Source organism: Glaciecola sp. HA4-3, from assembly GCF_055693685.1.
Window position 1 is genome coordinate 346,029 of record NZ_CM146340.1, and the last position, 461,373, is coordinate 807,401.

The 461,373-nt window shown below is 40.3% G+C and carries 371 protein-coding genes, 2 tRNA genes, 1 other RNA gene, 55 pseudogenes and 1 riboswitch (2 of these 430 running past the window's edge); of the genes and pseudogenes, 262 read left to right on the forward strand and 167 right to left on the reverse strand.

Translation table 11 applies throughout. The features are described from left to right. The 3 genes from ACZ1G6_RS01655 to ACZ1G6_RS01665 all read left to right on the forward strand — a co-directional run. A protein-coding gene (locus ACZ1G6_RS01655; protein ID WP_472617784.1) for a lipocalin family protein crosses the window boundary here: on the forward strand, positions 1-343 show its 3' portion. 206 nt of this gene lie to the left of the window's left edge; only the last 343 of its 549 coding nucleotides appear in the window; its start codon lies beyond the left edge, outside the window; its stop codon occupies positions 341-343. Between the two features lie 161 nt (positions 344-504). After that, positions 505-1,008: a DinB family protein gene (locus ACZ1G6_RS01660; protein WP_472617785.1), complete on the forward strand. Its 504-nt coding sequence runs from the start codon at positions 505-507 to the stop codon at positions 1,006-1,008. 103 nt (positions 1,009-1,111) lie between these two features. Beyond that, positions 1,112-1,669 (forward strand): PhnA domain-containing protein, encoded by a 558-nt coding sequence (locus tag ACZ1G6_RS01665; protein ID WP_472617786.1) that lies wholly within the window; start codon positions 1,112-1,114, stop codon positions 1,667-1,669. Between the two features lie 33 nt (positions 1,670-1,702). Here ACZ1G6_RS01665 and ACZ1G6_RS01670 read toward each other — a convergent pair whose 3' ends face one another. Beyond that, the gene (locus tag ACZ1G6_RS01670) at positions 1,703-3,391 is read right to left on the reverse strand and encodes a lysophospholipid acyltransferase family protein (RefSeq protein WP_472619025.1); all 1,689 of its coding nucleotides are present in this window, start codon (positions 3,389-3,391) and stop codon (positions 1,703-1,705) included. A gap of 308 nt (positions 3,392-3,699) precedes the next feature. Between ACZ1G6_RS01670 and pyrC the strand changes: the two genes are divergently transcribed. Then, a complete protein-coding gene (gene pyrC, locus ACZ1G6_RS01675; RefSeq protein ID WP_472617787.1) occupies positions 3,700-4,743 on the forward strand; it encodes a dihydroorotase in 1,044 nt (347 codons plus the stop codon). Further along, a complete protein-coding gene (gene dbpA / locus ACZ1G6_RS01680; RefSeq protein WP_472617788.1) occupies positions 4,716-6,140 on the forward strand; it encodes an ATP-dependent RNA helicase DbpA in 1,425 nt (474 codons plus the stop codon). Before pyrC ends, dbpA begins: the two co-directional genes overlap by 28 nt. A gap of 10 nt (positions 6,141-6,150) precedes the next feature. On the opposite strand, the gene ACZ1G6_RS01685 is transcribed toward dbpA, so the two are convergent. Both ACZ1G6_RS01685 and ACZ1G6_RS01690 read right to left on the reverse strand, forming a co-directional pair. Continuing rightward, positions 6,151-6,675: a rhodanese-like domain-containing protein gene (locus tag ACZ1G6_RS01685; RefSeq protein ID WP_472617789.1), complete on the reverse strand. Its 525-nt coding sequence runs from the start codon at positions 6,673-6,675 to the stop codon at positions 6,151-6,153. Positions 6,676-6,729: 54 nt separating this feature from the next. Beyond that, positions 6,730-7,026: an ArsR/SmtB family transcription factor gene (locus ACZ1G6_RS01690; protein ID WP_472617790.1), complete on the reverse strand. Its 297-nt coding sequence runs from the start codon at positions 7,024-7,026 to the stop codon at positions 6,730-6,732. A gap of 173 nt (positions 7,027-7,199) precedes the next feature. Between ACZ1G6_RS01690 and ACZ1G6_RS01695 the strand changes: the two genes are divergently transcribed. From ACZ1G6_RS01695 to ACZ1G6_RS01710, 4 genes and pseudogenes are all read left to right on the forward strand, one after another. Next, positions 7,200-7,613, forward strand: a complete 414-nt coding sequence (locus ACZ1G6_RS01695) for an MAPEG family protein (RefSeq protein WP_472617791.1) — start codon at positions 7,200-7,202, stop codon at positions 7,611-7,613. A 9-nt stretch (positions 7,614-7,622) separates the two neighbouring features. Then, complete coding sequence (locus ACZ1G6_RS01700) at positions 7,623-8,075, forward strand: energy transducer TonB (RefSeq protein WP_472617792.1); 453 nt, start codon at positions 7,623-7,625, stop codon at positions 8,073-8,075. A gap of 127 nt (positions 8,076-8,202) precedes the next feature. Continuing rightward, a pseudogene (locus ACZ1G6_RS01705) lies at positions 8,203-9,943 on the forward strand (ABC transporter ATP-binding protein). A gap of 89 nt (positions 9,944-10,032) precedes the next feature. Next, positions 10,033-10,545 (forward strand): pesticin C-terminus-like muramidase, encoded by a 513-nt coding sequence (locus ACZ1G6_RS01710; RefSeq protein WP_472617793.1) that lies wholly within the window; start codon positions 10,033-10,035, stop codon positions 10,543-10,545. Positions 10,546-10,616: 71 nt separating this feature from the next. On the opposite strand, the pseudogene ACZ1G6_RS01715 reads toward ACZ1G6_RS01710, so the two are convergent. Further along, positions 10,617-11,289 (reverse strand): annotated as a pseudogene (locus ACZ1G6_RS01715) (nitroreductase family protein). 233 nt (positions 11,290-11,522) lie between these two features. Here ACZ1G6_RS01715 and ACZ1G6_RS01720 point away from each other — a divergent pair. The 18 genes and pseudogenes from ACZ1G6_RS01720 to ACZ1G6_RS01805 all read left to right on the forward strand — a co-directional run bounded on the left by ACZ1G6_RS01720 (position 11,523) and on the right by ACZ1G6_RS01805 (position 33,302). Next, positions 11,523-11,599, forward strand: a tRNA-Trp gene (locus ACZ1G6_RS01720). Between the two features lie 51 nt (positions 11,600-11,650). After that, entirely contained in the window at positions 11,651-12,028 is a 378-nt protein-coding gene (gene secE / locus ACZ1G6_RS01725; protein ID WP_472617794.1) for a preprotein translocase subunit SecE, read from the forward strand. Between the two features lie 2 nt (positions 12,029-12,030). After that, positions 12,031-12,568 (forward strand): annotated as a pseudogene (gene nusG / locus ACZ1G6_RS01730) (transcription termination/antitermination protein NusG). Between the two features lie 232 nt (positions 12,569-12,800). Beyond that, positions 12,801-13,196: a type 2 periplasmic-binding domain-containing protein gene (locus ACZ1G6_RS01735; protein WP_472617795.1), complete on the forward strand. Its 396-nt coding sequence runs from the start codon at positions 12,801-12,803 to the stop codon at positions 13,194-13,196. A 31-nt stretch (positions 13,197-13,227) separates the two neighbouring features. Then, on the forward strand, positions 13,228-14,466 hold the full coding sequence (locus ACZ1G6_RS01740) for a porin (protein ID WP_472619026.1): 1,239 nt from the start codon (positions 13,228-13,230) through the stop codon (positions 14,464-14,466). 10 nt (positions 14,467-14,476) lie between these two features. Further along, the gene (locus ACZ1G6_RS01745) at positions 14,477-16,081 is read left to right on the forward strand and encodes a GGDEF domain-containing protein (protein ID WP_472617796.1); all 1,605 of its coding nucleotides are present in this window, start codon (positions 14,477-14,479) and stop codon (positions 16,079-16,081) included. Positions 16,082-16,230: 149 nt separating this feature from the next. Further along, entirely contained in the window at positions 16,231-16,659 is a 429-nt protein-coding gene (gene rplK / locus ACZ1G6_RS01750) for a 50S ribosomal protein L11 (RefSeq protein WP_472617797.1), read from the forward strand. A gap of 4 nt (positions 16,660-16,663) precedes the next feature. After that, positions 16,664-17,362 carry a 50S ribosomal protein L1 gene (gene rplA, locus ACZ1G6_RS01755; protein WP_472617798.1) on the forward strand — a complete coding sequence of 233 codons (699 nt, stop codon included), beginning with the start codon at positions 16,664-16,666 and terminating at the stop codon, positions 17,360-17,362. Positions 17,363-17,689: 327 nt separating this feature from the next. After that, entirely contained in the window at positions 17,690-18,208 is a 519-nt protein-coding gene (rplJ, locus tag ACZ1G6_RS01760) for a 50S ribosomal protein L10 (RefSeq protein WP_472617799.1), read from the forward strand. Between the two features lie 53 nt (positions 18,209-18,261). Further along, the gene (gene rplL / locus ACZ1G6_RS01765; RefSeq protein WP_472617800.1) at positions 18,262-18,633 is read left to right on the forward strand and encodes a 50S ribosomal protein L7/L12; all 372 of its coding nucleotides are present in this window, start codon (positions 18,262-18,264) and stop codon (positions 18,631-18,633) included. A gap of 332 nt (positions 18,634-18,965) precedes the next feature. Beyond that, positions 18,966-22,995: pseudogene (rpoB, locus tag ACZ1G6_RS01770) on the forward strand (DNA-directed RNA polymerase subunit beta). Between the two features lie 80 nt (positions 22,996-23,075). Next, positions 23,076-27,283, forward strand: a pseudogene (rpoC, locus tag ACZ1G6_RS01775) (DNA-directed RNA polymerase subunit beta'). Between the two features lie 303 nt (positions 27,284-27,586). Continuing rightward, positions 27,587-27,961, forward strand: coding sequence for a 30S ribosomal protein S12 (gene rpsL, locus ACZ1G6_RS01780; RefSeq protein ID WP_472617801.1), 375 nt, complete (start codon positions 27,587-27,589; stop codon positions 27,959-27,961). A gap of 73 nt (positions 27,962-28,034) precedes the next feature. Further along, the gene (gene rpsG / locus ACZ1G6_RS01785; RefSeq protein ID WP_472617802.1) at positions 28,035-28,505 is read left to right on the forward strand and encodes a 30S ribosomal protein S7; all 471 of its coding nucleotides are present in this window, start codon (positions 28,035-28,037) and stop codon (positions 28,503-28,505) included. A gap of 171 nt (positions 28,506-28,676) precedes the next feature. Next, positions 28,677-30,779 (forward strand): elongation factor G, encoded by a 2,103-nt coding sequence (fusA, locus tag ACZ1G6_RS01790; RefSeq protein ID WP_472617803.1) that lies wholly within the window; start codon positions 28,677-28,679, stop codon positions 30,777-30,779. Between the two features lie 59 nt (positions 30,780-30,838). Beyond that, a pseudogene (gene tuf, locus ACZ1G6_RS01795) lies at positions 30,839-32,024 on the forward strand (elongation factor Tu). A gap of 200 nt (positions 32,025-32,224) precedes the next feature. Then, positions 32,225-32,734: a hypothetical protein gene (locus ACZ1G6_RS01800; RefSeq protein WP_472617804.1), complete on the forward strand. Its 510-nt coding sequence runs from the start codon at positions 32,225-32,227 to the stop codon at positions 32,732-32,734. 82 nt (positions 32,735-32,816) lie between these two features. Next, positions 32,817-33,302: a YehS family protein gene (locus ACZ1G6_RS01805; protein WP_472617805.1), complete on the forward strand. Its 486-nt coding sequence runs from the start codon at positions 32,817-32,819 to the stop codon at positions 33,300-33,302. Positions 33,303-33,339: 37 nt separating this feature from the next. Here ACZ1G6_RS01805 and ACZ1G6_RS01810 read toward each other — a convergent pair whose 3' ends face one another. Then, positions 33,340-34,227, reverse strand: a complete 888-nt coding sequence (locus ACZ1G6_RS01810; RefSeq protein WP_472617806.1) for a LysR family transcriptional regulator — start codon at positions 34,225-34,227, stop codon at positions 33,340-33,342. Between the two features lie 169 nt (positions 34,228-34,396). Between ACZ1G6_RS01810 and ACZ1G6_RS01815 the strand changes: the two genes are divergently transcribed. Beyond that, positions 34,397-35,071, forward strand: a complete 675-nt coding sequence (locus ACZ1G6_RS01815) for a type 1 glutamine amidotransferase domain-containing protein (protein WP_472619027.1) — start codon at positions 34,397-34,399, stop codon at positions 35,069-35,071. Between the two features lie 63 nt (positions 35,072-35,134). On the opposite strand, the gene ACZ1G6_RS01820 is transcribed toward ACZ1G6_RS01815, so the two are convergent. Both ACZ1G6_RS01820 and ACZ1G6_RS01825 read right to left on the reverse strand, forming a co-directional pair. After that, complete coding sequence (locus ACZ1G6_RS01820) at positions 35,135-36,043, reverse strand: dienelactone hydrolase family protein (protein WP_472617807.1); 909 nt, start codon at positions 36,041-36,043, stop codon at positions 35,135-35,137. 120 nt (positions 36,044-36,163) lie between these two features. Further along, the gene (locus tag ACZ1G6_RS01825) at positions 36,164-37,270 is read right to left on the reverse strand and encodes a hypothetical protein (protein ID WP_472617808.1); all 1,107 of its coding nucleotides are present in this window, start codon (positions 37,268-37,270) and stop codon (positions 36,164-36,166) included. 201 nt (positions 37,271-37,471) lie between these two features. Here ACZ1G6_RS01825 and ACZ1G6_RS01830 point away from each other — a divergent pair, with 201 nt between their 5' ends. After that, a complete protein-coding gene (locus tag ACZ1G6_RS01830) occupies positions 37,472-38,419 on the forward strand; it encodes an MBL fold metallo-hydrolase (protein ID WP_472617809.1) in 948 nt (315 codons plus the stop codon). Between the two features lie 79 nt (positions 38,420-38,498). Here the strand turns inward: ACZ1G6_RS01830 and ACZ1G6_RS01835 are convergent, their stop codons facing one another. The 4 genes and pseudogenes from ACZ1G6_RS01835 to ACZ1G6_RS01850 all read right to left on the reverse strand — a co-directional run bounded on the left by ACZ1G6_RS01835 (position 38,499) and on the right by ACZ1G6_RS01850 (position 41,659). Then, positions 38,499-39,011 (reverse strand): hypothetical protein, encoded by a 513-nt coding sequence (locus tag ACZ1G6_RS01835; protein WP_472617810.1) that lies wholly within the window; start codon positions 39,009-39,011, stop codon positions 38,499-38,501. An 82-nt stretch (positions 39,012-39,093) separates the two neighbouring features. Further along, positions 39,094-39,904 (reverse strand): annotated as a pseudogene (locus ACZ1G6_RS01840) (LytR/AlgR family response regulator transcription factor). A 13-nt stretch (positions 39,905-39,917) separates the two neighbouring features. Beyond that, positions 39,918-41,039: a sensor histidine kinase gene (locus tag ACZ1G6_RS01845; protein WP_472617811.1), complete on the reverse strand. Its 1,122-nt coding sequence runs from the start codon at positions 41,037-41,039 to the stop codon at positions 39,918-39,920. Between the two features lie 194 nt (positions 41,040-41,233). Further along, on the reverse strand, positions 41,234-41,659 hold the full coding sequence (locus tag ACZ1G6_RS01850; protein WP_472617812.1) for a DUF2721 domain-containing protein: 426 nt from the start codon (positions 41,657-41,659) through the stop codon (positions 41,234-41,236). A 359-nt stretch (positions 41,660-42,018) separates the two neighbouring features. On the opposite strand from ACZ1G6_RS01850, the gene ACZ1G6_RS01855 reads away from it, so the two are divergent. Beyond that, entirely contained in the window at positions 42,019-42,204 is a 186-nt protein-coding gene (locus ACZ1G6_RS01855; protein ID WP_472617813.1) for a hypothetical protein, read from the forward strand. A 16-nt stretch (positions 42,205-42,220) separates the two neighbouring features. On the opposite strand, the gene cdd is transcribed toward ACZ1G6_RS01855, so the two are convergent. Both cdd and ACZ1G6_RS01865 read right to left on the reverse strand, forming a co-directional pair. Continuing rightward, positions 42,221-42,622, reverse strand: coding sequence for a cytidine deaminase (gene cdd, locus ACZ1G6_RS01860; protein WP_472617814.1), 402 nt, complete (start codon positions 42,620-42,622; stop codon positions 42,221-42,223). After that, positions 42,619-43,536 carry a M14 family metallopeptidase gene (locus tag ACZ1G6_RS01865; RefSeq protein WP_472617815.1) on the reverse strand — a complete coding sequence of 306 codons (918 nt, stop codon included), beginning with the start codon at positions 43,534-43,536 and terminating at the stop codon, positions 42,619-42,621. The genes cdd and ACZ1G6_RS01865 overlap by 4 nt, the downstream gene beginning before the upstream one ends. Before the next feature lie 129 nt (positions 43,537-43,665). Here ACZ1G6_RS01865 and ACZ1G6_RS01870 point away from each other — a divergent pair, with 129 nt between their 5' ends. Continuing rightward, positions 43,666-44,733 carry a CNNM domain-containing protein gene (locus ACZ1G6_RS01870; RefSeq protein WP_472617816.1) on the forward strand — a complete coding sequence of 356 codons (1,068 nt, stop codon included), beginning with the start codon at positions 43,666-43,668 and terminating at the stop codon, positions 44,731-44,733. 138 nt (positions 44,734-44,871) lie between these two features. Continuing rightward, the gene (locus ACZ1G6_RS01875) at positions 44,872-45,315 is read left to right on the forward strand and encodes a DoxX family protein (RefSeq protein ID WP_472617817.1); all 444 of its coding nucleotides are present in this window, start codon (positions 44,872-44,874) and stop codon (positions 45,313-45,315) included. 59 nt (positions 45,316-45,374) lie between these two features. Here ACZ1G6_RS01875 and ACZ1G6_RS01880 read toward each other — a convergent pair whose 3' ends face one another. Further along, on the reverse strand, positions 45,375-45,839 hold the full coding sequence (locus ACZ1G6_RS01880; RefSeq protein WP_472617818.1) for a hypothetical protein: 465 nt from the start codon (positions 45,837-45,839) through the stop codon (positions 45,375-45,377). Between the two features lie 235 nt (positions 45,840-46,074). On the opposite strand from ACZ1G6_RS01880, the pseudogene nhaD reads away from it, so the two are divergent. The 4 genes and pseudogenes from nhaD (at position 46,075) to ACZ1G6_RS01900 (ending at position 50,041) form a co-directional block, all read left to right on the forward strand. Further along, a pseudogene (gene nhaD, locus ACZ1G6_RS01885) lies at positions 46,075-47,500 on the forward strand (sodium:proton antiporter NhaD). Between the two features lie 118 nt (positions 47,501-47,618). Continuing rightward, entirely contained in the window at positions 47,619-48,554 is a 936-nt protein-coding gene (locus tag ACZ1G6_RS01890; RefSeq protein WP_472617819.1) for an ABC transporter ATP-binding protein, read from the forward strand. Then, positions 48,554-49,324: an ABC transporter permease gene (locus ACZ1G6_RS01895; RefSeq protein ID WP_472617820.1), complete on the forward strand. Its 771-nt coding sequence runs from the start codon at positions 48,554-48,556 to the stop codon at positions 49,322-49,324. The genes ACZ1G6_RS01890 and ACZ1G6_RS01895 overlap by 1 nt, the downstream gene beginning before the upstream one ends. Positions 49,325-49,342: 18 nt before the next feature. Then, complete coding sequence (locus tag ACZ1G6_RS01900) at positions 49,343-50,041, forward strand: class I SAM-dependent methyltransferase (RefSeq protein ID WP_472617821.1); 699 nt, start codon at positions 49,343-49,345, stop codon at positions 50,039-50,041. On the opposite strand, the gene ACZ1G6_RS01905 is transcribed toward ACZ1G6_RS01900, so the two are convergent. Further along, entirely contained in the window at positions 49,993-50,712 is a 720-nt protein-coding gene (locus ACZ1G6_RS01905) for an EAL domain-containing protein (protein WP_472617822.1), read from the reverse strand. The genes ACZ1G6_RS01900 and ACZ1G6_RS01905 overlap by 49 nt on opposite strands. Before the next feature lie 269 nt (positions 50,713-50,981). On the opposite strand from ACZ1G6_RS01905, the gene panP reads away from it, so the two are divergent. The 3 genes from panP (at position 50,982) to ACZ1G6_RS01920 (ending at position 54,935) form a co-directional block, all read left to right on the forward strand. Further along, positions 50,982-52,607 (forward strand): pyridoxal-dependent aspartate 1-decarboxylase PanP, encoded by a 1,626-nt coding sequence (gene panP / locus ACZ1G6_RS01910; protein ID WP_472617823.1) that lies wholly within the window; start codon positions 50,982-50,984, stop codon positions 52,605-52,607. 124 nt (positions 52,608-52,731) lie between these two features. Continuing rightward, on the forward strand, positions 52,732-53,460 hold the full coding sequence (locus tag ACZ1G6_RS01915) for a response regulator transcription factor (protein ID WP_472617824.1): 729 nt from the start codon (positions 52,732-52,734) through the stop codon (positions 53,458-53,460). Further along, positions 53,460-54,935: a HAMP domain-containing sensor histidine kinase gene (locus ACZ1G6_RS01920; protein ID WP_472619028.1), complete on the forward strand. Its 1,476-nt coding sequence runs from the start codon at positions 53,460-53,462 to the stop codon at positions 54,933-54,935. The genes ACZ1G6_RS01915 and ACZ1G6_RS01920 overlap by 1 nt, the downstream gene beginning before the upstream one ends. On the opposite strand, the pseudogene glnG reads toward ACZ1G6_RS01920, so the two are convergent. The 4 genes and pseudogenes from glnG to glnA form a co-directional block, all read right to left on the reverse strand. Then, positions 54,932-56,348: pseudogene (gene glnG, locus ACZ1G6_RS01925) on the reverse strand (nitrogen regulation protein NR(I)). The gene ACZ1G6_RS01920 and the pseudogene glnG overlap by 4 nt on opposite strands. Before the next feature lies 1 nt (position 56,349). Further along, positions 56,350-57,450, reverse strand: coding sequence for a nitrogen regulation protein NR(II) (gene glnL, locus ACZ1G6_RS01930; protein ID WP_472617825.1), 1,101 nt, complete (start codon positions 57,448-57,450; stop codon positions 56,350-56,352). Between the two features lie 150 nt (positions 57,451-57,600). After that, a complete protein-coding gene (locus ACZ1G6_RS01935) occupies positions 57,601-58,176 on the reverse strand; it encodes a DUF4124 domain-containing protein (RefSeq protein WP_472617826.1) in 576 nt (191 codons plus the stop codon). A 185-nt stretch (positions 58,177-58,361) separates the two neighbouring features. Beyond that, entirely contained in the window at positions 58,362-59,771 is a 1,410-nt protein-coding gene (gene glnA, locus ACZ1G6_RS01940) for a glutamate--ammonia ligase (protein WP_472617827.1), read from the reverse strand. A gap of 487 nt (positions 59,772-60,258) precedes the next feature. Between glnA and typA the strand changes: the two genes are divergently transcribed. Beyond that, positions 60,259-62,091, forward strand: coding sequence for a translational GTPase TypA (gene typA, locus ACZ1G6_RS01945; RefSeq protein WP_472619029.1), 1,833 nt, complete (start codon positions 60,259-60,261; stop codon positions 62,089-62,091). Between the two features lie 29 nt (positions 62,092-62,120). On the opposite strand, the gene ACZ1G6_RS01950 is transcribed toward typA, so the two are convergent. After that, complete coding sequence (locus tag ACZ1G6_RS01950) at positions 62,121-62,906, reverse strand: SDR family NAD(P)-dependent oxidoreductase (RefSeq protein ID WP_472617828.1); 786 nt, start codon at positions 62,904-62,906, stop codon at positions 62,121-62,123. Between the two features lie 134 nt (positions 62,907-63,040). Here ACZ1G6_RS01950 and ACZ1G6_RS01955 point away from each other — a divergent pair. After that, a pseudogene (locus tag ACZ1G6_RS01955) lies at positions 63,041-64,172 on the forward strand (MalY/PatB family protein). 57 nt (positions 64,173-64,229) lie between these two features. Here the strand turns inward: ACZ1G6_RS01955 and ACZ1G6_RS01960 are convergent. Together ACZ1G6_RS01960 and ACZ1G6_RS01965 are read right to left on the reverse strand one after the other, a co-directional pair. After that, the gene (locus ACZ1G6_RS01960) at positions 64,230-65,678 is read right to left on the reverse strand and encodes a S41 family peptidase (protein WP_472619030.1); all 1,449 of its coding nucleotides are present in this window, start codon (positions 65,676-65,678) and stop codon (positions 64,230-64,232) included. A gap of 90 nt (positions 65,679-65,768) precedes the next feature. Then, positions 65,769-67,525: pseudogene (locus tag ACZ1G6_RS01965) on the reverse strand (S41 family peptidase); the annotation flags it as partial. Between the two features lie 150 nt (positions 67,526-67,675). Between ACZ1G6_RS01965 and ACZ1G6_RS01970 the strand changes: the two are divergent. Together ACZ1G6_RS01970 and ACZ1G6_RS01975 are read left to right on the forward strand one after the other, a co-directional pair. Then, positions 67,676-68,419: an SOS response-associated peptidase family protein gene (locus ACZ1G6_RS01970; RefSeq protein ID WP_472617829.1), complete on the forward strand. Its 744-nt coding sequence runs from the start codon at positions 67,676-67,678 to the stop codon at positions 68,417-68,419. Positions 68,420-68,553: 134 nt separating this feature from the next. Further along, positions 68,554-69,396, forward strand: coding sequence for a divergent polysaccharide deacetylase family protein (locus ACZ1G6_RS01975; protein WP_472617830.1), 843 nt, complete (start codon positions 68,554-68,556; stop codon positions 69,394-69,396). 29 nt (positions 69,397-69,425) lie between these two features. On the opposite strand, the gene ACZ1G6_RS01980 is transcribed toward ACZ1G6_RS01975, so the two are convergent. Then, entirely contained in the window at positions 69,426-71,321 is a 1,896-nt protein-coding gene (locus ACZ1G6_RS01980) for a diguanylate cyclase (RefSeq protein WP_472617831.1), read from the reverse strand. A gap of 335 nt (positions 71,322-71,656) precedes the next feature. On the opposite strand from ACZ1G6_RS01980, the gene ACZ1G6_RS01985 reads away from it, so the two are divergent. Further along, positions 71,657-72,181, forward strand: coding sequence for a MerC domain-containing protein (locus ACZ1G6_RS01985; protein WP_472617832.1), 525 nt, complete (start codon positions 71,657-71,659; stop codon positions 72,179-72,181). Between the two features lie 70 nt (positions 72,182-72,251). Here the strand turns inward: ACZ1G6_RS01985 and ACZ1G6_RS01990 are convergent, their stop codons facing one another. The 5 genes from ACZ1G6_RS01990 to rsgA all read right to left on the reverse strand — a co-directional run bounded on the left by ACZ1G6_RS01990 (position 72,252) and on the right by rsgA (position 76,413). Continuing rightward, positions 72,252-72,776 (reverse strand): acyl carrier protein phosphodiesterase, encoded by a 525-nt coding sequence (locus ACZ1G6_RS01990; protein WP_472617833.1) that lies wholly within the window; start codon positions 72,774-72,776, stop codon positions 72,252-72,254. A gap of 25 nt (positions 72,777-72,801) precedes the next feature. Then, positions 72,802-73,497, reverse strand: a complete 696-nt coding sequence (locus tag ACZ1G6_RS01995; RefSeq protein WP_472617834.1) for a glycerophosphodiester phosphodiesterase — start codon at positions 73,495-73,497, stop codon at positions 72,802-72,804. A 19-nt stretch (positions 73,498-73,516) separates the two neighbouring features. After that, positions 73,517-74,404, reverse strand: a complete 888-nt coding sequence (locus ACZ1G6_RS02000) for a DMT family transporter (protein ID WP_472617835.1) — start codon at positions 74,402-74,404, stop codon at positions 73,517-73,519. A gap of 26 nt (positions 74,405-74,430) precedes the next feature. Beyond that, entirely contained in the window at positions 74,431-75,279 is an 849-nt protein-coding gene (asd, locus tag ACZ1G6_RS02005) for an archaetidylserine decarboxylase (RefSeq protein ID WP_472617836.1), read from the reverse strand. A 78-nt stretch (positions 75,280-75,357) separates the two neighbouring features. After that, complete coding sequence (gene rsgA, locus ACZ1G6_RS02010) at positions 75,358-76,413, reverse strand: small ribosomal subunit biogenesis GTPase RsgA (RefSeq protein WP_472619031.1); 1,056 nt, start codon at positions 76,411-76,413, stop codon at positions 75,358-75,360. Between the two features lie 119 nt (positions 76,414-76,532). On the opposite strand from rsgA, the gene orn reads away from it, so the two are divergent. From orn to ACZ1G6_RS02060, 10 genes and pseudogenes are all read left to right on the forward strand, one after another. Then, complete coding sequence (gene orn, locus ACZ1G6_RS02015; RefSeq protein ID WP_472617837.1) at positions 76,533-77,075, forward strand: oligoribonuclease; 543 nt, start codon at positions 76,533-76,535, stop codon at positions 77,073-77,075. Between the two features lie 112 nt (positions 77,076-77,187). After that, positions 77,188-77,263, forward strand: a tRNA-Gly gene (locus tag ACZ1G6_RS02020). 229 nt (positions 77,264-77,492) lie between these two features. Next, positions 77,493-78,377, forward strand: coding sequence for an SDR family NAD(P)-dependent oxidoreductase (locus ACZ1G6_RS02025; RefSeq protein WP_472617838.1), 885 nt, complete (start codon positions 77,493-77,495; stop codon positions 78,375-78,377). Between the two features lie 167 nt (positions 78,378-78,544). Next, positions 78,545-79,033 carry a DUF4442 domain-containing protein gene (locus ACZ1G6_RS02030; RefSeq protein ID WP_472617839.1) on the forward strand — a complete coding sequence of 163 codons (489 nt, stop codon included), beginning with the start codon at positions 78,545-78,547 and terminating at the stop codon, positions 79,031-79,033. A gap of 8 nt (positions 79,034-79,041) precedes the next feature. Beyond that, a complete protein-coding gene (locus ACZ1G6_RS02035; RefSeq protein ID WP_472617840.1) occupies positions 79,042-79,251 on the forward strand; it encodes a hypothetical protein in 210 nt (69 codons plus the stop codon). 271 nt (positions 79,252-79,522) lie between these two features. Further along, positions 79,523-81,244: pseudogene (locus tag ACZ1G6_RS02040) on the forward strand (acetolactate synthase 3 large subunit). Next, positions 81,244-81,741 carry an acetolactate synthase small subunit gene (gene ilvN / locus ACZ1G6_RS02045; RefSeq protein WP_472617841.1) on the forward strand — a complete coding sequence of 166 codons (498 nt, stop codon included), beginning with the start codon at positions 81,244-81,246 and terminating at the stop codon, positions 81,739-81,741. Before ACZ1G6_RS02040 ends, ilvN begins: the two are co-directional and overlap by 1 nt. Positions 81,742-82,073: 332 nt before the next feature. Beyond that, complete coding sequence (cspE, locus tag ACZ1G6_RS02050) at positions 82,074-82,283, forward strand: transcription antiterminator/RNA stability regulator CspE (protein WP_136250564.1); 210 nt, start codon at positions 82,074-82,076, stop codon at positions 82,281-82,283. A gap of 233 nt (positions 82,284-82,516) precedes the next feature. Then, the gene (locus ACZ1G6_RS02055) at positions 82,517-83,008 is read left to right on the forward strand and encodes a dihydroxy-acid dehydratase domain-containing protein (protein WP_472617842.1); all 492 of its coding nucleotides are present in this window, start codon (positions 82,517-82,519) and stop codon (positions 83,006-83,008) included. 28 nt (positions 83,009-83,036) lie between these two features. Continuing rightward, complete coding sequence (locus tag ACZ1G6_RS02060) at positions 83,037-84,191, forward strand: dihydroxy-acid dehydratase domain-containing protein (protein WP_472619032.1); 1,155 nt, start codon at positions 83,037-83,039, stop codon at positions 84,189-84,191. A gap of 52 nt (positions 84,192-84,243) precedes the next feature. On the opposite strand, the gene fadA is transcribed toward ACZ1G6_RS02060, so the two are convergent. Both fadA and fadB read right to left on the reverse strand, forming a co-directional pair. Beyond that, positions 84,244-85,407, reverse strand: a complete 1,164-nt coding sequence (fadA, locus tag ACZ1G6_RS02065) for an acetyl-CoA C-acyltransferase FadA (RefSeq protein WP_472617843.1) — start codon at positions 85,405-85,407, stop codon at positions 84,244-84,246. 27 nt (positions 85,408-85,434) lie between these two features. Continuing rightward, positions 85,435-87,585, reverse strand: coding sequence for a fatty acid oxidation complex subunit alpha FadB (fadB, locus tag ACZ1G6_RS02070; protein ID WP_472619033.1), 2,151 nt, complete (start codon positions 87,583-87,585; stop codon positions 85,435-85,437). A 1,627-nt stretch (positions 87,586-89,212) separates the two neighbouring features. Here fadB and ACZ1G6_RS02075 point away from each other — a divergent pair. Then, positions 89,213-89,973 (forward strand): annotated as a pseudogene (locus tag ACZ1G6_RS02075) (transglycosylase SLT domain-containing protein). 100 nt (positions 89,974-90,073) lie between these two features. Continuing rightward, positions 90,074-91,401, forward strand: a pseudogene (gene pepQ, locus ACZ1G6_RS02080) (Xaa-Pro dipeptidase). 9 nt (positions 91,402-91,410) lie between these two features. On the opposite strand, the gene ispB reads toward pepQ, so the two are convergent. Next, complete coding sequence (ispB, locus tag ACZ1G6_RS02085; RefSeq protein ID WP_472617844.1) at positions 91,411-92,382, reverse strand: octaprenyl diphosphate synthase; 972 nt, start codon at positions 92,380-92,382, stop codon at positions 91,411-91,413. Positions 92,383-92,626: 244 nt separating this feature from the next. On the opposite strand from ispB, the gene rplU reads away from it, so the two are divergent. The 9 genes and pseudogenes from rplU (at position 92,627) to ACZ1G6_RS02130 (ending at position 101,666) form a co-directional block, all read left to right on the forward strand. Next, a complete protein-coding gene (gene rplU, locus ACZ1G6_RS02090) occupies positions 92,627-92,938 on the forward strand; it encodes a 50S ribosomal protein L21 (RefSeq protein WP_472617845.1) in 312 nt (103 codons plus the stop codon). 29 nt (positions 92,939-92,967) lie between these two features. Next, positions 92,968-93,225 carry a 50S ribosomal protein L27 gene (rpmA, locus tag ACZ1G6_RS02095; protein WP_472617846.1) on the forward strand — a complete coding sequence of 86 codons (258 nt, stop codon included), beginning with the start codon at positions 92,968-92,970 and terminating at the stop codon, positions 93,223-93,225. A gap of 128 nt (positions 93,226-93,353) precedes the next feature. Then, positions 93,354-94,520 (forward strand): Obg family GTPase CgtA, encoded by a 1,167-nt coding sequence (gene cgtA / locus ACZ1G6_RS02100; RefSeq protein WP_472617847.1) that lies wholly within the window; start codon positions 93,354-93,356, stop codon positions 94,518-94,520. A 15-nt stretch (positions 94,521-94,535) separates the two neighbouring features. Beyond that, positions 94,536-95,027, forward strand: a complete 492-nt coding sequence (gene folA / locus ACZ1G6_RS02105) for a type 3 dihydrofolate reductase (RefSeq protein ID WP_472617848.1) — start codon at positions 94,536-94,538, stop codon at positions 95,025-95,027. Positions 95,028-95,052: 25 nt separating this feature from the next. After that, positions 95,053-96,204: a beta-aspartyl-peptidase gene (iadA, locus tag ACZ1G6_RS02110; RefSeq protein WP_472617849.1), complete on the forward strand. Its 1,152-nt coding sequence runs from the start codon at positions 95,053-95,055 to the stop codon at positions 96,202-96,204. Between the two features lie 5 nt (positions 96,205-96,209). Beyond that, positions 96,210-97,029, forward strand: a pseudogene (locus ACZ1G6_RS02115) (cyanophycinase). A gap of 168 nt (positions 97,030-97,197) precedes the next feature. Next, positions 97,198-100,019 (forward strand): annotated as a pseudogene (gene cphA / locus ACZ1G6_RS02120) (cyanophycin synthetase). A gap of 31 nt (positions 100,020-100,050) precedes the next feature. Then, positions 100,051-100,731: a hypothetical protein gene (locus ACZ1G6_RS02125; protein WP_472617850.1), complete on the forward strand. Its 681-nt coding sequence runs from the start codon at positions 100,051-100,053 to the stop codon at positions 100,729-100,731. An 11-nt stretch (positions 100,732-100,742) separates the two neighbouring features. Beyond that, the gene (locus ACZ1G6_RS02130; RefSeq protein WP_472617851.1) at positions 100,743-101,666 is read left to right on the forward strand and encodes a Mur ligase family protein; all 924 of its coding nucleotides are present in this window, start codon (positions 100,743-100,745) and stop codon (positions 101,664-101,666) included. A 183-nt stretch (positions 101,667-101,849) separates the two neighbouring features. Here the strand turns inward: ACZ1G6_RS02130 and ACZ1G6_RS02135 are convergent, their stop codons facing one another. The 10 genes and pseudogenes from ACZ1G6_RS02135 to ACZ1G6_RS02180 all read right to left on the reverse strand — a co-directional run bounded on the left by ACZ1G6_RS02135 (position 101,850) and on the right by ACZ1G6_RS02180 (position 109,903). After that, positions 101,850-102,254: a hypothetical protein gene (locus tag ACZ1G6_RS02135; protein ID WP_472617852.1), complete on the reverse strand. Its 405-nt coding sequence runs from the start codon at positions 102,252-102,254 to the stop codon at positions 101,850-101,852. Positions 102,255-102,312: 58 nt separating this feature from the next. Further along, positions 102,313-103,316 (reverse strand): annotated as a pseudogene (gene rpoS / locus ACZ1G6_RS02140) (RNA polymerase sigma factor RpoS). Positions 103,317-103,371: 55 nt separating this feature from the next. Beyond that, positions 103,372-103,776: a peptidoglycan DD-metalloendopeptidase family protein gene (locus ACZ1G6_RS02145; protein ID WP_472617853.1), complete on the reverse strand. Its 405-nt coding sequence runs from the start codon at positions 103,774-103,776 to the stop codon at positions 103,372-103,374. Positions 103,777-104,222: 446 nt separating this feature from the next. Beyond that, complete coding sequence (locus ACZ1G6_RS02150; RefSeq protein WP_472617854.1) at positions 104,223-104,801, reverse strand: YqaA family protein; 579 nt, start codon at positions 104,799-104,801, stop codon at positions 104,223-104,225. Next, the gene (locus ACZ1G6_RS02155; RefSeq protein WP_472617855.1) at positions 104,798-105,430 is read right to left on the reverse strand and encodes a protein-L-isoaspartate(D-aspartate) O-methyltransferase; all 633 of its coding nucleotides are present in this window, start codon (positions 105,428-105,430) and stop codon (positions 104,798-104,800) included. The genes ACZ1G6_RS02150 and ACZ1G6_RS02155 overlap by 4 nt, the downstream gene beginning before the upstream one ends. Positions 105,431-105,519: 89 nt before the next feature. Continuing rightward, positions 105,520-106,575 carry a tRNA pseudouridine(13) synthase TruD gene (truD, locus tag ACZ1G6_RS02160; protein ID WP_472617856.1) on the reverse strand — a complete coding sequence of 352 codons (1,056 nt, stop codon included), beginning with the start codon at positions 106,573-106,575 and terminating at the stop codon, positions 105,520-105,522. Positions 106,576-106,598: 23 nt separating this feature from the next. Further along, entirely contained in the window at positions 106,599-107,084 is a 486-nt protein-coding gene (gene ispF, locus ACZ1G6_RS02165; protein ID WP_472617857.1) for a 2-C-methyl-D-erythritol 2,4-cyclodiphosphate synthase, read from the reverse strand. Next, positions 107,077-107,799 (reverse strand): 2-C-methyl-D-erythritol 4-phosphate cytidylyltransferase, encoded by a 723-nt coding sequence (ispD, locus tag ACZ1G6_RS02170; protein ID WP_472617858.1) that lies wholly within the window; start codon positions 107,797-107,799, stop codon positions 107,077-107,079. Before ispD ends, ispF begins: the two co-directional genes overlap by 8 nt. Before the next feature lie 40 nt (positions 107,800-107,839). Beyond that, positions 107,840-108,121 (reverse strand): cell division protein FtsB, encoded by a 282-nt coding sequence (gene ftsB, locus ACZ1G6_RS02175; RefSeq protein ID WP_472617859.1) that lies wholly within the window; start codon positions 108,119-108,121, stop codon positions 107,840-107,842. Between the two features lie 30 nt (positions 108,122-108,151). After that, on the reverse strand, positions 108,152-109,903 hold the full coding sequence (locus ACZ1G6_RS02180; protein ID WP_472617860.1) for a TIGR03545 family protein: 1,752 nt from the start codon (positions 109,901-109,903) through the stop codon (positions 108,152-108,154). Between the two features lie 211 nt (positions 109,904-110,114). Here ACZ1G6_RS02180 and putA point away from each other — a divergent pair, with 211 nt between their 5' ends. From putA to ahpF, 4 genes and pseudogenes are all read left to right on the forward strand, one after another. Next, complete coding sequence (gene putA / locus ACZ1G6_RS02185; RefSeq protein ID WP_472617861.1) at positions 110,115-113,912, forward strand: bifunctional proline dehydrogenase/L-glutamate gamma-semialdehyde dehydrogenase PutA; 3,798 nt, start codon at positions 110,115-110,117, stop codon at positions 113,910-113,912. A 64-nt stretch (positions 113,913-113,976) separates the two neighbouring features. Further along, entirely contained in the window at positions 113,977-115,476 is a 1,500-nt protein-coding gene (locus ACZ1G6_RS02190) for a CYTH domain-containing protein (protein ID WP_472617862.1), read from the forward strand. A 222-nt stretch (positions 115,477-115,698) separates the two neighbouring features. After that, positions 115,699-116,262 carry an alkyl hydroperoxide reductase subunit C gene (gene ahpC, locus ACZ1G6_RS02195; protein ID WP_472617863.1) on the forward strand — a complete coding sequence of 188 codons (564 nt, stop codon included), beginning with the start codon at positions 115,699-115,701 and terminating at the stop codon, positions 116,260-116,262. A gap of 263 nt (positions 116,263-116,525) precedes the next feature. Next, a pseudogene (gene ahpF, locus ACZ1G6_RS02200) lies at positions 116,526-118,125 on the forward strand (alkyl hydroperoxide reductase subunit F). A 79-nt stretch (positions 118,126-118,204) separates the two neighbouring features. Here ahpF and ACZ1G6_RS02205 read toward each other — a convergent pair. Together ACZ1G6_RS02205 and ACZ1G6_RS02210 are read right to left on the reverse strand one after the other, a co-directional pair. After that, positions 118,205-118,612: a hypothetical protein gene (locus ACZ1G6_RS02205; RefSeq protein WP_472617864.1), complete on the reverse strand. Its 408-nt coding sequence runs from the start codon at positions 118,610-118,612 to the stop codon at positions 118,205-118,207. Further along, entirely contained in the window at positions 118,609-120,234 is a 1,626-nt protein-coding gene (locus ACZ1G6_RS02210) for a S41 family peptidase (RefSeq protein ID WP_472617865.1), read from the reverse strand. Before ACZ1G6_RS02210 ends, ACZ1G6_RS02205 begins: the two co-directional genes overlap by 4 nt. 215 nt (positions 120,235-120,449) lie before the next feature. Between ACZ1G6_RS02210 and ACZ1G6_RS02215 the strand changes: the two genes are divergently transcribed. From ACZ1G6_RS02215 to ACZ1G6_RS02235, 5 genes are all read left to right on the forward strand, one after another. Further along, complete coding sequence (locus ACZ1G6_RS02215) at positions 120,450-120,794, forward strand: VanZ family protein (protein ID WP_472617866.1); 345 nt, start codon at positions 120,450-120,452, stop codon at positions 120,792-120,794. Positions 120,795-120,828: 34 nt separating this feature from the next. Then, positions 120,829-121,929 (forward strand): energy transducer TonB, encoded by a 1,101-nt coding sequence (locus tag ACZ1G6_RS02220; protein WP_472617867.1) that lies wholly within the window; start codon positions 120,829-120,831, stop codon positions 121,927-121,929. A 15-nt stretch (positions 121,930-121,944) separates the two neighbouring features. Further along, positions 121,945-123,138 (forward strand): serine hydrolase domain-containing protein, encoded by a 1,194-nt coding sequence (locus ACZ1G6_RS02225; protein ID WP_472617868.1) that lies wholly within the window; start codon positions 121,945-121,947, stop codon positions 123,136-123,138. A gap of 119 nt (positions 123,139-123,257) precedes the next feature. Continuing rightward, on the forward strand, positions 123,258-124,166 hold the full coding sequence (locus ACZ1G6_RS02230) for an aminotransferase class IV (protein WP_472617869.1): 909 nt from the start codon (positions 123,258-123,260) through the stop codon (positions 124,164-124,166). After that, the gene (locus tag ACZ1G6_RS02235; protein WP_472617870.1) at positions 124,159-124,881 is read left to right on the forward strand and encodes a sulfotransferase-like domain-containing protein; all 723 of its coding nucleotides are present in this window, start codon (positions 124,159-124,161) and stop codon (positions 124,879-124,881) included. The genes ACZ1G6_RS02230 and ACZ1G6_RS02235 overlap by 8 nt, the downstream gene beginning before the upstream one ends. Before the next feature lie 4 nt (positions 124,882-124,885). Here the strand turns inward: ACZ1G6_RS02235 and ACZ1G6_RS02240 are convergent. Then, positions 124,886-126,131, reverse strand: a pseudogene (locus tag ACZ1G6_RS02240) (malic enzyme-like NAD(P)-binding protein). 291 nt (positions 126,132-126,422) lie between these two features. Then, positions 126,423-126,635 carry a 50S ribosomal protein L31 gene (gene rpmE / locus ACZ1G6_RS02245; protein ID WP_472617871.1) on the reverse strand — a complete coding sequence of 71 codons (213 nt, stop codon included), beginning with the start codon at positions 126,633-126,635 and terminating at the stop codon, positions 126,423-126,425. 211 nt (positions 126,636-126,846) lie between these two features. Here rpmE and ACZ1G6_RS02250 point away from each other — a divergent pair, with 211 nt between their 5' ends. The 5 genes from ACZ1G6_RS02250 to hslU all read left to right on the forward strand — a co-directional run bounded on the left by ACZ1G6_RS02250 (position 126,847) and on the right by hslU (position 131,913). Further along, positions 126,847-127,071: a primosomal protein N' family DNA-binding protein gene (locus ACZ1G6_RS02250; protein ID WP_472617872.1), complete on the forward strand. Its 225-nt coding sequence runs from the start codon at positions 126,847-126,849 to the stop codon at positions 127,069-127,071. 23 nt (positions 127,072-127,094) lie between these two features. Continuing rightward, the gene (gene priA, locus ACZ1G6_RS02255) at positions 127,095-129,125 is read left to right on the forward strand and encodes a replication restart helicase PriA (protein ID WP_472617873.1); all 2,031 of its coding nucleotides are present in this window, start codon (positions 127,095-127,097) and stop codon (positions 129,123-129,125) included. Positions 129,126-129,239: 114 nt separating this feature from the next. Beyond that, positions 129,240-129,917, forward strand: a complete 678-nt coding sequence (locus ACZ1G6_RS02260) for an SPOR domain-containing protein (RefSeq protein WP_472617874.1) — start codon at positions 129,240-129,242, stop codon at positions 129,915-129,917. 85 nt (positions 129,918-130,002) lie between these two features. Beyond that, positions 130,003-130,527 (forward strand): ATP-dependent protease subunit HslV, encoded by a 525-nt coding sequence (gene hslV / locus ACZ1G6_RS02265; RefSeq protein ID WP_472617875.1) that lies wholly within the window; start codon positions 130,003-130,005, stop codon positions 130,525-130,527. Positions 130,528-130,584: 57 nt separating this feature from the next. Next, positions 130,585-131,913 carry an HslU--HslV peptidase ATPase subunit gene (gene hslU, locus ACZ1G6_RS02270; protein WP_472617876.1) on the forward strand — a complete coding sequence of 443 codons (1,329 nt, stop codon included), beginning with the start codon at positions 130,585-130,587 and terminating at the stop codon, positions 131,911-131,913. Positions 131,914-131,976: 63 nt separating this feature from the next. Here hslU and ACZ1G6_RS02275 read toward each other — a convergent pair whose 3' ends face one another. The 3 genes from ACZ1G6_RS02275 to ACZ1G6_RS02285 form a co-directional block, all read right to left on the reverse strand. Next, on the reverse strand, positions 131,977-132,123 hold the full coding sequence (locus ACZ1G6_RS02275) for a hypothetical protein (protein ID WP_472617877.1): 147 nt from the start codon (positions 132,121-132,123) through the stop codon (positions 131,977-131,979). A 175-nt stretch (positions 132,124-132,298) separates the two neighbouring features. Continuing rightward, positions 132,299-132,973, reverse strand: a complete 675-nt coding sequence (locus ACZ1G6_RS02280; protein WP_472617878.1) for an ATP-grasp domain-containing protein — start codon at positions 132,971-132,973, stop codon at positions 132,299-132,301. 14 nt (positions 132,974-132,987) lie between these two features. Further along, a complete protein-coding gene (locus tag ACZ1G6_RS02285; protein ID WP_472617879.1) occupies positions 132,988-133,221 on the reverse strand; it encodes a hypothetical protein in 234 nt (77 codons plus the stop codon). A 176-nt stretch (positions 133,222-133,397) separates the two neighbouring features. On the opposite strand from ACZ1G6_RS02285, the gene ACZ1G6_RS02290 reads away from it, so the two are divergent. The 4 genes from ACZ1G6_RS02290 to ACZ1G6_RS02305 all read left to right on the forward strand — a co-directional run bounded on the left by ACZ1G6_RS02290 (position 133,398) and on the right by ACZ1G6_RS02305 (position 140,291). Beyond that, positions 133,398-135,188 (forward strand): autotransporter assembly complex protein TamA, encoded by a 1,791-nt coding sequence (locus ACZ1G6_RS02290; RefSeq protein ID WP_472617880.1) that lies wholly within the window; start codon positions 133,398-133,400, stop codon positions 135,186-135,188. Beyond that, the gene (locus tag ACZ1G6_RS02295) at positions 135,152-139,258 is read left to right on the forward strand and encodes a translocation/assembly module TamB domain-containing protein (protein WP_472617881.1); all 4,107 of its coding nucleotides are present in this window, start codon (positions 135,152-135,154) and stop codon (positions 139,256-139,258) included. The genes ACZ1G6_RS02290 and ACZ1G6_RS02295 overlap by 37 nt, the downstream gene beginning before the upstream one ends. Positions 139,259-139,283: 25 nt before the next feature. Further along, on the forward strand, positions 139,284-139,742 hold the full coding sequence (locus ACZ1G6_RS02300; protein ID WP_472617882.1) for a YciI family protein: 459 nt from the start codon (positions 139,284-139,286) through the stop codon (positions 139,740-139,742). 93 nt (positions 139,743-139,835) lie between these two features. Continuing rightward, positions 139,836-140,291 (forward strand): hypothetical protein, encoded by a 456-nt coding sequence (locus tag ACZ1G6_RS02305; protein ID WP_472617883.1) that lies wholly within the window; start codon positions 139,836-139,838, stop codon positions 140,289-140,291. A gap of 126 nt (positions 140,292-140,417) precedes the next feature. Here ACZ1G6_RS02305 and ACZ1G6_RS02310 read toward each other — a convergent pair whose 3' ends face one another. The 7 genes and pseudogenes from ACZ1G6_RS02310 to ACZ1G6_RS02340 form a co-directional block, all read right to left on the reverse strand. Beyond that, positions 140,418-140,633 (reverse strand): response regulator transcription factor, encoded by a 216-nt coding sequence (locus ACZ1G6_RS02310; RefSeq protein WP_472617884.1) that lies wholly within the window; start codon positions 140,631-140,633, stop codon positions 140,418-140,420. Between the two features lie 47 nt (positions 140,634-140,680). Further along, positions 140,681-142,819: a peptidase domain-containing ABC transporter gene (locus ACZ1G6_RS02315; protein ID WP_472617885.1), complete on the reverse strand. Its 2,139-nt coding sequence runs from the start codon at positions 142,817-142,819 to the stop codon at positions 140,681-140,683. A 2-nt stretch (positions 142,820-142,821) separates the two neighbouring features. After that, positions 142,822-144,090, reverse strand: a complete 1,269-nt coding sequence (locus ACZ1G6_RS02320; protein WP_472617886.1) for an HlyD family secretion protein — start codon at positions 144,088-144,090, stop codon at positions 142,822-142,824. 194 nt (positions 144,091-144,284) lie between these two features. Then, the gene (locus ACZ1G6_RS02325; protein ID WP_472617887.1) at positions 144,285-147,611 is read right to left on the reverse strand and encodes an amidohydrolase family protein; all 3,327 of its coding nucleotides are present in this window, start codon (positions 147,609-147,611) and stop codon (positions 144,285-144,287) included. A 144-nt stretch (positions 147,612-147,755) separates the two neighbouring features. Then, on the reverse strand, positions 147,756-148,778 hold the full coding sequence (locus tag ACZ1G6_RS02330; protein ID WP_472617888.1) for a hypothetical protein: 1,023 nt from the start codon (positions 148,776-148,778) through the stop codon (positions 147,756-147,758). 82 nt (positions 148,779-148,860) lie between these two features. Then, positions 148,861-150,255, reverse strand: a complete 1,395-nt coding sequence (gene cysG / locus ACZ1G6_RS02335; protein ID WP_472617889.1) for a siroheme synthase CysG — start codon at positions 150,253-150,255, stop codon at positions 148,861-148,863. 136 nt (positions 150,256-150,391) lie between these two features. Beyond that, positions 150,392-152,121, reverse strand: a pseudogene (locus ACZ1G6_RS02340) (DEAD/DEAH box helicase). 211 nt (positions 152,122-152,332) lie between these two features. On the opposite strand from ACZ1G6_RS02340, the gene prsT reads away from it, so the two are divergent. The 3 genes from prsT to ACZ1G6_RS02355 all read left to right on the forward strand — a co-directional run bounded on the left by prsT (position 152,333) and on the right by ACZ1G6_RS02355 (position 156,885). Next, entirely contained in the window at positions 152,333-155,125 is a 2,793-nt protein-coding gene (prsT, locus tag ACZ1G6_RS02345) for an XrtA/PEP-CTERM system TPR-repeat protein PrsT (RefSeq protein ID WP_472617890.1), read from the forward strand. A 127-nt stretch (positions 155,126-155,252) separates the two neighbouring features. Further along, positions 155,253-156,074 carry an ion transporter gene (locus ACZ1G6_RS02350; RefSeq protein WP_472617891.1) on the forward strand — a complete coding sequence of 274 codons (822 nt, stop codon included), beginning with the start codon at positions 155,253-155,255 and terminating at the stop codon, positions 156,072-156,074. Positions 156,075-156,078: 4 nt separating this feature from the next. Beyond that, complete coding sequence (locus ACZ1G6_RS02355; protein WP_472617892.1) at positions 156,079-156,885, forward strand: hypothetical protein; 807 nt, start codon at positions 156,079-156,081, stop codon at positions 156,883-156,885. Between the two features lie 4 nt (positions 156,886-156,889). Here the strand turns inward: ACZ1G6_RS02355 and ACZ1G6_RS02360 are convergent, their stop codons facing one another. Further along, on the reverse strand, positions 156,890-158,023 hold the full coding sequence (locus ACZ1G6_RS02360) for a 2-hydroxyacid dehydrogenase (protein ID WP_472617893.1): 1,134 nt from the start codon (positions 158,021-158,023) through the stop codon (positions 156,890-156,892). Positions 158,024-158,259: 236 nt separating this feature from the next. Between ACZ1G6_RS02360 and ACZ1G6_RS02365 the strand changes: the two genes are divergently transcribed. Next, positions 158,260-159,690, forward strand: a complete 1,431-nt coding sequence (locus ACZ1G6_RS02365) for an MFS transporter (RefSeq protein ID WP_472617894.1) — start codon at positions 158,260-158,262, stop codon at positions 159,688-159,690. 69 nt (positions 159,691-159,759) lie between these two features. Here the strand turns inward: ACZ1G6_RS02365 and tolC are convergent, their stop codons facing one another. Continuing rightward, positions 159,760-161,115, reverse strand: a complete 1,356-nt coding sequence (tolC, locus tag ACZ1G6_RS02370) for an outer membrane channel protein TolC (protein WP_472617895.1) — start codon at positions 161,113-161,115, stop codon at positions 159,760-159,762. A 214-nt stretch (positions 161,116-161,329) separates the two neighbouring features. Between tolC and nudF the strand changes: the two genes are divergently transcribed. From nudF to ACZ1G6_RS02395, 5 genes are all read left to right on the forward strand, one after another. Further along, entirely contained in the window at positions 161,330-161,941 is a 612-nt protein-coding gene (nudF, locus tag ACZ1G6_RS02375) for an ADP-ribose diphosphatase (protein WP_472617896.1), read from the forward strand. Between the two features lie 107 nt (positions 161,942-162,048). Then, a complete protein-coding gene (locus ACZ1G6_RS02380) occupies positions 162,049-162,405 on the forward strand; it encodes a DUF1249 domain-containing protein (protein ID WP_472619034.1) in 357 nt (118 codons plus the stop codon). Positions 162,406-162,434: 29 nt separating this feature from the next. Next, positions 162,435-163,013 carry a YqiA/YcfP family alpha/beta fold hydrolase gene (locus tag ACZ1G6_RS02385; protein ID WP_472617897.1) on the forward strand — a complete coding sequence of 193 codons (579 nt, stop codon included), beginning with the start codon at positions 162,435-162,437 and terminating at the stop codon, positions 163,011-163,013. A 65-nt stretch (positions 163,014-163,078) separates the two neighbouring features. After that, positions 163,079-164,968, forward strand: coding sequence for a DNA topoisomerase IV subunit B (parE, locus tag ACZ1G6_RS02390; RefSeq protein ID WP_472617898.1), 1,890 nt, complete (start codon positions 163,079-163,081; stop codon positions 164,966-164,968). Between the two features lie 25 nt (positions 164,969-164,993). Next, positions 164,994-166,271, forward strand: a complete 1,278-nt coding sequence (locus tag ACZ1G6_RS02395; protein WP_472617899.1) for a hypothetical protein — start codon at positions 164,994-164,996, stop codon at positions 166,269-166,271. A gap of 83 nt (positions 166,272-166,354) precedes the next feature. On the opposite strand, the gene ACZ1G6_RS02400 is transcribed toward ACZ1G6_RS02395, so the two are convergent. The 3 genes from ACZ1G6_RS02400 to ACZ1G6_RS02410 form a co-directional block, all read right to left on the reverse strand. Next, complete coding sequence (locus ACZ1G6_RS02400; RefSeq protein ID WP_472617900.1) at positions 166,355-167,116, reverse strand: hypothetical protein; 762 nt, start codon at positions 167,114-167,116, stop codon at positions 166,355-166,357. 45 nt (positions 167,117-167,161) lie between these two features. Beyond that, positions 167,162-167,443 carry a hypothetical protein gene (locus tag ACZ1G6_RS02405; protein WP_472617901.1) on the reverse strand — a complete coding sequence of 94 codons (282 nt, stop codon included), beginning with the start codon at positions 167,441-167,443 and terminating at the stop codon, positions 167,162-167,164. Positions 167,444-167,584: 141 nt separating this feature from the next. Then, a complete protein-coding gene (locus tag ACZ1G6_RS02410; protein WP_472617902.1) occupies positions 167,585-167,893 on the reverse strand; it encodes a hypothetical protein in 309 nt (102 codons plus the stop codon). An 83-nt stretch (positions 167,894-167,976) separates the two neighbouring features. On the opposite strand from ACZ1G6_RS02410, the gene ACZ1G6_RS02415 reads away from it, so the two are divergent. Further along, positions 167,977-168,153 (forward strand): hypothetical protein, encoded by a 177-nt coding sequence (locus ACZ1G6_RS02415; protein WP_472617903.1) that lies wholly within the window; start codon positions 167,977-167,979, stop codon positions 168,151-168,153. Here ACZ1G6_RS02415 and epmB read toward each other — a convergent pair. Continuing rightward, positions 168,150-169,182, reverse strand: a pseudogene (epmB, locus tag ACZ1G6_RS02420) (EF-P beta-lysylation protein EpmB). The gene ACZ1G6_RS02415 and the pseudogene epmB sit on opposite strands and share 4 nt — an antisense overlap. Positions 169,183-169,220: 38 nt before the next feature. Here epmB and efp point away from each other — a divergent pair. Genes efp through ACZ1G6_RS02440 form a run of 4 tightly spaced genes read left to right on the forward strand, consistent with a single transcriptional unit; the run spans position 169,221 to position 171,925 of the window. Next, positions 169,221-169,790, forward strand: coding sequence for an elongation factor P (efp, locus tag ACZ1G6_RS02425; protein WP_472617904.1), 570 nt, complete (start codon positions 169,221-169,223; stop codon positions 169,788-169,790). Beyond that, the gene (epmA, locus tag ACZ1G6_RS02430; RefSeq protein WP_472617905.1) at positions 169,759-170,835 is read left to right on the forward strand and encodes an elongation factor P--(R)-beta-lysine ligase; all 1,077 of its coding nucleotides are present in this window, start codon (positions 169,759-169,761) and stop codon (positions 170,833-170,835) included. The genes efp and epmA overlap by 32 nt, the downstream gene beginning before the upstream one ends. A 56-nt stretch (positions 170,836-170,891) precedes the next feature. Next, on the forward strand, positions 170,892-171,266 hold the full coding sequence (locus ACZ1G6_RS02435) for a PH domain-containing protein (protein ID WP_472617906.1): 375 nt from the start codon (positions 170,892-170,894) through the stop codon (positions 171,264-171,266). A gap of 14 nt (positions 171,267-171,280) precedes the next feature. Next, the gene (locus ACZ1G6_RS02440; RefSeq protein ID WP_472617907.1) at positions 171,281-171,925 is read left to right on the forward strand and encodes a hypothetical protein; all 645 of its coding nucleotides are present in this window, start codon (positions 171,281-171,283) and stop codon (positions 171,923-171,925) included. On the opposite strand, the gene ACZ1G6_RS02445 is transcribed toward ACZ1G6_RS02440, so the two are convergent. From ACZ1G6_RS02445 to ACZ1G6_RS02455, 3 genes and pseudogenes are all read right to left on the reverse strand, one after another. Continuing rightward, on the reverse strand, positions 171,920-172,747 hold the full coding sequence (locus ACZ1G6_RS02445) for a phytanoyl-CoA dioxygenase family protein (RefSeq protein ID WP_472619035.1): 828 nt from the start codon (positions 172,745-172,747) through the stop codon (positions 171,920-171,922). The two genes, ACZ1G6_RS02440 and ACZ1G6_RS02445, sit on opposite strands and share 6 nt — an antisense overlap. Before the next feature lie 98 nt (positions 172,748-172,845). After that, positions 172,846-174,282 carry an aldehyde dehydrogenase family protein gene (locus tag ACZ1G6_RS02450; RefSeq protein ID WP_472617908.1) on the reverse strand — a complete coding sequence of 479 codons (1,437 nt, stop codon included), beginning with the start codon at positions 174,280-174,282 and terminating at the stop codon, positions 172,846-172,848. Positions 174,283-174,307: 25 nt separating this feature from the next. Further along, positions 174,308-175,949: pseudogene (locus ACZ1G6_RS02455) on the reverse strand (acetolactate synthase large subunit). 133 nt (positions 175,950-176,082) lie between these two features. Between ACZ1G6_RS02455 and ACZ1G6_RS02460 the strand changes: the two are divergent. Further along, complete coding sequence (locus ACZ1G6_RS02460) at positions 176,083-176,919, forward strand: DUF6671 family protein (protein WP_472617909.1); 837 nt, start codon at positions 176,083-176,085, stop codon at positions 176,917-176,919. 8 nt (positions 176,920-176,927) lie between these two features. Here ACZ1G6_RS02460 and ACZ1G6_RS02465 read toward each other — a convergent pair whose 3' ends face one another. From ACZ1G6_RS02465 to ACZ1G6_RS02475, 3 genes are read right to left on the reverse strand one after another with little or no spacing between them, the layout of a single operon-like run. Then, positions 176,928-177,350, reverse strand: a complete 423-nt coding sequence (locus tag ACZ1G6_RS02465) for a DUF1801 domain-containing protein (protein WP_472617910.1) — start codon at positions 177,348-177,350, stop codon at positions 176,928-176,930. Then, positions 177,325-178,389, reverse strand: a complete 1,065-nt coding sequence (locus ACZ1G6_RS02470; RefSeq protein WP_472617911.1) for a 2Fe-2S iron-sulfur cluster-binding protein — start codon at positions 178,387-178,389, stop codon at positions 177,325-177,327. The genes ACZ1G6_RS02465 and ACZ1G6_RS02470 overlap by 26 nt, the downstream gene beginning before the upstream one ends. Then, complete coding sequence (locus ACZ1G6_RS02475) at positions 178,386-179,069, reverse strand: PepSY domain-containing protein (protein WP_472617912.1); 684 nt, start codon at positions 179,067-179,069, stop codon at positions 178,386-178,388. The genes ACZ1G6_RS02470 and ACZ1G6_RS02475 overlap by 4 nt, the downstream gene beginning before the upstream one ends. Positions 179,070-179,527: 458 nt before the next feature. Between ACZ1G6_RS02475 and ACZ1G6_RS02480 the strand changes: the two genes are divergently transcribed. The 28 genes and pseudogenes from ACZ1G6_RS02480 (at position 179,528) to ACZ1G6_RS02615 (ending at position 194,175) form a co-directional block, all read left to right on the forward strand. Continuing rightward, positions 179,528-179,674, forward strand: a complete 147-nt coding sequence (locus ACZ1G6_RS02480) for a hypothetical protein (RefSeq protein WP_472617913.1) — start codon at positions 179,528-179,530, stop codon at positions 179,672-179,674. A 225-nt stretch (positions 179,675-179,899) separates the two neighbouring features. After that, complete coding sequence (locus tag ACZ1G6_RS02485; protein WP_472617914.1) at positions 179,900-180,298, forward strand: MotA/TolQ/ExbB proton channel family protein; 399 nt, start codon at positions 179,900-179,902, stop codon at positions 180,296-180,298. A 104-nt stretch (positions 180,299-180,402) separates the two neighbouring features. Continuing rightward, positions 180,403-180,687, forward strand: a complete 285-nt coding sequence (locus ACZ1G6_RS02490; protein WP_472617915.1) for a BrnT family toxin — start codon at positions 180,403-180,405, stop codon at positions 180,685-180,687. After that, positions 180,684-180,917, forward strand: a complete 234-nt coding sequence (locus tag ACZ1G6_RS02495) for a BrnA antitoxin family protein (RefSeq protein ID WP_472617916.1) — start codon at positions 180,684-180,686, stop codon at positions 180,915-180,917. The genes ACZ1G6_RS02490 and ACZ1G6_RS02495 overlap by 4 nt, the downstream gene beginning before the upstream one ends. A gap of 55 nt (positions 180,918-180,972) precedes the next feature. Continuing rightward, entirely contained in the window at positions 180,973-181,227 is a 255-nt protein-coding gene (locus ACZ1G6_RS02500) for a hypothetical protein (protein WP_472617917.1), read from the forward strand. 7 nt (positions 181,228-181,234) lie between these two features. After that, complete coding sequence (locus ACZ1G6_RS02505) at positions 181,235-181,414, forward strand: hypothetical protein (RefSeq protein ID WP_472617918.1); 180 nt, start codon at positions 181,235-181,237, stop codon at positions 181,412-181,414. A 70-nt stretch (positions 181,415-181,484) separates the two neighbouring features. Continuing rightward, positions 181,485-182,675 (forward strand): annotated as a pseudogene (locus ACZ1G6_RS02510) (IS3 family transposase). A 185-nt stretch (positions 182,676-182,860) separates the two neighbouring features. After that, positions 182,861-183,367, forward strand: coding sequence for a helix-turn-helix domain-containing protein (locus ACZ1G6_RS02515; protein WP_472617919.1), 507 nt, complete (start codon positions 182,861-182,863; stop codon positions 183,365-183,367). A gap of 199 nt (positions 183,368-183,566) precedes the next feature. Then, positions 183,567-183,935 (forward strand): MmcQ/YjbR family DNA-binding protein, encoded by a 369-nt coding sequence (locus ACZ1G6_RS02520; RefSeq protein ID WP_472617920.1) that lies wholly within the window; start codon positions 183,567-183,569, stop codon positions 183,933-183,935. A 553-nt stretch (positions 183,936-184,488) separates the two neighbouring features. Continuing rightward, on the forward strand, positions 184,489-184,815 hold the full coding sequence (locus ACZ1G6_RS02525) for a hypothetical protein (protein ID WP_472617921.1): 327 nt from the start codon (positions 184,489-184,491) through the stop codon (positions 184,813-184,815). Between the two features lie 63 nt (positions 184,816-184,878). Next, positions 184,879-185,379, forward strand: coding sequence for a hypothetical protein (locus ACZ1G6_RS02530; RefSeq protein ID WP_472617922.1), 501 nt, complete (start codon positions 184,879-184,881; stop codon positions 185,377-185,379). A 66-nt stretch (positions 185,380-185,445) separates the two neighbouring features. Beyond that, entirely contained in the window at positions 185,446-185,697 is a 252-nt protein-coding gene (locus tag ACZ1G6_RS02535; protein ID WP_472617923.1) for a DUF1272 domain-containing protein, read from the forward strand. A gap of 106 nt (positions 185,698-185,803) precedes the next feature. Then, positions 185,804-186,328 (forward strand): hypothetical protein, encoded by a 525-nt coding sequence (locus tag ACZ1G6_RS02540; protein ID WP_472617924.1) that lies wholly within the window; start codon positions 185,804-185,806, stop codon positions 186,326-186,328. Between the two features lie 61 nt (positions 186,329-186,389). Beyond that, a complete protein-coding gene (locus ACZ1G6_RS02545) occupies positions 186,390-186,827 on the forward strand; it encodes a hypothetical protein (protein WP_472617925.1) in 438 nt (145 codons plus the stop codon). 339 nt (positions 186,828-187,166) lie between these two features. After that, the gene (locus ACZ1G6_RS02550) at positions 187,167-187,562 is read left to right on the forward strand and encodes an energy transducer TonB (protein WP_472617926.1); all 396 of its coding nucleotides are present in this window, start codon (positions 187,167-187,169) and stop codon (positions 187,560-187,562) included. A gap of 68 nt (positions 187,563-187,630) precedes the next feature. Next, positions 187,631-187,921 (forward strand): hypothetical protein, encoded by a 291-nt coding sequence (locus tag ACZ1G6_RS02555; RefSeq protein WP_472617927.1) that lies wholly within the window; start codon positions 187,631-187,633, stop codon positions 187,919-187,921. Positions 187,922-187,982: 61 nt separating this feature from the next. Then, positions 187,983-188,339, forward strand: coding sequence for a hypothetical protein (locus ACZ1G6_RS02560; protein ID WP_472617928.1), 357 nt, complete (start codon positions 187,983-187,985; stop codon positions 188,337-188,339). After that, positions 188,332-188,544, forward strand: a complete 213-nt coding sequence (locus ACZ1G6_RS02565) for a DUF805 domain-containing protein (protein WP_472619036.1) — start codon at positions 188,332-188,334, stop codon at positions 188,542-188,544. The genes ACZ1G6_RS02560 and ACZ1G6_RS02565 overlap by 8 nt, the downstream gene beginning before the upstream one ends. An 85-nt stretch (positions 188,545-188,629) precedes the next feature. Next, positions 188,630-189,058 carry a hypothetical protein gene (locus ACZ1G6_RS02570; protein ID WP_472617929.1) on the forward strand — a complete coding sequence of 143 codons (429 nt, stop codon included), beginning with the start codon at positions 188,630-188,632 and terminating at the stop codon, positions 189,056-189,058. A 97-nt stretch (positions 189,059-189,155) separates the two neighbouring features. Further along, positions 189,156-189,512: a VOC family protein gene (locus tag ACZ1G6_RS02575; RefSeq protein ID WP_472617930.1), complete on the forward strand. Its 357-nt coding sequence runs from the start codon at positions 189,156-189,158 to the stop codon at positions 189,510-189,512. 68 nt (positions 189,513-189,580) lie between these two features. Continuing rightward, positions 189,581-189,898 carry an antibiotic biosynthesis monooxygenase family protein gene (locus tag ACZ1G6_RS02580; RefSeq protein WP_472617931.1) on the forward strand — a complete coding sequence of 106 codons (318 nt, stop codon included), beginning with the start codon at positions 189,581-189,583 and terminating at the stop codon, positions 189,896-189,898. A gap of 61 nt (positions 189,899-189,959) precedes the next feature. Continuing rightward, positions 189,960-190,235 carry a hypothetical protein gene (locus tag ACZ1G6_RS02585; protein ID WP_472617932.1) on the forward strand — a complete coding sequence of 92 codons (276 nt, stop codon included), beginning with the start codon at positions 189,960-189,962 and terminating at the stop codon, positions 190,233-190,235. A gap of 104 nt (positions 190,236-190,339) precedes the next feature. Further along, entirely contained in the window at positions 190,340-190,900 is a 561-nt protein-coding gene (locus ACZ1G6_RS02590; protein ID WP_472617933.1) for a DUF7010 family protein, read from the forward strand. A 127-nt stretch (positions 190,901-191,027) separates the two neighbouring features. Further along, positions 191,028-191,384, forward strand: a complete 357-nt coding sequence (locus ACZ1G6_RS02595) for a DUF1428 domain-containing protein (RefSeq protein ID WP_472617934.1) — start codon at positions 191,028-191,030, stop codon at positions 191,382-191,384. Positions 191,385-191,436: 52 nt separating this feature from the next. Further along, positions 191,437-191,919: an energy transducer TonB gene (locus tag ACZ1G6_RS02600; protein WP_472617935.1), complete on the forward strand. Its 483-nt coding sequence runs from the start codon at positions 191,437-191,439 to the stop codon at positions 191,917-191,919. A 30-nt stretch (positions 191,920-191,949) separates the two neighbouring features. Then, positions 191,950-192,576 (forward strand): LysE family translocator, encoded by a 627-nt coding sequence (locus ACZ1G6_RS02605; protein ID WP_472617936.1) that lies wholly within the window; start codon positions 191,950-191,952, stop codon positions 192,574-192,576. A 381-nt stretch (positions 192,577-192,957) separates the two neighbouring features. After that, positions 192,958-193,473: a hypothetical protein gene (locus ACZ1G6_RS02610; RefSeq protein WP_472617937.1), complete on the forward strand. Its 516-nt coding sequence runs from the start codon at positions 192,958-192,960 to the stop codon at positions 193,471-193,473. An 81-nt stretch (positions 193,474-193,554) separates the two neighbouring features. Beyond that, the gene (locus tag ACZ1G6_RS02615; protein WP_472617938.1) at positions 193,555-194,175 is read left to right on the forward strand and encodes an SOUL family heme-binding protein; all 621 of its coding nucleotides are present in this window, start codon (positions 193,555-193,557) and stop codon (positions 194,173-194,175) included. 9 nt (positions 194,176-194,184) lie between these two features. Here the strand turns inward: ACZ1G6_RS02615 and ACZ1G6_RS02620 are convergent. Beyond that, positions 194,185-194,830, reverse strand: a pseudogene (locus ACZ1G6_RS02620) (peptidylprolyl isomerase). A 20-nt stretch (positions 194,831-194,850) separates the two neighbouring features. Beyond that, positions 194,851-196,101 carry a methyltransferase gene (locus tag ACZ1G6_RS02625; protein ID WP_472617939.1) on the reverse strand — a complete coding sequence of 417 codons (1,251 nt, stop codon included), beginning with the start codon at positions 196,099-196,101 and terminating at the stop codon, positions 194,851-194,853. A 138-nt stretch (positions 196,102-196,239) separates the two neighbouring features. On the opposite strand from ACZ1G6_RS02625, the gene ACZ1G6_RS02630 reads away from it, so the two are divergent. From ACZ1G6_RS02630 to ACZ1G6_RS02645, 4 genes are all read left to right on the forward strand, one after another. Continuing rightward, positions 196,240-196,590 (forward strand): hypothetical protein, encoded by a 351-nt coding sequence (locus ACZ1G6_RS02630; protein WP_472617940.1) that lies wholly within the window; start codon positions 196,240-196,242, stop codon positions 196,588-196,590. 41 nt (positions 196,591-196,631) lie between these two features. After that, a complete protein-coding gene (locus tag ACZ1G6_RS02635; protein WP_472617941.1) occupies positions 196,632-197,288 on the forward strand; it encodes an alpha-ketoglutarate-dependent dioxygenase AlkB family protein in 657 nt (218 codons plus the stop codon). Continuing rightward, positions 197,285-197,605, forward strand: a complete 321-nt coding sequence (locus ACZ1G6_RS02640) for a BolA family protein (protein ID WP_472617942.1) — start codon at positions 197,285-197,287, stop codon at positions 197,603-197,605. Before ACZ1G6_RS02635 ends, ACZ1G6_RS02640 begins: the two co-directional genes overlap by 4 nt. A 97-nt stretch (positions 197,606-197,702) precedes the next feature. Beyond that, a complete protein-coding gene (locus tag ACZ1G6_RS02645; RefSeq protein ID WP_472617943.1) occupies positions 197,703-199,268 on the forward strand; it encodes a SulP family inorganic anion transporter in 1,566 nt (521 codons plus the stop codon). Positions 199,269-199,346: 78 nt separating this feature from the next. Here ACZ1G6_RS02645 and ACZ1G6_RS02650 read toward each other — a convergent pair whose 3' ends face one another. The 4 genes and pseudogenes from ACZ1G6_RS02650 to ccoG form a co-directional block, all read right to left on the reverse strand. Then, on the reverse strand, positions 199,347-199,979 hold the full coding sequence (locus ACZ1G6_RS02650; RefSeq protein WP_472617944.1) for a thiol:disulfide interchange protein DsbA/DsbL: 633 nt from the start codon (positions 199,977-199,979) through the stop codon (positions 199,347-199,349). 166 nt (positions 199,980-200,145) lie between these two features. Beyond that, positions 200,146-202,053 (reverse strand): TonB-dependent receptor plug domain-containing protein, encoded by a 1,908-nt coding sequence (locus ACZ1G6_RS02655; RefSeq protein ID WP_472617945.1) that lies wholly within the window; start codon positions 202,051-202,053, stop codon positions 200,146-200,148. A 69-nt stretch (positions 202,054-202,122) separates the two neighbouring features. Further along, positions 202,123-202,364: riboswitch (cobalamin riboswitch) on the reverse strand. Positions 202,365-202,433: 69 nt separating this feature from the next. After that, positions 202,434-203,419: pseudogene (locus tag ACZ1G6_RS02660) on the reverse strand (serine/threonine protein kinase). Next, a pseudogene (ccoG, locus tag ACZ1G6_RS02665) lies at positions 203,412-204,849 on the reverse strand (cytochrome c oxidase accessory protein CcoG). The pseudogenes ACZ1G6_RS02660 and ccoG overlap by 8 nt, the downstream one beginning before the upstream one ends. 285 nt (positions 204,850-205,134) lie before the next feature. Here ccoG and ACZ1G6_RS02670 point away from each other — a divergent pair. The 5 genes from ACZ1G6_RS02670 to ACZ1G6_RS02690 all read left to right on the forward strand — a co-directional run bounded on the left by ACZ1G6_RS02670 (position 205,135) and on the right by ACZ1G6_RS02690 (position 210,795). Next, positions 205,135-205,488, forward strand: coding sequence for a hypothetical protein (locus ACZ1G6_RS02670; protein WP_472617946.1), 354 nt, complete (start codon positions 205,135-205,137; stop codon positions 205,486-205,488). A gap of 131 nt (positions 205,489-205,619) precedes the next feature. After that, on the forward strand, positions 205,620-206,162 hold the full coding sequence (locus ACZ1G6_RS02675) for a DUF3016 domain-containing protein (protein ID WP_472617947.1): 543 nt from the start codon (positions 205,620-205,622) through the stop codon (positions 206,160-206,162). 112 nt (positions 206,163-206,274) lie between these two features. Continuing rightward, positions 206,275-208,716 (forward strand): endonuclease, encoded by a 2,442-nt coding sequence (locus ACZ1G6_RS02680; RefSeq protein ID WP_472617948.1) that lies wholly within the window; start codon positions 206,275-206,277, stop codon positions 208,714-208,716. Continuing rightward, the gene (locus tag ACZ1G6_RS02685) at positions 208,680-209,363 is read left to right on the forward strand and encodes a hypothetical protein (protein WP_472617949.1); all 684 of its coding nucleotides are present in this window, start codon (positions 208,680-208,682) and stop codon (positions 209,361-209,363) included. The genes ACZ1G6_RS02680 and ACZ1G6_RS02685 overlap by 37 nt, the downstream gene beginning before the upstream one ends. Continuing rightward, on the forward strand, positions 209,353-210,795 hold the full coding sequence (locus ACZ1G6_RS02690; protein WP_472618912.1) for an ExeM/NucH family extracellular endonuclease: 1,443 nt from the start codon (positions 209,353-209,355) through the stop codon (positions 210,793-210,795). Before ACZ1G6_RS02685 ends, ACZ1G6_RS02690 begins: the two co-directional genes overlap by 11 nt. 85 nt (positions 210,796-210,880) lie before the next feature. Here ACZ1G6_RS02690 and ACZ1G6_RS02695 read toward each other — a convergent pair whose 3' ends face one another. Further along, positions 210,881-211,777, reverse strand: coding sequence for a GGDEF domain-containing protein (locus ACZ1G6_RS02695; RefSeq protein ID WP_472617950.1), 897 nt, complete (start codon positions 211,775-211,777; stop codon positions 210,881-210,883). Between the two features lie 253 nt (positions 211,778-212,030). Here ACZ1G6_RS02695 and ACZ1G6_RS02700 point away from each other — a divergent pair, with 253 nt between their 5' ends. The 3 genes from ACZ1G6_RS02700 (at position 212,031) to ACZ1G6_RS02710 (ending at position 214,616) form a co-directional block, all read left to right on the forward strand. Beyond that, on the forward strand, positions 212,031-212,396 hold the full coding sequence (locus tag ACZ1G6_RS02700; protein WP_472617951.1) for a GNAT family N-acetyltransferase: 366 nt from the start codon (positions 212,031-212,033) through the stop codon (positions 212,394-212,396). Between the two features lie 307 nt (positions 212,397-212,703). Then, positions 212,704-214,170: a glycoside hydrolase family 16 protein gene (locus ACZ1G6_RS02705; protein WP_472617952.1), complete on the forward strand. Its 1,467-nt coding sequence runs from the start codon at positions 212,704-212,706 to the stop codon at positions 214,168-214,170. Positions 214,171-214,178: 8 nt separating this feature from the next. Next, positions 214,179-214,616, forward strand: coding sequence for a hypothetical protein (locus ACZ1G6_RS02710; RefSeq protein WP_472617953.1), 438 nt, complete (start codon positions 214,179-214,181; stop codon positions 214,614-214,616). Here the strand turns inward: ACZ1G6_RS02710 and ACZ1G6_RS02715 are convergent. Continuing rightward, the gene (locus ACZ1G6_RS02715; RefSeq protein ID WP_472617954.1) at positions 214,594-215,535 is read right to left on the reverse strand and encodes a peptidylprolyl isomerase; all 942 of its coding nucleotides are present in this window, start codon (positions 215,533-215,535) and stop codon (positions 214,594-214,596) included. The genes ACZ1G6_RS02710 and ACZ1G6_RS02715 overlap by 23 nt on opposite strands. Positions 215,536-215,549: 14 nt before the next feature. Then, complete coding sequence (locus tag ACZ1G6_RS02720; protein ID WP_472617955.1) at positions 215,550-216,011, reverse strand: Lrp/AsnC family transcriptional regulator; 462 nt, start codon at positions 216,009-216,011, stop codon at positions 215,550-215,552. Positions 216,012-216,158: 147 nt separating this feature from the next. Here ACZ1G6_RS02720 and ACZ1G6_RS02725 point away from each other — a divergent pair, with 147 nt between their 5' ends. Continuing rightward, entirely contained in the window at positions 216,159-217,367 is a 1,209-nt protein-coding gene (locus ACZ1G6_RS02725; RefSeq protein WP_472617956.1) for a methionine gamma-lyase, read from the forward strand. A 62-nt stretch (positions 217,368-217,429) separates the two neighbouring features. On the opposite strand, the gene ACZ1G6_RS02730 is transcribed toward ACZ1G6_RS02725, so the two are convergent. Together ACZ1G6_RS02730 and ACZ1G6_RS02735 are read right to left on the reverse strand one after the other, a co-directional pair. After that, positions 217,430-219,190, reverse strand: a complete 1,761-nt coding sequence (locus ACZ1G6_RS02730; protein WP_472617957.1) for an acyl-CoA dehydrogenase family protein — start codon at positions 219,188-219,190, stop codon at positions 217,430-217,432. Positions 219,191-219,341: 151 nt separating this feature from the next. Next, positions 219,342-219,875 carry a hypothetical protein gene (locus tag ACZ1G6_RS02735; protein WP_472617958.1) on the reverse strand — a complete coding sequence of 178 codons (534 nt, stop codon included), beginning with the start codon at positions 219,873-219,875 and terminating at the stop codon, positions 219,342-219,344. Between the two features lie 143 nt (positions 219,876-220,018). Between ACZ1G6_RS02735 and ACZ1G6_RS02740 the strand changes: the two genes are divergently transcribed. The 3 genes and pseudogenes from ACZ1G6_RS02740 to ACZ1G6_RS02750 all read left to right on the forward strand — a co-directional run bounded on the left by ACZ1G6_RS02740 (position 220,019) and on the right by ACZ1G6_RS02750 (position 225,089). After that, the gene (locus tag ACZ1G6_RS02740) at positions 220,019-221,086 is read left to right on the forward strand and encodes an efflux RND transporter periplasmic adaptor subunit (protein ID WP_472617959.1); all 1,068 of its coding nucleotides are present in this window, start codon (positions 220,019-220,021) and stop codon (positions 221,084-221,086) included. After that, positions 221,086-224,195 (forward strand): annotated as a pseudogene (locus ACZ1G6_RS02745) (efflux RND transporter permease subunit). Before ACZ1G6_RS02740 ends, ACZ1G6_RS02745 begins: the two are co-directional and overlap by 1 nt. Positions 224,196-224,204: 9 nt before the next feature. After that, complete coding sequence (locus ACZ1G6_RS02750; protein ID WP_472617960.1) at positions 224,205-225,089, forward strand: hypothetical protein; 885 nt, start codon at positions 224,205-224,207, stop codon at positions 225,087-225,089. 33 nt (positions 225,090-225,122) lie between these two features. On the opposite strand, the gene rpoD is transcribed toward ACZ1G6_RS02750, so the two are convergent. From rpoD to rpsU, 4 genes and pseudogenes are all read right to left on the reverse strand, one after another. Then, on the reverse strand, positions 225,123-226,946 hold the full coding sequence (gene rpoD / locus ACZ1G6_RS02755; protein WP_472617961.1) for an RNA polymerase sigma factor RpoD: 1,824 nt from the start codon (positions 226,944-226,946) through the stop codon (positions 225,123-225,125). A 259-nt stretch (positions 226,947-227,205) separates the two neighbouring features. Beyond that, a pseudogene (gene dnaG / locus ACZ1G6_RS02760) lies at positions 227,206-228,976 on the reverse strand (DNA primase). Between the two features lie 6 nt (positions 228,977-228,982). Then, positions 228,983-229,438 carry a GatB/YqeY domain-containing protein gene (locus ACZ1G6_RS02765; protein WP_472617962.1) on the reverse strand — a complete coding sequence of 152 codons (456 nt, stop codon included), beginning with the start codon at positions 229,436-229,438 and terminating at the stop codon, positions 228,983-228,985. 163 nt (positions 229,439-229,601) lie between these two features. After that, positions 229,602-229,817, reverse strand: coding sequence for a 30S ribosomal protein S21 (rpsU, locus tag ACZ1G6_RS02770; protein WP_472617963.1), 216 nt, complete (start codon positions 229,815-229,817; stop codon positions 229,602-229,604). 293 nt (positions 229,818-230,110) lie between these two features. Here rpsU and tsaD point away from each other — a divergent pair. Beyond that, positions 230,111-231,125 (forward strand): annotated as a pseudogene (tsaD, locus tag ACZ1G6_RS02775) (tRNA (adenosine(37)-N6)-threonylcarbamoyltransferase complex transferase subunit TsaD). Here the strand turns inward: tsaD and plsY are convergent. Further along, the gene (gene plsY, locus ACZ1G6_RS02780) at positions 231,122-231,706 is read right to left on the reverse strand and encodes a glycerol-3-phosphate 1-O-acyltransferase PlsY (protein WP_472617964.1); all 585 of its coding nucleotides are present in this window, start codon (positions 231,704-231,706) and stop codon (positions 231,122-231,124) included. The pseudogene tsaD and the gene plsY overlap by 4 nt on opposite strands. 219 nt (positions 231,707-231,925) lie before the next feature. Between plsY and folB the strand changes: the two genes are divergently transcribed. The 5 genes from folB (at position 231,926) to ACZ1G6_RS02805 (ending at position 235,002) form a co-directional block, all read left to right on the forward strand. After that, the gene (gene folB, locus ACZ1G6_RS02785) at positions 231,926-232,294 is read left to right on the forward strand and encodes a dihydroneopterin aldolase (protein WP_472617965.1); all 369 of its coding nucleotides are present in this window, start codon (positions 231,926-231,928) and stop codon (positions 232,292-232,294) included. Further along, complete coding sequence (folK, locus tag ACZ1G6_RS02790; RefSeq protein WP_472617966.1) at positions 232,287-232,796, forward strand: 2-amino-4-hydroxy-6-hydroxymethyldihydropteridine diphosphokinase; 510 nt, start codon at positions 232,287-232,289, stop codon at positions 232,794-232,796. Before folB ends, folK begins: the two co-directional genes overlap by 8 nt. Next, positions 232,793-233,593 (forward strand): undecaprenyl-diphosphate phosphatase, encoded by an 801-nt coding sequence (locus tag ACZ1G6_RS02795; protein WP_472617967.1) that lies wholly within the window; start codon positions 232,793-232,795, stop codon positions 233,591-233,593. The genes folK and ACZ1G6_RS02795 overlap by 4 nt, the downstream gene beginning before the upstream one ends. A 73-nt stretch (positions 233,594-233,666) precedes the next feature. Next, positions 233,667-234,032, forward strand: a complete 366-nt coding sequence (locus ACZ1G6_RS02800; RefSeq protein ID WP_472618913.1) for a histidine triad nucleotide-binding protein — start codon at positions 233,667-233,669, stop codon at positions 234,030-234,032. 136 nt (positions 234,033-234,168) lie between these two features. After that, entirely contained in the window at positions 234,169-235,002 is an 834-nt protein-coding gene (locus ACZ1G6_RS02805; protein ID WP_472617968.1) for an HDOD domain-containing protein, read from the forward strand. Positions 235,003-235,074: 72 nt separating this feature from the next. Here the strand turns inward: ACZ1G6_RS02805 and rdgC are convergent, their stop codons facing one another. Continuing rightward, positions 235,075-235,965: a recombination-associated protein RdgC gene (gene rdgC / locus ACZ1G6_RS02810; protein WP_472617969.1), complete on the reverse strand. Its 891-nt coding sequence runs from the start codon at positions 235,963-235,965 to the stop codon at positions 235,075-235,077. Between the two features lie 248 nt (positions 235,966-236,213). On the opposite strand from rdgC, the pseudogene phoB reads away from it, so the two are divergent. The 5 genes and pseudogenes from phoB (at position 236,214) to ACZ1G6_RS02835 (ending at position 244,956) form a co-directional block, all read left to right on the forward strand. Then, positions 236,214-236,904: pseudogene (gene phoB / locus ACZ1G6_RS02815) on the forward strand (phosphate regulon transcriptional regulator PhoB). Between the two features lie 37 nt (positions 236,905-236,941). After that, complete coding sequence (gene phoR, locus ACZ1G6_RS02820) at positions 236,942-238,255, forward strand: phosphate regulon sensor histidine kinase PhoR (protein ID WP_472617970.1); 1,314 nt, start codon at positions 236,942-236,944, stop codon at positions 238,253-238,255. After that, positions 238,248-239,267: a PstS family phosphate ABC transporter substrate-binding protein gene (locus tag ACZ1G6_RS02825; protein ID WP_472617971.1), complete on the forward strand. Its 1,020-nt coding sequence runs from the start codon at positions 238,248-238,250 to the stop codon at positions 239,265-239,267. The genes phoR and ACZ1G6_RS02825 overlap by 8 nt, the downstream gene beginning before the upstream one ends. Positions 239,268-239,413: 146 nt before the next feature. Next, the gene (locus ACZ1G6_RS02830; RefSeq protein WP_472617972.1) at positions 239,414-242,209 is read left to right on the forward strand and encodes a hypothetical protein; all 2,796 of its coding nucleotides are present in this window, start codon (positions 239,414-239,416) and stop codon (positions 242,207-242,209) included. 100 nt (positions 242,210-242,309) lie between these two features. Next, positions 242,310-244,956: pseudogene (locus ACZ1G6_RS02835) on the forward strand (TonB-dependent receptor domain-containing protein). Between the two features lie 96 nt (positions 244,957-245,052). On the opposite strand, the gene ACZ1G6_RS02840 reads toward ACZ1G6_RS02835, so the two are convergent. Next, positions 245,053-245,787: a hypothetical protein gene (locus ACZ1G6_RS02840; RefSeq protein WP_472617973.1), complete on the reverse strand. Its 735-nt coding sequence runs from the start codon at positions 245,785-245,787 to the stop codon at positions 245,053-245,055. A gap of 229 nt (positions 245,788-246,016) precedes the next feature. Here ACZ1G6_RS02840 and ACZ1G6_RS02845 point away from each other — a divergent pair, with 229 nt between their 5' ends. From ACZ1G6_RS02845 to ACZ1G6_RS02895, 11 genes are all read left to right on the forward strand, one after another. Then, positions 246,017-246,787: a DUF3450 domain-containing protein gene (locus ACZ1G6_RS02845; RefSeq protein WP_472617974.1), complete on the forward strand. Its 771-nt coding sequence runs from the start codon at positions 246,017-246,019 to the stop codon at positions 246,785-246,787. A gap of 21 nt (positions 246,788-246,808) precedes the next feature. After that, positions 246,809-248,215, forward strand: coding sequence for a MotA/TolQ/ExbB proton channel family protein (locus ACZ1G6_RS02850; RefSeq protein WP_472617975.1), 1,407 nt, complete (start codon positions 246,809-246,811; stop codon positions 248,213-248,215). Positions 248,216-248,235: 20 nt separating this feature from the next. Then, the gene (locus ACZ1G6_RS02855) at positions 248,236-248,763 is read left to right on the forward strand and encodes a MotA/TolQ/ExbB proton channel family protein (protein ID WP_472617976.1); all 528 of its coding nucleotides are present in this window, start codon (positions 248,236-248,238) and stop codon (positions 248,761-248,763) included. Between the two features lie 19 nt (positions 248,764-248,782). Next, the gene (locus ACZ1G6_RS02860) at positions 248,783-249,187 is read left to right on the forward strand and encodes an ExbD/TolR family protein (RefSeq protein WP_472617977.1); all 405 of its coding nucleotides are present in this window, start codon (positions 248,783-248,785) and stop codon (positions 249,185-249,187) included. Positions 249,188-249,190: 3 nt separating this feature from the next. Further along, positions 249,191-249,796: an energy transducer TonB gene (locus ACZ1G6_RS02865; RefSeq protein ID WP_472617978.1), complete on the forward strand. Its 606-nt coding sequence runs from the start codon at positions 249,191-249,193 to the stop codon at positions 249,794-249,796. A gap of 11 nt (positions 249,797-249,807) precedes the next feature. Continuing rightward, positions 249,808-251,172, forward strand: coding sequence for a tetratricopeptide repeat protein (locus ACZ1G6_RS02870; RefSeq protein ID WP_472617979.1), 1,365 nt, complete (start codon positions 249,808-249,810; stop codon positions 251,170-251,172). Positions 251,173-251,392: 220 nt separating this feature from the next. Next, on the forward strand, positions 251,393-252,316 hold the full coding sequence (locus ACZ1G6_RS02875) for a histone deacetylase family protein (RefSeq protein ID WP_472617980.1): 924 nt from the start codon (positions 251,393-251,395) through the stop codon (positions 252,314-252,316). A 299-nt stretch (positions 252,317-252,615) separates the two neighbouring features. Beyond that, positions 252,616-253,773, forward strand: a complete 1,158-nt coding sequence (locus ACZ1G6_RS02880; RefSeq protein WP_472617981.1) for a Na/Pi symporter — start codon at positions 252,616-252,618, stop codon at positions 253,771-253,773. Positions 253,774-254,179: 406 nt separating this feature from the next. Further along, positions 254,180-256,123 (forward strand): acetate--CoA ligase, encoded by a 1,944-nt coding sequence (gene acs / locus ACZ1G6_RS02885; RefSeq protein ID WP_472617982.1) that lies wholly within the window; start codon positions 254,180-254,182, stop codon positions 256,121-256,123. Positions 256,124-256,243: 120 nt separating this feature from the next. Beyond that, the gene (locus ACZ1G6_RS02890) at positions 256,244-256,894 is read left to right on the forward strand and encodes a response regulator transcription factor (RefSeq protein WP_472617983.1); all 651 of its coding nucleotides are present in this window, start codon (positions 256,244-256,246) and stop codon (positions 256,892-256,894) included. Between the two features lie 108 nt (positions 256,895-257,002). Further along, positions 257,003-261,373: a PAS domain-containing protein gene (locus ACZ1G6_RS02895; protein WP_472617984.1), complete on the forward strand. Its 4,371-nt coding sequence runs from the start codon at positions 257,003-257,005 to the stop codon at positions 261,371-261,373. A 68-nt stretch (positions 261,374-261,441) separates the two neighbouring features. Here ACZ1G6_RS02895 and ACZ1G6_RS02900 read toward each other — a convergent pair. Then, positions 261,442-264,859 (reverse strand): annotated as a pseudogene (locus ACZ1G6_RS02900) (PAS domain-containing hybrid sensor histidine kinase/response regulator). A gap of 241 nt (positions 264,860-265,100) precedes the next feature. On the opposite strand from ACZ1G6_RS02900, the gene ACZ1G6_RS02905 reads away from it, so the two are divergent. From ACZ1G6_RS02905 to ACZ1G6_RS02920, 4 genes are all read left to right on the forward strand, one after another. Further along, the gene (locus tag ACZ1G6_RS02905; RefSeq protein WP_472617985.1) at positions 265,101-265,367 is read left to right on the forward strand and encodes a DUF4212 domain-containing protein; all 267 of its coding nucleotides are present in this window, start codon (positions 265,101-265,103) and stop codon (positions 265,365-265,367) included. 4 nt (positions 265,368-265,371) lie between these two features. After that, complete coding sequence (locus ACZ1G6_RS02910; RefSeq protein WP_472617986.1) at positions 265,372-267,078, forward strand: sodium:solute symporter family protein; 1,707 nt, start codon at positions 265,372-265,374, stop codon at positions 267,076-267,078. A gap of 104 nt (positions 267,079-267,182) precedes the next feature. Beyond that, positions 267,183-269,027 (forward strand): DUF294 nucleotidyltransferase-like domain-containing protein, encoded by a 1,845-nt coding sequence (locus ACZ1G6_RS02915; protein WP_472617987.1) that lies wholly within the window; start codon positions 267,183-267,185, stop codon positions 269,025-269,027. Further along, positions 269,027-269,698: a 3'-5' exonuclease gene (locus ACZ1G6_RS02920; RefSeq protein WP_472617988.1), complete on the forward strand. Its 672-nt coding sequence runs from the start codon at positions 269,027-269,029 to the stop codon at positions 269,696-269,698. Before ACZ1G6_RS02915 ends, ACZ1G6_RS02920 begins: the two co-directional genes overlap by 1 nt. On the opposite strand, the pseudogene ACZ1G6_RS02925 reads toward ACZ1G6_RS02920, so the two are convergent. From ACZ1G6_RS02925 to udk, 3 genes and pseudogenes are all read right to left on the reverse strand, one after another. Beyond that, positions 269,695-270,535, reverse strand: a pseudogene (locus ACZ1G6_RS02925) (2OG-Fe(II) oxygenase family protein). The gene ACZ1G6_RS02920 and the pseudogene ACZ1G6_RS02925 overlap by 4 nt on opposite strands. Positions 270,536-270,587: 52 nt before the next feature. Then, the gene (locus ACZ1G6_RS02930; RefSeq protein ID WP_472617989.1) at positions 270,588-271,811 is read right to left on the reverse strand and encodes a NupC/NupG family nucleoside CNT transporter; all 1,224 of its coding nucleotides are present in this window, start codon (positions 271,809-271,811) and stop codon (positions 270,588-270,590) included. Further along, positions 271,804-272,472, reverse strand: coding sequence for a uridine kinase (gene udk, locus ACZ1G6_RS02935; protein WP_472617990.1), 669 nt, complete (start codon positions 272,470-272,472; stop codon positions 271,804-271,806). The genes ACZ1G6_RS02930 and udk overlap by 8 nt, the downstream gene beginning before the upstream one ends. Before the next feature lie 192 nt (positions 272,473-272,664). Here udk and ACZ1G6_RS02940 point away from each other — a divergent pair. Together ACZ1G6_RS02940 and ACZ1G6_RS02945 are read left to right on the forward strand one after the other, a co-directional pair. Next, positions 272,665-275,809, forward strand: a pseudogene (locus ACZ1G6_RS02940) (TonB-dependent receptor). Between the two features lie 103 nt (positions 275,810-275,912). Continuing rightward, a complete protein-coding gene (locus ACZ1G6_RS02945; protein WP_472617991.1) occupies positions 275,913-277,070 on the forward strand; it encodes an iron-containing alcohol dehydrogenase in 1,158 nt (385 codons plus the stop codon). A 19-nt stretch (positions 277,071-277,089) separates the two neighbouring features. Here ACZ1G6_RS02945 and ACZ1G6_RS02950 read toward each other — a convergent pair whose 3' ends face one another. The 10 genes and pseudogenes from ACZ1G6_RS02950 to ACZ1G6_RS02995 form a co-directional block, all read right to left on the reverse strand. Continuing rightward, a complete protein-coding gene (locus ACZ1G6_RS02950; RefSeq protein WP_472617992.1) occupies positions 277,090-278,034 on the reverse strand; it encodes a DUF808 domain-containing protein in 945 nt (314 codons plus the stop codon). Between the two features lie 58 nt (positions 278,035-278,092). Continuing rightward, positions 278,093-278,326: a TIGR02647 family protein gene (locus ACZ1G6_RS02955; RefSeq protein WP_472618914.1), complete on the reverse strand. Its 234-nt coding sequence runs from the start codon at positions 278,324-278,326 to the stop codon at positions 278,093-278,095. A 96-nt stretch (positions 278,327-278,422) separates the two neighbouring features. Further along, the gene (locus ACZ1G6_RS02960) at positions 278,423-278,848 is read right to left on the reverse strand and encodes a group I truncated hemoglobin (RefSeq protein WP_472617993.1); all 426 of its coding nucleotides are present in this window, start codon (positions 278,846-278,848) and stop codon (positions 278,423-278,425) included. 13 nt (positions 278,849-278,861) lie between these two features. After that, positions 278,862-279,680 (reverse strand): DUF3034 family protein, encoded by an 819-nt coding sequence (locus tag ACZ1G6_RS02965; RefSeq protein ID WP_472618915.1) that lies wholly within the window; start codon positions 279,678-279,680, stop codon positions 278,862-278,864. Positions 279,681-279,732: 52 nt separating this feature from the next. Then, a complete protein-coding gene (locus ACZ1G6_RS02970; protein WP_472617994.1) occupies positions 279,733-282,060 on the reverse strand; it encodes a bifunctional diguanylate cyclase/phosphodiesterase in 2,328 nt (775 codons plus the stop codon). A gap of 5 nt (positions 282,061-282,065) precedes the next feature. Further along, a complete protein-coding gene (locus ACZ1G6_RS02975; protein ID WP_472617995.1) occupies positions 282,066-282,695 on the reverse strand; it encodes a methylamine utilization protein in 630 nt (209 codons plus the stop codon). Positions 282,696-282,732: 37 nt separating this feature from the next. Then, the gene (gene nspC, locus ACZ1G6_RS02980; RefSeq protein WP_472617996.1) at positions 282,733-283,872 is read right to left on the reverse strand and encodes a carboxynorspermidine decarboxylase; all 1,140 of its coding nucleotides are present in this window, start codon (positions 283,870-283,872) and stop codon (positions 282,733-282,735) included. A 20-nt stretch (positions 283,873-283,892) separates the two neighbouring features. Further along, positions 283,893-285,096, reverse strand: a pseudogene (locus ACZ1G6_RS02985) (saccharopine dehydrogenase family protein). 142 nt (positions 285,097-285,238) lie between these two features. Next, the gene (locus ACZ1G6_RS02990) at positions 285,239-285,655 is read right to left on the reverse strand and encodes a hypothetical protein (protein WP_472617997.1); all 417 of its coding nucleotides are present in this window, start codon (positions 285,653-285,655) and stop codon (positions 285,239-285,241) included. Between the two features lie 118 nt (positions 285,656-285,773). Continuing rightward, entirely contained in the window at positions 285,774-286,751 is a 978-nt protein-coding gene (locus tag ACZ1G6_RS02995) for a 1-aminocyclopropane-1-carboxylate deaminase/D-cysteine desulfhydrase (RefSeq protein WP_472617998.1), read from the reverse strand. A gap of 153 nt (positions 286,752-286,904) precedes the next feature. On the opposite strand from ACZ1G6_RS02995, the gene ACZ1G6_RS03000 reads away from it, so the two are divergent. Both ACZ1G6_RS03000 and ACZ1G6_RS03005 read left to right on the forward strand, forming a co-directional pair. Continuing rightward, positions 286,905-287,417 carry a chalcone isomerase family protein gene (locus ACZ1G6_RS03000; protein ID WP_472617999.1) on the forward strand — a complete coding sequence of 171 codons (513 nt, stop codon included), beginning with the start codon at positions 286,905-286,907 and terminating at the stop codon, positions 287,415-287,417. Between the two features lie 10 nt (positions 287,418-287,427). Then, positions 287,428-287,985, forward strand: coding sequence for a DUF3833 domain-containing protein (locus ACZ1G6_RS03005; protein ID WP_472618000.1), 558 nt, complete (start codon positions 287,428-287,430; stop codon positions 287,983-287,985). A gap of 42 nt (positions 287,986-288,027) precedes the next feature. On the opposite strand, the gene ACZ1G6_RS03010 is transcribed toward ACZ1G6_RS03005, so the two are convergent. From ACZ1G6_RS03010 to ACZ1G6_RS03020, 3 genes are all read right to left on the reverse strand, one after another. After that, the gene (locus ACZ1G6_RS03010) at positions 288,028-289,011 is read right to left on the reverse strand and encodes a sensor histidine kinase (RefSeq protein WP_472618001.1); all 984 of its coding nucleotides are present in this window, start codon (positions 289,009-289,011) and stop codon (positions 288,028-288,030) included. Between the two features lie 103 nt (positions 289,012-289,114). Further along, complete coding sequence (locus ACZ1G6_RS03015) at positions 289,115-289,435, reverse strand: hypothetical protein (RefSeq protein ID WP_472618002.1); 321 nt, start codon at positions 289,433-289,435, stop codon at positions 289,115-289,117. 8 nt (positions 289,436-289,443) lie between these two features. Next, the gene (locus ACZ1G6_RS03020) at positions 289,444-290,121 is read right to left on the reverse strand and encodes a response regulator transcription factor (protein WP_472618003.1); all 678 of its coding nucleotides are present in this window, start codon (positions 290,119-290,121) and stop codon (positions 289,444-289,446) included. A 71-nt stretch (positions 290,122-290,192) separates the two neighbouring features. Here ACZ1G6_RS03020 and ACZ1G6_RS03025 point away from each other — a divergent pair, with 71 nt between their 5' ends. Beyond that, a complete protein-coding gene (locus ACZ1G6_RS03025) occupies positions 290,193-290,579 on the forward strand; it encodes an MAPEG family protein (RefSeq protein ID WP_472618004.1) in 387 nt (128 codons plus the stop codon). Here ACZ1G6_RS03025 and aceK read toward each other — a convergent pair. Both aceK and ACZ1G6_RS03035 read right to left on the reverse strand, forming a co-directional pair. Further along, the gene (aceK, locus tag ACZ1G6_RS03030; protein WP_472618005.1) at positions 290,571-292,328 is read right to left on the reverse strand and encodes a bifunctional isocitrate dehydrogenase kinase/phosphatase; all 1,758 of its coding nucleotides are present in this window, start codon (positions 292,326-292,328) and stop codon (positions 290,571-290,573) included. The genes ACZ1G6_RS03025 and aceK overlap by 9 nt on opposite strands. Before the next feature lie 38 nt (positions 292,329-292,366). After that, positions 292,367-294,925: a DUF305 domain-containing protein gene (locus tag ACZ1G6_RS03035; RefSeq protein ID WP_472618006.1), complete on the reverse strand. Its 2,559-nt coding sequence runs from the start codon at positions 294,923-294,925 to the stop codon at positions 292,367-292,369. Positions 294,926-295,104: 179 nt separating this feature from the next. Here ACZ1G6_RS03035 and ACZ1G6_RS03040 point away from each other — a divergent pair, with 179 nt between their 5' ends. Then, positions 295,105-298,050 carry a M16 family metallopeptidase gene (locus tag ACZ1G6_RS03040; protein ID WP_472618007.1) on the forward strand — a complete coding sequence of 982 codons (2,946 nt, stop codon included), beginning with the start codon at positions 295,105-295,107 and terminating at the stop codon, positions 298,048-298,050. On the opposite strand, the gene ACZ1G6_RS03045 is transcribed toward ACZ1G6_RS03040, so the two are convergent. Together ACZ1G6_RS03045 and ACZ1G6_RS03050 are read right to left on the reverse strand one after the other, a co-directional pair. Next, on the reverse strand, positions 298,047-299,513 hold the full coding sequence (locus ACZ1G6_RS03045; protein ID WP_472618008.1) for a YfcC family protein: 1,467 nt from the start codon (positions 299,511-299,513) through the stop codon (positions 298,047-298,049). The genes ACZ1G6_RS03040 and ACZ1G6_RS03045 overlap by 4 nt on opposite strands. A gap of 550 nt (positions 299,514-300,063) precedes the next feature. After that, positions 300,064-301,050, reverse strand: coding sequence for a hypothetical protein (locus tag ACZ1G6_RS03050; protein WP_472618009.1), 987 nt, complete (start codon positions 301,048-301,050; stop codon positions 300,064-300,066). Between the two features lie 542 nt (positions 301,051-301,592). On the opposite strand from ACZ1G6_RS03050, the pseudogene ACZ1G6_RS03055 reads away from it, so the two are divergent. The 8 genes and pseudogenes from ACZ1G6_RS03055 to ung all read left to right on the forward strand — a co-directional run bounded on the left by ACZ1G6_RS03055 (position 301,593) and on the right by ung (position 313,446). Next, positions 301,593-302,714, forward strand: a pseudogene (locus tag ACZ1G6_RS03055) (IS3 family transposase). 73 nt (positions 302,715-302,787) lie between these two features. After that, positions 302,788-303,600 (forward strand): hypothetical protein, encoded by an 813-nt coding sequence (locus tag ACZ1G6_RS03060; protein WP_472618010.1) that lies wholly within the window; start codon positions 302,788-302,790, stop codon positions 303,598-303,600. A gap of 228 nt (positions 303,601-303,828) precedes the next feature. Continuing rightward, on the forward strand, positions 303,829-305,139 hold the full coding sequence (locus ACZ1G6_RS03065) for a putative phage abortive infection protein (protein ID WP_472618011.1): 1,311 nt from the start codon (positions 303,829-303,831) through the stop codon (positions 305,137-305,139). Positions 305,140-305,148: 9 nt separating this feature from the next. Further along, positions 305,149-307,443 carry a GmrSD restriction endonuclease domain-containing protein gene (locus ACZ1G6_RS03070; protein WP_472618012.1) on the forward strand — a complete coding sequence of 765 codons (2,295 nt, stop codon included), beginning with the start codon at positions 305,149-305,151 and terminating at the stop codon, positions 307,441-307,443. Between the two features lie 544 nt (positions 307,444-307,987). After that, a pseudogene (gene thrA, locus ACZ1G6_RS03075) lies at positions 307,988-310,472 on the forward strand (bifunctional aspartate kinase/homoserine dehydrogenase I). Between the two features lie 8 nt (positions 310,473-310,480). Further along, positions 310,481-311,451, forward strand: a pseudogene (thrB, locus tag ACZ1G6_RS03080) (homoserine kinase). 18 nt (positions 311,452-311,469) lie between these two features. After that, complete coding sequence (gene thrC, locus ACZ1G6_RS03085; RefSeq protein WP_472618013.1) at positions 311,470-312,762, forward strand: threonine synthase; 1,293 nt, start codon at positions 311,470-311,472, stop codon at positions 312,760-312,762. 18 nt (positions 312,763-312,780) lie between these two features. Beyond that, the gene (gene ung, locus ACZ1G6_RS03090; RefSeq protein WP_472618014.1) at positions 312,781-313,446 is read left to right on the forward strand and encodes a uracil-DNA glycosylase; all 666 of its coding nucleotides are present in this window, start codon (positions 312,781-312,783) and stop codon (positions 313,444-313,446) included. A 53-nt stretch (positions 313,447-313,499) separates the two neighbouring features. Here the strand turns inward: ung and ACZ1G6_RS03095 are convergent. From ACZ1G6_RS03095 to tal, 3 genes and pseudogenes are all read right to left on the reverse strand, one after another. Beyond that, a pseudogene (locus tag ACZ1G6_RS03095) lies at positions 313,500-313,646 on the reverse strand (DUF3545 family protein); the annotation flags it as partial. Between the two features lie 200 nt (positions 313,647-313,846). Then, the gene (gene pgi / locus ACZ1G6_RS03100) at positions 313,847-315,511 is read right to left on the reverse strand and encodes a glucose-6-phosphate isomerase (RefSeq protein WP_472618015.1); all 1,665 of its coding nucleotides are present in this window, start codon (positions 315,509-315,511) and stop codon (positions 313,847-313,849) included. Between the two features lies 1 nt (position 315,512). Next, entirely contained in the window at positions 315,513-316,472 is a 960-nt protein-coding gene (gene tal / locus ACZ1G6_RS03105) for a transaldolase (protein WP_472618016.1), read from the reverse strand. A 253-nt stretch (positions 316,473-316,725) separates the two neighbouring features. Here tal and yaaA point away from each other — a divergent pair, with 253 nt between their 5' ends. Then, on the forward strand, positions 316,726-317,526 hold the full coding sequence (gene yaaA / locus ACZ1G6_RS03110) for a peroxide stress protein YaaA (protein ID WP_472618017.1): 801 nt from the start codon (positions 316,726-316,728) through the stop codon (positions 317,524-317,526). 34 nt (positions 317,527-317,560) lie between these two features. Here the strand turns inward: yaaA and ACZ1G6_RS03115 are convergent, their stop codons facing one another. From ACZ1G6_RS03115 to ACZ1G6_RS03150, 8 genes are all read right to left on the reverse strand, one after another. Next, positions 317,561-318,235, reverse strand: coding sequence for a DUF799 domain-containing protein (locus ACZ1G6_RS03115; protein WP_472618018.1), 675 nt, complete (start codon positions 318,233-318,235; stop codon positions 317,561-317,563). After that, complete coding sequence (locus ACZ1G6_RS03120) at positions 318,235-318,360, reverse strand: hypothetical protein (protein WP_472618019.1); 126 nt, start codon at positions 318,358-318,360, stop codon at positions 318,235-318,237. Before ACZ1G6_RS03120 ends, ACZ1G6_RS03115 begins: the two co-directional genes overlap by 1 nt. Further along, positions 318,347-318,610 (reverse strand): DUF4810 domain-containing protein, encoded by a 264-nt coding sequence (locus ACZ1G6_RS03125; protein WP_472618020.1) that lies wholly within the window; start codon positions 318,608-318,610, stop codon positions 318,347-318,349. Before ACZ1G6_RS03125 ends, ACZ1G6_RS03120 begins: the two co-directional genes overlap by 14 nt. After that, the gene (locus tag ACZ1G6_RS03130) at positions 318,610-319,281 is read right to left on the reverse strand and encodes a CsgG/HfaB family protein (protein WP_472618021.1); all 672 of its coding nucleotides are present in this window, start codon (positions 319,279-319,281) and stop codon (positions 318,610-318,612) included. Before ACZ1G6_RS03130 ends, ACZ1G6_RS03125 begins: the two co-directional genes overlap by 1 nt. Before the next feature lie 164 nt (positions 319,282-319,445). Beyond that, on the reverse strand, positions 319,446-319,898 hold the full coding sequence (locus tag ACZ1G6_RS03135; protein WP_472618022.1) for a DUF4426 domain-containing protein: 453 nt from the start codon (positions 319,896-319,898) through the stop codon (positions 319,446-319,448). A 41-nt stretch (positions 319,899-319,939) separates the two neighbouring features. Continuing rightward, positions 319,940-320,485: a YggT family protein gene (locus ACZ1G6_RS03140; RefSeq protein ID WP_472618023.1), complete on the reverse strand. Its 546-nt coding sequence runs from the start codon at positions 320,483-320,485 to the stop codon at positions 319,940-319,942. Positions 320,486-320,499: 14 nt separating this feature from the next. After that, positions 320,500-321,336, reverse strand: a complete 837-nt coding sequence (proC, locus tag ACZ1G6_RS03145) for a pyrroline-5-carboxylate reductase (RefSeq protein ID WP_472618024.1) — start codon at positions 321,334-321,336, stop codon at positions 320,500-320,502. Between the two features lie 6 nt (positions 321,337-321,342). Then, positions 321,343-322,041 (reverse strand): YggS family pyridoxal phosphate-dependent enzyme, encoded by a 699-nt coding sequence (locus ACZ1G6_RS03150; RefSeq protein ID WP_472618025.1) that lies wholly within the window; start codon positions 322,039-322,041, stop codon positions 321,343-321,345. 34 nt (positions 322,042-322,075) lie between these two features. Here ACZ1G6_RS03150 and ACZ1G6_RS03155 point away from each other — a divergent pair, with 34 nt between their 5' ends. Next, on the forward strand, positions 322,076-323,113 hold the full coding sequence (locus tag ACZ1G6_RS03155; protein WP_472618026.1) for a type IV pilus twitching motility protein PilT: 1,038 nt from the start codon (positions 322,076-322,078) through the stop codon (positions 323,111-323,113). 39 nt (positions 323,114-323,152) lie between these two features. Further along, entirely contained in the window at positions 323,153-324,274 is a 1,122-nt protein-coding gene (locus ACZ1G6_RS03160) for a PilT/PilU family type 4a pilus ATPase (RefSeq protein ID WP_472618027.1), read from the forward strand. Positions 324,275-324,295: 21 nt separating this feature from the next. On the opposite strand, the gene ACZ1G6_RS03165 is transcribed toward ACZ1G6_RS03160, so the two are convergent. The 4 genes from ACZ1G6_RS03165 to ACZ1G6_RS03180 all read right to left on the reverse strand — a co-directional run bounded on the left by ACZ1G6_RS03165 (position 324,296) and on the right by ACZ1G6_RS03180 (position 327,280). Next, positions 324,296-325,684, reverse strand: a complete 1,389-nt coding sequence (locus ACZ1G6_RS03165) for an ATP-binding protein (RefSeq protein WP_472618028.1) — start codon at positions 325,682-325,684, stop codon at positions 324,296-324,298. Continuing rightward, on the reverse strand, positions 325,681-326,346 hold the full coding sequence (locus tag ACZ1G6_RS03170; RefSeq protein ID WP_472618029.1) for a response regulator transcription factor: 666 nt from the start codon (positions 326,344-326,346) through the stop codon (positions 325,681-325,683). The genes ACZ1G6_RS03165 and ACZ1G6_RS03170 overlap by 4 nt, the downstream gene beginning before the upstream one ends. Before the next feature lie 4 nt (positions 326,347-326,350). Continuing rightward, positions 326,351-326,623, reverse strand: a complete 273-nt coding sequence (locus ACZ1G6_RS03175; protein WP_472618030.1) for a PepSY domain-containing protein — start codon at positions 326,621-326,623, stop codon at positions 326,351-326,353. A gap of 93 nt (positions 326,624-326,716) precedes the next feature. Next, positions 326,717-327,280, reverse strand: coding sequence for a glycine zipper 2TM domain-containing protein (locus ACZ1G6_RS03180; protein WP_472618031.1), 564 nt, complete (start codon positions 327,278-327,280; stop codon positions 326,717-326,719). Positions 327,281-327,461: 181 nt separating this feature from the next. Between ACZ1G6_RS03180 and ACZ1G6_RS03185 the strand changes: the two genes are divergently transcribed. Continuing rightward, positions 327,462-328,028: an acyloxyacyl hydrolase gene (locus ACZ1G6_RS03185; RefSeq protein ID WP_472618032.1), complete on the forward strand. Its 567-nt coding sequence runs from the start codon at positions 327,462-327,464 to the stop codon at positions 328,026-328,028. 63 nt (positions 328,029-328,091) lie between these two features. Beyond that, entirely contained in the window at positions 328,092-328,409 is a 318-nt protein-coding gene (locus tag ACZ1G6_RS03190) for a putative signal transducing protein (RefSeq protein ID WP_472618033.1), read from the forward strand. On the opposite strand, the gene ruvX is transcribed toward ACZ1G6_RS03190, so the two are convergent. From ruvX to ACZ1G6_RS03215, 5 genes and pseudogenes are all read right to left on the reverse strand, one after another. Further along, positions 328,406-328,828: a Holliday junction resolvase RuvX gene (gene ruvX, locus ACZ1G6_RS03195; protein WP_472618034.1), complete on the reverse strand. Its 423-nt coding sequence runs from the start codon at positions 328,826-328,828 to the stop codon at positions 328,406-328,408. The genes ACZ1G6_RS03190 and ruvX overlap by 4 nt on opposite strands. 2 nt (positions 328,829-328,830) lie before the next feature. Continuing rightward, positions 328,831-329,406 (reverse strand): YqgE/AlgH family protein, encoded by a 576-nt coding sequence (locus ACZ1G6_RS03200; RefSeq protein WP_472618035.1) that lies wholly within the window; start codon positions 329,404-329,406, stop codon positions 328,831-328,833. Between the two features lie 2 nt (positions 329,407-329,408). Then, positions 329,409-330,355, reverse strand: a pseudogene (gshB, locus tag ACZ1G6_RS03205) (glutathione synthase). A 95-nt stretch (positions 330,356-330,450) separates the two neighbouring features. Further along, positions 330,451-331,179: a 16S rRNA (uracil(1498)-N(3))-methyltransferase gene (locus ACZ1G6_RS03210; RefSeq protein ID WP_472618036.1), complete on the reverse strand. Its 729-nt coding sequence runs from the start codon at positions 331,177-331,179 to the stop codon at positions 330,451-330,453. A gap of 159 nt (positions 331,180-331,338) precedes the next feature. Continuing rightward, entirely contained in the window at positions 331,339-331,512 is a 174-nt protein-coding gene (locus tag ACZ1G6_RS03215) for a hypothetical protein (protein ID WP_472618037.1), read from the reverse strand. 297 nt (positions 331,513-331,809) lie between these two features. Here ACZ1G6_RS03215 and ACZ1G6_RS03220 point away from each other — a divergent pair, with 297 nt between their 5' ends. Continuing rightward, positions 331,810-332,640, forward strand: a complete 831-nt coding sequence (locus ACZ1G6_RS03220) for a mechanosensitive ion channel family protein (RefSeq protein ID WP_472618038.1) — start codon at positions 331,810-331,812, stop codon at positions 332,638-332,640. 62 nt (positions 332,641-332,702) lie between these two features. On the opposite strand, the pseudogene ACZ1G6_RS03225 reads toward ACZ1G6_RS03220, so the two are convergent. Both ACZ1G6_RS03225 and metK read right to left on the reverse strand, forming a co-directional pair. Continuing rightward, positions 332,703-333,517 (reverse strand): annotated as a pseudogene (locus ACZ1G6_RS03225) (M48 family metallopeptidase). Between the two features lie 24 nt (positions 333,518-333,541). Continuing rightward, the gene (gene metK / locus ACZ1G6_RS03230; protein ID WP_472618039.1) at positions 333,542-334,693 is read right to left on the reverse strand and encodes a methionine adenosyltransferase; all 1,152 of its coding nucleotides are present in this window, start codon (positions 334,691-334,693) and stop codon (positions 333,542-333,544) included. A 375-nt stretch (positions 334,694-335,068) separates the two neighbouring features. Between metK and tkt the strand changes: the two are divergent. The 4 genes and pseudogenes from tkt (at position 335,069) to ACZ1G6_RS03250 (ending at position 340,248) form a co-directional block, all read left to right on the forward strand. Then, positions 335,069-337,059 (forward strand): annotated as a pseudogene (gene tkt, locus ACZ1G6_RS03235) (transketolase). 17 nt (positions 337,060-337,076) lie between these two features. Beyond that, positions 337,077-338,105, forward strand: coding sequence for an erythrose-4-phosphate dehydrogenase (gene epd, locus ACZ1G6_RS03240; protein WP_472618040.1), 1,029 nt, complete (start codon positions 337,077-337,079; stop codon positions 338,103-338,105). Positions 338,106-338,136: 31 nt separating this feature from the next. Then, a complete protein-coding gene (locus ACZ1G6_RS03245; RefSeq protein WP_472618041.1) occupies positions 338,137-339,309 on the forward strand; it encodes a phosphoglycerate kinase in 1,173 nt (390 codons plus the stop codon). A gap of 39 nt (positions 339,310-339,348) precedes the next feature. Further along, complete coding sequence (locus ACZ1G6_RS03250; RefSeq protein ID WP_472618042.1) at positions 339,349-340,248, forward strand: fructose bisphosphate aldolase; 900 nt, start codon at positions 339,349-339,351, stop codon at positions 340,246-340,248. 52 nt (positions 340,249-340,300) lie between these two features. Here ACZ1G6_RS03250 and ACZ1G6_RS03255 read toward each other — a convergent pair whose 3' ends face one another. From ACZ1G6_RS03255 to ACZ1G6_RS03290, 8 genes and pseudogenes are all read right to left on the reverse strand, one after another. After that, positions 340,301-341,536 (reverse strand): diguanylate cyclase, encoded by a 1,236-nt coding sequence (locus ACZ1G6_RS03255; RefSeq protein WP_472618043.1) that lies wholly within the window; start codon positions 341,534-341,536, stop codon positions 340,301-340,303. Between the two features lie 124 nt (positions 341,537-341,660). Continuing rightward, positions 341,661-342,977 carry an alpha/beta hydrolase family protein gene (locus ACZ1G6_RS03260; protein ID WP_472618044.1) on the reverse strand — a complete coding sequence of 439 codons (1,317 nt, stop codon included), beginning with the start codon at positions 342,975-342,977 and terminating at the stop codon, positions 341,661-341,663. Next, positions 342,934-343,590: a hypothetical protein gene (locus ACZ1G6_RS03265; RefSeq protein ID WP_472618045.1), complete on the reverse strand. Its 657-nt coding sequence runs from the start codon at positions 343,588-343,590 to the stop codon at positions 342,934-342,936. Before ACZ1G6_RS03265 ends, ACZ1G6_RS03260 begins: the two co-directional genes overlap by 44 nt. 81 nt (positions 343,591-343,671) lie before the next feature. Next, positions 343,672-345,459 (reverse strand): TonB-dependent receptor domain-containing protein, encoded by a 1,788-nt coding sequence (locus ACZ1G6_RS03270; protein ID WP_472618046.1) that lies wholly within the window; start codon positions 345,457-345,459, stop codon positions 343,672-343,674. Between the two features lie 493 nt (positions 345,460-345,952). Next, positions 345,953-346,876: a TonB-dependent receptor gene (locus tag ACZ1G6_RS03275; protein ID WP_472618047.1), complete on the reverse strand. Its 924-nt coding sequence runs from the start codon at positions 346,874-346,876 to the stop codon at positions 345,953-345,955. A 383-nt stretch (positions 346,877-347,259) separates the two neighbouring features. Continuing rightward, positions 347,260-348,660, reverse strand: a complete 1,401-nt coding sequence (locus ACZ1G6_RS03280) for a Ppx/GppA phosphatase family protein (protein WP_472618048.1) — start codon at positions 348,658-348,660, stop codon at positions 347,260-347,262. Positions 348,661-348,786: 126 nt separating this feature from the next. Continuing rightward, a pseudogene (ppk1, locus tag ACZ1G6_RS03285) lies at positions 348,787-350,863 on the reverse strand (polyphosphate kinase 1). Positions 350,864-350,928: 65 nt separating this feature from the next. Continuing rightward, a complete protein-coding gene (locus ACZ1G6_RS03290) occupies positions 350,929-351,429 on the reverse strand; it encodes a glycine cleavage system transcriptional repressor (protein WP_472618049.1) in 501 nt (166 codons plus the stop codon). Positions 351,430-351,533: 104 nt separating this feature from the next. Between ACZ1G6_RS03290 and ACZ1G6_RS03295 the strand changes: the two genes are divergently transcribed. The 13 genes and pseudogenes from ACZ1G6_RS03295 to ACZ1G6_RS03355 all read left to right on the forward strand — a co-directional run bounded on the left by ACZ1G6_RS03295 (position 351,534) and on the right by ACZ1G6_RS03355 (position 369,147). Next, positions 351,534-353,738 (forward strand): hypothetical protein, encoded by a 2,205-nt coding sequence (locus ACZ1G6_RS03295; protein WP_472618050.1) that lies wholly within the window; start codon positions 351,534-351,536, stop codon positions 353,736-353,738. Then, on the forward strand, positions 353,731-355,293 hold the full coding sequence (pstA, locus tag ACZ1G6_RS03300; RefSeq protein WP_472618051.1) for a phosphate ABC transporter permease PstA: 1,563 nt from the start codon (positions 353,731-353,733) through the stop codon (positions 355,291-355,293). Before ACZ1G6_RS03295 ends, pstA begins: the two co-directional genes overlap by 8 nt. A 3-nt stretch (positions 355,294-355,296) precedes the next feature. Continuing rightward, a complete protein-coding gene (gene pstB / locus ACZ1G6_RS03305; RefSeq protein ID WP_472618052.1) occupies positions 355,297-356,103 on the forward strand; it encodes a phosphate ABC transporter ATP-binding protein PstB in 807 nt (268 codons plus the stop codon). A 4-nt stretch (positions 356,104-356,107) separates the two neighbouring features. Next, the gene (gene phoU / locus ACZ1G6_RS03310; RefSeq protein WP_472618053.1) at positions 356,108-356,824 is read left to right on the forward strand and encodes a phosphate signaling complex protein PhoU; all 717 of its coding nucleotides are present in this window, start codon (positions 356,108-356,110) and stop codon (positions 356,822-356,824) included. A gap of 163 nt (positions 356,825-356,987) precedes the next feature. Next, complete coding sequence (locus tag ACZ1G6_RS03315; protein WP_472618054.1) at positions 356,988-358,280, forward strand: inorganic phosphate transporter; 1,293 nt, start codon at positions 356,988-356,990, stop codon at positions 358,278-358,280. Positions 358,281-358,326: 46 nt separating this feature from the next. Beyond that, entirely contained in the window at positions 358,327-359,238 is a 912-nt protein-coding gene (locus ACZ1G6_RS03320; RefSeq protein WP_472618055.1) for a LysR substrate-binding domain-containing protein, read from the forward strand. Between the two features lie 16 nt (positions 359,239-359,254). Next, a complete protein-coding gene (locus tag ACZ1G6_RS03325; RefSeq protein WP_472618056.1) occupies positions 359,255-361,156 on the forward strand; it encodes a hybrid sensor histidine kinase/response regulator in 1,902 nt (633 codons plus the stop codon). Position 361,157: 1 nt separating this feature from the next. After that, the gene (locus ACZ1G6_RS03330) at positions 361,158-362,726 is read left to right on the forward strand and encodes a sensor histidine kinase (protein WP_472618057.1); all 1,569 of its coding nucleotides are present in this window, start codon (positions 361,158-361,160) and stop codon (positions 362,724-362,726) included. Positions 362,727-362,751: 25 nt separating this feature from the next. After that, on the forward strand, positions 362,752-363,873 hold the full coding sequence (locus tag ACZ1G6_RS03335; RefSeq protein WP_472618058.1) for a beta-ketoacyl-ACP synthase III: 1,122 nt from the start codon (positions 362,752-362,754) through the stop codon (positions 363,871-363,873). Between the two features lie 3 nt (positions 363,874-363,876). Continuing rightward, positions 363,877-365,925 carry an XrtA/PEP-CTERM system histidine kinase PrsK gene (gene prsK / locus ACZ1G6_RS03340; protein ID WP_472618059.1) on the forward strand — a complete coding sequence of 683 codons (2,049 nt, stop codon included), beginning with the start codon at positions 363,877-363,879 and terminating at the stop codon, positions 365,923-365,925. Continuing rightward, positions 365,915-367,290, forward strand: a pseudogene (gene prsR / locus ACZ1G6_RS03345) (PEP-CTERM-box response regulator transcription factor). Before prsK ends, prsR begins: the two are co-directional and overlap by 11 nt. A gap of 26 nt (positions 367,291-367,316) precedes the next feature. Next, positions 367,317-368,060 (forward strand): glutathione peroxidase, encoded by a 744-nt coding sequence (locus tag ACZ1G6_RS03350; protein WP_472618060.1) that lies wholly within the window; start codon positions 367,317-367,319, stop codon positions 368,058-368,060. A 64-nt stretch (positions 368,061-368,124) separates the two neighbouring features. Next, positions 368,125-369,147 (forward strand): alpha/beta hydrolase, encoded by a 1,023-nt coding sequence (locus ACZ1G6_RS03355; protein WP_472618061.1) that lies wholly within the window; start codon positions 368,125-368,127, stop codon positions 369,145-369,147. 49 nt (positions 369,148-369,196) lie between these two features. Here ACZ1G6_RS03355 and ACZ1G6_RS03360 read toward each other — a convergent pair whose 3' ends face one another. Next, the gene (locus ACZ1G6_RS03360; RefSeq protein WP_472618062.1) at positions 369,197-370,408 is read right to left on the reverse strand and encodes a dipeptidase; all 1,212 of its coding nucleotides are present in this window, start codon (positions 370,406-370,408) and stop codon (positions 369,197-369,199) included. A gap of 315 nt (positions 370,409-370,723) precedes the next feature. Here ACZ1G6_RS03360 and ACZ1G6_RS03365 point away from each other — a divergent pair, with 315 nt between their 5' ends. The 21 genes and pseudogenes from ACZ1G6_RS03365 (at position 370,724) to mutT (ending at position 394,469) form a co-directional block, all read left to right on the forward strand. Further along, positions 370,724-371,500, forward strand: a complete 777-nt coding sequence (locus ACZ1G6_RS03365) for a SapC family protein (RefSeq protein WP_472618063.1) — start codon at positions 370,724-370,726, stop codon at positions 371,498-371,500. A 273-nt stretch (positions 371,501-371,773) separates the two neighbouring features. Next, entirely contained in the window at positions 371,774-372,232 is a 459-nt protein-coding gene (gene mraZ / locus ACZ1G6_RS03370; RefSeq protein WP_472618064.1) for a division/cell wall cluster transcriptional repressor MraZ, read from the forward strand. Next, positions 372,229-373,164, forward strand: coding sequence for a 16S rRNA (cytosine(1402)-N(4))-methyltransferase RsmH (gene rsmH, locus ACZ1G6_RS03375; RefSeq protein WP_472618065.1), 936 nt, complete (start codon positions 372,229-372,231; stop codon positions 373,162-373,164). The genes mraZ and rsmH overlap by 4 nt, the downstream gene beginning before the upstream one ends. After that, positions 373,161-373,481, forward strand: a complete 321-nt coding sequence (gene ftsL / locus ACZ1G6_RS03380) for a cell division protein FtsL (protein WP_472618066.1) — start codon at positions 373,161-373,163, stop codon at positions 373,479-373,481. The genes rsmH and ftsL overlap by 4 nt, the downstream gene beginning before the upstream one ends. A 1-nt stretch (position 373,482) precedes the next feature. Next, positions 373,483-375,275: pseudogene (locus ACZ1G6_RS03385) on the forward strand (peptidoglycan D,D-transpeptidase FtsI family protein). Then, positions 375,262-376,884, forward strand: coding sequence for a UDP-N-acetylmuramoyl-L-alanyl-D-glutamate--2,6-diaminopimelate ligase (locus ACZ1G6_RS03390; RefSeq protein ID WP_472618067.1), 1,623 nt, complete (start codon positions 375,262-375,264; stop codon positions 376,882-376,884). Before ACZ1G6_RS03385 ends, ACZ1G6_RS03390 begins: the two are co-directional and overlap by 14 nt. Next, the gene (locus ACZ1G6_RS03395) at positions 376,877-378,451 is read left to right on the forward strand and encodes a UDP-N-acetylmuramoyl-tripeptide--D-alanyl-D-alanine ligase (RefSeq protein ID WP_472618068.1); all 1,575 of its coding nucleotides are present in this window, start codon (positions 376,877-376,879) and stop codon (positions 378,449-378,451) included. The genes ACZ1G6_RS03390 and ACZ1G6_RS03395 overlap by 8 nt, the downstream gene beginning before the upstream one ends. A gap of 2 nt (positions 378,452-378,453) precedes the next feature. Next, entirely contained in the window at positions 378,454-379,536 is a 1,083-nt protein-coding gene (gene mraY, locus ACZ1G6_RS03400; protein ID WP_472618069.1) for a phospho-N-acetylmuramoyl-pentapeptide-transferase, read from the forward strand. Positions 379,537-379,557: 21 nt separating this feature from the next. Further along, entirely contained in the window at positions 379,558-381,003 is a 1,446-nt protein-coding gene (gene murD, locus ACZ1G6_RS03405; RefSeq protein ID WP_472618070.1) for a UDP-N-acetylmuramoyl-L-alanine--D-glutamate ligase, read from the forward strand. Further along, on the forward strand, positions 381,000-382,271 hold the full coding sequence (gene ftsW / locus ACZ1G6_RS03410; protein ID WP_472618071.1) for a cell division protein FtsW: 1,272 nt from the start codon (positions 381,000-381,002) through the stop codon (positions 382,269-382,271). The genes murD and ftsW overlap by 4 nt, the downstream gene beginning before the upstream one ends. Next, positions 382,264-383,349 (forward strand): undecaprenyldiphospho-muramoylpentapeptide beta-N-acetylglucosaminyltransferase, encoded by a 1,086-nt coding sequence (murG, locus tag ACZ1G6_RS03415; RefSeq protein WP_472618072.1) that lies wholly within the window; start codon positions 382,264-382,266, stop codon positions 383,347-383,349. The genes ftsW and murG overlap by 8 nt, the downstream gene beginning before the upstream one ends. A 26-nt stretch (positions 383,350-383,375) precedes the next feature. Then, positions 383,376-384,860, forward strand: coding sequence for a UDP-N-acetylmuramate--L-alanine ligase (gene murC, locus ACZ1G6_RS03420; protein WP_472618916.1), 1,485 nt, complete (start codon positions 383,376-383,378; stop codon positions 384,858-384,860). After that, entirely contained in the window at positions 384,857-385,813 is a 957-nt protein-coding gene (locus ACZ1G6_RS03425; protein WP_472618073.1) for a D-alanine--D-alanine ligase, read from the forward strand. The genes murC and ACZ1G6_RS03425 overlap by 4 nt, the downstream gene beginning before the upstream one ends. Before the next feature lie 8 nt (positions 385,814-385,821). Then, entirely contained in the window at positions 385,822-386,310 is a 489-nt protein-coding gene (locus ACZ1G6_RS03430) for a cell division protein FtsQ/DivIB (protein WP_472618074.1), read from the forward strand. Next, positions 386,300-386,626 (forward strand): cell division protein FtsQ/DivIB, encoded by a 327-nt coding sequence (locus ACZ1G6_RS03435; RefSeq protein WP_472618075.1) that lies wholly within the window; start codon positions 386,300-386,302, stop codon positions 386,624-386,626. The genes ACZ1G6_RS03430 and ACZ1G6_RS03435 overlap by 11 nt, the downstream gene beginning before the upstream one ends. A gap of 14 nt (positions 386,627-386,640) precedes the next feature. Beyond that, positions 386,641-387,869 (forward strand): annotated as a pseudogene (gene ftsA, locus ACZ1G6_RS03440) (cell division protein FtsA). A 68-nt stretch (positions 387,870-387,937) separates the two neighbouring features. After that, the gene (ftsZ, locus tag ACZ1G6_RS03445; RefSeq protein WP_472618076.1) at positions 387,938-389,083 is read left to right on the forward strand and encodes a cell division protein FtsZ; all 1,146 of its coding nucleotides are present in this window, start codon (positions 387,938-387,940) and stop codon (positions 389,081-389,083) included. A gap of 195 nt (positions 389,084-389,278) precedes the next feature. Continuing rightward, positions 389,279-390,208: a UDP-3-O-acyl-N-acetylglucosamine deacetylase gene (gene lpxC, locus ACZ1G6_RS03450; RefSeq protein ID WP_472618077.1), complete on the forward strand. Its 930-nt coding sequence runs from the start codon at positions 389,279-389,281 to the stop codon at positions 390,206-390,208. A gap of 137 nt (positions 390,209-390,345) precedes the next feature. Beyond that, positions 390,346-391,218: a M23 family metallopeptidase gene (locus tag ACZ1G6_RS03455; protein WP_472618078.1), complete on the forward strand. Its 873-nt coding sequence runs from the start codon at positions 390,346-390,348 to the stop codon at positions 391,216-391,218. 126 nt (positions 391,219-391,344) lie between these two features. Beyond that, a pseudogene (gene secA, locus ACZ1G6_RS03460) lies at positions 391,345-394,046 on the forward strand (preprotein translocase subunit SecA). 6 nt (positions 394,047-394,052) lie between these two features. Then, a complete protein-coding gene (mutT, locus tag ACZ1G6_RS03465; protein ID WP_472618079.1) occupies positions 394,053-394,469 on the forward strand; it encodes an 8-oxo-dGTP diphosphatase MutT in 417 nt (138 codons plus the stop codon). Here mutT and ACZ1G6_RS03470 read toward each other — a convergent pair. The 14 genes and pseudogenes from ACZ1G6_RS03470 to nadC all read right to left on the reverse strand — a co-directional run bounded on the left by ACZ1G6_RS03470 (position 394,442) and on the right by nadC (position 408,413). Then, positions 394,442-395,092: a GGDEF domain-containing protein gene (locus ACZ1G6_RS03470; protein ID WP_472618080.1), complete on the reverse strand. Its 651-nt coding sequence runs from the start codon at positions 395,090-395,092 to the stop codon at positions 394,442-394,444. The genes mutT and ACZ1G6_RS03470 overlap by 28 nt on opposite strands. Then, positions 395,049-396,062, reverse strand: coding sequence for a hypothetical protein (locus ACZ1G6_RS03475; RefSeq protein WP_472618081.1), 1,014 nt, complete (start codon positions 396,060-396,062; stop codon positions 395,049-395,051). The genes ACZ1G6_RS03470 and ACZ1G6_RS03475 overlap by 44 nt, the downstream gene beginning before the upstream one ends. A 6-nt stretch (positions 396,063-396,068) precedes the next feature. Beyond that, entirely contained in the window at positions 396,069-397,658 is a 1,590-nt protein-coding gene (locus ACZ1G6_RS03480) for a bifunctional metallophosphatase/5'-nucleotidase (protein ID WP_472618082.1), read from the reverse strand. Between the two features lie 26 nt (positions 397,659-397,684). Then, positions 397,685-398,701: an efflux RND transporter permease subunit gene (locus tag ACZ1G6_RS03485; protein ID WP_472618083.1), complete on the reverse strand. Its 1,017-nt coding sequence runs from the start codon at positions 398,699-398,701 to the stop codon at positions 397,685-397,687. Then, positions 398,682-400,799: an efflux RND transporter permease subunit gene (locus tag ACZ1G6_RS03490; RefSeq protein WP_472618084.1), complete on the reverse strand. Its 2,118-nt coding sequence runs from the start codon at positions 400,797-400,799 to the stop codon at positions 398,682-398,684. Before ACZ1G6_RS03490 ends, ACZ1G6_RS03485 begins: the two co-directional genes overlap by 20 nt. An 11-nt stretch (positions 400,800-400,810) precedes the next feature. Beyond that, positions 400,811-401,968, reverse strand: a complete 1,158-nt coding sequence (locus ACZ1G6_RS03495) for an efflux RND transporter periplasmic adaptor subunit (RefSeq protein WP_472618085.1) — start codon at positions 401,966-401,968, stop codon at positions 400,811-400,813. Between the two features lie 55 nt (positions 401,969-402,023). Next, entirely contained in the window at positions 402,024-402,863 is an 840-nt protein-coding gene (locus tag ACZ1G6_RS03500; protein ID WP_472618086.1) for an aspartoacylase, read from the reverse strand. Positions 402,864-402,871: 8 nt separating this feature from the next. Then, complete coding sequence (gene yacG / locus ACZ1G6_RS03505) at positions 402,872-403,105, reverse strand: DNA gyrase inhibitor YacG (protein WP_472618087.1); 234 nt, start codon at positions 403,103-403,105, stop codon at positions 402,872-402,874. A 7-nt stretch (positions 403,106-403,112) separates the two neighbouring features. Then, complete coding sequence (gene zapD / locus ACZ1G6_RS03510; RefSeq protein ID WP_472618088.1) at positions 403,113-403,865, reverse strand: cell division protein ZapD; 753 nt, start codon at positions 403,863-403,865, stop codon at positions 403,113-403,115. A gap of 62 nt (positions 403,866-403,927) precedes the next feature. Further along, entirely contained in the window at positions 403,928-404,539 is a 612-nt protein-coding gene (gene coaE / locus ACZ1G6_RS03515) for a dephospho-CoA kinase (RefSeq protein ID WP_472618089.1), read from the reverse strand. Next, positions 404,536-405,412 (reverse strand): annotated as a pseudogene (locus ACZ1G6_RS03520) (prepilin peptidase). Before ACZ1G6_RS03520 ends, coaE begins: the two are co-directional and overlap by 4 nt. A 161-nt stretch (positions 405,413-405,573) precedes the next feature. Further along, positions 405,574-406,782, reverse strand: coding sequence for a type II secretion system F family protein (locus tag ACZ1G6_RS03525; RefSeq protein ID WP_472618090.1), 1,209 nt, complete (start codon positions 406,780-406,782; stop codon positions 405,574-405,576). 88 nt (positions 406,783-406,870) lie between these two features. Further along, positions 406,871-407,332: a pilin gene (locus ACZ1G6_RS03530; protein WP_472618091.1), complete on the reverse strand. Its 462-nt coding sequence runs from the start codon at positions 407,330-407,332 to the stop codon at positions 406,871-406,873. Between the two features lie 205 nt (positions 407,333-407,537). After that, positions 407,538-408,413, reverse strand: a complete 876-nt coding sequence (gene nadC / locus ACZ1G6_RS03535; RefSeq protein ID WP_472618092.1) for a carboxylating nicotinate-nucleotide diphosphorylase — start codon at positions 408,411-408,413, stop codon at positions 407,538-407,540. 108 nt (positions 408,414-408,521) lie between these two features. Between nadC and ampE the strand changes: the two genes are divergently transcribed. The 9 genes and pseudogenes from ampE to ACZ1G6_RS03580 all read left to right on the forward strand — a co-directional run bounded on the left by ampE (position 408,522) and on the right by ACZ1G6_RS03580 (position 419,672). Further along, on the forward strand, positions 408,522-409,358 hold the full coding sequence (ampE, locus tag ACZ1G6_RS03540; RefSeq protein ID WP_472618093.1) for a regulatory signaling modulator protein AmpE: 837 nt from the start codon (positions 408,522-408,524) through the stop codon (positions 409,356-409,358). 135 nt (positions 409,359-409,493) lie between these two features. Further along, a complete protein-coding gene (locus ACZ1G6_RS03545) occupies positions 409,494-410,261 on the forward strand; it encodes a GntR family transcriptional regulator (protein ID WP_472618094.1) in 768 nt (255 codons plus the stop codon). A gap of 89 nt (positions 410,262-410,350) precedes the next feature. After that, positions 410,351-413,027: pseudogene (aceE, locus tag ACZ1G6_RS03550) on the forward strand (pyruvate dehydrogenase (acetyl-transferring), homodimeric type). A gap of 15 nt (positions 413,028-413,042) precedes the next feature. Next, positions 413,043-415,041, forward strand: a pseudogene (aceF, locus tag ACZ1G6_RS03555) (dihydrolipoyllysine-residue acetyltransferase). Between the two features lie 85 nt (positions 415,042-415,126). Next, complete coding sequence (lpdA, locus tag ACZ1G6_RS03560; protein ID WP_472618095.1) at positions 415,127-416,551, forward strand: dihydrolipoyl dehydrogenase; 1,425 nt, start codon at positions 415,127-415,129, stop codon at positions 416,549-416,551. 151 nt (positions 416,552-416,702) lie between these two features. After that, positions 416,703-416,945, forward strand: coding sequence for a DUF1289 domain-containing protein (locus ACZ1G6_RS03565; RefSeq protein WP_472618096.1), 243 nt, complete (start codon positions 416,703-416,705; stop codon positions 416,943-416,945). A gap of 112 nt (positions 416,946-417,057) precedes the next feature. Continuing rightward, positions 417,058-417,879, forward strand: coding sequence for an HDOD domain-containing protein (locus tag ACZ1G6_RS03570; protein ID WP_472618097.1), 822 nt, complete (start codon positions 417,058-417,060; stop codon positions 417,877-417,879). 44 nt (positions 417,880-417,923) lie between these two features. Next, positions 417,924-418,829, forward strand: coding sequence for a DUF481 domain-containing protein (locus ACZ1G6_RS03575; protein WP_472618098.1), 906 nt, complete (start codon positions 417,924-417,926; stop codon positions 418,827-418,829). 78 nt (positions 418,830-418,907) lie between these two features. Beyond that, a complete protein-coding gene (locus ACZ1G6_RS03580; protein WP_472618099.1) occupies positions 418,908-419,672 on the forward strand; it encodes a DUF481 domain-containing protein in 765 nt (254 codons plus the stop codon). 77 nt (positions 419,673-419,749) lie between these two features. Here the strand turns inward: ACZ1G6_RS03580 and serA are convergent. The 6 genes and pseudogenes from serA to ssrS form a co-directional block, all read right to left on the reverse strand. Further along, positions 419,750-420,980 (reverse strand): annotated as a pseudogene (gene serA / locus ACZ1G6_RS03585) (phosphoglycerate dehydrogenase). A 126-nt stretch (positions 420,981-421,106) separates the two neighbouring features. Further along, entirely contained in the window at positions 421,107-421,856 is a 750-nt protein-coding gene (gene rpiA / locus ACZ1G6_RS03590) for a ribose-5-phosphate isomerase RpiA (RefSeq protein WP_472618100.1), read from the reverse strand. Beyond that, on the reverse strand, positions 421,802-422,398 hold the full coding sequence (locus tag ACZ1G6_RS03595) for a 5-formyltetrahydrofolate cyclo-ligase (RefSeq protein WP_472618101.1): 597 nt from the start codon (positions 422,396-422,398) through the stop codon (positions 421,802-421,804). Before ACZ1G6_RS03595 ends, rpiA begins: the two co-directional genes overlap by 55 nt. Further along, entirely contained in the window at positions 422,398-423,342 is a 945-nt protein-coding gene (locus ACZ1G6_RS03600; protein ID WP_472618102.1) for a nucleoside hydrolase, read from the reverse strand. The genes ACZ1G6_RS03595 and ACZ1G6_RS03600 overlap by 1 nt, the downstream gene beginning before the upstream one ends. A gap of 14 nt (positions 423,343-423,356) precedes the next feature. After that, positions 423,357-424,259, reverse strand: coding sequence for a ribokinase (locus tag ACZ1G6_RS03605; RefSeq protein ID WP_472618103.1), 903 nt, complete (start codon positions 424,257-424,259; stop codon positions 423,357-423,359). A gap of 31 nt (positions 424,260-424,290) precedes the next feature. After that, a non-coding RNA gene (gene ssrS / locus ACZ1G6_RS03610) (6S RNA) lies at positions 424,291-424,474 on the reverse strand. A 336-nt stretch (positions 424,475-424,810) separates the two neighbouring features. Between ssrS and ACZ1G6_RS03615 the strand changes: the two genes are divergently transcribed. The 5 genes from ACZ1G6_RS03615 (at position 424,811) to ACZ1G6_RS03635 (ending at position 429,262) form a co-directional block, all read left to right on the forward strand. After that, positions 424,811-425,380 carry a UPF0149 family protein gene (locus ACZ1G6_RS03615; RefSeq protein WP_472618104.1) on the forward strand — a complete coding sequence of 190 codons (570 nt, stop codon included), beginning with the start codon at positions 424,811-424,813 and terminating at the stop codon, positions 425,378-425,380. 46 nt (positions 425,381-425,426) lie between these two features. Then, positions 425,427-426,365: an aminopeptidase P N-terminal domain-containing protein gene (locus ACZ1G6_RS03620; protein ID WP_472618105.1), complete on the forward strand. Its 939-nt coding sequence runs from the start codon at positions 425,427-425,429 to the stop codon at positions 426,363-426,365. 61 nt (positions 426,366-426,426) lie between these two features. After that, positions 426,427-426,783 (forward strand): M24 family metallopeptidase, encoded by a 357-nt coding sequence (locus tag ACZ1G6_RS03625; RefSeq protein ID WP_472618106.1) that lies wholly within the window; start codon positions 426,427-426,429, stop codon positions 426,781-426,783. Beyond that, positions 426,784-428,007: an FAD-dependent monooxygenase gene (locus ACZ1G6_RS03630; RefSeq protein ID WP_472618107.1), complete on the forward strand. Its 1,224-nt coding sequence runs from the start codon at positions 426,784-426,786 to the stop codon at positions 428,005-428,007. A 43-nt stretch (positions 428,008-428,050) separates the two neighbouring features. After that, on the forward strand, positions 428,051-429,262 hold the full coding sequence (locus ACZ1G6_RS03635) for an FAD-dependent oxidoreductase (protein ID WP_472618108.1): 1,212 nt from the start codon (positions 428,051-428,053) through the stop codon (positions 429,260-429,262). Here the strand turns inward: ACZ1G6_RS03635 and ACZ1G6_RS03640 are convergent. Continuing rightward, a pseudogene (locus tag ACZ1G6_RS03640) lies at positions 429,259-430,862 on the reverse strand (amidohydrolase family protein). The gene ACZ1G6_RS03635 and the pseudogene ACZ1G6_RS03640 overlap by 4 nt on opposite strands. Before the next feature lie 88 nt (positions 430,863-430,950). Next, on the reverse strand, positions 430,951-431,811 hold the full coding sequence (locus ACZ1G6_RS03645; RefSeq protein ID WP_472618109.1) for a LysR family transcriptional regulator: 861 nt from the start codon (positions 431,809-431,811) through the stop codon (positions 430,951-430,953). A gap of 153 nt (positions 431,812-431,964) precedes the next feature. Between ACZ1G6_RS03645 and gcvT the strand changes: the two are divergent. The 5 genes and pseudogenes from gcvT to ACZ1G6_RS03670 all read left to right on the forward strand — a co-directional run bounded on the left by gcvT (position 431,965) and on the right by ACZ1G6_RS03670 (position 437,553). Further along, positions 431,965-433,063, forward strand: a pseudogene (gene gcvT, locus ACZ1G6_RS03650) (glycine cleavage system aminomethyltransferase GcvT). Between the two features lie 84 nt (positions 433,064-433,147). Then, positions 433,148-433,537 (forward strand): glycine cleavage system protein GcvH, encoded by a 390-nt coding sequence (gcvH, locus tag ACZ1G6_RS03655; protein WP_472618110.1) that lies wholly within the window; start codon positions 433,148-433,150, stop codon positions 433,535-433,537. A gap of 108 nt (positions 433,538-433,645) precedes the next feature. Continuing rightward, positions 433,646-436,577 (forward strand): annotated as a pseudogene (gcvP, locus tag ACZ1G6_RS03660) (aminomethyl-transferring glycine dehydrogenase). A 312-nt stretch (positions 436,578-436,889) separates the two neighbouring features. Beyond that, positions 436,890-437,351 carry a hypothetical protein gene (locus ACZ1G6_RS03665; protein ID WP_472618111.1) on the forward strand — a complete coding sequence of 154 codons (462 nt, stop codon included), beginning with the start codon at positions 436,890-436,892 and terminating at the stop codon, positions 437,349-437,351. Beyond that, the gene (locus tag ACZ1G6_RS03670) at positions 437,344-437,553 is read left to right on the forward strand and encodes a helix-turn-helix transcriptional regulator (protein ID WP_472618112.1); all 210 of its coding nucleotides are present in this window, start codon (positions 437,344-437,346) and stop codon (positions 437,551-437,553) included. Before ACZ1G6_RS03665 ends, ACZ1G6_RS03670 begins: the two co-directional genes overlap by 8 nt. 40 nt (positions 437,554-437,593) lie before the next feature. Here the strand turns inward: ACZ1G6_RS03670 and ACZ1G6_RS03675 are convergent, their stop codons facing one another. Continuing rightward, positions 437,594-439,552, reverse strand: coding sequence for a putative bifunctional diguanylate cyclase/phosphodiesterase (locus ACZ1G6_RS03675; protein WP_472618113.1), 1,959 nt, complete (start codon positions 439,550-439,552; stop codon positions 437,594-437,596). Between the two features lie 463 nt (positions 439,553-440,015). Here ACZ1G6_RS03675 and ACZ1G6_RS03680 point away from each other — a divergent pair, with 463 nt between their 5' ends. The 15 genes from ACZ1G6_RS03680 (at position 440,016) to ACZ1G6_RS03750 (ending at position 451,167) form a co-directional block, all read left to right on the forward strand. Continuing rightward, a complete protein-coding gene (locus tag ACZ1G6_RS03680; RefSeq protein ID WP_472618114.1) occupies positions 440,016-441,689 on the forward strand; it encodes a putative bifunctional diguanylate cyclase/phosphodiesterase in 1,674 nt (557 codons plus the stop codon). A 135-nt stretch (positions 441,690-441,824) separates the two neighbouring features. After that, positions 441,825-442,244, forward strand: a complete 420-nt coding sequence (locus ACZ1G6_RS03685; protein ID WP_472618115.1) for a BLUF domain-containing protein — start codon at positions 441,825-441,827, stop codon at positions 442,242-442,244. Between the two features lie 162 nt (positions 442,245-442,406). Further along, entirely contained in the window at positions 442,407-442,925 is a 519-nt protein-coding gene (locus ACZ1G6_RS03690; RefSeq protein ID WP_472618116.1) for a YchJ family protein, read from the forward strand. Between the two features lie 103 nt (positions 442,926-443,028). Continuing rightward, positions 443,029-443,427 carry a DUF2780 domain-containing protein gene (locus ACZ1G6_RS03695; RefSeq protein ID WP_472618917.1) on the forward strand — a complete coding sequence of 133 codons (399 nt, stop codon included), beginning with the start codon at positions 443,029-443,031 and terminating at the stop codon, positions 443,425-443,427. Continuing rightward, positions 443,321-443,560, forward strand: coding sequence for a DUF2780 domain-containing protein (locus ACZ1G6_RS03700; protein ID WP_472618117.1), 240 nt, complete (start codon positions 443,321-443,323; stop codon positions 443,558-443,560). The genes ACZ1G6_RS03695 and ACZ1G6_RS03700 overlap by 107 nt, the downstream gene beginning before the upstream one ends. A gap of 66 nt (positions 443,561-443,626) precedes the next feature. Continuing rightward, on the forward strand, positions 443,627-443,938 hold the full coding sequence (locus ACZ1G6_RS03705) for a hypothetical protein (RefSeq protein ID WP_472618118.1): 312 nt from the start codon (positions 443,627-443,629) through the stop codon (positions 443,936-443,938). Continuing rightward, positions 443,872-444,531: an alpha/beta hydrolase family protein gene (locus ACZ1G6_RS03710; protein WP_472618119.1), complete on the forward strand. Its 660-nt coding sequence runs from the start codon at positions 443,872-443,874 to the stop codon at positions 444,529-444,531. Before ACZ1G6_RS03705 ends, ACZ1G6_RS03710 begins: the two co-directional genes overlap by 67 nt. Beyond that, complete coding sequence (gene kynU, locus ACZ1G6_RS03715; protein WP_472618120.1) at positions 444,524-445,786, forward strand: kynureninase; 1,263 nt, start codon at positions 444,524-444,526, stop codon at positions 445,784-445,786. Before ACZ1G6_RS03710 ends, kynU begins: the two co-directional genes overlap by 8 nt. A 77-nt stretch (positions 445,787-445,863) precedes the next feature. After that, positions 445,864-446,136 carry an MGMT family protein gene (locus ACZ1G6_RS03720; protein ID WP_472618121.1) on the forward strand — a complete coding sequence of 91 codons (273 nt, stop codon included), beginning with the start codon at positions 445,864-445,866 and terminating at the stop codon, positions 446,134-446,136. A 151-nt stretch (positions 446,137-446,287) separates the two neighbouring features. Further along, positions 446,288-446,773 (forward strand): YHS domain-containing (seleno)protein, encoded by a 486-nt coding sequence (locus ACZ1G6_RS03725; protein WP_472618122.1) that lies wholly within the window; start codon positions 446,288-446,290, stop codon positions 446,771-446,773. Positions 446,774-446,885: 112 nt separating this feature from the next. Continuing rightward, complete coding sequence (locus ACZ1G6_RS03730; RefSeq protein WP_472618123.1) at positions 446,886-447,185, forward strand: BufA1 family periplasmic bufferin-type metallophore; 300 nt, start codon at positions 446,886-446,888, stop codon at positions 447,183-447,185. Beyond that, positions 447,186-448,076 (forward strand): MbnB/TglH/ChrH family RiPP precursor modification enzyme, encoded by an 891-nt coding sequence (locus tag ACZ1G6_RS03735; RefSeq protein WP_472618124.1) that lies wholly within the window; start codon positions 447,186-447,188, stop codon positions 448,074-448,076. A 16-nt stretch (positions 448,077-448,092) separates the two neighbouring features. After that, positions 448,093-448,887: an HvfC/BufC family peptide modification chaperone gene (locus ACZ1G6_RS03740; protein WP_472618125.1), complete on the forward strand. Its 795-nt coding sequence runs from the start codon at positions 448,093-448,095 to the stop codon at positions 448,885-448,887. A gap of 39 nt (positions 448,888-448,926) precedes the next feature. Next, the gene (locus ACZ1G6_RS03745) at positions 448,927-449,358 is read left to right on the forward strand and encodes a DoxX family protein (protein WP_472618126.1); all 432 of its coding nucleotides are present in this window, start codon (positions 448,927-448,929) and stop codon (positions 449,356-449,358) included. A 60-nt stretch (positions 449,359-449,418) separates the two neighbouring features. Continuing rightward, a complete protein-coding gene (locus ACZ1G6_RS03750) occupies positions 449,419-451,167 on the forward strand; it encodes a monovalent cation:proton antiporter-2 (CPA2) family protein (RefSeq protein WP_472618127.1) in 1,749 nt (582 codons plus the stop codon). Between the two features lie 13 nt (positions 451,168-451,180). Here ACZ1G6_RS03750 and ACZ1G6_RS03755 read toward each other — a convergent pair whose 3' ends face one another. The 7 genes and pseudogenes from ACZ1G6_RS03755 to ACZ1G6_RS03785 form a co-directional block, all read right to left on the reverse strand. Next, positions 451,181-452,599 carry a serine hydrolase gene (locus ACZ1G6_RS03755; protein WP_472618918.1) on the reverse strand — a complete coding sequence of 473 codons (1,419 nt, stop codon included), beginning with the start codon at positions 452,597-452,599 and terminating at the stop codon, positions 451,181-451,183. A 246-nt stretch (positions 452,600-452,845) separates the two neighbouring features. After that, the gene (locus tag ACZ1G6_RS03760; RefSeq protein WP_472618128.1) at positions 452,846-453,709 is read right to left on the reverse strand and encodes a bile acid:sodium symporter family protein; all 864 of its coding nucleotides are present in this window, start codon (positions 453,707-453,709) and stop codon (positions 452,846-452,848) included. Beyond that, positions 453,709-454,455, reverse strand: a complete 747-nt coding sequence (locus ACZ1G6_RS03765; protein ID WP_472618129.1) for an SDR family oxidoreductase — start codon at positions 454,453-454,455, stop codon at positions 453,709-453,711. Before ACZ1G6_RS03765 ends, ACZ1G6_RS03760 begins: the two co-directional genes overlap by 1 nt. 42 nt (positions 454,456-454,497) lie before the next feature. Continuing rightward, positions 454,498-455,569 (reverse strand): annotated as a pseudogene (locus tag ACZ1G6_RS03770) (phosphotransferase family protein). A 46-nt stretch (positions 455,570-455,615) separates the two neighbouring features. Continuing rightward, on the reverse strand, positions 455,616-456,836 hold the full coding sequence (locus ACZ1G6_RS03775; protein WP_472618130.1) for an acyl-CoA dehydrogenase family protein: 1,221 nt from the start codon (positions 456,834-456,836) through the stop codon (positions 455,616-455,618). A gap of 115 nt (positions 456,837-456,951) precedes the next feature. Next, positions 456,952-457,536, reverse strand: a complete 585-nt coding sequence (locus tag ACZ1G6_RS03780; protein WP_472618131.1) for a thymidine kinase — start codon at positions 457,534-457,536, stop codon at positions 456,952-456,954. A 193-nt stretch (positions 457,537-457,729) separates the two neighbouring features. Then, positions 457,730-459,985, reverse strand: coding sequence for an acyl-CoA dehydrogenase (locus ACZ1G6_RS03785; protein WP_472618132.1), 2,256 nt, complete (start codon positions 459,983-459,985; stop codon positions 457,730-457,732). Between the two features lie 308 nt (positions 459,986-460,293). Between ACZ1G6_RS03785 and ACZ1G6_RS03790 the strand changes: the two genes are divergently transcribed. After that, entirely contained in the window at positions 460,294-460,551 is a 258-nt protein-coding gene (locus ACZ1G6_RS03790; RefSeq protein WP_472618133.1) for a DUF3081 family protein, read from the forward strand. A gap of 38 nt (positions 460,552-460,589) precedes the next feature. Beyond that, positions 460,590-461,373 carry the 5' portion of an LpxL/LpxP family Kdo(2)-lipid IV(A) lauroyl/palmitoleoyl acyltransferase gene (gene lpxL / locus ACZ1G6_RS03795; RefSeq protein WP_472618134.1) on the forward strand. It continues 155 nt past the right edge of the window, so the window shows 784 of its 939 coding nt (coding positions 1-784); the start codon lies at positions 460,590-460,592; its stop codon lies off the right edge, out of view.

Consider the following 461,373-nt stretch of genomic DNA (forward strand, 5'->3'; position numbering starts at 1 on the left):
AATGCAAGAAGACGGTGGGATAAAGGTCCTTAATCAAGGTTTTAACCCACAAACCAATGAGTGGAAAGAAGCTGAAGGCAAAGCATATTTTGTTGATGATGAAACAACGGGGCATTTAAAGGTATCTTTTTTTGGCCCTTTTTATGCAAGCTATGTGATTGCGCAGCTCGATGCAGATTATCAATATGCATTAGTGACAGGTCCAGATACTGACTACTTATGGATATTATCTCGTACGCCAGCCTTAGATAAAAAGACAGTTTCAAAATTAGTAGAATCTGCTAACGCTTACGGGTTTGATACCCAAAGCTTGATCTTTGTTAATCAAACTTCTGAAAATTGATAATTTTTACTTAAATGAAATATTTTTGTGATATTTATGGTCTAGACTTATATCAATTGTGAGTAACATAGTTGTTTTTTGTCTTTTATGCTTGATTGTGTAATTATTACGCAACTGTGTTGTTTAGCAAAACCATATAGAACGTTAGCCAAGGGAAAATAATGTCAAATAGTTACGTGGCCATCATTAATCAAGCCATTGATTTGTTGGATGGGATGACAACGCAAGAATATCAAAAAGAGTTACCGCCACATTTTTCAAGTAGTATCGGTGCACACATTAGACACATAGTCGATCATTTTTTAGCCTTGATGAATGGTGTCACTGAAGGGCATATCAACTATAATAATCGCAATAGACACAACCAAATTGAACAATTTCCAGACCAAGGTCTTGAAAGCCTAGAAACGATCAATACTTGGCTAAGTAGTATTGATGAGTCGAGTTTAGACATGCCGCTAAGTGTAACAACGGAAGTGGACGTCATTCGTACACACTCGACAACGTGTCAATCTACCCTTGAAAGGGAGCTTGTGTTTGCAAGTTCTCATGCGATTCACCACTACGCACTTATTCGCATTATATGCAGTATGCAGAATAAAACAGTTCCTCAATTCTTTGGTTATGCGCCCGCGACAATTACCCATTTAATTAAAAGCGCCTAGGCACTTCCACATACAAAATACTCAAGCAAAACAACAGTGAAGTGATATGCAATACACTGTTGTTTTGTGTTAGCATGCCCGCATAAAATATAGGGTTACTTTTATGCTAAATATTCTGTTAGAACGAAGTGGTCAGCAATGTGAGCTTTGTGGCTCTAGTACATCACTTAGTGCCTATGCAATTCCTAACTCGCCTGATTCCACCGCTAATTGTCACGTATGTGTATGTCAGATATGTCTTGAAAACATTGATGCTGGGCAAGCTTGTGATTTTCAACACTTTAGGTGCTTAAGTAATAGTATGTGGTCTAGTACTGACGCTGTTCAAGTGCTAAGTTATCGTTTACTACAAACATGCAATTCTGAAGCGTGGGCGCAAGATGCATTGGAGATGTTATATCTAGAGGATGAGGTGAAGCAATGGGCTGATGCAGGTATTGTTAATCAAGATGAATTAACGCTAGATGTTAATGGTGTCGCTCTAAAAGCTGGCGATGCAGTGACTATCATCAAAGATCTACCGGTAAAAGGTACCAGTTTTGTGGCAAAACGAGGCACACCCGTGAGGAATATTGGTTTGTCAAACAACCCCTTGCACATTGAAGGAAAAGTCAATGGTCAGCGGATTGTCATCATCGCGGCATATACAAAAAAGAACTAAATGCTACCTAATTATTAGTCAGTACCGTGTTAACTAGTGCTTCTTATACGCCAAATACTTAGGATACGTTTCTCCCATATAAAGTTTTAATAAGCGCTCTGGCGATTTTGATAAATCGACACTTAATAGCAAGCCTGATGTGTGGTTAAAGCTAGTGTCGATGCCTAAACAATGAAAATGTGCTCCCATTTTTAGGTATTGCTTAGCCAAGATGGGAATATCTTTACCGTCTGACTCTAAAGATGCCAACATGCAACTAAGCTGTTCTTTTAAATGCCCATCACTATGTAAGGCTGCTATTTCGTCATGCAATTTGCACTCAAACTGATTCCTTGCGCTCACGTCAAGTGGCCTATCGACCAAAGCTTTTTCGATTAATTTGACGCTTTTAGGGTCATATAGCTTACTAATCGACACGGTTCCGTACAAAGTTCGATACTCAGGGAATTGATTTGCAAAACTACAAATGCCTTTCCAAAGCAGAAGTAAACCTTGATACGATCCCTGAAATTCAGGAATCAAAAATGAGCGGCCCATCTCTAAACAAGGCTCTTGGCGATTGACAAATGATGGTTCAAACTCAAACATTTTGTGTAAATAGAGCCCTTCCACACCATCTTTCTCAATAAGTTTATCGGTCTGCCCCATCCTGTACGCGCCCATTATTTGTGCTTTATCACGTTTAACAATAAATAGATGGGTATATGTTGCATCAAAGTGGTCAGTGTCAATAGCTTCGCCACTGCCTTCATTATGCTCTCGAAATACTAACTCACGCAGGCGCGCTATTTCGGTTACAACATTCACCATTTGTGACTGGTAGCCATAATAGACATCAAAATCGCCTGAGGATAATAACTTTTGTTCGCTAGGTAGCGACGAAATCTCTTGCGCTAACAATTCGGAATTTACCGGTGCCAACAAGGGCTTGTAATTCATATGCGTGTCAGCTGGCCATGTGTAGTTCCAACTGGGGCATTGTGCATAACAAAGCGCGCGGCAAACTTCGGCTTTTTGTGATTTGTCCGTTCCTTTTATTTGCTTTTCGGCAACTGGGTTACCTGCGTGTATACCGATATTTGCACCGGTTTTGTTTAATAATTCACGAGCAAGCATTAACATTCGTAGGCGATAATACACTCGACCTAAGCGATAAAATAACTTGCTATTAGTCCCAGAAACAAAAATTGGAACATATTGGCATTGTGGAATACTCACTATTCGGCCGACAATCTTGTTCCATTGATGATCTCTAATCGCTTTTTTATCGCTTTGATAATAGGACACTCTGCCTGCTGGGAAAATTAGTAAGGCATTTCCATTTGCAACATGCCTAATACACTGTCTTAAAGAAGGGCCATTGGCTGGGTCTTTTTCTGATAGCGGGTTGGTAAAAATAAAATAGTCGCTGAGCTCTTTAAAAATACCTAAGCCTTTATTTGCGAGTACTTTTAAATCTGGACGCACTTGGCCAATTACACGGGCTAATATTACCCCTTCAATGCCACCAAAGGGGTGATTGCTAGCAAGCAAAACAGGACCCGTTTTAGGAATCTTTGCTTGTAGCTCCTCTATTCCTGTAATATTAAGTGCAAGTAAATCGATTAGCTTATCTGCAAAAGCTTCTTTTTTAAGTCCTTGCATTTGATGAAACTGATACAAGCTATTCATTTTTGCGATGCCAAGCATACGGTCTAAAAACCATATCAACAGTTTGGTCATACGCGAATTACTTTGCACTAAATTATTGATGCTGATGTGAGAAACATTTGAGCCGGACAAGCGTTCTTCCTTTCTTGTTTTTGTAAAATACAGAGGTCTATTATAAAAGACCTAAGACATAGCAAAATCTTTCATATAGTTTATCACGTGTTCGCTTTTATGTATTAAATAGTAAATTCTAACGGTGCATTTGAATGCCCTTTAGGGCATAATCTGCGCGTTTGAAAGCGGTCAGATTTTGTTTTACGCGAGTCTCTACTAAGCTATAGAGCTATACCGCAATTTTTTATATAACACTAGGAAAGTTCATGCGCTCGATTACTATTCAACAACCTGATGATTGGCATCTACATTTTAGAGATGGAGATATGCTAAAAGAGACAGTGCCAGCGACTGCTCGTTGTTTTCATCGAGCGATTGCCATGCCCAATTTAGTGCCTCCCGTTACCACAACCGAAATGGCTTTATCATATAAGGCGAGGATTCAAGACGCAGTGCCAGCATCGTTAAACTTTGATGCTTTGGTGACATTATACTTAACCAATGATACCACTGCGGCAGAAATTGAAAAAGCAAAAGCAGCCGGTATTGTGGCGAGTAAATTATATCCTGCTGGCGCAACGACGAATTCTGATGCAGCAGTCAAGGGCATTAAAAGCTTGTACCCTGTTTTTGAAAAAATGCAAGAAGTCGGGATGTTGTTGTTGATACACGGCGAAGTCACTGAAAATCATATCGATATTTTCGATAGAGAAAAAATGTTTATCGATACTTATCTACATGACATTGTTAATCATTTTCCAAATCTGAAGGTCGTTTTTGAGCACATTACAACAAAAGATGCAGTTGAGTTTGTGCTTGGCGCGTCAGACAACGTAGCAGCAACGATTACGCCTCAACATTTGCTGTTAAATCGGAATGACTTACTTGTTGGTGGGATTCGTCCACATAATTACTGTCTTCCTGTGTTAAAGCGAAATATTCATCAAAAAGCCTTGCAAGATGTTGTGGCATCAGGCTCGTCTAAGTTCTTTTTAGGCACCGATTCTGCACCACACGAGAAACATGCAAAAGAATCTGCATGTGGTTGCGCAGGTTGTTATAGCGCTTGGAGTGCGATTGAATTATATGCCCAAATTTTTGATGACTTAGGAGCGCTAGATAAGTTAGAAGGTTTTGCAAGTCATTATGGTCCTGATTTTTATGGGCTGCCCAGAAATGAAAACCACATTACATTAGTTCAAGAACAATGGATGGTACCTGAGCTAGTTAGCTTACCGAATAATGATGAGATTGTACCATTCTATGCGGGTCAGTCTCTTAAATGGAAATTGGCATTACAGCCAAACTAAACGATAAACTTATGACGACATTTGCAGAGCTTGCATTAAAACAGGCGTTACATAGCGCCCTAGATGATTTAGGTTTAACAGACCTTACTAAAACACAAGAGGCTTGTTTACCTAGCTTGCTCGAAGGTAAAGACGCAGCCGTAAAGGCAAAAACAGGAAGCGGTAAAACTTTCGCTTTTGGCTTAAGTGTATTAAATAGTCTAATTGACGCACAAGACTCAGGTCACAAAGGCGTTTATTCATTAGTTTTATGCCCAACGAGGGAGCTTGCGCAACAAGTCGCCGACCAACTTCGCTTGCTAGCTAAACATCACGCTAATACCAAGATCCTGACACTTGTTGGCGGCATTGCGATCGGGCCACAGATAGCATCATTAGTTCATTGTCCTAGTATCGTGGTTGGAACGCCTGGGCGCGTGATGGATTTAATTAGAAAAAAGAAACTAGACGTATCTACTATTCAAAATTTGGTGCTTGATGAAGCGGACAGGATTTTGGATATGGGTTTTTCTGATCAAATGGCTTGGATATTAAATGCATTACCTAAACCTAGACACACTATGCTCTTTTCTGCCACATACGAAACAGAAATTGAGAAGTTAACCAGACAGTATTTACGTAATGCAGTGATTATTGAAGTAGAAGATAGTAGTGCTCAAAGGCAAATTGAACAACAAGCGTATATTGTTCAGCAAGGGCGCGAGCAATACGCGGTGGCTGCGGTATTGACCGAGTATCAAAGTCAGTCAACGATGATATTTTGTCAAACAAAAATACAGGTACAAGAAATTGCTGATGAGCTCTTAAGTAAAGGTTTTAGTGTAGAAGCCTTGCATGGTGACCTTACCCAAAGTCAGCGCCAGCAAGTACTGACTCAATTTTCGATAAAGTGCGCAAATATATTGGTTGCTACCGATATTGCCGCTAGGGGCCTAGATATCGATCAAGTTGAATTAGTCATAAATGCATCGCTTGCTGATTCGCCACAAACCCATACACACCGTGTCGGGCGCACTGGTCGAGCAGAGCATAAAGGGCAAGCAGTCACGTTAATTACTGAGTCTCAGCAAAAAGCACTGCAAACTATTGCTCAAGAAACAAAAGCTCACATCCCCAGTAAACACGCGCAAGCGTTGCGCTTTCACGCCAACAGGATTCTGTTACCAAGCTTTGATTGTGTCATGGTCGATGGCGGTAAAAAGCAAAAGATCAGTAAAGGTGATTTGCTAGGCGCGCTAGTTAAACAAGCTGACATTGTAGGTGTTGACATAGGTAAGATACAAATTACGCACGATAAAGCCTTTGTTGCTATTAAACAACGAAGTGTAAAAAAAGCATTGGCGTTTTTCAGAGAAAAGCGTGTCAAAGGCAAGCGTTTAAAAGCGCGTAAATTATAATATTACCTGTTTACCTATTCCATGGTGCCATGGCTAATACTCTAGCCAGCCCGCAAAAACCACTAATGCCGGCGAACATAAGTCCTGCTCCAAAAAAGGCTGCTCCATAGGCAAAGGCCGGCGAAACAAACAGACTTAGCATAGAAAATGTGAAGACAGATGTGCCTATGGTTATTTGCACTTGGCGATCTAAAGGTAGCACTTTTCTATCGCCACTTTTTACTGGATGACCGGCTTGTTGCCAAGCTTCAATACCACCTGCTAGATTCACAATATTGGCATCTGGTTTGTCCGCTAATATCTTTTCACAAGCCTTATTTCCTCTTACTCCTTTTTGGCAATATATAATACAAGTCTTATCTGTATGCTCACTAATATCGTCTGCTTTGATTGAGCCAAGGCTGTGCAGCGTCGCGCCCGCTATATGTGTGCTATGAAATTCAGCAGGTTCTCTTACATCAACAAGCACCGCACCAGCTTCAAGAAGCGCTAATGCTTGTGTTGTATCGATTTGTTTAATTAATTTAGTAGACATTGTTTCTCCGGTTAAAATTGAAGGTGCGGACCTAGGATATATCTTATGTAGTTATTACCGTGGGCAATATATGAGTTGAAGTACCGCAATTATGGCGTTCACTTCAGGATTATCGATGCTATAAATTACTTGGGTGCCAATTGAGCGAGTGTCAACTATCTTGGCTTCTCGGAGTTTACCCAAGTGTTGTGATACAGCAGATTGTGACATGCCAACTTCGTCAACTAACTCAGACACACTAAGCGGATGCTTAATCAACAAACATAAAATCATCAATCTATTAGAGTTTGCTAATGTTTTTAATAAAGACTCTGCTTTTTTAGACTGATTTTTTAGACTTTTTTTATCCATTAATACTCTTTTGGTGTATTTTTATATTAGTATATTCTAATGTAATAAGTACTATGTTGGCAAGTGTTCACTGCAACACAATGTTGCGAAACTATTATTTTACAAAGTAAACTTCAGTTTGTGCTAATGTAAGCAAGCTTTATTAACAATCATCTCACTTGAAGAGTCTAAACATGAACGAAACCATTATTGCCGTTGCATTTTATATTACTTGGACAATGCTACTTACCCTTGCGCTAGCAGGTGTCCGCTCATATTTTAATGCATCAAACAATAGAAAGGCATTACAATTCAATGCTTCTGGCGAAGGCATCGGTGATTTGGGGTATCGCATTACCCGCGCGCATGCAAATTGCTATGAGTCATTAGTATTTGTTGTTGGACCAATGTTACTCGCCCTTACCACTAATTCTGCTGCGATAACTGATGGTTTAGCTTTGGTGGTTATTGCTGCGCGCGTGATCCAAAGTCTTGTTCATGTGATATCGGTAAGCAATCTTGCAGTCACTATTCGCTTTGTCTTTTTCTTAGTCCAGTTTGCTATTGCAGGGTATTGGCTGGTGTTACTCTTTATAAAATTTTTATAGGCTAATAGTATGAAGTATGGGACTGTTTTCTTTTTTGTATTATTTTATTTAAGTGCTTGTTCACAGCAATCGTCTGACAACAAATTAGGTGATCAAGAATCGCTTAGTTCTATTGATGATGAACAAACACAGTTGGTTGATATCACTAATTCTAGCGATGTGCGACTTGTTCCTCAAAACGAGTTACGCGCCCATTGGGCATTAAGCGATGATATGTTTACCGTCAAAAGTGAAGCGATTGCGCCTGAATATGATGGTGTTGTTGAGGTGGGTTTCATTATTCATCCTGACGGTAGTACAACTGATTTTGAAATAGTGCGGGCTCAACCCGAAGGACTTTGGGAACAACAGGCTTTAGATGCCGCGAGTCATCTAAGATATGAGCAACTCACGCGTCAAATTATTACATATCGCGTTTACACCACTCATACCTTTAGATTCAAAGGTTCGCCCTCATATTGAAATCTGGTTTTTAGTAAAGGGCTATTATGTTTTCTTTTTTGAAAAACTAACACGCGCATTTCCCGATGACAAGGTCGAGCAACCGCCTAATTCTTTGTATGCTTTTTGTAAGCATTATTCTCAAGGAATGTGGCATGTTTTGCTAAGTGTTTCATTATTGAGCGCCTTAATCGCTGTACTAGAAGTGTCGCTTTTTGGTTTTATGGGACAATTAGTCGACTGGTTTGCAACTCGCGACCCAAGTACCTTTATTGAAGAAGAAAAGACAAACCTAATACTAATGGGCGTATTAGTTTTAGTTGTATTACCGGTGTTTGTCATTCTTGAATCCCTGCTTACCCATCAGTCAATTTTGGGCAACTATCCAATGAGAATTAGGTGGCTGGCCCATAAATATTTGCTTAAACAGAGCCTATCGTTTTATCAAGATGAGTTTGCAGGAAGAGTGGCCACTAAAGTAATGCAGACAGCGTTATCGGTTCGAGAAACGGTCACCAAAATACTTAATCTAGCGGTTTACATTTGTGTTTATTTTATTTCGGTAGTGGTGTTAGTTTTTTCAACAGATTACCGCTTAGCCCTTCCTTTAATTATCTGGCTGAGTTTGTATGTTGTGATTCTTAAAGTAATGCTGCCCAAGATCAAAAAGATATCGCAAGAACAAGCAAATGCTCGCTCTATTATGACAGGTCGGATTGTCGATAGTTATACCAATATCGCAACGGTTAAATTGTTTTCACATCATAAGCGTGAAGAGGATTATGCTAAGGAAGGGATGAACGGATTCTTACAAACTGTTTATCCCCAGATGCGATTGGTGACCGTACTACAGGCCTTAGTTTGGTCAATCAATTCAATATTAGTTTTTTCGATATCAGCGCTGGCTATTTACTTATGGGTCAATGGAACAGTCACACTTTAGTGATATCGCAATTGCAGTTAGCCTTAGCCTAAGGCTTAACGGTATGTCCCAATGGATAATGTGGGAGGTCTCATCATTATTTGAAAACATAGGCACAGTGCAAGACGGTATGGACACATTAGCCGTCTCTGCCAATATTCAAGATAAATCTAATGCTACTGATTTAGAAGTCAATGGCGGTGAAATCGATTTTAAATCGGTTGACTTTGCCTATGAAGGAAAGCATGACAATACAATAGACGTCTTCCAAGAGCTTAACTTTACAATCAAACCGGGCGAGAAAGTTGGCTTGGTAGGGCGTTCGGGGGCTGGAAAATCGACACTTGTCAATTTATTACTGCGCTTTTACGACGTTGACCGGGGTGAGATCGCCGTTGATAAGCAATCTATTAGTGATGTCACCCAAGAGAGCTTGCGCAGCAACATCAGCATGGTAACTCAAGATACTTCACTAATGCATCGCTCAGTTAGAGAAAATATAATGTACGGTCGTGTTGATGCCACAGAAGAGCAGATGATTGCTGCAGCAAAACGAGCTGAGGCGCACGATTTTATATTACAATTAAGTGATGCAAAGGGTCGTCGTGGTTACGATGCCCATGTCGGCGAAAGAGGTGTTAAACTCTCTGGTGGTCAACGCCAACGAATTGCTATTGCAAGAGTGATGCTCAAAGATGCGCCGATTTTAATCTTGGATGAGGCTACATCAGCGCTTGATTCAGAAGTGGAATCCGCTATTCAAAAAGACTTAGACCATATTATGCAAAGTAAAACGGTATTAGCCATCGCTCATCGACTATCAACGATTGCCCAAATGGATAGGTTATTGGTATTGGATAAGGGTAAGATAGTTGAGATGGGCACTCATCAAGAATTGCTAGCAAACGAAGGAATATATGCAAAGCTATGGTCTCATCAAACAGGCGGATTTATAGGTTTAGAGTAGTATTGATCAAAATTTGTTCTTTTTGTAAGGCAATGATAGTCTTTAGTCTTAGGTGAAATATCGCCATTTGAAAAGATGTAGCCAAGATAATGCTTAGAGAAAAAGACGTTCAGATTATTTATGAACCTCCTATAACAACACTGATTGACTGGGATTTTATTAGCCAACTTGAAGGTGGCAATTATACCAATGCCTACGTACCTGATCCTGAAAACAGTCAGGCAGGAGTGACTATCGCATGTGGTTTCGATCTGGGTGCTGCAAGTGTAGAGAGTTTACAAGCGATTGGCCTAAATCCTGTCTTGATTGGCAAACTTTATCGTTACTTAGGCTTAAAACGGCAACAGGCAGTAAGCTGTTTGATGGATAAACCCTTGAGTTTATCGCAAGCAGAAACGCAAGCTATCAATACTGGGTTTCACAATGTATTTGCACGTTCGCTTATTACACAGTTTAACAATCACAGCCAACATAACTTTTTAAGCTTACCTAGTGCAGCGCAAACGGTGATCGCATCTGTTGCTCTTCAATATGGAGAACTTGCAAAGCGCTTTCCTTTTTTTGGGAACATGCGATTAGCACTAATTGGGAAGAGACGATAAAGGCGCTTAGAAACTTTAACGACCTCTATCCGACTCGTCGAAACAAAGAAGCCAAGTACTTAGAAACCCTCCTATAAAAAACTACTAATTTCAGCTAAGCTTTTTTCTTTAGTGCATGTTCGGGCACCGTCGCATCATCAGCAGGATAACCAACCACTAATAACATATATGGTCGCTCATTGTCAGGACGCTCACATATTGAGGATAAAAAACTCATTGGCTTTGGTGTATGTGTGAGCGTTGCCAAGCCTGCATTATGAAGAGCGGTTATTAAAAACCCTGTTGCGATTCCCACGGATTCGTGAACATAATAATTTTTTTCGCAATGCTTTTGTCGGCATCATCAGTTTTTTGGCTAAAAATGGCAATCAGCCATGGTGCTATCTCAAGATAAGGTTTTTGATCATTTGTACCAAGTGGTTTGAGTGCATCAAGCCATTCGTCGCCTGCACTACCAGCATAAAACCTCTGTTCATGCGCCTCGGCTTGTTCTCTTATTTGCTTTTTAACTTCAGCTGATTCTATGGCTGCAAAATGCCACGGTTGATGATTTGCGCCATTAGGTGCTCTTCCAGCGGTCAAAATTGCGTTCTCAATCAGCGCTTTGTCTACTGGCTTGTCACTAAACTTTCTTACGCTGTGGCGAGTTTTCATCAAAGATAAGAAGTCCTGACTGCGGCTTAGCATTTGCTCTTTGGGGTAGGTCGTAAAATCATCAAGGGGGTGCTTTGTTTCATTACTCATATAAACTCTCTATTGTCATTTCGCTTACAAGTGATAAAAGGCCTTGATAAAGTGCTTGTTTAGCCACATATTTTACTTGTAAGATTTGTGATGGTAAGTATAATACGCGTCCCTCCCTTATGATACAGAATTTTTCCTAAACGAATAGTAACTCACAAGGGTAGTGTAACTGTTAATTAAGTGAATGAATGGTCAAAGCTGAGATAGGGTTTGCGCCATTAATAACTTACAAAAGGGGTGTAGTTCTAATTGGTAGAACAGCGGTCTCCAAAACCGACGGTTGGGGGTTCGAGTCCCTCCGCCCCTGCCATTTTTTGAAGTTTGGTACAGCAAAAGTGCTGTGTATATATAGGTAACACCAATGAGTGATAAGGCTGAAAACGTATCTAATCCCCTCGATTTAGTAAAGTGGGTCTTAGTTGTTGCAATGTTAGGCGGGCTAATTTATGCCTATAACGAATTTCAAGACATCTCTGTTTTATATAGAGCCTTAGCTGCAGTTGCTGTGGTGGTTATTGCACTTGGGATTGCTAGCACAACATTCAAAGGCAAAACATTTTTAACATTTGCTAAAGATGCGCGAACCGAAGTACGCAAAGTCGTATGGCCGTCTCGTCAAGAAGTGGTAAGAATGACGCTCATTATTTTAGCTGCTACTGCGCTTGTAGGACTAGCATTATATATTATTGATATGATCATCGTTTGGGTTGTTGGTCTAGTTACCGGTATCGGAGTGTAAACATGGCTGATAAAAAATGGTATGTTGTTCAAGCATTTTCACAGTACGAAGGTCGCGTAAAAAAGACACTTGAAGAGCATATTAAAATGCACAGTATGGAAGACTTCTTCGGTGAAATTTTGGTTCCGACAGAAGAAGTAGTTGAGATGCGCGCTGGTCAAAAACGTAAATCAGAGCGTAAGTTTTTTCCTAGCTACGTACTAGTCGAAATGGAAATGAACGAAGATTCTTGGCATTTAGTAAAAAGTATTCCTCGCGTATTAGGTTTTATCGGTGGCACATCAGACAGGCCTATGCCAATTACTCAACGAGAAGCTGATGCAATATTAAATAGGCTAGAAGAGTCAGTTGATAAACCAAGACCTAAGACCTTATTTGAACCAGGTGAAGCAGTACGGGTCACTGATGGTCCATTTGCTGACTTCAATGGCGTGGTCGAGGAAGTAGACTACGAAAAGAGTCGCTTGAAAGTATCGGTTCTTATTTTCGGACGTTCGACACCCGTCGAGTTGGAGTTTGGCTAAGGTAGAAAAAGGCTAAACCCTCTGATAGATCCCCAAAAAAACCGACCTTATGGTCGGTTTTTTTATATTGATACGTTTATTTTACGGCAACAAAACAAAGAGCTTCTATACTAAAGATATTGCACACAAGCCCGATAAAGGTATTGGGGTTGAAGTGAGGAAGCCATCTTATCAAATCGTTATACGATAAATACAACATAAAGCAGTTTGGCAAAGCATCTTTGTTGATGTTAGCTATGTGTTTCTGTTTGTTTTCGGCATCAAGTAGTTACTCTCAAGCAGCAAAGCAGATCGTGGTGGTGGTCAATGCTGCTAATCCAATTTCTGAGCTAAGTAAAAAAGAAGTTGTTGATATTTACATGGGACGGTTTAGCTCTTTTCCTGATGGTGGAAATGTGCAAGCTTATGATTTTCCTGATGGGCATCCAACAAAGCAGGATTTTTATTTAGCCTTAGTTGGCAAAAATGAACGAAAAATCAAAGCTTATTGGTCCCGTCTACTTTTTTCTGGTCGCGCAACTCCTCCTATTTCAGCTGAATCACAAGGTGCACTTATTCTTATGTTACGTGACAACGAAAATGGACTTGCTTACATGCCACTTGACCAAATAACTCCGGAGATGAAAATTGTTTTCACATTTTAATTGCAAGAATTGGCTTTATATTTGCCTATTAGTGATTGCGCCAACAAGCATTACTTACGCTTCTCCAGAGGTGAGTTTTAACGGATTCGCAAGCCTAACTTTGACCCATTCTGATAGTGATAACGTGACGTATCGAACCTCCTTAATTAATGATACTAGCGAAGGATTTTCGGTGTTGTCGGATAGCATTTTGGGCTTGCAAAGTAATATTAAATTTAATGATCAATTTGATGCGGTAGCACAAGTTGTTATACAAGATAGGTTAGACGACAGCATAAGTAATTATCTTGAATTAGCGTTTGTTCGGTATCAGATGAATAGAAGTTGGTCTATCAGAGCGGGTCGTTTCTCTGCTAACAGCTATTTATATACAGATTCACGCTATGTAGGGCATGTGCTTACATGGGTACGCTCTCCTATTGAGATGTACTCGCTAGCTGGTTCCTTGGGCAATATGAACGGTGCGCAAACAAGTTATACTAAAGAAACAGATTTTGGCGTTATAAAGTTTGGCGCATCTACTGGAAGCAGCGATATTCGTAATGACGATAATTCCAGTGGCGGTCGAGGTAAATTCAGAGTGTCTTACAACGATGTCTTTGGTGTTAGTGTAGAAATGCAGTCTATTGATTGGCGGGTTCAAGCTGCTTATTTTAGCGCGAACATTCAAGATGTTGCTTTTACTGGTGACCAAGAGGTGCTTGTTACACCCTCATTAGTACCAAGCATTTTTGTGCCATTTGTAGAGGAGGCCGTTGAAACCATTATTCCCGAATCTGACGATATTAGTTATTTGTCCGTCGGCGGGCAGTATAATTTTGGGCGCACTGAAGTGATTGCTGAATACTCAAGTTACGATGGCGACTACGGTATCGCAAAGTCCTCTGAATCAGCTTATCTGTCAATCTCCACAGTAGTGAATAATGTGACTCCTTATGTTGTGTTTGCAATGGCAAAACGAAAAGAGTCACCTGAAGTCATCGATTTTCAAAGAGCTCAACAAGTATTACCAAGCGCTGCAGCATTTGCCTTACGTGAATTGCTAGAGCCACTTGATGTTGTTGTTCGTGGAGCCTCAGTGAGCCAACGCTCTGTAAGCTTGGGCATAAGATGGGATTTTCATGCTAATTGGTCTGTAAAAGCACAGTTTGATCATTTCAAATTTGACGAGTTTGGTACAGGTTTATTTTCTTTAAATAATGACCTCCCTGCACTTGCTGATAAAACTGATTTGAACGTCACCAGCATTAGTTTTACAACGACGTTTTAAGTAGTTAAGCGTGAATCTTTCCCTACGAATTGGTTTAATTATTGGCATCATCTCGATTGCGCTATCGAGCGTCTTTGCGACATTTACTTACTATAATCAACAAAACGATTTACTGGATCAAAGCGAACAACTCGCGACACAATTTGCTCAAAGCAGCACACGTACAAGTGCAATAGCAGCATATATTGGTGATACCGAATTAGCCAATGAGATTGTCATGGGCTTGGTGGATAATGACTTAATTGCCGGTGCTGAGATTATATTTTACGATGGTGCACAAGTCATCAAGGCGGGCAATGTTGAACAAATAAGAAGCGGGATCAGGTTGCAACTTGATAACCCATTTACTCAAAGTGAGGTAATTGGTTTTTTGCAAGTATTCCCTGACCTAAGGTTCATTCAAACGCGCGCAAGAGAGCAAAGTCTTCAAAGCGCAATGTCTTTAATATTACTAAGCATTATCACTACTGTCGTTGTTGGCTTTTTGATTCAATATAACTTGCTGCGACCAATCATTAATGTTGCAAAAGCGTCTAGAAAATTAGACGTAAAGTCGCCTGAAAATATGAAAGTCATGTCGATTGCGTATACAAGGCGTGATGAGGTGAGTTTTTTAATTAAAAATATTAATCTGTTGATCAGTCGTTTGCAGCAACAATTCGCAAGCGAAAAAAAGCTTAGGCAAACAACTGAAGAGCTTCAGCTAAGATTTAGATTAGTGTTTGAGAAAGCAACGGCTGGTATTTGTCTGTTATCGAAGTACGGAATAGTGTCAGTTGCTAATCCTGCTTTAAACGAGCTATTTAGCGAGGATGTGACCGGTAAGCCTTTATTTCAGTATTTTGACTCGATAAGCGCCGTCCAAAATCAAATAAAATTACTTGTTGATAACCCAGAACTAAAACAAGTAGAAATTGATTTAGTTAGCACACACTTAAACAAAAAACGTTTTTTACATTGTTTATTTTCATTAATAGACGACCAAAGAGCCAGTGGCAGAGAAGACACCGAACAATTAATTGAATTAATTGTTTATGATGTAACCGACAGAAAACAAAGAGAATTACAAGCGCGTTATGAAGCAGATCACGATTCGCTTACTGGCCTTATGAATCGACGCTCAGGTCAAAAAATGCTTCAATCACTTTTATCAACAGCTAAGCAAAAGCGTAAATACTTTGCTTTAATGATGATTGACTTGGACAGTTTCAAGCCGGTAAACGACCAACATGGCCATGATGCAGGTGACGCTGTTTTAACAACGATAAGCGAGAGAATCGCAAGTGCCATACCACAAGAGATGAGTGTTGCTATTCGTTGGGGCGGGGATGAATTCCTTATTGGAATGGTATGTGCCAAAGTTCAAGAGCTTGAAAAAACCGCCAGTGTGATACTTAACACTATTCAATCCGATATCAAGGTGACAAGCTCGTTGAAGGTAAATGTTGGGGCCAGCATCGGTATCATCTCAGTCGAAGACTATATTCATGATAATGAGCAGACTCAGGATTACCCTATTGAAACCCTAATAAACGATGCTGATGAACTGATGTATGATACCAAGCAAACTAATAGGAATAATTACACTATCCGCAAACTAGCCACATCAAGCTAATTAATTTACCTTTCAGTGCAAGAATACGCTTGCATAATAATTGTTCAAAGCATATAATTTGCGCCCTTTTTTATGTACGGGAAGCCGTTTGAGAGGATATTCTCTGTATTCTCAAGGCGTTATACCCACAAAATAGAGAGCTTAAAACAATGGCAAAGAAAGTTACTGGCTTGATCAAGCTACAAGTTGCTGCTGGTTCAGCAAACCCAAGTCCACCGGTTGGTCCTGCATTAGGTCAACACGGCGTAAATATAATGGAATTTTGTAAGGCGTTTAACGCTAAAACAGAGTCATTAGAAAAAGGCGCTCCTGTACCTGTAGTTATCACGGTATATGAAGATCGTTCTTTTACCTTCGAAACAAAAACGCCACCTGCGTCTTATTTGCTTAAGAAAGCAGCAGGTATCAAGAGTGGTTCTGGTCGTCCTAATACTGAAAAAGTAGGTACGGTCACTCGCGCGCAATTAGAAGAAATTGCTAAAGTGAAAGAACCTGATCTAACTGCAGCTGATATGGATGCAGCAGTAAACACTATTGCGGGCTCTGCTCGTAGTATGGGCTTGAAGGTAGAGGGATAAGAGAATGGCTAAATTATCAAAACGCGCTCGCGCCATCGCCGAGAAAGTAGATTCGACTAAAGAATATACATTTGAAGAAGCGGTTTCATTACTCAAAGAGCTTTCGACAGTTAAATTCGCTGAAAGCGTTGATGTTGCAGTAAATCTTGGTATCGATGCTCGTAAATCTGACCAAAATGTTCGTGGCGCTACTGTGCTACCAAACGGAACAGGCAAAGACGTACGTGTTGCTGTGTTTACTCAAGGCGCAAATGCTGAAGCTGCAAAAGAAGCGGGTGCTGACATTGTTGGTATGGAAGACCTTGCTGAGCAGGTCAAAAAAGGCGAAATGAACTTTGATGTTGTTGTTGCTAGCCCAGACGCAATGCGTGTCGTTGGTCAGTTAGGACAAATCTTAGGTCCACGCGGCCTTATGCCAAACCCTAAGACCGGTACGGTAACACCAGATGTCAAAACAGCAGTTATTAACGCCAAAGCTGGTCAGGTAAGATACCGCAATGATAAAAACGGTATCATTCACGCTAGTATCGGCAAAATTGCATTTGAATCAGATGCGATTAAACAGAATCTTGAAGCATTAATGGATGCATTGCGTAAAGCAAAGCCTTCATCTGCTAAAGGCACATATATTAAAAAGGTAAGTTTAAGTACTACTATGGGCGCCGGTATTACGGTCGACCAAGGTACTATTAGCGAAGGCTAAATAGCTTATCTCTCTTGTAAAAGGTTGTGGGTAAGAGTTGTCGTTGAATCACTGGTTTAGTTAAGCGCTAAATAGCGAAGAAACGTGCAACTCTCGTCCAAGACCGCAGGCGACTTATATTAGAAGAACTAAGAGACCTTCTACCCTACAAATGTAGAATTATAAGTCTTAATACGTACCTGCGCAGACGGTGAATTCAAACCCAGACTCTCTGGGACATGAACACCGTAGTGCGGTACTAAGCGTTGAGAAGCGTGGACGTATCAATCTGTAAACCTGATATGAATCTTAAAATGATGATTATCAGAAATAAAAGAGGTGAACTCAGTGGCACTAGGCTTAGCAGCAAAAAAAGAGATCGTAGCGGAAGTATCCGACGTCGCATCTCGTGCTCTATCTGTTGCCGTCGCTGAATACCGTGGTATGGAAGTATCTGAGCTTACTGACCTTCGTGTTAAGGCTCGTGAGCAAGGCGTATATCTAAAAGTGATTAGAAATACTCTTGCAAAGCGTGCATTAGCTGACAGTAAGTTTGCTGATATCGACTCTGCGTTAACGGGTCCATTGATTTATGGTTTTTCTATTGAAGCACCTGGCGGTGCTGCGCGTCTTTTCAAAGACTTCGCAAAGCAAAACGATAAATTAAATGTAACTGCGTTATCGATTGGTAGTGGTTTATTGGGTCCAGAGAAATTGGATGCAGTGGCTTCATTGCCTACTAGAGACGAAGCATTAGCTAAACTACTTGCTACCTTTAAAGCACCGGTTGGGAAATTCGTTCAAACAATTAACGAAGTACCTACCAAGTTTGCACGTGTATTGGCGGCGATCAAAGACACCAAGTAATTGGCGTTTTTGGCAATTTGAATTTTTAACATTATACCCAGGAGTTTAGAGAAATGGCTCTAACAAAAGAAGATATATTAAACGCAATCGCTGAAATGCCAGTTATGGAATTGGTAGAGTTGATTGAAGCAGCTGAAGAAAAATTTGGTGTTGAAGCAACTGCAGCTGTAGCTGTAGCTGGTCCAGCGGCAGCAGCAGAAGCAGCTGAAGAGAAGACAGAATTCGACGTAGTTCTTACTTCATTTGGCGGTAACAAAGTTGCTGTAATCAAAGCTGTACGTGGCGCTACCGGTCTTGGCTTGAAAGAAGCTAAAGAAGTGGTAGAGTCTGCACCTAAAGCAATAAAAGAAGGTGTATCAAAAGACGAAGCAGAAGAACTGAAGAAGCAGCTTGAAGAAGCTGGTGCTGAAGTTGAAGTTAAGTAATTAGCTACGGCTATTTACTGGCCTTCTATAAGGTCTGGGCTGATGATTTTTAATCATCAGCCTTTTTGCGCTATAGCAAATAAGAAACTTTATTGCGAATTTTTTTCCCTTTATTCGTAATATTACGCTAGCATTAGTATGGATAAGTGAATGATTATTAAGCTTTATCGGCTAAAATCGATTACACTTTATACTAAACCCTAGCAATAAAAGGGTACTGGAAGTTTGTTACATCTATTTTTCGGCTAAAATAAGCCTTAGCTGGAAGAGTTTGTGTGAGCACAAACAATAGCGTAGCAAGTTGGGTCAAAAATCAGTCGGCTGAGGAACCCATGGTTTACTCTTATAGTGAAAAAACGTATCCGTAAGGATTTTGGCAAGCGCCCTCAGGTATTGGAAATTCCATACCTTCTCTCAATACAACTGGATTCATTTAAAAAGTTCATCGATCAGGACCCAGAAGGTCAATACGGCCTAGAATCTGCATTCCGTTCGGTGTTCCCAATAAAGAGTTACTCTGGTAATTCTGAATTACAGTACGTTGCTTATCGCTTAGGCGAGCCAGTATTTGACGTTAAAGAATGTCAAATTCGAGGCGTCACCTATTCAGCACCTTTGCGCGTCAAATTAAGACTAGTCTTGTTTGATAAAGAGGCTGCTCCAGGTACTGTAAAAGACATCAAAGAGCAAGAAGTGTATATGGGTGAAATCCCATTAATGACTGACAATGGTACTTTTGTTATCAATGGTACTGAGCGAGTCATCGTTTCTCAATTACACCGCTCGCCGGGTGTTTTCTTTGATCACGACAAAGGTAAAACTCACTCATCTGGTAAAGTACTATATAACGCTCGCGTTATTCCTTACCGTGGTTCGTGGTTAGACTTTGAATTTGACCCTAAAGATAACTTATTTGTGCGTATTGACCGTCGTCGTAAACTTCCAGCGACTATCATTTTGCGTGCACTTGATATGAGTACTGAAGAGATACTTGATGTATTCTTCGATAAAGTTTCTGTTCGTATCAATGGCGATAACTACATGATGGATGTAGTTGCTGACCGATTACGTGGTGAGACTGCTCAGTTTGATATTTTAGACCAAAAAGGCGAAGTGCTTGTAGAAGCTGGACGTCGTATTTCAGCTAGACATACTCGCGCTCTTGCTAAAGCAAAGGTAAAAGAGCTTGTAGTACCAGCTGAATATCTCATTGGTAAAGTACTTGATAAAGCGTATATCGATGAAAGTACTGGCGAAGTCATTGCTGAAGCTAATCAAGAACTAACACTTGAATTACTGACCACGCTTAAAGAAGCAGGTATCAAAGAGTTCAATACATTGTATATAAACGAACTTGATCACGGTTCTTACATCTCAGATACCATCAATATTGACCCTTCGAATAATCGCTTGGAGTCGCTTGTTGAAATCTACAGAATGATGCGCTCTGGTGAGCCACCAACAAAAGACGCAGCTGAAAATCTGTTTGATAACTTATTCTTCTCTGAAGATAGATATGATTTATCTGCCGTTGGTCGTATGAAGTTCAACCGTCGCTTAGGTCGCAAAGAAAGCACCGGTGCAGGGACTCTTGGTAAAGAAGATATTATTTCTGTCATGCAGCAGCTTATTACTATCCGTGATGGTAAAGATGAAGTCGATGATATTGACCATTTAGGTAATCGTCGTATTCGTTCTGTTGGCGAAATGGCAGAAAACCAATTTAGAGTTGGCTTAGTACGTGTAGAACGTGCTGTTAAAGAGCGCTTATCATTGGGTGACCTTGATGCGATAATGCCTCAAGACCTAATAAACGCTAAACCTATCTCTGCGGCAGTAAAAGAGTTTTTCGGTTCAAGCCAATTATCGCAGTTTATGGACCAAAACAACCCGCTTTCTGAAGTGACGCATAAGCGTCGTATTTCTGCATTGGGTCCTGGCGGTTTGACACGTGAAAGAGCTGGATTTGAAGTTCGAGACGTACACCCAACTCACTATGGCCGTGTATGTCCAATCGAAACTCCTGAAGGACCAAACATTGGTCTTATCAATTCATTGTCTAGTTTCGCTAGAACAAATGATTTCGGATTTCTTGAAACACCATATCGTAAAGTTGAAAATGGCTTGGTAACAGATGAGATTGAATATTTGTCTGCTATCGAAGAAGGTCAATTTGCGATTGCACAGGCTAACGTTGCCCTAGATGGTACGAATAAGCTTGTTGACGATTTGATTGCATGTCGTCAACGTGGTGAGAACGTATTGGTGAAAAAAGAAGACATTAGCTATATGGATGTTTCTCCACAACAAATCGTTTCAATCGCTGCAAGTATTATCCCGTTTCTTGAACACGATGATGCTAACCGTGCATTAATGGGCTCAAACATGCAACGTCAAGCAGTTCCGACGCTGCGCGCTGACAAGCCTCTTGTTGGTACGGGGATGGAAAAAACTGTTGCTGTTGATTCAGGTGTAACCGTGGTAGCAAAACGCGGCGGAACGGTCGACTATGTCGATGCATCTCGTATCGTTATCAAGGTACATGAGTCAGAAATGACGCCTTGGTGAAGCTGGGATCGACATTTACAATTTAACAAAATACACGCGTTCGAATCAGAACACGTGTATCAATCAACGTCCAATTTGTAACGTGGGTGACCCAATTAAAATGGGTGACGTGCTGGCCGACGGCCCGTCAACTGATTTAGGTGAACTTGCACTAGGGCAAAACATGCGTATCGCATTTATGCCTTGGAATGGTTACAACTTCGAGGATTCGATTCTAATTTCTGAGCGAGTTGCTCAAGAAGATAGATTCACAACTATCCATATTCAAGAACTAAGCTGTATCGCGCGCGATACCAAATTAGGTCCTGAAGAGATCAGTGCAGATATTCCAAATGTTGGTGAATCAGCATTAGGTAAATTAGATGAATCTGGTGTGGTATATATTGGTGCAGAAGTTAAAGGCGGCGATATATTAGTAGGTAAGGTTACGCCAAAAGGTGAAACGCAACTTACACCAGAAGAAAAACTACTAAGAGCAATATTTGGCGAAAAAGCCTCTGATGTGAAAGATACGTCATTGCGTGTACCTAACTCTGTTACTGGTACAGTTATTGATGTACAAGTCTTTACCCGAGACGGTGTAGAAAAAGACAAACGCGCATTAGAGATTGAAGATCTGCAATTACGTGAAGTTAAAAAAGACTTAACGGATGAGTTTGATATTCTAGCTGACGGTATTTTCGCCAGAGCCCTATCATTACTTCAAAAGTCAGGCGTCGACCAAGCTAAGCTTGATAGCATGCCTCGCGAAAAATGGTTTGATATTGCACTTAAAGATGAAGACTCACAAAATGAGCTTGACCAGAATGCGGAGCAATTTGCAGCAATCAAAGCTGATTTTGATAAAAAGTTTGAAACTAAACGTCGTAAAATCACACAAGGTGATGACTTAGCCCCAGGTGTACTTAAAATAGTTAAAGTATACCTAGCTGTTAAGCGTAGTATTCAGCCGGGTGATAAAATGGCTGGTCGTCATGGTAACAAAGGTGTTATCTCGACTATCCAACCTGTTGAAGACATGCCTTATGATTCAGATGGCACACCGGTTGATATTGTACTCAACCCACTAGGTGTACCTTCACGTATGAACATCGGTCAAATCCTTGAGACTCATTTGGGTATGGCTGCACATGGTCTTGGTGTGAAAATCGACCGGATGGTTAAAGAACAGCAAGAAATAGCAAAATTACGTGATTTCTTAAAAGAAGTATATCAGTTAGGCGTGTCACATCAGGAAGTTAACTTAGATGACTTTAGTGATGACGAGATCAAACGTCTTGCTGATAATTTACGTAAAGGTGTACCTGTAGCAACACCAGTATTTGATGGTGCTACCGAGAGCGAAATCAAGAAAATGCTTGAGTTAGCTGATATCCCAGCATCAGGGCAAATAACCTTGTTTGATGGCCGTACTGGCCGTTCATTCGAGCGTCCTGTAACTGTGGGTTACATGTATATGTTGAAACTCAACCACTTAGTTGATGACAAAATGCATGCTCGTTCTACTGGTTCTTACAGCCTTGTTAAACAGCAACCTCTTGGTGGTAAAGCACAATTTGGTGGTCAGCGCTTCGGTGAGATGGAAGTATGGGCACTAGAGGCATACGGTGCTGCTTATACCTTGCAAGAGATGCTTACTGTTAAGTCAGATGATGTCAACGGTCGTACTAAAATGTACAAAAATATCGTTGATGGAGACCATAGAATGGAGCCTATGGCATGCCAGAGTCATTCAACGTATTGTTGAAAGAAATCCGTTCGTTAGGTATCAACATCGAACTAGAAGAGCAGTAAGCCTTAATAAGGCAAACCTACAGGTTGGCCTAACAGTGTTCTGTTAGGCCTGTGAATAAAGACTCCGTTGGGAGAGAAATGTGAAAGACTTATTAAAGTTTATTAAACAACAACACAAGACAGAAGAATTTGATAACATCAAAATCGGTCTTGCGTCACCAGACATGGTTAGATCATGGTCGTTTGGTGAAGTTAAAAAACCTGAAACGATCAACTACCGAACATTTAAACCAGAACGCGACGGTTTATTTTGTGCGCGTATTTTCGGTCCTGTAAAGGACTATGAATGTTTATGTGGTAAATATAAGCGCCTTAAGCACCGTGGTGTTATTTGTGAAAAATGTGGCGTTGAAGTTACATTAACAAAAGTACGTCGTGAACGTATGGGTCACATCGAACTTGCTAGTCCAGTTGCACATATTTGGTTCTTAAAATCATTACCATCAAGAATCGGTTTGATGCTTGATATGACGCTTCGTGATATTGAGCGTGTATTATACTTTGAATCATATGTAGTGACTGAACCTGGCATGACTGAGCTTGTGCGTGGTAGCCTACTAAACGAAGAAGAATACTTAGATTCATTAGAAGAACATGGTGACGAGTTTGAAGCAAAGATGGGTGCAGAAGCTGTATTCGAATTGCTAAAAGAGCTAGATGTTGATGCAGATGTTTCTACAATGCGTGAAGAATTACCAAGCGTAACGTCAGAAACTAAGCGTAAAAAGATTACTAAGCGTTTAAAACTATTAGAATCATTTCAACAGTCTGGCAACAAGCCAGAGTGGATGATCTTGACAGTGTTACCGGTACTGCCACCAGAGCTTCGTCCATTAGTACCACTAGATGGTGGTCGTTTTGCTACATCAGATTTGAATGATTTGTATCGCCGCGTCATCAACCGTAACAACCGTTTGAAGCGTCTATTAGATTTAGCTGCTCCAGACATTATTGTACGTAATGAAAAGCGTATGCTTCAAGAAGCAGTTGATGCCTTGCTTGACAACGGTCGTCGTGGTCGTGCCATCACAGGCTCAAACAAGCGCCCATTAAAGTCACTTGCTGATATGATCAAAGGTAAGCAGGGCCGTTTCCGCCAAAACTTACTTGGTAAGCGTGTTGACTATTCAGGTCGTTCTGTAATTACCGTTGGTCCTACATTGCGTTTACACCAGTGTGGTTTACCCAAGAAGATGGCACTTGAGTTATTTAAGCCATTTATTTATGGAAAATTAGAAGGCCGTGGTCTTGCAACTACAATAAAAGCGGCTAAGAAATTAGTAGAACGTGAAGCTCCGGAAGTATGGGACGTTCTTGACGAAGTCATTCGTGAGCATCCTGTCTTATTAAACCGTGCACCTACACTTCACAGACTTGGTATTCAAGCATTTGAACCTACTCTAATTGAAGGTAAAGCTATTCAATTGCACCCATTAGTATGTGCGGCTTATAATGCCGACTTCGATGGTGACCAAATGGCTGTTCACGTTCCTTTGACTATCGAAGCACAGCTTGAAGCTCGAGCTTTGATGATGTCAACGAACAACATTCTATCACCTGCAAACGGTGAACCTATTATCGTACCTTCACAGGACGTTGTATTGGGTCTTTATTACCTGACGCGTGACCGTGTTAATGGTAAAGGCGAAGGAATGGTGTTCACTAGCCCACACGAAGCTGAAAAAGCCTACCGCACTGAATCTGCTGAACTACATGCTCGCGTAAAAGTACGTATTACCGAGTACGATGTAGCTGAAGATGGTTCAAAGGTAGAGAAAGTGACCTTGACTGATACTACGGTTGGGCGCGCTATTTTCTCTTTGATGCTGCCTAAAGGCTTACCTTTTGAAATTATTAACAAGGCAATGAAGAAGAAAGAAATTTCTAACTTATTGAATGCTTGTTACCGTACGCTTGGTTTGAAAGACACCGTTATCGCGGCTGACCAAATCATGTATACAGGGTTCCATTATGCAATGATCGCAGGTGCTTCTGTTGGTATCGATGATATGGTTATCCCAGAGCGTAAAAAGCAGCTTATTGAAGACGCAGAAGCAGAAGTAATTGAAATCCAAGAGCAATTTAACTCTGGTCTAGTTACCGCTGGTGAGCGCTATAATAAAGTAATCGACATTTGGTCAACCGCAAATGACAAAGTCGCTAAAGCGATGATGGAAAATCTTGAAAAAGAGACTGTTATCAATCGTGATGGTAAGGAAGAAGAGCAAGCCTCATTTAACTCAGTTTATATGATGGCCGATTCTGGTGCTCGTGGTAGCCCGGCTCAGATTCGTCAGCTTGCTGGTATGCGTGGCTTGATGGCTAAACCAGATGGTTCGATTATCGAAACGCCAATTACCGCTAACTTCCGTGAAGGTTTGAACGTACAACAGTACTTTATTTCAACTCACGGTGCGCGTAAAGGTTTGGCAGATACGGCGCTTAAAACGGCCAACTCTGGTTACTTAACGCGACGCTTGGTAGATGTTGCACAAGATCTCGTTATCACTAATGATGATTGTGGCACTTTCGAAGGGGTAAAAATGACACCGCTTATTGAAGGTGGTGACGTTGTTGAGCCATTGCGTGAACGTGTACTAGGACGTGTTGTTGCTGAAGATGTAATTAAACCAGGCACTAAAAACGAAGTGCTTGTTGAGCGAAACGTACTACTTGATGAGCAATTGGTAGACATGCTTGAAGCAAATTCTGTCGACCAAGTAGTTGTGCGTTCAGTTATTACATGTGACAACGACCATGGTGTGTGTGCTAAGTGTTACGGTCGTGACCTAGCGCGTGGCCATATGGTTGGGTCTGGTGAATCTGTTGGAGTTATTGCAGCACAGTCGATCGGTGAACCTATGGCACACAGCTTACAATGCGTACTTTCCACATCGGTGGTGCGGCATCTAGAGCATCTGCTGAGAATAACGTACAAGTTAAAACCACTGGTACACTTAAGTTACATAACGCTAAATCAGTCCGTAATACAGATGGAAAACTAGTGATAGTTTCTCGTTCAACTGAATTGACTGTAATTGATGACCAAGGTCGTGAAAAAGAGCGTTATAAAGTACCGTATGGTTGTACATTATCAGTTGATGATGGCGCTGCTATAAATGCAGGCGATATCGTAGCTGGATGGGATCCGCACAGTCACCCAATAGTCACTGAGCGTCCATCTAAGATCACGTTTGCTGATATTGATGATACTAATACAGAAACTCAACAAGATGAGTTGACGGGTATTGCACGTGTTGTTGTGAAGGATCTTTCTAAAGCAAATGCGAAAGAACCAAAACTTATTCTTGAGAGTGAAAGTGGTGCATTGCAAGAAATTCGCTTACCAAGCTTTACTACGATCGAAGCAATCGATGGTAAAACAGCTAGTGAAGGTGATGTACTTGCACGTATTCCTCAAGAAAGTTCGAAAACACGTGATATTACTGGTGGTCTTCCTCGTGTTGCAGACTTATTTGAAGCGCGTAAACCGAAAGAGCCAGCTATATTAGCTGAAATCTCAGGTGTTATTGGTTTTGGTAAGGAAACGAAAGGTAAAAAACGTCTTACTATTACACCAAAAGCAGATAGTAAAGCGCAGCTTACTGTTAACTTGAACGCCAATGGTGCATACGAAGAGATGATTCCAAAATGGAGACAACTCAACGTATTTGAAGGAGAATCTGTAGAGAAGGGCGAAGTTGTTTCTGACGGACCTGAGTCTCCACATGATATTCTTCGCTTACGTGGTGTGAGCGCTGTTGCAAATTATATTGTTAACGAAGTACAAGAAGTTTACCGCCTACAAGGTGTTAAAATTAACGACAAGCATATCGAGGTAGTTATACGTCAGATGTTGCGTAAGTGTTTGATTCTTAACCCTGACGATACTACTTTCCTAGAAGGTGAACAGCTAGAAGTTTCACAAGTTAAAATTGCAAATCGCGAGTTAGAAAAAGCGGGTAAAATCCCGGCTACTTACGAAATTCAGTTACTTGGTATTACTAAAGCGTCACTATCTACCGAAAGCTTTATTTCAGCTGCATCTTTCCAAGAAACAACGCGAGTGCTTACTGAGGCCGCTGTTCAAGGAAAAGAAGACGATTTACGTGGTCTAAAAGAAAACGTAATTGTTGGACGCTTAATACCTGCTGGTACTGGTTTTGCTTATCACCAAAAACGCTCTGCAAGAAAAGCGGCTATGTTGGAAGAGCAAATTTCGGTCTCTGCTGAAGAAGCGCAGGCACAACTTGCTGAAGCACTAAACGCTGGCGAAGACGACGCTTAATTATTAGCAAAAGTCTTTACTAGATAAAACGGATTCTCATAGGGTAAAATACCTTATTAAGAATCCGTTTTTTTTTGCTAAAAAAAGTCTTGATTAAATACCCCTGAAGCCAATACCTGCTTGACATACATACAAATGATCTATACCATTTCGCGACCCAAATTAGCACTTCCTTGTCTAACACAAAGGTGTTTGTTTGGTTAAGAGCAAGAAAACTGTATGTATTACAATTACTTAAAGTTTTCATTTTCGCGCCCAAGTAAATTAATACTGGGTATTATAGTTTTAATCAGGAGCTAGTTAATGGCAACAGTTAACCAGTTAGTGCGTAAGCCTCGTAAAAAGCCGGTAGAGAAATCTAACGTAGCTGCTTTACAAGCTTGCCCACAACGTCGTGGAGTATGTACTCGTGTATATACCACCACTCCAAAGAAGCCAAACTCGGCCATGCGTAAAGTATGTCGTGTTCGCTTAACAAACGGTTTTGAAGTGTCTTCATACATTGGTGGTGAAGGTCACAACTTACAAGAGCACAGCGTGGTACTTATCCGCGGTGGTCGTGTAAAAGATTTACCAGGTGTTCGTTATCACACAGTTCGCGGTACGCTTGACTGTTCAGGTGTTAGCGATCGTAGACAAGCCCGTTCTAAATACGGCGCTAAAAGGCCTAAGTCTTAACGGTTCTCCGTTAGTAAGGCCAAACTATTAAATTAGAGTTTTGGGAAACCCCTGAATTCCACGGAGAATTAAGATGCCAAGAAGAAGAGTCGTAGGTCAACGTAAAATCCTACCAGATCCTAAGTTCGGATCAGAGTTGCTTGCAAAATTTATGAATGTCGTAATGCTCGACGGCAAGAAATCAACCGCTGAAAAAATCGTATACGGTGCCCTAGATATTGTTGCTGAAAAAACCGGCAAACCACACCTAGATGTATTTGAAGATGCACTTGAGAACATCCGTCCAACAGTTGAGGTTAAATCTCGTCGTGTTGGTGGTTCTACTTATCAGGTTCCAGTAGAAGTTCGCCCAGTTCGTCGTAATGCCTTAGGTATGCGTTGGATGGTTGAAGCGGCACGTAAGCGTGGCGAGAAATCAATGGCTCAGCGTTTAGCTGCTGAGATGGTTGATGCGCAAGACAACAAAGGTAGTGCGGTTAAGAAACGTGAAGACGTTCACCGTATGGCAGAAGCTAACAAAGCATTTGCTCATTATCGTTGGTAGTCTGACTTTACGTCATACACTTGTAACAGTCTGTCTGTAAAAGACAGGCTGTTTTGCGATTTAAGACTTGAGAATTAACCCAGTAAGTGACGATAGTTGTTGGCACGTACAATTGATTACCGACACTAACAGGATTAGTTTTTATATTAGAAATGATTCATTGAGGATAAAATGGCTCGTAAAACGCCAATTCAAAAGTATCGAAATATAGGCATTGTTGCGCATGTAGACGCGGGTAAAACCACTACTACTGAGCGTGTATTGTTCTATACAGGTATTTCGCACAAAATTGGCGAAGTACATGACGGTGCGGCTACGATGGATTGGATGGAACAAGAGCAAGAACGAGGTATTACGATTACTTCTGCTGCCACCACTTGTTTTTGGTCGGGCATGCAACAACAATTTGACCAACATCGTATCAATATAATTGATACACTAGGACACGTAGATTTTACTATCGAAGTTGAACGCTCTTTGCGAGTGCTAGACGGAGCTGTTGTTGTATTTTGTGGATCATCAGGTGTAGAACCACAATCTGAAACAGTGTGGCGCCAAGCTAATAAATACGAAGTACCTCGTATGGTTTTTGTTAATAAGATGGACCGAGCTGGTGCTGATTTTGAAAGAGTCGTTAATCAAATCAAAAAGCGCCTTGGTGCTAACTGTGTTCCAATTCAGCTAAACATCGGCAGCGAAGAAGAATTTCGTGGCGTAATTGATTTGATAAAAATGAAGTCAATCAATTGGAACGAGTCCGATAAAGGCGCGACATTTACCTACGAAGATATTCCAGGTGATCATCTAGAAAAAGCACAAGCGTTTCGCATGGATATGGTTGAAGCTGCTGCTGAAGCAAACGATGAGTTAATGGATAAATACCTTAATGGCGAAGAATTAAGCGAAGATGAAATAAAATCTGGTTTGCGCGCGCGCACCCTAAACAATGAAATTGTCTTAGCGACATGTGGGTCAGCGTTTAAAAATAAAGGCGTACAGGCAGTACTAGATGCAGTGATTGAATACTTGCCATCACCAACAGAAGTAAAAGCCATTACTGGCGTGTTAGATGATGGTAAAGAAACAGAAGCTCAACGTCACTCTGACGATAATGAACCTTTTGCTGGCCTAGCTTTTAAGATTGCTACTGATCCTTTTGTTGGCACGCTTACATTCTTTAGGGTTTATTCTGGCGTTGTTAAAACGGGCGATGCTGTTTATAACCCAATCAAAGGAAAAAAAGAACGCATTGGCAGACTTGTTCAAATGCATGCAAATGACCGTGCCGAGTTGAAAGAAGTCTATGCAGGCGATATTGCCGCTGCAATAGGGCTAAAAGACGTTACCACAGGGGAAACCTTGTGTGATCCAAATAGTGTTATCACCTTAGAAAAAATGGATTTCCCAGATCCGGTGATTTCGATAGCAGTTGAACCAAAGTCAACCGCTGACCAAGAAAAAATGGGTATTGCGTTAAGTAAACTAGCAGCAGAAGATCCCTCGTTTAAGGTGCACACCGATATTGAAACGGGGCAAACAATTATTTCTGGTATGGGTGAGCTACATTTAGATATCATTGTCGATAGAATGAAACGAGAATTTAATGTTTCTTGTAATGTGGGTAACCCACAAGTATCTTATCGCGAAACTATTCGTAATAAAGTAGAAGCAGAAGGCAAATTTGTTCGCCAGTCAGGTGGTAAAGGGCAGTTTGGACATGTTTATTTACGAATGGAACCACAAGAAGAAGGTGCAGGCTTTAGCTTTGTAAATGAGATTGTGGGTGGTTCAGTACCAAAAGAATTTATTCCGGCTGTGGAAAAAGGCTGTGAAGAACAAATGCAAAACGGTGTTTTAGCTGGATATCCGATGTTGGATATCAAGGTCACGTTGTATGATGGATCTTTCCATGATGTTGACTCTTCTGAAATGGCGTTTAAAATTGCAGCGTCGATGGGTTTTAAGCAGGGGGCGCAAGATGCGAATCCAGTCCTTCTAGAGCCTATGATGCAAGTAGAAGTAACCACTCCAGAAGATTGGATGGGTGATGTTGTCGGCGACTTAAATCGTCGTCGAGGACTTATCGAAGGAATGGAAGAAGGTGTCGCAGGCATTAAGATAGTGCGTGCTAAAGTGCCTCTTGCAGAAATGTTTGGATATGCCACTGCTTTGCGTTCAGCGACACAAGGCAGAGCGTCATATTCGATGGAGTTTTTTAATTATGCGGAAGCGGCGAATAACGTAGCACAAGCTATCATCGCAAAACGCATGTAAATTTTTGATTCGGTCCGGTCTAATGTTGGAACGGGCGTTAAACTTAGGAAATAAAGGCAATGGCAAAAGAAAAGTTTGAACGTACGAAACCGCACGTAAACGTTGGTACTATTGGCCACGTTGACCACGGTAAAACGACGCTAACAGCAGCAATCACTACAGTACTAGCAAAGACTTACGGTGGAGCCGCTCAAGCATTTGACCAAATTGATAACGCACCAGAAGAGCGCGAGCGTGGTATCACGATTGCAACTTCACACGTAGAGTATGACACGCCAGAGCGTCACTATGCTCACGTAGATTGTCCTGGGCACGCTGATTATGTAAAAAACATGATCACAGGTGCGGCGCAAATGGACGGCGGTATCTTAGTAGTAGCAGCGACAGATGGTCCTATGCCACAGACTCGTGAGCACATCTTGTTGGGTCGCCAAGTTGGTATTCCATACATGATTGTTTTCATGAACAAATGTGACATGGTTGACGACGAAGAGCTACTAGAGCTAGTAGAAATGGAAGTTCGTGAGCTACTAACAGAATATGAATTCCCAGGTGATGACTTGCCAGTTATCCAAGGCTCAGCATTAAAAGCACTAGAAGGCGATGCAGAGTGGGAAAAGAAAATTGTAGAGCTAGGCGAAGCGTTAGACTCATACATCCCGACACCAGAGCGTGACATCGATAAGCCGTTTATCCTACCAATTGAAGATGTATTCTCAATATCAGGTCGTGGAACGGTAGTAACAGGTCGTGTTGAGCAAGGTATCGTAAAAGTAGGTGAAGAAGTCGAAATCGTTGGTATCAAAGAAACAACGAAGACAACGTGTACGGGCGTAGAGATGTTCCGTAAGCTTCTAGACGAAGGTCGTGCTGGTGAGAACGTTGGTGTTTTACTACGTGGTACTAAGCGTGAAGATGTAGAGCGTGGTCAAGTATTGGCTAAGCCTGGTTCAATCAACCCACACACTAAGTTCGAAGCAGAAGTATACGTACTAAGCAAAGACGAAGGTGGTCGCCACACTCCTTTCTTTAAAGGATATCGTCCACAGTTTTACTTCCGTACAACAGACGTAACAGGTGCAGTAGAGTTACCAGAAGGCGTAGAGATGGTAATGCCTTGGTGACAACCTTAAGTTTGTAGTAGAGCTAATTGCTCCAATCGCGATGGACGAAGGTTTACGCTTCGCAATCCGTGAAGGTGGTCGTACAGTTGGTGCGGGCGTTGTAGCAAAAATCTTAGACTAAGATTAACGCACACCCAATCAAAAAAGCCGCTCAATTGAGCGGCTTTTTTGATGCTAATACACATATCTTTGCTAACACTCCCACTTAAGTCTAGTCTACAAAGCGTTTTTTCTAGCGTATATTTTTACAATATATTAACGATTGTAGTGTGATTTGATTATGCACTTGTGCTTTTAAACAATGTCTTTGTGGAGTAGAACATGAAAATGATGATTACCATATTTATGCTAGTAAACATATCTTGCGCTATAGCGGTTGAGGATTTTTCGGGTGGCCCTCTAAGTTCATATGCAAAAGAAAATGGCGTTAATCAATGCTATGAAGATATTTATGCCTTAGATAAGTATGTGAATGAAGGAGTGAACGAAAGCGGTGCATATACATCTACCGCGAAAGAGTCAGCGGATGAAAGGCTATATACAGGTTTAAATGTTAAAAAATATGATGACAATACATGGGGATATGCTGCCATTAATGTTGTGCCTAATTCCAAAGGAAGCTGCGATGGATCACTCATGCGCGTATTGACTTACCCTAATAAGACCTGTCATATCGTAAGAGAAACAATATTTAGTGAATATAAGTATGCTGGGGAGATCGCTGGCAAGTCACTATATAAGCTTGGCGCAAGCAAGACTCTATTAGAAGATCTTACAGGAAGTTGTGTTGCGATTCGTTTTGAAACCTTATATCCCATCTCCAGTAAATAGTTAAAGATAAAGATTGCGCATAGTTGCATGATCCGCTAATTATGTTTATGCTCGCCCTCTTATTTTTTCAAGGCTATTTGATATGCTGTTAAATGATGTATTAAGGCGTTTACGTTTTGCTTTAAGCTTGGACAATCAAGCAACGATAAAAGTATTTAAATATGCCGAATATGATATTGAAGAAGCTTATTTAACCAGCATGATGCTTCGCGAGGAAGAAACAGGCTTTTTGCCTTGTAGAGATAAGATACTGAGCGTCTTCTTAGATGGTTTAATTATTAAAAATCGCGGTAAAAAAGAAGGGCAAGCTCCGGTCGTGCTTACATCGGGTCAGCGTTTGACAAATAACGACATTCTGCGAAAAATCAAAATAGCGATGAACTATCAACAAGACGATATGATGAAAATTTTACGTGCTGCTGGGTTTGTGGTGGGTAAAAGTGAACTGAGTGCCTTGTTTAGAAAGGCATCTCATAGAAGCTATAGAGAATGCGGAGATCAGTTGCTAAGAAACTTTTTGCAAGGCATGGTAAAAACTCATAGGCCCGATATAAATCATAAAAACTAAGCTTTGTTACAAAGTGCGTAAACGTCTTGTTGTGCTATCACTCTTGCCAGTCTTCAAAATACTTAACTAAGAAATCAATAGCAAGTCTTGCTCGAGCAGGCAAGAATTGCCGATTTTGATAAATTATCCAGCTATTGATTCCTGAATACCAATATGGCTTCAATATAGGGACCAGTTTTCCTGCTGCAATATGCTTTGTAAAGTTAGTCTTGGGTAAATAAGCAAGCCCTAAACCTGCGATACAAGCATCGACCAGTACATTTGCATTATTGCTTTGAAATTTTGGATGTACTCGTATGGGAACGAGTTTGTTATCTTCTTGAAAATTCCATATATCATTATTGACGACGCAGTCGTGATTTCTAAGTTGATCAAAATGGCTTACGTTGCCACGGCGAGCAATGTAATCTGGACTTGCGGCAGCCATGAGTGAGCGTTTTACCAATTTACGCGCAACTAGATTTGAATCTTTTAATTTTCCAACCCTGACAGCAAAGTCAAAACCCTCATCAACAAAGTTGATAAGTTTACTATCGTAATTAATTTGTACACTAAGTTGTGGATGGTCTTTTACAAAGCCAATAAGCGCCTTTGAAAGATGTGTCTCAGCAAATGTGCCTGCAGCACTCACGCGTAAAACACCGCTTAATTGAAATTGTTCTTTTCCAACGGTTTCATTTGCGTCCACCATACCGTCGACGAGTTCACGACACTTTGTGTAATATTCTTGTCCAAGCTCAGTAAGTTTGATGGAACGGGTGCTTCTAGCCACCAATGCTGCGCCTAAGCGTTTTTCTAAACGGCTAATTTGCCTACTTACATGACTCGTGCTGCATCCTAACAATTTAGCTGCGCTAGAAAAGCCTTTTTGTTCTGCAACACTGACAAATTCAATTATACCTTCAAACCCTTGAAGCTTATTCATAGTGTGTTTCCTACATATTAATTGCAATTTTTGCCGCTACCATATTATCAACATCTTTGTTGCTATATAGCAATAATGATTTTACGAAGTGGCAGATTATCATTCATTCAGAGATGATATAACATGCTCACATAAAGTAATCCATTTATTGAACATGAAAAGGAAATAGATCATGAAAGTACTCGTTTTAGTTACAAACCACGCCACCCTTGGAGAAACCAATGAAGCAAACGGTACGTATTCGCCCGAATTGACGCATGTGGTTAATGTCCTACAGGCGTCACAACTTGAATATGATATTGCTTCAATAAAAGGGGGAAACGCGCCTTTGTATGGGACTGATATAGAAAATGACCCAATCAACGCGAGCGTACTTGCAGATACAGTATTTCAGAGCCGTATTAGCAATACCCTTGCAATATCGCAATTAAATTCAGGCGATTACCAAGCTGTATTTTATCCTGGCGGTTTTGGCTTACTTTCAGATCTTGCTATTGATTCTCAAGCGGCAAAAATTTCAGCTGAAATATATGAAAAAGGCGGCATTATTTCTGCTGTCTGCCATGGTCCAGCAGGTTTGTTGCCCATCATACTGTCTAATGGTGATGACTTACTGGCAAATAAATCAGTGACTGGTTTTACACGAGAAGAAGAAATTGATTTTGGCACAATAAAAAATATTCCCTTTTTATTGGAGGAAAGCTTAACACGTAAAGCCAAGCAATTTTCTAAAGTGCAACCATGGCAAGAGTTTGTAATTGTCGATGGTCAAGTGATCACGGGGCAAAATCCATCCAGTGCACATGCGGTTGGCAAAGCTCTAGTAGAAAAGCTAAGCGCCTAACAAAAAAGTCTAGTAGATAAGGGGCGAATGCCCCTTATAAGCATTGAACTTAACTAGACACCACTAAGACAAGTGCTTTTGAAAGAAACTCAAGGTGCGTTCCCAAGAAAGATCAGCATCATTTGGACTATAGCGACTTGTCGAATCATTATGAAAACCGTGTTGAGCACCCTCATAAAAGTGGGCAAGATACTGTGCATTGTTCTTTTTAAGAATAGCTTCGTACGCTTCCCATGTTGCGTTAACTCTAGCGTCGTTTTCAGCAAAATGGATCATTAAAGGGCCAGTTACTTTAGTTTGAAGCTCTTCTCTTGCCGGCGTGCCATAGTATGGTACTGCGGCATCTATTTGTTCTGGCATCGTTGCGGCTAACAAATTACTGATATAACCACCAAAACAATAACCAACAACTCCTAGTTTGCCTGAGCCGCTTTTATGGTCTTTTAGCCATGCTGCAGCAGCCATAAAGTCTTGTTCAATTTTCACGCGGTCAAGTTTACGTTGCATTGTGCGTCCTTCGTCATCATTGCCCGGATAACCACCTAGCGGAAACAAAGCATCAGGTGCAAAAGCGATAAAGCCAGCTTTGGCAAGCCGTCTTGCAACATCTTTGATGTATGGATTAAGGCCTCTATTTTCATGCACAACTAATACAGTTGCTGCTTTGTCATGAAGATTACGTGGAACGACCAAATATCCTTGGCCTTTTTGGTGTCCTTTAGGTGAATCAAACTCTTCATAAGTTGCTTTGATATCGGGATCATTAAAGCTGACTTGTTCTGCTTTAGCATAGTCAGGAATAAGCGCGCTAGATATGAGACCAAGAGAAATACCTGTAACCGATAGTGTGCCTAGTCTAGATAAGAAAGTACGGCGATTGATATCACCGTGGGCATATTCATCATACCAATCAAATGCTTGTTGAGGAATTTCATTAGCATTGACACTTGTGGGTCGTTTTTTATCTGTCATAGCGTTTGGCCTTGTAATTATTGTTAGTAAACATATTTAAGTTTTGTTAGTAAAATTACTGACTACTATGATTAGTATAGAACATCTTCACTTTGACGCATGGGCCTTAGGTCAATATCATCATTTGAGTTGTGAATTGCTCCATGGTTTTAGTAGCTTTGAAATAAAACTTTCGCTAAATGAAAAGTTAGGGCAAGTATAGATATCACCATAATCATTAAGCTCCTCTAAATCATCTGTGGCAGCGTTATTTCCTAGGGATCTTGCCTTCATTAAAAAGGGTTTAGCCTCACTAACCTTATCATTGCAGGCTAAAAATACTCCTATTGTCCTTAACGCTTTTGGGTTTTCGCGTTCTATTGCTTTGGCCATATAATCTTCATAGACAGTGCTATTTTTGCGATTAAGTAATGCCAGCTCATAAACGGCGGTATCATCGGCGTAAGTTTCATCCAAGTATTTTAAGACTCTTATGCGTTTTTCGTTCATTGGTGTGATTTTAATGCGGGGACTAATAATATCAGGGTGCCCACTATCAAAGGTGAAATAACCCACTTTCAAGTCATGTAAATAACGATGAAGCTTTTCAAGGCTATGTAAACTCAGGTTATCGAATGCTGAATCTATTCGACTTTGCCAATTATCTTGATGTGGGATGTTCTTAAAGGCATTAACATAGGGTTGTATCGCTAGACCATTTGTTTTTCTCAAGTGAGCGGCATATTTACTAGCATTTTTATGCTCGTTTTTGCTCGGTAGTGAAAAAGGACTCAGGGTTCTTTCAATGTATTGTGCCATAGCAAGCTCATAACCTTGTTCTGCAGATTTGCCAAGCCATTGCAAGGTACTCTGTCTTACTTGCGAATGGCTGTCATCTCGATCTTGAGGCGACACTAGCGTGAATTGACTAAGGCCCATTAAATATTGAGCAATCATATCACCTGAATTAGCGTAATCTTGCAAAAGCAAGCCCGCCTCAGATAAAGCGCCAACCGAACCAAGGTGTGAAAAGTATTGGCGGTTCACAATCGCTTCGGTCCAAGAACGTCCGTATGTGTCAGTACACGTTAATAAAACATCGTCATAACGCTTTTGTTTAATTGTTTGATAACATTTTTCACCAACAGAAGAGGCCGCAGATATTTGTGGTACACCAATAGTGCATAACATAAAAGTTGCTATTAAATAGATAATATTTATTTTCGCGCCATTTTTAGTTCGTCCCATTTCTTTGATTATCCTTGTCTTTATTCTAAAACGGTAAATCGCGTGTGCTTGTGATTTAAATTGGAATACGCTATGTGTTAACTTGTCTAATTTACCTTATATTATAAAGAAAATTAAGCGTATTTGAGTTGGATAAGAGCTTGTGTAAATGCTATGTGATGACTATGCTTAGTCATCGTTTAAAACTACCAAGGCATGATAATGTTCAATAAACCTATCGTCACTACTAAGATATTTCTCGCATCTTTTTTGTTATCAACAGCAGCTATATTTGGAACATCGGCTTATGCTCAGCAGGACTTACCAGAAATTAAAGCGACAGATTTGGGGAATGGTGTTTATGCACTAGAAGGCTCTGGAGGCCATGTTGGCGTCTCAATTGGTGATGACGGTGTATTTGTCATTGATTCACAATTTTCTCGCATCGCTGATAAGTTGATTGAAAAAATTAATGAGCTGAGCGACCAAGAAATTAAAGTGCTTCTTAATACTCATTGGCATGGTGATCATGTTGGTGGAAACGTTCAATTTGCGCAAGCCGGTGCAGTTATTATGGCGCATGAAAACGTATTGCCTCGTGTTAGCTCTGTGACACCTAGGCCCACTCTTCCAGCACCTGAGGCTAAGCCAATTCCAGAAAAAGGGCGCCCAACTATACTCTTAGGTGATGAAGGGGCGAAAATGGCAATGAATGGTCAGGATATCATTATCGTGCATGAACCTGATGCTCATACAGATGGGGATCTGTGGGTGCATTTTAAGCAAGCTGACGTTATTCATACGGGAGATTTACAATTTCATGGCGTATTTCCGTTCATTGATGTAGATACCGGCGGTACTATTGATGGCTACATTCGTGCACAAGAAAATATGATTGCCGCATCTGGGCCAGATACAGTCATTATTTCAGGCCATGTCACCCCAGGGGGCTTACCAATTGGCAACAAAGCCCGCCTAGAAGAAGATGTCGAGGTATTAAAACAAGTACGCGATATTATGGTTAAAGTGGTCAAATCAGGTATGACACTAGAGCAAGCGCAAGAAGCAAGGCCTCTGCAAGAACTTGCGAAAACCCATGGTAATTGGTTTATTACCGAAGAACGCATGGTAAGGCTAGTCTATACAGATCTTAGCCGCCGTCTCAATTAACGCGCGACTTTGTGATTAGCCGCTATAGTTTGAAGAACAAAATACAAACTTACCGTTGTTCAAAGTATAGTGGCGCTATCTAGACTATTCCTCTTGTTAATACAAAAATGAGGCCGAGTATTTGAAAGCATAGCGCAATGTTTACTAATACATCGTTATCAACTTTAGTTAGTTGAACTTGCTCTAGATAACCCTGTTGGACTAGAAATTTGTCGTCAATTTGTTCAATTATTTGGTCTTTATAGGCGGCAAAGCTAGCTTCAAGAAATTCGTAATCAAGCTGGTTTTGCATGGGGGTACCAAGTAAATCTAGTGTATCACTTACAAAGTCTTTGGTTTGCTCATGCTGTGGGGCACTAATGAGTAATAGTATGGCAGTATCTTTTCTTCGTTCTAAAGAGCGACTATTTTCCCAAATTTCTTCAATTTGAATAGATACATTTGAAGCATCACGCTCCCAGTCACCAATACGCTCATTGTTTTTGGCTATAAAGTAATTGGAAATAATTGCGGAACTAATAGTGAGCAATACACCTAAAAAAACAAACGCCCACTTTGATACAAATTTTTTGAGTGTTTTCTTCTTGCTCATTAGATTATGTCCTATTAATCGATTTGTGTAGCAATAGAAAGGCAAGAGCCTAGTATTATTTCATGGCAATTTGATTTATTAGCTAGCGGCTCAAATAATCTTTAATGACTTCTTTATAATTGCGACTGACTTTAATTTTATCAAACTCACCTAATTGTAGAAAAAACTCTCCCTTAGTATGGGGAAGTACTTTTTGGATGCAATTTAGATTAACAATCGTTGAACGATGCACTCGTTTGAACATCGTTTCGTCAAGCTCCATCAGTAGCTCTTTAAGCGTACTGCGTTTAATTAGTGTCTCGCCTTTGGCGTGGATACACACATAGTCTCCAGCAGCATCAATCCAATCAATATCTTTTTGCTCAATAATATGAATTTCGTCTCTATCTTTTACGACTATTTTGTTGGGTTGAATATGCGACTCATTACTTTGTTGAGTTTGGTTTGCGTATTTGATTGAGTTAATAGCATCAATTGCATCTAGCAATGATGATTTTTGTTGAAAGGATTCAAACTCTTTACTAATTAGTCGTTGTCTAGCTCTTTCAACGGCGCGGGCTACACGCTCATCATCAAGTGGCTTAAGAACATAATCTACTGCATTTGCATCAAATGCATCTAATGCATACTCCTCATAAGCGGTCGCAAACACAATCAGAGGCATATTATCGCTTTGTAGTTTTTTGGTAACGTCTAGACCATTTATGCTAAGGCATTTGTATATCCAAAAAAACAAGGTCAGGGGCTCGTTCTTGAATAACATTTAATGCTTCTCTGCCATTTACGCATTCGCCGATAACTGATATGTCAGATATTTTGCTAAGTTTGGCTTTTAGTAGCTGAAGTGCTAAAGGTTCATCATCTACAATGACAGTCCTAATTGGTTTTACCATACAAGTATTGGCCTTAATATTCACATGGAATGGAAATAGTTGTGCTTAATCCACTTTTTTTCTTATCAAGTACGATTCGATAATTGTCATTATATAAAGCGTGCAAGCGTTGCTTAATGTTACTCATACCAATGCCTTTTTCAGATGCTTGTATAATTAATGGGTCGATTTCTTGATCGTTACCGGTGTCAGTTAATTGCAATTGCAACATGTCTCTAATAACTTTAGCATGGATTGCAATTGTCCCGCCATCTTCATTTTTGGCAACGGCATGTTTCATTGAATTTTCGATAATCGGTTGTAGTAATAAGCTAGGTACTTTTGCTTCGCGTGCGCTTTTATCAATATCAATATCTATTTTTAGGCGATCGCCAAAGCGTGTTTTCTCAATTTCTAGATATAGACTTAATGCATCAATCTCGTCTTGCAATGGGATAATAGAGTCAGGATCATTATCAAGTGAGTAGCGCAAAAATTCACTAAGTTGCACAGACATGATTTGTGCTTTTTTCGATTCGCCTATTTCTATAAGCGAATTTATTGCATTAAGTGTGTTACACAGAAAGTGCGGGTTTAATTGGTATCTAAGCATTTTAAGCTTTGCGTCTCGGGCTTCGCTTTGCGCTTTGATACGTTTGAAATGCTCTTCTCTAGAGGTCGCTTCTGCTTGTAGTGCAATTTTGTGCTCGCCTTGCAACAATTCATAGTAACGAATACCGTGAAACAAACCCGTAAAACACAAAAACACAAAAATACCACTGAAGTACCAACCGCCAAATTCGTCCCAGACATCATTGAAACCTGTTAACAATACAAATACTTGCATATGTAAGATAGTCCATATAAATGCGGTGGTAAATACCAACATTAGACCCGTTGCGACTCGTACAAATAAAGAAAAATGGCTAATAAAATTAAATGCTTTGTGCAGTAAAAGCGTACAGCACAAGCCAAATATAGCTTGCATGCATACATGCCCGATATATGACAAGGTGACTTCGCTATACCATAAAATTAAGGTAAAAAAGCCCACGACACACATGAAAAACCAAAATCCAACTTGCCAAAACCAAAAGCGATAGCGTGGGTTTTTCTCTATCACGTTTTGAATATTCATGATCAATGCTTCTGACATTACCTTATTACCTTATTATGAGCGGGTTTTGGCCTCAATAAAGCATTAATTGCTTCAGATATGCTACCCATATTTTGCGGACCTAGCGCCACTTTGGCGTCTATTTGCCGATATGTTTACGTAAAGTAAACAAATTGTAAATAAGAAACAATCACAATGAGATTATGTGGATTACCAAGCGACGAAAAGTATAATTATTTCATAACCCTTACACGCAAAGAAGCGGTCGCTAAACTTACTTCAACAAAAAAGCACAAGAGTCCGACTGAGAGTAAAACTAATGTTGAAGCAAAACTAATTAAGACCCAATTATCCCATACAACTAGGTAATAGCCTTGTAAAACCAACAAGATAATGTTGACACACACCATAATAGCCGCACCGCACAATAAGTTAATTGACCAATTGGCCCATCTCATGCGCTTGGCTAAAATTCGTAATTCTTTATTCCGCTTTTCTTGAGATTGCGCGGCTTCGGGTAAATCAAACCATCTCACTCTATCTACTATTCTTGCGAGACGAGATGTGAGTGTATTGAGTAATGTCCCGATACCAACAATCAGAAAAACAGGTGTCAATGCTTGTTGTATGATGAGTATTGCCGTTGCTTGGTCTGACAAAAGTGTATTCCGACTGGCTGTGTATATATAGAGTATGATTAATGTTTTACTGTGGTCAACCTAGAATGAAAGATAGGGGAGAATTTAGCTTTTGACATAAAATAAAATTTTGGTAGGCTATCAACGTCAATTTTTTGACACCCTGATATTTATTGGATAGTATCAGAATGAATCAAGTTGCTGTTTTTTCGACAACTCTTGATTCAAACAAGGAAGGTAGCACTGTTAATGGAACAAAGCGATAAAAAGCAAAGAGTTTAAAACTCTAAATAAAAACAGCTTTTTTAATAGTATAAACCTCGCTCTTATTTGCCATAGAGCGACTTGTTAGCAAGGGCCTTTAGCCCTTAGGTAGTAGTATGAAGTTATCTCAAATTATTTTTCGTGTCACTTTTTTTATGTTGGCAGTAATTTATGCCGCGGTACTGATCGAATTTGTTAATCCTCAATTTTTTGCCTTTAGTATTGACGTTAGGCCTGATGCCTTAATCCTAACGGCACTTGTAAGTTTGTACTTATATTTCTTTTTGCGTAGAGCACGCTAAGCTGCCATTGTTGATACTACAGCGTAAATTGATTGGGAAGTAATTCGCCAAGTGTTGATTCCCATCTATCTGTTTGGTTTTGGTTGACACAAATAACAGGTGCATTGGGCTTATGCATAAATTCACTCAAGACTTGCCTGCAAGCACCACATGGTGATATCGCCTTTAGCTGGTTGGACATAACATAAACGCAATTTATTTTCCGTAATCCTTTGCCAATGCCTTGTGAAATGGCAGAACGTTCTGCGCAGACCGTGAGTCCGTAAGATACGTTTTCTACATTGACACCATATTCTATGTGTGTGCCTTGTTCGTCTTCAAATTCAATTGCACAGGATACTTGTACCTTTGAATAAGGGCTATATGAGTTTGACAGTCGTTTTGATAGTTCAGTAAAAATGTCTGATTGTTTATTCAAACCTTATGTACCTCCGCCAAATAGTTTAATCCGCCTATAATTGCGGCCACCTGCGCGTCAATGCAATTTTCGGGTGTTGTCTTTGGACTATCGGGATAAACTTCTGTTGTTGTGACATATTGTGCGCTTGTAAAACCGCCGCACAAATTTAAGGATGATTTATCGTAGGCAATTATTCCATTATCAAGCACATCAGACCCAATGAGCTGATTATTGGTATCGGGCGGCGCAATATGTGTCACCTTCGCCACTGATTTTATAATTGCTTTTTGAAAATCTAATTCGAGCCGATTGCTATCGGCGACGGTATAAAAGCCATCAGGGATGCCCCAATCACTAAATTCAATGCCATCTCGAGCAGCAAGAGCGGGCCTAAACTCCGAATCATCGGTATCTGTTGTTTCGTGTAAATCAAAATGCGCTAAAATCGGATGGGCTAATTGCGTAATGAATTCCATTAGCTGTGTAGCTTCGGCAGATCCAGAGTGTGCAAAAAAAGACCTATTTGGATCGATTGCACTTGAATTCCAACGGTTTATCGTCTCATATCCCCATGGACTTAAGCACGGCGCAACAATAAGATTGTATTGCGTTAAATATTCTTGTGCGTGATTAAGTAAAAACTTAATTGCACCTTGAACACCGCTTGTTTCATAACCGTGTACACCGCCTGTAATTAATACACAAGGTAATGCGTGTTGAAACACTGTTGGTGTAAAAGCGAACAAATCATAAGCTTCGCCATCAACGTCGATTTGTCCATATTGATGTGTAGCAAACTTTTCGGAAACGCCTTGTAAAGCCGATAATACTTCTTGTGAGTAGCTGCGCTTTTTTGTTTGAAGGTCTTTCCACAGTGTTTTTTCGACATGAGTCCATGGTATACCAGGAGTGCCTATTGGGTAGTTAGACATGTTCGCCTCTTGATTTGTGTGACTGAAATATTATTTATGCTACGATACCACAGCAGATTACGGATGTTCACGTGCTATCTGTACATAAGTGACTTTCTTTTGAGTTTTTAACGGCTGTATAGCAAAAACATGTTTCTACTTTTAATTTATATCAGTGTCGCGTTAGGGTTTTCTTTTCTATGTTCGATTGCAGAAGCAGTCATTTTAAGTGTCTCTCAAGCATATATTTCATTGCTTGAAAAAGAAAAAAAGCCCTCAGGTATATTACTTGCTAAATTGACAGGCGATATCAACAAGCCCTTATCTGCTATTTTAACGCTAAATACCATCGCTCATACTATGGGGGCTGCAGGCGCTGGAGCTCAGGCGATGGTTGTGTTTGGTGATGCCTATTTTAGTTTGATTTCTGCAATTCTAACGTTTTTAATTTTGGTTTTTTCCGAAATCATTCCTAAAACACTAGGTGCAACATACTGGAAAGCGCTAGCCCCTGCGACGGCATATTTCTTAAAATATCTGATTATTGCTCTATATCCGCTTGTCAAAATGTCCCAAAAACTCACCAGCGGTTTTACTGAAGAAAGCCCCTTGAAAGGCTTAAGCCGAAATGAGTTGCTTGCTATGGCAGAATTGTCAGGCAAAGAAGGGCAGTTGGCGCAGCAAGAAGCTTTGTTTTTGCAAAACTTATTAATGTTACATGAACGCCAAATAAAAGATGCAATGACTCATCGTACAGTCATCTTTTCTGTTTCTGAGACAATGACTGTACAAGAATTTAATGAGACACATAAAGATATTAGTTTTTCCCGAATTCCCATTTACGAAAACGAGCATAGTGAAAGCATTACCGGTTATGTCATGAGAATGGATATTTTACTCGCTGGCGCCAATGGTGAAGGTGACAAAGCGCTTTCAGAATTTGGAAAGCCTCTTATTACTTTGTTAGGTGATATGCCTTTATCCAAAAGTTTTGACCATTTTTTAAATTCGCGCGTGCACATCTTACTTGTGGTAGATGAGTATGGAGGACTAGAAGGGATACTGACTCTAGAGGACCTTTTAGAAAGCCTGCTGGGTATTGAAATCGTAGACGAAAAAGATACCACAGTGAGTATGAAACGGCTTGCAAAAATAATGTGGAAGCGACGTGAGAAACGAATGGTAGAGCAATTCAAAGATAATAGTTCGAATAAATAGGATGGTATGGTCTAATTTTAGCAATTTTCTTTTTAAAAAATAGGTGTAAATTAGTAAGCAAGTCACAACACAAAGCTAAAACTGGCTATGTGTTAATGAATTAATTTACTACTTAATATTTTAACCGAGGAATCTAAAATGAATACATTACTATCACAACTTTTTGTAAAAAATAATAGCTTGGCTCCCATCGCCCTTCGCATTGCCGCGGGTATTATCTTCTTTGCCTATGGCGCACAAAAACTATTTGCTTGGTTTGGTGGTTATGGCCTAGAAGGTACTGGGCAATGGATGGAATCTATCGGTTTAGCACCTGGATTTTTAATGGCTCTTGGCGCAGGAAGTGCGGAATTCTTTGGGGGATTATTCTTTATATTTGGTTTAGCAACCCGCCCAGCTGGAATAGCGCTTGCGTTTACCATGGTAGTGGCCATTGTTACTGTGCATTTACCCAATGGATTGTTTATGGCTAACAATGGTTATGCATTTGGCTTAGCCCTATTGGCGATTTCGGTATCTTTGGCTGTTTCTGGTGCAGGTAAGTTTTCACTTGATAATCTGATCGCCCAGCGAATGAATTAATTTTATAGTCAAAAAAACCGGTCACGTTTTACGTGACCGGTTTTTTTGTTGGTCAATGATTAGAAGCTATCTGGGTTCTCGCTAAGATCCTTTGCAATATATTCCCACGTTTTCATATGGTGATGAAACTTATCTTTTAGCGCTTTGGTGACCGTATCGTTATCGCGAAGATCAGTTGGTATTTCGCTAAGTATTCTCCAATGGTTCAAAGCACTAATGGCAGATGCACACAACTGTGCTCTATTTGCAAAAGCTTGGTTACGTTGTTTGATAACTTCATCTGTTTGTTCACACAAAGGTTCAAGTTGTGAGCCTTCGATTACAGATAAGTTTTTAGTTACTTGATAGTCGCGTAAAAGCTGCTGATAATCCATATTATCAACTTCGATATCGTTACCTGTTCGCTCAACTTGTTGCTGGATGTTTCTTGCGTATTCCATTGTTTCAAACGTACTTAAATGTAACTGCTGAAACATGTGCTCTCTTGCTTGAAGACGAGGATCAATAAATTTTGTTTGCGTCATTAGCTCTTCTCCACAGACCGGTTTGTATCTTATGTGCAAAAATGTGATATACAAAAATGTTATGTTCACTATTCATGCACAGACAATGTCTATGATTCCTTTATTATACAAGACATCTATGTGACTTAATAGAAGCAGAAGCTATACTAAAGACTAAGGTCGTATTGGGCCTTCAATTGCTTCCAATTATCCTTCCAGAAAATTTTAGAGTTCCCCCTACGCTAAGGAAACAAGCATGTTTACCGGATTCAAGGTGCTTTTGATAAGCTGCTTATCATTGGTGCTGTCAGCGAATGTTTACGCTAGTGATGTTGCACTGACCAGCCAAATTCAAGATTTAACTCATTCAACAACGGGTTATCTGGCACTTGCAGTGTTTGCTTTGGCATACATCTTTGTTGTTTTTGAAGAGCAAATTCATTTACGAAAATCAAAACCCGTATTAGCAGCTGCTGGTTTAATATGGATATCAATCGCTATCGCCTACCAAGGTACCGATAATCAAGCAGCAGTAGAATCTGCTATACGGCACAACTTCTTGGAATATGCAGAGCTGTTTTTCTTCTTGTTAGTCGCAATGACCTACATCAATGCTATGTTGGAAAGAGGCGTATTTGATAGGCTTAGACAAATACTGGTCGCTAAAGGGTTTAGTTATAGAGGCCTGTTTTGGTTGACAGGTGTGCTTGCATTTTTTATTTCGCCGATTGCAGACAATTTAACCACCGCACTTGTAATGTGTGCTGTATTGATGGCTGTGGGTAAACAAAAGCCAGAGTTTATCGGTTTAGGATGTATTAATGTTGTCGTGGCAGCTAATGCTGGTGGTGCCTTTAGCCCCTTTGGTGATATCACTACATTAATGGTTTGGCAAAAAGGAATTGTTCAGTTTACCGAGTTTTTCAATTTGTTAATTCCATCTATTGTTAACTTTATTGTGCCTGCTACCATTATGAGTTTTGCCGTCCCTAAAGGTATTCCTAGGGTCGAACAGCAAAATGAAGAAAATCTATTAAAACAAGGTGGATTGGTCATAGTGGTCTTGTTTCTTTTGACTATTGTGACGGCAGTTAGCTTTCATAGTTTCCTGCATCTACCACCTATATTTGGTATGATGTTCGGCCTTGCCTATCTAAAAATTTATGCTTACTTTTTAAAAATCAAATCAAAAAATATGGAACAAGAGTCTGATCTTTCGCCTTAGTAGCACGCCTCATGGTTCTCTTGGCAAGTTTGATATTTTTAACAAAATTGCTATGGCAGAGTGGGATACTTTATTCTTTTTTTACGGTGTTATTCTTGCGGTTGGCGGCTTAGGCTTTTTAGGGTATTTGTCATTAGCGTCACAGTTTATGTATGTCGAATTAGGTGTATTACCGGCTAATATTCTTGTCGGTATCTTATCAGCGATTGTGGACAATATTCCTGTGATGTTCGCCGTTTTGACTATGAATCCTGAGATGGATCTTTCGATGTGGCTTTTGGTTACATTGACCGCAGGTGTTGGCGGTAGTTTGTTATCAATTGGTTCTGCTGCAGGCGTTGCATTAATGGGTCAAGCACGAGGGTATTATACTTTTTTTGGTCACCTAAAATGGATGCCGGTTATTGCACTTGGATATTTTGCAAGCATTGGGGTTCACATGCTTATAAACACCTAATGTGTAATTTATATATTATATCAATCCGGGTCTAGCGCTTACGAGGTAAGCTAGTATAATACTACCACCAATAAACGACGCTTCGCGTCGTTTTCTTTTTGACTTTTTTGGGAATAGCATGAAAGCGCTTGATATCCATAGCCTTAAAAAAACATATGCGGGTGGTTTTACCGCGTTAAATGGCATTGATTTAGTTGTAGAACAAGGTGATTTTTTTGCCTTGCTGGGCCCCAATGGTGCTGGTAAATCAACAACAATTGGTATCATTTGCTCACTTGTCACTAAAAGCTCAGGTGATGTTTCAGTGTTCGGTTATGACTCTGTCAAACAAGAGGTAGATGCGAAAAGCTGTATTGGCTTAGTTCCTCAAGAGTTTAACTTCAATCAGTTTGAGACACTGATGCAGATTGTCGTTAATCAGGCTGGTTATTATGGTGTCCCGCGCGGTATTGCTAAGCAAAGAGCTGAAAAGTATCTAAAACAACTCGAGTTATGGGATAAGCGAAATGCTCGTGCGCGTGAACTATCTGGGGGGATGAAAAGACGATTAATGATTGCTCGTGCGCTGATGCATGAACCGAAAATGCTTATATTAGACGAACCCACAGCCGGTGTAGATATTGAAGTTAGACGCTCGATGTGGACATTCTTGAAAAAAATCAATGAACAAGGTATTACGATCATTCTAACGACTCACTATCTAGAAGAAGCTGAGATGCTATGTCGAAACATAGCCATTATAGATAAAGGGATAATCGTAGAAAATACTAGTATGAAAAAATTACTAGCAACCTTGAATATTGAAACCTTCGTTTTTGACTTAGAGCAAGGTGCTAAACAAGTCAATATTGTGGGTTTTGAGTCTCGTGCGCTAGATGATCAAACGTTGGAAGTTGATGTTCCTAAAGAAACAGGCTTGAATTCAGTATTTGAAAGCTTGTCAAAACAAGAAATTAAAGTCATGAGTATGCGCAATAAATCAAATCGACTCGAAGAGCTTTTTGTGCGCTTGGTACAAGCTAGTCAGGCGTCAGCGAAAGAGGGCCAAGCATAATGGGCAGTCGTAATATAGTTGCTTTAAAAACAATTTGGATAAAAGAGTGTACACGTTTTCTAAGAATCTGGGTGCAAACCTTGGTGCCACCTGCCATCACTATCTCTTTGTATTTCGTTATCTTTGGAAGCTTAATTGGCTCAAGGCTTGATGATATTAATGGCATTACCTATATGGAGTTTATCGTCCCAGGGCTTATTATGATGTCGATTATTACCAATTCCTACTCAAACGTTTCCTCATCTTTTTTTAGCGCTAAATTTCAACGAAATGTTGAGGAACTACTAGTAGCACCTTTACCTACTTGGGTAATAATCATGGGGTTTGTAGGCGGCGGTGTCGCTAGAGCTAGTATTATTGGTATCATTGTGACACTGGTATCGACCTTGTTTGTTGACGTTAATATCTATAATTATTGGGTATTGGTCGTCACGCTGTTACTTACATCAGTATTGTTTTCAACGGCGGGCTTGATCAACGGTGTTTATGCAAAAACGTTTGACGATATCAGCGTTATTCCAACCTTTGTGTTAACGCCCTTAACATACTTAGGTGGAGTGTTTTATTCTATTACGATGTTGCCTTTATTTTGGCAAAGCGTCAGTCAAGCAAATCCAATTGTTTATATGGTCAATGGCTTTAGATATGGATTTTTGGGCCATTCAGACGTTAATTATCTTGTTTCCTTAGGTTTGTTGATAGGGTTTAACGCTATTCTACTGAGTTTAGCTTACTACCTAATTAAAAAAGGTGTTGGTATTCGCAGTTAATGCGAGCGCTTAAGTAGTATGAAATCTCAAGCAAGTGAAGTTACATCTAGTCAAACTACTATTCATGATGACTTATCATCGATGGTCCAAAAGCATCGGCAAAGCGTTTTTAAAAGGCCAATTGCTACACATACGCGTATGGCGTTTGAGCAAATGTTGTCTTTTTTACAAGGCTGGGAAGGAGAAGTTATATTAGATGCTTGCTGCGGAGTAGGTGAAAGCACCATCAACCTTGCTGCTCGATACTCTATGAGCAAAGTGATTGGTATTGACAAATCAATTGCTCGATTAGATAAACACCATAGTTATCAGGTTGCGAATCAAGATGCATTGTCAAACTATATTCTTTTACAAGCAGATTTGTTTGATTTTTGGCGTCTGTTACTTGCGTACTTAAAGGAAAATCCTCAGAGATGGTATCTTGGGCAGCAGTTTATTCTGTACCCGAATCCATATCCCAAAAAGTCGCAAGTTGGAAAGCGTTGGCATGCAAGCCCTATTTTCCCAGCAATTATGGCATTGAATACGCCTATTGAGGTTCGCTCAAACTGGTTAATATATTTACAAGAGTTTCAATATTCTGCTGAGCTTTATGGGTTTTCAGGCAGTATCGTTGAAATTCACGCAGCTCCTTTGACTCCCTTTGAGCGCAAATATCAACAGGCCGGTCAGACGTGTTTTAAGCTGGCCATGCGTCCACTTGGTTCTGATAAATAAAAACCTTGTCCATAGTGTAAACCTAGTTCAATAATAGCATCTAAGGTTTTATCATTTTCCACATGTTTTGCCGTCACACTACAATGATGTTTGTCACAAAAGGCCTTGATATGGTTAATGCAATCAATGTGAGAGCCAGTTTCAGTATATTCACTGATCAATTTACCTGAAAGCTTAACGTTACTTATTCCTAAGACAACCAGTTTTTTAAATGCTTCTGTGCATTCGTAAACGTCGTCAAGGTCAATATGAATCCCTGGAACTTTCTTTATTACGTGTGTAATGAGCTCAGGAGCGCTTTTCACGTCATCATAGTTTAACTCTATTCCGACCATACCATTTTTGTGTTCTTGAGATAATTCAAGTAGCCAGTTTACAAGGCTAGAATCAAGTAAGTCATCTTGAAATAAATTGACACTCCAAGGCATGTTGCGGCTTTGACAATACGCACTGCTTAATTGCAACATGCGTCTTGTGAGTTGCAAATTCGCCTTGTTGTGATGAATGATAGACAGAAATTGCTCAGGCAAATAAATATGCTCCCCCGTTTTTATCAATCTTGATAAGCACTCGTACCTTACGACTTTGTGCTTATGGATATCAAACATGGGTTGAAAGTAGGGTACAATCTGTTCAATGGAAAATTGAACGTCTACTTGCTGAGTTGGCATTATATGTCCTTTAATCAAGTGGTGTTTCTAGTCAACGATTTTGTTACGAGTGTTTCATGCGAAAACCTGCCTTTCATATTGCTATCGTAGTCATTTCACAATAGCTTTAGCAAAAATGCACTTTTAATGAAGTTCGACGCTATTAATTAACTTTTTAAGACGAAATTTGGTGTTTTTAGGATTTTGGGGTAAAGTGCGCAACACTCTTTTTTTGAGTGAAAGTCGTAGTTTAGTATGCCGAATTATGGCAGTGGTGGTGAGGTACTAATTTGTCAAAAGCTGAAGTTAGTCTAGAGTACTTGTTTAAGGTTTTTACGAAACCAGAACATGATGACTCCACGCTTGCAAAAATAGAGCGTCATTTGTCAGATAACGTGTCAGATTTTCTTTCTCAGCATGTTGTCACCAAAAAGACCTCGTTAGAAGAAATTGAAAAAGACTATATGGAACACTTTGTTCCACAGTCGCCTGATTTTGTTTCTAGCCATGCTGAAACGCTTTTGGATAAGTTGGTGGCTCATTCAGTTAACACTTATTCTCCGACGTTTATTGGGCATATGACATCCGCCTTACCCTATTTCCATCTTCCTTTAGCGAAATTATTGGTAGGCTTAAACCAAAACCTTGTCAAAATCGAGACCTCAAAAGCATTCACGCCATTAGAGCGGCAAACCTTAGGTATGATGCATCATCTTGTCTACGAGCAAGATGCTGCCTTTTATGATGAGTACCAACATAGTGCAAAACATTCCCTTGGGGCTTTTTGCTCAGGCGGAACAATTGCTAATATTACTGCACTGTGGGTAGCACGTAACAAACTATTGGGGCCTCAAGGTAGTTTTAAAGGCGTTGCCAAGGAAGGTTTAGTTAGTGCATATCGGCATTATGGAATCAATAACCTTGGGATTATGTCATCAAAAAGAGGTCACTATTCACTTGGTAAAACAGTTGACGTTTTGGGCCTTGGTCGCCAAAACATGTTAACTGTAAATCATCAATATCATCAGCTATCGCCTAAAAGAGCGCTGCAAGCAGGGCTAGAATACCAAGCTAAAGGTAACAAAGTACTCGCAATTATTGGTATTGCAGGTACAACCGAAACAGGTCACGTTGACCCACTTGATGAGTTAGCTGATGTGGCAAAAGAATTAGGGGCTTGGTTTCATGTTGATGCCGCTTGGGGTGGTGCTACCTTATTCTCAAATCGACATAAGCATATCCTTAAGGGGATAGAGCTAGCTGATTCGGTTACAATAGATGCTCATAAACAAATGTACGTGCCAATGGGCGCTGGCATGACTTTGTTTAAAGATCCCCACAGTGCTAATGCGGTTAGACATCACGCCCAATATATTTTGCGTGAAGGCTCTAAAGATTTAGGGGCAACTACGCTTGAAGGGTCGCGCAATGGGATGGCGCTGATGGTCTATTCTTCTTTGCACATATTAGGTAAAGGTGGCTATCAATTATTAATTGATAGGGCGATGGAAATGGCGCTACGATTTTCAGAAATGATAAAAAGCCATGATGATTTTGAACTGATAACCAGTCCGACTTTATCTATTTTAACGTATCGTTTGCGTCCAAAATGTCTTAAAGAACTCCTTGAAACAGCAGGTCAATCACAAATTAGTCAGATCAACAAACGTCTTGATACACTCACCGTCAGCGTGCAAAAACAACAGCGTGAAGCTGGTAAGTCTTTTGTATCGCGCACACGCATTGAATCTCAGCAATATGATGGAACGCCTGTGACGGTATTTAGAGTGGTGATGGCAAACCCTCTTACCACAAAAGAAGACCTTGCCGCGATATTAGAAGAGCAACTGACGATTGCTCGCAATACCAACATATGGTCAGATTTACATAACACCACGTTAGAAAAAATCGCCTAATCTCAACACTTCCGTGATACTTTTTTGATACTTATCCAGCACCATAGTAAATAACGAAATTATTATGAGCACAAACGGGTCTTGTAAACAGATGCGTATGCTTTTTTATGTTGGAGAGAAGACGATGGATAAGGTCTTAGTAGTTGAAGATGATATTGACATTGCCAGTTTGATTAAGGTGAATTTAGAAGAACTATCATTGTCGATAGAGATACAAGGCGATGGCCGCGATGGCCTTCAACGGGCCCTTGCTAAAGACTTCAGTTTAGTCTTACTTGATGTGATGTTACCCAGTATGGGAGGCTTAGATATTTGTCGGCAATTGCGCGAAAAGAAACCAGAGCAAGCGATCATCATGTTAACTTCGAAGGATTCAGAAACCGATAGAGTGCTTGGTTTAGAGCTTGGGGCTGATGATTACATGACTAAACCATTTAGTATCAGAGAATTGCAAGCAAGAGTCCGCTCTCAAATACGCAAAGCACATTTATTAAGCGACATATCAAAGCAACCAGCAAATGCCGCAGAACAGCTTCGACAAGGTAACATTAATATTAATCAACAAACGCGTGAAGTTGTTTGTAATGGCAAAGCCATTGAGCTAACTGCTACAGAGTTCGATTTGCTATATCATTTGATGAGACATCCTAACCAAGTATTTTCGCGAACGCAGTTACTTGAATCTGTATGGGGATATCAGCATAGTGGCTATGAGCATACTGTAAACTCCCATATTAATCGTCTGCGAGCCAAGGTTGAAAAAGATGCTGCAAATCCTGATTATGTGCAAACTGTTTGGGGTGTTGGATATAAGTTTAATGCATCTTGCGATAAGCGCACGGAGCAAATGTGATGCCTAAATTGTGTTTTTATCAGCGTTTGGCAATCAGCCTAGTCATTGTGTTTTTTGCTGTAATCGGCCTATTTGTATGGGCCTCATCTTATCTGCAAGAATCTGTTAAACATGAAGGTGAACAGCGCCTGCATATTTCACTTGCTCAGCACCTTGTCACAGATAATCCGCTTTTAAAAATGGGCGTTTATGACTACGAAGCCCTAAAGAATCTTTTTCATACCTTGATGGTCATGGGGCCTAGTTTTGAATTTTACTTTGTCGACCCTCAAGGTAATGTTCTTACTTATTCTGCACCCAAAGAAGATCTTATCGCCAATAAAATTGATTTGGCCCCCGTGCTAGAGCTAATCGCTGATCCACAGCGACTGCCTGTGTATGGGACGGACCCTCGTTCGCGTTATACTCAGAAAATTTTCTCAGCAGCGCCTGTTTATAACAATGATAAGCTACAAGGGTATTTGTACGTCATTATCGGCGGAGCGCAATATGATTCAATCGTCGATGGTTTGCAAAAGAGCAAAGGAATACAGCAGTTTGCCATGGTCATTATTGCAGGCACACTTTTTTTGTTTTTCTCCTTACTGATATTGTTTAGGGTGTTTACATTGCCGCTTAAGCGCTTAAGTGATGATATGGACAGCTTCAGAGGCAGCGGATTTAACCTTCAAGCATCGGGAGTAAGTCTATTACCTTGGAATGATGATTCTCGCAACGAAGTACAACGTTTAGGGTATTCATTCAACGAAATGCTTAAGCATATCGATACACAATGGCAACAAATTAAATCTACCGATACTCAACGTAAAAGTTTACTCACTGATTTATCACATGATTTACGTACACCATTGGCAAACCTTCAAGGTTATATAGAAACCCTTAGCTTAAAAGGGGAATCTTTGAGTGCTGAGGAACGTAAAACGTTTGTCGATATTTCACTAAAAAACTTACGTAACTTAAAGCGTCTAATTGATCAAATTTTTGAGCTGTCTTACCTTGAAAGTGGACATGTAGAGTTAAAACGTGAGCCTTTTATTCTTACCGACTTGCTTCACGATATTGCCGCTAAATTTCAGATGAAAGCCAACGAAAAAAATATTTCCCTTAGTGTAACGGCATGTTCCGTAAATGATTACATATCAACCGATATCGAAAAGCTCGAACGAGTGTTAACAAATTTAATTGAAAATGCTTTGAGACACACGCCTAATGAGGGTGATGTGACAATTGTGCTTGAGAATGTCAACGATAAGTTATGGATAAAGGTAGTTGACACAGGTATCGGTATTTCAAAAGAAGAGATTAACCTTATCTTCAATGCTCGCTATCAAGCGAGTAACTCTGAGCGTGATGCAAATACCCATGTCGGCTTAGGATTAGCAATTAGCCAAAAGCTCATTGCCTTATTGGGGAGTGAGCTTTTGGTAAGCAGCGAACTAGGAAAGGGAAGCGTGTTTAGTTTTGAGCTTTGCTAGTCAATGTCTAATTCTTTGAGCTTTCTTGTCAGCGTATTGCGTCCCCAGCCAAGCTTTTTGGCTGCCTCTTGCTTATGTCCTTGGGTATGTTCAAGCGCTATGCCAAGCAAGGTGCTCTCTAACTCATGAACGGCCTCGGTTAAAATATCTACTTTTCCTAAATTCAGTTGTTCTTGCGCCCAATTTGCAACTAAGTGTTTCCAATCTCCAACGACTTTGGTGCTTGGTAAGGCAATGTCGTGTTCATGACTGTTAATAAGCTCTGCCGGTAAGTCATTTGGAAGCACTTCTTGGCCACTGGCCATAACAGTTAGCCATCGGCACATATTTTCAAGTTGGCGAACATTACTAAGGCCAAGGAAGCCTAGTAATGATCGTTGAGGTTTCTTTGTTTAAAAATTTTTGTTCAACGCCTAGTTCATTCGCTGCTTTTCCTAAGAAATGCTGTGCTAGTAGAGGGATATCTTCTTTACGTTCATTAAGAGAAGGTATATGTACACGAATGACATTAAGTCGATGATATAAGTCCTCTCTAAATTTACCATCGCTGACTCTTTTTTCGAGATCTTGATGAGTTGCCGCAATGATTCGAACATCAACAGATACTGGGTTATGTCCGCCTACACGATAAAATTGTCCATCGGCTAACACTCGCAATAAACGAGTCTGCACACCTATTGGCATATCACCTATTTCATCTAAAAATAGTGTGCCGCCATTAGCCTGTTCAAAACGTCCAGTGCGTGTAGTTTGAGCGCCTGTAAAAGCGCCTTTTTCATGACCAAAGAGTTCCGACTCAATCAAGTCAACGGGAATTGCTGCCATATTTAACGCAACAAATGACTGTTTTGATCGCGGGCTATGTTTATGTAAAGCATGTGCAACCAGTTCTTTTCCTGTTCCAGACTGACCATTGATAAGCACACTAATTGATGAACGAGAAAGTCGACCAATTGCCCTAAACACTTGCTGCATTGCAGGGGCCTCTCCGATAATTTCAGATGCAGGGTTTGTACTAATTGTTTCTGTACTTTGGACTACTTCTTTGGCATATTCAATCGCACGACGAGTAAGTGCAACTGCATCTTCAATATCAAATGGCTTGGGTAAATATTCAAATGCGCCACCTTGATATGCGTTAACCGCGCTATCTAAATCAGAGTGCGCTGTCATTATAATTATAGGTAATTCAGGAAGGTGATGGTGCACTTGTTCTAGCAATTGCAAGCCGTTCATTTGTGGCATTTTGACATCAGAAATAATCACCATCGGAGAGTGGCCTGACTCTATTTGTAGCAGGACGTCTTGTGGGTTATCAAAACTTAGGCTTTCGATTTGTGCCGCTTTAAGTGCTTTTTCAAGTACCCATCTAATTGAACTATCATCATCTACTATCCAAACAGCTTGGCTCATATTATTGCTCTCCTTGTAACGATGATGTATTTATTCTTTTAGCTAAAGGTAGATATACAGTAAATTCCGTATAGCCGGGGAAACTCTCTAGATCGATCTTTCCGTTATGATGATCAGTGAGTGTTTGTGCGATGGATAAGCCTAAACCACTACCATTGTCTTTGCTACTGACCATCGGGTAAAACAAGGTGTCTTTTAACTTATTTGGTACACCCGGTCCATTATCGATAATGCTGATCTTAATTGCTAAGGGGTGACGAATGCCCTTGATCACGCATTGTCTATCGATTCTTGTTTTAAATATTAGGCTAGGATTATCAGTATCGTCGTCTCGTAATGCTTGTATGGCGTTTCGCGCAATATTCAAGATTGCTTGCTGCAACATATCTGGGTCAGCATGCAAATTGGGAATTGATGGGTCATAGTCTTTCTCGATGTCGACAGTAAAGCGCAGATCTAGCGATATCAATGACGATACTTTCTCAATAATTTCATGAACATTGAAGTCTACTTTTTTAGGCAAAGAATTTGGCCCTAATAGTCTATCGACTAGGTTACGAAGACGGTCGGATTGATCTATGATCATTGTCGTGAACTCTTTTAATTCAGGACTAGGTAATTCTTTTTCTAATAATTGAGCCGCGCCTCTAATGCCTCCTAGTGGATTTTTTATTTCATGGGCAAGGCCCCTTACAAGATCTCGAGCGGCTAGTTGCTGCGAATGTTGCATCGATTCTAGTGTTATTTTGCGTTGCTTATCAACGGGTAGCAACTCAATTAGTACATGTCGTCGACCATTCGTCTCTATAATATTTGCGTTAACATCGGCAAGTAAACAACGGCCATCTTTAAAGCATAGTTGTACTTCTGTTTCACGAAAGTCCTCACCATTAGCCATTGCTTTTATAAGCTGCTCTTTGTTTAAACTTTCGTCCATGAAAAAATCGTCCAAAGGACGTTCTCTTAACTGACTGATGCCTGTTTCAAGTAAACTTAACGCAGAGTCATTGACGAAACTAATTGTGAAATCATCGTCAATCAGCACCAAAGCCGTTTTTAAAGAATGTAGAAACAATTCATATTGTTTTCGGTCGTCGACCACTTATGGCTCCATTAATATTAACTTTCACAAAATATAAAGAAAGTAATTGCACCTCATTGGTGCAATTATGATATTAATGCATTTGGTCAAAGAGTACAGCGAATTTTAGTACCAATGCGCTTATTGTAGATCCCTTATGGAATAAGGGGCTTAACGAGCGCGATTGATTGGCAGTGACGCTCTTTGCAAATGCAGTATTCTAGAACCACTAGATGCAATTACCGAGCCTGAACTGTCAATAAAAGATATTTCGTATGAATGTGAACCACGGTTGAAGTTTTCTAACTGAAATGCGCCAGAATTTGAGCGGTAAGTTTCGCCATTGATGGCTAGTTGATAAGTCCCCGCAGCCATAGGATCCATTGACGCGTTAATGCTTAAATCACCACTATTGCTTCTTATCGTTGCATCATTTGCTGGACTATTCACTTGTAAACGGTAGTCGATGCCGTCGGGCGCTGCACCGGGCAAAGGTGGTAAATCAGGCGCAGGACCTGTGATAGTATTATGATTCGCCTTTAACTCAAATGGGATAGCACCAGGAGAAGGAGTATCTGAGTAACTGATAGTACCATCGGGGTTTACTTTGCGATAAATCGTACTCAGGTCGAAACGAAGGCGTCGCTGCTTGAGAAGTAGTATTTGGATCAGGCTGGGCGCTTTGCGCATTAGCGTTTGCATCATTTGCTTGAGTATTTTGTTGGCTTGTCTGTTGAGCAAATGCACTGGACACTGTCAGTGAAATTAGCGCGATGCTAGCAAACCCTAATATGCTTTTTGCGTTCATAATTATTATTTAATCCTAATACTAACAAGCTATAGTGTACTAAATCGACAGCAAAAAAAAGCCCGTTTTAACGGGCTTTTTGCTTATATCAAAATTTATTGCTAATTAAGCATTCAATCTAGTGTTAAACACTGTAGTACATATCGAACTCAAGTGGGTGAGTTGTCATGTTAACTGCTTGAACTTCTTCAGATTTTAGATCGATATACGCATCAATCATTTCGTCGCTCATTACTCCACCTGCAGTTAAAAACTCTCTATCAGCACTAAGCGCTTCTAACGCTTGTTCTAACGAGCTTGCTACGGTTGGTATATCAGCCGCTTCTTCAGGAGGTAAGTCATACAAGTCTTTATCTGCAGCATCACCAGGATGGATTTTATTCTTAATACCATCGATCCCAGCCATTAACATAGCAGCAAAGGCTAAATATGGGTTTGCAGTCGGGTCAGGGAATCGCACTTCTATACGACGCGCTTTATCACTGGTGACAAATGGAATTCGTATTGATGCACTTCTGTTACGCGCAGAGTAAGCTAGCATTACTGGTGCTTCAAATCCAGGAACTAGACGCTTATATGAGTTGGTTGATGCATTTGCAAACGCGTTAATTGCGCGCGCATGTTTGATAATGCCGCCAATGTAATATAAAGCATCTTCTGATAAACCGGCATATTTATCGCCTGCAAAAATGTTTTTACCATCTTTGCTGATTGACTGGTGGCAATGCATACCTGAACCATTATCACCAACCAAGGGTTTTGGCATAAATGTAGCTGTTTTATCATATGCGTGAGCAACGTTGTGCACAACATACTTGTAGATTTGTATTTCGTCTGCTTTTTTCACTAAAGAATTAAACAAACAAGCAATTTCGTTTTGGCCTGATGTAGCCACTTCATGGTGATGAGCTTCTACCGTCAAACCCATTTCTTCCATTACTGTGCACATTGATGCACGAATGTCATGGCCTGAATCTACTGGAGGAACCGGGAAGTAACCGCCTTTTACACCAGGACGATGACCAAGGTTGCCTCCTTCGTACTCAGCACCTGAATTCCATTTTGCTTCTTCAGAGTCAATTTTATAAAACGAACCCGCCATATCAGTGTGGAAACGAACATCATCAAATAAGAAAAATTCTGGCTCAGGACCAAACAATACTGTGTCGCCAATGCCTGTCGATTTGAGGTAATCTTCTGCGCGCTTAGCCACGGAGCGAGGGTCACGTGAATATCCTTGCATGGTAGATGGTTCAAGAATATCACAACGTATATTTACTTGAGTTTCTTCAGCAAAAGGGTCTAATACAGCTGTTTCAGGGTCAGGCATTAACACCATGTCTGACTCGTTTATCCCTTTCCATCCAGCAATTGATGAACCATCGAACATTTTCCCTTCTTCAAAAAAGTCTTCATCGACTTGGTGAGAAGGGATAGAGACGTGTTGTTCTTTACCCTTAGTATCTGTAAAGCGCAAATCGACAAATTTAGCTTCAGTTTCTTTAATCAGTTCCAATGCTGATTCGTATGACATAACGTCCTCCGGTTATAGTATCCATTTTTGTGTGTGCTGAGCATTGAATACCAACATTTTATCAATGCCGTCCCGATACAAGCTATTTAAATACAAACTATATATCGTTAAGCATCATGCTTGTACTCGTTACAAGTATTTGCTCGCGTAAATCTTCATACATCATAAGCCAATTTCATGCCATAGTGCAATCAAAATAAACATTATATAAAACAGTGTGTTAGAAGGTTAATGCCAAAATATAAATAACAGAATTGCACTAATTTTGTGCCATTTTGCCTGTCTTTGCATTTATATGGTGCATTGCTTCTTTTGCGTAAAATAAAGTTGATAAATTGTGTAAATTTTCCTCTGTTTGTTAAACGTTCTCGTGTATAATGCGCGCTCATTTTTTTGCGTACTAAAAAACACGCAAGCTAGTATTCCCCGTCGCAGCTAAATAGATACGTTTAGTTTGTTTAAGGGTAACATTAAGTAAAGGCTAATAATTTTGTCGAACGATATCAATAATTTACGCAATATTGCGATCATAGCGCACGTTGACCACGGTAAAACTACGTTGGTTGATAAGCTGTTACAACAATCTGGTACTTTAGAAAGCCGAGGAGACGCTGAAGAGCGCGTCATGGACTCGAATGATATCGAAAAAGAACGCGGCATTACGATTCTGGCTAAAAATACTGCCATCAACTGGAACGGCTACCGTATTAACATCGTTGATACTCCTGGACACGCCGATTTTGGTGGTGAAGTAGAGCGTGTTATGTCAATGGCCGATTCTGTGTTGTTGCTGGTTGATGCTCAAGAAGGTCCAATGCCGCAAACTCGTTTTGTAACTCAAAAAGCATTTGCCCAAGGCTTGAAGCCGATTGTGGTGATCAACAAGATTGACAAACCTGGTGCGCGTCCGGATTGGGTTATGGACCAAGTGTTTGATTTATTCGACAACTTAGGTGCAACGGACGAGCAACTTGACTTTGAAGTGGTATATGCGTCAGCCTTAAATGGTTGGGCGTCAAATGATGCCGATGTAGTAAGTGATGATATGACTCCTTTGTTTGAGACGATCGTTAAACAAGTCGCACCACCAGATGCAGACGCTCAAGGTGCGCTGCAAATGCAAATTTCTCAGCTTGATTATAACTCCTACGTAGGCGTTATTGGTGTGGGTAGAATTACTCGTGGTACCGTTAAAATTAATCAACAAGTCACGGTTGTCAATGCAAAAGGCGAAACCAGAAATGGAAAAGTCGGCAAAGTACTAGGATATTTAGGACTTGAGCGCCATGACGTAGAAGATGCTGCTGCAGGTGATATTATTGCAATTACCGGACTAGGTGAGCTAAAGATTTCCGATACCATTTGTGACATTACTAACGTTGAGGCTTTGCCGCCACTTTCGGTAGATGAGCCAACTGTAACAATGACATTCCAAGTAAATACTTCACCATTTGCGGGCAAAGAAGGTAAATATGTCACGTCACGAAATATCCTTGAACGCCTTCATACCGAATTAGTACACAATGTTGCTTTGCGTGTTGAGGAAACGGCTGACCCAGATAAATTTAGAGTATCAGGTCGAGGCGAGCTTCATTTAGGTATCTTAATTGAGAATATGCGACGTGAAGGTTATGAACTTGCAGTTTCTCGTCCTGAAGTTATCCTCAAAGAGGAAGATGGCCAATTACTCGAACCATATGAATCATTAACGGTTGATGTTGAAGAACAAAACCAAGGTTCTATTATGGAACAGCTTGGTTTACGTAAAGCAGAAATGACTAACATGAGCCCTGATGGGAAGGGAAGAGTGCGTGTTGACTTTATGATCCCTAGCCGAGGATTAATTGGTTTTCAAACTGACTTTATGACGCTTACTTCTGGTTCTGGATTGCTTTATCATACTTTTGATCACTACGGTCCACACAAAGGCGGTAACATTGGTCAACGTAAAAATGGCGTTTTGATTGCCAATGCAACTGGTAAAGCGCTAACCAACGCACTGTTTAACTTACAAGAGCGTGGACGATTGTTTATCGGACATGGTGTTGAAGTTTATGAGGGAATGGTTATTGGTATTCACAGCCGCGATAATGATTTGACTGTAAATGCACTTAAAGGCAAACAGTTAACTAACGTACGTGCATCTGGTACCGATGAAGCTCAAACCCTTGTTCCGCCGATTGTATACACGCTCGAACAAGCTTTAGAATTTATTGACGATGATGAATTGGTAGAAGTGACACCGCAAAGTATTCGAATTCGCAAAAAATTACTGACGGAATCAGACCGTAAACGCGCTTCACGCGTCAAGAAAGACTAAGTAATATCGCTAGACATCGGCTACGATGTCTAGCTCTTTCTTGAGTGTTTAGCCACTATCAGATCTCCCACCATATCCTCTATAAATGCCGGCGTGACTTGCGCCAAATAATATAAAATCTTGGCTCGCATACCGATTACGATAGTTCTTTGTTTGCCGCAAAGACCTTTGATAATTTGTATTGCTGCGTCATTAACACTCATTGTGCCAGCAACATCCTTTAGCGCTTTGGTAGCCGGATGTATTGACTGGGCTTCAGTTTGTACCATCGGTGTATCGACACTTGGCGGGCAAATTGACACTACATCAATATTTTGGTCTTTTAGTTCAAGCCTGACATTTTGAGCCAGCCGATGAACCGCGCTTTTCGAACTTCCATAGGCGCTATAACCATATACTTTCATAAAAGCAGCCATTGAGGCAACAAGCGCTATTTTGCTACCTGATACCATGTAAGGAATAACAGCCTCCATGACATTGCGCGAGCCAAAAAGATTGACTTTGATTTGGTGTTCAAATTCATCTTGGCTGGTATCCATAAAAGGTTTTGACACTAGAATCCCTGCGCAGTGTATACAAAGGTCAATCTTTCCAACATTGTCACAAGCATCTGTGATTGCGTCGCGCAATGTTCGACTATCGCAAATGTCAGCGCAGTAGTATCGCTGATTATCCTGCTTCACTTGAGGGGCATGTTCGGACAAGTCGATAAGAATTAGAGTATTGTTTAATGATGCTTCAGATAGGTAGTTAGTGAGTGCTTGTCCTAAACCACTGGCACTTCCCGTTATTAACACCGTTTGATTGTGAATCATCATTTACCTTTTAACAAAATAGATTTTTTCGGTAGTAGATAGATTAATAAAACATAGTTTAAGACTAATAAAAACCTTTTTGTTAGGTTAATATTTCGTCAAGACGATAGGATTTTACCAAGGACAAAATACCTGTGAGCAATCCACTTTTTGATAATCTCATCGATAGAAGCCCAACTCATGCTTTTAAATGGGAAAAGTATAAAGGCAAAGATATATTACCTGCATGGGTTGCCGATACAGAGTTTGCTTGTGCAGCCCCCATTATAGAAGCTCTACATCACAGAATTGATGAACAGATATTAGGCTATACATTACCTGCTCATCATGCACCAGCATTAGCGGCAATAAAGCATTGGTGTGCTCAACAATATTCATGGAATATTCAGACTGACTGGATAGTATGGACACCCGGTGTAGTTCCTGCATTTAACATGGCATGTAAGGCATTTTGCCGTAAAGGTGATGCGGTGATGGTACAAAGTCCCAATTATCCGCCCTTACTTGCTGCTCCTGCTATTAACGGGTTAAAAAGAATTGATATTGGCTGCCAACAAATCAATGGTCGCTACACGATAGATTTTGAGGCATTGGCTGAACATGCTGCTAAGCCCGAAACTAAGTTATTTATTTTATGTAATCCAATGAATCCGAATGGCTCGGTTCTTAGCGAACAGGAGCTTGATGATATAGGGCGTATTTGCAACGAAAACAATGTAATGGTGTGCAGCGATGAAATTCACTGCGATTTAATTTTAGATGATCTTACACATGTTCCAGTGAGCTCATTACCTAGTATTAGTCAAGGATCAGTGACTTTAATGGCAGCAAGTAAAACCTTTAACATTGCAGGCCTAGGTACTTCATTTGCGATAATTCCTGATCCCAAAGTCAGATCAAAGTTCACGAAAGCTGGCTCAGGCATTGTGCCTTGGGTAAATGTTATGGGCTTAGCGGCGACCCAAGCTGCATTTACCCAGTGTGATGATTGGCTGACTCAACAAAAAGCATATTTAGTTCAAAACAGAGACTATTTAGTAAACGCAATCAACCAAATAGATGGTTTAAAGGCGCTTTCCCCACAAGCTACATATCTTTTGTGGGTAGATGCATCACAGCTTAAGACCGATACTCAAAAATGGTGTGAAACGCGCGGCGTCGGTCCCTCCCACAGGTAAAGATTTTGGCAACGCCGATTTTTTCAGAATAAACTATGGATGCCCGCGTTCAATGCTTGAACAGATTGTATCGCGATTAAAAAAATAGCCACTTAACAAAGTGGCTATTTTAACAAAAGACTTCTCTTGTAGACTTGTTAATGCCTTATAAGTCTTTGAGTAACTCTTCAACTGCAGTTTTAAGCTGTGGATCTATTCCTTTTGCTTTGTAAGCAGGTGGGTTAAATACTTCAATGTCCGGGACAGCTGGTACAAAGTCCATATTGTCGCCTGTTTCTTTTACCCACCAGCCTCTAAACGGCATACGCACAAGCGAGCCATCAACCAATCCATAACCGCCAGTACTGATGACAGCACCAAATGTTGGACGACCTACAAGCTTACCTATGCCAAGTGCTTTATACGCATGTGAAAATATTTCAGCATTAGAGTAGCTATTTTCATTACTCATTGCGATAGACGGCTTAGTCCAAGCAGATAAGGGCAAACGTTCAGCAAAAGGATAATTGTTTACAAATTTACCGTGATCTTTTTCTAAGTCGCTAGCTGCACCGCGAGGAATGGTATATGCATGTTGTTTAACGTTTAGCACAGCCATCAAATAGTCAGTTGTCCATCCACCGCCGTTATAGCGAACATCAATCACAATGCCTTCTTTGCCATATCCAGCAGCCATCAACTCTCGTTCAAAGCGTTCAAAACTGGTCCAATTCATACCACGGATATGTAAATAGCCTAAACGACCACCAGAGTACTCATCAGTGAGTCTTCGGCGCTCTTCAACCCAGTCATCATATAACTGACTGTTTAAACTATCTGTTGGCCAAATAACGAGTTCTTGCTGAGCATCTTCGCCCTCATTGACGCTTGCGCGATTAAGCTTAAGTAATACTGGCATGTCAATCTGATTATTCAGCAAGGCATATAGGTTTTGGCCATTGACGGCTTGCTGATTTACATGCGTGATTAGATCACCCACATAAAGTTTGCTATCTACTCTATCTGCCGGGCTGCCAGGCAAGATTGAAGTAATCTCAAATCCTTTACTTGTACTTATTCCTTCTGCACCTATTAAGCCGGTGCGCTGTCGTTGTGTTTGCTTAGGGTTTTCTCCCCTAAACAAGCCCATGTGACTTGCATTAAGTTGCCCCAACATTAAATTAAAGATGTATTGAAAGTCTTCTTTAGTCGATGCATTTAAGGCAATTGGCTTGTATTTTTCTCGTAAAGCATCCCAGTCTTTTCCATGAAAATTAGGATCATAGAAACCAGAGTTGAGTGCACGCCAAGCATCATCGAATATTTGTTCGCGTTCCGCACGGCGATCGATTATTTGCTGAGAGCTAACGTTTAGGCTTTGAGACTTATCGCTCTTGGTGTTTATTTTCATGATTTTACCACCACGAGTAAGGGCATATAAACTCTTACCTTTATCAGCAAGTGATAACATTCGTGGGCTTAAGTTACCTTTGATAACCGTCTTTTTGTCTTCACCGTCCCATTTGATTTTGTATAGGTTTCGATCAATTTCAAAGTTTTGCCTGCCCGAACCACCAATTGCGTAATAAATATGTTCGCCTTTTTGGTCGAACATTAATTCGGTCTCATTACCCGTGAAACGTGTTACTTGCTCTAGTCTTTTATAAATGCCGTCAAAGTCGATTGTGATAACTTCTTCTTTTGCTTCTTCTGCACTATCTTCATCACCTTCGTTGGAATCTTCATCCTTAGTTTCATCATCCTCTTTTTTCTTTTTGGCATCTGGTTTTTTATCATCCATTTTATCCATTCGACGCCATTCTTCCCTTGAACGTTCATAGTCAGCTTTGTTTAACCAAGCAAACCAAATATCAAAGTCTCCATTGTTACGCATCGAGCTAAAGCCTAACTTACTGCCATCCGGGCTCCAAACTGGATTGATATCATATTTAGGGTGCATACTGACATTAACAGGTGCTTGAGAATTATCTGCAGCATGAATATATATTTCATCATTAAAGCTAAGGTCGGTTAATGAATAGGCGAGCCATTGACTATCAGGTGACCATGCAATGCCTTCAGGCGTTGCCCAACCATCTAATAATGTTATTTTATCGCTCAACGTGCCTTCTTCAGAGATGGCAGCGCTAATAAGCGTGCCTCGACCTTGCAGATATACTAAGCGCTGAGAATTAGGCGAAACAATCGGCGACGTATCTTCCGTTTCACTATTGGTAATAGCAATTGTTTTACGTTTTAACGAACTAAACAAATTACTGTCATTCTCATCATCAGACACAAGCATATACAAGTTATTGCGGCCTTTTGCATCCGAGACAAATATTAGTGTGTCGTCATTGAGCCATGTGACATCACGGTCACGCGGGGCTCCTTGGGTTAATCTGACACTGCGCTTGTCTTCTTTGTCATTACGAGTGACATAAATATCACCACGAAGCTCATAAGCTGAGAGCTTACCATTGGGTGAAACAGCATATTGTCCCACTGAATTGTTAATCTGTTTTGCTACCACGGGGTCAAATCTGAAATCGCTAGCCACATCGATGTTTATTTCACGTTTTTGTTTTTTATTTACATCAAAGGCAAACACTTTATTGCCAGCTTGATAGACCACGGTGTCACCGTCTTCATCAATTGAAAAGTGATTAACGCCAAACTCTGTTTCTGAGGTGATTTGTGTTAAATCTCCCTGTAAGTTACTTTTAAATACATTATATTTTCCTGCATTAGGGGCAATATAAAAAACCGAACGATTACCTGCCCAAAGCGGCTTAAATTCGCTACCTGCATATTGACTTAGTTGGGTATATTCGCGTTTATCAATATCATAAATCCAAATGTTTCGATTGGCGGGGCCTCTGTAATCCTCGCGAGATGTTCTTGCCGTCCCTCTAACAAATGCAACTTTATTCCCGTTAGGGGATAAAACAGCATCTAATCCTAAGGCATCCATGAATCTGTTTTCAGTTTTCTGGCCGCTAGTATCAACTGTAAATATTTCAGCTTCACGCTCAACTTGCGCATATAAACGACGGCTCATAAACATTACATTATTATCATCGGCAAAACCGGTAACGCGATCTGAAGACGAATGATATGTTAAGCGTTTGGGGGGCCTCCTTTGGCAGGCATCACAAAAACATCACTGTTGCCAAAGCGATCACTGTTAAATGCAATATATTTAGCATCAGGATGCCAAACGGGATTAGATTCATAACCTTCGTGAATTGTTAATCGATTTGCTCTGCCACCATTGATACTCACGGTCCAAATATCACCTTGATAACTAAAAGCGATGGTTTTACCATCTGGACTAACACTTGGTTGCAGAATAAGAGCTTGTTGGGTTTGAGCTGCTGCTACACTAACAATAGCGCTTATCGCTAAAGTGGCTGTAAGCACAAATGTTCGCAGGGTAGCGATGCGCAAAATGAACGTCATAAAGAAACCTTAATGAATAATAGTTATATGGTTTTTAGTAATAGTTAGCATAAATTTCTACATCGATACTATACTTTCGTCTCGGGCTTTTCAAATAATGCTAAGTACTAGATATAGCATAAAACTTTACAAGCAAGAGGAAATAGTAATATGTGTGGTTTTGTCGCGTATGAGCAAGCTACTATTAAAGAATCTCCACAGTGGATTGAGGTGCTTAATAAACTAAAAATAAACTCACCTGAACTCGCTTTTCAACTTACTAGTTTTCCAGAGTTTCAGGCCTACCCAGCATTTGGTGGTGATATTAGTCGACGCATTCCATTGTTGATCAGTGAAAATGGCCAAGCAAAAATAGTCAACGCAATTTGGTGGTTCGATGCATATACACAAGCTGGTGAGACCGTGCTAGGAAAGCGAACAACGTTTAATGCACGAAACTTAGCCAGTTCTTTTTGGTCACACGCGTTGCATAGCGCGCGCGGGATCGTAATTGCTGATCAAATTGGTGAATCGAAAAAAGTAGATAAAACCAAGCAGCAATTTTTAATGAGCAGTGCCTCTGCTTTTATGCTTGGAGCACTTTATCGCAGATTGCCAAATAATGATTATTGCTGCGCTATTATTACCCGCGACGCTCACCCTAAAATGACACCCTACCATGACAAAGCGTTTCCTTTATTCTTGCCAATTGAATCTCACTTTTTAAGTAGTTGGATTCAAGGGCTTAACGCAGACAATATAGAGATTCAAACCTTACTTTCCCATCCTCGATTATTTCCTACTTTGCATGTACAAAGAGTGAAAACTTATAAATCAAAACTTCCTATTGGACAAAAGAGTGATACTTTAATTTCAGATTTGGCATCAGATTCAGCAACAAATACTGCATACTAGCATCCGCATCGTAAATTTGTGCACACTTATTGCTTTACTATTGATACCTTGGCTTGTTGAACGCATTAATTGAGTAATACTTGAATTTATAAAAAGGATTGGTATGCTTTGTCAAACTATAAGAAAGTAACACTGTGCTAAAACAACTTTTATCTATATTCATTTTGCTTGTGTTAGGCGCTCATAGTGCATCATCTTGGGCTGACCAAGCGAAAGTTCAAATAGCGATTATCATTGATGATATAGGCGCGAAGCCTTCTGACGCTAAAGCTTTTGCTCTATCACGTAAAGTAACATTTTCCATACTTCCGCATACGGATTATTCGACTGAATTTTCATATTGGTCTTCCCAGCAAAACCGCGAGGTCATGCTTCATATGCCTATGGAATCTTTGCACAAAACAAACTTAGGCGTAGGCCCTATTCTTGCAAATATGTACCCACAAGAGGTAGAGAACGCGCTGCTATCTGCATTACAAACCGTGCCTCACGCGGTGGGAGTGAATAATCATATGGGCAGTAAATTGACACAAATGTCACTGCAAATGAATGCATTTATGGCAGTATTAGAAACCAATAATCTGTTTTTTGTCGACAGTAAGACGACTCGGTATTCAAAAGCCAAGCAGATTGCATTACAGCATGAGGTAACTTCTGCATCGCGACATATCTTTTTAGATCATGAAGCAAATGAACATTTTATTGACCAACAATTTAACCGCCTGGTTCGTATTGCGCGAAGGCATGGTAAAGCGATAGGAATAGGTCATCCCTACCCAGTAACACTTGAATATCTTCAACACAAACTTTCAAACTTGCCAAATGATATCGAGTTAATAACCATTAGTGACTATCTTCAAGAGACAAACAAGTTTAGGGTGAACCCCCGTCTTGCAGCGGCTGCTCAAAAGAGTGATAGTAAAGCGAAGTTATTTTTAGATGAAGCACAAACGGGAACTTCGGTATTACCTGATTAGCCCACTTTATTAAAGTTGTTAAAATGTAGTCATTGTGCATCCATACGAACACAGTTCTTACCTTGAGTTTTTGCTTGATATAGTAACTTGTCTGCACGGGATATTATTGCGTCTAGACTTTCATCTGTATGATTACTTGTTGTGGCTGCGCCCATTGAAAAGCTAATAAATGGCATGTCTTCATAGCTCATTTTAATTAAATGATTGAGTTCACTGCCAATGCGCTTAAAAATACTATGTATTTGATCTGTTGATTCAATAGACAGCACAAGTAACCATTCCTCGCCGCCATAACGACCAAATCTATCGTATGGTCGAAGTACATTTTTACAAGCTTGAGCAAATGCGCACAATACAGCATCTCCCGCTTTATGACCTAAGTTATCATTGATTCTTTTGAAGTTATCTATATCAATGATACAGATGAAGATAGGCATTTGTTTACGTTTGAATTCCTCTAACCGTAATTGCGCAAAATCCATAATAGCGCGGCGATTTGGACTAGCGGTAAGATAGTCTTGAAGCGCGATAGTTTTAAAGTGATTTCTATTTTTTGTTTGAATCACAAGCAGCGCTATTACCGCCAGTAATAATAGAAATGAAAAAATAAGCACAATCAGCCACATTTTTTCTTTCGCTCTTTGTTCCTTAAGTTGTAATTCATTTAGCTGGTTTTGAAGGGCTAGCGATTTGTTCTCATTTTCACTAAAGGCGGTATGAAATTTTATTCTGTACCGCTCAACTTCAGTTTCTTTTGCATCTTGAGCAGCCTTTTCAATGTAACTAACGGCTTCTTCTAGCAATAGAAATGCCGATTGGTAATTTTGCTTCATGAACTCTATATCTTTTTTAATTAGATAGTAGTCTCGCGCTAAGTTGGAGGGATTATCGAGTTTTGTCAGATAGGCTTCACTTAATGCTATCATTTTTTCAGCCCGACTTATGTCGTTTAGCATGACGCTGCTACGAGCAATACCAGAATAGATTTCGAAAAGCATGACTGAATTATTAATCGATAGAAAGCTAGGAATAGTAGAATCATATATTGCAATAGCTTCGGTATGCTCGCCTTCAATAGCAGAAAAATCTGCTAGCTTTTTCTGTGCAAAAGCAACGCCTATTGGGTCATCAATTTCTACACTGATGGCCATTGCTTCGCCCATATGTTGTCTAGCCATTTTTATGTCATTACTAAAATAGTATGAATTTGCAATGTTGTATAAAATTATAGATTCTTCAAACTTATCATCTAGAGTACGCGCGATACTTAAAGCCTGATTGAGATAATCAAGCGCAATGTCAGTATTGCCAAGTTCATTATTAACATTTGCTAAGGTATTTAATACCTGACCAATTTGGGCATTACTACCAATCTTCATAAATGCTTCATATGCCTGTTCTAGGGTTTTAAAAGCATCGGCATATTTCGACATATTATATTGGCTTCGTCCAACGCCTAAAAAGATTTGCCCAAGTAGATTTTGATCTTCAATGTTTTTAGAAAATTCGACCAATTCTTTTTGCAGTGCAGGGCGCTTTCCATTTCCACCTTGCACATCATAAACATATAGCTGCAAAAGCATAAGTCGAGCGCTCAACGATGAATGAATATCTAATTCAGCAAATGGCTGATAAGCACTAATAATATCATTCACCTGCTTGGTTTCTTCAAGCTCACCAAGCAACTCAGCTTGTAATACATTGGCACTAATTACAATGCTGCTAAATGGGTTTTTAACATCTAATCGCGCTTTTATAGGCAAAAGAGCTTCAAGTCGTTCGCTTGGTGTTGATGATTCGTCAAGATAGATTGTATTTATCTGTAATTGGATATTGTTGAGATCATCTTGGCTTAGCGCAAAACTTTGTTTTACGAATAGCAAAAAGATAACAGACGCCCAAAGCATGGCGTTAAAACTACGCACACATTTCATAATGGCTCGGGTGTTGTGAAGAGAACATGGCTATAAATCTATTTTTATTCTATTAAACGCTATATAACGACATCTTATAATACACACAAGAGCGTTTGTTTGGGTATCGATTTTTGTTTGAAGGTTTTGAAACACATAAATAAATTAGCTTGAGCAATGATATGTTTGGAGAAATAAGATGTGATAATGTTTCATTTGCTTAGTAATAACGGTATACTTCATCACTTTTTTTAATCGCTCAAATCGATCTAGATGCGGATTGAGTGAGGGCGAAAAGCATAATGATTGATATTACATACGTTTAGCTTCATTTTAGGTTGATAACTTTGAAAATTACGAGTATTAAATCTCCTGGTTTAGGTGGTAAATTAAACGCAGGCACTCACAATTCGCTTATTTCGAAAGGCGTTGATGGGCCTAAATTTCGTCTAAAGTCATCACAAAAAACATCGTTGAACGGCGATAAAGTTATTAACAACAGTCCATTAGACAAATTAGGTGTGTTTATCACTGGGATATGTGCGCTGCATTGTATGTTGCTGCCATTACTTTTACCCCTTGCGCCATTAATAGCGAGTACCTTTGTTGCAGAAGCATGGTTTGAAAGAACAATTCTCAGTTTCTCAATTTTAATTGGGTTTGTCGCTTTATTTGTCGGGTTTAAACAGTACCATCGTCAGTTGTATCCCTTATATTCGCTTGCTCTAGGGGCTTTGATATATTGGAATAAGCACATGTTTGGTGAAGCCTACGAGCCTTTAACAATTGGCGTCGGTGCATTGTTTATTATCGGTGCTCATCTAGTTAATCTGCATTTGTGTAAAAAGTGCAAACAATGCGAGACTTGCTAGTCTTCTACTCTAAGTGCTCGTAACGTAGGGTAAAGATGACTAAACACGGCATTAAAGTCGTCTAGTTTGTTCAGCACATAGTCATGTGCCTTATCAGCAAAAATGACACGCCCCCCAGCCGTTTTTCTATTTGTTGGCATGCTCGTAAACAAGTTTCAATATTTTGATAATAGATTAACCATTCATCACTTAATAAACTGTGCTTTACCTTGTCAAACCTTGGCGAAATGTAAACATCACAGCGCTCTAATTCAGTATAAAATTGACTAAACAAAGCTTCTGGTTTTATATCAGAATGTTTATGCCACTGTTGGCAAAGCAAATGGTCAAAGTACACATCTATAATGATGCCAGAGATTCTGCGAAGTTCGCTTGGAAATTGACGACGAAGCTCAACTACATGGCGGTGATTATCGGTAACGCTGTCTATTTTTCGATGTAGCTTTATGCCTTGAATCAAAGGCACGGTGAGTGTTTCTCGTGAGCCCATTTCTGACCACTGCTTTAGTTCGCCTTTGACAAAATCACCCATGAAGTTTCCTAGCATACTAGTTTTTGAGGCATGGGCCAGCTGAATGTGAGCAATAAAGTTCATAATTAAGACTAGTGATGTTTGAGAATTAAAGGGCGTTTAGCAACAATTGCGGATCGTTACTAAATACAGCGTCAACGCCAAGTGCTTTTAATTGCATCGCAAAATCTATGGTATTTACAGTGTAACACCATACCTCAAGGTTATGTTTATGCGCATCCAAGACAAATGCTTTGTTAACTAAATGTGCTTCTATGGCTGCAATGTCCACTTGCATATTGACCGCATACTGTGCAAAGTCTATGGGTAAATGGGCAATCAAGGCAGCCGTTTTAACTTTGCTTTGAATACGTGTTTGGCGAAGTAACAATTGCACTTGCTTTATCAGGTGATGGTCAAACGATGATAAGACAAGTTCAGCGTCGTATTGATAAACATAGTTAATGACAACTTGTATTAATAGAGCAGGATCTTGTATCGATTTCAGCTCTAAATTTAACATTGTTTGCCCTTTTACTAGTTCAAATAAATCGGGTAAAAGTGGAATATGTTGACCATTTTTTAATTCAGTTGTATTTAATTGCGCAGGTGACAACTCACTTATTTTACCCGTAGTATCGGTTAGTCTGTCTAAGTCAAAGTCATGAAACAAAGCAAAGTGATCACCAATTTGATGCAAATCTACTTCTATGCCTAGTATGGCATCATTAATGGCAGCTTTGTATGCTTCAATAGTGTTTTCGAGGAAGTGTGCGCTTACTCCGCGATGTGCGATCACTTGCATAAGATACCCCTGAGTTTAGTTATTTGGATGAGTTTACTTCGGATTGACGACTTTCTCTATGAGTATTTACGGTTTCATAAATGGCAGCTGATATGACTAACAAACCGCCGACTAAGGTTTGCCAACTTGGTGACTCGCCTAGCAAGACAACCGCAAACAAAACGCCATAAAAAGGTTGCATGCAAGCGACTAGGGAAAAAGTCTTAGCTCGCAAGTGTTTTAAGGCAGTGGCTACCATTGCGTGTGGTAATGCAGTAAAAATCGTCCCTAGCAAAAGAAGTAAGAGTGTTGTTTGCCAACTCATTGTCACCAAGTCATCAGATACAAAAAATATTAAACAGGGGCAAATAACCATTATTTGATAGGCCATTGCTTTTGAACCCTTGTAATGCGAAAAATATTGACGATGCATGAGATTCCTTATGGCGTATAAAAAGGCAGAAAAAACACCTATTAACACTCCCAAAGTAACATCATCAGAAAGAGACACACTTGGTACTATTAAATAAATCCCTACTAGCACGACGCACCCGCTAACTATGTCTTGCCACATAATTCGATTTTTTTCGAAAAAAGGTTCGAGCAACACTGTTATGACAGGAAAGGTAAACAATGCGATTATGCCAACGGAGACACTTGAGTACTGCATTGCGGCAAAATATGTAACCCAATGAACGGCCATTATGATGCCTAAACCCGCACCAATAAAATAGTCTTTTGTACTGTTTAGTCTAAGCGATTCACCACTGAGTTTCACAAACAAAAATAACAACACAAAGGCCGGAAGTGAGCGCCCAAAAGTGATATCCAAGGCAGATAGTGGAATTAGCTTTGAAAACAAAGCCGTACCACCGAGCAGCATGACGGTTAGATGCAAATTTATAAGACTACGCTTTACAGGAGTCACTATATTATTTTACTCGCCATAGGGAACTAGCACTTTTTGGCAAGAGCTTGCCCTAAACGGGTAATATCGCCTGCTGACAGGTTTTCAAATTCAACTTTACCGGGCTCAAAGCATAAGACTACGGTTGAGCCGAGTTTAAATCGGCCCATTTCTTCACCTTTTGCTAAACGTATATCTTCGTTCTCGTGTGTCCAGTGTTGAACATATTTCCCCGCCGGTGGAGTAATATTGCCAGCCCAAACTGTTTCGATACTAGCAACGATAGTAGCTCCTACTAGGACAAGTGCTACTTTCCCTACAGGCGTATCAAATAGTGTTACGACTCTTTCATTACGAGCAAATAAACCGGGCACATTAGCCGCGGTCAAGGGGTTAACCGAAAACAGTTCACCGGGCACATGCAAGGTGTCGGTGAGGGTACCTTCTATTGGCATATGAATTCGATGATAGTCGGTCGGTGCAAGGTAGATTGTCGCAAAACGTCCACCTTTAAAACATTCAGCCAGTTCAGGTTTTCCGCCAAGTAAGGTAGTCACACTAAAGGTGTGTCCTTTTGCCTGAAACACATCATCTGAGATAATGTCACCAAATTGACTGATAGTCCCATCTACAGGTTGGCAGAGCAATTCGTCATCTTCATCAATAGGGCGAATGCCGTCTTTTAATGGGCGTGTAAAAAAAGCATTAAAGGTTTTGTATGCTTCTGGCTGTTCATATTTTGCCTCTTGCATATTTACGTTAAACGCTTTGATAAATTGTTTAATAAAAAATTGCGTTACAGCACCCGCTTCAGCTGCAGCGAGCTTTCCTACAAGTCGTGATAACAAGTGCTTTGGTAAGATATATTGCGCACGAACTTTAATCCAATCAATCACGGTATCTATTCTCCACATTCAATGGGTATATTGTATAACAACTCAAAGCATAACGTAGGATTAATCCTTTATGATTGATTATTCTTTGATATAAGCAGGGCGGTTTTGCTCAAGAGAGTCAACTATTTTGATATAACTTTGGTATCGTTGGGTGCTAATTTTGTTGTTTTCAACGGCTTCTGTGATTAAGCACCCTAGGTCTTTACGATGCTTACAGTCACTGAATTTGCAGCCACCTAAGAAGGGTTCAAATTCAACAAATGCGTTTGTAATATCATCAACAGGAAGATGCCATAAACCAAACTCTCTTACCCCGGGCGAATCAATCAATTCACCCCCTTGGTCAAAGGGGATAAGTTTGGCAGCAGTGGTGGTATGTTGCCCCAACCCTGAATTATCAGATATTTCGCCAACGACTTCTTGTGAGTCTGGTAGCAGTTGGTTAATTAAACTAGATTTACCAACGCCACTTTGTCCGACCAAGACATTGATTTTGTCCTTAAGTGCAAGGCCTAGTTCGTCAAGTCCTTGGTTGGTTTTACAGCTTGCAAAAATGACGCGATAACCAATGTCTTGGTATATTTTGACAAGTGCTTTGGTTTCAATTAACTGCTCTTCATTTAGCAGCTCTATTTTATTTATCACAATAATAGGTTTAATTTGAGCGTGTTCACAGGCAACTAAATATCGGTCTATGATGTGGCAAGAAAGTGCTGGTGCAATCGAACTAACCACTACTATTTGTTCTATGTTGGCGGCGACAGGCTTGACCCCATCGTAATAGTCTGGTCGACTAAGTGTGCTAAACCTATCTTCAACAACTTCAATAATGCCTCTATCACGCTCCTCATTTGACAAGCTAGGTTTAAAGATTACGTTGTCGCCGCAAACCACCGATTTTATAGTTCGACGTATGTAGCATTTATGAAGTGTTCTAGTCTGATCGATGGTTTCTACAATAGCTTGTTTACCAAAGCGACTAACGACTCTACCTGGCGTAGGTTCACCTAAAAGCGCATTGTTGCCTGATTTATTTTCGTCACTGCTAACTGCTGCCTCAGCGTTAATACGCTTATGACGATTTTTGGCAATTTGACGTTGCTGATTTTTTGATAACTTGGGCTTTTTTGCCACGTAGTACGCTAACTCTATTGGCGAATATTGGTCAGCATGATACCTTGTTGCACAATGTTCGACTAGTATATTCAACTATTTTTAATCGTCGGGCGTCACAGAAAACTTGGGAGCATAAAGTGATTGATGAACAAAACTTGGTATGGATTGATTTAGAAATGACTGGATTAGATCCAGAGTCTTGTGTGATTTTAGAGATTGCCAGTATCGTCACTGATAAAGACCTAAATATACTTGGTCAAGGCCCTGTTTTAGCTATTCATCAACCAGACGATATTTTAGATAATATGGACCCTTGGTGTGTCAAGACACATGGCGAATCTGGCCTAACGCTTCGATGCAAGCAAAGTGATATCGGTATAGATGAAGCGGCAGCGCAAACCCTCGCGTTTTTGTCTCAATATGTACCTGCGGGTAAATCACCTCTTTGTGGCAACAGTATCGGACAAGACCGTCGATTTTTAGTCAAATACATGCCCACGCTAGATGCGTTTTTCCATTATCGAAATATCGATGTGAGCACAATCAAAGAGCTTTGTGCGAGATGGGAGCCGAAAATTGCGAAGGGATTCACAAAAAAAGGCGTACATTTAGCTTTGGACGATATTATTGAATCGATAGATGAAATGAAGTATTACCGCCAGATGGTATTTAAGATTTAAATTAACGATACTCTTTGTTAATGGTAAATCATTGAAAACGAGGTGATTTTAAAAAAATTAGTAAAAAGCACTTGCACGAAGCGTTTATTTTTCTATAATGCGCTCCTCTTTTGCGGGAATAGCTCAGTTGGTAGAGCACGACCTTGCCAAGGTCGGGGTCGCGAGTTCGAATCTCGTTTCCCGCTCCAATCTCTTTTTTTATCAAAAAGTCGTAGTGTCTACTGCTACTTACTACATCGTTCATAAGTGCGTTAAGTTACTAAATATAAAACCATCACCCGCTATTGTTTGACACCTAAGGCGATAGTGCGTTATTCATTTCACTGAGCCAAAACCATTCAAGTAATAAAGTTTCCTAAACGCGGCGTCATTCGTATATTGATTGTATCGTATACAAATTTGTCGAAAGGTTAACTTATGTCAATTGATTTTACAGGTAAAACAGCACTTATCTCGGGCGCAGCAGGCGGTATTGGGTTTGCACTTTCCCAAGAGCTAGGCGAATTAGGGGTGAATATCGTAATGGCAGATATTGATATCAATGTCCTTGAAAACTCAGCTAAGATTTTGACTGACAATGGTGTAAATGTATTAGCGTGCCCTTTAGACGTTACAGATTTTTCTCAGTGGGAAAACGTCGTAAATGATGCCAAAGCTCGTTTTGGTAATATCCACATGCTAATAAATAATGCTGGAGTTGGCGGTATCCCCAGTAGCATTGATAAATCTGACAACAGCATTTGGCAATGGGTGATTGATGTTAATGTGATGGGGGTTATGTATGGCGCACGCGCTACAACACCTGCGATTAAACAAACTGGTGAAGGCGGCTGGATTATCAACGTTGCGTCTATGGCCGGTATGAATGGCGTACCTTATTCATCTGCTTATGCAGCAAGCAAAGCGGCGGTTGTCTCAATGAGTGAAAGCTGGGCGGTCGAGTTAAAGGCTCACAACATACATGTGAGTGCCTTATGTCCTGCTTTTGTAAAGACGCGTATTCATGAATCTTTAAGAACAAAACAAGCTAAGTATCACACCAATGTGCTAAAAGATAAATCTGACGAACTGAAAAAGGGATTTGGGCAAGCCGCCGCATTAGTAGAGTCAGGAATTGATGCTTCATTGCTTGCTAAGCGCGTAGTGGAGGCGCTCACATCAAAGCAACTCTATATATTTACTCATCCTAATTATCGTAACCCCATCGCTGGCCGAGCAAAAGCGATTGACAATGCATTTGCCGATGCACAAAACAGCCCATTGGTTCAACATCTGATTGATGAGGATATTGTGAGCCTCTAGCGCAAATTAATATGCGCTAGCTCCTAGAAACTATACTAAGGTATATTTATCATATAAATATACCTTCAGCGGTTGTTTAGGTTTAATTCTCTGATATACTGCGCTGCTCATCAGACCAGTGGTTAAAAATTGGTCAGTCATGTGTATTATAGAAGGTAGTGATAATAATGGCGGTTAAAAATCCCTTACGCACATTTGCAGAAAAAGCGCTTGGCTATCCCAATTGGTTGAGTATGCGCTTGCTTACTTGGGTTTTCAGATTCAAGGTAAAGCTAGTAGGCACAACGAAGTTGCAGATCATCGAAACTGATTTGCAAAGCGTGACATTTTTTGTCAAAAACAGAACAAAAGTAAGAAACCACATAGGCCAAGTCCATGCCGCTACTATGGCCTTGTTAGCAGAATCATCTACTGGTTTTGTTGTTGGTCTTAATTTACCCGGCGATAAACTGCCTTTAATCAAAACGATGAATCTTAAGTATGTTAAACGCTCAATCGGTGATATGAAGGCTGTCGCTAGCGTTAGCGATGAACAAATAAAAATGATGCAGACTCAAGATAAAGGCGACATATTGGTTAAGGTTATCGTCACAGATGAATCAGGCGACGAGCCTGTAATTTGCGAAATGAATTGGGCATGGGTTAATAAAAAATAGCGATTGAAATGTTAAAACGTAATTTATTATTCGCCTTGGCTATTTGTGTGGTCGTTATTTTATTTTTGATTGCTTGTTTTGCGGTGTACAAACCCAATGACTTTTCAATCAAAGGTATGTTTGGGTTTAGTAGTACTCGATTGGTATCAATTAACGCTCAACAACGCATGCATCATCAAACAATGTGCACAGTATTGTTAAGTGACACTTTAGTATAATTCTTTGATGAGTAGTTGACTCGCTTTTGCTTCGCGTATAAACACATAGTTCATAAGAAAAGATAAAGCCTATTGTGCGCTTGATTTGATTGAGAAAGGATCAACATCCTCTTTTGATCCCCTATATATAGGTTGTATTGAAATATTTATCCTAAAAAATGCCGCTAATGAGAGATTTATTTCATAAATTTACCTTTCCCTGTTTTTTCTTTTCGTCGGCTGGGGTATATTGCTCTGGTGTATATTTTATATTGAACTAGGAGTAATGAACGTGAGGATGATGTCAGGCGCTGCTATGGTAGTAGAAGCCCTAAAAGATATAGGTGTAAGCCACGTATTTGGATACCCAGGTGGAGCGGTATTAGATATTTATGATGCGCTGTTTGCCCAAGATGACGTCAAGCACGTTTTAGTAAGACATGAGCAAGCTGCAGCTCACATGGCTGATGGCTTTGCTCGTTCTACTGGTAGAACGGGAACCGTATTGGTTACGTCTGGACCTTAGTGCAACCAATACGTTAACCGGTATTGCAACTGCGTATATGGATTCGATTCCAATGGTTGTTTTGTCAGGGCAAGTCCCTTCTATGCACATTGGTGAAGATGCTTTCCAAGAGACCGACATGGTTGGATGTTCTAGGCCTATCGTCAAACACAGCTTTTTAGTAAAAAAGCCTGAAGATATTCCGATTGCTATTGCTAAAGCTTATTATATCGCTAACACTGGCCGACTATAGGTCCTGTGGTGGTTGATTTGCCAAAAGATATTGTTAACGTTCAAGAAGAACACCCCTATGTGTTTCCTTCTGATGTTACGATGCGATCATATAATCCTACCTTGAAAGGGCATAGCAAACAGATCAATAAAGCAGTTGCAAGTCTATTAAAAGCTAAAAGACCTGTGCTTTATGTTGGCGGTGGTGCTATTACGGCCGAAGCCGAAAACTTAGTTACTCAGCTTGCTGAAAAACTACAATCGCCTGTGACTTGCACCTTGATGGGTTTAGGGGCTTTTTCAGGGGTGCATAAACAATTTGTGGGCATGTTAGGTATGCATGGTTTGTTAGAAGCGAATAAGTCGATGCATAATGCTGATTGCATATTGGCCCTTGGCGCTCGTTTTGATGACCGAGTAACTAATAACGTCGATAAATTTTGCCCACATGCGGATATCATCCATGTCGATATTGACCCTGCTTCTATTTCTAAAACGGTAAATGCGCATATTCCCGTAGTGGGTTCGGTTGATAAAGTATGCCAACAAATCCTAGCTGCCTTGGGTGAAATTGATCAAGCTGAGCAAGCCGAAAAACTCAAAGACTGGTGGGAGCAAATTGAGCAATGGCGTACACGCAAGTGCCTAGACTACCAGCAAAGTACACAGGTAATAAAACCGCAACGCGTCATTGAAGAGGTTTACAAGCATACCAAAGGGGATGCATATGTATCATCTGATGTAGGACAACATCAGATGTTTGCTGCATTATATTACCCATTTGCTAAACCAAGAAGATGGATCAACTCTGGTGGACTGGGCACAATGGGCTTTGGACTGCCTGCGGCCATGGGCGTGCAGTTTGCCCACCCTGATGCATGTTCAGTGGTTATCACCGGCGATGGTAGTATTCAAATGAACATTCAAGAGTTATCTACATGTTTGCAATATGGCTTGCCCGTTAAAATCATATCACTAAACAACCGAGCGCTTGGGATGGTCAGGCAATGGCAAGATATGAATTATAAAGGCCGACATTCTCATTCTTATATGGATTCAATGCCAGATTTTGTCAAACTTGCCGAAGCCTATGGGCATGTGGGTATTCGAGTTGATCATTTAGACGAGCTTGATGATGCTATGGCACGCTGTTTTGCGCAAAAAGATAAGCTAGTGTTTATGGATGTCTTAGTAGATCAAAACGAACACGTATATCCAATGCAAATAAAATATGGCGCCATGGATGATATGCGCTTAAGCAAAACGGAGCGTACATAATGCAACGAATTTTTTCAGTATTAATGGAGAATGCTCCAGGTGCACTTTCACGAATAGTGGGTGTGTTTTCGCAACGTGGGTATAACGTAGATTCGCTATGTGTGGCGCCAACTAGTGACGAAAGCCTTTCGCGTTTAACGATTATCACACAAGCGGATGATAAGGTTAGCGAGCAAATTACTAAGCAAGTCAATAAGCTTGTTGATGTGCTTCGAGTAACAGAATTAGCGAGCGCCGCGCACGTACAGCGTGAACTTATGCTAATTAAAGTGGCTACTCGTAGTGAAAACGCAAGGGCTGAAGTGAAGCGAAATGTTGATATTTTTCGCGCCAGGATACTTGATGTAACTGCAGCGCATTATACGATTGAAATTACTGGAACAAGCGAAAAGCTCAGTGCTTTTGCCGATGTGATGCAACAGTCAGCTGATATTACTGAATCAGCTCGAACTGGAGTATGCGGTTTATCAAGGGGCGACAGAGCCCTTCGGCCATAGCGCAGGAAAAGAAGCGTGTTATAAAATACTTGTAAGCATCTCCAAAAAAGCACTTATTTTTTGGGGATTTACTGTTTTTCGCTAATTAATTGATATTATTTTAAAAAAAGTTACTAATTCTTCTTTGTTTTTCAGAATATGTGCTACACTTCACTTGTTTTTGATTAAGACAGTGTTTTTAGGTTCGTTCTTAACCCCTTATAACCTCTCGTTCCACCTGTAGTACTAGTGTAAGACGTTGTTATTGTAAGTTATTAAACTCTTCAAAACTCTCTTAGCAAAAATTTTTACTGCGCATTCTGCGCGTCATAGATTTATTTATTGAGGTTTACATGTCTAAAGTTACAGGCACAGTTAAGTGGTTTAACCCTGAAAAAGGTTATGGTTTTCTAACTCAAGATAACGGTGGAAAAGATGTATTCGTACATTTCCGCGCTATCGTTGCTGAAGGTTATAAAACGCTTCCAGAAGGTCAACGCGTATCTTTTGAAGTAGAAGAAGGTCAAAAGGGCTTACAAGCCGCAAACGTTGAAACTATCTAGTTTTAAAGTTTGAGAATTGATTCTTAAAAAAATGGCATCCTTCGGGGTGCCATTTTTGTTTTTGCAGCCCAGCCAGAACGTACTTATTTCATATTTTCGCTTTTTATTGTCTTTATAAGGCAAAAATTCCTAATTTCCTGCTATTTTGCATCACTTTTAAAGAGAATTTATCGTACACTTAGGATATACGTAACGTATACCTATTCTAAATTATATTCGAGGCAAGCTTTTCAATGAGTGATGAACGTAAATATTCCTCTCGTATCGTAGATGGTGTTGAGCAAGCGCCGAGTCGAGCGATGCTGTATCCAGTTGGATTTAAAAAAGAAGACTTTTCAAAACCACAGATAGGCATCGCATCTACTTGGTCGATGGTCACACCGTGTAACATGCATATTAATGAATTAGCCGAGCAAGCCCGCTTAGGCGCGGATGCTGCAGGCGGTAAAGGAGTCATGTTTAATACCATTACTGTTTCTGATGGTATCAGTATGGGCACACCAGGCATGCGTTATTCGCTTGTTTCTCGTGAAGTAATTGCAGATAGTATTGAAACGGTGGTAGGAGCCCAAGGCTTTGATGGATTTGTGGCACTAGGTGGTTGTGACAAAAATATGCCCGCTTGTGGTATTGCGATTGCTCGTTTAAATCGTCCAGCTGTTTTCGTGTACGGCGGTACGATAATGCCAGAGCAAAGAACGTCGAGATATTGTTTCAGTATTTGAGGCTGTTGGAGCGCATAGTGCTGGAAAAATTGGGGATATAGAGCTTAAAGAAGTTGAAACAACGGCAATCCCCGGTCCAGGCTCGTGCGGGGGAATGTATACTGCAAATACCATGGCTTCTGCGCTAGAAGCCATGGGCCTTTCCTTGCCTAATAGTTCTGCTCAAAATGCAATTTCTGATGCAAAACGTATAGACTGCTTTAAAGCTGGTGAAGCGGTGAGGCACTTAATTAAGCGTGGAATAAAACCAAGCGATATTTTATCGCCAGAGGCTTTAGAAAACGCAATTACAATGACAATTGCTTTGGAAGGTTCAACAAATGCAGTGTTACATTTATTAGCTATTGCACACGCTGCCAATATTCCTTTGACGCTTGATGATTTTAGCCGCGTGGGTGAGCGAGTCCCTGTTTTAGCTGATATGCGACCAGCAGGCGTGTATGCGATGAGTGAATTAATCGAAGTTGGTGGTATTCAACCATTGATGAAAATGCTGCTAAATGAAGGACTGTTGCATGGCGATTGTATGACGGTAACCGGTAAAACAATGGCTGAGAATCTGGCCAGTGTTGATGATTATCCAAAAGGGCAGAAGGTTATTAGATCATTTGATAATCCGATCAAAAAAGATAGTCATCTTGTAGTCTTGCGCGGCAATTTAGCTCCTGAGGGAGCAGTAGCTAAGATTACCGGCCATGAAGGCTTAAGCTTCACAGGGAACGCGAAGTGTTATCACGGTGAAGAAATGGCAATGAAGGCAATCATGAACGGTGATGTTGAAAAAGGCGATGTTGTCATTGTGCGCTATGAAGGTCCCAAAGGTGGACCAGGTATGCGAGAGATGTTAAGTCCTACCAGTGCAATTAACGGCCGCGGTCTTAGTAATGATGTAGCCCTAATAACCGATGGGCGGTTTTCTGGTGGTAGTCATGGCTTTGTGATCGGGCATGTTACCCCCGAAGCTTTTGAAGGAGGCACTATTGCATTGGTAGAGGATGGAGACTCCATTACTGTCAACGCTGAAACTAAGGAAATTACCTTGCATGTAGATGATGCAGTAATTGCAAAGCGCAAAGAAAATTGGCGTAGACCTAAGCCTTATACAAATCGAGGCATATTAGCAAAATTTGCTAAATTAGCGGCCAGTGCTAGTGAAGGCGCTGTCACGGATAAAGACCTTTAAATAAGAAAGCCAAGTCTATGACTTGGCTTTTTTAATCCTAACTACTTAGTACTTATACGCGTTCAAAGACGGTTGCAATACCTTGGCCTAGGCCTATGCACATTGTAGCTAAGCCAATCGTTTTGTCGTTATCTTCAAGCACATTAATCAGTGTGGTTGAAATTCTTGAACCAGAACAACCTAAAGGGTGACCAAGTGCAATAGCACCACCTTTTAAGTTAACTTTTTCTTCGTATTCATCCAACCAACCAAGTTGTTTGATGCACGATAAAGCTTGCGCTGCGAATGCTTCGTTAAACTCAGCCAATTCAATGTCTGCCATTGTTAAACCAGCACGTTGTAACGCTTTTTTAGTCGCTGGTACCGGACCATAGCCCATAATTGCAGCATCGCAACCTGCTACCGCCATAGCACGAATTTTAGCACGAGGCTTTAAGCCTAATTCTTTTGCTTTATCTGCTGACATAATCAACATCGCAGATGCACCATCCGATATAGCTGACGATGTACCTGCGGTTACCGATCCATTTACAGGGTCAAATACTGGGCGCAATCCTGCTAAAGTTTCTACCGTTGTTTCAGGACGAATAACTTCATCATGCTTAACCATCGTAAGCAGGCCATTTGCATCGTGACCTTCAATTCCTACGATTTCATTATCCCAACCGCCATTTAAATGTGCTTGATGAGCTTTTTGGTGTGAGCGTGCGCCAAAGGCGTCTTGCATTTCACGGGTAATACCATTTTGACGACCTAATAGCTCAGCCGTCATACCCATGCTACCAGATGCTTTTGCAGTGTTTTTGGATAAGCCCGGGTGAAAGTCAATGTTATAGTTCATTGGGACATGACCCATATGCTCAACACCACCGATCATATACACATCACCACGGCCAGTCATAATTCCTGAGACTGAGTCATGTAAAGCTTGCATGGATGAACCACACAAACGGTTTACCGTGACCGCGCCAGTAGAACGAGGAATGTCGGTTAATAGCTGAGCGTTTCTGGCAACGTTAAAGCCTTGCTCTTTTGTTTGCTGTACGCATCCCCAAATAATATCTTCAATTAGTGAAGGATCTAAATTAGGATTACGCTCAAGTAATTTTGTCATCAGTTGTGCTGATAGAGTCTCGGCGCGGACGTTACGAAAAACGCCCCCTTTTGAGCGGCCCATTGGGGTACGAATACAATCGATAACCACTACATCTTTCATGTTTATTCTCCTTTATTCTTGTTGGCGTTAGGCAAAGTAAGACTTGCCAGATGACGCCATTTCGCGCACACCGTCACTGATTTGATAAATAGGTCCCAACTCTGCATATTTGTCAGCTAAAGCAACAAAGTTCGCTAATCCCATGGTTTCGATGTAACGGAAAATACCGCCTCTAAACGGAGGGAACCCTAAGCCATACAGTAAAGCCATATCAGCTTCAGCAGCGCTTGCAACAATTCCTTCTTCAAGGCAACGAATCGCTTCGTTTGCCATAGGTATCATGACTCGAGCAATGATTTCTTCTTTGTCGAATTCACGCGTAGGCGCAACATGATCCTTAAACAAGGCGTATGCGTCTTGTGAGGCCGACTTAGTTGGGCGACCTCGTTTGTCGGTACCATAATCATAAAAACCTTTGCCATTTTTCTGACCAAAGCGTTGGTTTGAATACAATAAAGTAACAGGGTCATTATCAATCTTTTGCATACGCTGTGGTATACCATCAGACATTACACCCGATGCGTGATCAGCGGTATCCATTCCGACAACATCTAGCAAATATGCTGGACCCATTGGCCAACCAAATATTTTTTCCATGACTTTATCAACAGCCGTAAAATCGGCACCATCAATTACTAATTTACTAAAGCCAGCAAAATAAGGGAACAATACTCGGTTTACCAAAAATCCTAGGCAGTCATTGACCACAATTGGCGTTTTACCCATCTTAAGCGTTGCTGCTACAACGGCTGATATTGTTGCATCATCCGTTTTTTCACCTCGTATAATCTCAACCAATGGCATTTTATGAACAGGGTTAAAGAAATGCATACCGCAAAAACGTTCAGGTTTATCTAACGCTTGTGCTAATTGATTGATGGAGATGGTAGATGTATTTGAACAGATAATGGCATCATCAGAAACAGTCTGTTCTGTTTCTTTCAGCACTGCTGCTTTTACTTTTGGATTCTCAACAACCGCTTCAATAACAAGGTCCGCATCGGCAATTGCATTCATGTCTAAAGTCGCAGAGATATTGTTCAAAGTCGCCGCCATTTTATTCGCGTCTACTTTCCCGCGCTTCATGCCTTTACCTAAAATCTTTGCCGCTTCACTTAGACCCAAATCTAACGCAGGTTGTGCAATATCTTTCATAACGGTTGGAACGCCTTTCACCGCACCTTGGTAGGCAATGCCGCCGCCCATAATGCCCGCGCCTAACACAGCATGAGATTTGACTTGTTTTGATGCACCTTTTGCGACTTTTTTACCTTTGGCTTTGACAAGTTGGTCAGCTAAAAAGATACCCACTTGTGCTTGGCATGCATCAGTTTTTGCCAATGCAACAAATCCTTCATTTTCTAATTTTAGCGCCCCATCTCTTGATGATGCGGCTGCCTTTTGTACCGTCTCTACCATTTTGTGAGGGGCTGGGTAATGTCTACCTGCTTGGGCAGCAACCATCGCAGCTGCAGTGGGAAAGCTCATCATCGCTTCATTTTGATTTAATTGAAGTGGTGCTTTTTTCTGATCTCTTCTAGATACCCAATTGATATCGCCATCGATGGCACTTTTTAGCATTGTGCGCGCTGCATTATGGAGGTTGTCTGATGCGACAACGGCATCAATTGCACCTTCATTTAGGGCTTTTTGACCGTTTCTATCACGGCCAGTGGTCATCCATTCTAATGCGTTGTCAGAACCTATAATTCTGGGTAAACGAACTGTACCGCCAAACCCTGGCATTAGGCCAAGCTTTACTTCTGGTAATCCAATGCGAGTTGTTTCATCACCAACGCGCAGGTCACATGCCAGTGCCATTTCACAGCCACCGCCAAGCGCAAAGCCGTTAATTGCACAAATACTAGGTACAGGAAGATCTTCAAAACGGTCAAATACCTGTGAGGTTTTAGCTACCCAATCGAGTATTTCGTTATCAGGCATGGCAAATAAGCTGGTGAATTCAGTAATATCTGCTCCAACAATAAAAGTGGATTTAGCTGAGCGTACTAACACCCCTTTAATCGCATCGGTGCCTTTAATGGCAACAGTGGCTTGGTCAAGCTCTGATACTGTTTGTTGGTCAAATTTATTTACCGAGCCTTGTGCATCAAACACTAGCTCAGCAATCCCGTCATCGGTAAGCGTTACCGATAAACTTTTGCCCTCGTATATCATCATTATCTCCTGTACTGACATTACTATTATTCGCTTAAGATTAGACCACCAATGTTGCAAATGTAAGCTATGCTTAAAGTAATTGCATGTTAGCAAGCATTTGTCTTAATGTTTGAAATGGTCATTATTAATGTTGCAACAATTTTCACACTATATCAGATTAAATCGTATCGTTTATCCGAACTAATTATAAAAGCTGTTGTATAAATTAAGCCCGTGCAAATATTACGCGAAACTAGCTCGAATGGTCTTTATTATTTTTTAATATTGACTATTTTTGGTGAATATAGTCCACGTGCCGATATAAGCGTATCGCACCCATTTTAACCAAAAAGAAGATACCACTTTGTTTTTAAACAAAAATGATTATGTTTTACCTGTCAGTTTTAGCGTGTCGAACAGCGGCTTGAGTGTTTGCGTTTTTCTGATTGTGATTGTTTTATCGCCACTTGCGTTGGCTAAAATTCCCACAATCAGTGCGCCAGAAACACAATCGCCCCTTTATCTTGATAGTGAACACAGAAAAACACAAAGGGCGGCGTTTTTGCGAGCTGAAAAATCACTTTGGTCAATGGATGATGCTACTTTTTCAAACCTTATTACTTCATTGGGTGATTATCCTCTTATTCCATATTTGTATGAACGAAAAATCACCCACAAACTGCGATTGAACCAAGCGGAATTAATAAGGCAGTTTTTTAAACGTTACGCGGGAACCCCAATTGCAAAAGAACTCAGACGTGAGTGGCTTGAGTATTTATTAAAACGTAAGCAAAACAACTTATTTATCGAGTTTTACCGTCCGTCCAACAACGCTAAATTGGCATGCGCTTACCTAGATGCGAAGTTATCTAGTGGGGTCGCTTTAGAAACAATGCTTGAAGATATAACTAGGCTTTGGCTTGTTGGAAAATCACAAGCAAAACAATGCAACAAGGTTTTTGAAAGATGGATGCAAGCAGGACATTTAAGTGATGAATTAGTACTATCGCGAGTCGAGAAAGCTGCTAATGGTGGCAGCCACACATTGATACCTTATCTGCGTTCTTTATTGCCAGAAAACAAACAATACTTGGCTACGTTATGGCGTAAAGCAAGGCGTAATCCAAGTATGCTGGAAAATCTACGAGCCTTTACTGGTGCTTATCCTCAACATGAAGCAAAGATTAAAACATATGCCCTAGCTAGGCTTATTTGGCGAGACGAAGCCTTAGCAATTCGATTGATGAATAAGCTAGATTCGGATTCTTTGTTTACTACAGCACAACTAGGTCGAATATATTCACAGTTTGGGATAAAACTTGCGATTGACCAACATCCTCAAGCTGAGGTTTGGCTTGATAAAGCGCTGCAAGTTGGCGCGGACTCAGAATCAACTAGATGGCACTTAGCTTATCTATTGAAACAAGCTCAGTGGTCAAAAATTGTTTTGCTCATCGAAAACGCCCCGCCACAAGTTGTTTCTTCCTTAGACTATTCTTACTGGTTGGCAAGAGCTTACGAGCAGTTGGGTAGAGTGGCCGAGGCTAATACGCTTTACGAGCAACTTTCTACACAGCGCCATTATTATGGATTTTTGGCTAGTGCTCGGATAAATAAACAAGCCAATTTACAGCACAACCCTATCATGGTTGATGATGCATCTATTGACCGAATTTTATCACTTGAGTCAACACACCGGGCATTTGAATTAAGACAGTTGAAACGATTTCATTGGTCGCGTTTGGAGTGGCGTTTTACTCAACAAAGCTTAGCAGAAACTGACCAGTTAGCGAGCAGTGTTGTGGCAAGTGAGTGGGGTTGGCATGACCAAGCGATCTTCACTTTCTCAAGAGAAGATTATTTAGATGATGTAGAGCGCCGCTTTCCACTAGCGTATTCCAAGAGCATCAAAAAGGAAGCCAAGAAACAGGGAATAGACGCTGAATGGGCGTTTGCGATTGCACGACGAGAAAGCTCATTTATGTCAGATGCGGTATCAAGCGCAAATGCACGAGGCCTGATGCAATTGCTACCTTCAACAGCAAAGTATTTAGAAAAAAACAAATAAGTTCGCGGCAACTCTTGGATGCTGATATTAATATTAGACTGGGTAATAAATACCTTCGATATTTATTAAACAAGCTGGATAACAATGTCATTCTAGCAACCGCATCGTACAATGCTGGTTGGAGAAGAGTTCGACAATGGTTGCCCGAAAACACACCGCTTGAATCAGATATCTGGGTCGAGACCATACCTTTTAAAGAAACAAGAAACTATGTAAAAGCAGTGACTGCCTATAAACAAATATATCGCACGCAGTTAGACGGTGAAGATTTGTCAAAGGATGTCTCTGCTGATGTGTTTTCTGAGTTTATCCAAACAGCCATTCCCGTTTCGAACTAGTTTGCATCGATTATTGTTGACAGTGGCAGTCAATGTTTAGGCTGTGCTAACATATATCTTAATGGTTACTGGCATAACGATGTTTCAACGAGGCACCACGATGACGCAAACCCCACTAGGGCAAAATTACAAAGAGCATATTCAGGTTTTACAAGCAAGAACATCTCAAGCACTGGCGCGCGAGAGTATTGATGGTTTAGTCATTCATTCAGGTCAGGCGAAGCGTCACTTTTTAGACGATAATAATTACCCGTTTAAAGTAAACCCTCAATTCAAAGCTTGGGTGCCAATTATTGATAATCCTAATTGCTGGTTGATTGTGAATGGCATCGACAAACCCAAGTTAGTATTTTATCAGCCGGTTGATTTTTGGCATAAAGTCCCACAAACACCTAATGACTTTTGGGTAGATGAGTTTGATATCGTTTATCTTAAACAAGCAAATCTAGTCGAAAAGCATTTGCCTTACGATAGGAGTAAATACGCTTATATTGGTGAATACATAGAGGTTGCTAAAGCATTAGGATTTGATTTAGTTAACCCCGATAGAATCATGCACTACTTGCATTACCATCGTGGGACAAAGACGGAATATGAACTTGATTGCATGCGAAAGTCTAATAGTATTGCCGTTAAAGCTCACGAAGCTGCGCGCGATGCGTTTTTTGACCATAAAAGTGAATTTGAAATTAACCAAGCTTATTTGCTTGCTGCTCAACAGGGTGATAATCAAGTACCATATGGGAATATCATCGCATTAAATCAGCACACCTCAATATTACACTACACCGTGCTTGAAACATCCAAACCAAACGATAATCTATCATTTTTGATAGACGCAGGTGCTAATTATCATGGGTATGCATCAGATATTACACGCACATATACCACTTCAAATGGTCAATATGCCGATTTAATTAAGGCGGTGAACGAGCTTAACCTACGTCTTGTTGATATGCTAAAACCATAGGTCGTGAATATACCGACGTTCACATTGCTGCCTACCACGGCGTTGCGCAAATACTGATAGAATTTGGTGTCCTTAATATGTCAGCTGAAGATGCTGTGGCAAGCAAAATAGTCAGTACGTTTTTCCCTCATGGTATTGGCCATATGCTGGGGCTTCAAGTGCATGACGTTGCCGGTCACGTGATGGATGATAGAGGTACGCCAAATCCTTCGCCTGACGCACATCCTTTCTTGCGATGTACACGGATGATTGAAGCAAAACAAGTGTTTACCATTGAGTCAGGCGTATATTTTATTGATTCGTTGTTGGCGGATTTGAAAGGCACACAAGACTCAAAATATGTCAATTGGAATGTGGTAGACGCATTTAGACCATACGGTGGTGTGCGTGTAGAAGACGACGTAATTGTGCATCAAGATCATAATGAGAATATGACGCGTCACTTTGGTCTTGATTAACTCGAAGAATTAACTCGCTCTTGACACAGAAAAGTCGGCTAAAGCAATCAGTGCGTCTTTGTATTTTGACTCAGGTAAAATCGAAATCGCGTTTTTTGCTTTTTCTACCTCTTCGACTGCTTTGGCTTGAGTATATTCAATCGAGCCTGCGTCCTTCATAAGCTCAAGTATGGTGTCAAAACTTGCCATACCATCAGCGTTGATAATCGCGTTTCTTATCAATATGGCGCCTTGTTCTGATGTGTTCCACATAGCATGTAGCAAGGGAAGAGTGGGTTTACCTTCCGCTAAGTCATCACCTGCTTTTTTACCCATATCATCGGCATCTGCTGTGTAGTCAAGGACATCATCTATTAGCTGAAATGCTGTTCCTAAATATTTGCCGTAGTCTTGCATTGCTTTTTCAATATCTGGCGATTGATCTGTTAACACAGCCGCTAACTGGGTTGCTGCTTCAAACAGGCGAGCTGTTTTACTGTAAATTACATCGAAATAACTTTCTTCACTGGTTTGTGGATCGTTGCAGTTCATCAACTGCATGACCTCGCCTTGTGCAATTCGATTTGTCGCATCTGATAAAATATCCATCACCGCCATGCGTTTTAGCGAAACCATCATTTGAAATGCGCGTGAATATAAAAAATCACCGACCAATACGCTGGCTTGATTGCCAAAGACAGCATTAGCAGTTTGGCGACCACGGCGCATTGTAGACTCATCTACGACATCATCATGTAGTAGCGTTGCGGTATGAATAAACTCAATAATAGCTGCCAATGTGTGATGCTGGGTCGTTTGAATATCAAGCGCACGAGCGGCCAATACAGTTAACAGGGGGCGCAAGCGTTTACCCCCACTATTAACGATGTAAAAACCCAATTGATTAATTAATACGACATCCGATTTTACTTGGCCTTGTATCAACTGATTAACAGCTAGCATGTCTGGCTCAGAGAGCTTTGTGATTGTATTTAAATCCATGACACTTCAAAAAGAGAATTCAATTGATCGGTATTTTACATTAACACTCGGTTATGGCTAGATGTAAGTCACTAAAACGATTGCTTTTACTACAACTTTTGCAGCTAAACATGTAACATTCTCAGCACAGACAATATTTGTGTAAATAAAACGCAAATTATCCTTGTATCAAGTGACAACTTTCCATATAATCTGCGCCCTGTTTTTTGAATTGAGCGCATGTGTGCGCAGAGCGGAGATAATTATGTACGCGGTTTTCCAAAGTGGTGGCAAGCAACACCGTGTGGCTGAAGGCCAAACCGTTCGTCTTGAGAAAATTGAAGTGGCTCCTGGTGAGTCTGTAGAATTCGATGATATCTTGATGGTGAGTAATGGTGACGATATTAAAATCGGCACTCCATATGTATCAGGCGGCAAAGTAACTGCAGAAGTAGTGACTCATGGTCGTGGTGAAAAAATTAATATTGTGAAGTTCCGTCGTAGAAAGCATTCGCGTTCTCAACAGGGACATCGTCAGTGGTTCACGGAAGTGAAAATCACTGCGATTAACGCATAATTCTAAGTTAAGTATTAGGAGACGAACACATGGCACATAAAAAAGCTGGTGGTAGTACTAAAAACGGTCGTGACTCGGTAAGCAAACGCCTTGGTGTTAAGCGCTTCGGTGGTCAAGACGTATTAGCAGGAAATATTATTGTGCGCCAACGTGGAACGAAGTTTCACCCTGGAGACAATATGGGTATTGGTCGTGACCATACTCTTTTTGCACTTACCGACGGTAAAGTACAATTTGAAGTAAAAGGCCCTAAAAACCGTAAGTTTGTCAGCATCGTTGCTGAATAACTCGGTTTAAAGTGATTCAGAAACCCCGCTGATGCGGGGTTTTTTTTGCCTGATAAATTGATAAAAGCTGATATAATATAAAAGCCTCTTTGGGCTGACTTGATAGAAATACAGGATAAACCAACGAAATGAAATTTGTAGATGAAGCGGAAATACGCGTTGAAGCTGGTGACGGTGGAAATGGTGTCGTTGGATTTAGACGAGAAAAGTATATTCCAAAAGGCGGTCCAGACGGTGGTGATGGCGGTGATGGTGGAAGTGTGTTTTTAGAAGCAGACGAAAACTTAAATACCTTAATTGATTATCAGTTTGAGCGTTTTCATCGTGCCCAACGCGGTCAAAATGGTCAAGGAAGTAACTGTACTGGTCGTAAGGGTGAAGATCTTTACTTGAAAGTGCCAATTGGGACCCGTGCAATTGACAAAGAAACCGCAGAAGTATTAGGTGATTTGACCAAGCACGGCCAAACAATGAAAGTTGCTCAAGGTGGCTTTCACGGTTTAGGTAATGCCCGTTTTAAAAGCTCCACTAATCGAGCGCCACGCCAAAAATCAGACGGATCGCCCGGGGAAATACGAAGTCTGCAATTAGAACTTATGTTGCTTGCTGATGTTGGCTTATTAGGTTTGCCCAATGCAGGTAAATCCACTTTTATCCGCAGCGTATCATCAGCCAAACCCAAAGTAGCAGATTATCCGTTTACTACACTTGTACCCAATCTAGGGGTAGTACGCTTAGACTCACAAGCAAGCTTTGTTATTGCAGATATTCCAGGCTTAATCGAAGGTGCTTCTGATGGCGCAGGTTTGGGTATTCAGTTTTTAAAACATCTTGAACGTTGCAGAATTTTATTACATTTTGTCGACGTTATGCCTGCTGATGGTAGCGATCCTGTTGAAAATGCACTGACAATTATTCATGAATTAGAATCCTATAATCCTAAATTGGCATCAAAACCACGATGGTTAGTTTTTAACAAAGTCGATTTAATGCTAGAGGAAGAGGCAGACGCACTTTGCCAGCAAATTGCCGAACAAATGGGTTGGGAAGAAGATTATTATCAAATTGCTGCGTTTCATAAAATGGGGACGTCCGAAATCTGTCAAGATATCATGCAATATCTTGACGAGCTGCCAGTGCAAGAAGAAGAGGACGAAGCACAGCAAAGCAACGACTTTAAGTGGGCTTCCTATCAACAGGCGCAAGCGTCAGATGAATTTGACGAAAGATTTGACGATGAAGACGACGATGATGAAGATGACGACCACCCTAATGTTGTTTATGTGCGAGATTAAAGAATGAAAATAAGCATGATTGCAGCCATGGCCCATAATCGTGTGATTGGCAAAAACAATCAAATGCCGTGGCATTTACCAGCAGACCTTAAACACTTTAAATCAGTGACGTTGGGTAAACCGGTAATTATGGGAAGATTAACATACGAATCCATTGGCAAGGCCTTACCGGGTCGCAAAAATATAGTAATTAGCACTAATAAAAACTATCAATTAAGTGATGCACATGTGGTAAATTCTTGTGATGAAGCATTACGTTTAGCCGGTTTAGATTCCCAAGATGTCATGATTATCGGTGGCGGGTCAATATATCAGCACTTTTTACCTTACGCCGATACCTTGCACCTTACTTTTATTGATTTAAACATTGATGGTGATACCCAATTTCCCGATTATGAATCTTATGCTAATTGGGCATTAATAAGTAAAGAATCCCATCTACCAGATGAAAAGAACAAATACCCTTATGAGTTTGTCACTGTAGTGCGCAAGGCTACGGACGGCTAATCAATCACCACTCGGAGTAATTTATTTGATTACGCTTATTAAAAATGCCAACGTTTATTCACCTAAAGCGCTTGGTATTAAGCATTTGGTCATTGCGCATAATAAGATAGTGCATATTAGCGACACAGTGCCTAATATTGATTTGCCACATTCTGTTTTGGATGCAAATGGATGTATCGTTTGCCCAGGTTTTATTGATGGACATACGCACATTACAGGCGGTGGTGGTGAAGCTGGATTTTCAACTCGAGTGCCACCTGTTCCTTTAAGTAAGTTTACTCGTGCTGGTGTGACAACTGCTGTTGGCTTATTAGGAACAGATGATATTACGCGCAACACTGAGTCGATGGTTGCCCAAGTATATGCGCTTAGAGAAGAGGGCTTTTCAGCCTATTGTTACACGGGCGGGTATCATCTACCACCAACAACACTGACAGGTTCAGTACAAACGGATATCGTTTTTATAGAGCCAATTATTGGTGTGGGAGAATTGGCTATAAGCGATCATCGCTCGAGTCAGCCGACTCTTAATGAGTTATTAAAGATAGCGTCTCAAGCCCATGTTGCACGATTGATGACTGGTAAAGCAGGAATGTTACATTTGCATTTGGGGGATGGTGAAAGAGGTCTATCGCTTGTGCGCGAGGCCCTAAACGAATCAGAGTTACCACCACGCACGTTTAATCCGACACATATCAACCGGCAACGATTTTTATTTGAAGAAGCGTGTGACCTTGCACAACAAGGTTGTTGGGTGGATGTTACCGCTTTTGAGACAGGCCCAGAAGGCTTTGAACCTTCAGAGGCCTTAGCGCGTTATATGCATCAAAAGGATCTTCCACAAGACAAATTAACCATCAGCTCAGATGGTGGTGGATGCTTACCTGACTTTCATGCTGATGGCAGACTAAAAAAAATGGATTTTGCCGAATCAATGGCAATGACTGAAGTGTTTTATACCTTATTAGATGAGGGACATTCACTTGAAGCCTTCTTACCATTTTTTACGCACAACGTTGCAAGTCTTATGAATTTTGAACACAAAGGCAGGATCAAAGTAGGCGCTGATGCAGATTTAATTATTCTTGACGAAAACAAACGTATTGACCATGTAATAGCCTTAGGGGTACTGCATGTTCATCATAAGCAACAAATTAAAAAAGGCACATTCGAGTAAACATTATGCCCTCACCAACAATTAACGGCACCCCTAGAGGATATGTTATTCCAATAGGCGGTGGTGAAGAAAAATTTGATAACCCCGAGATACTGGCGAAGTTTGTTGAAGTCTCTGGCGGCAAAGATGCTGTGATCACCGTGATTCCAACCGCTTCACAATTAGATGACACCGGGCCACGTTATCAAAAAATATTTGAAGAGATAGGTGTGAAAAAGACCTATAGCTTACCTATTACTGAGCGCAGCGATGCGCAAAATCCTGACTATGTGAAAACACTTGAAAAAAGCACAGGTATTTTTGTGACAGGGGGCAATCAGTTGCGGCTATCCACGATTTTAGGTGGTACGCCAATTGCCAAAGCAATTAGGCAACTCAATGCAAAAGGTGTCAATTATGCGGGCACATCAGCTGGTGCTGCAATTGTTTCTCAACATATGATAACCGGCGGTAGCACTGGGATAGTGCCAACCGAAGATGGTGTCAATTTGGCACTAAGGCATGGGCCTAATCAATACGATTGTAGTAGATCAACACTTTAACGAACGAAATCGTTTAGCTAGATTGTTATCCGCCGTTTCCTACAATCCATTTTTGATAGGTATAGGCCTAGACGAAGATACGGCAGCATTTATTGACCACAATGAGGAGTTTACCGTAGTGGGTAGTGGTGCAATTACGGTAGTGGACCCTAGTGATATTGAATATTCGTCAATGGCTGAAGCTAGGACCGGGGATGCGTTGACGCTGCTTAATTTAAAAGTACACATATTGGCATCTGGTGGTCGGTTTAACATTGGCGAGCGCAAGCCTTATGCTAGTTAAACCGATAACAAGCACAAAGAAAAACGTGTACAAAAGCTAATACTATTAGCGTTAATAATTTATAAACAAAGGTGGCATTAGCTGCCTTTTTTATGTACTTTGGTATAAGTATTACTCAAACAAATATCGCGTTTTGCCAGATAAAATAAATACCAAGGTACTCACTCTATGAAAATTCTAAGTCGCAATGTATATGTTGGTCCCAACGTGTATGCAAACTTCCCTGTAATATGTTTTCAAATTGATATTGGTGAGTTGGAAAACTGGCCCTCAGTGAAATTGGGTCAAGACTTTATTGAGGGATTGGTATCTGCCATACCTTCTTTGCAGTCTCATGGATGTTCGTATGGTAGCGAAGGCGGTTTTCTGCGCCGGCTAAGAGAGGACGAAGGTACTTGGATTGGTCATATTTGGGAGCATGTGGCGATTGAATTACAAAATTTAGCGGGCTCTGATGTCAGCTTTGGACGCACCCGTAGTTTGGAAGACAAGGGGTGTTACTATGTTGTTTATCAATACCAACAAAGCGATGTAGGGCTTGAAGCCGGGGCCCTAGGCATGCGTTTATTACAACATCTAATGCCGCAAAAGGTTCAGCAAGCCATTGGTGCTGATATTGACGATGATTTTAATTTTGAGCAAGAGCTCACCGATTTTATTAAAATGGCACAAAGAAAAGAGTTTGGACCTAGTACAGGCTCATTAGTGTCAGCTGCGCAAGAACGAGATATACCTTGGTTAAGGCTTAATAATTATAGCCTTGTTCAGTTTGGTCATGGCAAATACCAAAAGCGTATTCAAGCTACGATTACGAGCGAAACAAAACATATTGCGGTTGAAATATCATGCGATAAAGAAGACACCCATAACCTATTAAATGACTTAGGTTTACCGGTTCCTCAACAATTAATGATTTACAGTGAGCGCCAAGCAGTGCGCGCCGCCAAACGCATTGGTTATCCAGTCGTTCTTAAACCATTAAATGCGAATCATGGCAGGGGCGTAAGCATTAATTTGAACACCGATGAAGAAGTTGAAATTGCGTTTGGCGAAGCGCAAAAACACGGTACGAGCCGAGCCGTTTTAGTCGAAAGTTTTTTAACCGGATACGATCATCGAATGTTAGTCGTAAACAACGAACTTGTAGCGGTTGCTAAACGAGTGCCTTAGTCATGTAATTGGTGATGGTATGCATACCATTGAAGAGCTAATTGATATTGTGAATCAAGATCCTCGTCGAGGAGTAGGGCATGAAAAAGTATTAACCCGATTAGAGCTTGATAATCAAGCTAATCGTTTGATGGAAGAGGCTGGTTACACCAAAGAAACAGTGCTTGAAAAAGAGCAAACGTTTTATCTACGCTCTACTGCTAACCTGTCTACTGGTGGAACTGCAATCGATGTAACAGATATTGTTCACCCAGATAATCGCGATATGGCGGTACGAGCCATTAAAGCCATTGGATTAGACATTGGTGGCGTGGACTTTTTGACCGACGATATTAGTAAGTCATATAAAGAGATCGGTGGTGGTATCTGTGAATGTAATGCCGCGCTAGGATTTAGAATGCATGTTGCGCCAAGCGAAGGTACGCCAAGGGATGTATCAGGTAAAGTAATGGACATGCTGTTCCCTCCTGGTAGTAAATCACGTATTCCCGTTGCTGCAATTACAGGCACAAATGGTAAGACGACAAGTTCTAGAATGCTTGCAAGCATTATGAAAAGTGCAGGGTTTACCACCGGCATGACATCTACTGATGGCGTTTATATTGATGGCCACTTAACGGTAAAAGGTGATATGACAGGCCCTACGTCTGCGCAAATAGTGTTACGAGACCCCAGTGTCGATTTTGCCATAATGGAAACGGCTCGCGGTGGGATTGTTAAACGAGGTTTAGGCTATACCAGCAGTGATGTTAGTGCCGTATTGAATATAGCCGCAGACCATTTAGGACAACGAGGCATTAATACCTTAGAGCAATTAGCTCAAATTAAACGTGTTGTAGCTGAAGTTGCGCAAGACTGTGTCGTGCTAAATGCTGATGATATTCACTGCTTACAAATGGCAGAGTTCTGTCAGGCGAAACAAATTTGCTATGTCACCATGGATTCTGGGCATGGCCTAGTGCGCGAGCATATCAGAACAGGTGGTATGGCTGTTGTACTTGAAAAAGGTATTAACGGAGATATGATCACCATATATGACAAGGGGGCGCATATTCCTTTGTTATGGACTCATTTGATTCCTGCAACAATAGAAGGAAAAGCCTTACATAACGTTCAAAATGCTATGTTTGCTACTGCTATGGCATATAGTTTTGACACATCACTTGAGGATATCAGGCAGGGTTTACGGATTTTCAATACCTCTTTCTACCAAGCGCCTTAGTCGCTTAAATATTTTTGATGAACACCCCTTCAAAGTGATACTTGATTACGCTCATAACCCTGCCGCCATTCAAACTATTGCTGGTTTAGCTGAGCGTTTGGAAGTAAAAGGCAAGCGTCGTTTAGTGATAGCAATGCTAGGCGATCGTCGAGATGAAGACATTATTGAAGCGGCAAAAAGTGTCGCAGGAACTTTTGACTATATAGTGTGTAAAGCTGACGATGACAGGCGCGGGCGAGGGTTTGATGAAGTTCCATTATTAATTAAACAAACTCTACTTAAAGCCGGTATGAAGGATGAACAGATCGCTGTTATCCCAAGTGAAGAAGAAGCCGTTACTCATGGCTTAGACGCATGTAAAGCGGGTGATTTGTTAGTTATTCTTGGTGATAACATTACACGTTGTTGGAAACAAATTGTGCATTTTAATGAAGATGGTGAAAAGCACTTAGAGGCAGAGCATGAACCATCAGAAGACTTCCCTGAAAAGTTATTTGAGCCTGTTGAAAACAAGTTTGAATTGGAAGTAGGGCAGCGCATAGTAAAAGACGACCGTGGCGTTCATATCGTGGTTGAGCGCGATGAAGAGTCAGACTAAGTATAAAGTGTGAATGTAAGGGGTTGATAACGTGCACATAGAGCTTGATGAAGTCAGAAGACTAACAGGACCGAATTTACTTAGTGATGAGCCTGGGGCTATTATCGATGTGTTTGTTGAGGGATTAGATACTCAAAAAGTTATGGCATTACTTTGTGAGCACGCAAAGCGCCTGAGCAATGAATTGGGGTGGCAAAGTGAGTGTTACTCGCGTGATTACTATACAGGTATAAGTGTATCTATCTCGGCTCAAATGGATGTATTGTATAGTGCATGTGATGTTTTAGAGCTTGCACTAGCGTGTACAAAAGATGAAATATTTAAGTTAAATACAGTAGATGTAGACGCTCAAGTAGCCTTGCTAAAAGATGCGATTACTCAAGAGTCTAATCAATCACTGTTAGATATATTGAACGAAGCCAAACAGCACAACTGTCCATGCCTAGTTGACGATGATGAGATAAGCTTAGGTTTTGGAAGTACTTCTATGACTTGGCCAATTAATAAACTACCAGATGTTAATCAGATCAAATGGCAAGAATATTCTTCTATTCCTGTTGCACTAATTACGGGTACAAATGGAAAATCAACGAGTGTTAGATTGGCAGCTAAGATCGCACAATGTGCAGGTCTTAATGCCGGTGTGACGTCTACTGACTTTATCAAAGTTGGTGATGATATTATCGATGAAGGTGATTATTCTGGACCATAGGTGGTGCAAGAATGTTGTTGCGCGATAAACGAACGCAATTAGCATTTTTAGAAGTCGCTCGAGGTGGTCTATTACGAAGAGGGCTGCCAATTGAACTAGCTAATGTAGCATTAGTAACCAATGCAGCTGCTGATCATCTGGGGCAATATGGCATCAATTCGGTGGATGACATTGCGCAGGTAAAACTCATGGTAAGTAAAGCCATTCGTTCAAATACTATGTTAGTGCTTAATGCTGATGACAATCGCTTAGTGCAATACTCAAAAATGCTGAATGTTCCTATCTGTTGGTTTAGTACGTCAGCGCACAACAAGATGATAGAGCATAATCAATCATGGGGTTTACCTTGTGTATTTGTTGAAGACGGCAAGCTTGTATATAGTCAAAAGAACAAAGAAATAATGGCAGATATTGCACAAATCCCTATGAGTATGAACGGTACTGCCATGCACAATATCCAAAACGCACTTGGCGTGATTGGCTTGTGTAAATCCTTGGGTATATCGAACCAAGCGATTCAAGAAGGTTTACACAGTTTTGGCCAATCTAGCCATGACAATCCTGGTCGTGGCAATTTGTTTTCAATCAAAGGTATTGATGTTTTAGTCGACTTTGCTCACAACGCCCACAGTATGCAAGCCATCGTTAATATGGCAAAAAACATGCGTACCGAAAACATACATGTTTTATTTAGCCATGCTGGTGACCGCTCTGATAACGATATGCAAGATGTGGCAGATATCGTATTTGAATTATCGCCAAAGACATATATCTTAGCTGAAATAGAGACATATCTTCGAGGTAGACAAATCAACGAAATTAGTCAGATAGTGAAGCAGCATTTGTTGTCAAAGGGAGTGCAAGACTCGCAAATATTGTGTACGCCAGATCCCGTAAAAGGTACATCATTGGCAATGGAAAAAGCGAAGCCTTAGTGATCTTGTCATTCTTTTCATTCTGACGGATAGAGAAAAAGTGCAATCGTACCTGCACAGTCTTAGTTAGCATCAGCCTTATCTTTTTTCATCAAAGCAATACTATAACTATAGCCATAAATGGCACTAAAAAATATTGAGGGTGCTACCGTCAGCCAAAGATTAGGGGTAGCAAATAATATATTAATAGCAACAACAAGTATTGATTGAATGAATAAAGCGGGTAACGGAGACAAAATGGCGCCTGAGTAAACACCTGCCATTGCACCGTTTTTTGACCTTAGTCAGGCTCGATTGAAAGGTTTCGCGAGTAGTGCATTTTTGTTCGGATGTTGGACGAGGACTTATTTTAGGGACAATGAATGCTAGACAATAAGAGTTTGCACCATATCGTTTGTAGAAAAGTTCTAACAAAAAGGTAAAAAATAAGGTCACAGCGCTACTATATGTGCCTTGGACAAAAGCGGCTTTTAGTAATATTTGTGTGTCATCAGTAACTAGGCTATTGGCATAATAAGCCCAAGCAGCGTAGCTAACAAAGGCAATAATGGCAGACAGAAGTAAGCGAGTAAATACGTTTATTTGCATGTGTAATCTTAAGTAAGTTGCCGCTTAAGCGATAACTTAAACGGACAGATTGAATGCTTTATTTTTCAGCAAATAAAGCTTCAATACTAAGACCCTGATGGCGCAGTATTTCTTTCAGACGTTTTAATGCTTCGACTTGGATTTGTCTTACACGTTCGCGCGTCAAACCTATCTCAACGCCGACCTCTTCTAAAGTTGCGGGTTCGTGGCCTAGCAAACCAAAACGTCTTGATAATACTTCACGTTGTTTAGGGTTTAATATTTCCAACCAATGTACAATATCAGATTTTAAGTTGCTATTTTCAAACTGCGTTTCTGGTGAAGCATCATGTTCGTCAGCAATCACTTCAAGCATTGCTTTTGTGCTATCTCCTGCAACTGGGCTATCGACACTACTAATTCTTTCATTTAATTTGAGCATACGCTGGACATTTTTTACAGGCTCACCTGTCGCTTCAGCGATATCCTCTGGTGTGGGTTCATGGTCAAGCTCTTGTGCCAACTTACGAGCAGTACGTAAATACAAATTAAGCTCTTTTACTACATGAATAGGTAATCTTATGGTTCGCGTTTGATTCATCAACGCGCGCTCAATGGTTTGGCGTATCCACCATGTTGCATAGGTTGAAAAGCGGAAACCACGTTCTGGGTCAAATTTTTCAACCGCCCTTATTAAACCTAAATTACCTTCTTCGATAAGGTCAAGTAGCGCTAATCCGCGATTGTTATAACGTCTTGCAATTTTAACTACCATAGGCGCAAATTACTCACGATCATGCGTTCACGCGAGGCGACATTGCCTTTTAGTGCTTCACGAGCAAACTTGACTTCTTCTTGAGCCGTTAGCAAAGGAGAGTAACCAATTTCATTTAAATAAATTTGTGTTGCGTCTAAGGCTTTTGGTGCGGGTGCTTCTTTTGTTGCAGCTTCAAAATCCTCATCAGATGATTTGGTTTCATTTTTTGGCGTCGGACTATCTTCACGTTCGTCTATTTCGTCATAGTCGAAAGCGTCAACTTCGTTGCTTGAATTATCGTTAGAGTCAGAACCCTGTGCTACCATCATATCTAGTCACCCGCTGTTGCTTATTGCATAAATTTTGCTAAAAACTACAGGTTTAGCGTCTTGGTAGGTATCTGAAAGGATCGACAGATTTGCCTTTTTTCCTAATCTCAAAATGCAACATGACTTCACTGGAACCTGAATTTCCCATTGTTGCAATTTGTTGACCCTGCCTGACGTAAGTTTGTTCACTTACCAATATTGTCTGATTGTGAGCATAAGCGCTGAGATAGTCATCGTTATGCTTAATAATGATGAGGTTCCCATATCCTTTAAGTGCATTCCCAGCATAAACTACTTTACCGCCGGCGGATGCCAATACTTCAGACCCTATTGTTCCTTTAATATCTACGCCACGTTTACTGCCATCACTCCCTACGGTTGCAATAGCATCATTGCCTAACGCTGGCCAAATCCATAATAAGCTAACATCAGTTTTATTCGATGGTTCTAGCGACAACGCTTCGTTTTTTCTTTCCTTAGCTTCACCATACTCTTGCGCTGAAGGTGAGTCAACCTTGCTAGGGTTCGAAAGGGGCTTAGTTTGTGCTAGATTAAGGTTTTGGACGGTATTTGCTGACTTGGCAACTAAATTGATCTCTTGACCAATTTGGATGTTGTAGGGGGCTGTAATGTTGTTAATTCGTGCTAAATCACGATAGTCATTACCAGAGTAAAAGGCAATGGCAAACAGCGTATCACCAAGGTTCTACGCGGTATGTATCGCCTTCGATAACGGTTAAATTTTGTTCAGTCGCTATTTTTGTATCTAAGCTAACGACAGGAGCTGGGACATGATATGAACTACAAGAAAAAAGCAAAGTCACGGTTATACTAACCATTAGTATACTTGTTACGTAATTCTTAAAATTGTGAAAAAAAATGCTCATTTTTACTAAATAAATGCTATTTAAGTATTAAGTACGCGACTAATGCCAACACAATGACAGCCCATCCCAAATATTCAATATAGTGTTTGAGTTTAGCTTCCATTGGTGGCCCACCATATTTCATAAACGCAGCAACTAGAAAAAAGCGCAACCCTCGGCCTACGGTCGAAGCAATTACAAAAGGCAAAAATGCCATACTCAGGGCACCGGCACTTATGGTAAAGACTTTATAGGGAATTGGAGAAAAGCCCGCAATAAAGACTACCCAAACACCATACTGGGAAAACCATTGTTGGGCTAAGTCTAATTTTTCTGTGTAACCCCATTGGGTAATTAAGGGAGCTATGATTGAATCAAACGCGAAGTATCCCATGACATATCCCAAAATCCCTCCAACGACAGATGCAAGCGTCGTCACCGCAGCAAACCGCCAAGCCTTATCAGTATTGCTAAGTACCATTGGAGCTAACATAACATCTGGAGGAATGGGGAAGAAGGTGCTTTCAGCGCAGCTCAAACCTGCTAAGTATTTTTCTGCATGACGATGCTTTGCCCATTTTAAGCAATTGTAATATAGGGGAGTAAAGATTTTCATAATACTGCTCCGGCGACTAAGGGCACAAATTTTACGTTTTCAATATGTTGGGGGTGCAATTGTTCACCTTGCTTATCGATGCATAATAGCTTTTGCTCATCATCGCCAACTGGAATGACTAAGCGCCCGTCATGAGCAAGTTGCTCACCTAAAGCTTGCGGAAGTTTCGAGGCAGCTGCGGTGACTAATATCCCATCAAATGGCGCTTTACTTGGCCAGCCAAGCCAGCCATCAGCATGTTTTAGTTTTACATTGTGTAAATCTAGTTGGTTAAATTTTCGTTTAGCTTGAAACTGTAAGGTCTTGATCCTCTCTACACTGCATACTCTTGCGAAAATGCTGGCTAACACTGCTGTTTGATATCCTGAGCCTGTTCCAATTTCCAAAATAGTGGAGTCTCGCCCCACTTTTTTAAGTAATAGCTCGGTCATTTTGGCAACCGTATAGGGTTGTGAAATAGTCTGACCTTGCCCAATTGGTAATGCAGTGTTTTCGTATGCTTTATGTGCTAGTGCATGGGGCAAAAACAACTCACGAGGCAATGCTGCGATAGTATCAAGTACTAGAGTATCTTTTATCCCTTCTTGACGAAGGATGTTAGCGAGTTGTTGTCCCTTTTTTATTCGCATGGGATAAATACTTCCTATGTGCTAGTACAGACTAAGCAGCAAACTTTTAAGAATGATGGTGAAGTAAATTATTATCCTGTTGAGTGTTGCTAGGTTTCCACTATTTCTCGTAAAACAGAGGTAGCGAAACATCCACTTGGTAGGCTAAATTTAACTTGCAGCGAATTATCGCTTATTTCCCATGTAAAATCTTGTGGAAATACACAAAAATTGCGTCTTTCTTGTGATAGGCCTAATTGCGCTAAAGTTTGACATACTAACTGATGCTCATCGGCCAACTTGCTTTCAAAGCTTAAGGCTTGTTCTACTGTTTCAAGCTCTCCTTTTCCCCATAAAGGGCAAGTAAGCATAAGGTCTTTTTGGGATACTCGCTTAGTAATTGTATCGATATCTTCCTTGTCTTGAGTGTAAATAAAATAACTATTACTGTTAGCTAAGCTTAATGCATCACCTTCTAAAATCGTATTGCTGCCATGCTCAGACAGTCGCATGCTCACGGATTGATTAAATAGCCAGCTTCTTAGGGCTGAAATTGCCATCGAGCGTTTATTTCGATTGCGAATAACTTCACCATTAAGCAATTTCTCAGCAAGCGCTAGATTACCACCTAATTGACGGCTACCGTCAGCTTTGATCATTTCACCAAAACGTTGATTTCCATAATAATTAGGTACGCCACTTTGCTTGATCTTATTAAACAATGCCGTAAGTGCTGTCTTAAATTCTAGTTCACATGGACTTTCATGTTCTATTTCTTTAATAGTGATATCAAAGTGATTTACTTTTATTGCGCCTAATCGCAACTTTTTTTGATTAAAGGTATGCTCTAGAATGACAGCACCCTCAAGTGAGAAATCATCCCAGCTAATATCGGTTTGTTTACTAGGATAAATGCTAAACCATTGTGTGGTTGTGGCATATTTGTCTTTGCGGCCTGCATAACTTACATTGCGAAGTGGGATATTGGCATGCTTTGCAAGCGCCTCTGCTACAAATGCGGTATTTAAACCGGTTTTTTCAACAAACAACAGATGATGTTCGCCGTCCCCAGAAGGCGTAAAACTGAGTTCTTCTGATACTTTGAAGTCTTGTAGGCTCTGCTTGAGTTTCCCTTTTGCTATGGGGCCGCCGTGCAAAAACGTCAAGTTATTTACCGTTATATTTAGCATCAGCTTGCCGACTCATCACTGATTATCACAACAGCATGTGCTTCGATTCCTTCTTTACGCCCAACAAACCCAAGCTTTTCAGTCGTTGTTGCTTTAACGCTGATTTGGTGGCTTTCTACTTTTAAACATTGCGCAATATTATTTCGCATATTATCGATAAACGGTGCTAATTTCGGAGCTTGTGCAGCAATTGTAATGTCAGCGTTATTCAGATGATAACCTTCATCACGAATTAATTGATACACATGCAAAAGTAGTGTCATTGAATCTGCATTTTTGTATTGGCTGCTAGTATCAGGAAAGTGTTTACCAATATCACCTAATGCTAAGGCCCCTAATAATGCATCGCACAAGGCATGCAGCGCTACATCACCATCAGAGTGCGCCACAAGACCTGTTTCATGCGCAATTGCTTCACCGCACAAAATTACAGGGCCTGAGCCACCAAATTTATGCACGTCATATCCGTGCCCGATTCTAATCATTATGTTGTTCCAAATAAAAGTGGGCTAGGGCCATATCGCTTGGTCGCGTGATTTTTAAATTACTTGATTTACCTTCTACTAAAATAATATCTTGCTTCATCAGTTCCATTGCAGAAGCTTCATCGGTAATTGTCGCCTTTGTCTTTTTTGCGTGACTTATAGCGACAGTCAAAGCTTGTAACTTAAACATTTGAGGTGTTTGTGCCTGCCATAGCTTGTCTCTTTCGACCGTCTTTTTGATCACTAACTCATTTTGCTTTTGCTGTTTTAACGTATCTGCTACCGGCACTGCTAATATTGCACCACTGTGAGTTGTTTGATTAATACAAGCGTGTATTAACTGCGTTATTTGTTCATGATCAATACAAGGCCTTGCGGCGTCGTGAACTAACACCCACTCTTGTTCATCAAACCCGTTTTCTTGCAATAACTGCAGGCCTGCCAGTACCGAATCTACCCGTTCATCACCGCCAATGGTGGTCAATACTTGAGGAGATTTTGAGACTTCAAGTGTTGAGAAATCGTGATCGTTTGGATGCAGCACGACCACTACTTTGTTGATTAACGAATGAGACAAAAAAGAGTCGATAGTGTGTTCAAGTACACATTTTCGACCTATGCGTAAATATTGTTTTGCTTTGCCGTGATATTGATCATGGCTGTGCATTCTGCTACCAATGCCCGCGGCAGGGATCACTACATTATATTGGTTCAATGATATTACCTGTTAAGGTCAGCTGAGCTTAGCAATAACGCTACTCCTTGGGTAGGATACGATAAAATGTTTCACCATCTTTTATTAAACCAAGTTCATGTCGGGCACGTTCTTCGACTGAATCAATACCCAATTGTAAGTCTTCTATATCCGCTTGTAATAATTCATTTCGCTGTTTTAGCTTGGCATTTTGTTCTTCTAACAGCTCAATTTGAGCTTGCATTGCGTGATAATCAGCAACACTACTTTTACCAAACCAAAGACGATATTGGAGCACAGCAATGAGTGCAATTAACACAATCATAATCCATTTGTTCTTCATGCTGTGAATACCTAATACTATTGTTGTTTATTAATTAAACAGTTTGTTCTTTAATTTATCAAGTACTTGCTCTTTTTTATCCGCCATTTGAGCGTCTAACAATTCATTTAAAGCACCTGTATCACCTTGCGCGGCTGCTAGTAAATCGCCAATTGCATCTAATTGCGTATTTGAAGTACCGAGCTGCTGGGCTGCCTGCGCATTGAGTTTTTGTTTTAGCTCAGCAAGTTTAGGGTTATCTGCAATTCCAGCGCCAAAGGCACTCATCAATTTAGCATCTAGATCTGACTTTACTTTAATAGATGGACTGCTCAACTTTCCACTAAATATTCCTTGTAGATCTAAACTGCTTTGATCATTAAGGGCAGCTGCAACGGCATTTGTTATTTGGTTTTGTCCTTGTGCACTGATATCAAGCTGACGCAATAAAAACGCTGAGGTCCCTGCTAGGTTGTTATCATTGATATTTAAAGTACCAGTGCTATTGAGTAAGCCACTATTTAATACGGCGCTGAGTTTTTGTGCGGTATCTTGTGGGATTAATGCGAGATTTTCTAATGCAGCACCTTTTATATCCCATTGTTGATTGGCATTTAGCATTCCCTGCAAGATTTCTAGTTGACCATTTAAGTTAAAACTATCCCACGATGTAGCATCGGTTGATGCGATTTCAAATATAGTGGGCGAGCCAACTTTTGCATGATTTTCGGTAATGTTTGACCAGACACTTGATAAACTTTCCTGACCAAGCTTCATGCTAATTCTTGCATTTTTCACCCAGACTTTTGGTAATTCTGGATAGCTATCATTTGCAACGTCTTCTTGGGCTGCTTCACCTGAACTATTAAGTAGCATGTCTGCTGCTAACACAAGGGCTTTTGTGTAGAGCTGAGCTTGTTCTCCAAAAACTTGTTGCGTAACTTGACTAATAGCCGCTTCATCACCGGCAACTAAACCGCTTAATAAGGCATAATCTTCTTGTGGGGCTGTTTTTAAATTACTGACGCTTTGTGCTACTTCACTTTGAGCTTCTTGGGCTAAGGCGACAAAGGCCTGAATTTTTTCTTTGTCTGCTTTTATTTCATCTTTGAGCGCTTTAAAGTCTGCAGTTGCAGTGGCAATTTTTGCTGGGTCTTTAAAGTCCATTGTTTTAAACGATTCAATGCGCGCCTTGTATTGAGCTAGTTTATCTTTGTTTGGAACAGTGGCGTATTGCGCTTGGAGTGCTTCATCGTACTTTTGATAAACGGTTTGCGCTTCTTGTACTGCTGCGGTGGTTTTTAATGGAGATTTTGCAAGGACTTCGTCTACGCTTGGCAAATCTTCAAGTGAAGGGAAACCAAACGAGCTTTGAGCATCGCTTTGTCTATAAACTTCACCGGGTGATGTTCTTGGTGTGCCAAACGCAATGTTATCAGCCACAAGCTCTTCAATCATGACTTTGCTAGAGATAAGTGGCATAAGGGCAATGTCAGCAGATATAAAGTCGATTTCCACTTTATTGGTGCTTGGCTTAGCGTTATCTGTTATTTGTAATCTTGAAATTTCTAAGCCAAATGGAAACAAACTGTGATCAAGATCATCAATATCAACCTGCGCCCCAGCTGAATTTCCAATTGCTGATTCTGCGATACTTTTTAAGAAAGTATTGGCAAACAATAAATATACCAGTACTAAACCGACAATAGAAATAGTTGGAATTAACAGCCAAATTGAAACCTTTCCTTGCTGTTTTTGACATATTAGGGGCTTATTGTGCGCGACTTCATATTGACTAGACATTACTGCATCTCCATGGCGGTGTTTACATCGTTTTGTATTGGAAAAAACACAAACGAAGTTGATTCTATTGCTTAGTGTATTAAAGAACACAATTAGTTGCCACCAATGCATAACTTTATTTAACACTAAGGTGGAAAAACGCGTCAATTACGATTATTGTAGCCGCCAATTTATGGTGTATTGCTTATAAGATTTGTGAGGTGTTTGGCTTATGTTAGTAAATAAAGATTTAGCGACTGATTCGTCTATTCGTCAACGAATTAGAGACTACTACAGAATTAACGAAGCGCAGGCCATTGAGCATATTTTGCCAGAGGCTGAGGTGAGCATGCGCGCCCGCAGCCGAGCATGGGAAAGAGCACGTACCATGGTCTTAAGAATTCGTGAAGAACAAGAAGGCCACGGCGGTGTTGACGCTCTATTAAATGAATATTCACTTTCGACTGAAGAAGGTGTTGTTTTAATGTGCTTAGCAGAAGCTTTGCTGCGTGTGCCTGACAAGCGCACTCAAGATGAACTAATAAGAGACAAACTTTCACAAGGTCAATGGTCTACGCATTTAGGCAACAGTGACTCTATCTTTGTTAATGCTTCCGCATGGGGCTTAATGTTTACCGGCAATATGGTGAACTATGCCAATGAACGCAAAAAAGCACAATTTGGCTTATTAAAGAAAACCCTTGGTAAAGTGGGTGAACCTGTTATTCGTAAAGCGATGAATATCGCGATGAAAGTAATGGGTAAGCAGTTTGTTATGGGCGAGACAATTGAAGATGCAGTTGTACGAGCTCAAGAAAAAGAAAAAATAGGCTACGTGTATTCATACGATATGCTTGGCGAAGGAGCTCGCACGCATCAAGATGCCATGCGTTATTTTGATGCCTATGAAGATGCAATAGAAGTCATAGGTAAAGCGGCAAAAGGAAAAGGACCGCGTTTAAGCCCCGGCATATCTGTAAAATTATCTGCTATTCATCCTCGTTATGATTTTGTCAAAGAAGATACTGTGGTGGATGAAATTTGTCAGCGCTTGAAACAACTTTGTATGCAAGCCAAGCAGTATGATATTGGCTTGACCGTTGATGCAGAAGAATCAGAGAGACTTGAGATATCGCTTGATATTATCGAAAGGGTATTTAGTGACCCGGACTTATCTGATTGGCAAGGATTTGGTCTAGCTGTTCAAGCGTATCAAAAACGCGCCATATTTGTGATTGACTGGCTGCGAGAATTAACGACCAAAGTCAATAAAAAGATGATGGTGCGTTTAGTGAAAGGGGCGTATTGGGATACCGAAATCAAACATTCTCAACAGGGTGGCCATGAAGACTTTCCCGTATTTACCCGAAAAGCATCGACCGATGTGTCTTATCATGCATGTGCTAATCGCTTATTAGCATATCGTGATTCGATTTATCCTCAGTTTGCGACTCATAATGCATATACCGCGTCGGTGATTTTAGAGTTAGCCGAAGATGATAAAGAAGGATTTGAGTTTCAATGTCTTCATGGCATGGGTGATACTTTATATGATCAAATAGTAACGCATGACAAAATTCAATGCCGAGTGTATGCGCCTGTTGGACAACATGAGGATTTGTTAGCCTATTTGGTGCGCCGACTACTTGAAAATGGTGCGAATTCTTCGTTTGTTAATGCAATCGTTGATGACTCTAAAGAAGTAGAGGAATTATTGACAGATCCTGTTGAGCACACTCAGCGCTTAGCGAAGCGTCAGAACACCCAAATTGTGATGCCAATCGACTTATATGGTGATACTAGAGACAACGCAAAAGGCTTCGATATTTATGACTTAAATAAAGTCAATGAACTCGCGCTGGATATGAAGCGATGGTATTCGCAGCACATTATGACCTTAGAAGCACCAGATGATGCATCTCAAACGGTAGTAAACCCAGCAAATACCAATGAAGTACTTGGTTATCATCGTTATGATGATGAAAAAAGCATGCTTGATAAACTTCAGGCGACCCATAATGCATTTAGTTCATGGTCTCAAACTAATGTAGAGACGCGAGCTGATATTCTGATGCGCACCGCTGATATTTTGGAGCGTCACATGCCAGAGTTAATTGCTTATTGCATAAAAGAAGCAGGCAAAGTGACCCAAGATAGTATTGATGAAATAAGAGAGGCGGTTGATTTTTGTCGATATTATGCGGTTGAAGCTAAGAAACTTGACGTTGATAATCGCTTGGTTCCTCGTGGTGTAATTTTGTGTATTAGCCCTTGGAATTTTCCACTGGCTATTTTCTTAGGTCAAGTCGTGGCTGCCCTTGCAACAGGTAATACGGTTATTGCAAAACCTGCCGAACAGACTAGTTTAATTGCGCTACGCGCCTTAGAGCTGATGTATCGCGTAGGATTACCAAAAGACGCTGTACAACTTGTCATCGCGCCGGGGCCTGATGTTGGTAAAGTATTGTTGCCTGATGACCGCATTCAAGGCGTTATGTTTACCGGCTCCACGCAAACCGGTACGCTAATATCAAGAGTATTAGCCCAGCGCGCGACAACTCAGATACCGCTTATCGCCGAAACAGGCGGGCAAAACTGCATGATAGTTGATTCGACGGCACTACCAGAGCAAGTAGTTGATGATGTGATCATGTCTGGTTTTCAAAGTGCAGGGCAGCGATGCTCGGCGCTTCGAGTTTTATTTGTACAAGAAGACATTGCAGATGATTTGATCACCATGATTACAGGCGCAATGAAAGAGCTTAGCGTGGGAGACCCACAATGGCTATCTACGGATATTGGCCCAGTAATAGATACTAAGGCCTTAAACGCGCTTGAAGCACATGCACAGTTTATGCAAACTAAAGGCAAACTGCTTTATCAATGCCCAATCGCCCCAGAATTAGAGGGCCATTACTTTGCACCAAGGCTGTATGAAATTGATAACTTAAATGTGCTAACAAAAGAAGTCTTTGGTCCTTGCGTGCATATTGTGCGCTTTAGCGCAAAGCAATTAGATTCGGTTATTGAGCAGATTAATAATACAGGTTTTGGACTCACTATGGGCATTCATACTCGCATTGAAGAGCGTGCATACGAGCTAGCCAAGTTATCTCGAGCGGGTAATGTTTATATTAATCGCAATATGATTGGTGCCATTGTTGGGGTACAACCATTTGGTGGGCGCGGATTGTCTGGTACTGGCCCTAAAGCCGGTGGTCCTAATTATTTGCCTCGTTTGATGATGGAAAAAGTGACGCCTGATTTAGATGGAAATACTGATGATTTCTCTGATGACCAAGCACTTGGCAGTGACAAAAGCTCTTTGGTCGAGGCTACTAAGATGGTTGATATGTCAGTTGCTCAAACCCAAAACTGGCGACTTACCAGCTTGACATCGCGCTTGTCTGCCGTGCGCCAGTTATTGGCTAAGATAGCGACAGTTGATATTGTTGAAGACCTAGCAGAGGACCTAAATAGAACCCTAGCTAGTGCGCGTTCCCAATTAATTGCCATCGAAAAGCGTTTGAAAAAGCCAATGATCTTGCCTGAGCCAACAGGTGAATCAAATACACTTCATTTAGAGCCTCGCGGAGTATTAGTAAGTTTTGCCGATAAAGAAGTAACCTTTGAATATTGGACGCTATCAATTGTGACTGCGCTGGCAACAGGAAACACGGTAATAGCAGTAGTATCAGATTTATTTTACGAAGAAGCATTAGCGTTTAAAGATAAGTTCGAAAGCACCGGCGCTGCCAAAGGTGTTTTCCAAGTCGCTAGACTAAAGCATACTGAAGCCCTTTTAGAGCATAAAGATATTGCGGGCATGATAGTCGATAGTAATACTTCTCGTATTAAAGGCTTTGTGCAAAAAATGGCTGCCAGACAAGGCGCAATTTTACCGGTTATTACCGCTGAATATAATGATAATATGATTCAGCGATTATTGACTGAAAAAACCATTAGCATCGATACGACGGCTTCAGGCGGTAATACATCGCTAATGACATTAGAAGAAGAGGATGAGTAGCCTTTGGACGCATCCTTGCTTACACTAGGGTTATCATTTGCTGAATTAATAGAAGACATGTTTAATGGAAATAGAGCTTAAACTTGCTTGTCAGACCGATGCGCTTGAAATCTTTGAGCGCAAGGTCATGCCCATCTTTGAACAACAGAGTCTTGCAATAAATAAGTCTACAGCCAAACTCTATAACGAATACTTCGATACCCAAGAGCAGTTTTTTGGGAAACGAAAAATGGGTTGTCGTGTAAGGGCTAAAAATGGTCAATATGAACAGACGATTAAAACTAAAGGTGAAGTAATTGGTGGCCTGCACCAAAGGCCTGAATATAATGTGCCTATTGATAGCACTACGCCTGATTTAAGTAAGTTTCCAAGCGATATTTGGGATAAAGACATTGAGGTCTCAGCCATCAATAAACAGCTTGAATCACTGTTTTCAACCAATTTTACGCGTACTACTTTTGAAATATCTGATTTGCACTCACGTGTTGAACTAGTATTTGATATGGGCGTCATAGAGCGCGGGCAAGATAAAACACCGATTTGTGAAATAGAACTTGAACTTGCTATGGGCGATACATCATTTTTATATGACATTGCCCAGCAATTGATTGAATATATTCCTTGTAGACTCAGTGACGAAACCAAAGCTGCGCGCGGTTATCAATTGTTGCGTGGCTTGCAATTAGAAAGTCGCAATTTACCTCAGTTTTTACCCTTAAATAATGCAGATACCACTGAGCAGGCCTTTATAAAAACTGTCAAGATAGCGTTGAGTCATTGGCAATACCACCAGCAAGTGTTTTCACAGACAGGCAACTTGAAAGCCTTAAGCCAAATTACAGAAAGTCTATTTTTGTTACTACAAGGGTGCGCGCTATATCTGCCAGTATTGCAATGTGAAGAACTACTTGGACTTCATCGCGATTTGCTAAGATTGTGTCAGGATTGGGAATGGGAGTCGCAATTACAAAGTATTCGTCAACTTCGTTCAAGAAAAGGGCCTTTTAGTCGCAAAATCCCTAAAAACCAAAATTTGATGAATTATTTAATGGGACGCCGTGAGGGCTTAATCAATGCGCATCGACCCGATTTACTCATTATGGATAAAGCCAGCATTAAGGTGCAAGTGCTAGCCTCGCGTATATTATACGAGAAACCATGGCGCTCAGCGCAAAGCGGAAGTGATGTTGTTGTGCGTAAACATGCAAACGGTTGGTTATCTCAAACCTGGCAAACTGTGCTGCAGTCATTACCAACACAAGCAGCAATGGATGACAAACAATATCTAGTGCTTGATGTGTTGCTCAGGCAATCTCTACTAAATGGTTTTTTGCTGGCCGATTTGTTTGTTGAAAGTCGCGGTGAATTTAGAGCTCCATGGTTAGATCTAGAAATGGGCATAAAAGAACTAAAAGCAATTAAGCTACTTTATGAGTCGTTCGACGATGTAGAGCTTGATGACAAATCAGAGTTTATTAGTTGGATGGAAGATAAAACACATTCGGTCATTACGGTGATGGAAAAAACTCGTCACATTGCGATGCATGCTGATACCTATTGGTAGAGCGTACATTGCTGTTTTTAAACAGTAATTTATGCGGCAATTTATTTTAAATTTTCTAATCTACTAAAGCGATTAAGTCTATCGTTTCTTTTTGTTTTAATTAAAACAAAAACATCTATATCTTTGTATTCAACGTAAACACATTCGTAAAATAACGAACTCGTTAATTACTGATGATTTTAAACCATAATCAATATTAACTTACTTAAAAAGGAAACAAACATGTCAATGATTAATCAAATGATCCCAGACTTTTCAGTAGAAGCTTTTCACGATGGTGAATTCAAAACTATCACGAGTGAAGATGTAAAAGGTAAATGGTCAATTTTCTTGTTTTACCCTGCTGACTTTACTTTTGTATGCCCAACTGAGCTAGAAGATATGGCGAATATCCACTCTGAGCTAAATGAGCTTGGTGTCGAAGTATATGGTGTATCTACTGATTCTCACTTCGTGCACAAAGCATGGCATGACACTTCAGATGCAATTGGTAAAGTGACTTACCCATTACTATCTGACAATGTATTTGCTTTATCTCGTGGGTTCGATGTTTTGATTGAAGAAGAAGGCCGTGCATTACGTGGTACTTTCTTAGCTAACCCTGAAGGTATTGTTAAAGTAGCAGAGATACACGACTTAGGCATAGGCCGTAGCGCTAAAGATATGCTTCGTAAAGTTAAGGCAGCTCAATATGTTGCAAATAACGATGGTGAAGTATGTCCTGCAGCTTGGGAACAAGGTCAAGAAACCTTAACTCCTAGCCTTGACTTAGTAGGTAAAATCTAAGATTGATTTTCCCTAGACTGTCGCTCGCAGATATTGTCTGCGAGCGCTATTACCACCGAGGCAGGAAGTAAAGAATTATCGTTTTAGATAAATCTGTTTAAACGCTAATTGTTTACTTCTTATGACCTCACACCTTTAATTTTGGCTGACAATACAGCTAGGATATGATCTATCCGAAAATTGCCAGCCTTTGCTGATGCACACCAATTTAAATCGGTGCAAAGTGCACAGCAAACAACGTTTATCAACGTAGGAGTTTTATTATGTTAACTCAAGATATTTTAAATGCCCTAAAAGGCTATATGAAAGACTTACAAAACGATATTAATTTTGTTGTGCAAGTTGGCGAGCATGAAAAGCGTAAAGAACTAATGGACATGCTTGAGCAAATTGCGACGACCTCTGTTCGTATCAGCGTAACTGAGCAAGACAGATCAGAAGATCTGCGAAGCCCAGTTAGTTTTTTAGTTCAAGCTAACGGCGAAGATACGGGCATTACTTTTTCTGGTGTGCCTTGGTGGGCATGAATTTAACTCACTTGTATTGGCGATACTACAAGCCGGCGGCAGCGCGCTTAAGTTAGATGAAAGTATCCAAAATATGGTGAAAAAGGTGAATAGTAAACTCAAATTCCAAGTTTATGTCAGCTTAAAATGCCACGCTTGTCCTGATGTTGTGCAAGCAATGAACCAATTTGCTTTACTAAATCCTAATATTGAAGCCGAAATGATAGATGGCGGTGTGTATCCTGAACTGATAGAAGAAAATAATATTCAAGGTGTACCTACGGTATATATGAATGGAGAAGTCTTTGCCAGTGGTAAGGTAGAGATTGCTGGCATTATTGAGAAATTAGGCACTGCTGCTCCTGAAATCTTAGCAGCCGATACACAAGCGCCTAAGATGCCATTACAAGATGTAACCGTTATTGGCGGTGGCCCTGCGGGTATCTCGGCAGCAATCTATTCAGCACGTAAAGGCTTGAAAGTCACTATTGTTGCTGATCGTTTTGGTGGTCAAGTTAAAGATACAATGGGAATTGAAAACCTCATTTCAGTTAAATATACGACAGGGCCTGAATTAACAGGTTCATTAGTACAACATCTTGATCAGCATGATGTGACTAAAAAAGAACATATTCGTGTTGAGAAGATTGAGAAAGGGGCAATAAAGACAATTACTTTAAGTAATGGTGAAGTGTTTAAGACCCGCTCGATTATTATTGCAACTGGCGCTAATTGGAGAGAACTTGGCGTACCAGGTGAAAAAGAGAACATTGGTAATGGAGTCGCTTATTGCCCACATTGTGATGGACCATTTTATAAGGGCAAAGACGTCGCTGTTATTGGTGGCGGTAACTCAGGTGTTGAAGCTGCGCTTGATTTGGCGGGCATTGTGAAATCAGTAACGGTATATGAGTTCTTACCAGAGCTAAAAGCCGACCAAGTATTAGTTGAGCAGCTCGCAAAGCGCGATAATATTAAAGTTGTTAAAAATGCAGCAACAAAGCAAGTGCTTGCTAAAGACGGCAAAGTAAACGCGATTGAGTTTATTGACCGTGCGACAGATGAGGTGCATCAGCAGGAATTACAAGGCATATTTGTACAAATCGGATTAGTGCCCAATTCTAAAGTGGTTGAAGGGCTTGTAGATTTGACTAAATATGGTGAAGTGGTGATTAATGAAAAAGGCGCAACAAGCGAAGAGGGTATTTTTGCTTGTGGCGATGTCACGACGGTTCCTTATAAGCAAATAGTGGTTGCGATGGGTGAGGGTTCAAAAGCGTCTTTAGCTGCGTTTGACTACTTGCTAATGAATCCTGCTCCTATTGAGTCGGAAGAACAAAGCGAGCAAGCCGCATAGGTGATACTTTAAAATACCTTGCATTAAAAAACGCCTCATTTGAGGCGTTTTTTTTGACAAAAAGGTTTAGTAAACAGAATTATGCTTTAATGACCTGACAGCTAAATCCTGTTAACTCAACTATCTGCTCAGTGTCCTTGCGTTGCATAATACAGGTACCATCTTCAAGCCATAAACTCAAGACGATTATCTTTGTTTGGTTTTGTCTACCATCTAACAGTCTACCTTGTTCATCACTTGCAAAATTGCGTTCTATTGTAAGCTCATTAGTTAATGAAAATGCATTTAATGAAATGCTAACCTTGTGGCCAAACATCAGCTTTGTAGCCGCACTTTGTAATACATCGTGACTAGCAGCATTTTGCTGTGTTACTACTGCTGCTTGTCTTGGCGCCATAGATTCCTGTGAACCTATGGCGTTTGTTTTACATGCACTAGTGAATACAACTACACATGCTAAAGAGGTGATGATTTTAAATGCATTCATTTGTCATCACTTTCTTTGATTGGGGTATTAATTTTGTTTTCTAACAAAATTGAGCGGTACCTAGGGTCAAATACGCTAAGTGAGTTATCTGACTCAAGCGGCGTCGTGAAGTCTGCGCGCTCCTGCTTTTGTCCAATTGATTCAGATGCAAAACTAGTACTAGGGCATTCACCTTGCTCTATGCGGTATAGGGCAGTGGCAAGCATCGCTTCGTTTTCATCACCTAGTTGATTGCTAAAGTCATCACTTACAGTACATCCGGGTAACTCATCATCAAAAGTAGGATTTAAGCGTGGTTTAAAACCTTCTGCGAAATCTCCAAATCCCTTGTCATTTACGCCTTGAAATTGAATAGTGAAGTAAGTGGTACCACAATTATCTGTTGGGAAGAATCCATAAGGTTTACCACAGGTTGTTCCACCAATTTGGACGACTTCAATATCAATACCGCGCAAGCCATTAATTAAGGCTTCGCTTGCAGAGCAGCTATCTTCGGTAGTAATTACATACACGCGCGACAAGCCTAAGTTGGGTAGCTGGCGATTAATAAAGCGACCCGCTTCCCAATCGATTTCACGGTCATAAAAAGGAAGTGGTTGAATCGCGTTGCCCGTGACAGGATTGATGTTGGGGTACTTATCATTAAATCGAGACGTCTCAAACGTTCTATTGTTAGTTTGATTGGGTCCGGTCACCATATAGCCAAGTTGAGATGCCATTGCTAACAAACCACCACCGTTATAGCGCAAATCGATAATAAGCTCGTTTACGTTTTGATTCACAAAACTTGAAAACGCGTCGATCAAAGGTGTTTGCCCAGGGCTTTGGAAACCATTAAAGCGCACATAGCCCACACGTCCAGCCTCAGTTTCAAAAACAGTAGTATTGTCGACAAATGAGGTCGTGAAATTTCCAGAAGTAATATTTACGGTTACTTCAGACCCATCGTTACGCCTTAATACTAGCTCGGTTTCTACGCCTTCCTCACTGGGAAATATAGCGGCATTGATAGCATCAACTTCGTTGGAATTGATAAAATCAATCCCATTGACGGTTAATATTCTGTCGCCGCGAAGCATACCAGCATCATCTGCAGATGAATTAGCTTCAATTGTACTTACACGAAGGTCGCGAGGAGGCGCTCCACTGATAAACGTCCAATTGATACCATAGCCACTGCGCGTGCCAGATTGAGAGAATGATTCATATTCTTCGGTTGATTGAAAAAAGTGAAAGTTATCTTTTGGTACGCCAGAAGCGGTGCGCTCATTCGTTAACAGCACATTGAAATAATCTTGTGGACTATCAAAATTATCTGGGTCTTGGTCGTCTATTTCGTCGTACCACAAATAAGTATCATTACTCCAAGACCGTAGCCACATTTTTTCATCAAAGCTTGTTCCTTGAGAGTCAGGAAAAGCATCACCATTGATATCTACGCCTGAGCGCGGCGCAGCGCAGCTATCTTTAAAAAGGTTTTCGTTGGGAAACACACCTGATTGCCATCCGCTGCTGGTAGGCGGGGTTATAAAGTTGGGTATATTTACTGGCGAGTCGTCACCGCCACCACCGCCGCACGCACTCAATAGCGCGCTCACACCTAAAACTGCTAGTATTCTCATATGTACTCCCGTAACGTCCATGCTTGTTATGACAATATTTAATGAATAGAGTTTACTAAAAATTTTAAAAGACTAAAATTTAAAAATAATTAATCATATCGACAATTTTTTTGTCCAAACCACATTCGTTTATAAGATATCGTCTATTTATGTTTCAAAAACTTATTATTGTTGTTTCCCTAGCTTTTTTTGCCTTTATTTTATGGGCGATTTATATGGCAAATACAGGCCAATATAACCCTGTGTTTGCTATTATTCGTGGTGTTCCTAATGGAGACAAAATCGGACATTTTTTGTTATTTGGCGGACTTAGCTTTTTAGCTAATTTTGCATTTAAATGCAAAGTGGTAAGGCTGGGCCGGGTGTCTATTTATTGGGGAGTTATCATCGTTGCAATGTTTGTTATTGCAGAAGAGCTTAGCCAGTACTTTTTTCCCACAAGAACATTAGATATACTCGATTTGCTAGCAGACTTCGCGGGTATCGCTTTGTTTGCTTTACTGACATGGCTTGTTCGTTATTTCTTACTTTCGCGAGGCAAGGTAAAACAAAGAAATTGAACAAGTTGAAACTATTATGACAAGGATGAAACTCATGAAACTTTACGGAACTAACTTTTTATTGTTTATTGCAATTGCGGTGTCACTAACGCCATTTAATACAAACGCGACGGATGCTCAATCAGACCAGATTGTTGACCTTACTACTGAAGGAATCATATATAAAGCATCACCAATTCCATCTGACTTAAACACGACGTTTCCAACCTCCTCTAGACTTACTAAACAAGAATCACATATCAAAATACGCTTTGATATTGATGAACAAGGAAACGCGACAAACGTACAATTCGTAAGAACAAGTGGCACGGTCAGTTTTGAAGAGTTGATGCTTGTTAATACCAAAAATTGGCAATTTACGCCTGCACTAATAGATGGTAAACCCACTGTGCAAAGAGGTAATACTTTCGAAACGACGTTTTATATGACAAAGCGAAGTGGCAGAGAGCTTGCGCCTACCATGAGAAATAACTTTAAACAGATATATGATAAGTTAAAAGAGCACTTAGATAATCAAGACTATGCAGCATTTTCTGAATTAATGGAGTTGCTAATGCAAGCCAATATTGCCAACTTCACTGAAAGTAGGCAAAAATGGATTTTACAGTATACTTATTTGCAACGCACCAACGGTTCACTTCACGATAAAATTCATGCCTTAACCAAGGCACTTAATGGCAGACCAAAAACACCAAAAGGATACCAATTAGAAGCGCGCATGACTGCGATATTGCAACAGCTGTATATGGATAATAAGCAATTTTACAATGCCATGTTAGCGTATCAAACAATTGAAAATAATGAGCAAGGTGCGCAGGTACTGAAAAGTGTTGAACATACTATCGATAGCATTACTCAAAACATACAAGACCAAATAAACAATGCAAACCCTATCATCGCTAATATTCGGATTGAAGCACTTGAGCTCCTTTCACATCACTTATTGTTGCCAGTTTTTAGTATTGAATCAAGCGAGCCCCTAGATTACGTAGAATTAAGCTGCGGCGAATATCGGGTCAAATTTGAGTATCAAGCGGGTGTTAAGTATTTATCGCCTAACAATTTAGATAGATGCCGATTGCTTATAGAGGGTAAAAGCGGCACAGTAGTATCGATAAGCGAAACAATGAACTAAAAGAGAGATGACATAGTGAAATGGTTAGTAGGAATAGTAGTAACAATACTTATTTTGGCATCGGGCGTTTGGTTTAGTATCGATAAACACATTCGATACTTAGTACTAAATCAACCTGAAAATGAAAACGTATTGTTTTGGACGGTTGGTCAAAGAGATGCCGGTTTTCGTTCTTTTGACAAGTTGGATGTACTGCAAAAACGGATTATTAGTAACAACGCAAATGTTCAAAATTTACCGCTAGGCGAGCCCTTGGCTATTGAAGGTTCTACGCTAAATGGATTTATGGATGAACAGCGTATTGCAGCGTTAATTGTCATACACAATGGAAACATTAGACTTGAAGAATATGGCTTAGGCTTAAATAGTTCTGATAAGTGGACAAGCTTTTCGGTGGCGAAGTCGTTTACCTCTACCTTAGTCGGTGCGGCAATTAAAGATGGGTATATTAAGAGCCTTGACGATAAAGTGTCAGATTATATTGTGGATATGCGCGGCAGCACATACGATGATGTGACAATTGAACAGCTTCTCACGATGACCTCAGGTGTTCAATGGAATGAGGACTATAGCGATCCTAATTCAGATGTTTCAAAGTTTTATTTTAGTCAAGCTGATGAGGGTGTGGATGCCACAGCAAGCTATTTGAGAAAACTACCGCGAGCAACTCCTCCTGGTGAAAACTGGGTATATAGTACAGGTGAGACTAATTTAATTGGTTTGCTTATTAGCGAAGCAACAGGACAGCCTTTGTCAGATTACTTGTCACAAAAAATTTGGTCTAAGATCGGCGCACAACAGAATGCTTCTTGGGTACTGGGTTCAACTGGCCATGAAATTAGTGGTTGCTGTATTCAAGCAGCGCCAAGAGACTTCGCAAAGTTTGGTCAATTCATCCTAGATGGAGCGATAGTAGAGGGTGAAAGTATCGTGCCCGACAATTGGTTTGAAAAGGCGACCACCAAGCAAGCTGATATTGGTTCGCCCGGAAAAGGTTACGGTTTTCAATGGTGGACACAAGATGATGGGTCGTTTCAAGGGCGTGGTATTTTTGGGCAAGGGATTTTCATTGACCCTTCTCGAAACTTAGTCGTCGCAGTAAATAGCAATTGGCCAACGGCTTCAAGTGCGCAGCAAACACAAGCAAAGCAGGATATCTATAACCATATTCAAGTCTTAATTGATCAAGAAAATAATCGCAATGAGTGAGGTTCTTCACATATTCACGTTTTTGAATTTACACGTTTTGTTTGGAATCTAATCGCCTATCTTTTACGCAATATTATGTGCTAATGTTGCGTAAACTAGCACCAATAAAAAGAACAAATATGGCGAAAGGCACACATCAATATCAAGACGACCCCCGTAATGAAGAGATTTTAATCAATATAAATAACGAATTGTTTCCTCGTGCTGAAGCAAAAATATCTGTGTTTGATAGCGGTTTTATTTTAGGCGATGGCGTTTGGGAAGGTATTCGCCTTCATAAAGGAAGGCTAGCTTTTATCGACATGCACATGAAGCGTTTATTTGATGGTGCAAAGGCTTTAGATATGGATATTGGTGTCAGTAAAAACGACCTTGTTAAACGTATTTATGCGACCTGTGATGCGAATAAAATGTACGATGGTGTGCATATACGTTTAATGGTGACTAGAGGTATCAAAGCCACGCCTTATCAAGACCCAAAAGTCACTATATCCGATGCGACTATCGTTATTATTGCTGAGCATAAAAAAGCACTAGGCTTGGCAAGCGGAGATGGCGTTAGCTTATTTACGTCTCATGTGCGCCGCGGATACCCTGATGTGCAAGATCCAAAACTCAATACGCATTCAAAACTTAACTGCATCTTTGCGTGCATTCAAGCTGCCAAAGCGCAAGCAGACGAAGCTTTAATGCTTGATCCCCATGGATTTGTTGCTACTTGTAACTCAACGCATTTTTTTATTATACGAGATAATGAAGTGTGGACCTCTAGCGGTGACTTTTGTTTAGATGGCATCACGCGTCGCAATGTCATCAATGTATGTAAAATGCACGGTTTCTCAGTATTTGAACGAAACTTTACTTTGGCTGATGTTTATGGAGCCGATGAAGCTTTTATTACAGGGACGTTTGCAGGACTCACTCCTGTTAAGCAAGTTGATGGCCGCTTGATTGGAAAAGGTGAGCAACATCTGACAAAAATTCTAGAAAAGCATTATGTCGATTTGATTGAGAGTGATCATGCTTAAGCGGATTTGTATGTGGTCTGGTCCTCGCAATATATCTACCGCTATGATGAGAAGCTGGGAAAACAGATCTGATTGCAGTGTGATTGATGAGCCTTTCTATGCTTATTACCTAGCACAAACAAAAAGTCCTCATCCGATGTTTGATGATATTTTGGCAACGCAATCGTCAGACTACCAAGCAGTGGCAAATATGCTGACGCACGCACCATGTGATACTGCTGTTCAATATCAAAAACATATGACGCATCACATGCTAAATGACTGCGATTTGCAGTGGACTGCCAATCTTTTGCATTGTTTTTTAATTAGAGAGCCATCACACGTCGTAAACTCATATACAAATAGCCGTGGAACATGCTCAGCAAAAGACATTGGCATCATACGACAACGTGAGCTTTACGATGCCATTACTAACATTAGTGGGCTTCAAGATATTCCTGTGGTGAATGCAGCAGATGTGTTAGCTACGCCACATAAAACACTAAGCAAATTGTGCAGAAGCTTAGGCATTGAGTTTGACGATAAGATGTTAAGCTGGCCAGCTGGAAAACGCGACAGTGACGGAGTGTGGGCGAAACACTGGTATCATTCGGTCGAGAAATCAACAGCGTTTGGTGATGCCAAAAAACAAACTATCGAGCTAAATAAACAGCAACAAGCCATCGTTGATGAAGTAATGCCTCATTACGAGGCACTTCAAGCTTTGGCGATTTAATCAATTAGCTTTGATAATCGTCAGGTAATGAGTCTATTTGTGCCACGCCAGAATCGATTGCAGCTTGCGCAACCGCTGTTGCAATAGTCTTACATAGACGAGGGTCCATAGGCTTTGGAATAATATATTGTTTGCCAAATGTTAGTGATTCGCTATTGCTAGCAATAAGCACCTCTTTTGGTACTTCAAGTTTTGATACGCTTCGAATTGCCTCGACCGCAGCGACTTTCATTTCATCGTTGATTTGTGATGCTCTAACATCTAAAGCGCCTCTAAAAATGAAAGGAAAACACAATACATTGTTCACTTGATTAGGATAATCCGAACGGCCCGTTGCCATAATCAAATCATCCCTGACTTCATGCGCTAATTCGGGTGTAATTTCGGGATCAGGATTTGAGCAAGCAAAAACAATTGGATTAGGCGCCATTAGTTTAAGTGCTTCTGGTGGCAATAAATCAGGACCTGATACACCCAAAAAGACATCAGCATCTTGCATGGCATCTTCTAAGGTGCGCTTGTCTGTGTTATTGGCAAATAAGGCTTTATGTTCAGTGAGTGATTCACGGCGGGTATGGATAATTCCCTGTCTGTCTAACATGTAGATACGCTCGCGTTGAGCGCCACATTTTATTAACAGCTCCATGCACGCTATCGCGGCGGCACCAGCTCCTAAGCATACAAACTTACTTTGACTAATCTCTTTACCTTGAATCTCAAGTGCATTTAGCATGCCTGCAGCTGTCACAATTGCCGTACCGTGCTGGTCATCATGAAAAATTGGAATTTTGCAGCGTTTGATAAGCTCTTTTTCAATTTCAAAACACTCTGGTGCCTTAATATCTTCTAAATTGATTCCGCCAAATGTGTCAGCGATATTTGCAACGGTACTAATAAACTCTTCTGTTGTGCGATGTTTTACTTCAATATCAATTGAGTCCAAGCCAGCAAAGCGCTTAAACAAAAGTGCTTTGCCTTCCATCACAGGCTTTGAGGCCAAGGGCCCTAGGTTACCTAAGCCAAGAATTGCGGTGCCATTAGATATAACGGCTACCATATTTCCTTTAGCGGTATAGCGATAGGCTTCATTTGGGTCGGCAGCAATTTCGCGAACAGGTTCAGCAACACTAAGGACTATATGCCAAGGCTAAGTCATCGACAGTCGCAGCAGGCGTTGATAATTCAACACTAATTTTTCCAGGAGTGGGGAAGGCGTGATAGTCAAGTGCACGTTGGCGAAAATCAGACATCTCAGTAGGGTCCTTAACAGAGAATATTAAAAATAAAAGTCACTATGTAATAGTACATACAATAACACAGATAAGTAGACATAAATTCAATTTATGGCGAATAAGAGCTTGATTTTAAACTGGTTAGACCATGCGTGGTATAGCTTACAGCAAGATATAATTAACGTGAATGTTTATGATAGATGACAGTTGTACGATGAATATATGATAGTGAATATTGATAGCGAGTAAAATTTGGGCATAAAAAAACCGCATAGCAAACGCTTATGCGGTTTTTTCGTTTGGTGTCGCTTACTTCTTGCTAAGTGCACCAAAACGTTTCTTAAATTTGTCAACACGACCACCAGTATCAACATTACGTTGCTTACCAGTATAGAAAGGGTGACATGCTGAACATACGTCTAAGTTGATATCTTTACCTAGTGTAGAGCGCACTTTTAAAACATTACCGCAAGAACAAGTTGCAGTGATTTCTTCGTACTTTGGATGAATGTCAGTTTTCATGGGTTACCTAATTTGTTGTAGGCCGCCTCGCTATACAATCTAAAATTGAACACCAAGCGTCGTTAATATTTAAATCAAGCACGGATCTACCCTGCTTGGAAAATTTGGAATGCGGATACTATACAAAAGCATGGCGATCTTCAAGAGATTTGTTATCCTTTATGTCGATTTTCATCTATGTGACATTTATCTAATTAACTATGGTTGTTCTTTGAGCGCTCAAAACTCTTGCACTGTTTATCTTCAGGTCGCCTTGCGTGTGCCCTTAGACCGCTTTTTTGACTACGCTTATGAATTGCCTTGCAATCCAAAGTCACTCAACTTAGAGCAGGCTAAGGCTTTATTGATTGGCGCTAGAGCAAAAGCGCCTTTTGGCAAACAGCAAGTGATTGGTGTAGTCGTGGATGTGATGTCACAAACGACGCAATCCTCATAGGCAAAATAAAAGTATTAGATACTGTGTTGGACGAAACACCGCTATTTGATCCCACGCAGCAAAGACTCGCTAAGTGGCTTTCACATTTTTACATCGCGCCCTTAGGCGAAGTTTACGGTGCGATGATGCCCACCCTTTTGCGAAAAGGTCATTGTGCACAGCTACCATCAATTGATTTTGTTCAAGTTAACGATATCAATAGTGAGATACAAAAAACGCTTGTTCGAAGCAAAAAGCAGCAGCATTTGTATCAGATATTAAATGATGAGGATGATACCCATAGAGGTGCGCTTGATATCAAGCAATATGATGAATTGGGTTTTCGTTTAAGTAATATCAAAAAAGCGTTTTCATCTTCCATCATAAAGGGCTTACAAGATAAAGACGCTATTAGTATTTCCTCTCATGTACCTGTTGCAGGTGCTTGGCAAAAAAATGTTTTGTTAGGAGAGAAAAAGCGAGCAAACCCCGAACAGTCGATGGCGATTGCTGCGATCAATATTGACCATGACTTTAAAGTCCACCTTATTGAAGGCGTGACAGGAAGTGGAAAGACAGAAGTTTATCTTCAAGTTATTGAAGAGGTAATATTGGCTGGTAAGCAAGTACTTATTTTAGTACCAGAAATTGGCTTAACTCCTCAAACAGTAAAACGTTTTGAACAACGCTTTGGGAACATTGTATCTGTTTGGCATTCTGCGTTGACCGACCATGAAAGACTTGAGGTGTGGCGCCAAGCAAAATTCGACCAAGCCGGTATCATTATTGGTACCCGTTCATCAGTTTTTTTACCTTTTCGTTCCCTTGGTATGATCATTGTTGATGAAGAACATGATGAATCGTTCAAACAGCAAGACGGCTTGCGCTATCATGCTCGAGATGTCGCAGCATTTAGAGCAAAACAAGACAACATACGTTTGATCCTTGGCAGCGCAACACCATCCCTAGAAAGCTTACACAATGCATTGTCTGGTAAGTATCAACATATTATTTTAGACCAGCGTGCAGGTAATGCCACTATGCCCAGCCAGCACATTGTTGATATTACTGGGCTAGAATTAACAGCAGGTATTGCCCCTGCGATGTTAAATCGTATAGAACAACAGTTAAAGCAAGGTAATCAAGTGCTGATTTTTGTTAGTCGTCGCGGCTATGCACCTGCACTTATTTGCCGTGCGTGCGGACATGTTGAAACATGTAAAGACTGCGAATATCCTTTCACTTACCATATGAGTCAGCAAAACTTACAGTGCCATCGTTGTGGAGTTGTTAAACACTATATTCCAAAATGCCAAGCTTGCGGCTCGGCGAATATTACGACTCAAGGCATGGGAACAGAGCAAATACAACAAGCCTTAGCCACGCATTTTCCAGACTATTCCTGTGTCAGAATTGATAGTGATTCAACTAACACCAAGCGTAAATTAAATGTTTTGTTAAGTGAAATTAATCAGCACAAGCATCATATTCTGGTGGGTACACAGATACTTTCTAAAGGGCATCATTTTCCTAATGTGACCTTGGCACTAATTTTAAATGTAGATTCATTTTTGTTTGCAAGCGACTTTAGAGCATCTGAGAAGCTTGCCCAATTGCTCACACAAATTAGTGGGCGCGCCGGACGAGAGCAAAAACCCGGTGAAGTTTGGCTACAGAGTTACCAAGCTGGACACCCATTGCTGCAAGACTTAGTAAACAATGGGTATCAACATTTTTCTCGTTTATTATTGCAAGAGCGGGTTGAAGCTAATTTGCCTCCTCAAAGTTATCACGTCGCGATTAGAGCTGAACACAGCAATCAAAACGAAGTATTACAGTTTTTAAGTTATGCTAATCAGCTTTTAAGCCAATTTGATAAAATACATTTTGTAGGGCCATTTCCAGCTGGTATCGAGAAAAAGCAAACTCGGTTTAGGTTTATTATCATCGCTCAATCAGATTCATCGAAGTATATTATTTTAGCCATGCATCAAATCAAAAAGGCATTAAATGATCATAAAGCATCACATAAAATCAGGTGGGCAATTGATGTGATGCCAAGTGACTTTAGCTAAGGTGCTTAGGTTTTAAGCGAAGGCAAAATAAACCAGACAAAAGAAGAGATTTGTCACACTTATTTATTCTATAATACTTCAAAGCTATATGATTTAGAGAATGTGCGCGTTGTTATGGCAACTAGAGACTACGTTAAAAGACCTTATAAAAAGAAACCAAAGAAACCACAGCGCCCGCCCGTGCCATGGTTCAAGATGGCACTTGCTTGCACAATTTTAGTTGCATTTGCTTACGGTTTATTTGTATTGCAAGGCACCAGCGTTAAACAAGAAGATAAGCTTGGCGTTGATGATGACGAGCCTAGCGCTGTTGCAAGCAATCCTATCGAAACTGTTCTTGAGCCGTCCACTGGTGCAGCTGATACAACGACACAAAATACACAAACACCAGAATCTCAAGCTCAAGCAAATCGACGTGTTGACGTGACTGATGAGTTAGAACAAGTCGCGCAACAGCTTGAACCGCTGCCGCCATTGCCGGTGTTAAAAGAAGAGGAATGGGCATATATCGATTCATTGCCGGAATTTTCTGTTGAAGTTGATGCAAAAGGCCCTAAAAAAAGCAGCCAACTTTTTATACTGCAGTGTGGGTCTTTTAAAACGCCTGAACGAGCCAATGAACTGCGCGCTCAAATTGCGTTTCAAGGCTTAGAAGCACAAATCAAGCAAAGTAATACTGAAAACGACTTATGGTACAGGGTAGTGCTAGGGCCTTACGAATCTAAACGCCAAGCTGAACAAGACAGAGGTCAACTAAGAAAAGCCAATATCAATGGATGTAAAATCTGGTAATTCAGTGTAAAGGCCTTGAAAAACAGCTTAGCTTCCCCATTTATTTACTATTGCATCGCATAAGCGAATTTTTAGGAGTAAATAAATGACCACTATTGTTTCAGTTCGTCGTGGTAACCAAGTTGTAGTCGCTGGCGATGGCCAAGTTTCCTTGGGGAATACTGTCATGAAAGGCAATGCTAAAAAGGTACGTCGTCTTTATCATAATAAAGTATTGGCTGGATTTGCTGGCGGTACTGCCGACGCATTCACCTTGTTTGAACGATTTGAAAGCAAGCTTGAAATACATCAAGGGCACTTGACTCGCGCAGCGGTAGAGCTTGCCAAAGATTGGCGCACCGACAGGGCGCTTCGCAAATTAGAGGCGCTATTGGCAGTTGCTGATCACACTGCATCTTTTGTCATTACGGGCAACGGAGATGTAATTCAACCAGAACATGACTTAATTGCAATTGGTTCAGGCGGTGCATTTGCGCAATCTGCAGCAACTGCATTACTTCAAAATACCGAGCTTAGTGCACAAGAGATAGCTGAAAAATCACTCACTATTGCAGGTGATATATGTGTCTTCACCAATCAGCATCAAACAGTTGAAACGCTTGATTACTAATCAAACAACTCCTTAAGCGCACATCTAGAGCTAAGCAAATTACGTAGGAAATAAACAATGTCTGAAATGACCCCAAGAGAAATAGTACATGCTTTAGACAAGCATATTATTGGCCAAGCAGATGCCAAACGTTCTGTATCTATTGCCCTAAGAAACCGTTGGCGTAGAATGCAGTTAGAGCCTGAACTGCGCCAAGAAGTTACCCCTAAAAATATATTGATGATTGGTCCGACAGGCGTAGGTAAAACCGAAATCGCCAGACGTTTGGCAAAAATGGCGAATGCACCATTTATTAAGGTAGAAGCGACTAAATTTACCGAAGTAGGGTATGTGGGTAAAGAGGTCGAAACTATCATTCGTGATTTAGCGGATATCGCCGTCAAAATGACTAAAGAGGATGCCGCAAAAAAAGTAAAATATCGCGCGGAAGAAGCGGCAGAAGAGCGTATTTTAGATATCCTTATTCCAGCGCCAGAAAACGCATTTGGAGATAAAGAGCCTGTTGAAGAAAAAGGCACAAGACAAATTTTCCGTAAGAAACTTAGACAGGGTGAGCTGGACGACAAAGAGATCGAAATTGATATTGCACAGCCCCAAGTAGGTGTTGAAATCATGGCGCCCCTTGATATGGAAGAGATGACGAACCAACTTCAAGGCATGTTTCAAAATTTGTCAGGCGATAAAAAGAAAAAGAAAAAGCTCAAAATTAAAGATGCATTTAAGTTATTAGTTGACGAAGAAGCCAGTAAACTAATCAACCAAGAAGATTTGAAAGAAAATGCTATTGAGTCACTTGAACAAAATGGCATTGTGTTTATTGATGAAATCGACAAAATTTGTAAACGCGAAGGTAACAGCGGCGCTGATGTATCGCGCGAAGGTGTCCAGCGTGACCTATTGCCTCTTGTTGAAGGCTCAACTGTATCGACTAAACATGGAATGGTAAAAACCGACCACATCCTGTTCATTGCCTCAGGTGCATTTCAAATGGCTAAGCCCTCAGATTTGATACCAGAGTTACAAGGCCGTTTACCGATAAGAGTGGAGCTAGCTGCGCTGACGGTAGAAGATTTTGTTCGCATACTAACAGAGCCTAGCGCTTCGCTTACCGAGCAGTACAAAGCATTATTGCAAACTGAAGGTGTCAGTATTACATTTGAAGAATCAGGTATTAAACGCATTGCACAGGCTGCTTGGCAAGTGAATGAAAAAACTGAAAATATAGGTGCTCGACGTCTCCATACGGTACTTGAACGCCTAATGGAGGAAATATCATACGAAGCGTCTGACCGAAGTGGTGAATCAATTACAATTGACGAACAATATGTCAATGATCATTTGCAGGCACTAGTTGAAAACGAAGATTTATCACGCTTTATCTTGTAAATAATCGGCATAAGTCTAACTAACAAAATACAGGCAACAAGCTTAAAGGCTATGTTGCCTTTTTTATGCCAGTAATAAATCAACAATCCATTGGTTAAAGGGCAAGCCAAGCGCCTTTTGTGCATTGACAAATAATGGCGCGGGATTAGCTTCTAAAAATACAAAGCGTCCATCGTTCGTCAAACGCCAGTCAATAGCCGTCCATGACATATTAAATTCCCGCATAATATCAAAGGCAAGTTTTTGTGTATTGATGGGTAAGTCAATTTGTTCTAATAGCAGTTTATCGTGCTCCCTGTAATCGCAAATGTCTTTGCTGATAGGCTTGTTTACGTGGTTAATTCGAAAGCTTACTATCTGTTTACCAATAAGGTAGCTACGAATGTCATCTCCGGCAATATGTTGTTGCTAAGGTCATTGGCATACTTGCCAAATTAGATATGATTTCTTGATTTGATTGACGGTCAATAAAGCGTGTTAATTCGCCGCAAAATACTGGCTTAACGATGCATTGTTGGTGAGTTTGAATAAACGCGTTAACTTTGGACACGTTTCGCCCAATGTATGTGTTAGGTATATTTGCACCAAGTGATTTTGCAAGGCTCAACTGCAAGGGTTTGGTTTGATGAAACTGAATTGCTTTAGCAGAATTGACCCAATTAATGCCAGCGCCTTGCCTTTGTTGATTGCTTTGGAATTGTTCCATCATTAAAAAGCACTGCATCAATGATATACAGTTTTGTCTATTATTTGCTGTAAGTGGGTGAGGAGCATCAACTTTGGCCCAGTACACTGCTTTGATACTTTGAATATCAATCGTCTCGTGCTCAATAATGAGATGGCCATTTTGTGTAGTAGAGTAGTAGTCGAGTCCATAATCATGCGGAATGCTGCGCGTATCATACACCCATGGTTGATAACCGTTTTCATAGACGGTTTTGTAAATTGACTGAACCTCTGGGCTTGTGTGTTGCCCTAATATAATGATGTTTTGCATTTCGATACTTGTTGCCTTAAAAGCAAAGATGACAAATGCAAAAGGTAATGTTGCATTTGTCATAGGAGGTGGCACGGTTAAATAAAGATACTGTTATCACCGCCGTTTTCAAAGGCAGATAAAGTGATTGGACCGCCGGGCAGTTGACCTGTTGGTAAACGTGTTTGTGTTAATAATTTATCGCCATAAGAGTCTGTGACACAACCGCCCGCGATTATACCGCCTGTGATTTGCTCGGATTCAGATTGCGTGAGTGTGTCGCTTTGGCAATTGTTTATCGGTGTTTGAAACTTGTTTGTTTGAGTATTCATTATAACTCTCCATAGTGCTTATAAGTTGAAAGTGTTAAAATGTGTTACTCAATAATGTTGAATAACACATCCGTGTGCTGTTGACTGCATCCTTGCAGTGATATTTATAGTAGACGTGCGGCAGGCAAAAGAATACTGACCATCGTGTTGGAAATGTTTTAAAACTAAGGAATTGTGTGATTCGCGCTTTATTGCTTACTGTATTGTCGATTTTTCTGCTGTTCAGCGCTTTGCCATGCTATGCGCTTGCTGCTAATGAAAACATCAAAATTAGTATTGTTGGCATCGATGATAATCAAATATCAGATAATATCAAAGCTCACTTGCGCCAAGTCAAAGCCCCCATCTCAATTTACGAAATTGAAAGTTATCAAGCAAAGTTACTCGAATACGCCCATACATCATTGCAAGCTTTTGCTTTTTACAATGCTCAAATTGACATCATCGATTTTGTGAATGAAGGCTCGCTAGTTACTAGCTTTACATTGCAAGTAAAGCCAAACAAGCAAGCTGTGGTCAATAAAGTAATTCTAGTTAGCCCTAATTTGACCTTAGATGACTTACCTAAAGATGTAAGAGCCGTCATTGATGAGCTAAATGCCAAACAAGGCCAATCTTTGGATCACGATAAGTATGAAAGGTTAAAAGCACAACTTCGCAGCTTTGCACAGCTTTATGGTTATTTTGATTTTAAGTTTATCTTACACAAGCTCATTATAGAGCCGGTTAATTCAAGCCAAAGTTCAGTCACAATTCACTGGATTTTTAATATGGGTGAACGCTATAAATTTGGAGATTTGGTGTTTTTGCGCGAGACCCGAGGACAAGATATTGTAGCGGAGTTAGTGCCCTTTAATACAGGAGAGTACTTTGACCAAGCAAAAATAGCGGAGTATACCCAAGACATTTACCAAAGTGACTATTTTGATAGCGTTATTATAAGAGCGAATGCCGCCGCAGCAAAAAATAAGATAGTGCCTATTGAAGTGATATTAAGGCCTAAACCAAGCTATACCATGAAATATGGCGTGGGTGTATCAACCGATACTGGACCGCGCTTTAGTGTTGAATGGGACCGCCCATATGTGAACAGACGAGGAGATTCCGTTGGCGCCGATTTGTATTTATCTCGTCCAGAACAAAGCCTCACTTTTGACTACCGAATCCCTGTTGCTAACCCCCTAAAGGATTTTATTGATTTCAAATTAGGTTATAAGCGAGTCGATCAAAACGAAACACTTAGTGATAACGTTACAGTAGCCGTGCAGAATCATTGGGGGGCAAAAGATGATCAAGCTTGGAACAAGATTTACGGTTTGCGATATGAACAAGAAACATTTACTCAGGGCCTACAAACCGAAGAAACAACTCGTCTATTGATACCGAGTTTTACTATCAATCGAACGCGTAAGCGCGGCGATATATTTATTGATTGGGGCGATTCTCAAATTTTAAAATTTGAAGGAGCTAGTACCTCAGCATTATCAGAAATTGATTTATTTAAAGTCACTGCCCGCACCAAATGGATACGAGAATACGGATTACACCGCTTGATTGCCAGAGCCGATGTTGGTGCGTTGTATACCGATAATTTTGAAGAGCTGCCCTCCTCGTTGCGCTTTTTTGCCGGTGGTGACAATAGTATTAGGGGCTTTGGTCAGGACAATATCAGTGATTCAATTATTGAAGTGTCACAAGACGGTAATAAGATTATTCCCTTAGGTGGCCGCTACCTAAGTGTGGCGAGTGTCGAATATGCTTATCAGTTTGCAGACAAATGGCGTGCAGCCATGTTTTTTGATGCAGGGAATGCAAGCCGGGAGCCTTTTGAAGATACCGCCATTGGTTACGGAATAGGTGCGCATTGGTTATCGCCCATTGGTAATGTAAGGTTTTACCTAGCAAGAGGTGAGTCTGTCTATGAGCGTAAATGGGATTTCCACTTAGTAATTGGGGCGGGCATTTAAGCATGTTGAGTAAAATGAGCAAAATCCTCAGCTACGCCTTTTTAGGTGCGCTCGCCCTAGTCACATTAGTTATAATATTGGCCTTATCGCCTGTTGGGCTTGGTATTTTGGTTCATTTTGCTAATGAACAAGAAAACATAAACATTCAGGAAGCACATGGCAGTATTTTTAGCCAGCTACAGTTTGGCAACCTTAGGGTGGATACACCACAAGCTTTAGTCAATATAAACAAGCTGGATATCGATGTGTCTTTATCATGCTTGATGAATGCTCAAGTTTGTGTTGAAAAGCTCCACGCACATTCAATTGATGTTACGTTGCGCAAGTCTGAGTCTGCACAAGTGAGCCAAAGTGCTACTAATGAATACATCGCGCTTGGCTTTGAAATCTTGCTTAGTGATATCGATGTTAAAAGGCTTTTGATCACGCAACAGACGTCACCAAATGCGCTCAATTACCAAGGTTCAACGAACAAAGCCTTACTACTAATTGAAAACCTACAAACCGACGTATATGCCTACCAAAATATTGTCATTGATAAGCTTAATGTTGAACAAGTAAGCTTATTTGACAATAAAGACTTACAAGTTGATGGCGTATCGACTGACAAACAAAGCCCGTCACTTGATATTGATGCTTTGCTATTAAGCTTACATGAAATGGAATATCCCGGCTTAGTTTTGCCGAGTATGTTCATACCAGTAAATGCGGATATTACGCCTAGTATGATCAAGAAAATGTGTATCAGTCATAATATTGATTCGAATCCATATGCATGTACAAATAATTCTGCAATCGAGGCAAGTATTAAGCAACAAGTAGTCACCGCATCGCTTGTCACAAGTCCGCAAGACCAAGTTTTATCACAATTCAGTGTACTCGCGGCGATAGACTTAAACCGCGATTTTGAATATGAAATAGATGCCAGATTATTGCCAAATATCACCAAAACAAGTGAACGAGCACAATCGATTGCCTTTTCGTCGCGGGGAAACATAGATAGTCATACTATCGCGGTGCTAAATAATGTTGAAAGTGCGCCGCAATCTGTATTAACAGCATCGCTTAACACCAGCTTAAGGGACAAGACTTTGCCTGTAAGCTTAACAATAAACAGCTCTGATGGCGGCAAAACGTTTACCGATTGGTTCAAAGGTTTAAGTCTTCCCGTCGCTCAATGGAACTTAAACATTGAGGGGCAATGGGATCAGTACGTGATTAACGCTAAGGCAAAATTTGATGAAAGTAAGCTTACTGATGCACAACTATTGGCTGAGGTCTCTTTGCTTGAAAGCAATATTCGTATTTCAGATCTCATTATTAGTGGTCCGCTTGGCAGCACCAATGCCGATGCTTACGCGACCATAAAACTGCAAGACTCATTACCGCGGTTGAACATAAACAGTAACTTACAGATGAGCGCATTTTCTATCGATACACCTAATGTTAATGTCAGTGACTTATCTGGAAAAGGTATGATTAGCCTTGAATATTTTGACCAGAAAGTCTCTGGTGCGCTTTTATGTAAACAAATAACGGGAAGTGTTAACCAGTACGCGTTATCTGCAATGTGTGATCTTAATATTGATAAATCGGGCAAGCTTGAGGTTGAGCGGTTTAAGTTGTCTCAAGGTGAAAACAAACTTAATGCTCAAGGCACATTATTACTGCCGCAGGACTTGAGTATCGACAAGCTTGGTGGGCAGCTAAGCCAACTGGATTTACTAAATAATGATAAAGCCCAAAGTGATTTTATGTTGCTGATAAATGCGCCAAATTTAGCATCAATAAGCCCTACAATTAAGGGTAAAGTCAAAGGTGAAGCAATTATAAGAGGCTCGGTTAGCAAACCTCTTATTGATGCAACACTTAAGCTTGAAGGGTTTCAAAGCAATGATGTGCGCCTAGAGAATGCTAATTTAAGCATTAATAGTGATTTTGCAGATGATTGGCAATCAGCGTTAAATTTAAATGGACAAGGCCTTAGCCAAGTTTCGGTGGTTGATGGGCAAGCTCAAGTGCGCTTATTGATAGATCAGATAAATATGACGGGTGCAGGAAATCGACAATCTCATGAATTAACATTTATTCTGCAGCACCCAGAGTATTCGTTTAATGCCAGCGTCGCTGGAAAGTATAGTCAGTCTACTTGGACGGGTTTACTCAATGACGCACGCATCAAATTACCGTTTGATGAACTGGGTATTAACGACCCTGTTCACATAAGTATGCAATCAGATGACATTAAAATAGATAAGCACTGCTGGTATGCCAAGCCCAATGACAGTGGTGTAGTGAGTATTGGTAATATCGAAACAAGTGAGCAATCACTATGTTTTGACGATATTACGGCGCAAGGCCAGTCATTAGCGATAGCGGGTGAACTATCTTATGACTTGGTAAGACCAATTGATTTTTACATTGGCGATATTATTGCGCAACAGACACATTTACCTCTTTCATCTACCTTTGCTGTAATGATGAATCCGCAAGATGGCTTGTCTGCATTTGCTTATAATTTAATCCCTGAATCTAGGCTGGTCACGCCAAGACACAGCATTGATTTAGTTGCTTTGGTCACTAATCTTCAACTAGAAAAAAACATCCTTAGCGCAAACCTATTTGCAGGTACTGCAACGACAGGCTCTGTAGGTGCTAGCGCGTCAGTTGATATTGCAAGTGATGATCAAAATATAGATGGGCTGCTACAAATAAAACAAATTCAATTATCAACATTGCGTCGTTTTTTGCCAGAAGTCCAAAAAATACAAGGGTTAATAGATGGTGTAATAAGCGTCTCGGGTGATTTAAATACACCACGCGTGAATGGACGTCTAGATACGCAAAATGGCCTGTTAGTAATGCAAGATTATCCCTATCCTTTGTCTAATTTTAATCAGAATATTCAAATTAGCGATAATAAAGCGACAATCGAAGGTAGTTTTGAGCTAGGAGAAGGGCCAGCTAGCTTCCAAGCGACAGTTGACTTTGATGAAAATTTGCAACTAGTGGGGAGTTTAAAAGGAGAATCTTTAAAGCTTGGCTACGATAACAATACGATAGTGGCGTCGCCCGATTTATTGTTTGATATTAGCCCAAATATGTTTGTCTTATCAGGAGATGTTGTGTTGCCAAGTGCAAACATTAAGATAAATACTTTGCCACAAAGCATAAAAACGCCCTCAGATGATGTAGTGATTGTTGGGGCTCCCGCTAAACCGCCAACAGTGCCTATTGGTCTTGATATTGATATTAATCTATTGATTGATCCTGACAAAAACGAAACCTACACTATTGATGCTTTAGATTTAGAAGCTGCATTAAACGGTGAGCTGGAACTTAAAGTTACACAAGCCAAAAGTAAAACTAGCGGTCAGTTTACCCCAATGGAGACGCTGTTATATGGGCGTGTAAGCACCTTAAAAGGCGATTATCAAGCATATGGTCAAAACTTAATTTTGCGCAAAGGGAATATCGTTTTTAACGGCTCGCCGTCATTACCACGTTTTGATATTGAAGCGATTAGAAACCCTGAAAATACAGCCGACAATGTTACTGTTGGCCTTGCTGTGTCGGGTAATCCTGTTTTACCTAAGGTCGATATATTTTCAGAGCCAGGCATGACCCAGGCTCGACAACTGTCGTATTTGCTACAAGGCACTGATTTAGATGCTCAAGGTGATGGCACCGCAATGGATGTGCAATTAGCCAATTTCTTACTGGGCTTTGGTATCAGTAATAGCGAAAACCGAGTGAGCAAGTTGGGACAAAACGTTGGGATTGAGCAATTACGCTTTAAAACGGCCGGGCAAGGTAATGATACCCGCTTTCAAGTTACCGGAAGAATTGCTGATGATATACAAATCACTTATGGCGTTAACCTCTATGATTCAGCCACTGAGGTGATTTTAAAATACCAATTAATGCCTAAGTTATATATCGAGGCAGTTTCAGGTGCCAGTAACACCTTAGACTTAATTTATGAGGTAGTTGGGCGCACGCAAGTAAAGGCTCAACAATCATCAAATACTCAGACATCTAGCACTCAAACAACAACGGCAGTAGATTAAACATTTACACACAAGGAATTTTACAATGAGAATCCTCAATCTTAGTACTTTTGTTTTACTTAGTTTAATAAACTGTGCGCTGATGGCGCAGGATGATCCAAATTATGATCGTGAACTAGCCGAGCGTTTAGGGGCAGATGATTATGGAATGAAAAGCTATGTGATGGTAGTGCTGGTAACTGGCCCTGCAACAATCGATGACAAAGCAACTTTAGATAAAGCCTTTGCAGGACATTTTGCAAATATGAGTAAATTGGCCGAAGAAGAAAAATTGGTAATGGCTGGCCCTTTTGTCGACGCTAGACCCAAAAGAGGCTTATTTATTTTTAATGTTGAAAGCTTAGAAGAAGCCGAAGCATTGGTAAAAACCGACCCAGCCGTACAGTTAGGTATTTTTGATTACCAACTATCAAAAATATACAGTAGTGCCGCACTTATGTTGATTAATGAACATCACAAGAAACTTCAAAAAGTACAGATGTAATATTGATTGTTTCTATATTGTCATGAGTTTTGTTATGAAGGCAATTTATCTTGTAGTTAGCATGCATTTAGTTTCACCCGTGTAGGAGTTTTTATGTCTTTAAAGCGATACGATTTACCTGTTTACATCTTTTTCTCTTTGTCTTTAAGCTTTTTTCTGTTTCTCTATTTTGTTTCCGAGGGCTTTACTAATTGGTTAGCAATTGGTGAACAAACTAATCTAAAGTTGATGTTGTTGTTTAGTCCTGTCATCTGGGGATTTTTTGCCTACATACTTTTATTTGTAGTCGTTCAACCAAAAAGTATCGAAATTTTTCTTGACGAAAAAGTGATGATGTTGGGTAAGAAAAGACTCACATTTGATGAGTTGAAGTTTTTATACCTTTACCCCGTTCAAGAGGAAGAAGAAAAGAAGAAGTATTTGTACAAAATAAAATATAAAGCTAATCGTTTTAAGCTATTTTCTTCTCGGTATTATTTGACTTATAAAAGCGACGAAAAAATAGAACATCTCGAAATAAAACTTAACAATGATTACAAAAAACACTGAAGCAAGCCAATATAAGTTTTTACTTTGAGTAGTGAACATAGTTCTGGTCTCAAGCTGTGATAGGGTTTCGAGGTGGACAGTGCCTATATCGCACAATTCAGTGGTGATATAGAAAATGACACTTGGCTACGAGACTAAACCTGCTATTTCACGGTAGTATTGGGCAATCAGAGCATGACGTGAATGAATGTTCAGTTTTCGGTAAATATTTGCACAATGAAATTTTACAGTTCGTTCACTGATAAATAGATCACAAGCAATGATTTTGTTGGGTAAGCCGTCCATTATTTTTAACGCAATTTGTTTTTCTCTTTTTGAGAGAATTTCGAGTTGATTTAACATCATGTTTTCCTTGTTATGTGTGAGTGTGGTGTGTTGTTGTGTATTCTTTAGTGTTCTGATTGGCCGATAGGCGCTAAATCTTTTGATAAATCAAGCACTCTGTTTGCTATAGCAATACTCTGCGGGCGATGCGCGACCATAATTATTGTGCAAGATAGCGATTTAAGCCGGTTGCACACTTTTAATTCGGTACTTAAATCTAAATGGCTAGTTGCTTCATCAAGAATGAGTAAATCGGGTTGTTGATATAGGGCGCGTGCCAACATTAGTCTTTGTTTTTGGCCACCACTTAAGCTATCACCCATATCACTCAATAAGCTTTGATATTGCATTGTCATTTGCATGATGTCGTCATGTATACAAGCAAGCTGAGCAGATTTTGTCGCCAATTCGACATTCGGATAAGGCGCAAATTGACAAATATTGTCTAAAACTGATCCCCTAAGTAGTTGGTCATTTTGCATGACGGCACTTATTTTATGATAGTGCCGATTTTGCGGATTGATGGCGATTCCATTAAATGAAATCTTGCCACTAAGTGGCGTTGCTAAGCCCAATAAGCAATCAAGAAACGAGCTTTTGCCACATCCACTTGGACCAACAATGGCGACTATTTCACCTTGCGCTGCTGACATAGACAAGGATGTAAATATAGGAACTTTTGCATAACTGAGGCTTAGCGTTTGAACATCAAGGTTTTTAGGTAAATTTTCCTTATGTTCTAAGCTAGCATGTAGTTGTTGCTGTTGATGATATTTGAGCGTGTTTTCGATGCTCAGCTGATTTTCATTTGGAGTGAAAAATACGTCTGAAACCCTTTCTAAATGTACATTTAAGAGTTTGTATTCGATGAACATATCAATTAGTGAAGAAGATGCACTTGAGAATCTATTTTTAAAACTCATAAAAGCGAATAGCATGCCGATGGTCATGTGGTTTTGCACTACCATTGTCGCAGCAATAAAGACAACAATAATATTCTCTAGGCCAAAAATTACTTTATTTATACCGCCAAAGCCAATATTCCATTGCCCCAATCGTATGCTTTGGTTAAGTGCTTGTATGTATTTGTTGTGCCAGCTTTCATGAGTTAAAGCGATAGTATTAGCAATTTTTATTGAGCGCATTGCTCGAATGGACTGCATAAAGTATGAGTGCTGTTTGGCGTTTTGTTCGATATACGCTTGATTGGCACGCCGCATCGGGAAGAATAAAACAAGGCGGCAGATTGAATAAAATATAAATGCTAGTAGCACAATCAAAGCCAGTATTGGACTATAGATAAATAGAACAAAAAGCGTAAATATTGCTAAAACACCATCCACTAAAGTGCTAACTAAACCTTGTGTAATTAGCTCTTTTATATGGTTCAAGGAATCAAATTTGCTGACAATATCGCCCATGTGTCGTCGTTCAAAAAATTGAATAGGCAGGTTTAATAAATGACGAAAAAACATATGCTTGATATTTGCATCAAATTGATGCGAGAAGCGCAATATGACGGTTTGGCGCAGCATGTAAACACTGGTTTCGATTAAACTTAGTATCGCAAAGCCCAGTGCTAAGGCCATTAGCAGACTATGTTGTGATGCGATGAGTACTTTATCTACCACAGTTTGCATATAAAAAGGTGTCGCAATTGATAAGGCTAACAATACTGATGACAGCATTAGCAATATACTAAACTGCGTTTTATATTGACTAGACGCTTGAACAAAGTCTCGTAAGCTCAAATGCAGCTGGCCTTTTGCTTTAACAAATGAAGCGCTAGGTGTTAGCTCTAGCGCAATACCAGTAAAGTGTTTACTCATTTCACTTATTGAAAGTCTGTATTTCCCTTTTGCTGGATCACAAATGTATGCATATTTTGAGTTGATTTTTTCAAGGACGACAAAATGAGTAAAGTCCCAATGCAAAATGATCGGCACTTTAAGGTTTTGACATTGGTCAAGTGACGCTTGAATGGCTCTTGATGAAAAACCCAGGATGCAAGCAGTCTGACTGACTTGATGCAAATTTACACCTTGTGCATATTCTGGATGCGCTAGCCTTAACTCTCTTAACGAGACCTGATTCCCATAATACTGACTAATCATGGCAAGACATGCTAAAGCGCATTCACTGGCTTCATTTTGCATTATCAATGGCAGCTTTTTACGCCATGTAAAGTTCAAAGGCTCAAACATGGTCAATCTGCTTTTTTAGATTGTTTAAGATTAAATACGCTATCAAACAACCATGCCATAATAGACTGAGTCTCAAGTACAATATCAGCATTAACTGTCATGCCGGCTCGCAGCGGCCACTGGCGGCTTTTTGCGTGCATATACTGATCATCTAGTTTGATATGTATCATATAGCTTGCTTGGGTGCGTGTTGCTTGATAATTGATGTCATTCAACGTATTCACACTTTGCTCACTTATTAGGCTAATCGCACCATCTATGCCACCATATTGTCGATAAGAAAACCCATCAAGTTTGACTTCGACATCTTGTCCAAGCTCAATAAACCCTGCTTTAGATGCTGGTACATAGGCTTTGACATAGAATGTTTTTGTCTTGGGTAAAATATGCAATATATGTTGTTGCGCATTAAGGCTACGACCAATATCAACTGATAAATTGTCAATCATACCGGCGATAGGAGCACGAATATAATGGTAGTCCGAGCTTGCATGCTGGCTTAATTGCGCACTTAGTAAAGCTTTTTCACTATCAAACTGTTCACGTAAACGTTTTATTTGCGTGTGTAATTTAGCTTTGTCTTTTTGGGCTTTGGTGACCAAAAAAGTGGTTTCATTGAGTGAATGTTGAAGTTGCTGCTTCTCATTTTGCTTGCCCAATAAGCTCAATCGCATATTTGCTAAACTTTGTTGAGAAAGTAATTTTTGGGCCTTAAGTGATAAGCCTGCATCTACATTTTGCTGAAGGATGGCAATACTGTGTTGTGCATTAGCTAGTTGTTGCTCGAGGTTGTTTTTTTGGTTTTGATTATGGCGAATGTGTTCGTTAAGGGTGTCGATGTCCAGTTGCAAACCTCGATGACTTTGCTTGTATTTGTCAGATGCATTGTTGATATTTCGTAATAATGCCTCGCTTTGCTGTTGTATATAAGAATCGCCATGTAAAAGCGCTTGAGGGCGTTTTAGTTTTACGAGTATTTGTCCTTCTTCAACAAACTCTTTGTTCCTGACTAAAATGGAGTCCACTACACTGCCATTTTCAATATTTAATACATGGGCACTTGGCACACTACTGCTTATCCACCCACTTACCAAATAGGTATGCGTGTATTGGTAAAAGCTAAATATAAATAGGGCGATTAACAATAAAAGTAGAATAATAAGACTTGAGGTAACATAGCTTGATTGAGGTAAAGTAAGCACACTACCCATCTTGTGCTCGCTAATAGCTGCAAGCGCGTGTTTTCTATAAAGTGATTGTTTGGCTTGCATAATGTCAGTGCGTAAATAAGTATGGCGCTAGCTTAAAAACGCTGGGTAATATATGCACACAAAACTAAGACAAAAGAATGTTGATTCGAGACAAGGGCAAAAGATGTCCTGTGATTGCCTAGACTTTTATTCAGTAAAGTAAATAAAAAAGCCCAGCATAAGCTGGGCTTGGTAAGGTAAAGCTCACCAAATGCTTAGTGCACCCAATGGAAACGATGCGCTTTTTCATGCATCATTTTATGAGTGTGCTCTGGCATGAACAACTTGTTGTTGTTTTCAAAGAAGAATGGATTACGTTTTTTATCGCTGCCCACTTCATTCATGGTTGCACTTTCATATACGCGGCCATTTAATACTGTGTAAGTCACATATTCGCTACGGCTTAAATCATTGATAACATCGCCATCAATAATGGCCATATCAGCCAATTTACCTACTTCAATAGAGCCTATATCAGCATCCATCCCTAAATGCTCAGCGCCATCAATGGTAGCGCCTCTAATGGCTTCAAATGGCGTAAAACCACCTTGCTCCATTATCCACATCTCCCAGTGCGCAGCTAAGCCTTCACGTTGGCCGTGGGCGCCTATCATTACGCGCACGCCTTCGTCGCGTAATTCTTTAGCGTATTGTGATACTTGTATGTGATTATAAAAGTTCTCAGGTGCTGTTGGGCGGCGTATAGCGCGTCTCTCTACTAAAAAAGACGGGGTATAGCGCATCAAGCGTTCGTTTTTCCAAACCTCGTATTTATCATAAAAATATTCCTCACCCATCATGCCGCCATACGCTACAACAAATGTTGGTGTATAGCCAAAGTCTGTGGCTTTCCACAGTTGAGTTAAATCGCTGTAACCACGGGCAATCGGAATATTATGTTCAAGCCCAGTATGTCCATCAACCAAAAAGCTGATGTTTTGTTGGAATTTACCGCCGCCTTCAGGCACAACCATCATCTGTTGTTTTTGGGCTGCAACAATGACTTGCTGGCGTTGATCTCGACGAGGTTGGTTATAACTTTTGACAGAAACCGCCCCCATCTCTTTTAACCGTTCAACGTGAAAATAAGCATCGTCATAATCATTAATGATAGCTTTAAAACCAAGCGCTTCAGCACCATATAAAATCGTGCCGGTAGAATACATGCGTGGCGCAATTATTTTACCTGCGCGTTGTAACTCAGCGGCAGCCATTATTTCACTTGTATCATTAGACGGGTCATGAAAGGCAGTCACACCAAATGACACTTTGGAGTATTGGCCCCAGTTTTGTTGTGGAATGATCTCAGCGGTCCCTTGAGAACCATGGTCATGGGCATCAACTAAGCCTGTAATGATACTTTTGCCACTTGCATCAATGATTAAGGCGTCATCAGGAATAGTGACATCGGCTTTTGTGCCTACAGCACTAATACGATTGCCGTCAATTAAGACTACCGAATCTTCAATCACCTCTTGTTGATTATTTGCATCACGCATTGTAATGAGCTTGCCCCCAACAATTGCAGTCATGCGGTCAGGCTTGTCGGTTTTGGTTTTAAACGTTACATCAATACCATCTTTTACCGGGTCTGGTAGGTCGCTGACACCTGCAACAAACTCAAATGCGTCGCCTAAACCACGTTCATAAAATACCGAAGCATTAGACCAACCAACTGTATTACTTTCGTCACGCCAAGTCATATAGCTACCAGCGCGAGCAGATAATTGTTGTACCGGCAAACTAGTCATATTTGGACTGATGTTAAAGGTCTTACCATTTGTCTCAAAGGGCGTAACATACGTTTTGAATTGGTGAACAAATGCAAGCCATTCGCCACTTGGTGATAGGCGATATTCGCTGACTTTATCGCCACCATTTAAATGTACACGTTTGTCCATACCATTAATATCAACACTTGAAAAACGAGTTTCGCGATATGAATTAAACGCATTTTCGGTAAAGTAGATTCGTGAATTATCACCACCAAAATGTGGTTCAAAGCCACTATTTGCAACACGTCTTGTTTCTTCTTTTTCTAGATCTAGTACGTAGATGCCAGGCTCGTTAGAATACTTCGGATTTAATAAGAAACCGCCAGTTATCTTACGGTAAGTTACCATTTTGGCGTCGTTTGAAACACTAGGCTCAATGTAGTGACCGGGTTCAGTGCTGATGACTTTACTTCTACTTCCATTTGCACGTGCCATTCTCACTGTACCTAAGTCCATGTCATTCCATGTGGTATACACAATATATTTACCACTGGGTGAATAACGAGGATAGTACTCGTCATGGTCATTTTGCTTGGTCAGGCGTTTTGATTTACCCGATTTAATGTCATGCACATATAATTTGCCTAATGCTTGAAATAAAACTGATTTACCATCTGGGGATTTTTGTGCCCAGCGAACAGCCTTTACGTCAAATTCATCTGGTGCGACTTCAACGGTAAAACGCAGCGCATCAGCATATTGCAATGTCGATTCAATATTTACCTCTAACGTGCTTAGCTCTTTTGAAGCAACATTTAGTCTATGAAACTTACCGCCTGTCCAAAAAACGATATTTTTAGAATCAGGTGTCCAATCAAAATAAGCGAAATAACCCTCTGTGCCAAAGCCTTCTTGCATGTCGCGTTCTAATTCAAAAAACAAAGGCTCTTCTAGACCAGTCTCAAGATCCTTGGCAAATAGCACGGTTTTATTTTTGACACGTTTCACAAAGGCAAGATGTTTACCATCAGGCGAAGGTGTTGGCACAACCGCGCCACCGGTGCCAGAAACAAAGCGTTCTTCTTCGCCAGTTTGGCGATCATAGCGGGTGATTGCAAAGATAGATTTTAAAGGGTCGCGATTATAATCAAAGCGTGAACCTGGAGATATATCTTGTGTGTAGTAAATATAGCGACCATCGGGTGAAAAAGCAGGATCAGCTATATTTTGTTGTTCCACTTTACCGTTTTCGCGCTCTTTTATCGCCACACCTGAACCACCGGTATGGTGGTAAAGCCAAATTTCACCAGCAGGGATTGAACGAGATGACATAATCCCTTTGGTTACCACAATATACTGAGAGTCTGGACTCCACTTAGGAGCGTGAATAAGATACTTTGACTCTGTTGTAACTTGCTTAAGGTTAGTACCATCAATATCCATGACCCATACGTTAGACAAACCATCACGGTCTGAAATAAAGGCAATTTTGCTACCATCTGGGCTAATTGAGGGGTGTATATTCCACGCAAAATCTTGGGTTAAGGCTTTTGCGTCTCCGCCCTTAGCGTCAACAATAAATATATCCCCTAGCATATCAAATACCATTTGATTGCCATCGGGCGAGATATCTAAACTAGACCATGTTGTTTCATTCGTTTTAATCGTAATGGAATTCAATTCCATTGGCGGTTCTAATACATTCCAATCTTGTAATGGGTCGCTTGGCGCACTATCTTCACTATTGGCAACGGCGATATTGCTTAAAGAAAATAAGCTAATGCCAATCGTCGCAATGAGTGCGCTTATGATGTGGTGTGTTTTCATGTTGTCGTCTTTTATTGTTATAGAAACATAACAATAAAGGGATGTCAGTGTTTTCGCAAGTTAATGGCGCCTTGAAGGCAAAGAGAATAGAAGTGCAAAAAACAAAAGGCCCAGTTAATTGGCGATATGCCTCAATAGGTATTTCTATAAGTCTACGATAGAGTATTGTCTGTTACGAAGGGCTAAAGCTGTCTCGTCGCCCACTTCTCCAATTTTCATTTGTGCAGGTCCTGTCGGTTCAATTAGCACAAATTCGGTAAAGTTATGGGTCAGGGTTAATTCTCCTGATTGTTTTCGCATGCCAACCGCTAATAAAGCGTGATTAGGTAAGTACACCATACTGACTTGCAAGGCGGGTTGATAAGCTTGAAGTAAACCAGCCATCAATGTTGCTTTGCTGTCACAGTCACCTTGGTTTTGCAGCAATAAATCACGAGGCGATACAAAGCCTGCACCATTTGACGTAATACGATCATTTAATTTTGAGTATGGGATAGTTTGTATCCACCCTAAAGCAATCTCGATAAATTCTCTTGAGTCATACTGATTTTTCATCATTTGTCGAATGCTAGCAACGACAGGTGCTAGTGCAGCAGCACTTAAATCACTGTATTTTTTATGATCATGTCGGATCCCTTGAGCACCTTGCGGCGAAACATATCGCGTATAAAAATGTTCATCCCAATAATCTTGTTCTGCCTTATCGTGAGCGGCTTTTAGTTGTTCAAGTACAAGTTGTGCGTTGTGGTCGGTGCGACTAGCGACATTATAATTCAAACCTTGAGAATTTCGTTCTACCGTAATTCGGCCCATTTGTGGCTCGATGGTTTTTGCTAGTTGCATGACTTTTGAGTAAATGTAATCTTGCATGACTCTGCGATTATAACTAGCCGGCGAGTCTGGCATCGCATAAAGCTGCTTTTTATTCATCGCAAATTTAAGATTATACGTGCCTCCATGACTACTCCATTGGTAGGCAAATGTTTTTTTATCAAAGTTATCTTTTACGCTAAAGCTAGCTTGGCTCGCAAATGCGTTTTGACTAGCGATTGACACGAATAATAATAGGCTTAAGCATACATATGGAATAGCTTGGGTATTAATAGCAAATTTGCTATGTCTGTTTGATGACAAAAAAGAAGTTTGAGAGAAAAAATGTTTTATCACTGCTACTGATATCCAATGAATATATTACTGACTACTTACTATCGACACATATCCTAAAAACATGCCGAGAAAATAAGCTTGATCAGGAATTATCGCCTTTAAACCAATTGAGTCTATCATGCAGATGCACTACACCACCAACAATTATCAAAGTAGGTGGCTTGAGTTTGTGCGTTTCAGGCTTGTTGCTAATGTCTGCTAAGGTACCAGTGACGACTTTTTGCGTAACACGAGTTGCCCCTTCAACTAAGGCGATAGGCGTGTCTTTACTGAGCCCGTGTGAAATTAGTTTATCGCAAATAATCGGTAAACCAGTTAAACCCATATAAAATACCAGTGTATGATTAGGCTTAACTAATGACGGCCAATCAAGGTCAACTGTGTTGTTGCGTAAATGACCAGTGGTAAAGGTAACAGATTGAGCATAATCACGATGAGTCAGCGGAATGCCTGCGTATGAAGAAGCACCATTAGCTGCTGTTATACCAGGTACCACCTGAAAATCGATGTCTTGTTCGATAAGCGTTTCTATTTCTTCACCGCCACGTCCGAAAATAAAGGGGTCACCGCCTTTTAAACGTACAACTCGATTACCTTGTTTTGCCAAATCTGCTAGCAGTGTATTGATTTCATCTTGTGGTATGGTGTGATTACTGCGCGCTTTACCGACATATATTTTTTCTGCATCACGCCTGACAAGTTCTAGTATTTCGTTGGATACTAGGCGGTCATACACAACCACATCAGCTTTTTGCATTAAGCGTAAGGCTCTGAACGTTAATAAGTCGGGATCACCGGGACCAGCGCCAACCAAATAGACTTGACCTTTAGGCTTGTTATTAGTGGCATAGGCATTTAAGGCTTCATCAAATTGCTGCTGGGCGAGTTCACTATTACCCTGCAGCACATTCTCACCAATATCACCATCAAGTACACTTTCCCAAAAATAGCGTCTGTCGGTCACGTTATCTAGCTTTGCTTTAACTTGGTTTCTGAACTTTTCGGAAAAAGCACCTAGCCGGCGAATATTTTGGGGAATGACTGATTCTAGTTTTTGGCGAATATAACGTAGTAAGACCGGCGCAACTCCGCCACTTGCCATCGCGATAATGACCGGCGAACGGTCGACGATAGAAGGGGTAATGAACTTACATAAAGGCGTATTATCGACTACGTTGACAAGTATGTTTTGGGCATGGGCTAGATCATGGATGTGCTGATTGACTTCTTCTTTGTCAGTGGCAACAAATACCATCTTTTTGCCTGCCAAGTCACCTTCTTCAAACTCTCTTTCAATCAACGTTACGTTTTCTGCTTGAGATAATCGTCTGACTGTATCACTGACCCAAGGCGCGACAATGGTCACCTTAGCGGGGGTTTTCATGAGTAACTCACATTTTCTTGCAGCTACTTCGCCTGCACCCACAACTAATGCGTGGATGTGTTGCGCATCAACAAAAATAGGAAAGTATTTCATAAAACCTCGGTAAACAGTGCCCATGCATGTGCAGGGGAGTCTTAACTATATGTCATCTTATAGACATAAAAAAAGGAATAAAACTTTCGTATTTATTCCTTTTTTTATATAGGGCATGAGCTATTGCATCATGTCATTATTTTTTCTTGCGTCTTTTAGGTGGTTCGTCGCTCCACTCACGCATGTTTAATCGTTGACCAGCAACCCGAGTTTTCATCAAGGTTTCTTTAGTTTTAGCTGGCATAGACGCTGGCAAATCAACAAGGGTAAAATTATCATTGATGTCAATTGCACCGATGTTTTTACTACTCATATCACCTTCATTTGCAATAGCACCCACTATGTTTCCAGGTTTTGCACCATGTACATACCCAACATCGATGCGATAGCGCTTCATGCCTTGTTCTGGTTTACCGCGAGGTCTTGATGGTTTTCTATCACGGCCTCCATTTGCGCCACCTTCTCGACGGCCGCGACCATCGCGAGGTGCACGATCACCGCGATCTTTAAATGATGGTTTTGCGTGTACATCTGGACGGTCTTTTTCACTTAAAATAAGCGGCTCATCACCTTGTGCAACTTTTGCAAGGGCTGCCATGACCATCTCAACCGACGCTTCTGATTCCTTCATGATGCTCTCAATCACGGGCATGTAAGACTCAATTGAATCATCTGCCATTGCTTCAATCACAGAACTTTTGAATCGACCTAAGCGTGATTCGTTAAGTTGCGAGATAGAAGGAATTTCCATATTGGTAATTTGTTGTTTGGTGGCTTTTTCAATGGCAAATAACATGCGTTTTTCGCGATGAGATATAAATAAAATTGCATCGCCTTGGCGCCCTGCACGACCAGTACGACCAATACGGTGAACATATGATTCAGTATCATGTGGAACATCGTAGTTAATTACATGGCTAACGCGTTCTACATCTAATCCACGCGCAACAACATCTGTTGCGACCAATATGTCGATTTTACCTTGTTTAAGTTTATCAACGGTACGTTCGCGTGCAGCTTGTTGTATATCGCCGTTTAAAGGCTCAACATCGTAGCCGCGTGCTGCTAACTTGTCAGCAAGCTCGACAGTTGCTGTTTTTGTTCGCACAAAAATAATCATGCCATCAAACTCTTCAACTTCCATGATTCGGGTAAGTGCTTCAAGTTTATGATGACCCGCAACTTGACAAAAACGTTGTGAGATAGTGCTTGCAGTACTGACTTTTGATTCAATCTTGACGTGCTGAGGATTACTCAAATAACGCTGAGTAATTTTCTTGATTGGCGCGGGCATTGTTGCAGAAAAAAGTGCAGTTTGCTTTTTCTCTGGTGCGTGACTAAGGATCAGTTCAACGTCATCAATAAAGCCCATACGCAACATCTCGTCAGCTTCATCAAGCACTAAAAATCGTAATTGGTCTAATTTGAGTGTTTTGCGCTTTATATGGTCGATGATACGACTATAGGTGTACCGACAACAACTTGTACGCCACGTTTAAGCTGGCGAATTTGATTGTCATAGGATTGTCCACCATATACTGGAAGGACTTTAATTTTTTTAGAAAAACTTGCGTACACCTGAAACGCTTCTGCGACTTGAATCGCTAATTCACGAGTCGGTGCAAGTACTAAAAGTTGCGTATGCAACTGGTCGGGATCAATATTAGATAACATAGGTAAAGCAAATGCAGCTGTTTTACCGGTGCCTGTTTGTGCTTGGCCTAGCAAATCGTGGCCTTCAAGTAAAAGCGGGATGCTTTTCGCTTGAATAGGAGAAGGCTTTTCATAGCCTACTTTTTCTAGTGCTTGTAATATTTCACTAGGTAAATTTAAATCTTTAAATGTCAAATCGACAGTGTCGGTCATGGTATATCCAGTAGTAAACAAAGAACGGCGGCCTAACGGGGAGAATCGATGGCCAATAACGGCCGCTATTGTACGTTATTTTACCTTCATATACTATTAATCATACAGCGACTTGATTGATTAGGTCATAAAAGACGTGATTATTCGGTATGACTGAGCTTATAATCATTTACAATGATTTTACATATCATCGAAAAGGGAATAATAACACATGCAAACTACACCTAATTTTTGGTCGTTTGGCGCAAAAAATCTTTCCAAAACACTAGCACTAATTTTAATAAGTATTGCTCTTGTGGGCGGTTGTGCTCAAAAAACTGCAGATGATTACTTGCAACAAGCACAAAGCTTTATTGATGAGGGCGATGCCAACTCGGCAGTTGTCGCATTGAAAAATGCGATTCAACAAGATCCAACCAATGCAAATGCAAGGTTTTCACTTGGTAGTTTGCAACTTGCCCTAAAGGACTTCGAGTCAGCTGAAAAAGAGCTAACGAGAGCGATTGACTTAGGTCACCCAAAGGCAGAGGTACTTCCATTATTATCACAAGCCTTGCTTCGCACCGGTGCAAACGTGCAATTATCGACCTTAGATATCGATAGCGCGGGTTTAAACGACGAACAAAAGCTTGAAGTAGGCTTTCGCAAAGTAACCTCATTATTGCAACTAGAAAAACAAGACGAAGCCAAAGAGATTGTAGCCACGCTTGTTGCGCTTGAACAGACCTCACCATACAAAGATATTTTAAATGGCTACGCTATGCTCATCGAAGAAGATGTTGCTGGTGCATTGGAATTTGCGAAACGGGCTAACGAAAAAGCGCCGACAAATCCAGATGTATTAAATTTTGTTGCACGTATGTATATCGCTAATGAGCTGCCTGATGAAGCGGCGAGTGTTTACGAGGAGTATTTAGCGCAAGCACCCGAAGATTCACAAGTTAAATTTACGCTTGCTTCCATGCTGGTAGAAATGGGGCAAACAACTCGTGCCGAACCTTACGTCGATGAATTGCTAGTGATCAGTCCTCGCAACGCATATTTGAAACAGATGAAGGGTGTTATTCGTTCAGCTGCTGAAGACCACCAAGCGGCCTTGGACTTTAGTAAAGAGGCTTTATTAGAAGGCGCTACAGATCCTTCAGTAAGACTTGTAGCTGGTTTTTCAGCTTATCAATTAGGCTTATTTGAAGAGGCTATTAGCCAACTTTCAATGATTGCCGACATACTGCCTGATAATCACCCAGGCTTGCGTATTTTAGCGGCAAGTCAATTACGTTCTAACATGGGCGATGAAGCTAGTGAAGTATTAGAGCGAATCACCGATGCGCAAATTGGCGATGCAGGTCTATTGTCTCAAGCAGGTTTTGCGTTAATACAATCGGGCGATACCGATGGTGCTCGACGCGTTGTTGACCAAGCGCAAACGGTAACAGAAACTGCAGAAGAACTCACTCGTTTAGGGATACTAAAATTATCCTTAAATGATGTTGAAGGCTTAGTCGATTTAGAAAGTGCGGTTGAAAAGGCCCCTGAGTCGGCAACAGCCAAAACGACACTTGCCAGTGCTTATTTAAGCACCGGCCAATTGGATAAAGCGCTTGAGTTGGCTCAAAAATGGCGCGGCGAAGAACCTCAAAGCCCATCTCCCTACTTGGTGGAAGTCGAAGTATATAAACAACAAGGTGAATTTGAAAACGCAAGTATCGCACTTGAAGCGGCGCAACGTTTAAATCCCGACGATTCGGCCGTGCAGCTTGCTGATATACGTTTAGACTTAGCGCAAGAGCAGTTCAGCGGTGCAGAAAGCAAGATCGAAGCTTTTGTAGACGCACAACCTGAAAATCTGACCGGTTTGGCGAGCTATTTTGCGATTAAAAATCAATTGCAAAAAAGCCAAGAGGGCGTGGCTAAGCTTACGCAATCTGTTAATCGTTTTCCTGAAAATACAGAGCTAAAATTATTGCTAGCAAGAGTTCATATGGCCTTGAATGAGCCTCAAGCTGCTGTTGAGGTACTAGCACCAATCACTCCTGATAGAATGTTACCTAAAAACTATTGGGCATCAAAAGGTATGGCTTTGCTGCGCGCCAATCAAATTGAAGAAGCGCAAGCTCACTATGACATATGGACACAGACCTTCCCTCGAGACGCCGATGCGGTGATTGGTCAGCTGCTTATATCAGATGGTCTGCGCAATTATGAAGGTGGTGCTAGGATTGCCGAGGAATATTTAAACCGTGCAGATTCTCAAGCCATCAAAATAATGAGCAGTTACTTTTTTGTTATGTCAAATCGTGTTGCTGACGCCAAAGCCGTGCTTAATGAATTTGATGCTCAAACAATGACTTTACCTTTTGTAAGGGGGGTAAAAGCACGTATTACATTGTCTGAAGGTAGCGACTTGAGTACCGTAGAAGCAGATGCTCGTGCCGCTTACGATGCTAATGGCAACGGCGCGAATTTGTTTTTGTTAGTTGCTGCGCTTGAGGCAACTGGGCAAGCTGAAAAGACGGTCGAAGCTTTAGAAGCGCACCTTGAAAAATCACCCACTGATGTGCAAGCTAAGATGCTTCTAGCGGAGCGCCAGATTGCATCTGATACTTCTGAAGCGATAGCAACTTATGAAAGAGCGCTTGCAGAGGCGCCTGAAAACCCAGTTGCGCTTAATAATTTGGCGTATTTATATATGCAATCTGATGTATTGGATAAAGCATACGATTTTGGCAGTCAAGCCTATGCACTAGCACCAAATGAACCTGCAATAGCCGATACTTATGCTCAAATATTAGTGCGCCAAGACAAAGTGTCTGAAGCGGTTGATATTTATAATAAAGCGGTCACTCAACAAGAAACAAACGAAGAGATATTGTTGAATTATCTTGAGGCTTTGTTAATGAATGACCAACGGGCCGTCGCTTTACGTCGTCTTGAATCAATGAAAATTGAGTCTAGTGAAGCGCAGCAGCGTTTGAATGAATTAAAAGGGCAATATAGCTTTTAAGTGAGAATGCGCTTTGTCAGCAGCTATTTGAAGATAAAGGCTCACATCATTTAATGTGAGCCTTTTTGTGTTTATACACTATGGTTAATACAAGCTGTGTTAATTATTTACTATTTAGAGATATAACGTGTTATCGACAATCCAATCTGCGCTTTATCGTTTGCGCCATAATCGAGTATTTGAATTCTTTGTTATTGCCGTCATTATTATTTCGGCACTTGAAATTGGAGCAAAAACCTACGATTTAAATCCCACTACACTATATTTATTGTCTTATCTTGATGTGTTCATCACAGTATTCTTTTTAGTTGAAATTATCATTAGGTTTATCACCGAAGAAAACAAAAAGCATTTTTTTAAGTCGGGCTGGAACATCTTCGACACATTAGTTGTTGCAATTAGTCTAATCCCCGTAAATGAGTCTGAAATGGCATTATTAGCAAGACTTATTCGTATCTTTAGAGTATTGAGGATGATTTCGATTGTGCCAGAGCTGCGTATCTTAATTAACTCCTTGCTAAAAGCCTTACCGCGCTTGGGGTACGTAGTGTTGTTGATGTTTATAATTTTTTATATTTACGCAGCAGTAGGCAGTTATTTATTTCAAGACATCAATGAAGAATTATGGGGTGACATTGCAATATCAATGCTAACCTTGTTTAGAGTCATGACTTTTGAGGATTGGACTGACATTCAGTATGAAACGATGGATGTGTATCCCATGAGTTGGATGTTTTATATGAGTTTTATCTTTTTCACCGCCTTTGCATTTTTAAATATGGTGATTGGTATCGTTGTAGGTGTTATGGATGAAGAACACAATAGTGAAAGAAATAAAGGTCAGCCATCAATGCTTGATTTACAAACTCAAATTACCCAATTGAGTGAACAAATAGCATTGATGCAAAACGGTACCACTGACGGTGCTAAGATCAATAAGAGGGAGTAAAGAGATGAAATCAATAATCGTAAAACTAGCAGCGCTTGTTATCGTCATATCGGCTATCAATGGATGTAAATCAACATCCACGTCCTTATCAACCTTAAGAATGGACAGGCCAGAGGTGAGCTCACAACCTTATAAAGCGGTTGCTAAGTTAGGTGTTGGCGCTCGGGCAGATGCGAATATTGATGTTGATGAAAATGGTGATGTGACATCAGAGCCAGATGGCACAATTGTCACCGGATTTGCTGGTTTAGGAATGGTCGTTTTGCCAAAGCTAGAAGTCTCAGTTAGTACCATTGATGATTTCCGTTTTGGCGTGAAATATCAATTTAGCGGTGATAGTGCAGACAATGCCAAAACAGGCAATTTCTCTCAAGCACTAGCGGTAGGATATAGTCGATTTAGTGACGAAGGGCGTTTTTCGTCTTTTAGCGGTGCTATTTTTGGTGGCAGTGACGATCGCGTAGAGATTGAGTTTGATCAAGATACGGACGCCTTTGATATAGCATGGGTATTGGGATATCGCATTTCTGAGTCGCAGTTAATATACGGTGGCCCTTTTTATATTTACGGGACCTTAGATGGTAATGAGACCCGCGCTAATGTTGATTTAGATGATAATACGATTCGAAACGTGATATCAGATGATAGCATCGATAGTAACGGCGCGATGATAGGTTTAAGCTTGGCTTATGAATATCGGTTTGAAAACGGATTATTTATTACTGCCGAATCTGGGATCACAAACTTAGAGTGGCAAAACTCATCACGCACAGGCTCGCATTTTAATCTTATTGCAGGTTTTAACTTTTAGTTAATTACAATACCGCATTGGACAGCTGGTCATTACGTTTGCCTTGTTTGTATTCGTGAATGTTGCTTAAGGTACTTTGCGCAATATTCGCAAGCGCCTCGTGTGTTAAAAAGGCTTGATGAGACGTGATAATAACATTACTAAATGTGAGTAAACGCGCTAACACGTCGTCATCGAGTATTTGATTGGACATGTCGTTAAAAAATACACCCGCTTCTTCTTCGTATACATCTAGTCCAGCGGCACTAATTTGTTGAGTCTTCAGCCCTTGAACTAAAGCCTTGCTGTCGATTAGTGCGCCTCGACTGGTATTAATAATCATGACGCCTTTTTTCATTTTATTAATACTGCTTTGACCAATACAATGATGCGTATCTTGAGTAAGTGGTGCATGCAAAGTAATAATATCAGCGCTTGTGAGCAACTTGTCTAAATCGACATATTCAACATTATCAAGTTGCGAAAGCGCTTGGTTTGGGTATTTATCATAGGCGATTATTTTGCAGCCAAACCCGAGTAAAATGCGTGCTACGCATTGACCAATTTTTCCTGTGCCAATGATACCAAGTGTTTTATCGTGCATATCAAAACCGACTAATCCATCTAATACAAATTGGCCTGCTCGGTTACGCATATATGCTTTGTGAAGTTTTCGATTCAGCATTAGCATCAATGCAACCGCATGTTCTGCAACAGCATGAGGTGAATATGCTGGGACTCTAACCACGTCAATGGCGTGCTTTTTACATGCTTGAAGATCAACATTATTAAAACCTGCACAGCGAAGCGCAATTAACTCAATTGAGGCATCAGCAAGCATGGCGACAACTTGCTCATCACATATATCATTGACAAAGATACATATTGCTTTGCATTGTTGAGCAAGTGATACAGTCTCGTTACTAAGTGAACTTTCAATAAACTGAATTTCGATATCAGGGGTTTGAGCGCTTGAAAAAGCATCGATATCATACTGTTTAGCACTAAACATAGCGACTTTCAGAGCGCCTGTTTGGGTATATCCGGCTTTTGTTTTTTGCTGTTCAATAATACGCTTAATTTGATTGAGGGAATCAATACTCAAATCAGGCGTTTGATTTAGTAATTCTTGTACTTGTTGGCGTTCATGCTTGCTCATAAGGGATTCAATGAAAAATACAATTTGTATCTTTATATACGATTAAGCTGTATCAAGCAATTTGTCTAAAAGGCAAAGTGTAGCAATGACCAGCAATGGCGTGTTATCGCAAAATCGCGACGACTTGTCTCATTAGGTCTACCTTAAAAGTGTAAAGGTGGTAAAACTATTGTTAACATAATATTCACATTTTTGTTTGCATAGAGCCAAGCAACGTTATAGGTATCATAAACACTATGTCTCAATATAAAACACCAGCTAGCGATATTGTCTCGCTGCGTCAAAAAGGTGCTTATGGCACGGGCACACTGGTACTCAACTTACTGCCAGCATCAATTAGTATCTTTGCGTTCTTTTTAGTCACCGCTTATGGCATGGATCCGGTGTTAGCGGGATTACTCACTGGTATTCCGCGTATTTTTGATGCAATCACCGACCCTATTATGGGCTTTATTACTGATAACACCAAGTCACGCTGGGGGAGACGCAGGCCTTATATTGTGATTGGAGCGATTCTCAGTGGGATATTCTTTGCCTTACTGTGGCAAATGGATCCCGAGGCTTCTCAGCGTTTTAACTTTTGGTATTTTTTACTTCTGTCGCTTGCTTTTACTATTGGCAATACAATGTTTGCGACGCCTTTTGTTGGTTTAGGCTACGAAATAAGCTCTGACTACAACGAGCGTACGCGTTTGATGGCTATTGCCCAGTTTATGGGACAAATAGCGTGGATGATTGTCCCTTGGTTTTGGGTGCTAATTGCTAATCCTGACTTATTTGAAACCCAAGCTGAAGGTGTACAGCAAATGGCCTTAGTCGTTGGCGGTATATGCATTATATTGGGAATAGTACCTGGTTTATTTTGTAAAGGGATTCCCGATGAAGCAATTGAAAATCGACGAGAAATATCGTGGGGAACCTTAGCGTCAAATTTAATTGAAATTGTTCGTGGGATCATTCGTACCTTTAAAAATCCGTCTTTTGTTAAGTTGTGTGGATCAACTTTTTTGATTTTTAATGGCTTCCAATTAGTATCTAGCTTTGCTTATTTTATTATTGTTTTTCATATGTTTGGTGGCGATTTTGGTGCTGCGGGGAATTGGCCTGCATGGTTTGCCACTGGCAGTGCACTAATGACGGCATTTTTTGTTATCCCAATAGTGTCGTGGATGGCAAGTAAATGGGGTAAGCGAAATGCATTTATTATTTCAACGCTTATTTCAATTTTTGGTTACTGCTTAAAATGGATTGGCTTTAGCCCAGATAATGTTTGGTTAATATTCTTACCGATTCCTTTTATGTGTTTTGGTATAGGCGGCTTGTTTACGCTTATGTTAAGCATGACAGCAGATGTATGTGATTTAGATGAACTTGAAAATGGCATGCCTCGACGCGAAGGGACATTTGCGGCGATTTATTGGCTAATGGTTAAAATTGGTCAAGCCATCGCGATGATATTAGGAGGAGTTGTTTTAAGTTTTGTAGGCTTTGATCCATCGCTAAGTACCCAAACTGTCGAGACGATGACACGCTTGAGGATTGCAGATGTAATTATTCCTGCAGGCACCGCAGCATTGGCGATTTGGGTAATGTGGTCATATGATTTGAGTGAACAACGTGCTCACGAGATTAAAGCAGAGTTAGTGGCTCGCCGAGGCCAAATTTAAATACGTAAATAAATGATAAAAAAAACGCCCTCTATTTAGGGCGTTTTTTATGTTTAAAAAGCAACAGACTTATTCAGCGTCTTGCGTGCTTTGTTCAGGTGCAGCTTTTAAAGAGCGGTTGATTTGCATAAGGTCTGCTTCGGTTAATGTGCCTGCAGATTGTTTAAGGCTGACAATGGATGCAATAAATGAGTATCTCGCATCTGCTAGATTGCGTCGAGCGTCAAATAGGTTACGTGTGCTATTAAGCACATCAACAATAGTTCTTGTACCGACATCAAAACCGGCTTCGGTAGCCGTTAGTGCGCTTTGTGCAGATATTACAGATTGCTCAAGTGCTCGGATAGTTGATATAGATGCTTTTACATCATTAAATGAACTACGAACCAAACGCACAGTTTGGCGATAGCTTAGCTCTAGGTTTTCACTAGCAACAATGTAATTTGCGCGGCTACGCTCGGTATTAGCAGAAACAGAACCACCCAAGTATATTGGAACACTTAAGGATATGCCGATACTGCTGTCATCAAGACGCGGCGGATTACTCGGTACATCGTTAAATACTTGTTCGTTGTCAGTCACGCCATATGTCGCGCGCAAGCCTAATGTGGGTAGACGACCACTGCTTGCTAAATCGATATCTTGTTTAGCAATATCTTTTGCAAAGCGCTGAGCTAGTAAATCAAGATTTGATTCTTCGGCAATAGTAAGCCATTCATCTGCTGATGAAGGCGCTGGTGGTGCTGGATCAAATCGTTCGGTGTCTAAGATTGAAATGCGACTGTGGTATTTACCCGTGATTTCGCGTAACTCCTCTAAGCGAAGCTCTAATAGGTTTTCGGCACGAATTTGTCTAGCGACGGTGTTATCAAAATTAGCTTGTGCTTCATGAACATCGGTTATCGCAGTTAAGCCAACATTAAAACGCTGCTTAGTTTGCTCAAGCTGTCGTTCAATTGCGCGTAGCTCTGCTTTAACAAACTCAACGTTATCTTGTTCACGCAATACCGCTAAATATGCACTCACAGTACGTTGCATTAGTAGTTGAAGAGAAGCTGCAAGAGTGGCATCGCTTTGTTGTGCAACTAACTCTGCACGGTCAAGTCCTAACCAGTTGGCGTGATCATAAAGTGACATGTTAAGCGTAAGGCCTGCCGATAAGGTGGTATTTTCGATATCGACGACCTCAGGTCCAAACAGTGTTTCACGAGTGCTGTCAGAATATGAAATTGAACCGGTGATTTGAGGCAACAAGTTTGCGCGACTGACCGTTACGCCTGCGTAGGCTGCATCTTTTTGAGCTTTAGCACGATTAATAATTGGGTCGTTGGCTTGTGCAAGCTCATAAATAGTGGCAAGGTCGTCTGCCATTGCTGTGCTAGCCAAGCTAAGCCCTAAAATGATGGAAATAAGTGTCTTTTTCATGGTGAGTGCTCTGTATGTGTCAGTATGAATTAGCTAAGATTGAGTCAGTGTACGAAATTACAAGTATTTTATATCACAAACAATGTGACAGAATATGTACTAAGTGTAACAGAATGTGAGAATTTTGCAGAATTAAGATAATTTAACCATTGATTTATAAAGCATTATAAACTGCATTGTGTTGAATATAGTATTAATCGATTACGGAGTGAATATGCAACCGAGCTTTGGTAAGCAAGACGTAGAAATCATTAAAAAAGAAACTTTGTATAAAGGTTTTTTTGAGTTGAATCGATACCATATAAAGCATAAGTTGTTTGCTGGTGGAATGAGTGAGCTTATACAACGTGAGGTATTTGAGCGAGGCCATGCAGTTGCAGTGTTATTATATGACCCAAATCTTGATGAGCTAGTACTGCTTGAGCAGTTTAGATTTCCAGCATTTGAAACGGCTGCTTCGCCTTGGATGATTGAAGTGGTTGCTGGGATTATCGAACCGGGCGAAACCCAAGAAGATGTAGGGATCCGAGAAGTAAAAGAAGAAGCCGGCCTTTTGATAAGTCAAATGACAAAAGCGACCAGTTTTTTGACAAGCCCAGGTGCTTGTACTGAGCGTGTTCATGTGTATATCGCTAAAGTGGATGCAAGCTTAGCAAAAGGGATTCATGGTTTAGACCATGAGTCAGAAGATATTAGAGTATTGCGAGTGCCTTTTGATAAGGCGCTTGAAGGCTTAAGCGACGGGCGTATTGATAATAGTATCGCGATGATTGCGATACAGTGGTTAGCGCTAAATAAAAAATCCTTACTTGCCGCTTGGGCGTAATGAAGCGGTTAGTACAAAAAAAGTTTTAAGTTGGAGACGTTTTGCCTAAAAAGTATGTACCCCATTTACCGAGTATTCTGGCAACTTGCGAGAACAATTATGTGTGCATGCTAAAACTGCTACCTGACTGTGATACCCAAGATTTAAGTTATCAATTTCAGATTAATGACAAACTTAAATATAAACTCCAAATTGTAGATTCCAGCCGCTATACCAGCACGATTGAAATGTCACAAATAAGCGCCAACACTCCAGTGTTTTTGCGCCCTAAAATGCTGATTAGGTTATATCACGACGCAAAAGTGGCAGAAGTACTAGAGGCACAACGAACCGCTAGACTTAAACCCTCATACGAATATCCAAATTTGCACATGCATCAACGTAATGAAAAATTTATGGTAAACGTATTTTTAGCCGAGTGGTTGCAGTTTTGCTTGGCACAACGTCACGCTATTAATAGTTAATTTTCGCCAGTTAAAGGTTTACCACTGATATGCATCACCTTGTTTACTTACATGGATTTTTATCTAGTCCTCAATCCCAAAAAGCTCAGCAAACGATTGAATATGCTGCTAAGCATTTCCCTAGCATGACAATTCATTGTCCGACGTTGCCCGGTGACATATATCGTTCAATTTCAATTATCGACCATCTAGTTAAGACCTTAAACACGCCTAAGGTAGGCTTTATCGGTAGTTCGATGGGAGGGTTTTTATCAAGCTATTGTGTCGAAAAGTATGGCGGTAGGGCCGTGTTAATTAACCCTGCGGTCGAGCCGTTTAATTTGCTAAGCGATTATTTAGGTAGGCATCAAAATCCGTACACCAACGAGATATTTTATGTTCGTTGCGAGCATATAGATGTGTTTAGAGATTTATATGTCAGCAAATTAGAGCGCCATGATGCTTATAAGGTATTGTTACAAACTGGAGATGAAACGCTTGATTATCGTTTGGCTGTGCAAAAATATGGCGACAAACAGTGCGTGATTGAGCAAGGCGGTGATCACAGCTTTGTAAATTATCAAAGGCACTTACCACTGGTCTTTAGGTTCTTGCTACAGGGGCACTAGCTTGCTACTATTGGACATATATACAGGTACAAAAACAATAACTCCTGCCTAGGTGAGTAATAATCATGTCTGAACAATATAATTCTGATGCCATCGAGGTGTTAAACGGTCTTGAGCCAGTAAAACGCCGCCCAGGGATGTACACCGATACCACACGCCCTAATCATTTATCACAAGAGGTAATTGATAACAGTGTAGATGAGGCTTTAGCCGGTCATGCTGCCAATATAAAGGTGGTTTTACATGAAGACCAGTCTCTTGAGGTTGTAGATGATGGGCGTGGTATGCCTGTGGATATTCATCCAGAAGAAGGCATGAGTGGCGTAGAACTTATCATGACAAAACTGCATGCCGGCGGTAAGTTTTCGAACAAAAATTATGAGTTTTCAGGTGGCTTGCACGGCGTTGGGATCTCGGTTGTGAATGCTTTGTCACACCGCGTTGAGGTGACCATACGCCGAGGTGGGCAAGTGTATCAAATAGCCTTTGAAGAAGGCGATAAAAAAGAAGATTTGGCTGTTATTGATACTTGCGGCAAACGCAATACTGGCACGCGCGTACACTTTTGGCCAAACCCGAGTTATTTTGACTCGGCAAAATTCTCGGTCACTAAACTTCTTCATATTTTGCGTGCTAAAGCCGTTTTATGTCCTGGCTTAACCATTAAGTTTGACAATAAAATCAGTAAAGAGTCGCAAACTTGGTATTTTGAAGATGGATTACGCGATTATCTTGTACAAGGCTTAAAAGACTATATTACGCTGCCTGATGATGCACCATTTGTTGGGGCTTTCTCTGGTAATGGTGAAGCTGCTGATTGGGCGGTGATGTGGCTGCCAGAAGGCGGCGAGATGGTCACAGAAAGTTATGTGAATCTGATACCTACGGCGCAAGGTGGCACCCACGTTAATGGTTTACGTCAAGGATTACTTGATGCGATGCGTGAGTTTTGTGAGTTTCGAAACCTACTGCCACGTGGCGTAAAAATCACCGCTGACGATATATGGGAACGCTGCAGCTATATTTTATCGACTAAGATGCAAGACCCTCAGTTTGCAGGGCAAACAAAAGAGCGTTTATCGTCGCGACAAGCATCTGCGTTTGTATCAGGAATTGTTAAAGATTCGTATAGCTTATGGCTTAATCAGCACACTGATGTGGCTGAGCTTCTTGCAGAAATGTGTATTAACAATGCACAAAAACGATTACGACAAAGTAAAAAAGTCGCGCGCAAAAAAATCACACAAGGGCCTGCGTTACCCGGAAAACTTACGGATTGTTCGGGGCAAGACAACGAACGTTCAGAGTTATTTCTAGTTGAAGGTGACTCTGCTGGTGGTTCAGCAAAACAAGCGCGAGATAGAGAGTTTCAAGCGATTATGCCTTTACGTGGCAAAATCCTTAATAGTTGGGAAGTAGATTCCTCACAAGTCTTAGCGTCACAAGAAATTCATGACATCTCGGTTGCGCTAGGAATAGACCCTGATTCTGATGACTTGTCAGGCCTTCGATATGGCAAAATCTGTATTTTAGCGGATGCAGACTCAGACGGCCTGCATATTGCGACCTTACTATGTGCCTTGTTTGTGAAACATTTCAGATCACTTGTTGATGCTGGGCATGTTTATGTTGCCATGCCGCCACTGTTTAGAATAGATATTGGTAAAGAAGTGTATTACGCGCTGGATGAAAGTGAAAAACAAGGCGTACTTGACCGAATCGAAGCCGAGAAAAAACGCGGTAAGGTTAATGTTCAGCGCTTTAAAGGCCTAGGTGAAATGAATCCCCTGCAATTGCGTGAAACTACCATGGATCCTAATACTCGACGCCTAGTTAGATTAACTAGTGAAGATGCTGAGGGAATGCTAGAGCTAATGGACATGTTATTGTCGAAGAAACGTTCGCCCGATCGCAAAGCTTGGCTAGAAAGCAAAGGCAACCTAGCTCAAGTATAAATGGTGTTAAAGACAGACAATTAATATGCGTACGTTTTTTAAATATTCACTTATTAGTATTGTTGTTTGTCTTGTCAGCTTGTTTGCATTAACAGTCGATTTCTCAAGTCACATCGACCCTTTAGCTGACCCTAATGCGGGCTTAAATAGCGCCGATTCTATTCAACCGTTGTTAAATAATATTAAGCAATTGGTTCGCCAGCGAAGTGTTGCGCAAACTCTGACTATCAGCGCCCCGCAAGCATCAAGTTTAAGTGCGTTTGTAAAACGTGCAATGGAACAAGCTGAAGCGCAAGTGTTAATTGGCGAGCGCAGTGCGGTAATACATGCCTCATATCGTATCAATTCCGTGGTAGGAGATTTGTATATTAATACAAGCGCTTATGTGTATGAAGGCCGCGGTGTTAATGTATATAAAGCCAGTTTGGGAAGTCTTAGTTTACCAGGCGATTGGGTATTAAGTATCGCTGAATATTTGTCGAATCAGTACACCAATAGTCAAATCGCCACCAAAGCGATAGAGACAGTTGAACATATCGATATTTCACCACAGCAAGTAATTGTGCGTTTAAAGCCACTTGATGGTTTTTTAGCTGAAATCAAAAATGTTGAGCGACCAAGCTCAGAAGAGGGCGAAGTATTTGCTACAAAAGTGCGACACTATCTAGACGTATTGTCGAGCTTGCAAAGTACTAAGTCAGACGCTCGTGTTCCTTCTTTGGCGTATTATATGCAAGGGTTAATGCAAGAAGCATTTTTACTTAGCACCGAGCAAAGCGCTGCATTGGAAAATGAAGCAGCCCTTATTGCATTATCAATATTTGCTGGCAATACAGCATTTAATCGTTTGTCAGGAAGCCCCGCAGGTAAATCGTCTGATATTACTATTGCAAGGCCTCGGCCTGTCGTGTTTGCGCGTGAAGATCTTAGCTTGCACTTTGTCTATTCTGCTGCGTTTAAGCTTTTATCACAAAAAGGCGTAAGTATTGCGATAGGCGAATTCAAGGAGCTTATGGATAGAGCACATGGTGGTTCAGGATATAGCTTTGTTGATTTAGCTGCAGATATGTCGGGTACGCATTTAGCTAGTCTTGCTGTTGATCCAAAATACGCGCGGAAAATTCAACGGATACTAATGCAAAGTACCGATGAAACTGCGTTTGTCGCTAGTATTAAGGGGCTAGAAGAAGGAATGAATAAACAGATGTTTGAAGCCAAATATAAGCATGTCGATAGTCCAGAGTATTTGGCGGTACTTGATGTGATTGACTTACGATTATCACGTCTACCCATAAGCCCTTAATATTCTGTATATTTATTAGGCGATAGTAATCAAAAAAAACGCACCTAAAAAGGTGCGCTTAAAGGGAAAGGTAAATTCAATGTTTAGCTTTCAACAATATTTACTTTGCTCGGCTGTTCACTTACTAACATTAATGAACAGTTCTGCCATGCCTGTGGGAAACTATAGGTGTTGCCAGATTCATATGTAAATTCAGCGCTAAAACCATCACAATTCAATACACTAAAGCTAAATGTTGCGTCTGTTTGTAAACTGAAGGTGTTTCGAGCTAACGGGTAATACACCATATTATTGCCATCGCTTATGACTGTAGCTTGAAGTGATTGTGCTGTGCTTAGCATTTCAGAAGCTTGCTCCCAAGTGCTGTTGACTTGTTCAAGTACACGTTCTTTGCCTAAAGAATTCAATATATCATCACGTAAAGTTTGCGCTTGCGCTAATTGATTGTTTTCAACGTACAAACCGAATAGGCGAGCCTTGATACGTGTTTTCAACTTTTCGCTACTTTCGCTTCTTGTTTGGGTTTTTAAGGCTTGCTCAAGACTAAAAATTTTGTCTTCGATACTGCCGTTTGTTTTGTTTTCATAGGCATTTTTTGTTAACCACAACTGACGTAATTCGTCGAAGTTCGCCAAAGATGCTTGCTCAAGAACCTTGTCAAATAACTCAGCAAACTCAGTAAACTCGTCGTTTTTTAAATGTTCACGTAAATCACCATAAACGGCGTTAAAGGCTCGTCTTACAGACGGTGGTAGTTCTTTGCCACTAGGTGTTGTGTAGTAATGTTCAAAGGTAAAACGATTATTACGTTGCGCACTTACTTTGCCATCTGCTTGTGCAGGCACAAATTCAAGACTATTTAAATAACGGTTGACGACCTCTTCATGGCCTTACTCACCGATTAGTCGATTCATGCGGATGTTAGATATATTGCCTTGCTCATCTAAATCATAAAGTGTTTCAACCAACACATCCATGCGTTTACGATTGAGTTTAGTAGGCATTACGGTTTCTGGTAGCGCAGTAATAGATGAGTTTTGAATCAGGCTTGCATTTTGTTGCAAGTCAACAACGCTGTTTTCACTTGTTTGCGCTAGAGCAACGCCTGCGCCTAACAATGAAAGGCTTAGCATTGAAGCAAGGGTCGTTTTTCTAAAAATAGCGGTACGCATGTTTGATGTCCTTTTACTAATAAATCTTAACCATGTTGATTAGTCGATATGGTAGACAAATTGTTAGCAGTAAAGAACATGTTCTTTGTAACAGATTACTACAATCGAAACATCTTGTACGTATTTGTGTGTAATTGGTTTTTATTTAAGTGTTTTTTTAAATTCATTTAATGTGCTTAGCATGAGTTCTATTTTGCGCACAATATCAGGCAATTTGTTTGCAAGGGTTTGCTCGTCAGCATCGACTAATACGGCTACTTGACCTGCTAATTCTTCGACGTATGGCCCAAAACGTTTACTGCTACTGGTAAATCCAGAATCACTTGCAAAAATAGTATTAAACTTACCTTTGCCAGACGCTTGTAGGCTATTTAAGGCATTGTCTGCGTCTACCGATTTACGATAAATGACGCGTAAGTTCTCGTTTAAGGCTTCAATTATTTTATTCATACTCACTGTGCTTTTGCCGATATTAAAACGCGGGCAATTGTGCCTGTAAATACTAATTGCTACAAGCAATTAAAGGAAAGACAATGGATATAACAGGCGCATCTGGTGTCGCTTATACCCTTGAAGTTAAATCTGCTCAATTGGCAAACAATCAGCAGAAGCAAGAAGGGCAGGCTGTTTTAGAACTACTTGAAGGCGCTCAAGTTGCACCATCAAGTAGTAATGGAGTCAGCGGTAGTATCATTAATACTTATGCCTAGGGCTCAAGCCCTAAATCAATCGGTGTCTTACCATAGTTGCCCAGATAATTCTTTAACTAATTTGGGTATCAAAAACCTTAGTAAGCGCTTTATCAATTCAGCCATGATGTTTAGCGCAGTGTCTTTATCGACATCAAAGTGTGACGCGCCTTTAACCGGGTCTAACATGTGTAAATAGTAGGGCAATATATCTGCTTCAAATAATCGCTCGCTCAATGCTTCAAGGCAATCCGCGTTATCGTTAATGCCTTTTAATAGTACCGACTGATTGAGCAAAGTCACACCTGCTTTTTTCAGTAAACGGCATTTATGTATTAGTTCGCTTCCAATTTCGTTGGCATGGTTAATATGCAAGACTATCACTACTTGTTTTTTGAGCTTACTAAGCCATGTTAAAAATTCATCGTTAATACGACTTGGTATTACAACTGGCAAACGGGTGTGTATTCGTATGCGTTTAATTTTTTCTATCTTATTGATGCTAGTACACAAAGCGGATAATTGTTTATCTTTGGCCATCAGTGGATCTCCACCAGATAAAATCACTTCGTTTAATGCTGCATCACTTTGAATATATTGGGTAATTTCGTCGATACGCGCCTTACTTAGGTGATTGTCTTGGTAGGGGAAATGACGTCGAAAGCAATAACGACAATTGACAGCACAAGCTGCACGCACAATAAGTAAAACACGGCTTTTGTATTTATGTATCAGTGCTGCTTGTTGGCCGTTTTGCTCTTGCAAAGGGTCAGACACAAACCCTGGTTTGTCGATAAATTCTTGCGCCGATGGTAACACTTGCAATAACAAAGGATCATCGGGGTTGCCTGCTTCCATAAGATCAGCGAAAGGACGCGGTACGCGCATGCTAAAGAGGCGTCTTGCTCGCGCATTTTCATTAAGGTTTGCATCTTTTATGCACAAATACTCAAGTAGACTTTCTAGTTGGGTAAAGCAATTGCCTAATTCTTTTTGCCAATGAGTCTCTACAGCGAGCTCTTTTTTCGGTATCATTTGGATGTTATGCATAATTTATACTAATTTAAACGACAGTGTTAGAGGGTTGAATGGCTAATTTCAGTACCAATGAATTTAAAGCAGGGCTTAAGATAATATTAGATGGCGAGCCTTGCAACATCTTAGAAAATGAATATGTTAAACCGGGTAAGGGCCAAGCCTTTAATCGTGTCAAAATCCGTAAACTCATATCAGGTAAAGTGTTAGAAAAAACATTCCGCTCGGGTGAATCTGTCGAAGGCGCTGACGTACTAGACACCGAGCTTGCATATCTTTATACAGATGGCGAATTCTGGCATTTTATGAACAATGACACTTTTGAGCAAATAGCAGCAGATGAAAAAGCGCTTGGTGATTCAAAACAATGGCTTGTTGAAAACGACATTTGCACTATAACACTTTTTAACGGCAGTCCTATTGTTGTTACGCCTCCTAACTTTGTCGAGATTGAAATTGTCGAAACTGATCCTGGGCTCAAAGGCGATACTGCTGGTACAGGTGGTAAACCAGCTACTCTTGCAACTGGAGCTGTTGTTCGAGTGCCTTTGTTCGTGCAAACAGGTGAGGTGATCAAAATAGATACACGTAGTGGCGAATACGCTTCACGTGCCTCAAAATAACTGGCAACCTAGCGCTTCAATTGAGGCGCTGCGCCATCGTGCAGCGCTGATTGATAACATTCGCAGCTTCTTCGCTCAAAAACAAGTGCTTGAAGTCGATACTCCTGACATTTCTCAGTATTGTGTGACCGATCCATTTGTAAACGGTTTGCTTGTCAATAATACCTTTGCGTCATCATTACACCAAGCGTCCTTCTACTTACAGACATCACCAGAATATGCCATGAAGCGTCTGCTGGCGGCTAATAGTGGCGATATATTCCAAATATCAAAAGCCTACAGGCAAGATGATATTGGGCCTAATCATAATCCTGAATTTACCATGCTTGAATGGTATCGCCTTGACTATAGTATGCAGGATTTGATTGACGAAGTCCTTGAACTTGTAATGCGTGTGTTAACGCTTGGCAAAGCACTAAGTGGTTGTTCTGACATAAATATTGAATTGGGAGGTACACCTGAGCAATTCACGTATCAATCATTGTTTGAACAATATTTTAATATTAATCCGCACAGTGTAAGTCTTAAAACCATGATGATATTGGCAAGTCAGCATGGATTATCAGATTATGCCAAAAGCCTTGGCGCGCAATCAAAAGATACCCAAGGTAGCTCCTGTGAGCAGATGCAAATTGACGCTATCCAGCAAGTTCTATTTAATCAAATAATTGAGCCTCAAATAGGTCAACATTCACCTTGTGTTGTTAGTCACTACCCCGTGTCTCAAGCCTCGTTAGCGATGATAGACGAACCAAGCAATACAGCGTTACGTTTTGAGCTTTATTATAAGGGGGTGGAGCTGGCTAACGGATTTCAAGAGTTACAATGTAGTCGTACGCAGCAACAGCGCTTTGAACGTGACAATGAACAGCGAAGAAATTTGAATTTACCAACACATGATATCGATGTTCGCTTATTAGCGGCCTTAGAGGAAGGCTTACCTGCCTGCAGTGGCGTGGCATTAGGAGTTGATAGATTAATAATGTTAGGATTAGATAAATCGTCTATTAGCGATGTACTTGCCTTTGATTTTTTGCGGGCATAATGGCAAGCGTTTGAGATGAATACAATTACAATAATGAATATATAGAGGAAGCAATTATGGGTTTATTAGATGCACTGTTAGGCAATGCCAGCGAAGTGGATGTTGGCGAGGTACAAACAGAGTTAGCGCCTGTTATGGCAACAGGCGAAGAAGTCACGCAAGCATATAAAATGGTCAGGGATTTATTTGTCTTTACCAATAAACGTGTCATGTTCATCGACAAACAAGGGATGACAGGTAAAAAGGTTGATTATTTAAGTATTCCTTATAAATCTATTACCAGTTTTAACGTGCAAACTGCAGGGCGCTTTGATGCTGACTGTGAGCTTACTTTGTGGATTTCAGGTAGACACGAAGCATTGAAAGTTGAATTAGCGTCGAAGTTAGCCGCTGATTTACAAAAAACACTTGCTGATTGCATGTTTAATTAACTCCATCAAATAGAATGCGGATTCCATACTCAAGCGAAGAAATCGATAGGTTTATTGCTTACGCCAAAGGCAAGGTGTTGATGGCAGGGTATGGCAGCTTGCTAAATCATGATTCGCGCCTGCATCATAGTAATATCGATAGTATTGGCATTCCTATTTACGTCAACAAGTGGGAACGAAGCTGGATTACGCGCTCGCAAAATGAAAAACAAACTTATGTTGGGGCTATTGCTAACAGCAACAAGCGCTTAAATGCACAGCTTATTCCTACTGTTTTTGATGAACGCTTTGAAACACGAGAGCAAGACTATCAGTTTACCCGTTTGAAACTTGAAGACATTGAATTTGAAAATGCAGATTTACTTAAATTCACTAACTTAATAAAGTTTATTGAGCGCACGCCAGTTTATATCTGTGAAAGTCTAGACATACAAGTATCAAGCAAGGCCTTTCCTGTAAACTTTTCTTATATCAATACCTGTATTTTAGGATGTGAGGAGGCAATGGATAAACGAAGCGTTGAGGACTTTTTTGAACTGACTAGCGGGTGGGATACAGGCGTGTTTGTAAACGATCTTGATACGCCGTTATATCCAAGAACTGCAAAAGGCCAAATGAGCGAGCGCAGCTTAAGTCTTTTGCACAAAAAGATTTTATAGCGCAAGCGCTTTTGCTTGTAACCAATTTTGCGAATGATATTGGGCACTTGCACAAGTAATATGCAAGGTAAAAGCATGTCTTGATTTGTCAGACCGATTAGCTTCACTAAAGTGAGGTAACACGCCATTAAACACCACTAAGCTACCTGCTTTTACTTCAAGAGGTTTCGCATGACTGAGAGGAGGCCAGTCCATATCGATTAACTGCACAAGTTCGGTAGTATCATCATCATAACGCTTAAATTGTTCTTTTAAGGGAAACCTTGCTCCTGCATTGTCTATTTGTAGACATCCATTTTGTATTGTGGCGTCTTCTATTGCTAACCAAAATGTAATCACCGATTGAGGTTGAGTGTAAAAATAGGTGGCATCTTGATGCCAGCGTATTTCACCACCAATTTTGGGTTGCTTAAAAATGTACATAGATTGACGAACTTCTGGTGATTGCTGTCCTAGGTCCTTGGCGATTTGTGCAAATATAGGCTGTTTGGTAAATGCAGAAAAAGTGGGATTTAAGCTATGTAGGGCATGACCAATTTTATTGATGCTATGTATTTTAGCTTGTCTTAAATGCCCACTATCATCAAACGCTTCTTCTTCGAAAAAGCATCTGATTTTATCACCCGAGCCTAAAAAATAATCATCCCGATTAGTGTCAGCCGTTTTGGTAGAAAAAATTGACTTGCTTTGGCGCGGATCAAAATCGTCGACTATTTGAAGTGCGGCACTTTTGAGTGCTTGCATTTGGCCTGCAGTAAACAAATTATCAAATGTAAGATAACCATGTTGCAGGTAATGTTGCTGCTGAGCATCACTGACAATAGTAGACGACTGATCCTTCAAAGCATATTCTCCTTGGGCTAATTCTTAGTAGACGAGTGACTATTAGGCTAACATAAATTACTTACACAATTATGCCACTATTGTTCGCGTGTACGCAGCACCATTAGGCGGATCTCGGTCATATCTTCAATCGCATAACGAATACCTTCACGGCCTAGACCAGACTCTTTGACACCGCCATAAGGCATATTGTCTACTCGCCAACTAGGGACATCGCCAATCACAACGCCGCCTACATCAAGCTCATCCCACGCTTTATGCGCTTTATAGATATCGCGCGTAAATACGCCCGCTTGCAAGCCAAATTGGCTATTATTGACTGCTTTGAGTGCTTGGTCATAATCGCTGAATTTACTTAATACGGTCACAGGGCCAAAGGCTTCTTCTGCATTTATATCGGCATTATCGGCAACGTTTTCTAAAATAGTGGCGCTTAGCATGGCACCGTTTCGCTGACCACCGCATAATAAGTTAGCACCTTGTTTCACTGCATCATTAATCCAAGATTCGAGCCGCTTTGCCTCAGATTCAGCTATCATGGGTCCAATAAAGGTATTTTTATCAAGCGGGTCACCTTCTACCAATGATGCTACTTTTTTGACAAACTTTGCTTTAAACTCATCAAAGATATCTTCATGGACAATAATACGCTGAACGCTTATACAACTTTGGCCACTTTGATAATAAGCCCCAAATGTAATGCGTTCGATGGCATCTTCAATATCTGCGTCGCTATCTACTACGCATGCAGCATTACCACCTAACTCAAGAATGACAGGCTTTTTCCCTGCCTTGGCTTTTAGTGCCCAACCAACATCGGGCGAACCGGTGAAAGACAATAATTTAAAACGCTCATCGGTAGTAAACAAATCGGCACCATCACGCGAGCAAGGTAATACAGAAAAAGCGCCTGCAGGTAATTCGGTTTCTGCCAGTACTTGAGCAATAATAAGGGCGCCAATAGGTGTACGACTTGCAGGTTTAAGGACAAAGGCACACCCTGCAGCAATTGCTGGCGCAATTTTGTGAGCGGCAAGGTTAAGCGGAAAGTTAAACGGTGATATAAATGAGCATGGGCCAATAGGAACCTTTTTTGTCATCCCCGAGTAGCCTTTGGCACGCGGTGTTATTTCAAGTTCAATGACTTCGCCGTTAATTCTAACGGACTCTTCAGCAGCAATTTTGAAGGTATCTATTAGACGTGTGACTTCGCCTTCGGCATCTTTAATGGGCTTACCTGCTTCTATGCATAGCGCGTATGATAGTTCGTCAAATCGTTCTTTGAATCTGTTTACGCAATGTTCAAGTATTGCTTGGCGTTGATACGCTGACATTTTGTTTAATGCTGGCTGTGCATCTTGTGCTGCCGCTATTGCAGCGTCGATAGCGTTGGCATCGGCTAGTGCAACTTGAGTGGCTACTTCTTGGGTGTATTTGTTTGTAACGTCCAAATCGGTATTTGCATAAACAGCTTTGTTCGCAAGATAGTATGGATAAGTTTTTTCCAGTTTCATGTTCGTCTCCCTTTACGCAATGTTGTTATAATTTGGCACTAAGCGAAGCAATCGTTTTGTTTAGCGTCTCGTCATTTAGACTATAGTCAACAGGCACATCAATTAGGTGTACAGCCGGGGTTGCTAAACATTCTTTTATTTGTGCTTGCAACTCATCTGCACTGGATATTCTCCAACCTTTACCGCCGTAGCTTTCGACATATTTTACAAAGTCAGGATTGCCGTAGTCTAATCCGTAGTTGTCAAAGCCCATATTAGACTGTTTCCATTTGATCATGCCATAGGCATCATCGCGTAAAATGATGACAACGATATGAAGCTTTAGTCTAACAGCGGTTTCAATTTCTTGGCTATTCATCATAAAGCCACCATCACCACAAACAGTGATGACATCGCGGTCAGGATATACCAACTTAGCCGCCATGGCCGAGGGCAAACCCGCTCCCATTGTTGCTAATGCGTTGTCTAATAGTAGGGTGTTGCGCAATGCGGCAGGGTAATTGCGCGCAAACCAAATTTTGTATACGCCGTTATCAAGTGTGACAATGCCGTCTTTGGGCATTGCGCTACGAACATCTTTTACCATACGCTCTGGCAAGATAGGAAAGCGTTTGTCATCTTCAGATTCTTGCTTATGTGACATATAGGCATCATGTACATCAGAGTAAAAGTCTAATTCCCATTTACAATCGGCGTTAATTGCTTCATTAATTTGCCAAATACTATTTGCAATATCGCCTACTACCTCAAGTTGTGGAAAATACACAGGGTCGACTGCGGCTGAGTCAAAATTAATATGAATGACTTGCTGGCCATCTTGTTCCATGAAAAAGGGCGGTTTTTCGACCACATCATGACCTACATTAATGATGAGATCAGCACGCGCAATCACGCGATGGACAAAATCACCAGAGGATAAGGCGGTGTTTCCCATAAATTTGGGATCGGTTTCATCTAGTACACCTTTACCCATTTGGGTGGTAATAAAAGGGATCCCTGTTTTTTGAACAAATTCGCCGAGCATTTTTGAGGTAAGCTTGCGATTTGCACCTGCACCAATTAATAAAACAGGTGATTTGGCTGCTTCAATCATCGACACTGCGGCGTTAATGGCTTTGTACTCTGCAATAGGACGCCTAACTGTGCTCGGTGCTAGCAATGGTGCAGACGTATCTTCAGCTGCAATATCTTCGGGCAATTCGATATGAACTGCGCCAGGACGTTCTTCACTTGCAATTCGAAAGGCTTCACGCACAACGGAAGGAATACGGTCGCCACTGACGATTTGCGTTGTGTATTTTGTAATGGGGCGCATCATATCGACTACATCGATAACTTGAAAGCGTCCTTGTTTACTTGTTTTGATAGGCTTTTGGCCAGTAATCATTAAGATTGGCATTGCGCCCAATTGAGCATATGCAGCAGGTGTTACTAAATTAGTTGCGCTAAGGCCCAAGTGTTGATAAACAAACACCAACTTTTCCAGTTAAGCGGCCATAGGTGGCAGCCATGAATCCTGCACCTTGTTCGTGACGAGTTAAAATTAGCTTTATTGAGGAGCCGCGCAATGACTCCAAAAGATCGAGGTTCTCTTCCCCAGGAATACCAAATATATATTCAACACCTTCTGCTTCTAGTGCCTTGACCATTAAATCAGATGCTTTCATTGCCATATCCTTACTGTTAGCTAATTAAGTGATACTAAATTGTTTGCTATTGGTATATTTTACATTGAGGTATTTGCTTATCAGACTAAGCAAATTACAATACGTACACTAGTAAATAAGAGTGCATTTTAGATTGAGTAATAACTATAGCTTGTTGACTGCAGATATCAAAGGCGAGCCAATTAGCATATTAACCAAACACCTTAAGGAGCAATTTATTGCGCCTATACTTGATCAACATTTAAAAAGTGATTTGGTTCTGACGCAGGCGTTTGATACTGATAAATTAGGCACATTTGATCGCACTATCGCTCGTACCAAAAGTCCTAAAGAAGCAGCTTTAGAAAAAGCACGCTTAGCGTGTGAACATACCCAAACACGGTTTGGCCTTGGTAGTGAAGGCAGTTTTAGCTCCTTCATGGGCTTAGGCGTAACATGCCAAGAGCTTCTTGCTTTTTATGATAGTCAATCAAAGCAGTGTATTTATGCATACGCCCAGTCCATGTTGCCATTAGATTCTATGCATTTTGATGATGAGGCCCAGTGGCAAGAAATGCACGGCAAACTTAAGTCCGCTGAGCCTAAGATTACGCAGCAAAAGTGGATGTATAAGCATGATGATAAGTGGTATAAAGGCTTAGAGTTTGCACAAACATTGGTCCATATAAAGCAGTGGCCATGTACCTTAGAGCCTGATTTTAGATCGATGAATAGTCCATTAAGGCAAGACGTGATAATTCAGGCATGTGAAGATTTGATGGCGCGATTAACTAGTGAATGCAAAAAGTGCGGGCAAGTTGATTTTGTGTTTGATAAGCCAATTGATGGCTTGCCATGTGAGTTATGCGCTTTGCCAACAAAACAAACAAAAGCCTTGCAAGCAGACTGCGCTTCTTGTGCTTATTCGCAAACCAAGACACTCGACAAGACGCATGCAAACCCTGCTAATTGTGATTGGTGCAATCCCTAATCAATGCATTATGCCGGAGGGTATGCTTTATCCATTTCGTCAAGATCTGCCTTTATCAGTAGCTTAAGCACATCAATGTTGATATCTGCTAATTTGTTAATGTTGAGGCAAGATTTGCCATGTTTATGCTTGCCCAACTTTTCAAGTAGCTCGGGGTGTTTTTCAACACCTCGCATTAAATATAAACTGCAATAATTTTTACGAGCTGAAAAAGCACTGCGCATCCATGTACAGGGTTTATTGGCAGAATTTTGATAAGAATAAGTCCCAAAACCAACAATATTACTCCCCCACATTACTGCACACTGTTGGGTAATCTCTTGATAAATTGCCAATAGGGTTTTCGCATCTTGTTGTCTAACAGGGTGTTCGATTGTGTTGATGTAATCATCTACAGAGCTGTTGTTAACTTGGGTCTTTAATTGGCTCATATTGTTCCCTTGTTGTTAGCATTGCGATATCAATATCGTTCACTTTAGCACACAGGTGTTGACAAGCTAAGCGTATATTTTGCTGAATTTGTGCATCCGCTAATAGTGTCTTTTCGGCATGCGTGGGAGGCAGTGTATTTTTGCTTTTAAATGTGCAGGTGCCACATACGCCGCCTCCGCCACAATTATGTGCGATGGGCATATTTAAGGTAATAAGTTCATCAAGTAAACTGCGTTTTGCGCGCACATATACCGGTGTATCAGCATTGTTAATAGTAATTGGATGAGTTTTGCGCTTGGCAAACCATGCCAAAGGTAAAAGCAAGCCTTCTTTGATTAATAGCATTAACCAAGTCATGCCGCTTATTGCAAAGATTAGGGTTAATACTGCAAATATTTGAATCAGGATATTATTGAAACCGTCTTGACCGAAATAGTCCATAAAATGCAATTTAAATAGAAGGTTTTGGATGCGTTTTGTATCGTTAACATGGCCGATAAATTGTGCAGATTGATGCCGTATGTAAATGGATGTATTTTGCGAGTCGTTAATACTGACTTGCCATACTTGGTTTTGTTCGCTGGGTAAATCTGCTATTGGTGGCGTCAGTAATGTTGTATTGATAATTTCATCACTACCTTGGTAGCTTAGTTTAGCAAGCGTATTTACGATGGATTCGCTGAGTATGATACGTTTACCAGTGTAGGCATTAACCAAGGTATGGCTACTTGCACTATAATCATGGCCTCCATATAGACTTGTTAAACGATAAACAGGAATACCATTTATATCGACCAAATCTACTTTGCGGATGTTTTGATGCTGTTGAAGAATGTGACTAATACTTAGTATATTTGTTGCATCTAAAACGCTTGATGCCGGCGGTGGGTTTAATGTGTTTTTTGGTTTAGGAAATACGGTAGTAAAGTGCCCCAATAACAGCCCCGACACTAACCAGACCAATATTTGTATGCATAATAATAAGGCCAGCCATTTGTGCGCAGCTTTTAAAAAAGACACTAATGAAAATTTACTCATTTTATGGCCCGCTTGACGGCGGGAGGTGAATCAAACGAATTCATAAAGAGGCGTTTGTACAATAGAATAAGCCCTGCAATACTGGCGCATAAACTCAACAATATAATCAGGGTAATAAACCAGTTTGCTGCATTAGCGCCATCGTCATAATCCATAATATGAAATCGCCAAAACCAATCAAAAATTCGCCATTGATGATGCCTGACATTTATTACTTCTGCTGTATGTTGGCTAAGGTACAGCGTTAGACTATTCCAGTTATCAAAACGTACTTGCCATAAAGGTAGGCCACGACCACTAATTTCATCTGGTACATTGTGTGTTAACAATGTTATTTGATAGGGCGTATCAGGCAAGGTAATCAAAGTAGGCAGCAAAGACACAACATCATCATGGCTTGAGGGGGAAATTAGTTCGCCCGAATTAGCATGAAGCATTAAAGGCTTACCGCTAATAGTAAATCGATAGATAGGGTCTGTACCCAGCCACGATAGCTGAATGTCGCTGGCAAGCGGATAGCGGTCAAAAACATCAGTAAATGATAATGTCGGCGCTTTTTCAGCGGTAAATTGAGGCGAAGGAGTAAGTAAGGTATGGCCATGAATATCGTGGATATCCATCACAACCATATAAAGCCCTGTGATGCTCCAAACTAAAAATTGAAGTCCCACAAATGCCATAAGCCACTTATGGATTAAACGTGATTTTCGAGATGTGCCGCTCAAGATGAAATAAACCTGCTCCCTGGATAGCAATATGATGCAATGTAAAAGACATATAATCAAGCACGACAAAATAGGGTATATGTGAAATCACGCTAAAAGCACCAAAAGATATCGATTAGCCGCAAGACTTATCTGCGCCCAGACAAAAGACAGTGCCGCAATGCGAAGTGCAGAGGGTTATTGTAATAAAAAAGGAAAAACAAGACTTCTCGATAAACAGTTACTCACGCTTTCTTGCAAGCGAATTTTACAAGTAAGTCCCTAGACTTTATCTATATCCTTGATATATTGGTATTAATTAATAAAAAATCGTTATGTCTGAATATTTGCCTTTGTGCTTATCCGGAGGTAAAGATAATAAGGTTGTTAGTTGCATTATCTTCTGATCAATTAGTCGAGGGTTTCGCAACGGTTTGCATACCGACATGTTAAACGAGGATGTTGAGTCAGTTAGCCTGCTAGGATTTTCTGACAAAACTATTTTTCACGCATTAGCATGCAGAATTGATATGGTAAATGACTTTTCATGGTATGTTGTTGATACGAGCAAGGTTGTTTGAGCATAAGGTAAAGCTCAAATTTAAGTGATATATTGATGTTTGGGCTGTTCACCGACATCCACCAACGAGTAAAAAGAGTTGTTTTAGGAGTAAGGATGCTACCCATAAGAAAACAGGTTAAATTAGCAACTAACAAAAACTTAAAGTACGTTCCCTTCGGTCACCGGATGTCGCTGGCGCGCCACCGCTTAAGTTGGTGTTATGTATCACTGTAAGGATGTGTAGTTGAAAAAGGAAGTCATTGGGAAGTTAGTTGCGATAATAGGGTTATTGCTTCTGTTAGCTTTACCTTGGGGTGTTGCTAATACTTTTTACTCTTTTTATTTATTGTTTCAGGAAGTAAGCCTTACTGGTACAGGCGATCCCAAATTAATGGCTGGCGGTTTGTCGTCGGCTCTAGTTTCCACTGTCCTTGGTTTAGTGTTGTGTATTCCAGGGTTGGTACTCCTACTAATTTCGATCATGGCCTTAAACTATCGGCCAAATTGGGTATTTTGGTTCACTCTTGCTAATTCATTTTTGTTATTGTTCATGATTCCTATTGGGACCGTGTTAGGGTTAATCGGATTAACAACATTGATTATAAAAAGGGAAAGTTTTGGTTCAGAGCAAAGCGATACATAACAAAAAATTTGAAGTCGGACAAAATACAAGAACGGTATTTCGCCGCTTAAATTGGTGTTATCTCTCAATTTGACTAAGCGGTATTTTGTACATACACTGTACATATGATTGAGTTCGAGTGGGACGAAGCTAAATCAGCTTCGAATATAGTTAAGCACGGAGTTTCTTTTCAAGAGGCTAAGTCCGCGTTCCATGACGAAAATGCCTTACAATTTTACGATGAATCCAACTCTATTCTAGAGGAGGATCGGTTTCTTCTTCTAGGTATTAGTAATTCATCTAAACTTCTCCTTATATGCCACTGTGAACGCAAGGATGGTCAGGTCATACGAATAATTTCAGCACGGAAGGCTACTAAATCAGAATCAAAACTATATGGTGACTTATGAAAGCTGAATATGATCTAACGAAACTCCAATCACGCAAAAATCCATATGCGAATAAACTGAAGAAGTCGGTCACGATAAGGCTTGGAGAGGACATCATCGGCTACTTTAAAAGTATGTCGGAAGAAACTGGCGTGCCGTATCAAAGCCTTATAAATTTGTATTTAAAAGACTGTGTTCAACAACATCGCAAGGTTGACATTAGTTGGCAGTCTGAGATAACAAAAACATGAAGACGGACACTGGCAAGAGCGGCCAGCGCCGCTTATGTAGGTGTTAGCTAACAAGATGAACATTCAACCGTTTATAGGTATTTCTACTTTTATTCTAGGTATGAGTCAAGACCAAGTTGCGGCACAAAATTTGAGATGTGACAGCAAAGAAAGTGTATTTCATGTGGATGGTTCATCGGAAGAACTTTGGTACTTCTCAAATATTGGTATCGAACTAAGCTTTGATTCAGACGACAAGTATTTGTTATCGTCCATAACAACAATGTCCGAGCATAGTGTTCTTTTAGAAAAAAATAGTTGGTCTTACTGAGAACGAATTGATTCACGATTTTCCCGAAGCGATCTTAGATGATGACTTTGAAGAAAATGGAAAAAGTTTTACTATTGATGATTTAGGTTTGATGATTTGGTTAACTGATGGCGTTGTGTCAAGCGTTTGTGTTTTCCCAAAGTACAAAGAGGACGGCAATGAGGTTGTTTGGCCAAATGTTAGCTAACAAAAGCATGAAGACGGATTTTGTAGTTCCCCCGTTTTAGTGGACACCTCCAACTAACTGGAGATGGCCAATGCCAAAATATACACAACCTAGAAAAACATGGAAATATTCAGCAGACTTCAAAGTCAAAGCGGTAAAACTTAGCCTTCAAGAAGGGATCCAGAGTAAGCAGGTCGCTGAAGCGCTTGATATTCACCCACTTATGCTTTCACGCTGGCGAAAATGGTATCGAGAGGGCAAGATAGAGTCTGATCCACAAGGGAGAGTCTCGGTGACTAAAAGTAAAAAAACACCTTCACGGAAAGAGCTGACAGAATTGGCAAAACTGCAAAAGGAAAACCAAAAGCTAAAGCAGGAGAATGATCTACTAAAAAAGTGGCAACGGTATCTTGCGGAGCAGCATCAGAACGATTTGGATTCATCCAAAGATACCGACACTTAGGCGTGAAAGCTCTTTGTAAGTGGTTAAACGTGTCAAGAAGCGGATACTACAATTGGTGCACGCGAGACGAATCAAATAGGAGCAAATCGGATAAGGAGCTATTGATGAAAATCACAGAGATTTATCAAAAGAGCCAAGGACGATATGGTAGTCCAAGGGTCTTCAACGTGCTCAAAAGACAAGGGCTTGATGTGGGGAAAAAACGCATAGCGAGACTGATGAAAGCATCTGGTTTAGTGGGTCGTTGTGCAAGAGTATGCCCGCGAAAGCCTGTCCTTAAACGCTTTCAACGAAGTGGTGATAATTTGCTTCTGAAGTTGAATAAACCCACGGGGGTTGACCAAGTGTGGGTAGGTGACATAACTTATTTAAAAGTGAACGGGGCCTTAGCAATATTTGGCTACCATAATGGACGTATACTCCCGACGAATATTGAGTTGGTCTTTATCAAAAGACCGCAAAGCTTGCTTAACAGTTGCGGTTCTCAGAAATGCTGTGAAGAAACGGAAAATATCAGATACACTAATTTTTCATTCAGATCGTGGCATTGAATATCTAGGATATGAATTTAGGGATGAACTGAAAAAGCATGGTATTAAGCAAAGCTTTAATCGAGCTGGGCACTGCACAGATAATGCGTTTATGGAATCGTTTTACCATTCTCTGAAAGGAGAGTTGATAAGGAAAGCCCGCTATAAGTCTGTTAAAGAGCTTCGTAATGCTTTGAAGGGGTACATTAATGGATTCTATAATCGAGTGAGGTTACACTCGAGTCTGGGCTATTTATCGCCCCTAGAATATGAGCGAACAATAGGATGAAAAATAAGGTGTCCTTTAAATCGGGTCAAGATCATAAAAATGAAGTGCAATTTTCGCCGCTTAAGAAGCTGTTATATACCAAGCGTAAATTTTATGTCTGTCGGTTCTTTGTCGCCTATTTGTCGTTACCGACAGACCATTAGTAGTTTATAGTTACTAAGAATCAATTATACGAGGCGGTACCTGTGACATTACTCAGGTTAGAAAAAAACTGGTCTCAAGAAGAATTGGCGCAATTATCCGATTTAAAAGTAAGGACGATCCAACGAGTCGAGAAAGGAGAAAGTGTTGGGATAGAAACACTTAGATCTTTGGCGTCGGTTTTCGAAATTACAACGGATGAGCTTACAGATGCAATAACTTATCGAAAGCAAACGTTAGCAAATGAGAACGATGCCATTCCTACAGTTCAATCTCAACAATGCGAAGCTAGAGAGAAGGTTAAATCTATAAAGTATTTTTACGCACTCTCTGCATTTCTAGTCGCGATATTCTTTGTCTTAATGGTGCCTAACTACAACGCAGGAGAAAATTTAGGCGCTTTGATTGCGGTATTTCTATCGTTCAGTGTAATCATTGCTGGATACGCATATGTAGTATTCCAGCCATTCGGTGAAAAATGGGAAAATGAAAAAATATCCCAGATATTAAGTAAACAGGGCGAGAACAGTAGGTCAAGTTCTGAGCAATAAATAGACAATGGTATATAACAAAGATATGAAAACGGATTTGTCAGAAGATCGCTGCCAAACCGCTTATGTAAGGTGTTTTTGCCAAGGACACTATGAGCTCTTTAAATAAACTTTTTAAATGGAAAAAAGGTCGCCAATTATCTGGTTACTTCGCATGCAAGCAAGTGCCCCTTAGCTTAGTTAAGCACCTGTTTAAAAAATGACATACGAAGAATTTAATCAGTTATGTAAATCTCTTCCCTCAACCACGCATGTCATTCAGTGGGGTAACTCTCATGTCTGGAAAATAGGTGGTAAAGTTTTCGCTATTGGCGGTTGGGGAAAAATGGACAAACCTGCATTTACTTTCAAGACTTCAGAGCAAAACTATTTGTTTTTAGAAGCGAAGCCTGGCTATCAACCTGCTCCCTATTTGGCGTCACGGGGCATGAAATGGATACAGCAATTCGACTGTGGCAGCTCAGAAGATGAAGAGCTAAGTTATTACATCAACGAGTCATACAAACTGGTTTCCACGGGCCTTACTAAGAAAAAACAAAAGGAGCTGGGGCTTGGTCAGTTTGGTTAGCAAGGCACCTAACAAGGGCTTCATCGCATATTTTACGAGAAAAAGGCCCAAAAATTGATTGTTCAGGTAATAAAGGTCGGCCACAGGTCTGATGTATGCAAAAGTACATAACAAAAATCTGAAGAGGATAAAAATGAAGAGCGATTTTTACCGCTTAATTTGGCGTTATGTTTCCTAGATGGGATTGCAATAATGAATTTTTTTAGTGGGTTACAGAGAGAAGATAGTGCTCCTTGTCCAAACTGTCATAACTATGCAGTTAAAAATGCGCTAATTTGTCCTCATTGTCAGCATAAGTTTTCGGCAAAAGAAGTAAGACTAAGATTCTTATATATTGAACATGTACGTCGAAAAGCTATAAAGATGGGCCTTATAATTAGCCCTGTAATACTTCTAGCATTTGTTTTACTTTTTGTGCTTTTATGAATAAATCAACGCCTATAGATGAGACTTCAGAAAGCGAGGAAAGGCGAACCTAACAAAAGTTTGAAGAGTAGCTTGCCAAAAGCGGGCAACAACGCTTAATTTATTGTTATATACCAAGGGAGTAAATATGGAAATACAGGTTTATCGACCTGAGCAATACATTGATATGACGAGAGATTATCAGCTATTTGCAGATAATGTTGAGATTGCTATTTTGAAGCGTGGAGATACACAAAGTGTCTCTATTCCGGAAAATACTAAGGTGCTCCAAGCACGAATAGACTGGTGTACAAGTCAAAAGTTTAAAATGTCAGAGCTAACGGATACACAACTCACTGTAAAAAATAATTTCTCGGGTAATTTTTTAAAAGTACTTTTACTAACCTTATATTACATTTCTTTGGGTAGGAGCAAGTACTTGAAGATTGAGCAGGGCTCAAAACAAAATGTTTAAACGAACAAAAATAAAGCGCAATTAATGCCGCTTATTGCGGTGGTATGTTTTTGGAGACAATAGATGTTTAAAAAATTTGCTTCAGGCTTGTTTTTTGGTGCTGGTTTTTCACTATCAGCAATTTTTCTTTACACGGTTTGGATACTCTACATACTTCCACCGTTAATGAAACCTGCAGAAGACTCGCCATCAAAGCAGATGGACACAAAAAATTTATCGCAGTTGCATTACCCATCGCCAGACTTTCATGAAATGACGGTTGATGAAAAAGTAGCGTCGTCAACAGCGATACTTATATTACGCATCGAAGAGGTTGAGACGAATTTCTATGTCAGTACAGTTGAAGAGGTGCTGAAAAAAGCTGAAGGAGTAGAGCTGTACTACACAGTCGGTGATATCTATGACGAAGAGATGTCGGTACCAAAAATACCTAAAAGAGCCATAGTTTTTATGACTGGAAACCCAGCAACACAAATTAGTACTTCTTTTTTTGATGATGGAAGAGTTACAAGTCTTGGTGGTATCTCTATGAGTTTATTAAGGGAAAAGGTGAATGACACATAACGAAAGAATTAAGGCGCCCCTGCCCGTTAGCTTAACGCCATGTATTGCTTTGAGTTGGAGTTTTAAATGTTAGAGTTGAGACCAAATTGTGAATGTTGTGATAAGGATTTACCTGCAAATTCGACAGATGCTTATATTTGCACGTTTGAATGCACTTTTTGCACGAACTGTGTGGAGGGCGTTTTAAACAATCAATGTCCTAACTGTGGTGGAAATTTTGTTGCTAGACCAATAAGGCCAGTTTCGGCATTAGAAAAAAATCCAGCGTCAACGACGCGAGTATTAAAAGAGAATGGTTGTGGGAGATTCATTAAATGAAGCATTTGTTTATATCTTCAGCCCTATTAATGCCAAATGCCGCTTCGCTGTTACACGGGCAAAAACAGCTTGCACAACATATGCTGGTGTTTTTTTCGGAGTATTAATGTTCAAATCAACAAAACGAAAACTGAATGAACATAATGAGGGGAATACTGAAAACACAATGTCTTTAGACTTTAAATTGTTTTTTGTCTATCACATTGTAATGATGATTTTATTCGGTGCTAGACCAATTCAGAGTCCTATTCAGCAGGTATATCTCGCGATTGCTTTGCTGGCAGTGCTAATATTTATATCGATATTACATAAATTTAAATCAAATTGGTCATGGTCAGGTTTAACTTTTAAAAGTGTTCTTTTGGTCGCAATAAACTTAATTGTGACCTATTTATTTTTAGGGTTTTCCGCCTACACGATTGTTGATGGAGTATTACCGGATGCATCATCAGCAAATATCGAAGAATTGATAAGTAATTCATGGGAAGTAATTTTGCACGCAGCTTCTAACCCAGTGTTAACTCCATGGTTTCTTGGTGGCGTAGGTATTTTTTTCATGAATTCTATGGTTAGTTTACGGATCTCGACGCCAAAAAAATCTGAGTTTGAGGCGCAGTGTGAAAACACTTAACAAAACATGAAGCAGACAAAACACGAGATAAGTCATCGCTTAAATTGGTGTTAGATGTTGTATGATGATTAAACCAAATTTAGGTATATACATTTTTTCAATAATTGCAGGCTACATACTAGCATTTTTAACTATGCTCGTTCTGGGTGCTGCATTTGGTGATGTTTTCTTCTTAATACCAGTATTGTTTTTTTCATTGTTTGTTTTAGTGAGTGTCACCTTGATCTCTGCTTTTCTTGGTTATCCGATATTCAAGATTGTTTTTTTAAAAATGCCTTTTCCGCTTATTTCAAAGTTAATAGTAGCAGGGTGTTGCTCTTGTATTCCTGCAATTGTGATACTCTCATTTGGATTAGATTATTTTACCGATGCTAATCTGGACTTTAATAGTTCACTTTGCGCTGTTGCTGACTTAGTAGCCTATTTTTGCGTAGTTGTACCATTCTCTGTTTTGATTTATTGGCTTGTAGAACGCTGTCATACAAAACGGTTTGTATGACGCTCTTTCTCTAAAGATTGCGTTCATCCTTGTGTCGGCAACTAAATTTTGTGTTCGAGCATGTCTGATATTTGGTCTTCGCTGGTCAGCTTCAGTTGATGTATCAGGTTCAAACGAGTATTGTTTTACCTAAATGGTTAACGCAAGGAGGCACGGAATGTTTGAACAAAAAGCTCATTATTTTATTTCCCTTTATTTTGCTGCACACTCATTGTTAGAAGAACATCGGTGATACTCATAATATGAAAGATAATTACAAAAGCAATGACGAAAATGGTATCGCCGTAATCCATTATCCGAGCGTTACAACCCACCTATTTCTTATGTAAGGAGCTCATTTTGAAAGTATGTATTAAAGCAATATCGTTAACAATTATTGCATTGTCCAATTTTGGGTGTGGAAGCACTGAAATTGGCACTGCAAATAACTCAGTTGTAAATTATGAACCTAGATGTGAAATAGCTCCCGATAAAAAAGAGGAGTCTATAAATCAGAATCTAGTAAGTACTAAACCTCCAAAATACCCACCTGAGGCTGCGGTAAAAGGACTGGAAGGTTATGTGATACTCGAGTACGACATTTCAGAAGAGGGTAAGTTAGTCGACATCAATGTAATTGAATCTCTTCCGGCTAAAGTTTTTGATCAAGCAGCAATTAATTCGCTTGAAGGCTGGCAATATGAGCCACTTGCAAGCAAGTGTCACGTTATTCGTTTAGATTTTAAGCTTGGCTAAATGCATAGCAAAGCTTCTAACACGGCCATTAATTGCTTAATGGATTGATATAATACAAGGAGGTAAGTTTGGAAATAATAGCGTTTTTAATAGAGGTTTTAGTAGGTGGCATATTTCTATGGTTAGCGGCAAAAGTCACAAAAGTAGACCTTGATTTCAAAGAAATAGTCATTTGTGTTTTTGCAGCATCGATAGTTTCTTTTATACCAACAGTTGGCTGGTTAGTTTCAATATTTGTTCTATTCTTTTTGCTCAAAAAATTTAGCTCCGCAAAAATATGGCCAGATATCTTGTTAATGGTATTGGTAAGTAGACTTTTCGTGGTTATGGGTTTATTTTTCCTGACAGGCTCTAGATGAAACACTGCCCAGAGCGGGTTGCGCTATTTAAGACAATGAAAGGCACAACGGTAGAGCGTAAATGAATCAAAACGTATTTAAATCAGGCAATTACTTTAAAGCTAGGATCACTCGAGTTGAACCAACATTAGAGGCTGTATTTGTCAATTATGGAGCAGAACGCCATGGGTTTTTACCATTGGATGACCTTCCAGGATATGATAAATCAGTTCACAAAGAGGGCGCGACGTTTACCGTCTGCATTGTCAAAGAAGAAGTAGGCCAGAAAGGCGCTCAAGTTGTTGCTCCTTTGGATGTTCCTAGTGATGTGATTATTCATGAATTAATTGGTGAAAATACTGAAAGCTCAAACTCAATAATTCAATTTATCATTCTTTTTTTAGTTATTATTTTCACTGCCTTTTTATTATATAAATGAACAAGTAGCAGCGATAATTACGCTACTCCTATTGTGGCCATTGTTTGCGCTCACTACAAAAAGGTATCATGACTTCAATAGTTTCGGTTGGTTGGGTATCTTTCAGTTATTACCTATTTTCGGATGGCTAATAGTCATTGTGGGTTGCTGCTTTACGGTTGGTGACTTTAAAGACAATAAGTATGGAAAATCACTATCTAGGTAGAAAGTTAGGTATAGTAGTAACATTGTAGGCACTACCAACAGCAGTCTGCGCGGCATAGACTGGTGTTATGTGACCAGGAGAAACAATGCGCTTATTTTTATTGATTATGTTTTTGGTATATTCAAATGCAAGCCAAGCTTGTTCTTGTTCATACGGTAATCAAAACAACGAACAGTCAATAGACGCAGCTATTGAAAACGCAGATAAGGTTGTTGTCGCTTTCGTCGATAATATTCAGCGAATTTTTCCAGAGCAAGTCGGTTTTGACGCTGAGCAAGAAATTACAGCCTTCAATGTAATTGAAACATTCAAAGGCGAGCATACTTCAATGGTAGAAACTGATATTTTGACAGCGTGTTGTGCGTGTGGCGTTGCTTTTGAACAGGGAGAAACATACCTACTTTATTTGTATGGTCCAAACGAAGATGGTCGCTACGTTACTAGTATTTGCTCTAAAACTAAGAAAGCAGAAAACGCTGAAAAAGAGCTTGAAGTTCTGCGCGGGTACTATTAGCAAATCATGAAAATGGGAATCTCATACTTTACTAGACTTTTAGTCAAACATTAGACATTCTGGATTAACCGATGCGGTTTTTTAAAAGGAAGGCTCAATGATAAATTTTGCTCAGATTCATTATTTAGAAATTGTTACTAAGAATGTTGAAGAAGTTTGTCACTCATATTCTAAGACACTAGGAGTCTCATTTGGAGAACCATTGCAGGAACTAGGGAATGCGCGAACAGCGAAACTAAATAATGGCGGAAATATTGGTGTGCGCGCACCAATGCATGAATCTGAAGAGCCAGTAACTAGGCCATACTATCTTGTTCCAGATATTGAAAAAGCAGTAGATGAAGCAACGAATTCAGGGGCACAAATTGCTGTTCCACCCATGGATATAAAAGATCTGGGCAAGTGTGCAGTGTTAATGTTTGGTCCTATTCAAAGCGGGCTTTGGCAGGTTTAAGTACAAATATTACATAGTAAAACTCTTGCTACTCACTGTGATAAAGCACTATATTTTAAGGAGCAATCGTGACAGATTTAGCCGTAACGCCCAGCCCGCCATATTATGCTGTAATTTTTACGTCGATTCTTACGCATCTTGACAATGGATATGGTACTACCGCTGAAAGGATGATTGAATTAGCGAAATCACAACCTTACTTTTTAGGAATTGAATCTGCAAGAGAAGAAATTGGTGTTACAGTATCTTATTGGGAAAGTCTTGCATCCATTAAAGATTGGAAGGCAAATACAGAACATCTTGAAGCACAGCAAAAAGGGAAGAAGTTCTGGTATGAAAGTTACAAGGTGCGAATAGCAATGGTAGAGCAAGATTACGGTATATAACAAGCTTAGCCAGACCTCTCACTCAGTTTGTGAAGACACACATTAATAACAAGGATGTTTTATGGGATACAAAATTAAACACTATGCTCAACCGGTAAAAGTAAATCCCACTATTTTTTCAGAAGCCATATTAATAGAATTTTCAGTAGCAATGATATGTGCAGGCATGGCATTTTGGGCGCGAGACGTAGAAATTAGACTGTTTGTTGGTTGTCTTGTCGTGTCCTTGGTATGCTTTGGCCTTACCGTCCATAATATTTACGTGGTGTTTAAAGTAAGAAAGCTAAACAAGTTAAACAAGTTAGAAAAAGCTAACACCAATAAGAAGCCGAGATAAGATATTGATATATTAGTATGGCTAATACTTTATTGCGCTATATCAGAGGCGAATAAGTATTTTTTCCGAAATTATTCGGTATTGAAAAATTAGGAGTGACAAAAATGGATTTTATTACATCTCAAAATGATATGAATGATGCCTATTTTGGCGGTGCGACGGGTGTATTAGCCTCAGGGCTTGTTTGGGGGGCAGCGATTGTCGCGCTCACAATTTCCTCAAATGCTAGCATGCTAAGCCTTTTTATTGGTGGTATGTTTATTTTTCCACTTTCTGTTTTATTTTCTAAATTACTAAGACGCTCTGGAAGCCATGATCCAAATAATGCGCTGAAATATCTTGCATTTGAAGGACTAGCAATTTTGTTTGCCGGATTATTTTTAGCGTTTAGTGTTGCTCAGATCAAACCAACATTTTTTTACCCTATTATGTTGATTGCCATTGGCGCCCGATACTTAAGTTTTCAAACCCTATACGGCTTAAAAGTCTATTGGATATTAGGCGCTATTTTATTAGCTGCTGGTGGATTAGGAATCGTGCTCGAATTTTCGTTTTTTGTTGGTGCAATGCTTGGCAGTGTCATCGAAATCGTATTTGCTATCGTTTTGTTTTTTCAAAGTAAGGGTAAAACTAATGCAGCGTATGCGAATAAAACTAAAAAATAATAAACGAAATAACCAGTGTATTGCCAGTGCAGAGATGCTAGCGTATGTAAATGTTAGTGTTTAGGCGACCATTTATTGCCTAGCTTTTCTAAATACGAATATTTTGAACACAAATAAAGAGGTCAATATGTCATATATAGATGGATACGTCATAGCAGTACCGAAAAACAAGAAGGCTGAATATATAAAGTTAGCAGAGGAAGGTGCGCCTGTTTTTAAAGACCATGGTGCTATATCGGTTGTAGAAAATTGGGCTGACGATGTGCCTGAAGGAGAAGTTACCTCATTTCCATTAGCCGTAAAATGTGACGAAAACGAAATCGTCGTTTTTTCGTGGATAATGTGGCCATCAAAAGAGATAAGGGATGCGGGTAACAAAGCAGTAATGGAGGATCCTCGAATGGCTAATTGGGATCCTAAAAACATGCCATTTGATATGAAACGCATGATATTTGGCGGCTTTGATACAATTATCAATCAATAGCTTACTAACAATAATATTTACAGAAAATTACTAAGCAAACAAAAGAGTCAATATGTTAAAACAAACTTCAATCATTGCCTGTATCATATTTTTATTTTCAAACCTTACGTCATTGAGTAACGCAAGCGAACATAACGGCATCGAGCCAAATACTAATGAAATTTTGCTACCAATTTGGGAAAGTCTTGAACGATTTCCACCTCGATATCCACCAATGATGGTCATGGGCGAAATTGAAGGGTGTGCGACCATTGAATATATAATTACACCCAGTTATGAGCTTGAAAATATAAAAGTAGTGGCGGCGTCAAATGATATGTTTGCTAAATCAGCATCCAGAGTGCTGAGTAAATGGAAATGGTCATCACTTCCTAATGGTTTGATCACCGAGCCAATTAAAACGCAGACTCGTTTTGATTTTTGTTTTGCAACCGAAAATCAATCACAAGTTTGTAATATTGCTGAAACACGCGATGTGTGTCCGGGTGACGATACTGTCTACTCTGTAGGTTCAATGATTAAGTTTGATGGATGATTTAATGGAAAAACGTAGGTTGAGTACTATATGAATTTTGATACTTGGTTACTATATCTGGCAACCGTTTTAATATTCATGATAAGCCCATGGCCCAGTCATATTTTGATGATATCTGTTGGGATGGGAAATGGCTTTAAACGGTCACTTGCTACTGCCGCAGGTGATTTAACCGCTAATACGATTCAAATAAGTTTAGCGGGATTTGGTTTAGCTGCTATGGTTATGTCATCTTTGTATGGTTTTACCATAATCAAATGGGCTGGGGTGCTTTACCTTATTTGGATAGGGGTGAGAACAATTAAATCATCATTTGACAAACAGTCGGGTATTAATACAAAACCAAAGGCCTCTGTTTTAAGTTTGTTTATTAGAGGATTTGTGACATCAGCTGCCAATCCAAAAGCAATTGTATTTTTTGCAGCGTTGTTTCCTCAATTTATTAACCCAAATGATAGTATTGCGACACAAGTGTTTGTTTTAGGCGTAAGCTACATCATCATTGATGGGCTGTTTTTGGCTTTCTATGGTGGCAGCGCAAGCATGTTAGCGAAAAAACTACAAAAGCCATATCAGGCGTTAATAACACGAATATCGGGTGTCAGTCTTATTGGTGTTGCAGTATTGTTGAGCCTAAAAGATCCAGAAGCGTTATAGTGCGACCTATACAGTTGTCGACTTTATAGCTATTTTGTGAGGGGTAGTATGTCACCAGCGAAAGAATTTAGAGGTAATTTTGATAGTTAAAATATTGTTTTTGATAGCCGCTTTAAAACTTCACGACTTGCATGGTGATCCGCTTAAATCTTCTTTGATTTATTCCGTACCGATAATTTTTTTGGATTATTTAGTGATATTGAAATTTTATATTTAATACTTGGCGCTATAATAACCTTGTCTGTTTCATATTTTTATTTTACTTTGCTAAGCCGTTTTACTGAGGGTATGGCTTACTACGCTATAATGGCGGGAGGGGCCTTTATCTTAATTGGGCTGGTGTAGTAACATTAGCGATATTGCTGTTAAAAGGAGCATGTTTTGAAAGTTTTGTTAATTATAAGTGCCATGCTGCTAAGCTTTGATGCGGCCACGCAACTCAAAGATAATGCACCACAGGAACATAAAAACAAAACGCCGTTGATACACAATACGCCGGCAGATGTGCCGCCACCAAATGACGATATTAGTACTGTTTGTAATGAGCTTTTCTCGTTAGCAACATCAGCGCTTAATGCGAAGTACGACGGTTACACTAAAGAGTCTCTCCTTGAGTCTATTCCATCATTAGACGATTTGTCTGCAATGCCATTTTCAAAGGATAAAATCTTGGGTTTAGCAATGCTTAAAATTGTAGATGAAGTATTTTATTATGACTTTTTAGAAAAGCAGTCATATTCTGCATTTACTGCCGAATCTTGTCATAGAGGTATGCAAGGCTTAAGCGTGCCAAAAGAGTTCGATACTGTTTATCCAGACCTTTTGTTGTGTAATGCGTTTGATGAGCCTAAACAACGAATTAATTGCGGCATGAATGTCGCGTCGTTAGCAAAATAAAAAGCCCCCGGTTTTATTTAAAACTTTTATATCGACGTTGCGTATAACTGATTAATGATGCATGCAACCTTAAGTGAGTTTATGAAAGTTTTTTTTATCGCAATTTGTGCCTTATTGTTAAGTGCGTGTTCAGTGTTTGGCGATAATGGCGTTGAATCTGCGCCTTATACACTTATATCTTCTGATGAAGAATTAGATATTGAAATACGCAATTACGAATCGATGATTTTAGTATCTGCCAGCATGGGTGAGGGCAGTGAGAATAGTGCGTTTAGGAAGTTATTTAAATACATTACAGGGGCAAACGAAGGAGCAAATGAAATTGCTATGACGGCGCCTGTATTCATGGATGAGACCAATCAAGGTACAGAAATCGCCATGACAGCCCCTGTTTTTATGTCACAAAATGTCAGTGAACCTTCGATGTCATTTGTGATGCCAAGTCACTTTACACTTGAAACAACGCCAGCACCGACAGATTCCAGTGTGATTGTAAGCCAAGTGACTAATTATAAAGTTGCAGCGATAAAGTTCAGCGGAACTTTAGGTGATAGTAATGTCGACGAACATACCAAGCTCTTACAAAATTGGATGAATCAAAACGGCTATGTTCAGACAGGTGAGCCAGTTAAGGCAGGGTATAACGGCCCACTTACCATTCCGTTTTTTAGACACAATGAAGTGTTAATTGAAATAGAATAGCGCCTTTTTTTAATCAAAGCTTGGTTCGGGCATCAATACTGCTCTTTTTAAAATAACATCTTCAACTGGAAAGTCAGGTAAGCCGGTGTCGGGATCTACATGCGTTTCAACTTTGCTAATGGCATCGATTACTTCATAACCTTCGACTACATTTGCAAAAACAGTGTAACCCCAGCGCCTGCCAGGGTTTAGGTTGTCATTGTCTTTCATATTGAAAAAAACTGTCGCTTGGCAGAATGTGGGTCATTCATTCTAGCCATTGCTACTGTGTACATATCATTTTTTAATCCATTACCTGATTCATTGATGATTTTGTAATATTCTTTTTTTCTTTGAAATCTAAGTCGTACCCACCGCCTTGCACAATATACTCGGGCATAATTCGATGGAATAAGGTGTTGTCATATTCTTTTTCATGTACATAAGTAAGAAAATTATTTACCGTGATAGGTGCGCGGCTGCGGTTGAGTTCGATGATGATATCGCCCATTGACGTTTCTAAACGAACACGAGGATAAAAGTTATCTTTTTGCAGTTTCTCCCCGATAGGAGCGGCTACTTTAGGTGCTTCGCGCGCTTGTGCATTGGCAAGCGGTATTGTGCTTACATCAACAATAAACAAAGCAATAACAAATAAAATAGTGAAAAACTTCATAAAATACCTTATGTAAACGCTTAGCGCCTATGTAATTTGCTGGCGCTTAATATAACAAACTTTTTATTGTTTACGACAACTTTACATCCGCCAAAAAGCTTTCTAAGTTTGTTTTGATGATTAAGGTGGCGGTTCCCGACAATGCGTAGTTCACCACCTGTTTTTAATACTCGTTTGGCATCATTAAACATTTGCCAAGCAATGTCATCAAGCTGAGTGTTGTTTTGGTGAAAAGGAGGATTGCAAACAATACAATCGACACTTTCAGATTCAAATTTCTGAAGACTATGTCCGACTGTGAAAAAGGCGCTTATATTTGATTTTGACGCTAGCATGGCTTGCTCATAGGTTTCTTGGGCAGAGGCAATCGCCATATATGATTCATCGACAAAATGAATATCTGCTTGATGCTCACTAGGACAATTTAGTGCTAAGTGTGTTCCCAAAATACCATTCCCACACCCTAAATCGACTACTATCTGTTTTGCTTGAGATAGCGCTGGTAGATGGTCTAGAAAGAAGCGCGCGCCTATATCGACTTGGTCTTGGCAAAATACGTTAGGAAAGTTGTGTAAAACAAATGGTAATTGAGGATCTTTTATTTGTTTTATGTGCTCACTTGCTTGGGTAGCTTGCTTATTGTTAACATTTTTTGTTAATTCAGCAAAAATTAGCCGGGCTTTTTTGACTGCCCGCGAAGTGTGGACGCTTTGAGTATAATGTTCAAAGTGCTTAATTACCGAGCTGGTCACTAATTTGGTCATGGCCCCCGAGATAAAAACAGGGGGCTGTTGAGCATCACAAAAAGACGTTTGTGATGCTAAAGCGTCTAGTAAAAACGCCAAAAAATTAAGTGTGCGGGGGACTTTTAGTAACACATAATCATATGTGAAATGGCTCGTTTTCGATTTGTCATTAAGTAGCAAGGTGCTGTTGATATTAACTCGGTCGGAATCTATCGCATTTGCGTTCAGGTTTTGTTCAATGGCAATCGTAGACATATATGAATCGACAAATGCCTCGATATAAATTCGCGAATCTAGGGCTAGTAATGCGCATGTGAGGGCACCAAAGGTGTCATTTATAACCGCAATATTAATACGCTTGTTGGTATCGATTTGCGATAATGAGTCTACTATTTTTGCAGATAGTTCGTTTATTAAGTATTCGTCCGCGGCGTCCCAAGCTCGTAAAGATTTATCGAACTGGCTATGAGGAAAGCGTTTTAGTACTAATGAATTTCCTTGAATATTTAACAGTGTCTCTTGCAAAACAACCTCAGCGAAAAGTGTTTATGTAATTTGCCATGTGACACCTCTGAAAAACCTGACAAATGGCATGACAATTTCGAATTTTATATTGTTTATCAATCAGTAAACTACGCTTGTTTTTTAGTAAGGAAGTTGAACATGGACAACAAGAACACCCTTAAACGACTTGCCATTGCGAGCGCCGTTTTATTATTTTTACCCGCAGTATTGTATTATCTAATGAATTTTAAAGATATAAGAAAAAACAAAAGTGCGGTTAAGTTGAACGAGATATATTTAATCTTGGCAATTACAGGCTTAGCATTTGTGACGCATATTGCAGTTGTTGTGGTTGGGCAAAATGTTGGTGTGGGTGGTTCGTTTTTAATGGTATCGGGATTCGTACAAGCAACCGTTATTGCCGCACTGATTTTGTTGTATAAAGCAGCAAGATATATGTACAAACAAGAATCAAATCGTTTACACGATAATCAGACAGGAACGGCATAGTGTGTTAATTTATGCTGCTTATTAAGCTATGAAGCATAGATGTGCAAGCAGACTTATTTTCAACCTTTGACCAAACAAATCCGTCAGATAGCGTCATCCACCAATGGATTCAACTACCTATGGACGATGCCGATGTGCTTTACTGCCCATCGTTTTTGTCGTTAGATAAAGCCAATTCTTTGTTTGAATACTTTGCAACGAATTTGCAGTGGCATCAACCTACTATCCGTCTCTATGGCAAAGAACACAAGATACCAAGACTGCAGGCTTGGTATGGCGACTGTGATAGTCAATATGCGTATTCGGGCATTGTTATGGCACCACTAGCTTGGGATCAGCACTTATTAACGTTAAAGCATGCCTGCGAAAAAGCATGCAATACTGTGTTCAATTCAGTATTAGCAAACATGTACCGGGATGGAAACGATAGTATGGGCTTTCATAGTGATAATGAACCTGAACTAGGATTCAACCCGTGTATTGCGTCACTTAGCTTAGGTCAAAAACGTCGTTTTGCATTTAAACATAATGTGACCAAACAAACGCATCGTGTAGAATTAGACCACGGGTCTTTACTTATGATGCGCGGTAGGACGCAAGCCAATTGGCAGCATGGAATTAATAAAAGTAAAACGCAAACGGGTAGACGCATCAACTTTACCTTCAGATTAGTTAAACATAATGGGAAAAAGGCATGAGTGAACGCGTACAGCATAGTATTGAAAGTAAGTTATCTGAGCAATTAACCCCAACGTTTTTAGATGTGACAAACGAAAGTCACATGCATAATGTACCGGCTAATTCAGAAACACACTTTAAAGTAACCGTGGTGAGTGATGCCTTTGAGGGTAAGCGCTTACTACAAAGGCATCGTATAATCAATAAGGCGCTTAGCGATGAATTAGCAGGCCCTGTTCATGCGCTTGCACTACATACCTATACTCAACAAGAGTTTATCGATAAGCATGGCGTTTCGCCCGATTCGCCTAATTGTCTGGGCGGCTCGAAAGCTTAATCTTGGACTGTTAACAATCTATTAAAAGAAATATCAATCTGCATCTGTTACACTCGCGCCACTTTTGCTTAATCGTTCGTTAGTTAGTGGGTGTGTCATGTTTAATAATTTTAATGGTACGCAGGGGAATGTTAAGAATGACATTCTTTCTGGCATTACTGTTGCCTTAGCTTTAGTACCTGAAGCTGTTGCCTTTGCTTTTGTTGCCGGTGTTGAGCCCATGGTGGGTCTTTATGCTGCCTTCATGATGGGCTTGATAACCTCTGCAATTGGTGGAAGACCTGGTATGATATCGGGTGCTACCGGTGCAATGGCTGTTGTAATGGTCGCCTTGGTCATGAATCATGGGGTGCAGTATTTATTTGCCGCAGTGGTGCTAGCCGGAGTCATCCAAGTATTATTTGGGCTATTTAAGCTCGGTAAGTTTATCAGACTGGTCCCTTATCCGGTGATGCTTGGCTTTGTCAATGGTCTAGCGATTGTTATTTTCCTTGCGCAACTTGGCCAGTTTGAAGTACTAAACGCGGCGGGCGAATGGGAATGGATGAGCGGTACCGCTTTGTATATCATGGTCGGCTTAATTGTATTGACCATGGCAATTATTTATCTATTACCTAAATTAACCACGGCAGTACCAGCATCTTTGGTTGCTATTGTAACTGTCACTCTAATTGTGACCTTTGTTGATTTGGACGCTCGCACCGTTATCGATTACGTGCGCGATATGTTGCCAGCAGAGCAACGTGCAAGCGCATCTTTAGCAGGAGAATTACCTAGTTTTGCTATTCCAAGCGTCCCGTTTAGTTTTGAAACACTCTACATTGTATTGCCCACCAGTATCATTTTAGCCCTTGTTGGACTAATTGAATCCTTATTAACGTTAACCTTGATTGACGAAATGACAGATACGCGCGGTAAAGGCAACAAAGAATGTGTTGGTCAGGGCGTGGCAAATACCGTCAATGGATTTTTTGGTGGTATGGGTGGCTGTGCGATGATAGGTCAAAGTATGATCAACATAAACTCTGGTGGCCGAGGACGACTATCAGGTATCACCGCAGCGCTTGTATTGCTTGGCTTTATATTGTTTGCTGCTCCTTTGATTGAAATGATTCCATTGGCGGCATTGGTGGGGGTTATGTTTGTTGTTGTTATTGGTACATTTGAATGGGCGTCATTTAGAATTGTTCGAGGCGTAAACAAAGAAGATGCTTTTGTATTATTTTTAGTAACTGGAATAACTGTAATAGCAGATTTAGCGGTAGCGGTTATTGTAGGTGTGATTGTATCGGCATTAGTGTTTGCCTTGAAACATGCAACGCATATTATGGCTCGCTCTCACACGGACGATGATAATTGGAAAGTTTACGAGTTAGAAGGTCCATTGTTTTTCGGGTCAGTGAGCCACTTTAAAGACATATTTGATGTAAAGAATGACCCGCAGGATGTTGTGATTGATTTCAATGAATCGCGCATTTGGGATTCTTCAGGTATAGAAGCGCTTGATACGCTAGCTGATAAATATATGCAGCTTGGCAAAACACTTCATATTCGACATATCAGCCCTGAGTGCAGAATATTGCTTCGCAAGGCAAATAAGTATGTTGAAATTAACGTTAATGAAGATCCAAGATATAAAGTCGCTACTGATGAGTTAGCGTAAGCATCATTGTTATGTGATGTTGGGGATCAAAAAAGGCGTGATTGAAATCACGCCTTTTTTGTTTTGCTTAACATTACTTTATTTTTGTGCGCTTAACCAAACAATTAAATCAACCATTTGTTGTGCACTCATGTCGCGAGTAAATGTTGCTTGATATTTACCGTTAACAATAAAATTAGGTACACCTGAAACATGCTGACGAAACTCTTCGATAGTGCGGTTGTTGCGTTTTACTAAGCTATTGGTACTAAAGCTCCCCGCTAGTTTATCAAACTCTTGTGCATCTACACCGTTAACAATAAACAAGCTGCGCAAGTCCTCAAGGTTGGCAACAGTTGCACGCTGTTTATGAATATAATTGAAAATCGCTGCGTTAAGCACATCTTCACGCTTAAGTGCACGAGCAATCATCATTGCTTTGGTTGCCGCATCTTGGGTTTGAGGCCCAGCAAAACGCATGAAATTAACATGTACTTTATTGAACTTGACGTCTTCAGGCAGCGCTTTTTTCATTTGTGCAACTAAGGGCTCGAAGTTATAACAAGCTGGACACCAGAATGAAAAGAACTCTTTAACTTCAGGCTTTTCAGAAGCTTGTTCGGCAATCACTTTGTAATGCGTACCTTCTTGCCATAATTCAACTTGTGAGCATGCTTGAAAACTTAGTGATGCAGCAAAAAATAAAATGCCAGCGGCTAACAACTTTTTCATTGGTAATCCTATGTGTAAATGTTTGTTCGTTTTATTATCGACTCTAAACAGCTCAGACTGCAATAAATCGAAATAGTTTAGTTAATTTAGCGTGTGCGACCGCAAAAATATGCGCAAAAGGATAGCACAGGCGACTTTTGGTTCAAGTCTTGTGTGCTACTTGTCACTAAAAAGTATAGCGTAAACTTGCTATTGCGCGACTAGACTCGCCACTAAAACCAATGACATCCTCATACTGTTTATTCAAAATATTACTTAAACGAACATTGATACTAAGGTTGCGATTGTACTGATATTGGTAATTTGCGCTAAATAGCCAGTAAGCGCTTAATGCAATAATATCGGTGTTAAACGTGTTGGGATTAAAAAAGCCATCTAAGCGCGTGCCAGTATAATCAGCTTGAACATATACTTGTTGCTTTGCTGAAAGCTCGTACGCTGCATTTATTGATCCTGTATGTTGGGCGCGTCTTAATTCGCTGGCTTGGTTTTCACTTGCATCTAAATAGCTGTAATGTGCTTGCCAATTTATATTGGCATACTCACCTGAGAGTGACAGCTCAATACCTTGACGTTGGCTATCAAAAGTGGCGTTTTGTGCCGTTGATAGGCCAAGTTCAGGCACAAAAACAAAGCCTAGTATTTCTTGCTCAAGGGAGGCATCAAACCAATTGATATCCACATCGGTATCAAAGATACGGAACGTAACACCAAACTCTAGTGTTTCTTGCTGTTCAGGTGAAAGGTCCGGGTTGCCCAAAAAGCTATCGGGGAAAAAGCCAAAACGCTCAGTAAAGCTTGGATTTTTAACTGCACGACCTTGGCTAATAAAAAAACGATAATCGCTATAAATCAAATAGCTTAAACCCAATCTATAGCTTGTTGCATCATCAAAATCGTCACTATTGTCGTAGCGTAAACTGCCACTTAGGTTGATAGAGTCGCTCAGCGCGTACTGACCACTAGATACCAAAGAGTATGTTCGACTGTTTTGATCTTGATTGGGGTCGCCAAAACCAACAATACCGCGCTGAACAAAGTCCTCTTCGATACCTTCAAACCCAGCGTTTATCCATGTGTTTGGTGCTAAATCAAAACGGTTGTTCCATAATACTCGATATTTACTACCTGTTGTTGAGCTACTGAATAAGCTGTCATTGCTATTTGTATTATCGTTTTGTGCATACTGAAACGATAAAAGTTGAGAATATATCCCTGTTTTATTGCCATTTTCAGTGGCGGCATATCGCCAATTAAATGCTGCTGCTATTTGCTCTCCATCGGTAATATTATTGCTATCTATAGTGAGTCCCGATACAAAATCATATGCATCAAAATCATTACTAAAATCAACATACCGAATCGACCCATCAAATTGATTATAGGGATCTATTTGATATAACAACGACGACTGAAGTGATGTATTTGTATATGCGTCGCTCTCGTCGCCACTACGGCTTATGTTTTCGCCCTGAGTATCGTAATGGCTCACTCCAAAACTGTATCGAAGTTTGTCATATTGTTGGGTGTGGCTGGCACTTGCATTTATGGTAGAGCGATCGCCTAAGCCTAGGTTTAATCGCGTTAAGGATGGCGCTTGTGAGCTAGAAATTGTGGTGATGCTAATAATACCTGAAACCGCACTTGAGCCCCAAATAGCGCTTTGAGGTCCACGCAAAATTTCAATCCTTTCAACGTTACTAAGTAAAATATGCGCGAAATTGACTAAGCTTCCTTGTCCAATATCATTCACTTCGACTCCGTCAATCAGTACCAATACATGATTTGACTCAGCGCCTCTAAAACGAAGTTCACTTAGACTACCAGAAGGGCCGCTTTGGCTGATATTCACGCCTGGAACAGTTCGTAAAAGCTCGGTAATGTTTACCGCGCCCGAGCTATCTATTTGCTGCTTGGTAATAACAGTAGAAGAGCCCGCCACTAATGGTGATGGGATTGGGTTACGAGAGCCTGTAATACTGATTGTTTCAGTTTCAGTATTTGTCGCTATGGCATTGGGTATATAGGCGTGCACGACAATAGATGCCGCTAATAAAGTAAATTGCGTTTTCATTAAAAATCCTTTTTATTTGCTCCACCCGAGCAAAAAGATAATACAGAGAATATCGACGATTTAGATTATCGATATCAAATTAGTAAGGCCGGTATCCGGGCTCACAAGATACTTTGTTAATCCTTCCCATGAAAAATCACAGTGGATGACCTAGCGAATGTGTCGTGACACAAAACTGCTATGAAAACAAAGCTTAAAAGGCTAACTTTTACTTGCTTACCGTTGCGGGGGCAGCGCAGGTTTCACACCTGCTTCCCGTTTAACTCTATAAAAAATAATCTTTATAAAGCACCTTTCACATCAAGCACTATAGTCGAAACCAGCAAGCTTGCAAAGACTAAGTACTTATTAAATATAATTATTTTGCCAAACTGAGTGCTTTAATATGGCATTGTGCTTATTGCAGGTTGTTGTAGGGCAGAAAGCTGTTCTTTTAGTGCAAGAATTTGATTTTCCCAATATTTATCTTCAGCAAACCAGGGAATGCTCGTGGAAAAGCTGGGTCTTGCCATCTGTTTGATAACCACGCCATATAGTGCACCATGCGCATTGCTCTTAACGGCTCTATGAGTTGAAACTCTCGGGTATCAAATTCATTAAATTCTTCATATGCTTCAATCAAGGTATCTAATTGGATGCGTTGTTGCATGTCATCTCCAGATAACATCATCCATAAATCTTGAATAGCAGGGCCAGACCTAGAGTCATCTAAGTCTACAAAAGTCGGGCCATCGCGCCATAGGATATTACCTGGGTGACAGTCACCATGCAGGCGTATAATACGAGGGCTAAATGATGCACTCGTATATTGTGTTTGTGCCAAAGAGGCAACTTGCTCAATCACTGTAAAAAACGGGGTATGTAAGTGAGCTGGTACTAGTTGACTAGAAGCTAGCGTAACAAGCGGTTGCTGCAAGTATGTTTGAACATCTACCTTAGGCCGATGAATAAAGGCTCGCTTGGCACAAGTTGCATGAATACGGGCGATAATACGGCCCATCCATTCAAGTTGATCTAAGTTATCAACTTCAAACTGTCTGCCACCAACTGAAGGAAATATGGCAAACCGATATCCTTGATATTCATGCAAACTCTCATTATCAAACTTCAATGGGGCGACAATGGGCATTTCCATTTCTAGTAGTTCAAACGAAAAATCATGCTCTTCTTGTATTTGTTGATTGGTCCATCGATTAGGCCGATAGAATTTGGCCACCAGCCGACCATGAGACTCAGTCGTGAATTGGTAAACCCGATTTTCATAGCTATTTAATGCCAACAATCCAGATGCTACCTGAATATCAAGGCTCTCAATGGCGTCTAAAATTAGCGCTGGTGTAAGCTGCGCAAAGCTAAAATCAGACACCTTGGTATATAAATGTAGTAGGTTCTTCAACAACAATCTCGTCACCATTTATAGTGGTGGTGACTTTGAAGAATATTTCTCTTGTCCCCGCTTCTAAGCTAACAGGGTCAACGGCAACACTCACAGGTAACGTGTACACAGTGCCTCCTTGTACTTCTACAACAGTTTCCCCAAAGAAAGTAACATCATCTAGCCCTAAAACACTTATATTGTAGGTTTGGGTTTGTTGGCTTTTATTGAGTAGTTTTAGGGTATAAACGTTTTCTATTAGGCCGGTAGAGGTCTCACGATCAAGTGAGTTTCGATCGCGTATGATATCGACCGTAAGGGGTATGCGAGAGACAATATCCCACGCTAATAAGCTGGTCATTACTACAAGCACAACAGCATAACCTAAGAGTTTAGAACGGAAGATTTTTGTTTTACCACCAGATAAGGTGTGTTCGGATGTAAAGCTGATTAGGTTTTTGGGATAATTCATTTTGCTCATAACATCATTACAAGCATCAACACACGCACCGCAGTTGATACATTCATACTGCAAACCATTTCTAATATCGATACCCGTAGGGCACACTTGAACACATAGATTACAATCAACACAATCACCAAGACCTTTTTCTCCAAGTTCTTGATGTGGAATTTTGCGTGAACGCGGGCCTCTCGATTCTCCGCGCTTGGCATCGTACGCTACGGTGAAGGTGTCTTTGTCAAACATAGCAGATTGGAAACGAGCATATGGACACATATGAGTACACATAACCTCACGCATGTAGCCTGCATTACCGTATGTACAAACGGTAAAAAAGATCACCCAAAACGCGACCCAAAAACCCGTATTAAAGGTGAAAAAATCAATAAATAATTCATCAATAGGCACAAAATACCCAACGAAGGTTAGTGAGGTTAGTAATGCACATGCAACCTAAGGCAAAGTGTTTAGCGGCTTTGCGCAAAAATTTGTCGGCATCCATTGGTCGTTGGTCTAATTTGATGCGTTTGTTTCGGGCGCCTTCAATCTTTGTTTCAAACCAAATGAATATATATGTCCAAGTCGTTTGTGGACACATAAAGCCGCACCATACCCGTCCAGCAAAGGTGGTGACGAAAAATAAAGCAAAGGCTGATACGATTAAACCATAAGCCAAAATTGTGAGATCTTGTGGCCATAAAGTCATACTAAAAATAGTAAAACGTTGTTCGGCCAAATCAAATAAAATCGCTTGAGAGCCGTTGTAGCTTATCCAAGGCGCTATCGCGAACAAGCCTAAAAAAATAAAGCCAAATAAACGGCGTATATTTTCAAACATCCCTTTAACGGAACGCACGTATATTCGGTTACGAGCAGAATACGTAGGTTTGGTAATATGCACATTTTTATTTTGTATCTCTACCGGTGTGACATCTTTAACACGTATTCTTTCGCTCATATAAAACCACTCAAACCTTGTCTTTTATTGTGACCTTATGGTTAAACCATATTTAAAGGACTTTTACTAGGTGATGATACCAAAATCTAACTTGAAAATATTATCTAAGATCAATAAATTGCTAGTAAAGGCTTTAAATGGTTTACAATTTAATCAAAGTGCCGATATAACTTACATAGCAAAATATGTTAGCATTTATGGCACGAAAGAAATGTAGATTGTTTACGTCGAACATTTTACCACGACACATACTTTACCATGACGAAATAGGCGTTTATTTTTGACATGAAAAAAATAATCATCTTGGTGTTACAAGTTGCAGTAATTCTATTTATTGCGCAGACCCAAGTAGCAAGAGATTTTTTTGGCGATGCCCTAAGCGGTGTTAGTTCCGTTTTTAGCGGCGCTGCGGATGTGCCTGAGCGCCGAAAAATAATGAAGCTAAGAGATGCCTTCATGCGAAACAACATGTCCTTGAGACCTCATCAGGTGGATTACGTGCTTGATGTGACTGACAACAGCAAAAAAATCAAAGAGTTTTATATCCTTTATTGTAATCGTGGCGAAATAAATCCCTACATGTATGGCGCAAACTTAAAAAAGTTTTGTTCAGACATCCGTCAATCTGAACTTCTATAGCTTTTTCTGCTCTAATCTTTATCCGATGTTTGAAAATATGTTATTGTTCAATAAATGAGCAGTTTTTAGCCTGCTGTTGTGGCATCAGCGTGTTTGCTTTGCCTATTGGCCATCCAAAGAAGGAATATAAGATGAAATATTTAACACTATTATCCGGCGCGCTTACTATCGGTCTGTTGAGCACCAGCGTATTAGCAGATGAAAAACCGCCAATGGCCGAAGAAACACCTAAAAGAGTGAATATTGAATGGTTTGAACCAGATAATTACCGAGATATTCGACCTGGTAACCATATGGGGCGTAAAAAATTTCGTGAAAATGTCTTTAAGGAGCTAGATGAAAAAATGCAAGAGCTAGCGCAAGATTTACCTGAAGGACAAACTTTAAACATGAAGGTTACGGATGTTGATTTAGCGGGAAGTACTAATTTTAATATCCAGCAAATAAGAATCGTAAGACAAATCGATATTCCTCGTATGGAGTTTGAATTTGAGCTAGTCGATGAGCAAAACCAGATTATTTTTGCCGAGAGTGCAAATATCAAAGATATGAGCTTTTTAGATAACCTTTCTCTGTCAAGGCGCGACCAGCCATATGCATACGAAAAAAGAATGTTAGCTGAGTGGTTCAAAGATGAAATCATCAATCGTAGTCCCCAGCTTACGCAAAATTAAGTTCTTTAAAAAGTAAATAAAGACTAGACCGTCAAATTTTTGTCACATAAGATTAATAAACAACCTGTACCCTAGTGCAGGTTTTTTTACTCAACTACAATGTGGACAAATTATGAAGCACGTAAAGCTATGTTCTTTATTGCTTGCAGGAAGCTTAGTCGCCCCCGCGAGTGCAGATGTACTTTTTTCTGAGTACATTGAAGGCTCTAGTAACAACAAAGCGCTAGAAATATTCAACACAAGTACAGATGCAATAGATATGGCAACTGTTCAAGTTCAAATATTTAGTAACGGCGCTCAAAGCCCTAGCTCAACCTACAATTTTACTGGTTCGATTGACAGTATGGGCACATTTGTTATGGCTAGCACCCAAGCAAGTGAAGCGCTAAAAGCAAAGGCCTCGGTGCTCAATGGTATTAATTTTAACGGTAATGACCGTGTTGTTTTGCTGTTAAATGGCCTAGTAGTTGATGTAATAGGCGATAATTCAAATCCTCCACCTACGCGATGGGGAACTACCAGTTTAGGTACACAAAATCTGACCTTGACGCGTCTTTCTTCGATTTCTGTAGGTGACACAGACGCTACTGATAGTTTTGATCCCAGCGAGCAGTGGACGGCTTCTGCAATTGATACATTTTCAGGTTTAGGTAATCACGTTTTTGATGGTGATACAACTGATCCTGTTGACCCTCAACCTACTGACGGTGAGTTAGTCAACGCATGTGTAAATTGCCCTGACTTATCTCCTGTAGCAGATCCTAGTGCATTTGATGGCAATACTTTTTACGCCCGAGCCAACACGGCGTTTGCTAATTTGTCAGCTAATCCAAGTGAGCAAGAACGAGCACAGTTCAAGGCCTTGTTGAGTGATTTAGCTGCAAGCAATCAAAAGCGTCTTACTTATTCTGAAGTATGGACAGCGCTTACCGCTACTGATGAAGATCCACAAAATTCTGATAATGTTAGGCTTATATACGCAGGACGTAATATCGCCAAATTTAGTAACGGAAGTGGTAATGCATCTCAAAACGATGATAACTGGAATCGCGAGCATAGTTGGCCTAGTAGCCTAGGGTTTGGCGGACGTTTTGAATTAGCATACACCGATATTCATCACCTTCGTCCTGCTGATATCTCGGTAAATCGTGAAAGAGGAAACAAAGATTTTGATAACGGTGGCAGTGTAATAGCAGATGCGCCTAACTCTTTCACTGATGCTGACTCTTTCGAGCCAAGAGATGAAGTGAAAGGTGATATTGCGCGCATGATGTTCTACATGGACACTCGCTACGAAGGCGCATCGGGCGAAGATACACCTGATTTAGTGTTGGTGAATAGACTAACCGATTCAGGGCAAGCGCGTTTAGGTTTTTTATGTCGATTAATTGAATGGCACAATGCTGACCCTGTAGATGCTGCAGGTGATTCAGTTAATGCTATTGAAGTAAACGAAATAGACCGACACGATGCAATTTATCAATACCAAGGTAACAGAAATCCTTATGTAGACAACCCTCAGTGGGTCGATGTAGTTTATCCAGCGGCCAGTTGTGATTCGGTTACCGAACCAACAGATCCGACTGACCCAACAGATCCAACAGATCCAACAGATCCAACGGATCCAACGGACCCAACACCCGGTTCTTCGCCTCTATTATTAAGCGTTGTATTTGATGGACCATTGACTGGTGGCACTCCAAAAGGCGTTGAGATTTTTGTTACTCAAGATATTGCTGATTTAAGTGTCTGTGGACTTGGCTCAGCCAATAATGGCGGCGGCACTGATGGCCAAGAATTTACTTTTCCATCTGTAGCGGCAAATGCAGGCGACTTTATTACGGTTGCTTCTGAATCTGCGCAGTTTACAAGTTTCTTTGGTTTTGCCCCCGACTATACCAGTGGTTCTATGGCTATTAATGGCGATGACGCTGTTGAACTTTTTTGTAACGGGCAAGTGGTCGATGTGTATGGTGTACCAAGCGTTAACGGTGACAATGAAGTTTGGGATTATACTGATAGTTACGCTCGTAGGTTAAATCAAACGCAAGCAAGTTCTACTTTTGCTGCAAACGATTGGTTCTTTGGTGGACGTGATCGTTTAGACCAAGCCGATGCCGGTGTCAGTGAATTAGGTTTGGGAGAGTTTGAATTTGCCCAAAAAGAGTTGTTTATTTCTGAGTATGTAGAAGGAAGTGGCAGCAATAAAGCAATTGAAATAGCGAACATTACTGGGCGTAGTATTGATTTAAGCGAGTATAGTGTTGTTGGTTATCAAAATGCGAATACTACTGTCGGGTATACGATTGGCTTAAGCGCAATTTTGGACAATGGTGAAGTATTTGTTATAGCCAATAGCAATGCTGAATCAGCTTTAACAACACTTGCCGACTTAACTGTTTCTAGCCTTAACTTTAACGGTAATGATTCGGTCGTGCTGTTAAAAGGCGATGTGGTCGTTGATTCGATAGGTAAAATCGCTGAGGACCCTAGTGGCGCCTATGGGGCGTTGATCCCGTGCGGACACAAAATAACACGCTTCGACGTAAATTAAGCGTAAGCGCTGGTGACACAAATCCTAATGATGCCTTTGATCCTGCTATTGAATGGGAAGGGTTTGGAATTAACAATTTTGATGATATTGGCTTATATGGTGAAGATGATCCAGTTGATCCAGTTGATCCTCCTGTCGCCCTTGGGCAGTGTTTTGATGAAGCTACTCTAATCAGTGCTGTGCAAGGTGAAGGTGATGAATCACCACTAATCGGACAAGATGTTGTGGTAGAGGCTATTGTTACGCTTGCAAAAGATTCTCTTGGTGGTTTCTTTATACAAGAACAAGAAGGTGATTATGATGCCAATGACAATACATCTGAAGGCTTATTTGTATTTTCTAACAATCAAAACTTTGAGTTAAGTGAAGGGGCTGTTGTTAGAGTATTAGGTACCGTAAGCGAATTTGGTGGCAAAACCCAAATTACAGCTAGTGAAGTATCACAATTGTGTGATGAGGGTTTCGTTAATCCAGTTAGCTTTACTTTACCGCTGGCGCCTGAGCAAAACCTTGAAGCAATAGAGAGTATGTTAGTCACTAATTCTTCTGAGTTAGTGGTAACAAATACCTTTGATTATGCCTTGGTTGGCGAAGTGACAGTATCAAGTCAGCGAGTATTTACGCCTACGCACATTCATCTGCCTTAGCTCTGACGAAGCGATTGCTTTGGCACAAGAAAATGCCCGTAACAAGCTGTTGCTAGATGATTTAGCTAATGGCTTTAATCAGCCGACTTCTAACTTTGGTAGTTTGTCATTCTTTAACCCATTGCGTACTGGTACGACACTCTTTACTAATGATTTTATTATGGATGAAGCATTTGGTGAGTATCGCCTACGTCCACTTGGTTTGCTCGATTATGCTTTAGCTGAAAGACCTGCCAGTCCACAACTAGATGGCAACATTAAAGTCGCAAGTTTTAATGTACTAAATCTTTTTAATGGAGATGGTTTTGGCGAAGGCTTCCCAACGTCTCGTGGCGCCGATAATTTAGCCGAATATGAGTTGCAGTTAGATAAAATTGTACAAGCGCTCATTGAACTTGATGCAAGCATTGTTGGGTTAATGGAGATTGAGAACGATGGCTTTGGGCCACAAAGTGCGATTGCACAGCTTGTTGATGCAATGAACATTGCGTATGGCGAGAATGTTTATAGCTTTGTTGACGCTGGACAGGCACAAGGTACTGACCAAATCACGGTCGGACTTATTTACCGAAATGATGTAGTCTCGGTGAATGGCGCACTAGAAGTACTAGATGCTAATAACTCAATTGCTGATGAACAAGGACCGCTGTTTGACACAAATCGTAATCGTCCATCTTTTGCACAATTGTTTGAAATTACCGAAACAGGTGATGAGTTAGTTGTTAATGTTAACCACTTTAAGTCTAAAGGTAGTCGCTGTGGTGCAGGTGATGATGACACTACGACCGGTCAAGCTAATTGTAATGGGACAAGAACAAGAGCCGCTCAAGCGCTTCACGTTTGGTTAAGTGAAACCTTCCCTGAAAAAGCGATCATGATTGTAGGGGACTTAAATGCATATGCGAAAGAAGATCCTATCGTCACATTGGCTAACGCTGGCTATGTTGACTTGGCGCGCGAATTAAACGGTCCTCAAGCTTATAGTTACACATTTAGAGGCGAATTTGGCTCATTGGATTACGCATTAGCAAATGCAAAAGCCCGCGAGCTAGTGCAAGGTGTTGCAGAATGGCATATCAATGCTGATGAGATTCGTGTGTTTGATTACAATGATCAAATAGATGCAAACTTTAGTCGCCAATTTATTGATAAGCCTGCAGACTTTATTGATGTCACGGAATATCGTTCATCAGATCATGATCCTGTGATTGTAGGCTTGTTGTTTGAAGCTCCCGATCCAGGTCTGTTAGGAGATATAAATGGCAATGGACGGTTAGATTTCTTTGATTATTTCTATATTTTGATCACACGTGGTGCGACTGAAGGTAGTCGTTTCTATCGCGCTGCTGCTGATATGGATGGTAATGGTATCATTAATAGAAGAGACTTAAGACTTTGGGTTAGAGCATATGTACGCGCTCGCTTCTTTTAAGTTAAGTCAGTTATCATAAATGAAAAAGGCCAAGCAAATGCTTGGCCTTTTTGTATGTGCGGATTCACTAAAACGCGATTTATCGTTAATTAAACGACATCATATTGATTTGGTTGGTTCCACTTTCTTTTGAGATATAAACGGCTTTGTCTGCCAAATCAGTTAAGCTTTCATAATTCAGCTCATCGGCGCTATCAAGCTCTTTTACTGTGACAATACCGATAGAGGTATTAATGCTTATTTTCGATTTTTGAATGCTATGTTTTTTATTTAACAATCCAAGAATTCGTTGGGCTAAATGTTGTGCATCTTCTGCACTTGTTTTAGGTAACAACAAGCCAAACTCGTCACCGCCCAAGCGGCCTAAAGTATCAGTGTCGCGTATACATTCCATGACTAAATCGACAAAACACTGCAAGTATTCATCACCAAAATTATGTCCATATTCATCATTGATTAATTTAAAGTTGTCTAAATCAAAATACATAAAAGCAAGGTTTTCTTTAACTCGCTTTATTCTGGCAATTGACTGTTTTACCCTGTCAGTAAATAGATGACGATTAGTTGCCCCAGTAAGCGCATCATAGTGAGCAAGTTTCTTTAGTCTTGAGTCTTTTCTAAATTCACGCATCAAGGTAAGCAGCAAATATTCTAAAATTTGAGGCGTAACAGCGCTGATAGGAAACGCATCAATCGTTATATTTGAAAACCCTATGGTGTCAAAGCTATTAAAGGTATCGCTTAACACTAGAATAGGACAAGGTACATCTTTTGCCGAATAGAAACGCGAAATAGAGCGTCGAAAAGGCAGAAACTGCTCTTGTGACACAATAACAAGAGTGGATTGAAAATTAACATCATTGACATCAATGTCAGTACCCTTGTTTAAGCAAGTAACCGCTGTTACTTTGCTAGACATGTTTAAGGCCGAGTTAATCCAATCGAGCGATTTTTCGTCTTCGTGTATTAAATATATCTTCATTACAAATTACGACCTCTTCACGTTTGCACTTAACAAAGAGTGTTAGTTAGCATTTTATGCCACTATACTTATCACACCAGACAATCTGCCCTTTGTAAATATATATCGTGATGTGTGCGCTCATCGTCTTATTTCGAGTCTAGATTGCAATAAAAGTTCTTTGCGGTGTCGATTAGCCGTCATTGAGCATTAACTTCTTTACTTTACCGATAGTACTTGTTCTACTTTTAGAGACTTATATAAGGAAATAAAAATGGAAGCCAACTTACGCTTTATCAAAGTAGATTACGACAATACTCAACAAATAACTGATTTACTCTACTTACTGCAGGTTTATGCAACAGACCCTATGGGGGGTGGCGGTGCAATTGATTCAGCAACACTAGCAATGCTGCCAGATGCCCTTAAGCAAAGAACGTTTATGCATTCTTTTGTCGTATATAGTGATGACAAGGCGATTGCTTTTGCAAATTGTATCGAGAGTTTTTCAACCTTTGCTGCTAAAGGCGTACTTAATATCCATGACTTTGCCGTAATACCTGAAGCAAGAGGCCAACAAATTAGTCAGTTTCTAATATCGGGGATTCAAACCTTTGCTAAGGCAAATCGACTGCACTAAATTAACCCTAGAAGTACTTCAAGGTAATACATCCGCAATCCGAGCATACGAGAAAGCAGGGTTTAGTGGGTACCAACTAGATCCAGATTTAGGTGATGCTATGTTTTGGCAAAAAAGTATCTAGCTTTTTCAAATCGGCTTTGATGCTTTGCTTCTAGACAACACGCCGATAGACAATAAACATATAGATCATAAACCCTTAGATAGTGTTGGTCGCAAGGTAAGTCCCTTTTAACCTTTGTTGATTGTGAGTAAGAACATTGTACTGTTAGTCTACAAAACAATATCTTGCTTAAAGGGTGTTACCTTGAAAATTAGTCCATCTATATGTTGTTTATCGACTCGCGTGTTTGTTTGCTCATTGTTTTTAGTGTTGTCATTCAAGGGGCAAGCAGGCTGGGAAGTGTCTTGGATTGAACGCTTTGATGGCACATCAGTAAATTGGGAAAATTGGACTGCACAGACGCAAGCCAACTATAACAATGAAATCCAATGCTACACAGATGATGAAAGCTCTGAAAATCGTAACTATGAAGTATCACAAGGGACGCTAAAAATAACAGCTAGAAGACAAAGTATTAACTGCCCCGGTCAAGGCGGCGTTAATCGCCCTTGGACTTCTGGTCGCTTAAATAGCAAAGATAAAGCAGAGTTTTTGTATGGCAGAGTGGAAGCAAGGCTTCGCTTTCTTAACTTGGAAGGCGGAACGTGGCCTGCCTTTTGGATGCTTGAAAATCGTATCGCCGAGCAACCCATCAAAGGCGACAATGATAATGTCCCATGGCCTAATCCTAGCGCGGGTGAGATTGACGTATGGGAATGGTATGGCAACAATGGCGACCGTTACATAACCAATTTTTTTAATGTCGGGAATTGCGGCTCAGAGCAACGTGTCGCTTATCCTGGTGGCGCACCAGATGTCAGAGAGTTTCAGACTTACGCAATAGAGTGGGATGCGGATGTCATTCGATTTTATATGAATGATCAAATTGTTACCCAGCACGATTTGTCAAACTGCGCACAATACCAAGAGCCTATGTTTGTGCTATTGAATGTAGCGATAGGCGGTACGTTAGGAGGAGAAATTGATCCTAGCCTTAACAGCGCAACCTTAGAGGTTGATTATGTTGCCCACTGTATCCCAAGCGACAATAATCAGTGGACCAATTGTAATGAAAGTACTCCAATGATCATCGACGACGATGGTGATGGAGTAGGAAATAGTATCGACGAGTGTCCCACTACAAGAGAAGGTGCTTTGGTCAATGAAATAGGCTGTGAAATTTTTAGCGAACCACAAAGCGAGGCGCCAGAGCCTGTCGAAGAAAACCTAAGCGTTATTTCTTTATTTAGTGATAAATACACAAATATAGCGTCTATTGATTACAACCCTAACTGGGGTCAAGCTACACAGGTTACTACTATTGCTATTAATGGTAATAATACTCTTGTATATCAAAATCTAAATTATCAAGGCACAGATTGGGAGCAAAATAAACAAGACGTATCGGATTTAGCTTATTTACAACTTGATTATTGGACGCACAATGCAACAGACCTTCGTGTTTATTTAATCAGCCCTGGTCCTCAGGAAACGGCTTATACGGTTGATGTTGTCCAACAAGACTGGCAATCACTAAAGATCCCCTTATCAACTTTTAGCAACGTCGATTTGACCAACACGTTTCAACTAAAAGTAGAAGGCAGTGGGACGGTGTATTTAGATAATATTTTTTTAGCGCAAAAGATGAGCCAATACAAGCTGCCAATGTAAAACCTAGCGTGTCGTTAAGTGCGAGTCAAAATGGCGTTAATGTCAATCAGCTTGATACTCAAAATGGCGAGGTACTTATTGTTGCGAATGTGACTGACGAAAATGAAAACGATACTCACAGCTTTGTTTGGACGGTATCTGGTGTTACCGAGTTTGAGGTTCAAGACAAGCAACTAAGTTTTGACCCTGCGCTCTTATCGCTGGAGCAACTTGAGTTTAGAGTAGATGTCAGTGACTCTGGCAATCCTGTTTTAAGTGACACTGATACGCTTAGTATCAAGCTTATTAGGCCAATACAAGAGGTACCAGTGATGCCAACAAGCTCGCAAAGCGATAGTGGCGGGTTGGTGACTATATATCATGTCTTATTTGTGTTTGCGCTTTGTATTGTAAGACATAGGCGATATCTAGTGATACAGCGTTTTATGCCCCGCGCATCGGAATAGATACATTGCATAGACTAATTTTACCTGTCGGCTCTACAAACCAAGGGTCTCGTCGAGTTTTGCGTAAATCAACATATTCTAAAAACTCAGGCGTGTCAGTGCGGAGCACTTCTATTTTGCGCGACGCGTCGAGAAATCGAACACTATCAATAGCCGTATGTTGTTCGTCAGACTCATAAAAACCTAAAGGCCCGTTGCCTCTAGGTAAACTGGATAAATGTTCGATTCCTACCCAGATTTTTCCGACTAAGGTCACATTTAAATCAAGATGACGAGGTGAATGGCCTGTAATTGCATACAAACCCGAACCATTGCCACTGTTTGCTTCGTTATCACGAGACACACCTACCATGGCATAACAATGGGCAAGATATGCGCCTTGCGTGTTAATAGCAGTTGGAAATCCGTTGCTGTAGCCGACCTCTTGAGCATAAGCATCATTGCTATTGATTGATACGAAATCAACTTGTTTTGCATCAACAAAAAACTCTAGTGGTAGTTTAGGATTAGCACTACCAATAGACTTAGGCTCTACCAATGGCTCGCCAGGTTGACGAATAAAATTAAGATCTGCAGTGTCACCCCATTGTGCGACATAGTTGTCATGCGAGCGAATGACCGCGGTGTCGTCAAAATATTGTTCGTTAATCAGCGTTTTAATATTCGCGACATGCTTAGGTGCAAATGAAGGAGCAAGCTCAATAATGACTTCACGTTCACCTAAATTCATTACAATAGTATTTTCAGGGTCGAGCTGTCGCCATGATTGTTCACCTAGACTGGCCAATAAGTCGCTTGAATTAGCAAAATTAGACGGTGCTTCAAGATCATTACTTGTACTTAAAGCGCTGTTATTCTTATCTACGTGATCGCAGGCAATCAAAAGCAATGTTGAATAAAAAAGAAAAAACATTTTCATTTAATAATCCTTGTCTAAATTAACGCATCGGGCAGCACATTAGTTTTCTTAACAACGCCATATGCAAAACTGGTATCAATTGAAGCGATATAACCAACACAGTGCAAGTGTTTTCTAACAAAGTCTTCGTAATGATGAAGATCCTTCACTACCACTTTTAATAAATAATCTGCTTTTCCTGTCATAACAAAACATTCCAGCACTTGTGGTAGAGCAATAATTTGTTGTTCAAATTTTTCAACTGCTTCAAGTGAATGTCGTTCTAATTGGATTGTAACAAATACTGTGACAGGCAAACCATAGGCTTCATTATCTACTTCTAGTGTGTAGGTTTTTATGATTCCTTGTTTCTCAAGGGCTTTAACTCTTCTAAGGCATGGTGATGGAGATAGATTCACGCGTTCCGCTAGTTCTTGATTACTTATCCGAGCATTTTTTTGTAATTCAGTAATTATTTTTCTATCAATTTTATCCATTTCATTAACTTTTAAGCGTAATTATGCGGATTAAATTAGCATAATCTATCAATAAATATAATATTATTGACATATTTGGCAATTTAATTGCGCTGGGATTCGCTTATTATAAGTATATGATTATGAGTACGTAAAGTGAGTTCAGATATGAAAACAAAAGCACAACAAGGGTTTGCCACGCAAGCTATTCACCATGGCTATGATTCACAAGCTCATCATGGTTCTTTGAATCCTCCTATTTACTTTACATCAACATTTACATTTAAAGATGCGCAACAAGGCGCTGATATGTTTGCTGGGGAAGAGCAGGGGCATTTTTATTCTCGCATATCTAATCCAACCCTTAGTTTATTAGAAGAGCGTTTAGCATGTTTAGAAAATACTGAAGCGGCACTGGCGGTCGGCTCTGGCATCGGCGCAATTACATCTACGCTTTGGACATTGCTTAAAGCTGGTGACAGCATTATTGTTGATAAAACCTTATATGGGTGCACCTATTCGTTTTTACATAAAGGTTTAGCAAAATTTGGCGTAGAGGTAAGGCACGTTGATTTAAGTGTAACTGAGGAGCTAAATGCCGCTATTACCGATAATACAGCGGTGATCTATTATGAAACACCCGCTAATCCCAATATGCGACTTATAGACATTGAAGCTATTTCGAGTATTGCAAAGTCGCATAATATTGTAACTGTGGTCGACAATACCTATGCAACACCTTTGATAACAAAGCCCATTGATTTGGGTGCAGATATTGTTGTGCATTCTGCGACGAAATACTTAGGTGGTCACGGTGATTTAATCGCGGGTATGATTGCTGGTAAGGCTGATATGATAACGCAGATTAGACTTGAGGGTCTTAAAGACTTTACAGGCGCTTGTATGTCACCATTTACGGCGATGTTAATCTTACGTGGTATCAAAACCTTGTCTTTGCGCATGCAGCAACACTCACAAAATGCCCAAAAAGTTGCCGAGTATTTGTATCAACATCCATTAGTCAAGCGTATTGATTATCCCGGACTGCCTAGTTTTGCACAGTACGATTTAGCGTGTAAGCAGATGTCTATGTTTGGCGGCATGATTGCCTTTGAACTGCAAGGTAATGAGCAAACGGGACGCCAATTAATGGATAATCTAAATATGATTCAAAGTGCCGTTTCACTAGGAGATGCTGAGAGCCTAATTCAGCATCCTGCGAGTATGACTCACAGTGCCTACACTCAACAAGAACGGCTAAAGCACGGTATTAGTGACGGCTTAGTGCGATTATCTGTAGGGCTTGAATCAATCGAAGATATCATTGCTGATTTATCACAAGCTTTGGATACAATTGCGTTAAAGACAGTCGCCTAAGATTTGTTTGCCATAAAAAAAGCCCTCGTTAATATCGAGGGCTTTTTGATTAAGGGCTAACATTAAATGTAGTCAAACTCTTGGTCATTGACTGTCATCAGATCTTCAGCGGCCTCAAGCACTAAGGCTTTGTGTATATCTTTGCGTGGCAACAAACGTTTGATGTAAAAATCACACGTTTTGGCTTTACCATTTTTAATTAGTTCATTACTTGAACGCTTGGCTGCATCTGCCATCTCGAGCCATAAAATACCCAAAATGACATATGAGCTATAGTGTAAATAGTCAGTTGCGGCACCTGCAACATTGACACTGTCGGCACCTAATAATTTGCATGAAGTTTGATGCCATTCATGCAATAGCGCTTGTGCGTCTGCCATTTTCTTTTTGTTGGTCATGGCATTTATGCGGCCAGATAACATTTCGACCGTTGCGTTTAGCATTAAACCACCGTCTCTGGTCAGTTTGCGACCAATCAAGTCAGCCGCTTGAATACCATTCGTTCCTTCATAAAGCTGAGCTATTCGGGTATCTCTGACTAATTGCTCCATTCCCCATTCTCGAACATATCCGTGACCACCATATACTTGGATACCGATGTTTGTGACTTCAGTTGCAATGTCAGTCATAAAACCTTTACAAATCGGGGTTAGAAAAGCGATGATTTGTTTTGCTTGTGCTTTACGATGATCGCTTGTGTACTTTTCGACGTCCATTTGCTGAGCATATAACATTGATAAAGCTCTAAGTCCTTCGGTAAAGGCCTTTTGCGTTAGCAGCATCTTACGAACATCGGGATGATGGATAATCGCGTCAGCTTTAAGCTCTGGCTGGACAGGACCTTGAGGAGCCCGAGATTGCAGGCGTTCGCGCGCGTATTGTAGTGATCCTTGATAAGATGCTTCACACGTGCCAAGCCCTTGAAGTCCTACTTGGAAACGAGCATCGTTCATCATAGTAAACATGCATGCTAAACCGTTATTTTCTTCACCCACTAACCATCCTTTGGCACCGTCATAGTTCATTACACATGTCGGGCTAGCTTTAATCCCCATTTTTTTCTCGATGCTGCCAACGGTGACAGCGTTGCGTTGCCCAGGCTCATTTTGATCATTAAGTAAGAATTTTGGTACCAAAAATAAGCTAATACCTTTTACGCCTTTAGGGGCGTCGGGTAAACGTGCCAATACTAAATGTACAATATTAGATGTCCAGTCTTGATCACCACCGGTAATAAAGATTTTATTTCCTGTTATTTCATAACTACCGTCATCTTGCGGTATCGCCTTAGTATTTAATAGCGCTAAATCCGTACCCGAATGCGGCTCAGTAAGATTCATAGTACCTGTCCATTCTCCGCTTATCAGTTTGGCAAGGTATTGGTCTTTTAAGGCTTGAGTGGCGTGTTTGTCGATAGCTAATACGGCACTTTCGGTTAGCATAGTGGTCAATCGCCAGCTTAAGTTGGCAGAGTTAAGCATTTCTTGTACAGGAACAGCGACAGAATACGGCAGGTCTTGGCCATCATAGTCAGGGTTACCTAACATTGCATTCCAACCGTTGGCAACATATTCTTGATACGCTTGCGCAAAGCCGTCTGGGGTTGTGACACTTCCATCTACCAAGCGACAACCTTGTTCATCACCTTCACGGTTCAACGGTGCGACCGCTTCTTCAGCAAACTTCGCGCCTTGACTTAAAATCTCAGTGAGTAATTCGTTATCGATACCTTCGGCACCAACAGCTAGATAGTGGTTGTCGATGTTTAGCCATTCATTCAATAAAAACTGAAAGTCTGCTATCGGGGCTTTATATTGCGGCATTAAATACTCCTAATACGATAATTGTTGCTATGCCTTTGATACTTCATTATTGAACACGCGCATAGGAACAAGTGTTTATTGGTCACAATTGATGTTTAATACGAATGGTATCAAAAAACGCTCAAATAAGTTACTGGTACGACCAATAAAATTATTCAGATGGCAACTTTTCTTTCGTCAGTGCGACATATGCATCTTTTATAAGAGCTGAATGTGCAGGCATTACCCAATCAGTTTCATGTAAGACAAAAGGGTCAACGTAGCTTATGGTTTGAGCTTCGGTCGTATTCCACTGTGGTGCTTGATAGTTTTCAGTGCCGTCGAACCCCGCAGATTGACTACATTCAAATATCCATGTGCCATCTTTTTGTATCCCTAAAGCACGACCCACTTTTACATTTAAGCCCGTTTGATGCCAGCTTGCTAAGTGGGCTTGGCATTGTGCAGGCATATTTTTATCAATTGATGAAATATTTGTGCTTCTAGGAAGGTCATATTTATCTTGTGAGGTTTCGACAATAAGTAATTTATTGTCAATAACGATGGCACAGCTTGCATATCCGCGCGCATCTGAAAGGTGTAAAGTGTTGACTCTGCACGCCGGAGGCGCCACCTCAACTTGCGAACATGCTTTGACTAGCAAAACGAGTAAGCTACATATTATTAATTTAAGTCCAGAACTCATTTTTTTCGTACTATAATGACGAGTAATGGTAGCACTCTAATAGATTCATTAGGACGCTGACAAGTAAAAGTTAACACAAAGCATTAAAGCAACTTTTTGCATGGTCAAAGGCCATCATTTTTTAACGGTAAATAGAGAGATTTATGTCTAAGTTTGTGAAGTTTTCGCCTTTATTAGTTGGCGTATTAGCGCTTATCGGTTTTTTAGTTTTTATCAATTTACCAAGTTCAGAGCAGGCCCAAAACCGCCGGGGCGGCGGTGAAACGCCAGTTGTTGTGACAGCGGCAAATCAAGAGGCATTCCCATTAGTAGTTGAGGCACTAGGGACTGCTGTGGCTAACGAGTCGGTAAATATCACTGCCCAAGAATCGCAAACAGTAACTAGAATTTTATTTGATGATGGGGAAGAAGTTGAGCAAGGCCAACTTTTGTTGGAATTAAACAGTCGTGCTCAAAACGCCCGCTTAAACGAAATTCAAATCAATTTGGCTGAAGCAAAACGACAACTAGAACGAATCGAAGGCTTAGCACAACAAAGTGTCGCATCAGAGCAGCTTTTAGATGAACAAAGAGCAAGAGTTGAGGCATTAACTGCCCAACAAGAAGTGGCAAAATCTGATTTAGCTGAGCTAATGGTCACTTCTCCCTTTGCTGGTTCGCTTGGTGTACGCAACGTCAGCGTAGGGTCTTTAGTGCGACCCGGTGATATTATCACTACGCTAGATGATGTGAGTATCATGAAAGTAGATTTTTCTATTTCTGAGGTGCACCTTAGCAGCATTGCACAAGGCCAGCGCGTCTTTGCAACCTCGGTAGCTTATCCTGGAGTTCAGTTTGAGGGAGCGATTACTAATATTGATTCGCGTATCGACCCTCAAACACGTTCTATTCAAGTCAGGGCACAGATTCCAAACAAAGAACGTAAAATGCGTCCGGGTATGTTGTTACAAATAAATCTTGAAAAACGAGTCTTAGATGCCTTAGTTATACCCGAGAGTGCCTTGGTCCCAGAAGGTGACTCACAATTTGTTTTTGTCGTTAATGGTGATAATAAGGCCGTTAAGACAGAAGTTGTGGTAGGTGAACGTAAACCAGGTTTAGTGCAGGTCATCGACGGTTTAGTTGCAGGACAAAAAGTGATCACCCAAGGAACGCTGCGCGTGCGAGATGGCTCTGCGGTTAGAATCTTGGAACAGCAAGGAGCTGCATAATGTTATTATCGGACTTGTCTGTTAAACGTCCAGTATTTGCAAGTGTTGTAAATCTATTATTGTTGGTCTTTGGCATTGTTGCGATATCGTTTCTATCACTTCGTGAATACCCCGATATTGATCCACCAATTGTGTCAGTAAATACCAGTTACCCCGGTGCATCTGCTGAAATTATAGAAACACGCATTACACAGGTTCTAGAAGAGCGAATTAGCGGAATTGAAGGTATTAAGAATATTTCCTCTTCAAGCCGAAATGGCCGTTCTAGCATTACGATTGAGTTTAATTTGAGTCGTGACATTGATGCGGCTTCAAATGATGTAAGAGAAAGAATATCACGCGCGCTTAATAACTTACCTGACCAAGCATTCCCGCCAGAGGTGGCCAAATCGAATTCTGATGAAGATGTTATTGTCTGGTATAACTTAAGAAGTACTAACTTAAATACGATGGAGTTAACTGACTTTGCCGATCGCTTCGTAGTTGACCGTTTGTCGATTGCAGATGGTGTGGCTCGTGTTAATTTAGGGGGGGACGAACATATGCAATGAAAGTTTGGTTAGATAGAAATGCAATGGCCGCCCGTGGTATTACCGTTGGCGATATAGAAAGGGTAATTCGTTCTGAAAATGTAGAGTTGCCTGCAGGGCGCGTAGAATCAAATGATCGAGATTTTGATGTGCGAGTGGCTCGCAGCTTTTTAACTCCCGATGACTTTGCTGATTTAACCGTTGCTGCCGGTGCAGATGGCTTTTTGGTCAAGTTGTCAGACGTGGCTCAAGTAGAGCTAGCGGCAGAAGACGATGAAACTGATTTTAGAGGCGATGGCGTCAATATGATTGGTTTGGGTATTGTTAAGCAATCTAAAGCAAATACGTTAGAAGTAGCACGTGCCGCGCATGATGCAGTTGAACGCATTCAAAAAACCTTACCAGATAACATTTTTATCGTTCCTAGTTATGATTCATCAGTATTTATCGAAGAATCGATAAACGAAGTCTATAACACCTTGGGCATTGCGATGATCATGGTAATTGTGGTGATTTATTTGTTTTTAGGGAATGTTAGAGCGACTTTAATACCCGCACTAACCGTGCCAATTTCATTAGTAGCATCTTTTATTGTGATGTTTATGATGGGATTTTCAATTAACTTATTGACCTTACTTGCGCTTGTGCTTGCCATTGGACTTGTGGTTGATGATGCCATCGTAGTCCTAGAAAATATCTACAGGCGCATTGAGTTGGGCGAACCGCCGATTCTTGCGGCTTATCGAGGCGCACGCGAAGTCGGCTTTGCTGTAATTGCAACTACCTTAGTATTGATATCGGTATTCGTACCACTGGTTTTCTTGGAAGGTAATATTGGACGCCTATTCACTGAGTTTGCGATTGCAATAGCAGCAGCGGTTGCGTTTTCAAGCTTTACTGCCTTAACTCTATCACCGATGTTAGCGTCTAAAATTTTGAAAAAACGAGAGCGATCATCTGGTTTCGGTGTGTTTATCGACAATGGCTTTAAACGCCTTGAACAAGCTTACTATCGTTCTTTAGGCACCACGATGAAACAGCCATTGCTCATGGCGATTATGGTGATTGCAAGCATCGCGGTTATTATTCAGATGCAAGGCAAAGTGCCTGAAGAGTTTGTGCCTCGAGAAGATAGAGGCAATTTCTTTATTTTAATGCAGGCACAAGAAGGCGCAAGCTACGAGAGTAATTCGCGTAACTTAAAACAAATTGAAGACATACTTATGCCTTATCGCGAGTCCGGTGAAGTGGTGAGAGTATTGGTAAGAACACCAGGCTTCGGTGGTACAGCAGGTATAGCCATTGTTGGAATGGCACCTTGGGAAGAGCGTGAGCGAAGTACCTTTGATGTTATGAATGAGATAAGTGGGAAGCTATCTCAGCTGCCGGATGTTCGCGCATTTGCGATTATGCGCTCTGCGATTGGCGGGCGCGGTTTAGGTCGTCCAGTGCAATTTGTACTGCAAGGGAATACTTACGAAGAGTTAGTAGAGTGGCGTAACATTGTGATGGAAAAAGCCGCTGAGAATCCTAACTTATTGCGAATTGATTCAGATTATAAAGAAACCTCACCCCAGTTATTAGTCAACATTGACCGAGACAGAGCAGCAGATCTTGGTGTGTCAATTTCAGAAATTGGAAGCACACTAGAAACCATGCTTGGTCAACGCAGGGTTTCGACCTACTTAGATAGAGGCCAAGAATATGATGTTGTCTTAGAAGGTAATGAAGCTGATTATAGAAGCCCAAATAGTATTGACAACATCTACGTAAGAAGCGACAGAACAGGAGAACTGATACCGCTTGATAACTTATTAAGTGTTAAAGAGCAAGCGACTTCGAATACCTTAAATCGTTATAACAGAATGCGTGCGGTGACCATAAGTGCAAATTTAGCGGATGGCTATACCATAAGTGAAGCATTAGTATTTTTAGAAGACATAGTTGCTAATGAACTACCTAGTGAAGTATCGATTGATTACAAAGGTGAATCGCAGTTATACCAAGAATCGGGTAACTCATTTTTCTTTATTTTCTTACTAGCCTTAGCCGTGACATATTTGGTCTTAGCTGCTCAGTTTGAAAGTTGGGTGCATCCTTTTGTGATTATGTTAACGGTGCCGCTGGCACTTGTTGGTGCCTATGTCGGATTATACTTGGCAGGATTTTCGATTAACATTTATAGTCAAATTGGTTTGGTAATGTTGATTGGGCTTGCTGCTAAAAATGGTATTTTGATCGTCGAATTTGCAAATCAGTTGCGAGATTCAGGCACCGAATTTGAAGAAGCCGTAAAAAGGGCAGCAATGCTTCGATTACGCCCAATTGTGATGACTGGATTTACTACGCTATTTAGCGCTTTGCCACTAGTGTTAGCATCGGGCCCAGGCGCAGAGTCGCGGGCAGTGATTGGGATGGTGATTTTTGCGGGTGTGTTGTTTAGTGTTTTCATGACCTTGTTTATTGTACCTACTGCGTATTCATATTTAGCACGCAACACTGGCTCACCTTTAAAACGTACAAAGAAACTAGAAAAACTGACACAAGAACTGCCCTACGAAAAAGGCGCTCAAAATTAGGGTTTAAGCATGAGCTCTGTCAGTAAAATAGTGGTATTTTTCATCGCCGTGTTTGCTTTGCTAACATGGCTTGGTTCTTTGTTGTTTAGTCCTGATATCGACGGTGTTGAACGCACAAGTCACAACGAAATAAGTTATTTTGGGGGTATTGATCCTGCTCGAGTTAACACATTTATTGAGCTCTATCGCCCGGGCGATCGCCTGAGGATTAAATCCACAGGCGGTGACTTACAGGCAGGCATGGCAATGGGGGATTTTATAAATCGAAATCGTATTGATGTTGAAATTGTTGACTACTGTATCTCTTCTTGTGCAAATTATATTTTCTTGGCCGGTAGGCAAAAAATTCTATCCAAAAACAGTTTGGTTATTTTTCATGGTGGCCCTAAACAGGCTAACTTTATTGAGCAAATGCGCAAAGCAATTAGCCCGGATGCCAAAACAGGCAGTACTTTTGGCGTCGAGGGTTATGAAGCAGTAATTAGCTTGGTTGAGATAAGTCGCCAACGCATTAGTGTGTTCGACAATCGCAATAATTCATCCTTTGGTCAGTGTGCATATGATGAAATTATGGGTAAAGATGGTAACTGCCAAGTCGTCACAGCTGAGCAAAGAGTGGCTTATTTAGTAGAAGCAGAAAATACTTTATATGACAGTATTAATCCAAATATGAATAAGGATATTCCATACTTAGGGCAGTTAGGCGCATATGAGCAAACCTATCAATCGTATGAATATTTTGGATTTTACTATTCAGTTGACAGCTTAAATCGTTTAGGTGTCGATTCGCTTGTGTTAAAAGATGGTATTTGGGAGCCAAGTAGTAATCGTTTGCATCGCCGCATATATGAAGTTGATTTAGATGCTCATAAAAAAAGCCGGAATATGTATTAAACATAGCCCGGCTTTTTGTTTTTTGATACTTGATTACTCGTCTAAGAAACTCTTTAGTTGCTCAGAACGACTTGGGTGACGAAGCTTGCGAAGTGCCTTAGCTTCAATTTGACGGATACGTTCACGTGTTACATCAAATTGTTTACCCACTTCTTCAAGTGTATGGTCGGTGTTCATATCAATACCAAAACGCATTCTCAAAACTTTAGCCTCACGTGCCGTCAAACCTGCAAGCACTTCTTGTGTTGCGTCTTTTAAGCTTCCGCCTGTAGCAGAGTCTAAAGGTTGAGTGATTTTGGTGTCTTCTATAAAGTCACCTAAATGCGAATCTTCATCATCACCAATTGGCGTTTCCATCGAGATTGGCTCTTTGGCAATCTTAAGTACTTTTCTGATTTTGTCTTCTGGCATTAACATGCGTTCTGACAATTCTTCAGGTGATGGTTCACGTCCCATTTCTTGAAGCATTTGGCGTGAAATTCGATTCAGTTTATTGATTGTTTCAATCATGTGCACTGGAATACGTATCGTACGCGCTTGGTCGGCAATTGAGCGTGTTATCGCTTGTCTTATCCACCATGTTGCATAAGTTGAAAACTTGTAACCACGGCGATACTCAAACTTATCAACTGCTTTCATCAAACCAATATTACCTTCTTGGATCAAATCAAGGAATTGAAGTCCGCGATTGGTATATTTTTTGGCAATTGAGATAACCAAACGTAAGTTTGCTTCTACCATTTCTTTTTTGGCGCGTCTTGCTTTTGCTTCGCCAATTGACATACGACGGTTGATGTCTTTAATGTCCGGAATAATCAAGCCTGTCTCTTGTTCAACAGCATTCATTTTGCTGATACAACGCTCAATTTCTTCTTTGAACTCGTACAAGTTACCCACATAAGCTGCTTTGCCGTCTAGCGCTTTGTATAACCAGTCGGTACTGGTCTCGTTACCTGCAAACGCTTTGATGAAGTCTTTCTTAGGCATCTTTGCTTTTGCCACACAAAACTTCATGACAAGGCGCTCTTGTATACGGACTCTATCCATCATGTCACGCATGTTTCGAACCATGCGGTCAAACTGTTTCGGCACTAATCTGAATTCTTTAAAGACTTCACTTAGTTGAGCAATTTCTTTTTTCGCAGATTTATGAGCACGACCTTTACTTTCAATGACATCGCGGGCTTTGTTATATTGAACACGAAGGGCTGCAAATTTCTCTCGAGCCAATTCTGGGTCAACAGAATTATCATCTTCTTCATCGTCTTCATCATCATCATCGTCGTCATCGTCTAAATCATCATCTGACAATTCAGAACCAACGTGGGTTGCAGTAGGCGCAACGTCTTCTTCGTTGGGGTCAACAAAGCCGATAATAATATCACTTAAGCGAATTTCTTCTGCCTCAAACAAGTCCCATTGGTCGAGCAAGTAGGTGATAGCTTCTGGGTATTCTGCAACTGAGCATTGAACTTGATTTATACCATCTTCAATCCTCTTCGCTATTTCGATTTCGCCTTCTCGGGTAAGAAGCTCAACAGTACCCATCTCACGCATGTACATACGGACAGGATCAGTTGTTCGGCCTATTTCACTTTCTACAGTAGCAAGTGCCTGAGCGGCTGCTTCTGCTGCATCTTCATCAGTCGTTGTTTCTTGCATTAGAAGTTCGTCTGAATCAGGTGCTGATTCGAAAACTTGAATGCCCATATCATTAATCATGCGGATGATATCTTCGATCTGGTCTGAATCTACAATGTCCGCAGGAAGATGGTCGTTGACCTCGGCAAAAGTTAAATAACCTTGTTCTTTGCCTTTGGCAATCAGGAGTTTTATCTGGGATTGCTTACTTTGCACAGTATACCTTACACGTCTGGCGAGCTTTAAGTATGTATAAAGCTCTTGTTTAGTTAAGTTTGTTGCATATTTTTTGCTATATTTAAATAACAAAAATCAAGCACTTACAAACTCGTCTTACCTCTTCTCGATAGAACTCCCTAGTATAGCACAAAAAAAGGGCAAGTTACTAGGTTCCGCGGTAGTCTTAGTACGTAATTTCCAAGGGGAATGTTCATAAATGAACGTGATCGTTTATATTGTAGAAGTTACTGCTAATTTAAACATTGATTGATTGCAATATTGCATTGATTTCTTGTGCTTCAGCGTCACTAATATTGCCTAACTCTTGTTGCGCTAACAACTGATCTAAGCGTGCTTGTAATTGTTGCTTAACGAGTATTTGAAAGCACGCAACAAACTCTGCATCAAGGTCAATTTGGGTATCTTCAGCGTTAGCTAACAAAGAGGTCAAATGTTTGTTGTGTTGATGTTCTCTAAACGCTTCTAATATTTGTCCGGTATTGGCACGAGGGTGTAGCAGACAATAATCATATATTTCTATCAAAAATGGCAAGCCCTTTAAGGTGCGCTGATCCAACGCACTAGGATTTGCTTGCGGGTTATTAGCTGCAATAGACGGGGCTTCTAACAGTAATTTGACCATTCGTCTAAGTGGCGTCAACTTAACATCTTTCATGTGAGCATAATCGGTTTTTCTAATGGCTTTAGTCCGATTTGATTCACTAATGTCTTGCTGGTAATTATGCCCATCACCTTCACCACACAGTTTTGCTAATTGCGCTTTTAGCATGTTACGCTGATTTTCCCCAAGAACCTTGTCAATTAAAGGGTTAGCATGTGCTTTTAAGGCTGCTTTCCCCTCGATTGAAGCGACAGTATGTTCGTTCAATAATTTATCGAAAAAGAAAGTCGATAATGGTTTGGCAGTGTCATAAAGTTTTTCAAATTCAGCTTTACCGATTTTTTGCACCATGGAATCTGGGTCTTCAGCATCGGGCAGGAATAAGAAACTAAGCGATTTACCGTCTTGTAAAAACGGTAATGCGTTTTCTAGTGCACGCCAAGCCGCTTCTTTGCCGGCGCGATCACCGTCATAGCAACAAATGATAGACGATGTAGACTTTAACATTGTTTGTATATGCTCAGGTGTGGTTGCAGTTCCTAGCGCCGCCACCGCATAAGTAATATCATGTTGATAAAGTGCAACGACATCCATGTAGCCTTCGACCACAAGTAACTTGTCTAGCTTACGGTTTGTTTGTCTTGCCTGATATAGGCCATAAAGCTCATAACTTTTGTGAAAAATAGAGGTTTCTGGGGAGTTAAGATATTTTGGGCCTTGGTCATCAATAATTCTACCACCAAAGGCAACTACTCGGCCGCGTTTATCGCGGATAGGAAACATGACACGATCTCGAAAAAAGTCATATTGCTTTTTATTGTCGTTTTCATTTACAAGCTTAAGGTTTAAGAGCCGTTTAATACTGTCGTTATCAAGGCCAAATCGGCTTAAGACGCCATCCCACTCTTGAGGGGCATAGCCAATACCCCAATGTTTAACGGTTTCACCACTTAAACCTCGCCCTTTCAAATAATCAATTATTTTAGCAGAGTTATCATGATGTTTAAGTTGATGTTCAAAAAATTTGGCTACGCTTTCCATTAAAGCATAGTCTTGCTCTCGCTCATTTTTTTGCGCTTGTGTTGGCCCAGGAGCGGCCCCTTTTTCGCGAGGAACCTCTAGATTATATTGTGCAGCAAGTTCTTCAATGGCTTCAACAAATTCAAACCTATCGTATTCCATTAAAAAACTAATAACATTGCCCTTTGCACCACAACCAAAACAGTAATAGAACTGTTTTTCTTGACTGACTGAAAACGAAGGGGTTTTTTCATTATGAAAAGGGCAGCATGCCTTAGTAGTTTCGACCGGCTTTTTTTAATTTGACACGACTATCAATGACATCAACGATATCACTTCTAGCAATCAAATCATCTATAAAATCCCGCGGAATCCTACCGGCCATAAAATATTAACTTAGTTGCGCTTTAATAATTGCGCTGACTTCACCCATATCGGCGCGGCCTTGTAGCTTATCTCGAATTGCACCCATTACCTTACCCATGTCTTTCATGCTCTGGGCACCAGTATTGGTAATAGCAGCTTCAACAATGTCACTCACTTCTTGGCTTGTTAGTGCTTGTGGTAAAAACCGTTTTAACACCTCTATTTCAGATTCTTCGATTGCCGCTAAGTCTTCTCGGCCACCTTTTGTGAATTGTGCAATTGATTCTTGCCTTTGTTTGACCATTTTAGTCAAAATCTGCAATACATCTGTTTCGCTTAGCTCAATTCTTTCATCAACTTCACGCTGCTTTACCGCTGCCAAAGCCATTCTTATCGTGCCCAAAGATAGCTTGTCTTTGCTGCGCATCGCGTCTCTTTGAGCATCTTTTAATTGCGTTAATAATGCATTGTCATTTGCCATGTTGTTGTCCTTTCGTTTTTTAATAATGGTACCAGAAGACGGATGTCAAAGATTACTACTTTTAACTTGTTATGTTCTTTAGCGTTAGTAGATATTACGCACAACACAAAAAAGCGGACGCTTTGACACGTCCGCTTTTTTTAAGAAAAATCTTAGCTGTCGTCTAGTAAAACTTGATACGACGTGCGTTTTCGCGAGCTAACTTTTTCATGTGACGTTTTTTAGCGGCCGCTTTTTTACGCTTACGTTCCCACGTAGGCTTTTCAAAATATTCGCGACGGCGTACTTCTGAAAGAACACCTGCTTTTTCACATGAACGCTTGAATCTTCTTAATGCGATATCAAACGGTTCGTTATCTCTTACTTTCACAATTGGCATGTTAAATCTTCACCTTTGGCATTAAATCATCCGGGTATTGCGTGTAATTACTTGATAATCTAATTACCCGGGCTAAAAATTGGTGCGAAATAGTACCCACTTATCGAGTTTTTGTAAAGGCTAAAACACAAAAAATAATCAATAAAATGGTTTTTGTTTTATTAGTGCTTATTTATCAACAAGAACCGAAGTTTAAGAGCAGAATTTTCGTACGCAAAATAAATACACAAGGGCTGATTCTGTTTTATACTAACACGCAACATAACTCCCCCTTAAGCATTGGTGACACCCCCATGAAAGTGTTAGGTATAGAAACCTCATGTGATGAAACAGGCATCGCGATTTATTGCAGTGAAAATGGATTGTTAGCGCACAAGTTATATAGCCAAGTTAAAATGCATGCTGACTATGGCGGTGTTGTACCTGAGTTAGCGTCGCGAGACCACGTTAGAAAGATTGTGCCATTAGTTGAGGCAACAATGGCACAGTCTGGTTTAAACAAACATGACATTGATGGTGTCGCATATACAAGAGGACCTGGTTTGGTTGGTGCTTTGCTTGTCGGATCAGGGATGGCGCGCTCCTTAGCCTATGCTTGGCAAGTGCCTTCGCTAGGTGTTCATCATATGGAGGGGCATTTGTTGGCCCCAATGTTGGATAAAAATGCGCCTAAGTTTCCATTTGTTGCCTTACTTGTGTCTGGTGGTCACAGTATGTTGGTTGACGTAAGAGGTATTGGCCAATATCGAGTTTTAGGTGAGTCTGTTGACGACGCCGCAGGGGAAGCCTTTGATAAAACGGCCAAGTTACTTGGCTTAGACTATCCAGGTGGTCCTTTATTAGCAAAATTAGCTGAATCAGGTGAGCCTTGGTCATTATAAATTTCCCAGACCAATGACCGACCGTCCTGGCTTAGATATGAGCTTTAGCGGATTAAAAACCTTTGTAGCTAATACGATTAAGAAAGAACCAGACGATCCAACAACCCGTGCAAATATTGCTTATGCGTTTCAAGAAGCAGTTGTAGATACATTATTGATTAAATGCACAAGAGCCCTAAAGCAAACTGGTTTGAATCGAATTGTCATGGCAGGCGGTGTTGCGGCCAATAAAATGCTTCGTGCTGAATTTGCCAAGGCAAGTGATAAAGTAGGCTTTGAGGTGTTTTATCCTAGCTTTGAATACTGCACTGACAATGGTGCTATGATTGCTTATGCGGGCTGCCAAAGAATGCTCAATGGGGAAACAAGTCCTTTAGATGCCAAGGCGATGCCGCGTTGGTCTCTTGAATCACTTAGTGCAATCTAGGGTTTTGAGATTTTATTTTCTTGCTTGCTTAAGATTCGCTTAATGTTGTCTTTGTGACGAGCAATAATCAGTAAACTAAGTAGCAAGACAGCGACAGTGTAATCGGGTGCCAAAAAATACACATAAATGGGAGCAAGGGTTAAAGTGATGATTGCCGCAATCGATGAAACTCTAGAAATGGCAAATACCACTATCCACGTCGTTAGCAAACTTGCTAATATCGACCAGCTAATCGGGATTAGTGCACCTAAAGCCGTTGCAACTGCTTTGCCTCCTTTGAACTGATGATAAAGGGGAAACATATGGCCTATACAAGCACATAAACCAATAATGCTTAAGCTCAAAGGGGGTAAGCCAAGTAAAAATCCCACGTATACCGGTATGCTGCCTTTTAGAATATCAAAAACTAACACTAAGGCTGCTGCCGTTTTTCCAACAACCCGCAAAACATTAGTGGTGCCCGGGTTATGCGAGCCCATTTCCCGGATGTCTTTTTTTGAAAGTAGACGCGTGATCACAATAGCGCTAGAAATCGACCCCAGTAAATATGCGCCTAAAGCACATGCGATTAATAATATCAAAGCGCTCGAATTCCATGCTCAACGGTAAAGTTGGTTTTAGTTTACCTTATGTTTGCATCAAACACACGATACGGTGCAGTGCTTGTTAGTATTAATTTTATAATTTACATACTTCATTAAACCCCTTAAAGGGGGTACTATTACGCGAAATTTTAGTACGTGACATGTTAGTGGGCCTTGTTTTATGCATCGCCATGCTTTGCAAAAGGGTAAAAGTGAATGGATAGGGTATTTATAGAAGGTTTAACACTTTATACATTAATCGGTGTGTATGATTTTGAAAGGCATGCAAAACAAAAAGTCGTGATTGATGTGGATATTGAAACGGATTTGAGCATTGCTGCCAAATCAGATGAGGTGTCTGATACCATCGATTATGGTGCGATTGCTCAGAAACTCGAGCAGATTGCTGATAATTCAGAGTTTGCTTTGTTAGAGAGCCTTGGACAAACCATGATAGACTATATTGTTGATGAATTTTCTCCTAAATCCGTTTCATTAAGGGTTCACAAGCCTGATATTTTAGCTAACGCACAAAGTGTAGGAATTACGCTTAACAGACGCAAGGACGATGTAAATAATGCATAAAATCTATATCAGTGTTGGGTCTAACATTGATAAAACTCGAAATACACTAAGTGGTATCGAGGCGCTGGATGATATTTTTGACACAACAGAAGTGTCGACCATTTTTGAGAGTGAATCAGTTGGGTTTGATGGTCATAATTTTTACAATCTGGTTGTTTGTGCTTTAACAACGATGACTGTTGAGCAAGTATGCCGCTCGCTAAAAGACATTGAGAACGAACATGGGCGAGTGAGAGATAAAAAATTTGGCAATCGAACCTTAGATTTAGACTTACTGACTTATGATGCAATTGTTTGTGAACAGCCAGTGGTGTTACCAAGGCCTGAAATCGAATACAATGCATTTGTTTTAAAGCCGCTAGCTGAAATCGCGCCGCAAGAAACACATCCTGTCGTTAAACAAACATATTCACAATTATGGACGCGTTTTTTACAAGAAAATCCAAATAAGCATCAGCGCCTTTGGCCATCAACACTTATATGGAAAGGAACCCAAACGTGACGATTTATGAAATTATCATTTTAGCCATAATTCAGGGTTTAACTGAGTTTTTACCCATATCTAGCTCTGCTCATCTGATTTTACCTGCTGAAATTTTGGGTTGGAAAAACCAAGGTTTAGCCTTCGATGTCGCAGTGCATGTGGGTAGTTTGCTTGCAGTGATAATATATTTTCGTACTGATATTTTTCGATTAGCGGTCGCATGGTTTGGGCATGGATTTACGCGTAAACAATCGACCGATTCGCGTTTAGCTTGGTGGGTGGTAATTGGCACAATCCCAGCGGGTTTGTTTGGCTTTTTGATGAAGGATATCATCGAGATTTATGCGCGCTCGGCTTTGGTAATTGCTATTACCACCATTGTGTTTGGTTTATTGCTTTGGTACGCCGATGCGTATGCAAAGCAAAGCAAATCAACAGACAAGTTAACGCTCAAAGACACTATCATCATCGGTTTTGCTCAAGCGCTGGCCATTATTCCTGGCACGTCTCGTTCGGGTATCACGATGACTGCAGGCTTAATGCTGGGCCTTACGCGCGAAAGCGCCGCTCGATTTTCATTTTTACTCTCGATTCCGATAATACTGGCAGCAGGTCTGTTTTCAACTCTTGATCTGCTTGAAGCAAAGCAAGCTGTTGATTGGTATGCATTGTTATACGGTGCAGGCTTTTCATTTATTGCCGCTTACGTATGTATTTTCCTATTCTTAAGTTGGATATCACGCATTGGAATGTTGCCATTTGTGATTTACCGGTTGATTTTAGGCTTTATTTTACTGTATTTTGTATTTTCGTAAGGCCTAATCTATACATCCAGGATGCAGGCGGCGGCAATTTGCTTTTGATGCATCATTTCATATACAGGTGACAATTGTGACAACAATCTTCACAAAAATTATTGAAAAAGAGATTCCTGCCGATATCTTATTTGAAGATGAGAGAGTATTGGCGTTCAAAGACATCAATCCTCAAGCTCCTGTGCATTTTTTGGTTATTCCAAAAAAACACATTGCGACGACCAATGATATTGCTCACGAAGATGAAGCCCTTGTTGGTTATATGCACATTGTTGCAGCAAAGGTTGCACAAGAGCTTGGTGTAGCAAATGAAGGTTTTAGAACGGTAATGAATTGTAATGAACATGGTGGTCAGACTGTCTATCATATTCACTTACACGTCCTTGCGGGAAAACCCTTAGGGTGGCCTCCTTATACTGATAAACTAAAAGTCGAATAAGCTGCAAAATAAAATCGCAGCAACAATAGTATCAGCTACTTATTGGCATGGTCGTCGATACTAGACTCAACCGTCTTAATCTTCACATCATTGATGTTTACAATACATATTGGCACACATATATAAGGCACATTACATGTCAACTCAAAACGCATTATTGACCATATTGGTCGAAAAAATTAATAACGATACGCTCGTATTACCTACATTGCCAGCAATTGCACTTAAAGTTCGCAAAGCAGCAGATGATCCTAATATCAATCTAAATGCAATGGCTGATGTTGTTGGGCAAGACCCTTCTTTGAGCGCACGAATGATGAAAATTGCAAATAGCGCATATTTAGGTCGGACAGTTAAAGTTTCGTCTACCACGCAAGCGGTGACACGTATTGGACTTGCGCAGGTTAAAAACATTTCGACCGCATTAGCCATGGAGCAATTATTTGTTTCAAAAAATGAGCTAGTTAAAGGCTATATGGCGAAAAAATGGTCGCAAACAATTAATATCGTGGCAAACGCAATGGCCGTTATGTTGATGTATAAAAAAGCCAATAAAGACAATTCACTCACTATCGATACGATTACTCTTGCTGCTCTTGTTGCTGATATAGGCGCCTTACCTGTACTAACAGAAGCAGAAAGACATGATAGTGTGTTTGCCAATCCTACATTCTTAGATGTTGCCATTGATAAGTTAGCAGGGCGAATTGGTGGAAGCATTATGCGCCATTGGCAGTTTAACGAGATATTCATTGAAGTTGCTGAGCATTGGAGAGATATGGAATATAGCACTTCATCGGTTGGATATTTAGATTTTGTTCGAGTTGGCGCCGCGATATCTGGGCAAGTCGATGATGCTGAAGATATTTTGGAAAAAGCCCAAGCAAGAGGCGTATTTAATGACTTAGATGATCTTAAGACGCCTGAATTTGTCGAACTTCGTGACAATGCAAAAGCCATCTTTTCTTAAATAACGATGTATCACTAGAGAAAAAAGCGCACAAATTGTGCGCTTTTTTGTTTGTCTAGCAAACCGGCGTGTTTACTCGTTGTCAGTAAATATGACTTTAAGTGCGGTGATAAATGCTTTAGCTTCCCCAGCGAATAGCGCAAAGTCAGCATCAAGTTTTGCTGCCAAATTTGACTTGTCGATATCCTGGTTTTGTTCCAACACAATATCAGTGAATTTAAGGCGCTTAATACTTAAATCTTGTTCGATGATACAGGTCAATCGCCCTGCATAATTTACCGATATTTTTTGTACCAATTTTCCTGCTTGCACGTGCGCCAATACTTCGTCAGCATCAAGGTCTTGATTTTTGCACCTTATTATTCCACCGTCATCTGCGCTTGATTTAAATTCTGCCTCGTTAAGTATTTCAAAATCTTGTGGTGCATCTTGCATCAGCCATTGCGTTAAAACATCTTGCTTGGATTGCTTAGCAAAAGGAACAACTGGTAGTGAGTTAATGCATTTTCGAAGACACGCTAGTAATACTTCTGCAGCCCCATCTGAACTGGCATCGACGATGATCACTTGCTGTTCAATTGAAATAAACGCATGGGTCACTGCAAATTTGCTAAACGCTTGAGGTAATAAGCGCATAGTAATTTCTTCTTTTAAGTCTTTTTGCGCTTTTTTAGACACTGGACTACCGGTTTCATTTTCGATTTCACCTACTTTTACGCTCAGCTCATTATTAATGACGCTCGCAGGGAGAATTTTTTGCTCACTTTTTAAGCTAAATAAATAATCAGAACCGACTTGATGATATAGGCTCTGTGATTTTGGTAGAGGCGACACAAACCCCATGCTATGAATTTCTTGGGAGGTGCAAGATCTAAAAGGCATTGATTCTAAGTGAGTTTGTAATTGTTCATCATCCAATTTAAATGGATTAGTAAAACGATAAATCTTTAAATTTTTGAACATTATGGCATTAGTCATTAGCAAATAAGGAGCAAGAGAGTAGCAATACCTTTAATTGAGGTCAAAGACTAAAACAGGCCTTGTTAAGAAGATAATTAAGGATGAATATTAATATCAGCTATGTGTCATTTTTGTTTCATGTGTGTGGTTTATTTCGCAAAAGCTTGACATCTTTTACAGATTGTTTCATAAAACTGTCACACATCACTCTAATAATACGGTCAAAATTTATGACGCGAGTGAAGAAAAAAATGTCACGCACTATTCTTTTAGTCGAAGATGAAGCGCCAATCAGGGATATGCTTAGCTTTGTTTTAGAGCAAGCTGGATTTACTGTGGATGAAGCTGAAGATTACGATGTTGGCCTTTCAAAGATTCAAGAACCCTATCCGGACTTAATTTTACTAGACTGGATGCTACCTGAGTGGTTCAGGCGTACAAATGGCAAAAAAACTGAAGCAGCATGAGTTTGCTAAAGATATTCCTGTCATCATGTTAACGGCACGAAGTGAAGAGGATGATAAAATCAGAGGTCTTGAAGCCGGTGCTGATGATTATATTACTAAACCGTTTTCGCCAAAAGAGCTAGTTGCTCGCATCAAAGCCGTTATGCGTCGGGTTACACCTACTTCAAAAGAAGAGCCTATTGAATTTAATGGCTTGGTATTAGAGCCAATCTCTCATCGTGTCACAAGCCAAGGGCAAGCAGTTGACATGGGGCCAACCGAATTCAAACTGCTACATTTTTTCATGAGCCATCCTGAGCGTGTTTATAGTCGAGAACAACTGCTTGATAACGTATGGGGCACCAATGTTTATGTGGAAGATAGAACTGTTGATGTACACATAAGGCGCTTACGCAAAGCAATATCAATGAACGGACACGATAAACTTATTCAAACCGTCAGAGGTTCGGGTTATCGTTTCTCGATCAAAAGCTAAGTTTTGAACGACACTACTGCGCTGAAAGGATAAGGCTATGTATTATCCGCAATCTTGGTCAAGAACCGTTCTGCGTTTGCTGTTTTATATCGCCGCAACACTGATGATTGGATATGTGGTAGGGGATATCACCGCAGCAATAATTGTCGCCTTGTTCTTGTTACTAGGGTCAAATTACTTTCATTTATATCGCTTAACCAAATGGCTGTGGCGCAGCCGAGCCTTGTCTCCACCAGATGCCCCTGGTATTTGGCATTATATTTATGAAGGGATTTATTATCTTCAACGTCGCAATCGTAATAAACGCAAAGCGCTAGGGGAATTGGTAAAGCGCTTTAGGGAAGGCTCTGAGGCCTTGCCTGATGCGGTAGTGGTGATAGACAAACAGGCTAGGATTGTTTGGTGTAACAAAAATGCTAGGATAGAACTTGGTCTGCGTTGGCCTGATGACAACGGACGTCGCATTGACAATTTGATACGCCACCCAAGCTTTATTGAATTTTTACACGCGGGCGATTATCAGTATCCTATCGAGATTTCAGCGCCAACAAACCCAAATAAGATGTTTGAATATCGCATTATGGGCTATGGCGATGACCAACTTTTATTGATTATTCGCGATGTATCTAGGGTCTCTCATCTTGAAGAGATGCGAAAAGACTTCGTTGCCAACGTGTCTCATGAACTTAAAACGCCTTTGACAGTGATTAACGGGTATTTAGAAGTCCTAGATTCAAGCGCTCAGGACGATACTGCACCGATTGTCAAAAAAGCGATATCAGAGATGGAATCGCAAACTAAACGAATGCAGACCCTGATAGAAGATTTATTGATATTATCTAGAATAGAGTCTTCATCAGACAGAATCTTTGAAAAAGTAGTTGATATGCCCTCAATGTTTAGGCAAATAGAACTTGAAGCAATGGCCCTAAACAAAGACAAACAACATAACATTACTTTTAATATTCAAAAGGATTTAAGTGTGTATGGCGTTGAAACCGAGATGCGAAGTGCCTGTTCAAACCTGATTTTCAATGCCATACATTATACGCCCAATGGTGGTGAGATTCATGTTAATTGGTCACGACAAATCAACGGGGGATTATTTGAAGTCAACGATAATGGAGAAGGCATAGAGGATAAACATTTACGACGCTTAACCGAACGATTTTACCGTATTGATAAGGCGCGTTCGCGCAAGACCGGAGGCTCAGGATTGGGCTTATCTATTGTCAAACATGTACTAAATCATCATAACTCTAATCTGGAAGTAGAAAGTAAAGTGGGCAAAGGTAGTCGTTTCTTTTTCACAATTCCTGAAGACTTGATAGCAGAAGATTGGGATGAATAAGCTAGCATTAGGCGTTTTGCTGATAATGGCATTGATCATGCTTAAGCATTCTCATTCGCAAGTACAGATGGCACAAAGTTTTGAGCAGCGCAAGGATGCACAGGCGCAGCTTGTTCTAGATTATGCATCAACACCGGGTGTTTATGGCACTGTAACATCGGTAGGCTCAGATACCTTGGCCGGTTTGATGGCAATATGGTCTCAGCGCTTTAAAGAATTCTATCCTCATGTGAAGTTTCAAATTCAAGCAAGTGGTTCTGCTACAGCGTCTCAGGCATTAACACAAGGCAGTGCTACAATAGGGCCTATGTCCCGCGCATTGACTGTACAAGAAGTTGCTAACTTTAAACAAATTCACGGGTATCCACCTACGGTATTAATCGTGGCTTTAGATGCAATCGCTATCTACGCAGAAAAAAATAATCCAGTCGATACACTCAACTTGACTCAAATCGACGCGATGTTCTCAGCTACGCGCTTATGTGGTGCACCAAACTCGATTGATACATGGGATGAGCTTGGGATTGACAAGTTTGGTTTGTCTAAAAATATTCAACTATTTGGACGTAATTCTGCTTCTGGTACCTATGATTTATTTAAACAAAATGCACTTTGTTCAGGTGACTTTAAGCTTAGCGTAAATGAAATGCCCAGCTCGTCATCAGTAGTGCAATCGATTGCCTCAAGTGTAGGCGGCCTAGGTTATGCTGCTTTAGGTTATCAAAATACGAATGTTAAAACCCTTGCACTGTCATCAGATGGTCTACAGTTTTATGCTCCCACCCCAGAAAATCTTCGAAACGGAAATTACCCATTTACTCGGTTTTTGTACATCATTGTCAATAAACCACCCAATGAGCCATTAGGTAAACTTGAGCAAACATTTTTGACTTTTATTTTATCTGATGAAGGACAAAAGATTGTTGAAGATAACGGGTATTTTAGTGTGTCAGACCGAGTACGCGAACGACAACTCCTTCAGCTTAGCGGCAACGCTAGTGTCAGCTTTTGATAGTAATTTTTTTCAAGAGACCTTTTGAAAGTCCAAATTATATGAAAGTTTTGTGACATCTTTTGTATGTAACAAATCTGTCACTTAGCTCGTTTACTCTCCTTGCAAATTTATGAGCCTAAGATCAATCTAAATCGGAGAAAAGAATGAAACTTCAAGGACTCTTTAAAGCATCAACTGTAGCACTTGCTATTTCACTAACAGCCTGTGGTGGCGATATTAATATTGCTGAAGGTGATATTATAGATAACAGTAGCACCGTGACTAATAATAATGGCAATGGCACAGGTGGCACCCCCACGACACCTGATGATACAAAACCTGGGACTACAAGTAGTTTTCTTTCTGGTGAAGTATCTACAGCGCTTGGGCAAACAGTCGAAGTACGCACCTTAAGCGGCCGTTTAACCGATAGCGATGGTGAAAACGGCGTTATTACCTTAACTAACGACACTGTATGGGCGATAGAAGGCCCCGTGTTTGTTGGTGGCGATAAAGTCGATAGCGTCGTCTTGGAGATTGAAGAGGGAACTATCATTTTTGGTCGAACAGGCCGTGATTATTTAGTGGTCAGCCGTGATTCAGATATTGAAGTCAATGGAACTGCATCTAGCCCAGTAATCATGACATCGTTTAATGATGTGCTAGGCGATACTGTAGGTGCAGGTCAATGGGGTGGCCTAGTTATCTTAGGAAACGGTACATCGACAAAATGCCCAACAGATGGCTCTGATTGTGCCTTACAAGTTGAAGGCGTCGAAGAGGGTGCTGTTTTTGGTGGCACTGACGATGCTGATAGCTCAGGTAACTTAAACTACCTAGTGGTTAAATATGCAGGCTTTGAAATTGCGCCAGATAATGAGTTAAACGGCATTACTTTTGGTGGTGTTGGCTCAGGTACTGAAGTATCGCATTTACAAGTGCACGCCAACGCTGATGATGGCGTAGAATTTTTTGGTGGTGCAGTCAATGTTAAACACCTTGTATTAACCGGTATTCAAGACGACTCTGTAGATTGGGACAATGGGTATACGGGTAAACTTCAATATGTGTATATCGAACATGCCTCTGATAATTCAGATGCGAATCGCGGCATCGAAGGAGACGGAGATGGCGGTGAAGGAACCGATTTTTCAAAGCCTCAAATCGCTAACATCACGATTATTGGTAATGACTATGATACGTCTGACTTAGACTCAGAAGGTGTTTTACTGCGCGATCAGACAGGCGCAAACATCATGAACATGTTAATTACAGGATCATCAGGTACGGGTGAGTGCCTTGAGATGGATACTGATGAGACGGTTCAAGGTAACTTAGGCGATGGTGATATTACCATTACGCATTCATACATTGCTTGTTCAACTCCATTTCAGTTCGACGATGCCAGCGTTAACCTAGAAACATGGTTTACTGATGAAACAACAAATACCTTGTTGAGCTTTGAAAATCGTGGGCAGTTGGGACTAAACCAAGACGGCACCCTAACTTCAGAAAGTGAACTACTAACAGCCGGTGGAAATCCTGCTAACTTAGATTCGTTCTTTGAGACAAATACGTTTGTCGGTGCAGTTGGTGCGAATGATTGGCGTCAAGGTTGGGCTTTTGGATTTGGTGGCGGAACAATTGATGTGGTGCAAAGTGCGTCAGGTTGTCCAACAGGGACAACAACGATTGCTTCAGTCGATGGCTCGTCAAACACATGTGAAATTTCAGGTCGTATAACATCAAATTTAAGACTCACTAACGATAATGTATATGCCTTATCGGGCGCAGTATTTGTTGGTGGTGATAATACTGATAGTGCAACATTAACAGTTGACCCCGGTACGATTGTTTATGGCGCTTCTGGTAACGATTATTTGGTTGTTAGCCGAGGCTCGAGCATCATTGCTGATGGTACTGCCTCTAACCCTATAACTTTCACTTCAAAACAGCATGTTGAGAACGGTCTTGTTGCAGGTCTTGCAAATGGTGCAGCAGGCCAATGGGGCGGCATGATTATTTTAGGTAACGGTACATCAACTAAATGCCCAATTGATGGTTCCGATTGTTCATTACAAGTTGAAGGTGCACAAGAAGGTGCGGTGTTTGGCGGAAATGATAATGCTGAAAGTTCAGGTACCCTTCGTTATGTCCGCGTGATGCATGGTGGATTTGAAATTGCGCCTGACAATGAACTCAATGGTATTACCTTTGGTTCAGTAGGCTCAGGTACTATTGTTGAATATTTGCAAGTGCACAAGAATGCAGACGATGGTATTGAGTTCTTTGGTGGTGCAGTTAACGCTCGTTATGTCGTGTTAACGGGCATTCAAGATGATTCTGTTGATTGGGATAATGGTTACACCGGTAAAATGCAGTTTGTATTAGTGCAACATGCGCAAGATGGTGATTTAGACGCCAACCGTGCCATAGAAGGTGACGGTGATGGTGGAGAAGGCACAGCGTTTTCAAACCCAATGATTGCCAATATGACTGTTATCGGTAATACATTCGATACCAGTGACTTGGATTCTGAAGGCGTGCTACTTCGAGACCAAACCAATGCTCAATTGTATAACTTTGTGATTACTGGTCCTGTGGGGATGGGCGAGTGTTTTGAAGCGGATTTGTCAGAGTCTGTTCCTGATGCCACTTTATTAGGAAATATGGATGGTACGAATAGCCCTCAAATGACGTTTGAAAGCTCGGTAATTGCTTGTGAGCAAAATATTAACAATAGCGGTGATTTTGACCAAGAAGCATGGTTCCTAGGACAAAATGGTAATAGTTTTGCTGCTAACCAAGCCGCGGTACTTAATGGCAAATTCACCATTGATACTACAAGCCCAACGGCTGTAAATAGTGTTGACGCTTTTTTCACTGACGTAGACTTTATTGGTGCAGTCAAAGATGCTCAAAATGATTGGACTGCTGATTGGACGGTTGGCTTAGATTAAGTCTTAAATACTTACTATAAGAAGCAAAGCACCTTGCATTGGTAAGGTGCTTTTATGAATGCCACAAGGTGGCAAATAGTATTTCGTAAAGAGGTAACATATGTCTAAGCCAAACAATAGCTTTGTTCTTTCTACCGTTTCATTAATGGTGCTTTGTGCCTTGGGTATGCCTGCAGCTGTATTGGCTCAACAGAGTGAAGAAGAAGCCATTGAAGAAGTGGTAACAACTGGGACCAGATTAAAAGGAACGGCAACAGCCGTTATTGAGGAACGAAAAAACCAAGCGTTTGTCGCCGATATTCTTGGTGCAGAGCAGATTTCTCGAACTGGTGACTCTGACGCAGCATCGGCCTTGCGTCGAGTAACGGGCTTAACATTGGTAGATGGAAAGTTTATTTATGTTAGAGGACTTGGTGAGCGTTATTCCAGTACCGTTTTAAATGGTTCACAAGTACCTAGTCCAGATCCTACACGTAATGTTATCCCTTTGGATTTATTCCCAGCGGATATCATTGAAAGTTTGTCGGTTCAAAAATCATACTCTCCTTCCATGCCAGCTTCATTTGGCGGGGGTAATGTGGATATTCGTTTAAAGTCTATTCCTACACAATTTGTACTCAATGCTAGTATTGGAGCTGGCTATAACTCAGAAAATAGCAGCAATGGGCTAAATTACAATGGTGGCGGCAATGACTGGCGCGGTCAAGATGATGGTAGCCGAGCTGCACCTCTTGCTATCCAAGACAGATGGAATAGTTTAAATTTTCTGGATAATTTAGAACAAGATATTGCTCTAGATTTGTTCTCGCAAGTTAAACGAGATTACGACCCGTTTCAGGACAGCATTGGTCCCGATGGTAGTGTAAATTTTACGGTGGGTAACAGCGTTGATTTAACTAACAAATGGCGAGTTGGTTTTCTAGCAACATCAAGTTACGATTCAAGTACTCAAGTATCACAGCAATACGAAGTGCAAGTTGCTCAACTTGTGCAAGATACTGTTGTGCTTGATAGGTTGTTTGATGATATCAGCTCAACAGAGCGAACGGTTCAATGGTCACAATTACTCACTCTTGGGCTCGATTATAATCGTAATCACCAAGTCGATTATAGTTTAATTGTGTTAAACGACACACGCGATGAGGTACTAGAGCGCTTTGGCAACACCGAAAATCTATCATTGGCTGAAAATGTGCGCATTCGTGAAATCGAAGTAGAGTACGAAGAGCGTCGTATGTTTACCAATCAGCTTAAAGGGCAACATACTTTTCCTGAGTTAAACTTCATTGGTTTTGACTGGCGCTATACAGTTGGGCGTTCTTTACGTAATGCGCCTTAGCAATTTTGAGTCACGATTTATTATCGAGGATATCAACGAAGATGATCTGTTTGATACCAATAATGAAATTAGCTTGGTTAATGCTCAAACAGCCGGTAGATATTCGTTTCAAGACCTAAACGATCGAGTCGAAAATGGTGGCTATAACCTCAGTGTGCCGTTTAGCTTTGATAATTGGGAAATAGAAATGAAGGTTGGTGCTGACCATTTAACGAAAACAAGAACTGCCCAAAATAGACGTTTTGATGTAAATACACGTGCATTTTCTGATTCTTCACTACTTGTTGGTAATACTTTTGGTGACATTCTAAGCAATGATGTACTTTCATCAGCAACATTCAATGACAGAGCGATACTTCGTGATACCACGATTGCCGGCGATGACTATATTGCAGCGCAAAAAAATGATGCTTATTACATAGAGCTTGATACTTTTTATAAGAATAAGTGGCGTTTTTCAGGTGGTGTGCGTTATGAAGATTTTAGGCAAGTTGTTGCGCCAACTGACCCGCGAACTAATCAGTTTGATTTGACCGATGGTGGACTTGAAGAGCTTGCTTTCCAAGAAGACGACTTTTACCCAGCAATTGCACTTACCTATATCCCTAACGATGATATGCAGTATCGAGTGAGTTTTGGTAAAACGGTGGTTCGTCCTGATTTAAGAGAAGTATCGTCTGCCACCTATTTGGATCCTCTAACCGGCTTTCCGATTGGTGGAACACCTGGCTTGTTAACGACATCGATTAACAACTTCGATTTACGCTGGGAATGGTATAGAGAAGCTGGTAACAATATATCGGTTGGCTTATTTTATAAAGATATGGATGCACCGATTGAATCTGTTCAGTCACCTTCTCAGGATGGGCCTCCTTTAATTAGGATTGCAAATGCTGAAGATGGGGAAGTATTTGGTGTAGAAGTTGAATTTTTACAAGGGCTAGAGTTTGTCGGCGATGGCGTTTGGAATAACTTATTTGTATCTGGAAATGTGACAATTAGTGATTCTGAAATTAATTTAGACTTACAAAATATTGTTGAGCAAACTGGTGTATCAGCGGCGATTACCAATACAACAAGACGTTTAACAGGACATTCACAGTTTGTGGCAAACCTACAAATGGGATATGACTCAGATAATGGTGAACATTCAGCGTCTTTGGTCTACAACGTATTTGGTGAACGAATCTTAATACCGGGTATCGATGGCTTAGATGATAGCTTTGAACAGCCCTTTCACTCCTTAGATACGGTATATAAATATTTTCCCGATTTTAATACTGTGATTACCTTTAAGGTACAAAATATCCTTGACCAAGACAAAGAGCTTGAATTTGAAAACGAATTACTGCGTTCAGAAACTCGGGGCGTTGGTGTTAGTTTGTCTTATCGTTATGATTTTTATTAAGCAATAGCACAATAAAAAAGGGCTGATAATATCAGCCCTTTTTGTTTATGGAGAATGTTTATGGAGAATGTTTATGAAGAATGTTAATGGAGTAAGTTAAAACGACTTGTTAAATCGCAAGCCAAAGTTATGATCGCGACTGCCATCGCTTACACCTGCTAAATATCTAAATTCATATTTAAATCCAGCAATTGTGCCACCAATCATGGGCCCAATTTGATGACTTTGCTCGTCAAATGAAGCAAAATCACCGATTTCGCCATATTCGTTGAACATTTCAAGCCCAACTCTCAAGCCATTATCTAGTTTAGTACTTATACTTGCGCGGGTTTCAAATTCGGTTCCATCAAATGCATTATCGCTACCAAACTGTCTTGCAACAATAGCGATGCCTCGTACACGAATTCCATTACTTAAATCCCATTGATTGGTCCAATTAACGGCATATTCTTCGGCTCGTTGTGCGCGGCGCGTGCGAATATCAAACCGTACGCCACTAGACCAAATTCCACCGGGGTCCTTTTTCTTAAAGTTATATAGGACTTCTCCTCTGAAATAGTCATACTGAAAGTCACCTCTGTCACGATATTGCAATATAAGGCGACCTCTGACTCGTTCGTTAAAAGCATATTGATAATGCAAACGATAGCCCAATGAGTCCTCTTGGCCGTCATTATCAGATGGTGTTAATGCAAATCTTATTTGCGCGCTGCGGTCGTCTTTTTTTACGTTAGGCCCGTGCACACCAGATGTGTTAGCTGCTTGCAAAGCGCTAGGCATTAATAGTACTGATGCTAGTGCAATGCTACTGAGTTTAGTACTCAACTTCATCGATAAAACCTTTTGTGTTGTGTGAACAATATGATTAGCTACAAGTATAGCGTGATCCATTACATCTACATAGTTGATGCATCTTCATTTAGATCATCGGCCAATATGACTGCAATGTTACAGATTTATGAAGAGAGTGTTTCACAGCCTGTTCTGTCATAAAAGTGTCACAGAAAATACCTATTCTCTGCCCAAGTTTTTTTGACCATTTACATGACTAGGAAATTGTATGAAGGTTTTAATTCAGCTTGCGACGATTGCGTTAGCAGCAGCGCTTATTTGTCCCAAAGAAGCGAACGCTCAAGAAACACAAATAGTTGACCCTGCACTTCAAAGCGCTCAAGCGATCAACGAATCTGCTGAGCAGACTCAACAAGCGATAAATGGCATCACAGAACAAATTGATGACAAGTTGCAACAATACAAGACACTAGTTAAAGAGATAGAAGGCCTAGAGGTTTATAACGGCCAATTATCACGTCAAATCAGCAATCAGATTCAAGAGATGGTAGACCTAAATGACTCTATTGATGAAGTGAGCGTGATTGAACGTCAAATTACGCCACTTATGATTAGAATGATTGATGGACTAGAGCAGTTTGTTGCACTAGATGTACCATTTTTGCCTGAGGAGCGTTCAGAGCGCATCATTGATTTGAAGGTAATGATGGACAGAGCTGACGTAGCGCCTTCAGAAAAATTCAGACGAGTAATGGAAGCATTCCAAGTCGAAATGGATTATGGGAAAACCATTGAAGCATACAGCGGCTTGCAAATGATCGGTAGTGAAGAGCGAAACGTGGATTTTCTGCGCATAGGTCGTACCGCGCTTATTTATCAAACTCGTGATGGTGGCGCACAAGGTGTTTGGAATAAGCAAACCAAAAAATGGGAAGAGCTTGATTCAAGCTATCGCACGCAAATTACCAAAGGTTTAAGAATTGCTAAAAAGCAGTTGGCGCCTGATTTGCTGATGATACCAGTTGCAACTACAGATTAATTCGGACCTAGGAATATATTTATGAAACGTTTTTACGCTATGGTTCGCAATGCCTCTAAGATTGCATCTACATCGGCCTTGTTGATAGCATTTTCACTTTCATTGCATGCGCAAGAAAACGAAAAAGCACTGGATCTTGATGAGCTACTTAAACAGCTCGAGCAAGGACAATTATCTCAAAATTTACAAAATGAAGCGCGCGAGCAAGCCTTTATTGAAAAGCGTGCTGACCAAGACCGCATTCTTCGAGAAACAATCGCTAAGCGAGATGCATTGTTGCGCGAATCAGAAAGCTTAGAAACGCAATTTGAAGAAAATGAATTTAAGTTAGCTGATTTGAATGGCGCCCTTGATACACGTTTAGGCTCCTTAAAAGAATTATTTGGTGTTTTGCAGCAAGTGGCAGGAGATACCAAAAACAAGTTTTACAATTCAGTGATTTCGGCTCAAATTCCGGGACGAGCAGTCTTTTTAGATGAGATGGCTCAATCGATGGGTTCATCTTCAAAATTAGCGTCAATTGCTGAAATCGAGCGTGTATGGTTTGAAATACAACGTGAAATGACAGAGTCGGGTAAAGTAGTGCGTTTTTCGACAGAAGTCGTTGAAGCCGGCGGTGCAAAAGTGACAAAAGATGTGACTCGTGTGGGTCCATTTGCACTAGTTGCAGACGGGAAATACTTAGAGTATGACGGCATAACTGAAACGGTTGCAGAGCTTATCAGACAACCTCAAGGTCGTTTTTTAGATACGGTGACTCAAATTGAAGGGTCAAGTGGTGAATTAGTTAGGTTTGGTTTGGATCCAACGGGGGGTTCAATTTTAGGCTTACTAGTACAAGCACCCAGCTTGAAAGAGCGCGTTGAGCAAGGTGGGTTGGTTGGCTATATCATCTTGATTGTTGGCGCGGTAGGTTTGTTGTTAGCGCTTGAACGATTGATTAGCTTAACGTTGATAAAAGCCAGTGTAAATAAACAGCTTAAATCAGATGAATACAAAAATAACAATCCTCTTGGTCGCATTATGCAAGTGCGTGACAAATATCCACATGCAGATGTAGAGGCGCTTGAACTTCATCTTACAGAAGCAATTTTAGGTGAAGTGCCAAAACTTAGCCGTTTCTTGACGATTATCAAAATAATCTCTGTAGTGGCACCCCTTATGGGCTTATTAGGTACAGTGACGGGTATGATCAATACTTTCCAAGCGATTACCTTGTTTGGTACAGGTGACCCTAAGTTAATGGCTGGTGGTATTTCAACGGCACTTGTTACTACCGTTTTAGGTCTGGTTGTAGCGATTCCAACAACACTGCTATATGCGATGTTAAATACGCGTAGTAAAAACATTGTATATGTGTTGCAAGAGCAAGCTTCAGGTGTGATTGCAGAACGTGCTGAGAAGATTTCTAGTAAAGCATCAAGCTAAGCCGCTAGGGACAAACGACTATGATTGAATTTTTCGAAGCAATCAGAGATTTCACAGAAACAGGTGGCCAAGTTTTATTGGTCATCGGTCTGTTAATCTTTGTGATGTGGTTGTTAATTCTTGAGCGTGTGATGTATGTCAACGTGACACATAAAAAATTAACACAACAAGCAGTCACACAATGGATGGCAAGAAAAGAACGTTCATCATGGAATGCTGAACAAATACGCCAAGCTTATATTTCAAGGCTAAGCATTCGCTTAAATGGCTCGATACCCATTATTCAGGCTTTAGTAGCCCTGTGTCCTTTATTAGGGTTGATGGGCACAGTAACAGGTATGATTGAAGTGTTTGATGTAATGGCAATATCAGGCAGTGGCAACGCGCGTTCCATGGCATCGGGTGTTTCTAAGGCAACTATTCCTACCATGGCTGGAATGGTTGGGGCTTTATCAGGCGTATTTGCATCTACTTGGCTGGTAAGAACCTCTAAAACTGAACGTACGCATTTAGAAGATGCTTTGCCGCTAGATAGAAATCTAGGGTAAGGCGAAAAAGGAAAGTATTATGAAACAGCATTTTCAAAACTTGATGGACGAGGAAGAAGCAAACATTGATATGACGCCTATGTTAGACGTGGTATTTATTATGTTGATATTTTTTATTGTAACGGCGTCGTTTGTAAAAGAAGCAGGCATTGATGTTAACCGTCCTGAAGCATCTACTGCGGTTAAAAAAGACCGGGCGAGTATATTAATTGCCATCAGTGCAGATGATGAAATTTGGATAAACAAGCGAAGAGTGGATGCACGTGCTGTTCAAGCAAATATTGAACGTTTACATGCGGAAAACCCTCAAGGAACGGTAGTCATTCAAGCGGATAAAAAATCTACTACCGAGACTCTGTTAAAAGTGATGGATGCCTCAAGGGCTGCTGGTATTATGGATGCGGCTGTTGCGACTCAAGAGTAGATTATGTTTAGATTCCTAATTGCTATTGTTCTTGCGGCGTTCATTACGCTGGGTTTGTTTTTCTTGATGCAATCACTTATTGCATCAGGTGGAAGCGCCTTGACGGACCCTCCCCGTGGAAGTGTGCTGGATTTTGTGCGAGTAAAGCAACAAGAGCAAGTTGAACAAAAAGACCGTAAACCACAAAAACCCCCTAAACCTCAAGAGCCGCCGCCGCAAATGGAGCAGCCACAGGTCGATTCATCCACTCCAGATGCTGGTGATGGTGGTCTGGATTTTAGCGCAGATCTAGGTGCAGATGTTGCTCTAGATGGCGGTTTGGCCTTGAGTTCAGGCGATGGAGAATACGTCCCTATTACCAAAGTAGCGGCTGTGTATCCTCGACGTGCGATGCAAAGAGGGATTCAAGGTTTTGTAATAGTGGAATTTACGGTGGGTAAAACTGGCGCAGTGCAAGACCCTGTTGTTGTGCAGGCCAACCCAGAAGGTATTTTTGAGCAAGCCGCAATTGATGCTGTACTTAAATTTAAATATAAGCCGCGGGTGATAAATGGCGAGCCAATCGCTGTAGCTGGTGTACAAAACCGTATTACCTTTGAGTTAGAGTAGGGGCATAGAAAATGAAAAATCGTCAAACACCTACCACAAGTATTCTTCACAAGTGTTTACAATTTGCACTGATGAGTCTGTCGAGCATAAGTATTGCCGTGGTTGTCATTATAGCGAGTCAGACCTTAGTCGTTTCAAGTGCATACGCAGCGCTAGCCCAAGAAAATGCCACAAATGAACGTCCTACAAGAAGAACGCCAGCATTAAGAGCAAGAGTCTATGAGCAATTGTCGCGCGCCCAAAGTGTGGGCGATAGTGGCGATATAAAAGGTGCTTTAGCTATTTTGGACGAAGTTAAATCAAAAGCCGACAGCATGAATAGCTACGAACGTGCAATGATGTTTAACTTTTATGGCTTTATTTATTACGAGCAAGAGGACTTTGCGAATACAATATTGTCTTTTAAGCAGGCTGTAGAGCAATCACCTATTCCCGTTAGTTTTGAACAAACCGCTTTGTATTCACTAGCGCAGTTGAGTATGGCAGAAGGCAAGTTTGATGATGTGATTAGCTATTTGGAAAGATGGGAATCATTAAACAATGGTGCAATACCACCTCAAAATTATGTACTAAAAGCACAGGCTTTATATCAAAATAAGCAATATCAAGAGGCGACTCGTTATATTGAAGAAGCGATTATCAATCATGAAAATGACGGTTTTTTACCTGATGAGAATTGGTTGATTTTGCAACGTGCTATTTACTTTGAAATGAAAAAACCAGAAAAAGTAAAGGACATCATTATTAAGCTGATTCGTTTGTATGATGCGCCGAAATATTGGATTCAGTTAGCCGGCATGTATGGCGAGTTAGAACAAGAAGAAAAGCAGTTTGCAGCAATGGAAGTGGCCTACCAACGCGGGTTTGTAACCTCAGCATCTGACACTTTTAACTTAGCACAACTTTATTATTATCATGGTGTCCCTTATAAAGGCGCATTATTGATGGAGCAAGCGATTGAGTCTGGTTTATTGGAGTCGAATTTACGAAATCTTTCTTTTTTAGCGCAAAGCTGGCAGCAAGCAAAGGAAGACGAAAAAGCAGTTCCTGTGATGCGGTTGGCAGCTGATTTGTCAGATGACGGTAAGTTTGATGCACAACTTGCCCTGTTGCACTACAATTTAAGTGAGTATTCCTTAGCAGCGCAAGCCGCCACAAAAGCGATTGAAAAAGGTTCTTTGGCGCGCCCGGGTGATACCCATATGGTCTTGGGTTTATCACTTTACAACCAAAAACAATACGTCCAAGCGCTTGATGAATTAGCAAAAGCAGAAGCGTTTGCTAGCAGTCGAGCAGCTGCGCGGCAGTGGAAAAAGTTTGTTGAACGAGAACAGCGAGACGAACAACTACGAAATGAAATAAATGCAGCGCCTTAAGGCGCTGTTTTTTTAGTTGTCCAGTGCTAGGTAGCAATTGGTCGATAATGCGACTAAACGCGAATTGCATAAAATAATTGTAATGGTAGAAAGTAAGCATAAGCCAATTATTTCAGTGCACAAATCGATAAAAACTAAACACAAGCTTAGTCCCGATTTGGACAAAATTTAATTGGTAAGATACCTAACTAAGCCCTAGTAAGGCGAAGGAGCTCTACCAATGTCAGTCACCATCATCACCAGTAATAAATGCAACTTGCATGATATGGGGGATGACCATCCCGAAAGTCCTGCAAGAATGCATCAAATTAATGATCAAGTCATTGCGTCTGGTTTAGAGTATGTTGTGCACTTTGCCAATGCAAATCGCGTCAAGCTTGCTGATCTTCATGGCGCGCATTCGCCTGAATTTGTCGAGCAAATATTCGAAAAATCGCCCAAAGAAGATCATGAGCGTAGATGGATTGATGACGATACACTAATGACTTCAAAAAGCTTAGATGCGGCACTTTATGCAGCAGGTGCAGTTACTGACGCCGTTGATTTGATAATGCAAAACAAAACCCAAAGTGCGTTTTGTGCGATTCGACCACCCGGCCACCATGCAGGCTACTCAAATTCAGCTGGTTTTTGTATATTTAACAATGTGGCCGTGGGCGTAAAGTATGCGCTTGATAAGTGTCAACTATCAAGAGTCGCGGTTATTGATTTTGATGTGCATCATGGAGATGGCACACAAGATATTATAAAAGATGATGCTAGGGTCTTATTTTGTTCGTCTTTTCAACACCCTTTTTATCCTTTTTCAGGTAATGAAGCATCACGAGAAGGAATTTGTAATGTACCGATTCCTGCAGGGACCGATGGCGTTCGTTATCGTGAAATGATAGCGCCTTGGTTTGATAGGCTAGATAAATTTGCGCCGGAATTAATCTTTATTTCGGCTGGTTTTGATGCACATGTTGAGGATGATTTGGGCCACCTTCGTTTGACCGAAAGTGATTACATTTGGATCACCGAAAGACTTAAAGCGATAGCCGATAAACATTGTGATGGCCATATTGTTTCAGTACTTGAAGGAGGATATGCATTAAGTGCGCTGGCAAGGAGCGTTGTCGCGCACGTTAAGACCTTGGCTAGTTAAAATAGCGCATGTACTTGAGCTGTATTACATGTAAGTCGCTTTGTTATTTGTATTGGCTAATAATGAATCCTGCACATAATCTACATCTTTAAATTTTTATCTACAAAATATAGCGCCAAAACTGAAATTTCACGTATAATCATGCAGCGTCCTTAAGTTGTTCAATTTAGTCTGCCTGCGGTGTTTTTGGTAATATTTTGGATAAAATTGAATGAAGTAATATTTCCTTCATACAGACAGTTTACGGTTGCTTCATCAATAAAAAGATTAATAAGCTATGTAGTTCAAGGGAAGTATCTATGAGCACAGCACCACATCAACCTAGCGAGCAGCTGGGTGGGTTGAATCAGCTGCCTAGAGTTGTTAGGTGGTTATTATTAGTTGTGCTTATTTTTGCAATGTTGACCGCTGTAGGCTTAATTGGTGGTGGATTTAAAACCGCTACCGAAGAACATGCAAAAACCCTTTTTGAATTTGCCTCTAATCCAGTCATGGGATTAATTATCGGTATGGTATGTACCGCCTTAATTCAATCCTCATCAACAGTTTCCTCTATTATTGTTGCCATGGTAGCGGGCGGCTTACCCATTACAATCGCCATTCCGATGATGATGGGAGCAAATATTGGCACCAGTATCACAAATACGATTGTAAGTTTGGGGCATATACGTGACAAACAAGAGTTCCAACGGGCTTTTAATGCCGCTACGATTCATGATTTCTTTAATATATTTGCAGTGCTGGTGTTTCTACCACTTGAAATTATGTTTGGCATATTGGAAAAACTTAGCGGCTTTATGGTTTCGGTGTTCAGTACAGGTTCACCACCAGAGGTAGCAGGCTTTAATATTATTAAAGCGATTACAGGGCCATTTATAGAGCTTGTCACTAGTTTAACATCTGTATTGCCTGCTGTATGGGATGGTAGTAGCCGAATAATTCTTGGCTTGATGTTAATTATTTTGTCGATTACCTATATGGGTAAAATAATGAAGTCCTTGATGGTTGGTAGAGCCAAGGAGATATTGCAAAACAGCCTAGGTCGTGGCGCATTTTCTGGTATCTCATCTGGTACTATCGTAACCGTGCTAGTTCAGTCAAGTTCCACCACTACGTCGTTAATGGTTCCCTTAGTCGGAAATGGTATTGTGACAGCTCGGTCAATATATCCTTTTACTTTGGGCGCGAATATCGGTACTTGCATAACAGCAGTGATTGCGGCGCTGTCTATTAGCGGGCCTAACTCTATTTTGGCACTGCAAATTGCGTTTGTTCACCTTTGCTACAATGTGCTTGCGGTGGCTGTATTATATGGTCTAGCATTTTGGCGAGAGTGGCCGCCGACACTTTCGTATCAATTATCATTAAAAGTCGCTGAACAAAAAGCATATGGTGTTGCTTATATTGCGGGCGTGTTTTTTGTCTTACCTTTAGTGGCTGTTCTGACATTAGCGTAGTAAAAAAAGCCATCACCCTTATTATAAAGCTTTAGGTCAATACCATGAGATTCACCTAAAGGTACATTATGCATAGTGTCTAGAACCCATCTGTTGCGCGTTTTAGATAATGCGTAAAGTATCATGATGGCAAATATCCTGTTGGGAAAGGAATGGCCAGAATGTTGTAAATCGTCCATTAATCTACCGACATTGGGTTTTTCCTTAAATTATGCCTTGGTCTTATAGACCATCGTGTTATCGTCTGTTTTTTGTATTAAATCCTAAGCTTTACAAGCACTTTAATGATTTTTATCATCTAATATGCCCTTGGTAATACCAAAGTAGCATTTTTGTTTAATTAGATAGGTCTATTGTAATCTACGTACTAAAACAGATTTAAATGCATTTAACGGAGGGCAGAAACGTGAGTGCCAACTTATACCCAATACCAAAAAGTTTAACGCAAGGTACACACTTCAGTGACGAAGATTACCAAGCCATGTATCAAAAATCAGTTAGCGACCCAGATGCATTTTGGGCTTCTCAATTAGAAGAGCTTGATTGGTACAAAACCCCAAGCATCATTAAAAACACCAGTTTTTCTCCTGACAATTGTGATATCAAGTGGTTTGAAGACGGTAAATTAAACGCCAGCTATAACTGTATCGACCGTCATTTGAAAGAGAATGCAAAAAAGGTCGCGATATACTGGGAAGGTGACTCGCCAGATGACGAAGAGCAAGTGACCTATCAACAATTGCACTATGAAGTGTGTAAATTAGCTAACGGCCTTAAAAAGCTGGGTGTTAAAAAAGGTGATGTTGTTGCTATTTATATGCCGATGGTGCCTCATGCTGCCTATGCAATGTTAGCTTGTGCAAGAATTGGCGCGGTACACTCTGTCATTTTTGGTGGATTCTCACCAAATGCCATTGCAGATCGTATTAATAATTCTGATGCTAACGTTATCATCACGGCGGATGAAGGCAGACGTGCAGGACGAAGCGTACCATTAAAAGCAAATGTAGATGAAGCAATCGCCAATGGCGCTTGTCCAACAATTAAGGCCGTTTTAACACATAAATTGACCGGTGGTGATGTAGCATTTGATAGTAATGTTGATGTGTGGTGGCATGAACTCATTGAAGACTGTTCGGCGCAGTGTGAACCTGAGTCTATGGATGCAGAGGATCCTCTATTTATTCTATATACTTCTGGTTCAACAGGTCAGCCTAAAGGCGTCGTTCATACCACCGGTGGTTATTTGCTTTATACGTCTTTGACATTTAAATATGCGTTTGACTACAAGCCTGATGATATTTATTGGTGCACAGCCGATGTGGGTTGGATTACTGGTCATAGTTATATGACTTATGGTCCTTTGTGTAATGGAGCATCACAAGTATTTTTTGAAGGCGTGCCGACTTATCCCGATATTCGTCGTATTGCGCAGGTCGTTGAAAAATACAAAGTAAACAGCTTATACACAGCACCTACTGCCATTAGAGCGCTTATGGCTCATGGTGAAAAGCCAGTGGAAGGTTGCGACTTATCGACGCTTCGCGTGTTAGGTTCGGTAGGTGAGCCAATTAATCCCGAAGCTTGGGAGTGGTATCATAAAGTAATCGGGCAAGGGCGTTGCCCAATTATTGATTCGTGGTGGCAGACCGAAACGGGCGGAATGATGATAGCACCGTTACCTTGTGCTACAGCACTTAAACCAGGTTCAGCGACAAGACCAATGTTTGGTGTTCAACCGGCACTTTTTGATGCAGATGGGAACGAGCTTAGTGGTGCAGCAGAAGGCAACTTGGTGATAAAAGACAGTTGGCCGAGCCAAGCAAGAACGGTATATGGTGATCATAAGCGCTTTATCGATACCTATTTTAGTGCATATCCAAATGTATACTTTACTGGTGACGGTGCTAGACGAGATGAAGACGACTATTATTGGATAACTGGACGCGTAGATGACGTATTAAATGTATCTGGTCATCGACTTGGAACCGCTGAGATTGAAAGTGCGTTAGTGGCACATAAAGTGATTGCTGAGGCCGCCGTTGTTGGATATCCGCACGATATCAAAGGACAAGGTATTTATGTCTATATTACGCCAAACGAAGGTATTGTGGCAGATGATGACTTAACGGCTGAAATCCGTAAGTGGGTGCGTAAAGAGTTAAGCCCAATTGCTACTCCCGACTTGATTCAATGGACAAGAGGTTTACCAAAAACACGTTCTGGCAAAATCATGCGTCGTATTCTGCGTAAAATAGCGGCAAACGAATATGAGCAGCTCGGTGATACCTCCACTTTAGCAGATCCGTCGGTCGTTGACTCATTAATCGATGAAAGGCTAAATCGATAATAAGTCGTTGTTATACAAGGCAAGCTGAGGCTTGCCTTTTCTTTGCCAGAAGATTATTGAAGTTTTTATTTAACTTGATACACTGGATTTTCATAAATAATAATAAGAAGGACTCAGGTCATGTATACCTTGTTAATTGCAGATGACCACCCTTTGTATCGCGATGCATTAAAGGGCGCTCTTAAAGTCGAGCATGGCGATGTCGCTATTTTGGAAACTGGAGATCTTAATACCACGGTTGAGGCATTACAAAATAATGATGTTGACCTGCTAATGCTGGATCTTCATATGCCGGGTAGTAGTGATTTGTTTGGCTTTCTTCATATTCAAAAACAATTTAGTGATTTGCCTATTGCAGTGGTATCTGGGACTGAAGACGCTGCCCTAATATCAAAGATAGTCGGCTTAGGTGCTATAGGTTTTATTCCTAAGACCGCCAGTGCTGCCCAAATCAATGAAGCGGTTCGTACAATGTTAGAAGGTGACGTTTGGTTACCTGAATCCTTAAAGCAAAAAATTCAAGAAGTTGATGAAACTTTTAGCGAACTTGCTGAGAATGTAGCGAGTTTGACGCCTTCTCAATACAAGGTTTTGTGCTATATGAGAGACGGCCTTTTGAATAAACAAATTGGCTATAACTTAGATATTGCAGAAGCAACAGTGAAGGCTCATGTTACAGCAATATTTAGAAAGTTAGGTATAAACAATCGTACTCAAGCTGTTTTAATAGCATCGGAGCTTCAACTAGAGCCACCATTAAAAGAGTCATAGGCAATTATTAAAGGTATATTTAGATATACCGATATGTATTTACACTACTATTAAGTGTCGTTAGTGTTAGTATGCTACTGAAACTAATGTTTTTTTAAAGAATATTGAATGAACAACAACGTCTTTTTCTCTTTTTGTAAGTACATTACGATGGCATTTGGCTTGCTTGGCTTTAGCTCAAGCAGCTTTGCTATTGGTGGCCTGCTGTTAGAACAATCCTCGACAACCATCAGCGTCCTTTTTTATCTATTAGCTGTCGCAATTGTCGGTTTGGCTATTGGCTTATTTTTCATTAAAACTAAAAGTCAGCTTGCACTAAATAAAGAAAAGAAATTTAGTAGTCAACTAAACAACCGCATTGAGACGCTTGCTAGTGGTGTTGTGCAAGTGGATGAAACTGGTAAAGTTGTTTCTATTAATAAGGCAGCGGCGAAGTTACTAGGTCGCGACCCACAGCGAGTCAAAGGAACATATTTCGAAGAATGCTTTGCAGATGATGCAAAAGATGAAATCAAGCAAGCTTTCAATCAACAAGAGTCTACTATTCATGCCCTTGCTCGTGCATCTAATGTTTACCTTATAGTTGGATTTTCAGCCTTAGAGCAAAATATTAGACCATTTACTAGGTCAATCAGTTTGACCAGCGAAAATACATTAAAAAGAGCATTTGATAGCTCTCAAGAGTCATTGTTTCATTTACGTCACATTATAAAATCGATGCAAATGGGTCAATTATGGCTCGATACGCGTGAAAAAACCTATATCTACGACCATGCTTTTGACCAATTACTGTTATTAGGTAGTTGCGAAAATGAACAAGACACTTCTGCTCCACAAGCGATTAAAGAACTGACGGATCGTCTGCATCACAAAGATAATACGCAGTGGTCCAAAGCATTACAACGAGCTCAATCTGAAGGTATTGCCGTTGTTCACGCAAGATTTAGATTTTCGACACAAACCGACTCGCTAGTTCATATACCTACCAAATTAACGTTCATTACATATGGTGGTGAGCGCGATGATGATGGTTTATTTTTCAAGTTTCATGTCTTGGTCGAAGAAATTCAAGATTATAATTTGCTTAAGCAAGAAAGTGAGCTTTTGCAAGAACAGCATCAAGCCACTTTATTGGCAGACACCGACGCCTTATATGGTTTAGACGCTGATGGAAATCTTGTTTGGTCGAACTCTAACTTTAATCAATTATTCAGATTAGCGTGTCCAAATGAGCGAGACAAAAATCTTTTACGTACCGAGTTTTTCCCCGAACATGTAAGCAAATTACACTTGTCTCAAAATTCAAGTGCAAGTACTAAAATGCAGCAATCATTTAGTATTGAGTTTAGTAACGGAAAAGTCGGACATTACCAAATTTCGGTGGGATTCTATTCTCATAAAGACCGCTTAAGTAATCGTAGTATTAAAGGCGTAGTAGGCGCGATTAAAGACGTTACGCAATACACAGAATTAGGCTATAAACTTAAACAAACGCAAACAACGCTTGATAGTTTGATGAGCTTATCGCCAATTGGTATTGCCACCTTGGATGCCGATGACAATATCAAAAGCATCAATGAAACAATGGCTCAACGGCTCAAGTTCGATAGAAATTCACTCGATAAGCTTGATTTTTATCAACTATTTAGTAGTTCCTCAGATGCTGGTAAAGCAGCAAAGAAACTCCATCAACACGGTTATTTGCATAACTATCATACAGTGTTGGAAGGTGGCGACGAAAAGTTACATCCTAGTGAGCTAAACATTGATTTGTTCGATAAGGATAAAAACGAATATTTGTGTTGGGTAACTGACCGAGATGGTGAGCGATTTGAACAAGACCAGTTTGATAGCCTTCTACAGCATAGCACCATGCCGATGGCAGTTTTAGACGATAGTGGCTTTATTAAAGTAAACCAAGCCGCGTGTGATTTCTTTGGTCAATCTGAACCTCATCACTTGATGGGGTTGTCACCGGCTGAAAACAAATTTAATCAAGATAAAAAACGCGCACGTGAACTAGCAGAAACTATCAATCATGCGAAAATCACAGGTAAAGTAAAGTCATTGCAATGGCAGCATCGTGTAGATGGGCAGGACTTACCTTGCTACGTGACCTATGTGCCGATGTTTAAGCAGCAAGTATTACAGTGTGTTTTATGCCTATGGGAAGACAAACGAGCGCTTGAAGAAGCTGATTTGGCTAGAATAGAAGCTATTAATCTACATCATGCGGCGCAGCGCGAAGTCGCCGAAAAACAAAAACTGCTGTCAAATAGCCAAGACCAACTTGCCAACAAAATGCGAGCGCTTAATGAGACAGAGCTTCGCCTTGAAAAGCTACAGCAGAACCTTAAAGGTGCCAGAAACGAATATTCTGATTTGCAACATTCGCTCGAAAAAACAAAGCGTAACTACGAAGCGACACAACGTGAGCTAGCCGAGAGCGAGCAGAGCGTTAGAAATTTAAATAAGCAACAGCGTGAACAGCAAGATAAGATGAGTTCCTTAGTTGATCAAATTCAAGGCATGAAGCAAACCGTGGCTGATAAGGATTCTCAACTTAATATTGTGGGTGAGCAGCTGCAATCTTTGCAATCTAAACTTACAGAGTCTAAAGACACGACTCTTGATTTGAAAGATCAGTTAGAAGCACAGCATAAGATTAGTCAAGAAGCTGAAAAACAACGTCGTGAAATTGCTGAAACATATGAAAATGCGCAAGCTGAGCTTAGGAACAAAGGCCGACATATTGATCACTTGCAAAGCGAAATGCAAAAACTCGAGCAAATGTCTAAGCAAGAAAAAGATGAAATGCAGTCTCATCAATCAGCACTTGAAAATGAGTTAAAAGAAAAGCTAAGTTTGTTAGAACGTTCAAAAGAAGCGTTACAGCAGGCCAAACTTGATGCGGAAAAAGAAAAGTTAGAAAAAGCAAAACAGCAAGAAACAATGCAGCGAATTCAAAATGAATTGCTGCAAGCTGAAGAGTCTGCTGCTGCCAAAGCACAAGAAATGGCGGAAAAAGAAGCGAAACAACGGGATATCCAACGCACTTTAGCAATGGAGCTCAAAGACAAACAAGCCAAACTGCGCGAAGCTGAAGATATTCTAAAAGACGCAAAACAAGAGACTGAAGCAGAGAAAGAGCAAAAAGAAGAACAAAAAAGAGCACTTGCTAAGATAAAAGAAGAGCTTGTTGATATTGAAAAGCGCAACGAAGAGCAAGACCTTGTTATCAGCCAAGGTAAAAAGCAATGGCAAGAAAGTCAGCAAAACCTTGAAAAAGAAATCGAAGCAAAACGCGATCAATTAGTCTCAGCTAAACAAAGCATGGATGAAATCCAGCAACAAGCTGCAAAAGAGCGTGTACTTAGACTTGAAAAAGAACAACAACTTGAGCAGCTCAAGCTTGAATTAGCAGATGTAGAAACGCGCGCGACCAAGCAAAAAGAAATGCTTGAGGGCAGTGATGAACAATGGCGTAAGCACCATGCTGAAATCGAGAAACAAAAAGGCCTGTTAAAGCATGCGCTAGAACAAGCTGAGACGCAAAACAAACGTTTACATGCTCAACTTGAAGGTAAGCTTAGTGATTTGCAAGCGGCTGAAAGTGAAGTTAATAAAACACAGTCAACTGAAAAAGAACTCCAATCTGAACTCAACAAAGCTAAGCAGCAAATGCAAGCCTTGAATGATCGTATTAGTGAGCAAGAAAGCAAAGAAACGGAACTTGAAGCACAACTTGATCAAAATCGACAAGCCTTGTTAAGCAAAGAGTCTGCGATATCTCAGCTTGAAGAGAATCGTGCACAACTGGCCGGTCAGTTGAAAAAAATGCAACGCGAATACCAATCTAATCGCGACACTTTGGGCAAAGAACAGCAAAACCAAAACGAGTTGGCAGGAAAACTTGAGCAACTTGAAAAAGCACTGCAACAAAGTAAATCAGCATTGTCCGACAAGGAACAAGCATTAAAACAAGCTCAGTCTGAGCTTGTGCAAAGTGAATCTAAGATAGTTGAACAAGAAAAAGCTTTGGTTTCAGCGCATAAGGAAGAGCTAATTAAAGCCAAGCAAGAGGCATCACCTAATCAGCTTATTCGTGCTGACATTGAATCGATGCCGATGCCAGATAAGCCTAATGTTTGGTTTGATCTATTGCCATTTTTACGCAATCAACCAGAAATTCAATCACTACCACTTGCATTGAATACCTTGCTAGACAACCTACAAGCAAGTATGACTAGCCTTGAGGAGTCACTAGAGGTTAACGACCACATACAAATAAAGACGCGTACACAAGAGTTGGTGAAGCTGTCGGAGCAGGTTAATTCAGAAGCACTATCGTACTTGCTACGTAGTATTATGGATGACTGTAAAAATGGTATGGTTGATAATGTCTCTATACGTTGGCCAGTAACAAAGCAAGGGCTTGAGAAAACCCTAAAAGTGGTTTATTCACATCTTAAAAACTAAGGCAATGAGCAGCGTTAACTCTCTTTTAAATTGAGCATCTACTGAAAACGTGAGTGAGCTTACCTCACTCACGTTTTAATAAACTTAATCATGCTTTGTATAAGGGTTCTTAGTTTCGCAGGTTTAATGGGTTTTGATAAATAATTAACACCTTGGTCACTACATAACTTCAATAAGTCGTCACCTCGTTTAGCGGTAACTAAACATGCAGGTAAGATAGTGTTGGATTGCTGGCGCAACATATCAATAATTTCAAGTCCATCGGGTCCACGTCCTAATTGATAATCTACCAGCAGTATGTGGGGTTCAAATTCTTTAGCGGTAGCAATTGCTACTTTATAATTAAGCGCCATTTTAACATTTGCTCCCCATTTCACCAATAAGGTTTCCATGGCGTCTAAGTTTTCTTGTTGGTCATCGATACATAAAATTTTGAGATTATCAAATGCCAAGCGTGCTGGCTGTTTTATGATTTTGGGCATCTCAGGGGCTGGCACATCGATAAACTCAAGGCTAAAACACGAGCCTTTGTTTTCAGTAGAATCAACTTTTATTGTGCAGTCTAATTGTTGGCTTAGACGCTTAACAACTCCCAGACCAAGCCCAATACCTTGTTCTGAGGTGTTTTCTACTCTATAAAAGTCACTAAATACTGCTGCTTGTTGGAGCTTAGGAATGCCGATGCCGGTGTCTCGAATTTGAATAAGTACTTTATTTTGTCTCTTCCTAACGGTTAGCAGGACCTTTCCTTTACGCGTATACTTAACGGCGTTTGATACTAAGTTTTGGATGATTCTATATAGGTATGTCTTATCTGCGCTTACCCAACAGTCAACTATTTTGTATCTAAAATCTAGTCCTTTTTCCCTTGCCTTCATGCTAAGTTCATTGATGATTGGTGTCATTGTTTCAGTAATGTTGACGGTCTCAATGAAAGGTTTTAACTCACCTTGATCTAGCCGAGAAATATCTAAGATTGTGCTAATGAGGGTTTCACTTGATACTACCGAGTCATTTAATTTAGACATGATAACTTTCATGTCTTCTTCCATCGGGCTCTCTTGCAAAGCTGTGATATATAATTTGGCTGCGTTAAGCGGTTGTAAGACATCATGGCTTGCTAGCGCTAAAAAGCGTGTTTTACTCTCGTTTGCAGATTCAGCTTCTTGTCTTGCGCGGATAAGACTTTTCTCTAGGTCATTACGTCGTTCTATTTCTAGTCTTAATTCAGCATTAATTGAGTGGACTTCTTCTGTTCGCTTAGCAACGCGGGCAGCAAGATCAATATTGGTTTCTTTAAGTGCTTGCTGGATTTCTACATGACCGGTGATGTCGTTAAAGCTTGTTACAAATCCGCCTCCGGGTAAAGGGTTTCCAACCATTTCTATAACATGTCCATCATCTCGTTGGCGTGTAAAGCGATGCGGCGTACTGTTACGCAAATGTTCCAAGCGTTTTTGCACCTGCAGTTCAATTTCACCTGGGCCACAGTCTCCTCTAAGGACATTAAAACGAATCAATGGCTCTATAGGAGCACCGACCATAACAAGTTCATCAGGGTAACTAAATAAGTCTGTATAGCGCTTATTCCAAGCGACCAAGCGCAAGTTCTTATCAATAACACTGATTCCCTTAGTCAATGTTTTCTAGTGAAGTCAACAAAGCACTCATATTAAATTGCATGGCTTGTGCGGTATCGTCAAAAAAGTTAACGACTTCAGTGATATCAAGCTTTTTACCTCTTACCAAGCTATCAATCAGAGCTTTAGCACTTGATGAGCCTACAACGCCTCCTAAGGCGCGTTCACAAAATGCCAGTATATCTTCATTAGCTTTATCTGCAGGTATAAGCTCGCTGCCTGTTTGCTTGCTAAATGCTTCAAATAATTGGGCACAACGTTGTTCGCCTGTAAAGCGTGTAATGAGAGTCTGTAAATCTGCAATCGTCACTTCAAAAACGGCTTTACCGGTTTTTTCGTCACTATAACTACGGGGCCTGACAAAGGCTTTGGCTTGGATGCGGTCGATTAAACGTGGCTTTGAGCTCAACGAAAAACCAATATAAAAAACTATATTTGCTATTAGGCTGTAAATTGCGCCTTGGCTTAAAAGATCATTTGAATACGCGACGTAGTTTTGTGAAAGGATAGGGATAAACAAAAATAATAGCCAAACCAGCAAACCTGCTAATAGGCCTGCATAAACGCCATGAGCATGTGCTCGTTCCCAATACAAGCCACCAACAATAGCAGGTAACAAATGGATAACCAACGAAAAGGCTAACAAACCAATAGATGCTAATGATGATTGCTCTGCCATTGCTTGTTGATAAGCAAAACTTAATAACAAGATAAAAAAGATTACGCCGCGTCTAATGCTTTTGATGCGGGCCACTCTATTTTCGCTACGGTATGTTTCTCGGTCCATCAATTTAGGTAATACAACATCATTGGTAATCATAGTGCTTAACGTTAATGTGGCGACGATGATCATAGCGGTCGCTGCTGAAATACCACCAAAAAAGACAATCACTTGTAGCAAGAATGACTCTGAAAATAAGGCTATCCCCATTACATAGCTGTCACCTTCTAAACCTTGCTCGGCAAATAAATATTTCCCTGCAGATGCGATAATCGGGATTGTGATCGCAATGAGTGTCAAATAGATCGGAAAAAACCAACGTGCAGTACTCACATGTTCCAAACGAAGGTTATCGATAACGGTCACGTGAAATTGTCGTGGTAAGCATATAATAGCAGCAGCTGCCATTAGCGTTTGTGCCCAAAATGAAAATGACATAAAACTTTGATAAGCCGACGTGTTAAAAAACTCAATCGTTAAGGAGTGGCTTTGTGTTTTGGTCCAAAATGAATAGCCTACGATGGCGACCAAAATCAATGCAATTAGCTTGATAACGGATTCAAATGAAATCGCAAGAATTAAACCTCTTCTGTATTGTGTAACATCAGTATTTCGTGTACCAAAATACATTGCAAAAAGCGCAATAAACGCTGTCGCGGTGATAACGATTAGTTGGCTATTTTGCTGTTCGGTAATCAATTGAAAGGTTGAGCCGATTGCTTTTAGTTGAAGGCCGATGTAAGGGATTGTGGCTAATAAAGCAATTAAGGTGACCAGCAATGCTACTACTTGTCGCTTACCATAACGAGCGCTAATAAAATCTGCGATTGATATGATATGTTGACGTTTACTTACAAAAATTAACTTGTAAATAAAGCGATGAAAAAAGGTATATACCAGTATAGGACCAAGTAAAATGGGTAAGTACATCCATTGATTTTCACTTGCTTGACCTACGGCACCAAAAAACGTCCAAGCAGTACAATATATCCCTAAAGCCAGACTATAGACTAAAGGATGAGATGTGATCCATCTGGCGGTTGGAGAGTTAGTATCACCCCATCGTGCGATATAGAATAAAACCGTTAGATATCCGAGGGCTAGAGCTAACCAAGCTAGTGACATGTTAATTTCCATACAATGTTTTAACATCTATCACTTTATCATAAACACCACACATACATACACCGTAAGACCAAGGTATCATTTTACGCCTTTATATAAATGTCTATTGTTGTCTCAACCCTTGAATAAATGGGTTTTGCGGATTGTTTTGTAAATGTATGAGCAACAACATTTACCTAAGACACTCTGCAAGAGCCATGGTTATAGAAATGTAAAATTATAAAATGCAGAGGAACAAAAAATGGGCTTTAAAAATGAAGGTGATCAAAAAGCTTATTGGAAAGAGAATCTTTCCATATTATTTAAGCTTTTAATTGTGTGGTTTGCGGTATCGTTTGGCGCAGGTATTTTGCTTGTTGACCAGCTAAACCAAATCCATATTGCAGGTTTTAAACTAGGATTTTGGTTTGCTCAGCAAGGCTCAATCTATGTATTTGTAGCATTAATTTTTGTTTACATGAGCAAAATGAATGCTTTAGACAAAAAATACGGCGTAGAAGAGGAGTAATACCATGGATGTTCAAATGTTAACATTTTTAATAGTAGGAGCGTCTTTCTTACTATATATCGGCATCGCAATTTGGGCTCGTGCTGGCTCTACCACAGATTTTTATGTCGCTGGTGGCGGTGTCCCTCCTGTGTTAAACGGGATGGCAACTGCGGCAGACTGGATGTCAGCAGCATCATTTATTTCAATGGCTGGTCTTATCTCATTTATGGGATATGACGGTGCTGTATATTTGATGGGGTGGACAGGCGGCTACGTGTTGCTAGCTTTATGTTTAGCACCTTATCTGCGTAAGTTTGGTAAATTTACTGTGCCTGATTTCATTGGTGATCGTTATTACAGCCAAACGGCTCGTACGGTCGCGGTTGTTTGTGCTATTTTTGTTTGTTTCACCTATGTCGCGGGTCAAATGCGTGGAGTAGGCGTTGTATTTAGTAGATTCTTAGAAGTTGATATCACAACAGGTGTGGTTATTGGTATGGCAATCGTCTTTTTCTACACTGTTTTAGGTGGAATGAAAGGCATTACATATACTCAAGTAGCACAGTTTTGCGTACTAATTTTTGCTTATCTTGTTCCTGCGGTATTTATTTCCATGATGGTAACAGGTCATATTTTACCGATGACTGGTTTTGGTGCGACGCTTTCAGATGGTAGCGGTGTATTTTTACTTGATAAGTTAGATGGGTTATCCACTCAGCTTGGCTTTAATGAATACACCAGTGGTTCAAAAAGTATGATTGATGTATTTTGTATTACCTTTGCCTTAATGGTAGGTACTGCAGGATTACCACATGTTATCGTACGCTTTTTCACTGTTCCTAAAGTTGCCGATGCGCGTAAATCAGCTGGTTGGGCACTTGCGTTTATCGCTTTGCTTTATACAACAGCTCCTGCTTTAGCATCATTTGCTCGCGTAAATATGATTGAGACTATCAATGGTGTTGAGCAAACAGGTACTGAATATGCTAAAGCTCCTAGCTGGATTAAAAACTGGGAAGAAACTGGCCTTATCGCTTTTGATGATAAAAACGGTGACGGCAAAATGTTCTACTCGGGCGATGAGCGTAACGAAATGAAAATTGACCGTGATATTATGGTCCTTGCTAACCCTGAAATTGCTGGATTGCCTGCTTGGGTCATCGCTCTTGTCGCCGCCGGTGGCGTTGCAGCAGCCTTGTCTACTTCAGCTGGTTTGCTCTTGGTTATTTCAACCTCGGTATCGCATGATCTCTTGAAGAAAACGTTTGCGCCTAATATAAGTGATAAAAATGAATTACGAAGTGCACGTATTGCCGCTGCGGTTGCAATATGTATTGCAGGCTACTTTGGGATTAATCCGCCCGGATTCGTTGCGCAAGTTGTCGCCTTTGCCTTTGGCTTGGCAGCATCAAGCTTCTTCCCAATCATCATCATGGGTATCTTCTCGAAGCGCATGAATGATAAGGGTGCAGTGTCAGGTATGATAGCGGGTATCTTGTTTACCGCGACTTATATCTCATACTTTAAGTTTGTTAATCCTGCGGCTAATAACCCTGAAAACTGGTGGTTTGGTATTTCACCAGAAGGTATTGGTTCAATAGGTATGTGTGTAAACTTCATTGTTGCCTTTGCAGTGTTCAAAGTGACCAAAGAAGCACCAAAAGAGATACAAGACTTAGTTGAAAGTATTCGCTTCCCGAAAGGTGCAGGTGAAGCTTCAGCTCACTAAGATAGTGAACTAAGTTTGATGTAAATCATAGTAAAAGCCCAGCATATGCTGGGCTTTTTTGTTAAATTAAATCAACTGCTTAATACCATATTTAAGGTGGATAAATGAGTTCGACTGTGCAACAAATTTTGGATTTCATTAGTAATGAAAGCCCTTTTGACATACTTGATGAAGCACTATTAAATGAAATTGCTAAAAACAGTCACCTCATTTATTTGGCGCACGAGAATCAAGCTAAGTTGTTAGATGATTATGCCGATTGCTTGTACCTGATTCAAAACGGCCAATTTGCTGTAAAGGATTGTGATGAGCCTATTAAACACCTAAGTGATGGCGATTATTTTGGGTATACAAAACTACTCGACCAAGCAGATTATAATCTACAAGTCACCGTTGATAACTCTGGTATTGTGCTGTGTATTAGTCAAGCAATGTTTAAACAATGTTGCAAAACAGAGGCATTTTTGCAGTTTTTTGATGCCAGTAAATGCAATGCACTGCAAAATCAAGCGGTTGAAGATTCTAAATCCATGTGGCTGTACAAACCCTTATTTGAGGTTGTGCAAGGCAACCCATATATTATTGGTCCAGGAGAAAGTATACAAAGTGCGGCGGCATTAATGAGTGATAATGGCGTTTCATCTGTGCTAGTTATGCAAGACTCACAGCTGTTAGGGATTGTGACAGACCGTGATTTACGCAATAGGGTAGTTTCAAAAGGCTTAAGCCCTCAACTCCCCGTTAAACAAATCATGACCGAAAACCCGTCTTATTTAACAAAAAATAAAACAATTTTTGATGCAATTTGTATTATGAATGAAATCGGTGTTCATCACTTGCCCGTCTTAGATGCAAGAACAGGCGAGCCTTTTGGCATGATTACAAACACGGATATATCCAGACAGCAGCGGGCTAATGTACTGTTTGTGATAAGTGATTTATCAAAATCAGAAACGGTTGATGAATTAGCATCAAATGCATGGCAAGTACCCCAGTACATTGCCAGTACTGCAAAACGCGCGGGTGATTATGACATTGCTGGTAAAGTGCTTGCGCAAGCCACAGATATTATGACCAGAAAGCTGATTAGTTTTTATGAACAAGCACACGGAAAAGCGCCATTTACTTATTGTTGGTTGGTTTATGGTTCTCAGGCAAGAGAAGATCAAACAATGGGTTCTGATCAAGACAATGGTTTACTCTTGGCTCAAGAGCCGCAAACAGATGCTCAAGCAAGATATTTTGAAGGTCTAAGCTCGTTTGTATGTATGGGTCTTGGTAAATGTGGGATAAAGTTGTGTGATGGCAATATTATGGCTAGTAATCCTAAACTTCGTTTGTCGCTTGAAGCGGCAATAAGAGAGTCCGAAAAATGGGTAAAGAGTCCAACGCCCTCAGCCATACTTGATTTTAATATATTTTTAGATGCTCGCGCGGTTGCGGGCGATTTATCATTATTTAAACGCTTACAGGAACATCGCAAATCGCTATTTACACAAGCGATGTTTTTAGCAGCATTAGCAAGAACTGCAAATGAAGTAAGTGTACCTTTGTCGATGTTTCAAAAATTTGTGTATGTGAAAAGTAAAGCAAGTAAAGGACATAAAGATTGTATTGATATTAAAAAATCATCGGTCGCGATTATTAACAATATAGTCAGACTATATGCTCTTAGCAGCGGTGTCGGCTTGCCCGGTACTGTTGCACGATTGAATAACTTATCATCAGATTGTGGTTTATCACCTAAAGATAGGAATAACCTTAAGGATATTTGGTTGTTCATGAACCGTATTAGATGGCGTCATCAACTTAACAATGATGTAGATGATAACTTAGTACGCATTAGTGACTTGTCTTCCATTGAAAAGCATCAGCTTAAAGCCTCGTTTCAAGCTATTCATCGGGCGCAACAAGCAGTTGTGCTGAGATTCTCAGGCGGTATTGGCTAATGTTAGAATTTATAAGCAAGGTTATTACCGGTCAAGAGCCTATTGCAGCGAGATTCGCTAATATGCCTCACAAAGATTTACCCTTGCTATCAATAGATTTAGAGTTAACAGATTTAGATACCAAACTTGCGAAAATCACTTCGGTTGGCTGGGTAGAAGGTAAGATGTTTGATGTTGACTTATCTACGGCAAATTATGATGTTGTGCGCGCCAGTGGTGACTTAAAGCAAAGTCCGGTGATTCATGGCTTATGTGCAAAAGAAATTGCAGCTGGCAGTCATATAGCAGAACAATTAGAACAGCTTCGCAAGTACACGCAAAGCCATGTGTGGATATTTCACAATGCGACTTTAGACATGCGAGTATTGCAAAAGATGTGGCAGTTGTTAGGGTATGAGAAAGCCCAAGTAAACACAATTGATACCATGCTTTTACAAGTATACGTAATGGAAAAAGCTAACGGGTTTGTGCCAAGTGGTTCAGTGACTTTAGGTAATTCAAGACAGTTCTATGGTTTGCATGAAGCACCTGAACACAATGCACTTGACGATGCTCTGGCTACCTTGACCTTATTATTTGCTCAATTATATAAAATTGACAAAACGGGTATGAGCTCATTGAAACAGTTATCTCACACCCGCGCGATTAAAACATTTACACTTGGGGCTTAAATAACCCCTAACTCGTGTAGTCGTTCTTGTAAATATTCATCTGCAGTGTATTTTTCAGATAGCACGACATCAGGCCTTGGGTGCAAAAACAAAGGCAAAGAAATACGCGCTTTTGTTGTGTCAGTCCCTTCAGGATTTATGACTCGGTGCGTTGTAGAAGGAAAGTAGTGACCAGATGCTTCTTGCAACATATCCCCAATATTCACAATCAAATTACCAAAATCACTTGGCACATCTAACCAAGTGCCATCTTTTGCTTTAACTTGCAGACTAAGGTTCGTTTGCCGCAGGCAATATAGTGATAAGGTTGATGTCTTCATGGGCTGCCGCACGAATCGCATCAGGCTCCTCGTCACCGGCCAAAGGTGGGTAGTGCAAAATTCTTAGCAGAGTCTGCTCACTGTCTTTTATCATAGTTGATAGTGATTGTTTGTAGTGCGTTGACACCTTTGTGGGCGATTCTTGTTCAATCCAATTGAGTAGCTCTTTGGCTAATACAAGCGTGTCATTGTAGTAGCTTGAGATCTCTTCTTTCAAAGATTCAGGGCATTTCCCCCAAGGATAATAATGATAATATTCTTTGATATCTTTTTTGGTAAACCCTTTTGCTATTTCTGAGACAGATTGAGGAAAAAAGCCATCTTGGGTATCTTTATTGTAAGTATATTTTGTTTTTTCTTGAGTGTTAAAAAACGCTTGCCAATTTTGATAAATATTGGTGACCCTTTGTTGAGAAATAGGGTGGTTTTTTAGTACACCAAAGCCCGTTTGTCTCAATGATTCAACAAAATCTTTTGCCGCGGTGGGTGATTGATAATCTATGGCTTGTAAAGTCATATTGGTTCTCTTTCTTACATTATTTATCTTGTCAATCCTGCGCTATTGCAGGTCATGCTAGTGACAAGAATATGCCGGCTAGCGCAGCACTCATAAGGTTGGCAAGGGTTGCCGCAAAGACAGCTTTTAAACCTAGTCTTGCAATGTCTTTTCGTCTACCCGGGGCCATCGCGCCTATGCCACCCATTAGTATGGCAATGGATGATAGGTTGGCAAATCCACACAAGGCAAAGGTGATGATTGCTTGTGAAGACTCAGACAACTGCTCGGTGTAATTAATAAAGTCTAAATAAGCGACAAACTCATTAATGACTAATTTTTGGCCAATAAAGCTGCCAGCTAGTTGCGCCTCTTGCCATGGTATGCCAATTAACCACGCTATTGGCATAAACATATAGCCTAAAATCACTTGAATCGTTAGGTTTTCATTGCCGGCTAAGCCACCAAAAAATCCTATAATTCCATTTAACATGGCGATTAGTGCAATAAAAGCTAGTAGCATAGCCCCTACGTTAACCGCAAGCTTCATACCAGAAGACGCACCACTGGCGGCTGCATCAAAAACATTTGCGTATTCTTCTTTATCTGATGCAATATCGGTTAAGGTTTGATTGGGCGTTTCGGTTTCTGGTTCGATGATTTTAGCCATTAATAAGCCAGCCGGTGCAGCCATAAAACTTGCCGCTAAGAGGTATTTAAGTTCTACGCCCAAGCTTGAATAACCAACCATTATGGAGCCGGCTACTGACGCTAATCCACCAACCATCACCGCAAATAGCTCTGAGCGAGTCATTTTTGGAATAAAAGGTTTTACAATAAGAGGAGCTTCAGTTTGCCCCACAAAGATATTTGCAGCAGCTGACATTGATTCAGGTTGACTTGTGCCCAATAACTTACGCAGTCCGCCACCAATGATCGCAATAACAAATTCCATGATTCGAAGATGGTATAACACAGCAATTAAGGAAGAGAAAAAGATAATGACAGGTAAGACGTTAAAAGCGAATATAAAGCCCAATGATTTTTCGTTTGCGGGGTTGCCTAATGGGCCTAATAAAAATTCAATCCCTACACCGCTATAATTAATAATATTCTGCACAAAGCTAGTAAGAGTATTAAGAAACTCTACTCCGACACTTGTGTACAAAACAAAGCCACCTATCAAGGCTTGTATGGCAAATGCGCCGCCTACGGTTCGCCAGTTAATATTGTTACGAGCGCTGCTAGCTGCATAAGCAACTGCAAATAAAAAGACTACACCTAAAATACTAATCATCTAAATCATGCCCGTTTTGTTGTTTAAAAAGATACGCGCCAAGCACATCCACTGCCAGATAGTTTTCACCACCGTGAGGAACAATTAAATCAGCAAAGTTTTTACTTGGACGGATAAACTTGTGATACATCGGTTTGACCGTTTCTTCATATTGTTTGGCGACAGACGATAACGTCCTTTGCCTTTCTTGAGTATCTCGAAGCATTCTTCGCATTAGGCAAACATCAAGCGGGGTATCAACAAATACTTTAAAACTAAAATGATCAAACAACTGAATTTGTGTCAACAACATTATCCCTTCGATGATAATAATCGGCGCCACTTTGACTTTTTGTGCATTTTTTAAGCGGGTATGTGTTTTATAACAGTAGCTAGGATAATTAATTGTTTTACCATCATAGAGACTTTGAAGGTGTTCATTGAGCAGATCGTGTTCAAATGCATCAGGATGGTCGTAATTAGTTTTGGCGCGCTCTGATTCTAGAATGTGGTCTTGCGACTTGTAATAATGGTCCTCTTGCAAAACCAAAACATCTTGCCCTTGCTCTTCTAGCTTTAGCTTTAAATTTTGTGTAAACAATGACTTACCTGAGCCTGAGGCGCCAGATATTGCGACAATAATGGGTTTGATTTTGCTTTGCGCATTTTGCTTATTTGGCATAATTGACCAACTACCGCTAATATTAACTGTGTAAACCAAGCGCTAGTTTAGGGGCAATTTGTTTACATTACAAAATAAAAAAATGATAAGAATATGAAATAAGACAAAACTGTAATAAAAGTGTCATTAAAGCAAAGGAAAATACGTCGCGGGAAAACAGCATAATTCTTAAAAACACATAGGGAAACTATAATGTTTACAAAAAACAAGATTAACAAGGTCGCTCTTGCAGTTGCTTTGTCAGTTGGTCTTTCGACCGCCGCTATGGCGCAAGAAACATCATCAGCAATGGAAGGTCGTATATTAAGTCCTTCTGGTGCACCAGCAGCTGGAACGATCGTAACAGTCATTCACGTACCATCTGGTACGAGCAGACAAACGGTTGTTAGCGATGCGGGTACATTCACAATGCGCGGTTTACGTGTTGGTGGACCTTACCAAATCATTGTTGATTCAAATGAATTCCAAGATACTACTGTTGACGGCGTATTTATCAACTTAGGCGAAGAATTTGACGTAAATCTTCAATTAGAAGCTAGCTCAGATATTGAAGTCATTAGTGTAAACGCTTCAGCAGTAAGCACTTCAGCTTTTGGCGCGACCGGTCCTCAATCTATCTTTAGCCTAGAAGACTTACAAAACGCACCTGCTATTAACCGTGATATTAACGATATTGTACGTGCTGACCCACGTGTATTCGTTGATGAAAGCTCAAACGATTCAATTCGTTGTGGTGGTGCAAGCCCTCGTTTTAACAGCTTAACGCTTGATGGTGTTCGTCTAAACGATACATTTGGTCTTAACCGTAATGGTTACCCAACTGAGCGTATTCCATTTTCTTTTGATGCTATTCAAGAAGTGGCGGTAGAGCTTTCTCCAAATGATGTTGAATACGGCGGTTTTACTGCTTGTAACATCAACGCAGTTATCAAGTCAGGTACTAACGAAATTAAAGGTGGTGCTTTCTTCGATTACACTAGCGATTCTTTCCGTGGTGATACCGTTAATGGTGAGAAGCAAGACAACGGTGATTACACTGAAGAACGTTATGGTGTTCACATTGGTGCTCCTCTTATTGAAGATACGTTGTTCATCTTTGCAGCTTATGAAAAGCTAGAAGGCGTTCAATTATTCGATTACAACCTAGGTAGTGGCCGTGTAACAGAAGCTGATATTGCTGATGTAACGCGCATTGCTCAAAGCGTTTATAACTATGATGTTGGTGGTAGACCGGCAAGTGGTCCTGTTGAAGATGAAAAGATTCTTGTTAAATTAGACTGGAACATTACTAATGACCACCGCGCTGCATTGGTTTACATCTACAACGATGGTTTCTCTTTAAGCCAATCTGATGGTGGCTTTGGTCGTGTATCTCTTTCAAACCACTTCTATGAGCGTGGCGCAGAGTTAGATTCAACAGTACTAACGTTATACTCAAACTGGACTGATGATTTATCTACTGAGTTCCGCATTGGTAAAACAAATCTAGATAATCGTCAAATCTCACTTGACGCAGCATCAGGTTTCGGTGAAGCACAAATCAGAACTGCAGGTGGCGGTACAATATTTATTGGCCCTGATGACTCTCGTCAATCAAACGACCTTAACTGGGAGCGTTTAGACCTTAAATTTGCAGGGACTTACTACTACGGTGATCACACGATTACTGCTGGTGTTGAGTATGAAGAGCAAGACGTATTTAACTTGTTTATGCAACACACCATTGGTGAGTATCGCTTTGGTAGCATCGAAGAGTTTGAGCAAGGCTTAGTTGACCGTATTTATTACAACAACTCAGCGGGTACTAACAATCCAGCTGACGCCGGTGCAACGTTTAACTTTGATATTACAACGTTTTACGTACAAGACGAGTTCTATTTGACTGACGATTTACAAGTTAAATTGGGTCTTCGTTACGAAAAATATTCATCTGGTGATGTACCTCGTTTGAACCAAAACTTCACTGACCGTTATGGCTTTAATAACCAAGGTAACGTTGATGGTATAAGCTTATTGCAACCTCGCTTTGCATTTAACTGGGCATTATCAGACGATTTCGAACTACGTGGTGGTATCGGCTTGTTCTCAGGCGGTAACCCAAATGTTTGGATTTCAAATGCTTACTCAAACGATGGTGTGACCAACATCGGTACTCGTGAAGATGATTTAGCTAGCTATGTATTCCGTGAGCCAGTTGACTTAAATGGTCTTGATATCAGCGGTCAAGGTCGCTTAATCTATGACGTCCCGCAAGAATTGTTTGACCTAGTAGCGAATACTAGTACAACAAATGGTGACGGTAACGTTGTAGCAACTGACCCAGACTTTGAAATTCCATCAGAGTGGAAGTACACATTAGGTGCGACTTACTTAGCGCCAAATGACTATGTATTTACAGCGGATCTTATCTTTGTAAACAGACAAGATTCTGCTCTATACCGCGATGCAAACCTATCGTTTGTGGGTGCAAGCATTTTGCCTGACGGCAGAGTTGCATATGGCCTTGTAGACGATGGTCGCCGTGTAGGTAGCGACTTTGTATTAGGTAACGTAGAAGAAGGTGATGGTCAATCAACTATCTTCTCACTAAGCGCTGCTAAAGAGTGGGATAACGGCGTAAGTGCAACACTTGGTTACTCTTACATTGAAGCTGAAGATGCTAACCCAATGACTAGCTCAGTTGCGTTTTCAAACTACGTTGGTTTTGCCACAAGCAATCCAAATAACCCAGTTGCAGCAACCTCTGACTATGAAATTCCGCATCGTTTAACACTTAGCTTAAACTATGCAACAGAATTCCTAGATGGTTATGAGACGCGTTTCAGCTTGTTCGCACAAGCGTCTGACGGTAAGCCTGGTTCATTTGTATTTGATAGCGATTCAGAAGCTTTTGAAAGCTATGACACTGCATCAGGTAGACAACTTTTATATGTGCCAGAAGGTGACGGCACCGATGGTGTTACTTTCTCTGATGCGGCAACTGAAGCAGCATTCTTTGACTGGGCTGATTCTCAAGGCCTAGCTAGAGGCGAGATTGTAGACCGTAACAGCGTCAACTCTGATTGGTGGATTAAAGCAGACATTCGTGTCAGCCAACAATTACCAGCATTTAAAGAAGGTCACAAAGCAAGCGCATTCTTCGTGATTGAAAACTTCACAAATATGCTAAATGATGAGTGGGGCGACTTTAATCAGTACAGCACTCGTGAGCAAGTGGTAGAAGTGAACCTAGTAAATGACGAATACGTGTATTCGAACTTTAGCACACTAAGGCCAAGGTTTGATTCGTGGACCATCTCTATGGGAAGTACGCGTTGGTATTAACTACAGATTCTAATCTTTAGTTAAGCTATATCGATTAAAAAGCCTAGCACTTCGCTAGGCTTTTTTGTGTCTGCTGTATTACACTTGGGCATACCATGTTTTGATTTAAGTGTTTTATGGCTCAAATTCTTCTTCCCAGCACCATGCAAATTGGTCCAAACAGCATCGACGAAATAATGAGTGTTTTGCACACCGTATCGTGCACAAAACCTTTGATTGTGACTGATCGAATGATGGTATCCTTAGGATATGTTGACAGGCTCACCGCGCTTTTAGATAAACACTGTTTTAAATATTCCTTATTTGCAGACTCGATGCCCGAACCCACAGTGTCATCTATTGAAGCCGGTATTGCGCTGGCCAAAGCACAAGACGTTGATGGCATTATTGCCATTGGTGGTGGCAGCCCGATTGATAGTGCAAAGGCTATTTCGATACTAGCGGTATATGGTGGGTCTATGCATGACTATAAGTTTCCTGTTGTTACTCATAAAAAAGGCTTACCGATAGTTGCCATACCAACAACGGCAGGTACAGGATCGGAGGTAACTAAATTTACAGTGATGACAAATCAAGATACAGATGAAAAGATGCTCTGTGTTGGCCAAGGATTTATGCCAGATGCGGCTATTATCGACTATACCTTAACATTGTCGCTACCACCTCGCACAACTGCCGATACAGGTATTGATGCCATGACACATGCTATTGAGGCTTATGTGAGCCAAAAGGCAAATGCGTACAGCGATAGCCAAGCGCTTGCTGCCTTATCCCTCATTGGTCCTAACTTACAAACCGTTTATGAAGACGGCACTAACAAAGTGGCTAGAGAAGCAATGATGTTGGGCGCCACCTTAGCTGGGTGTGCTTTTTCCAATGCATCTGTTGCCTTGGTTCATGGAATGAGTCGACCTATAGGTGCCTTTTTCCATGTGCCCCATGGCTTATCAAATGCGATGCTCTTACCCACTGTTACTCGATATTCAATCTCTGGAGCACCAAAACGCTATGCACAATGCGCTGTTAGTCTGGGTATAGTGGACAAAGACGCATCAATTGCAGATGCAAACGAAAAGTTGTTAAATTTTCTAGATACCTTGAACAAAAAGCTTGATGTTCCTAGTCCTAAAGACTACGGCATTGACCAAGGTCGTTACGAAAGTTTGCTGGAGACTATGGCAGCTCAAGCATTAGCATCGGGTTCACCTTTAAATAACCCTCGTGTGCCCAGTAAAAGCGAGCTAATTCACCTTTACAAGGATGCATTTAATTAAACGATAATGTGAATGCTCTTTATTCATTTTTATTCTTTATACGTAAATATAAAAAGTAGACGCCTAAGCTTGCTATACCTGCTAGTAAGCCTACAAAGCCATCAAATATTATTGCGCTAATACCGCTAACGAGTCCCGGTAGAATTGAGATTGTATTGGTGAATTCAATTATTGATGCAGATATATGATGTAAATAGGCTATTGAATGAACGAGAATACCACCACCGACCAAAAACATGGCTAAGGTACCCACTATTGTCAGTCCTTTCATCAATATTGGTGCAAAGGCTAAAAGCCCTCTGCCTAGAATATTTTGAAAGTGATTGAAATTGCCACTTAAGGATTTTCGCAATAAATACAAACCAGCGTCATCAACCTTAACAATTAAGGCCACAAAACCATAAACGCCTATGGTGAAAACAATGGCCAGAAAGCTAAGAACACTAATTTGCGTCATGAGTGTTGAAGCTTGTACTGTTCCTAAAATGATCACGATGATTTCGGCCGATAGGACAAAGTCGGTACGAATAGCGCCTTTTATTTTGTCATTTTCAAGCGAAACTAGGTCTTGTTTTATATCATTAACGGCATCGATATGTGCTTGTTGGTGCTGCAGATAAGCTTGTTTCTCGAATAGATTATGATGTATTTTCTCGCTGCCTTCAAAACACAAAAACAAGCCGCCACAAATTAATAAATAGGGAATCATCCAAGGCACAAAGGCACTAATTAATAGCGCACTTGGTACTAAAATGAATTTATTTAAAAACGAGCCTTTTGCAACTCGCCATACAACTGACAATTCTCGGTCTGCATGAACACCTGAAATTTGTTGAGCATTAAGTGCTAAATCATCTCCTAACACGCCAGCTGTTTTTTTTGCGGCAACTTTTGATAATATCGCGACATCATCTAACACTGTTGCGATGTCATCAAGAAGTGTTAACAAGTTAGCTGCTGGCACATCAATATCCTTTTGTAATTTCTACCTAATTTAGTAATGTCAGCGTAAGCTATGCGGCTTAGTTAGCGAGTGCTTGCTGTAATACTTTTGCATGTTCACCTAAATCATGACCTAAGTTAGTTAAATAGCCGCCATCTGGCTGGCTAATAATTCCTTTATCAAAAAGGCGCTGAGCAGCTGATATTATGGCAGGGTCTGCGTCGTTGTGTATTTTGATACCTTGCATGAGGCTTTTATCGGGAAATTTAAGGATTAGGTTGAGCTCGTCAGTTAAGGTTTGATCAAATGTCATTGTCATATAATGCTCGTTGTTGTGGCCAAAAGAGAAGGTCAAAATTTGACTAGACTTTTAGACTATAACGGATTTACTACAATTACAAAGAATAGTTTAGCGCTCGATAATTTGTGTTCGCATAGGGACTAGTCGAGCCAATAGTTTGTTTTGGGTGGTAAAATCTATATTAGATTTATCCATTGCATTGATAAGCAAATCAACGACCTTATTGAAGTGACGTTGATTGATATCCATTCCGTCGTGGACACGCTCCATTGAATCGCCAGTATATGTGCATGGACCGTCGGTTATCTCGCACAAATGTTGAACAAACATTTTATGAAAACGGTCTATATTTGTGTTTTCGAAATAAGCGCGTATCTCGGGACTATTGCCAATCTCTTCAATAAAGTGATTTGAGATTTCTGTTATTTTTTGAGAACCCCCTATTTCGTCATATAGTGAATATGATGTGCTAGTGCATGCACTGCTTAGTGCAACAAAGATGACAAAACATAAACGTAACAAATGTGCACTCATGATAGCTTCCAGATTAATATAGTTGTCCACTAAGTGATAAAAACAAGCCAGCTTGTGAGGGGGCACCGGCTATCGTGCCCAAATCCGCGTAAGCTAGCGTAATATTAATATGCTTATTAGGAAAATAGCTGACAAAGACATCAAGCCAGTCACTCTCACCAAGCCCTAAATTATCTGGTTTTTGTCTGTACTCTATGCCAAAGGCTACATGCCTTGAAAAAAGTACTCCGGCACTTGCCTCAAGCATTAAATCTCGGCTCGAATCATTTTGTGCACCAAAACCCAAAAGCCCAAGTTCATTGGCGTTTGTAGAACGAAGTGTTACGTTCCACACACTATTGAAGCCCATCACATTACCAAGGTGAATCTTACTTGCGGCGATATAAACGTCTATACCTGAATTATCAGAAGCACCCAAGGCAGTGGCAATAGCGTCATCATTTAAGTGTTTATATAAAGCGCCAACACTGATTTGTGGCCATGTAGAATATACCGCATCACCAAAGATACGCACTTTTGCGCCAATGATATCTTGGTCAATCATACCGCCAAGGGTATCTAAGTTAAATTGGTGCTTGGTGGCACTTACTTCTATGCGATCATAAAATGAAGCACTTATGCCATATGCATTGAGCGTGTAATCGTCTAAGAATACCCTAGCTAAATGAGCATTAACTGATATTTCATCTTTTGTATCATAGCCAGATAAGGTTGCCCAAGGAACTATTCCACCACCACCAGTCCCCTCTATTTGAATCAAACCAGAAGTGCCAATCAGTTTGCCCTGGCTTTCATAGGCATACGTTTTATGGCTAAATAGTAAACATGTCATAAGGGAAAAATATAACACTTTCAATGCAAGAGCTTGAGTTTGAACTTTGAAACTATTGGTCATCTTCATCTACGCATTTGTTTTCATAGTTTAAACACCATGTAATCAATTTGTCGACACTAATCGGGCGGCAAATATGATAACCCTGTGCCCAAGTACAGCCTTGTTGTTGTAAAAATGTCAGGCTTGCTTTATCTTCCACACCTTCTGCAACAGTGGTTAAATTAAACTTGTTGGCAAGTTGAATGACTGTTTCGACAATATCTTTATCATCTTGATTATGGCTTAGATTTAAGACAAAACTTTTATCAATTTTAAGGGTATTGACGGGAAAGTTTTTAAGGTAAGCCATTGAAGAGTAACCCGTACCAAAATCGTCAATAGCAAGTGAATAGCCTTGTAAGCGATAGTCGTTTAATAACTCACACGCTTTTTGGGCATCTTCCACTAAGTCACTTTCAGTGATTTCAAAGCTGACATGTGAACTATCAAGCTGGTTTTTATCAAGTAAGTTTTTTATTTTAGGCAGCAAACTTGCATCGTCCAGATCTCTGGCTGATAAGTTTATTGCGACACAAATCTCAACACCTTCTTTTGTCATCAAAGCAATATCGTGGATTGCACGTTCAATTACCCAGTGTGTAACCCCTTTGATTAACCCTGCTTGCTCTGCAATTCTAATAAATTCATCAGGAGGCACAAAGCCTAATTCTGGGTCTGTCCATCTTATAAGCGCTTCAGCCGCTCGTACTTTATTATTGCGAAGGTCAAGCTTTGGTTGATAGTTTAAAGAAAGATCTTGGCTATCATTTGCAATAGCCGTTTTGAGCTTATTAATAATTAATAGGCGGCGGGTATATTTTTGTTCAAAACGTTGATCAAACTTAAGTAAATGTTGGTTTGTTTCTTGTGCTTCATCTAAAACAATATTGAGTCGTTTATATAATTCACTTGCGCTTGATGCCTGTGATGGGCAATTAATACTACCAATAGCAAGCTTTATAGGAATGGCCAATTGTTCAATCAAAATAGGGCGTTCTAACTTTTGTTTGAGCGTGTATAAACTTTCTTGGCTAATCAAGTCTTTGGGAACCAATAAAAACTCTCCACCCGTTAAGCGAGCAGAGATACCTTCTATGTCCTCTAATCGTTTAGCAATTCCACTCAAGCAAGCGTCACCTGCCTGATAGCCAAACACATCATTGATATCTCGAAAGCCAATAATATTCATGCCAATGGCATCAAATGAACTGCCTGCTTTAATTTTCTCATCTATTTTGTCGCCAGCATGATATCGTGTGAATAGACCTGTTAATTGGTCATGTTGGGCTTGGTAACTGATTTCTTTTTCACGGTCATAAATGCTGCCTTGCATATCTTTAAAAGCGCTAGCTAAAGTTCTAAATTCTTTTGAGTTTGTACCTGCACTTATGCTTTGTTGATAGTCACCCTGTGATATATTTTTAGCAATTTGTGCTAAGTGGGTAAGGGGTCTTGATAGCTTGCGGGAATATGTGGCCGCTACGATAAATGCAAATGCTAGCGAGACAAATACAATGACTGAAATACTGGTTTTTAAGTTAGCAAATTCAGAAATTAGCTTTGATAACTGTTGTGTTAGTATCACGTTAATTTCTAGTTCATCACTGATATAAATATTAGATGTTTCACGAACAATCGCATCACTATTAAAGACTAAATCACTCCAACTTAAAGATGAAAAAGTGAGTATTTGTGGTGCATCAAACGCATTTTGTATTGCATTAACACTATATATTTGTGATTGATGAGAATACTCAAAACTGACATTAAGTTTAATGGTGTTTTCTAAATTTTTGACCAGCTGAGGTGAGATTTCAAAGCCGACCAATGATAACGCGATTGGTCTAGGAGCATCTATACTTAAAATAATCGTTTTATATACTTTGCCATCAACAACAATAAAACTCGAAAGCCCGCCATCTGCCATTGAAGATTGTACGTCTTGAGTATTTAATGTGACTGTGTCAATCATTGCTTCTTCTTTAGAGCTTGCGATCACATCACCTTGTAAGTCAAAAACGATCATCAAATCGGCTCTTATTCTGCTTCCATGATTACGCAGCGCGCTGACAATAGTTGGCGCGTCTTTAGTTGCGATAGCTTGCTTAAATCCAAAATCTTCAGTCAATACACTTGCTGATGTGAACAAGAGTTGTTCACGACTTTTTAGCACTTGTTCAAGTACATTTTCGGCAAGCTCAATGTCTTTTGCCATACGTTGTTGTGCTTGCTGATATGTCGCCCACCATACATTAGCCAATATCGTAAAGCTGGTAACTAATACCAGTCCACTAACAAGCCTAAAAATACTTTGGTTAAGAGAGCCTTGTTTAAACATCTATCTTAGAGCCTCTTAAATTTATTGTCGTTAGATGAGGCTGCTGGACTAACAAGGTTTAATTTTATGACGTTTTCTTGGCCCACAGTAATAGTGCGCTCAGTGTGGACTAAATCGTTGCTAACAGACAGGTGTTCATGCCAAATAGATATATCGCTCGATTGTGTCTGTATTGTTACGCGGCCTTGAGCGTCTGTGACGCCCGTTGCATTATTTGCACTGACATAAATGTATCCCACCATCGAATCATGGATATTACAGCCCAATACAACCAGACCGGCTTGATCAAACACCATGCTTTGTGAAGATTTACCGGAGTACATTTTTATTTCAAAGGGCTTGGGCTCTGAAAAGCTATATACATGATGACGAACATCATCGCTATTAGGAAATGAGACTTCAGTTCCTACCGGGATTGCTAAAACGCGAGGTTTAAAGGTGAAGTTGATTTGGTCCATGACGGCATAATTGCCATCGGTAGTTAAGTTTTGCTGTTCGCCTGTAAACGCCACCACAGCATCTTGTACAGGTGCATTATCCATATCAAGTATTAGAATACTTGTTTGTGATTGTGCGCAGACATTAAACGCGAAGGCGCTTACACACAAGGCCAATATACCAGCTAATACCTTCATAATTACCCAAAAAATAAGCTCTGAGTAATCTTATCGGCTAAGACAACCTATTTCTAAAGTCATTATAATCAAAGCTTTTAATTAAATCGAAATCACCATTTGTTCTAACAATTCCGATGCTTGGATGCGTTACTCCATTAAAAAAAGTCGTTTTTACCATGGTGTAATGCAACATATCTTCAAAAATAAGTTTACTGCCTACTCTAAGAGGCTCATCAAAGCTATATTTGTCTATTACGTCACCTGCTAAGCAAGAGTTGCCACCTAGCATGTAGGTGTAAGCTTTTTCATCTGCATCACCGGCACCGCTGACAATAGGGCGATAGGGCATTTCTAGTACATCAGGCATGTGCGCTGTTGCAGAAATATCTAAAATAGCAATGGGATATTCATTCTCAACAATATCAACAACTTCGCATATTAGAGGTCCAGCTTGCCATGCAACTGCAGAGCCTAGTTCCAAGATGATGCGTAAATTCGGGTATTTTTGTTTGAATGTCTTGAGGCTTAATATTAGGTGTTCAATATCATAGCCTTTTTTTGTCATTAAATGGCCACCCCCTAGATTTAACCATTTTAAAGAGGGTAAATATTGCCCAAATTTTTGTTCAATAGCATCTAAAGTTCGGGCAGTAGCAAACGAGTCGCACTCACATAAATTGTGAATATGAAAACCTTCTATACCTGCCAAATCTTGCTCTGCAAGTTGAGATGCAAGCACACCCAAGCGAGAACCGGGTGCACAAGGGTCGTATAAGGGAGTATCTGCTTCTTGGTTTTCGGGATTTACACGTAAACCGACAGACACATTATGTGCTGCAAGCATCGGTTTGTAACGTTGCCATTGATTAATACTGTTAAAGGAGATGTGCTCACATAATGGTGCTAGCTCTTCTATATCGCTAGGTTTATACGCTGGTGAGTATGCGTGGACTTCCTTACCCATTTCAAATTTAGCCAGCTTCGCTTCATTTACTGAGCTGGCAGTAGCGCCCTTTAAATATTGCCCAACCGTATCGAAAGTAGACCACATCGAGAAGCCTTTGAGCGCAAGAATAATGTCTACACCTGCTCGGCGCTGTACCTCTTCCATTAGCTCTAAGTTGGCAATGAGCTTGCCTTCATCACATACATAACATGGAGAAGGGATATTCATTTGAGCATAATTAATGTTCATTCAATACTTTCTTATATTCGCTACTGATTAAAAGGGCTCTGGTCACATTCCATTACATGCCATGGTAATCCATGCTTGTTTAACATTTCCATAAAGGGATCAGGGTCAAATTGCTCCATATTCCATACGCCTGGTTTGTGCCAAGTTTTATCTAACATAAGCGCCGCGCCGATCATGGCAGGAACGCCTGTTGTATATGATACCGCTTGTGCACCGACTTCTTCAAAACAAGCCGCATGGTCACAATTATTGTAAATGAAGATTGTTTTTTCTTTACCATCTTTCATACCGGTAATGTATGTGCCAATACACGTTTTACCCGTATAGCCATCAGCAAGAGAACTAAGGGTTAGGCAGTACGGCTTTTAAAAACTCAAGCGGTACAATTTGTTGTCCTTGAAAATCAATGGGTTCGATACTGGTCATCCCAATGCCTTCAAGTACTTTTAAATGATTAAGATAGGCATCTCCGAAGGTCATCCAGAATCGCGCCCGTTTTAAACTAGGAAAATGCTTGACCAAAGATTCAAGTTCTTCATGAAACATAAGATACGACGCTCTAACGCCAATATTTTGATAATCTAAATCTTCGCGTTGGCTAAGCGGAGGTGTTTCTTTCCACTCGCCGTTTTCAAAATATCGACCCACTTGGGTGATTTCTCTGATATTTATCTCGGGATTAAAATTTGTTGCAAACGCTTGCCCATGATCGCCGCCATTACAATCTACTATGTCCAAATAATGGATTTCATCAAAGTAATGCTTTGCGGCATAGGCCGTAAATACATTTGTTACACCTGGGTCAAAGCCGCTTCCTAACAATGCCATGATGCCTGCTTGTTCGAATCTTTCTTGATAGGCCCATTGCCAAGAGTATTCGAATTTCGCTTCATCTTTAGGTTCATAATTGGCTGTATCCAAATAATCGGTATTAGTCGCTAAACAGGCATCCATAATTGGCAAATCTTGATAGGGCAATGCTAAGTTGACAAGAAGATCAGGTTTAACTTCGTTTATTAAGTCGATAACTTGATTTGCATCATCAGCATCAACGGCATAAACACCTTTGACTCTGTCAATGCCCACTTCTTTTTGTAGCGCTTCGCACTTGCTAATGGTGCGACTTGCTAAGTAGATTTCATCAAAAAGTTGAGGAAGACGAGCACACTTTTTAACGGTGACAGAGGCGACACCACCTGCACCAATAATCAAGACTTTAGACATAAAATGGATTCCTTAATACATTTATGGCGTTTTAATAATGTAATAAATGTAGTCGTGTTTGTGATTTTTGCGCATTCTACCAGTAGAATTTCATAAACAAAACCAAAAAACACCTTGATGCTAGCAAGCCAGTGACTTGAATTTAATCGCTAAAGTCGCAGGTAAACGGCTTCCCTATGTCAACGCCTTCATAGGTAAACTCATAGGGGTAAACAGTAACCGTATTTTCCCCTGTGCTGTCAATGATAGTAAAAACAAGGGCGTCAACTTCAGGTTTGTTAGGATGAGTAATGGTCGCAGAGTATGCCATCAAACTGATGGCTTCTTTTTTTCGTTTTTTAAACTCACAAATTTGTGTTTGTAATTCTTCAATCATGCCGCTTTGTGCATCTTGGTCAGTATGAGGAGCAAAAATACAACGTGTCTCTTTGTCAATAGACACCACAGCAAATGGGTATATCGTGGCTGAATGCGTCAACATAAGCTCGCAAAAATCCAGCGCTTTGTACATCATAGATGCAAAAGGAATGTGCTGTTTTAATATGAGGTTTTGTTTCACAGATACCCTTAAATTATGTAAATGAACATAAAATGTAAACGGTACACTTGCCGGTATGGTTCAAACTAATATAAAAATAGTTAAACGCTGATGCCTTAACGATTGATTTGACAAGCGTTTAGTTTGCTCGCTTACCCTGTAAACCGCCAGTATGTACCACCAATATTTTACTATTATCGGCAAAATGACCGTTTTTAATTAGAGAATTGGTGGCAAACAAACACTTACCTGAATATACCTTTTCAAGAGGAATATCTGTTTTGGTCATAAATTCACTCATAAAGCTTTCTAAATCATCATTGGTTTTTGCATAACCACCTTGATGAAAATCATGTAATATTTCCCACTCTATGTTTTTACAAGTGTCGGCATCATCTTGCTTATCACACTGTGATGTTTGCTCCTGTAGCAATGCCTTAACTTGTTGCTCTAAATAACCGCTTCCTTTTAGCACAGCGATGCCGATAATTTTTGGAGGCATGTGCTTAGGCTTAGCTTTTGATCTAGCACTGTGGGCCTTAATGATTCCAGCAAGAGTGCCACCACTACCCACTGGCACAATGACATGGCTTAATTTAGGTATTTGCTGTGTGTATTCATCCACAAGGCCTGCAACGCCTGCAAGACAATCGTGATTAGATCCGCCTTCTGGAATGACAATGTCAATGCCATATTGCTTTACCAGAGAGTCGACATATTCGGGATCTACTCGTTGTTTGTAAGTCTGTTTGCTTACATAAACAATTTTTGCCCCCCATTTTTGTAGGTCATTTAACATTGGACTTGGTGACTGACTATAATCGCCTCTGATGATGGCTGTAAAAGAAATATCGCGAAGGTAACAAAGAAAACCTAAAGCATGTAGGTGATTAGAAAAACCACCTCCAAAGCTCAGTATATTTGGACGTTCACCTGGCCTAAGTTGTTCTAATTTATGGATGAGCGGCGTTAATTTTCGCCACTTATTTCCTGATATCGTGTGATGGATAAGATCATCGCGTTTACAATAGATAGTACTAGGTGACTTAATGACATGCAGTAAGTCAGTTATATTGACTACGGGAGATGGAAGGCAAGCCTTTGTAAAATCAGCCAAAATCTGTATCCATATACGTATTAAATTGGGGGCGTCTAAAGCTTAGGCATCATTACACAATCTTAATAATCTAAAACTACTTTTCAGCCGTTATCTTAATTACAATAAATTGAAATACCTCAATTATGTAGTTTAGCTGTACGAGAGAAAGAAATGAAATATTTAGTCCCATTAGTTCTGTTATGTTGCATGAATACGTCAGTATTTGCACGCGACCTTCAACAGTATATTCAAAACCCTGAAAAAGTCGGCGAAGCTCGATTGAGCGTTTGGGTTTGGGATGTGTATGATGCTGCGTTGTATGCACCGAAAGGCAAATTCACAGGAGAGCAACCTTTTGCACTTGAACTTAAATATTTACGAAATTTAAAGGGTGATGATATTGCCAGTCGTTCGGTCGATGAAATTAGAAAACTGGGCATGCAAGACGAAATTAAGCTAGCTAAATGGTATCAACAAATGAGAGATTTATTTCCTGATATCAAGGAAGGTCAAACGCTAACCGGCATTGTCGATGAAAAAGGGTTTAGCTACTTTTACTTCAATGACCAACCATTAGGAAAAGTTGACGATACCGAGTTTAGCCAATGGTTTTTTGATATATGGTTGTCTGAGAACACGTCAGAACCAGAAATGAGAGAATCGCTCTTGGGCCAAACTTCCTAAAGGAATCTGTATGTTAAGAATACTTAAATGTCGCTTTAAAGCGGCGTGTTTATTAATTGCCAGCCTGAGTGTGGCTGGATGCTCTGTATCGATTGATGGAGAGTCTTATCGAGCACATCAGCCAGACTTTAACTTAGAGGCGTTTTTTGACGGTCAAGTAAGGGCTTGGGGAATTGTACAAAATCGCTCAGGCGATGTTGTCCAGCGCTTTGTAGTGAACATTGATGGTAGTATTGATGAGCAAGGCCAATTAATATTAGATGAGACCTTTGAATATGGATTTGGTGATGGACCCAAAGAACGCATTTGGACCTTACGTAAAAACCCTGACGGCACCTACACGGGAAATGCTGGTGACATTGCCGGCGATGCTACGGGTAGGTCATACGGCAATGCGTTTAATTTTGTGTACGAGATGGACCTTGATGTTGATGGTACATCCTATCGTGTTAACTTTGATGATTGGTTTTGGGCTTTTGATGATAAGACCATGATGAATCGCTCTTACATTAAAAAGTTCGGCATTACGATGGCAGAAGTCACTATTTTTATGCAGCGTATAGATTAAGTAATATCCTAGCTATTCAACTAATAAGCGGCGAAAAGAGCATTACAAAGGAAGGTAAAAAAGGCATTTTAGGCCAGTCTTTTCGCCTATTTGAGATTCTGAAAACTCAATAAAGCCTCCGTGTAGGGTGACAATGGCGTTCACCAAAGACAAGCCTAAACCATTACCACTTGCGCTGCGACTGGCATCAGCGCGATAAAAACGACGAGTGAGTTTTTCTATTTTATCGGGGCTAACCCCAATGCCGGTATCTTGCACACAAAAAACGACATATTGCTGTTTATCATTTAAGCCAAGTTCATTTGCGTTAACCACCTTAAGCGATACGTCAATTTGACCATCGTTAGGGGTAAACTTGATAGCATTGTCTAAAATGTTTGCAAACGCTTGAAATAGCAGGTCTTTATCACCAAAAAATGCGTGAATCTGATCAGATTGGTACTGTAGTGTTATATCTTTATCTTCTGTTAATGCCCCATACAAATCTAAGGCATCATCACATATTTCAGTAAGGGATATTTTTGCAAAGCCCGCTTTTTTCCCAGAGTGTTCAATATCGCTAATGCGCAACAGTGAATTAAATATTGCCATCAAGTTATCGCATTCATCAAGTAAACTCGATTTCTCTTTTTCGTTCTCCAATGTCTCGATATGACTTTTTAGACGAGTCAAGGGGGTACGCAAATCATGTGCAATGGAGTCTGAAACTGAGCTAATGGCTGCCACAGAGTGCTGGATTTTGTCGAGCAATTGATTAAGTACTAGTGTCAGTTTGCTTAAATCGTCCCAATTTGAATCGACGTGCAAACGGTCACTTAGATTACCTGTTGCGATAATATCGTCTGCCGTTGCCGATATTTTATTAATCCGGTTTACAACATAATACGCGACGATAAGACTGGTAATCGCTACAACGCATAAAATAATGATCATCACCCAAGACGACGTTTGTGCTAGTGAAACGGCTAATTCAATATCTTGGACACTTCGGGCAATCAACAAACTATCTTTGTTACTAAATGCCATCACCATGGCGATCGCACGTTGTGGCTTTTGGTCTTCATAACCAAGGCTATCACTGCGTAAATTAATTTCTATATCTAATACGCCGTTGCGGACAATTTCAATATCACTGCCTTGGCCATTCTTGCAGGTTACCTGCTATGAATTTGTCACCCTCAGTTTTTAAAAAATAAAGGAAGTCATTAGTGCGATTATTGATGCGCTCTTCAACTGCTTGGATAACTGCTTTGCGCCCAGCGGCTTTATATAAACTTCTAAATCCACCTATATCCGCTTGAAGTGCAGCTTGTGTTTCTCTAATGAGTAAATCATCGTTGGCAACTGTTAAGGTATATGTGTTAAAACCTACCCCCAGCATCAACAAGCAAATAAAGAAAAAGCTGACAAAAAAACTAGAGCTTTTTGCATAAGCTTTGATTGCGCGCATTAATTATCCTATGTGCTACTGATCATATAACCGGCACCACGAATAGTTTCGATCATTGCTTTGTCGAAGCCTTTATCAATTTTGTTTCTTAGGCGACTAATGTGTACATCAATGACATTTGTTTGAGGATCAAAATTATATTCCCATACCTTTTCAAGCAGCATTGCTCGTGTGATAATTTTGTTTGGGTTGAGCATGAGATACTCTAATAACTTGAACTCTTTTGATTGTAAATCAATCACGGTTCCATTGCGTGTGACTTTACGATTAATAAGATCAAGCTCAAGCTCACCTAAGCTTAAAGAAGTCTGTGTCACAGGCGCGGCGCTTACTCTTGATCCTAGTATTTCTATTCGAGCTAACAGCTCTTCAAATGCAAAAGGCTTAGTCAAATAATCATCAGCACCCGCTCTTAAGCCTTGTACTTTATCGTCGACTTTGTTCTTAGCACTGAGGATAAGGGTAGGGGTCACTATGTTCTTTTCACGAAATTGACTAAGTACTTCAAGGCCATCAAGTTTAGGGAGCATGCGATCTAAAATGATTACGTCATACGTGCTTGTCAGGGCCAACTTAACACCATCGTCGCCGTTGTCGGCATGATCAATTTGATGCCCATTTTCTGTCAACCCTTTTTGGATAAATTGGGCAACAGTCGGTTCGTCTTCTACTAATAATATTTTCATATTAAAAAGATAGTCAAAAAGGTAAACTTTGTCAGGTTAAATAACTGTAATTCTTCAAAAAGGAACAATTTATGTTCGTTATCATTATTTGTGTTGCTATTGTAGTGCTGATGCCAATGATTGCTAAGGTACCCTTGGCATTTGAAATGTCAAAGTTAGGGCGCTACGACAACAAACACCCTCGTGAACAACACACTCAATTAACGGGGTTAGGAGCGCGAGCTTTGGCGGCGCATCAAAACTCCTTTGAGGCCATTGCCATGTTTGCTCCTACCGTCATTTTAGTGTTGGCTCTTGACGAACACAATGTGTACACCGCTCAACTATGCATTGCCTTTGTAATTTCTCGCGTATTTTATTTAGCATTTTATTGGTTAAATTGGGATAAATTACGTTCACTCGTATGGATAATTGGCTTAGTTACGATTATTGCTCATTACTATTTATTGCTAGCTTGAGCGCTTAAAACATAGACTAGGTGGGTAAGGCGTGAAGTTTTCAATTACACCGCTTGCGGCTGTTTTTTGAATTTCTTGCCAATAATCAGCACTGAGTAAATCTCCATGAAGTGCTTTTAACAGGTCTTTTAAATGCTTCTTACCCACAATAAAGTGTTCAAACTGCTCAGGGAAGACATCATTTGGCGCGACAGATAAGGTATCAAGTGCAAAAGGATCATCACTTTGCGGTAATGTTCGAAAATTACGTTCGTGCATGTAACATATTTCGTCATAGTCATAAAAAATGACGCGCCCTGTTTTTGTAATACCAAAGTTTTTATGCAACATATCACCAAGGAAAATATTGGCATAAGCAATTTGCTTGATACAACGGCCTAAGTCATCAATAGCGCTTCGCACTTTTTCTTCATCTGTTTCGGATTGTAAATACAGATTTAAGGGCGTCATTTTGCGTTCGATATACAAGTGATTTATCACGACTTCATCACCATCTATTTCAATACTGCTGGCACATGTATCAAGTAGATGATTAAGCAAGGTATCGCTGATTCTTGATTTTGAAAATCTAAAGTTAACGTACTCGTGAGTATCAGCCATGCGACCAACACGATCGGTTGTTTTTACTAAGCGATAGCAATCTTTGACATGTTCTCGAGTGATTTTTTTACTTTCGGCAAACTCATCGCGAATGATTTTAAACACAACGCCATAAGAGGGTAGGTGAAACACCGCCATAACTAAACCCTTAATGCCGGGTGCTAACTCAAATTGGTCATCTGAATTGTCTAAATGTTGCAAGTAATTGCGGTAAAAAACTGTTTTACCATGCTTGTAAAAACCCAAACTCATATACAGTTCAAAGTTCTTTTTATGCGGCAATAATTCTTGCAAAAATGCAACGGTTTCAGCTGGTAGTTGAGTTTGTGCCATAAAGTATGAACGTGCAAAACCAAAAATCACACTCATATGCGGTCGTTCGGTCAGCAAAGCGTCAACAAAAAGCGTACCCTCGCTGGACATTTGTAAGGCTATTACAAATGGAAGCGTTTCTTGTGGCATACAAATTCTGCCAACAAGGTAGGCTGCTTTGCCACGATAAAAAACGGACTGTAAAATCTCAACACTGTGTACCGATGCTAATTGTTGTTGAGTCATTCTTGAGCGAAGCGCTTTATCAAGATGTTGCATATCACGTTCTTTGTCTTCAAACGCGACTTTGAATCGGTAGGTATCAAAGATTTGCTCATAAAGCTCACGAACAGTGCCGGTTGTGTTAAAGCTATGCACAATCTTATGTCTATCTTGTCCAGACAAAAAACAGCGACTAGGTAAAACAAACATAATGTCATCATCAATTTGCTGATGCTTAAATATGCGACCTATCACAGAATTATAAAATGTTTCAGCTAACTCAAACTGGGGGTGATGATTGAGCAAGGAAGCAAAGTGTTGTTTGCTTTGTAGCCAAAAAGACTTACTTTGTTGACGCGGATTGATGCGCTGATATATCTCACTAATTGCCTCAGAGAGGCTTTGTTCATATAAATTAATGCGGGCTTTATTCGCTTGTTGGGATTCTGCCCACTGGCACTGCTCAAAACGTGCTTGAGCGCCCGCCGTAATCCGACTAAATCGGCGATATGACTTATCAAATCCAACAATGATTTGATAAGCCAAGTCTTTTGCGATGTCGACATCAGCATTTACTATTTCAGAACTTGAAAGATCTTTTTGCAATCTTTGCATTCAATATGGCCACATAAGCAACATGTTTGTCATCAAAGCTAGTCTAACTGGTCGGCTATTCTTGTGATGACATCATTTAGTGAGATAAGGCGTTCTTGGCCATTTACACTGTCATTTGGCACTTTTAAACTCTTGGCTAATGACAGCAATTCAGCCGATAATTTTCTATCACTACGTTTATCTTCAAGTAAAGACTCCGCCGAATCGAGTGCATCCGTTATTGCTTGGTGAGCACTGGCACTGATGTTTTTGTTGCGCAACAATTGGTCGACATAGGCTTTGGCCACCACAGGCACAGCTGGCCATTTAGCCATAAATTGTTGCTGTGGATTAAAGGTATCGCCCATTTGAGCTAGTTTTGCCGCTTCGATTTCATTGTCACTTAAATAATCGCTGGGCAATAAACTAAATACGTCTAAACCTCTGACAATGCCGGTTCCATAAATTTTGCCCTGATACCAATACGTAGACCAATAGCCACCAATGACCATGCGCTCATCATGTATTGGTCCTCTATCAAAGTAGGCAATTTCGGTAGGGTTTTTCGTGTCAGTAAAATCCATGAGCGAAAGGCCACCTTGATACCAAGCTTGTGCAAAAATATCTCTACCCGGGACAGGGATAATTGAACCATTGTGAGCGACACAGTTTTCGGTGTCAGATTGAGGCGCAGGCACTTTATAGTAACTTTCAAAACTCAGTTTGCCATCATTTATCGCATAAATGGCATTTGCTCCCCAGGTTTTAGGGTCCGATGCTCTGCATCGAGGCTGTGTTCCGCCTCCCCATTCATCCGTAAAAACAACTTTGGTGCCATCATTATTAAATGTAGCAGAATGCCAATAAGCAAATCCTTCGTCGGTCACATCATCAATACGTTTGGGATGCTTTGGATCTGATATATCTAATATAATACCGTTACCTGAGCATGCGCCGGCGGCAATATTAGCCTCAGGAAATACCGTAATATCGTGGCACTGATCAGTCATTCGGCTACTTTGTGTACCTTCACCATGATCGCCTCCTAACCATAGACCTGCCAACCTGCCCTCATCGTCTGAAAATACGCCAGGGCTTGAGGTAATCTTAGCTTCACTGGGTGAGTCTACAGGTATTTCAATAATATCAATTCTAAATAGAGCGGTGCGGTCATCACCTGGTATATCACCAATGCAACCAGCAAGTTCTTCGTTATCTCTCACCCCGGCGGTGCCTGAATTATAAACAACAATACTATTTTCATCTGCTGATACTACGGAATGAGTATGAGAGCCTCTGCATGTTTGAACTGCGCCCACTTGCATTGGACGAGTTAAATCACTGATATCAAATATCCGCAGGCCTCTAAAACGGTCTTCACTAACATCTTCACTTACGCCTTGTAATCCACAATCAAGGCGCCCTCGAGTTTGCTCAACAGACATAATTAGCAAGTCATTAACTATTGATACATCGCCTTGGCCACCCGGGCATACAATTGAGCTCATTAGTTCTGGCAGGCCATTTTCTCCAAGTTTATAGATATTAAAACCATGGTAATTCCCTGCAATTAAAATATCCTTTGAAAATGCCATATCGGTATTCCAAAAGCTCAACAAAGGCCAACGTTCTGACCATTGTGTTTTAATATCGCCACCTTGTACTTCATCATCACGACTTTCTTCGTTTGCACCTTGCGATACTTCAGATGCCTGTTCATCTTCATTGTTTGTATGGTCTGCATGCGCATGGTGTGAGCTATGGTCTTGTTCTGACGATTCAACTTCGCTGTCATCTGATGAGTCGCGTTTTGGTGGCAAGTTTGAAGGGTTTTGTGGATCAAAAAAGCCGGCTGGTTTCGGAAGGCTAGCAAGCAATGCTAAATTTGAAATTGCTTCACCAGCATCTCTAAATCCAGCTGTTAGTCCGACTCTAGGGTCGGTAGATAAACCTGCTAGCATTGCGTTCATTTGTCTAATCTCGGCTGTTTGATCATTGACGATATCGTTCACGAAGTCGTATAAAATTGGATCATAGGCTGAGCCTGATTGAGCAAGTAAGTCCTCTACCATTGTTATAGCGCCTTCATGGTGGGGGATCATAAGCTGCAAAAATAGGGAGTCAAAGTCGCTTCCTTTTGCATCAGCCAGAGCCTTCATCTGCGCACCGCTTGCCATCCCCATCATTGAGTGGTCCATGTGCATATGATGCGGGATATCGGTAGCTTGATTTCTATCTGTTAGCCATGACTTCATAAATGCGATTTCATCAGCTTGAGACTTCTTGATTCGACCCGCAATATCAATAATTTCTGGGTTGTTGGTTCGCTCTTCCACCAAGAGGCCCATTTCGACCGCTTGACCATGATGCGGAATCATATTTTGCATAAAAACAACATCATCGTTTGTAAAACGAGTGTTTGCGATATTTATCGCATCTTCTGCGCTCAATGGTTTTGATACTTTGCCTGTAGTGCGCCTTAGCTGCACAATAGGAACGGGTGTTGGATTGTCTTCACTTTGACTGATTGTATTGGCTATTGAAACCGGAGAAATCACCAAACTTATCCACATTGCAATGGCTGTTTTAGATGTGTTTATTGTTTTTGTGTTATTCATGGTAGGGCCTTTTTTTATTTTATTCGTAAAATATACATTAGAATGGCCAAAAATCTAAGGCTTGCTTACATAAAAGCACATGAATTTATATACAAAGCCACATATTGGTGTTTACCTTACCTTGTTATTTACGAGTGTTCTTGTACTATCGACTGCAACAACCATCTTACTCGAACACTATGTTTCTATTTTTTCGTTTTATTTTATTGGTATTGTCTTTTGTGATAGTCACTGCATGTAGCACTTCATCACTTGAGCAAAAAAGCGACCTTCCTATTGCCAGTGATGTCATGGTACATCAGCTTAGTCCCGAAAAGCCGATGCCTGTTGATCCAAAGCTTACACAAGGTAAGCTTGAAAATGGCGTGCAATATTTTGTTCGCAATAACGCAAAACCAGCTAACTTTGTCGAACTTCGTTTAGTGGTAAGGGCGGGATCTGCCCTTGAGAACAGCGACCAACTTGGTTTTGCGCACTTTGTTGAGCACATGGCTTTTAATGGTACACAAGACTTTAAAGAACAAGAAATTTTAGCGTTTGTAGAATCAGTGGGAATGGACTTTGGCGCGCATCTAAACGCCAGTACCGGATTTGATTACACGATATATCAATTACGAGTACCAAGTGACGATGTGACAGTCGTTAAAAAGGCGATTCAGATCCTTGAAAACTGGGCTCACAAGATTAGCTTTGATGAACAAGCTGTTGAAGAAGAGCGCGGAGTTGTACTGGAGGAGTGGCGAGCGCGAAAAGGCGCAGGTGAACGATTAAGTAAACGTCAGTTACCTTTGATATATGCAGGCACTAATTATGCACAGCGCCTACCAATCGGTACTCAAGAAAATATACTAAATGGCAGTTATTCTGCATTAGTAGACTACTATCAGACATGGTACAAACCTGAATTAATGTCAGTAATTGTAGTAGGCGATATACAAGTCGATACAGTCGTGCCAATGATTGAAGAATATTTTGGTAATATTCAAAAATCTGCGCATGTAGTTGACGTTCCCAAACAAACCTTACTCAAACATAGTGATGTTCAATTTAGTATTTTAAGCGACTTAGAACTAAGTACGACTTCCCTAGGTATAGGTTGGCGAACTGAAATACCCACCCACTATGACCAGAGAACATTTAAGCAAAACTTGATTAAAACTTTGTTGCGCGGCGCGATGAGCAAACGCTTAAATGACCTTGTCCTTATGTCAGACAAGCCCTTTAATTCTGTAAGTATCGGAAGTACCAGTATATCTGAAATGGCTCAAGAGACTTTTATTAGAGTAGGGGTGAAGCCTGACAAGTTAAGCAAGGCATTTGCTGAAGTTTTGACTGAAGTAAGAAGGTTGCAAATTCATGGTGTTACGCAACAAGAATTAAACCGTCAAAAAGAAATTTTACTTGATAGTTTTAAAAATGCATTAAAAGCACAAGACACGCTTACCCATAGTGTATTTGTTAATCGGTATCTTGCTCACATACGTTCGCAAACGCCACTATCGAATGTTCAACAAGAATATAGTTTGGTAAAAGACATACTCAATAATATTAGTATAAGCGACCTACAAACACAGGTTAATGCTTGGCTGGGAGAAGATACCCCCGATAAATCTCGCTTAAACAAAAATGTGTTAGTTTTTATCACTACGCCTGAAGATGACAAATCTTCGATAAGCGATTCAAGCTTGCCAACAGCGCAAGCGTTGAAAGAGATTTGGGATGAAATATTTACGTCCCAACCCACAGTGTATTTAGATGCAACGCGGGTAGATAGTTTAATGGCAAATAAGCCTGTTCCAGGCAGCGTGGTGACAAAAACATATATTGAAAAGTGGGATGCTTATGAATGGCTATTGTCAAATAATACCCGTGTGTTTGTTAAAAAAACCGACTTTGCAGACAACAGTATTAGCTTTAAAGCATATAGTCCCGGTGGTTTTAATACGGTGGATGATGAAACTTATTTGTCATCCTTTGGACTGATAAATGCGGTACCGTTTATGGGCCTTGGTGAATTGAGCTCGCAACAATTGATTGATTTTAACGAAGATAAACGTTATCGCGTTAACACGCGGGTTAATAATGAAAGCGAAATACTCAGCGGTAATTCAACCACTGACGACTTAGAAGTGATGTTACAAAGCCTTCATTTACAAATGACACAAACCGTCATGAATCAAGAAAGGTTTGATTTTTTAAAAAGCCTATACAAGCCACAATTAGAAAACAAATATAACAGTGTGAATGCTCAGTTCTTTAAGGCTTTGCGCGAAAAAACAAGTGTGGGCAATCCTAGAAGTGTTGAGTTTGATGTTGATATGCTTGAACGGCAAAATATGCAAACAAGTTATGAGGTCTTTAATGCTCGGTTTAGCAATCCTGCAGACTTCACGTTTGCGTTTGTTGGCGATATTAACTTTGATACCCTAGACACTCTGCTAAGTACTTACCTTGCCAGCATCAACACCAGCAATAATCGTGAAACAGCTAAGAAATCTCCTGATTATGACTTGACGGGGAATACCACATTCTCAATGGTAAAAGGCACAGAGCCCAAAGCTAATGTCATTATGGAGTGGTATGGCGACGCAAAGTGGTCACACATCAATAGCCGTATATTTAACGCGTTGCGTCAAGGCCTTGAAGTGCGCCTACGAGAACGCTTGAGAGAAGAGTTAGGCGGCGTGTACTCAATAAGCCTATCGGGGAACTTGTCTAGATGGCCGCATGAAGAGTTTTATTTAAGCATCAATTTTAGTTGTAACCCCGAGCGTGTAGAAGAGCTGCAACATGAAGTTAATGAGATTTTTAAGGCTTTCCAATTAGGTGAATTTAATCCTCAATGGCTTGAAAATTATAAGACGTCAGTGTTGTTACAGTACCAAAAAAATCAGCAAGAAAACTGGTTTTGGTTAGATCAAATGATTTATGCAGATACCATGTTCTATCAAATACCGACAAACGAGTATGAAGCTATGGTGACATCTATCACGCTTGAAATGGTAAAAGAGGCGGCTAAAACATACCTAAGCACACCTCATAATTTGATCGCAACTTTGTTGCCACAAAGCGAACCTGAACCTAAGTCTCCAAATAAAGATTTACCTGCCAAACAAGTAAATTAGTTTGTGAGTATGGCAGTACTACTACTACTGCCTACTTCAAGGGCTGTAGGAACAGGTTGCACATCGGCGCCATAGTCAAAAACAACTGCTAATACTAATACAACTGAAGCCGCGAACATGAGTTTTAGAATGAGTGGCAAACAAAATCTAAACCACAAATGATAGGGTACACCAGCCATTCCGATAATACCCATAAGGACAGCATTTGTTGGGATGATCATATTTGAAAAACCATCACCAAATTGATAAGCCAATACCGCTATTTGTCTGTTTACCCCAATGATGTCACCTACTGGTGCCATTAAAGGCATTGTAACGTAGGCTTGACCAGAGCCAGAGGGAATAAATAAATTCAGAATAGACTGCATAATAAACATACCCACTGCAGCAAGTTCTGCTCCCAGATGAGAAAGAGGTTGAGACATGCCGTGAACCAAAGTGTGAAGTATTTGGCCATCTTCCATAATTAAGGCAATGCCACGTGCAATACCAATTAAAATGGCCGTCATGGCCAGATCTTTAACTCCGTCAATAAATTTGTCGGCCGCCTCTGATGCACCTAATTGGCCTACAATCACGCAAAAAATACCCCATATAATGAAAATGGCACCCATTTCATTTAGATACCAACCCTTTTGGGATATACCCCAAACAGCAGTAATGATCGTGAAAATTAAGCCAAATAGAATAATTTTGTGACGGTTGTTCAACGCAGGATAACTTACATTTTCATTACCTGCCAATGGACAAGCTAACCCAGCTGTCATAGAGCTCGATGGGTCGTTTAAGACGCCTTTTGCGTACTTCCACACGTGATGAAAGCCAATTAAAACAAAGGGGACAAAAATAGCCAGACGTAATTCGATTCCAGAATAAACAGGCACTCCCGCAACGTTTTGTGCCACCACGACAGTGAACGGACTAAATGCAGATACACCATAACCGATGCCATAGCCAGTTACTACCATGCCAACGGCTGTCATTGCGTCAAGGCGCATGGCTTTGCATAAGCCAACGAGTATCAAAACAAATGGAATATACTCGCCTGCTGTACCGATTGCCCCTGATGCTAGTGCAAAGCAAAACACCACCATAAAAATCAGCATATGAGGGCGTGTCCCAAATTTATCTAACAAACTCCCTATAAGTGCATCAATGGTGCCGGTGGCTCTAGCAACGCTCAATACACCACCAACGATAAATACGAAGAAAATAACATCTTGAGCGGCCGCAAACGCCCTTGGGATGGCAACAAAAAAGTCCATCGGGGTCAACGATATGGTGGATTGTGAAACACTGTAGGTACCTGGAATGACGGCTTGACGACCATTTTCTAAGGTTATCATGTCAAAAAAACCTTGAGGCACGAGCCAAGTTGCAATATAAGCAACAAGCATCATTCCTAATAGTAGAATTAAAGTGTGCGGTACTTTAAAGCCTGTTGATTCGAGGGGTTGTTTCATAAGTTAAGTACTTTTTATTATGCTTATTGGTCATCATTATATACAACAATTGCATGTAATTTGATTAGTAATCAAAAGAAAAACTAGACATTAGTGGTTTTTTATCAATTTCTCAAGCTGAATGGAAAAGGCTTTAAAGAATGCGATGGCATTCTTTCTTCATAGGCCCAAGTTATAAAAAGTTATGCATTGCCCCTGTTTAGAGCAATGCACTTTTACCTTTATTATTATGCTGGTGAATTTCTTGTCTTAAAGTAAAAAACGTTAGTTATCCACAATATGGGGACTATAGTAGGCAACACGGCAAATATATACGAACTCGCCATCAAGCCCTTACTTCCGCTTTTATAACCATAAAAGGTGACCAAACTGAAGGCTATCATCATTAAAGCTACTGCCACTTGACCAACAAGTAACAAAAAGCCTTCAGATTGTTCATTTAACAGTCTCAAATATATTGCCAAGCTCATCATAATGATACCTACTAATGCCCACACTATGAGAAACAATTCGTATAATGTCTGATATTTACCTCTCGTGCTATCCATAATTAACCCCCGCAACTAAATGTGTATTTAAATATGGGGGTACCGTCTTCAGACACTTCACCAGTCTCTTCTTGGACTGCTCTACAATTCTTAAACTGACTGTCAAAACTATAACTTCCGCTGCCGGGGCCACCAGAGATCCCGAAACCATTTCGGCCTAATGTCGCAACGAAGTCATCGAAAGTTTCCTGAGTTGTTTCAATTGAAAAATCTAAAATGTTATTTATATCAGTAGGCGAATCAGGAATGGCTATTTGATTGCCGTTTTCATCGGTGAAAGTTGCTGAATTTTCAATGTACTGCCAATCAAATTGTAGTATTTGAAAAATAGTAGATGTCCCATCGGCATTCAATCCTATATTCACTGACACTCCATCAGAAAAATTGAGAGTGATTGTTGTTAAGGTTGAACTGCTCGTCATCAATCCTGTAACGCTCCCGAGGGCTTGGATTAATGAAGCTGCGCCAAGAGGAATCCCTGCTATTGAATTATTCATTCGAAATGTAACAGCAGTAAATACAGATTGACGATAATTAGCGTTTGAGAGGAATTCAAAACCACTACCTTCAATGTCAGTGTCGCCTATTGCATTAAAAGTTTGATTTAAAGTGTCGACTACTTCAATCCAATTTGCTCTTAAGCTTGAAGGGATCATCATTTGAGGTAGAGGAGTCAAAGTAATGTTTCTTCTATTTACAAAATCATAAGCGGAGCTCACAAAAAAGGCATGGGTTTGTTTCGTTTCAAAGTCAAACACGTAGATAGTTGTTTGGTCTGGGTCCAGTGTGTTGATTGGATCATACGGCTGTAGATTAAGTGATTGTGCCTTTTGGTATGCGTAATAATCTCTTTCTTGAGAGTCGCACCCATGGCATATTACAGCTCGATCGCTTTGAACTACACCAGTGATTAGAGAGTGAGCTTTTGTGCTCAAAACTAACATGAATGCTCCAGCAAATAACATGTATACTAACTTTTTTGATTTCATTATTAATATTCCTTATAAATAATTAAAAGCCTTTAAGGCAATAAAATCTTATCAACGTACTAGGTTTACAAAAGCAGAAATATTCGAATAACTAATTCGTTTAAATCATTGTTTTAGGAAAGTAAGTACGTTACAAAAGATGAGTGAAACTGACAGTTCAAGTAGACATATTTCCGTAATTAGAGGCTTTTTATAAAGGACAGATTAGTAATTTATCGCTTCGCTATTTTTTGCTTTGTATCATCCATCAAATAAGATTAGCATACGTCAAAGCTATGTTAATTAGGTATTAATTTGTTTTGAAAAGTTTTTATCTGGATTTTGGGTAGTTTTAATAATGTCGTTTTTCCTGCTTCGTTTTGCTCTTGACACGTAATAACGATTTGGACTTCCCAGATTTTGCTAGACAGTTTGTTGTCCCAAAATGGACTGGCCTCCCACTGCCTGATAGACAATCATCGTCTATTATTTGAGCATAGTGGAAATATATGAGCAACCAACGATATACACCAGAATTTAAAGATGAAGCAGTGAGATAAGTTATTGATGGCCGACATTCTGTCCAAGAAGTGGCGCAGCGATTAGGAGTTTCTGCTCACAGTATTTATAAATGGGTAAATGCCGTGAAACCTAGTAATTCAGTTAGACACGACGAGGAGCTGTTAGCCGCTAAAAGCGAAATACTCAAACTGAAAGCTGAGTTACGTTGAACAGAAGAAGAGCGAGACATTCTAAAAAAGGCCGCTGTAAGTTCAAGTGAGCATCGCAGGGTTCTTTGCAAGCCAGCCCGAGTAAAGTATCAGTTTATTAATGATCATCGGTTTGAATTTGGCGTCGCTACCATGTGCCGAGTTTTTAAACTTACACGAGCAGGCTTTTATTTTTGGCTGCACAAGCCTTTGTCGGACAAAGCGATTGAAGATGCGCGTTTATTGAAGCTTATCAGAACATCGTACGATGCAAGTCATGGTATTTATGGGGCAAATCGCGTCGTTCTCGACCTCAAAGAGCTTGGTGAGCAATGCGGTAGAAATCGTATCGCTAAAATCATGAAACGGCATGGCATTCAGTCAGTACGGGGCTATAAAACGCCTCGGGTCATACAAGGTAGACCATCTATTATCGCGCCAAACCGATTAGAAAGCGAATTTACTGTTGAAGCGCCAGATAAAGTCTGGGTAACCGACATTACCTATATAAGAACGTGACAAGGTTGGCTATACCTGACTGTGGTCGTAGATCTATTTTCACGTAAGGTGGTTGGCTGATCGATGAAGCCAACGTTGAGCAGAGAAATTGTACTTGATGCATTGTTAATGTCAGTTTGGCGAAGAAAGCCTGTAGCCAAAGTCATGGCGCACTCTGATCAAGGGTCACAATACAGCAGTGATGATTGGTTACGTTTTTGCAAATTACATAACTTGGAGCCGAGCATGAGCCGACGTGGTAACTGTTTCGATAACAGCCCAATGGAGAGAGTATTTAGAAGCTTAAAATCTGAATGGATGCAATCTGTCGGCTATCAATCAGCAAATGAAGGAAAACGAGATGTGGGTTATTACCTGATGAACTACAACAACTGGGAACGACCGCATCAATTTAACGATGGTCTACCGCAAGCGAAAGTTGAGAAATTAGCTAAATCGTTGTACGGATTTTGTTGACCACTACATACATTGACAACTTTGAATTAAAATTCCATGGGTTACTAACATAAAATGATAAATAGGTTATAACGTGGACAGAGCAAAAGAATACTTATTAGATTTACAGCAAGAGCAGGCATTAGCTGACTTATTGGCTAAGCATTATTGTATTAAAGAAGTTGAAGTAAAATTACTCCATTTTGATTATGAAGATGTTGATGCGCTAATGCCAACTGTTCGAATTACCTTTTTGGAAGGTTCAGATTTAGACTTACTTGAGTCTATGGGTGTTGAAGTCGGACAATCGGTTGACATTGTTTATGGTGAATATGATATTGAAGAGGCTTCCGTATTATTAGGCATCGTTTCGCCCATTAATACGCTTGTCAGGCAGTTAGACAGCGTTAAGTCTTTGATACCTGACAATAATAAAGTAGACCGAACTTTTAACTTATTAGTAATGCTTCACGCACATTGTATATCATCTTTGGAATCCTATTTTTCTTCGATGTTTATACAAGAAATGAAATCTAGTAGCGATCTAATTCATAAATTTGTGGCTCAGGAGCCATATTTTAAAGAACAAACAATACCACTAAGTAAAATTTTCGATAGGTACAATACAATCGAAGATGCTGTATTCGAATATCTAGGTAGAGTGAGTTTTCATAACGTAAAGAGAGTAAGTGAATTATATGGCAGGTACTTAAATATTAGTTTTGGTGATACACACTGGTTAAAGGTGGCAGTCAGTACTCGCCATGACTGCGTTCACCGCGCTGGCTTTTCGGCTGACGATGAAAAAGTTGACATATCTCCTGACACAGTTAGGAAGTTAACATTGCAGTGCAGGAATTTAGCGATAATGATTGATGAGAAACTTAACCGAGATAGTTTTTTTTAACTATATTGCAACCACTGCTCAGCAATGTAAAAGAGTTTTGACCTACAGTTTGAAACTGAATATAGTTAAGTTCAGCATTAGCACAATATTTATTAATGATTGTATAAAGATGAATAACTTTTTTCATAGCATGTAGATCGTGTAACTAAGCGCTATCGTTAGACTTGTGACTAATCTACATTATTTACTCAAAGGCTTTCGTTGATTGGCATAAAGGATTGGCTCAAATTGAAGGATAATAGCGAAAAGATATACAAACTGGCGCTTTGGTTGTTACTTTTAGTAATACCATTAATTGTACTATTTTTATGGAATAGCTCATATTCAACTGATTGGGTGATAGACGATGGTAAGTTTGGAGCATTTGGTGATTTTTTCGGCGGAGTACTAGGTGCAATCTGGTCTTTGTGCGGCGTACTTTTATTTTATAACGCTCTTAAGGCACAGACAAAAGACTTTGCAACCAATAGAACGTCATTAGAAAAACAAGTTGACGCATTACAAACCCAGTCTAAAGAATTTCGATTGCAACGGCAAGAGCTCACTCTCCAGCGGGATGAACTTCGTCAGTCACGAAACGTGATCATAGAGCAATCGAAGACATTATCACAGCAACGTCTTGATTCAGTGTATTTTTCGCTCATTAATCTCTATAACACTATTATTCAAGACCTAAATCAGCAAAGTAGTACAGGTAATTTCTTTAAAGAGCTAAAAGCTGAATTACAATATTTATTAATCAAGCATCATAGTTTTAACTCGTCGTTCGATGTTAGCAAAAAAATTTATTTGGAGGTTTTTTACAAACGAAAGGAAGAATTAACTCACTACTTTCGATTAGTATATAGAATTATTAAAACGATCGATGAATCCAACATTGAGACTACTGAAAAGTTCAAGTATATAAAAATCTTACGGTCTCAGTTGTCTGAAAATGAGATGTTGGCTCTTTATTATAACTCGCATAGTAGTTATGGTGGGGAGTCCTATAAACTAATTTTGAAATTCAATGTTTTAAAACACTTACCAACAATATCAAAACTCGAATTTTACCCTTATCTTTGGCCGACAAATAAAAAAAATAAACTAATATTGCGTTCAGGAACGATAGATGACTCTGCTTTATTGCAATCTCGTTCTGTTTTAATGCAATTTAATAATGACGTGATTTTTTTAATTGGTGAATTCATATTAGATCTTGAGAAAAAGTACAACGATGAAGACTTTGCAGAATTGCGTAGATCTAGTAAATTACCATATTGTGATAATGTGTTTATCGCATTAGAGTCATCTGAAAAAAACGAATTAAAGTTAGAAATCATTTCCAACGTTGATCTGGTCGAGCGCTCAATGTTAAGTTTCACACAGAAGCGTTTTGTTCATTACTTCAGAACTTTATTATTAGATATTTTTGTTTATAGTCGCTATTTACCTACAATAGAATCACAGCAGCTCGTAGATATCGAAGAACACAGCAGAAAATTAATTTTTCTTGTTAGATCATCGCAAAAGTTAACAACTAACCAAGATTTTGAATAAAGGGTAAAAATGAGTACTTATTTAAAAAAAGGTGATTTCGAAGAAGTATTTAAAAAGAATATTAAGACTAACGTTTATTCATTATCTCTGAAAACACTCTTCAGTGAACGAAGAAATAAAAAAATTAATTTTAAGCCTTACTATCAAAGAAACTATGTTTGGGACAATAGTAAGGCGTCGTTCTTCATAGAAAGTATTTTATTAGGTACTGACGTCCCTCCCTTGATATTTTTTAATACAGGTAACACAATTGAGGTGATAGATGGGCGACAACGTTATGAAACCATTAGAAAGTTTAGAAATGGGGATCTAAAGCTTCACATCAAGGGTTTGACAAAATTGACCCAACTTCAAAATCAGACCTTTAGTAGACTAGATCCTGAAATTCAAGGGCTACTAGATGATGCCAAGATTCGAATATTCGAATTCGAAGTTTATAATGAGCCTAAATTGGATGCAGCACTTGAGGATAAAATTAAAAAAGAAATCTTCCGCAGATATAATTCTGGGATTACACCGTTAAATAGTGCGGAAATCGATAACGCTACTTATGATGAAGACACGATAACGTTAGCTATAAAGAAACATATAGCTGCAAACCCAGAAATAATTGAGGAAATCCATGATAATTTTATTGGGAAATCCTTTAAACAAGGAGACACATCGGGCTTTCTACAATTTATGCGAAAGTATCTAATTCTATCTTCATTTCCAATAAATACTTATGCTACAGGCAGTAATCGAACAGAGGTAACTGATTTATTGTACAAATTTAAATCAGAACATACTGAAGACCCCGAGAATGTTTCCAATAGTTTATTTAAAGTTCTAGACGACACTATGGATTTAATAAGGAGATTAAAAATTGAACCAAATAAATTAGTCAATGAAACCCTCTTGTGGGCCATGAATATTTTGACTGAAGAAGGATTGGATAAAGAGAGGCTGTTTGAACACCAAACAATCAGTTCGATAACAAACTTTCTTAAAATACACCATGCAGATTATCTTTCTGAAAACAGTCATCATTACCGCTCGATTATAAAAAGACACAAGTCAACTAGTGAGATGTTTGAACAAATTTTGGATTTTGATTTTTCTTTATATATCAGAGACGATGAATTTAAATATAAAGTAAAAGAAATGCGACAGAGTGAAAAAGAGGCAAAACTTAAACTCGGTGAGCTTTCGTCATTAAGAGTGCAAAAGCCAGAACCTTCCCTTATACCAATAGAAGAGATAATTGAAGAGCTAGGTAGCCATAAATATTTGCTAAGACCAAGCTATCAAAGATCCGAAAAGATAAATATTTTCAAAGCCTCCGCTATTATCGAAAGTATAATTCTTGGGATAAATTTACCACCGTTGTTTATCTTTAAAAGGAATCGACAAACAAAAGAAGTCATTGATGGTCAACAACGACTCTTATCAATATTAGGTTATGTCGGAAAAAGTTATCAAGATGAGAATGGAGAAATAGCCTACCCTAAGTGTCATAAATTTAAATTATCTAGATTAAAAATTCTCGATGAACTTAACGGAAAAAGATTTGAAGATTTAGAATTGTCTATTCAAGAGAAAATATTAGATTTTATGCTCAGTGTAATAGAGATAGACTCTGCACTTAACAAGGATTTTGATCCGGTAGACCTTTTCATCCGACTGAACAACAAGCCATATCCAATAAAGGAAAACTCATTTGAGATGTGGAATTCATTCATGGACCATGAAGTCATCCAGAATATAAAAAAGATTACAGACAAAAATATAGACTGGTTTTTTATAAAGATGAGAGGCAGCTCTGATCGAATGCTAAATGAAGAGCTAGTATGTTTACTAGCATATAATTTATACAATGCAAAGCATCGTACTAGTTTTACAAGCATAGGATTCTATTTAAGGGACAATAGAATCAATTGTCGAATTACTGATAAAAAAGATGCGTCTTCTTTACTTGAAAAGATGTCGTCAGATATTTTACTGAAAAATGACTTTTTGGAGTGCATCGCTGAAACTGAATCGATAATTGAATTGCTAAAATCAAAGCTTTCTCCTAGAGAGATGAAAGCTTCACTAAATAATTTGTTCAGTCGAGATTCAACAAAGAGATATTTAGTAGATTTTTATTTGCTCTTTCAGATTTTGCAACGACTTTCTGAAGCAAGACGACATGATATAAGTTACAAAGAACTTCATTTGAAATTAGCGACTTTACAGGAAAAGCTGAAGAGTCCTGATTTAAATCCTAAGGAAGGTTCACAGCAACTGTATTTTGAGAACTTATTAGAAAGAATAAGCATGTAACCCCTTAAGTTTCAGGCTAAGTAATGTACTTACTCAATCGAATTTTTTTAGAATTTCTCAATTGTGATAACGGCTATTTAAATAAACCTATGGCAGTTTACAGAAACTCCTAACTTCACTAAATACACAAATCGAAGGAATAAAATAAAAACTAAAAAAATTCCCAAGCAAATTACAAATTTTGATCAGAACAAAAATACAAATTTAAGCTAAACACATGAAAAATTAAAAATTCCCAAAGTTTGCTAATTTCCCAATTTAGTAAGAAATGATCAGTTTTTTATCAATTTCTTGAAAGCAGTTGTTGACATTTAGACGTCTATACGGCAAATTGAAGATAAGAAAGTACATAAATACTGTATAAATATAATGATAGTTAGTAAAACAACAATAATGATTAACGACATGATGATTACCACCTCTGAGGAGGGCGGTCGTTAACTTGTGTCGTAAGAGTTAACTGAAGCCCGCCTAGAGCGGGTTTTTTATTACCTATAATTTATATGCGCTTGTTTGATAATATATTTGTGACGGGAGTCAGTTCATGAAAGTCTTAAAATTTGGTGGGTCGTCCTTAGCGGATGCCAAGCGATATTTACGCGTACTAGATATCAGTTTAGATGCTCACCAAACAATGCAAAATGACACAAGCAAAGGCGCTGCAGTGGTTTTATCTGCCCCCAAAGGTGTGACCAATGCGTTATCACTATTATGTGAGCAGGCGTCTGAAGGTAAAGATTTTGGTGAATTGTTTGCAAAACTCGATATGACCTTACACGGTATTGCAAATGAACTTGAACAACATGTGCCTAACTTTGCTCATCTAATTGTGTCTGACATGATTACAGACAAATTAAAAACCCTTGAGCAACAACTTGAAGGCATAAAGTTACTCCAAACTTGTCCAGCCCAAGTAACGGCTAGTATATTAAGCATGGGCGAATATATATCAGTTAATATATTCAGTGCCATATTAACCGCAAAAAATATCACCAACACAATCATCGATCCTCTCGACTACATTGTTGCACAAGGAGACTACCTTGATAGCTTAGCTTTATTGTCTGTTTGTCGTGAACGCTTTAAAACCGTAAATTCAGATGGTAGTGAGCTACTTGTTATGCCCGGGTTTGTGGCAGTTAACGAATTAGGTGAAAAGGTGACGCTTGGCCGCAATGGCTCTGACTACTCAGCGGCGATTTTGGCAGCATGTATTAATGCAAGCTGTTGTGAAATATGGACTGACGTTGATGGTGTTTATAATGCTGATCCTAATCAAGTTGAAGGGGCAGTTTTACTTGATAAATTAACCTATCAAGAAGCGATGGAGCTATCGTACTTTGGCGCCAAGGTCTTACATCCAAAGACAATCGGGCCGATTGCTCAATTTGGTATTCCTTGCCTTATTCGTAATACATTGAATCCAGCAGCGCCTTAGCACGCTCATTAGTCATCAAGCTAGCGAAAAATGGACCAGCGTTAAAGGGATTTCCCACCTAGAAGATATTAGTATGTTTAATATCTCAGGCCCAGGCATGAAGGGTATGGTCGGCATGGCCAGTCGTATTTTTGACGTCATATCAAAAGGGAATATTTCGATTTCTTTGATTACACAAAGCTCCTCAGAATACAGTATCAGCTTTTGTATTGGACAACATGATGCAAAACGAGCATTAGAGCTGCTTGAAGATAATTTTGCATTAGAGCTCTCTAATCAACTACTTGAACCAATAGAAGTAAGAGAAGACTTAGCTATTGTCACCCTAGTGGGCGATGGAATGCGTCAATCTAGAGGAATGGCAGCAAAGTTCTTTAAAGCCTTAGCGCAAGCTAGAGTGAATAATGTCGCTATTGCTCAAGGTTCCTCAGAACGCTCAATCTCAACGGTGATAGAAAATAATAAAGCGAAAAAAGCGGTAAAAGTCATTCACCAAAACTTCTTTACTAATATGTTAAGTATCGATGCATTTTTGGTCGGCGTTGGTACGGTTGGAAAAGTGTTGTTGGCCCAAATACACCAGCAACAAGAAGCCTTGCTAGCGCGAAATATTAAGCTCAATGTATATGGGGTTGCCAATTCAAAGAAATGTGTACTTTCACCTATCGGCATTGATTTAACCGAGCCCCTTGATAGCCAACTTGAACAAGCACAAACTGTGTTTAGTGTAGATTTGATTGCTGATTTTGCTGCAGCAAATTCATTGACCAACCCAGTATTGATAGATTGCACAAGTAGCGAATTTATCTCAGGTTTGTATTTATCATTATTAGATGCAGGCTTTCATGTTGTCACGCCTAACAAAAAGGCGAACACAGACGTATTTGATTATTATAAGTCTTTGAAGCAATCTGCCTTAAACAACAACCGACAATACCTGTATGAAACGACTGTAGGCGCAGGTTTACCCGTCATTGATAATCTGCAGAAGTTAGTATTAGCAGGGGACCGACTAGACAAGTTTGAAGGTATTTTGTCAGGTTCGCTTTCGTTTGTGTTTGGCAAACTGGATGAGGGCTTGAGCTTATCTGAAGTCACCGAAATAGCTAAGCAAAACGGTTTTACAGAGCCTGATCCTCGTGATGATTTAAGTGGCATGGATGTGGCGCGTAAACTATTAATTATGGCAAGAGAGTCAGGCTTGTCACTTGAGTTAAGCGATATAGAAGTTGAATCAGTGTTACCTGATGATTTTGATGCCTCGGGCTCAATTGATGAGTTTATGCAAAACTTACCTAAACTGGACAAACATGTTGGATTGCTAGCTGATAAGGCCCGTGAAAATAACAAGGTATTGCGATATGTTGGTTCAATAGAAAGGGGTCAGTGTAAAGTAAGTATACAAGCAGTAGACCAATCACATCCTTTAGCGGCGGTCAAAGATGGAGAAAATGCATTAGCAATTCATAGTAAATACTACCAGCCAATTCCTTACGTTATAAGGGGGTACGGCGCTGGTGCAACGGTTACCGCGGCAGGCGTATTTGCTGATATACTTCGAACCTTACCCATTCAAACTGAATTCAACTAGGGTCAATAATGACAATAAATCAAGTACGCGCCTATGCGCCAGCTTCAATTGGCAATGTCAGTCTAGGCTTTGATGTATTAGGTGCGTGTCTTGCACCTATCAATGGCGAGCTACTTGGAGATTGGGTTGAAGTAAAAGATGCGGACCAATTTAAATTAAGTCAAGATGGACAATTTGCACATAAGCTGCCTGATGATCCTCACCAAAATATCGTGATGAGATGCTATGAAAGGTTCTACGCTGCCATGCAAGCAAAGGGGCAAACACTAGATAAGCTCTCGATTCACTTATCGAAGAATTTGCCAATTGGAAGCGGATTAGGTAGCAGTGCAAGCTCAATTGTTGCTGCGCTTTTTGCTTTAAATGAATATGCTGGTAATCGATTTGGCGAAGCCCCTTTAAGCAAAACGATTTGCTTCGCTTACAAGGTGAATTAGAAGGTCAAATTAGTGGCAGTATTCACTACGATAACGTAGCGCCTTGCTATTTAGGCGGTATAACTTTAATGACGGGGCAAACTACACCAGTGGCAGTTAATTTGCCCGTGTTTGAAAACTGGTATTGGGTGGTATGTTATTCTGGTTTGTCAGTATCTACCGCAGCGGCTAGAGAAATACTACCTAGTCATAACACCCTTGCCGATACACTTAGTTTTGGTCGGCAATTGGCTATTTTTATTCATGCACTACACGTTCAGGATGAGCAGTTAGCAGCAAGCGTAATGAATGACGTCATTGCTGAGCCCTATAGAAAAGCCTTGTTGCCTATGTTTGATGAAGCTCGAGATTTTGCTATGAATAATGGCGCCTTAAGTTTTGGCATATCAGGTTCGGGGCCAACCGTATTTGCTGCTACAAATAGCAAAAATCAAGCGATAAAGATTCAACAATGGCTTGATACGCATTATATTCAAAATGATGATGGCTTTAGCCATATCTGTAAAATTGATACCAAGGGTACACGAGTAGTATCCATATAAGACCTTAGGAAGAAGATAGTGGAATTAGTAAATTTAAAAGATGCCAGCGACACAGCCAGCTTTTGTAGCGCAGTTCAAAAAGGCCTTGGTAAAGGGCAAGGTCTTTATTTTCCCAATAAAATAACGCCATTAGAAGATATTGACGCACTTTTGGCATTACCTTTGGCCCAACGCAGCATCAAAATTTTGTCGCATTTGATTGGTGACGAACTTCCTTTAGAGACAATTAGTGACTTTGTTAATAAGGCCTTTACCTTTGACGCGCCACTAGTAAGGATTACCGATAATATATTTAACCTTGAGTTATTTCATGGACCGACTTTAGCGTTTAAAGACTTTGGTGGCCGTTTTATGGCAAATGCACTTGCACACATTAGCAATGGCAAGCCTGTGACTATTTTGACGGCCACCTCAGGCGATACCGGAGCCGCAGTAGCGCATGCCTTCCACGGTATTGCCAATATCAATGTGGTCATTTTATTTCCTAAGGGTAAAATCAGTCCATTGCAAGAAAAGCTATTTACAACATTGGGCGATAATATCCATGCTGTGGCGATTGAATCTGATTTTGATGCTTGCCAACAACTCGTAAAAACTGCGTTTGACGATCTTGAAGTAAGGGATGGTTTGCATCTTAACTCAGCTAACTCGATTAATATCAGTCGGTTAATGGCGCAGATTTGTTATTATTTTGAAGCAGTTTCTCAAGTACCAAAATCAAAACGCAAGAACACGGTGTTTTCTGTTCCAAGTGGAAACTTTGGTAATCTTACTGCTGGTATTATTGCTAAATTATTGGGTTTACCGATTAAACGCTTTATTGCAGCTACCAATAGTAACGATACGGTTCCTCGGTATCTACAAAGTGGTCAATGGTCGCCAAAAGACACCGTTGCTACCATTTCAAACGCTATGGATGTTAGTCAACCTAACAATTGGCCTCGTATTCAAGCAATGATAGACCAAGGCTGGTTTGATGGCAGTTTGTTAAGTGCCCAAGGCGTTGATGAGGAATGTACGCAGTTAGCAATGAGAAAATTAGCACAAATAGGGTATACCTCTGAACCTCACGCAGCAATCGCATATCAAGCCCTGAGCAAAAACATAGCAGATGATGAGCTAGGTATATTTTTGGGTACGGCGCACCCCGCTAAATTTAGGGAAGTGGTTGAAAATGTTTTAGGGCAAGCGATTAGTCTTCCTCAAGCATTGGCCGAGAGCTCTTCAAAGACCTCTTTGGCCTTAGAGCTTGAAAATGACTATGAAAAGCTTAAAGCGCACATGTTTAATGTGCTAGGCAACAAAGCATAATTTGGGAGCTGCAGTGATATGAGTGTTGATGCACTAACATGGCACACCGTGTTATCACAGGAAAAGCAGAAGCCTTATTTTCGTGAGTTGCTTGATTTTGTGTCACAAAGGCGAGACTTGGGTGTAAAAGTATACCCTACCTCAGATTTGGTGTTTAATGCTTTTAAATTGACACCTTTTGCCCAAGTGAAAATCGTTATTTTAGGGCAAGATCCCTATCATGGTCCTAAGCAAGCTCATGGCTTAAGTTTTTCTGTCCCAAAAGGGATAAATATCCCCCCTTCTTTACGCAATATCTACAAAGAACTAGCGCAAGACATCGAAAATTATACTATCCCAGATGATGGCGATTTGAGTCATTGGGCATCCCAAGGGGTACTGTTACTCAATACCGTTATGACGGTAGAAGATGGCCAAGCAAACGCCCATAAAGAAAAAGGTTGGGAGCAGTTTACAGATAAAGTCATTGAACAAATTAATACACATTTAGAAGGTGTTGTATTTATGTTGTGGGGTAAGCCTTCACAAAAAAAATCAGTATTAATTGATGAGACAAGGCATCATGTATTGAGGGCTCCACACCCTTCACCTCTATCGGCTTACAGAGGTTTTTTAGGTTGTGGTCATTTTAGTAAGGCGAACAGCTTGCTCAATGCTCAGCACAAGCAAGCTATAAGGTGGTGATGTTTATAAATTAAACGAGAAGGACTATCCAGCTCTTTCCAGTTCGTATTCCTATAGGTCATATCGATATCACAAAGTTCCTTTTTTAAATCGTATTTGTCTTTAATTGCCTCGATTTCACGCCATTTTCTTTTTTTGCTTTTTGTTTTTGCACCGCGGCTTTCGTTTTCAATAGTTTTCAGCATTTCTAATGAATCCATGACTTGCTCCTTCTTTAATGGAAAGGTGCAATCAAAACAGTGACATTTTATTAATATTGTTAATGCATCACTTCTTACACCTGTCTTAATTTGTACCACAGCAGTTGTGAAAATAAAACAACTAAGTTAAATATTTGTTAAATTAATTTTACAAAACTATGACAAACCAAGTCAGCAAAACAAAAAATATGTACAAATGCTTATTTTTGGGTAAAACGTTTTATCAGCGCTTGGGTAGATGCATCGCTTTGAGTAAGCTCTCGTTCACCATGAATCATTTCTAGTACTTGATTACCAAGCACCTTTCCAAGCTCAACACCCCATTGGTCAAATGAGTTGATGTTCCAAATACATCCCTGGACAAATACCTTTTGCTCATAAAGCGCAACTAATGAACCAAAGGTCTTTGGAGAGAGTTCGTCAAACAGTAAGGTGTTGCTTGGATTATTCCCCGGCATTGTTTTGTGTGCGGCCAGCTTTACCTTTTCTTCTTGATCTAAATCGCTAGTGGAAAGATCAGCCAAACATTCCTCAAAGCTTTTTCCTTGCATCAATGCTTGTGTTTGCCCAAAGCAATTTGATGCAAGCATATCGTGATGCAAAGCTTGTGAGCCTTGTAAGATAGGATCATCACTAGGTGCAACGTTTATTGGCAGCATAAAATCGCAAGGGATAGGTAAGTTACTTTGATGAATTAATTGATAAAAAGAGTGTTGTGCGTTTGTACCTTCTGCGCCCCAAATGACGGGACCTGCACCATGGTTAAGATTTTTTCCTGCTAGTGTCGTATTTTTTCCGTTACTTTCCATGTCCAGTTGTTGAACATAAGCGGGAAAGCCACGAAGATAGTGCGAGTAAGGTAACAATGCGTGGGTTTGTGAGCCCAAAAAGTTACGGTACCAAATGCCTAGCATTGCTAAAATAACAGGCATGTTTTGCGAAAAAGGGGCTTGCCTAAAATGGCAATCCATTTCATAAGCACCTTTGAGGATAGACTCAAAATGCTCAAAGCCTAGGCCCAGTGCAATAGGTAAGCCTATTGCCGACCATAAAGAATATCGTCCGCCTACCCAATCAGCCATTGGGAATATATTTTCAGCGGCCATCCCAAAATCCACAGCCGCGTCGACATTTGAAGATACAGCAACAAAGTGTTTAGCGATGTCTTTTTGGCTAGCTCCGCGCGATAAAAACCATTGTTTCGCGGTCAGTGTATTTTGTAATGTTTCTTGCGTGCTAAAGGACTTAGAGGACATCACAAACAGTGTATTTTGTGGATCGCACTTTGCTAGTACATCTCGAATATGGCAACCATCAACATTGGCAACAAAAACAAGATCTATATCTTTGTTTGCATACGGTTTGAGACTTTCATAAGCTATTTTAGGCCCTAAGAAAGAACCACCAATACCAATACTGACAATTTTGGTGATAGCTTGTCCGGAATATCCTTTATGCTCACCATTGTGAATGGCTTTGGTGAAGCGTTTCATTTTTTCTAATGTTGAAAATACCTCAGGCATAACGTCTTTGCCATTTTGATATACTGCTTGCCCAGAAAAATTGCGCAACGCTGTGTGCAAGACGGCTCGGTCTTCAGTGATGTTAATTTTTTCACCACTGAACATCGCATCTATCTTCTGTGCTAATCCACACTGCTGGGCTAGATCGAATAAATGATCTAATACCGCTTGGGTAACACGGTTTTTAGAATAATCTAAGAAAATGTTTGGTCCTTGCAAAGAATAGGTTTGCGCTCTTTGAGGATCAGACTCAAACATGTGCCGCATATGGTAGCGCTTTACTAGTGCGCCATGATGCTCTAGTGCTACCCAAGCTGGATATTGTTTGAGTCTATTTGACATTTTAAGCTCCTAATTGTTTGGCTAATAAAGCTTCAAGCTTGACTTGGTCTGCAGCAAAATTTCGAATGCCTTCACTTAGTTTTTCTGTTGCCATTGGGTCTTGATTCATTTGCCATCTAAATTGATTTTCGCTTAATGGTGATGGTTTATCGTTAGTACTGCCTGTATCCACAAGCTTTGCTACAAGTTCACCTTGTGTATTGGCAAGCTCATCTAGCAGTTGAGGACTAATTGTTAATCGATCGCAGCCTGCAAGCTCAATTATTTCTTGGGTATTTCTAAAGCTGGCGCCCATAACAACGGTGTTATAGCCATGTTCTTTGTAATATTGGTAGATGCTAGTAACAGAAATAACGCCTGGATCAAGGTGCGCAGTATAGTCTTGTTCTGGAGATTTTGCTTTGTACCAATCTAAAATACGACCAACAAAAGGCGAAATTAAAAAAACACCTGCTTCAGCGCAAGCTCGTGCTTGAGCAAAGCTAAACAGCAACGTAAGGTTACAGTTTATTCCTTCTTTTTCAAGCACTTCGGCGGCTTTAATGCCTTCCCATGTTGATGCGATTTTAATTAGAATTCTTGATTTATCGACACCAGCATTTGCGTACATTTTGATTAATCGATGGGCTTTGTCAATTGTTGCTTGAGTATTGAATGAAAGCCGAGCATCGACTTCTGTTGATATTCTTCCAGGAATAACAGCATTAATCTCTTTACCAATTAAGACACCAAGCATATCGCCAGCATCTATTATTTGCTGGTCAATATTGTCACTTTGTTGTTGAGCAAACTCGATACTTTGTTTGATTAAACTGTCATATTGAGGCATTGCTGCCGCTTTTAGCAACAATGAAGGATTTGTAGTCGCATCAACTGGCTGGTATTTTTTAATTGCTTCGATATCGCCTGTATCGGCAACAACAGTGGTAATGGATTTAAGTGAATCTAGCTGATTTGACATAGGTGCAGTGTGTCCTTTTTTAATAACTAAATAGTCGCGTAAAATATCTACACATTTTAAGCTACTTTGAATGCTAATAGCATAGCAATTTATTAGCTTAGCTGCCCATACTTAGTTAGTAAATTGCTTATTTTTTTCACTTAGCTAGCTTCATAAAATAATCATCACTTGTAATGGTCGCAAACACGCCCCATATCGTATAAAAAGCTGTTTATGAAAATAAAAAACAAAGCGTTATAGCTAAGGAAAATACATGTTAATTGTTGTCTCACCAGCGAAAAATTTAGATTTCAATTCTCCGTTACCTAGTGCTCTTGAAGACGATGATTTAGTTGGTACGGTCAATACTCAGCCTGCATTAATCGATAATGTCAAAGAGTTGCTGAAAACGTGCAAGCAACTGTCACCAGCGGATTTAGGGTCGATGATGAAAATTAGCGATAAGTTGGCAATATTGAACGCGGAGCGCTTTAGCAGTTTTCAGTTTCCTTTTACCCACGAAAATGCTCGACCTGCAATGTATGCATTTAATGGTGATGTTTATACAGGTTTAGACGCTAAGTCTCTTGATGCGCATCAAGTGACATTTGCCAATAAACACCTGCGGATCCTGTCAGGCTTGTATGGTGTGCTCAAGCCATTAGATTTAATGCAGGCTTATCGGCTTGAGATGGGTACAAAACTGCAAATATCTAAACACAGTAATCTTTATCAATACTGGGGAAACACCATCACCGATGAGATTAAGAAGGGGCTCCGCGAGCAGGGCGATGATGTATTAGTCAATTTAGCTTCAAATGAATACTTTTCATCAGTGAAATTATCAGCGCTTGATGCAAAAGTAATAACGCCAGTATTTAAAGATGAAAAGAACGGTAAATTTAAAATTATCAGTTTTTACGCAAAAAAAGCCAGAGGTCTGATGGCTCGATATATCATTGAAAATCAAATCACAAATATAGACGATTTAACACGTTTTGATACTGATGGTTATTATTATGATGCGGCTGAGTCAGATAACGAAAATATTGTCTTTAAGAGAAAAGAGCGCTAGTTTAGCGCTCTTTTATCCATTACATACAATATACTTACTTTCTCTCACTTACCGCAGGTTGTCCATATTTAGGTGAGTAAGGGCCGTACAACAAGCCATTGTGGATTTCAGACGACAATAAGCGATTTGTTGCGATGGCAGAGATATCAAAGCCTCTGTCACTTACGGTTTCTACAATTTGGTTAATGGCCGCTTCAATTAACATTCCTGCAAGCCCACCACCACTGTTACCTCGTGTCTCAGCACTTGAGGCACTTGCAGTATGTTGCCATAACAGATCGCCGCTTTTTAAATCAACCAGCCTTGCAGATACAGAGACAACTGTGTCGCTTGAAATAACAACATAACTTGTACCATAGTCCAATATATCGATGTATAGCGCTGTGTCCGCGCCATATATTTCATGTAGCTTTGCTAATGGAACTGCATGTATATCGCTTGCTTCTGTAAGGCCATTGCTTTTAAAAGTCTGATCAACTAACGCGACTGGAAACACATAAAAGCCTGATTCGGCAATAGGCGCTACTATTTGTGACATGACTCCGTAGGGTGCAATCACTTCAGTTGTTTGATTGATAGGTGGAAGGACTAAAACAGAGCGTGGGTCAGCATTACGAAACGCACTGTAATCGTGCCCTGGTGGAGTACTGACGCAGGCTGCACTAAGCAAAGCAAGCAGGATAATTACAACAGAATGTTTACATTTCATTATTGCTCTCCTTTCGCATTTGCAATCAAAAAGTCAATGTATTGCTCAGACTCAGGGAACAAGGCCTTTTCAAGCTCAAAATGAGTCATACCAAGATTAGCATTGCCCGCTTCAAAATATAACATGCCTAAGTGAGCATGTACGCCTCAGCGCAACTGGTTTTCCAGCATTAGCGGCTTGCTCAATAATCATCTCTAAGGATGCAACTTGTTGACTTGCAGAAGCTTCATCATTACTAAAATATTGATAAACTGAGCGTTGATAATCACCATAGTAGTATAATGGTTCAGTGGTTTTACATGCACTAACGCTACATAAGATGATCAGCAAAAGTGAGACATTTTTGACCATATTATTGAGGTGTGTATTTTTCATTAGTTGTTCCATGCGCCATTTTCCATACCAATCACTAGGTTATTGACAGCTTCTCTAACCGCTAAGTCAAGGACTTTGCCATTAAGAGTTGCGTCGTATCCAGCGGTACTACCAAAGCCAATAACCTCTCTTTCGGAAAGGCTGTATTCGCCAGCACCTAGTGACGAGAAGACAACTTCTGATGTTGTGACGTCCACAATATTAAGGGTGACTTTTGCATAAGCAATTTGAGACTTACCTTTTCCTAATAAGCCAAAAAGCTGTTTGTCGCCTACGTTTTTGCGACCAAACTCAGTGACATCCCCTGTGACAACATATTTGGCACCAGCGATATTTTGTGTGGCACCACTCAAACCTGCTTCACTTTGCAACATATCCATGTTGTCTCTATCTAGCACTGAAAAGCGATTTGTTTGTTGCAGATGGCTCATTAGCGTTGTTTTAGCTTGGCTACCAAGTCGGTCGGTACCATTTGAAAAGATACCATTTTGAAAATTTGAACGATTAGCAAACTTACCGACAGCAAGTTTACTTTTCTCACCGGTATAAGTGCTGTTGTATGTGTTGACTTTAGGTGTTTCGACAACACTAGAGCTAGTAGTTGTTGAACAGGCAGTCGTCAGCGCGACCACTGAAAATAATAAAACGATTGTTTGTTTTGAAGCATTCATAAGAAGATACCTATTTTGTAGACTAAAACAAAAATAGGGAATCAGTAGAAAGAAACACAAGGCAATAAACTAAGGCGTTAAATCCATTTACTGCTAACACAACCACATCCCTATTTGCTATTAATGTTATACAGCATTAGTAAATCTAAGTAAATCCTTAAGACTTAGTCTTCGACATACATTGTTTGATTAAAGCGAAGCTGCTCAGTGGTATTCCCTTGTTTAATATTAATGTCAAACCGTAACACTTCTTTATGAGAAAATTGGACAGTTGCAAGGTAGTATATCGCATCACCTTCATTCACTTGTGTAAACGTTAAGGGTCTTTCATTTCCCAATAGGTTGCGCGCAGTGCCACTTATCTCTGCTACTTGTGCTTCTTTTGAGCGACTATCTAATACTGATATATTAACTAGCGCATTTTTGGAGCTTCGAAGGATATTATTTGCGCGAGCTACTTCAGGTGTCAAAAAAGTAGTTGTTAATGCCATGTAATGCACATCCCAAGGGCCAAGTCGTTTTTTTTGCTCTGCGTGCACAACACCAGATAATGCGAGCATGATGAACAGTAAAGTGCCTATGAATTTTGAATACGAATTAGGGTTAAATAGTGCCACTGTTGCCTCCTATTAGTAATATGTTCTTCATACCATTTGGCTTAAGGAATGGTTCCAAATACATCACCAATTAATATGCGAAGAAACTGTAAAGCAATAATGGCAACCAATACAGATAAGTCTAACCCTCCCATTGGCGGCAGTATACGCCTTATGGGGGCCAATAGGGGTTCGGTTAATTGATGCATCACAAGCTCTATTGGATTGCTGCCTTGACTGACCCAACTTAAAATCGCGCGAATGATTAAAATCCAAAATAAGAGTTTGAGTGCTTCCGATAAAAGTGAGAAAAGCGATAAAGTTGCAATGCTTAGCACGCTCACGTTACCGCCTCCTAATACAAAAATTAAGGTTAAAAATTTTGCAACACAAATTACATAGGCGAATAGAAGTGTCGCCGTGTCTAAAGGACCAATTGATGGAATAGCTTTTCGTAATGGGCCTACAACAGGTTGCGTAGCCCTTACAATAAATTGACTAAAAGGATTATAAAAATCGGCTCTTACGAGTTGTAGCCAAAGGCGCAATATCACCACCATTAAATATAAGTTAAACAGTGTAGTGATTAAAAAATTAACTGAATTCATAAATAAGACTCTTTTTAAAACTGTTCAGACATTTGTTTGGCCCTAAGCACCGCAGCTTGCATGGCGCGGGCTAATGATTTTTCAATATCATCATTAATGAGGCTTTCAACGGCTTTGGCCGTTGTGCCGCCCTTTGATGTCACGTTATCGCGCAATTGTGCAAGGCTGATTTGTGGGTTTGCTTGCATGAGTGTAGCACTTCCTAGCATTGCTTGCTCAACAAGGTTTCTAGCATCATCTGATGTCAGCCCCATATCACTTGCAGCTTTTTGCATCGCCTCGGCAATTAAGAAAAAATAAGCAGGGCTTGAGCCTGCAGCCGCTATTACGGTATTAATGTCGTCTTCTTTATCGACAATCAGTGTTTTGCCAACACTAGACATTATTTTATCAACTTGCATGAGTGATGTTTGGTTAACAGTTGTTGATGCATATATCCCCGACATCCCTTGACCAATTGCTGAAGGGGTATTTGGCATAACGCGTACTATTTGCGCTTTGTTTATTTGGCATAAAAATTCGTCCATACGAGCACAGGTAACGCCCGCTGCAATCGACACAAACAATTTATTTTGCTGCTTAGTATGTATATCCTTGCACACTTGCTGCATCAACTGTGGCTTGACCGATAAAAAGACAATATCTGCAAAATCAACGGCCATTTGATTATCATTGGTATTCAGAATGCCAAGCCGATTTGATAGCTCATCTAGTTTAGGCTGGCTAGGATTACTGGCCATTATACTTTTGGGATCGTAACCTTGCTCCACCATACCTGAAATAATCGCATTGCTCATGTTTCCAGCACCAATAAAACTTATTTTGTATGGTGTTTCGCGTTTTTGATTCATATCGCCTTAACCTCGCTTACCAAAAATATCTGTTCCTACTCTTACTATGGTGGCGCCATAGCGTATTGCAAGTTCTAAGTCTTGACTCATCCCCATTGACAATGTATCGAAGCCGTCAAATTTCGTTTGACCCTCTTGAAAAAGGGCTTGCATCTTTGCAAAGCTATCGCTAAGTTCAGTATCACTTGTATTTGCTTTTGGTATAGTCATAAAACCACGGCACTTTATGTGAGTAATAGCTTGCATTTGTTCTGCTAAATCAAGTGCTTGTTCTGGTAATATACCCGATTTATTGGCATCCTTATCTATATTGACTTGGATACATATATTTAATGGAGATTGATGGGCAGAGCGCTGCTCGCTAAGGCGTTTAGCTATTTTAAGGCGATCAACACTGTGTATCCAATCAAAATACTGAGCAATAAATTTACTTTTGTTTGACTGTAATGGGCCGATAAAATGCCATGTCAGGAGTTTTGCGTCAGGACACTGTTGAATTTTATCAACAGCTTCTTGCACATAATTCTCGCCAAAGCTACGGTGTCCGCTATGATACGCTAACATAATATCGGATACTGGTTTGGTTTTACTTACTGCCAGTAAATTTATATCGTTAGGATCGCGATTGGCGTTTGCTGCTGCTTGGTGTATACGAGCCTGAACGTTAGCAAGATTTGTCGCTATACTTGTGTCGAGTGACGCCATTTTTAACCTTTTTTCTTTTGTTGGAGATATCATATTGGATATTAACGAATTATTAGCCTTTAGTGTTCAAAATAAAGCATCTGATTTGCATTTAAGCGCGGGGCTGCCACCTATCATCAGAGTGGATGGTGAAATGCGCCGATTGCAAGTGCCTGAACTGGATCATAAACAAGTGCATGCGCTTATTTATGATTTAATGAACGACAAGCAACGTAAAGAATACGAAGAAAACTTGGAAGTAGATTTCTCATTTAATGTCGAAGGTTTGTCTCGTTTTAGGGTCAATGCCTTTACTCAAAACCGAGGCGCTGCTGCTGTTTTACGTACTATTCCTAGCGAGATTCTTACGCTTGACCAGCTTGGTGCGCCAGACATCTTTAAAAAGATAATTAACCAACCTACCGGTATCATCTTGGTTACAGGGGCAACAGGTTCCGGTAAGTCAACCACCTTAGCTGCTATGATTGATTATATTAATAGCAACAAACGTGAACATATCTTAACGATTGAAGACCCAATAGAATTTGTCCATCAAAACAAACTTAGCGTGCTTAACCAACGTGAAGTGCATAGAGACACCCATAGTTTTAATAATGCGCTGCGCTCAGCCTTGCGTGAAGACCCCGATGTGATTCTAGTTGGTGAGTTACGTGATTTAGAAACCATACGCCTAGCAATATCAGCTGCCGAAACAGGACATTTGGTATTTGGAACTCTACACACCAACTCAGCACCAAAGACAATTGACCGTATTATTGATGTATTTCCAGCGGAAGAAAAGTCGATGGTTCGCTCGATGTTATCGGAATCCTTACGAGCAGTAATATCTCAGACGCTTCTTAAAAAAGTTGGTGGGGGTCGTGTTGCTGCACATGAAATAATGATGGGTATACCGGCTATTCGTAACTTGATACGTGAAGACAAAGTACCTCAAATGTACTCAGTGATTCAAACAGGTCAGCAGCATGGTATGCAGACCATGGATCAGTGTTTGCAAAAATTGGTGGCACAAGGTGTCATTTCTCATCAAGATGCCGCCGCTCAATCGACCGATAAGCCAAAAAGCTTATAGCGGAAATTTATGAACATATTATTGGCGAGGGTATAGCTTATGATGACATTAGACCAATGTTTATCAGACATGGTTGCACTAAATGCATCAGATTTGTTTGTGACGGTAGGGATGCCAGTTAGTGCAAAAATTCATGGTAGACTTGAGCCGCTGACGTCACTTAGGTTATCTGAACAAGATGCTTTGGATCTTGTCCTTGAGACAATGAATCCGGAGCAAAGACTTGAATTTGATGAAATCAAAGAGTGTAACTTTGCTATTGCTCGTGACCACATTGGGCGTTTTCGTTGTAGCGCTTTTTGGCAACGTGACCAAGCTGGTATGGTTATTCGCCGCATTGTGACCGAAATACCCAAAGCAGAGGAACTCGGTTTACCGCCTGTATTAAAAGAAATTATCATGACCAAAAAGGGTCTGGTTTTGTTTGTTGGCGGAACAGGCACAGGTAAATCCACATCACTTGCCGCCTTAATCGGTCATCGCAATCAACATTCAAAGGGGCATATATTAACGATAGAAGACCCCATTGAGTTTGTTCATGAGCACCAAAACTGTGTCGTTACACAAAGAGAAGTCGGTATTGATACCCATTCTTTTGATGAAGCTTTGAAAAGCTCTCTACGGCAAGCGCCGGATGTTATTTTAATTGGTGAAATTCGTTCAATGGAAACGATGGAATATGCGATGTCTTTTGCAGATACTGGACATCTATGTGTGGCAACACTGCACGCTAATAACGCCAATCAAGCCATTGAACGTATTATGCATTTGGCACCTAAAGAATCGCACGACAAGCTTCGTTTTGACTTAAGTTTAAATATAAGAGCAATTGTTGCCCAACAATTAGTACCTAATGCTGACGGCAACGGTCGTGTAGCGGCTATTGAGGTTTTGCTTAATAGCCCTTACGTCAGAGATTTGATTCAGCGTAACGAAATAGGGGCCTTAAAAGAAGCAATGATGAAAGGACGAGAGCAGGGCATGCAAACCTTTGATTACGCTTTGTTTGAATTATACCAAAACGGACAAATCACAAAAGAACAAGCGCTGCATCACGCAGACTCTCCAAATGATTTGCGCTTAATGATCAAACTTGGCAATGCAGATCAAGCTTCATCCTTAGGTTCATTATCAAACGTATCTATTGATTCTGATTTATAACACATGCCACGCGGGCTGTGACTAAATTTCAATTATGAATTTAGCACCGCCCATTTCGCTTTTCCCATCTATGCTCAAGGTACCTTTGTATGAGGTAATGATGTCATAGGCAACTGCTAATCCCAATCCTTGTCCCTCTTCATAGCTATCAGCTCGATATCCTCTTTGAATAATTTGTTGTGCATGTGCGTTTGTAACTCCATGGCCATCATCACAAACACAAATTTGTAAACGAGTAGAAGAAGGCCTATCAGGTGTTTGTTGGCGAGCAATTTGTAGTTTTACTTTTTGTTGGCATGCTTTAAATGCGTTGTCTAGTATGTTCCCTAATATTTCGTAGGCATCTGTTTGTGCGCCGTAAAATAAGGTTTTATCTTCACATATAAATTCTACCTTGATTTGTTTATGGGCATATAGCTTTTGCAAACCATCTAAGGTGTTTTGCGCGATATCTTTAATATCGCAACCAGTTTGCCAACTCGTCTCACCTCCACTTGCGCGCTTTAATTGGTGGGTCACTATGCTATTTATTTTGTTAAGCTCATTGTGAATCGTCTGTGAGCTCTTCGTTTGATTTAGTGCGATAGCTAATGGTGTTTTTATACTATGAGCTAAGTCAGAAAGTGTATTTTTATAGCGTGTACGTTGTTGTGCTTCAGTTGTGATTAATCGATTTAAATTATTATTAAGCGCGCTCAATTCTTTTGGGTATGAAGTAGAAATTTCTTTGCTTATGCCTTTTTCTATATTTTGTATTTCATTACCCAATCTTTTTAAAGGACGCTCAAACCATATTGCCCACAATATTTGAGAACTAAGAAGTACGATAGCGATAATACCTAACCACCACCAGAGTGTTTGTTCAAATTCAGCGATTTTTGCATTTACATCCTCTTTTGATTTAATGAGGTGAAAATACAGGGGAATAATCTGGCCTTGTTGCTCATATTCTACATTTATTTGCCAATTAAAGTGGGCCTTGTGACCAATAAGCATGCTGGTAAACGCTGCTTCACCCACTTTGCTTGTTGGCCATTCAATACTATCTGCGGTGACGATAAATGAATCTGAACGCCATAAAATGCTTAAAGTTTTGTTATCAGTTTGTAGTGAATTTATGTCATACCCTCTAATAACTGCATAGAACCCAGAATTGGGTATATCAAAACTAGGACCATCAAGTTTGATTTTGCCTGTTGCCAGCGCTCCATCGACGATATCGCTAAGTGCAAGTAAGTTATAACTGTATGCCTCTAGTGTTTGTTGCTCACTAAGGATTGCTTGTTTAGAAAAAGCATTGCTTAAGCCAAAACTAAGGGCGGGTAGCACCAACAAGGCAATCCCCATATTATAAATAATGAGACGCCAGCGAAAACTGAGCTGTTGAAATGCTACTAATCGATTCTTCATACGCTCAATTTATATCCTTGTCCGCGCACAGTTTTGATGTATCGGTCACTTTGACTAGGACTCAGTTTCTGACGTAGTCGTTTGACAAATACTTCAATAACATTAGAGTCGCGGTCAAAGTCTTGCTCGTATAGATGTTCAGTTAACACTGTTTTGGTAATAACTTTGTTTGGGTACCGTGCTAGGTATTCGAGTAACTTGTATTCGTATGCCGTTAACTGAATCTCGTTATCTTCAACACTAACCTGTGCGGCATTAGTATCGATGCGTAAATCGTCAAAACGCAATATTGGATTAGCTTGACCGACTCGACGACGGATAAGTGCCTTAACACGTGCTAATAACTCTTCATGTTGAAAGGGTTTGGTTAAATAGTCATCCGCGCCAGTGTTTAAACCAGTGACTTTATCCTGCCAATGCCCTCTGGCGGTTAAGATTAAAATGGGGAAATCAATAGATTCTCTGACTTGTTTAATTAAATCAAGCCCATCTAGTTTAGGTAAGCCCAAGTCGACTATGGCAATGTCATAGTCAGTCTCTTGAGCAAGATATAGGGCTTCTTGCCCATCAAAACAGCTATCTACTGCGAAACCTGCATTATTTAAAAAAGCCTTTATTTGAGCGTTTAAGCTAGGTTCATCTTCTACTACCAAGACACGCATTTTTTTACTCTTTTTTCATTCTACCGTTTTGGGCATTGACGATGACCTTTATGACTCTACCCTTTTTGGTAACTAGTTTAATCCGATAATAGATTTGGCGTTTGCTGGTAAACTGAGACGCATTTAATACCTTGCTAGGGTATTTTGCTTGCACCAATACAATGGCTTCATTTAGCGAAAGATCAGCGTTTTGCGCATTGGCATAGCCAGTATTTGTTATAAATAGCGTTATAACAATGAGTACTAGGCTTATATGAGCATATTTAAAATAATTCAACACGCCTTCCTTAAAAAATGGCTATTACTTAATGTAGTTCTCATTAAACACAAAAATACAAAAAATTAACAGCCTACAATGATAATGGGTGACTTAATGCCACCCTCGTTTTATCTTTATAAATTTACCAGGATGGTAATGTGTGCGCGTCTTATATACTTCGCCTCTGAATCGATACTTTACTTTATAAGCAACAATGCTTGGCTCATAGTGATATCCTTGGCACGTTCTGCTGTGTTTTTTGTTTCGTTTATTACCTTGTCTATGACGTTTATGCTGATGTGAATTTGATTCAGCAGCCGCGACAGCTCCTATAATCCCTCCGCTAATGGTGGCTATTTTTCTACCATCACCAGAACCAAATTGATTGCCAATTGCTGCTCCAACCGCGGCACCTGCAATAGGTGAGATATAATGACCATTATGTGAATACTGGTCAAAGTGCCCATTGCAGCGGCCACGATGTTCAACTCTGACGTGTTCGTAAATAGGTTTGACACTAATTACTCTTGCTTTTTTGTAGTGCGCTGTATGATGCCTTTTGTCGTGCTTGTAGTGTCTATCATGCTTATGATGAGCTGTTGCTAGTGATACGCCTGTTAAACCGAATAACAAAAAACCAATCACTATTTGTCTATACGCTGTATTTATTTTCATTTGTTCTCTCCAAGTCAACCCAAGTGTTAACGTCAAATGCAGTATAAAAAAACGAAGCTGAACGCTAGCTGAATAAAAAGAATAAATTATGTAGTGGATTTAGACGATTGGTATTAAATTATTGAAAATATATTCAAATAAACTTGTTCTTTTAAAGGGACATCTAATTTGAGTATTTAAAATGACTATTATAAAAACCTTATCTTTCACTACTATTTTAACGCTGTTATGTATATTGACGCCATTGACAAGCCATGCCAATACTACAAATTCTACCAGTGCAATTGCTGTTGATTTGTTGATTGGTTCTGACGACATCACAGGTTTAAGGTTGGCATACCGTCCATATATTAGTGAGTTAAATAATGTTCCTTACTTTGACACCTTAGAAATTTATTGGGAAGCAAGTGTTAATTTTTGGGAATACGGCGCCCAAAACCAGCGAGATACTAATTTTGTTCTAGCCTTGTCACCTGTCGTCAAAAAAACCTTCTACCATATAAATGATAAATACCCACTAAAATGGGAATTCGGTATTGGCATTTCACTAGTAAATGACACTCGGTTTGCTGGCAAAGACATCGGGTCCCATTATCAATTTGAAGATCGGCTTGGTCTAAGTGCTGAATTTGGGGATGACCTACAACAGTCGTTTTCAGTTCGCTATATGCACTACAGTAACGGTGGCCTTAATAGCAAAAACCCTGGTGTTGACTTTCTCAACTTTTCTTATGCCCATAAATTCTGATTAATTTTATGTTATGTTGTTATAAAGGTTCGACTCATCCGGTCCTTTTAAAAAAGGCAATATATGAAAAAATTTTATAGTGATTATAACCAGATAAAAGTAAGGCAGGTTCATACTATTTTGACAGAATCGGGTATACCTTGTTTTGTCAAAAATGAACTGTTACAAGGCGCTGTTGGCGAAATTCCCGCGCAAGATGCATTGCCAGAGGTTTGGCTACACGACGAAAGTTGGCTTCCTAAAGCGACATTATTGTTAACTCAGTTAGAAAATGATTTGAAGCTTGATGCTCAGTCGAGTTGGATTTGCTCAAACTGTGAAGAAGAAAATGAAGGACAATTTTTAATGTGTTGGTCGTGTCAAACAGCGAAAGCCAGTTAATCGAGTAACCAGCTTTCGTATATGAGGCAGGCTGAAACACTGTCAACTTTGTCTTTGCTTAGCTTTTTATAACCACCCAACTCAAATAATTTGGCTTTAGCATCTACTGTTGATAGTCGCTCATCGTGCAGCTTTACATCAAGGTTAAACTTATGGCGCAACCGGTTTGCAAAGCGTTTTACATTTGCGGTGATTGGCTGTTCAGTACCATCCATATTAAGTGGCAGACCAACAAGCATGTCATGGGGGCGCCATTCATTGATAATGTTAGCGACTTCATCCCAGTTTGGAATGCCGTCTTTGGCTTTTAATGCACTTAAAGGTGACGCTGTACCCGTGATCGATTGCCCGACTGCGACACCAATACTTTTCATACCAAAATCAAAGCTCAGAGTAATTTGCCTACTGTGAGATGACATGGCTATGCCGTACCTGCTTGCTGACTAAGTTGCCAAATATCGACACCAAGTTTATTTAATGCACACTGCCATTTTTGTTTTAATGGCATGCCGAATAAAATGTCACGATCAACATCGATCGTCAGCCAGCTATTTTCTTGTATCTCTTGTTCTAACTGTCCAGGCTCCCAACCAGCATAACCAAGGGCAATCAACACATCTTTAGGGCCTTGATTAGTCGCGATACTGCTTAGTACATCCTTTGAAGTTGTTAACATCAGATTATCATTAATACTCACTGAAGACTTATAGCTGATTTCGCTGGAGTGCAGCACAAATCCTCGGTCGGTATATACCGGACCTCCACATACGACTATTTCATTTGCTCTGCTATCTGCAATTACTTCATCTTTATGGGTTTGTTTGATCAATTCGCGATAGGTCATCGTTGAAGGTTGATTAATCACAACCCCCATTGCGCCATCTTCATTATGCTCTACGATTAAAGTGACTGAACGAGAGAAGTAACGGTCTTGCAACGAGGGCATTGCTACTAAAAAGTGATTTTGCAAACTGTTGATTGTTTTAATAGCGCCCATGACTATTGAAGCCTTTTTTCTATCGCATCAAATAACTTTGCGCAAATATTGATAGGGTAGGCGGCTTCAATTTCTCTTACGCAAGTTGGACTAGTTATATTAATCTCGGTTACTTTGTTGCCGATCATATCAAGTCCTACAAAAAGGATCCCTTTTGCAGGCATGTCATTAGCAATTGCTTGTGCGACTTTATAATTTTCTTCGCTAACACTCTGTGCTAACCCTGTGCCACCAGCGGCAAGATTGCCTCGTGTTTCAGTTCCGCTAGGTAATCTTGCAAGACAGTAAGGCATGACTTCACCGTCCACAAGCAGTATTCGCTTATCGCCATCTTTAATTTCAGGCATATACGCTTGTACCATGGCGTGTTCAGTTTCGTTCTGCGTAATTATTTCGCTTATTACACCTAAATTTAAGGCATCTGCTTTGACTCTAAAAATACTTGTTCCACCCATACCATCAAGTGGTTTAACAATAATGTCCTGATGTTTTGCATGAAAATCTTTAATTTGATTTTTGCTGCTTGTCACAAGAGTGGGGGGATGAATTGTGGATATAAAGATGTAAATAGTTTTTCATTAAAGTCTCGTAAGGCCTGTGGGTCATTAACCACCAATGTACCTTGCGCCTTTGCAAGTGAAAATATTTGCGTGGCATAAATAAATTGGCTATCGACAGGAGGGTCCTTACGCATCATTAGGACATTTAGGGTACTTAGCGCAATATCTTCTTCATTTACCACTTTGTAGTAGTTAGTTTGATCTTCTTTTACGGATATTTGCGTAACGCGCGCACGTGCTTCACCATTGTTGATATAAAGATCATTAATTTGCATGTAAAATAAGGTATAACCGCGACGCTGAGCTTCTAGTAGCATTGCAAAACTAGTATCTTTTTTGATATTGATAGATTCGATCGGATCCATCACCACGCCTAGCTTTATCGACATATTAGACTTACCGTGATTTTAAATTCGTTAATCATAAGTGTGTGGGCTTTTGGCTTAAAAGCAAGTCTAATTTAGCATATTAAGATAAGTCTTCGTTACAAGTCACCAAAGTGAGACTGTAAGATGGAAATTGTAGCCATAGCAGCCGTCTCGGTTCTTAAAATACGGCTGCCTAAATTACACGCGGTATATCCTAACTCTTGTGCGGTATACACTTCAGTGGCAGACAATCCGCCCTCAGGTCCAATTATTAGTTGAAACCCCTTTTGAGGTTTACTCAAGCTAGACAAGTAGTGTTTTGAGTTTGGTGCCAATACCAGTTTGTCTAAGTCTGATGGCTGTCCAAACCACTGGTTAATAGGTATAGCAGGATGCAGCAATGGTACTACATTTCGCTGGGATTGCTCGCAAGCAGCAATAATGATTTTTTGCCATGCCTCGTGCTTTTTTTCCCAACGTTCTTGGCTCAATTTGACATTGCAGGTTTCAGTAATAAGTGGAGTGATTTCGCTTACGCCTAATTCAACCGATTTCTGGATGGCTAACTCCATTCGATCTCCTTTTGAAACCCCTTGTCCTAAATGAATATGCAAGGAGCTCTCTAGTGAACGAGAAATTTGAGAATTGATAAGTACTGTTACTTTACGCTTATGAATATCGATGATTTCTGAAGGGTAGTCACTACCGTTACCATTAAATAATACAATGGGACTGCCTACTTTTAGCCTTAGTACATTGGAAATGTAGTGAGCTAGGGCGTCTTGTATGACAAGTTCGCTATCAACGACAAGTGGCATGTCGGCATAAAATCGAGGGATTCTCATATTAGTCGCTACTGCCTATTTGAGATTAATCGGTACATGACCTTACATGTTAAAGAATATCAGTCCGTTTGGATAGGGCATCAACTATGTTGAAAACAAAAAAGCATCTGTTAGACGCCTAATGTCTACCAAATGCTTTATCATTTTGTGGGTTGTTGTTTATAACTTATGAGATTTAAGCTCAGTCTTAGTCTGTTCGGTTTTTGAAGGACTTTGATTTTTGCGAGCATGAGGGGTGTTATTACCCTTAGCTTCAGTAAAGCAATAAACAATTAGGACGATGACTGCACCTAAAATAAGCGCCGTCATGATAAGAACAATATCACCGTACATATAATATACACTCCATGTTATATGATTATATTTATTTATACATCAGGGCAAGTGTTGCGACCGCCCAAACAGCGGGATTACTAATTTTTTATCCCTGTCAATACGACTAGTGTCGCAAAATCACGACATATACGCAATGTATATTTATCATATAATGGTTATTTTTTAACCAAAACTAAGATTTACCGATATTCCTTATCTTTTTTATCATGTAGACTTGAATGATTGTTTTGAGCCATGTTCGTCAAATACAATAGATACCCAATTATAATAAAATCCACAAAGGAGATGTAAACCATGCCAGAATTTTTATCTGCCGATGAGGCAAGTAAATATCTAGACCTATATATTATTCCATTCGCAATTAATCTTGCGGTCGCCATCGTTATTTATATCGTTGGTAAAATCGTTGTTAACCTATTAGTTGGTGTTTTTGGCAAGATAATGTCAAAGTCAAAATACGACGATATGTTAGTAAGTTTCTTGCAGGCAATCGTACGTTCGATTTTGATGTTGGTCGTTGTTATCGCTGCCTTGGATCAGCTTGGTGTAGATACTACTTCGTTTGTGGCTGTTTTAGGTGCTGCAGGTTTAGCTATAGGCCTATCTTTGCAAGGCTCGTTATCAAACTTTGCTGCAGGTGTAATGTTGCTTGTTTTTCGCCCCTTCAAAGCAGGTGACTTCGTTGAGGCCGGTGGCGATAGCGGCACAGTTAAGCAAGTGACCATTTTTACCACCTTATTGCTTACACCAGATAACAAAGAAATTATCGTACCAAATGGTGCAATTTACAGTAACAACATTACCAATTACAGTGCCAAAGATACGCGTAGAGTTGATTTTGTATTTGGTATTGGTTATGACGATGACTTACGCAAAGCAAAAGCGGTGTTAGAAGAAATCGTTGCTGCTGATCCTAGAGTACTTAAAGAACCTGCGGCCCAAGTTGCGGTATCTGAGTTAGGTGATAGTAGTGTTAACTTCGTTGTTCGCCCTTGGGCTAAAACAAGCGATTATTGGGGTTTAAAATTCGATATTACCGAAGCGGTAAAATTGCGTTTTGATGAAGAAGGTATTTCGATTCCTTATCCTCAAATGGACGTTCATGTTACAAAAACAGACAAATAATCATTTTTGATTGTGTTATGAAAAGCAGATTGGTGAAAGCCAATCTGCTTTTTTAATATAAACTATTGGCCACAATTGGCTTTTGTGCTTTGTTCATAAAGCCCAATCACTTTGGGAATTGCTTGAGTTAGCTTATCAATACGTGTTGATTCAGAAGGGTGAGTAGATAAAAACTCTGGAGGCTTGCTTGTTCCTAATGCTGCCATATTCTCCCATAAACTGACCGCTTCTTGAGGTTGAAATCCTGCTTTTGCCATCAACTCCAATCCAATCAAATCGGCTTCGGATTCATGTGTTCTGCTGTACGCAAGCGCGCCTAATTGCAAGCCCACGCCCAATCCTTGCATTATCAGGGCGCTTTGTTCAACATTATTCATATCGAGTATTGTAGCGGCTACTTGTTGTCCTGTATTAGTAATAGCTGAATTGCTTATACGTTCATTTCCATGTTGAGCGATTACGTGACCTACTTCATGGCCAATCACAGATGCGATTTGGTCTTGGTTTTGTGCTACCGCCAGAAGACCTGTATACACTCCTATTTTACCACCTATAGCAAAGCAAAAGCATTAACCTGTTCATCATCAAAAACAACCACTTCCCATTGACCAGAAAATACCTCATTAGGCACTTGTTCAGTGATTTTTTGTGCAATGCATGCAATTAATTTATTTTCAACGGGACTATCAGATATTTTAATCTGGGATTTCATACTGGCAAAGGACTGCTCACCCATAGCACTGAGTTGCGTATCTGAGTAAAGCAGTATTTGTGTTCGTCCTGTTGGCGAGGTGGCACAAGCACTAAGCGCCGAAGCAAAAAGTGCTACGGTACAAGCTTGAGTCACGCGCTTTGTTAGCGTTGGTTTGGATATCATGTTAAATCTCCTGTGTTAGCAAGATTATACCCCAGCATCCTCTTTTAATGCATCAGCTTTATCAACAGCTTCCCACGGAAACTGCTCACGACCGAAGTGACCATAAGCGGCTGTTTCTTGATAAATAGGCTGCTCTAACTTAAGCATTTTAATTAAGCCAAAAGGCGTTAAATCAAAGTGCTTATTGACCAACTCTACCAATCGTTGTTCACTAAGTTTGCTAGTGCCAAATGTTTCAATACTAATCGAGGTGGGTTGAGCAACGCCAATTGCGTACGATACCTGAATTTCACAGCGCTGCGCTAATCCAGCAGCAACAATGTTTTTAGCCACATAACGACCTGCGTAAGCAGCACTTCTGTCTACTTTAGATGGGTCTTTACCAGAAAATGCACCGCCTCCGTGCCTAGCCATACCGCCGTATGTATCAACAATAATTTTACGACCGGTCAAGCCGCAATCGCCCATAGGACCGCCAATAACAAAGCGCCCAGTTGGATTGATATGATACTGAGTTTGACTCGTTAGCCATTGAGATGGGATCACTGGCTTGATGATCTCTTCCATCACAGCTTCTCGAAGGTCTTTGGTAGAAACACTGTCGCAATGTTGGGTGGACAACACAATCGCGTCAATACCAACGGGTTTGCTATTTTCATAAATAAACGTGATCTGGCTTTTTGCATCAGGTCGTAACCAATCAAGTTTACCATTTTTGCGTAGCTGTGCTTGTTTTTGAACCAAACGATGCGCATAAGTTATAGGGGCAGGCATAAGGACATCCGTCTCGTTACTAGCATAGCCAAACATTAAGCCTTGGTCGCCTGCTCCTTGCTGTTCAGGTGCGGCTCTATCGACGCCCTGATTAATATCAGGTGACTGTTTACCAATCGCATTTAAGACTGCGCATGATTCACCATCAAAGCCCATATCAGAGTGCGTGTAGCCAATTTGCTTTACTGTTTTACGAGTCAGCTCTTCAATATCAACCCAAGCGGTGGTGTTAATCTCGCCACCTACCAACACCATACCCGTTTTTACGAATGTCTCACAAGCAACACGTGCTTTTGGATCTTCTTGTAAAATAGCATCTAAAACAGCATCAGATATCTGGTCAGCAATTTTGTCTGGATGTCCTTCAGATACAGATTCTGAGGTAAATAAATGTCTTGTCATTACATATCCTAAAATAATTTGTACTTAGTGGTATAGGCCAAAAATGCACAATTACCAATAAAAAATAATCAGTTAGTTTGCTCATTTAATTAATGAGACACGTTTATGACGCTAGTATAGCGAATACATAAGCGTTTAACAATCTTTACGTCTAGACGTCCAAACGCGTATTTTTGTAATCCTGAATAAAGATTATTTGAGCTATGTGCCTAAAGCATGAGTGAAAAGACAGTAAAAACCCGATTTAATCATTGAACAAGATTGGACTGTGGGTAACAATACTCGCCCCTAAATGATTTTGATCATGTTTGATATGGAAACTGGTCATTATTGTACTTGCAGTAAATCGATATAACCGTTTATCAAGGAGTTGTTATGCCATCTCGCCGCCATTTAGCCAACGCTGTCCGTGCTTTAAGCATGGATGCGGTTCAACAAGCCAAATCTGGCCACCCATAGGTGCTCCTATGGGGATGGCTGATATTGCACAAGTTCTGTGGTGTGATTATTTATCTCATAACCCACAGAACCCTACATGGGCAAATCGAGACAGATTTGTATTGTCAAATGGTCACGGCTCTATGTTGTTATATTCGTTGTTGCATTTAACAGGCTACGATTTACCGCTAAAAGAGCTAAAAAACTTTAGACAGTTGCATTCAAAAACGCCGGGTCATCCTGAATATGGGTATGCGCCAGGTGTTGAGACAACAACAGGCCCACTTGGTCAGGGAATAAGTAATGCGGTCGGTATGGCGATTGGCGAGAAAGTGCTCGCGGCCCAGTTTAATAAACCTGATTTTGATATCGTCGATCATTATACTTATACCTTTTTGGGCGATGGCTGTTTAATGGAAGGGATTTCACATGAAGTCTGTTCGTTAGCTGGAACGCTTGGATTGAATAAGTTAATTGCCTTTTGGGATGATAATGGCATTTCAATTGATGGCGAAGTAGAAGGCTGGTTTAGTGATGACACGCCAGCACGCTTCGAGGCGTATGGATGGCATGTTATTAGTGATGTTGATGGTCATGATCCTTCAAGTGTATCGGCGGCTATCGCTAAGGCAAAAGAACAAAACGATAAGCCCACCTTAATTTGTTGTAAGACAACAATAGGGTTTGGTTCTCCGAATAAGCAGGGCAAAGAAGATTGTCACGGCGCGCCATTAGGAGATGAGGAAATAGCGTTAACAAGAAAAGCATTAGGTTGGCAGTATCCGCCTTTTGAAATCCCTCAAGATGTCTATGACAGATGGGACGGCAAAGAAAAAGGGCAGCAAGCTGAGAGTGACTGGCAGGCTTTGTTCAACCGCTACCAACAAGCTCACCCTGCGTTAGCTGAAGAATTCGTTCGTCGTAAAAATGGCTTGTTACCTAAAGATTGGGATAAAACGTGTCTAAAGTATATTAGCGCTTTACAAGACAACCCAGATTCTCCAGCAACGCGAAAAGCTTCTCAAAATGCCTTAAATGCATATGCGCCTATTTTACCTGAATTACTAGGTGGTTCTGCCGATTTAGCCGGGTCAAACCTTACAATCAATACAACGAGTAAAGGTATCAGTGCAGATGATGCTAGTGGAAACTACCTTTATTACGGCGTACGCGAATTTGGAATGTCGGCTATTATGAATGGCTTGGCCTTGTATGGTGGCTTTAAGCCTTACGGTGCCACCTTTTTGATGTTTATGGAATATGCTCGTAATGCAGTGCGCATGGCCGCATTGATGAAATTACCAGCGATTTTTGTTTATACTCATGATTCGATTGGTTTGGGCGAAGATGGTCCTACGCACCAGCCTGTTGAGCAAATGGTAGCGCTTCGCGCAACACCAAATCTAGATAACTGGCGCCCTTGTGATCAAGTGGAGTCAGCTATTGCATGGAAAGCGGCAGTAGAAAGAAAGGATGGCCCAACAAGCCTTGTTTTTACAAGGCAAGGTTTACCTCAGCAATCACGCGATCAACAACAAGTTCTGGATATCCAACGTGGTGGATATATTTTACAAGATGCGGATTCGCCCGAAATTATACTCATTGCAACAGGCTCAGAAGTACACCTAGCGATGCAAGCAGCAACGATACTTAAAGACCAAGGTAAAGCGGTAAGAGTAGTATCAATGCCTTCAACAGATGTGTTTGATCGACAGTCTTCAAGCTACAAAGAGGCGGTATTGCCTATGTCCGTTACTAAGCGTGTTGCCGTTGAAGCATTGGCTAAAGACACTTGGTATAAATATGTGGGCTTAAATGGGACAGTCGTAGGTATGGATAGTTTTGGTGAATCAGCGCCTGCTGGTGACTTATTCGCTCATTTTAACATTACTAGTCAGGCCGTTGTTGACGCTGCGCTTTCACTTTAAAAAAGGACGGATGCCGCTTGCTTCGAATTGCGATAAATGGGTTTGGTAGAATAGGGCGCAACATTGTGCGCGCCTTGTATGAGAATGGCTACTCAAAATATATAGAAGTGGTTGTTATCAATGAACTAGCAAGCCCTGAGGCTATGGCACATTTACTACAATATGATTCGGCCCATGGTCGTTTCGATAGTCAAATCAGTGTACGAAGGGATAATGGAAATAGTGCGCTAATGCTAGATGGTGAAGCGATTACTATTACTCACTATGACACAATCAATAAGATAAATTGGGATAAGTATGAGGTTGATATTGTCCTAGAGTGCACGGGCGTTTTTGGCGACCGAAAAGATGGTATTGCTCACATCAATCAGGGTGCAAAAAAAGTACTGTTTTCTCACCCAGCTAGTCAAGATGTTGACAACACCGTAATATTTGGTGTCAATCATAGTACTTTGAATGCTAAACACTGCATTGTATCTAATGGCTCTTGCACGACTAATTGTATTGTCCCGGTTATTAAAACCCTACACGAGGCATTCAAAGTTCTCAGTGGTACTATCACGACCATTCATGCGTCGATGAACGATCAGCAAGTGATTGACGCTTATCATTCTGATTTAAGGCGCACAAGAGCCGCAAGTCAGTCAATTATACCTGTCGATACAAAACTGGCGTTAGGCATTGAAAGAATACTGCCCGAATTTGCCGGTAAATTTGAAGCGATTGCAGTAAGAGTCCCTACGATCAACGTAACGGCAATGGATTTGAGTGTAACGCTTGAAAAGAAAGTGAACACCGAGGCGGTGAATAAGGCTTTGCAAGATGCAAAAGGACTTTTCCCCGCCAATATTATTGATTTTACACAAGAACCCTTAGTATCGATTGATTTTAATCATAACCCTCATTCATGTATTGTCGATGGCACACAAACTAGAGTTAGCCATAACACATTAGTCAAAACACTTGTATGGTGCGATAACGAGTGGGGTTTTGCCAATCGGATGCTCGATACCGCCTTGTATATGCATGAGTTGGGTTATCAATAAAGTATAAGTTTAGCATAAAATGGGAGCAAAAATGAGCATTAAGAACATGTCACAAATGGCAATCGAAGGTAAAAGAGTGCTAATTAGACAAGACTTAAATGTGCCAATCGAAGATGGAAACATTACATCTGATGCTAGATTACGCGCATCATTACCGACCATAAAAGCGGCTCTTGATAGCGGGGCCGCTGTAATTGTGATGTCTCATTTGGGGAGACCCAATGAAGGAGAATTTGACTCAAACGCATCACTTCGTCCTGTTGCTGATTATTTATCGAACGCTTTAGGTTTAAACGTAAACTTCATTGATAATTACCTTGGTCGCGAATTAGATATCAAGCTAGGTCAAGTTACCTTGCTTGAAAACGTACGTTTTAATGTCGGTGAGAAAAGCAATAGCGACACTTTAGCTAAGCAGTATGCCGCCTTATGTGATGTCTTTGTTATGGACGCTTTTGGCACTGCCCACCGAGCCCAAGCAAGTACACATGGCGTTGCTAAATTTGCAACACAAGTGTGTGCAGGACCACTTCTATCTGGTGAGTTAGAAGCACTAGCAAAGGCATTAGATAATCCCGCCCGTCCTCTAGTGGCGATTGTTGGTGGGTCAAAAGTATCAACTAAATTGACCGTATTAGAGAGTCTGTCTAAAAAAGTTGATCAACTGATTGTAGGTGGTGGCATTGCTAACACTTTTATTGCTGCACAAGGACATAAAATAGGGAAGTCACTTGTTGAACTGGATTTAGTAGATGAATCAACACGCTTAATTGCTTCAGCTAAGCAAGGTGGTGGCAGTATACCTATTCCCACAGATGTGGTGGTTGGGACTGAATTTTCGGCAAGTGCTAATGCGGTTTCAAAGCCAGTTGAACAAGTGAACGATGATGACATGATATTTGATATTGGCAGCAAAAGTACGCAAGTATTATGCGAAATTATTCAAAACGCTGGCACAATTGTCTGGAATGGCCCGGTGGGTGTTTTCGAATTTGACCAATTTGGTGAAGGCACAAAAGCCATTGCAAACGCCATTGCAAACAGCTCTGCTTTTTCTATTGCTGGTGGCGGTGATACACTTGCAGCAGTTGATAAATACGAGATAGCTCAGAAGGTGTCTTATATATCTACAGGTGGTGGTGCCTTTTTAGAATTCTTAGAGGGTAAAACCCTTCCAGCTGTCGCCATTCTAGATCGTGATTAAATAATAAATTGATAAACAAACGTATTAAAGGAGCTAAACATGAGTAGCCAAGCACAACAAGCTATGCTTGAAAAAGTCAAAAGTCAGAGCGGTTTTATTGCGGCGCTGGACCAAAGCGGCGGCAGTACCCCTAAAGCGTTAAAGCTATATGGGGTAGAAGAAGATGCGTATAGTAATGATGAAGAGATGTTTGCTTGTGTGCATGCAATGAGAACGCGAATTATCACTGACTCATCATTTAACGGTGAGCGCGTGCTTGGCGCCATATTGTTTGAAAACACCTTAGATAGAACGATTGAATCGAAGTCATCAGCTAACTTTTTATGGCAAAATAAAAATGTCGTGCCGTTTCTAAAAGTAGATAAAGGCCTAGCGGATGAAAATAATGGTGTACAGCTAATGAAACCAATGCCGGATTTAGATACTTTACTGGCTAAAGCTAATGCCCAGGATGTATTTGGTACAAAGATGCGCTCCGTCATTAAAATGGCAAATAAAGCAGGTATTGAGGCTGTAGTGGCGCAACAGTTTGAAGTTGGTAAACAAATAATAGCGGCGGGCTTAGTACCTATTATTGAGCCAGAAGTAGATATTAACAGTCCGCAGAAAGCACAAGCGGAGAGCATGCTATTGTCAGCCCTACTTGAACAATTAAATGCTTTAAGCCCAGAGCAAAATGTTATGCTTAAATTAACCTTGCCAGAAACGGCTAATTTTTATGCTCAATGCGTAGCGCATGAACGAGTACTAAAAGTGGTTGCGTTATCAGGTGGCTATGAGCGCGAAGAAGCCAACCAAAGGTTATCTCAAAACAATGGCATGATCGCAAGCTTCTCACGCGCACTTACACAAGGATTAAGTGCCCAGCAATCAGATGAAGATTTTACGTTAACTTTGGATAAGACGATTCAAGAAATTTGTGACGCATCTGCTAGCTGAAAATAATAATTTGTCATATAAAAAGCCCCATTTAAACGGGGCTTTTTTGTAGCTAGTAGATGATTTGATTTCTACCAGAAGCTTTTGCTTTGTATAGAGTATTGTCAGCTCTTCCTAGCATTGTTTCGATGTTTTTGGATGATTTATCAGTCAACCCTATGCTAATTGTGCACGATATTGACTTGCCATTTCGTTTAAAAACTTTAGATTCAAGGGCAAGTCTAAAGTTCTCTAAAGTTTTTACAGCGTCTGCTAACGTTACATCATGTAAAAAGATACAAAATTCTTCACCGCCGAAACGTGACAAGGTGTGTTCGTTTAAATGTTTTTTGAGTAAGCTTGCCGTTTGCTTTAATACAAGATCACCAAAATCATGGCCATAGTTATCATTGATATGTTTAAAGTGGTCCAAATCCAGTAATGCTAAGCAGTTTTGTTCAGTTTGTCGTTTTAAAAGACTTTCTACTTGATTGAAAAAATGTCTGCGGTTTGGTAATCCAGTTAAGTAGTCTGTATTAGCCGTGCGTGTGATTACATCTACTTGTTCTATGTGTTCAACATTTTGCATAATGCGACAGAAAAACTCTTCATGGCAATAAGGGCGAGTTAAATAATCATTAGCCCCACTTTTTAAAAACCGTGCTAATAATGCCGTATTCCGATTGCTCGATACTCCAATTATACTGATTTCATTTTTATTAAAGCGGCGTCTAATGTTTGCCACTAATTGAGGGCCTTCTGCGTCTGGCAGATGCTCATCGATTACCACCAGCTTGATACTGGACTGCTGAGAAATAGTTTCTTGCGCCGATTCAGCATCTTTTGATTCATACACGGTAAAGTTGTGGCGTTTTAATAAAGGAGCAATACCATTTCTATTTTTACGCGATGCATCAACAACAAGAACACCAAGGGCTTGATTTTTATCAAGCCTCTCGAGCAATCGCGATAAATATTCATAAATTTGAGCATTTTGTTTAGGAATGTAATCTACAACTTCTTTGCTTAAAATATGACGTCTAATATCATCATCTGTTCTATCAGTGATCACGACTACGGGGACAAAAGCCCCTAAACAAAAGTCTATCGCTTCACCAAAGGGCGCATCTGGTAGTGAATAGTCGACAACTGCGCATAAGAAACGTTCAGGTGTGGATTGGTCAAAAATTAGTTTAGCCTGTGTCAAGGAATCACAGGTGATTACATCATAATTTGCTTTTCCTATGACGCGTTTTAATATTCTTTGCTGACTGACATTACTCTCGATGAGCAAGACTTTGTATTTCACCATTAACCTGCAAAACTAACTACCTATCTAATTGTATCGGCGCTAGTTGCCTGATATTGATAGCAGAATAAAAAAAACGCCCTAGTCAGTTAAAACTGATAGGGCGTTTTCGCTATCGTTTGCATTATTGAGCTGCCGCTACCTTTTGACCAGGGAAGCACTTATCTTCTAAATATCTGATCATCGCTGGATACATCACACTTTTATGTTCATAAAACAGTGTGTTGTAGAAGTGATTGGCACCTTCTAGTTCAATATATTCGTGGTCTTTGCCATATTTGACGAGCTCTTCAACAAATAATTCACTATGTTTAACAGGCACTCGTTCGTCAATATCTCCGTGAATTACCATGATCGGTATATTCACTTTTTCAACTTGCTTAAGCGGTGAGATACCTTTTACAGTAGGTCCTTGTAACAGGCGACCGAAACGACTATCGTTTATGTCTCCACCTATCATGTCAAGATCACTTACCCCAGCGCCAGCAATGGCACACTGATAAATATTGTCTTCACGCATTGATGCAGCAAAGGCAGCATAACCACCATAACTCCAGCCGTACATTGCAAGGCGGTCAGGATCGGCTAGGCCGCGCTCAACAAGCCACAATGCACCATCGTCTTTATCATCTTGCATAGCTAAGCCCCATAAACCGTCACCCGCTTTCCAGTGGTCAAGGCCGTATCCAGTTGAACCACGATACTGTGGCTGTATCACCAGATAACCGTGGCTAGCAAGTAACTGAGCCCATTCATCATAGATGATAATGTCGCGCACCCAAGGACCACCATGCGGCATAACTACGGTTGGAAAAGGTTTTTTCCCTACTGTTGGAATGGTTACGTAGGCCTTAATTTTACGGCCATCACGTGCTGTATAGGTGACATATTTGACATCCCCTAATTTTTCGCGGTCAATTAACGGGAAGCGTTCGCCGATTGGTTGGATATTTTTCTTATCTAATAGAAGATAATAGGTCCCAGGGTCATTATCAGCTTCTGTCCTTATCACAATTGCGTTGTCATCCTCAGAACGGCTCTCTAGGCTCACAGACTTTTCAGGGAATAAGGCTTTCACGCCGTCATATATGGCTTGTTCATATTCATCTAGCCAATGCACTGTTGATTGCTTACCATTATAAGAAAAACCTAATAGTTGCCCACGATCAGCGGCTTTATTACTCAGTACTACTGAGCCTGCATCAACGGATTTTAATCCAAATAAACGTTCGGAATACTCACCTGTTTTGATATTTAGGGCATAAATACCCGCTGTGTCTTCGCCTTTTGTTGCTTGAACATAGACTTCTTCTGGATTTTCAGCAGAGAAATATAAAAACTCAAATATCTCTCTGTCTTCTGCAGAATTGATAATGATTTCTTTCCATTCAGAATCACTAAGGTAAACGTGCGTACTGAACGATAGAAGTGGTCGCGGCATCAATTCCGACAGCTGCTCTTATTTCGCCATTAGTATCAGCGACAAAGCCCCCAGATATTTTGGATGTACCACGCAATACAGTTTGGGTGCGCCCATTATAAATGTTGTAGCGAACAACGTCTGGAATAAAGTTATTATTTACATCTGTTTGTAACAAGACATGTTCTGGATCATCAGGCAATATACTCAGCAGTCCAAAGCCTCTTCCGTCAGGAATACGCCAATTGCCCGTACCATCTGCATTAACAATTGCACCTTGAGATACCCGATCAGTGCGAGCGCCTCGTTTAAGGTTTTGTGTAAATGTCATTAATAGTTTTTCATTATTTAACCAAGAAGCGCTAGTAATACGCATCTTTGAAGAACCTAGTATGACAGGGTCAGCTTCTAAATTGCGGGTGTTCCTTACCTCTACAACATAATCACCATTTTTACTGGTTGAGCGCATTATAAGTACGCGTTTACCATCATTTGATACGCTTACTTGCTCAATGGCAGGTAATACCGAAAAGGATTCAATTAAATCAGAATGAGTATAATCTTTTGCCATTAGCGTGCTTGGAATGAGCATTACTGCCGTTGCAAGCACAAGTAGTTTTTGCTTAATCAACATCGCTTTTTCCTCTTTTTCTTTAATAAAAAAGGGCCCACGGACTATGTCCAGTGAGCCCTACTTACTTTGGTAAAAACTTACTTAGAATGAAGCTTGGAATCTAACAAACGCAGTTCTTCCAACAGTATCATAACCAATACCTAGAGGAATGTTGCGAGTATTAAATACGTTACCACGCGTACCAACGCGCTGTGGTTCTTCATTAAATACGTTTTGGATACCAGCTGTAACAGCCATATTGTCCCATGCGTAACGTACTGAGGTAGTATGTAGCAAATAATCACCAGTAACAGATACTGGGCGACATGAAATGCCAACTAAGCCGTCGCACGCGATGTTATCATCTGCAAATTCAGGCAACACATCTGGCTCACCACCGCCTATGTAACGAGTGAACCAGTTGAAGCTGTAATCACCGTAACTTAGGTTAAGTCGTGCACTTCCACGCCATTCTGGGAAGGCTGGTTCAAATGCGTTATCGTCAAACGTTCCAAGTACGTCTTGTTCTTGGCTCTTCAATTGAGTTGCAAGAATATCGACGGTTACGTCTAATTCTTGATCACCTATTAAGAAAGCATCGTTAAAGAAGATGTTGTAATCCACACCTTTAGAACCACGTAAACCAATGTTTATGAATGACGCGTTAACAAAGTCGATAAAGCCATCTGAATCCCTTGTAACTAGGCTACAGAACGGGCTTGTACCGTTTGGTTCTTGAGGGTTGTTGTAACACTGTGCGTTAATAAATGCCGCACTTGGCTCCTCGATACTATTTTTGATTTGGATGTCATACCAAGTAGCAGAAACGGTCAAATCAAACTCATCAGTGAACGGTTGTTCGAATACGAAACCATAAGTTTGCGATGTCGAGGTTTCCGGGTTCAACTCAGTTGTACCGCCCGTTTCAGATTCAACATTGATACCTGGGTTTCTTGCGCCAGCACCACTTGAAAGCCCTAGACCAAGACTTGTTGCATCGATACCTTGGGCAGCACATGAATCAAAGACACGTTGTTCACGGTTATCTTGTGTTGCGTCATACACCTGTGGAGACGTAGGATTTTGAACATCACTAATTCTTGCGTCGGTTGGAACAATACAGTTATCAGTTAAATTAACAAAACCAGAAGTACCATTTAAGAATCGTTCACGTAAGTTTGGTGCACGGTATGATGTGCCTCGTGTACCACGAATAGTGAAGTACTCTGTTGGGCGATAAACACCTTTTAAGCTCCAAACGGTTTCAGCATCGTAGAAACTCTCTTCAGTAACACGACCAGCGAATGTAACGGTTAGTTCTTCGGCAAATTGCTTACCTTTTAATAATGGTAATTCAGTTTCAAAGAACGCTTCTTTAATCGTTCTGTCACCGTCTGCACCTTGGTCAGAGAAAAAGCCCCATAGTAGACCTTCGGCTGCAGCTGCGTTAGCGTTAGTGATAATTTCATCTTTACGCCACTCGAAACCAAGTACTAATGGTACAATTTCGCTGTTCCATGGAAGTGCATACAAATCACCTGTAATAAACCCACCGATGACTGTTTGCTTAACTTCGGTTTCGATCTTACGTTCGATTTGAAGATACTCTGCCTCTGCCGCAGTAAAGCTACCACCACCTAATTGATAGATGTTTGGTGCAAATAAGTTGACAGGAACACAACCTTCACCACAAGTAACGCTACCATCAGCACCACGTACAGAATTTTCTAATGAGAATTCAAGAGCAGCTTCATTAATACCATCAATAGTATTAACACCTTTCGAGTAACTATAGTTAGCTGATACTTCATAGCTCCAGTTGCCTTGGCCAAAATCAGCTAATGCGCCAACGTTACCGTCAAAACCACCAACTACACGATATTGATACACATCAACAAAGTTAGTATCACGGTCGCCACGTATACTAACTACTGGCTGGAAAGTAACACGCTGGTCACCAAAGAAAGCATCTAAGCCTGTACCCGCATAACAGTTACGACCATTTATTGGGTCTGTACCACATGGGTTGTATGGGTTATCAGCACCTACTACTTCAAAGAACTGACCGCCTGGATTGAATACATCACTTTTACGTTTTGCGTAAAGACCTTCGTAAAAGAACCGAGTGTCGTTGTCATCATTAAATAGGTAGTCACCATTTGCAAATAAGCTGTAACGCTTAAGAGGGTTTCTCCAATCGGCAGAGTTTACATAATCTGTGGTGCCAAGTGAGTAGAATGGGTCTTGGAAGTCAAAATCTTTAAGGCCATCGCCATTACCATCATAGATCGCAACGTCATTAATGCCATCGCCATTACTATCAGCAGCAACTGTGCCATTGATAAACGGAATGTTGCCTAATGATGTAGTGGTTTCAGACCAATCAGGAATACCTACGTTTGTAAAACCCTAGTGTGTAATACAATGAGCCAAAGAATCCACCGTGGATTGCACGGTTACTAAGTGGGAAGATATCACACTCATTGGCTTGTCCAGCAACTGGGCCTATACCTCTAAATTCAGAGTAAATAGTACCGTCAATACCTTCTTGAATGATTTTGTCACAGTTACTAACAAAGTCGTTTTCAGCATATGATTGCCCACGCTCTTCAAAGAACTCTGCCGCGACAGTAAAGTTGTAGTTGTCACCTTGGCTACCATAAATAGCTGCAAGCACAGTTTCTTCTGCGCCCGCTGATTCTGGGTTTGAATAGCTACCAGAAAACTCAAAACCGTCAACGTCAGTACGTAGTATAGCGTTAGCTACACCCGCGATTGCGTCAGAACCATAGACAGTTGATGCACCATCAAATAAGTTTTCAACACGGTCAATCATTATTGCAGGAATAAGGTTCAGGTCTGGAGCAACCGGCGCGCCACCAACACCCGCTGGTGCAACCCGGCGACCATTGATAAGTACCAATGTACGGTCAGCACCTAAACCACGAAAGCCAATAGTTGAAGCGCCTGGACCGTTATCAAGAACGAAACCAGCAAATGTATTATCAATCTGAAGACCAGCAACTTGTGAAGTAGTTTGTAAAAGCTCGGCCGCGTTAAAAAGACCAAGCTCACGAGAGATATCACCATCAATTACTTGGATTGGAGAAGCATTTGAGAACTCTGTACGTTTAATACGAGAACCCGTTACCGTGACGCGTTCGACCGTTTCGGTAACTTCTTCTTCACTTTCTTCAAGTAAATCGTCAATTTCTTGTGCATGTAGACTGGATGCGGAGGTTAGCCCAAGAGCTAACATAACGCCTAGCGACAACTTATGCAGTTTTTTGTCGTTATTTGTTTTCATATTGTTTCCCTATTTGTTGATAGTAGATACCAACGTTTTATAATTATATAACTCGGTGTTTTATTATGTTTTTATGCCACGAGTTTTTGCTTGGGGTCGGTGGTTTATCATGAGAATTGTATAACAGCACTATGTGCCAAGCCTTATACGTTTAAACCGTCCGTGGGTCATCCAACCACTAGCAATTACCCTCGTGTAACCATAATCAAAGCGCTTGCATTAGTCAATTAGAAAAAGTTCAAAATATTTAGGTATTTTTTAGGCTTATTTATGGTTCGTATGAAAAGGAACATCTTACTAACAAAAAGTTAACAACATAATGCACGTAAGATGCTGAAATTATTTGTAAAAGCTAAGTGTAAGGCTTCGCTTACACTACAAATTTAGATCAGTCTCAAAGTGAAGTCTATTTGTTGCAAATAGCTATTTTCTCGATTGATATCGTCTAATAGCAGTGGCGATATATCGAACCATTCTTGTTCAAAGCTTATATCTATCCGAGATGGGCCGGCGTTTAGCTTAAAGTCAGGCATATTTGCTTGATGTCTATTTATATTTAATAAAATACCAAGTCGAAGTATGACTAATAGGCTACACAACCGTTGTTCATCAATAATGGTAAGAGATGGTAATTCATCGATTTTAATCCGTTTGCGATGAAAGCGAATAAGTGTTGATAATAATAATTGTTGTTCTTGGTTGAAGCCGGGCAAATCTGAATATTTAATAATATAGCTTGAGTGCTTTTGAATTCCCTTTGAATTAACTTGTAAGCCTACTTCATGAAGCAATGCTGCCCATCCCAAAAGATGTTTGAAGTTAATATTGTCAATTTCCCAGTCTTTTTTTACTGCATCAAAAATCAAAATGCATGTCGTTAATACTTTGTGAGCATAAACCGTATCAATCTCGTATCGTTTTGCTAGGCTCTGTCCTGACCTGACTCGAATATTTTGAGGATCATTGCTTGGTTGAAGCTCAAACAATACACCTTCTCTTAATGCAGCATCACTATATTCAATATGTTCTATAGGTAGTGAAGCCATAATTGCAATCATGATGCATAAACCTGCCACAAACACAGGCTTTCTGTCTTCACTTAAACCTTCAAATTCAATGTCATCATTGTGGGCAAAACCGATACATTGTTCTAATAAATCGTAAAGTTCGCTAAGCACAACTGGGTGATCATAGGCCCGTTCATGTTGCGTATTTACCACAGTACAAACAGCTTTTGCCGTACCAGAACTGGCATTCACTTTTGACCATTCATAAGCACGAAGATTGCCACAAGCGAGTTCTAGATCCACTTTTGCTGCAATGATCGCCTTTTTGACTTTGTCGAGCGTAATGATGTTGTCTGAAAAGAATGTTTGTTGATGTGTTACGCATCCCATTTTAATGCTTTTGCACATTTGGGCTTCGGTTTGCTTCCCAACGGCAAACTCTGTGGAACCGCCACCAATATCGAAAACCAAACGCATCCCGGTGAATGCGCAGTTACTGCCTACGCCTACAAAAATTAATCGTGCTTCTTCATATCCGGAAATAATCTCTATTGGGAAGGGAAAAATAGCTTTTGCCCGATATAGAAAATCATTTGCATTTCTTGCTCTACGTAGAGTATGCGTAGCGACTACCCTGACTGAGTTAATATCTAAGCCTTGCATACTTTCGCACATACTTTCAAGCGTTGCTAAACCTCGTGCAATCGCCTCTTCAGACAAAATGTTATTACTTTTGAGCCCTTGTGCTAGCCTTACCTTATACTTTTGCCGTTTCACAATTTGAATGGCACCTGAGACGACTCTTGCAATCACTAAATGAAAGCTATTTGAACCAATATCAAGTGCAGCGTATAACTCAGTATGATGGGCAGGGCTGTCTTCAAATACCTTGGTAGATATTACTCAAGGTTTGTCCTTTTGCTGCTCTAAAGCACTTAAATATTGATGTATTTCAATTTGTGAGCGTAATTTCTTTTTGTTGCCTCGCGGCACGTATTGATTAGTTTGTTCTTTATCAATAATTCTTGCTTTTAGGGTATCTTTGAATTGAAGCTCAAGTAAATCGACAATCGTATTGACCGCGTCTTCGTCGTATACCGGGCAACCCACTTCAATTCGATAGTCCATATTGCGCGTCATCCAATCTGCCGATGAGATAAAGACTTTGCGGTCCCCACCATTTTCAAACACCATGATTCTTGGGTGCTCTAAAAAACGATCGACAATACTTACAACTGAGATGTTTTCACTAAGGCCTTCAACGCCAAGGTATCAGCGAACACATCCCGCGGATGAGCATTCTTATTTTGACTCCAGCTTGAGATGCCCTGTATAAATCATCAATTAATTCATCATCGACTAAGTTATTTATCTTGATGGTGATTTGGCCATTTTTGTTTTCACTATGCCGTTGAATCTCTTGCCTGATTAATGATTGAATTTTACTGCGCGCATTAATCGGTGATACCTGTAAATGATTAAAACGATATTTTTTATACGGGTTTTGAATCATGTCAAACACCTGCATGCCTTCAAGTGCCATTTCTTCATTACATGTAAACAGGGATAGGTCGGTATAAATTTTGGCGGTTTTTTCATTAAAATTTCCTGTGCCAAAATGAGAGTAATGTTTGATTTTCCCGCGCTCCTCACGAGTAACAATACATAACTTGCTGTGTATTTTAATATTTGGATTGCCTAACACCACTTTGATACCAGCATCAGTCATACGTTTTGACCAAGCGATGTTGTTTTCTTCATCGAATCTAGCTCTTAGCTCAACTACCACCGTCACCTTTTTACCATTATCCACCGCGTCAACAAGAGAGGTGATGATGCGTGATTGTGAGGCAACCCGGTAAATGTTCAGCCTAATATGTTTGACCATCGGGTCAAATGCCGCTTGACGAACGAACTCCGTAAAATGTAAGAAGTCATGATATGGGTAATAAAGCAAAATGTCTCGTTCATCAATTGCTTTGAAAACAGTGTCATGCTCACTAAAGGTTTTATTTTTAATCAAAGGTAAAGGTTTGTGCTCTAAATAGGCTCGACCAACGTTCGGGAAACCAATGAAATCCTTAAAGTTACGGTAATGACCTGCGCTTTGAATAGTATCGCTTGAAGAAATTTTTAAGCGTTTTCGTAAATCATTGATCATTTCATCAGGCATACCATAGTCATGGATAATTCTGACGGGCTCAGCAATTAAACGCTGTTTCATGCCTTCTGACATTTTTTCAACATAACTTTCGTCTATTTCGTCATTAATCGAATATTCAGCGTCTCTTGTGATTTTGAACGAGTAGGCTTCGGCTGTTTCAAAGCGCACAAACCCTTTAAAAATTTCTTCAATACACAACTTTATGACATCATCTAATAAGATAATTTCTTTTTGTGGCTTTCCTTTGCGAGCGGGTAAAACAACAAAACGACTCATTGCATTGGTTGGAATTTCAACCACTGCATATTTTGTGTTTCTTCCGGGACGATATAGCGCAACATTTAAATAAACAGAGCTGTCATTTAAACGTTGTATAAGCTGTACTTTGTTATCAAGTAAAATAGGTGCAACGTGCAATAACACTTTATTTCTAAAAAAATTTCTTACCCAATGGGTTTGTTCGTTATCTAATTGGTTGTAATTGAGTATAAAGATATTGTAATTACGCAGTTCCTTAGTAATTTGACGATGTATCAAGTCAAATTTATTCGATAAATCTTTTACTTTGAGTTGAATTTGAGTCAATAAGGCAAGTAACTCATCCTGTGTGGTAAAGTCTTCATTGCTCTCGCTTATGCTAATGAGTCGTTTTACATCGGCTACCCTGACTCGATAAAACTCATCTAAATTGTTACTATAAATCCCCAGAAATCGAATACGTTCAATCAATGGCGTATTGCTATCAGATGCTTCTTGCAATACACGCTCATTAAATGCTAGCCAACTCAATTCTTTTGGAAAATACAATTTGTTCATATTGAATACTACATCCTGTAATTAGGTCAATTAAATTATAGTGTGATAAACATAGACTGCACGACTCAATGTGCAAGCTCTACCATTAAATCATCTGCGATATCTTCAATAGCAGATTGCAATACATTTTCTTTTACATTATCGGCTAATTCAATATCGATAAAAGCGCTAAATAAAGGGTGCCCCCAATTGGGCGCACTTTCACATTTTGTTGTTAATTGTATTATATTAATATCAAAGCGTTTTAGCACGCCAGAAACGTCGCTCATAATGCCTAGCCGATCATTACCTGTAACAGTTAACTTTGCCATTTTACGCGTATTCAATTGCGCGCTTTGTGCAGGTGTTAATGTTATGTTTAATTCAGATAGCGCGTGACATTTACTGACTAGTTCGTTTTGATTCTCTTTAGGAAGCGTGATTTCGACAAAGCCTGCAAAATGGCCAGATAACTGGCAAAAGCTACTTTTCAACCAATTTCCTTGCTCACTAGTAATGACAGCCGCTACATCCTCAACGAGCCCAGCTCGGTCCTTGCCAATTATTGAAAGTATCATTGCTTGCATATCTTTATTTCCTTACTATGTGGTTTTAAGTAAATAAGTTGCTTTGTCTAATCTATCATGTTTAATTACGGCAACTGACTAAAAATCTACCTAGCTCAAGGCGCATGACCGTTCAGAATAAACTCAAAGAAAAACGCAGATTGCGTGTCGATTTCTTTTTCAGTAGAGCGGTTACCGTATTTGGTTTGTTGGTAATCGCTACGTTCGCGACGCTGATTTTTCACATTCTTAGTCAAGCATTTCCTATCTTTGACTCGCCTCGAGCAACTCTCGTTAATACGACTGACCTTCGCTATCATCAGCTAGATACTAATAGTAATCCACAAAACGAACATATTATTTATATTGATGATAAATTTTTTAGATTGATTCAACATAGCTGCCAACTGCAATTCCATTCTATATCTGGCGAACAAATAAACGCTAGCACTAAAACCAAAGCCATTGCCTGTGATAAGCGCTTAATTAGATTCAATAACATCGGCAATCAAGCAATCGCGACGCTCAGCTCGACTGGCTTGTTAGAAATATTCACCATTACCGATACCAATACATTTGAACTGACCCTTTTGGGTTCCGTGCGTTTGGCCTTAAATGATTTACCCGATGTTATTGATGATATTGAAGTCGAGTTAAACGCAAGACAGCTTATGGTGAAAATACGCCAATCAAACTCGGTGAATACAAACCAAGCTGACTATTTAGTGTTATGGCATACTTTAGCTAGCTTTGAAAAGCCTATTTTTACCGTTTATGAAAATGCCCGCTATACCTTCGCATTGACAAGATTTGCACAACTTCTGACGTTTGAATCAATTGATAATAAGTATTGGCTGATTAACCATAATGATCAACATGAGGTGATACAAGCATTGCCCATTGCCCAGGGAGCTGATGTCGTTAATGTTTATGTCGAGCCGTCAGGTTTGGCATTGGTCATGGTGTACCAACAAGATAATAAAACCTTGCTTAGGCGCTATGTCTTACACAACGAAGATGGACAATTTATGCTGCAGGAACGTGGTGAAATGAATCTTCAAGGTGCATTTTTACCACCACAAGAGCTCACTAACATTGTTTTTGACGTCCAATATAGTCTGGGTATGCTGGCAAATAATCAGGGAGATTTGCTGTTTTTTAACATGCAAACCATGAGCGAAGAAGCGGCAGTGCTTAAGCAAGCAAAAATAGCAGCTAACATTCAGCAACTACGGTACATGAATGAAAAGCTGCTTATGACAAGTGCAAGTCAAAGTTATTTGTTCTATCTTGATAAGCTCACAGGTACATTAAATATCGCATCTTTGTTTGAAAAAGTGTCTTATCCTGGCTACGAGCAAGCGCAGTATATATGGCAAACATCAGCATCTTCTGAAACTCAATCACCTAAATATAGCGTTGTCCCGTTAATTATGGGAAGTTTAAAGGCCTCACTGTTAGCGTTGGTTGTGGCTCTCCCTCTTTCTTTAGGTGCAGCTGTTTATACCGCATATTTTGCAACTAGCGCGTTTAGAAATGCAATAAAACCAACCCTTGAAATGTTAGAAGCTATTCCGTCAGTTATTATTGGTTTTATCGCTGCGGTATGGATTGCGCCACTGGCTGAACAGTTTGTCCTGTCAATTGTCTTTATGATCATGCTGTTGCCATTTACCATTATTATTTCGTCGCTTGGACATCGTTTTATTCAACCTTATTTGCAAAGCCGAAAAATACAAGGATGGTATTTTTTGATCAACAGTGGCTTCTTCCTATTGAGCCTACTTTTATTATTTGCGCTCAGCACAATGGTCATTGATTGGGGAGATAAGTCTAATTTCACGCATTATTTTGATAGCATTGCAAATGTTACTTTATCTAAAACAGCCGTAGTCGTTTCTTTGGCTCTTGGTATAGCAATTACACCGACGATTTTTACCTTGATTGATGATGCGCTATTTGAAGTGCCTGATGGTATTAAGCAAGCTTCATTTGCCCTAGGAGCGACACCCATTCAGACACTATTTAAAGTGGTGATAGTAGTTGCCTTTCCTAGTATTATTTCAGCCATCATGTTGGGCTTTGGGCGGGCCTTTGGTGAAACGATGATTGTCCTTATGGTGACGGGAAATACCCCCATTGCGAATTGGGATCTCTTATCAGGTTTGCGTTCTTTGACATCTAATTTAGCCATTGAACTTCAAGAAGCCCAAGTTGACAGCACTTTGTATCATGTCTTGTTTCTTACGGCAGCCGTACTATTTATTTTCACGTTCATTATCAATACCATTGCCGCAGCCCTTAAAAAGAAGGTAACGCTCAATGGGTGATGTAGCGCAAAGTAAAAATATCGACATTTCTTTAATCAAAGAGCAGTTCAAGCATGCTTTTTTGGAAACATTAGTTATGTTGGCGTGCGGTATCATTTTGATGCTGTTAATTGGTATTAGTGTCTTTATTGCATGGCAAGGCGGAAGGTATTTTTTGCCTATGTCCAGTTATCAAATCACTACGGAACATCAAGGTGAAATCCAAACTAAAGATTATTTGCTTAGCCATGATTCTGCCGAAAAGTTGCTGCGTGATACTCAACAAAAAATAGATTTACAGTACAAAGACGATAGTCAAAAACCCTCAATCAGTGTTGCTCCTGCAAATCATATATTCGTATTAGAAACAAAATCAGGAAGGACCTATTTGGGCGAGTTTGTCCATCTTATAGGCAATGATGATACTTATGATCTTGATGCAATAGATGTGATTAGTACTACCGTATATGGCTTACAAGATGATTTAAACGATATTCAAGTCAATAAATTGGAGCCATTGCATGAGCAGATTGACCGCTTGAATCGTCAAAATGTAAACATCGATACGCCTGTATATCAACGATTGCTATTCGAATTTGGTCGCTGGCAAGCTCATGCTAATCGCACAGCGCAGTTTATCGATAAATACCGAATTGCACTTAGATTGGCCGATGGCCAGGCTTTAAGTGTTGCATTAATAGACGTGCAAGATGTATATAAACCTAACCAGCTCAGCTTTGTTGAAAAGGTGTCTTTTTCCGTCGAACGTTTGTTCCTTTTCTTAACAGATTTTCCTAAACAAGCGGGCACTTCTGGCGGCGTTTTCCCCGCTATTTTTGGCACCTTGCTAATGGTGGTATTGATGACAGTATTTGTTACACCATTTGGTATCATTGCGGCAATTTATTTATATGAATATGCTCCGGCTTCTCGTTTTACATCTGCTATTAGAATCAGTGTTAGTAACATGGCTGCTGTCCCCTCTGTGGTCTATGGTGTGTTTGGTTTAGGTTTTTTTGTGTATGTCTTGGGGGGATCAATCGACAGTTTGTTATTTGGTGATAAACTACCATCTCCAACCTTTGGTGCTCCGGGTTTGTTGTGGGCAGCGCTGACGATGGGGATTTTGACCCTTCCTGTGGTCATTGTCTCTACCGAAGAAGGTTTGAGCAGAGTCCCTCATAATTTAAGAGCAGGCTCTTTAGCACTTGGCGCAACAAAATTTGAAACCATTAGGCATGTTGTACTTCCGATGGCTAGTCCCGGTATGTTAACGGGCGTGATTTTAGCGATAGCAAGGGCTGCAGGCGAAGTAGCACCCTTGATTTTGGTTGGCGCAGTAAAATTTGCGCCTACATTACCTATCGATACAGAGTTTCCATTTATTCATCTTGAAAGACAATTTATGCATTTAGGTGTGTTTGTTTACGACGGCGCATTTCACAATCAAACTGAATCTCAAGTATCATCTTTGATGTTTGCTACTTGTATGCTGCTATTAGTCATAGTATTTTTACTTAATATATCTGCCATTATCTTGCGTAAAAACTTACGCGAAAAATACCAAAGAATTTGATAAATGTTTAAGTTGTTTGAGCGTGAAATAATATCTGTTGACGAATTGTCTAATTCGCAAACTGCAATCAATGTGGTGGACTTAAGTGTTAACCTAAACAATAAAAAAGTCTTAAATCAGATAAACCTTAAAGTGCCTAAAAATAAAATTACCGCCCTAATTGGGCAAAGCGGTTGCGGTAAAACAACCTTGCTAAATAGTTTTAATCGCATGAATGAGTTTATCAAGCACCATGAAACACAGGGTGAAGTATGGATAGAAGGCCGTAATATTTACAGCAAAAAAGAACGAGTCTCTCGTCTTCGAACAGAAATAGGCATGGTGTTTCAACGACCTAATCCTTTTCCAATGAGTATCTATGACAATGTAAGTTTTGGTCTTAGGGTGCAAGGTGAAAAATCGAGGCGTAAGCTTGACGATTCTGTTGAAAAAGCCTTAACTAAAGCCGCGTTGTGGGAAGAAGTAAGAGATAGATTGTTTGATTCTGCGATGACACTTTCAGGTGGTCAGCAACAAAGACTAATGATTGCTAGAGCCTTGGCCTTAGAGCCTAAAATTATTTTATTGGATGAGCCCACTTCAGCGCTAGACCCCTTGACCACCCTGTATATAGAAGAATTGATTAGTGAATTAAAAAATCAATGCACGGTGATTATTGTGACACATAATATGCAACAAGCTGCCAGAGTGTCCGACTATGCTGCATTTTTAAACGCCGGTGAACTCATTGAGTATGCAGATAGTGATACTTTATTTACGATGCCAACAAAGCAACAAACTGAAGATTATATTACAGGCAGGTATGGTTAATAATATGCGCCGTCAAATACAACTTAGCACTCACATATCTGAAAAGTACAATCAAGAATTAGAAAGCCTAAAGCATTCTGTGTTAACAATGGGAGGCGTGATTGAACAGCAACTGATAAACACGCTTGTCGCTTTAAAAGAAAATGCACCAAGTTTAGCTGAGCGCGTTACCCTTAACGATTCCCGTGTCGACTCAATGGAGTCACAAGTAGAGAGTGAGTGCATGAGAATCATAGCAAAGCGTAACCCAACAGCAGGTGATTTAAGGCTGATTATGACTGTTTCGAAGACGGCAACCGATCTTGAAAGGATGGGCGATGAAGTTGCACGTGTTGCGAAACTAGTTAGCAAAAAACAAATCCCTGATTCAGATATCGTTGTCGCGGGTATGTTGGATATAGGTAATCGCAATGTCGCGATGATGAGGGCTACGTTTGATGCATTTGCACGTCAAGATGATAAAGCCGCAGTGCTTGCGCATCAGCAAGATGATGAAATAGATCGGGTATACAAAAAAGTGCTAGAACATACTGCCACAGAAATTAGGCAAAACCCAAAAGATGTTGATTTATGGTTAGACGTTTTATGGGCGATTCGTTCGTTTGAGAGAATCGGGGATCGTTGCAAGAATATATGCGAATATGTGATTTATTTGACCTATGGGCGTGATATAAAAAGTTCTTCTATGAAAAAAACCGTTAAAAAGTTGCTTAAGGCTTAATATTCATTGCTGATATATACATCAAAAGTCAAGGTACTGTAGACTTCCTCTACAACTATTGTCTAAAATTTTCGCGTTCTTCGCTTTGTGCTTTTTTTCAGTTGCGGTTTAGGCACTAAGTCTTTATATTACCAATTGGTTTCCTTTCTCGTTCTTCATTTCAATGGACTTAATTCAAAGCTACGGCTTAATCCTTATTATTTTGGCTGCCACAGTCGGTTTTGTTATGGCGTGGGGGATAGGTGCAAATGACGTTGCCAACGCGATGGGCACGTCTGTTGGTGCTAAAGCAATTACACTTAAACAAGCCATTTTGATTGCAATGGTATTTGAGTTTGCAGGTGCATATCTTGCTGGTGGTGAGGTAACATCGACGATTCGTAAAGGAATTATCGATTCAGATTATTTTACTCAAGTCCCAGAGTTACTAGTATTAGGCATGATTGCCTCATTATTAGCAGCGGGCCTTTGGCTTGTCATTGCATCTTACAAAGGTTGGCCAGTTTCTACCACACATTCAATCATTGGTGCAATTGTCGGGTTTACAGCCGTCGGGGTCAGTGCTGAGGCAGTTGAGTGGTTTAAAATTGGTGGTATTGTAGGCAGTTGGGTAATTACACCCGCTATTTCAGGGCTGATTGCAATTGGCATCTTCCTTAGCGCAAAAAAATTGATTCTTGATAATCCACACCCATTAGTCGCCGCCATCAAATATATACCAATATATATGGGTCTGGCTGGATTTATTATGTCCTTGGTCACTATCAAAAAGGGCTTAAAGCATGTTGGTTTGGGCTTACCTTTTTTAGAAGGGATTGCAGTGGCTATTGGCATCGGTATATTAACCGCGTTAATCGGAGTCTACTTTGTCAGACGCCTAGGGCGCCGTGTATTACCAGATGAAAACGCAAAATATGCATTAAGTAGTGATGAGCAAAATGTTAGTGTGGAAAAAGTATTTGCGGTGCTTATGGTGCTTACTGCATGTTGTATGGCTTTTGCGCATGGTTCAAATGATGTCGCTAATGCAATAGGGCCTTTGGCCGCTGTTGTAAGCGTGGTGTCAAACAATGGGCAGATTCTTGATAACTCTCCCCTCGCTTGGTGGATTCTGCCTTTGGGAGGATTGGGTATTGTCATGGGGCTAGCGTTATTTGGACACCGAGTCATGAAAACAATCGGTCAGGGCATCACTCATTTAACACCTAGTCGAGGCTTTGCGGCTGAGCTTGCCGCTGCCAGTACTGTATTGATTGCATCGGGCACTGGTCTGCCTATTTCGACCACTCAGACACTGGTAGGTGCTGTTTTGGGAGTGGGGCTTGCGCAGGGGGTTTCGGCGCTAAACGGAAAAACAATTAAGACTATCGTCGCTTCATGGGTAATTACCTTGCCAGCAGGTGCGCTTTTCTCAATTATCATCTTCTATATTCTAAGGCTGATATTTGGTGTTTGATATGCTATAACTTAAGCATAACAATTATATAGACCAATATTAGATAGTGCGATTACCTAATTTAAAACACCTTTATTATTTAACTGTTCTACACAAAGAACAGCATTTTTTGCGCGCAGCAGAAAAGTGTAATGTTAGCCAATCTACGCTAAGTGCTGCTATACAAAATTTAGAAGAAAGTATTGGTCAACCCTTGCTTGAGCGAGAACATCGGACCTTCGTTTTTACTGACTTTGGCAATGCCTTAGTTGAAAAGAGCAAAACCCTATTGGAACAGACTCAAGAATGGATGCATTACGCCCAATCTTCTGGTGATTGGACAACAGGTGTGCTTAAACTTGGCGTCATTCCTACGATCGCCCCTTTTTTATTCGAGCCACTAATTAATACCATATCTGAGGAGTTGCCTGATTTACATTTGCAGTTGATAGAAGACACCACTGAAAATTTACTTGAGAAAATGGATGAAGGTGAATTGGATTTGTTGTTATTGGCTTTGCCTATGAAAACACCTGGTTGCAACCAAATGATATTAGGGCAAGACCCCTTTCATTTAATAGCTCATGAAGACAAAGCAAAGCTCTTACCCAAGCAAGTAGATATTGATGTATTGCCCGAAAACAGTATATTTTTGCTACAAAAAGAACATTGCTTAACTGAGCATGCGGTTAGCGCATGCGGATTAGCCCATAAAGCACAAGTGAGTTCCTTAACCGCCAGTAGTTTGTATACCTTAGTTTCACTAGTGAACAGTCAACTTGGTTATACTTTCATACCGTCAATGGCTTTAAACAAAGGTATATTAAACGGAACTTCGGTAAAAGCTTTACCTAAAGTGGAAGATGCGTATCGTGATATTGGCTTGGTTTGGCGAGTTGGCTCAACACGCAAACGACTATTTAGGCATATTGGCAAACTACTAGCACCGCTTCTTGATGTGCCTGTAGAAATCGAGTAAGGATGAACTGCAAACGATGAAGAAGCTCGACCTTGGTTTTTATGAAAAAGTATTTACTAATTCATCGACGTTTCTAATTGTTGCCTCCACAGCTACGGGTGAGCCCATTGTCAGTGCTTCTGCCAATATTCATGGATTAATTGACCATGATGTCGAACAAATCGCCAATTATGAAGCGCTATTTAATGACTTAATTTATCAAGAGGATATCGCGCATTATCTTCTTGAAAGCCAAGCTGCCGCATTGGAGCCTGATACGAATGAGATACATCATAGTCCTTATCGTTTAATCTGCGCTGATGGCAGTCTAGTGTGGGTGAAGGACACTGTGCAGATTATTCGCCATGATGGTAAAGCGACTGAACTTGTTCACATTTTAACTAATATTTCCAAGCAAATCGCACAGCATGAAGCAATGCAAGCTAAAAGTGAGCGAGTATTAGCGTTATTGCATAATGCAGGCTTTGGCTTGTGGGAGTGGTATACCAACGAGGATTCAATGAACTGTGATCCTAATTGGTCAACGCTATTAGGGTTTGCTAGGCCAATCAATCGAATGAAAATAAATCGCTTGATGGCACTGGTGCATCCTGATGATGTGATGACATTCAAAGAGCATCTGGATGATTTAAAAAAAGGACGCATTCATCAAGGGCACTTGGTATTTCGATTTCGACACTTATCTGGCAAGTGGCGTTTTCATCAATGCAGTACCAGCGCAGTTTTTCAAAAAAATTCCCATGCAAGTTTAGTCAGTGTATCGCACAGCGATATTACTGAACAAAAAGAGAACGAGCTTGCTGCGGTAGCAGCATTGTCTAGCCGGAATCAATTTTTTGCGCGGGTTTCTCATGAAATTAGAACACCACTTCATGGCATTCTAGGGATGTTGAGTTTGCTCAAGAGAGACTTGGTGCAACCAGAAGTTCAAGAGAAAGTCGAGAAGATTGTTGCCAATTCAGAACACTTACTTTATTTGCTCAACGATATTTTAGACCTTGCGAAATTAAATGAAGCAAAACTAAAGGTGTCATTAGAACTCACCTCTATTACCGAAGTCATGAAGCAAGTTGAGCGTTTATTTTCCTTTAAAGCGCAAGAGAAGAGCATCGATTTGAACTTCACTTTCCCTGATAACTCATGCGACTTGGTCATGACTGACAAAGTGAGAGTCACTCAGATTCTTAGTAATTTGATTTCAAACGCGATTAAATATACGCACAAAGGCATGGTGCATGTCTTTACGAAAATTGTTCACGAACAACTCGTGTTATGCATTGAAGATACGGGTATCGGCATCAAAAATACAAAATCAATATTTGATGCCTATCAACAGGAAGACGCAGGTTATGCTCAAGGTAGTTCAAGCACAGGCTTGGGCTTAGAAATTGTTAAAAAGTTATCTGATTTGTTAGGTGTTGAAGTCAAACTGAATTCTAGTCCTTCTGGGACCCTGTTTTCACTCACCATTGGTAAACCTCTAGCAAGCAGGCCCCAAGCTTTAACAAGCAAAAAAGCCATAATTAGAAAGCCTCAAGACTTATCAGGGGTAAAAGTCCTTATTGTCGATGATAGCGATATTAATCGTGAAATAGTCAACGAAATGTTGACATCACTTGGGGCAAAATGTGACGAGGTATCAGATGGTTACCAATCTGTTAAGGCGGTTAACGTAGAGAATGATTTTGATGTGGTCTTAATGGATAAGCATATGCCTACGATGAATGGCATAGATGCGACATATCAAATTCGGAATAATAAAGGTTTAAGTAAGCAACCAATCATTATTGCCTTGACCGCTGATGCTTTTGATATTGACAGTGAAAAATGGAAAGCGAAAGGCGTTGATGAAATCATCACTAAACCTTTTGATATTGATATTTTAGTGAAGACAATTTCACGTTGTATGAGGACCTAGTATGCTGATATCAGACGAGATTCTAAGTATTGATGCTAAGGCTAGTTGGCAAAGCGAATTTGGGCTCAATAAACGAAATTTGCTAGCGCTCATTACTCAACGTTCCGACGCTATATTTACCTTACTTAATGTGACACATGCCTATTTCGAGATGTTTATCGGCCGTGAGCCTTTTTCGTTTTGTTTGGGTAGTGACGATAAAAATGAGGAAGCTTTAGGGCAATTTGGAAAGCAATTAGGGTTGAATAACCGCCATATTTTATATACTCAAGGTGATGCTTTATTAGATGAATTCAATCGTCAGAATGACGAACAAAATGGATTTCTTTTGGCCTTGCCCATTGTTAGTCAACAACAGAGGATATTAGGTTTTGCATTATTGCTTGGCGAGTCTTTACCAATACCTAAAGAGCATATTTCAAGTATCGCTTCTTTGTTTTCGCAAAGTATACTGGATGCGATACTACTCAAAAAATATCAACGTTTGAATCAACAACGAGATGAATTCCAAGAATTAATTGCTGATGCCCATGAAAGTTTTGTTTTTGCAAAAGACAGAGATTTCAAGATAGTGCTTGCCAATAATGCGTTTGTAGAAAACTATCCACCGGAACAACGCGACTATATTATTGGCTATACGACCGTCGAAAAATATAGTGAACAAGAGCGCAACTTGTTTTTACAAGAGGACAAAACAGCCTTTGATAATGGCTATACTAAGACCGTTGAAAAAATACACTTTCCAAATGGAGACGTGAAGACTTTACAAACGACTAAAACGCACTTCCAAACGAGCACCGGGCAACATTTTATTTTGGGTATAAGCTACGACTTGACCAGACAGTATGACTTGATTGATGAGCTTAAAAAGAAAAATGCGGATCTGGACAGAGTTGCTCAAACTTTAGCAAATGATGTTCGGGGGCCTTCCAATTCAATGGTAAAGCTGCTTGAATGGTTAAAAGCTGACCTGAAAGACTTTCAAAATGCAGATGTCATAGAGCACCTTGAGCAATTAAGTTTATGTACACATAAAATAAATAAGCTGATTAGTGCGATCAGTGAATATTGTTTTGTAGGCAGAGATACCCATGCACCAGCCCAAACGTCGTTAACATCAATTGTGTCAGATATCATTGCTAATTTGCCTTATCAAAATACACACACAGTGACCTTAGATGAAGCACGGCTTAAGGTGCCAATTGGACCTTTTGTAAAAGTACTTGCCAGTGTGTTAGATAATGCGTTTTGTCACAATATGACAGCCCAAGACACTAATGAGACTGATTTTAGTGTCTCAATTGATTTTCATGACACTGCTAGTCACTACGAATTGCATGTCATTGATAATGGAGTGGGGATTGACCCTAGACAAGCAGAAACGGTTTTCCAACTGTTTGAGTCTACAAAAGATCCCGAAGCAACCGAGGTGGTAGGGATGGGTTTAACCATTGCAAGAAAGGTCATAGAAAGCTACTCTGGCATGCTGTATATTGATACCCAATACACCGATGGTGCGAAATTTGTCATAAAGTGGCCTAAAGCGCAAAAAAAGCTAGCCAACGATTAAAGACTCAGTTTATTTAGGATATTCCATGCAAAAAGTTGTACTTAGTGGTTCTGGTTTGTTTACGCCCGAATATCAAATCACAAATGAAGAATTAGTCGCCGCATATAATGCATATGCCTTGAAATATAACGAACAAAATAAGCAAGCGATTGCAAATGGTGAGATGGAAGAAAAACCGCAATCCAGCGCTCAATTTATTGAAAAAGCTTCAGGCATTAAAAGCCGCTATATATACTCAAAAGAGGGTGTATTAGATATCAATCGTATGCGTCCGATTTTGCATGAAAGGGCTGATGATGAATTATCTCAGCAAGCTGAAATTGCAGTAAACGCTGCACAAAAAGCACTTAAAGCAGCCAATAAGACGGCCAAAGATATAGATGCTGTTATTGTTGCTTGTGCTTACACTCAGCGTTCGTATCCTGCCATTGCAATTGAAGTTCAAGAAGCACTAGGCATTGAAGGTTTTGGCTTTGATATGTTAGTTGCGTGCTCTGCGGCTACTTTTGGTATGCATAGAGCATTTGAAATGATAAGTGCAGGTACTGCTAAGGCTGTTTTAATCATTAACCCAGAATTAGTGTCTCCTCAGATTAATTACACTGACAGAGATAGTCACTTTATTTTTGGTGATGTCGCCACCGCGACTATTCTTGAAAGTGAACAAACAGTCACAAGTGCGCACGCCTTTGATGTGCTAAGCACCAAAGCGGTGACTAAATACTCGAATACGATTCGTTCGAACTTTGGTTTTATGAGCCACGCAACTGATGTTGATCCATATTCTGAAGATAAACTATTTCATCAAGAAGGCCGCAGAGTATTTAAAGAGGTATGCCCAATGGCTGCTGAGCATATTACCGAGCACCTTGCTAGGCATGACTTAACCCCACAAAGTTTAAGAAGGTGGTGGCTACATCAAGCTAATATCAACATGAATACCTTAATTAGTAAGCGTTTACTCAACAGAGAGGCGACCTTAGATGAAGCACCTGTGGTATTAGATAAGTATGCCAATACTGCGTCTGCAGGTTCTGTTATTGCTTTTAACTTATATCATCAGGACTTAAAGCAAGGCGACTATGGCATTTTGTGCTCATTTGGGGCGGGCTATTCAATAGGAAGCCTTTTGGTACAAAAAAGGTAGCTTATGCTATTTGATATAGGTTACGGAATAACCGCTATAGGCTATTTAGTGCTGACTTTCTTGTTACTTGTCGTAAGAAAGTCTGGCCTAGCAAAGTACTTATTGATTGCATCGACATTTTTCATATGTGTTTGGTCAATCTCGCAAATTAACTTGTTGGGGTTTATTAGTCATATCCAGCAAATTATTCAAATAGATTCGCTTAGACTATGGATATTTGCTTTTTTCATCGCCGCTTGTTTGCAAAACCAATTTTCTTCTTTACTGCACTTGGTTAAGAAGCCGACTACCCTATTCATTATGCTTTTACCAAGCGTTTCAGTGATCTTAGGTGTTATAGACATCCTTCCCGATTCATTTTATTTTATTTTGCTAACGCTTGTTAGTGTTCAATTGCTAGTGCTGTTAGAGCAACTCTATCGCCAATCGAATAAATCCCAATGGCAATATAAACCATTAGTAATTTATTTCGGAGCCTTAGTGATTTTCGACTTTTTTACTTATGCCAACGCTGCTATTACCGATCAGTTAAACCCAATATTTATAAGTGCGCGTAGCATCATTTATTTGTGCTTGTTGCCGCTGTTGGTGATTTCTATTAGACGAATCCAGCATTGGGGCGTTGATATATTTGTCTCTAGAGAAGTGGTCATGCAAAGCACGTTTTTGATGCTTTCAGGTGCATATTTAATCGTGATGGCTTTACTGGGTTATGCAGTGCAATATTTTGGTGGAGAGTGGGGTGCTCCGATACAAATTGTATTGTTTTTAGTTGCATTAGTGATGCTGGTAAGTCTGTTTTTGTCTCATGAGTTTAGAGCTAAAGTAAAAATATTTATCACCAAAAACTTTTACGCTAATCAATTTGACTATCGCGTTGAATGGGTGTCTTTGACTAAAACGCTTACTCAAACAACTAATTCAATACAAGATACCTATGATCTTGCGCTTAAGGCATGGTTACAAAGTATTAAATACAGCAGAGGCTATATAGTAAAAACCAAACAAACTCATATTCAAACCTTAGCTCAGTCTGGCGATATTGGTAAAGAAGAAGTGGTTGCAGCCTATGAAACGCTATTATATTTAGTCACTTTTTACCAAGACAATGATTGGATCATCGATTTTGAAGAAATGCGGGCTAAACCTGAGCTCTATCTAAATTTACCGCAAAGAAATCTGCTGATGAAAAAATTTCCTTTTCAGTTTGCCATTCCTATTTTTTCTCAAGGCGAATTGTGGGGCATTGTCATGCTTGATACTAATACGCCAGATAAACGCAAACTAAACTGGGAATTAAGGGATTACTTATTGGCGGTAACGGACCAAATTGCAAACTTTGTGTTGCAATCAGAATCATCCAAAACCGTAGCTGAAAATGCGCAGTTTGCCGCGTTTAACCGAATGTCTTCTTTTGTTGTGCATGATTTAAAGAATGTATTAGCACAAGTTAATTTGTTGTTGGCCAATGCACAGGCGCATAAACGCAATCCTGAATTCGTTGATGATGCCTTTACCACCTTGGGCCACACAAAAGACCGTATGGATAAAATGCTTAAACAGCTTACCGAGAAAACAGTTTCCTTAGATGATGATGAAGAACAAATTGACGTGGGAAAACTGATAAAACATGTAATTGATACGCGTTGTGCACTAGCAAAACCAAGACCTACTATTGATGCTCAGGATGGCTTGTTTATTGATGCAAATTCGCAAAAGTTTGCTAACATACTGTATCACCTAATCAGTAACGCTCAAGAAGCAACAAACGATACTGGAACCGTTACTATAAGCGCTACAAAAAATGATGAAACTGTTATCATTGAAATAGAAGATAGCGGCGAAGGAATGAATAACGACTTTATTGCAAACCGCCTTTTTCAACCTTTTTACACGACCAAAGGTAACGCCGGTATGGGAATAGGTGCATATGACGCAAAGACATATATTGAGGCCGTCAAAGGCAGTATTGAAGTCTTTAGCCAGGTTGGTGAGGGAAGTCTATTTAAAATATTGCTACCAATAAGCAAAAGGGCAGGTAATGAGCGTTAAAAAAGGAAAAGTCTTAGTTGTTGATGATGATTTAGGTATTCAGACTCAGTTGAAATGGGCTTTGAGCCAATTTGAGCTGAGCTTTGCTGCTGATAGAGAGTCGGCGATTTCACAATTGAGAAGGCATGAGCCTAGTGTCGTTACATTAGATTTAGGGCTGCCACCTGATCCCGCTAATGCTTCTGAAGGCTTACTAGCTTTACAAGAAATTTTAAGCTTAGCGCCTCATACTAAAGTCATCGTCGTTACAGGTAATGGCGAAAAGGATGTCGCACTTGAAGCGGTCAAGCTAGGTGCCTACGACTTTTATCAAAAACCAATTGATAGTGACATTATTAATGTGCTTATTGAACGGGCCTTAAGCTTATCTTCATTAGAATTAGCTAATCGAAAAATGTCACAAGCTGCGGTTAGTATGGGCACTATTGTTGGGAATAGCCCTGAAATTATCGCTGCTAGCAAGAAAGCAGAAAAAATAGCAAAGACAGATATTAGTGCACTTTTACTTGGTGAAAGTGGTACGGGAAAAGAAGTATTTGCTCGAAGCATTCATGAGCATAGCAGCCGAAAAGACAAAAAATTTGTCGCTATCAATTGCGCATCTATTCCAGAAAATCTATTAGAGAGTGAGCTGTTTGGATATGAACAAGGCGCTTTTACAGGCGCAAATCGCACTACTTTAGGAAAAATTGAAACTGCACAAGGCGGCACTTTGTTCTTGGATGAAATAGGAGATATGCCTATTGGACTGCAAGCCAAAATGCTGCGCTTTTTGCAAGAGCGTGTCATTGAGCGTGTGGGCGGCCGAAAGGAAATTCCCGTCGATGTTAGGGTCGTTTGTGCAACACACAGAGACCTAGAGCTTATGGTTAAAGAACAATCCTTTCGCGAAGACCTGTTTTATCGAATCGGTGAGATAAGTATTCACATTCCACCATTGCGAGCGCGCGAAGATGACGTTGTATTATTGGCTAAAACCTTCTTAAACATCTATAAAACTGAATATACTTCTAAAGTTAAAGGCTTTAGTAAAAAAGCCGAACAAGCGATGCTTGGGCATAATTGGCTAAAGGCAACGTACGTGAATTACAAAATAAGTTAAAGTCCGCGGTGGTGTTAGCCGAGGGTAATTTTATTGAAGATGAAGATTTAGGGCTACAAGCGCCAGATAGCGATGAACAAGGCATTTTTAATTTACGTGAAGTAAGAGAAATTGCCGAAACCAAGGCAATTAGAAAAGCATATCATCAAGCAGAGCAAAATATTTCGAAAACAGCAGAGCTACTTGGTGTGACAAGGCCTACACTATATTCACTAATCGACAAATACTATTTAGAAGACTTAAAGCAAGCGACCAAAACTTAAATGCTACCTATTTACCGGAGAATATTATGACACATCCATCTTCAGCACCTTCGAAAGAAGGGCAAGCCGTCCCAAATGTTACATGGCCTATCCGTGTGAATGACGATTGGCAGAACTTAAGTACATCAGAGCTTTTTGCTAATAAAAAAGTCGTTTTGTTTTCATTGCTAGGCGCATTCACTCCAACATGCTCATCAACTCATTTGCCTCGATATAATCAGTTAGCAGGTGTCTTTAAGCGTTTGGGTATTGATCAAATAGTATGTGTATCTGTCAATGATACTTTTGTAATGAATGCTTGGTTGGCCGACCAAGAAGCTCAAAATATCACTGTCGTACCTGATGGTAACGGAGAATTTACTGATGGTATGGGGATGTTAGTTGATAAACAAGACCTTGGTTTTGGCAAGCGTAGCTGGCGCTATTCAATGTTTGTTGATAATGGTGTTGTGAAAAAGATGTTTATTGAACCAGATAAAGCAGGCGACCCATTTGAGGTATCTGATGCTGATACTATGCTGGCGTATTTAGCGCCTGATGAAAAGGCGCCTGAAGAGGTTTCGTTGTTTACCAAGCCGGGCTGTCCATTTTGTGCTAAAGCAAAAGCCTTATTAACAAATAAAGGCTATGATTATGAAGAAATTGTGTTGGGCAAAGATGCTTCACTAGCGTCGCTTAAAGCAGTGTCTGGAAGAGAAACCGTACCTCAAGTTTTCATTGGCGGTAAACACATTGGTGGTAGTGATGATTTGGCAGACTATTTTGCATAGCTTTAACATGCAAACAAACGCATCATGTTACTTGTGGTTTAGTCGGGCATTAAAGGTGCTCGCTATGTTTGCTTTTATGTTAATAGTGGTGAATGCCCAAGCTAGCGAACTAACAGAACCTCAGCGTGAAGCATTTATTAGTATCTACCAAGACGAATTGCCTGATCTTTCAGTATGTGAATCGTCGCAAAACGCTGACATTCGATTTTGTTCAACCTTGCTTAAAAACGAAGGTAACGGGCCTTTTATATTGCTGCCAAAAAAACAAGCAAAAGCGACCGTTGTATTATTCCACGGCCTGAGTGACTCTCCTTATTTTATGCGTTCAATTGCTGAATACTTGCAAAGGCAGGGTTATATTGTTGTTGCGCCCTTGACCCCCGGTCATGGAAAGGTAGACGCAGATGCTGATATGCAAGACCCTGCGCTATTTGCGCGATGGCATTCACACACCTATAACGTTATGCAATATGCACTAGGCTTTGACTTACCCATTGCGGTAGGCGGTTTCTCGACTGGTGGGGCTTTTGCTACTCATTACACGCTTAAGATGAGCGAAAATGTATCTGCACTTTTGCTATTTTCAGGTGCGTTGCAGCTAAGCGGCGGTGCCGAAGCAATGTCAAATATATGGGGAATGAAATCGCTTGCAAAGTGGTTAGACGGTGAGTATCAAACACAAGGGCCTCACCCTTTTAAATACCCAAGTGTTGCGAGTTACTCTGCTTTGGTACTTATGGATTTTATTGATCAAATTAGGGAGTTAAAACAAGAAACGACTTTGGTAAAACCTATTTTTGCTGCGCACTCTCTTGCTGACAAAGTTACCTTGTTTGAAGGCATTGAGAGTCTGGTTGAATATGCTCAAGGAGAGCATGTTGTGTTTAAAATTGATGAACAATACGATTTGTGTCACGCAAACGTCCCAATGAGTGCAGCACAAATTATTGGTTTAGATTTTGATAAAAGCCAAGTAAATGAAAACGAACGATGTGCAGTTCCTTCCGCTAATCCTCTGCACGGACAAATGCTGTTAATGCTCGCTAGTTTTTTAGATACCCACGTAGCGTCTAAGGCAATTTTATAATCATAAGAGGTGTTCCCAAAATAAATCTGGGAACACGCTTCTAACTAGTTTATTTGTCGCCTTGTTGGGCTAGACGCTCAACTTCTCTCCACACTCGTAGTAAGTTGCCGTTGAGTATTTTGATAACATCCTGTTGCGAATAACCTCGGTTTAACAGCCCTTCTATTAAGTTTGGAAAAGTCGACACATCTTTTAAACCAATTGGTAGAGAGTCTCCTACGCCATCATAGTCTGACCCGATACCGATATGATTGATACCAACAAGATCGCGTACATAATCAATATGGTCCAAAACAAGGTCTAAATCTGCAAAGGGATAAGGATTTTCACGAGCGTATTGCTCGTTAAACTGCGCGACTTCTTGACTATCTGTACCGTATTGCTCGATTAAAGATTGTCTTTTTTCTCCCATTTTATCACGCCACATTCTAGCAACAGGACTTACAAAACCTGAGCCAAAATTTATCATTATCACGCCATCATTTTTTGCTAAGGCTTTCACCATTTCATCACTCATATTTCGCTCAAACCCCGGAGTGAACTGTCGTAACGATGAATGTGATGCAATCACAGGAGCCTTTGAAATTTCAATAGTTTGATAAAAGGCCTCGTCAGATACATGAGAAATATCTACCATAATGCCTAGTTCATTCATGCGCGAAATGAGTGTTTTGCCAAAAGGCGATAAGCCTTGCCACTGACGTCTTAAATCATATGATGAATCGCTGATGTGGTTTGATTGCGAATGAGCTAGAGTAATATACCGAATCCCTCTTTCATAAAAGTGCTCAAGATTTGAGAGCTCGCCTTGTATGGGAGAACCATTTTCCATTCCCATAGGCAATGAAATTAGCCCTTGCTCAAAATTATGTAAAACATCATCTACTGAGTAGGCTAAAGCAAATTTATCAGGGGCTCTACCGACAATAGCTTCAACAGAATCAATAAGTGTATGGGCTAAGCTTGTTGACTCTTTGCTATTATCTAAGCTAGCTGGAATATAGATTGACATAAAAGGAGCATCTAGTCCTCCTTGCACGGCTCTAGGGTAATCAAAGTCACCACCTTTTGTTGCCTTGGTCACATCTACCCATTGTGATTTTACTCGATAGGGAACATCAACATGCCCATCGACAATTATATTTGATTTTGCGATCTGTTTTGCTTTTTCAGTGTTTGATGTTGACTCTGCTTGGCTGACCGTGCTTAAGAGGGTTGTTGCCAACAAAGTAGTGAATAAAAATTTATTGTATTTTCGCATAGGTATCCTTTGTGGCGCGGTATACGTAATTTATTGATGATAGTGCTGTATGAAATTTGTTCACATTTGACTTATCGCTCGTTTGCAATGGTATCACTATAAAACGATAATATTAAAAATTATATTTGTGCGAACAAGTGCTTAGCGAACTATTTTTTAACCCAGTAGTTTTTGAATAAAAAAAACTACATTATGAGCGGCTTATCAGGTGACTTACACGGGTAATTAGGGAATAATGTTGCATCTTTTCAAAGTAGTCGAACGGCGTAAGGCATCGATTACCAATAAATAACTAAGAATAACGAGATTACAATAATGGCTATTAATTACATACCTCTAGATAAAAACAAACATGGCGACTTAAAAGTGATACCACGTGTCAATTTTGACTTGGTCGGTAAAACTCACTTGGCTGCCGCTACCATCAGAGAATTTGCAATTTTATCTGGGAGCATGCCTATTGTCTTTATCGAAGATCCAAATACAAAAAATGTTCACACGGTTGCCATGCTTGGTTTAGAGCAGGGTACCAATTTATATTGGGCTGAAGATCGCTGGCAGGGCCCGCACATTCCACTAAATATCCAACGTTATCCGTTCGATATACGTCCAGATGGTGAGCAGTTGGGTGTTTTTATTGATGAAAATAGCGACATGATTTCTGAGGAAGGTGAAGCTCTTTTCACATCAGAAGGTGAAGCAAGTGATTTTCTTAAAAACCGTCAACAGTTTTTGAGTGAATTGGCCAATTCTGAAGTACAAAATCAACGCTTCATTAAACAAATAAAAGAGCTTGAATTACTTGAAGAAGTGCAAATCCGTATTCAATACAAATCAGGACAAGTACGTAACGTAACTGGCGTAATGTCGATTGACGAGAAGAAACTAATTGCATTGGATGATGAAAAAGTACTTGCTATGCACAAGGCAGGATTTTTAGGGGCAGCGTACTCAATGATGTTGTCACTAGGTCAGCTTAATAGACTAGTCGAGCTATCAAATAAAACTGATAATCCGGTACAGTCTATTCAAATTAGTCAAGTGAACGAGCAAGCATCAGACGAGCAAACTGCAGAGCAAAACGCACAGTAGACCTATGTTTTAAAAAAAACCGCCTAAATGGCGGTTTTTTTGTGTCCCTATCTTTTGTTATTGAATCAAGTAGTTAGAGTGACTGGTGGTTTTTTGAACAATTTATTGACTATCAAAGACGTGAAAAAGGTTGACACAAGCCTATATAACTACCTAAACTGTCAAAAAGTGGAGTAAAGTGGCAAAAAAGGGATCGGTCTTAAAACAATGATAGTGAGACTAGATTAATAACAATAAAAATAAGCTACTAATTAACAACAATAGGCTAGGGGTATGTTCCGCGGCGCTAACGCAATCAATCTTGACACTAAAGGTCGTTTGACGATTCCCACGCGATATCGTCAATCCTTAATGGATGATTGTCAGGGACAACTAGTTTGCACTGTCGATAATCGACAATCCTGTTTGTTACTTTACCCACTTCCCGAATGGGAAGAGATTGAGCTCAAGCTCAGTAAATTCTCTACCATGAATCCAGACGAACGCAGAATACAAAGACTCTTACTTGGTTATGCAAGTGAGGTTGATATGGATAAAAGCGGTCGTGTTCTCATTGCTCCGACACTACGTCAATACGCAAATTTAGATAAGCCAATTATGTTGGTTGGACAACGTAATCGCTTTGAAATTTGGCAAGAAGAGACTTGGCATGCTCAAGTGGCAGAAGATTTAAGTGTTGAGAAAGCTGGGCAATATGAGCAAACCGAAAGGCTGCAGGATTTCTCACTATGAATGCTGCTTTCCAGCACACCTCAGTTCTATTGTCTGAGTCAATTGAGGGGCTTAATATCCTCGAAAATGGTACATATATTGACGCTACTTTTGGTCGTGGTGGTCATAGTCGCGAGATTTTGGCAAAGCTATCTGATAGAGGTAAGTTAATTGCACTTGACCGAGATGCAGAAGCGATAAAAGCAGCTGAAGCATTTAGTAATGACCCAAGATTTTCTATTCATCATTGTGCTTTTGCTAATCTTAAGGTCATTGTTAACGAGCTTAATATCTATGGCGAAATCGATGGCATATTAATGGATATTGGTGTCTCCTCGCCACAATTAGATGATGCCAGTAGAGGTTTTAGTTTTCAAAAAGATGGCCCTCTTGATATGCGTATGGACACTGGTAGCGGTATTAGTGCGGCACAATGGTTAAACACAGCATCTCTAGAAGAGATAGCAACAGTCATAAAGCAATATGGTGAAGAAAAGTTCGGTACCCGTATCGCTCATGCAGTAATTGAACAGCGACAAGTTAAACCTTTGTCAACGACATCCGAATTCGCATCCCTTATTGATAAGGCAGTGCCCGTTAAGGATAAGCACAAGCATCCTGCAACACGAGCGTTTCAAGGTGTGCGTATTTTTATTAATGGGGAACTAAAACAACTTGAGTTAGGGCTAGCTGAAGCAAGCGATGTGCTAAAACCTGGAGGGAGACTAGCGGTTATCAGTTTTCACTCACTTGAGGATAGAATGGTAAAACGTTTCATTAAACGTAAATCTCAAGGGCAACAGTTTCCGTCTAAGTTACCGGTTTTGCAAAGTACTCTTGACCAAGGCAAAGAACTTAAACCAATTGGCAAGGCAATTAAACCTTCAGCCAATGAGATAAAGTTGAACCCTAGGGCGCGAAGTTCAGTGTTAAGAGTAGCGCAAAAATTATGAATAAATCGCGTACCAACTTTAATCTTGTTGTATTAATGATGTCGGACTTGAGCCGGCATTTTCTGCTTATAGTGTTGTATATTGCCATGGTAGGCACAGCCTTAAGTATCATTATAAATACTCACAAACACCGTCAATTAGTGATTGCACATGAGCAACTCATTCAAGAAAAAGACTCATTGGACATACAGTGGCGTCATCTAATTATTGAACAAAGTGCATTGACCGAGCACAATCGCATCGAAAGAGCTGTTGCTGATAAATTAGACATGAGAAGACCAACTCGTGATGACGAAGTATTATTGAGAGTGAAATAGTATGACAGTCACTGCTACTCTTCAAAAGCCTAGAAAACCTCGTAAAAACGGGGCCAATAAGAACAAGCAAGCAAAGAAAAAAATATCTCCATATTTAGTTGAATGGCGTTTTGCGCTTGTATTTGTTGGTGTGATATTAGTTTTTGCAACATTGGCTTCGCGCGCGGCATTTATTCAGGTAATCCAACCAGATGATCTAATTGTTCATGGTGATAAGCGAACAATACGGGTCAGAGATGTGCCTAGCTATAGAGGCCTTATTACCGACAGGCACGGTGAGCAACTCGCCGTCAGTGTGCCCGCCCAAGCTATTTATGCCGACCCTAAAATTATCGCCCAAAATAATAGCTTAGAAGACAAGCGTCGTTGGCGCGCATTAAGTGAAGTGCTCAATACAGATTTTGAGACCCTAATTGCCAGAGTAGATAATCCAAAACAACGCTTTGTTTACCTACAACGTCAAATTACGCCAGCGATGGCAGATTTCGTGTCACAATTAAAATTACCTTGGCGTATATTTACGTAATGAAGCAAAGCGTTATTACCCATCGGGGGAAGTTTCTGCCCATGTAATAGGCTTTACCGATGTTGACGATAAGGGGCAAGAGGGCATCGAAAGCCTTTATAATGAATGGCTAACGGGTACACCTGATAAACGTCGAATTCGTCGAGATGCAAAAAACCGCCAAGTAGAAATTATGGAGGAAGAAAAAGGCATTAAGGCAAAAGACTTAGTCCTGACTATTGATCAACGTATACAGGCCTTAGCTTACCGGGAAATTAAAGAAGCGACAGTGTTATATGAAGCTTCATCGGCTTCAGTAGTTGTTATCGATGTGCACACAGGCGAGGTGCTTGCTATGGCAAATACACCTTCGTATAACCCCAATAATCGCTCAACGCTTGCGAGTCACCGAGTCAGAAATAGAGCGATAACTGATGCTTATGAGCCTGGTTCTGCCTTAAAACCCATGGCGGTTATTGCCGCATTAGAAAATGGGAATTACCACGCTGATAGTGTGTTAGACACGTCTCCAGGTTGGAAACGCCTAGGTGGCAGTCGCATTTCTGATTCAAGCAACTATGGCGAAATTACACTAACAGAAGTCATCAAGTACTCAAGTAATATGGGTACCTCAGAGTTAGCATTGTCAATGCCAAAGGATGTGTTAATTGACTACTATTATAATATGGGCCTGATGAGTGACACGGGCATTAATATGATGGGTGAATCCTCAGGTTTGTTTCATGAAAGAAGTCGCTGGTCTCAACATGAAATTTCATCGCTTTCTTTTGGTTATACGATATCAATTACTGCTTCTCAGCTTGCAAGGATGTACGCGACTATAGGTAATGGTGGGGTGAAATTACCGTTAAAAATTGTCAAAGGTATGGATAGTTTTGATGAACCTGAGCGAGTTATGTCAGAACAAACAGCAAGAGATCTGGTGCTAATGATGGAGACTGTCACACAAGAGGGTGGCACAGGAACTAAAGCACGTGTGCCTTGGCTACCGAGTAGCAGGTAAAACAGGTACCAGTAAAAAAGCTATCGCTAACGGATACGGCTTAGAATATGTCAATATATTTGCAGGTATTGCACCAGTGTCAGATCCTCAAATTGCCGTTGTTGTTCTTATCAATGAGCCTGCTGGTGATTTTTATTATGCAGGTGATACGGCTGCACCTGTTTTTTCAAAAATAGTCTCCAGTACCTTGCAAATGCTAAATGTACCGCCCGACGCGATGAATGTAGATGTAGTGTTGGAGGGGCAGCTACATGCAGCTAGGTAGTCCAAAACTAATGCGATTGTTTACAGCCTTAAATGAGTTCACCAATGGTGAACTTTTTGCGTTATCAGACTTTCATAAATATATCACAAGCTTTGCTGTAGAGACGATCAATAGACTTAGCGTCGACAGTCGTCAAGTAAACGAAAGCACAATTTTTATTGCATTGAAAACCGGGCAGACAGATGGGCGCAGATATATATCTGATGCGCAAAAAAGACGCTGTCATATCATACTGCGTGAAGCTGATGAGCATGAACGAGTGCGAGCTGACATTGCATTAGAACAGTCATCATGTATTTTGACTATCCCCGATTTGAGTGTTTTAGTCGCCAGTCTTGCTCATGAGTTTTATGGGGTGTCGTGTGTTGATGATAACCTGCCAGACACAAAGGTTATTGCCATTACTGGGACTAATGGGAAAACATCAGTGGCCAATTTGATTGCACAATTATTAGGTAAGATCGATCAGTGCGGCATGAGTGTAGGTACGTTAGGACATATAGCATACACAAGTGCTGGTAAACAGCTTATTGGAAAAACAATCAATACTACACCTGATATCGTTAGTTCATCTGATTATCTGTATCAAGCTCGCCAAGCGGGTTGTCATTATCTAGCACTAGAAGCTTCATCACATGGTTTATCACAAAATAGGCTAACACAACTGCCAGTGCATGCAGTTGTGTTTACCAACTTAAGCCAAGACCACCTTGACTATCACCAAACTATGAATGATTACCTAGAAGCAAAGTTGTCTTTGTGTGACTTTGAAGGGGTTCAAACCTTTGTGCTAAATGCAGATGACCCATATAGTAAGGCTTGGATGCAAAGGATTAAGCAGCGCTTTGATGAGTCAATCATTACTTGGTTTTCTGCAACTCAAGTGCTGGATCATGGCAATCTATGCGCAGCTAATATTCAGTTTACAAACAAAGGGAGCGAATTTGACCTTTTGTCAGATTGGGGAAATGCAAGAGTGCGTTTACCTCTAATTGGCCAATTTAATATTCAAAATGTCTTAGCGGCAGTAGCAACCTTGCTTCGCTTGGGATACTCATTTACGCAACTCGTTACGTTAATACCCGAAATTGTGGGTGTCGATGGACGGATGGAACTTTTTAGCTCAAATCAAGCCAGTATACTAGTAGATTATGCACATACACCCGATGCATTAAAGCAGGCACTCATTGCGGCTCGCTTACACACAAAAGGTCGACTTATTTGTGTGTTTGGTTGTGGTGGTGATAGAGACCGGACTAAGCGGCCATTGATGACTGCGATTGCTGAAGAGTTTGCTGATAGTATTGTGATTACCCAAGACAATCCAAGAACAGAAGACCCAAATGATATCGTAAACGATATGCTAAAAGGTCTGCATCAACCCGAGAAAATCAGAATTGAGCTTGATAGAGAAAAAGCCTTACATCTTGCTCTTTTAGATACGACGTGCCGGGACTTAGTGCTAATGGCAGGAAAGGGTCACGAGAATGATATCGAAATAATGGGTAAGCGAGTAAGATATAATGAAAGAGAAACAGTGTTAAAAACAATCGATTTACTTAATAAAAAAACTTTACAGTCTGCCGACCTTGGTGGCCTTAATGATTAAAAGTAGCATAGAATGGATCAGTCAAAGCGTAAGCGGCAAACTATATTTATCAGAAAATAGCGCTTTGTCTTTAGCAACTGAAATTCACTCAGTCAGCACAGATACTCGTCAAATAAAAACGGGCGATTTATTTATAGCCTTGGTTGGGCCAAATTTTGATGCCCATGATTATTTACAAGAGGCCCATGAAAAAGGCGCAGTATTATTGATATTGAGTCGCCCTCCAAGTGAAGAGCAGTGTGCGCTAGGTATCGATTATATTTTGGTTGAAGATACACGTATCGCATTGGGTCAGCTTGCCTGCTCTGTTAGGCAAAAAGTCAAGCCAAAAACCATCGGTATTACTGGTTCTAGTGGTAAAACGACAGTTAAAGAGATGGTAAATGCAATTTTATCGCAGCGAGGGAGTGTTCTGGCAACAAGTGGTAACTTCAATAACGATATTGGCGTACCACTAACGCTCCTTAGATTAACCGAAGAACATGATTTTGCAGTAATTGAAATGGGGGCAAATCATCAAGGCGAAATTGACTATACGCGCTCTCTCGTAAAGCCAGATGTCAGTACGATAATCAATGCTTCGGCCGCTCATATTGAAGGTTTTGGCAGTCTTTTTGGTGTCGCCAGAGCAAAAAGCGAAATCATAAAAGACTTAAATCAAGATGCCATTGTCATTCTTAATAGAGATAGTCAATTCTTTGATTTTTGGCAAGGTAAGGCATCGACAAAACACTTACTGACGTATTCTTACGAGAGTGAAGCTGGTGATTTTCATGCTACAGATATAACCATCAATCATGACGGTTGCGCAGAATTTACGTTCAATAGCCCAATTGGCCAAGTAGCTATTAGATTGCGTGTACCCGGTGTACATAATGTTGGAAACGCGGTTTTGTCAGGTGCACTAGCAATGAGTGCAGGGGCTGAATTGTCGGATGTAAAAAAAGGCCTTTTTGCCATGCAAAGTGTAAGCGGCCGCTTGGCAGTTAAGGTTATCAATCCTCACATAAAAGTACTTGATGACACTTATAATGCGAATGTTGGTTCAGTAAGAGCGGCAATAGACCTATTGGCAACTTTTAAAGGCCTTCGTATATTTGTATTTGGTGATATGGGAGAGTTAGGCGACCAAGCAGCTATGTACCACCAACAAATAGGTAAACATGCGTTTGACAAAGACATTGACGTGTTAATTTCATGTGGTGAACTAAGTGCTTATTCAAGTGGAGAGATGAAGAGCCGCGGCATGGCATGCAGCAATAAACCACAAGCGATAGATGCCTTGCTGAAACTTGTTGCACCTGCATATGCAAAGTGTCAATTATCGGCTCAAGAAAAGACTCATTCCCATGCTACTTCGAATATTACAATTTTAGTAAAAGGTTCAAGAAGTGCCAAAATGGAGGAGGTAGTTGAGGCGATTACCCAATTTGATTTTGAAACCAAAGAAGATGCTGACTTACTGGTAAATGTAAGCGAGCAAAAAGCAAAGCAAAATCCATTTATATCCAACGGTGCATTAGCAAGTACTACTCCACCAATAACGAATAATAAAAAGGAGTCTTAACGATGTTAATTTGGCTCGCCGACTGGCTAACTCAATACGAAAGTGCATTTAATGTATTTTCTTATCTCACGCTACGTGCGATTTTAAGTACCCTTACCGCTCTATTAATTGCTATTTTGATTGGGCCAAAAATGATTGTTTGGCTACAAAGAATGCAGATTGGACAAACTGTTCGTGATGACGGCCCCCAGAGTCATCTGTCTAAATCGGGTACACCTACGATGGGCGGGGTGTTAATTTTAGCGGCAATTTTGACGAGTTGCTTATTGTGGGCGGATTTAAGCAATAAATATGTTTTAGTGACACTTTTTGTTGTTATTAGTTTTGGTATTTTAGGCTTTGTCGATGACTACAGAAAAGTGGTAAGAAAAGACCCAAAAGGCTTAATTGCGAGATGGAAATATTTCTGGCAATCTGTCATCGCAATCCTCGTCGCATTCTTTTTGTATTCTACTGCAAGCTTGGACGCTGAGACTTCTTTAATTGTCCCCTTTTTCAAAGATATCATGCCACAACTGGGGTTTATGTATATCATCATTGCTTATTTTGCAATTGTAGGGACAAGTAATGCAGTAAATCTTACTGACGGACTTGATGGCTTAGCTATTGTGCCAACGATCTTAGTCGCTGGTGCGTTTGCGATTTTCGCATATGCTACAGGAAATATTGTATTTTCTGAGTATTTGAATATTCCATTTATCCCGATGACGTCCGAGTTAGTGATTGTTTGTACCGCTATTGTCGGTGCTGGACTTGGCTTTTTATGGTTTAACACCTATCCAGCACAAGTGTTTATGGGCGATGTGGGCTCTTTGGCCTTAGGGGGTACATTAGGTGTGCTGGCCGTTTTGGTGCGGCAAGAAATTGTATTAATTATCATGGGAGGGATATTTGTCGCTGAAACAATGTCGGTCATTTTGCAAGTAGGGAGTTTTAAACTTCGCAAAAAACGTATATTTAGAATGGCACCTATTCATCATCATTACGAGCTAAAAGGCTGGCCGGAGCCACGTGTAATCGTTCGGTTTTGGATTATCTCCTTGATCTTAGTTTTAGTGGGTTTAGCCACTTTAAAGCTACGATAAGATATCTAGCGAGTAATTATTGTGAATACTAACCGCCCGCTTGAATTTGCTCACCAACATGTTGCACTGATTGGTTTTGGTGTTAGTGGCAAGCAAAGCGCGCAGTACCTTTTAGAAAAAGGGGTGAAACTCACTGTCTTTGATAAAAACGTATTCACTGATACAGAACAACAACAATTTATTGCTGATTACCAATTAGCAGCATTTTCATCTTTTTTGTCATTTGCCGTTATTGATAAACACACCTCATTACAGCACTTTGATTATTGTGTAGTTAGCCCTAGTGTTAATTTACGACAAACTTTCATCGCTTCATATATGTCTACAGGTAAGCCAATGTTAAATGACATTGACTTGTTTGCCATGGCAAATAGTGTTCCTGTTATTGCAATTACGGGCTCCAATGGCAAAAGCACAGTGGTCGATATGTTACATAAAGTGATATGCGCATGTGGCTATCAATCTGAGGTGGGTGGAAACTTTGGCACCAGCGCATTAGCGTTATTAGATAAGCCACTTGATTATATCGTTTTAGAGCTTTCGAGTTTTCAATTGCAAACGGCAAATTATCTGCAACCACTAATTAGCTGTATCGTAAATGTCACACCAGATCACATCGATTGGCATGGTTCTTTTGAGCATTACCTTGCGGCAAAACATAGAATATTCAATCAAGCTAAATATGTGATTTTTAATCACGACGACCAAAATACCGTGCCATCGCAAGAGCTTGTTTCGTCGAGTAAGGCAAGTGCAGTAAGCTTTGGACTTAGTCAAAACCTCTTAACAGATGTGAGCTACTCAAGCGCTGCGGGTAGCATTGAACGGCATGTAAAAGGAAAAACAACACAAACACTTTTTAGTGTACCTAATCATCTTGCACTTAGCGCTCACCACTTATCGAATATGCAAGTAGTCATAGCCTGTGTAGATATACTTAATTTACCACTAGATACATGCCTTAAGTGCTTAGAAAGCTACCGTGGTTTGCCTCACCGATATGAAACCATTGCAAATTCTGGCAATGTCACATGGATAAATGATTCAAAAGCGACCAATCCTGGGGCTGCTATTGTAGCTTTGAAAGACGCTGCAAGTAATGCTGATAAAATCATACTAATTGCCGGTGGAGACGCAAAAGGAACATCACTTGATGACTTTAAAGTACATATTAATCAACAAGTAGATGTGCTCATTTTATTGGGTCAAGATGCTAAATTGTTTGACACTTGCACTGTTGATAAACACTTTGCAAAATCTATGAAAGAAGCAGTATCGATAGCCCAGCAAGTAGCTGAGTCACTGCTTGTTTCATCTTCTTCAACAAGTATCTTAGTACTACTATCACCTGCTTGTGCAAGTATTGATATGTTTGATAATTATCAACATAGAGGGAACGAATTTGCTCGTTATGCGAATGAACTAGCTCATAAAAGTGAGCGTTCACCAACTAAGGTAGGCATATGACTAAACAATATAGCCTGATTGAAATGTTCGCCGCTAAGCATGATGTGCAAGATGCTAGCGACAAGCGCGCGTATAATATGGGCTTGGTGTTAGTTGTTATTGCGCTTTACACAATCGGTTTTATTATTGTCACGTCAGCTTCAATGCCTATTGCAGAAAGGCTGCATGATAACCCTTATCACTTTTCAATTCGCCATGGGATCTACATTGCTATTGCCTTGTGTGTTGGCATCGTTACCCTCAATGTCCCAATGAGTTTTTGGCGTCTTACAAACCCTTATCTTTTATTGCTTGGCTTGGCGCTACTAGTAATTGTGTTGGCAATTGGTAGAACGGTGAATGGGTCTACTCGTTGGATTGTATTGGGACCAATTACCATTCAGGCGGCAGAGCCGGCAAAGCTCTTTTTCTTTTTATACTTAGCAGGGTATTTAGTAAGGCGATACGAACAAGTCACCGAAAACTTAAAAGGCTTTATCAAACCCATTATTGTATTTTTTATGTTTGCAGGTCTATTGCTAGCTCAACCAGATTTGGGCACCGTAATTGTGATGTTTACCACAACGATTGCTTTGTTATTTCTAGCTGGTGCAAAGCTATGGCAGTTCTTTGCGATCATTTTTTCAGGACTGTGCGCCTTCGTTTTACTGATTATTTATTCGGATTATCGACGCAATAGAATCACGGGCTTTCTTGACCCTTGGGCAGATCCATTTGGAACAGGTTATCAGCTAACGCAGTCTTTAATGGCATACGGAAGAGGCTCATGGTTAGGACAGGGTTTAGGTAATAGCTTACAAAAGTTAGAGTTTTTGCCTGAGGCACATACAGATTTCATTATGGCAATTTTAGCTGAAGAGTTAGGATTTATTGGGGTCTTGGTAGTTTTAGTACTTGTCTTTTTTATCATATTAACGGCGCTAAGACTTGCCAACAAAGCGCTGCATAACAAACGACCCTTTGAGGCTTACACCGCTTACTCGATTGGAATATGGTTTTGTCTTCAAACTGCGGTCAACATCGGCGCTAGTACTGGGATTTTACCCACTAAGGGACTTACCTTACCCTTAGTAAGCTATGGCGGGTCATCACTCATTATAATGACAGTTGCTGTGGCAATATTGCTGCGCATTGACTTTGAAATGAGAGTTGAAGGAGTCCAAGCTATCCCTAAAGCACGCAAGTCGTCTAGACGCTCATCGACTAAAACAAAAAAACGAAACATAGATAAAGACCCTAATCTCAGCGATGAGGATGATTATGCCTAGATTAACGATAATGGCAGGTGGGACGGGCGGTCATGTTTTCCCAGGTATCGCGATTGCACAACTATTATCCAAAGAAGGTTGGACAATCAATTGGATTGGTACACGCGATAAAATGGAGGCTGATCTAGTACCAAGATATGGATTTGATATTGACTTTATTGATATTGGCGGACTAAGAGGTAAAGGATGGCTGACTAAGCTATTAATGCCCTTTCGTCTGCTAAAAGCCTTTTATCAGGCGCGTCGCATATTAAAATCATCCAAGACAGACATGGTTTTAGGTATGGGCGGTTATGCAAGTGGCCCCGGCGGTTTAGCGGCATTTACACTAAATATTCCCCTGTTTGTACACGAACAAAACGCAGTCCTAGGGATGACAAATCGGTATTTATCAAAATTGGCTAGCACGACTTTTACTGGTTTTGATTTGTCGAGCGAACAAAAGGGCAACCAATCAAATAAGTTTATGCATATCGGTAATCCTATTAGGGATGAGTTTTTTCATATTCCAACTAGGCCACGTGCCACTAGCACCAATATTCTAGTAGTAGGAGGAAGCCTAGGCGCACTTGCGCTTAATCAAGTGTTACCAAATATAATGATTGATATTGCCAACACCTATCCGATTCAAGTGCGCCATCAATCTGGGAAACAAAAGCAGGCGGCACTTGATGAAGCATATAAAGGGCATTGTTTTGCATCAACTAACGAGTTTATTGATGATATAAGTGCCGCTTTTGAATGGGCCGATATTATTATTTGCCGAGCGGGCGCATTGACCGTTTCTGAGGTTGCTGCTAGTGGCAGAGTCGCTATTTTCGTTCCATTACCCATCGCCGTTGACGACCACCAAACAAAAAATGCAATGAGTTTAGTTAAGCAAGATGCTGGTTTTTTAATCCCGCAAAGCAAACTGCAGACAGAATTAAAACCTTGCCTCATAAAGTTGTGTGAACATCCGGAAAATCGGATTAAAATAGGCCAAAAAGCGCGAGAAATTTGCAAAAACGATGCAAGTCAAATGCTGGCTATGGTATTGACGCAAACGATAACATCTAAACAAAAGGACTCTAATTAATGACCCATAAAGTGGTACCGCCTGAAATGCAGAATAATATGCATTCTCGCCCGCATAAAATGCGAGCAGTTGATCATATCTACTTTGTTGGTATTGGTGGCGCAGGTATGGGTGGAATTGCCGAGGTGATGATTAATTTAGGTTATCAAGTCAGCGGTTCAGATATGCAAGACGCAAGTATGACACAACGATTAGCAAACATGGGTGCGTCAATTTATATAGGCCATGATGGTGACAATTTAAAAGCAGTTGATGTTGTAGTAGTTTCATCTGCGATCGACCCAGAAAACCCAGAAATACTGGCCGCAAATGCTCAACGAATTCCCGTTATTAGAAGGGCGCAAATGCTTGCAGAGCTAATGCGATTTCGATATGGAATAGCGGTAGCCGGTACGCATGGTAAAACAACAACGACTAGCTTAATTGCCACTATTTTTTCACAGGCAAAACTCGACCCAACTTTTGTTATTGGTGGATTGTTGACCAGTGCAGGGACAAATGCAAAGCTTGGTGAAAGCAAATACCTCATTGCTGAAGCAGATGAAAGTGATGCTTCATTTTTGCACTTACAGCCAACAATGGCCGTTATCACAAACATCGAACCTGATCATTTAGAAGCGTATGATGGGGACTTCAATAAAATGAAGGCTGCCTATATAGGCTTTATTCATAATTTACCTTTCTATGGCTTAGCCGTTTTATATGGCGATGATGAGAACGTTAAGGAACTTTGCGAGCGTATTAGTCGTAAGTATGTCACTTATGGCTTACATGACGACAATGACTTTGTTGCAAAAGATATAGAATATGGGCTAAACAAAGCCAGTTTTACAGTCACGCGTGGCGACCTAAACCCCATCAATATAGAGCTAAGTGCCACGGGTATCCACAATGTACTTAATGCTACTGCAGCAGTTGCCATTGCCACGCAAGAAGGTATTGATGATAAGCATATTCTAGCAGCACTATCTTCATTTGCTGGAATTGGTCGTCGTTTCCAGATTTTGGGCGATTTTGCTCACACAACACAGCGCTCAACACACAGCGCAAACATTACCCTAGTGGATGATTATGGCCACCATCCAACAGAAGTCGATATGACAATTGCTGCGGCAAGAAGCAATTGGCCAAAACGCAGATTAGTCATGGTATATCAACCTCACCGCTATACAAGAACGCGCGATTTGTATGAGGATTTTGTTGAGACCTTGTCAAAAGTTGATACCTTATTATTGTTAGATGTTTATGCTGCAAGCGAAAATGCGATAGAAGGTGCTGACAGTAAAAGTCTATGTCGTTCAATTAGGCAACGTGCAAAAATTGACCCTATCTATGTTGGACGCCCAGAGCATTTATATGAAGTGCTTAGTGATATTGTGCAAGATGGTGACCTTGTTTTTCTGCAGGGGGCTGGCAATATTGGCAACATCGCACAACAGTTAGCTCAACATGATTTCGATTTACAGTTACTGCACGATAAAAGTATGGCAGCCCAGAGAGATGATCTATGAGCAGTAATGATATGCAAAAAATATTTGGCAAAGTTGCTGTACTTTATGGCGGTCATTCAGCAGAGCGCGAGGTCAGTATTGCATCAGGAAACGCAATCCATAGTGCGCTTGTCTCACAAGGTATCGATGCGCACTTATTTGATACTCAATCTAAATGCATAACAGAATTGAAGACACAAGGCTTTACGCGAGTTTTCATCGCTTTGCACGGTGCTGGTGGTGAGGATGGCACCATTCAAGGGGCGCTGTCCCAGTTAAACATTCCGTTTACAGGAACGGGTGTAACAGGTTCAGCATTAGCGATTGATAAAGTGTTGAGTAAGTTTATCTGGCATGCTCAAGGCTTACCAACAGCAGATTACAAAGTCGTCAATGCAGGGTCCTACCAATCAGATATGTGCCATGACATTCTTCGTGATTTAGGTGGCCATGTTATGGTTAAACCAAGTCTTGAAGGCTCAAGCCTGGGCATGTCAGAAGCAACTGATATTAGTTCATTGGACAAAGCGATATTGCACGCACTTGAATTTGACAGCAAAATCTTAGTTGAGTCTTTTATTACTGGGCCTGAATATACGGTCAGTATTTTAGATGGTAAAGCCTTGCCTTCTATAAGGATGAAGGCGCAAAGCGGCTTTTATGATTACCATGCCAAATACAAAAGTGATACTACCGAATATTTTTGCCCAAGTGGACTTGATGATATTGAAGAAAAAGCCATACAAGCTTTAGCTGTAAAAGCGTTCCACGCACTTCAAGGAAGCGGTTGGGGGCGCATCGATATTATGCGCGATATTAAAGGGGCCTTTTACTTACTCGAAAGCAATACAGTTCCTAGCATGACAACAAAAAGTTTGGTTCCTAAAGCGGCCAAACAAGCCGGTTTATGTTTTGAAGCATTAGTGTTATCGGTGCTTCGCACAAGCTTGCCTATTAACACCGAAGTCGGATAGTTGATGATATGAGCAATGACTTAGTTAATACTCAAGAAACAAGCTTAGCGCCCGAAAAAGCGCCAATGGCTATAGGCTTGCCGGTATTTCTATGTGTCATTGTTGTCATGATTTATGCAGTGTTTTGGATTCGGGAATGGTTGCAAGATGAGCAACGATTGCCAGTTCAAGAGATAATTTTTAGTGGCCAAATGTTAATGTTAGAGCCCAGCAAGCTTGAAACAATTGTAAGAACAAATGCTTCAGGGAGTTTTTTTGCGCTAGACGTAAATGAAGTACACACCTTAATGGAAGCTCAATCTTGGGTGTATTCAGCGTCTATTCGAAAACGATGGCCAAGTAAGTTGTACATTCATGTAATTGAGCAAAAAGCAGTAGCAACATGGAATGATGACTTGTTATTGAACAAGTTTGGCGAGACCTTTGATGGGTTTAAAGATATGCAGAAAAACCGGCCTGACTTGGCGCAAAACTTGCCTAAATTATATGGCCCTTAGTGGTAGTGAGAAAACAGCATTGATAGGCTATACTCATATGCAAGGTTTACTTAATTCGACAGGTCAAAAAGTAGCGCAATTGTTTTTAAGTGAACGGTTTGCATGGCAGGTAATTTTGCAAAATGAGATTTTACTTAAACTAGGACGACAGCAATACATAAATCGCCTTCAGCGATACATTGACGTCTATCCTCTTATTTCAAAAGAACCAAAGAGTGTTGAATATGTTGACTTGCGATATGACACAGGCTTGGCGGTAGGTTGGGGAGATGAATTAAATTCGCTATCTCCAATATCAAATAATAATAATTTTTAAAGGACGGAACGGTTTTGTCTAAGGCGCTAGAAAGAGATTTTGTTGTAGGATTAGATATCGGTACCAGTATGGTAAAAGCCGTCGTGGGTGAGTTATTAGATGATGGCAATATCTCTATTGTTGGCGTTGGAAAGCATAAGTCAAGAGGTATGGAGAAGGGGGAGTTAACGATCTCGACCTAGTGATAGACTCTGTGCGTAATGCGATTAATGAAATGGAACTTATGGCTGATTGCCATGTTTCTAGTGTGTTTATGTCAATAAGTGGACGTCATGTTCAGTGTCAGAATGAGACTGGCATGATTCCTATTAATAACCAAGAAGTCACGCAGGATGATATTGACAATGTTATCCATGCAGCACGTTCTGTGCCTATGGCCGCAGAGAGAAAGCTGTTGCATGTATTGCCTCAAGAATACGTTATTGATGTTCAAGAGGGGATAAAAAATCCACTAGGGATGTCAGGTGTAAGAATGGTGGCAGCAGCACATATCATCACATGTGCGGATGATATGGCGAAGAATTTAGTTAAATGCGTTGAGAATTGCAGCTTGGTTGTTGACCAAACAATTTTTGGTGCACTAGCTTCTAGTTTTGCGGTTTTAACTGAAGATGAGAAGGAATTAGGCGTTGCGGTTGCTGATATTGGTGGCGGAACTATTGATATAGTCATTTACACAGACGGCGCAATAAGACATACTGCTGTTATACCCTTGGCGGGAAACCAAATTACGAGCGATATTGCTAAGATTTTCCGCACGCCAATGAACAATGCAGAACAAATAAAAGTAAATTATGCATGTGCGTTGAAGGGTATGGTGAATATGGAAGAAACCATAGATGTGCCAAGTGTGGGGGGACGTCCAGCAAGAGCTTTATCCCGCCATACATTAGCCGAAGTAATCGAACCTAGATACCATGAACTACTAGAGATTGCTTATGAGCACATCAAAGCTAGCGGATTAGAAGAACAAATAGCAGCTGGTTTGGTAATTACAGGCGGCACCTCCAAAATGGAAGGGGCTGTCGAATTTGCAGAAGACATTTTCAATATGCCGGTAAGAGTAGGCTCGCCTCACAATGTGAAAGGCTTGTCAGAACATGTCGATGACCCAGTGTTTGCAACAGCAGTGGGTCTATTACAGTATGCAAAGCAAGATTTTAATAATAATAAAAAGTCATTACAAAGTGACGAAGATAATGCGTTTAATCGTGTTAAAAAATGGTTTAAAGGTGCATTTTAGGGGTCCTTTAAGCGCTAAAACAATAACAAGTCTGTGTGCGCAGACTTAGCAAGATTCGGAGAATAATAATGTTCGAACTAATGGATACGCCGACTGATGAAGCTGTCATCAAAGTCGTGGGCGTTGGTGGTGGTGGTGGTAACGCCGTTGAATATATGGTTTCTCAAACCATTGAAGGCGTTGATTTTATCGCTATGAACACTGATGCTCAAGCATTAAAAAAGTCAACAGCAACCGTAAAGATTCAAATTGGTACTGAGCTAACGAAAGGCTTGGGTGCAGGCGCTGATCCTAATGTTGGTCGTGATGCTGCTCATGAAGATCGCGAAAAAATCAGGCAAACCCTAGACGGTGCTGATATGGTCTTTATAACTGCGGGCATGGGTGGCGGAACAGGAACAGGTGCCGCACCAGAAGTCGCTAAGCTGGCAAGAGATATGGGTATTTTGACGGTAGCGGTAGTAACTAAGCCATTTCCTTTTGAAGGTAAAAAACGTTTAGAGTTTGCCAATCAGGGTATTACTGAATTGTCTAAGCATGTTGATTCATTAATTACGATCCCAAATGAAAAACTATTGAAAGTCATGGGTAAAGGTACGCCTTTATTGCAAGCGTTTAACGCTGCCAATGATGTACTTAAGGGGTCTGTCCAAGGTATTGCTGAACTGATCACCAAAACTGGTTTGGTGAATGTTGACTTTGCTGATGTAAAAACAGTGATGTCAGAAATGGGTACAGCAATGATGGGCTCTGGTATTGGTAAAGGCGAAGATCGTGCAGAAGAAGCAGCAGAAGCAGCGATTGCTTGTCCTTTACTTGAAGATATCGATTTATCTGGCGCTCGCGGTATATTAGTTAATATTACTGCTGGTTTAGATTTCGCTATTGATGAATATGAAGTGATTGGTAATGCTGTAAAGGCTTTTGCATCAGAAAACGCGACTGTTGTTGTGGGTACGGTTATTGATGCGGAGTTGCAAGATGAAATTAGAGTGACCGTTGTGGCAACTGGCATTGGCGCTGAACGCAAGCCAGACATTTCGCTTGTAAGCAATGAGTCAAACGTTTCGTCTCGAAGTGAGCTTTCTTCCATGTCAGAGTCGCGTTCGAGTGCTTCTGTTGACGGCAGCCAAGCGGTTAAAATTGAAGAAGAGCAACCTTTAGAAGACGAGTATTTAGATATTCCAGCCTTTCTTAGGCGTCAAGCTGATTAGATAGAATAGGCACACCCATTGGCGTTTTTACGCCAATGGGTTGAGTTGCTAAAAATCAGTAGTGAGTCGGTATTAATTATGACTGGTCTGAACAGTTTGAAATGGATGAAAAAATACTTGCAAAACTGGAATTCTTTGACTTACGTAGGTTTTTGGCATATACTCCGCAACCGATTTTTATTAAGCAGGTAGGATATGTTAAAACAACGAACATTAAAAACCTCAATTACAGAGACTGGCATAGGCTTGCATAAAGGACGAAAAGTGACTATGACTTTACGTCCAGCACCTGCTGACACCGGCATTGTATTTAGGCGCGTTGATTTAAGTCCTCCAGCAGACATTAAGGCCAATGCTAAAGATGTGGGTGACACCATGTTATGTACATGCATTACTAATGAGGATGGCCACTCAATTCACACTGTAGAACACCTTGCATCTGCTCTTTCTGGTTTAGGCATTGACAACATCATTGTAGAAGTCGATAGCCATGAATTACCAATCCTTGATGGTAGCGCTAGCCCCTTTATTTTTCTTTTGCAAAGCGCTGGCATTGTCGAGGTAGAGAAACCAAAAAAATTCATCAAAATCGTCAAGCCGGTGCGTGTAGAAGAAGACGACAAATGGGCAGAGATAAGGCCTTTTGATGGCTTTAAAGTCGATTTTGCAATAGATTTCAATCATCCGGCTATTTCTCAAACAAGACAGCATTGTGTATTAGATTTTTCAAAAGACTCTTATGTCGATGAAGTAAGCAGAGCTCGTACTTTTGGGTTTATGCGAGATTTAGAAATGATGAATTCCATGAACCTTGCTTTAGGCGGAAGCATGGACAATGCAGTCGCGTTAGATGAATTTAGAGTGTTGAATCCGGAAGGACTTCGGTATTCTGATGAGTTTTTGAAGCATAAAATCTTAGATGCGGTGGGTGATCTATTTTTAGGCGGACACAACCTTATTGGAGAGCTCGTGGCATATAAAACAGGGCACGGCTTGAACAATAAGCTGTTGAACGCGGTGTTATCTGACTTGTCTGCATGGGAATATGTGGAGTTTGAGAATGAAGATAGTCTGCCGATAAAATATATTGAAAGCCCATCTGGATTAGGTATTAATTTTGCCTAGCAGATATGATAACGAGCCACTTTACGCGTAATAAAAGGCGTAAGGTTGACTAATAAATGTTTGATTTTTCCCCCGAGCTCTTTAAAATGTCGGGTCGTTTTGATTAACAATATCTACACAGAGAATAAAGTAAGCTAATGAGTATCACCATATTAGTTAAAGGCAACAAAACCCGTATAGCGAAGCGTTTCTCGATTCGTAAAACGGTAAGCCTTATGGTGGGTGTGTCGCTTGTATTACTTATCTCTAGTCGCTCAAGTGATTCAAACTTTGAAAACCAAGTTCGCTTGAATGTTGTTAAAACCGGTTTGGAAGAACAAGCTTCAAAAGTCAGTGCCCTAAGTCAAGTCACAAACGAAAAAGTCGACACCTTAATTGGGCAACTTGCAAAAATGCAGGCTCAACTGAATCATCTTGATATTATCTCTTCTAATTTGGCGGAAAAAAATGGGTTAAGTACCGAAGATTTTGTCCTATCCGCTGATATCAAACAATCATTATATAAAGATTCGGAAATTTCCGAACATATGACAAAAATGGCCGAAGCACTTGAATTTAAAATTCAGCAAGTCACAGCACTTGAATCTGTGTTATCTGGCCACAATATAGAACAAGAGAGTAACTTGGCCGGTAGGCCAGTTAGTAAAGGTTGGTTATCATCTCATTACGGTATACGAAAAGATCCATTTTCGGGCACCCCCACCATGCACAAAGGTGTAGACTTCGCTGGTAGTGAAGGAACTGATGTGTTGGCAACAGGTGCTGGTATAGTAACATGGTCTGGTGAACGTTCAGGTTATGGGTACTTAGTCGAAATTGATCACGGTAATGGCGTTGTGACGCGTTATGGACACAATAATATTCTAAATGTTTCTGTTGGTGATGTTGTCACGAAAGGTCAAGCTATCGCACAAATGGGCAGTACAGGGCGCTCAACAGGACCACATGTGCATTATGAAGTCATTAAAAACGGCCGTCAGGTTGATCCCCTTCCTTATATTTATAAATAACTACCGCTACGGTTTTGTATAATAGCGCGCTATTGCTTATAAACTCCTTGAATAGAAATTACAAAGGCGAGCTTTGCCTGCTGTAACTCATTTTTAACAAAAACAACAATTGGACGCTTTCATCGCATGTTTGCCAGTATATTTAAGAAAATTTTTGGGACCCGTAACTCTCGCTTGCTAAAGCAACTTCGCAAAGTTGTTAATCAAATTAATGCGCTTGAACCCGAAATGGAAGCCCTAAGCGATGATGAACTGAAGGCAAAAACCACTTATTTCCAACAAAAGCTTGCCGATGGTGAGTCTTTAGAATCAATTAAAGTAGAAGCTTTTGCTGTGGTCAGGGAAGCGTCAAAGCGTGTTTACAAGATGCGACACTTTGATGCTCAAATGAAAGGTGGTTTGGTACTGCATCAAGGGAAAATATCTGAGCAACGAACAGGTGAGGGTAAGACACTCACTGCAACGCTGCCTACCTATTTGAATGCTTTAACAGGTAAAGGTGTTCACGTTGTTACTGTAAACGATTACCTAGCAAAACGAGATGCAGATTGGAGTAGAGCGCTCTTTTCTTTTCTTGGCTTAACGGTAGGCTGCAATATTCCTGGAATGACCCATGATGAGAAACTTGCGGCATACAAAGCTGACATTACTTATGGCACTAATAATGAGTTCGGCTTTGATTACTTGCGTGACAATATGGCATTTAGTCCAGAAAATCGGGTGCAGCGTCCCTTACACTTCGCAGTAATTGACGAAGTAGATTCAATTCTAATCGACGAAGCTAGAACACCGCTTATAATCTCAGGTGCGGCAGAGGATAGTTCACAGCTTTATAAAAAAATTAATACGCTAATTCCTAATCTTGAAGTTCAAGACAAAGAAGATGAAGAAGATGCACATGGCGATGGTCATTATACAATTGACGAAAAAGCTAAGCAGGTCCATTTGACGGAAAATGGTCAATTGTTTGTAGAAGAGTTGCTACAAAAAGCGGGTTTAATTGATGATGGCGCATCTTTGTTTGCGGCGGCAAATATTCCTATGTTACATCATGTAAATGCAGCTTTAAAAGCTCATAAGCTGTTTACAAAAGACGTTGATTACATTGTAAAAGATGATCAAATCGTTATTGTAGATGAACACACAGGCCGCACGATGGAAGGCCGTCGTTGGTCTGAAGGTCTCCACCAAGCGGTTGAAGCCAAAGAAGGTGTCAAGATACAAAACGAAAATCAAACAATGGCATCTATTACGTTCCAAAACTTCTTTAGACTGTATGAAAAACTTAGCGGCATGACCGGTACGGCTGAAACTGAAGCGTTTGAATTTCATAGCATATACGGCTTAGAAACAGTTGTTATTCCCACAAACAAGCCAATGATTCGTCAGGACCATGCGGATAAAATATATTTAACCACTGAAGAGAAATTTGTATCTATCATCCAAGATATAAAGACCTGTGTTGAAAAAGGCCAACCTGTTTTAGTGGGCACAATTTCTATAGAAAATTCTGAGCTACTATCTACCTTGCTTAAGAAAGAAAAGATAAAGCATAAGGTATTAAACGCAAAATTCCATGCAGAAGAAGCCGATATTGTCGCGCAAGCAGGTATGCCTTAGTGCAGTTACAATTGCTACTAATATGGCAGGCCGTGGAACCGATATTGTTTTGGGTGGGAATTTTGATGTATTGCTAGAAAAGTTAAAAAATCCAACTGAATCTGCCGTTGCCAAATTAAAAGAAGAATGGCAAGCAAGGCATGATGCCGTTCTTGAATCAGGCGGTTTACATATTATTGGTACAGAACGACATGAATCTAGACGAATTGATAATCAATTACGTGGTCGTTCTGGTCGACAAGGCGATCCAGGCTCATCACGTTCTCTACTTGTCTCTGGAAGATCCGCTCATGCGCATATTCGCATCTGAAAAGATGGGTAATATGATGAAACGATTAGGGATGGAAAAAGGCGAATCAATCGAGCACCCTTGGGTCAGTCGAGCCATTGAAAATGCACAACGTAAAGTGGAAGGCCGCAACTTTGATATGCGTAAGCAGCTTCTTGAATACGACGATGTTGCCAATGATCAACGTAGAGTAATTTATGAGCAACGTAACGAGTTGCTTGACGAAGGAGATATCGCAAGCACTATTGTAAATATTCGTCAGGACGTCGTTAATACCGTTATTAGCCAATATATTCCCCCACAATCATTAGAAGAGATGTGGGATGTTGCAGGTCTTGAAGAGCGTTTAAGAAGTGATTATTTGTTGGAATTACCTATTCAACAGATGCTAGATGATGATGATAAGCTTTATGAAGAAAAGCTTCGTGAATTTATACTTGAAAAAGTAATTGAATCTTATGATGCGAAGGAAAGGGCTGTAAGTCCAGAAGTCTTAAGACTCTTTGAAAAGCAAATTATGCTACAAACACTTGATAATTTATGGAAAGAGCATTTAGCAGCAATGGATTATTTGAGGCAAAGTATCCATTTGCGTTCGTATGCACAAAAAAATCCGAAACAAGAGTATAAGCGTGAGTCATTTGAGTTATTTTCTGAAATGCTTGATAACCTAAAGATTGAAGTTATTAGTATTTTAAGTAAGGTGCAAGTACGCGAAGAGTCTGATGTAGAAGCTGTTGAAGCACAGCGCAGACGAGCTGAGGCCGAGAAAATGGTTGCGCACAAAGAACCTACACAAGAACAAGAAGCACCGCAAAAACCTCAAACTGCTGTGCGTCAAGGGCCTAAAGTGGGCAGAAACGACCCTTGCCCATGTGGTTCAGGGAAAAAATACAAACAATGCTGTGGAAAGTTGTAAGGGTTAATGAAAGAAGTTAACGTAGCCGTTGGCGTCATTACAAAGCAGCATCATTACTTTGTGACTAAGCGTCAAGCTTCTCAACATCAAGGGAACAAATGGGAGTTCCCTGGTGGAAAAATAGAAAAAGGCGAGACACCATTACAAGGTCTTAAAAGAGAATTAGCGGAAGAAGTCAATATCGATGTAAATCGCGCCAAGCATATGCTTGATATTCCATTTTCTTATCCAGATAAAACTGTTCGTTTATGTGTGTTTTTTGTTGATGATTTCTCTGGACAAGCACAAAGTCTTGAGGGATTAGAGCAGCAATGGGTGTCTTTCGAACGCTTACGCGAACTTGAGTTTCCTGCTGCTAATGAGGCGATTATCGCTTGGTTATCAACTAATGTAGATCATGAAGCTGGGCCAAATTCGGTATGAACACATTGATTTCTTCCACTATGTTTAGCTTTGTATAGTTGATTGTCAGCGTACTCAAATAAATTTTCATCTTCCCATTGCTCAAATGTTTCAGCTGGAAAACTTGCACTACCTACGCTTATTGTGACGACTTTTGCAATGTCACTTGCGGCATGTGCAATACTTAAAGACTCAATGGAATCACGTAGTTGTTCTGCTTTCTTTTTAGCACCTTCACTGCTTGTATTGGGTAAAATACAAACAAATTCTTCACCGCCATATCGGGCGCAAAAATCAGATCCGCGGCTAAGCGTGGTCACTAGCGTATTAGCAACTTGAACCAGACAATCATCTCCCTTTGTATGGCCATACTCGTCGTTATAGCGTTTAAAAAAGTCGACATCAAGCAACAAGATTGAAACAGACCAGTTGTTGCGCTTACAAAGGGACAGAGTGTGTTTGAGCTTGTCATCAAAAGCTCTTCTGTTGGGGATGTTTGTCAGGGGATCGGTTAAGCTCAAGCTTAACAGCGTATCTTCTTGGTCTTTGACTTTGTTTAAATAGATTGAAAATATATCAGCAAGACTGGCAATTTCGTCATTACCAAGGCATCGATATTGTGGAATTCTTATCGTCAACTGCACGTTTGACTTGGCTTGAAAGCGATACCAATCTGAAAATGATTTGTTTGTACAAAAAATAAATAATCCCTGCTGCTATTGCCATAGATATTAGGCTAGCAAGGACAGTATATTGCGTTTGTTGTTCAGCGGTCTGATTGGCTAGCCTTGCACTTTTGAGGGTCTCTTGATTAATAAGTTGAGTCTGGTATTGCAAGTTACTAGCAACATCAGCAATAAGGTTTCGGACAAAGTTGTCACGGCCTCTTGCTCGACCTGTAATACGCAGTGATGCTATCTTTTGATTGACCACGCCTTCAGGGCCAATCAATAAGTTTTTTATATCCGCAATTTGACGTATCTTAAGATCACTAGATTGATTTGCCATAAGTGTAATTTCTCTTAATTCTGCTCCAAGAGATTCTTCTATTTGCCTAAGCTTATGCATGCGAGTTTGTTGCGTGATTTGGTTTGTAGTTAAAATGATTTGATGAATATTATTTTCAATTTCATCGATATTATCCATTGAATCAAAGTCCAAAAACAGCTGATAGAAGTTTTCACTTAGCAACTCTTGGGTTTGAACCAAAGATTGCTCTTGTCGAATTCTTTGCTCAATTAAATCGTTAAGCTCGCTTATTTCTGCACGCAGGGTAGATAGTTGTTTGACGATAAAAAGGCTTTCAGCACTATCTGTTTGCAATGCGCTGTCAATTAAGGCTAGCAAATTATCCGTTTTTGACATTGCTTGGGCGCGCGCAGGGTTGGTCTGCGAGTTTGACAAAATTGTAGTTAGCGTTGCTAGATTTTGAATTTGGTTATTCAGCGATGAAGCCAACGTGATTTTAGGTACAGCATCTTCAGACAAAGTAGCTATTTGCTTTTCAAGATAGCCTAATTGATTAAGGGTTGCATAAGTAATGAGCGTAAATATTGCGACAATGCAAACTTGTGCAGCAATAAAGTAGCGAATGGTTTTACGTTTTTTATTCATCGCCATCTACTTATCACCATCTTGACTACTTAGTGCACGATCAACGCTTCGACCATCAATTTGACTGCTTAGCCGGCCTTTTAAGCGCAAATCTCGCAAAATCAAATCAGAAATAAGAATAGTGTTCTTAATGCTTGAGTGGGTTAGTTGTTGCGCATTTTTAAGTGACACATAGCCATCGCCTCCATCTGCTAAATATCCTGTCGTAGCTAAGCTGTATAGTTTATCGTCCTCTATCGTCTCTCCTAAGATACTAAGCGATTCAATTCTGTTCCCTGGAGATTTAGTGCTGTCATACACCATTGTTATGCCTGAAACATGCGGATATTTCCCTCTTAAATCTTCAATAGTAGATAGCCCATTTTCAAGTGCCATACGCAAATCTGCTCCGCTTACATTAATTATTGTCAATGTTGAACGGTAAGGGAGCTCACTAGCAATTGTTTTTAAAGTAATACGAGAGTCAGTTGAATAACTTGTGTCTCCTCTTATACTTCCGCTATTGACAATGGCGATGTCAGTACCGGCAAAATTTCTCATCGTATCAGCAATATAATTACCAAACGCATTTTCTTTGCCTCTAATATCCTCTCTTCGGGTTGAGTAATTCCCATCCCAACTGGCAATAACATCATTTAATAGTCTATCTAGCCGAAGTTTATATGAGTCAATTTGGTGCTGAATATCAATATCTTTGATAAAAGTGCTCAAGGTGACTTCTCGTGACTCGACTATATTTATTGATTCTTCAATCTTTGCTTTAACGACAATGGCTTTCCCAGGCTCAGAAAATGCTTTTAACTTTTCAATGCTCGACAGTTGTTGATAAACGCTTGTTTGAAGCCTAGTATTTGAATTAGCCGCTAAACTGATAATGTTTTGATTAAGTAGCTGTGGAATAAAATCAAATGGGTAGAAGCTTTGTAGAATAACAATATCTGCACCACTAGCTTTGAGCGCTTTAGCAGTCTCGCGTATTGTAGACTCTGGCGTCTCAACGTCGATATATGACAGTAAATATTCATTTATGAGGCGTTCATGCATGATTGAGATAAAACCAACCGTGATACCTTGTTTGCTGACTAAAGCAGATTGGACTAAACCATCAGGTACATCATTGATACGCTTATCTAATAGATTACTTGCTACCATTGGAAATGCAGCTTCAAAAGAACGTAGTGATAACTCATCTTCAAAATAGCTAAAATCACGCTTTGATACAGCCATTACGTCAGGCTCTACGCTGTTTAATATATCAATTATATGAGAGCCTCTGTCAAGATTCGATAAAGCGCTAGGACCAATTGAACCGCCTAGAAAATATAGAAATGTCGCGGGGTTCTCTTGTTTCTCTTGTTCATATAGATGCTTTAACTGCGCATATGCACCTGTTTGGGGATCTGAAATATCTAGTAGTTCACCGGCAAAGATAATAGTGAATTCTTGATGAGCGTCTGTTGTTTGGGCATATGTTTTAAAGCACGATAGAAAACTAAGCGCAACTATCAATATGGGAAATGCGCCAACGCAATGAGCAAATGCCCAAAGAGATAAATGTTTAGTATTGGCTTGATAATTAATGTTTTGTATCTTCATGTTGTTGGCAAAACTACTTACGTACACTATGTATCGGCCTGGGCCTTGAAATCTGCAACACGATTTATCTTATAAAATACACTATATAAAATTGGTACTACGCCTAAAGTCATTACCGTACCAAGGATAAGTCCCATTGCAATAACACTAGCCATGCCATAAAACAATGGATCTTGGCTAATGATAAGGGGTAATAAGCCAATCACTGTCGTAATGGTAGACATTAGTATAGGGCGCAATCTGTCGACACAAGCGTTGATTAAACAAAGATAATCTTTGTTTGTTTCATTCGTATTTCGTTCAATCTCAATTTTGTCAATAAGCACAATTGCGTTATTCACAATTATCCCGGCTAACGCGTACAAGCCCAAAATCACCATAAAACCAAAATTTGCGCCTGATGCAAAGAGTCCAACAACCGCGCCTATTAAAATAAGTGGGATAGTTAACAAAATAATCGAAGCGCATCGTAGAGAGTTAAATTGTGCTATTAGTAAAACAATAATAGCGGCTAAACACATAGGAATGTTAGCACTAAGAGAAGCCTGTGCTTCTTTTGACTCTTTGACTACACCATCAAACTCAATACGGTGAGAAATGGGTAATGTTGCGGCAAGTGCATCTAATTTGTCATTTAAAAACGGTACCATATCCTCTGCCGTCATGAACAGGTTTTTACCTTCTATTGTGACCGTTCTAAATAAATCTTCACGAGCTATTCTTGCATATTGTGGCGTGAACTCAATACTCGCAATCTGTTCTAATGGAACGTTGATATTCTGGGTATTGCTAAACACATTGATGCCATAAATTTTACTAAGATCTGTTCGGCCTTTTTGTTCCCCTCGCACAATAATGGGCAACAAGTCATCACCTTCTCTAAACTCGGATATTGTTTGTCCTGAATAAAACGATTCTAAGGACTTTGCCACGTCGGATGAATTTATTCCTGCGCGTTTCGCTCTAGCTTGATCAATTCTAATATCGACTTGCGAGATCTTGTTCTCCCAATCATCCTTTATTTCAATTGTGCCTTGGCACACTTGCCATTATTTTTTTAATCTCTTGCGCTGCATTAAATATGATATCTCTATCAGGACCAATCACTTGCACATCAATTTTATTTGAATCCGATGGTCCTAAAAACATCTTGGTAACACGTGTTGTTAAATGGGGAGTGTGTTGGGCAAAGTCTTCGCGTAATTGCCGAATGATTTGGTCTTGAGCATTACGAGAGGAAAGGTTTAACATCAAAAATGCTTTGTTGTCTTCTGGTGTAATAGGTGTCAAGGACAATACAAATCTTGGCCCACCAAAGCCGCCATATGCTGCATAATTATCTAGATCTTGATAGCGTTCATCGTTATCTAAAATCTTAAAAATATCTTGCAGGGTACGCTGAGTCTCGCGCATTGTCGCCCCTGCTGGTAAATCTATATAGACAAGGACTTGGGCACGGTCTGAGTCTGGGAAAAACTTAACGGGTATCATCTGTAAAAATGCACCAGCCCCCACAAATAATACGACAAGTAATGTGATAAATAACAGCCGTTGTCCCAAGACAAAATGAAGCAAAGAGCGATACGCAATATTTAAGTATTCGAACATATTGGCTATCTTTTTTTGCCAACCTTTTTGTTTTAGCTTGCCATCATCATTGGTGTCAGGGATAAAAAGATGACATAAAAATGGCGTTACGGCTAAAGATAACACCCAAGATATTATCAATGCATAGATTATGACGATTGAAATAGAGCGGGTATACTCACCAGACATACTTTCTGCAAGCATCAAAGGCAGAAATACCAACATAGTCGTTGCAGATGATGTTAATAAAGGAATGCTTAAAGTACTACCGATCTGCTTGATAATGTCTTTTCGCGCTTGGCCTTTTTCTAGTCGTTTTTTGTAATCTTCAGCGACAACAATGCCATTATCAACCAATAATCCCAATGAAATAATAAGTGTGGCAAGACTCATTCTCTCAAGTGCCATGCCACTAAAGTTCAAAAAGGCTAGGGTAATTAATACAACCGCTGGCACAATCGACCCCACGACTAAGCCGATTCGAAAGCCTAAAAATAGAATCACAACAACAAGTACAATGGTGAGTGTTTGTATTACATTGATTGATACACCGTTAACTGCCTGTTCAACTTGATCAGCTTGTCTAGTAATAATGCTAAAGCTGACGCCAGCAGGCAAAATACTCTCAAGATCATTAAGCTTTCTTTCAATCCGAGGAGATAGCTCTGTGACGCTATATCGTTCGTTTTTAGCAATCGCCAGAACGATTGCCGGTTCACCATTAAAGAATGCGGTTCTAACAGGCGGATCTACAGAGTCTCTGTACACCCTAGCAATATCCCGCAACTGAATTGATTGACTGGTATCAGCTAGCGTAAATACCACATTTCTAATCGCTTCGATGGTATCAAAATTGCCACTTGGTCTGACGTTAAAACTGGTACCATCTAAATCAATAATGCCGCCGGGGCGAATAACATTTTCATTTTGTAAGGTAGCTGTAAGCTGTGCAGGTGAGATACCAAGCTGAGCCGCTTTTACGTCTGAAACTTCTATTATAATATTTTCAGCCTGTGCGCCTAAAATATCGACAGACTCTGTTCCTTGAACAAGGTAAAGCTCATCTCTAGTATGCTGCGCAATATCAAATAACTCCCCCATGCTAATACCGTTGTCGGCCTGCAATGCGACACTGAGGATTGCCACATCACCAAAATTATCATTAACAAAGGGAGTCTGTGTGCCTTCAGGCAAATCGTTTGCGACTTTATCCAGTTCATTTCTTACCTTGTCCCATATTTGATCAAGGTTAAAATACCGCTCATACAACAAGATGTTTACCGTGGAAGTACCTAAAACTGATACTGAACGTATTTCTTTAACTTCATCAACATTTCGAATCCCTTCTTCAATCGTTTTGGTCACCAGTAATTCGATTTGTTGAGCGGGCATACCAGGGAAATGGGTGGTTATTACCGCTTCTCTTACTTTGATTGCGGGATCTTCTTGTGCTGGTAATGTAAAGTAACTAACGGCCCCAAATATCATTAAGCCAAGCACAATCGACATAACCAATCGGTAGTAGGTAAATCCAATATGTGAAAGATTAAGCATCTTATTTTCGTCTATTGGTTGTAAATAACATGGCTGCTTGCCAACGGCGTTACGGTTTGACCATCACGTAAGTTACCCACGCCGGCACTAACGACCTCAATGACGCTTTCACTGTTTTGCGTAAATGACACTAATAATTCACTGGGAAGAGTTTGCAAAATAATAAGGCGCCGTTTTTTAGTGATGAATTGGTCGTTTTCCTTTATGACTTCAAGCACGTATTGCCCATGTTTATCCGTTGCAAGTGCGGAAAGCGGGAGAATATAAAAATCATTACTTGGTGTTGATGAGCTGGCAATAGCGTTACTTAGATGACTTTTTTCACTCAGGGGTAAAATAATTTCAGCGGACATACCAGGCAGTAAATCACCGTGAAATTGATTAAAAGTAATCGTAATTGGAAACGCATTGGCCACTGAAGCCTGCGTTCCTATTTCAGTGAGCGTTGCAGTATATATTTCGTCGTTATTTAAGGCAGGAATGCGAACACTAACTAATTCGCCCAATTCTATTTTGCCTACAATTGATTCGGATATTACCGCCGAGACCTCCAGATTTGTTTTACCCTGTATAGTGAAGGCAGGAGTCTGAGGGGTAACCTGTTGTGATGGCTCAATCAATCGCGCCGAAATGGTACCATCGTAGGGCGCAATAAGTTGTGTATCAGCAAGGTTTTCAAGATCGATATTCAAGGCACTTCTTGCGCTATTTACGCGCTGCTTAGCGATATCGAACGCGGCTTGAGCATTGTCGATTTCTGCTTGAGACACTAAGCGTTGGCTTTGCAATGAAAGGCTTCGATCTAAATTTTGCTTTGCTTCAATCTCAGATGCTTCAGCCTCTGCAAGTACACTATTAGCCCGATTAACGGCCAGTTGGTAGATTTCATCATCTAGTTGCGCAAGCAAGTCGCCTTTTGTAAATGATTGCCCCAAATTAACATTTACATCCTCAACTAAACCACTGACTTGAAATGATATAGACGTAGTATCGGCGGCTTGCACTTTACCGGTAATATGTCTCTCGATTTTTCCAGTAAAGGTTTCTAGTTGAAGCGTTTTAACCATTTTGGCTTGCTTAGTGTCTTGTTTAGCATTTTGCATGTTTTGGGAACAAGCGCTTATGATTAAAAGCGATAAAAGGGCACTTATATAGACAGTATGTTTCATGGGAGGCCATTTTTTGTTACGTTTTATAAAATACATTTATCTGCACTTGCGAAGGCTATTTGATAGCTATTATAGGCCGCTTCACCAATGAAATGTGGATAGGTATCGGGTTCGTTCCATTTAATTTCTTCTCCGTCAAAGCCCTGAAACACGCTTGGCCTTTTTTTAATCTGTGAAAGTCTTTTGCATACACATTAGGATGAATCATCGCTATGCGTTCATTTCTATTGTTGACAGGATAGGGCACTTCACTAATTAAACGAAAGGCACTTACTGGCGAGAGAGAGCTTATTTCTTGTTTGTTCCATTGCTCACAAAATTGCAAAATATGCATTGTCATATCTGCTGCTGCCTGATAAATATTTGCATCTAGCGCATTGTTAGCTTGTGGCCCGACTTCAATCATTACGCCTTTTTTACCAATCGTACAAAGATAGCCATTTGCGTCATAAGGACGTAAATCCTCAATTAATATGTTAGCGTGTGGCATATGACTTTTAACATAGCGTGCTAACTGAGTATTGAAACTATCTGTTTGTAGGATAATCAGCGTAGGACCCATATTGCTGGTGGTATTGTGAATGTCGATAACCAAGTCGCAAGTTGGCTTATCTTTTGGGCCATGGTTTTTGTTTATTTGTGCAGCTAGTGCGCATTCATAACTGCTATCTTCGATAGACTGAGTCAATATTTCATTTGTGAACTGTCGGTTTAAATCGGCTTCAACATATCTTGTTTGTTGGGATATCGCGTTAGGATTGGCGAGTAAAAAAGATAGTGTTGCCGAAGGACAGTACTGTGATATTGCGTTTGGATGCTCCAGCCAGTGTTTTACCGCATACACACCGGAGAGCTCATTACCATGCGTACCGCCTACTATTAAAATGCTTTGCATAAGCTCATTCATTTAAAAAAATCTTCGTTTTTCTGCTCGTGGGCTAGTAAAGCTTCGATATCTTCTACATCAATGTTATCGGGTAATAAGTCTTGCTGATGCTTATCACACGCGATGCTGTGTTGTTCTTCAGCCCACTGCCCTAAATCTATTAATTGGCAACGCTTTGAACAAAAAGGACGAAAAGTAGCTTGTGCGTTCCACACAAGACTAGTTTGACAGCTTGGGCAATTTACTTTCATTTACTTATCAACAACATGCTAGTTTAAAAGAAACGGTTTGAGTGACAGAGGCACTGCTTCCTTCTGGTGGTTTTAGATACATAAACTTAACACCATAACGATTTCGTGTGCCACTTAATACCGGATAGATACCTAATGATTTATCGATTTTGATTCTAACAAGTTCAAGCTTTTCCTCATTAGAAGACTGATAGTAACCAGTTGTACAAGATGTTTTTGTAAATACGACCTTCTCGCGCAGAAACGACAAAATCATCACAATACTTGTTTGGACCAATTCAAGATGTGTAAGCCAATTATTTACTTCTTGTAATTTTTGCGATTTGTCTTGTTTTAGCCAGCAAAACAAAATTGGAAGATCAAAACTGGTTGCGCCACCTACAATGGCGAAACGCTGCCTGATGCTAGATAAAAATTTTTCATCACGTAGTGAAGCTCCTAGTTTTTTGGTCGTTTTAAGTTTATGTTCTAGGGTTTCAAGCTCATTGAGCGCTTTACTTAACGCCGAAGTATCGATATCTGGATGCGCTGACCAATGTTTTAATTTCTTTTCGTGAACATCGATATCACGCAGTAAATCGGTCCGTAAATCAAGCCTTTCAAGTAGGTCTTGAATATCAAACAAGGTTTTAAAAAAGCTAAGATATTCAACATCAAGCTTGGCATCTTTGACTTCATTAAGTTGAGCAAATAATTGCTCTAAACGAAGGTAGTTTCGCACTTTCTCGCAAAGTGGAAACTCATAAAGTGCCGATGACATTTGACTTCCCCCTTGTTCTTTTAGTTATTTCTGATTGACTCAAGCTTAGCGTACATTCTTACTTATCTATGTGATAATTGTAAGTATTTTTTATGCAAAAACGTGATTTGAGGCGCTAAGTCTTCAAAAGTGCCACTATTGTCGATGATATCATCACATAGGGCTAGTTTCTGCTCACGACTGTATTGAGATGCAATAATAGATTCAATTGTGGCGATATCACTACCGTCGCGACCAGCCGTACGACTAATTTGTGTCTCGACACTGACATCAACTAAAACCGTTATATCGACCATAGACTGCAGCTTGTTCTCAAACAATAACGGGGCTGATAAAATAACATACTCTGAGCTCGCTTTTGATAACTGGGCAATCATCTCTTGTCTTATCAAAGGGTGTAAGATGTCGTTAAGTGCTTGTTTTTTGCTTTTATCTGAAAATATAATTTTTCTGAGCAAAGGGCGATTTAAATTACCGGTTTCATCAATAATGTGTTTTCCAAATACGGCTTCTATCTTTTGTAAGCCACAAGAGTTTATTTGAACGACCTCTCGAGCCACTACATCAGCATCAATCACTGAAATACCAAGCTTAGCAAAAAGATCAGTAACAGTCGTTTTTCCTGAGCCGATACCACCAGTAATGCCTACTATAAATGGTTTGTTAAGGCTCATAAGCTTGCCAAATACCATGTTGCGATATCATCGCCATATAACATCGTCAGATAGCCTGCAGCAGCGAGGTAAGGACCAAATGGAATAGCCAAATCAGTATTTTTGCGCTTAGCCATCATGATGCTAATGCCAACAAAAGCGCCAACAACAGAAGATAACAGAATGACGATAGGCAAATGTTGCCATCCTACCCATACGCCAATAGCGGCAAGTAACTTAAAATCACCGTAACCCATTCCTTCTTTTCCAGTTAAAAGCTTAAACGCCCAATAAACTGAAAACAGACTTAGATACCCAAACACGCCGCCAAAAACGGCATCATTGAGTGACATCTGTGGCGATAGTGCCGCGACTATTAAGCCAATCCACAAAACTGACAGTGTCATTACATCTGGCAGCAACATTTCATCTATATCGATAAAGGTCATTGCAATCAATAACTAAGGTACAGACTATAAACGCAAAACTGATAAGGTTAAATCCTAGATAATAGGCAACTATAGTGCTTAATACAGCCGTTGATAGTTCTATAGCGGGATATCGAATTGAAATAGGGTTGTTACAATTACTACATTTACCGCGAAGTAAAATCCAGCTGATAATAGGTATGTTTTCCCATGCCCTTATATTGTGGCCGCATTTGGGGCAGCTTGAATCAGGCTTTATAAGGTTAAATGTTGAATTGTCAGTCTTTTGAACAGCATTTTCTTGACCATTTTCACTCAGGTATTCATTTATATCTTGCTGCCATTGACGCTTCATCATGACAGGGACTCTATATATTACGACATTTAAAAAACTACCTACTAATAACGACAATACAAAAACACAGATGAGAAAAGCGACAGTGTTGCTAGCAAGGTATTCAAACATGGGGTACTAATTGACTTTGTTAATAATGAAGATTGCACAAACTATAGACGCAATTAATATGATGGGCAAGTGACTCTATATGTGTTTCAACTGATGTAGCTATTAAAAAGCGAGTATAAGGATACTCGCTTTAGTGGGCGTCACACTATCATGTGAATGGTTTAGACAACCGAACCCATTTGGAATATGGGCAAGTACATTGCGATAATAAGGCCGCCTATTACGACTCCTAGCACAGCCATGATCATTGGCTCTAGAAGGCTAGTTAAACCATCCACCATATCATCTACTTCTGCTTCGTATATGTAGGCTATTTTGCTGAGCATTTCATCTACTGCGCCCGATTCTTCACCTATGGCAATCATCTGAGTCACCATGTCAGGAAACACTCGCGTGGAGCGCATTGCGGCATTCATTTGTACGCCGCCAGAGACTTCATTTTTGATGAAGATTATTGCTTTTCGAAACACAGCATTACCAGATGCACCAGCGGCTGAATCAAGTGCACCGATTAAGGGGACACCTGCTGCGAATGTGGTTGCCAAGGTACGGGTAAATCTTGCTACAGCTGCCTTTTTTAAAATCTCACCAATAACAGGTATTTTCAACACTTTTGCATCGATGCTATCTCGCATTCCTTGGCTTTTTCCGTAGGCTTTTTTGAAAAGAAAAGCACCGACGATAGCGCATACGGCAATATACAAGCCGTAATCTTGCACAAAATCTGATATGCCTAACACGAATTGTGTAAAGGCCGGTAGTTCGGCGCCAAAGCCATTGAAAATCTCTTCAAATTGAGGAACTACGAATATAAGAAGAATCATCGTTACGATAAAGGCAACAACGATTACGGCGATGGGATAAAACATCGCTTTTTTAATTTTGGATTTTAAGGCTTCGGCCTTTTCTTTGTATAGCGCTATACGATCATATATCGTTTCTAACGCACCTGATTGCTCGCCTGTTTCTACCAAGTCGCAATATAGGTCATCAAAATACTTAGGATGTTTACGAAGCGCTACGGATAATGCGTTACCTGATTTCACTTCACCGGTAAGTTTTGCCATGAGCTCTCGCATGGACTTTTTGTTATGGCCTTGCCCTATCATTTCAAGGCTTTGAATAAGGGTTACACCAGCGCCTAGCATAGTGGCTATTTGACGAGACGTTACTGCGATATCTTGCGCTGTTATCTTGTCACCACGAGAAAAAAATGAAGGCGTTGATTTTTTAACTTTTTGGGCGGATATACCCTGACGTCTTAGTAAGTTTTTAGCTTCGGTTGGATTGGCTGCGTTAATAACACCATTAATTTTCTTGCCTGAGCGGTCTACTCCAACCCACTCAAAAGGTGTCATTGACTTATCCATTGCCTACCTCACTTTTATTTGGTTTTGTAAAGTTTAGAAACTAAAAAACCCAGAAGCGTTACGCTTCTGGGTCATCAAACATTACCTACTATGGCGTAGCAGGAGTGTTATCACATAAAGTAGTTGGGTCACACTCTTCTCTCCACGTCATGCCAGTTTCACGCACGTAAGTTGGAGTCAATGTGAATGTAGCAGCGCCAGTACCAGCAGCGTTTTGTACTGCAGAAGGATCAGTTGAACCAGTGATGCTGATAACGCCGTTTGCAGCAATTGACACGCCTGGAGCATTTACTGTAGCAGCTACTGCAGCTGGAATACCGTTGTTACCGCTTGAACAGTTTGCAATTGTACCTTCGATTTGAGCACAAACTTCTACCGCAGATTTTGCAGCTGAAGCAGCGTTAACTAGCTCAGCAAACTTAGCACGGTCTGTGTAAGACTGGTAAGCTGGTAAAGCGATTGCGGCAAGAATACCGATGATTGCTACAACAATCATTAGTTCGATTAGGGTGAAACCCTTTTGTGAAGCTTTCTTTATTGACATGGTCATGGTCTATCTCCAATGCGCCTAGCGCGTCTGTTAAGTAAAGTTAATGTAGTTAGAGTTCACTAAGCATTATCTGCCGCTCACCCAACCGCACAATCAGTATATGATGAATAAACCAACGATAAAGTATGCGTTCGCATACTTGAGTGTCGGTTTTGACACAACTGAGACGATTTTTTAACTGATTTTTCTTATTAAGTTCATGAATTTAAAGGATTAGAAGTGATAAGTCTACTGCGCTTATATGTTTTGTAATTGCGCCGGTAGAAATAAAGTCAACACCCAACCTTGATAACTCACTTAATCGATTTTCTGTTATATTGCCAGAAACTTCAAGCTTACATTGATAATTATTTAATTCTACTGCTCTTTTTGTCAGTTTGGTGTCAAAATTATCCAACATTATGACGTCACATTTAGCCTCAATTGCTTCTTGCAACTCCTTTATTGACTCTACTTCTACTTCTATTGTTAGTTTGTCATTAATCGATTTTGCTTGACTAACAGCTTTGGCAATTGAACCACATGCTTTTATGTGATTTTCTTTGATTAAAAAAGCGTCAAATAAGCCCATTCTATGATTAACGCCACCGCCGCAGCGCACGGCATACTTTTGTGCTTGCCTAAACTTGGGGATTGTTTTTCGTGTGTCTAACAACTTCGTTCGACTATCTTGCAAGTATTGAACATAACGATGACTTATAGTGGCAGTGCCGCTTAACATCTGCATAAAATTTAGAGCAGTGCGCTCAGCGGTCAAAATGCTACGAGCGTTGCCACTTATCGCTACAATCACACTACCTGCAGATAAACATTCACCATCATTTGCCCTCCATGACAACTGCATATTTGGATCAAGCAACATAAATGCTGCCTCAGCCCACTGTTTGCCACATAGCACAATGTCGTCTCTGGTAATGATATGGGCCTCCACTTGTGTATCTTGTTGAATAAGTTGTGCGCTCATATCAGCTAACATCATACTTTGCGGGTTTGTATCATCATCGTTACACCCTAAATCCTCTCTAAGTGCAAATAGCACGTCATTGTGGATGATTTGAGCATCTTTGAACTCTTGTTTCATATGTTTGTTTATCTAACTAATATCGATATTGGCTTATTCTACCTAGCACAAGTGTATTTGCACAGACTATACTATGGTTAATTGCAAGTTTTATAATAGGTATAGCTAATGACACTATTTACTCTGCTGTTGGTAATGGCGCTAGAGCGGGTTACCAGTAAATCGAAAAAATTCCATATAGCGACTTTGGCGGAGTCTTATTTTACAGTGGTGGGCAATACAGGCATATTAAAAAATGCTTCACCTTATGTGAGCACATTTATAATCGCCGCTGTTCCTACCTTACTAGCATGGTTACTGACACAATGGTTAAGTGGTATCTTCCTACTAGCCTTATATGTTTTAAGTTTATGGATTTGTCTTGGATGTCCAGTCACGCGCAAAACATATAAACAGTATTTATTAGCGGCTAATCGCGATGATTTTCAAGCTTGTTCTTTGCATAGTATGTCTTTTGGTAACGAGGGTGGAGAGCTTTCAAATGTTGGCAAACAACTTGTGCTTGTAAATTATCGACAATATGCAAGCGTGATTATTTTCTTTGCTTTGTTTGGCGTCCTTGGCATGGTTTTCTACTCATTAATAAAAGAGTTGTATGTAAAAGACCGAAACCAAAATGAATCACTAGATGAGGTGTCTCAACGACATGAAAGCGCACGCCTACTTTACTATCTTGATTTTATCCCAATTCGAATAACCGCGTTTGGTTTTTTAATGGTTGGCCATTTTACTCGCGGACTATCAGCATGGCTCCATGACTTAGTAAATACCTCTATATCAAGCTATGACTTTTTAGCAAAAGTCGCAAAGTCAGCAGAAGACACAATAAGTGACGAAAGAGCTCACCTAACTGAGCCATTGCAAATGGTAAAGCTTGTGAAAAGAAACATTGTTTTTCTACTGATGGTGATTTCACTTATGACTTTAGTCGGATTTACTGTCTAACACTTTACTTTTATTCTAATTTCACTACACTATATCATATTGGTTAATTGGTATTACCAATAGCCTGTTTGCTTTTTCAAAGCTCAGGTTATGGGATTGCCTTGTGTTAAGTGACAATTTCAAGAAGAAAAGTGCATGATTAAACAAGCGAAGTTATCAGACGTCATTACAGAACGATTAGAGTCAATGATAATTGATGGCACATTAGCCGCAGGCGAACAATTATTGCCCGAACGTGAGTTGGCTGAGCGTTTTCAAGTGTCGCGTCCATCCTTGCGCGAAGCTATTCAAAATCTCAGCGCAAAAGGTCTAATCGAGCGCAAGCAAGGTGGCGGGACCTTTGTTTCACAGCACTTAAATAAACGATTATCTGACCCCTTACTCGATCTAATTTCTAATCGCCCAGAAACTCAGTTTGATTTGCTTGAGTTTAGACATTCCCTAGAAGGCATGGCTGCCTTCTATGCTGCGCTTCGAGGTCAGCCAGACGATGTTAAACAACTTAAAGCATCATTTGCTCGTGTGCTAGAAATAAATGGTGCACAGCAACCAGATGAAGAAGCCAAGCGCTTAGCGACTTTTTATTTTGACATGGCAAAGGCTTCCCAAAACATGGTCTTGGTTCAAGTTATGTCGGCAATGCGCGCAATGTTAATAGATAACATAAAACAAAATTTAGCGATGCTTAGGCTAGCCAGTGATAGTCAAAACCAAGACGAAAGTATTGAGCAACGCATAAAGCAGCAACGCATTGATATAGTCGATGCAATAGAAGCTGGGAATCCTGAGTCAGCACGAGACGCAAGTCATGCACATTTGTCTTTTGTTGAAGCAACTTTATTAGAAATTAATCAAAACCAAGCCAGTGTGCAAAGAAGTTTACGTAGATTGGTAAGTGAATAAACCCAATGCAACTGCACATAGTGCTGTTAACAAATCAAGCACGCAATAATATGCAGTGTATAAATTGAACAAGAGAATAGGAATAAAATATGGCTGATGCTAAACAACCTGATGTCGATCCGATTGAAACCCAAGAGTGGATTGAATCACTTGAAGCTGTTTTAGAGACAGAGGGTGTTGAAAGAGCTCATTTTTTACTTGAGTCTTTAATAGAGAAAGCAAGACGAAATGGCGCGCATTTACCTTATGACGCCACTACCGCTTATATTAACACCATTCCTGCAGGCCAAGAGCCAACCATGCTAGGCGATCAAACCATCGAAACAAAAATTCGTAACGCGATTCGTTGGAACGCATTAATGATGGTGTTGCGAGGGTCTAAAAAAGACCTTGAATTAGGTGGGCATATTTCTAGTTTTGCGTCCTCAGCAATGTTATATGATGTCGGTTTTAACCACTTTTTCAGAGCGCCAAATGACCAAGATGGCGGTGATTTTATGTTTGTGCAAGGACATGTATCTCCGGGTATATATTCTCGTGCGTTTATCGAGGGGCGTTTAAGTGCTGGTCAATTAGACGGCTTCAGGCAAGAAGTCGATGGGGAAGGCGTATCTTCATATCCTCATCCCAAATTAATGCCTGATTTTTGGCAGTTTCCAACGGTCTCTATGGGACTTGGCCCCATGCAAGCTATTTATCTTGCTCGTTTCTTAAAGTATTTAACCAATCGAGGTTTGAAAGATTGTTCAAACCAACGTGTTTGGTGCTTTATGGGAGACGGTGAAGTTGATGAGCCAGAAAGTTTAGGTGCTATAGGTCTAGCATCTCGTGAGAATCTAGATAATTTAACCTTTGTGATCAATTGTAACTTGCAAAGACTTGATGGTCCGGTGAGGGGAAATGGAAAAATTATCCAAGAACTTGAGGGGACATTCCGCGGTGCTGGATGGGAAGTCATTAAGGTCATTTGGGGACGTTATTGGGATTCGCTTCTTGCTCGCGATACATCAGGCAAGTTACTTGATGTCATGAATGAAACCGTTGATGGCGAATACCAAAACTACAAATCAAAAGGTGGTGCTTACACTCGCGACAATTTCTTTGGTAAGTATCCAGAGTTAAAAGACATGGTTGCCAACATGTCTGATGAAGATATTTGGCGCTTGAACCGCGGTGGACATGACCCTGTAAAAGTATATGCAGCCTACAAAAGAGCGACTGAAACACAGGGGCGCCCACAAGTTATCTTAGCTAAAACCGTAAAAGGTTATGGTTTAGGTGATGCAGGCGAAGGAAAAAATATTGCTCATAACGTTAAGAAAATGGATACCGATTCGGTGAAGCAATACCGCAATCGTTTCAATATTCCTTTGTCAGATGAGCAATGTGCAGATTTAAGCTACTACAAATTCGACGATGACAGTCCCGAAATGAAATATTTGCGCGAAAAGCGTGAAGCGCTAAATGGCTATATGCCTGTTCGTCGCGCTAAGTCGACCGAAGAGTTGCCAGCTCCACCGCTAAAAGCGTTTGAAGCAATTACCAAAGGCTCAGGTGAAAGAGAAATCTCTACTACAATGGCTTTTGTACGCGTATTAACGGTAATGCTAAAAGACAAGCAAATGGGTTCACGTGTTGTTCCAATTATTCCTGATGAAGCCAGAACATTTGGGATGGAAGGTCTGTTTAGACAAGTAGGAATTTATAGTAACTCTGGGCAAAAATATATTCCGCAAGACAAAGACCAAGTTGCTTATTACCGTGAAGACAAAAAAGGTCAGGTTTTACAAGAAGGTATTAACGAACTTGGCGCTATGTCCTCATTTGTGGCCGCCGGTACATCATATTCACTTAACGATTTACCGATGTTGCCTGTTTACATCTACTACTCAATGTTTGGTTTCCAACGTGTTGGAGATATGGCGTGGGCAGCTGGGGATTCACAAACCCGAGGTTTCTTAGTCGGGGGCACAGCGGGCAGAACCACCCTCAACGGTGAAGGTTTACAACACCAAGATGGGCATAGCCATATTCAAGCTGGACTGATCCCTAACTGTGTAAGTTATGACCCAACCTACGCATACGAGGTAGCAGTAATTGTTCAAGACGGTATTCGTCGTATGTTAGAAGACCAAGAAAATGTATTTTTCTACTTGACGGTGATGAACGAAAATTATGTCCAACCTGAAATGCCAAAAGGCTGTGAAGAAGGCATATTAAAAGGTATCTATAAGCTTGAAGAGCATGGTGCGAAGAAAAACAAATTACAGGTTAAACTGCTTGGGTGCGGCACGATATTGCTGCAAGTCCAAGAAGCGGCCAAAATACTCGCTAAGGATTTTGGTGTCTCAAGTGAATTATATAGCGTACCTTCATTTAACGAGTTGGGCCGAGATGCAATTGACTGCGATAGATACAATATGCGCAATCCTGATCAGAAGAAGCAAAAAACACCATATGTTACAGAAGTCTTATCTGCTGGAAACGATGGTCCAACAATAGCTGCTACTGACTACATAAAGTCATACGCTGATCAAGTGCGTGCTTATGTGCCTAGGTGCTTATCGCGTATTAGGCACTGATGGTTTTGGTCGCTCAGATAGCCGAGCTAATTTGCGACGACATTTTGAAGTAGATGCTCAAAATGTAGCGTATGCTGCTTTGTTTGAATTGTATAAAGCCGGAGATATTGACGCTGCAACTTTGTCAAAAGCTCATAAAACGCTTGAGATAGACGGCGATAAAATCAATCCACTTTACGCATAACTGGGAGAAATGATAATGGCTAATTTACAAGATATTCTCGTCCCAGATGTGGGTGAAGATGAAGTTGAAATAATAGAAATATGTGTAGCTGTTGGTGATACGGTAGAGGCAGAAGATGCATTTGTCACAGTAGAAAGTGACAAGGCAAGCATGGATATACCCGTACCATTTGACGGTACTATTACTGAAATAAACGTAGCGGTTGGTGATAAAATCAAGCAAGGTGATTTGCTGGGTAAAGCTAGCGCTGGTGATGAGCAAGCGTCAGAGCCAAGTCAAGCACCACAAGCAAGTCAAACAAACGATACGCCTGCACAAACAAGTGCACCTGTTTCTTCTAACACTAGTCAAACGGTTGAAGTAACTGTCCCGGATATCGGAGATGCCGCTGATGTTGATATCATCGAAGTGTTGGTAAATGTGGGTGATACAGTTGAAGAAGAAGATGGCTTAATTACGCTTGAAACAGATAAAGCCACCATGGATGTACCTGCCCCACAAGCCGGTAAAGTACTTGAAATGAAAGTTAAAACAGGTGACAAAGTGTCTGAAGGCTCACTTGTGCTGATACTCGAAGTGGGTGCTTCAGGTGCCGACTCTGCTGCTGTTTCAGCTCCTGCGCAACAAGCTGCTTCAGATGATACACCCAGTACTTCGGCACCTACTGCCAATACCAGCAGTGTGGTTGATGTGACGGTCCCAGATATTGGCGATGCAAGTGATGTAGACATTATAGAAGTGTTAGTAAATGTGGGCGATAGTGTAGAAGAAGAAGATGGCTTAATTACGCTTGAAACAGATAAAGCCACCATGGACGTTCCTGCTCCACAGGCAGGTAAAATTATTGATATGAAAGTTAAAGTGGGTGATAAAGTATCTGAGGGCTCACTTGTGCTAACAATGGAAGTGTCATCTGCAGGTGAAGCGCCAGCCCCTGCTGCTAGCAACGATAGTTCGGCAGCCAGTCTCAGTGCGCCGGCGGCCGCGCCCAAAGCACCGGCGGCTGCGCCCAAAGCACCGGCGGCTGCGCCTAAAGCACCGCCTGTTCCTCATCATCCATCAGCTGGTGAAAAGAAACACTCAGGAGCCATTCATGCCTCACCATCAGTAAGACGATTAGCGCGTGAATTTGGCGTTGATTTGTCACAGGTTAGTGCAACGGGGCGTAAAGGACGAATTTTAAAAGAAGATGTCCAATCGTATGTGAAGTATGAACTTTCTCGTCCTAAAATGACACTAAGGCACCAATGTGGCTCAAGGAAATGGTGGTTTGCAAGTATTGCCGCCGCCGAAGGTCGATTTTAGTAAGTTTGGTGAAGTAGAAGAAGTACCTTTGACGCGGATCCAAAAACTGTCGGGACCTAATTTGCATCGTAATTGGGTGACAATCCCTCATGTTACGCAGTTTGATGAAGCGGATATTACTGAGCTTGAAGCGTTTAGAAAACAGCAAAACCAAATTGCTGAAAAGCGCAAGTTGGGCGTAAAGATTACCCCGCTGGTATTTATGATGAAAGCAGTAGCGGATGCGCTGAAAGCATATCCAACGTTTAATTCATCACTATCTGCATCAGGCGAATCTTTAATTAAGAAAAAGTATTTCCACATTGGTATTGCTGTTGATACCCCTGGAGGGCTTGTGGTACCTGTTGTCCGTGATGTTGACAAAAAAGGAATCATGGAAATTTCAGAGGAATTAACACAAATTAGTATCAAAGCACGTGATGGCAAATTAAAAGCTGCCGATATGCAAGGTAGTTGTTTTACTATCTCAAGCCTTGGTGGTATTGGCGGTACAGCATTTACGCCGATAGTAAATGCGCCTGACGTTGCCATTTTGGGCGTGTCTAAAACCGAGATAAAACCAAAGTGGGATGGCAAGGAGTTCCAGCCTCGCTTAATGTTACCGCTTTCATTGTCGTATGATCACAGGGTCATTGATGGGGCACTAGCTGCGAGATTTACGGTTCACTTGGCGGACTGCCTAAGCGATATACGCCGTATCTTGTTATAAACGTTTAGTATAAAAATCGGATGAAGTGCTGCGGGTTTTCCTTTAGAATACGCAGCAAACGAATAGTCAATTTATTGAGGTCAGAATGAGCGAAATCAAAACACAATTAGTGGTACTTGGTGCAGGACCTGGCGGTTACTCAGCCGCATTTAGAGCAGCAGACTTAGGTATCGATACTGTCATTGTAGACGCAAGAGAAACCCTTGGTGGCGTGTGTTTGAACGTGGGTTGTATCCCTTCAAAAGCATTATTGCATGTCGCAAAAGTCATACAAGAAGCGAAACATTTATCAAGCCATGGTGTGAGTTTTGGCGAGCCAACGTTTGATCTTGACAAGATTCGTGGATGGAAAGACTCTGTGGTAAGCCAATTAACCAAAGGCTTATCGGGCATGTCAAAAATGCGTAAAGTGCAGCATGTACAAGGGTACGGTAAGTTTGTCGATGCCAATACGCTAGTTGTTGAAGGCGATAAAGGTAGCACTACTATCAAATTTGACAACGCTATCATTGCCGCTGGCTCTGAGCCTGTCGCATTACCATTTGTGCCTAAAGATGACGAGCGTATCATGGACAGTACTGGCGCACTAGAAATGAAAGACATCCCCGAAAAAATGTTGATTTTAGGCGGCGGAATCATCGGCCTTGAAATGGGAACGGTATATCATGCGCTAGGTTCGCAAATTGATGTGGTAGAGTTTTTAGATCAGTTAGTACCTGCGGCTGACAAAGACGTCATGAAAGTCTACATGAAAACCATTAAAGGTAAGTTCAACACTATGCTTGAGACGAAAGTGACAGCAGTTGAATCAAAAAAAGATGGCGTTTATGTCAGTTTTGAAGGCAAACAAGCGCCTAAAGAAGCGGTTAGATATGACCGCGTATTAGTGGCCGTTGGTCGACGTCCAAATGGCTTGCTGGTAGCGGCAGATAAAGCAGGTGTAGAAGTTGACGAGCGTGGCTTTATTAATGTTGATAAACAGATGCGCACCAATGTTGCAAATGTCTTTGCGATTGGAGATTTAGTTGGACAACCGATGCTTGCGCATAAGGCTGTGCATGAAGGACACGTAGCTGCGGAAGTCATTGCTGGTAAGAAACACTACTTTGACCCTCGTGGCATTCCTTCAGTGGCATATACTGAGCCTGAAATTGCTTGGGTTGGATTGACGGAAAAAGAAGCTAAAGAACAAAAAGTCAACTACGAGGCAGCAACCTTCCCTTGGGCTGCATCGGGTCGTGCTATTGCATCGCAAGCAACCGATGGTATGACAAAGCTATTGTTTGATAAAGACTCTGGTCGCGTAATCGGTGGAGCGATTATTGGTACAAATGCTGGTGAGATGTTAGGCGAAATTGGTCTTGCGATTGAAATGGGTGCGGATGCAGAAGATATCGCACTAACCGTGCATGCTCATCCTACTTTAAATGAATCTATTGGCTTAGCGGCAGAGATTTTTGAAGGTAGCATTACGGATATGCCAAATCCAAAGGCCAAAAAGAAAAAATAAGCTGACTGAAAAAATTAAGATGGCATCACAAAACCGAGCTTCGTTATACGATGCTCGGTTTTTTTATTTTCATTTTGGGGTGTTAGTGGTAGCGTATTGCCACATATTTAATTATACCCACGCGAGTGATACCTAAATTGTTGACATAATTATGAATCAATTAGAATTTTTTGATATCCCTAGTCCGTGTATTGGTGTTTGTGAATCAGGACCACGGGGCTACTGCCTTGGGTGCTTTCGCAGCAGAGAAGAACGTCAACACTGGATAAAAGTGGATGATGCAACTAAGCGTATTATTGTAACAGCTTGTAATCGGCGTAAACGTGCTTACTTAGCACGACAAAATAAAAAAGAGCAGGCTGATCTTGACTTCACCCAAGGTGAATTATTTTAAATAGATGCATTTTATTACGTATCATTACTTGCCCTTAAGTATCAACTGTATTATCGAAAACCCCTTTTGATTCGACTACCATATAGCTTCATATTTAGATAGAGAGGCAAATATGCAACTAGCACCAATCATTAAACACGCTAACAATAGTTTTACCTTGCCTCATACTTGTGTGCGACTTAGACAAGTGCTTGATGATCCCCTTACCAGTATAAACGATGTCGCTAACGTAATGTCTGTTGACCCTTCCATATCCGCAAAAGTACTAAAACTTGCAAACAGTGCATTATTTGGATTTCCTGCACAGGTGACTGATGTGAATAAAGCGGTCAGTGTGATTGGTGGAGAAGCTGCATACAACATTTCACTGGCAGAGACAGCGAATTTAGCTTTCAAGTCAATGGCTAGCACGGGCATCGATTTTAATGTGTTTTGGGAGCGCTCGGTGTGCACAGGGTTATTGGCCCGTACGATCGCTCAACAATTAAAGATGAGGGGCAGTGAACGCTTTTTTGTTATGGGCATTTTAATGAACTTAGGTGAATTAGTGTGTGCATCTAAGGTCACAAAGGCGTATCAAAAATATCAATTGGCAGATAAAAGTATCATGCCTATTGAGCTACAAGAGCATATCTTTGGCTTTAACTTTATTCAGTGTTCAGGATTGATACTAGAGAACTGGAAAATACCTAATTTACTGTTTAGTGAAATGAAGCGTTTATCAATTAGTGATAATGCGCCATTAAGTCTTGAGCAGGCTATTTTCTATATGGCAACAGTTATGGCTCAAAGGGAGGTAGGGTATTGTTTAAATAAACATCCTAGTCTTTGCGCCCAAGCAGCACAATTGCTTGACCTGAGTGACGAAGACTATGATATGATCTTAGGCTTCGCAAGCAGTGAAACTCAAAAAATAGCTCGAGCTATTAATTAACGAAAGGGTTTCATCTGCGCTTAATTTACCTTGTTAGCGTTTTGATGAAAGCATTTAATAGCCAAGCAATTAGCCTACAATTTCAAAGAGCGGCAATCAGCATACTTTACTGCTTGACCATGAGTACATTATGTCTTGTTAGCACATCTGTGCTCGGCAAGGCCGCGATTAGTGCAGTGCAAGAAAGTGCTTCAGATTTTTTCGATGATCCCAGTCGTGACAGAGACGTCTTTTCACTTCTTTTTGACAATGAAGAAATATTCCCAGACTACACCCAAGACACTAAGCTTGCGCCTTTTTCTCTGGTTGGAGAAGCAGGTCTTCTAGTGACTTCAGGGAACTCTGAAACCAGCATAGTTAAAGTTGCCTTTGAATCTGAACATGAAACACCCCTATGGGATAATAGTTATGATGCGCAGTTTTTGAGAAGAGACAATGAAATTAGTTCGGGTGAAAATCTTACAGATACACGCATAGAGTTGTCGGGTCAATTTAACTACAAACTTAACACACCCACTAACCGCTTATTTATCTACGTAGAATATGATGACAATCAATTTAATCGATTACGAGACCAAGCAACTGCTGTACTTGGTTGGAGTCAAATTTCATGGTCCAAAGACAACACTAGTTTACGGTATAGTATTGGGCTAGGGTACACCCGTGTGGTGCAAGAGCGCAGCGACACTACAATTGAAGAGATGATTGTAAGAGGAACTCTCAACTATCGATTAACCTTGTCTGAAAACGCACGATTTACTCAGCAGTTGTCAGCCGAACTAGGTGAGATAGGTTCAACTGGCAGTGCAGAATCATCGTTAAGCGCAAAGATATTAGACGAATTAGGCTTAAAAGTGAGCTTTAACTTACTTTATAACGATAATGTGTCTGCACAAGACGACAGAGTGTCAACAGAAACGAATATTTCCTTTGTTTACCAGTTTTTTTGACTTGATATAATTCACAAGTCAGATAAACTCCGCACAAATTTTAAGCACGTCCGACATTAATTTACTAAAGGAAGAGTCATGAAAATTAAATTAACAGCTTTAGCCCTTATCACTAGTGCATTTTTTAGTTCACCATTGCTAGCAGAAGAAGCGCTAGGCCTAACATTGGACGGTGAGTTTGGTCTAATTGTGACAACTGGTAATACTGAAACTACATCAGCCAGCGCAGGTTTAACCGCTAAACATGAGCTCGAAAAATGGAGCAATGAGTATTTGTTTCAAGCGCTATACAAAAAGGACACTGTAGAAACAGACGATCCTTTAAACCCGGGTCAACTGATTGATGAAGAGCGCACTTCTGCGCAGAAAATATTTGCTTCTACACAGACAAATTATAAGCTTGAAAACCCTAATCATCGTTTGTTTGGATTTGCATCATACGAAGACGACAGGTTTAGTAACTTTCAGTATCAAGGCACGGTTGCAGGCGGTTGGAACCAAAAAGTATGGGATAATGAAAAAAGTAGCTTTGACTACTCAATAGGTCCGGGTTATTCATTTGCTAAAAACCAAAATGATGAAAGCATTGACGGTGCGATTGTCCGTGGTGCGGTAAACTATAAATGGAACATCTCAGAAACCTCTAAATTTGTGCAAACATTCAGTACAGAGATTGGTAGTGATAACACCAAATCAAGAGCAGAAAGTGCGTTATCAGCACAAATTGCCGGTGGTTTATCAATGAAGTTGTCGTTGCGCTTAGATCACAATACTGATGTAGAAGATGGTGTTGAAAAGCTAGACACGAATACCGCAATAACTCTGGTTTATAGTTTCTTTTAGAAAACCTACAGACTGTAATAAAAAAGCCCAATGATCAGTAAGGTCATTGGGCTTTGTTTTGTAGGGTTGAACTATATCTAATTTAACAAGCGTGCTTTTATAGTGCCTTTAATCGCGGTCAGTTGTGCTAAACCTTCTACTGCATTTTCAGCCTCTACATCAACGACAACATAACCAATTTTGTCGTCAGTTTGTAAATACTGTGCAGCGATGTTGATGCCTTTGTCGGCAAAGGCTTGGTTTAACTGTGTCAGGATGCTAAGGTGTATTATGGTGAACATGCAAAAGCCGCGAACGATTAGTATGCTCTGGCAAGGATACCTCTGGAAAATTAACCGCAGATAATGATGAGCCATTATCGCTATATTTGACCAATTTACCGGCTACTTCTATCCCTATGTTTTGCTGAGCTTCCTGTGTTGAGCCACCAACATGAGGAGTCAATATAACATTATCAAACTCACGTAAAGGCGATTCAAATTCTTCATTGTTTGATTTTGGTTCAATTGGGAACACATCTATTGCCGCACCGTTTAGTTTCTTGGACTTCATGGCATCGCACAGTGCATCAATTTCGATGACGGTGCCGCGCGCGGCATTAATTAAAATTGCACCGTCTTTCATTTGGGCAATCTCGTTTGCACCAATCATGTTTTGAGTATGAGGAGTCTCTGGTACGTGTAAGCTGATAATATCAGACGTATTCAATAGCTGTTTAAGCGACTTAATTTGTATTGAGTTACCAAGTACAAGTTTATCCTCGATATCATAAAACTGTACACGCATCCCCAAATGTTCCGCTAAAATACTTAACTGAGTACCAATATGGCCATAGCCTATAATACCTAGAGTTTTACCGCGAGCTTCATAGCTTTCTACTGCGCTTTTTAGCCATTCTCCTCGATGAGCTTTAGCGTTTTTCTCGGGAATACCGCGCAGTAACAATATAATTTGCCCTAATACTAACTCGGCCACCGAACGGGTATTTGAAAATGGAGCATTAAATACCACGATGCCACGTGCTTGTGCAGCGCTTAAGTCGACTTGATTGGTGCCAATACAAAAACAACCAATACCAATTAATTTCGCTGCGTGGCTAATCACTTTTTCGTTTAATTGGGTCCGAGAGCGAATTCCAATAAAGTGGGCATCCTTTATTTTTTCAATAAGCTCATCCTCAGGTAACGAGGTTTTAATAAACTCGATATTGGTGTAGCCATTGTTGGTGAAGGTATCAACAGCACTTTGGTGCAGACCTTCTAGCAGTAAAATACGGATTTTGTCCTTAGATAAGGAATTTTTACTCATGAGAGTGTGTACCTTTTGTAGCGATTAATGAGCAGTGTAGCATTTGCACTTTAAAGACATCTAGACGTCTAATTTTTTATTGCTGTACAATAGCAAAATCACACAGTTTAGCAACATAATTATTGTCTATTTGCGGTCTAAAAACCGCTTAGCTTTTTTAACACCATCAGCTGTACCAGTTAGCACAATATCAGCGCCTCTGCTAGCAAATAAACCATTTGTGACTACGCCAACAATTTGATTCAACTGTGTTTCGAGCTTAACTGGGTCTGTTATTTTGAGGTTATGTACATCGATAATTTGATTCCCATTATCGGTCACGACGCCTTGTCGATACATAGGATCTGCGCCAAGTTTCACTATCTGGCGAGCCACATAAGAGCGCGCAAGTGGAATCACCTCTACAGGTAGTGGAAAGTTACCTAATATAGGCACATGTTTGGTATCATCGATGATACAAATAAAGGTCTTTGCGACAGCCGCTACTATTTTCTCACGCGTTAAAGCAGCACCTCCTCCTTTTATCATTGCTTTGTGCTCGGTAATTTCATCTGCGCCATCGACATAAATATCTAGGCTATCGACTTCGTTTAAATCGAACACCTCAATCCCATTTGCTTGTAGTAGTTTTGTAGATGCATCAGAGCTTGAAACCGCGCCTTTAATTTTGTCAGCATACTTGGCTAGGCCTTCGATAAAATAGTTAACAGTTGAGCCTGTTCCTACACCAACAATGCTGTTGTCTGTAACGTAAGTCAGTGCAGCTTGCGCCGCGGCTTGTTTTTTTGATTCTGATCCATCGGATTTCCTACATATGTTAACTAATATTGATAGAGAGTTTTTGGCGTTAATGTTGCACCCATGGGGACATCCCATGAAGCGCTTGGTAAGTTAAGGGTTTTTTGTTCTTCAAATGCTAAGCCGACTACTTTTTTTGAGTCAATGTCGTGTAAAGTTCTATCATAATATCCTCCGCCCATGCCTAAGCGGTTACCTTGTTCATCAAACCCCATTAAAGGCACTATTAGCATATCAAACTCATGCTTTAGACACACCTTATTCACATCTAGTATGGGCTCATGAATGCCATATTTATTTGACGTGAGGGGGGTATCTGGCGTGAATAGCAAAAAAAGAAGGTGCCCTTTACAAAAAGGGTGTAACACAGGCACATATGTGTTAATCCCAAGCTCCCATAAGTATTCAATTAAGGGGCGAGTGTTGAGTTCATGCTTGTGAGTCAGATAAATGGCTACTTTACTGATTTGTTTTTGGGAAACGTTGGAGCAAAACAATTTGTGAGATTTGGCTACTTCTACCACGCTAGCGGATAAGGTGTGATTGTTTTGTCGCGAAATATTGGCGCGTATCTGCGCAAAGTGTTCGCGCCATTGCTGGCGCGACTGAAGGTTTTCCATTACTTATTCGCGTAAGTTGAAACAAATAACTGTTCAAGTGAACTGTGATCAACTTTAGTGGCGACATTACATGCTTGGGCGCCAAGCCATAAAGGGCTAGCGGTTGTACCTAAAGGTGCAAACATGGTTTGGCCTTTGTCTAGCGCATCAACACCTATTTGCATATTACCTCGGGTCATTTCGAATAATTGTGGTTGTAAAATATATGCTAAGGGAAACGCATCATGGAAAAAGCATACTTTTTCTGGGGTATTTTGCGAATAAAAATCAATATAAAACTGAGAGGACTTTGCGACAAAACTGCCTAATATAGGATTCACCTCGGCTAGGTCATCGACAAAAGTAGGTTTAAATGGCACATCATATGTTACGTCAAGGCCAAACATATTGATTTCCCAGTCTGCTTCAAAAACAATTCTCGCAGCATGCGCATCATTCCAGATGTTGGCTTCTGCCACAGGCGTAACGTTGCCTGTGGCAAATGCACTGCCCCCCATTATATTGACCGATTTAATCAGTTTAGGTAACTGCGGCTCTAGCCTTAATGCAAGTGCAATATTTCCTAATGGGCCAACAGGAACCAATGTGATCATCCCAGGATACTTGCGTGCCATCTCGACAATAAACTCAGCTGAACTGCGAGGATCAAGACTCCTAGTGGTGGGTGGATGATTAATGTTTCCAAAACCGTCATCACCGTGGACAAAGTGAGCATAAGTTGACTCTGGGCCCACCCAAGGCATAGCCACACCTTTACAAACAGGAATATCTAATTGCGCTAATTCAACCAATGCTAGAGCATTTTGCGCAGCCATTTCAACAGGTACATTTCCATATACTGTAGTTAACCCTAGTACTTCTAATTCGGGGGCTTGAAATGCAAAAAATATTGCCATTGCATCATCAATGCCTGGATCGGTATCTATAATTATTTTCTGGGTCATGAGAATCTTCTAATCTAGTTGTTTTGAGCTAAAAAAGCGTTAACTTCTTCATTGTTCGGTATTGAAGGCGCTGCCCCCTGTCTTGTAACGCAAATAGCGGAAGCGGCGCAGGCTCTGCGCATTGCTTGTTGCGGGCTATGAGTCGAATCAGGTAGAAAGTTGGCCAAAAATGCGCCGATGAAAGTATCGCCTGCAGCAGTTGTATCAACAGCATTAACGACAAAGCTATCAACGTGAATATCAGTATCAGCGTGTAAGTAGGTTACACCATCTTTACCCATGGTAAGCATTATCTTTGTATTAGGGTAAGTTGATTTTAGTATTTGCTTTGCATCTTTAATTGTGTGGGAGTTTGTCAGCTGCATCGCTTCTATTTCATTGACCACAAGCAATCCAAGGTTTGATAAGTCAATCGCTTGAACTTCGCTTGTCATGGGCGCGGGGTTAAATGCAACCTTAAGGCCTAATTCACTTGATTTTTTGATGATATATTCAATGTTATTGATTTCGTTTTGTAGCAAAATCCAGTCTTGTTTATTTGCTTGCGCTAGTACTTTATCAATATGTTCACATGAAATGGCTCGATTGGCACCAGCAAACAAAACAATAGCGTTTTCACCATCTTGATTAACTTGGATGATGGCATGCCCACTAGCGATATCTTTTTGCATAATAACGTGCTCGCAATTTACACCTTGTGAGGTCATTTCATCAATATAAGCACGGTCATTCTCATGGACAACTCCCACATGCAACACCTTATTGCCTGCCTTTGCACAAGAAATAGATTGATTGGCGCCTTTACCGCCCAAGACGCATTGATAATCAGTAGATGACAGAGTTTCACCCGGAGAAACAAAATGTGGCACATTGTAAACATGGTCAATGTTAATTGACCCAAAATTTATGATTGCCATAGCAATATCCGTTTATGAACTATAGAAAATGGAGCTTCCCAAAATGCCGCAGCTGCTTTTCGTCCGTGTGCCGAAAAGGACACGGCGGTAGTATCATCATTACCGTAGGCTTCTCAATACGGGTTGAGCTTGCACAATAGTAATGGAATCAACTCCCTTAGTTTATAGCATCGGCTATGGAACATGAAGCAAACATGCAAACATCCCAGTAAGCATAGTAATGATAAAGTGTAGTATGCATATTTACATAATTCACCCTAGGCGCTGATACTACATTAAAGCGTAGGCAGTTTAAAGTTAAACAGCCCTTTGCTTGTATATCATTTGCTAGTCTAATTTTAATCAGGATGTAAAACTAAAAGCACGGGATATGATGTATTTTAAAGGGCTTGGGTAGCTATAATCGGTTTCATGAACCTAGCGATTTTGCTACACTTAAATAAGATGATAGTTATGTGTTAATGCGTACTAAGCACACGACGTTGTTATGCATCACAAATGCTGCACACATTTTAGCATTATGATGTCTTTTCTTTTTTATGAGGTAGTGAATGGTTCAACACAAAACAGATTATGCGTCGGTCATGTCCTTGCTTGAGCAGCATAACATGGTCGTTGATGCAGCTGAGATTCAGGGCATTTTGTGTGGCATGCTGTCAGGCGGCATGAACTTAGATGACAATGAATGGCTAGGCATGCTGATTGACATGATAAATCAAGGTGACGTGTTACCTGAGCCCGTTCAGGCGCAGATAATAGCCTTATTTAACAAGGCTTGCCAAGAGCTCGTTGAAGCAGATTTTGCATTAGCGTTATGCCTACCAGATGATTCGACATCCATTAATACACGTGGAAAAGCACTGGTTAATTGGGTGCATGGTTTCCTTTTAGGATTTGGTTTGCATCAAAACGATCTCACCAATTGTTCGGCAGAAGCAAAAGAAGCGCTCGAGGATTTTGCTCATATTGTCAAACTCGATGAGGATATGGAAGATTCGGAAGAGGCTGAAGAGTCATTTTTTGAAGTCGTTGAGTATGTTCGCATCAGCGCAATGTTGTGCTTTAATGAAATGGGCAAGTCATTAATTGACTCACGACAACAATCACCTGTCATTCATTAAATACAGATGCTAATCGGACATTAATATGATGGCTTATGAATCCCCTATGTTTACATCTTTAATGCAAGAGTGCCAAAAAAGGCGCGAGCATTTGTTATCGATAATGTCTCCCAATTCAATTGCTATTATACCTGCAGCTTCTGAAGTGACGCGAAGTAATGATACAGAATATCATTTTCGCCAAGACAGTGATTTTTACTATTTAACGGGATTTAATGAGCCTGATGCATACTTAATTTTATCAAATGCAGGCAAGAGTGAAAAGAATTCAGGCACGGTAACTAGTGCTGTTTTTGTTAGAGAAAAAGATACATTGGCCGAAATCTGGCATGGAAGGCGCTTAGGAGTCACAAAAGCAACAAGTACACTTGGCATTGATATCGCTTACTCAATTACAGACTTGTCTCAAGTACTGCCTGATTTGTTGAATCAGCATGATAAGCTTTACTATTCATTAGATACTAAACACGACGCTGATAAGCATGTTCATCGAGCAATGTCGATTTGTAAAAAAGCGCCTAAGCAGAGCATGCGAGCGCCTTCAGTTATCGAGGATCTTAATCAAATAATTCATGCGATGCGTTTGATTAAATCAGATTTTGAAATTGAGCAAATGCAAAAAAGTGCAGATATTGCTTGTGAAGCCCACAAAAAAGCGATGCAAATATGTCAGCCCGGTATGTTTGAATATCAACTTGAAGCACACATTTTGCACACCTTTGCTATGCGTGGGGCTCGATTCGCGGCTTATAACTCTATTGTGGGAGCGGGTCAAAATGCGTGTATTTTGCACTATGTCGAAAACCAAAGTGAAATGCAAAGCAATGACCTTGTGCTAATAGACGCAGGGGCGGAATATCAAGGGTATGCCTCGGATATTACTCGAACATTTCCGGTTAATGGTAAATTTTCTGATGCGCAGGCGCAGATATATAGACTAGTCTTGTCAACGCAATTAGCATGTATTGCCGCCTTAGTGCCTTAGTGCGAGCCTATCGAAGGTTACTCAGCTAAGCGTTAAGCTCATCACCCAAGGTTTGATTGATTTGGGCATTTTGCAAGGTGAGCTTAATGAATTGATTGAAGCACAAGCGCATCGTCAGTTTTATATGCATGGCTTAGGACACTATTTAGGACTGGATGTACACGATGTCGGCGAATACAAAAAAGCGGGACAAGATATTCCATTGCAAGCTGGTATGGTATTGACGGTTGAGCCTGGCATATATATTTCAGGCGCGCTTCATGATGAGGAGCATGTCCCCGTTGATAAAAAATATCATGGTATTGGCGTGCGTATAGAAGACAATGTATTGATTACCGAAACTGGCAATCGTGTGTTAACTGATTCCTTGGTTAAAACAGTTGAAGATATTGAAACCTTAATGGGGCAGGCGATTTAATTGAAAACAGATGTCGTGATAAGTGGCGCAGGTGTTGTTGGTTGCTTGACAGCACTAGCGCTTGTGCAGTTTTCAAATATTGAAATTGTACTGCTTGAAGCATCACCAATAACGACAAATACATCTACTCAAGACAATTCGATGCTCGTCGGTAGTCATGGCGGTTTTGACGCTAGGGTTATAGCTTTGGCATACGAAACACTTACCAGACTTGATAAGCTAGGGCTAAATCTTGATGATATTCCTGGAAGTCCTATTAAGCACATTCACGTCTGTGATAAAGGACGGATTGGGCAAGTCCGCCTAAACGCAAGTGATTATCAGATAGATAAGCTTGGTTTAGTGGTTGAAATTAAAGCCTTGGGGCAATACTTGCTCGATGCGCTTAGTCAATACAAAAATGTGACGATACTACGCCCTGCTAAAATCACGCAAGTCCAAAGAAGTCAAAGCCAAGTTAGCGTGACTATCGATGGCCCTAACTCGCAGACTATAGAGGCAAACTTATTAGTGGTAAGTGATGGCGGGCAATCTAGCACGCGTACGTTGTTTACTTCAGAAATTGATGCCCATGATTATGACCAAATTGCGTTAATTACTAATATACAAACTCAACTTCCGCATCATCATATTGCATATGAGCGTTTCACATCACAAGGGCCCATCGCATTCTTACCTATGTATGTTGATGACGTTAATCATGCACATTTTATGTCTGTTGTTTGGTGTATGGATCGCGATAAACGCGCTTGGGCAGAAGCATTGAGCAAGCAAGAAATGCTACATGAACTACAGATATTATTTGGTACAAAACTAGGCAAGTTACTAAATGGTACTGCACCTAGTATTTATCCACTTAGTCTGACCAAAGCCAATAATTTTGCTCAACATCGTATTGTCTGTATAGGCAATGCAGCTCAAGCTTTACATCCAATAGCAGGTCAAGGTTTTAACTTGGGTGTACGGGATGTTTTTGATTTAATAACGATAATTAACAAGCATGACTATTCCCAAGATATAGGGAGCTTTGAACTAATTAGTCAGTACAGAAATCAGCGCCAAAATGATAAGCAAAATACGGTATTGGCAACCGATTTTTTGGTGAGCATGTTTTCAAACAATGATCCTATTCTAGGGGCCGGCCGCACGGCTGGCTTGGTGGCAATGAATCAACTTTCAGCGTTGAAAAAGAGATTGGCGTTTTTTGCCATGGGCAAACGCTAAGCAAGCAAAAATAGTATGGTACAGATAACATGGTACAAAGAGCATGATAGAAAAGTATGATGTGATTATTGTAGGCGCTGGCATGGTAGGTCTGACGCTAGCGCTTGGCTTGGCAGAGCAAGGTAAACGTGTTGTGATTATTGATAAAGGCTTAGAGCCTAAATCAATCAACAAAAAGACAAGTACAGGCAGTCCTTTTAGCGCTCGAGTTAGTGCAATTAGTCCGGCTAGTCAATCGCTTTTGAGTGAGCTTGGAGCATGGGAGCACATTACGCGCAAACAAATGTATACTCATATGGAAGTTTGGGACCAAGATGGTTTTGGTAACATCGCATTCGATACAAAAGAGCAATCGTATTTAGGGCATATCATTGAAAATGAGATAGTCATTCAGGCACTTTATCATCGAGTGAGCCAGATAAAAAAATCTTCTAGTGTGGGCACTATTCATACACAGTTTTGCGTTGAAAGTATTGAGTTCGATTTAGGCTCACAACAAAAAGACCACGCAAAAACTGAAGTATCAATAGTCGTTGATGGACAACAAACGTATATTGCTTCTTTATTGGTAGGTGCTGATGGCGGTAACAGTGTTGTTAGGCAAACTGCAGGGTTTGCACATACTTTTTGGGATTATGATCACACAGCCATTGTGGCCAATGTTGTTACCGAGCACCCTCATCACAATACTGCTCGTCAAGCATTCACTGAGTATGGCCCTTTAGCATTTTTGCCGCTAGCAGAGCCACATACCAGCTCAATTGTGTTTTCACAACAAAGTGAACAAGCCATGCATTTATTATCTATGACCGATAAGGAGTTTGAGCAGGCCCTATTAGTTGCAATTGACAACGCATATGGTCAAGTTAAGCTTAATACACAACGCGTTTCATTTCCTTTGCGCATGCGTTACGCAAGGCAGTGGACGCAAGCTGGTGTTGTCTTAGTAGGAGACGCTGCGCATACTATTCATCCGCTTGCGGGACAAGGCGTTAATTTAGGCCTTGCCGATGTGGCTTCTTTATTGGCTGTATTAGCTAATAGCAAGAGTGAAGCTGGATATTATCCTAATTTACGGCGTTATGAGCGAGAGCGAAAAGCTCAAGCGCTAAAAGTAATTGCTACAATGGAAGGGTTTAAACAACTCTTTGATGGCAAACATCCGTTCAAAAAGTTGCTGCGCAATACGGGCTTGGCAAGCGCAAATCGCTTGCCATCCTTAAAGTCTTTATTTATTGATGCAGCGAGTTATTAATTATTCACTTGCGTATTTTTGGCTTGTTCGACAATGTCGCGTACATCACTTAATAACTGCTTCGCATCATATACAATGCCATCTTTGATGGTGTATTTTATACCTTGTGTGCGAATTGCTTCGTTTTGATCATTCAATTTATAATGACCTGTGCCATACAAGACTTTAAAGTTATGAATGGGATTGTCTTGAACAACAACAAAGTCGGCAAGTTTCCCAATACTAATCGAACCAAGCTCTTCATCCATGCCTAATGCTTGTGCACCATTTAATGTGGCTGATTGGATAACTTCATAGGGTGTAAAGCCCGCTTCTTGCAACATCTCTAGTTCGCTGATGTAACCAAAACCATAAATTTTATATATATAGCCAGAATCGGAACCGGTTGTGACGCGTCCACCATGATTCTTAAAATCGTTTAAGAAATCCATCCAGATGCGGTAGTTTTGCTTCCAGTCAATTTCATTTTGAGTTGTCCAGTCAAACCAATAAGAACCATGTGCATAGCGGCTAGGTGTAAAGAAATCCCATAAAGTAGGTAAAGTATAGTCCTTGTGCCAAATTGCTTGGCGCTCTCGCATCAAATCACGGCTTGCTTGGTAGATTGTCATGGTAGGGTTGATGGTGAAATCAAGTTCAATAAGCTCATCTCTTACTTCATTCCATTTATCGCTGCCTTTTGCCGCAGCTTGACGCCATAAACGGCCAGCCTCTTCAAAGCGATGCTGTTCGTCATTGTAATTGTAATGAGCTGGGTAATGTTGAATAGTTTTATCTTCAAATAATGCTTCAGGCAAGCCGTACCAATGTTCCATTGTGGTAAGCCCTAATCGAGCAGAATCAATTACATCCATACTCATTACATTTAATTGTGCATGATGCATCATCGTGCCCATGCCTTGCTTTTTTGCTTCAGCCAAGGCCGCTTCCATAACAATAGGTGTACCACCAAAAAATTTGATGCCTTTCGCACCATCGCGCTTTGCCTTTTTGACCCACTCGCTGGCTTGTTTGGCTGTAAATATCGGCGCTTTACTGCCCATTCCAAACCCTAGATAAGGCACAATGCGCGGGGCAACGATTGTATTTTTTTGGCTGCGTTTGGCATGGTCTAATACCCAATCTAAGCCATTAAAACTGCCTTGGTTCACGCACTGTTGTAATGCCATGAGCAAGCCATAACTTAAATACATATTCTGCTGGGATATCATCAGCAGAGCCACCAATGTGACCATGCATATCTATAAAGCCTTGGTAATACGTAATGGCCTTCAAGCTCCATCACTTTTGTATTCGGTCCTGCTTGAGGTCGTTTGGCCTTAATTGGCACGCCGGGGTGACCAACATTGACAATATTAGTAATACGATTACCCTCTACTACAATATCAACCGGTCCTCGAACCGGAGCGCCTTCTCCATTAATCAGATTAACACCGCGTAAAATTAGTTCAGGAAACGGCCCTTCGCCCTCTGTATCAGCGCGGGTAGGGGATTTCTCGCCGGGCGCTGATGCGGCTAAATTAATACTAGCCAAGCATAAACAAATAGCGCTTATGCTCGCAATAAGTATTCTTTTTTGATGAGTTAATAAATTTGTCATATGTCGTTTTTTGTTAAGTGACAGAGCTTTAGTATAACTAACATTACCTATTTGTTAACTAAATCTATGTTGCATGTGTTTAATCAATCTATATACGAACAGAGATTCTTGATCGTATGAAGCTCGCCAATGTTTGGCTAACCTGCGGGTGCTGTGTATCTTGATTCACTAAACAAATGTTGATATCACCAAGTGTTGGTAAGCGTTTATCTTTTATAATCTCAAGATTATCCGGCACAATCGACTTGGCAAGTGCTGTTATACCAAGGCCTTGTTTTAACGCGGCGAGTAAGCCAAAAAAGTCAGGGTTAGTATAAGTGATTTTCCAAGGTTGAGTTTGTTGTTTAAGTCGATTTATGACACGGCTTCTATAAACGCATCCATCAGGGGCAAGTACCAATGGCAAAGCATCTTGATTGACAATGCTACTAGGGTCTTTTACCCACACAAGCTTGTCCTTTCGAATAATTTCACAGGGGCCATCAACTGCATTTGGGTCATTTACTAAGGCCAAAATTAAGTCAAACTGACTGCCAGCATTATTTGATAATAAAGCTTTGCTAAGCGCCGAAGTCACATCTAAGGACACATCTGGATAACGTTGTGCAAATTCGCCCACAATACTGGGTAATAATGCGCTGGCAAATTCACTTGGGATCCCCAGTTTCATGCTGCCACGCAATGTTTCTAAGCTAAATTCTTTAAATATTTCATCATTCAAAACAAGCATCTTTTGTGCATGTTCATAAAGCCAAAGCCCTTCTTTATTAACGTGATAGCTTTGTCCCTTTTTAGTAAAAAGTTTACGATTAATTTGGCTTTCTAATTTTTTTATTTGCAGACTAATTGCAGGTTGCGAACGCCCCAGCAATTCGCCTGCTCGATTGAAATTACCAACATCGACAATCGTAACAAAGGTGCGTAATACATCCAAAGATAGCTGTTTCAATTATTATGACCTGTTAGCGACTAAGATTAGAGTTGTTTATGATTTTATACTAATACATTTAAAAAGCTAATGTATTGATTAGTTCTTTTAATTTGTTTGCAAGCCTTCGTTTAATTATACTTCGCAACATAAATCATTAGCTTTGGATAAAACATGAACACAACGCCTCTTCACAGTGCTCACATTGAAATGGGTGCAAAAATGGTAGATTTCTTTGGTTGGGAGATGCCTATCAATTATGGGTCTCAAATTGAAGAGCATCACAGTGTACGCCAAGATGCGGGTATGTTTGATGTGTCGCATATGACAATTGTTGATGTGACGGGTTCGCAGGCTAAAGCGTATTTGCGCTACTTGCTAGCTAACGATGTCGAAAAACTCCAAGATAAAGGCAAAGCGTTATACAGTGGAATGATTAATGAAGCTGGCGGCGTTGTTGATGATTTGATTGTGTATCATTTTGATGAAACAAACTACCGCCTAGTCGTTAATTCTGCCACCAAACAAAAAGACCTAGATTGGTTAGCAAAAACGTCAGAAGGCTTTGATGTAACAATCACCGAGCAAACTGCATTTGCGATGATTGCTGTTCAAGGACCTCAAGCAAAGCAAAAGGCGGCAACGTTGTTTAGCTAAGGCACAACGCGAAGCAGTTGAAGGTATGAAACCTTTCTACGGCGTGCAGGCAGAAGATCTCTTTATCGCAACCACAGGTTATACAGGCGAAGCAGGCTATGAAATTATGGTACCTAAAGCCCGTGCAATAGAGTTTTGGAATGGCTTAGCTGATGCTGGTGTCGCACCATGTGGACTGGGTTCACGAGATACCCTGCGCTTAGAAGCGGGTATGAATCTTTATGGTCAAGATATGGACGAAACTATTTCCCCGCTTGCCGCTAACATGGGCTGGACCATTACATGGGAACCCACTGAGCGTGAGTTTGTAGGACGCGCAGCTCTTGAAGAACAAAAAGCAAATGGGGGCGATAAACTAATTGGCTTGGTTATGCGAGAAAAAGGCGTATTGCGTGCAGGCTTAAAGGTAATATGCGAAACCGGAGAAGGCGTTATAACCTCTGGGACGTTTTCGCCTACCTTAGGACACAGTATTGCAATGGCACGCGTGCCTAATCCTAACAAAAGCCTTGGCTTGGAAGTGGGTAAGATAGTGCAGGTTGAAATGCGCAAAAAACAAGTCAACGTAGAAATAGTTAAACCTAGCTTTGTCAGAAATGGAAAGAGTGTGCTTTAATTAAAGCGCACACATTTTTGATAAGTAGTAATGCAATAAATTTTCATCGTGATAACACAATAAATAGATAAATTAGGAACTATTATGAGCAATATCCCAGCAGAATTACGTTATACCAGTACACACGAATGGCTTCGTTCAGAAGGTGAGGGGGTCTTTACCGTCGGTATTACTGAACACGCGCAAGAGTTGTTAGGAGACATGGTATTTTTAGACTTACCTGATGTTGGCGATGCAGTAGCTACTGGCGACGATATTGCGGTAGCAGAATCGGTTAAAGCGGCGTCTGACGTATATGCGCCTATCACAGGTGAGGTTGTCGAGATTAACGAAGATCTTGAAGATTCCCCAGAACTTGTAAATTCAGATGCCTTTGGTGATGGCTGGTTATTTAAAATCAAAGCAGACGATGCACAAGAAGTAGACAGTTTACTAGATGCAGAAGCTTACGCGGGCGTGATTGAAGACGAATAAAGTCTGATTGTAAAAACAGGTGCCAGTAAAGCCGTGTGCACGTTTTACTGGCTTCCTTCAAAGCCGTGAAGTTTAGGTACTATTTATCAAAAAGTAAGGTTGAGTGTTATGAATGTGGTTAATCCTGTTGCCGCTCCTGCAACGTTAAATGAGCTTGAAAATCAAAACGAATTTATTCGTCGTCATATTGGACCTTACCAGCAAGAGATTAATGAAATGCTGGCCGAAGTTGGTGCAAATACACTTGATGACCTTATGCAACAAACTGTGCCTGCTGATATACGTTCACAAGGCCTAAAAGTAGGTAAAGCTCAGCGCGAAGAAGTTGCATTATCTGAATTAAAAGCAGTTGCACAGCAAAACAAGGTATTTCGTTCATACATTGGAATGGGGTATTCAAACACTTTCACCCCTAACGTTATTTTACGAAATGTACTTGAAAATCCAGATTGGTATACCGCTTACACGCCTTATCAACCTGAAATCGCACAAGGTCGTTTAGAGGCTATTCTTAACTTTCAACAAACGACTATCGACCTAACAGGGTTGCCGCTTGCATCTGCATCTTTATTAGATGAAGCGACGGCGGCTGCTGAGGCTATGGCGCTTGCTAAACGGGTTTCAAAAAACAAAAAAGCCAATGCGTTTTTTGTAGCCAATGATGTTCACCCACAGACTAAAGACGTACTTAAAACCCGTGCAGAAATGTTTGGCTTTGAGTTGGTTTATGGTGAAATAGATGCAGCACACAATGAAGATATCTTCGGCGCATTATTTCAATATCCAACATCAACTGGCGCCCTTATCGACATCAAAGATGCGATAGCTGGTGTACAAGCAAATAAAGGGATAGTTGCTGTGGCGACTGATTTACTGGCGCTGACACTTATTACACCGCCAGGTGAATTAGGCGCAGATGTGGCGTTTGGAAGCGCTCAGCGTTTTGGTGTGCCAATGGGTTATGGTGGTCCACACGCAGCTTTCTTTGCAACCCGTGATTCATACAAGCGTTCGTTGCTCTGGGCGCATTATTGGGGTATCAAAAGATACCCGTGGTAAAACAGCATTGCGTATGGCGCTTCAAACACGTGAACAGCATATACGCCGTGAAAAAGCCAATTCAAACATATGTACAGCGCAGGTTTTGCTAGCCAATATGGCAAGTTTTTATGCGGTATATCATGGTCCACAAGGGTTAAGTGCAATAGCTCAGCGTATTCACCGTTTCACTGATATTTTAGCAATGGGGTTAACAAGCAAAGGTCTTGAACTTGTCAACACGACATATTTTGACACCATTACGATTAAACTTAATAACAAACAAGATGTTGTTGAACGCGCAGTATCAAAACAAATGAATTTACGCACGGACATTGAAGGCTGCGTAGGGGTTTCACTTGACGAAACAACGACTCGCCAAGATGTGATGGATTTATTCGATGTCTTGTTAGGTGAAGGGCATGGTTTAAATCTTGCTGAGCTTGACGATCAGATTTTACAAAACGGCAGTGCATCAATTCCTGCGAATTTAGTGCGTAGTAGTGAGTTTTTGACCCATAAAGTGTTCAATAGCTATCATTCTGAAACCGAGATGCTACGTTATATCAAAAGTCTTGAAAACAAAGACTTGGCTTTAAATCATTCAATGATTTCCTTAGGCTCATGTACCATGAAGCTTAATGCGACGGCAGAAATGATCCCCGTCACATGGCCCGAGTTTGGTCAACTTCATCCATTCGCGCCGCTTGACCAAGCAAAAGGTTATACGCAAATGCTTGATGAACTAAGTGAATGGTTAATCGATGTCACCGGGTATGATGCACTAAGCATGCAACCAAATTCTGGTGCACAGGGTGAGTATACAGGCTTACTAGCAATTCAGCGTTATCACCAAAGTCGAGGCGAAGGCCATCGTAATATTTGTTTGATTCCACAATCTGCACATGGCACTAATCCAGCATCTGCACAAATGGTCAGCTTAAAAGTCGTTGTTGTTAATTGCGATGCTAAAGGGAATGTTGACCTAGATGATTTGCGTGCTAAAGCGCAAGAAGTAAAAGATAACTTAAGCTGTGCAATGATTACTTATCCATCTACTCATGGCGTATATGAAGAGACGGTAAAAGAAATCTGCGACATTATTCATGAAAATGGCGGTCAGGTTTATATGGATGGCGCTAACATGAATGCGCAAGTAGGGATCACATCTCCTGGTTTAATCGGTTCAGATGTTTCTCACTTAAACTTGCACAAAACATTTTGTATTCCTCATGGCGGCGGCGGTCCAGGCATGGGTCCTATTGGTGTGAAGTCGCACCTTGCACCATTTTTACCTAGCCATACCTTAATGGAGTTAAATGCCGCGGGTACTTCAGATGCATTAGGTGATAACAGCGCCGTTTCTGCAGCACCCTGGGGAAGTGCGTCAATATTACCGATAAGTTACATGTATATCAAAATGATGGGCAGTGAAGGCTTAAAGCGCGCAACCGAAGTAGCAATGCTTAATGCAAATTACGTCGCAACAAAGCTAGAAGGGCACTATCCTATATTGTATAAAGGCATGAACGGCCGCATTGCACACGAGTGTATTGTCGACCTACGTCCTTTAAAAGAGGCGTCTGGCGTTACGGAAGTTGATATTGCTAAGCGACTTAATGATTATGGTTTTCATGCGCCAACAATGAGCTTTCCTGTTGCTGGTACCTTGATGATTGAGCCAACAGAGTCTGAAGCTAAAGTTGAGCTAGATAGATTTATCGAAGCGATGATATGCATTCGTCAAGAGATTGCAAAAGTTGAAAGCGGTGAATGGGATGCGGTTGATAATCCATTGCATAATGCGCCTCATACTTTAGCTGATATCGTTGATGAAAATTGGGAGCGAGGATATTCGCGTCAACTTGCCGCTTATCCTGTTCCAAGTGTTGCGACCAATAAATTTTGGCCAACGGTGAATCGTATCGACGACGTATTTGGCGATAGAAATCTAATTTGTAGTTGCCCTGACTTGGATAGCTATAGGGATTTTGCTGAGTAGTTGACCGGATGCATTCACGTTTGGAAATGCTACAGTAACACTCAACATGAATCTTATGCAGCGTTAACATGATTATTAATTAAAAGGGCCATCAGGCCCTTTTTCTTTGTATGGCGCTGTCAATATTTTCTATTTTATTACTCTTTTTATCTTTGTTTTCTCACCTTTGCTTTTCTATTTGAGTTTTCCCCATCCTCAAAATAAATTTTTAAAAAGTGTTGATACCCTAGGGTATCGCATGATACCTTAAGGTTTCACTTGGTAACCCTAGGGTATCAATTTTTGGAAGTTAATTTTAAACAAGGAAAATTTATGAATATACAAGCTGTTAATCCAGATTTAGAACATGAATATTTGTGTTATTACAGTAAGTTAAGCCTTGCGCTTGGTTTGTTAATGTCAATATTTGCGGCAGATGATGTGTTTGAGTTTACAATTCAGGGAGACATTATCTCAATGAGTTTTTATTTACTGGCTTCAATTGCTGGGTTGGTAACACTTTATTACCTTTTTAGCGGTAACCGATTTAGTAAAATGTCATTGAGCAAAAACGCATGGATAGGCACTTATGAGGATGAGTTTTTAAACAAAGTGAATTTAATTGCCTATAAGGTAGCGTACTTTTCAGTCATGGGCATAATGGCGATAGGTATATTTGGAGGGCGTTTTGTCGCAGATATAAGCGTTGAAGCAATATGCACATTTACAATTGCGGTCAGTTTTATGGCCTACGGTCTAACCGCATTATTGCAGTTACGAGACAGCGATGAATAAAGCATTACAAAATACAATAGCGATACAACGTGCACAAAAAGGAATGTCACAACAAGATCTAGCTACCGCGATTGGCGTATCACGCAAAACGATAAGCACAGTAGAAACTGGGCGTTTTACACCGTCTGTTGTGATTGCATTGGCATTGGCTGAATACTTTGATATACCGGTAGAATCGCTATTTACGCTCGTTGATCAGTAGATAATAAACGTGATGCCATAAAGTGTGCCCAATGCAGGCTTTATGGTTTTTTCTGTTTATCAGAAAAATCCTTCGACAGATAGTAGCTTAACGCTTGAGGTTTTCCATAAAAGTAACCTTGTTGGTAATCAAATCCAATGTCATTTAATACTTGTGCCTGATAGGCGGTTTCAACCCCTTCAATTAGACTATCCATGCTAAGGCGTTTAAACATTTTATGCATGAATTCAAGCGTTGTAACTACTTCAATGGGTTGGTGTAAAAACGATTTGTCGACTTTTACCACCTTTGCAGGAATGTTATGCAAGTAAGCAAGCGATGAATAACCAGTACCAAAATCATCAATGTGCAATTGATAGCCCTCTTGTGACATCTTTGTTGTAGTAGCGTCATTGGCATCAATATTTTGCATGATCATCGTTTCGGTTAACTCTAAAGAGATATCCATAGGTGATAATTGATGTTTATCAATCAGTGCGTTTAGTTCATCAATGAAACCTGGTTCAGACATGTGTTTGCCCGATATATTTATTGCAACGGTAACATTTTCGTCGCTTACGCTGCGTAATGCGGGCAAGTCTGTCATTGCTTGATTTAGCACCCAATTTTCTATTTCATTAATTAGGCTGGTTTCTTCGGCGACACGAATTGCTTCTTGTGCGCTTACTTGCCCAAATACCGAGTTTTGCCAGCGCAAAAGTGCTTCAAACGCAATAATTTTTGATGTTTTCGTGTGTATTATTGGTTGGTAATGCAAAGATAGTTCTTGTTTTGTAATTGCTGAAGCTAAATATCTTGAAAGCTGGCTGACCCTTTGTAGTGCAATTTCCATATTATTTTGATAGCGAACAAATCGTTTTTTACCCGATTTCTTGGCTTCATACATTGCAGAATCAGCACATACGATAATATGCTCGGCATTAAGTGCATCATCAGGGTAAAGCGCAAGACCGATACTAGCTGATAGTACAAGTGGATGGTCGTATGTTTTTTGATAAGGGGCAGACAGTCGAGTAACCAGTGTTTGCGCAATACCGTTGATATCCCCAATTTGCTCGTTGCTTGGCAGTACCACTAAAAACTCATCGCCGCCAAAACGCCCAAACTCAATTGAGTTAATGTCGTATTTAACAAGCTCATCTTGCAACTTTGCCGCTACCTCTTTTAACACTGAATCGCCTAAACTGTGACCCAACGAGTCGTTAATCAACTTAAAGCCATCAAGGTCGATGTACATAAGCGCAAATTGTATATCTTGTCTGATATTGTGATGAATGATATCTAATAAACCACGGCGGTTTAGCAGGCCGGTTAGGGGATCTGTAAAAGCTTGTTTCTTTAGGTCTTGTTCAATAACCTTTCGTTCATGAATGTTATTAATGCTAAACACCAGGTTTGTAGTATCTTGTTTGCTACTAAGCTCAACCAATACATGATGCCAAACAAGTCCATGTATCGTTTTTAGTAAAATATCGCTTTCATAGGGTTTGCCTTTAGCAACATTTTCAAGCACTTTATAAAAACAATCTTGGTCATTAAATATATGGGCCAATGTATGTAGGTTTTTAGGAAAAGCCTTATAAAATGGTGGGTTGGCACTAACAAAATGGCCCTTAACATCAGTGTTTACTACAATTGTTGTATTGTGTTTACCCGCATCTACAAAAAGCTCCACCGGGGTGGCTTCAGCCATGATACCCATGCGGCCATCTTCAAAGATGTGTCCGCTGAATACGCAGAAAGCCTCAAGTTCTTTATTATTTGGCGTGAATTGCCAAGTTTCATAGAATTTACGATTATCATAAAAACCTTTTTGAAACTGCACTAGCTTGTGTTTAACCGCTTCAGATTCGCCACTTTTGAAGTCTTTTGCTTGAAGCTCGCTAAGGTTTTTGCACTGCCATAAATCAAGCGCACTCTGATTACCCCAAGTTATATAGGCGTTCTCGATATCATATATCCACACCGCAGTGTGCAAGCTATCAACAGTAGTGGTCATATATGACCTTATATAATCTTACATGAATGTCGCTATGCTTATTCATAAGACTATCAATCTTGGACGTGAATCACAATTTTGATATTTTTCTGCGTCGAGTTTGTCTCATTTCACAATAGCTTTGACCGAACTTAATTATTGGGTATACGTATTTATGTACAAAAGGAGTAATTGATGAACAAAATTAATACAAAAGAGTGGGTTTTCTTTTTTCTGTTTTTGCTTGTAGTCACAACGGGGATTTATTACTACATCATAAACGAGAGGATAAATTATCTATTTTTGGCCGCTGCAGTAGTGTATCTATTCTCAAGAAGGCAAATCATTATGGAGTTTCTTACTAAAAGTAAAAATAAAGCTGAATAATCATGTGTTTAGTGCTTAACTATGACTAGTATTACACGAGGATATAGTTGAGAATAGCTCACTAAATTAAACATGGAAGCGCAGTATAGGCATGGCAATGGATAAACTATTGATAAAGCAATGGCTAAGAGGTGCGTTTGAACTCATCATTCTCCTTACCGCTAGCGTATTTTTGTTATTCATTGTCGACATACTCTTTGAAACCACTTTATTTGTAAAAGAAAATACCCTGTTGTTGCTAGGCTATACGCTACTTTGTAGCGTCTCAATTTATTTTGCCTTGAGTCGATTCTTAGATTACTGCACTAGCGTGCTGTATGATTTGTCCACCCAGATCGATGCTATGCAGGCAGACGCCGATTATTCTAATCCCTTAAAACTAGCCCCATCGGCATTTCATGGCTCTATTATTGAGCGGATTAATATATTGATAGATGAAATAGCGCAAGAGAAGAAAAAACATCGTATTACATCGCGACGTATCATTGAAAATATGATAGTTAAAGACCGCTTAACGCTTTACGACAACCTTACCGAATTACCAAATCGATTCTTTTTTACGCAGACCTTACAAGCAACTAGTCAAAAAGCGAAGAAACACAAACAAGAGGTTGTCTTGGTCTTAATTGGGGTGACGGGTTTCAAGTCAGTTAATGACAAATATGGTTTGGCCATTGGGGATAAGCTGTTGGTTGCGATTAGTCGCCGCCTAAAGAACTTTTTAGATGGTAGATATATACTAGCACGCCTAACGGGTGATGAATTTGTGGTTATTGTTAATGATGCTAAAGATGAACAACAGGCATTTGAATACGTACACGAATTACTAATTTATGTGTCAAAAAGCTATCAAATTGAAACATGGAAATTTAGTCTGGAATTTAGTGCCGGTGTGGCTACTGCGACCCAAGCAAACTATAACGTGAACGAGATGTTGACGCATGTCGATATTGCGATGCAATATGCTAAAGGTGAGTTTCAGACCTCGTTTAGTGTATTCAAACCTCAAATGCAATCTAAACTTCAGCGAAAGCGGTCGATAGCAAATGAAATTGAACATGCCATTGATGAACATGAATTCAGTATGTACTACCAGACCCAAGTCAGTCCAAATGGCAATGTCACTGGGGTAGAAGCGCTCATTAGATGGTCTAATAGTGAGTTAGGCGATGTATATCCTTCTGAATTTATCGAGATTGCTGAAAATAGCGGTAAAGTACGTTCAATTACCAACTGGGTTATTGATGAAGTGTTTACTCACTTACCCCAGTTGCAAAAACGATATTCTAAGTACATAAAAGTCTCGATAAATTTATCGGCTCATGACCTAAAAAGCGCAAGTTTACTCCCTAGTATTCAATCGTCGATTGCCAAACATCAAATTAACCCTAAAAATATCGAGTTTGAAATTACAGAATACAGTCTGCTTGACAATATCCTGCTAGTACAAGACACGATAGCGAAACTACATAAGCTTGGGTTTTCTATTGCTCTTGATGATTTTGGAACGGGTTACTCTTCTTTGAGTTATTTGTCGCACATAGAAATTGATAAGCTTAAACTAGATAAAGAGTTTATTGAAGAAATTCAAACCTCTTCTCGGGCAAAGGTGATCACCGAATCTATCATTCGAATGGCAAAAAAATTAGAAATGACGATATGTGCTGAAGGCGTTGAAACTAAAGAGCAAGCAGACTTACTTATTCTTTTGGGCTGTCAGCAATTACAAGGCTACTACTATTGCAAGCCCAGAAAACTAGCAGAACTTTAAGCATTTAACGATGTATGATTTTCCAAGTGTTTATCTGTACTGACATCCTACATAGATTAAAAGTGCAGGCTAGAATTCATGTACTATACTCAATGTATAACACAGAATTAAGCAATATTTGTTTAGGAAACAGTTATGATAGAACTTGTGTACATGAGCCAAGCAAAGCATGTATTTAGTCAGCAAGAGCTCGATGAGTTGTTACAACAGTCTCGAAAGAATAATTTACAAAATGATATTACAGGAATGCTTTTGTACAACGGTTTAAGTACGTTTATTCAAGCTATTGAAGGCAAAGCGGGTGATGTGTTTACGCTATATGAACGAATCAAGAAAGATCCACGACATACTGACATACAAGAGTTGGGCATTGCCAAAATCAAACAACGAAACTTTTCAAGTTGGGAAATGGGATTTAAGCGGGGCTTTAATCCGTCGGCGCCCAAGATAAAAGGGTTTACAGATGTCTTGCAAAATAAGCGTATTGAAATTGAGCAAGGCAAAGGAAGCTTCGCGGTAGAGATGCTAAATCATTTTAGTCAAACCATCGATTAATAGTCTAAGCCGCAATCTGTAGGAATATAAGCAAGTCACTTAAACAAACAAGTCACTTAAACAAACAAGTCACTTAAACAAACAAGTCACTTAAACAAACAAGTCACTTAAACAAACAAGTCACTTAAGCAATTAACTAAGCAATCAACTAATTAGTCATTCATGTCAGCACATAGTATTCCTTGTCATTGTTGCAGCAGCAAATCATTTGAACAATGTTGTGAAGCATTTCTAAATTTCACAAAAACGCCACTTCACCCTGAAGCATTAATGCGCTCACGTTATAGTGCTTATGTGAGGAGTGATTTTGCGTATATTCATCGTACTTATGCAAGCATTGATAATGTTCAATATTCATCGCAGTTTGGACAAATTAATATTGTTAGGGCACCAAGTGTTAAAGAGTTAAAAGACTCAGCCATTGGTACCTTATGGAAACATCTTGAAGTATTAGATACACAACAAAAAGATAATGTAGGTATGGTTGAGTTTTTAGCGTTTTACCAACAAGGTAGTGATATTTATGTGATGCACGAGCAAAGCCTATTTGTTAAACAGGCGGATAACTGGCGTTATGCATGTGGTACGATGCTGGGTCAAACTGGTAAGTTAAATCTAGGTCGCAATGATCAATGTTTTTGTGGCAGTAATAAAAAACTTAAACGTTGTTGTGCGAAGTAATAATTGGTACATTTGGTGACTGGCTTTTAGCTAATATTTTTCACTTAAAAACGCTCATATAAAGGAATAATAAAATGAAAGTGCTCTCTATTATCATGTTTGTATCACTGCTAGTTGTCTCTACTGTACAAGCTCAAGAAAAAGCTGGTGGGAAAGGTTATTCGGTTCCGATGAAGAAACAAGTAAAGTAGAAGAAAGCGCGAAGGAAAGTGAAGAGGCAAATAATGAAGCCTTAAGCGTTGATGGATTGGTAGGTAGCCTGACAAATTCATTGGGTGTGACTACCGAGCAAGCACAAGGCGGCACAGCAGCATTATTAAATTTTGCTAAACAAAATATATCGACCGAAGATTTCTCTGTGATAAGTGAGAATTTACCAAGGCACAGAGGCTGTAATGCAATATCTTCCTGCCTTAGCAGAAGCCAATCAAGAAGGGCTAGGCGGCCTAATGAATGTGGCTGGCAATTTTTCGGATTCAATTGCACAAGTAAACGCGCTTAAGCAGCAATTTGAGGCACTTGGTTTGGATTTGGGGATGATTCAAGAATACGTGGCTACTGCTCAGACATATTTAGATACACCTGCAGGTCAGGAAATAAAAGATATGCTAATGAGCGGACTACAAGGTCTGTAATACGAGTTAATTTAAAAAAGCCGCAGATCAAAAAATCTGCGGCTTTTTTGGTAATAAGGACAAGGTATGTGTCGCACATTTTCCCATTTGGTTTTTTTACTTTTGTGCTTGTTCGCAGGTAAGCTATCTGCTGAGCAAAGTGTCGTATCAAAACCAGAAGCTAAACAAATGTTTACAGAGTCTACTGGCATGAAAAATGTGCCTTATTCTGAGGTTGCCAAGCTAGTTGCTGAAAAATCAGATCGGACATTAGCTTTCTCAGGGGGAGTGAGCAATTTATCGAAGTGTGGGACGGCGAAGTTTCCAAACATGTGTCTGAAGATTCAGCGCAGACATCAAGAATTCCCATATTATTTATTCACGGGGGGTGTTGGTTAGCACAATTTGATATTACTCACAGTTACCCAATTACCGCAGCATTATCACAACAAGGCGAAGATGTGTATTCGGCAGAATATCGCCGAAGTGGTAATGGCGGAGAGTGGCCTATCGCTTTGGATGACCTAACGCTAGCAGCACAAACATTAAAGCAAGATAGTAAAGCAGATGAAGTAATTATTATCGGGCACAGTGCCGGCGGCCATTTAGCAATGTTATTAGCCAATCGCGTAAAAGACATGTTCAATCAGATACATGTAATCGGTTTAGCCCCAATAGTTGATATCGCTGCCTATGCAAATGGTGATAATAGTTGCCAAAGCGCAACACCTGCATTTATGGGCGGAACACCAACACAAAGGCCTCAAGCATATCAAGCTGCAAACCCTTTGGTTTATAACTTTGAACATGCTCGAAGCATGATACTCTTTTCTGGCTCAGTCGATAGCATCGTACCAAGTGTCATGGCTCAGCATCCACAGGCGAATAATGCTGAAATAAATGGCGTTGGACATTTTGATTGGATCCATCCTCAATCCTATGCGTTTAAACAGCTATTACACGCAATAAAGAAAATAAATCAGTATGAGTGAGTTATCACAGTTAGCTATTTCTTTAGATGAACAAGACTCCTTAAAACATCTAGTGACTGAATTTGTGTTGCCTGAAGGGCTTATTTATCTGGATGGGAACTCTTTAGGGCCACTAAGTAATTTAGCAAAGAAAAGGGCGTCAGACGTGGTTGAGCAGCAGTGGGGCGATAGCCTCATTGCTAGTTGGAATACCCATGATTGGGTGCGTCTACCAACTATAATTGGCGATAAATTGTCGCCTATTTTGGGCGCTGAATTAGGAACAGTCGTTTGTTGTGATTCTATTTCGGTGAATTTGTTTAAAGTCTTAAGTTCAGCGCTTGGCCAAGCACAACAAATCGATAAAGCTCGAACAAAAATTCTGACTCAAAAAGACAATTTTCCAACTGATATTTATATGGTACAGGGTTTGTCGTCTTTGATGGGAGATAAGCAATGCGAGCTGCTCAGCGTAGATGCACAGGATATTGAAGATAGTCTAGTAGCAAATGCTAACACTATTGCGGTCTTAATGCTTACCCAAGTGAATTTTAAAAATGGAGATGTACATGATATCGAGCGACTCACCAAGCTTGCACATGAACATGACATTTTGGTCATATGGGATTTGGCGCATAGTGCTGGCGTGATGCCATTATCACTAGACAAATGGGATGTAGACTATGCGGTGGGGTGCACCTATAAATATCTGAATGGTGGTCCTGGAAGCTCTGGTTTTGTGTACGTTGCACCTAAACACATGGGAACTATGCAACAGCCACTAAGCGGATGGTTTGGCCATAAGCAACCTTTCGAATTTGAGCATGATTTTCAAAAAGCACTCGGTATAGAGCAAGTTTTGTGTGGGACACCAAGTATTATATCAATGAGTGTGTGTGATGCGGCGCTTGATATCTTTAGCAAAGTAAGTATTGAAAGTATTCGAAAAAAATCAATTAGTCTAGGGCACTTTTTTCAAACATGTCTCATAGATTTAGGGGTTATCGAGCTTTTACCCATTTACGGTAATACAGATGTCCATCAACGAGGTAGTCAAATTTCATTTAATCATCAAGATGCGTTTGCTATCTGTCAGTGTTTAATTGCAAAAGGCCTTGTGGCTGATTTTCGAGCACCAAATGTGTTACGTATTGGTTTGTCTCCTTTGTTTTTAAACCATAAAAATATGTTTGATGCTGCAATCATTATGCAGCAGACCATGCAAAATAAAGACTACCTTTTACCTGAGTATCAAATAAAAAGCGCAGTGACCTAAGTGACTTATGAGCACCAAATATGCATCGAGGATATTTAAGACAGTCAACCTTATCCCTACAGGTAAAGTCGCTAGTTATGGACAGATTGCAGATTTATCTGGTTTACTCAGGTAGAGCGCGGCTAGTTGGAAAAGTCTTAGGGAAAATACCAGATGGTCATAGCGTAAATTGGCATCGAGTGTTACGTTCTTCTGGTCACATTGCCTTTGCAAAAGGCAGCGAACAAGCTCTTTTGCAAACGGCTTTACTCCAAGAAGAGGATGTGGCGGTATTGAATAATAAAGTTAAACTCAAGGACTTTGTTTGGGAGCCTGATATTCTTACACTTCTTCAGGACCTATCTTTTTGATAATTCCTTTTTTGATAATAAAGGTCACAAAATTGAGATGCTTAGCTGGCTAAAATACAAGTACTTTTGATAATTTTGTAAATATTTTGAAAGTTTTCCGGATAGGGGTAGGTCTTATTAGTGACTTTACTAAATACTCACGGAGAGCAAGATGCAAAAGAACATACTTTATACCCTAGCTGCACTAGTGGCACTAACTCTAACTTCATGTGGCTTGATTCCGTCACAAGCCAGTTCATCGATTGACGCAATAAATGTTGACGAGCAACGATTAGCAATTCAAGGCTATGATCCAGTTGCTTACTTTACCTTAAATGAACCAACTTTAGGTAGTAGCGAATATACTGCTAGCCACCAAGGTGCGGTATATCATTTCAGTAGTGCTGAGCACCAGACAATGTTTAAAAATGACCCTGATAAGTACGCGCCACAATATGGTGGATACTGCGCATTTGGTGTCACGCAAGAGAAAAAATACGCAATTGAACCTGATGCTTTTGATATTGTTGACGGAAAATTATATCTAAACCTAAACAAGCGAGCTCAAGCAAGATGGTTAACAAATCAAGCAGAATATATTACTGAAGGTGATGATATTTGGACTGAAATCGCAAACACACCTGTGTCTGAGCTTTAATTTTAAAAAAATAGGACTATGATGAAATTATATTCATTGTAATCCGGTTTACTTAAATAAGCTTGATAACATTAAATCAATCAAGCTACTTATCATAAAAAGAGGAAGAATTATGAAAACGAATATCGCTGCCGCTGCTGCCCTTGCTACTGTTATGTCTTTAGGCGTTGTTGATGCTGTTGACGCTGCTAGTAAGAAAAAAGAAAAATGTTATGGTGTTTCTTTAGCCGGTCAAAATGATTGTGGTAACTTAGCAGGAACGCACAGCTGTGCGGGTCAATCTACAGTCGATAATGATATCGGTGAATGGCGCCTAGTACCAAAAGGTACGTGTAAAGATCTTGGCGGCTATGATCGTAAAGAAGCTAAAGAGTTATTTAAAAAGATGCAAGCAGAAAAGAAAAACGGTTAATTGATTAATCGCTTTTCACCCAAGCCCAAGCCCTTTATAGGTCTTGGGCTTCGTCATTCCCACTATGATCAGGCTTTAGCCGATACGCTTGAAAACAATACACTAGACTTTGTTGAGATTCATGCCGAAAACTTCTTTGCAAATGGCGGCATTAGCCTCGAATTGCTCAGAGATGTCGCACAAAAGTACACTGTTTCGGTTCATGGCACATCACTTGGTTTAGGTTCGACACTAGAAGTACCAAAGGATGTCCTAAACCAATTTAAACGTGTCGTTGAACTTGCCAAAGCCCCCCTAGTTTCAGAGCATCTTTGTTTTAACCGCGCGAAAGTAAACGGCAAGGTCCTGCATTCTGGGGATTTATTGCCCATCGCTTATGATAAGCGTTCATTATCAGTCATCGTCGACAATATAAAGCAGGTTCAAGATAGTTTGGGACAAGCAATCTTGATTGAAAACTTATCTGCATATTTAGATATTTCACAACTTGATAGTGCCAACGAAGCCCAAATGAGAGAGACTGAGTTTTTAATCAGTATGTGTGACCAAGCTCAATGTGGACTTTTACTTGATTTGAACAATCTAATAGTCAATGCCATCAATCAAGGTGCTAGTGATCAAGTAAATGCTATATTTACCGCTATATCTGAAATTCCCCAAGATTTGATTGGTGAGATTCACCTTGCAGGGTTTAGTCCATCAACCGTAAATGGCTTTGTTGTTGACGACCATGCAAATGAAGTATCACAAGAGTGTTGGCAATTGTACGAGAAAGTGATTAACAAATTTAAGCATCGCCCAACCTTAGTAGAATGGGATAACAATTTACCATCTTGGGAAAAGTTGCTTGAACAAGCTAAAATTGCACGTCAAATTTGTTCAAATCAATAAAGGTGTGGCTAAATAAATGAACTATCAACAACATATTATTAGCGATATTTTTAAGCAAGTAGAGTCAGACAAATTAAATGCCTTACCTGATCAAAAAGTAAATGATGCTCTTTGGGTTTATCATAATAATTATATTGAAAATGGAATAAGAGCCTTAGCTATTAGCTTTCCAACGGTAGAAGGGCTTTTGGATGAACGCGACTTTAGACGCTTATGTCGCGACTTTCTGCTAAGTCAGCCGAAAATTGAATTTGATTGGGCAGACTACGGACAAACCTTTGCCGAGTATATCTTGAGTATTGAAGCGCTTCAAAGCATGCCGTTTCTTTCAGAGCTCGCTTATTTAGACAAATGTAAAATGCAAGTAGAGCGCAGTGCAGATATCGACTTTGATGCACAAAGCTTTCAATTGTTAAGTACTCAGGCTCCAGATCAACTTAATTTCATTGCAGCGCCTGGCTTGTCAGTGCTCCCAATGTATTTTCCAGTTGTTGAGTTATCGCGGCTTGTGCATGATGAAGACTTGCAAAACGACATGCAACAACGCGAGGCTTTCACACAAAAAACAAATAATTTAGTGGTTGATGCAATAAATTTAGGCTTACCTAGGTCTATTGTAGTGTGGCGTGAATACTATAAAGCAAAGCATGAGTATCTTAGTGATATCGAGGCGAAAGTCTTTAACAGCTTACTGCGTAAAGATAGTATTGACCTTACATTAGCCCATTTTGGTGACGACCAAATGGCCATAACCCAGTGGTTGCAAAATGCTATCTCGTCTAGGCGAATTTATGGTATCGCAACGAAATAAATATTTATGGCTTGTGCCAAAACAAAATGGAAAAAGATAATGACTAAGATAATCAGTTTATATAATTCAGTATTCGAAAAAGCTAATTATTTAGCTATTCCGGCCTTATTAGGTGCTCGGCTATATGTTGCTTGGGTGTTTTTTAAATCGGGTCTCACGAAGCTAAATGATTGGGAAAGCACATTGCTATTGTTTGAATACGAATATGCAGTTCCAGTTTTAGACTTTACAACAGCTGCTTATTTGGCAACCGTGGGCGAGCTTGTGTTACCAGTTTTACTTGCAATTGGTTTATTTTCTCGCAAAGCTGCTATCGGTTTGTTTATCGTAAATTATGTTGCTGTCATCAGTTTAGAAGATATTCCTCAAGCTGCGTACAATTTGCATGTGATTTGGGGGCTTATGCTTTTGGCTGTCGTGATTTGGGGCGCAGAGAAGTTATCTGTAGACCAATTCCTAAAAATCAAATAATTCTTAAAACTCTGCAAATAAACGGCTACACTTAAACGATTACTCCTCAAGTGTAGCCTTATGACTCTTCTTACTTCAACTGCAATCTTTTTGGGTGCAACGCTAATTGCGGTCCCCTTATTCAAAAAGCTTAAGTTAGGTGCAATCTTGGGCTATCTAATCGCTGGCGTACTTATTGGCCCATCTGTATTTAACTTTATTGACGACCCTTATACGATTTTACATTTTGCTGAGCTTGGTGTGGTATTGCTTTTGTTTGTCATTGGTCTTGAATTAGAGCCTGCTACCTTATGGAGAATGCGTAATCAAATCGTTTTAAGCGGTGGAAGCCAATTAACATTAAGCACCTTAATTATTGCTGCATTTTGTTACGTTGTTGCTGATTTAAGCACTGCTACCAGTATTACCATCGGTTTGGCTTTAGCCTTATCATCAACGGCATTTGCCATTCAACTCATGAACGAGCAGCGTATCTTAAATACACCACCTGATCAGCAAGGGTTTTCGATACTGCTTATGCAAGATGTTGCTGTTATACCTATTTTATTAGGTGTTGCAGCATTATCGCCGCAAACAACACAAGACGGTGTTGCTTGGTATATCAGTGTGGGAGCTGTGGTTGGCGTTTTAGTTGGCGGACGGTTTTTAGTAAACCCGGTGCTTAGATTAATTGCTAAATATGGTTCAAGTGAAGTAATGACAGCGGCGGCCTTATTTTTGGTTTTAGTAACCGCTTTAGCTATGTCAGCATCAGGATTATCGATGGGAATGGGGGCGTTTATTGCTGGTATCTTGCTGGCAGACAGTAGTTTTAAACATCAGCTTGAAACAGAAATTGAGCCTTTTAAGGGCTTGCTGTTAGGATTGTTTTTTATTGCCATTGGCATGAACTTAGATTTAGGACTATTGGCAAAAGAGCCCATGTTGATTGTTGGTATGAGTTTGCTATTGGTTCTTGTTAAAGCCTTGATCATTGCACTTATCTTAAAGATAAACAAACAGTCTTTAAATGATGCAAGCAGAGTGGGTCTAATGTTATCTCAAGGCGGTGAGTTTGCTTTTGTAGTGATGACGCTGGCAGTTAGTTCACTGGTTGTTGAGCCGCAAATTGCAGCCAAAACTAACTTGGTAGTCGGACTTTCAATGGCGTTGACCTCACCGGTTGTCATTCTATATGCAATGTTCTTTAACTCAAAAAATTGTCCAACGGTGTATGAAAACGAAGAAGTAACACACGAGCCCCAAGTAATTATTGCTGGGTTTGGGCGTTTTGGCCAAATTACTGCTCGCGTGCTTGCGGCAAATGGTATCCCTTTTACAACATTAGATAAGGACGCAGACCACATAGAGTTTGTAAAGCGGTATGGTAACAAAGTTTTTTATGGTGATGCGACACGCTTAGATCTCCTTAAAAAGTCAGGGATTGAAAGCGCGCGCATTGTGTTAGTGGCTATTGATGATGCGCAGCAAATTACCACACTTGTTCAACTTATCCAAAAGCACTATCCGCATATTAAGATTGTCGCTAGAGCCCGGGATCGAATTCACGCTACTGAACTTGCTAAACTGGGTGTGCAGCGTTATACCAGAGAAGTGTTTGAGGGTGGGATTAGCGCCTGTGAAGATGTACTAGTTGAATTTGGCTTCACAACAGGACAAGCACAGCGCATGACGCAGATATTTGCTGCTCATGACCACAAGCAGTTGAACGATGTTATCGAAGAAGATTTGGCGCCAAATGAACTTGTTAAGAAAGTAAATAGAGGCCGAGAAGAACTACAACAGATATTTATTGATGATAAGCAGTAAATATCTCACACGCTTATTGCTTGATAAATAGCATATCTCGATACTCATGACGCGAGAGTCGACGCTCAGTAAAAGGGTAGAGTGTTGCGCTTTCTATCTTGACAGTATTTGTATTGACACTATCGGCTTCGTCTGCACTCGCATTATCGTTAAATGTGAAGCGTATAAGAGCATCTTGTTGAGCATTTTTGTTATCCCACTCAATTTTGAACTGTGCGCCCTCAAATGGTATGACGTTTCCAACCAATGTGGGCATCTTTTCAAAAGTAATTCTAAGTGATTGCTCAGGTTCGTTTTGAGTACTAGGTGAAATTGTGAAGCTTCCAAACCATTGGTCTGTGTATGTACCAATCACATCCTGTGGGCCGATCAGTAAATCTTCATCTGCGATAGGCACTCTTAGTCGGCTAAAATAGCGTTGTTCTTGTTTTTCTAAGTGATTTACATAGGTTTCAATCCAATCTACTTCTGTTTGATCTTTAAAGTCGTATTTTTGCATAAAAGCTTTTAACAGTATTTGCATAATACTGTTGCGTAAGCCGCTACTTGACCCATTACTAAGGATGGTAATTCCTAAATCGAGCTCTGGTACTAAAACTAAATAAGCTCTATAGCCTGATAGTGCGCCAGTATGAGAAATCACTCTAAATTTTCCGATATTCGAAATACGCCACCCTAGTCCATAAGACTTAGTCCACGTTTTATCCCAATCTTTTTCATTGCTTGAAATATTTAAGACAGTATGTGCAGAGGTCATTTCATTAAGGCTATCTAGACTGAAAGGTAAAGATGATTCGCGCTTTTTATTAAAACCATTTAGAAGCTGACGAGCCCACTTGTTCATCTCTTCAATGTTACAAACCATTCCCCCAGCCGCTGATGACATTAAACCTTTTGCAAAGATTTGATTGCGAGGTATTGGGAAAATACCTTGATCATCATTGTGACCGTAGCTAAGTGCACTTTTTGGCAAAATTTCTTGAGGTAGATCGCCTGCAAAGCAACGCATATTTAATGGTTTAAAAATCCGTGTTTCAACAAAATCTTCAAATGGCATATCAGTGATTTTGCTGACGACTTCTCCTGCGGTAATATACAAAACATTGCTATATGCATATTCTGCGCGAAACGGATAGCGAGCGCTTAGATAACGAAGATTGTGCACAACTTCTTCACGAGTGAATCCCGAGGGTTCTGGCCAAATCATACTATCACCTGCGCCGCCAACCAGACCACTGCGATGAGTCAAAAGATCTTTGATAGTAAAATTAACCGTTACATAATGACTATAGAGCTTAAAATCAGGTAGGTAATCAACGACTTTATCATCCCAAGCTAGCTTTTTTTCGTCGACTAAAATTGCTAACGCTGAAGCTGTAAACGCTTTACTTAAAGACGCCAACCTGAAGTAAGTTTGCTCACTTGCTTTTATTGCCTATAGTCAGATTCAAGCCTTGAGATAACTGCATTACCATACCCTTGCGCTAGTACTACCTTATCTTTATGCACTACACCAATAGACACACTAAGGCGTATAAAATGTATCTAAGGCTAATTCAACTTGGGCATCAAAATTGGCTTTGTCTAATGGTAATTTGGACCACGTTAATGAAGACCACATAAGCAAAAGGGATACGCAAAGTGCAATGGTAATGTGTTTGTTAAACATAAGCGTGATTTAAGCTTCCTTCCTTTTGGTTTTAGCATAGGCAACCAGTAATGAAGCGCCTAAATACATCATCACACCATAGACGCCTGCAACGACTGAGTATGATTCAACGCCAATTAAGGTGACAGCAATTAAAATTGCCATTGTTGCATTTTGTGTCCCGACTTCAATACCTAAAGTCACCCCATCTTTAACACTTAATATAAATAAGCGAGCTAGGAAAACACCCATCAAGGTGGCAATAAGGTTCAAGCCAATAGTAAGGATGAACATGTCTGGAAAAGCAGCGACCATCATGTCATATTCATCATAACTAATCTTTGCGATTAACATGATCATAAAAACAAAGGATGCTCGGCGAAAAAAAGGCTCGCTTTTAAGCGCAAAATTTAAAAACTTTGCTCTTACCAACATACCAATACTCACTGGCACCAATGAAATAAGCATTAAGCCCAAACTAACACTTAATAAAGAAAACTCAACTGGTTCACCTACTGAAAAGTACGCAATTGAAAACGCGATAATAAATGGGGTCGTAAAGACACAAATCACGGTTGTTACAGCAGTTAAGGAAATTGACAGTGCAAGATTGGCTTTAGCCAAATGTGCAAATAGATTAGAGGTTGTACCGCCGGGACAAGCTGCAATTATCATTAAGCCAATCGCGACAGATTCGGGGGCGTTAAACGCAACGGCAATGCCAAACGCCAGCAGCGGTAATAATACTAGTTGCCCAAATAATCCAACAAATACCGGCTTGGGTAATTTAAAAAGACGAACAAAGTCTGTCTTTTGCAAGCTTAATCCCATACCAAACATGATAATAGCTAAAACTAGGGGTAGTAAAACTTGTGTGAATATAGAGGCTTGCATTATGACATTTTTGCAAGACTAGAAAGAGGAGCTATACGCATTACGAGTTGTAAAATAGCCCATGGCCAACTCGGTACATAAGAATTAGCCCCTTCTTTTTCAATGGCTTTAACGATTGCTTTACAACCAGTTTCGGTATCTACCATAAATGGCACTTTCTCAACTTTCTCGTTAATTTCACTACGAATAAATCCTGGATGAACCGTCGACACTTTAATGGGGGTGCGCGCTAAATCAATACGAAGCCCTTCACTTAGTGATGTGATGGCAGCTTTCGTTGCTGCATAAACATTTAATGCGCGTCTAAAGCCTCGTACTGCGCTAATGGATGATATGGTGACTAGATGTCCATGATTTTGTTCTCTAAATATGCCTACCGCAGATTCACACTGTGCTAATGCTGAAACAAAATTAGTAATTGCGGTTTCTTTATTAGCTTCGAAGTATCCTGTACCGATAGAGGCGCCTTTGCCCATGCCTGCGTTTACAATTACTCTATCTAAGCTGCCTAATTCTTGTCTAAAGCTTTCAAATACCTCAAACACTTGAGGATGATTGTTCACGTCCAAAGACTTTATTGAAACAGTAATATCAGGGTTAATAGCGTGTAACTCTTCTTTAAGCGCTTCAAGTCGCTCTATGCGTCGAGCACACAAAGCAAGGTTCCGGCCCATTTTGGCATACTCGATTGCCATTCCCTTACCAAGGCCAGAGCTTGCGCCCGTAATTAATATATTTTTTCTCATTATTATTTTCCGATTAATCTAGTAGGGGTACTGGGTATTATTTTACTTCGCGTAACGCTTGATAATTTTGTTACAGCGATAGAGTAAATAGTGTACAAAAAACCACATATTTTTATATGCTTTGTTGCGCGTTTGTTTATGGTGATAACGATAATAAATTTGTTGGACTATGCCAGCTAATCTAAATAAGCCATACACTTCGTAAAATGCAAATTCACTAGCTTCAATCCCTTGTTTAGTACAATAATAGTCAATCACTTCTTGTCTAGTCATCATGCCAGGAATGTCGGTGGGTTGGCGTTGTGTACTTTTTGCTACAAAGTCGTCGTTGGCTTCAACCCAATAGGCCAAACTGTTACCTAAGTCCATTAAGGGGTCACCTAAAGTCGCAAGTTCCCAGTCAAGCACGCCTAGAATCTCGGTAGGGTCACTGCTATTTAAGACCAAATTATCAAAACGATAGTCATTGTGTGTAATGCATATTGTTTCTTTTTCAGGCATATTATTTTCAAGCTAAGGCCATAATTTTTTTTGCGCTTGGGACATTCCAAGTTTTTGCTTTGCTGTAGCGCGTAATCCATCCTTCTATTTGTCGTTGTGCATAACCGCTACCTTTTCCAATATGCTCTAAATTAGCGGCTTTATAATCAACATTATGTAGTTTAATCAGTTCATCTAACATCACTTTGCATAATTGATTTGCTTGTGACTTGCTGATATCCAAACCCCTAGGAAAATACTTGCGCGGAATAATGCCGTTAATTTTTTCCATGACATAAAATTCAGCGCCAATGATAGATTCATCATCCGTATAACCAAGCATGGTAGGCACTTTGTCATACACGGTATTCAACGCTGCCTGTAAACGATGCTCGCGGCCCATGTCATGAGCACCTTTTGCTTTAGTTCCGGCTGGTGGACGTCGCAGAATAATTTCTTTGTTCTCAAAACCCAGACAATAGGTCCAGTTAGATGCACCGCCTGAATATTGAGTTACCTGCATATCCCCCTGAAGATCAGGAACATGCTGCGCTAGCCATTCTTTTAAAGGCTCAACGGGTAATTCTTCGCCTTCTCTGACGGCCCCTGCTTTATCTAAGACTTTGTTTGTCATTTTCCATTGCCTTTTTCTTGTTTGGCTAGCTATAAGTGCTGGTTTGTTATCGATATTTTCTAAGCTCTAGGCGAGATACCATCGCCATATGCACTTCGTCAGGACCATCAGCAAGTCTAAGTGAACGTGCTCCGGCTGCAAAACGCGCAAGTGGGAAATCTCCACACATGCCAGCACCACCATGTAATTGTAGCGCAATATCAACAACCTGTGAGGCCATGTTAGGCACAACTACTTTAATTGCAGAAATATCAACCATTGCATTTTTAACGCCTAAGTTATCGATTTTCCATGCAGCTTGGAGTGTCAATAGCCTTGACTGTTCTATCAACATTCTTGCTTGTGCAATACGCTCTTTGTTGCCCCCTAATTCAATAAGCGGTCTACCAAATGCTTGTCGCGATAAAGCTCTTTTGATACCTAGTTCAAGTGCTTTTTCTGCCATACCAATTGCTCGCATACAGTGATGTATGCGCCCTAGTCCTAATCTACCTTGAGCAATAGCAAAGCCTTTGCCTAAGCCGACTAATAAGTTTTCTTTAGGGACTCGAACGTTGTTTAAGGTTAGTTCTCCATGTCCAAATGGTGCATCATAGTCACCATAGGCGGTTAACATGCGCTTTATAGTGAGCCCTTCGCTATCTAAAGGGACTATTACCATGGAATGTTGGTTATGTTTATCGTTATCCGGGTTAGACAAACCCATAAAAATCATCACTTTTGCATTTGGGTGGCCCAATCCTGTTGTCCACCATTTGGTTCCATTTAGCAGTAACTCGTCGCCTAAATCTTGTATCGTCGCTTCCATATTCGTCGCATCAGAGGAGGCAACGTCAGGCTCCGTCATTCCAAATACCGAACGTATTTCTCCGTTTAATAAAGGTTGTAGCCATGTTTCTTGCTGTTGCTTGTTACCGAAGTGATAAAGTACTTCCATATTACCAGTGTCTGGCGCATTGCAGTTAAATAACTCCGGTGCAAATAACACTCGACCCGTCTCTTCCGCAAGCGGCGCATATTCTAAACAACTTAAGCCTTGGGCCAATTGTGCATCTGGTAAGAATAGATTCCACAGGCCCTGTTCTTTTGCGATAGATTTAAGAGATTCGATTTTAGGGTGAACCTTCCAGTTCTGCCAATCTCCATCTGGGCTTAGCGCATGAATTTCTTCGTACATTTGGTTTTCGATTGGATAGACATGAGTATCCATAAAGTCACGAATGCGTTTGAGATAATCTTGGGTTTTAGGGTTGTGAGAAAAGTCCATGATAGAAGCCTTTTGTTTTGTAATGACTCTATACTAGTGTAATCCACTAGCGATCCACAAATTGCTTAAATTGACATCCAGTTATCATTCCCATTTATAATATGAACAGAAAGGATTATTTGTAAAAATCAGTAATTTGGCAGTAATGTTTTCGACATAAAGATACGTATTTTTCGTTTCCGCCAATATCGACTTGGTCACCATCGTTAATTACATTTCCCTGTTCATTCATTCTAGCAACAAAGTTAGCCTTTTTGCCGCAATGACAGATGGTCTTTAGTTCGCTTAATTTATCTGCCCATGCCAACAAATATTTGCTACCAGTAAATGTTTCTGCTCTAAAGTCTGTTCTTAAGCCATAGGCTAGTACTGGAATATTTAATTTGTCGACTATTTTTAAACATTGTTTGACTTGCTGTTTGGTTAAAAATTGAGCTTCATCGATAAAAATACAGGAGATTTTTTTGGCGCTAACGATGTCATTCATCACATCAAATAAGTTGGTGTCTTCTGAAAACAAGTGGGCAGGGGATTGTAAACCAATGCGCGATGCAATTTTGCCCTCTGCGAAACGATTGTCAAAAGCGACGGTAAATAGACAAACCTCCATCCCGCGTTCTTCGTAGTTGTATGCTGATTGAAGCAGGGAGGTTGATTTTCCAGCATTCATCGCCGAGTAATAAAAATATAATTGCGCCATTTGGGCTTGTTCCTGATATCAACTAACATGCCATGCTTGGAACATGATCTTGTTGGACTAATCGTTTTCTTGGTAATAGTGTAAAGCGAATTGTCGCAATTTGTAAGCAAGGTTTTTATCAATGGAAAAAAGTTGAGCATAAAAAAACGCCTTCTTAGAACAAGAAGGCGTCTTAATGATTACGATAATGAAATTATGCTGCGTTTTTATCGTCTACTGGACTATCAGACGCCAAGCTACCATCAGCGTTAAAAATCTCCATATCAAAGGTAAATTCATCCACTCTAACCGCAAGTTTGCGCTTTTCATTATACTCAAGCAAGGTAGCTGTTTCGTCTTGGCTTAACTCACCAGCTTCTTGAAGTTTGTTGACGGCATTCTCAAATGATAAGAAAGGTACGACTGGCGACTTACGAAGCGCCTTTTGCACTTTACTCAACAATGGCATTGCTGCATGTTTTGCTTTAAATGCTTGCTCGTTAATGTCATTGCCATCACCTGTAATAACTTTAACCGCATGAGTCAGTTGCTGTTTTATGCTGCTATCTTGTAATGCAGCGGTCGACAAGCGTCTTACCAAGTCATCACTAATTCCTTTAACAGAAGACGTGTATGTATTGGTCAATACTTTCATCAGCGCTTTGGTCGGTAAGTTAGGGAAGTTGTTTACAAAATCAACCACTGCCTTTTCACCTTGCTGCAACGACCATTCTACCGCGTATTCAAAATATGCTTGAGCTTCTTGTCTGTTTTCGACACGTTGCTCATAGAATCTGACCGCCGCCATTGCTGCATATACGTAACTAATCACATCGCCTAAACGAGCTGAAAGTAATTCCGCTTTTTTCAAATCCCCACCTAAAACAAGTAAAGATAAATCAGCAAGAGGCGCTAGTTTTGCTGCAAGCGTATTCAAGCGTTTTTCGTACTTGCGAACTTCAGGCAAACTTGAATCTGCGCTGCGCAAGAACGGTAGGTAGCTATTAGCCATACTTCTAAATGCATTTTTAACGCTGAATTTCACTGTTTTACCAAGTACTTTATTAAATTCAGCATCAGCGCTGCTATCATTGCTATGAATTAGGTCAACCATCTCTTTTAAATGTGGGTGACAACGCATCGCACCTTGTCCAAAAATCATTAAGTTTCGGGTTAAAATGTTTGCACCTTCAACAGTAATTGCGATAGGCAATGCCGAATAACCGTTTGCTAATGTGTTTTGTGGGCCACGCTGAATCGCTTTACCAGCTTGCACATCCATTGCAGAATTCAATACATCGCGGCCAAGTTCGGTCATGTGGTACTTCGCGATAGCCGTTACAACTGATGGTTTAAGGCCTTCCCCTAATCCTTCTGTTGTGAGCACTCGCATTGCTTCTAGCAAAAATGTTTTGCCCGATATATCTGCTAATTTTTCTTGAATACCTTCAAAACGGCCAATTGGCACGCCAAACTGTTCTCTAACAAAAGAGTATTCAGCAGTTGATTTAAACGCCGATTGAGCAGTAGCAACACCCATGGCTGGCAAAGAGATACCACGGCCTGCACCAAGACATGCCACCAGCATCTGCCACCCTTTTCCAATATTTTGTTGGCCACCAATAACAAAATCCATTGGGATAAACACATCGTTGCCCCGTGTAGTACCGTTATAAAAACGAACACCCATTGGGTCATGGCGATTACCCAGCTCTACGCCAGGATGTGATTTAGGAAGAAGTGCGCAAGTGATCCCAAGTTCAAGCTCTTCGCCAAGCAATTGGTCTGGATCAAATACTTTAAACGCTAAACCTAGCACGGTAGCAATAGGTGCTAATGTAATATAACGCTTGTCCCAACTTACGCGTAGACCTAATACTTCTTCGCCGTTGTGCATACCTTTGGTAACAATACCTGCGTCTGGGATTGAGCCAGCATCAGAACCTGCTTCTGGGCTAGTCAATGCAAAACAAGGAATATCTTTACCTACGGATAATCGTGGCAACCAGTAGTTTTGCTGGTCTTCTGTTCCATAGTGCATTAATAGCTCACCAGGACCTAAAGAGTTAGGTACCATTACCGTAACTGCGATCGCACCGCTTTTGGTAGCGATTGTGGTAACAACGGTAGAATTTGCATATGGGCTAAACTCTAAGCCACCGAATTTCTTCGGAATAATCATTGAGAAAAATTTCTCTTTTCCCAAAAAACTCAATACTTCTTCAGGGATGTGCTTACCATTTTGTAAGTCAAAGTCATCAATCATTGCCAGTAATTCTTGGACAGGACCATCCATGAATGCTTGCTCATCTTTTGTCAGTTTTGCTTGAGGAAGCTGACGTAAGGCAGCCATATCAGGCTTACCTTGATAAATAGAAGATTCAATCCACACATCGCCTGCATCAAGCGCTTCTTGTTCTGTGACTGAAATAGGAGGTAATACTTTCTTTAAATTTGTACGTAAACTCATGTTAACTTATCCGCTCATCTGACCAGTTGTGAATTGTATGAAACCACAAATTAATTAAAAGGTCAAAGTATTGTTCAAAGAACAAGCAATGCCTGTATGTATGGATTTACACTTTTTTAAGTTTAAACAAATGCATTTTGCCTAGCGTATGTAACCACATTAGTAAGTATATTTTCCCTAGTTTTGTCTTGGAAAACCTTACTATGTGGAGTAACAAGAAACACAAGCAAATCTGGCTTTACTTGATCTTTACCGACTGAACATGGGTTTAAATAAGCATTAATAATGTTGTGTACCTAGGGGGGAAAGTGAAAAACGAACTAGATAGTAAGTTTTTGTTAACGGTTTTCGAAAAGATTAGACAACATGGCCAAAAAGACGAACAATATTATTCGTTAGATGGAGTAAAAGCGTATACTGATTTTGATGGGTATACCTTATACATTGAAGATGCGTTGGTGAAGTTAAGTTTTGGTTTTCATAATCAATATCATTTTGATTATGAGTCAAGTAGTCACTTTGACGCATTTGAAAAAAAACTTAAGAATATTGTTAAGCAATACTGATAAATAACGAAGTTGTCGTATTGAGTTAGGGAGTAGGATTGGCTATTAATTCGGTTGAAATTCCAAGGTTTAGTTGGCGCTTTTTGCTTCCTCAATATTGGTTGCTGTGGTTTGGTGCAAGTATTCTATTTACTATTGTGCAAGTTTTGCCATTTATAGTATTACGTAAACTTGGCAAAGGCGTTGGATATTTATTACTGCGATTCGCCGGTAAGCGCACAAGTATTGCAAAACGTAATTTATCACTTTGCTTCCCACAATGGTCAGCTGAAAAAATCAATCAAGTTTATCATCAAAATATAGAACGAACGGGCATGGCTTTATTTGAAACAGCGATGGGCTGGTGGTGGCCAGATTGGAGGGTAAAAAGACATTGTAAAGTAGAAGGCTTTGAGCATGCTAAAGCTATTTTAGACAGTGGAAGATCTGTTTTTGGTTTGGCATTGCACAATGTTACGCTTGAAATTGGATTTAGAGCGCTTGGCCTTACCTATAAATCGCTCGGTTTCTATCGAAAGCATAATAACCCATTACTCAACTACCTTCAGTACAAAGGACGCGCGCGTTCAAATAAGTATTTGATTCATAAACGTGATTCGCGTTCACTCATCAAAGGCTTAAAAGAAGGTAATTTATGTACTTATTTGCCTGACCAAGACTATGGTGCAAAACAAAGCGTATTTGTGCCTTTTGGTGGCGTAGCTAAAACCGCAACGACAACAGCAACTTTGATGTTTGCTAAACGCGCAGATTCCGTCCCTCTTTTAATTAGTCCGCAATATACAGACACCGGATACGTAGTAAAAATCACTCCAGTGATTG

Coding starts and splice junctions, on each gene's coding strand:
- ACZ1G6_RS03360 (WP_472618062.1), bottom strand. CDS start 370,408: ATGCGAAAATACAATAAATTTTTATTCACTACTTTGTTGGCAACAACC.
- ACZ1G6_RS02180 (WP_472617860.1), bottom strand. CDS start 109,903: ATGTCTAGTCAATATGAAGTCGCGCACAATAAGCCCCTAATATGTCAA.
- ACZ1G6_RS03565 (WP_472618096.1), top strand. CDS start 416,703: ATGAATCAATTAGAATTTTTTGATATCCCTAGTCCGTGTATTGGTGTT.
- ACZ1G6_RS01845 (WP_472617811.1), bottom strand. CDS start 41,039: ATGTCAGAAGCATTGATCATGAATATTCAAAACGTGATAGAGAAAAAC.
- ACZ1G6_RS03020 (WP_472618003.1), bottom strand. CDS start 290,121: ATGAAAATATTATTAGTAGAAGACGAACCGACTGTTGCCCAATTTATC.
- ACZ1G6_RS02385 (WP_472617897.1), top strand. CDS start 162,435: ATGCATCACCTTGTTTACTTACATGGATTTTTATCTAGTCCTCAATCC.
- ACZ1G6_RS01890 (WP_472617819.1), top strand. CDS start 47,619: ATGAAAGCGCTTGATATCCATAGCCTTAAAAAAACATATGCGGGTGGT.
- ACZ1G6_RS02945 (WP_472617991.1), top strand. CDS start 275,913: ATGGCTCAAATTCTTCTTCCCAGCACCATGCAAATTGGTCCAAACAGC.
- ACZ1G6_RS01880 (WP_472617818.1), bottom strand. CDS start 45,839: ATGACGCAAACAAAATTTATTGATCCTCGTCTTCAAGCAAGAGAGCAC.
- fadA (WP_472617843.1), bottom strand. CDS start 85,407: ATGAAAGATGTAGTGGTTATCGATTGTATTCGTACCCCAATGGGCCGC.
- ACZ1G6_RS03265 (WP_472618045.1), bottom strand. CDS start 343,590: ATGTTGATTAAGCAAAAACTACTTGTGCTTGCAACGGCAGTAATGCTC.
- ACZ1G6_RS02295 (WP_472617881.1), top strand. CDS start 135,152: ATGGGATTTCCACTTAGTAATTGGGGCGGGCATTTAAGCATGTTGAGT.
- coaE (WP_472618089.1), bottom strand. CDS start 404,539: ATGAGCCTTAACAAACCATTTATAGTAGGCATTACTGGTGGTATCGGC.
- rplK (WP_472617797.1), top strand. CDS start 16,231: ATGGCAAAGAAAGTTACTGGCTTGATCAAGCTACAAGTTGCTGCTGGT.
- lpxC (WP_472618077.1), top strand. CDS start 389,279: ATGTTAAAACAACGAACATTAAAAACCTCAATTACAGAGACTGGCATA.
- ACZ1G6_RS03615 (WP_472618104.1), top strand. CDS start 424,811: ATGGTTCAACACAAAACAGATTATGCGTCGGTCATGTCCTTGCTTGAG.
- ACZ1G6_RS02905 (WP_472617985.1), top strand. CDS start 265,101: ATGGGCTTTAAAAATGAAGGTGATCAAAAAGCTTATTGGAAAGAGAAT.
- ACZ1G6_RS02850 (WP_472617975.1), top strand. CDS start 246,809: ATGAAACGTTTTTACGCTATGGTTCGCAATGCCTCTAAGATTGCATCT.
- ACZ1G6_RS02030 (WP_472617839.1), top strand. CDS start 78,545: ATGGCGGTTAAAAATCCCTTACGCACATTTGCAGAAAAAGCGCTTGGC.
- ACZ1G6_RS02675 (WP_472617947.1), top strand. CDS start 205,620: ATGAAATATTTAACACTATTATCCGGCGCGCTTACTATCGGTCTGTTG.
- ACZ1G6_RS03745 (WP_472618126.1), top strand. CDS start 448,927: ATGACTAAGATAATCAGTTTATATAATTCAGTATTCGAAAAAGCTAAT.
- ampE (WP_472618093.1), top strand. CDS start 408,522: ATGACACTATTTACTCTGCTGTTGGTAATGGCGCTAGAGCGGGTTACC.
- ACZ1G6_RS03670 (WP_472618112.1), top strand. CDS start 437,344: ATGAATAAAGCATTACAAAATACAATAGCGATACAACGTGCACAAAAA.
- folK (WP_472617966.1), top strand. CDS start 232,287: ATGCATAAAATCTATATCAGTGTTGGGTCTAACATTGATAAAACTCGA.
- ACZ1G6_RS03490 (WP_472618084.1), bottom strand. CDS start 400,799: ATGCTTAATCTTTCACATATTGGATTTACCTACTACCGATTGGTTATG.
- cgtA (WP_472617847.1), top strand. CDS start 93,354: ATGAAATTTGTAGATGAAGCGGAAATACGCGTTGAAGCTGGTGACGGT.
- ACZ1G6_RS02640 (WP_472617942.1), top strand. CDS start 197,285: ATGAGTGAACGCGTACAGCATAGTATTGAAAGTAAGTTATCTGAGCAA.
- ACZ1G6_RS01835 (WP_472617810.1), bottom strand. CDS start 39,011: ATGAGCAAGAAGAAAACACTCAAAAAATTTGTATCAAAGTGGGCGTTT.
- ftsZ (WP_472618076.1), top strand. CDS start 387,938: ATGTTCGAACTAATGGATACGCCGACTGATGAAGCTGTCATCAAAGTC.
- phoR (WP_472617970.1), top strand. CDS start 236,942: ATGTATTATCCGCAATCTTGGTCAAGAACCGTTCTGCGTTTGCTGTTT.
- mraZ (WP_472618064.1), top strand. CDS start 371,774: ATGTTCCGCGGCGCTAACGCAATCAATCTTGACACTAAAGGTCGTTTG.
- ACZ1G6_RS03495 (WP_472618085.1), bottom strand. CDS start 401,968: ATGAAACATACTGTCTATATAAGTGCCCTTTTATCGCTTTTAATCATA.
- glnA (WP_472617827.1), bottom strand. CDS start 59,771: ATGTCATACGAATCAGCATTGGAACTGATTAAAGAAACTGAAGCTAAA.
- ACZ1G6_RS03395 (WP_472618068.1), top strand. CDS start 376,877: ATGATTAAAAGTAGCATAGAATGGATCAGTCAAAGCGTAAGCGGCAAA.
- ACZ1G6_RS01995 (WP_472617834.1), bottom strand. CDS start 73,497: ATGCAAGTGATCGCACATCGCGGAGTAAGCGCACACTTCCTCGAAAAC.
- ACZ1G6_RS01865 (WP_472617815.1), bottom strand. CDS start 43,536: ATGTCTAACTACCCAATAGGCACTCCTGGTATACCATGGACTCATGTC.
- ACZ1G6_RS02655 (WP_472617945.1), bottom strand. CDS start 202,053: ATGAAAACGCAATTTACTTTATTAGCGGCATCTATTGTCGTGCACGCC.
- ACZ1G6_RS03315 (WP_472618054.1), top strand. CDS start 356,988: ATGGACTTAATTCAAAGCTACGGCTTAATCCTTATTATTTTGGCTGCC.
- ACZ1G6_RS02695 (WP_472617950.1), bottom strand. CDS start 211,777: ATGAAGATATATTTAATACACGAAGACGAAAAATCGCTCGATTGGATT.
- rpmE (WP_472617871.1), bottom strand. CDS start 126,635: ATGAAAACTGACATTCATCCAAAGTACGAAGAAATCACTGCAACTTGT.
- ACZ1G6_RS01825 (WP_472617808.1), bottom strand. CDS start 37,270: ATGGGACGAACTAAAAATGGCGCGAAAATAAATATTATCTATTTAATA.
- fusA (WP_472617803.1), top strand. CDS start 28,677: ATGGCTCGTAAAACGCCAATTCAAAAGTATCGAAATATAGGCATTGTT.
- lpdA (WP_472618095.1), top strand. CDS start 415,127: ATGAGCGAAATCAAAACACAATTAGTGGTACTTGGTGCAGGACCTGGC.
- folA (WP_472617848.1), top strand. CDS start 94,536: ATGATTGCAGCCATGGCCCATAATCGTGTGATTGGCAAAAACAATCAA.
- ACZ1G6_RS03115 (WP_472618018.1), bottom strand. CDS start 318,235: ATGAAATGTAAACATTCTGTTGTAATTATCCTGCTTGCTTTGCTTAGT.
- ACZ1G6_RS03475 (WP_472618081.1), bottom strand. CDS start 396,062: ATGAATAAAAAACGTAAAACCATTCGCTACTTTATTGCTGCACAAGTT.
- ACZ1G6_RS01690 (WP_472617790.1), bottom strand. CDS start 7,026: ATGGATAAAAAAAGTCTAAAAAATCAGTCTAAAAAAGCAGAGTCTTTA.
- ACZ1G6_RS02220 (WP_472617867.1), top strand. CDS start 120,829: ATGAAACTTTACGGAACTAACTTTTTATTGTTTATTGCAATTGCGGTG.
- ACZ1G6_RS03700 (WP_472618117.1), top strand. CDS start 443,321: ATGCAATATCTTCCTGCCTTAGCAGAAGCCAATCAAGAAGGGCTAGGC.
- kynU (WP_472618120.1), top strand. CDS start 444,524: ATGAGTGAGTTATCACAGTTAGCTATTTCTTTAGATGAACAAGACTCC.
- ACZ1G6_RS03250 (WP_472618042.1), top strand. CDS start 339,349: ATGAGTAGCCAAGCACAACAAGCTATGCTTGAAAAAGTCAAAAGTCAG.
- ACZ1G6_RS01855 (WP_472617813.1), top strand. CDS start 42,019: ATGAAGTTATCTCAAATTATTTTTCGTGTCACTTTTTTTATGTTGGCA.
- ispF (WP_472617857.1), bottom strand. CDS start 107,084: ATGATTAGAATCGGGCACGGATATGACGTGCATAAATTTGGTGGCTCA.
- nadC (WP_472618092.1), bottom strand. CDS start 408,413: ATGAAACAAGAGTTCAAAGATGCTCAAATCATCCACAATGACGTGCTA.
- ACZ1G6_RS03605 (WP_472618103.1), bottom strand. CDS start 424,259: ATGGCAATCATAAATTTTGGGTCAATTAACATTGACCATGTTTACAAT.
- ACZ1G6_RS03160 (WP_472618027.1), top strand. CDS start 323,153: ATGATGACATTAGACCAATGTTTATCAGACATGGTTGCACTAAATGCA.
- ACZ1G6_RS02490 (WP_472617915.1), top strand. CDS start 180,403: ATGATTGAGTTCGAGTGGGACGAAGCTAAATCAGCTTCGAATATAGTT.
- ACZ1G6_RS02235 (WP_472617870.1), top strand. CDS start 124,159: ATGCTTAAGCGGATTTGTATGTGGTCTGGTCCTCGCAATATATCTACC.
- rplL (WP_472617800.1), top strand. CDS start 18,262: ATGGCTCTAACAAAAGAAGATATATTAAACGCAATCGCTGAAATGCCA.
- ACZ1G6_RS02560 (WP_472617928.1), top strand. CDS start 187,983: ATGAATCAAAACGTATTTAAATCAGGCAATTACTTTAAAGCTAGGATC.
- ahpC (WP_472617863.1), top strand. CDS start 115,699: ATGTCAATGATTAATCAAATGATCCCAGACTTTTCAGTAGAAGCTTTT.
- ACZ1G6_RS02495 (WP_472617916.1), top strand. CDS start 180,684: ATGAAAGCTGAATATGATCTAACGAAACTCCAATCACGCAAAAATCCA.
- ispB (WP_472617844.1), bottom strand. CDS start 92,382: ATGGATTTAAATACAATCACAAAGCTCTCTGAGCCAGACATGCTAGCT.
- ACZ1G6_RS02645 (WP_472617943.1), top strand. CDS start 197,703: ATGTTTAATAATTTTAATGGTACGCAGGGGAATGTTAAGAATGACATT.
- ACZ1G6_RS03580 (WP_472618099.1), top strand. CDS start 418,908: ATGAAAATTAAATTAACAGCTTTAGCCCTTATCACTAGTGCATTTTTT.
- ACZ1G6_RS02720 (WP_472617955.1), bottom strand. CDS start 216,011: ATGGATAAAATTGATAGAAAAATAATTACTGAATTACAAAAAAATGCT.
- ACZ1G6_RS03125 (WP_472618020.1), bottom strand. CDS start 318,610: ATGAAAAATACACACCTCAATAATATGGTCAAAAATGTCTCACTTTTG.
- ACZ1G6_RS03725 (WP_472618122.1), top strand. CDS start 446,288: ATGCAAAAGAACATACTTTATACCCTAGCTGCACTAGTGGCACTAACT.
- ACZ1G6_RS02525 (WP_472617921.1), top strand. CDS start 184,489: ATGGAAATACAGGTTTATCGACCTGAGCAATACATTGATATGACGAGA.
- cysG (WP_472617889.1), bottom strand. CDS start 150,255: ATGAAATACTTTCCTATTTTTGTTGATGCGCAACACATCCACGCATTA.
- ACZ1G6_RS02520 (WP_472617920.1), top strand. CDS start 183,567: ATGACATACGAAGAATTTAATCAGTTATGTAAATCTCTTCCCTCAACC.
- ACZ1G6_RS02440 (WP_472617907.1), top strand. CDS start 171,281: ATGCGGATTCCATACTCAAGCGAAGAAATCGATAGGTTTATTGCTTAC.
- folB (WP_472617965.1), top strand. CDS start 231,926: ATGGATAGGGTATTTATAGAAGGTTTAACACTTTATACATTAATCGGT.
- ACZ1G6_RS01670 (WP_472619025.1), bottom strand. CDS start 3,391: ATGACCAAACTGTTGATATGGTTTTTAGACCGTATGCTTGGCATCGCA.
- ACZ1G6_RS03140 (WP_472618023.1), bottom strand. CDS start 320,485: ATGAATTCAGTTAATTTTTTAATCACTACACTGTTTAACTTATATTTA.
- ACZ1G6_RS02585 (WP_472617932.1), top strand. CDS start 189,960: ATGGGATACAAAATTAAACACTATGCTCAACCGGTAAAAGTAAATCCC.
- ACZ1G6_RS03780 (WP_472618131.1), bottom strand. CDS start 457,536: ATGGCGCAATTATATTTTTATTACTCGGCGATGAATGCTGGAAAATCA.
- phoU (WP_472618053.1), top strand. CDS start 356,108: ATGCGCCGTCAAATACAACTTAGCACTCACATATCTGAAAAGTACAAT.
- ACZ1G6_RS03220 (WP_472618038.1), top strand. CDS start 331,810: ATGCCAGAATTTTTATCTGCCGATGAGGCAAGTAAATATCTAGACCTA.
- efp (WP_472617904.1), top strand. CDS start 169,221: ATGGCTAATTTCAGTACCAATGAATTTAAAGCAGGGCTTAAGATAATA.
- ACZ1G6_RS02860 (WP_472617977.1), top strand. CDS start 248,783: ATGAAACAGCATTTTCAAAACTTGATGGACGAGGAAGAAGCAAACATT.
- ACZ1G6_RS01830 (WP_472617809.1), top strand. CDS start 37,472: ATGTTCAATAAACCTATCGTCACTACTAAGATATTTCTCGCATCTTTT.
- metK (WP_472618039.1), bottom strand. CDS start 334,693: ATGACAAGACATTTATTTACCTCAGAATCTGTATCTGAAGGACATCCA.
- ACZ1G6_RS02210 (WP_472617865.1), bottom strand. CDS start 120,234: ATGAGAATACTAGCAGTTTTAGGTGTGAGCGCGCTATTGAGTGCGTGC.
- ACZ1G6_RS03675 (WP_472618113.1), bottom strand. CDS start 439,552: ATGACCACTACTGTTGATAGCTTGCACACTGCGGTGTGGATATATGAT.
- ACZ1G6_RS03480 (WP_472618082.1), bottom strand. CDS start 397,658: ATGAAGATACAAAACATTAATTATCAAGCCAATACTAAACATTTATCT.
- ACZ1G6_RS02845 (WP_472617974.1), top strand. CDS start 246,017: ATGAAGGTTTTAATTCAGCTTGCGACGATTGCGTTAGCAGCAGCGCTT.
- ACZ1G6_RS02840 (WP_472617973.1), bottom strand. CDS start 245,787: ATGAAGTTGAGTACTAAACTCAGTAGCATTGCACTAGCATCAGTACTA.
- ACZ1G6_RS02205 (WP_472617864.1), bottom strand. CDS start 118,612: ATGAATGCATTTAAAATCATCACCTCTTTAGCATGTGTAGTTGTATTC.
- ACZ1G6_RS02365 (WP_472617894.1), top strand. CDS start 158,260: ATGTCTCAATATAAAACACCAGCTAGCGATATTGTCTCGCTGCGTCAA.
- ACZ1G6_RS02395 (WP_472617899.1), top strand. CDS start 164,994: ATGCGTACGTTTTTTAAATATTCACTTATTAGTATTGTTGTTTGTCTT.
- ACZ1G6_RS01700 (WP_472617792.1), top strand. CDS start 7,623: ATGAAGTATGGGACTGTTTTCTTTTTTGTATTATTTTATTTAAGTGCT.
- ACZ1G6_RS02410 (WP_472617902.1), bottom strand. CDS start 167,893: ATGAATAAAATAATTGAAGCCTTAAACGAGAACTTACGCGTCATTTAT.
- ACZ1G6_RS01920 (WP_472619028.1), top strand. CDS start 53,460: ATGCCTAAATTGTGTTTTTATCAGCGTTTGGCAATCAGCCTAGTCATT.
- ACZ1G6_RS03245 (WP_472618041.1), top strand. CDS start 338,137: ATGAGCATTAAGAACATGTCACAAATGGCAATCGAAGGTAAAAGAGTG.
- ACZ1G6_RS03130 (WP_472618021.1), bottom strand. CDS start 319,281: ATGAATGCTTCAAAACAAACAATCGTTTTATTATTTTCAGTGGTCGCG.
- ACZ1G6_RS03180 (WP_472618031.1), bottom strand. CDS start 327,280: ATGAAAATAAATACAGCGTATAGACAAATAGTGATTGGTTTTTTGTTA.
- ACZ1G6_RS03150 (WP_472618025.1), bottom strand. CDS start 322,041: ATGGCGTCACTCGACACAAGTATAGCGACAAATCTTGCTAACGTTCAG.
- ACZ1G6_RS02155 (WP_472617855.1), bottom strand. CDS start 105,430: ATGCGAATAAAAAAGGGACAACAACTCGCTAACATCCTTCGTCAAGAA.
- pgi (WP_472618015.1), bottom strand. CDS start 315,511: ATGTCAAATAGACTCAAACAATATCCAGCTTGGGTAGCACTAGAGCAT.
- ACZ1G6_RS02470 (WP_472617911.1), bottom strand. CDS start 178,389: ATGAGTAAATTTTCATTAGTGTCTTTTTTAAAAGCTGCGCACAAATGG.
- ACZ1G6_RS03595 (WP_472618101.1), bottom strand. CDS start 422,398: ATGGAAAACCTTCAGTCGCGCCAGCAATGGCGCGAACACTTTGCGCAG.
- ACZ1G6_RS02680 (WP_472617948.1), top strand. CDS start 206,275: ATGAAGCACGTAAAGCTATGTTCTTTATTGCTTGCAGGAAGCTTAGTC.
- ACZ1G6_RS02535 (WP_472617923.1), top strand. CDS start 185,446: ATGTTAGAGTTGAGACCAAATTGTGAATGTTGTGATAAGGATTTACCT.
- ACZ1G6_RS01915 (WP_472617824.1), top strand. CDS start 52,732: ATGGATAAGGTCTTAGTAGTTGAAGATGATATTGACATTGCCAGTTTG.
- ACZ1G6_RS03170 (WP_472618029.1), bottom strand. CDS start 326,346: ATGCGTGTCTTGGTAGTAGAAGATGAACCTAGCTTAAACGCTCAAATA.
- ACZ1G6_RS02930 (WP_472617989.1), bottom strand. CDS start 271,811: ATGATTAGTATTTTAGGTGTAGTCTTTTTATTTGCAGTTGCTTATGCA.
- ACZ1G6_RS02650 (WP_472617944.1), bottom strand. CDS start 199,979: ATGAAAAAGTTGTTAGCCGCTGGCATTTTATTTTTTGCTGCATCACTA.
- fadB (WP_472619033.1), bottom strand. CDS start 87,585: ATGATATACGAGGGCAAAAGTTTATCGGTAACGCTTACCGATGACGGG.
- ACZ1G6_RS03365 (WP_472618063.1), top strand. CDS start 370,724: ATGGCTATTAATTACATACCTCTAGATAAAAACAAACATGGCGACTTA.
- ilvN (WP_472617841.1), top strand. CDS start 81,244: ATGCAACGAATTTTTTCAGTATTAATGGAGAATGCTCCAGGTGCACTT.
- ACZ1G6_RS02275 (WP_472617877.1), bottom strand. CDS start 132,123: ATGTCATGGACGGCTATTGACTGGCGTTTGACGAACGATGGACGCTTT.
- ACZ1G6_RS02880 (WP_472617981.1), top strand. CDS start 252,616: ATGAGCACAGCACCACATCAACCTAGCGAGCAGCTGGGTGGGTTGAAT.
- rpsU (WP_472617963.1), bottom strand. CDS start 229,817: ATGCCAATTGTGAAAGTAAGAGATAACGAACCGTTTGATATCGCATTA.
- ACZ1G6_RS03430 (WP_472618074.1), top strand. CDS start 385,822: ATGAGCAATGACTTAGTTAATACTCAAGAAACAAGCTTAGCGCCCGAA.
- ACZ1G6_RS02865 (WP_472617978.1), top strand. CDS start 249,191: ATGTTTAGATTCCTAATTGCTATTGTTCTTGCGGCGTTCATTACGCTG.
- ACZ1G6_RS02875 (WP_472617980.1), top strand. CDS start 251,393: ATGTCAGTCACCATCATCACCAGTAATAAATGCAACTTGCATGATATG.
- tolC (WP_472617895.1), bottom strand. CDS start 161,115: ATGAAAAAGACACTTATTTCCATCATTTTAGGGCTTAGCTTGGCTAGC.
- ACZ1G6_RS02735 (WP_472617958.1), bottom strand. CDS start 219,875: ATGAGTTCTGGACTTAAATTAATAATATGTAGCTTACTCGTTTTGCTA.
- ACZ1G6_RS02135 (WP_472617852.1), bottom strand. CDS start 102,254: ATGCAAATAAACGTATTTACTCGCTTACTTCTGTCTGCCATTATTGCC.
- ACZ1G6_RS01960 (WP_472619030.1), bottom strand. CDS start 65,678: ATGTTCGACCAAAAAGGCGAACATATTTATTACGCAATTGGTGGTTCG.
- ACZ1G6_RS02305 (WP_472617883.1), top strand. CDS start 139,836: ATGTCTTTAAAGCGATACGATTTACCTGTTTACATCTTTTTCTCTTTG.
- ACZ1G6_RS03570 (WP_472618097.1), top strand. CDS start 417,058: ATGCAACTAGCACCAATCATTAAACACGCTAACAATAGTTTTACCTTG.
- proC (WP_472618024.1), bottom strand. CDS start 321,336: ATGAATCAAAAACGCGAAACACCATACAAAATAAGTTTTATTGGTGCT.
- ACZ1G6_RS02595 (WP_472617934.1), top strand. CDS start 191,028: ATGTCATATATAGATGGATACGTCATAGCAGTACCGAAAAACAAGAAG.
- ACZ1G6_RS02605 (WP_472617936.1), top strand. CDS start 191,950: ATGAATTTTGATACTTGGTTACTATATCTGGCAACCGTTTTAATATTC.
- ACZ1G6_RS02465 (WP_472617910.1), bottom strand. CDS start 177,350: ATGAGCCAATTAAAGACCCAAGTTAACAACAGCTCTGTAGATGATTAC.
- ACZ1G6_RS02910 (WP_472617986.1), top strand. CDS start 265,372: ATGGATGTTCAAATGTTAACATTTTTAATAGTAGGAGCGTCTTTCTTA.
- ACZ1G6_RS02325 (WP_472617887.1), bottom strand. CDS start 147,611: ATGAAAACACACCACATCATAAGCGCACTCATTGCGACGATTGGCATT.
- ACZ1G6_RS02575 (WP_472617930.1), top strand. CDS start 189,156: ATGATAAATTTTGCTCAGATTCATTATTTAGAAATTGTTACTAAGAAT.
- ACZ1G6_RS02825 (WP_472617971.1), top strand. CDS start 238,248: ATGAATAAGCTAGCATTAGGCGTTTTGCTGATAATGGCATTGATCATG.
- ACZ1G6_RS02435 (WP_472617906.1), top strand. CDS start 170,892: ATGGGTTTATTAGATGCACTGTTAGGCAATGCCAGCGAAGTGGATGTT.
- ACZ1G6_RS02855 (WP_472617976.1), top strand. CDS start 248,236: ATGATTGAATTTTTCGAAGCAATCAGAGATTTCACAGAAACAGGTGGC.
- ACZ1G6_RS02355 (WP_472617892.1), top strand. CDS start 156,079: ATGAAATCAATAATCGTAAAACTAGCAGCGCTTGTTATCGTCATATCG.
- ACZ1G6_RS01950 (WP_472617828.1), bottom strand. CDS start 62,906: ATGATTCACAATCAAACGGTGTTAATAACGGGAAGTGCCAGTGGTTTA.
- ACZ1G6_RS01695 (WP_472617791.1), top strand. CDS start 7,200: ATGAACGAAACCATTATTGCCGTTGCATTTTATATTACTTGGACAATG.
- ACZ1G6_RS03635 (WP_472618108.1), top strand. CDS start 428,051: ATGATAGAAAAGTATGATGTGATTATTGTAGGCGCTGGCATGGTAGGT.
- ACZ1G6_RS02590 (WP_472617933.1), top strand. CDS start 190,340: ATGGATTTTATTACATCTCAAAATGATATGAATGATGCCTATTTTGGC.
- ruvX (WP_472618034.1), bottom strand. CDS start 328,828: ATGTCATCTCACAGTAGGCAAATTACTCTGAGCTTTGATTTTGGTATG.
- ACZ1G6_RS02130 (WP_472617851.1), top strand. CDS start 100,743: ATGTTGTTGCGCGATAAACGAACGCAATTAGCATTTTTAGAAGTCGCT.
- ACZ1G6_RS03665 (WP_472618111.1), top strand. CDS start 436,890: ATGAATATACAAGCTGTTAATCCAGATTTAGAACATGAATATTTGTGT.
- ACZ1G6_RS01870 (WP_472617816.1), top strand. CDS start 43,666: ATGTTTCTACTTTTAATTTATATCAGTGTCGCGTTAGGGTTTTCTTTT.
- rdgC (WP_472617969.1), bottom strand. CDS start 235,965: ATGTTCAAAAATTTAAAGATTTATCGTTTTACTAATCCATTTAAATTG.
- ACZ1G6_RS03005 (WP_472618000.1), top strand. CDS start 287,428: ATGTTAAGAATACTTAAATGTCGCTTTAAAGCGGCGTGTTTATTAATT.
- ACZ1G6_RS02055 (WP_472617842.1), top strand. CDS start 82,517: ATGAGTGATGAACGTAAATATTCCTCTCGTATCGTAGATGGTGTTGAG.
- murG (WP_472618072.1), top strand. CDS start 382,264: ATGCCTAGATTAACGATAATGGCAGGTGGGACGGGCGGTCATGTTTTC.
- ACZ1G6_RS01875 (WP_472617817.1), top strand. CDS start 44,872: ATGAATACATTACTATCACAACTTTTTGTAAAAAATAATAGCTTGGCT.
- parE (WP_472617898.1), top strand. CDS start 163,079: ATGTCTGAACAATATAATTCTGATGCCATCGAGGTGTTAAACGGTCTT.
- ACZ1G6_RS02740 (WP_472617959.1), top strand. CDS start 220,019: ATGTCTAAGTTTGTGAAGTTTTCGCCTTTATTAGTTGGCGTATTAGCG.
- ACZ1G6_RS02300 (WP_472617882.1), top strand. CDS start 139,284: ATGAGAATCCTCAATCTTAGTACTTTTGTTTTACTTAGTTTAATAAAC.
- ACZ1G6_RS02630 (WP_472617940.1), top strand. CDS start 196,240: ATGGACAACAAGAACACCCTTAAACGACTTGCCATTGCGAGCGCCGTT.
- pyrC (WP_472617787.1), top strand. CDS start 3,700: ATGCGCTCGATTACTATTCAACAACCTGATGATTGGCATCTACATTTT.
- ACZ1G6_RS03785 (WP_472618132.1), bottom strand. CDS start 459,985: ATGAGTTTACGTACAAATTTAAAGAAAGTATTACCTCCTATTTCAGTC.
- ACZ1G6_RS02280 (WP_472617878.1), bottom strand. CDS start 132,973: ATGACAAATGCAACATTACCTTTTGCATTTGTCATCTTTGCTTTTAAG.
- ACZ1G6_RS03000 (WP_472617999.1), top strand. CDS start 286,905: ATGAAATATTTAGTCCCATTAGTTCTGTTATGTTGCATGAATACGTCA.
- nspC (WP_472617996.1), bottom strand. CDS start 283,872: ATGAACATTAATTATGCTCAAATGAATATCCCTTCTCCATGTTATGTA.
- ACZ1G6_RS03335 (WP_472618058.1), top strand. CDS start 362,752: ATGCAAAAAGTTGTACTTAGTGGTTCTGGTTTGTTTACGCCCGAATAT.
- ftsW (WP_472618071.1), top strand. CDS start 381,000: ATGACTAAACAATATAGCCTGATTGAAATGTTCGCCGCTAAGCATGAT.
- pstB (WP_472618052.1), top strand. CDS start 355,297: ATGTTTAAGTTGTTTGAGCGTGAAATAATATCTGTTGACGAATTGTCT.
- ftsB (WP_472617859.1), bottom strand. CDS start 108,121: ATGAAGAACAAATGGATTATGATTGTGTTAATTGCACTCATTGCTGTG.
- ACZ1G6_RS03600 (WP_472618102.1), bottom strand. CDS start 423,342: ATGACCCAGAAAATAATTATAGATACCGATCCAGGCATTGATGATGCA.
- rplA (WP_472617798.1), top strand. CDS start 16,664: ATGGCTAAATTATCAAAACGCGCTCGCGCCATCGCCGAGAAAGTAGAT.
- ACZ1G6_RS03740 (WP_472618125.1), top strand. CDS start 448,093: ATGAACTATCAACAACATATTATTAGCGATATTTTTAAGCAAGTAGAG.
- ACZ1G6_RS03720 (WP_472618121.1), top strand. CDS start 445,864: ATGGACAGATTGCAGATTTATCTGGTTTACTCAGGTAGAGCGCGGCTA.
- ACZ1G6_RS02545 (WP_472617925.1), top strand. CDS start 186,390: ATGATGATTAAACCAAATTTAGGTATATACATTTTTTCAATAATTGCA.
- ACZ1G6_RS02380 (WP_472619034.1), top strand. CDS start 162,049: ATGCTAAAACTGCTACCTGACTGTGATACCCAAGATTTAAGTTATCAA.
- ACZ1G6_RS03350 (WP_472618060.1), top strand. CDS start 367,317: ATGACACATCCATCTTCAGCACCTTCGAAAGAAGGGCAAGCCGTCCCA.
- prsT (WP_472617890.1), top strand. CDS start 152,333: ATGCAAACTACACCTAATTTTTGGTCGTTTGGCGCAAAAAATCTTTCC.
- ACZ1G6_RS03185 (WP_472618032.1), top strand. CDS start 327,462: ATGACTATTATAAAAACCTTATCTTTCACTACTATTTTAACGCTGTTA.
- ACZ1G6_RS02915 (WP_472617987.1), top strand. CDS start 267,183: ATGAGTTCGACTGTGCAACAAATTTTGGATTTCATTAGTAATGAAAGC.
- ACZ1G6_RS02955 (WP_472618914.1), bottom strand. CDS start 278,326: ATGACATTTGATCAAACCTTAACTGACGAGCTCAACCTAATCCTTAAA.
- ACZ1G6_RS03330 (WP_472618057.1), top strand. CDS start 361,158: ATGCTGATATCAGACGAGATTCTAAGTATTGATGCTAAGGCTAGTTGG.
- rpiA (WP_472618100.1), bottom strand. CDS start 421,856: ATGGGATGTCCCCATGGGTGCAACATTAACGCCAAAAACTCTCTATCA.
- yaaA (WP_472618017.1), top strand. CDS start 316,726: ATGTTAATTGTTGTCTCACCAGCGAAAAATTTAGATTTCAATTCTCCG.
- ACZ1G6_RS02285 (WP_472617879.1), bottom strand. CDS start 133,221: ATGAATACTCAAACAAACAAGTTTCAAACACCGATAAACAATTGCCAA.
- ACZ1G6_RS02965 (WP_472618915.1), bottom strand. CDS start 279,680: ATGACATGTTTACTATTTAGCCATAAAACGTATGCCTATGAAAGCCAG.
- ACZ1G6_RS03355 (WP_472618061.1), top strand. CDS start 368,125: ATGTTTGCTTTTATGTTAATAGTGGTGAATGCCCAAGCTAGCGAACTA.
- ACZ1G6_RS03775 (WP_472618130.1), bottom strand. CDS start 456,836: ATGGACTTTTCTCACAACCCTAAAACCCAAGATTATCTCAAACGCATT.
- cspE (WP_136250564.1), top strand. CDS start 82,074: ATGTCTAAAGTTACAGGCACAGTTAAGTGGTTTAACCCTGAAAAAGGT.
- ACZ1G6_RS02970 (WP_472617994.1), bottom strand. CDS start 282,060: ATGTTTAAACAAGGCTCTCTTAACCAAAGTATTTTTAGGCTTGTTAGT.
- ACZ1G6_RS03680 (WP_472618114.1), top strand. CDS start 440,016: ATGGATAAACTATTGATAAAGCAATGGCTAAGAGGTGCGTTTGAACTC.
- ACZ1G6_RS02500 (WP_472617917.1), top strand. CDS start 180,973: ATGAACATTCAACCGTTTATAGGTATTTCTACTTTTATTCTAGGTATG.
- ACZ1G6_RS02670 (WP_472617946.1), top strand. CDS start 205,135: ATGAAAAAAATAATCATCTTGGTGTTACAAGTTGCAGTAATTCTATTT.
- ACZ1G6_RS01820 (WP_472617807.1), bottom strand. CDS start 36,043: ATGACAGATAAAAAACGACCCACAAGTGTCAATGCTAATGAAATTCCT.
- ACZ1G6_RS03210 (WP_472618036.1), bottom strand. CDS start 331,179: ATGAGAATCCCTCGATTTTATGCCGACATGCCACTTGTCGTTGATAGC.
- ACZ1G6_RS02025 (WP_472617838.1), top strand. CDS start 77,493: ATGTCAATTGATTTTACAGGTAAAACAGCACTTATCTCGGGCGCAGCA.
- ACZ1G6_RS03435 (WP_472618075.1), top strand. CDS start 386,300: ATGGCCCTTAGTGGTAGTGAGAAAACAGCATTGATAGGCTATACTCAT.
- ACZ1G6_RS03040 (WP_472618007.1), top strand. CDS start 295,105: ATGTTTCTATTTTTTCGTTTTATTTTATTGGTATTGTCTTTTGTGATA.
- ACZ1G6_RS03215 (WP_472618037.1), bottom strand. CDS start 331,512: ATGTACGGTGATATTGTTCTTATCATGACGGCGCTTATTTTAGGTGCA.
- ACZ1G6_RS01895 (WP_472617820.1), top strand. CDS start 48,554: ATGGGCAGTCGTAATATAGTTGCTTTAAAAACAATTTGGATAAAAGAG.
- ACZ1G6_RS01905 (WP_472617822.1), bottom strand. CDS start 50,712: ATGCCAACTCAGCAAGTAGACGTTCAATTTTCCATTGAACAGATTGTA.
- ACZ1G6_RS02805 (WP_472617968.1), top strand. CDS start 234,169: ATGTCAACTCAAAACGCATTATTGACCATATTGGTCGAAAAAATTAAT.
- udk (WP_472617990.1), bottom strand. CDS start 272,472: ATGCCAAATAAGCAAAATGCGCAAAGCAAAATCAAACCCATTATTGTC.
- ACZ1G6_RS02530 (WP_472617922.1), top strand. CDS start 184,879: ATGTTTAAAAAATTTGCTTCAGGCTTGTTTTTTGGTGCTGGTTTTTCA.
- rsmH (WP_472618065.1), top strand. CDS start 372,229: ATGAATGCTGCTTTCCAGCACACCTCAGTTCTATTGTCTGAGTCAATT.
- ACZ1G6_RS01970 (WP_472617829.1), top strand. CDS start 67,676: ATGTGTGGTTTTGTCGCGTATGAGCAAGCTACTATTAAAGAATCTCCA.
- ACZ1G6_RS03190 (WP_472618033.1), top strand. CDS start 328,092: ATGAAAAAATTTTATAGTGATTATAACCAGATAAAAGTAAGGCAGGTT.
- ACZ1G6_RS02890 (WP_472617983.1), top strand. CDS start 256,244: ATGTATACCTTGTTAATTGCAGATGACCACCCTTTGTATCGCGATGCA.
- ftsL (WP_472618066.1), top strand. CDS start 373,161: ATGAATAAATCGCGTACCAACTTTAATCTTGTTGTATTAATGATGTCG.
- ACZ1G6_RS02215 (WP_472617866.1), top strand. CDS start 120,450: ATGGCAAATACAGGCCAATATAACCCTGTGTTTGCTATTATTCGTGGT.
- ACZ1G6_RS03275 (WP_472618047.1), bottom strand. CDS start 346,876: ATGAAAACAAATAACGACAAAAAACTGCATAAGTTGTCGCTAGGCGTT.
- gcvH (WP_472618110.1), top strand. CDS start 433,148: ATGAGCAATATCCCAGCAGAATTACGTTATACCAGTACACACGAATGG.
- ACZ1G6_RS01810 (WP_472617806.1), bottom strand. CDS start 34,227: ATGAATAAGCTTCAAGGGTTTGAAGGTATAATTGAATTTGTCAGTGTT.
- ACZ1G6_RS02450 (WP_472617908.1), bottom strand. CDS start 174,282: ATGAAACTGGAAAAAACTTATCCATACTATCTTGCGAACAAAGCTGTT.
- rplU (WP_472617845.1), top strand. CDS start 92,627: ATGTACGCGGTTTTCCAAAGTGGTGGCAAGCAACACCGTGTGGCTGAA.
- ACZ1G6_RS02150 (WP_472617854.1), bottom strand. CDS start 104,801: ATGAAAATCTTTACTCCCCTATATTACAATTGCTTAAAATGGGCAAAG.
- ACZ1G6_RS03455 (WP_472618078.1), top strand. CDS start 390,346: ATGAGTATCACCATATTAGTTAAAGGCAACAAAACCCGTATAGCGAAG.
- rpmA (WP_472617846.1), top strand. CDS start 92,968: ATGGCACATAAAAAAGCTGGTGGTAGTACTAAAAACGGTCGTGACTCG.
- ACZ1G6_RS03120 (WP_472618019.1), bottom strand. CDS start 318,360: ATGTTATATTTTGAAGCGGGCAATGCTAATCTTGGTATGACTCATTTT.
- aceK (WP_472618005.1), bottom strand. CDS start 292,328: ATGCAAAGATTGCAAAAAGATCTTTCAAGTTCTGAAATAGTAAATGCT.
- ACZ1G6_RS02035 (WP_472617840.1), top strand. CDS start 79,042: ATGTTAAAACGTAATTTATTATTCGCCTTGGCTATTTGTGTGGTCGTT.
- dbpA (WP_472617788.1), top strand. CDS start 4,716: ATGGAAATTGGCATTACAGCCAAACTAAACGATAAACTTATGACGACA.
- ACZ1G6_RS02320 (WP_472617886.1), bottom strand. CDS start 144,090: ATGCAAGCCAAACAATCACTTTATAGAAAACACGCGCTTGCAGCTATT.
- ACZ1G6_RS01900 (WP_472617821.1), top strand. CDS start 49,343: ATGAAATCTCAAGCAAGTGAAGTTACATCTAGTCAAACTACTATTCAT.
- ACZ1G6_RS02975 (WP_472617995.1), bottom strand. CDS start 282,695: ATGAAGGTATTAGCTGGTATATTGGCCTTGTGTGTAAGCGCCTTCGCG.
- ACZ1G6_RS03500 (WP_472618086.1), bottom strand. CDS start 402,863: ATGCAAAGCATTTTAATAGTAGGCGGTACGCATGGTAATGAGCTCTCC.
- hslU (WP_472617876.1), top strand. CDS start 130,585: ATGTCTGAAATGACCCCAAGAGAAATAGTACATGCTTTAGACAAGCAT.
- ACZ1G6_RS03690 (WP_472618116.1), top strand. CDS start 442,407: ATGTCAGCACATAGTATTCCTTGTCATTGTTGCAGCAGCAAATCATTT.
- ACZ1G6_RS02615 (WP_472617938.1), top strand. CDS start 193,555: ATGAAAGTTTTTTTTATCGCAATTTGTGCCTTATTGTTAAGTGCGTGT.
- ACZ1G6_RS03045 (WP_472618008.1), bottom strand. CDS start 299,513: ATGAAACAACCCCTCGAATCAACAGGCTTTAAAGTACCGCACACTTTA.
- ACZ1G6_RS02870 (WP_472617979.1), top strand. CDS start 249,808: ATGAAAAATCGTCAAACACCTACCACAAGTATTCTTCACAAGTGTTTA.
- putA (WP_472617861.1), top strand. CDS start 110,115: ATGTTAGTAAATAAAGATTTAGCGACTGATTCGTCTATTCGTCAACGA.
- ACZ1G6_RS03290 (WP_472618049.1), bottom strand. CDS start 351,429: ATGCAAGCAATGATACTTTCAATAATTGGCAAGGACCGAGCTGGGCTC.
- ACZ1G6_RS02230 (WP_472617869.1), top strand. CDS start 123,258: ATGGCGAAAGGCACACATCAATATCAAGACGACCCCCGTAATGAAGAG.
- ung (WP_472618014.1), top strand. CDS start 312,781: ATGAGTGTTGATGCACTAACATGGCACACCGTGTTATCACAGGAAAAG.
- ACZ1G6_RS03165 (WP_472618028.1), bottom strand. CDS start 325,684: ATGAAGAATCGATTAGTAGCATTTCAACAGCTCAGTTTTCGCTGGCGT.
- ACZ1G6_RS02750 (WP_472617960.1), top strand. CDS start 224,205: ATGAGCTCTGTCAGTAAAATAGTGGTATTTTTCATCGCCGTGTTTGCT.
- ACZ1G6_RS03760 (WP_472618128.1), bottom strand. CDS start 453,709: ATGCAAGCCTCTATATTCACACAAGTTTTACTACCCCTAGTTTTAGCT.
- ACZ1G6_RS03325 (WP_472618056.1), top strand. CDS start 359,255: ATGAAGAAGCTCGACCTTGGTTTTTATGAAAAAGTATTTACTAATTCA.
- tal (WP_472618016.1), bottom strand. CDS start 316,472: ATGTCAAATCAGCTAGATTCACTTAAATCCATTACCACTGTTGTTGCC.
- ACZ1G6_RS01660 (WP_472617785.1), top strand. CDS start 505: ATGTCAAATAGTTACGTGGCCATCATTAATCAAGCCATTGATTTGTTG.
- ACZ1G6_RS02360 (WP_472617893.1), bottom strand. CDS start 158,023: ATGAGCAAGCATGAACGCCAACAAGTACAAGAATTACTAAATCAAACG.
- ACZ1G6_RS03025 (WP_472618004.1), top strand. CDS start 290,193: ATGTTCGTTATCATTATTTGTGTTGCTATTGTAGTGCTGATGCCAATG.
- ACZ1G6_RS01990 (WP_472617833.1), bottom strand. CDS start 72,776: ATGAACTTTATTGCTCACATTCAGCTGGCCCATGCCTCAAAAACTAGT.
- ACZ1G6_RS03050 (WP_472618009.1), bottom strand. CDS start 301,050: ATGAAATCAAAAAAGTTAGTATACATGTTATTTGCTGGAGCATTCATG.
- mutT (WP_472618079.1), top strand. CDS start 394,053: ATGAAAGAAGTTAACGTAGCCGTTGGCGTCATTACAAAGCAGCATCAT.
- ACZ1G6_RS03705 (WP_472618118.1), top strand. CDS start 443,627: ATGTGTCGCACATTTTCCCATTTGGTTTTTTTACTTTTGTGCTTGTTC.
- ACZ1G6_RS03525 (WP_472618090.1), bottom strand. CDS start 406,782: ATGGATAAGTCAATGACACCTTTTGAGTGGGTTGGAGTAGACCGCTCA.
- ACZ1G6_RS02475 (WP_472617912.1), bottom strand. CDS start 179,069: ATGGCATTTGTGGGACTTCAATTTTTAGTTTGGAGCATCACAGGGCTT.
- ACZ1G6_RS03575 (WP_472618098.1), top strand. CDS start 417,924: ATGAAAGCATTTAATAGCCAAGCAATTAGCCTACAATTTCAAAGAGCG.
- ACZ1G6_RS03070 (WP_472618012.1), top strand. CDS start 305,149: ATGAGTACTTATTTAAAAAAAGGTGATTTCGAAGAAGTATTTAAAAAG.
- ACZ1G6_RS01710 (WP_472617793.1), top strand. CDS start 10,033: ATGCTTAGAGAAAAAGACGTTCAGATTATTTATGAACCTCCTATAACA.
- ACZ1G6_RS03685 (WP_472618115.1), top strand. CDS start 441,825: ATGATAGAACTTGTGTACATGAGCCAAGCAAAGCATGTATTTAGTCAG.
- mraY (WP_472618069.1), top strand. CDS start 378,454: ATGTTAATTTGGCTCGCCGACTGGCTAACTCAATACGAAAGTGCATTT.
- ACZ1G6_RS02570 (WP_472617929.1), top strand. CDS start 188,630: ATGCGCTTATTTTTATTGATTATGTTTTTGGTATATTCAAATGCAAGC.
- ACZ1G6_RS03620 (WP_472618105.1), top strand. CDS start 425,427: ATGTTTACATCTTTAATGCAAGAGTGCCAAAAAAGGCGCGAGCATTTG.
- ACZ1G6_RS03015 (WP_472618002.1), bottom strand. CDS start 289,435: ATGCGCGCAATCAAAGCTTATGCAAAAAGCTCTAGTTTTTTTGTCAGC.
- zapD (WP_472618088.1), bottom strand. CDS start 403,865: ATGTCATCGGCACTTTATGAGTTTCCACTTTGCGAGAAAGTGCGAAAC.
- ACZ1G6_RS02540 (WP_472617924.1), top strand. CDS start 185,804: ATGTTCAAATCAACAAAACGAAAACTGAATGAACATAATGAGGGGAAT.
- ACZ1G6_RS02600 (WP_472617935.1), top strand. CDS start 191,437: ATGTTAAAACAAACTTCAATCATTGCCTGTATCATATTTTTATTTTCA.
- ACZ1G6_RS03295 (WP_472618050.1), top strand. CDS start 351,534: ATGACCGTTCAGAATAAACTCAAAGAAAAACGCAGATTGCGTGTCGAT.
- nudF (WP_472617896.1), top strand. CDS start 161,330: ATGCAACCGAGCTTTGGTAAGCAAGACGTAGAAATCATTAAAAAAGAA.
- ACZ1G6_RS03200 (WP_472618035.1), bottom strand. CDS start 329,406: ATGGGCGCTATTAAAACAATCAACAGTTTGCAAAATCACTTTTTAGTA.
- ACZ1G6_RS01665 (WP_472617786.1), top strand. CDS start 1,112: ATGCTAAATATTCTGTTAGAACGAAGTGGTCAGCAATGTGAGCTTTGT.
- ACZ1G6_RS03730 (WP_472618123.1), top strand. CDS start 446,886: ATGAAAACGAATATCGCTGCCGCTGCTGCCCTTGCTACTGTTATGTCT.
- ACZ1G6_RS02830 (WP_472617972.1), top strand. CDS start 239,414: ATGAAACTTCAAGGACTCTTTAAAGCATCAACTGTAGCACTTGCTATT.
- hslV (WP_472617875.1), top strand. CDS start 130,003: ATGACCACTATTGTTTCAGTTCGTCGTGGTAACCAAGTTGTAGTCGCT.
- secE (WP_472617794.1), top strand. CDS start 11,651: ATGAGTGATAAGGCTGAAAACGTATCTAATCCCCTCGATTTAGTAAAG.
- ACZ1G6_RS03750 (WP_472618127.1), top strand. CDS start 449,419: ATGACTCTTCTTACTTCAACTGCAATCTTTTTGGGTGCAACGCTAATT.
- ACZ1G6_RS02700 (WP_472617951.1), top strand. CDS start 212,031: ATGGAAGCCAACTTACGCTTTATCAAAGTAGATTACGACAATACTCAA.
- ACZ1G6_RS02725 (WP_472617956.1), top strand. CDS start 216,159: ATGAAAACAAAAGCACAACAAGGGTTTGCCACGCAAGCTATTCACCAT.
- ACZ1G6_RS03425 (WP_472618073.1), top strand. CDS start 384,857: ATGAGCAGTAATGATATGCAAAAAATATTTGGCAAAGTTGCTGTACTT.
- ACZ1G6_RS02730 (WP_472617957.1), bottom strand. CDS start 219,190: ATGCCGCAATATAAAGCCCCGATAGCAGACTTTCAGTTTTTATTGAAT.
- ACZ1G6_RS02895 (WP_472617984.1), top strand. CDS start 257,003: ATGAACAACAACGTCTTTTTCTCTTTTTGTAAGTACATTACGATGGCA.
- ACZ1G6_RS03035 (WP_472618006.1), bottom strand. CDS start 294,925: ATGAATAACACAAAAACAATAAACACATCTAAAACAGCCATTGCAATG.
- ACZ1G6_RS02260 (WP_472617874.1), top strand. CDS start 129,240: ATGGCAACTAGAGACTACGTTAAAAGACCTTATAAAAAGAAACCAAAG.
- ACZ1G6_RS01805 (WP_472617805.1), top strand. CDS start 32,817: ATGCTGTTAAATGATGTATTAAGGCGTTTACGTTTTGCTTTAAGCTTG.
- ACZ1G6_RS02190 (WP_472617862.1), top strand. CDS start 113,977: ATGGAAATAGAGCTTAAACTTGCTTGTCAGACCGATGCGCTTGAAATC.
- ACZ1G6_RS01685 (WP_472617789.1), bottom strand. CDS start 6,675: ATGTCTACTAAATTAATTAAACAAATCGATACAACACAAGCATTAGCG.
- ACZ1G6_RS03545 (WP_472618094.1), top strand. CDS start 409,494: ATGATTAAACAAGCGAAGTTATCAGACGTCATTACAGAACGATTAGAG.
- ACZ1G6_RS02715 (WP_472617954.1), bottom strand. CDS start 215,535: ATGAAAATGTTTTTTCTTTTTTATTCAACATTGCTTTTGATTGCCTGC.
- rpsL (WP_472617801.1), top strand. CDS start 27,587: ATGGCAACAGTTAACCAGTTAGTGCGTAAGCCTCGTAAAAAGCCGGTA.
- ACZ1G6_RS02920 (WP_472617988.1), top strand. CDS start 269,027: ATGTTAGAATTTATAAGCAAGGTTATTACCGGTCAAGAGCCTATTGCA.
- ACZ1G6_RS02405 (WP_472617901.1), bottom strand. CDS start 167,443: ATGCGTACCGCTATTTTTAGAAAAACGACCCTTGCTTCAATGCTAAGC.
- ACZ1G6_RS01800 (WP_472617804.1), top strand. CDS start 32,225: ATGAAAATGATGATTACCATATTTATGCTAGTAAACATATCTTGCGCT.
- murC (WP_472618916.1), top strand. CDS start 383,376: ATGCAGAATAATATGCATTCTCGCCCGCATAAAATGCGAGCAGTTGAT.
- ACZ1G6_RS03260 (WP_472618044.1), bottom strand. CDS start 342,977: ATGCCGCGACCACTTCTATCGTTCAGTACGCACGTTTACCTTAGTGAT.
- ACZ1G6_RS03010 (WP_472618001.1), bottom strand. CDS start 289,011: ATGGCATTTAGTAACAAAGATAGTTTGTTGATTGCCCGAAGTGTCCAA.
- ACZ1G6_RS02960 (WP_472617993.1), bottom strand. CDS start 278,848: ATGAGTGCACATTTGTTACGTTTATGTTTTGTCATCTTTGTTGCACTA.
- ACZ1G6_RS03390 (WP_472618067.1), top strand. CDS start 375,262: ATGCAGCTAGGTAGTCCAAAACTAATGCGATTGTTTACAGCCTTAAAT.
- ACZ1G6_RS02315 (WP_472617885.1), bottom strand. CDS start 142,819: ATGTTTGAGCCTTTGAACTTTACATGGCGTAAAAAGCTGCCATTGATA.
- ACZ1G6_RS02415 (WP_472617903.1), top strand. CDS start 167,977: ATGGATATAACAGGCGCATCTGGTGTCGCTTATACCCTTGAAGTTAAA.
- ACZ1G6_RS02310 (WP_472617884.1), bottom strand. CDS start 140,633: ATGTTAAATCAACTCGAAATTCTCTCAAAAAGAGAAAAACAAATTGCG.
- ACZ1G6_RS03530 (WP_472618091.1), bottom strand. CDS start 407,332: ATGACCATGTCAATAAAGAAAGCTTCACAAAAGGGTTTCACCCTAATC.
- rpsG (WP_472617802.1), top strand. CDS start 28,035: ATGCCAAGAAGAAGAGTCGTAGGTCAACGTAAAATCCTACCAGATCCT.
- yacG (WP_472618087.1), bottom strand. CDS start 403,105: ATGAAAGTAAATTGCCCAAGCTGTCAAACTAGTCTTGTGTGGAACGCA.
- prsK (WP_472618059.1), top strand. CDS start 363,877: ATGCTATTTGATATAGGTTACGGAATAACCGCTATAGGCTATTTAGTG.
- pstA (WP_472618051.1), top strand. CDS start 353,731: ATGGGTGATGTAGCGCAAAGTAAAAATATCGACATTTCTTTAATCAAA.
- ACZ1G6_RS03765 (WP_472618129.1), bottom strand. CDS start 454,455: ATGAGAAAAAATATATTAATTACGGGCGCAAGCTCTGGCCTTGGTAAG.
- ACZ1G6_RS02765 (WP_472617962.1), bottom strand. CDS start 229,438: ATGGCAAATGACAATGCATTATTAACGCAATTAAAAGATGCTCAAAGA.